The sequence below is a fragment of the Bifidobacterium colobi genome, assembly GCF_018555455.1.
Lineage (GTDB): Bacteria > Actinomycetota > Actinomycetes > Actinomycetales > Bifidobacteriaceae > Bifidobacterium > Bifidobacterium colobi.
The window spans coordinates 230,687-586,051 of sequence record NZ_JAFEJU010000002.1 but is presented as its reverse complement, the minus strand read 5'-3'; the positions used below and the strand labels follow the sequence as shown (position 1 = coordinate 586,051).

Below are 355,365 nucleotides of genomic sequence, written 5' to 3'. Positions count from 1 at the left end.
CGGTCACGCATTACTCACCCGTTCGCCACTCTCACCACCAGCAAGCTGGTGGATCCCGTTCGACTTGCATGTGTTAAGCACGCCGCCAGCGTTCATCCTGAGCCAGAATCGAACCCTCCACAAAAAACTTCATGAAAGAGCACCGAAAGATGACTCCAAAAAAAGAAAAAGACGAGACGATTCCTTAAGGAAGGAACCACTCTCACAAAAACCTCGTCCCGTTTCAACCAACCAAGGACCCGGCCACACAGGCCAGGCACGAGACAAGCTGGCAATCATTGACTATAAAGAAGTAGTACAAACACGCTCTTGAGTTCTCAAACCACCACCACACCAGCAGGCAGCCAACCAACCACAGGAAGGAAGCCCGCCGCGCTGAGCGGCAACAGATGAATAACCTACACGAACCCAAAACCAAACGCAAATCAGGCATACGAGAATACGCCGAAAACGTTGCAACGCCGGCGTTCCATCGGCGTGTCGAAAATCAGCACAATCACGCCTTAAAGACCACAATACGCTGTATTTCCACGCCGATAAGGACCAACATTGAACGCCACACCGGCGTGTCGCGTTAATTCACTCCATGTTCAGAAAGTCAGACGCATTTGATGCCAGACCACATTGCCATGCGTGGAACCAGAAATGCCTTCATCCCGGTAGCCGAATCGTGCATAGAAACCAACCAGACGATCCTTGCAGGTCAGCACCAACCCACGGCGCCCACGTGCACGCGAATCCTCAATCACCTGCTGCATGAGCAAGCTGGCATACCCATGGTGCTGATAGAGCGGCGCAGTATCCACGCCGAAAATCATCTGCCATTGGCCATGCGGATCGTGCTGCGTGGCATCGTCATACATGTCGTCGGTCAGATCAGCACGGTTCGTGGCGAAGCCATTAATAAACGAGGCGATGTGATTGCCCTCAGTCAATAGCCAAAAACATTCCGGATATGACTGCAACCGCGCCTGAATCGACTCCCTGCTTGCCGCCTCAGCCGCCGGGAAGCATTGCGCTTCAATCAAAGCCAATGCATCGAGGTCAGCGAGCGTAGCGTGCCGAATCGTCCAGGTTTGCAGTGCAGTCATATCCGGATTTCCTTTCTTATCTGTGTCTCTCCCTCAGTCAGCTAACGCTGACAGCTCCCTCATCAGAGGGAGCCGATTGGTCCCTCGCCTTCAAACAGCCCAGCAGGCTGTTTGCTTCACAGCTCGGTCCCATCAGAGGGAGTCGTGAGAGCGGAAGCAATCAGATGACGTGGTATTCCTTCAAGAGGGTGGCGATGTCGGTGTCGTCAAGCTTCTTCAGTACCTTGCCAAGCACTGCCTTCTCTATGAAGTTCAGCTTCATATCCGTCACCGGTTTGCCATCACGCAGCTTGACGGTGGCATTGAGTAGGTTGCGCACGTCGTAGACGCTGCCCCACACTTCAGGCACGCCACGATCCACATCAAGCAGGGTGTACACCGCTTCCATACCGGTGCGCATCGAGTACTCGGTGGTGAAGATTGTGTCGCGCGGGGTTTCGGCGAACTGGCCGAGGAATGCGAAGTTCACAGCACCATCCGGCACTACATCCGGGCGGTCGCCGGCTGCACGAGGCATGAAGAATGCCGTGATGTATGGCATCATCACCGGAACCGTGTTCGCATGGTTCTTGGCGAGCGCTTCGATCTTGTCGGTCGGCACGCCCATGTGGTAGAGCCATTCCTCGCAGATTTCCTCACCGGTGCATTCGGTCATCGGCTTCTTCACATAGTTGCCGGGCTTGTCTGGGAACAGGCCATAGACCCATACGCACAGCTGGTCCTTGGGCTGGTCGCGGAACTGCTGCTGACGGTTCAGGGTCCAGCTCAACAGCCAATTGGAGTCGGTGACGGTCACGATACCGCCGGTGACCACGTGACCGGTGAATGGGTCGCGCTTGCAGATCTTCTGAATGTACGGCGGAATCTCTTTGTCAAGCGTGGTGACGGTGGCGCTCATCCACTTGGTGGCTTGCGGGTCGGAGCAGAACTTGTCCGGATGACCGAAGCTCGGATCCTGCTTGGCAATGTTGCGCCACATGTCCCAACCGCCGCCCGGCTTCAGATCCGGGTTCCATGCGGCCGGCGAGTTCTGGGAGCCCATGGTGGAGTTCTCCACACAGCCACCATTGGTGATGAACACCAGATCGTCCGCGGTCAAATCAATCGAGGACTTCTCCCCCTCGTGATCGATATCCAAGCGCACCGCGAGCTTCTTAGTGGGCGAGTTGTACGGATTGCGCTTGAAGACACCGGAAGTGGCCTGAATCTTCAGGATCGTATCCTGTCCGACGCCAGTATGTTCGCGCTTGGGCCCGTCGCCACCGCCGATGGCGAATTCCACGTTCTCCACCTTGGTGTTGTACTGGAATTGCACGCCGTGGCTTTCCAGATACTTGACCATCGGCAGAATCATCGACTCGTACTGGTTGTAGCGGGTGAAGCGCAGCGCCGAGAAATCAGGCAGACCGCCGATGTGGTGGATGTAGCGCTTGATGTACAGCTTCATTTCCAGTGCGGAATGCCAGTTTTCGAAGGCGAACATCGTGCGCCAGTACAGCCAGAAGTTGGAGTTCAGTACCTCATCGTCGAAGAAGTCGGTGATGGGCTTGTCGTAGAGCTCTTCATCCGGGGTGAAGAACAGCTTCATAATCTCCTGTGAAGCCTTGTCGCTCAAACCGAATTTGCCTTGGAAACCTGCATCTTTGCCCAAATCCTTGGTGGCGCGGCACAGGGAATAGTTCGGGTCTTCCTTGTTGAGCCAATAGTATTCGTCGAGCACGCTCACGCCCTCGGTTTCAATCGAGGGAATCGAGCGGAACAGGTCCCACATGACTTCGAAATGATTGTCCATTTCGCGTCCGCCTCGCATCACATAGCCGAGGCCGGGAATGTCCGCGCCATCGCAGGCGCCGCCCGGTACCGGATCCTTTTCGAGGATATGAATGTGGTCGCCCGGCATCTGGCCGTCGCGCACAAGGTAGCAGGCCGCGGACAGCGCGGCGAGACCGGTGCCAATAATGTAGGCGTTCTTATGATCGACTCCGGTCGTCTTCTTTGGGCGAGCGAAGGCTTCATAGTTACCGTTGGAATAGTACATAGCACTCCTCCTTTGGAGAGAATGTTGACATTGCGTCAACCCTTTGACAGACATCTTGTCGCATTATTCGCCGCTTTGCCATAGGCAGACTTCGGCGTTGTGTGGGGTTACCGCGTACGCGGCAGTCGGATATACCGTCAGATACGCAGTCAGATATTGCCGCGCACGTGCTGATCCGCCCACGATTGGGAATGCGTGAACGTTGCCGGATCGGAGCTCACATTGCCATGCGGATCATCCAACGCATCGATGGCGGCCAGTTCGGCGGGCGTCAAATCAAAGCTTGCACTGGCCAAGTTCTGGCGCATACGCTCCACATGCTTCGACTTCGGAATGATGATGCGACCCTCCTGCGTATGCCAACGCAGCACCACTTCGGCAGGAGTCACACCATGCGCCTGCGCCGCGGCGACCACCGGCGCGGATTCAATATCCTTGCCATGGCCCAGCGGACTGTATGCTTCGGCCACAATGCCATGCTCAGCGCAGAACTTCAGATTGCCCGGCTGGCTGAAGCGCGGATGCACTTCGATCTGATTGACCGCCGGAGCTTCACCGGAATCATCGATAATCGCGCGCAGATGCTCAGGCAGGAAATTGCTGACTGCCGGCACGCGAATCGCACCCTCATCGCGAAGCTTCAGCAGCGCGCGCCAGGTTTCCTTATAGAAACCGGCGGCTGGGAATGGCCAGTGAATCAGATACATGTCGATGACATCGACCTTCAGCTTCTTGCGGGACTCCTCGAACGCCACCATTGCCGAATCATAGCCCTGATCGCAATTGCGCAGTTTGGTAGTCACCCACACTTTGCCGGCCATACCAGTGGCTTCAAGCGCATCGCCCACCTGCGCTTCGTTATAGTAGGCGGCTGCGGTATCGATGTGACGATAGCCGATTTCCAAAGCTTCCTCGACCGCGCGCTGCGTGTCCTCGGGCGGGATCTGGAAAGTACCGAATCCAATCTGCGGAATAACCGACTTGGCGTTGTCGTGCAATGTAATCGATGGTGATTCAAGCTGTTCGCTCATAAGTACCGCTCCCTTTCAGGACGATTCGATTTCCTCGCCCATTGTAGGTTCGTTGCAGCAGCACATACGAGGTTTCTCTCGATTAACGCGCCGGATGGTGAATCAAATCACGTTCGATCCAGGCCATGACCAGATTTGCAAGCCGATCAGTCTCTTCTTCGGTAAGCGCACGCCCGCGCGGAATATGATGCCACTTTTCGATGCAGCCGCGGCAGCAGGTTGCCGTGGCATGCTGCGCAGTGAATACCGGGTGACCGCGCCACGGCGTTTGTTTGCCATCGTTCTTGGGCTCGGCGGCACCGACGCGATCGTGCAGCATCTCATGGGCATGCCGGTTGATGACCGCCTTGCCTTTGGTGCGAGCATACGCGCGATCCTTATCCGAGAGCACGAACTTGGTTCGAAATTGCGAGTGGGATAGCCGCTCCAATGTTGCCGCTATCCAGCGTTGTTCGGTTTGTTCAGTTTGTTTGTTCTGCTCGGCTTGTTCGTGCCGCTCGAATCGATCAGTCTCTTCGTCTTCTGCGTTGGCCACAGTTCGGTATGGTAGTCCTTCTTATGGCTCTCTTAATCAGCTTTGCGGACAGCTTCGCCGGCAGCTCCCCTCACAGAGGGGAGCCAAATGGGGTGTTAGGCGGCGGGTAGGCAGCTGGGGCCGAAAAGGATTTTGATTTCGGCGAAGAGCGACGTATCACGCTTCACGCGGAATCGGTCGCCAAACGTCAGCACTTGAGCATTGCCTTTCTCATCCATCACCGCGAGATGCACTTCGCTGTATCCGGGATGATTGGCGAGTACTTCGCCCAAGCGAGCCATACGGTCACGTTCAAGTGCCACCGTGGGCAGCGTAATGACCAGCGGGCGTTCATCCTCCGCCTCCAGCGATGGCACCTGCATTTCGGTGGCTCTGAGGGATACGGTTTCGTCGCGCAGCTCCACCTGTCCGCGAATCTGCACCACAGCATCCACGGCGAGCTCGGCCGCGGCAGCTTCGTAGACTTTGCCGAAGAACATGCATTGGATGGAGCTTTCCATATCTTCGATGGTCACGATGGCCCAAGGATTGCCCTTCTTGGAAACGCGGCGATCCACACCGGTCACCAAGCCGGCGAGCGTGACCTGCTGGCCTTCCGGCATGGTCTTGGCGCGGTCGATCAGATGCGCAATCGACATCTCCCTCAGGCTCGCCAACACAGACTGCATGCCGGAAAGCGGATGATCGGACACATACAGGCCCAGCATTTCGCGCTCGAAGTTGAGTTTGGTTTTCTTATCCCATTCCTCAACATCCGGCACGGTAACGGACGCGTCGCCCATGGCCTCGGCTCCCCCGTCCTCGTCATCGGAGAACAGATCGAACTGGCCTTCGGCCTGCTTGCGTTTCAGGCTCACCACCGAATCGATGGCAGCCTCGTGCACGGTGAATAGGGCGCGACGGTTCGGGTCGATGGAGTCGAACGCACCGGCCTTGATCAGGGATTCCACCAGTCTGCGGTTCAGTGCGGTCAGCGGCACGCGGCGAATGAAGTCCATGAAGTTCACGAACTTGCCGCGTGGTCCCTCGCGTTCGGCGATAATGTCCGCCACGGCCTTGTCGCCAACGTTGCGGATGGCGCCCAAGCCGAAACGCACCACGTCGCCGACTGCGGAGTATTCATACACCGATTCGTTCACATCCGGGGAGAGCACCTGGATGCCCATGCGGCGCGCTTCGCCAAGGTACAAAGCGGTTTTATCTTTGTTCGTGGCAGCGCCCTGCAGCAAAGCGGCCATGAACTCAACCGGGTAATGGGTCTTAAGGTATGCGGTCCAGTAGGAAATCAGACCGTAGGCGGCGGAGTGCGCCTTGTTGAACGCGTAGCCGGAGAACGGGACCAGAATATCCCACACCGCGTTCGCGGCTTCCTCGGAGTAGCCGTGTTCCTTCATACCGGCGAAGAACGGCACCTTCTCCTTGGCCAGCACTTCAGGCTTCTTCTTACCCATGGCTCGACGCAGCACGTCTGCCTTGCCCAGCGAATAGCCGGCGAGAATACGTGCCGCGGACTGCACCTGCTCCTGGTAGATGATCAGACCGTAGGTCTCGTCGAGCACCTGCTTCAACGGTTCCTCAAGCTCGGGGTGAATCGGCGTGATTTTCTGCAAACCGTTCTTGCGCTTCGCGTAATTGGTGTGCGAATCCATGGACATTGGGCCCGGACGGTACAGGGCGATCAATGCGGAAATATCGTTGAAGTTATCCGGCTTCAACGTTTTGAGCAGGGAACGCATGCCGTCGGAATCGAGCTGGAACACGCCAAGCGTATCGCCGCGTGAAAGTAGTTCGTAGGTGGGCTTGTCGTCCAGAGGAATCTTCGTATAGTCGATGGGCGGTTTGCCGTTCGCCTCGATGTTTCTGAGGGTGTCGTGGATCACCGTCAAGTTGGAAAGTCCAAGGAAATCCATCTTGACGAGGCCCAGCGTTTCACACGTATGGTATTCGAACGTGGTGGTGATCGTGCCATCGGTACGTTCCAGCAGCGGGCTCGTATCGGTGATCGGCGCACTACCCATGATGGTGGCGCATGCGTGCACACCGGTCTGGCGAATCAGGCCTTCAATACCCTTGGCCTCCTCCGTGATGCGGCGGGCATCCGGATCGGATTCGTACAGTTCGCGGAACTCGCGGGCCTCCGCATAACGCTTCGCCGTGGGGTCGAAAATGTCGTGCAGGCTGATGTCCTTGCCGCCAGTGGCCGCCGGCGGCAGTGCCTTGGTGACCTTCTCGCCTACCGAGAACTCGTAGCCCATGATGCGGGCGGAATCCTTCAGCGCTTGCTTGGTCTTGATCGTGCCATAGATCACGCACTGGGCGACCTTGTCGGTGCCGTACTTTTCACCGCAGTATTCGATGACGCGGCCGCGGCCCTCCGGGTCGAAGTCCACATCGATATCCGGCAGGGAGACACGCTCGGGGTTCAGGAACCTCTCGAAAATCAGACCATGCTTCAGCGGGTCAAGTTCGGTGATGCCCATTGCGTAGGCCACCATGGCGCCTGCAGCCGAGCCACGGCCCGGCCCCACCATAATGCCGTGGTCCTTCGCCCACTGGATGTAATCGGCCACCACGAGGAAGTAGCCGCAGAACTGCATCTGGCAGATCACGCCGCACTCATAATCAGCCTGCTTCAGCACTTCAAGCGGCGGATTGCCGTCATAACGCTTCTCCAGACCTTCCTCGACCTTCTTCAAGAACAAGGAGGTCTCATCCCAGCCCTCGGGGCAAGGGAACTTCGGCATGAACGCGCCGTCTTCGTGATCGTCGAACATCACGTTGCAGCGTTCGGCGATTCTGAGCGTGTTGTCGCACGCCTCGGGAAGCTCCTTGAACAGGGTGCGCATCTCCTCGGCGGTTTTGATGTAGTACCCGGTGCCGTCGAATTTGAATCGGTCCGGATCGTCCAGGCGCGAACCCGAATTGATGCAGAGCATCGCGTCCTGTGCGCCCGCATCCTCGGCATGGACGTAGTGCGAATCATTCGTTGCCAGAATCGGAGCGTTGAGTTTCTTCGCAATGGTGAGCAGATCTTTGGTCACCTGTGTTTCGATGGACAGCCCGTGATCCATCAGTTCAATAAAGAAGTTATCCCGGCCGAAAATGTCCTGGAATTCGCCGGCTGCGCGCATGGCCTCATCGAACTGGCCCAAGCGCAGTCGCGTCTGGATAATGCCGGAGGGGCAACCGGACGAGGCAATCACACCCTTGGAGTAGGTGGCTAGCACTTCTTTATCCATACGCGGGTAGCGCATCACGCGGCCTTCAAGATTGGCCACCGAGGAGGCCTTGATGAGGTTCACCAAGCCTTCGTCGTTTTCCGCCCACATGGTCATGTGCGTAATGAGACCGCCGCCGGACACGTCGTCGCGGCGCTGGGCCTCGGTGCCCCAGTGTACGCGGGACTTATCCTGACGTGCCGTTTCCGGGGTCACATAGGCTTCAATGCCGATGATGGGCTTGACGCCGTTGGAGACGCAGTTGGTGTACATCTCGTACGCGCCGTGCATGTTGCCGTGATCGGTGATGCCGATGGCCGGCATACCCAGTTCCGCGGCGCGTTTTGCCAGTACTGGAATCTTCGACGCACCATCCAACAAGGAATAGTGCGTGTGGTTGTGCAGATGTACGAAGTTCCCCATATCAGCCATGCGTTCCACCATACCGCACGCTCTACTCAGTACGATTCGTCCCCTGCACCATTACTGGCTGCTGGGTTCCTAACACTGGCTGAAGGATTCCTAACGTTGACTGACGGTTTTCCAACGTTTTTCGTTAGAAAACCGTCAGTCAACGTTAGAAAACCGTCAGTCTGGACAAGCCACAGGAAAATCACCGCACAACCTGCAGAACTACAGCTATGGTCCGCAGTTATGGGCGGCAGTTATGATCCGCAACGAGACCCGCAACCCGCGCAATGAGACTCAGGAACACTCAGGAAAGAAGAGCGTCCTCGGTATTACGAGTATCCTCGGCATGGCGGGCGCGCATCACATCGAGCGCCTGCGCCAAATCAGACGGATAGTGGGATTCAACCGTGGTCCACATACGGGTGCGCGGATGACGAAACTCGAGTTTCATGGCATGCAACCATTGACGCTCCAAGCCAAGCGCCGCAGAAAGCACCGGGTTCGCCCCATACATCGGGTCGCCACACAATGGATGCCCAATCGAAGAGAAATGCACACGGATCTGATGGGTTCGACCGGTCTCCAAGTTCACGGAAACCAGCGTAGCCTCATGGCCAAAACGCTCCATCACATCCCAATGCGTTACAGCAGGTTTGCCGGCAGGGGTCACGCAAAAACGGAAGTCGGAAACCTTGGCGCGTCCAATCGGCGCCTCTATCGTGGCCTTGTTCTGCTTCAGCGACCCCTGCACCAACGCATGGTAGGTTTTCTTCACCTCATGCTCGGCGAACTGGCGTCGCATTTCGGTATACGCAAGGTCGGATTTGCATACGAGCATCAGTCCGGAAGTGCCCACGTCCAAACGGGATACGATACCCTCGCGACCCGCAGCACCGAGCGCAGTGATATGTACGCCGCGATCGCGCAGCGAGCCCAACACCGTGGGTCCTGTCCAACCGACCGAAGCGTGCGCCGCCACGCCCACCGGTTTGTCGACCACCACAACATCGTCGTCTTCATAGACGACTGCCATGTCGTTGGCGATGGGTTCAGGTTCCGTGTGCTCTTCGACCAAATCAAATTCGACGGTCTCCCCCGCTGCCAAGGTGCTCGAACGAGCCACCTCGCGGCCGAGCACGCGCGCCTGACCGGAATCAATCAGATCCGCGGCTTTGGAGCGGGAGATGCCGAGCATTTTCGCTACGGCCACATCGAATCGTTTGCCGATGAGCGCATCAGGAGCAGGAACCATGCGATTCATTACTCAGCGTCCACCTTTGTTCCGTCTGCTGTTTCGTCTGCCGAACCAGCATTGTTCGCACGCTCAAGATCCTTCTGAGAGAACGGCTCGTTCAGCAGAATCAGTATCACGATGATTACACCGGCTACCACAAGGTAAACGTCTGCCACATTGCCCACGGACCATCCGTAGTTCAGGAAGTCCACAACCTTACCGTTGAGGAAACCATCGGCATAGATAACACGGTCGATGAGGTTGCCGAACGCGCCGGCAAAAGCAAGCGCGAGCACGGTAGTCCACTTGGTGGAAATCGTGCGGATGCCGCCATACAGCAGCGCACAGCAGGCAACAATAGCGAGCAGGCTAATCACCCATGTGGCACCGGAACCCATGCCAAGCGAGGCACCAGGGTTACGCACCAGTGTGAGGGAGAGCAGACCGGGGATAATACGGATGGTCTGCCCATCGGAAAGCGCCGACAACGCCCAGAACTTGGTGAACTGGTCGATGATCAGCGCCACTGCAGCTACACATGCAAAGACGGCCACGCGAATGCGCAGCCGTCCCTGTTGGTTCGTCATACGACTTGACCTACCTACGCTCAGTTAGCCTTGGACGAGGTCTGGTCTTCGTAGTTGTTCGATTCGGAAACCTGTGCGGCGAGCTGGCCGAGGAAGTCGGTCAGGCGTGCACGGTACTCGGTCTCGAACTGCTTGAGGCTCTGGATGTTGCCTTCGATGACCTTGGACTGGTTCTGCAGGTTATCGCGCACCTGCTGTGCGTAGGTATCGGCGGCGGAACGAGTCTGCTTGTCGTATTCCGCTGCACGACGCTGCACTTCTGCCTCGTACTCATCAGCATCAGCGTGCTGGGTCTTGGAGTAGTTGTCGGCATCGGAACGAGTCTTCTCGGAGTAGGCGTCCGCGTCGGAACGGGTGTTCTTGGAGTAGACGTCGGCATCGGAGTGCACGCGATCACGGTAGGCGTCAGCCTCGGAACGAGTGCGGTCGGAATAGGTGTTTGCCTTGGTGACCAGATCGTTGTACTTGGCCTGGCTTGCCTCGGTGATTTCCTTGGCCTTGGTCTTGCCCTTCTCAACGTACTGATCGTGCAGCTGCATAGCCAGGGTCAGCATGGCGGTGGCGCGCTCAGGTTCGCTGCCCGGCATGGAAGCGGCGCCTGCAATCTTCTGCAGGGAACCGGTTTCCGTGTTCGGCTCGACCTTGGCGACCTGGGCACGAAGCTGGTTTTCGCGCTGCTTGGCTTCTTCGAGCTGACGAGCGAGATCCTGCAGCTGAGCGGCCTGCTGCTGTGCCACGGCACCCTGCTTCTGGGCTGCGGCAAGCTGACGGGAAAGCTCTTCGTTGGCTGCACGGAACTGATCGCGCTCCTTCTGGATGGCGGCAATCTGCTGGCCAACGGCCTCCTGGTTGCCGGAAGCCTGAGCAGCCTGAGCGGTCAGCTGATCGATCTGAGCGTTGAGCTGATCAACCTGTCCCTTCAGCTGATCATTCTGTGCGGCAAGCGCACGGTTAGATTCCTCGGCTTCGCTGAGCTTGGCCTGAGCCACCTGAGCAGCCTGGTCGCCAGCGGCGGATGCCTGCTGGTTCTGGGCGGCAGCGTTCTTCAGCTCATTGTTCTCAGCCTGAAGCTGCTGCACCTGACCGGTCAACTCAGAAATCTTGGCATTCAGGTTGGTCACATCGGGACCCAGAGCCTGCGTTGCCTGACCGCCGGCCACTGCCTGACGGCCCAGAGCCTCTACGGTCTCCGTGACCTGATCGAGGAAGTCGTCAACCTCGTCGACATCGTAGCCTTCCTTGAATCGCACGGTTTGGAAGGTGTGCTCCCTAATATCCTTCGGCGTCAACAGAGCCATAAATATTGCACCTCGCTTTGGGGCTTTGCCCTCGCTTACGTTGGTATCAAGTATTGACTTTATCACGACCCCATCGTTTCATGATGGTTTTGTGCCGATTTTCAAGGCGCGACATGCCGTAAGCGGCATAAAAAATGGTGAATTATGGTCTCACTCAATTTAGAAGACTACGTAAATCAGACTTTCCAATGCTACCAACGCGAAATACAGCACCAGGAAACTCACGTCCAAACTGATGCCTCCGAGTGGCAGAGGGCGAATATACTGGCGCAACCACCTGAGCGGAGGCTCGGTGACCGAATACACGAGATCGATCAGCTGGGCAATGAAACCGCGCGGATACCAGTTGCGTGCCAACAAGGACACCCAGTCAAGGATCATACGGATAAACAACACAGTGATATACGCGTTAATCAGCCATGCAAGAATACGGCCGATCAGCGCAACAATAAAGGACAGCATGGAGCAAGCCTAACAATGAGTAGTGAACAGTTTACTGGAAGCTCAATGACAGTTGAATGACAATTGGCCGACTCCCTAAAGGAAATCGGCCAATGTGTCTCTGTCTGTATTTGGTCTGTATTTGGTCTGTATTTGGTCTGTATCTGTGTCTTAGCTGTGTCCTAGCGCACTTCAGGAGTGTCAGCGGCTCAGTCGGAGAACAGATCGCGGGCGGAGGCAGCGCTGGTGGGTTCCTCAACCTTGATGTTCACCTGTGCTGGGCTCAGCAGGAACACACGCGGGGTGACTCGCTCAAGCGAACCGCGAACGCCGAATACCACGCCCGCGGAGAAGTCCACAATGCGATACGCCACGGCTTCTGAGACTCCGGTCAGGTTCAACACCACCGGCACACCGTCGCGCAAGGCTCGTCCAACCAGCTGTGCATCCTCATAGGACTTGGGGTGAATCGTGGTGATACGGTTCACGCGGCTGCTGGCTTGGAACGGTGTGGTCTTGGACGCCGGTGCCGGTGTGGTGGTGCTGGTCTGCGCCATCGGGGTCACCGTGTGATCGGAGTCGAATGAGGACTTCGGTTGCGGCTTTTGCGGCTCTTCCTCCTCCTCGACAAAATCATCGTCGTCATCAGCCACATCACTCATGCCCAGATAGGACATCGCGTTCTTCATGAACCCAGCCATGGTTCAATCCTTTCAGCGCAGGAAATCGGGGATGTCGAGATCGCCCGCGGGGTCGTTCAAAGCAATGGTCGGATGTTCGGAGGTCGAATCGTCGAACGGCAGCGAAGCGGAATCGCCAGTGCCCGGCGTGAATGCCGGCTGCGTGGTGGCAGGTGTCACCGGAGCGGCAGGCTGCACGGGAGCGGACTGTACAGGGACAGACTGCACCGGAGCGGCCGGAGCGGTCTGCGGCTTGGCGCTTTGCGCGGGAACAACCGGGGTCACTACGCTGGCGTCATCGGCATCCTGAGAGGATACGTGGTCAAAGCCAGCAGCGATAACGGTCACGCGCACTTCGTCGCCGTAGGCGTCGTCCAGTGCAAGACCCCAAATGATCTGGGCTTCCGGATGGATGGCCTTGCGCACCAGTTCGGTCGCCGCCGAAGCTTCCTGCAGCTTCAGGTCGGTCGGGCCGGCGATGTTGATCAGTGCACCGTGGGCACCCTCGATGCTCTCCTCCAGCAGCGGCGAGCTGATAGCGATTTCAGCGGCCTGGGTGGCGCGATCCTCGCCCCGTGCGGAACCGATGCCGAACAGTGCGGTGCCGGCTCCACGCAGGATGGAGTTCACGTCGGAGAAGTCCACGTGAATGTACGAGTTCATGGAAATCAGATCGGTGATGCCCTGCACGCCTGCCAGCAGTGCGGTATCAGCGGTCTTGAACGCTTCAATGATGCCGATGGAACGATCGGAGAGCTCCAGCAGTCGGTCATTCGGGATGACGATCAGCGCATCGACTTCCTTACGAAGGTTCTCGATGCCGTAGTCTGCGGATGCGGAACGCTGCGGACCTTCGAAGCTGAACGGACGAGTCACCACGGCGATGGTCAGCGCGCCCTGCTGGTGAGCGGCACGTGCCACGATCGGGCTGGCACCGGTACCGGTACCACCGCCTTCACCACAGGTAACGAACACCATGTCGGCGCCCTTCAGGGACTCTTCGATATCCGACTGGTGATCCTGGGCGGCTTTGGCTCCACGCTCGGGGTCAGCGCCGGCGCCAAGACCTCGACTGGTTTTATCCGACAGCGAGATCTTGACGTCAGCGTCGGAACGCAACAAATCCTTGGCATCGGTATTCACCGCCACGAATTCAACGTTCTGCAATCCTTCGGCGATCATACGGTTAACGGCATTGCCGCCGGCTCCGCCTACGCCGACGACCTTGATGTTGGTCTTGTCGTTGAACTCAGTCTGGGCGATCTCGCTCACGTTTGGCTCCTGTCACTTCACGGTTACACCCAAGAGTAGCGCAACTGGGCTACTCTTGGAGTCAATTCGCACATGGAATAGTGCGTGTTGTGCAATATTTTTTAATAACTGGCGTCCATCGGGTCATCTCCGAAGAGCGCTTCGCGTTCTTCATGCGATGTTGTGCGCGATTCAAGCCATCCATAGGGCAGATGAACCTTCTTGGCGAAACGCACACGGCCACGTGGTTTGTCGATGATTCGTTCAGGGTATTCGACGGTTGGATCAAGGCGGCCAATCTCACGATCGACATCGGCCAGACTCTCGCATTCCATAAAGGCTTTTCTTGTGGATCCGCCCACAGGGAAACCCTTTAAGTACCAGGCGATATGTTTGCGCAGATCATGAACGGCCATCATCTCATCGCCCTCATAGAACTGGGTGAGCAGCTCCGCATGGCGGCGAATGACCGTGCACACTTCGCCGAGATTCGGATTCAGACGTTCCGGATTTCCGGCAAACGCGTTCTTGATGTTGGCGAACAACCATGGACGCCCCTGGCATCCACGGCCGATGGCCACACCATCGCAGCCGGTTTGCTGCACCATGGCCAAGGCATCTTCGGCACCCCAGATATCGCCATTGCCGAATACCGGAATGTCGAGATGTTCCTTCAGTTCGCCGATACGCGACCAATCGGAATGGCCGCCGTAATACTCGGCAGTGGTACGGGCATGCAGGGTTACGGCCTTGCAGCCCTCCTCCTGAGCGATATGGCCGGCTTCCAAGAAGGTCTCGTGCTCATGGTCAATGCCGACGCGAATCTTGGCGGTTACCGGAATGCCCGCCGGCTCGCATACGGCGACCACGCGAGCAATCAGGTCGCTGAAGATGTCCGTCTTCCACGGCAAGGCCGAGCCGCCTCCGCGACGGGTGACCTTGGGCACCGGGCATCCGAAATTCAAATCCACATGATCGGCCATGCCTTCATCCACCACGATTTTGGCAGCCTGCTCGGTAATGGATGGGTTGACGCCGTAGAGCTGCAGCGAACGGATCTTCTCGCTGGGTGCAAAATGGCACAAACGCAACGCTTTGGGATTGCGGGCCACCAGAGCTCGGGCGGTGATCATCTCCGCCACGTAGAGGCCGTCCGGCCCGTATTCCTCGCAGATCACACGGAACGGCCAGTTGGTCACTCCTGCCATGGGCGAGAGCACTACTGGCGTGGGCACGGTGATGTTGCCGAGTTTAACGGGGGCGATATGCACCGGTTCGACCGTATGGGCCGGCGCGTCCGTGCGCGGGTCGAGGTTATCGGTCTCGTGCGGTGCGGCAATCACGGTTTCGGGGGTTTCTGTCACGTTGCTCCACCATAGTTTGGCTCCCCTCATGGAGGGGAGCCAGAATCGATATCTTCTGTACCTGACGAGGTGCCTGACGATCAGTACAGGCCGCCGGCTTCCTGGATACCGGAGGCCGGCCAGGGCTCACCGCCCATTTCAACCGGCTTGAGCGGTACGCGGGTGCGCTTTTCGCTGATGCGGGCGGCGACATAATCAGCCACCTTGTCGAGGGCGACGCGCTCCTGGGTCATCGTGTCACGCTCGCGGATGGTCACGGCATGATCTTCGAGGGTGTCGAAGTCCACGGTGATGCACAGCGGGGTGCCGATCTCATCCTGACGACGGTAGCGGCGGCCGATGGCGCCGGACTCGTCGTAGTCGATCATCCACTCGTTGAAGCGCAGGTCGGCGGCCAGGTTGTGGGCCACTTCCTGCAGCTCCGGCTTCTTGGACAGCGGCAGCACCGCAGCCTTAATCGGAGCCAGACGCGGGTCAAGACGCAGCACGGTGCGCTTGTCGACGCCACCCTTGGTGTTCGGGGCCTCGTCCACGTCGTAGGCATCCACGAGGAAGCACATGAGGGAGCGGGTCAGGCCTGCAGCAGGCTCGATGACGTACGGCACGTACTTCTCGCCAGTGGCCTGATTGAAGTAGCTCAAATCCTCACCGGAGTGCTTGGCGTGAGCGGACAGGTCGAAGTCAGTACGGTTGGCGATGCCTTCGAGCTCGCCCCAATCGGAACCCTGGAAACCGAACTTGTATTCGATGTCCACGGTGCGCTTGGAGTAGTGGGCCAGCTTCTCCTTCGGATGCTCGTAGTGGCGCAGGTTCTCCGGCTTGACACCAAGGTCGAGATACCACTGGGTACGAGCATCAATCCAGTACTGGTGCCATTCCTCATCGGTGCCCGGCTTGACGAAGAATTCCATCTCCATCTGCTCGAACTCACGGGTACGGAAGATGAAGTTGCCCGGGGTGATTTCGTTACGGAAGGACTTACCCATGTTCGCAATACCGAACGGCGGCTTGGAACGGGAGGAGGTCATGACGTTCTTGAAGTCCACGAAAATGCCCTGAGCGGTTTCAGGACGCAGGTAGTGCAGGCTGTTCTCGTCTTCGACCGGGCCGAGATGCGTACGCAGCATCATGTTGAAGTCGCGCGGTTCGGTCCACTCGCCACGGGTGCCGCAGTTCGGGCAGACGATGTCCTTCATGCCGTTCTCCGGCATCTTGTCGCCGTGCTTTTCGGCGTAGGACTCCTCAAGCTTATCGGCACGGTTGCGCTTGTGGCAGTTCAGGCACTCGACGAGCGGATCGTTGAACACGCTCACGTGACCGGAAGCCACCCACACCTCGGGAGGCAGGATGATGGACGTATCCACGCCGACCACGTCGGGACGGGTGACGACCATGGAACGCCACCATTCACGCTTGATGTTGTCTTTCAGAGCAACGCCGAGGGGACCGTAATCCCATGCGGAACGAGTGCCGCCGTAGATTTCGCCGGCCGGGAACACGAAGCCGCGACGCTTAGCAAGGGAAACGACTTCATCGAGTTTTGATTGAGCCACAATGCACCTTCTGGTTTGAACGGTTTGGGGATTTACTTACAACCGCTTCAGAATAGCGGCACTCCCCTACATCCCCATATATGCGATAGGTATGGAGCATCCGGGGAGTATCGAACCTCAGCGGCAAGGGCGCGTCAGCGGCTCCCATGGTTCAAGCTCGACCGGCTCGGACTGGGCGATGGCCAGTGTTGACTCGTCAAGCATGTCCTTGCGGATGATGAGTTCGGTCACGAACTGGTCGAACCAAGCGTCGGAGGCCACATAGTAGCCATCCTTGCCGTTATCCTTACCCCAGCTGTTTTCAATCTTCCAACGGTTCGGCTTACCGTTCTCATCCAGGTTCACACCGGTGAGCGTCATGGCGTGATTGCTCGGGCGGTCACCATATTCAAGGCCGTCTGCCTTATCAAAGGTGAATTCGGTGCCAAACAGCTGATCGACGCGCACGGTACCGCGATCGAAGACGCCTTCGCCTCGCAGTGCGAACTGCATGCAATCGCAGGCGAACCAGATCGGGTGGCCGGCTGCGATTTGATCGACTGCGGCCTTCTTGAACACATCCAGCGGCACGTTAACGAATTCCATATCGCCGGCTTCAATCACATTCGCCGTGTAGCGAATGCGGTAGCGCTTGCCAAACGGCGTGCGCGCCATCGGAGCATTGGAAATGGTGACGAAATCGTTCACATCCACCGGCACGTACTTCTTGTAGAACTCGAGCGGCGTAATGCCGGTTTCGCGAATCTGCTTGCGCTCGTCCTTGCCGGATTCCGGCTTCGGCTGTTCGGACTTCTCGTTCTTATCTGACTTGTCGCCGTCCTTGTCATCGTCGTCATCCTTGACTCGCGCCAGGAAATCGAATGTTGCCGGCGGCTCTCCCAATGCGATGGCGCAGATGCGGTACACCGTAGCCATGTCCTCACGCTTGACCTCGCGCAGCGTCTCCACCGATTCGCCGGCGGTATGGCGGCGGCGCAGTTCGGCGGCAAATTCACGCAGTTTGGTGTTGAGGTACTGCTTAAAAGCATCCGAGTCACGCGAATTGGCGGACTCCGGGTAAGCGGACTTCGGCACCAGACCATATTTATTGACCAAAGCGGCGAACATCTGCCACCAGCCGCCATCATCGGAAGGGCCATCGTTGATGATTTCGAAGATACGTGAGTCAGTGGGTTCATCCAACGTTTCCAACACATGCTCAAGATAGGTGTTGGACTTCTCGATGGCATCCCAGAAGAACAGATAAGTTTCCGAGAATTCGAAATCCTCAAGATTCCAGTGATGCATCAGTTCATAGCGCAGCGTGTTGAGCGAGGCGAACATCCAGCAGCGGCCTGAGCGCTCCTGGTTGGTGATGGACCCCTGCTTCAGTTCGATGGAGAAGTCACGAGGCAGATTGCGCAGACCCTGGTAATCGGTGGCTGCGGCAAGCACACCGTTGGAGACTGCGGCATTGGCAGCCACCAGATTGGCTCGATCGTCATTGAAGGCGCGCGAGTATTCCTTGAGCTGATTGAGATCGACAGCAGACTGATTGGACATCATTCCTCCCGTGCATTGGGAATTCACACAAACGAGCTTCATCCTACACTTGTGCCACAGCAGAAGGCGCCTTAATACCACGTGCATGGGCGACGCGCCAGAGCAATCGTATAAAAATCAACGATTCTGTTCGAATTTGTAAAGAAATTGTCCGTATCGGCGCATAGCGTCAAGCGTGTAATGCAGGGGAACCCGCGTCAACGGCGGGTTGAGACTGGCGTAAAGCCTGACCCTTAGAACCTGTTGGTTAAGACCATCGTAGGGAGCAGTGATATGAGCGACGATTCGCACGTACATTGTTGTGCAACCACCCATCCATCAGACGATTTGGAGCCTTTGCGCGAAGCCATAGCGCAAGCGGTGCGTGACGTTAAAGAAAAGACGCCGCTGGCGCAGTCGTTCACCAATTTCGTCACCATCAATCTTGTGGCCAACGCTCAGCTCGCCGCCGGCGGCACTGCAGCCATGAGTTTTCTGCCGGATGACGTGATCGAAACCGCGAAAATCGCCGGCGCAAATTACATCAACGTGGGTACGCTGCTGCCGTTCTACAAGGATGCGTTGCCAGCCATCGCCCAACGGCTGAACTATCTCGGCAAACTGTGGGTGCTCGACCCTGTGGCTGCCGGCATCGGCAAGACCCGCACCGCAATTCTGCAATCCTTCAAAGCCGCTCCCCCAACGGTGATTCGCGCCAACGCCTCCGAAGTCATCGCCCTGGCCAACATGTGGGGACTGCTTGATGCGGATAACGCGAGCCGCCCGGTCGGCGTGGAATCCGTGGATGAAGTGGATGCTGCCGTGGAGCCGGCGAAGCAGCTGGCTCAGTTCCTCGCTGCTTCGGCGCCAAATCAGCAGGCCGCAGTTGCCGTGTCCGGCAAGGTCGATTTGGTGACCGATGGCGAACATGTATATCGACTGCCCGGCGGCAGCGCATTGATGGCCAAAATCACCGGTGCAGGCTGCTCGCTCGGCGGCGTGACCGCTACGTACCTCGCCGTTGCCGAACCGCTGGTGGCAGCGCTGGCTGCCTCACTGCTGTATGACCGTGCTGCCGAAGTGGCCGAAGCCGAAGCCAAGGGGCCGGGTTCTTTCCAAGTGGCGTTCCTTGACGCGCTGTGGAATGTGACGGCCGAGCAGGTGGCCGGCAGCGACATTGTGACGCAGTAGCCGGTGCCTCTTAGCGCTCCTTAACGCGGACTGAAGGCTGCATTTGTTTGAGATCTCTCCCTCATCAGCGGGAGCCAATAATTACACGGCACATTCGTGTTGGCCGACAGAATCTCCGGATTCCTCGCCCACACCATCCAAACCCATTTCCAGACTTCCTCAATAACAACCAAAGGAACAATAATGAACAACGATTATCCGTATGCATCCATGCGCGACTCGTTCGACCTGTCCGCATACTTTGTGGTGGGCCCGGACGACTGCAAGGGCCGGCCGCTGACCGACATCGTCGACCAAGCGCTGCGCGGTGGCGCCACATTCATCCAGCTGCGCGCCAAGAAGGCCGACGCCTCCGAGCTGACCGCCATGGCTCAGGACATCGCGCAGATTATTGAAGACAACAACAAGTCCGATTCCGTGGCATTCGTCATCGATGACCGTGCCGACGTGGTCTGGCAGGCCCGCCGCAAGGGCATCAAGGTGGACGGTGTGCACATCGGGCAAACCGATATGGAACCGCGCGAAGCCCGCGCGCTGCTCGGCGATGACGCCATCGTGGGTCTTTCCGCCGAAACCGAGAGTCTTGTCAAGCTCATCAACGAACTGCCTGACGGCTGCATCGACTACATTGGTGCCGGCCCGCTGCACGTCTCCACCACCAAGCCCGAGGCTTCCGTGGGTGGTAACGACGGTTCCGGCAAGACTTTGGACGCCCAGCAAATCAACACCATCTGCGCCGCATGCGACTTCCCTGTAGTTGTTGGCGGCGGCGTGACCGTCAAGGATATGGCCATGCTCGCGGGCACCAAGGCGGCCGGCTGGTTCGTGGTCTCCGCCATCGCCGGCGCGGACGATCCGGAAGCCACCACCAAGGCCATGGTCGAAGCCTGGAAGGCCGTGCGCGGCGACTCCAAGCATGGATACGCACCACGCATTGTGACCCATACTCCGGCCGCCGACACCCAGGCAGCCCAGGAAGGTACGGCGGCTGCCGGCTCCGAAGCAAGCGAGAAGAAGTTCACGAACGCCAAGCAAGCCAAGGAAGCTCAGAAGCTTGCCAAGCAGCAGCGCGTGGATATCGCAGCCCGCGGCTCCAAGCAGCGTGACAAGGCACACATCCGCAAGACTAAGTCGGTGCATTTCGAGAACCAGTTCGGCTCCTACGACCTGGAAGTGCCGTACACCGAGATCAAACTGTCCGATACCCCCGGCGTGGGTCCTAACCCGCCGTTCATCGATTACAACACCGAAGGTCCCAAGTGCGATCCGAAGGAAGGTCTGAAGCCGCTGCGCCTCGACTGGATCCGCGATCGCGGCGACATTGAAGAATACGAGGGCCGCCGCCGCAACCTCGGCGATGACGGCAAGCGTGCCATCAAGCGCGGTCGCGCCACCAAGGAATGGCGTGGCCGCAAGCATCAGCCAATGCGTGCCAAGGATCATCCGGTAACCCAGATGTGGTATGCTCGCCATGGCATCATCACCCCGGAAATGAAGTACGTCGCCGAACGCGAGAACTGCGACGTGGAGCTCGTGCGTTCCGAACTGGCCGCCGGCCGCGCCGTGATGCCGTGCAACATCAACCATCCGGAAGCCGAGCCGATGATCATCGGATCCGCATTCCTGACCAAGCTCAACGCCAACATGGGCAACTCCGCCGTAACCTCCTCCATCGACGAGGAAGTGGAGAAGCTCACCTGGGCCACCAAGTGGGGCGCCGACACGGTGATGGATCTTTCCACCGGCAACGATATCCACACCACCCGTGAGTGGATTTTGCGCAACTCCCCTGTGCCGATCGGCACCGTACCGATGTATCAGGCGCTGGAAAAGGTCGAGGATGATGCTTCCAAGCTCAGCTGGGAGCTGTTCCGCGACACGGTGATCGAACAGTGCGAGCAGGGTGTGGATTACATGACCATTCACGCCGGCGTACTGCTGCGCTTCGTGCCGCTGACCGCCAACCGTGTGACCGGCATCGTCTCCCGTGGCGGCTCGATCATGGCCGAATGGTGCCTGCAGCATCATCAAGAAAGCTTCCTGTACACCCACTTCGATGAACTGTGCGATATCTTCGCCAAGTACGATGTGGCATTCTCCCTAGGCGATGGTCTGCGTCCAGGCTCTCTCGCGGACGCTAACGATGCCGCACAGCTCGCCGAGCTGATGACCTTGGGCGAGCTGACCCAGCGCGCTTGGGCCAAGGATGTTCAGGTGATGATCGAGGGCCCGGGCCATATTCCGTTCGACACCGTGCGCATGAACATCGAAATGGAAAAGGCCATCTGCAAGGATGCCCCGTTCTACACGCTTGGACCGCTGACCACCGATACCGCTCCGGGCTACGATCACATCACTTCCGCCATCGGCGGCGTGGAAATCGCCCGTTACGGCACCGCCATGCTGTGCTACGTGACGCCGAAGGAACACCTTGGTCTGCCGAACAAGGATGATGTGAAGCAGGGCGTGATCGCCTACAAGATCGCCTGCCATGCAGCCGACATTGCCAAGCATCACCCGCACGCACAGGACCGTGACTTGGCGATTTCCAAGGCCCGCTTCGAGTTCCGTTGGCTCGACCAGTTCAACCTGTCCTACGATCCGGACACCGCCATCGCCTTCCATGACGATACGCTGCCTGCCGAGCCGGCCAAGATGGCGCACTTCTGCTCGATGTGCGGCCCGAAGTTCTGCTCGATGGCCATCTCTCAGAACATCCGCAAGCAGTTCGGTGGCGCTGCCGCCCAGGAGAAGCTGGTTGAAGATACCCTGGCCGGCAAGATTCCGTCCGCACAGGAGGCTCGCGGCGCACTGTCTACCAGTGCCGCACCAAGCACCAACGCCGACGAAATCGCACAGGGCATGGCCGAGATGAGCCGCAAGTTCCAAGAGGGCGGCTCGAAGCTGTACCAGAAGGCGCAGTAAACGTACAGCCACCTCGCTACGCTCGTGGTTATCAAGAGTATAAAGGAGAAAAAATGAGCACCACTTTGCCAGCAGTACTTGCGATTTCAGGTTCGGATTCATCCGGCGGCGCCGGCATGCAGGCTGATCTGAAAACCATGCTGGCATGTGGTGTGTTCGGCATGAGCGCCATCACCGCACTCACCGCGCAGAACACCACCGGCGTGCGTTCCATTCAGGACACCGAGCCGAATATTCTGGCCGATGAGATCGACATGGTGTTCGAGGATATTCCGCCGGTCGCCGTCAAAATCGGCATGGTCTCTTCGGTAGACATCATCAACGTCATCGCCGACCGCTTGACCGCCCATCACGCCACCAACATCGTGCTCGACCCGGTGATGGTGGCCACTTCGGGCGCCAAGCTCATCAGCGATGACGCCATCGCCGCACTGACCGGCCGCCTGTTCGGCATGGCCACCGTGGTGACGCCGAACATCCCCGAAGCTGAAGCCCTGACCGACACCCTGATCCACGATCAGGAGGATATGGAGACCGCAGCCCGCCGCATCAGCGAACAGTATGGCTGCGCGGCTCTGGTCAAAGGCGGCCATGGCACCGAGGACGCCAACGATGTACTCGCCGAAAACGACGGCACGGTGACCTGGTTCGACGGTGTGCGCATCAACAATCCGAACACCCACGGCACCGGCTGCACCTTAAGCTCCGCCATCGCCTCCTATCTGGCTCTCGGTGATACGCTTCCCAAGGCCATCAAGCACGCGAAGAAGTATCTGACCGGCGCACTGAAGGCCCAGCTGGATCTGGGCCACGGCTCCGGCCCGATGGATCACTTCTGGAAGTACCGCTGAAAGGACAACTATGGTCGTTGACCGCAATGCCGTGAAGCAGGAAGTACCCATCGACCCTGAAACCGGTAAGCCGTACTTGAACACCGTGGCAGCGATTCAGGTCTCCGCCGCCGGTGTGGGCTCTGAAGTTTCTCCGTATGTCTCTCAAGCCATTGAGGTCATTCGCGAATCCGGTTTGCCGCAGGAAACCAATGCCTTGTTCACCAATGTGGAAGGCAATCTCGATGACGTGCTCAAAGTGGCCGGTGAGGCAGCCAAGAAGCTTGCCGAACAGGGGTACCGCACGTCTCTGGTGCTGCATATGGATATTCGCCCCGGTTTCACCGGCCAGCTGACTGAAAAACCGAAGCTGGTGGATGAGATCTTGGCGAAGAAGAACCAGCAGTAAAACCGCACATGCAGATTGTTCCGGGGTGTCTCATAGTGAGACACCCCGTCTCATATGCGTTCACATTGTGACCCCCACCGGGAGCCGGCGGAAAACGCTCCTATAGTTCTTTTCTGACGTACGTGAGCCAGCTCACAATGTTGGCTCGGTAAGTGAATTCAAGACGTAGGCTTGCAATCGTTGCCTATCCCACACAATGGGAAGGCCAACGAAGTCGAACCCGCGCTATGAGTTCGTTGCATGACAATAGACCGTTGAGCGGTTGCCTTGCAACAGGATGTAAGAAGAGGCGCTCACTATGACTGCTGCTGAACAGCAGATTTCCCATGATTCCGCAGTGAACACTGCCAAGGCTCGCACTGCTGAGAATCATGCTCAGGTAGAAGAAATTGTTTCGCGCATGGATCGTGCGCATGAGACCCCGATGTTCTATCGCATCGTCGCCCTGGTGGCGGCCGGCATGCTGATGGACAGCATCGATGTGTACATCGGCAGTGCCGTGGCATCCAGCGCACTGTCCACCCACTGGTCCACCGTGGCACAGAATTCCACGTTCATGTCCGCCGGCTTCCTGGGCCTCCTGGTCGGCTCCCTGCTGGCCGGTTTCGTTGGTGATTTGAAGGGTCGCCGCGTGGCCTACCAGATCAACCTGCTGCTCTTCGGCGGCTTCACCTTCCTCGGAGCCTTCGTCCCGAACATGGCTATTCTTTCCCTGTGCCGTCTTGGCGCAGGCCTCGGCCTCGGTGCTGAAATCGTCACCGGCTTCGCCATGGTCAACGAATTCGCCCCGATGAATCGTCGTGGCCATTGGTGCGCCATTGTTTCGCTCGTTGCCAACTGCGGTGTGCCGATTGCCATGCTGTTGTGCGCGTTCATCATTCCTCGCTGGAGCTGGCGCCCGCTGTTCGTGGGTATTGGTTTGGTGGCCGCTGTGATTTGGTGGCTGCGTCGTGATATTCCGGAATCCCCGCGTTGGCTTGCTGTGCATGGCCGTTATAACGAGGCTGATGCCATCGTCAAGCAGCTTGAAGCCAATGGTTCTGAGCCTGCTGAAGCTGCTGCCAAGTCCGCTGCTGAATCCACTCGCAACGCCGGCGGCCGTTCGCTCGGCATCTGCCTGCTCGTGGCCATCGTGGCCGTGAGCGCCACCAACGTGTGCTCCTACGCCTTCACCTCCTGGGTGCCGACCATCCTGGTCAAGCGTGGCATCAACCTCTCCTCCTCGCTGACCACCTCCACGATGATGATGCTTGGCGCTCCGGTGGGCTGCCTCATCGGCTCTCTGCTTATCGACCGCATCGGCCGCAAGCGTACCATTGTGCCGGCTTTCCTCTTCACCGGTGTATTCGGTATGCTTTACGCGTTCCAGACTTCTACCGTTGGCGCCATCATCGTGGGCTTCCTGCTCATGATGTGCCTCTACGTGCTGATGGCCTCCGTGGTGGCCGTGTACGCTCCTGAACTGTTCGCCACCAAGGTGCGCTTCCGCTGCGTGGGCGTGGCCAATGCCATTGCCAAGCTGCTCAACGTGTTGATGCCTATGGTGGTGGGTTGGATGCTCGTGAATCTCGGTGCCACGTCCATCTTCGTGTCCATCAGCGTGATTGCCATCGCTTCGATGCTTATCGTCGGCATCTTCGGCGTGGAAACCGCTCGCCGTTCGGTGAACTGATAGTCAGTCTGATAGGTCATTCCAGCGGGCTTGTCGGCAACCATTCGTGTTGCAGACAAGCCCGTTTTATTATGGAACTGTCAGCATGCCATTTTCAATGGAGAGGAGACATGCCATGACATCGCAAGCACGTTCATCATCTCGTTCCACACGTCTCGATGCTCGCGCCATTGGCTGCATTGCCGCCGTTGCCATCGTCTACGGCCTGCTGCTGATATCGATTCTCATAGGCGGTGAAGCCAAAATAGGCGGCGCGCTGCTCATCAACTTTGTTATTCCGCCAGTGCTGCTGCTGGCCAATGCCGTATATGCGTCGCGAGCTGCCGCATTGGCACACCCATGGCGAGCGCTGCTGTTTCCACTGTTGTGCTCTGCGATCGCGCTACCATTGCTGTTCGCACTGATTACCCCGTATGATAACGAATGTACTGTGGAATCGGCCTGTACCAATATGAGCAGTTGGTATATCAATTGGTCCACGATGGATCAGGTGTGGTATTTCCTACTGGCGTTCGCAATCGCATCATTCGCCGGATTCGGAGCAGTGTTTCTTACACGTTGGGTCATTGCTCGAATCCGACACACCTAGGAGACAGTGATGGAAAGCCACAGTACCGACCATTGCCGCACGCTGCAACGCAAGCGTCAACACAAGGTTCGTATCGCCATCATTATGGTGGCTGTGCTTATCGCTGGCGCATGCGGCGGCGTGTGGTGGACTGCTGGCGATGGGCGATTCCTCACCATGCAGCTGTTCAGACCGGCCGCGCAACATGCCACGCAGTCAGTGATCACCAGCTCCTCCGATTTCGCGTATCAATCAGCCTCGGCTTTTTTGCACATGGAATCCGCCCAAGACGATCAAGGCAATGTGAACTACTCCCCTGCCTCGATGTGGATGGCGTTGGCCATCGCTGCACAAGGAGCGGATGGTACAACCCGCTCGCAGTTGGATAAGGCGTTGGGCACCAAATCGCTAAGCAACGATGATTATCACTCGCTGCTCAGTTCCATCAATGGCCGCTACAGTGGCTCGAAATCTCAGATGAGTACAGCAAATTCGGTGTGGATCGATAATCAGTACACGTTAGACAAGGATTTCAAAGCAGCTGTTGAGGATGCTTTTGATGCAGATGTGCAGTCGCTGCCGTTCAATGACGCGGCAGCACAGCGCATGAGCCGATGGATTGAACAGCATACCCAAGGTTCTCTGCATCCAAAGATCACCTTGCGCAATGACGAAGTCATCTCCATTATCAATACCGTGGTTGCGGACGGGCGCTGGCAGGATCCGTTCGAACCTGAGCTCACCGATGAGCAGATCTTCCACGGCACGAACAGCGATAGCACCGTGCCGATGATGCACCAGTCATTCGACGGTATGGTCTGGGCGCATGATTCCAACAGCACATGGCAACGCATCTCCATACCGTTCGACAATGGCGGCGCACTGACTGTGTTGCTGCCTGCAGCCGGTAGTTTTGACAGTATTATTCAGGACACCGAGAAGCTGCGCTGGGCATTGAGCACTTGCTTGGGTGCTTCATTTCAGTACGGTTGCATGACCGACGCTCCCGAGGGATGGGGCGTGGCCGCCGAGGCTGCACTGGTCAACGTTGCGCTGCCACGATTCACTATTGACAGCACGTTTGCCTCAGGTGATTCGATTGCCGCATTGAAGAAGCTCGGCATCACCGATGCGTTTGCGCCAGGAACTGCCGATCTGAGCAAGATGACGGATGCTGCTCCTGCAGGCGAGTTGTTCATCGGCTCGATTATCCAAGGCACCCGCATCGAAGTAAACGAGCATGGGGCCAAGGCTTCAGCGTTCACCAAAGCAGGGTTCGAAGCCGTGAGCGCAACAACACAGCCTACTGTGGAATTCACGGTAAACCGCCCGTTCCTGTATATGCTGACCACACCGGATGACGTGCCATTGTTCATCGGTGCAGTGCGCAACCTGGAGTAGGTGTATCGTTTGACCTTATGGTTACGATGAAGGAGATTGCCAAGCAGGCAGGCGTATCCGTTTCCACGGTGTCGCTGGTGCTGAACAACCGCGACGAGGGACGCGTGAGGGATACCGTCGCCAATCAGGTGCGCGCCATCGCCTCACAGCTTGGTTATCAATCCAATCCGCTGGCCAGCTCACTGCGCACCGGGCGCACGCATATGCTCGGATTCATTAGCGAGGACGTGGCCACTACCCCATATGCGGGCGGCATTATTCTGGGCGCGCAAACCGCGGCACGGCAGCTGGGCTACATGCTGATTGTGGTCAGTACCGAAGGTCCTCAGAACGAAGCTCAGGAAATCGAGGCATTGAAACGCTACGGCACCGATGGATTCCTGTACGCAAAGATGTCGAACCGGATTACCAACGTACCGGAAGCGCTCAAGGATATGCCACTGGTCTTAGTGGATGCCACGGATGAGGCGGGCATCATTCCCAGTGTGGAACCCGATGAATTCCATATCGGATACGATGCCACCAAACGACTGATTGCCTCAGGATGCGAGCGCATCGCGTATGTCGGTGCGGAAGATCCGATTATCGCCGAGCGCGGTCGTCTGGATGGATACCGGGCAGCCCTTGCCGAAACTGGACGCACCTTTGACGAGCATCTTGTTGTGCATGTGGGCAATAACGAGCCTGCGTTGGATGCGGTCAATACGCTCTTCGACTCAGCATGTCCAGATGGATTCTTCTGCTTCAACGATGCCCGCGCCTGGTACGTCTACGAATGCGCGGCACGACGCGGGCTTACGATAGGTCGTGACATTTCCGTGGTTGGCGTGGACAATCATCGCGTGTTTGCGGACACGCTCGTGCCACAGCTCACCACCGTGGAATTGCCGCATTTCGAGATGGGCTATTGGGCCGCAACAAAGCTGGTTTCCATGATTGAGGAAAGCTCCTTGGCCGACATGGAATGGCCGGATACCACCGCTCCCCTGCCACCGCTGAACGCACCAGTACCAGCTGCAATCCATTGCGCACTCATCGAGAAGGATTCCGTGCGCCAATAGCCTCGATAAAGCCGGGCAATCACGACACACTAATGTCGTCAATCGATTGACGTAAATCGATTGACGGCGCATAATATCTACTGAAACAACCACAATCAAACGCAACGGCGCTACTCTCCGTGGAACACAGCAGCTCCAGTCAATACAAAGGATTGTTATGACCGATTTCACTCCAGAATCCCCTGTTCTCAACCCGATTCTTGACCATAAGGCCGAGCTCGCCAAAGCCGAAGCGGGACTTGCCGCACTGGAACCGAAGCGCAAGGATCGCTGGTATCCGAAGTATCACATCGCATCCAACGCCGGCTGGATCAACGATCCGAACGGCCTGTGCTTCTACAAGGGCCGCTGGCACGTCTTCTACCAGCTGCACCCCTACAGCTCACATTGGGGCCCGATGCATTGGGGCCATGTTTCCTCAACCGACATGATTCATTGGAAGCGTGAACCAATCATGTTTGCGCCCTCCTTGGAGGAAGACAAGCATGGCGTCTTCTCCGGATCCGCAGCCATCGGCGATGACGGCCAGCTGCGCTTCTACTACACCGGTCACCGTTGGCGCAATCCCGCCGACCGTACCGACGACTGGCAGGTGCAACTGCTCGCCACTCCGGATAATGATGAGCTGACCTCCGCCACCAAGCAGGGTGTGGTCATCGAATGCCCGACCGATAAGGTCTGGCATCACTTCCGCGACCCGAAGGTGTGGAAGACCGGTGAGACCTGGTATATGACGTTCGGAGTCTCCTCTGCCGAAAAGCGCGGCCAAATGTGGCTGTTCACCTCCGACGACATGGTGAGCTGGAAGTACGAGCGCGTGCTGTTCGAGCACCCGGATCCGAACGTGTTCATGCTGGAATGCCCGGATTTCTTCCCGCTGAAGGATAAGGACGGCAACGAGAAGTGGGTTATCGGCTTCTCCGCCATGGGTTCCAAGCCGAATGGTTTCGCGAACCGTAACGAAAGCAACGCCGGCTACATGATCGGTACGTGGGAACCGGGTGGCGAGTTCAAGCCGGAAACCGAGTTCCGCCCGTGGGATTGCGGTCATAATTACTATGCGCCGCAGTCGTTCAACGCCGGCGGCGAGGATGGCCGTCAGATCGTCTACGGCTGGATGGCACCGTTCATGGATCCGGCCCCGATGATGGACGACGGATGGTGCGGCCAGCTCACCTTGCCGCGTGAAATCACGTTGGGTGCTGATGGTGATGTGGTGACCGCTCCGGTGGCCGAAATAGAACAGCTGCGCGAAGACACGTTCGACCACGGTGCCATCACGCTGGACGGCGATGGGGAGCGCATTATCTCCGATGATGCCGAAGCCGTGGAAATCGAACTGTCCATTGATTTGAAGCTCACCACCGCTGAGCGAGCCGGTCTGAAAGTGCATGCCACTGAAGATGGCTCATACTTGTACGTTGCCTACGATGATCAACTGGGCCGTGTGGTGGTGGACCGTCAGACGCTGAAGTTCGGCGACCGTGGCTATCGCACAGCTCCGTTGACCAAGGCTGAACTTGCTGCCGATACGCTTGATTTGCGCGTGTTCGTGGATCGTGGCTCCGTGGAGGTCTACGTGAATGGCGGCCACCAGGTGCTGAGCGAATACTCATTCGCTTCCGATGGCCCACGAGCCATCAAGCTGTCCGCCGAATCCGGCTCGCTTGCCGTGAGCTCGCTGAAGCTGCACCACTTGAAGTCGATTGGTTTGGAGTAACCACCTCACCAAGGCAAGGCAAAACCACGGCCTACACTCAGAAATGCCCCGCTGACAGCCCGTCAGTGGGGCATTTCCCATATCAACTCTCGTTTTTTCCTCGCTGAGAACTGTTCAACGGGGCACTTCCACGGTAAACCCGTGGTTTTGCTTCACTGACAGCCTCTCAGTGAAGCATTTCCAATAGTCTGCCTCTAACTTATCCCACTGACAGCAGCCCAACGGAGCAGAATCACGAGCCAATCGAGTAGATGCCGCACCAATCATCCACCAACTGTCCCACACAAACTGGCTTCCACGCATGCGGCTATACTGGAGCCGTTCGCGCGGTTGGTGGCAGCAGCCGTGCCCACATCAGTTGAAAATCACCCGCTCAATGCTTCCATCAGCATATGAGTTATTCGGGTGTATGGTTTGATGTTTCGCGCGGGCTCCTCACCTTCCCGCGCATGAGCATCAGGCCGCAAGCGCATTATGCGCAGAAAGCAAGGTGAAAGAGAAGATGATGACTATCAAGAAGGGTCTGACCACGTTCGCGGCCGCCGCTGGAGCGCTTGCCCTGTCCCTGACCATGGCTGCATGCGGCAGCACCAATTCCGCTGATTCCAGCAATTCCAGCACTCCGACTGTCTCCTTCATGCTGGATTGGACGCCGAACACCAACCATATCGGCCTCTACGTGGCGCAAAAGCTCGGCTATTACAAGGATGCCGGCGTCAACGTGAAGATCCTGCCGACCGCTCAGGCCGGCGCGGAAACCAGCGTCGAGAACGGCGTGGCCAACGTTGGTTTCACCACGTTGAGCAACGTGGCCGCTTTCAACTCCCAGGGCGCCAAGCTGAAGTTCGTCTTCGACCTGACTCAGAAGCCGGTTGCCCGTTGGTGCGCATTGGCTTCCCGCACCGATATCAAGACTCCGAAGGATCTTTCCGGTAAGACCTTCGTGAGCTTCGGTTCCGCCGAGCAGACCGCCGTGGTGCAGCAGATGATCAAGTACGCTGGCGGCACCGGTGAAATCAAGACCGCTACCGCCGGCACCAACACGTTCGAAACCTTGACTTCCGGCAAGGGTGATTTCGGCGGCTTCTACGTGACTTGGGAAGGCGTGGAAAGCGAGCTCAACGGCCCGGCCCTGAACTGCTTCGTGGCTTCCGACTGGGGTGTTCCGGGCAACCCGGATCAGCTCGGCTTCGCCGTGAACGATTCCTGGCTGAAGGATTCCAAGAACGCGGATGCACTGAAGAAGTTCATCTCCGCCACCAAGAAGGGCTACGACTATGCCCTGGCCAACCCGGATAAGGCCGCCGACATTCTCGTGGCTCAGGCCAAGGAAGCCCAGCTTGATTCCAAGCTGACCCGCACCTCCATGGAGGAAATCGCCAAGAACGGCTACTGGACCACTGATGGCGCCAAGAACCTGCCCGGTACCGTGAACTTCGATGATGCCCAGCCGTATCTGGACTTCCAGTACAAGGCCGGCACCTACAAGGACAAGGACGGCAAGAACCCGGCCGAGGCCCCGCAGGCCAAGGAACTCGCTACCAACGATTACGTGGCCTGAACCTCGTTGCAGCTCCCTCAGTCTCACTTCGTGAGCCGGCTCCCCTCGTGAGAGGAAGCCATGAGGATATAACGGCTCCCTCCTATCGGGGAGCCGTTTGAGTTCTACAGCACTAGAGAAGTCATTCTTATGAAGCAACTGAAATCTTGGCTCGCCAGGATTGCGCCGCCGGCAATCACCATCGGCGGATTACTGGCAATCTGGGAAGTCGCTGTTCAAGCGGGGCATATTTCCGAGCGCGTGCTCGCCTCCCCCACGCAAATCGTGGCCTCGATGATTGATACCTGGCCTGATTTGATGACTGCTGCGGCAATCACCACCTATGAGGGTGTTGTTGGTTTTTCCATCGCGATTGTCTTGGGAATCCTCATTGGCATTGGATTGTATATTTCGAAAACCATGTACCGCGCGTTCTATCCACTGTTGGCTGCGGCACAAACCATACCGCTGATCACTGTGGCGCCTCTGTTCATGATCTGGTTCGGCTTTGAACCATTGGGCAAAATCGTGATCGTGGCGGTATTCGCGGTATTCCCCATTGCCGTGCAAACTGCGCGCGGTCTGACCGCCGTACCGGGATTCTATGAGGATGTGGCATTGACCTGTGGCGCCACGCGCACATGGACACTGCTGCATGTTAAGCTCCGTGTGGCGGCACGTCAGATTTTCGGTGGCGTGCGCATTGCCGCCGCCTATATTTTCGGCACTGCTGCGACCGCCGAATATCTGGGTGCGATGAATGGCTTGGGCATTTGGCTGCAAGCCGCCTTCAACTCATTCCGCACACCACTGATTTTCTCGGCGACTGTGGTTGTTATTGCAGAAACCGCAATCCTTCTGGGACTCATCTCCCTCATTGAATGGATTGCTCTCGGCAACGGCAAGGATGAAGATTTGGATCAATAAGCAGCTCCCCTCAACGAGGGGAGCCAATTCACTTTTTCACGCACCCAGCAATTTTGGACTGCCTCCGGCAGACTCATCATTACCTCACTGGGCGCTACCGCACCCAGCTCGGCGACGTGAGTGAACAGTCCACTGGACTGTTCACTTGTTCACTTTTTCACGCCGCCAAAACGCCGATCACGATGAATGTAGTCGTCGATGGCGCGCCAGAGGACTTCACGGCCACAGTCAGGGAAGAGTTCCGGCACGAAGTCCAATTCGGCGTATGCGGCTTCCCACGGCAGGAAGTTCGACGTACGCTGCTCGCCGGAGGTACGAATCACCAGATCGCAATCGGGAATATCCGGATTGTACAGGTGATCGGCAATCATCTTCTCGGTCACACGATCACCGGAAATCTTGCCGTCGCGCACCTCACGGGCGATAGCGGCACAGGCGTCGGCGATTTCCGCACGGCCACCATAGTTGATGCAGAATACCACATCGATGACCTTGTTATTCTTCGTACGTTCCATTGCCGCTTCAAGCTCATCGATCACGGACTTCCACAGCTTCGGGCGGCGTCCGGACCAGCGCACGCGCACGCCCCACTCGTCCATCTGCGCCACACGGCGGTGGATGATTTCGCGGGAGAAGCCCATCAGGAAACGCACCTCCTGAGGCGAACGCTTCCAATTCTCAGTGGAGAACGTATACAGGCTCAAATACCGCACGCCGGCTTCGATGGCACCGGCGATCGTGTCGAATACTACCGGTTCAGCGGCCTGATGGCCGTTGGTGCGAATCATGCCGCGCTGCTTGGCCCAACGACCATTGCCGTCCATGATCACGCCCACATGGCGAGGCACTTTGTTCTTCGGAAAATCAGGAATACGGGACGGATCGCTGAACGGTGCAGCGGGAATGTCCAACGACGTGTAATCAACGTTCTCAAAAGCCATACTCATGAATCTATCAAGCGCAGCGAACGAATCGGCCGTTCCAAGTAATACTCCGCCCAATCTTCAACCAACTCTTCGGTGACACGCTGCAAAGGAGCGGCATCCAGCACCGTCCAATCGCCTTGGATAAGCGCCTGCAACTGCCGAGCAGCCTGAGGCGAAATACGACGTGCATCCGAAGTATGATCCGCCTCACACATCACGCCACCGGATGCCACCGAAAGATAGGCACACTCGGTTTTACCACATACCACGCATGCAGCAAGTCTGGGCGTCCAGCCGGCCAAAGCCATCGCGCGCATCACATAGGAGCCGCTGATGGCGCGCGGCGTATGCGCATGTTTGGCCAGTGCATTCAATGCGCCGATCAGCAGCCGGTATTGCGCCGGCACACACTCATGCTCGCTGCTGGCAAGCTTATCGATGGTTTCCACGATGATATTCGCCGCCTCATAAGCCTCATAATCGGCGGCTATCGACGCTCCATATGCGGCCACTGATTCTGCTTGAGATACGGTATCCAAGGTGCGGCCTTCGGCAATGAGCAGGTCGACGCGCATGAACGGTTCCAAGCGCGCGCCAAAACGTGATTTAGTGCGCCGCACACCTTTGGCCACTGCCCGAATCTTGCCGTGGCCACGGGTCAGGATGGTGATGATGCGATCGGCTTCACCGAGTTTGGCAGTGCGCAACACCACGCCTTCATCCCGGTACAGTCCCATCGTGCTCTATCTCCTTTCCGCCCTTCAGTAAATAAACAATCCCCAAAATGCGAAGAACAACAGTATATAGAGCATGGTGAACGTGACCAGCCAGAACAGCACACGACCAAATCGGGTGGAAGCCAGCACCGGTTCCTGGCCAGTGATGATGTTTTTGACCGCGTCCTTGCGCGGCGGCATATGCATAAGCCCTCGATGCCATGCGACTTCGATCAATCGCATGAACACGCGCGACCATGCCCACACCACCACAATGGACACCACTTGAATCACCGGCCAGCTCCAGTACATCACACCCGGCGTTTCCGTAGGAGCCCCGCCCCACGCCAGTTTGACGACACCCATCACCACTTGGCCAAGGCCAGCGAAGAATATTGCCAATGTAGCAAGCGTGGAAAGCGTCAACGTGAGCAACGCGTTGCCAAATCCATGGGCGAATCCCAGCACCACCGGTTTTGCCGGCACTGGCTCGCCTTGCCGCAAAGCCTCACGACGCCATCTGCGCCACCGTGCATCCACGATGCCCTTGCGTATCAGTGCCACTACGGCGAGCACTGCGGAAGCCAGCAGCAGTAATACCACGGTGGCATGCAAGATCACACCATAGACGGTGCCCGCCCGTCGTGCCTTCAATGACGACGGCAATCCGATGGACTGGTACAGATTGGTACCGGCTACCCGTTCGCTGGTTTGGGTGAGTCCTGCGGTAGTGCCCACTGTCCAATCAATCAAATCATCCACATACGCGTCTGCGAACGGCGTGCCTTCTTCCGCCTCGTCGCCCAAGCGCAGCACATGATTGGCTACCGGGTAGCTGCGTACGGTCACATTCCAGTTGCCGGCCTGATGCGCGTTATACAAAATCGCGCGCACGCCTTCCACCTGAGCAGTCATCACATCCTTGGATCCGTACGCCACATACGTGGGCACGGCGTAAGCTTGCGGAACCAACGTGTGGATGTCGAAATTCGTCAATCCAAAAATCGACGCATCCGCACTGAACAGACGCTGCACAATGGATTGGTAGCCATCATTGGCACCGACCAGCGTGAAATCCTGCGTCACAAAGAAGCCAAGAGATTGTCTCGGCGTAAACACCATAGGGCTCAGCAGTATCTGGAATGCGATCTTCGGATCGTCGCGCAGCAGGTAGGAGGAAATCCACGTGGATTCGGAAGTGGCGTAAATGCCCACCTGTTTGGCGTTCACCGTATTCAACTTGCGCAGGTAGGCGACAACCTGATCGTATGCTTTGGCGGATGCCGGATAATCACGGCTGATATCCGTGGTATCCCATACCGGCTTATCCAATACCGCGGTCACGAATCCGGCAGACGCGAGATCTGAGGCCACGTCGCCGAAAGAATTATCACAGGTGCCGTATCCCGCTCCATGCATGAACACTACGGCCGGCCGCGCACCGCTGGCACCCTTTGGCATACGAATCAATACTTTGACCGCCTGCACACCGTTGGCGTTGGATTTTCCCCGTTCACCTTGCTGTTGGCTGAGGGTGCCATCCCGGGCAATGTTCAGGGTGATGTATCGCTTGGTAACGCCGTAAGTGCCCCGCGTGGGCAGCGTTTTGCCATCTGGATTGCTGAACGTTACGTCGGTGCTGCTGGCCAATGTGGCCATCGACTGCCCGGTCGGCTCAATATTCCACGGTACGGTGGTCAGGTTGGAAATGGATACCAGGATGCCGATAAGCATGATGAAAATAGGCAGACTCACCATCAGCCGGTGACCACGAGTCCACGGCTGACTGGTGTGCTGCTGTTCCTGATTCGACACGCGACTTATTGTATCCAGCTCCTCGGCAAAGTGCTCCGGCACAATCCCTCAACGGTCAGTGGCCAGGATGCTGGATTGGGACGACGACGGGACCGGTGGCGTTCGCCGGAACCTTACCGTCCGCTTCCATTTGGGCAGCGATATCGTTGGCGATGGTGAGCAAGGTGTCGACGATCTGATCTTCCGGCACAGTTTTGATGACCTTGCCTTTGATGAAGATCTGTCCCTTACCGTTACCGGAAGCCACACCGAGGTCGGCTTCTCGTGCCTCGCCCGGACCGTTGACGATGCAGCCCATCACGGCCACGCGAATCGGGGCCGTGATATCTTTGAGGCCTTCGGTCACGGCGGAAGCCAGCTGAATCACATCCACCTGAGCGCGACCGCAGCTCGGGCAGGAGATAATGTCGAACTTACGCGGGCGCAAGCCCATGTATTCCAACAGTTTGCAACCCACCTTGACTTCTTCGACCGGCGGGGCGGAAAGGGACACGCGAATCGTGTCGCCAATGCCCTCAGCCAACAGTGCGCCGAATGCAAGACAGGATTTGATGGTGCCTTGCCATGCCGGACCGGCTTCGGTAACGCCCAAATGCAGGGGCCAGTCGCCCTTGGAGGCGAGCAGTCGGTAGGTTTCCACCATGGTGATCACATCATGATGTTTGACCGAGATTTTGAAATCATGGAAACCGACGTCCTCGAACATGTGCGCTTCCTTCAGTGCGGAAGCCACCAGAGCCTCGGGAGTCGGACCGCCGTACTTGGCGTACAGTTCCTTGTCGAGCGAGCCGGCGTTCACGCCAATGCGCAGTGAGATGCCGGCATCCGTGGCCGCCTTGCAGATGGAGGGACCGACCTCGTCGAATTTGCGAATATTGCCCGGGTTCACACGCACTGCGGCGCAACCTGCGTCGATGGCCTGGAACACGTACTTGGACTGGAAGTGAATGTCCGCGATCACCGGAATCGGGGATTTCCTGCAAATCTCCGGCAATGCGTCGGCATCATCCTGGCTTGGCACGGCAACGCGTACGATGTCGCAGCCGGCAGCGGTGAGCTCGGCGATCTGCTGCAGCGTGGCCGGCACATCGGCGGTCAGCGTATTGGTCATGGACTGCACGGAGATGGGGGCTCCCCCGCCCACCGGCACCGGTCCTACCATGATGCGACGCGACTTGCGACGCGGATGCAGCGGGGATTCGCTGGTGAGTTCAATGGGATCGCCGGTTTTACGGAACGGCTTGTTTACAGGATTCAAGCTAATGCCTTTCATATTCTTGGACTTCCCTCACAGTTCCAGCATGAGGGAAGCCGAGAAGAAACTGCTACTTGCTTATCAAATCGTCCGCGCGCTTGCGTGCCTCAAGCTCCAGTTGGCTCATTTCCTCCACGTTGGCGAACAAAGGATTGCCGCGAAGTTCGGCATCCATCTCATCCAGCACTGCTTTGACCGTGTCCACAATGCCGAGGTACGGCAGACGATGCTCCAGGAAGGCGTGCACGGCCTGCTCGTTGGCGGCATTCAACACGGCAGTATGCTTCTCGGATGCGGCAAGGCAGTGGCGAGCCAGCTGGACGGCGGGGAACGCCTCATTATCCAATGGTTCAAACGTCCAAGTCGCCGCCTTGGTCCAATCGCAGGCGGCCGCCACGTTATCCATGCGATCCGGGGCGGAAAGGCCCAAAGCGATGGGCAGACGCATATCCGGCGGCGAGGCTTGGCTGATGGTTGCACCGTCAACGAATTCCACCATGGAGTGCACGATAGATTGCGGATGAACGGTGACTTCGATGCGTTCCGGAGGCACATCGAACAAGCGGGATGCCTCGATGACCTCGAGACCCTTATTCATCAGCGTCGAGGAGTTGATCGTCACCACCGGACCCATGTTCCACGTGGGATGATGCAGCGCCTGCTCTGGAGTGATGTGTTCCATATCGGCGCGCTTCCAACCGCGGAACGGGCCGCCGGATGCAGTAACGATCAGCTTGGCGACTTCGGCATGCACGCCCGAGCGCAGGGACTGCCAGATGGCGGAATGCTCGGAATCAACCGGATTGATCTGATTGGCGCGCACCTGCGAACTGAACAGCAGATGGCCGCCGGCAACCACCGATTCCTTATTGGCCAATGCCAGCTGGGAGCCAGCCTGCAATGCGGCAATCGACGGTTCCAAGCCAATCGAACCGGTAATGCCGTTCAGTACCACATCAGCACCGGAACCGGCAAGGGCAATCACCGCTTGCGGCCCGCCGCTCACCTTGGTTTCACGGGCGCCAGCAGCTTCCAATGCCTCCGTGAGCTCCTTGACTTTGGAGGCATCGAATACCGCGACCTGTGGTACATGGAACTGTGCGGCCTGCTGGGCAAGCAATGCGATATGCGCGCCACCGGCAGCCAAACCGGTAACGGTGAACCGTTCCGGGTGCCGGCTGATGACGTCGAGGCCTTGAGTGCCAATGGATCCGGTGGATCCGAGAAGAACAACGCTGCGGTTTGAGACTTCGCTCACTGTTCCTTCTTTACGTTGTCGGTATGGAGCGTGGGGAACGAAAGATCCGGGATGGACAGGCTGAAATCGCTGTTGAACATCGAGTAGGAATCACTCGTGTCCTTTGACGTGCCCTGCGGCTGCGCATTGGACTTGCTACCTGCATCGGTACCGGCATCAGCACTGGAATCAGTGCCAGACGGCACAGTCGAGGCAGTTGAGGGGGCGGCAGGCGAAGTGGCCGGCACAGCGCTTTGCGGGGCGAACGAATCCGGCATTGGTGTGGCCTGTTCGGGAGTTTCGTTCAGCGTAATCGGATTGAGCTGTTCGAAGCTTGCCGACTGCGGCGCGAACGACGGTGCCTCCACCGCCGGCATCTCCTGAGAGACCTCGGCCATATGTGCCAGCGCAGCCAGCGAGGCATTGGTGTTGGCGGTCGTGAAGTCCTGCGATGTGGTAACCGTCGGCCCCTGGGAAAGATGATTCACGATATCGGCATCCGGGCCGGTGACCGCGACCGTCGGCTCGGCGGCAGTGGATACCGGGTGCGCCTGCGGCTGGAATGATGGCAATGCACTGGCGGATGACTGGAACTGTCGAGACTCTCCTGCTGGCTGAGATGGTGCTGCGGTCACAGGTTCTGCAGGCTGAGCAGTCTGCTGAGGTCGTGCAATCGGCTCGGTTGCTCGCTCCGGTACCGCAGTCGGAGCCACCGGGGCCGCTGCAGGCTGGGCAGATACGGACTGTGCAGGTGCAGACGGTGCAGATACGGGCTGTGCAGCCGGCGCGGACGGTTCAAAGGCAACAGGGGTTGGATTCGGCGTCACCGTGGCGTTCGGCGTCACCACTACCGGCGATTCGGAAGCTGCGGGCGATGGGAACAGGTTCTGTTCGGCCTGACGCAACGCATCAAAGGACTCGCCGGAGGACACTGCGGCTACCGTTGGCGCTGCAGCCGCAACAGTGCGCTGCACGTCAGCGGAAATCAGCGGCGACACCTCTTCAACCGGTGCCGTTGCATTGCTGCCCGTTGGCGCGGAGGATTCCTGATCATCAGCCTGCGGGGCACCGGGCTCTACGAGATCGCCGATACGGGCATAGGATTCCAAACGGCTCAACAGCTGGACGCATACGTTGAGGAAGTAGTCGACCTGACGTTCGTCGTATCCCTTCTTGCCCTTGCGCTGAGTGAAAATCACATTATTCACGGCGCTGGCGTTGAGATCGGCCAGGGAACGGACATCCTCCTCGGTCACACCGTCCACGCCGAGCGCGGCAGCGGCCTTGTCCACCACCTGGTCGGCAATACGATCGACCTGCTTCTTGTCATAAGAGGGATGCTTGGGCTCGCCGGGCTTGAAGCGCTGACGTTCAGCACGCTCCACATGCGAGGCAATCTCCTGATACAGCTTTTCGGTCTGCGCCTTCCACGCCACACGTCCCTGCTGCGAAATCTCCCATGCGGTCTGCTTGTCGACCACGGCGCGTTCCAGACGATGCAGTGCGGCATCGACCTGGCTAATCACATAGCCGTCTTTGGTCAAATCAAAGGACACGGACTGAATATCCTGCTGGGTGAGGTTGATTCCGTCACTGTCGTACAGTGCATGAGCACGCTCCAGGAACGCATCCACCTGCGCGGTGTCATATCCCATCTTCCTCTTACCTGCGCGTGCGATTCCGGCTTTGCCGTCCCCTTCACGAAGTTCCTTCGCCATCGGCCGATCAACCTCCTGCTGGATTAAACACTCTGCCCAACACTCTACGTGATTGTTACGACTCATTCATGTAATGAAAGCCGAACTTCACAGATTCAACCGTTGAAACGCAAGATGCATATGCGCTGCACGGGTGCGCTGATTTGATGCGATGGGGATTCGACAACCATGAAAAGCGTGTATCAGAACACACATATAAAGAGTACAACTCTGTGGGCAATGAGGGACTCGAACCCCCGACATCCACCGTGTAAAGGTGGCGCTCTAACCAACTGAGCTAATTGCCCGCGGGTGTCAACAATAGCGCATGACCAGCACACTCTGTCAACTTGACGTGTCGGGCGTGCCGCGGAAGCCCGTTCACCGGGCTAGCGCTGCACAATCACCAAGCTATTGTTGCCAAGCTATTGTTGCCACCGCATTGAAAGCGATTACACGCAACAGGCGTTTATCAGCGGCCCTTGCCGAATGCGCGCAGACGAATGCCGTTCCAATCCTTGCTGACGGTCAGCGGAGTGGCGGCGTTCATGCCGGCGGTCTGGGCGGCGGACTGCACGGTGGAGGAACTTGCAGCACCCGGTCGACCCGGCTTTGGAGTCAGCACCCACAATGGAGCATCGTCGTCCAATACGCCGCATGCGTCGACGATGGTGTCGGACAATTCATCCTCATCATCGCCATCGCGCCACCACAGGATCACACCATCCACCGCGGAGTTGTAATCCTCGTCCACGAGGTCTTCGCCGGTGAGATCCTCGATCTTGGCGCGAATGGAATCATCCACGTCGTCGTCCCAGAGCCATTCCTGGACAATGTCTCCGGGCTTAAACCCAAATTCTTCAGCGTTCTGTGATGCCGTTTGATTCACAGAGGACACATTAGCAAGCCTTAGCGAACAATCGCGTTAACATCCACGAAAAATCTCGCTGTGTGACCACCGATCAGCGTACCGGCTGCTGCATAACCGCCGTATCAGCGACTGCAACGCTCGGCTTTTCAGGCCTCGCAATGCGGTAGCTGATCGGCTTGGCCTTTGCCGATGGCAACCAGAGCCTGATACGCCTCGTCCAGCGTGGCGACTTTCACATCGCGTACACCCTGCGGCACATGTCCGACCACTTCAGCGCAATTGCCTTCGGGAGCCAGGAACCATGTGGCACCGTCGCGTTTGGCCGCAAGCATCTTCAACCTGATGCCGCCGATCTTGCCCACCTTGCCTTTGGCGTTGATGGTACCGGTGCCGGCGATCGTTTTGCCGCCGCTTTCCTTGGCCGGAGTGAGCTTATCAATCAATCCAAGCGTGTACATCATGCCAGCAGAAGGCCCGCCAATCTTATCCACATGCATGCTGATGTCCGCCTTGGCCGCCGCCTTGGCATCTACACCAAGCTCATCGGCATGCTGTTGCACGTAACGCAAGCCCACTGTGCTGGCCTTGCTCTGCGAACCGGACATATCGGAATCCACTTTCCGCTGATACTCATCCGCCGTCTGCCCGACCGGCACCACCGCCTCACGCGGCATGACCTCCACGTGCGGATTCAACCATCCCCATACCGCCTGCACATTGATGATCGGGTATCCGGGCACTCCCGAAGCGCTTACCGTGACCAGCAGCAGCTTGCCGGAATCCTTATACGTGCGCACGCCGGCACCGGAAACGGCAATCACATCCTCACCGTCAACCTTGCCCAGCACATCCTGCGTAGGCCCGGGCATCTCAATGACGTAGGCACTGGGCAAGAGCAGTATCACGATGGCGAGCAGCACCGCTAACGCGCCGGCGAAATAACGGCGCGAATGGGATGCAACATAGCGTTTGAAACGTGCGAACATAATCAACAGTGTATTAAGGGGCAGGATGATAACCACGCGTCCGGCAGCACCACCGGCAGACCGACCGGCAGCACCACCGGCGAAACCATGAGAGGATCCATGGGCAAAGCCGCGGGCAGATGGCACCTGCAACCCGTCTGACACCTTGGCCGCAGGCGAACGTGCGCGCCAACGCATACACTTGTGGTAATCGAACCTTAGGGAACACCGCGGCAAAGAAGGATACGCATGGACGACAACGCTATTCACGAGTGGCTGATCAAATGCTTCGGGCCGATTCAGGGCGAGGCGGCATGGCAGCAAATCAGCCAGCTGCCGGAAGAGATTCGCGAGCAACTGATGAGTCAGGATCCCAGCCGTTTGCCGGATCCCGCCGAAGTGCAGCAGATGATGGCCGCATTCACCGCAGGCGGGCTCAACACCATGTCTGATATGCAGCGCACGGTGGAGGAAGGCCCAATCAACGTCAAGCTGGCCAAGTCCATCGCATTGCAGCAGGCGAACGCCTCCGGTTCCGCCTCCACGGTGTCCGCGGCAGACGGTGAGGCTGCACGCCGCGCCATGAGCGAGGCGAATCTGTGGCTGGATACCGCCTGCGCATTCAATCCCGCTCCCGGTGAACCCGATGTGCTGACGCGCGCCGCGTGGGTGGAGGGCACGATCGACCAGTGGGCCAAGTTCGCGGCCCCGGTTGCCGAATCGATGAATGATGCACTTGCTTCGGTGATTTCCGAACGTTTGGGCGGCATGTTGGGCGACGGCGAAGGTGAAATCGCCGGCATGTTCGCCGGCCCGATTCCAATCCCGATCCCTGACGGCATGAAGAATCCGGCCCAACTGATGAAGCTGCTCGGCAATACGTCGTTTGCGATGCAGCTGGGGCATGCGGCCGGCAATCTAAGCCATGAAGTGCACGGTAGCTTTGATCAAGGCATCGCACTGCTCAAGAATCCTGCCGGTGGACTCATCGCGCAGAACGCCACCGAATATGCTGCCATGCTCAACGGTGCGACGCCTGCCGATCAGCCATCCAATCAGGCTGATGATGCCGCAGGCACGGGTTCCGGCAATCCGATAGGCTTCACTTCCGCGCATACGCCGGCTGATGGCAACGCACATGCATCCGATGCACAGTCCGATGCACAGTCCAGCACGCAGGACGACGAGCTCAATGCGCAGTTCGAAGCCGCATTCGCTGATTTCAACACCACCGAAAAGATTCCCGAATCCGAAGTGCTCTCATTCCTGGCTTTGCAGGAAATGGCGCACGCGCGCCTCTATGCCTCCGTGCCGTGGCTGATGCCCCGATTCGAGGCGTTGATCGGCAAATACGCCCGCGGCATCTCCATTGATCTGGATGCTATGGAAGAGCAGCTGCGCGATGCCACCAGCATGGATCCAGAGTCGATTTCCGGCGCTGTGAACCTTACCAAGGTGGGCATTCCGGACACTCCGGAGCAGCGTGAGGCATTGGCATCATTGGAATCACTGCTGGCCATGGTCGAAGGCTGGGTGGATTGCGTGGTGTGGCGCGCCGGCATGGCCCACCTGCCGCATATCGAACAGTTGCGTGAGATGATGCGCCGCGAGCGCGCCATGGGCGGCCCGGCGGAACGTACGTTCGAAAGTCTGCTCGGCCTGCAGTTGCGTCCGAAGCGCATGCGCGAGGCTGCAGGGCTCTGGGAGATGATCACCGCCGCGGAAGGATCCGAAGGCCGAGACGCCAAGTGGTCACACCCGGATCTGCTGCCGGTACTGCCCGGCGATGCCGAATCCGGTCACAGCACCACCTCCGGCAATCCGTCCGATGCGTCGACGGCCGGCGGCGATGCGCATGCCGCTCATCCCGCCGCGGATGGCAAGAGCTCGGACATCGACTGGGATGCCGAGCTCTCCAAACTGCTCGACGAAGGTGATGCCGGTACCGACGGCGAGGACGCTGGCAGCACTGGAAGCACTGGCGGCGATACCGGAACGGACGGAGATTCCACTAAGTAGCCCGCACAATCCCCGGATGCGTGCAAGCGCTCAATCCATACGCTGATGGCCTCGATGCTCAGGAACATCGAGGCCATCAGCGTATGAGGCGTATACAAGATCACCTACAGGAATCTGGACGGTCGGCGCTGTTGCGCGCCAAATCCATCCTTGGTTCTCGCGTACGAAAGATGCAGGGAATCCTGCGCTCGTGTGATGCCCACGTACATCAGCCGCCTCTCCTCTTCCAGCGCATCCCCGGATTCGGGCGCGCCGAACGGCAGCAATCCTTCCGAGCAGCCAATCATGAACACATGGTCGAATTCCAAACCTTTGGATGCGTGAATGGTGGAGATGGTGACCCCTGGATCATCGGCGAGCGCCGTCCCGCTTGCATCCAATCCCATCGCTTCCAGAATCGCGCGTTTGTTGGCGTTGTCGTCGGCGAGCGCGGACGACTGCCATCCTGAGTCCTTGCGCACCCGGAATTTCAATCCCGCTTGGCGTAGTGCCGCGCCGAATACCGCCTGCTGGGCGTTGATGCGCGTCAGGATCGCACAATCGGATGGTTTGACGCCTTGCCGGATGAGTCGCATGATGCGCGCGGCCACGCCTTGTGCTTCTTCGGCATCCGTGGCATAGACGGTTCTGGTTATTGTGGCGCCGGGTTCGCGGGCGGAAACCAGTTTCAGATAATCCTCGCGGTTTGGCGCGGCGGCGAGCACCTTGTTGGCGAGCGCCACCACTTGTGGCGTGGAACGATAGTCGGTGTTCAGGTCGATGTCCGCGGCGAGCGGGCCGAATTCGTCGGCGAAGTTGATGAGATCCCAACTGGATGCGCCGGCGAACGAGTAGATGGTCTGCGCCGGATCGCCCACTACGCATATGTTGCGGTTCATGGCGTGGCCGCCTTCCTCGCCTGACGCACCGAGCCACAGGGTCATCAACCGATGTTGCAGCGGCGACACATCCTGGTATTCGTCAACGGTGAGCCAGCCGATGGATGAACGGATTTGCGCGGCGGCTTCCGGGAAATCATCCATGATATGGCAGACGAGCAGCAGGATGTCGTCGAAGTCAATCTCCCCTCTGGATGTTTTCTCCTTCTCGTATTCGCTGTAGATGTTCGCGAATCGCGAAGTTTCCAAACCGGCGGGTGGCCTATGTTGTGCGGCTGTGCATACGCGCGCGTAATCCTCCACCGCGATGAGGCTCACTTTGGCCCAGTTGATTTCGGCGAGCACGTCACGCACCATCAGTGGATCGATGTCGCTGCTGGCGGTGACGCGGGTGATGGCTCGGGCGACGACATCGCGCTGGTCTTCGATCAGATGTGGGAACGGTGCTTCGCAGACATCCGACCATACGCTGTTGAGCTGCCGCAATGCTGCGGAATGGAAGGTGGCGGCGGTCACTCCGGCGCTATTGCCGCCTATGCCGCCGGCTGATTCCGCAAGTCCCAGCTGGGTAAGTCTGGCGCGCATTTCGGCTGCGGCTTTGACGGAGAATGTCACGGCAAGCACACGTTCGGGCTTCCATGCCCCGGTGGCGCACGCGTAGGCGATTCGGCGTGTCACCGTACGTGTTTTGCCGGCGCCTGCACCGGCGATAATCCGCACGGGCCCGTGCAACGTGGTGGCAGCCGCACGCTGCCGCTCGTCCAGCCCTTCCAGGATTTTTTGCGCTTGTTCCATGCCCTCCATTGTGGCACGTCGACGTTTTGTACGCAGCTGCGTCCATTTCACGAACTTTTCCACCCGTGCCGCGCCCTAGAAGCGCAAGGGATGTATTAGTGTGGAAGGGTGATGAGACGAAGCAATTTCATGTTGGCGGCATTGACCTCGGCCGTCCTGCCGAATCTGGCCGTTGCAGGCGTGCGCGAAAGCACGCAATTCAGTGCGACCGATGAGGCCAAGGGCATCGACCAGGCGGTTGTGCAGGATGCCTCCGGCAAGCTGTATGACGTATATGCCACCGACACCAAAGAGGGCCGCACGCGACTGATTCGCCGTGTGCAGGCAGCGAAGACGCTGGCTGCTGCCCGCGAACCGGGTGGTCTTGGCTTTGGTTTGGATCGTGTGATTGCTTTCGCACCCGGTAATGTTGCTCAACCGGGTGCCAGTTCCACGGCTCAGGCGTTGGATGACTCCCCTGCCGCAGCCGCCACGAAACCGGTATCAAAGCCGGGGCCTACCGGGCAGACCACGGTGCTGATCGCCGAACACTGCGAAGGTCAGGCTCGTTCGCTGGACTTGTTGACTTTGGATGATTGCGCTTCGGTGGGTACCGCGCTTGGCGCGATTCATCGTCTGCCTACCGCGTTCCTGCAGGTTGCCAAATATCCGGTGTTTACCACCGGGCAGATTCGCTCCCAGCTGATCGCTTGGATCAAGCGTCTGCGTGCAGCCGGGCATGTGCCTCAGGAAATCACCAATAGCTGGTCGCGCATCATCGAAACCGAAGGATTGTGGTCGTTCGCCACGTCGACGGTGCACGGCGGTTTCTCCGACGGTGATCTCTTGTTCTCCGGTTCCACCATCACCGCCATCACCAATTGGCAGGATATGCAGGTCAATGATCCCGCCCGCGATCTGGCTTGGATTTTCGGCAAGTTGGATGAATCCCATCGCAATGCCGTGCTCGCCGCCTATGGCCGCATGATGGGTTCGCGTTTGGATGATCTGATTATGCTGCGCGCCAACCTGTGGCTGCAGATGGAGCAGGTGGGCGATTTCATCTCCGCACTGAACCGTGCGGACAATGACCGTATCATCCAGTTCAAGGCGCAGGTGGAACGCCTCGCCCATCAGCTGAGCGTAATCAGCCATGCCACGGCCACCACTGCATCGCGTTCCGGCCAAGGCAATAAGTCCGCTGGCAATCCTTCCACCATCACCGTGGGCACCCTGCTCAACGATGATGCGGCACACGCCGGCAACGCCGCGAACACCAAGGCGGCAGCCGCTGAGGTGTCCGATGATACGAACGATCCCGACCGTACGGGCAGCGCGGACATCATTGCCGCCGGCAACGTGGATGTGACTCCGAAGGTCAATGCCGTTGCGGCTCGGAACGCCGCTGCAGTATTGACGGAGCAGGATGGCGGCGACAATACGGCGAATCGCCCGGTCACCACCGGTTCCACCAAACCGCAGCCTGCCAATACCGCTACAACCGCTACGGCAACAGGCGAGCCTCGCCCGGCTTCCGCGTCCACGATCACGTTGAAGGAACTCATCGACATGAACGAACGCGAGCAGGCTGCCGGCGGCACCGGGCCAGCTACGGTCAAAGTCAATAATCAGTCGGATCAGACGGCATCGGATGTTGACGATGACGACGATACCGGCGAGCATGAGCCGCATGCCTCCTATACGGCGGAGACCACGGTGATTCCGCTGCTGGAGCGTGAAGAGCGGGCTTTGCGTGATGCGAGGGCCGGCTTGGACGGCTACGATCACGAGGGCAACACCATTGCCAACCATCAGGTTTCCACGCCAAAGGCGTAACCTCGCATAATCGGCCAACCGATGGCCCGCGCATACGGCACAATAGGGTAAAGAACCAAGTACAGCATCAATAATCCAATCAAGGAGAATCATGGATATCGAACTGGGCATTCAGAATGTGGCTCGACCGGTGAACTTCAGCACCGAGCAGTCCGCCGATGAGATCAGCGATGCCATCGCACAGGCTGTTTCCAACGGCACGACCATCGACCTGACCGACGACAAGGGCCGTCGCATCATCGTGCCGGCCAAGGCTCTGGGCTATGCGATCATCGGCTCCGACACCAAGCATGCGGTGGGCTTCGGCGCTCTGTGATCGCCAGCTCGGCACTGTCTCTCTCGGCTCCCTTACTAGGGAGCTGTTGTAGTTTGAGGACTACAATTCGATACCACTTCCCTCCCCTACCAGGGAGCTGTTGCAGTCTGAGGACTCCAACCCGATACCACTTCCCTCGGCTCCCCTTGTCAGGGGAGCTGGCGGCGAAGCCGACTGAGGGGTAGTCAACTATCAATAGCCCGGAAATGCCAAAGATGGCAGGCTACAACAGGCTATGGCAGATCATTACCGCGTTGAAGCACGCACAATCACCCGCGAGGAGCAGGTGAGCAGTTCCGGCGTGGCGATTTCGCCACGGATGCGCCCTAAAATGCGCTCCACCGCGGTCGGCGCCGTCCATTCCAATCGTGAATCCATAGTGGTCAGCGGAATCTGCAAGTACGGGGCTTCCTCGATGTTGTCGAAACCAATCACCTGCACTTGGTCCGGCACGTTGTATCCAGATATGCGCAGCGCAGTCAACGCGCCAATGGCCAGTTGATCGTTCAATGCCACCACCCCATCAAATGGCACACCGGAATCAATCAGTCGCTGGGTGACGCGAGCCCCGGCGCCGATGGTCCAATCCTGATCGGTGGCACCCACCAGCCTGGGATCGATGGTCAGTCCACGGCGGTGCGTCTCTTCAATCACACCGCGCAAACGCAACTGTGCGTTGCCTTCAATCGCGCTCAGCAATGCGGTTTCATCGTAATCACCGCGAGCACCGATTACAGCCAAGCGATTTGAGCCGCGTTCGTACAGGTATCCTGCAGCCTGAGCCGCAGCATCCACATCGTCCGGGGTCACATGATCGGCAATGCCCCATGTGGTACGGGCACCGACCACCACGAGCGGAAAGTCAACGTCCAAGTCCTTCTTGCTGATGTTCTCCACCTCGCTCATGGACAGGATCATGCCATCCGACACCGTGGAATTGAACTTCTTCAGCAAATCCCGCGCGCCTTTGGCGGAGCCTTCCGCATAGGTGGTGACGTATACGGAGTAATCATGCCGGCGCGCGGCATCGATGATGCGATTGGCAAGCTCGGCCAAGTACGGCGGCGTAAGCGAAGGCACGGCCAGCGTAATGAATCCGGTGTGATTGCGGCTCAGATTGCGCGCGGCCACATTAACCTGATAGCCGAGCTCCTTGATAACAGCCTCGACCTTGGTTCGGGTGTCCGGACTCATACGCCCGGAGCCATTGATCACGTTGGAGGCGGTTTTGAGCGAGACCCCGGCCGCTTGCGCCACATCACGCAGGGTGACGCGTCGTTTCGCTCCAGAATGCTCGCTCACGGCAATGCTCCTTACCTTATCGGCGCCGGGTACTGTAACGTCGCTATTCTACCCGCTTCATGATCAGCATACCGTTGCGATCGAGCACATAATCGTGCGCTGCGGTACCGGCAGCGCAACGGTGGGCGATGATCGGCTGACCGGTGATGTTCTGCACATGCACCGGCTGCCTATCCCTGTTGAGATAGCAGTCAACAATAGTGCTGCCATCCGCCGAACGGCGAACGGTGTGCACCAAGCGAGCATCGTCTGCGGCTTCAGGACGTAGTGTGCGCATCAATGATGCGATGGCATCGCGATCCAGGTCGCAACCGACATACAGCGCCTCTCCCCTGCCATATGGATGGCGGGTGATGGCTGGCACATCGGCGAGCTCCCAATCAGCGGCTTCGGCACCAACGTACGAGGCAATCACCGTGGTATCCGCTGCGATGGAGGTCACATCGTTCTGCCAGAGTCGGCTGATGCAGCCGTTGCTGAGTCGGATTTCACTGGGTTCGCCTTCGGCTTCACATCCGAGGATGTTGAATTCCTCGCTGCGCACACCGAGCATCGTGCGTAGCAGTCCGTTGCCGGCACCCGGGTAGCCGCCGAGACCGACGCGGAAATGTTCGTCGATCAGACCGGTCGCATAGCCGATGATCACAGTGCCGCCGGCTTGTGCGAAATCGGCGAGACGGCGAACGTCACACTCGGACAGTATGAGCACCGTGGGCAGGATGATGGTCTGGTAGCCGCTCCAGTCGTATGCCAATGGCACGATGTCCGCGCGCTGACCGGCATCCAGAAGTCCCCGATACCAGTCGCGCACATCATGCCAATGATTGAGCTTCATACTGGGCAAGGTCTGGCTGCGCGTAGCCCATTCGGATTCCGCGCTGAACAGAATTGCCGTGTTCGACCGCTCAAGTTCCGTGCCCTGCAAGCCGGCTTCGGACAGCGTTTTCAGCGCAGCTCCGAGCTCGCATACATCGCGATAGATCTTGGAATCCTCACCGGCGTGCGGCACCATGGCCGAATGGAATGCTTCGGCACCGGATGCGGATTGCCTCCATTGGAAGAAGTTGATGGCATCCGCACCCATGGCCACGTGCGTCAAGGCGTCGCGCATGAGTTCGCCGTGGCGTTTGCGCGCGTTCAACGGCTTCCACTGGACGGCCGACGTGGAGTGTTCCATCACATACCATGGTTTGCCCAGGGCGAGCGAGTCCATGAGCGCGTCCGAGCAGAGCAGTTCGTCCACATGGGATTCGCCTTCGTGGAAATAGTGGTCGTTGGATATGAAATCCACTTCATCCGCCCACTTGGCGTAATCCATGCAGCACTGGTCGGTGGAGACCATGAAGTTCGTGGTGAACGGCTTATCCGGGCAGATCGCTTCGATGGCGTCACGCTCGGCTTTATAGAAGTCGAGCAACATGTCGTTGCCGAACCGCTCATAGTCGAGCTGTTGAGCCGGGTTCACCATCGCATCGCCGCCCATATGACGCGGCAGCAGCACTTCGCTGAAATCGTTGACATGCTGCGACCAGAAGGCTGTGCCCCATGCGGCATTCAACGCGTCGATGGTGCCGTATTTGGCTTCGCACCATGTGCGGAACGCCTTGAGCGCATTGTCTGAATAGTCGTACCGGTTGTTCCAACCGTATTCGTTGCCCATATGCCATGCGGTGACGTATGGATTGTTCTTATAGTGTTCGGCGAGCTTGCGGCACAGGCGAAGCGCGTATGCCGTGAACACCGGGCTGGTAGGCTGCCAGGATTGGCGGGAACCCGGGTTCACGGTATGGCCGTATTTATCGATTGGCAACACTTCCGGATGTTTGACATACAACCACATTGGCGCCGATGCGGTGGCGGACGCCAGATCGACTGCGATGCCGGCTGTGCCGAGCTTATCGATGACCCGATCGAGCCAATCGAACGTGAACTCACCTTCTTGAGGCTCGATTTTGTCCCAGCTGAAAATGGCGAGGGCCACGGTGTTGACATGCGCCTTGCGCATCAGGCGAATATCCTCGTCCAGCGTCTCCTCCGGCCATTGGTCCGGGTTGTAGTCGCCGCCATACGCGATGCCACGACCATTGCTTGTCAACAGTGCCGGCCAACGAAACGGTCTGCGTGCTGCCATGATGCTTCCTTGTATGTCGTTGATGCTGGCTCCCCTCTCTGGAGGGGAGCCGATAGTGAATTATTCAATCATTCCTTGACGGCGCCGGCGGCGAGGCCGGACTGCCAGTACTTCTGCAGGCACAGGAACGCGATGACCAGCGGGATGATCGTAATCAGGGAGCCCGTGATCACCAGGTTCTGGATGGCCTGGCCACCGGCCGTGCTGGCCTGGTCCTTCCACTGGTTCAGGCCGATGGTCAGCGGGTACCAGTCGGCGTCCTTCAACATGATCAACGGCAGGAAGTAGTTGTTCCACGTGGCCACGATCGTGAACAGGGCGGTCGTGACGATGCCGGGGGCCAGCAGCGGCAGGCTGATGGTCCAGAACGTGCGGAACTCGCTGGCACCGTCCACGCGGGCGGCCTCGAGCAGCTCGGTCGGCACGGCCTGCTCGCTGAAGATCCACATCAAATACAGCCCGAATGGGCTGATCAGGGACGGGATGATCATGGCCCACGGGGTGTTGGTCAAACCCAGCTTGGCGAACAGGAGGAACTGCGGCACCGCCAGGGCGATGCCCGGCACGGAGATCGAGCCGATGATCACGGCGAACACGGCCTTGCGGCCCGGGAAGCGGAACTTCGCCAGCGCGTAGCCTCCCATGATGGCCAGCAGGGTCGCGCCGCCGGCGCCGACGACCACGTAGAGGAGCGTGTTGACCAGCCAGCGGCCGAAGATGCCGTTCTGGTAGGTGAACACGGTGGCGATGTTGTCCCACAGGGCGAACGTCCTGCCGAAGCCGAGACCGAATGTACTGGTGAAGTCGGCCTGCGTCTTGGTCGCGTTAATCGCCAGGTAGACGAACGGGAACAGGCAGTACACGGCGAAGATGGCGCACAGGATGGTCATCAGCGTGCTGCGGCGCGGGTTGTTCACGTTCGCGAAACCGGCCTTTTCGCTGCGCTTCCTCTCGGCGGCCTCATCGCGGGCGATACGCTTCTGACGTTCCTTCTCGGCCTTCCTGGCGGCCTTCTCCCGGGCCCTCAATTCCGCCTCGGCCGGACGGGCACTTGCTGCTGCACTCATCAGATACGCTCCTTCACAATCACAGTCATAGTCATTTCAGCAATCAGCTCGAGGCGCATCACTTCATCTGCTCCTTCATGCTGTTGAGCTGGACCGCGTAGGCGATGGCCATGGTGATCACGGCCATGACGATGGCCAATGCGGCGGCGTAGTTCGACTGGTTGCCGGAGAAGCTCAGGTTGTACGCGTACATGTTCGGCGTGTAGTACGTGGTGATCGCGTTGCCCGGCACCATGTTCTGCAAAATGCTCGGCTCGTTGAACAACTGGAACGAACCGATGATCGAGAAGATCACCGTGATCGCCAGGGAGCCCTTCAACTCAGGCAGCTTGATCGACTTGACGATCTGCCACTCCGAAGCGCCATCGATCGACGCGGCCTCGTACAGGGAGTGCGGGATCGTGGACAGCGAGCTGTAGAAGATCAGCATGTTATAACCCGTGAACTCCCACGTGTTGATGTTGCCGATCGCCGCAAGCAGCACGGAAGGCTTCAACACGTCGACGTTCGTGCCGAAGAAATCGTTGAAGCTTCCCACCAGGCCGTACTTCGCGCCGTACACGAAACCCCAGATCAACGTGGACACCACCGCCGGCACCGCATAGGGCAGGAACGTGGAGATGCGGAAGAACTTCGTGCCATGCAGCTTCATCGAGTCGATGGCCAACGCCATGGCCGCCGCGAGGAACAGCATGATCGGCACCTGCACCACCGTGAACAGGGCCACACGACCCACACTGCTCCAGAACTGCTGATCAACAAGCAGGCGCTGGTAGTTCTGCAGGCCAACGAACTTGGTGCCGCCGATCATCTGCTTCTTGAAGAAGCTGATATAGATCGCGTACACGATCGGGATGATGAACACGAACACGAACACCACAGCGAACGGCCACATGAACTTCCATCCACGCCAATCCGCCTTATGCTTGTTGATTCGAGCTTCAGGCGTATGCATTCCCGCCATTTCCGGACTCACACCTACCGGGCTCACACCTACTGGTTGCGTCATTGCTTTTCCCTTTCCACCAGCCTTCCGGGCATGAAAGGAGCGGGGATACTGGGGTGTATCCCCGCTCCTAACTGCCCGGTTTATGCCGGAGTGATCTTACTTGACGGTGACGGTGTAGCCCTGCTGCTCGCCCTGCTCGGCCAGCTTCTTGCCGTAGTTCTGGAGCGCCTGCTCGAGGGTGATCTCGCCGGTGTAGGCCTTGGAGACCTCATCGCCGTACGCGGACTGGGCGAACGGGTTGTACGGCAGGTACTGGAACTTCTCGGTCGGACGCTGCGCCGCCTCGGAGAGCACTTCGTTCACGTTCTGGCCACCGAAGTAGGCGTTGGTCTTCTTGTTGGCTTCAGTGGTCGGATCGGTGAAGGAATCAGAGGTGAGAATCTTCTTCAGCGACGGGAAGGTACCGGTGTCGGCCATGGTCTGGGCACCATCACCGTGGGTCATGTATTCCACGAACTTGTAGGCTGCGGCCTGGTTCTTGGAGAGCTTGACCACAGCAAGTGCGGAACCGCCGTCTTCAGCGGAGACTTCCTTGCCTTCCTCCCACTGCGGCAGCTGGGCGACGCGCCAGTTGCCGGCCTGATCGGGAGCGCCGGTCATGAGGTTGATCGGCATCCAAGCGCCAATGGTCAGGGATGCGATGGTGCCGTCGTTGAGCTCGCGGTTCCAATCATCGGACCAGTTCGGGGTCTTGGTGTCCACGAGGTCTTCGTCGATGAGCTTCTGGACGAACTTGATGTAGCGCTGCATGCCCTCGTCCTTGGTCATGTTGATGGTGATCTTCTCGCCATCAACCTTCCACGGCTGGGCGCCGGCCTGCCAGATCTGTGCGGTGAACGGCTGATAGTCGCCAGAGGTACCCGCCAGGTTGGTGATGTAGGAGCCGGTGGCGCGAATCTTCTTGGCCGCCTCGTAGTAGTCATCCCAGGTCTTGATGGATTCGCCGTCCACACCGGCCTTGTCGAACACGGCCTTGTTGTAGAAGAACATTTCCGGGCCGGAATCAATCGGCAGCGCGTACGGCTTGCTGTTGTACTGCAGCTTGTTCCACGGGCCGGCGGCGAAGTCATCGGCGAGCTTGTCCGCGCCGAATTCGCTCAGGTCCACGAGGCCGTCGGTGACGGCGAACTGGGTGACGGTCGGGTCTTCGAGCATCACGACATCCGGGGCGCCGTTGCCGGCTGCGATGGCGTTGGAAAGCGCGGTGGAGGTCTTCTCGGCAGTGCCGGTGTTGTTGAACTTCACGGTGATACCGGGGTTGGCCTTTTCGAACTTGGCGATGATGTCTTTCATCGAGTTGCCGGAATCCCAGCCCCAGAACACCAGTTCGGCTTTATCGGCATTACCCTTGTTGGCGTTGGCATCACTGCCGCTGCCGCAGGCTGCAAGGCCGACGAGGGTAGCGACTGCCGCTGTTGCCGCGATGACCTTCTTTGTGTTGCGCATGATGATTCTCCTCCTACCCCATTGTCCGGGATGTTGCTTTGGTACAACTGTGTACCAATACCTGTGATGATACACCTGTGTACCAATTTGTCAAACCTTGCGACACGCATGCCGCGCATCGCCCATAGCTCACCCGTGGCACCGCCGGCGAATCATCTGCAGCACCATTCACGCATCCGGCTACATCGCACTTGCACTACCGTCACATCGGCGTCGTCCTGTTCATGACCGGCGTGCGCGGCTACACCACACTTGCACTGTCTACGCTTCCGCTCACACGACCATCTGAAGCAGCCGCTGATACAGAAAAGGCATCGCCCACAGTGAGCGATGCCTTTTTCGCTGATCTGCATCAACAGTTCCGCATCAACAGTGCAGTCAGATGCCACAGTCACATATCAGTGCATGTGCCGTCTGATACTCCATACGCCGCACCCGGCGACTACCAGCACGCTGACCAGTGCCAGCAGCGTCACAGCAGTCGATCCAGTTGCCGACAGCACCGAGTCCTTGGCATCGTCAGCACCATTGGCACCATGCGAACCATCGGTCAGAGTGCCGTTCTCCCCCGTTCCGGGCTTGCCGGGCACGGTTTCACTGCCATCGCCACCGCCTGGCTTATTGGTTTCCGGCTCTTCGTGGCTTTCCTCCCACTGAGCCGTAAGCGTCACGTTTCCATCCGGCAGCTCGGCACCCGGCGCATACGCGGTGCCATCATCGGCAAGCCAACCAGTCGGCTTATAGCCGGCGCGAGTGAAGGCGACATCCGGTGCGCTCATCGAAATACCCGCGTATCGCGTGACTTCAGCCATACTGCCCTGGGCATCATCGGCACCCGGTTTGAAGGTGACCTTGCCTGCGGTTTGTGCGGCCGGAGCTTTAACGGTTTCGATCTTCATGGACTGGGATTTGATCGGATCATACACGTTCACCCAATTCACCGTCTGCGTGTACACATGTGCGGCGCCCTGCAAACCAGCCTCTTCGTAGATGGTCACTTTGAGCCCATCCGGCACCTTAAGACTACGCACCTGATTGGCGAGGAAGTCCAAATCCGCGGCCTCATAGGTGCCCACACCAAACGACTTGGACTGACCGGAGCCGTAATCGGGGCCCCATATCTGATTCCAGATAGTCACCTGACGGGAATCGGTGAACGTGGCGAAAGCGATGCGGCTGGGCGCGAATCCGGCACGGTAGGCAATGGCCTTGACGGTAACCGGACTGGACGTGATGCCGATGGTGCCACCGGTGTAGCGGATACCGTGTTCGGCTGAGGGCTCGGAACCATCGGTGGTGTAGTACACCGCATCATCGGCGTTGTCCGGGGTGATGCTGAAGGCCAGGCTGCCGTCGTCGGCTTGCGCGCCGCCGATTATCGGGGCCGGCGTGGTTGCCGCTTTGCTGTCCTTCGGCGTCAGCGTGAAGTGAATCACTTCGCCCGCCCAGTCATAGCCATCCACCGGTACGGTAGCCGGAGCACTGGTGTAGCCATCCAACGATGCAGAGATCTTCGATGATGGCGCGTTCTTGATGGTAAGCTCACCCTGCGCATTCGGATGATAGACGGTTGCTTTGCCGCCGTTGTTCGGCGTAACGGTGACGCTTGCCTTAACTGGGCTTGCACCATCGGATGTGAGGACCTTTACCGTGATATCAGCATTCGCCTTGAGCGTGGTCGCGGCGCTCGGATTGGCGCGGCGATCGTAGGCGATGACCTGATATTCCACGCTCGGGTCAGTGTCGATGCTGAACTTGCCATCCGGCTGCCATTGCACAGCCTTGCCATCAGCCAAGAGCTCATAGCCGGAAACCGTCTTGGATTCCGCGGAATCCGCCGCGTAGGAAGCGGTTACCGTGAGTTTGCCGTCCGAGCCACGCTTGGCCGTCAAGGTTGGGCCGCCGGTCTTCTTGGAGAACAGTCCGGCACCGTTCATGGCTTTGGCGTCCGAGTTGATGTTGAAGTATTGGATCTTCACATCAAGCTTCGGATATTTGGCCGTATATTCCTTGACCTCGTCAGGAATTTGTGCGCCATAGCGCTCCAGAACCTCGCTCATATCGAAGCCGAGCGCATCCGAATATGCTTTGGCGGTGGCTCCGGCCATCGCATTGCTCGGACCGTCGCCGAGTACACGATAGTTGGCGGGATTACTGCGCACCTTGCGGTAGACGGCACCTAAACCGCCGTAGTTCTTGACCTGAGCGGCGCTTTCGGCAGTGTAGGCGGAGTTTGCGTAATCGTAATCGGCGTAATCGTAATCATCGAACCAACGCAGTATCTCCCACTTTGCGGTCACGCCCCACCAGATGTCTCCCCACTGGGAGGCGGCATCAGGATTCGTGAGCCTCTCGTTCAGCCACGAGTCAAGCTGCTGCTGTGCGGAGAGCACATTGCCATGGTAGATGCTGGTGGTGAAGGTCTTACCGTCCTTGAGCTGTGCTTCGCCGACGCGATGCCGTCCCCAAATGCTGAATAGGTTGTTGGTCTCTTCCGCATGGGTCAACGGGTCGATATCCAGCATGTGACCATATTCATGGTCGTTCGCCCAGCCGTGCGCGGAATCCAGGTTGGTGGCGACTCCAGGGAACACGCTTTCCGGCAGGTGGTACATGGTGTACCACGCGAACATCGATGACGGGTTCGTGAGGTTCTGGGTCAATTCCAGCACGATTTTCATGTTCGTGGGACGCTGCTTGGCATCTGCATCCTTGGCATCGAAGCCTTGCAGATGATCGAAATAGTCGAGGCGTTCCTCGGACACGGTCGCCGCGTTCGTAATCCAGTCCGTTGCGGCCTGCTCGCTATTGATATCTTTCAATGCATCCACAAGCTTGGCGGCGCGCAGCTCATAGACCATGCGACCGGTGCGAATGGACGTGGCATCCATGCCGAGTGACGGGTTTGTGTTCAGATCGCCGGCCTTCGTATCCACGCCGTTGTTCACGTACTCGCGCAACTGCTGGAGGTAAGTCCAGAATTCTTGAGGATTCTTGGCATCGTATTCGTAGTACGGGTATTGGCCGAGCGACGGCTTGCCATCGGATCCGTTCTGGTTTTCGATGGTCACGGTTGCCGGGTCGGTGCCATCGTTGCGGATGTACAGTACCTGACCGACTTGGCGACTAGTGGTGTCATATTCGATTGTGTTGCTGCCGGGATTCAGTTTGCCGCCATCATCCATACGCATGTACGTATAGGTGTTTTCATCCACGCGGCCAACCTGACGATGCGCCCACAGCACGTTCGGGGTCTTGGCGTTGGTGTTGAGCGTGATGGTGAATTTCGCCGTGATGCCGGGGCGAATGTAATAGCCGGTCCAGTCGGCGTTCTCGAATTGGAACGACTGCAGCGTACGGTTCTTATCCGTGTCTTTGGAGCCGATGGTGGACAGCTTGATGGTGGTGGCCGCGTTCGTGGAGTCCGAGGCCTTTGGCGAAGCGACCTTTGCGGATTGGGTCGACTGGTTGGTTTGGGCTGATTGCGCCGGCTGCTGCTCGTCCGCCATAGCGGTGCCTGCGCTGACACCTGTAATCATCATCGCCGCGATGGCGGTTATGGCTGCTATACGTTTGCCGATAGTAGTCAATGCATTCCCTTTGTTCTTACAACACTGCCATACCAGCATACCGGAACGGCGGAGCATACCGTCGGCAATGCGATAGGTCCATGTGTTGGATGTATGGCTTCGCTGGGCGATGATTCGAGAGTATCGAAAATGCCACTCAGGCATGGATTGGCCATTCGACTTCGCTAAGAGCGACCAACAAAGGCATACGGGCACAACGTGGACACATGACTTCACTGGGCTCCCCTCACTGAAACCATCGGCCACCCATTGGCCTTGCAGTTTCGGTAACCGCCGCCAGTGAAGCCATATGGCCCAGCGGTGGCATACGGCCTCCGCTAAGGCGGCCGCTGGCGATTCACGGCCATGGCACCGCGCTGGACGAATCCGGTCGCATGATTCGCGACCGCGTGTTCGAAGGGTGATTATTTTGTGAGCGGGAGGGCGTATCTCGCTTACAAGGGGTTGATTTCCGGCTCGCGGGAGGTCTATCTGCGTTACAAGGGGTTGCTCGCTGAGTAGAGGGTCCGTCAAAACGGCGGAATGACGGTATCGTGATGGCGGTTATACCCGTGATTTGCGGGTTGAGGAACCCCTTGTAGAGCAGATAGATGTTTCCGGAAGCTCGAATCAACCCCTTGTAAGCGAGAAAGCCATGTTTTGGACAGCTGGCGCCGCCGAATCCGGTGCCGGTGGTGATCACGGTCGTGTTGCCCATGGCGTCGGCGCTCGTATGCTTCTCGATCGTCTTCGTCGGCGGCTCCGGAATCGGATCCCATGGGATTCTCCTCCCATGTTGATCAACAGGACGGGCCTCTCCCGCCCCTCGTATCCGCGAATCCGGTGCCGGAGAACATAGACTCCGGTAGCGGATCCGACGGACACCCCCTATGCGGCATGAAACCGGAAGAAGAACATGGAAGATGACGAGATGCGTTGCATCGAAGATACGAATCCGGCACACATCTTTCGAACCGAGGCCGGAACGCCATACGACGGTCCCATGCCGTACATCCTGTCCGGAAACATGGATGTGTTGCGGCCGGCGGCGCTCATGGGCCTGCTCCCGCCCACCATGGTCAACACCGGCTGCATGGCCGTCATCCAACACGTCGGATGACGACCCTCCGCCGTATTCGGGAATCGAACCAGCCTGAAACACGGTGAGCCCCCATACCGAATAAACGGTATGGGGCCTCAATGGTCTAAAACGGATGACAATCAATGTTCAATAGGAGCATAATTGCCTGTTGATTGATTTCCAGTTCCCCATGCGAATGCTCCGCCGTGGTCGTCGTTGCCGGATGAACCACTGTTCGTGCTCGCGCTGCCGCCGCTGGAGGGCCGGTACGTGTTGCCGCCGGAATAACCGTAATTGCGCGAGTACCCGTAGCTGCCCGTGTTGTAGGACGGGGTGGCGGAAGCCGCCGACTGGGCGGCCGCCGCCTGCTGTGCCGCCGCGTCGGCCGCGGCCTTGTCCGCGTCGTTCTTCGCCTGGATCGAGTCGTTCACCTGCTTCATCGCGTCCTCGACGCTTTTGCGCGCCTGGTCGAGTTTCGCCGGATCGTTGCCGTCCGTCAGCTTCCTGGCGGCGTCGATGGCCTTCATGAGGTTGTCGCGGGTCGCGTTGTCGGCCACCTCGCCGTCCGAATCCGCGAGCAGCTTCGACGCCTCCTCCAGCTTGGATTTCAGGCTGGTTTTCGCCGTGTCCAACGTCTTCGCGGCCTTCGACGCATTGACCCGCTTCACCGCCTTGTCCAGCGATTTCGTGTGCTTCGCGTACCAGTCCGCCTGGCCGTCCAACGTCGTGGCGGCCTTGTTCAATCCGCTGGCGTCGTCGGCGACGCAGCCCTCGTATTCGGGTGTCGGGGCCTTCAACTCCTTGGCCAGAGCGGCACGCGTCGTCTTGTCCTTCACCTGGTCCGCCTTCACCATGGAGGCCTCGGCCGCCTCCCCGTTGAGCAGCTGGTTGTAGCCGTTCGCCGACTCCCGCACCTTCTCGGCCGCGGCGGCGCAATCCGCCTTGGCCGCAGCCAGCTCGTGCGCGTCCCACGCACGCCAGCCGAACACACCCGCCACGACCAGCACGACCGCGCACACCACGGCGATAACGGGAATCAGCCATACGGGTCGCTTCGAACCACTACCGCCCGATATGCCGGATACGGTGGATTTCATACTGGAAGCATCAGTAGCATCAGTAGAAATGGATGCCCCTGCCTCATCGGTTTCGGACTTCGCAGCATCAGGCCGATCGGGCAATGGCACACTGGTCATACTGGCAACAGAACCCGAACTCAAGGAAGAAGCATCGCCCGTTATCGGTTTTGCAGCAGAATGCTCATAGGGGGGGTGGCGCTCCCGCCCTGCTTCTCACTCACCATCATTTCTCCTTCGTGTCTCTTTCACGAAAAACACTTCACTTCTACCGCTCCGCTTGGACGCTTGCACAGTGCGCGCTACATGCCTCAAGACTTCAAACAGCGCAATAGGCACAGTACGCAAAAACTGAGTTCAAGCGCCTTGACTCAAGCGCAATGTGCAATGCGCCATTTGCTGATACCTACCGATACAGCGGCAGCACGCCTCTGCGCACGATCTCGGCAACCGTGGCATCATCGGTGAGGTTCTCGCCCAGCAGGTTCGGCTTGCCTGCACCATGCCAATCCGAACCGCCGGTGACCAACAATCCGAACCGACGGCACAAGCCCAGCAAACGCACGCGTTGCTCCGGCGGATTGCCGCGATGCCAGACTTCCAAACCGTCCAAGCCCTCGTTGGCGAGCGCTGCGATCTGCTCATCGGAGAGCAGTCGGCGATTACGGCTCACATCCGCGGCATGAGCCACCAGAATCACACCGCCAGCCTCCTTGACGGCGGCCACCACCTCATGCGTGGTGGGCGACGGCGTTGGAATGTAATACTTGGACGAAGAGTTGACCGCATCGGCGAACGCCTCAGAACGATTGCGATACACTCCGGCGCTTACCAATGCGTCGGCAATATGCGGCCGCCCTATCGTGGTTTTGCCGCCTTCCTTGACCTGGGCCAACACCGACTCCCAGGAAATCGGGTAATCCTTGGCCATCAATTCCACCATGTGCTGCGTGCGACGCAATCGCGCAGCCCGAGTCGCCGCAAACAAATTCACGATATGCGGACTTTCGGGATCGTATTGGAATCCGAGCATATGCACCGAAACACCCTGATCCGTGGCGGTGATCTCCGTGCCGCGCAGCAAAGGCAGTCCGACCGCCCGCGCCCCCGCTTCGGCATCCTGCCAGCCGGCGGTGGTGTCATGATCGGAGATGGCGACGCCCTTCAAACCCAACGTCTTGCATTCGCGGGCCATTGCACCCGGTGTCTCCGTGCCATCGGAGAACACGGTGTGGCAATGAATGTCCCACCCGGTCTTCGGCGGGGCCACAGGCATCGCATAGTCAGTCATACGTTCCATCGTAACCGCATTCAGGCCGTCAGCGGAACTCCGGCGAGGGTCGCGGCTAAGGTAGTGAGCAATCAAACCTGAGGGGAATCATGACTCGTAACACTACAACCAAGCAGAACAACAAACAGACCACCACGATTGCGGACCGAGCCGAGGCCCACGCCAACGGCCAAACTACCAGCGACTCTACAGCCGCGCCCGCAGCCGCGCCTTCGCTCACAACCAGTCCGCTGACCGGCTGGCGGCACAGCGCCACCTGGACCTACCTGATCATGCTGCTCGCCTCGGTAGTGGCGCTTGGCACCTCGTTCATCCTGTCCGCCGAAACCCTCCAATTGGCTCGCCATCCCGAAGCACAGCTTGGATGCGATGTGAACGCGGTCATCTCCTGCACTACCGTGGCGCAGTCCTGGCAGGCGGAAATCGTAAAGTTCGGCGGATTAAGCTATCCGAACGCGTTCTTCGGCATCGCCGCTGAATCCGTATTCATTACGATTGCGGTGATTGGTTTGGCTCGCGTACGGGTACCGCGCTGGTTCGCCACCTGCACGTGGCTGGGCGGTTTGGCCGCACTTGCCTACTCGTATTGGCTGAGCACGCAGTCATTGTTCGTGATTCATGCGCTGTGCCCATGGTGCTTGACGCTGATGTTCTCCACCACCATCCAGTTCATGGCACTGAGCCACGCCACCGTTGCCGTGCAAGAGCTGCCGAGCAGCAAGAGCACTGGAGCAGTGCCGGCTGGACTGAACAAGTACTATCGCTTGAACTTTGATCTCATGGTCGATGTGCTGTGGATCGTAGCCATTGTGGCGCTGATATTTGTGACTGAAGGCTCGGCGCTGTTCGCCGCATAAGAGTCAGTAATCAATAATGAACTGTGGCTGCCCCTCGTTACCGGGAGGCAGCCACAGTTCGTTATTGCAACAGTTGATGTATGCAGCAGTCGCCTGCAACAGCTGTATTGCAGCGCTACAGCAGCGCGATATCAGCCACGAGGGTGGCCGCACCGGTGAGCTTCACATCCGTCTCGCTCACATCCACGCGCAAGGTGCCGCCGCGCACGGTGATATCCCAGTGGTCGATGCCGGTCTTGGCTCGCAGCACAATGCCCGTGGCGCACAGTCCGGTACCGCACGACAAAGTCTCGCCGCAACCGCGCTCGTTGACGCGCATCGTGGCCTCGCCGGAGCCTGCTTCCTCATCGATCTCGTCGACGCGCACGAATTCCACGTTCTGATCGGATTTGATTTCTGGTGCCACCACCGGCTTGGTCACCAAATCAAGGTCTTCAACCACCGGCAGCGAAGCGAACGCGTCTTCAATCACCGCCACCACATGCGGATTGCCCATGTCGACGAACGTGCCGCGAGCAGAACCGGCGGTACCGGGAATCGTAACCTCGTAGGCATCGAGTTCACCGATCTTCCACGCGCCCATCTCCACCTGGAACACGTCGGCTCCATACGGCTTCATATTGCCTTTCGGCGTCAGGATCTTCACTCCCGCGCGCGTGCCGAGTCGGAATGGTTCAGTGGAGTCCGCCACGCCTTCACGCTGGGCGAACAAGGTGATGGCACGCGTACCGTTGCCGCACATTTCCGCCAACGATCCATCGGCATTACGGTAATCCATAAACCAGCGAGCGCCGCCAGCCAGCATCTGTGCAATCTGATCGTCGCTCAAATCGGATACGAAATCCGGGCGGGTCAGACGAATCAAACCATCGCCGCCAATGCCGAAATGACGGTCGCACAGGAATCGCACCTCGTCCGGGGTGGGTTCGAACTTGCCGGACCGGTCGAGGTAGACCACGAAATCATTGCCGGTGGCGTGCGCTTTGGTTACTTGCTTCGGAAGACTCATGCCTTGTAAGAGTACTCTAGTAATCGACACAATGACAGGAAGGATTCAGGCATGAGTTCGTCGGCGCCAATAGGTGTGTTCGATTCCGGGCTTGGCGGTATTTCCGTGGCCAAGCAGATCGCCAAGGATATGCCGGGTGAGCATGTGCTGTATTTCGGCGATTCCGCCAATGCTCCATATGGCACCAAAACACCTGAGCAAGTCAAGGCGTTGAGTTTCGCGATTGTTGAGCGATTCGTGAACCAAGGCGTCAAAGCCGTGGTGATTGCCTGCAATACCGCCACTTCCGCAGCCGTCAACGATTTGCGCGATCACTATGATATTCCAATCATCGGCATGGAACCGGCGTTGAAAGTGGCGTGCGATCGCGGCGATGTGCCATCCGATCCTCACCATATTCCACAGCGCGTGATTGTGGCCGCCACTCCCCTCACGTTGCGCGAACAAAAATTCGCCACACTCATGCAACGCTTCGATTCGAATAATGAGATTTACAAGGAGCCTTGCCCTGATCTGGTGGAGATTGTGGAGTCCGGGCAGCTTGGCAATCATCAGCTGGTGATGGATACGCTGCATCATTATTTTGATCAGTATGATTTGAACCGCATCGACTCGGTGGTGCTGGGTTGCACGCATTTCGTGTTCTACCGCGACTACTTCCGCGAACTGCTGCCCGAGCGCGCAGCAATCATCGACGGCAACGAAGGTACGGTGCGGCATCTGCGCGTGGTGCTTGAATCCTTGGGCAAGCTGGCTCCGGAAGACGCTCACGGCAGTGTGGAATTGTCTAATTCCGATCCGTCCGAACGGATCGCCAAGCTTTCCCGCGAATTGTTGAACCGATGATTATTCGGGTGTTCGGCTGACGCGCGTAAGCTCTCAATCAGTATTGGTAGAAGGGAACAACACTTATGGCATATACAACCGCGATGATCGATGTGGGCGGCGGGTTCCGCGCGATATTCGGCTGCGGCGTGATGGATCGCATGCTTGAAGACGGTATTGATGTGGATATGTGTTACGGCGTTTCCGCCGGGGCTGCGAACATGACCTCGTTCATCGCCCGCCAGCATGGCCGGAACCATACGTTCTACACCAAGTACGCGTTCCGTAAGGAATATGCCAGCGCGGAAAGCTTCTTCAAGAACCATAATTTCGCTAATCTCGACTACATCTACGGCACGTTGAGCAATCATGATGGCGAATACCCGGTGGATTTCGAGGCGTTCGAGGCCAATCCCACCGGATTTACCGTGGTGGCATGCAATGCCGAGGATGGGTCGACCAAGTATTTCGACAAATCACGTATTCGTTTTGATGATTTCGATGTCGTCAAGGCCTCGTCCGCCGTACCGGTGGCCTGCGAGCCGTATGTGGTGGATGGCGTGCCGTATTTCGATGGCGGCATTGCCGATCCCGTACCGGTGCAGAAGGCGTTGGATGACGGTTACGAGCGCGTGATCCTGATTCTTTCGCGTCTTCGCGATGAGGTGCGCCAGCAGCGCAAGGATTTGCCGCCGGCACGTATTCTGGAGCGCACGTACCCGGCCGCCGCCGAGCGTCTGCGCATGCGGTACAAGACCTACAACGATGAGATTGAACTGGCCAAACAGTATGAGGCCGAAGGCAAGGTGCTGATTCTGGCTCCCGAGGATCTTTATGGTCTCAATACGCTGAAGAAGAATTTCGAAGGCTTGGAAATGATGTACCGCAAGGGGTACGCGGCAGCCGAGTCCATTGCCGAGTTCCTCAGCAAGTAATCAGCTGCACCCCCGCTCACTGACGGTTTTATAACGTTTTTTGTTATAAAACCGTCAGTCAACGGAGGGGTGGTGGGGTTAACAGGTTACTTGGTTTCCGAAGCAGTGAGCATGGCCTTGGTGACCTGCTCGTACAGATCCTGATAACCGCCAGGCGTGGAAGCCGGCAGTACCACGGTCTTGGCGTTGCCGGATTCGGACAGCGAACGCATCACGTCGAGGTACTGGTTGAACAGCACCACATTGTTCACGTCGTTGATGTTCATGCCCACGGCCTGCAGACTCTTGATCTGGTCGACAATACCGTTGGCGATCTCACGGCGGTAGTTGGCCTGGCCTTCACCCTGAAGACGAGTCTTCTCGGCATCGGCGGCAGCCTGCGTCTCAATCTGAATACGCTGGGCTTCCGCACGCTGGCGGGTGGCTTCCTTCTCACGCTGTGCGGCGTTGATGGAATCCATGGCGTTCTTGACCTGCGGGCTCGGATCAATGGCGGTGATCAGCGTCTTGACCACAGTGAAACCGAAGCGGCTCATCTCATTGCCCACGGTTTTCTGCACGTCGAAGGCCACATCGTCCTTGCGGGCGAACGCGTCATCCAAGCTCAGGGCCGGGATGGCGGAACGCAACGCATCCTCCATGTAGCTCCTCAGCTGGCCGGCCGGATCGCGCAGCTCGTAGTAGGCGGTGGCAACGTCGTTCGGATTCACACGGAACTGGGTGGATGCCACCACGGTCACGAACACGTTATCCAACGTCTTGGTTTCCAGTTGCACGTTCAACTGGTTCACGCGCATGTTCGTCTTCATGGCGATGCGGTCGACGAACGGAATACGCACATGAATGCCGGCGAACTGTACACGCAGGAACTTACCAAATCGTTCGATGATGTACGCCTGCTGTTGCGGCACCACATAGATTGCGGCGAACAGCAGCAGAATGATAATAACCAGCAGGATAAGCAGCAACAGCATGGTTCCTCCCAACATGGCTGCGATGGTCATAAAGCCCCCTTTCACAGGGCCAAGCGCGGCATGACGATATGCCGCAACCCAACAAGTCCCATGCTACCAGTGCAAGGCGGGGAACCGATAGACCTCGCATGCGTTTCACGGCATGATGGGCGGAAAGTTCATGCTGCGTTCATGCATCCAATCGATGAAGCGCACGCTCAGCCAATGTGGCCAGCAGATCCGCACCCTCGGCAATGGCATCGGTGTTGGCGAAGAACGTGGGCCCGTGCATTGGCCGATCCGCATTGCCAACACCCAAATGAATAAAGGCGCCGGGCGCTTGAGCAAGATAATACGAGAAATCCTCACCACCGAGCGACGGTGCGGAAGGCTGCACCTCGAAACCAAGCTCCTGAGCAATATCGGCGGCCAATTGCGCCCAGTCGGCATCATTGACCACGGATGGAGAACCGTATTCCCATGCGAAATCACTGTTCACACCGAACGCGGTGGAAATCCCCTGCACCAACGCCTCGACGCGGGTCTTAATCACCGTGCGATCTTCGGGATACGCGGTGCGCGCGGTACCTTGCAGGAACGCGGTATCCGGCACCACATTCCACGTATTGCCCGCTTCGATATTGGTTACGGTCACCACGCGCGGATGCACCGGGTCAACGTCCTGCCCGGCAATCGACTGGATGCCCTCAATGATGGCCGCCGCCACGCGAATGGGATTCGCGCCACCTTGTGGCCGTGCGGCGTGAGTGCCGCGCCCGTGTATGGTGATGCGGAATTTATCGACGGCGCCGCTGTCTGGCCCGGCTGAGATCAACGCGCTGCCGGGCTCGCCCAGATTGGTGTCGTGGGTGCCGAAGAACGCCTCGACATCGTCCAACGCTCCGGTGTTGAGTACGCTCACCGCCCCGGTCGGCGTCTCTTTGGTGGCGGCGACCTCCTCGGCCGGCTGGAAAATGACTTTGACTTCTCCGGCGAAGTCCGCACGCCGCTGGTTCAGGATGATGGCCGCGCCCAATGCCACGGTGAGGTTATAGTCATGACCGCAGCCATGCAGGTACCCGACATTCAGCGAGGGATGCGTCACCCCCGTGTCTTCCGTGATTGGCAGCGCGTCGATATCACCGCGAATCGCCACCACATGCCCGGCACCGGAAGCAGTGGGTCCTGCGGTTCCTTTGATACTGGCGATGGCGCCGGTTGGCAAGCCCGAATCCAGTACTGCGATGCCCTGTTCGTCAAGAATCTGCCTGATGTGCACGGTGGTTTCGAATTCCTGGTATGCAGGCTCCGGATGCTGGTGGAACCAGGTGTAGTAGGCTGCCAATTGCTGCTGCAATGCAGTCGCTGTGGTGTCGGTCATGATTGATTCACTTCCCTTCTCGTATTGGTGTCATGACTGAGGTCCAGATATGCGAACGGCTCCCTTATCGGGAGCCGAACCATGCGGGAAGCGGGCTACTTGAGCTCGCCGAGTTCTTCAAGCTTGTGCTTGATGTCCAAGGCGGAAGGCTCCACCTGGAAGGCGCCGTCGGAGTAGACGACCACCGGGATGTGCTTCTGACCGCTGATGGTCTCAGCCTTGTCGGCCGCGCCTTCCTCGGTTTCGATGTCATGCCAGGTGAACGGAGCATTCAGATCGTTCAACGCCGCCTTGGCACGGTGGCAATCGCCGCACCAGCTTGCACCATACACGTCAATAGCCATATCGCTATCTCCTTTTCATCAAAAAAATCACAGATACATGAGAACAACGGAAGACATCAGAAGTGTTCGTTGAGCTTCTTCTCGCAGTAATCCTGCAGCCATCCCAGTACCGTGCAGAACAGCAGATAGATGAGACCCACTTCGATGTACAGCACGAGCGGCTCATAGTAGATGGCCACGATACGTTGCGCGGACATGAACATCTCCACCACGGTGATGTTGGCCGCCAGCGAGGTGTCCTTCACCAGAGCGATGAATGAATTGAACAAGGCCGGGAAGGCCGAGCGGAACGACTGCGGCAGAATAATGCGCCGCATAATCGTCACGTATGGCATGTTCGCGGACAGGCCGGCTTCCAACTGGCCTTTCGGCACGGCGAGAATCGCACCGCGCAGGGTTTCCGAAGCATAGGCACCCACATTCAGCGAGAATGCAATCACCGCGGATGGCAACGCCGGAATCGTAATGCCCACCGATGGCAGGCCGAAGAAGATGACGAACAGCTGCACCAGCAGCGGCGTGCCACGGAACACCCACACATAGAACCATGCGATCTGCGAAGCCACCGGCACCTTGGCCACGCGAACCAGTGCCACGACGATGGCCAATACCAAACCAATGGCGAAGGAAATCAACGTCAGCGGAATGGTCACGGTAATACCGGGAATCAGTAGCTTGGTAAAGGAATCTACAATGATTCCCCATACTCGTGCATCCATTGGTCTTCCTTTGTTGTGTGATAAACAGCATCGACTCCCCTCGGTGTGAGGGGAGTCATTGTTGAGGCTAGCTTAGCCTTGAAGCGATCACTTCTGGGAGAAGTCCTCGCCGAAGTACTTCTCGGAGATCTTGGTCAGGGTACCGTCCTTCTGCAGGGTGGCGATGGCCTTGTTGACTTCCTTGACCAGATCGTCGCTGCCCTTGCGGAACGGCAGGTAGGCGGCCGGGGTCTTCTCGGACTTGGCGGCGATCTTGATGTCCGCGTCCGGCTTCTGCTTCAGGTAGTCGAGGGCGGCGAGACCGTCGTTCAGGGTCACGTCGGCACGACCGGTGGTCAGTGCGTCAACGGCCTGGCCGAAGTCGTTGACCTGCACGATGGTGGCACCCTTCTCCTGAGCGGTCTTGTTCCAGTTGGAGGTGCCGGTTTCGGCGGCGTTCAGGCCCTTGACATCGTCGAAGGACTTGACACCCTTCGGGTTCTCCTTGGTAGTGATGACCACGCCGTAGGAGTAGGTGTACGGATCGGAGAAATCGTACTTGGCCTTGCGCTCGTCGGTGGCGGAAATCTGGTCGGCTACCGTATCGTACTTCTTGGCATCCACGCCGGCGAGCAGGGAGTCGAAGCTGCCCTCGGCGAACTCGGCCTTGACGCCGATCTCCTTGGCGATGGCGGTGGCCACTTCAACGTCGTAGCCGGTCAGTTCGTTGGTCTTGGAATCGTGGTAGCTGAACGGAGCATAGGTACCCTCGGTGGCGAACACGATCTTGCCGGCCTTCTTGACCTGTTCCAGTGCGCTGGAAGACTCGGAACCGGAGCCGGAATCGCCGGCGGATGCGGAACCGCATGCGGCCAGGGAGAACAGCACTGCCACACCGGACAGCAGGGCCACGGCCTTGCGAATAACGTGATTCTTGGACATATCAAAATCCTCTCTCTTGTATTGATAGTGTCACAGTTGATAATGGAACAGTCGCATGCGTACCTGAGATCAGGACTGCGCTGCGGGAATCATCAGTACGTTGTTGGTAGACGACAGGAACTCCGCGGTGCGCTGCTCGCGCGGATGCTCGAAGATCTGCTTGGGATCGCCTTGTTCGATTACGTGGCCGCCTTCGATGAACACCACATGATTCGACGCCTCGTAAGCGAAACGCATCTCATGGGTGACCATCAGCATGGTCATGCCTTCCTTGCCGAGCTGCTTGATGACTTCCAGCACACCGTTGACCATTTCCGGATCCAATGCGGAAGTGGGCTCGTCAAGCACCAACAGTTCCGGATTCTGAGCCACTGCGCGGGCGATGCCCACACGCTGCTGCTGGCCGCCGGACAACGTGCTGGGGTAACGATCCTGAAAATCGGCAAGACCCACGCGATCAAGCTGTTCAGCGGCAATCGTTCGCGCTTCGCCGGGCTTGATTCCCTTGGCATAAATCAGGGGTTCCGCAACGTTCTGCAACGCGGTCTTGTTCAGGAACAGATTGTAGTTTTGGAATACGAATCCGATTTTGGAACGAACCTTGCGAATCTCGGCGGCCTTGGTGGTGGTCAAATCCACGGCACCATCGCCAAAATCAACCGTACCGGCATCGGCGTGCTCAAGGAAATCCAGAATGCGCAGCAACGTGGATTTACCCGAACCGGAAGGACCAATGACCGTGACCACGTTTTTTCTCGGGATATCAAGGTCAAGCCTGTCAAGCACTTTGGTGCCTGCAAAGCTTTTGCTTACTCCCCTGATCTGAATCATTGGCGTCCTCTCGTACTCTTTTCGTAAGGCTCAGTTCACCTCACTATCTGACTTACTATAACCACGCCTGTCCGCTGGCGTGGTGGCGTGGTTATACGGTTTACCTATAAGCGGCTATCGCATCCCGCGCAATGCGGCGCAATCAGCGCCTTTCGAGGCTTTATTTATGGTACGCGCGCACACCACGGCCTCCGCTTGTAGCGATATTGCCGTGACGAGACCGGCAATTCTTGCGATAATCCAGCCGACTTCTAACCGGTTATCGGATTTCCCGATTGCCACGCCCCGTAATCCACCGCCGAGCCGTGCTAGGTTCATGACCAGTACGACGAGCCGCCGGCACCAGCCGTTGCCGCGGTATGCAAGGTTTGGGGAGATACATCGTGATGTCGCATTATGTTCGGGTCCGAACGGAAGCGTTACAGACGTTTCTTTCCTCCGTCTTCGAACATCGCGGATTCTCCGCGTCGGATGCGGCATTCATCGCCGAAACGCTGATTGACGCCGACCGCCATGGCATCGCCTCCCATGGCGTGCAGCGCATGGCCATGTACGATCACAAGCTGCGCCACGGCATGATTGATCCGAAGGCCCGCATCAGTGTGGTGAGCGATTGCAAGGCCTGCGCCGTATTGGACGGGCATAGCGGCATGGGGCAACTCATCTCCCGTGATGCCATGGAACTGGCCATGCGCAAAGCACGCGAGCATGGCATCGGCATCGTTTCGGTTCGTGATTCCAATCATTTCGGCACCGCGGGATTCTGGGCGCGCATAGCCGCCGACCAAGGCTTCATCGGCGTGGCCACCACCAACAGCAATCCTTTGGCCGTGCCCACGCATGCCGGATTGCCGGCGTTGGGCAGCAATCCCATCGCCTTCGCCGTGGGGCACGGCAGCGACCAGTTCGTCTACGATGCGGCAACCAGCACGGTGTCGTTGGGCAAAATCGAGGTCTTGGCCAAACTCGGCGAACCCATCGAAGGCGACTGGGCCGAAGACGAGCATGGTGCCATCGAGCATGACAGCGCACGCATGATGAGCAAAATCACCGCCGAACATCGCATCGGTGGACTGACGCCGCTCGGCGGTTCCGGGGAACTCAATGCCGGGTACAAGGGCTATGGCCTCAATCTGATTGTGGAAATCCTGACCGGCGTCCTTTCCGGCGGCATACTCTCCTGGGACATGCATGGCCAGCATATCTGCCACTGTTTCGCCGCCATCGACTTGGATGCGTTCGGCGGGGCCGCTGTAATCAGCGAGCGCGTCGCCGCACTTTCCGCCAGACTGCGCGCGCTGCCCTCGGTTGATGGTCATCCGGTGCTGGTGGCAGGCGACAAAGAACGCATCGCAGCTCGCAGCAATATCGATTCAATTGCGATAGATCCGGCTACGTTTGCGCAATTGCAGACCATCAGCGAGCGCGTAGGCGAACCAGTGCCGGATGGGATTGCCGATGCTGATGCAAATCCCGCATCAGCGAATTTGGGCAGTCGCACCAATCACGAATGAAAGATCAGCCACAGCACATGAATCAGCAGTCATCGAACATCACTACCGAAGCAGCTACCGCAGCCGAGCATCATGATGATTTTGCACCAGCCGTGATCCCCCAGTTGGGCAATATCACCACGTCGGTGATTCGCGCGTTCGACCGTGAGGTTTCCGCCATCCCCGGCATTCTGAAGCTCACCTTGGGCGAACCGGATTTCAATACGCCGGATTTCATCACCGAAGCCGCTGTGGCGAGCCTTAAGCATCATCGTACGCATTATTCGCCGAACGCCGGCACACCCGGACTGCGCAAGGCCATCGCCGACTATCTTCAACGCCGGCGCGGCCTCGTCTATGCAGCCGAGGACATCATCGTCACCGAGGGAGCGAGCGAGGCGATCAGCAGTGCATTGACTGCTCTGCTGGGACCGGATGCCGCTCTCGTGTATGCGACGCCTGCGTTCGGCCTGTATGCAAGCATGGCCAAGCTCACCGGTGCCACACTGGTACCCATCGATACCACAGATAGTGGTTTCGTGCTTACGCCTGAGGCTTTGGAATCCGCGTTGCGTTCAACTAAGGCGCAAGGAAAGCGTACGGTTCTGGCGATCAACTCGCCGAACAATCCCACTGGGGTCACGCTCTCCGCCGAACAGTTGCGCGCATTGGCCCATGTTGTGAACCGTTACGATGTGACCGTCTTAAGCGACGAAGTGTACGCGGAAATCAGCTATGATGCGCATCCTGCGCCATCCATCGCGCAATTCGCCCCCGAACGCACCATCGTGGTGGACAGCACGTCGAAAAGCTATGCGATGACCGGCTGGCGTCTTGGATTTCTTGCCGGACCGCATGCCTTGGTGGCCGAAGTGGCCAAAGTGCACCAAATCCATGTCTCCACCGCGGCCACGTTCACCATGGATGCCGCACAAGTCGCCTATGAGCAGGGGGACGCTTCCATAGATCGCATGGTTCAGGAGTATCGACGCCGCCGTGATTATCTGGTCGGCGAACTGCGCGCACTGGGCTACAACATGGCCCGACCATCCGGCGCATTCTACGTATACGTCCAAGTACCGGATGAATTCCACGGCACCGGCTACGACTACGCGCGACTGCTCGCTCAGCAAGCCCAGGTGGCCGGCATACCAGGCGAAGCGTTCGCTCCCGGCGACTCACGGCATGTTCGCTTCAGCTACGCGGCCAGCATGGAGACATTGCACGAGGCGGTGGCGCGAATTCGCGCGTTTCGCGCATCCGACGCCGCCGATCAGTAGCCTGCACTGTCTTCGACATCCAAGCCGTCAGCCGTCACATCAGCCATCACATCAGCCGTTATCAACCAACCTGTGAGCAGAAAAGACCATCATCATGACTTCCATCGCCGTCTACCATTGCATTGAGGAAGAGCAGCCGTTCGCCGAACAATGGGCCGCCGACCACGGCATCCAGGTAACCTGCTTCCCGTTCGAACTGCACGAGGACACCTTGCACACCATCGAGGGATTCGACGGCATCTCGTACAAACAGCGGAGCGCGCCGAGCAATCGTCCGGACTTCTATCAGCGGCTCAACGCCTATGGCATTCGGCAGATTGCGCTGCGTTCAGCCGGATACGACACCATCGATCTGATGGAGGCAGCGCGCAATCATATTCGCGTCACCAACGTGCCCTCCTACTCCCCCTCCGCAGTGGCCGAGCTGACGTTGGCGCATATCATGCGACTGATTCGCCATGTGCCGCAGTTCGACGACCGCGCCAGCCGTCATGATTTCTCGGTGTACGGTCTGATTTCGCGTGAGATCAGCGAACTGACCATCGGCATTATCGGCGTGGGCCGTATCGGCTCCACGGTGGCCCGCATCTTCCATGCACTGGGCGCCACGGTGCTGGGCAACGATATCGCGCCGAACCATGAGCTGGACGATATCCTGACCTGGGTGAGCAAAGATGAACTGCTGGCCCGCGCGGATGTGGTCACGATGCACACGTATCTTGATGCGACCACCCGGCATCTGATGGACGCTTCACAGTTCGCGCAGATGAAGCCCACCGCCTACTTCGTGAACAATTCGCGCGGCGGCGTAGTAGATACGCCGGCGCTCATCGATGCGCTCAACCGGCGCGAGATAGCCGGAGCGGCCATTGATGTGCTGGAAGGTGAGGCGACACTGTTCGGCAACAAACTGGATGCCGAGCAGCCCCTCGACAACCCGTATTACAACGCGCTTCATGCCATGGAGAACGTGGTGATTACACCGCATATCGCATTCTTCACCGATATTGCGGTCAAGAACATGGTGTGGCAGTCCCTGGATGATGCGCTCGCGCTGATCACCGGTGGCACCAGTCCGCATGAGATCGCACCATACGATAATCAATCGCATATCAAGTAATGCCAAAATAATGCCCCAATAATGTCAGCGTAATGCTACAGCGGGCGCAGCATCAACAGTTTTTGCAACAACCATCCAATCCAGCATGAGAGGAGCTTCACAACAATGACCACTTGGCACAGCGAGGGTGTACGTATTCGGCGCATGGTTCCCGAGGATTACGAGGAAGCCTATGCATTGTGGGAGCGTACGCCCGGCATGCATTTGCAGCAGCTCAATAACACGTATGGCGGCATCGCATTGCTACTGCGCGAGAACCCGGACACCTGCTTCGTTGCCACCGACCCGGACGGTCATGTGATCGCTACCGCTTTGGGCGCCAACGATGGACGCAAAGGCTACCTGTATCACGTGGCGGTAGACGAGCAGTGGCGCGGCCATGGCATCGGCACTTCGCTGATCAACCGCATCTACGATGTGTTCAAGGCCATCGGCATCGTGAAAATCGGCATTCTGGTGGTGGCCGACAACTATGAGGGTCAGGAATTCTGGAAGAAGCAGGGTTGGAACACCCGCCCTGACGTGATCTACTTCGATCACGAGCTGTGAATCGGGCTGACCTGGGAGCGATTCGGGCTAATCAGGGACAGATCCGGGCTAATCCGGAGCCGAGCTGAGCTAATCCGGGGGCGATTCTACCCTCCGAATCAGTCCCAGCTCGCCAAATCACCCCACCAGCTCACCAAAACGTCCGTATGTACGCGCAACCGACGAGTACCGCGCGTACTTACGGACAAAATCAGGCACAAAAACGTCCGTATGTATGCGCAGCCCCTGTGAAGTGCGCGTACATACGGACATAATCTCACTCAAAAGCAGCCGTATGTATGCGCAGGCTTCGTGAAATGCGCGTACATACGGACGTTTGGCTGCCGGCAGGCGGGCTTGTTGCCACTTCCACGCACACCGCTGATGTCTGCGGCAGGCGGGCTTGTTGCCACTTCCACGCACACTGCTGATGGCTACCGTCAGGGTGTCGTTGCCACTTCCACGCACACTGCTGATGGCTGCCGGCAGACGGGCTTGTGCCACTTCCGGTCCTCACCGGCTTACGATGGGGTTACTTTTGGCCGGCAGAGCGACGAACAGGTAAGCGGCTCCACCGGCACCACGGCGGGCTACTTGCTCGCCACAATGGCCACGTAATTGCCTTGCGTATACCCCTCGATCGGATCTTCGACGGCATCCTTCTGATACGGCGGATTGGCGAGCACCGTCTGGAAGAACTTGAGATCATGGAAGCCGATGCGCTCAAGCAATGCGGCGTACCAGCTGATCGTATGCCAGTTCGGCTTGTACGCGTGCGTATTGAGATTGAAGAACGTGGTTCCGGCTAAGAGCTCATCGATATCCGCGCGGTCGATGTTGTACTTTTGCGCGAGATGCAGAATAATTCCGAGCGCGCTCTCCGCCGGCACATCCGTGAGCACCAGTCGCCCACCGCTCGCCAGCACGTCGCGATTACGCGCAAACGTCGCCTCGATCTCGTCGTCCGGAATGAAACCGAAGCTTGACCCGTTGTAGACGATGGTGTCGTATGGCGCTCCCGCATAGTCGTAGTCCTGCGCGGTGCTTTGCGCAACGGTCAGCCCTTTCTTACAGGCTTCGGCGCCCAGGGAGGCCGAGGGCTCCACGGCTTCCGCCACTTCGATGCCGTACCGCTCGCGCAGCAGGGTTTCGAAAATGCCCGATCCGATGCCGATGGACAGAATCTTGCCGGGGTCTTTGGTCGTGAGCGCCCGGTGCAGTAGTCGCAAACGCGACTCGTAGATGTTGGGGCGAGCCTTCCACGTGTCGTCGAGGATCGCTCCATTGTCTTGATATCGGTCGATATATGGTTCCGCCATAATGTCCCCTTCTGTATTGGCGTACCGCCGGTTTACTCTTCGTTGCAGCAGCCGGAGCCGCCGGACGAGGACTCGCCGCTTTCCGTTGAATTTGCCGTGTCGGTTTGACCGGTCAGCTTATCCGTGACTTGGTCGGTGCCCGACTTGGTAGTCGAATCGGCTTGCTGATCGCTCTGGCTGCTCTGCTCGGCATGCTCAGCATGCTCGGCATGCTCGGCATGGTCAGCATGGTCGCTGGAGGTAGTGGATGTGCTGGATGTCGTGGACGACTGTGCTGCATCAGTGCCGTTCGCACCGCTGCCGCACGCCGCCAGTCCGACGGTGAGCAGCAGCGCGCATGCCACGCCTGCCACAGCCTTGCCCCAATGATTGATGGTCATGATTCTTCTCCTGTTCTTTCTCGGCGAATGCCTTGTACAGCTCGCTTACTTGACGGCGACAAGCGCCACGTAACTGCCTTCCTGATATCCCGGAACAGGCAATTCGACGCTCTCGTTCTGATAAATCAGGTGCCGCCGCAGCGTCTGCCATGTGAGCAATTGTGTGAATCCGCCGTATTCGAGCAGTTCCCGGTAGGTGTCCGTGGTGCGCCAGTATTCCTTACGCGGGGTGTCCGCACTGTACCAACTGGCGCGCAATACTTCGGATATATACGATTCCTGTTCGATGAGGAACGATGCTTGCACGGCGAGGCCCAGCGCACTGGCTGGTGGCACGTCGAGCAATGCCAGTACGCCGCCCGGCTTGAGTTGCCGGTAATGCGCGCGGAACAGGTCTCGCAGGTCGCTTTCGTCGATGAAGCCGAACGCGCTGCCGTTGTAGAAGATCGTGTCGATCGAGGATTCCTCGAACGGCACATCCTGCGCGAATGCCTCGGTGACGTCGAAGCCGCGGGCGCGCGCCTCGGCGGCCAGGTTCGTCGATGGTTCGACAATCCGATTGGTTTCGTAGCCATCGGCGCGCAAGGCCGCTTCGTAGGAGCCGGTGCCCGCTCCCACGGACACCGTATATCCGGTTTCACGCGCACCGTCCAGGGTGATTGCCGTTTCCAGCAGCTTCAACTTCGCCGCGAAGATGTTCGGATGGTCGCGCTCGAAGTCGTCAAAGTATTCGTGCCGGAATGCGTCGGTCATTTGACGTTCTTCCGCAGTTCTTCGACCTTATCGGTGCGCTCCCACGTAAAGTCGGCGTCGTCACGGCCGAAGTGACCGTATGCGGCGGTTTTACGGTAGATTGGGCGGCGCAGGTCGAGTTCATCGATGATGGCCAGCTGGCGGAAATCAAATGTGGCGGCCACTGCGCGCTGGATTTTCTCGCGATCCACTGTTTCGGTGCCGAAGGTCTCCACGTCGATGGTGATCGGCTTGGCCACACGGTTGAAGTAGCCGAGCTGCACCTGTGCACGACGGGCGAGGCCGGCGGCGACGATGTTCTTGGCGGCCCAACGTGCGGCGTACGCGGCGGAACGGTCGGGCTTACGCGGATCCTTGCCGGAGAACGCGCCGCCACCGTGACCGGCGATGCCACCGTAAGTGTCAACAATGATCTTGCGTCCGGTCAGACCGGCGTCCGCCTTGGGGCCGCCGTTGATGAACGCCGAACGGTTGATCACCACTTCCGCTTCGCTCGCGTCCACGTCCAGTGTGGCGAGCACCGGTTCGAGCACTTCCTTGCGCACCTGTTCGCGCACGTCTTCCACGGCGATCTTGTCGGAGTGCTGGGTGGAGATGAGAATGTGGCGAATGGCTTGCGGGGAGGTGATGTTATCGTTCGCGTATTCCACGGAAACCAAGGTCTTGCCATCCGGGCGCAGCAGCGGGATGATGCCGTTTTTGCGCACGTAGGCGAGACGTTCGGCCAGACGGCTGGCCGCGTAGATCGGCAATGGCAGCAGCGCCTTGGTGTCGTCGGCGGCGTAGCCCACCATGAGTCCCTGATCACCACCGAACGTGTTGTAGGCTTCCTCCTTGCTGACCTTCTTGTCGTCGCCGTAGTTGCCCCATGCACCGCCGTCGTTGCTGTCGAATTCGCGCGGGCGGATGTTGTTGATCACTCCGGCGCCTTCGGGATCCAGACCGCTGGCGGCATCCGTGTAGCCGATATCGGCGATGGCCTTGCGCACAATGGCCACATGGTCGAGCGTACGCGGTGCCGATACTTCGCCTTCCACGACTACGAGACCGTCTTTGGCGGAGGTTTCCACGGCCACGCGTGAATCCGGGTCGAGACTCAGGTAGGCGTCGAGAATCGAATCGGAAATGATGTCGCAGACCTTGTCCGGGTGACCTTCGGTTACGGATTCGGAGGTAAGCAGTCTGGTCATTGGTGGTTCCCCTTCTGTTGGTGTTGTGTATCCCTATGGATGATTGACTGTGATTGGCTTGCCGTTAATGATTGATGATTGATGACATGGAATATGTGCTGTGTTTGCCGACAGCTTGGCAGTGCGAGTGAGCAGTGTTAGAACGTGGCGATGAACTGTTCCAACGCCTGTTCGCCGAAGCGCAGCGCCTCGACCGGTACGCGCTCGTCAATGCCATGGAATTGTGCGATGTAGCTGAATCCCTGTGGCACTTTGAGCGGCATGAATCCGCAGGATTGCGCCTGGGGGCTGACCTGTTTCACCTCCTTACTGTCGGTTCCGCCGGATGAAAGGAACGGTAGGACCTGCGCATCGGGGTCAAGCTCGTGCAATACGGCCGCTATGCCCGTGAACAGTTCGGAATCAGGATCGGTGAGATAACCGTTGCTGCGGTGGATCGGCGTCACGTCGATATCGGGGCCTGCCAGAGCAACCAACGTGTCGTAAAGGCGATCTTCCTGACCGGGTAAAGCGCGACCGTCTACCAGAGCAGTGGCTTTTGCCGGCACGATGTTCACCGTGCTGCCCGCATCGATTGAGCTGACGTTGAATGTGTTGCGCAGCGAGGATGCCACCCATGGCGCGGTGGCGCCGGCCGACTGAATCAGCCGTTCAATCGTCTGAGCCGCATAGGCGTGTGCGCCGGATTCCGCGTCCTGGTGCGCCGGCTCGCCGGCCACGTCGGCGAGCCCTCCTAGCAGCGCGCGCGTCACCGGGCTTAATTCCACCGGCCATGCGTAGTGCGCAATCCGTACCGCAGCTTCAGCGATGCGCACCACCGCATTGTTATCGTTGATTTGCGAACCATGCGACTGCGTGCCTGAGGCTTCCAGCTTGAACCATTGCGTACCTTTTTCGCCGACCTGCACGTAGTAGACGCGCTTGCCATCCACATAATCGGAGAAACCACCGGTTTCGCTGATGACATAGCCAACGTTGGCAAACAGCTCGGGCCGATGCTTCACCACCCAATCCGATCCGATATGACCGCCGGCCTCCTCGTCCGGCAGCAGTACGAACCGCACATTACGCCGCGGGCGGATGCCTCGCTTGGCAAGCGAGCGGATGGCCGCAAGCGCCATCGCGATCATATCTTTCATGTCCACGGCGCCTCGACCCCAGACACATTCGATGCCATCGCGGTCTTCCGCAATCGTTGCGGACAATGGATCCACGTACCAATCGGATGCGTTGGCTGGCACGGTATCGAGATGCCCATGCACCAGCAGCGTCGGCAGGCTTGGATCGCTGCCGGCAATCTGTGCGCTGAGAATCGCACGGCCCGGCGCGCTTTCCTCGATGGTGGCGTCGATACCCGCTTCATGAAGCTTGGCGGAGACCCAGTCGGCTGCGGGACGCTCATTGCAGGTGCCGTCGCCGTTGTTGCGCGTATCGAACCGAATCAGCTGCTGCAGGAACTGAACCGCCTCATCGCCAGCCTGCTGTGTTGTGCCGGCAACTGTTTCGTGTGTGGTGTCAGTCAATGGAACCCCTCGATCTTTGCTCGCCTGTGCTGATTGAATCCCCCGATTCGTTCGGGCTCGCAATGTTGAATTGCTGGTCATCGTATGGGGCTGCTTACGCCACGTCAACCGGCGAAAAGGCCGTGTTGACGCCGATAGTGATATAAGTCGAATATTGAGCGCGCTCATGAATGGCGGGTTTGCGCACTTTGCGGAACGCTGTTGCAAGCCCGCTATAACGGGAGCGCCAGGGAGGCTATAAGCAACGGATATAGAAGGATTGGCAAGACCGTTCCGCCCATAATCAGAGCATTGACACCATCATAAATTTTACCGATGGGTTCCACGGAACGGCTCAATGATGAAGCTGATAGATTGTGAGCCATAAGCGCGGCCGGGGATTGCCGGCGCTTGGAGCCGCTTGGTCGACTCCCATCAATCATTGCCTTCAAGAAGGGGTTATTGCATGTCCGATCATCAATTCGATACCTCACAGGTGCACGCGGGATTCAACCCCGGCGCCAATGCCGATTCGGTGACGCCGGTTATTTATTCGAACGCGGCGTTTTGGCTGGAGAACTCGCAGCGTGGCCATGATGTGGCCAATGGCGATACGCCGGGATTCCTGTATTCGCGCGTCTCCAATCCGACGGTCTCCTTTCTGGAGAAGCGCATCGCCGAATTGGATGGAGCCAAGGAGGCTGTGGCTGTGGCGTCCGGCATGGCGGCAATCACGTATGCGCTGCTCAACGCCGCGGAAGGCGGCGGCCGTATCATCGCGCCGTATGACGTGTATGGCGGCACATTCGATTCGTTGCGCACGCTGCTGCCTCAGTTCGGCCTGCACACGGATTTTGTGGAGGACATCAATGATGTCGACCATATCGAATCATTGATCGGCGACCCGGATGGCACAGGAGCAACCGATGTGAAGGCGATTTTCGCCGAATCGGTATCCAATCCCACCACGGTGATCACCGATGTTGAGGCGTTGGCCAAGCTGGCGCACCGCCATGGCATTCCGCTGATCATCGACAACACGTTGCCCACCCCATACCTGTACCGTCCGCTGGAGCATGGCGCGGATATCGTCGTCTACTCCACCACCAAAGCGTTGAGCGGCCACGGCAATGCGATCGGCGGTGTGGTGACTTCCGGTGATGCCTTCGACTGGGCGAACGGCCGATACTCGCAGTTCACCAACCCTGAGTTCATTTTGGGCGAGGCGGCAGGCCGTGCGCCGCGCAGCTTCGTTGAAGCCGCAGGCCCGTTGGCGTTCATCCGTCGTCTCCGGTTGAAGTACCTGCGTCTGACCGGTGCCGTGCTCGGCCCGTTCGAAGCGTATCTGCAGCTTATCGGTTTGGAGACGCTGAGCGAACGCGTATCCAAGGAGACCGCTTCGGCCGGTAAGGTGGCCGCATACCTCTCCCAGCAGCCGCATGTGACCCGCGTCAATTATTCCGGTCTACCCGGCAGCAAGCAGGCTGATCTGGTAGCCAAGCATTATCCGCTGGGTATTGGTTCGGTGCTGTCGTTCGAGCTGGAAGGCGGCGCAGAGCAGACCGCCGCATTCATCAACAGTGTGAAGCTCTTCAGCTATTTGGCGAACATCGGTGACGTCCGCTCGCTGATTGTGGATCCGGTGAATACCACGCATCGCGAATTCACCGAGGAAGCCCGCCGCATCAACGGTGTGGATGCCACCACAATTCGCCTTTCCATCGGCCTGGAGAATCCGGACGATATCATCGCCGACCTTGAGCAGGCGTTCGGCAAGGTGTATGGCTGATACTGCTCACTGACCGCAGCGGAACTGTTGTAAGAAAAAGGACGATACGCAATCGTCCTTTTTCTTATGCCTTCAGCGCACAATCACAGCGCACAATCATTGAGTGCACAACACAAACCATGACAAACAGGAATGGCTCCTCTCAATCGAGAGGAGCCATTCCTGTGAATAGGAGGCGCATCAATCAGTCGTGATCGTGCACGTTGAAATGCAGCTTGGTGAGCAGCTGCTTGCGGTAGGCGGTGAAGTCGTCGGATACGCGATCGCGATGGGCAAGATTGATCGGCACAATCTCTTTGATGCGGCCTGGGCGTGGCGTCATAATGACCACACGATTGCCCAGATAAATCGCCTCATCCACGTCATGCGTCACCAGAATCATCGTCATGTGGTATTTCTCCCACAAATCCAACAGACGGTCCTGCAAATCCGCGCGGGTGAAGGAATCCAACGCACCCATCGGCTCGTCAAGTAACAGTACTTCCGGATGGTCGATCAGCGCACGAGCGATGGCCACTCGCTGCGCCATACCACCGGAAATCTGATGCGGATACGATTTTTCGAATCCAGCGAGCCCCACCTTGTTCAGGTATTCGCCCACCTCATCCTTATGTTCCTTGTACTTGCCCTGCGCTTTCAAGCCGAACGCAATGTTCTCTTCCACGGTCAGCCAAGGGAAGAGACTGCCCTGTTGGAACACATAGCCGCGTTCCGGGTTCGGTCCCTCGATCTCATGGCCTTTGAAGGTTACTTCGCCGCGCTGTGGCTTATCCAATCCGGAGATCAGACGCAGCAGAGTGGTTTTGCCGCAGCCTGAAGGACCGATGATGGAAATCAGTTCGCCTTTGCGTATATCAAGGTTCACATCCGAAAGTGCTTGCGTCACACTGCCATCATCACCGACGAAATCACGTTCGATATGTTTGATGGAAATGATCGACTCACCTAGCGCAACCTGCGGGGAGACTTCCGGTTCGGCTGCCGTTGCAACGCTCATTTCACCAATCCCTTCTGCCAGCGCAGCACACGGCCACGCACTACTTCAAGAAGTTTCATAATCAGGGAGAACAGCACGGCCATCACCACAATGGCGGCAAGAATCTCGTTGTATGCGGACCAGGCCTTGGCCTGATCGATGTAGTAGCCGAGGCCACCGGGCTGGCCCATCATTTCGGAGATGACCAGGGTCAGGAACGACAGGCTGTTGGCCATGCCAATGCCGGTGAAGATGCTCGGCATCGCATGAGGAATGGCCACATGGAAGAGGATGTACGGCGTTTTGGCGCCCAATGTGCGCGAGGCTTCCACCAGCATCTTCGGCGTGCTCTGAATGCCCTGGGCCGTGAGGAACGCCACCGGGAACCAGGAGCAGATGAGCAGCAGGAACACTGCGGCGATGAACGGAGTCGGCATCAGCGTCAAAGCGAACGGCATCCATGCCACGGCCGGAATCACACCGGTGATTTTCAGCACCGGGAACACCCAGTAGTAGGCGCGAGCGAACCAGCCGATGAGCACACCGGTCAAGACGCCGAGCACCACGCCGGATGCGAAGCCGGCCGCGAACAGACGAACGGAGTAGAACGTGTTCAGTGCCACGTAAGCACCGTCGGTCACGAACGGTTCCATCACCTGCGAGGGGCCGGGGAAGAACGGCTGCGGCAACACCTGCAGTTTGGTACCGGTCACATCCCACAGCGCCAAGGCAAGACCTGCGGCGAAACGGAATTGTGCACGGTAACGGAACCGGCTGGCATCGTGCGGGTCACGCGCGTCGACCACGCCGATAATCACATACAGCAGCGTGAGCGCCGCGAGCAGGAACAGGTAGGCTTCCTGACCGTTGAGTAGGAAAATCCAAATCTGTCCTTGCTTGAATTCCACTGGTGCCACTTGTGGGAACACCAGATTGACGATGGCTGCAATCACGAATCCGGCAGCGGAGAATGCCACGACCAATGGATACGGCACAGTCCTCACCGTTTGCTTCGATTTGCTTGTTGCCGTGACCTGCGCGCCGGCTTCCTCCACGGCAAGCGCCACTGAGTTCAACGGTTCCAGCTTCGTCACCTCCCGTGATTCGAGCTTTACCGTCGATGCCGAGGGATTTACCACATCGGCTGTGATACTGCTCATTGTTCTTGTTTCCTTCCAATAACGAACGAATGGTGTGCTCGATGTTCCTCGCGAACATCAGTCCCGCAATGTCAGGGCGGAAGGCCCTGATTTCCCTATGCCCAGTACCGGGCAGGTCATCAGAGCCAACCGTCATGCTATTGCCGAACCGTTCGGCTCATCTCAGCTCAAATCGATCTTCTGGTAGGCTTCCTTGGCGAAAGCGTCAGGATCGTTGGTCTTCAGGAAGCCGATCTTCTTCAAGCCTTCGGAGAAGAACTGCACGTCATCCTGAATCTGAGCGTCCTCGTTGTCCTGAACGCCGTAGTCGTAGTCCTTGAACAGCTTGACGATAAGCGCCTTGTCGTTGATCGTGGAGTACTTGTTCTGCATCACGATATCCGCGGATTCCTCAGGATGCTGGGCGATGTAGTCACGAGCCTTGTTGAGTGCGCGAATGATGGCGGCCATCTCGTCCGGCTTCTCCTTGATGATCTTTTCAGAACCGTAGAGGAAGCAGCAGAAGCGCTTGGCGAACTTCGGATCGGTACCGAGGTCGAAGATGATGTCAACGGTGCCCTTCTGCTCCTGGATGGTGGGCAGCGGGTCCCACAGTGCCGCGGCATCGATCTGACCGTTCTGCAGGGCTTCGAACTCAAGGTTGGCATCATCGAACGGCAGGTACTTCACATCGCCGTTCTTCTGATCCACATTGAGGCCGGCGTCGCCCAGCCACAGGTTGGCGGCTTCGTACGGCGTGCCACCGATCTCGTCAACGCCGATGGTCTTGCCCTTCAAGTCCTCAGCGGTCTTGATCGGCGATCCCTTCTTGACCGCAATCTTGATGCAGCCCTTGTTCAGTGCGCCCACAACCTTGGTCTTCACGCCGTTTTCAATGGACGGGAAGAACTGGAAGTCACCGTTGGTCACGGCGAAACGACCGGTGTCAAGACCCACCTTACGGGTTTCGGTGTCGGCGGTCACCAGCTTGGCGTTGATGCCCTCCTCCTTGAAGAAGCCCTTGGCCAGTGCAATGCCGATCGGCGAGCTGCACAGCGAGCTGGACTTCGGGAATTCCACAGTGCCGTACTTGTAATCGGCGCTGGCGGTGTTCGAACTGGAGCTACCGGTGCTGCTGCTTGGCGCGGATGTGCTCACACCACAGCCACCGAAAGTCAGTACGGTAAGCAGTACGCCAAAGATAGCGGTACCTTGCATAATGAGACGATGCTTCGTAAGCATTTCTCCCAACCCCTCTCTGAGCCATTCCCTCAATGCGTAAACCAACAGATTGCTTATGGAATGGTTCTCATCTGGTAATACACGGGAGTCAGACAGCACTCCCGCCTTCGACGAATCCGTGGCGCAACGTCAACGGTTCATGTTCCGTGCGAAGTAATTTCATACTACTTCCTGCAACCCGCAAAACCGCGAGATTTCAACGTTTTCGGGTTCCGTATATCCGATAGCAGGGTATATATTCCCGTTATATGGCGGGTAACAATATGCGCGACACGTCGTGTGACGCATCGCGCATTGTGCTATAAAATCACAGTCGATTTCGATGATTGCCGAATGTGATTTCACCGTGTGATGGAATCGTTTCAGGACAGCTAGGACAACAGATTGTCAATCTGCTGGTCAATGGCACCGATGGACCGCTGCTGTTCTTGGGGCAGACTCTCATAGGCTTTCTCCAAGGCTTGGCCCAGATCCTCGATGAGATCTTCCACATCCTCAATGCCGATGGAGAGTCGAATCAGCTCGTCGGTGATACCGACCTTCAACCGTTCCTCGCGCGGCATCTCGAAATGCGTCATCTGAGCGGGCAACTCAGCGAGGCTTTCCACCGCGCCGAGCGAGACGGCCAAGCGGAAGACCTTGAGGTTGTTGAGCACCACCGCAGGGTCGACGCCTTCCTTGACTTCGAAGCTCAGCACGCCACCGGCACCCTTCAATCCCTTGGCGGCAAGTTCACGCTCGCCTTCCGGTCCGAGGCCCGGGTAGTGGACCTTGCTGACCAGCGGATGCTTCAGCAGATACTGCGCCACGGCGGCGGCGTTCTTCTGTTGACGATCCATGCGCAGCGCCAGAGTCTGAATGCCGCGACGCACCGCATCGCATTCCGCCGGAGGCAGGATGCCGCCCAATCGGTTCTGTGCGAAGTAGATGCGGTTGGCAAGATCCTCGCTGGAGGTCACTACTAATCCGGCAATCACATCGGAGTGACCGGCTAAGTACTTGGTGGCGGAATGCAGCACCACATCCGCGCCCAGATCCAACGGCTGCTGGTTGTATGGGGTCACGAACGTGTTGTCCACAATCACCAATGCGCCATGCTTATGGGCGATGGCTGCGATACGGTTCACGTCATTGACCTGCAGCAACGGGTTGGTGATGGTCTCGAAGTAGACGGCCTTGGCTGGAGCGGTGTCACCATTGCCGCTGATGGCACGTTCCAGTTTGTCGAGATCGCCGGCCGTGTTCACCGTGGTCAGGCGTAGCCCCCACCGGGTGAAGTGATCGTTCAGTTGCGAATAGCTGCCACCATACACGTTGTCGCCGGCCACAATGCGGTCGCCCGGCTGGAAGATCGACAGCACGGCATGGATAGCAGCCAGACCGGAAGCGAATGCAAAACCACGCGTGCCGTGTTCCAGCTGCGCAATCTGCTGCTCCAGGAAATCACGGGTCGGATTGCCGCTGCGCGCGTAATCGTAGCGAGGCGTGGCACCCACATAGGGGAACGTGTACGTCGACGAATTGTAGATCGGCGGATTCACCGCCCCCGTGTTGTTGTCATGCACCGGCAAACCGTGAACAAGCTGCGTATTGAACCGTGCCATGAATTACTATTCCCTTCCTTTTTTGGTGTAATGACGTGGCGTTGCACTGGCGGAATCAAGTCCCGCCTCGTAAAGACTCAGGCGAGCACCCCAGAAGTCAACTGGCTGAAAACATCGGCATCGGCATGACGAGCGACGTACCGTTCAAAGGCAATATCGAAAGCCTGACCCAGATCCTCAATCAGATCAGCCTCATCCTCGATGCCGATGGACAGTCGCACGAGTTCATCGGTGATGCCGACCTTCAGACGTTCCTCACGAGGCAATTCGAAATGCGTCATACGACACGGCAGCTCAGCGAGGCTTTCCACGGCGCCCAGTGAGACAGCCAGACGGAAAACGTGCAGGTTGTTCAGCACGTCCGCCGGATCCACGCCGGGCACCACTTCAAAGCTCAGCACGCCGCCGGCGCCTTTGAGCCCCTTGGCGGCCAGACGCTGGTCACCGGCGCCGGGAAGTCCCGGATAGTTGACGCGCTTGACCAGCGGATGCACCAGCAGGTACCGGGCGACGGCGAGCGCGTTCTCCTGCTGACGATCCATGCGCAGCGCCAAGGTCTGAATGCCACGACGTACCGCATCGCATTCCGCTGGAGGCAGCACACCACCCAGTCGGTTCTGCGCGAAGTAGATGCGGTTCGCCACATCCTCGCTGGAGACTACGACGAGCCCCGCGTTCACATCCGAGTGGCCGGCCAAATACTTGGTGGCGGAGTGGATCACCACATCCGCGCCAAGCTGGAGCGGCTTCTGCAGGTATGGGGTCACGAACGTGTTGTCCACGATGGCGAGCGCGCCGAAACGGTGGGCGACCGCGGCGATGCCGCGCACATCGTTCACCTTGAGCAGTGGGTTCGTAATGGTTTCAAAGTAGACGGCCTTTGCTGGCTCGATACCGTTCTCGGGATCGCCTTGTACTGCTTCAGTCAAGGCGGTCAAATCCTGAGTGTTCACAGCAGTGAAGCTCAGACCCCAGCGGGTGAAAAACTCATGGAACTGCGAGTAGGAGCCACCGTAGATGTTGTCTCCCACCACAATGCGGTCGCCCGGCTTGAAGATGGACAGCACGGCATGGATTGCAGCCAATCCGGAAGCGAACGCGAATCCGCGTACACCCTCCTCGAGCTGTGCGATCTGCTGTTCCAAAAACTCACGGGTCGGATTGCCGCTGCGCGCATAATCGTAGCGAGGCATCGCATCGACCTTCTCGAAGGCATATGTCGTGGAGTTGTAGATCGGCGGGTTCACGGCTCCGGTGTTGTTGTCTTGCACCGGCAGTCCGTGGACGAGCTGAGTGTTGAACCTGGTCATTGCGCACCCCCTTTAAATCGTTGTAGCGCGAGCCGCTTGTGAGGCCCCTCCCCACGCGGCACGATTACGACGATAACGCGGACGGCTCGGTATGTCACCGGCGTGGCTATATGGGTTGCTTATAGGCGGTTATGTGGCCGACTACACTGGTGAGGCATGAAGATCACCAAAGCGCTGACCCGTTTGCAGGGTGCTGATTCCTCCCCCGTGTTCCTGCTGCTGCATGGCTGGGGTTCCAATGAATATGATTTGCCTGATTTACTGAACTATTGTGGTGCAGGCTCATCGGATTACGCCAGTTTGCAGGCACCGATCGCCTATGGTATGGGATACACATGGTTTGGCGACTGGGCTCACGAAGGCGTGCCGGAAGGCGAGTCGCTAACTTGTCAGGCACTCGACGCTGCGCAAGCCATCGACGATTGGGTGAATGCCAATATTCCGGCCGCCCGCCCGGTGGTTGCATTGGGATTCTCGCAAGGTGGTCTGCTGGCCTGCCATATGCTGCGCCTCAATCCTGACCGGTATGCTGCCGCGGTCTCCTGCTCCGGTTGGCTTGCTCCGGGAGCAATGCCCGGTGACGACGAACTTGCGTCCCTGCAGCGCCCGGTTTTCTACGGTCATGGTGCCATCGATGATATTTTCCCGGCCGCCGACGTTCAGGCCATGAGTGATTTCTGGGCCGCGCACAGCAAGCTGACCGAACAGATCTACCCCGGTATGGCACATTCCATTAATATGCCGGAGATGCGCGATATTCAGCGTTTCCTGGAGGAGAATAATTTCGTGCGCCCCAAGATTTGGTAGAGGTGGGATGACCTCTGCTGAACGGCTGTCTCTCCCCCAGTCAGCTTCGCTGCCAGCCACCTCGTCAGAGGGGGGCCAAACAACACTCCGTCATTCACTCGCGTAGTCGAGATGCTTGAATTCGGGAACTTTGTACCATTTGACGGGATAGCCGGCACCGTGGGCGCAAAAGACGGAATCCGGAGTGTTATCCACATCGGATTCCGGATCGTAATGAGCTTCGCGAATCACCCGCTCCTCATCATGGCACGGCCGGTAGCCGCCGAAAGTGGCGGAGAAGCGACCGCGACCATGCGTGTACTGGCTCACTTCCATCGCATAATCGCGCATTTCGGAGACCGGAGCCTCGCCGGTAATCACCGCGTAATCGTGCATCTCGGCCGGCGCGTCGAACGTGCCGGACATGCGCTGGACATCACTCATCGCACGGCCAATCATCTCGCTCGGCACTTCCAAACGGAATCGATACCAAGGTTCAAGAATCCGACAATTGCCGGGAGCGCTGGTATCCGGACGCCCATCCACCGGAATATCCGGATGGCCGCTGACTCCGGCATGCGCTTCCATGAGCCCCTGTCGAATCGCGCGATAGGTGGCTTGGCGGAAATCACCGCCTTCCGTATGCTTCAGATGCGCCTTGCCCGCCACCAACGTCATCGTGATATCGGTCAGCGGCGCGCCAATCAGCACACCCAAATGCTCGCGTTCGGTCAGATGCGTAAGAATCAAACGCTGCCAGTTGCGATCCAAGTCATTCTCGCTCAACGCCGACGCCACATGCACGCCGCTGCCAGGCTCCCCCGGCTCCAGCAGAATATGCGCTTCCGCATAATGACGTAGCGGCTCGAAGTGTCCTACGCCCTCAATCGACGCGGTGATGGTCTCCCGGTAGAGAATCGACCCCGCACCGAAGGCAACATCCAATCCGAACCGTTCGGCCAGCGTCTGCTGAATGATTTCCAACTGCACGGCGCCCATCAGCTGCACATGGATTTCCTGCAAACGCTCCACCCACACCACGTGCAGCAGCGGATCCTCATCCTGAAGCTCCCGTAATGCGGCAAGCACCTTATGCAAGGTCAGGTCATCGAACTTCGCATGCGGCTGCGCATATGATTCGTCAGCGGCCGCCGAGTTCTCCTCGGTATCGTCCGCAGCATTGTCTGACTGGGTAGCCTTGGCTGACTGTTCGTCCGGTACGACTGCGCCAGCCGGCAACACGGTATACGTCAGCACTGGCTGCAATTCGGGAGCTGCGGCATCTGGTTCGGCTCCCAGTCCCGCTCCGGGGAATGTGTGGGTCAGACCAGTGACCGCGCACACGCCGCCGGCCGGCACTTCGGTAACGGTTTCGAATTTCGCGCCATTGTAGACACGCACCTGATCGATTTTCTCGCTCCATGATTGCGCTGATGGGTCGCTATCTTCCCCACCATGAGACGCCCCCGAGCCGACTATCGCCTTGGCTTTCAACACGCCACCGGTGACTCGCAGCCAAGTCATGCGGTTATGTTGCCCGTCATGAGAGATTTTGAATACTTTCGCACCGAAATCCGCCGCCCAATCCGGTTCTTTGGTGAAGGCCGCCATACCATCCAGGAATTCCTCCACGCCCTGCAGTTTCAACGCGGAGCCGAAATACACCGGGAACAATGACCGGCGTGCGATCATGCCGCGTACTGTGCCCATGCTCAACGAACCGTCGTCGAGATACTCCTCCATCGCCTGCTCATCCAGCGTGGCGATATCCTCAGTAGCCGTTCCAAGGTCGATGATTGAAGCATCGTCAACACCCGCGTCAACGGCACTGGGTAGTTCATAAATCGCGTCGCTCAAGCGTGTGCGCAGCTGAGCCAGCACGGCATCATGATCGAATCCGGCGGCATCGCACTTGTTCACGAAAATGAAGGTCGGCACCTGATAGCGCGTCAGCAATCGCCACAACGTTTCGGTATGCCCTTGCACACCGTCCGTGCCGGATACCACCACAATCGCGTAATCCAGTACGGTCAGTACACATTCGGTTTCCGCAGCGAAATCCACATGCCCCGGCGTATCCAGCAACGTAAGCTTCAAATCGCCGTGTTCCACCAATGCCTGATGAGCGAAGATGGTGATGCCGCGTGCCTTCTCCAGCGCGTTCGTGTCGAGAAATGCGTCACCATGATCCACGCGACCCAGTTTGCGGATTTCCCCACTGCGATACAGCAACGCTTCGGACAATGTGGTTTTACCGGCGTCCACATGAGCCACAATGCCCGCCACAATCCGCTTCATACCGCCCCGCTTTTCTTTCCAAACGCTCATTGCATAGTTCGGCATACCAATATACATTCGTCACGCAGAAAACGAGCCATGCCGCACGAATCGTTCGAGATACCGGTCAAGGCGCTGCCCTAAGCCTATAGAGGCATACACAATCAAGTCCAAAGCAGCCGTTACTGATATCGGCTTCGAACAGTGCTAGGCTTTTTCTCAGATATCCGCTTGCAGTTGGGAGCTCAACCGAAGAGCGAAGGGGCGGGCATCGCAGAGAAAGGACTCATGCAATGAGCGAAGAACAATCCAACGAAGCACTGCAAGGCAGCGGACAAGTGCCTTTCGACCAGCCATCTGCCCCACCTGCGGCAGCCGGAGATCCTGCAACTGCACCGACACCACAGAGCGGACAGCCTGCAGCACCATACCAGTCGTCTGCCGACCAGCCGACGCAAGCGTTCCCCACAGCTCCAGCCCAGCCGATCCAGCCCACGCAAGTGCTGCCAGTGCAGTCCGGAGCTCCCACACAGGCATTCCCCGCACCGGCCGGTCAACCATGGCAGCAGCAGGCGCCGACCGGTTCCAATACACCGGCACCATGGCAGCAGGCACCGAGCCAGCCGGCACCGAGCCAGCCGGCACCGTCAGCCCCTCAGAACCAGCCGGCACCGTGGCAGCAGCAGCCGGCTCCGGGCACTGGCCAGCCTTATGCAGGGCAGCCTGCGCCATGGCAGCAGCCGGGTCAGCCTGTTCCGGGCCAGCCTGCTCCCGGTCAACCTGTTCCGCACAATCAGCCTGGAGCTCCATCGTCAAATCCATTTACGCCATCGTCTGACCCCGCGGGCTCTGCCAATACCGCGCCGCAAGGTCAGTCTGCACCCGGTGCCCCTGTATGGCAACAGCAACCCGGTCAGCCGAACGCTCCGGTTCCTGCCGGTGCCCCTGCATGGCAGCAACCGGGCCAGCCAGGCGCTCCTGTGCCCGGCCAACCCGTACCCGGAGCTCCCTCGTGGCAGCAGCAGCCGGGACAGCCCGGCGCACCGGTTCCTCCTGGAGCCCCAGGTTGGCAGCAGCCTGGACAGCCCGGCGCTCCAGCACCCAAGAAGAAGCTGTCGCAGAAGGCCCTGATCGGCATCATCGTTGGCGCCGTGGCCGCAGTGGTAATCATCGCGCTGGTGATATTCATGCTCTTCAAGCCCGGCTCGCTCACCACCGATGATTACCTCGATACCAGCAAGCAGGCCGCGCTCATTCAAGGCAAGTACGCAACCGCCTCTTGGGAGCTTTCGAATGCCATATCCGCCGCATCTGGAACTACTACCAAGTTCAGCCAGTCGGATGTCGACAAGGTGAAAAACGAAGTCAAAGCCTTCGACGAAGCGAACACCAAGTTCACCACGCTGAAGGCCTACCAGAACGACGAGGACATCAAGAAGCAGTTCGACAAGTATCAGACGAAGGCTAAGAAGTTCTCCACGTTGTCCAATAATCTGGCGGATCTGGCCCTACCAATGAACAAGGCAGCCAAGGCTTGCGATGATACTCCGACCTCCACGATGTACGACAGCGACTTCTATAGCTCGTATGAGTCGTATATCAACGATTGCAGCGCGGCACTTGATGAGCTAGGCAAATCCAAGGTCGACGGCATCAAGGAATACAGCACCTCGCTCAAGGATTACCTCACCTCCGTCGGCGATATCATCAAGCAGATGAAGGAGCTGGGAGACCCGAACAACATCGAATACGGTACGGATGCGTACACCAAGATGCGTGACCTTATCGACAAGTACTACGACATCGAACCCCCATACGATGCGCAAACCAAACTGTACGATACACTCGACAAGTTGGAGGAGAGCAGCGACCCATCCAAAGAGCTCAACAATCTTACTGATTTGATTCAGGATAAGGTAACCGAGCATCTCGATAAGAAGTAATCGCACTGATGATTATTCCTCGGTAGTAAAGGTAGTGTAGCGCCCTGCCGATGTGTTTGATGCTCATCGGCAGGGCGCTACTGTATGCGTTTGCGCTGCATGACGCTGCGCTATGGTGCTGCGCTATGGTGCTGCGGTATTGCGAGCTGTGCGCATGGAGCTGCACCGAGCGCATGTACGGATGCCGCTGCCGCTGACGCTACAATGGCAAAGACAGTACAGCAGACAACGCACCCCGCAATGAACGAGTTTCCAAGGAGCAAGTGTGGCAGTTTCCGGTATCAGCGTGTTCGGCAGGCCTTCCGAAACGCAGGCAGCAGAATCGCATTCGCTGGATGATTTGGGATTCCCTCGCGATTATGTGACGCTTGATTTGGAGACCACCGGCCTATACCCGTCCCGCAGTGCGATTACGGAAATCGGTGCCGTTCGTGTGCGCGGCGGACGGATTGTCGACCAATTTCAGGAGCTCGTGAATCCCCGACGCCCCATCCCCCGCCAGATCACCACCCTCACCGGTATCAGCAATGCCATGGTGGCCGATCGCGATTCCATCGATCAGGTACTCCCCCGTTTCATCAGCTGGCTGGCAGATGCTTCATCAGCTGAGCTTACCGAGCCGATTGTGGGCCATAACGTAAGTTTCGATCTTCGTTTTCTGGATTACAATGCTCGCCATGTTGTCGGCAGCGGATTCCCCTGCACGGATTACGACACGATGCAAATCAGCCGCGTGCTGTTCCCCGCCCATCAGCATCATCGGTTGGCTGATCTGATTGTGCGCTTCGGCATTGCCGAAAATGAGGAGCATCGCGCTTTGAGTGATGCGATTCAGACACAGCAATGTTTCGAATGGATGCACCAGTACACTGCTCAGCATCGTGATTTGGCGCATGTCGACTGGCGCGCGGTGCCGGCGAAATCCAGTACGCCGATTATTCATCAGCAGCTTATGCTGCGATAATGCGCAACACTTAGGCGCAACACTTGGGCGCGGCACTACCAATGAAGCCCCTCATGGTGAGGGGCTTCAAGTGCATAAGTTGCCGCAAGTATTTACAGACCGTATTCCTTGGCGATGATGTGCCACAGATCTTCGGCGGCCTGATCAACCGTGTTGTTGACGATAGTCACGTCGAACTCGTTTTCGGCAGCCAATTCAACCTTGGCGGTTTCCAAACGTCGCGCCTGCTGCTCCGGAGTTTCGGTGCCGCGACCGATCAAACGACGCTTCAATTCCTCGAAACTCGGCGGCGCGATGAACACGTACACCACTTCAAGACCAAGTTCGGCGGCGCGCTGCTTCACACGGCGGGCACCCTGCAAATCAATCTCAAGAATTGTGGGAACGCCCTTGGCCAGATGCTCTTCGACAGGCTTGAGCAGAGTGCCATAATGCGCCATGCCATGCACCACTGCGGTTTCAAGGAATTCGCCGGCCTGTTCCTTGGCCACGAATTCGTCTTCAGTCAGGAACCAGTAGTTCACACCATTGACCTCGCCCGGACGCGGCTGACGAGTGGTGGCGGAAACCGAAACCCATACTTCAGGGTGGTCGGCGCGCAGTTTCGCCTCAACCGTGCCTTTGCCGACGGCAGTGGGACCGGTCAGTACAATCAAACGACCTGCAGGAGTATGTTCGCTCATAGTTCCTCCTTTACCATTCTGTTCTTTATGAGTAACAAAATATCGGCATTCTGATGACGAATGCCGATAGTATGCGCACGTAGCGTAGGCAAGTCAGATTTGCAAACGCTCGATGGAATTACTTGCTCTGCTGTTCGCCTTCTTCAGTGGCTTCCAGCAACGCCTGCCGCACATCAAGAGCGATGGATTCAGTGGCTTGGCTCAGGGCTGCGATATCCGGACCATGGGAAGCGATGAAACGGGAGACGGTGACCAGCACATTGCCACGCGTGCCCTTGAACACGGTCTTCAGATCCTTGGCTTCAGCGCCCTGCCAGCCGTAACCCGGAGACAAAATCGGACCGGTGAACTTGGATGGATCCACGCCGGAATCCTGCATCCACTGGCCGATGGTCGCGCCGATGATCAGGCCCACGGAACCCATGCCGTCAATGCCTTCATTGTGCTTTTGCGCAGTGGAGGCAATACCGTAGGCCACCGTGCGTCCCTTGTATTCGCCGCTTTGGCGAATCGAGGTCTGCAGGCTCATACCTTCCGGATTGGAGGTCAGCGATGCCACGAACACGCCTCGGCCGTTTTCCAATGCTTCGGAGATCAGACCGTTCAAAGAACGAGCGCCATAGTACGGCAGCAGCGTGATCGCATCAGCCAACATTGGGGCACCCGGCTTGAAGTAGGCGTCCGCAATGGCGGAAATCGTGGTGGAAAGACCACCATGCAGGCAGTCCACAATGGTAATGACACCCATCTGGCGTGCCGCGTAGAGCACACGCTCGAGCGCTTCGAATCCCTTGGATCCGTAACGCTCGAACATGGATGACTGGAATTTCACGGCTGCAGCCCTGCCGTTGGCGGCCTGCAGCATGCGCATGGAGAAGAGTTCCGCGCCCTCGGCGTCGACGTTATACCCCCAGTCGGTGAGGAGCTTTCGGTGTGGATCGATACCCACACATAACGGCCCGTACTTGGCCATTGAATTACTCAATCGTAAACCGAAATCGGAACGCTGAGCCTTCAGCTCCTCGCCGCTAGTGGTAACCATCAGAACTCCTGTCTCTCCAATTCGAACAGCTGCTTCGAATGATCCTGGATGCTCATGATCTGATAATCATTATGCTTCACGGCCTCGATGGCGAGCAGTGCGGCCTGGAATTCCGTAACCGTGGTGAACTGCGGCAAATCGGCGGCAATAGCGGCCGCACGAATGGAGTAACCATCAGAACGGGAGCCACGGGAGTTCGGCGTGTTGAGGATCATATCGATCTTGCCGTCCTCGATGAGCTGTACCACGTTCTTGCCCACGGAGCCTTCAGCATGGTGAACCACCACCGGTGCTTCCGGATCGGAATCCATACGCGTGCTGATCTTGTCCACAATGTTGGAGTCAATGCCGTAGCGGCGCAGCACGGATGCGGTACCTTCGGTGGCCCAGATCTTGAAGCCGAGTTCCACCAGTCGCACGGCGAGCAGCGGCAGCTGGCGCTTGTCGGTGTCGTTCACGGAGATGAACACGTTGCCGGAGGTCGGCAGGCCACCTTCGTAAGCAGCAAGCTGGCTCTTGGCGAATGCGTGCGGGAAGTCGCGGTCGAAGCCCATGACCTCACCGGTGGAGCGCATCTCAGGTCCGAGGAGGATGTCCACGGTCTTGCCAACCGGGGTGCGGAAACGCTTGAACGGCATCACGGATTCCTTGACCGCCACCTGCTGGCCGCGGTGCATCACACCGCCGTCGCCCTTGGGCAGCAGCAGACCGTTCTTACGCTGGTCGGCGATGGTCTCACCGGCCATGATACGGGCTGCGGCCTTGGCCAGGGCCACGCCGGTTGCCTTGGAGGCGAACGGCACGGTACGGGATGCGCGCGGGTTGGCTTCGATCACGTACAGCGTGTTGGCCATGAAAGCGTACTGCACGTTGATCAGGCCCTGCACATGGCAGCCCTTGGCGATGGCGTAGGTGCCTTCCCTGAGTCGACGAATCTGATCATCGGACAGCGTGGACGGCGGCAGGGTGCAGGCGGCGTCGCCGGAGTGCACGCCGGCTTCCTCGACGTGCTCCATAATGCCGCCGATGTACAGTTCTTCGCCGTCGAACAGGGCGTCAACGTCGATTTCGATGGCATCCTGCAGGAACTTGTCGATAAGCAGCGGCGAGGGCAGGCGACCGGAAACCACGGTATCGGCCTGAGCTTCGGCCAGTGCACGGTCCACGTACTTGGTCAGCTGCTTGTCGTCATAGACGATTTCCATGCCGCGGCCGCCGAGCACGTAGCTCGGGCGCACCAGCACCGGGTAGCCGATGCGGTGGGCTGCGTCCATGGCCTCTTCGAGGCTCAGGGCGGTGCCGTAGCGAGGCGCGTTCATCTCCGCCTTCTTCAGCACTTCGCCGAAGAGCTCGCGGTTTTCAGCCAGGTCGATGGATTCCGGCGTAGTGCCCAAGATCGGCACGCCGGCGGCCTTCAGACGAGCTGCCAGAGACAGCGGGGTCTGGCCACCGAGCTGCACGATGACACCTTTGACCGGGCCCATCTTCTTCTCGGCCTCGTAGATTTCGAGCACGTCTTCGAAGGTGAGCGGCTCGAAGTAGAGGCGGTTGGACATGTCGTAATCGGTGGACACGGTCTCCGGGTTGCAGTTGACCATGATCGTGTCATAGTCCTTGCCGAGCTCCTGCACTGCGTGCACGCAGGTGTAATCGAACTCGATGCCCTGACCAATGCGGTTCGGGCCGGAGCCGAGGATGATCACGGCTTCACGCTCACGCGGACGCAGTTCGGTCTCGTCGGCGTAGCAGGAGTAGTAGTACGGCGTGACCGCGTCGAACTCGGCGGCGCAGGTATCCACGGTCTTGTAGACCGGGCGGATGCCGTAGTTCCAGCGAAGCTCACGAATCGTGTTCTCGCCTTCGTCGCCAAGACCGCGCAGATGTGCGATCTGCACGTCGGACAGGCCTGCAAGCTTGGCTTTCTTCAGCAGCTTCGGCGTCAGGGTCTCAGCTGCACGCACGGTCATGGCCATGTCGTTGATCAGCGTGATCTGCTTCAAGAACCACGGATCGATCTTGGTGGCGGCGTACAGCTGCTCGACGGTGGCACCGCCCCAGATGGCGCGCATCAGCTGCAGGTAGCGATGCTCGGTCGGAATATGCACCTGTTCGAGCAGTTCGGCGACCTCTTCGGCGGACGGCTTCTCACCATCCCAGTTGAAGCCCATGTGACGCTTGTCGATGGAGCGCATGGCCTTACCGAGGGATTCCTGGAAGTTGCCGGCCAGCGCCATGGCCTCGCCCACGGACTTCATGGAGGTGGTCAGGGTCGGATCGGCACCCGGGAACTTCTCGAAGGCGAAGCGCGGCACCTTGGTGACCACGTAGTCGATGGTCGGTTCGAAGGATGCCGGGGTGGACTGGGTGATGTCGTTGCGAATCTCGTCCAGTGTGTAACCAAGAGCCAGCTTGGTGGCGATCTTGGCGATCGGGAAGCCGGTGGCCTTGGATGCCAGAGCGGAAGAACGGGAGACACGCGGGTTCATCTCGATGACGATGATGCGGCCGGTCTTTGGATGGATGGCGAACTGAATGTTGCAGCCACCGGTATCCACGCCCACGCCGCGGATAATGGCGATGCCGATGTCACGCAGCTTCTGGTATTCGCGATCGGTCAACGTGAAGCAGGGGGCCACGGTGATGGAGTCACCAGTGTGCACGCCAACCGGATCCACGTTTTCGATTGGGCAGACGACCACGACGTTGTCGTTACGGTCGCGCATGAGCTCGAGCTCGAATTCCTTCCAGCCCTCGATGCCCTCTTCAATCAGGACTTCGTCGGTCGGCGAGTAGTGGATGCCGGCACCGGCGATGCGGTGCAGTTCCTCCTCATCATGGGCGATGCCGGAACCCAGACCACCCATCGTGAAGCTCGGGCGTACGACCAGCGGATAGCCGAGTTCTTCGGCGATGCGGTCGCATTCCTCAAGGCTGTGGGCGATGCGGGAGCGGGCGGATTCCGCACCGGCCTCATCCACGACCTTCTTGAACAGTTCACGATCCTCACCGCGGTCGATGGCCTCAAGGGATGCGCCGATGAGCTCGACATTGTACTTCTTTAGCACGCCGGCCTCGCCCAAAGCCATGGCGGCGTTCAATGCGGTCTGGCCGCCGAGGGTCGGCAGCAGCGCGTCCGGGCGTTCCTTGGCGATAATCTGCTCGAGGATCGGGGTGGCGATCGGCTCGATGTAGGTGGCATCGGCCATCTCGGGGTCGGTCATGATGGTGGCCGGGTTCGAGTTGACGAGGATGACGCGGATGCCTTCCTCACGAAGAACGCGGCATGCCTGGGTGCCCGAGTAATCGAACTCCGCAGCCTGACCGATTACGATCGGGCCGGAGCCGATGACCATCACGGATTTGATGTCGGTGCGCTTCGGCATATCACTTACCTTCCTTGCTGTTGGCGCGAGCGTCGCGCGGATTGTTCTTCATCAGTTCGCAGAAACGGTCGAACAGGTAGGCCGCGTCATGCGGGCCTGCTGCGGCCTCCGGGTGGTACTGCACGGAGAATGCGGGGATGTCCACGCACTGCAGGCCTTCGACCACGTCATCGTTCAGATCGATGTGGGAGACGAACACCTTGCCGTACTTGCCGTTTTCAAACGGAGCGTCCACGGTCTCGCCGATTGGAGCGTCGACCGCAAAGCCATGGTTGTGGGCGGTGACTTCCACCTTGCCGGTGGTCAGATCCTTGACCGGCTGGTTGATGCCGCGGTGGCCGAACTTCAGCTTGTAGGTGCCGAATCCAAGGGAGCGGCCCAGCAGCTGGTTGCCGAAGCAGATGCCGAAGAACGGGTAGCCGGCGTCCAGCACCTTGCGGAGCAGCTCGATTTCCGGGCCGGCCTGCTCCGGGTCGCCCGGGCCGTTGGAGAAGAAGACGCCATCCGGATTCAGGGCTTCGATCTGCTCGAAGGTGGTGGTGGACGGCACCACGTGCACGCGGCAGCCGCGCTCGGCCATGCGATGCGGGGTCATGCCCTTGATGCCGAGATCCACAGCGGCCACGGTGTACAGCGGCTCCTTGCCCTCGTATTCGCCGCACGGTTCGATGGTGTACATCTCCTTGGTGGAGACTTCATCGTACAGGCTCAGACCCTGCATCTGCGGGGTGTTCTTCACGTCTTCCAGCATGCTGTCGATGTCACGCAGCTTGCCGGTCTCCGGGTTGAGCAGAGCGTCACCGGAGAAGATGCCGGCGCGCATCACACCTGCGGAGCGCAGGTGGCGTACGAGCTTACGGGTGTCAATATGGCTCAGGGAGACGATGCCGTTCTTCTTGAGGTCATCATCCAGGCTGCCTTCGGCACGCCAGTTGCTCACGTTCGGGGAGGGATCGCGTACCACGTAGCCGGCAACCCAAATGCGGGAGGATTCGGGATCCTCGCTGTTCACACCGGTATCACCGATGTGCGGGAAGGTCTGCACCACGATCTGGCGATCGTAGCTCGGATCGGTGAGCGTCTCCTGGTATCCGGTCATACCGGTGGCGAAGACGATCTCACCGGTCGTCTTGCCCAGGGCGCCATATGGCTCTCCCACATACACCTGTCCGTCTTCCAAAACGAGGACTGCATCGTCCTTGTCATACATCGGAATAGCGATGGTTCCGGACTCGTTCTGGCTCACCAAAACCCCCTTATGCTGTTTCGGGTATTCGTACCAAGGTTAACGGTCAGCTAAGACTCACACGCCGTTCATCGAGAACGTGCGCGCACAAGTTCATGCCCGCTGACGAAGGCAGTCGGATCTGCGCCGACTTCGGTTCCGGGCAGCACTTCCGGCACATGGCGCATAATGGCGTGCTTACCCATGAAAAAGCCTCCCCCAAAGGGGAGGCTTCAATCAATAACTATTCAGCCGTCTGCTGATCTTCAACGGACGGGGCTGCAGAATCAACGGCATGAGCGGAATCATCCGAAGCGGTTGTTTCCTCTGCCGCCTCGGCTTCCTTCGCATTGCACACTGCGGAAAGCAGACCATGGATGAATGCCGGCGCATCGTCATCGCACAGAGTCTTGGCCAATGCCAAAGCCTCATCGATGGCTACCTTATCCGGCACCTCATCGTTGAACAGAATTTCCCAAGCTGCAATACGCAGGATGTTGCGGTCGACCACGCCCATGCGCCTGACCTTCCAACCCGTGGAGCAATCATCCAGGGTGCGGTCGATGTGACGCCTGTGCTCGGCCACGCCACGAACGATTTCAATGGCATAGTCGGGAAGCGGAGTCTGAGCGCCCGGATGGGCGATGCGCTCGTCGAGCAGAGACAGGATATCCTGGCTCTTTTCATCTGCCTCGTACAGGGTGTTCAGAGCCCTCTTACGCGCGGTGGAACGTGCCATGCTGTTGCTAATCCTCCAGTGTTGTGGAAAGAATCAGTTCTCGCGGCCGGTGTAGGAGCCGTCTTCGGTGTTGATCTTGACGCGGTCGCCCTCGTTGATGAACAGCGGCACCTGAATCTCGGCGCCGGTCTCAACGGTGGCCGGCTTGGTGCCGGCGTTGGAGCGGTTGCCCTGCAGGCCCGGCTCGGTGTGGGTGATGGTCAGGACCACGGAGCCCGGCAGATCAACGTTGAGCGGGGTGCCGTCATGGAAGGACACGAGGCAGTCGGTGCCTTCGAGCAGGAACTTGGCCTTGTCGCCCACGAGGGCCTTCGGCACCATGATCTGGTCGTAGGTGGTCATGTCCATGAACACGAAGTTGTCGCCATCCTCGTAGGAGTACTGGAGGGTGCGGTTGTCCACGGTCTCGAATTCCATCTTCATGCCAGCGTTGAAGGTCTTGTCAACGATCTTGCCGGAGAGCACGTTCTTGATGGTGGTGCGCACGAAGGCGGGACCCTTGCCCGGCTTGACGTGCTGGAACTTCATGACGGTCCACAGCTGGCCGTCCAGGTTCAGGACGGAACCGTTCTTGATGTCATTGGTAGTCTGTGCCACGTTATTCACCTGTTTTCAAATCAAACTTCTAGGGCAATGCCCAAAAATTGCCTTGGCAATTATGCCACAACGGGTAGCCAGCACGTTTTCCGGGGTTGCGTACGCTTTGCATGCGCACGCAACACACTTGGGAATACAGCTAATCATCGGGTTGCAAAGCCATGCACAACACAGCGAGAAATCTCTATGAATTGCGACGCCGCTTGTGCAGGAGCTTGGTCATCCGTCCTTATGGAATGCCGTCAGATTAGGCGATGGTAACCGGAGTGCCTTCCGGCAACTGCTCGTAGAACCATTGCGCATCGGCTACGCTGAGACGAACGCAGCCGTGGGATGCGGGCTGGCCAAGCTTCTCGCCTTCGCTCGCAATATAGTCCCCGAATTGGGTAGTGGTCGGCACGGTATGGAACAAAAAGTTGCCTTTAAAACGCACCCAATAATCCGCACCCATACCTTCACTGGCATTGAAGAAATGCGTGCCACGACCATTGATCACATAATTGCCGCGCGGCGTGGAATCATACATGCCACTGCTGGCGATCATCGTGTAGATGGTAGTGCCGCCGGATTTCACATATACCTTCTGCTCGGCGAGGCTGACATCCACACTCAAATCAGAGTATTGAGACAGGTCGGGCTGCTCGCCACCAGTAGGATTCGTCCAGCGGGCGCGGGCTGCTTCCTGATCACGTTGCTCTTGGATGGCCTGGTTTGCCTGTGGCACTTGGCCGCGTTGCAAATCCGCCGAAATAGTTGTATTGATTGGCCTCACCGAGGTTTGGGCCACCACCGCGGTCTCATTAACGGCCTTGCGCGGCCAAGCAGCCATCGCCGCATGGGTATCCAGCCCAGCGAACAGGAAAATCAAGACGGTGAACGTGGCTACCATGGTGCGACGAATCGCGTAGATGCGCCGCATACGTGCTCGTGCACGCGCACGGGCGCGGGCACGAGCACGCGTTCCCGCCGTTGCACTCGCATGATGCGCCACAGTCATACGTTTCCCCCCGGCATAATCAATCGATTCAGATAATGTGCGGATACTAGTAAAACATACGCCAGCCCCCAACAATCACCGAGCGGACCCTTCGCCGCGAAATCTCCATCCAGCCCTCCGGCCAGCACGCCCAGCCCAGTCCTCCGGCCCATCCCTGTCCCCGCGCTGCATGTCCAGACCGGTTTCCATCCCTGCCTTCCAGCCCGGCGCTCCACCCCAGCCCAGTCCAGTCCCAGGCCTCCGGCCAATCCAACCTGGTCGCCCAGCCCCAGGTACCCCACCGTCTCCGCGCTAGCATGCCCAGCCCGGCGCTCCAGTCCAGTCCAGTCCAGTCCTGTCCCAGGCCTCCGGCTCATTCCTGTCCCCGCGCTAGCATGTCCAGACCGGTTTCCATCCCTGCCTTCCAGCCCGGTGTCTCCATCCCAGCCCAGTCCTGTCCCAGGCCTCCGGCCAGCACATCCGGCTCAGCACGTCCGTCTCGGCACTCCGACCCAGTCTGCAACCTGGCCCACCGACCCAACTCCAGCCAATCTCGTCCGTATGTACGCGCAAATCACGATGGCTGCGCATACATACGGACGAATTCACCCCTTAAAACCTCCGTATGTACGCGCTCCATCCGTCAAATGCGCGTACATACGGAGGAACGCCCGCTCATTTTCATCGAGTTATCCACATCAAACCCGCGACACACCGCAAAAACAACCGTTATCCACATAAGCCGGAACAGCTTGCCTGCTTCCTCAACCGTCATTCATCATGGCTGCATGAAAACACATCACCGCATAGAACAACTCTGCAATGACGCAGAGCAAAAACGCCGCTGCTTCTACCACACCAATGACAGCGAGCGCCACGCAGCACGTACACGTGTCCAGCGCGGCCTACTGGTCCGTCCGCATCGCAATGTCTATGCCCGCCAGGCGTACTGGAACAGTCTCAATCCGGCAGAACAATGCCGCCACGTCATACGGACATTGTCCACGCAATATCCGAATCGAACGTTCGCCGGCATCAGTGCTGCTGCCATGCTCAACTTGGAATACAGTTGGAGTCTGAATCGCGAAGGGACCATTTTTCTCGCATCGTCCAGCGGCAATTCCGTTCGGACGCACAGCAGCATACAGCATGTAATCATTAGGCGACCGCCAACACATAACGTTGTTCATTACCTGTTCAATCAGCAGTTCTGCACCTTGCTTATGCCCGCGAATGCCCCGAACACCGCTGATAGCATAATGACAAATCTTCCCCAGAACGCCATTCTCACCAATATCGTGCCGGTAACATCGCCGGCACGAACACTGGTCGATTGCGGATTGCAATATCCCTTTGTCCAGGCAATGGCCATGTTCGATTCCGCTCTACGTCAAGGAATCGTGACTCGCGAACAGGTGATGGAGATCTGCGATTCACTGCAAAAAGACTGCGGCCCGGTGCTTCGTCTGCTGCGTTACACGAATCCATTAAACGAAAATGGCGGCGAATCACTCTGCTATGCCACCATCATCGATGAGGGATTCGCAGTCCCCGAATTGCAGCATGTTTTTATTGCTCCGCAATCACCGCAAGGCACTTTTCGAGTCGATTTCGTATGGCATACCGAGGACGGTCGCGTCATTGTTCTGGAATTCGACGGAACAGAGAAATACGTCGATCCTGCTATGACCGACAATCACAGCGTTCAACGCGTCGTCAATGACGAGCGCCAACGAGAGGATTTCCTGAAGCAAGCTGGCGTGACCGCAATCATCCGAGTCAATTATAACGAAGTGAGACAACGCAATCCACTGGTCAGGAAATTGTTGGAAGCCCACGTTCCCATGGCTCGCGCCCATCCTTTTTACGAAAGGTACACCGATGTGCAAGGGCGCGTTTGGTGATTCAGCTCATGCAAACGTCCGTATGTATGCGCAATTCACCAGACCTGCGCATACATACGGACTCTGCCAACGCATAATTCGTCCCCAAGTACGCGCAAATAACAGAGCCTGCGCATACATACGGACGAATTCACCCCCTAAAACCTCCGTATGTACGCGCAGCATCCGTCAGATGCGCGTACATACGGAGGATAGGAGTTAATAGCCGGGCAGAAGACATCAGCACAGTAGCTCAGCAACAGTCAACCGCAGCCGCTCAACCCGGCGTAATCGCTCAACCCGGCGTCACCGCTCAACCCGGCGTAACCGCCCAACCCGCCACAGCGCGACCACAATCCCGCCACAACCACAGCGAGGCCGCATCCGCTCAGCCGTTACTCCGGGCTTTTCAGCGCGCCGACCATGTCGATGCGGTCAAGCGAACGGTTGGTGGCGAGACTCACCAGCAGCGTGAAGGCAAATGCCAGTGCCGCGGCGCCTGCGTAACAGAACCAGAGCACGTTCGGCACGATGTTCATGCCGGGCAGATCCAACTGACTCACAAGGAAACCGAGCAAACCGCGCCCGCATGGCATGCCAAGAACAATGCCGATGGCGCTGAGCAACAGCATCTCCTTATTCACATAGCCATGCACCTCGCCGCGCCGGAAGCCGAGCACCTTGATGGTGGCCAGCTCGCGCTCACGCTCGGAAATGTTCGTGCTCGCCAACGTATAGAGCACCACCACGGCAAGGACCGCGGCCATGACCACGATGAACCCGATCATCACGAAGAACAGCTGGAAACTCTTCGAGAAGTCGCGCTCCTGTTCGGCGGAGCTCGTTACCGCAACGTACTCGCTATGCTCGGCCAGATCATCGGCGAAGGCGATCTGCGCATCCGCATCGCCCTTTACGTTAATGAGATCGGCATTCGGCGCGAAGTCGGCATCGAACATCTGCTCATACGTGGACTGGGACATGACCACCAGGTTGCCGGTGTAGTACTGGGCAACTTCGTGCACGGTTGCGTCCGCCGTGTTGGCCATCTGGTCGGTGAGGTTCACACTGGAGCCTGCGGCGAGCGCCAGTTTGCGCGCGGCATTGGCGGTGACGATAACGTCGCCATCCGCAAACTTCAGTTCGATGGGTGACCCGTCAGGCGTTTGCAGGTTGATGTAGCCGTCCGTTGACTTGCCGTCCGGAATGACCATCAGCTGCGCGGTGAGCTTGGCATCGTCTGTCGCAGCGCCAGCGCCAGCGCTCTCGCTCTCGCTCTCTTGCACCGGTGCAAGCGTGACGCTGCCGAGCTGCAACGGCAACGTGGACTCCACATCGGAATCCTTATCCAGCACCGACTGCGCCTTGCTGTGATCAGCCGCCGAGGTCACAGCCATCACATCGTACGGCGCAATCTCACTGTGCTGACGCGGCATCAGCGTCAGAGCGGACGAGCCCATGCCAAAGCCGGCGGTCATCAATGCCGTGCAGCCGAGCACACCGATGATGACCATCAGCGCACGGGACTTGTAACGGAACAGGTTACGCGCGGTCACCTTGCCGAGGAAGCTCAAATGATTCCAGATGAATCCGATGCGCTGCAGCACAATGGTCTTGCCGGCCTTAGGCGCCTTGGGACGCATCAGTGTAGCCGGTTCCAATCGCAGCGAGCCTGTGCATGCCACCATCGCGGCACCGGTGATGATGATCACGAACAGCAGCACGCCGCCTAACGCGAGTCTCCAGTCCACCAGCAACGGATAGTTCGGCAGCACATACATATTGGTGATGATTTTGCGCGTGAACGCGAATGGCAATCCAATAAGACCCAATACATCGCCAATCAGTCCGCCGAACAGGCATGCAGCGGCCGCATACACTACGTACTTGAGCATGATTTCGTGGCGCGTGTAGCCGAGCGCCTTATAGGTGCCAATGAGCCCGCGATCCTCCTCAACCATGCGCGTGATTGCGGTCAGACTCACCAGCAGCGCAATGACGAGGAACAGCACCGGGAACATGGTGCCCAAGCGTGCGATCATTTCGGTTTGGGTTTTGACATCCTCATAACTGGTCACGGCACTGCGGTCGCGAATGATCCACTTGGCTTTCGGCATGGCATCCACCGTTGCCTTGGCTTTGGCTTGTGCTTCGGTGATCTTCTGCTCGGCTGCCGCTTTGGCCGGCAGCCCATCCGGCAAAGCATCGACTTTGGCCTTTTGCGCATTAATGGATGCCGTCGCCTTGTCGAGTGCGGCTTGATGCACGGTATCCGTCCGCGCCTGTTCGCGCTCGGCCTGGATGGCTTCGATGTTAGTGACCGTGGCATCGACGGCGTTGAGATAGCCGGCATCGTATGTGTTCTGCGCTTTCGCGTCACTCACCGTAAGCACCACTGATGTATAAGGAGCGTCCGAGTTGCTCAGCGAGTTTTCCGCAACGAACATCGAATACACGGTTTTCGAACCGGAGACCAAAGCCAGCGAGCCGGTTGGGTTCACGATATCGTTCGGGTCGATCACGGTGCCGACAATGGTGTACTTGCCGCGCGCGAATGCTCCTTCCGAATCGTCCGCCGCACTGCCTGCAGCACTGACTGCGACACTGCCTGCAGCGCCGGAATCGTCTGGCTTGAACGTCAGGGTATCGCCCACCGACTTGCCGCTGTCGTTCAGGTACTGCTCGGTGACTGCGATTTCGCGGGCGGATTTCGGCAGCCTGCCGTCCTTGAGATACGGCTATTCGATGCCCTGATCGTTCAGGGTGGTGACGGTTGCCGAGGATTGCTTGCCGTCGACTGCGGTGGTCACACTGGCGGCACGCACGCCGGCGACCTTGGCAACGCCGTCAACCTGCTGCAGTGCGGCGATATCGTCATCATCAAAACCGAGAGTGGAGATGATGGCCACGTCGTGCATGGATGTGGAGTCAAAGAATTCGTCCAAGCCGGCGCGAATATCCTTGGCGATGGTATTAAGACCGCCGAGCATCATCACGCCGACCGCCACGATGACCAGCATGGCGGCGAAGCGCTTGCCGTTGCCGGCGATGGCGCGCCATGCGTCTTTCCAAAGTGCTGTTTTCTTCATGACTGTTCTCGCCGCTCCCCTACCATTCGATGTCCGCGATGGGCGTGGGGTTCGGGTTCTCGGTGATTTCGGTGACCTTGCCGGAGCGGAAGCGGATCAGGCGATCGCCCATCGGCGCCAACGCGGAATTATGCGTCACCAGCGCCACGGTGATGCCATGCTGTCGGCAGGAGTCCTGCAGAAGCTGAAGCACTTCCTTGCCGGTGTTGTAATCAAGCGCGCCGGTTGGCTCATCGCACAAGAGCAGCTTCGGGTTCTTGGCAAGTGCGCGGGCGATGGAGACGCGCTGCTGTTCGCCGCCGGAGAGCTGCGCGGGGAAGTTGGCGAGTCGATCGCCAAGTCCGACTTTCTTCAGGGTTTCGCTGGCATCCAATGCGTTCGGGCAGATTTGCGAGGCGAGCTCCACGTTTTCGAGGGCAGTCAGATTGGGCACGAGATTGTAGAACTGGAACACGAAGCCCACATCGAACCGGCGGTAGTCGGTAAGTTGAGCTTCGTTGGCTTTGGTGATGTCTTTGCCATCGATGACCACGGAGCCCGAGGTGGCGCGATCCATGCCACCCAGAATGTTCAATGTGGTGGATTTGCCGGCGCCGGATGCGCCAAGGATGACGGCAAGTTCACCCTGTTCGATATCGAAGCTGGCATGGTTGAGTGCCAATACCGCGGATTCACCGCTGCCGTATTGGCGCACTACGTCATGGAATTCAAGGAAAGCCATGGTATGTGAAGTCCTCTCTTACGATTGCTGGATTCAATCATTGAGCCTGCCGCCCTCCGGCTCTCCTAATCGCGCGAGCCGCAGCCATAGTCGACTTGAGGACGGATGCAGGCTGGATGCTGTTGGCGCCTTGCATCGCATATCAAGAAATACATCACTCTGTTGGGTAATTAAATCCACGCAATTCATCATTATGTTGGGTTTACGCCCGGAAACCGCAGTATCATGCGGAAAACACGATACTATGTTGGGTTATTGATTGCAGATGAGGAACTAGAAGGAAGACACGTATGGCACGACCGAAGACAGGCGAGCAAGGCGCACCGGAGAAAATGCAGGATGCGCTCTGGCAGCTGCTGGAGCTCAAGCCGTATGCGCAGATCACCATCAGCGACGTTACACGCCTGAGCGGTTTGAATCGCAGTGCGTTCTACTACCATTACGGCAACATTCCCGAACTGGCGGACGATGCCATCGCTTCAATCTATGGGGACCCGGATATCACCGCGTTTATTGCGCATATCATTCAGCAGGATGAAGGCACTGACGCGATTCGCGACTATGCCATCGCCAGCATAGCCTCACCGCAGCGCATTGCCAGCATTCGTAGGCTGGCGCTGATTGCCGGCCCACATGGTTCCACGGGATTGGCCAATCAGCTGAAAACCCACGTCATCGAAATCTGGCTGGCGACGCTCGGTCGCGATCCGGCAACGCTCAATCCCGGTCAGCACATTCTACTGGAATTCGCATCCAGTGGCATGCTCGGCGTCTTGGCCAAAGCACCGGAGGTGTTCACACCGAGCAATATCGAATGGCTGAGCCACTCGGTATTGCCGACCATCATCGCCCAGCTCATCAATTCACTGAAAGAGCAGAACGATATTACCGCCGGCGGCAGCACACCACGGCCATAATGAGGCCGACCACGGCGACGCCGACCATGGCCCAGAAAGCAATGGAAACACCGGTCGGATTATTACCGCAGGCAACCATCACCGCCACGAACACCGCGGAACCGAGCGCTCCGGCAATCGTGCGCAGCGATGTCAGCAGTGCGCTGGCATCGCTGGCATACCGGCGCTCCACCGAAGCCAAACCCCAAGTGGCGGCCGGCATCATCACCATCGCCACAGCCACCGAACGTACGGCGAACACCACAGCGATCCACCAAATCGGCGTGTTATCCGTTAGGAATCCGAACGGAATCATCGTAACGGCCAGCAATGCCATGCCACCGATGGCCAGCGGGCGAATGCCAAACCGGTCAAATACTCGGCCGGTAACCGGCGAAGACACCGCCATCACCAACGAGCCGGACAGCATGGCGAGCGCGGATATCGTCACCGTCGCACCATCCATCTGCTGCATGTACATCGGCAGAATCGTGGAGCCGGCAATCAGAATGGCATACAGGAACATGCTGAGCAGCACCGCCACCGCAAAGTCGCGCGTGGCGAAAATGCGCAGCTGCAGCATCGGATGGCCGATCTTAAGCTGACGCACCACGAACACAGCCAGGCAGATGGCACCCACGGCGAGCGCGCCGAGGACCTGCCAACTCAATGCTGGCGCTACGCCAAGATTACTGAAACCGAGTTGGAGGCCGACGAAGCCGAATGCGGCAAGAATGAACGAGAGCACGTCGAGGTGCGCGTCCGCCGAGGTTTTCAACACGTTGCGCATCACCGGGAATGCAATCACCAGCACAAGCGTCGAGATACCACCCGCCGCCCAGAAGATCGACTGCCATCCCCAGTGGTCGACCATGAGGCCGGAGAGCGTCGGGGCGATGACCGGCGCCGCGGAAACGGCGAGCCCGTAGAATCCCATCGCCGCGCCAACGCCGGATTCGGCGTACAACGCAAGAATGATCACCTGCGTCATCGACAGTGAGATGCCGGAACCGAGTGCCTAGATGATGCGCGCGGTCATGAGCAGCGGGAAACTGTGCGAAACGGCGGCCAGCAGCAGACCGCCGGCGAATAGCGCAAGACCTGTCAAAAACAGCGGCTTGGTGTTGAACCGTTTCATCATGAACGCGGTAGCCGGGATAATCACGCCCATCGCCAGCGAGAATCCGCTGGTCAGCCAGTTGCCGAGCACCGCGGAAATGTCGAGGCTTGTCATGATTGCCGGCAGTGCGGTGGTCAGCGATGTTTGCGCAAACGCACCGGCGATGCACGCGGCCAGGAGTACCGCGAAAATCGCCGTGCGCTGTTTATCGGTTATCGGCGTCTGATTCTTCTCTGTCATACTTTGCGTGGTATCCCCTCTTCAGCATCATGTGGCATGCAATGCACGCTCGCAATAGCGCAACATACCTCAATCACTCGGACAATGATTTACGCAAGCAATTGGCTTGCTTTGCGGCATACGGGGTATGCGGCAATCCAGCAGGCGAAGCCGGGAATGGCGAGAATGACCATCAGCGCAATCATGGAGGCGAGATAGGAGAACGTCGCGCCGGCAAGGAATGCGCAGCCAATGAGGCCGAGGCTCAGCCCGGCGATACGACCGTTGCACGCTGGAGCCGCGCCCAGATTCGCGATCTGCGCTGCGGCATGCGCGGTGCCCCCCCCTGGTAGAACTTATCGAATATGTGGGCGGCTTCGGTCTCGCTCATACCGCAGCCGTCATCGATAATCTCCACGGTGGCATGCTCCAAAGCCTTGGCATGCGTAGTGATGATGGCAAGCGGGTTCTTGATTTCATGACTCACATTGGACACGAAATCGTTTTTCATGGTCTCGATGCTGCCCAATTCAGCCACCATTGTGTTGAAATCGGCGAACATCTGATCGGTGGAGTTCCATTGCCGGGTGCCCTCCACATGCCGAGGCGTCACATATGCGGAAAAATCGCCTTGGGCACGCGGCCGGTCACTTCGTATCCGGCGTCGCGCAGGGTATCGCAGGTGATGTCGTTGAGCGCCTGCTCATCTTCCACAACCAAAATTCTGGTCATATGCAGTCCTCCCCCTGTTCAGCCGTATCAAGCCTGCCGCGCGAATCCTTTTAGCGAGTCTAACCATTTACAATGGATGAGTCGAATCTGCCGGAAGGGAGCGGAAATCATGGAACTGCGCGTGCTCAGGTATTTTCTGGCAGTGGCCGAGGAAGGCAATATCACGTGGGCGGCGCAGTTGCTGCGCATCTCCCAGCCGACGCTCTCCCGACAGTTGAAGCAGCTGGAAGAGGAACTCGGCGTCACCTTATTCGAGCGTGGCAGTCACACCATCACACTGACCGAGGCAGGCCGGCTCTTACGCGAGCGCGCGCAAACCATTGTTTCCTTGGCAGACAAGGCGGAATTCGAGCTCAAGCAGTCCAGTTACGAACTAAGCGGCGACATTATGGCCGGCTGCGGCGAAGTGCGCGCCATGATGTTCCTCGCCGACCGTATGGCCGCGTTCCGTACCCTACACCCGGGCGTACGGTTCAACGTGGTCAGCACCACGGCGGACGTGATTCAGGATCAGCTCGAGCAGGGATTGCTGGATTTCGGTCTGCTCGCCGACCCGGTGGATACGAGCCGATACGAATTCTTACGCACCAATATCACCGAGCATTGGTGTGCGATGATCCCGAACGGTCATGCATTGCAGGCCCACGACTCCCTCTCCCCCGCCGATCTGGCCAACGAGTCGCTGCTGCTGCCTTCACGCGAACCGGTGCGTCGTGTGGTGATGAACTGGTTCGGCCCTTATGCCCCGCACCTCAACATAGCCGGCACCTGCAATCTGCCAGCCAATGGTGCGGCAATGGCAGCAAGTGGTTTGGGTCTGTACTTGTGCCTCGACCACGGCACCACTTATCCGGGCGTACGCGCGGTGCCGCTGGAACCCGCGCTGGAAAGCAGCTCGGTACTGGTGTGGAAGAAGCAAGGGGCTGTCTCCCCGGCGGCGGCCGCGTTCGCCAGATTCCTGCAGACCATGTGATTGCTTTCCTCGGCCCCTCTGGTGAGGGAGCTGTAAGAATCGTGGGAGATTACCGGATCGCACAGACTCGGTCCCCCTCTGGTGAGGGAGCTGTCAGCGAAGCTGACTGAGGGAGAGCAGCATCAGTCAGGTGCTGGCGTTGCATGCCCTGCCGGCATGAGAGCGCATAAACCCTAGGTATTAGACAGTGCCAAACCTGCGCGGTTCAATGATGGCAGATTCAACCAAGGAGCCATCATGACAGCCAAAGCAGCCGATATTCTTGAGCGCGACCGCACCGGAGCACCAGTCAACCCATGCGATCCCGGCTATTGCGCCATCGCCACCATTATCAAAGAGACCAAACGGCTCTGTGCCGAGCTCAACACCGGGTACCACGACCAGCAGGAAGCGCACATGCTTTTCGAGCGCATCGTCGGACACCCGGTTGACCCATCCTTCCGCTTCAATCCGCCGTTTTACACGGATTTCGGACATAACATCCAAATTGGCCGGGGCGTGTTCATCAACTGGGGCTGCACGCTGATGGATCGCGGCGGTATCACCATCGGCGACGGCACGTTCATCGGGCCAAATGCGCAGCTCATTACCATCAATCACAGCAAGAATCCGATGGATCGCGCCACCACCATGAGCCTGCCCATCACCATCGGCAAGCATGTGTGGATCGGCGCGGGAGCCATCGTGCTGCAAAACGTGACCATCGGCGACGGTGCCATCGTGGGCGCGGGCGCGGTAGTGACCCACGATGTGCCAGCGGGCAGCATCGTGGCCGGCAATCCCGCCCGCGAAATCGGGCGTGTGTGATCCCCGCTAACAGTCAACTGCTCAGTGACGCATCATGATGAGCATCATTTTGGAGGCCTCTTCGGCGTAGACCGCGTGTGGCAGACGGGTCGGGAAGTGCAGGATGCCGCCTGGCTTGAGATCCACGGTCTTGCCGCCGCCGGTCACCTTGAGATGACCTTCGAGGCACTGCACCAGCACCGGCATGGCAGCGGTATGCTCGCTGAGCTCCTGGCCTTTGTCGAAGGAAAACAGGACCACATTGGCACCCTCGACCTGCAGCACCGTGCGGGAGACAGTGGCCTCCGGCTGAATCTCGACCAGCGGATTCAAATCGTCGATGAATTCCATCACCATCGGCTCGTTGTTTTCGGCTGCGGCTTCGCCAGTCATATCAGAACTCCTTATCTATAGTAAGTTGTCAGTGTTGCACACGGCTTCAATGCCATGCACAACCTACGTATGCAATATTGAAACTTAGGCATCAGCTTAGTCTCACGGCTTAAGCTTTGCTGGCATCAATCCTTGCGTCGCACCACGAATGCGATGCCGGTAAGCGCATCACCATACGTATTGAACACGCGGCGCATCTCGAACACGCGCGCACGCAAATCCGGATGTGTCAGCACATTGCGCATGATGCGCAGCACGCCGTCGATGCCTTCGTCCGCAAGATTGCGGCGCATTTTGAGCAATGCCATCGGCTCCACACCGTTCCATAGCACTTCGAATCCTTCCGATTCCAGTACAGCTCGCCATTCTGCTGCGGTCAGCGGACGCGCGTTGACCTTGATGGCACGTGCCAGATCCTTACGAATCGAGTCTTTGATGGATTCGTCCAAATCGTCTGGCGCAAGACCCATTTCATGAATCGCATATAGGCCGCCCGGCTTCAGGATACGATGGGCTTCGCTGATAATCGCATGTTTGCCACGTTCGGACTGCATAGTCAGCATTGCCTCGCCGATTACCACGTCCGCCGATTCGTCCGGCAGACCGGTCTGTGCAGCGTCGGCATTGATGCAGGTACCACCCACCGATACCGCTAATGGACTGATAATCTTCACCACCTGCTCGTCCCGGTCGACGCCAGTGTAGCCAGCCGGCCCAGCGTTCAGAATCAGCCGAGTAGTACGTCCCAGCCCTGGCGCAAACTCCACCACGCGTTTGCCGGCAATCGGCAGGTGCGCCAGCATGCGCTTGGTCAGCTTCTCGCCACCCGGCCTGAGCACGCGTTTGCCAAGCTGGGCCAGCACCCAATGGCCCTGCATATGCTCTGCTCCACGATCGGCTTGAGGCAGCTGCGATGATTCAATGGACGTTGCCGCCATAGTACTGTTACGTTCGTTCATAGGCCTCAAGCATACGGAATCAATCACCGATGCAACAGACTGGTTTTTCAGTATCAGATGTGATATGCACAACAGGATCGTGGATTAACTGCAGCCAAACATCAGCGAATCCTCCGTATGTACGCGCAACTGACGAGTACTGCGCATACATACGGAGGATTTTGCACTGAAAAACGTCCGTATGTACGCGCAGGGTCCGTGGATTGCGCGAACATACGGACGTTTTGGACTTCTGGGAGGCGATCCAAGCGCCTTGTACCCGCAATAATGGCGAATACGAGGGCCTTCGACGACAATCAGTGGTTGAACGCCATCACGCCGACGAGCTTGTGAGGCACGTACGGCTCCTCCAAGTAGGCGATCTCCTCGTCCGTAAGCTTCAACGCCACGGCATCGAGCGCACCATCCACATGATGCGGCTTGGTCATGCCGACCACAGGCGCGGTCACCTTGGTCAAGAGCCAGGCGAGCGACACGGCGGTCATTGAAGTGCCACGCTTGGCGGCGACTTCGGCCACGCGCTCGATGATCACGTCATCCTGAGCTTCGGTGGCATCGTACTTGGAATGCGCCACCTGATCCTCGGTCAGTCGCTTGGTGGCAGCCGAGCCAGGTTTGCGAGCCAGACGGCCGGCAGCGAGCGCACTGTACGGAGTCATGGCAATGTTGTCTTCTTTGCACAGCTTGGTCAGTTCACGCTCATCCTCGCGGGCGATGAGGTTGTAATGGCTTTGGATGGAAACGAACTTGGCCCAGCCGTTGGTCTCGGCGAGCGCGTTCATCTTGGCGAGCTGGTAGGCATAGCAATTGGAAATACCGATCGCGCGCACTTTGCCGGCCTTGACGGCTTCGTTCATGCCTTCCATAATCTCGGCCATGTCGGTGTGGTAGTCCCACATGTGGCAGATGTACAGGTCCACGTAGTCGAGGCCAAGGTGCTTCAGGCTGGCGTCAAGATTGTTCAGCACATGCTGTTGGCCGGTTACGCCGGCCTCTCGCTCGGCATCCGTGCACGGCAGGAACTTGGTGGCCACCTGATAATCCTCGCGCTTGCTGGCGATGGAGCGCAGCGCGCGGCCTACATATTCCTCACTAGTACCGTCCGCGTAGCCGATGGCGGTGTCGTAGAACGTGATGCCATGTTCGAAGCCGTATTTGATGATCTCGTGAGACTGGTCGGCGTCGAGAATCCAGGAATGATGGCCTTTGGTCGCGTCGCCGAATCCCATACAACCCATGCAGATTCGGGACACGGTCACGTCGCTGTTGCCTAACTTGGTGTATTCCATCGAAAATCTCCTTAACCTCAACGTGGCCGAACATGCGATGCATCATTACCAGCGCCTTGCCCGGCCGATCACGAGCTTCCGTAATGTATTACACAACGAGCCATTTTCCGTGTCTAATACTCCTGCTTCATACCCAGCCATGCATGTCAAGTATGCAATTCGCATGCGGCTTATACACTGGCCGCATGCAGTTGACGGTCAAACGGTTCGAAGAGCTCAGCGCAGCGGAATTGTATGAGATCTACCGCGTGCGCGTGGCGGTGTTCGTGGTGGAGCAGCACTGCGCCTATCAAGAGGTGGATGATGCGGACCGGCATTGCTGGCATGTGTTCCTGCATGATGAGAACGGCATCGCCGCTTACTGTCGCGTGATTGACCCGGGTATCACCTTCCCCGAAGCATCCATCGGCCGCGTATTGGCTACTCGCCGTAGGCAAGGTTTAGGCAGCAGAATCGTACGCGAGGGCCTCAAAGTGGCACAGGAACGCATGCACGCCGATACCGTGCACATCGAGGCCCAAACCTACGCGCGTAAACTCTATGAGCGCCTCGGTTTCACACAGGTCTCCGACGAATTCCTGGAAGATGGCATTCCCCACATCGGCATGATCTGGCGCGCGGAATAGCCACAAGGCCAAAGGGCGACGTTACCAAGCGGCGTAATCCGCGTTCAGTTCACGTTAGAAGGCGACATTCAGTATTGAGTGCCGCCTTCTTTGGCGTCGGGCAGCAGAGGCCCCACTTTTCGAATTCCTTGAGGGCGGGAATGATGGCGTAGCCGTTGGGCGTGAGTGAGTATTCGACGCGCGGCGGGACTTCGTTGTATTGGGTGCGATTGACGAGCCCGTATTCCTCGAGATCACGCAAAGTATTGGTGAGCATCATGTTGGTGAGCATCATATTGGTGATGCCAAGCTCACGTCTGATTTCGTTATATCGCGCAGCACCACGCTCACTGAGCACATACATGACCGGCATCACTGAAGCCCAGCCGGAATCGCATGAGGGGCACGCCGAAGCCTCGGACCGATCGAATGTCTGGAAGAATCAGGCCCACCGGAGTAGATTTAGCTCATATACCACATACATCCACGCGAATGAAGGCAACGGAACCGCAATGACGCACACACAGATCGCAATCCTGATGCTCGCTACCCTTGGACTCCCCGGACTGGCCATGCTCATCGCCGGCATCGTCATTATCACCATCCAGCGCGGCAAGGCGCGTCGCTGCACGGCCGTGACCACCGGCTGGGTGATTGACTACCGCTTCCCCGGTGGGGATCAGTTCTACCCCGTGATCGGCTATCAGGTGGATGGACGGAACTACAAGGTCAACCGCCGGTTCCGTGGGTATGTCACCACCTCCAATATCACGCCACTGAACCCCTATGTGGATTCCGGCGCCTATGTGTCGGACAAGGACATGCTGCACATAAGCTCCGGCATGGTCACGAACTACCGAACCATGGCACAGCAGCTGTGGCCGCAGGGCAGTACGATGCCCGTGTACTACGATCCGAAGAACCCGACGCATGCGTTCGCACAGCGGGTGCCGAACTACATGCCGCCCGTGGGCATCATCTTCTCGGCGTTCGGCGTGGCGACGCTGCTGGCCACCATCGCGATGTCGTTCGTGATGCTCGCCTAGCGACCAGCTGAGCCGTCAGGAGTTATCGTTTCACCCGCCGTAGGTTTGGCGTCGAGCAGCAGCTGGCCCCACTTTTCGAATTCCCTGAGGGCGGGAATGATGGCGTAACCGTTGGGCGTGAGCGAGTATTCGACGCGCGGCGGAACTTCGTTGTACTGGGTGCGATTGACGAGCCCGTATTCCTCCAGATCGCGCAAAGTATTGGTGAGCATCATATTGGTGATGCCAAGCTCACGTTTGATTTCGTTGTATCGCGCAGCACCACGCTCACTGAGCACATACATGACCGGCAACTTCCATTTGCCCTCGATGGCCTTGAACGCGTAACCCATCGCACACGTGGGCGAGGTGATGCCGTCAGTTCCGGTGTTCTCAACTTGCTTGCTCATGGTTTCCCATCCTAACATCGTTGCCATATCACAAAAATCAGTTTTTTTATTCTAAGAACGAAAAGTATATGTACTGATGCATACTGTCCTTATCAAGAACACGACGGCATAGCCGTAGCGATAATCGAAAGGAACAGAAATCATCATGACCAAGCACATTCTCGTCATCCAAGGCAGCCCCACCAAGGGTGGCAACGCCGACATGCTCGCCGACGCCTTCATCGAGGGCGTAGAAGCCGCAGGCAACACCGCCACCAAGCTCACACTTGCGGATATGAACATCGCGCCATTCACCGGTTATGACCAGCCGGCCGACGATATGACACAGGTGATGGAGCAGATGAAGGCCGCGGACGGCATCGTGATTGCTACCCCGACCTACTGGATGCAGTTCTCCGCGCAAATCAAGGCGATGATGGATCGCCTGCCGTTCGACGCACATGACGATCTGGCCGGCAAGGAATCCGCGCTGCTGGTCGCCGGCGCCAGCCCTGAAGAAGTGCTCACCAAGAACGTGTTCGGCTACTACCAGATGTGCTTCGGCGAAAGCCTCGGCTGGAAGATCAAGGGTTCGGTGATCGCCGCCGGCATATTCGCACCCGGTCAGGTTGCCAGCACGCCCTACCTCGATAAGGCCCGCGAGCTCGGCCGCGAATTCTGATCCTGCCACGTCTCTTCCGCCAACCCATCACCCCAAGGAGCATCATCATGCAAATCGCACTCATCACCGGTTCCGGTCGCAAAGGCGGTCTCGGGTACGAAACCGCCCGCCAGCTAGGCGAAGCCGGTTATCACGTTATTCTTGCCGCGCGCCGCCCTGAGCTCGCGCAGCTCGCCCAAGCCCTTATCGATCAAGGCATCTCCGCTAGCTACGTGGTGATGGACACCACCGATGAGGCAAGCGTCAAGGCAGCCGCCGCGGAAGTCGCTCGCCGATTCGGCCGGCTCGACGTGCTGATCAACAATGCCGCATCCATGCGCGCCGGCGACTCGGTGGAGCAGCAAAACCTTACTGAAATGCGCATGGTGCTCGACACCAATGTGATCGGCACATGGAATGTCACGCAGAAGTTCATTCCGCTGCTGCGCAAGTCGGAGCACGGCCGCATCGTCAACGTGTCCAGCGGAGCCGGCTCCTATGGCGACCCGCAGTATGGTTTCCTGCATGGTTCGATGGGCATCCCCGCTTCCGGCTATGGCATCTCCAAGCTCGCACTCAACGGCCTGACCATCAAAACCGCAAAGGAACTGGCCGCCAACCACATTCTCGTCAACGCGGTCTGCCCGGACATCACCGACACCTTCGGCTCCGGCATGTTCGGCCGCCCGGTCGAAGTCAGTGCCAAAAGCGTGACCTGGGCGGCAACCCTGCCCGACGACGGTCCGACCGGCGGATTCTTCCGCGACGGCCAGCCGCTGCCGTGGTGACCACTGCCATCAGCGCCTCAAACAAAACATAAACAGCGCGCGATAGTCAAGGTACTGCACATACTGCGTGCAACACCGAGCTATCGCGCGCGATCATATATAAGGACTTCATTCGCACCTCGGATCACCCATGTCAACCCAACCACTACACTGGTCGCTGACATCGCCGGCAGGGGCTACGGCGCTGCAATCATGCGGCGTTGACCGAAATCAGCTGGATTCGTTTCCAACCAACCGAGGTATTCCATGAATTCCGTCGCGCCCGCGAACAAAGCAAACAAAACGCAGTCATTGGTACCGATCATTGTGATGATGGTCGGCAGCTTTACCGCAATCCTGAACCAGACATTGATGACGTCGGCATTGCCGCATTTGATGCGCGAATTCAATCTGCCCAGCAACACCGTGCAATGGTTGAGCACCGGCTTTATGCTCACCAACGGCATCATGATTCCGGTTACTGCGTTTTTGATCCAACGGTTCACCACACGGCAGTTGTTCTTCTACGCCATCGGCATGTTCCTGTTCGGCACCATCGTCTGCACGTTCGCACCAGGATTCTGGGTGCTGTTGCTGGGCCGAATACTGCAAGCCACTGGCGCCGGCATTGTGATGCCGTTGCTACAAACCGTGCTGTTCCTTACGTTCCCGCCGGACAAACGAGGCACGGCAATGGGCTGGTTCGGCTTGGTCATTGCGTTCGCTCCAGCGCTTGGCCCGACTCTCTCCGGTCTGATTATCGATTTCCTGCCATGGCGATTTCTCTTTGTGCCGCTCATCGTCATCGCCGTCATTGTATTGGCCATCGCCATTCCAACGGTGAAGAATGTGACCAGGCAAACCAATCCAACGATTGACATGCTTTCGGTTGCGCTCTCCACACTTGGTTTTGGCGGATTATTGCTCGGTTTCAGTCTTGCCGGCCAGTCAGGCTGGCTTTCCCCTGATACACTTGGTTCGCTTATCGTTGGCGCAGTCAGTCTGTGCGTGTTTATTCACCGTCAGATGCATCTCGAGCGCCCGATGCTTGACTTCCGCGTATTCGCCCGGCCGATGTTTGCCCTATCGATGCTGGTGATTGTGCTGGTGTTCGTCACCTTCATCGCCACGATGAACATCTTGCCGATGTACATACAAAATTCGCTGGGTATGACCGCTTTGCAGTCCGGCTTGTTGTTGATGGGCGGTGGAGTGGCCGAAGGCGTGTTCAATCCGGTTGCCGGCCGACTGTTCGACCGTATCGGTATCCGGCGTATCGCCCCGCCCGCCATTGCCGTGATCGCCATAACCACGTTTGCCTTGTCTCGCATGACCGCCAGCACGCCGGCATGGTATCCGGCTGTGTTCTTCACCATCATGATGACCGGTGTGGCATTTTGTCTGATGCCGCTCACCACCACGGCGCTCAATCAACTGTCTGGCCCACAGCTGCCTCATGGCACGGCGATGAACAACACGTTGCGTCAAACATGTGCTGCCATCGGCATCGCCATCAACTTCACCATCATGACAATGAACACGCAGCCGGCATCGGTGGCTGGTTCCGTGGCCGCCGGCCTCGCCCATGGCGTGGATGCGGTGTTCCTTGCCTCCACCATCGTGGCGGTGGCAGCATTCGTGCTGTCGCTTTTCGTGCACGACCGCAGGTGATAGGACGGCACAGTGGCAAAAAGAGATGGCATACTGCCACGGCTTGCCCAGCCCACGTCACTCTTGCTCCATCACTATGCCTCCGTGAAGTCGTTCGGCCATCACCTACCCAATCGGCTTCACAAAAACGCTGTCAACAAAGTCAGCTGGGCAACGATTGTCCAACGGCTTCATTGAAACGAATTCAATGAAGCCACCTCTCCATCATTTGCCCAGTTGCCTTCAATGACATCGCCGAGCGCAGTCAGCCGGGCATGTACCGGCTGCGTTACATCGTCTAACCAGAAAAAGATTATTCAGTCATGCGTGCACCGGCACATCCTTGCGTGACAGCACTAGCACATACCAAGCAACCGGCAGTGTCAGCAGACCACCAGCGATGAACACCCATGCGATCGGGATCACGTCGGCGAGCGGCGCGAAAATGAGCATGCCCAACGGCATACCCAGCGTGGAGAGCATGGTGTCAAGGCCGAACACGCGGCCGACCATCGACTCGTCCGATTCGGTCTGCATCACCGTGCGCATCGGCCCCACGCAAACCGCCGAGGCAATACCGTTCAACACATCGACGGCAAGGTAAAGCAGCAGATTCCGGGAAATACCCAAACCAATAACGGTCACGCCGACCATGGCGATGCCGAATGCGACCGCAACCATTTGCGCAACACTTCTGCGCAGCAGCTTCGGGCCGATGGCAGACATGATCGCGCCACCAAGCAGCATACCGACGCTCAGGCCCAGTTCATTGGCGGCGAGCTTGTCGGATGCGGTGGTGAGGTTGATGAATCCGAGGTTCAGATCAATGCCCTCGAATTCGCGGGTCATGAGCAGCAAGGTCAGGTTCATCGGCGCGACCGACATCAAGCAGGTCAGCGCATCGCCCAGAATCACGCCTTTCAGATACGGATGACGCATCGCATACGTCAGACCGACCTTCAAATCAGCGAAGGTACGACGTAGGACTGCGATGGGATTGGCGGCAGCGGAGGCCTCAGCAACCTCAGCATGGACGGCAACCTCGGAAACTGCACTGCTCTGCACCGCCGTACTATTCCGCGCAGCCATATGCGGCACACGAATCATTGCCACGAAGCTCACACCAATCACCGCCGTGGTCACATCCACCAGCAAGATCGCCCACAACGGCACCAAATTGACAAGAACTGCGGCGAGCGCCGGCGCTGCGATGCGGTTCGCGGAATCTATTACACCGAATATCGCATTGACGCGCAGCAGTTTGCTTTCCGGTACCACGTCCGGAATGAACGATTGCACGGCCGGTTGCTGAATACCGCCGCCCGCCGAACGGATGAGCAGTACGACGAAAATCAGCGATAGACTCGCCCAGTCGAGCGCGAAGCTGACCGACAGCAACACCGTCACGCCGGCGATGATCAAATCCGGCAGAATAATCAGCGCCTTGCGATTGTATCGGTCTGCCATCGGTCCGCCGAAAATCGAGACCAGCGACTGCGGCAATACACCGAATAGGGTGGCCAGCAGCATGGCCGAACCGGTGCGTGCTTGCAGCACAATCCACCACCAGATAGCGAATTGCACCACACTGGAGCCAAGCAGCGAGAATGCCTGACCCGCGAGCAGCAGTGCGGCCCGTCGCATCCATCCGGTTTCAGAAACAGTTGGTTCTTCCACAGAAGATTGGGACATACGTGTTCTTAACTTTCTTTATTCTCTCGACGCGCGATGAACGGACTGAGACAGAGCCGCCTATTCGCACATCACATGCCATCCAAGCATTGATTGATTTGCATATGACAAACCGGCATACCGACGCGCAGTCATAAGCGCGAATCCAGGTATGCCAAGGCCCACCCGTGGGCCTATCTACCCGTTAGATCGCGGGCTTCAGCGCGAATCGCGCCATTGTCATCATGCAACGCATAGAACACATAGTTGCTGACCATAATCATCGACATTGACATGCCGTCTGCATCTGGCGCGCTATGTCCAATTCTTGGAACACGGCACAACAGCGGCAAACCGCATAGCCGCAAAGACGCTAATAGCCCGCACACCGCAACATATATGTTGCGGGGCGGGCCATGAGTGTCTTTTAGTATCTAGTATCGCTCAGTGATTGCGAATGGCGTCGCGCAGAGGTAGCACGCTGGTAGGCGAAACGGACAGTTCGTCGAGACCAATCTCGAGGAACTTGTCAGTCAGGCTCAAATCAGCGCCGAGTTCGCCGCAAATGCCGCACCAGATGCCGTGGCGATGGGCGGCTTCGGTGGCCATCTTGATCATGCGCAGCACGGCTGGCGAGTGTGGGTCCGCGAAGCGTCCGAGGTTCGGGTTCTGACGGTCGCATGCCAGCGTGTACTGGGTCAAATCGTTGGTGCCGATGGAGAAGAAGTCGACTTCAGCGGCCAGTTCGTCGGCCATGATCACCGAAGCAGGCGTCTCGATCATGATGCCGACCTGGATGTGCTCATTGAAGTCGATGTGCTCACCGCGCAGCTCCTCCTTGACCTCTTCGAGAATCTTCCTAGCGTCGCGCACTTCCTGCACGGAGGTGATCATGGGCAGCATGATGGCGATGTTGCCATACACCGAGGCGCGCAGCAGGGCGCGCAGCTGCACCTTGAAGATCTCCGGACGGGTCAGGCAGATACGGATGGCACGGTAGCCGAGCGCGGGGTTGTCCTCGTGTTCCAGGTTGAAGTAGCCGACCTGCTTATCCGCACCGATGTCAAGCGTGCGGATGACGACCAGACGGTCGCCCATCCTCTGCGCGACTTCCTTGTATGCCTCGAACTGGAACTCCTCGGTCGGGTAATCCCCTCTCTCCAGATACAGGAATTCGCTGCGGAACAGGCCGATGCCCTCGGCATCGTTGGCCAGCACCGCGGCCACATCGGACGGACGGCCAATATTGGCATACAAGCGAACCTTCTGGCCGCTCTTGGTCTCGGTGGGCTTGCCCTTGAGCTCCTGCAGAAGGCGCATGTGTTCCTCGTACTTGGCCTTTCTGCCACGGTATTCAGCGAGGGTCTTCTCGTCCGGGTCAACGAACACCAGACCACTGGTGCCGTCAATCACCGCGGTATGGCCGTCGTCGGCTGGATCGAAAGCATCGCCGATGCCGATAATGGCGGGCAATCCCATCGTGCGGGCCAAGATCGCGGTGTGCGAATTCGCAGAGCCTTTAGCGGTCACGAATCCAAGCACCTTGGCCCGATCGAGCTGCACGGTCTCACTAGGAGCCAAATCCTCGGCAAGGATGATATGACTCTCGCCATCCTCATCATCCGCCGCAGCTCCGCCGCGCTTGCCTTCGAGCACGTTGATCACGCGGCGGGATACATCCTTGACGTCGGAGGCGCGCGCCTGCATGTACGAGTTGTCCATCGCGGCGAACATAGCAGCGAACTGCTCGGCGGTGCTGTTGACCGCGAACTCGGCGTTTACCTTGCTCTGAGTGATCAGGTCCTCGATGCTTTCCACGTAGTCCGGGTCCTGGAGCATGAGCTGGTGGGTGTCGAACAATTCGGCCTTGCCCTCGCCGAACTCCGCTGCGGTTTTGTCGCGTAGTTGCTTGAGTTGTGAGACGGCTGTGTCACGGGCCGTGCGGAAGCGTTCCACCTCGGCCTGCGAATCGTCGACCACGCGGCGTTCGACAGCGTGGTCGGCGGTATCGAGCACGCGGATCGCGCCGATGGCGATGCCGGCAGATACGCCGACGCCTTGTATCGTTCTCATCACAGGTTCTCCTTGAGGAACTGCTCGAATTCGGCGGCGGCCTTGGCCTCGTCATTGCCCTGCACCTTGACGGTGACTTCGTCTCCCTGCTTGACGCCGAGTCCCATGACACCGAAGATGCGTTTGGCGTCCACGGATTTGCCGTCATGGCTGACGATGATGGTCGAATCATACTGCTGCGCCTTGGCGACCAGCAGACCTGCGGGACGGGCGTGCATGCCCTCGGGGTCGGATACGGTGAACGTGAATTCCTGAGACATGATGATGCTCCTTATGCGTTTTATGCGTTTTGTAGTTGCTCGCCGTTGGTGGCGATGACCTTCTGGTACCAGCCGAAGGATTTCTTGCGGCGTCGTTCGAAGCTGCCGTGGCCTTCGTCGTCGGCGTCGACGTAAATCAGGCCGTAGCGTTTCTTGAATTCGCCAGTGCCGAAGCTGACCACGTCGATGCAGCCCCACACGGTGTAGCCCATGACCTCCACGCCGTCGAGGTCGATGGCCTTCTTGACCTGTTCGATGTGGGCACGCAGGTAGTCGATGCGGTCGTCGTCGTCGATGGTGCCGTCCGGGTTGACAGTGTCGTATGCGCCGTAGCCGTTCTCCACGATGAAGATCGGCTTGCGGTAGCGTTCGTACAGGACGCTCAATGCGTAGCGCAGGCCGACGGGGTCGATCTGCCAGCCCCATTTGGTGGCGGGGATGTACGTATTGCGTACCACACCGGCGATGCCGGAGTCGAAGTCGCCGGGGGTGGAGTCGTCGGCGGACAGAGCCATCGACATGTAGTAGCTGATGGAGATGAAGTCGACCGTGCCCTCAGCTATGGTCTTCTCGTCTCCCGACTCCATGTGCGGGGCCACGTCCTCGCGGGCCCACATGTTTCTCGCGTAGTTCGGGTATTCGCCGTTGACGTACACGTCGCCGAACACAAGCCGGTCGCGCATAGCGACTTCGGCACGCATCACGTCGTCGGGATTGCAGGTGGCAGGGTAGATTGGCACGATGGCCAGCATGCATCCGATCTGGAAGTCAGGGTTGATCTCGTGGCCGCGCTTGACGACCAGGGCGCTGGCGACGAACTCGTTGTGCACGGCCTGCCAGACCTTGCGCTTGCGCTCGTGGATCGTGTCCGTGTCGGAGAAGCGGATGCCAGAATCGGTGTAGGCGAAGATCGGGTTGTCGAGGTTCATCTGGTTGTTGACCTCGTTGAAGGTCAGCCAGTACTTCACTTTGTTCTTGTAGCGTTCCATGACGGTGAGCGCGAACTTGACGAACAAGTCGATGAGCCTGCGGTCGGTGAACCCGCCGTATTTGAGACTCAGGTTGAGTGGCATCTCGAAGTGGGAGAGCGTCACAACCGGTTCCATGCCCTTGGCCTTGAGATCGTCGAACAGGTCGTCGTAGAACTTTAGCCCGGCCTCATTGGGCTCGTCCTCCTCGCCGTTCGGGAAGATGCGCGACCATGCGATGGAAGTGCGGAAGCATTTGAAGCCCATCTCCTGGAACAGCGAGTCGTCGCCACGGAAGCGGTGGTAGTAGTCGTTGCCCCAGTGGTTCGGGTAGATCTTGCCGGTCTCAACGCTGCTGGTGATCTGCCGGGGTACGCCGTGCGCGCCCGCGGTCATCACGTCGGCGATGGACACCCCCTTGCCGTCTTCGTTCCATGCACCTTCGAGCTGGTGGGCGGCCACTGCGCCGCCCCACAGAAAGTTGCTTGGGAAACCCATGTTGTGTTCCTTTTCCTGATAAGTCCTGTGGGTCAGTTGATCTTCTTGTACAGTGTGATGAGCTCGTTGACCAGCAGTTTGACAGTCTCCGCGGCCATCATCTGGTCCTCGACGTGCGTCATGAGCAGGCTGACCTCGATCTCTCGCCGGACGCCTCGCGCTGTACGAGGTTGGTGTGCAGGTCGTGGCCGATCGCGAAGCTCTGGTCGCCGCTCTTGATGAGCTCATCGGCCTTGTCGTACTTTCCAGCCTTGGCCGCCTGCAGCGCTTCGATGTAGTCGGATTTGGCGCTTCCCGCGGCCGTGATCATCTGGAAGCAGAGGGTCTCCCAGTCGAAGTCCTTGTTGTCTTCTGCCATTGTTACCGCCCTTGGTTCGTTCGTTTGGTTGTCTGTTGGTGTCGGGTTACTTGGAGGCGATGGCGATGGCGTGTTCGAGCACCTTGTCGCCGCGCACCATGCCGTAGTCCTGCGGGTTGATGGCCTCGACCGGCTTGCCGGGCAGCAGCTTCTTGACGTGGTCGAGCTCGTAGCGCACCTGCGGGCCGAGCAGCACGGCGTCGGCGTTCGCGGCCTTCTCCTCGACCTCGGAGATCGGGTAGGCGTCGATTTCGGCCTCGATGCCCTTGGTCTCGGCGGCGGTACGCATCTTCTTGACCAGCATGCTGGTGGACATTCCGGCATTGCAGCACAGTACGATCTTCATGGTGTTATTCCTTTCAATGGGCCCACACCGATTGTGGGACGATTGGTTCTCTATATGCGTTGAGTTTTGATAAGGAGGGAGCCCGGTAAGGGTGGTCGCTCATACCGGGCTCCCATGATCCGATTGTCGTCAATCAGAAGAGCGGAGCCGTTCCGCCCGCAGCTCAGGCCTTAGCGGCCTCGGCGGCGGTCTGGAGATCGGCGTCGTTGGCGGCCTGCTCGGCGACCCATGCCTGATCCTGCTTCTTGACGAAAGGCAGGTAGACGACCACGGAAATCACGAGGATGATGAGCTGGATGAGCGCACCCTTCCAACCGCCCAGCAGGAAGCCGGAGATGATCACTGGGGTGGTCCACGGCACCTGGACGGCGCCGAATGGAGGCATGAAGCCGATGTACATCGCGCCGTAGGTGATGATCATGGCGATCAGCGGAACGACGATGAACGGAATCAGGAAGAACGGGTTGAATACGATCGGAAGACCGAAGATGACCGGCTCGTTGATGTTGAACAGGCCAGGCACGATGGACAGCTTCGACATTCCCTTCATCTGGCTCGACTTGGCCACGATCAGGCCGGCGATAAGCAGACCAAGGGTGATGCCGGTGCCGCCGAACTTGACGAAGCAGTCGACGATCTGCGGGGTGAGGATATGGCCGCCGTCGGCGGTGTTCACGGCCTTGCCGGCGTCCATAAGGGCCTGATTTGCCACGGAATTGGCGGTCAGCAGCGGGGCCATGATGCCCATGACAACGTTCGGGCCGTGGATGCCGCACCAGAAAAGCACCGAGATGAGCAGGGTGATGATAATCGCGCCGGCCCAATTGTCGGTGAGGTTCTGCATCGGGGTCTGCAGGATCTTGAAGATGAGTTCGGTGAAGCTCACGCCACCGAACACCTGGCATAGGTGGTAGATGACGGCGGAGCCGAGCACCACGAAGAAGCCAGGGATCATGGCGGAGAACGCGTTGGACACGCCTTCGGGCACGGAGTCGGGCAGCTTGATCTTGAGGTTGTGCTTCATGCACTTGACGAACACCAGACCGGACAGCAGGCCGACGATGATGGCGGTAATCACGCCGTTGCCGCCGGTCCACGAGGTGGAGATCGCGCCGGACACGGACGCTGTGGTGCCTTCCTTCAAAGCGTCGACGGTGCTGTGGTCGATGCTCACCGAGGATGGCGAGAGGATGAAGAAAGCGACCAGGGCCAGCAGGCCGGAGGAGATGCCGTCCTCCTTCTCGTTGCGCGCGTAGGCGTAGCCGATGCCGACGGCGATGACGATGGCCAGGATGTTGAATGTGCCGGCGGACACCTGGTTCAGGCCGATGTTCCACTTGTCGGTGAGCAGGTTGTTCATGAAGTCTGTGTAGCCCTCGAACGGCAGGTTCGCAAGCAGCAGGAACAGCGATCCCACCAGGGTGGCCGGCATCGTGAGCACGAAGCCGTCCTTCAGAGCGGTGACCGCCTTGGTCGTCGCGAATTTCATGAAGCCGTTGAGCAGTTTGTTGCCGAACTCCCTCATTCTCGTCCTCCTTTGGACTGGTTGACGTCCCCGGGCCGGCGTCCTTGTTGCCGGCCCGATTCCTCTTGTTCAGTATCAAGTCATTCGAATGAATAGGCGTAATTCGAATGACTTGACTACAATATACGAATTTCATCCGTCTGTGTCAAATTCATTCGAATGATTTTTGGATATGGCGTGTCGCCTCCCCGAGGGAATACCGCAAGACGACGCGCCGTCCAACCGGCAACGCCGCCTCACGTACATAAAGGACTACTTCAGGTCGGCGAAATTAAAAAACGTGGCCTTCTTGTAGTGGTAGTAGACCGTGCCGGCGTTGAACATGCGGCCGCTGGCCAGATAGGCGTCGTCCTCGACCACCAGGGCGGGATCCCCAGCCGACAGGCCGAGGAGGTCGGCCCGGCCATGATCCAGCTCTCGCGCGTATATCAGCTTGTCCGCAAAGCCCGTGCTCAGCCCCAGGTCCTCGCGAATATACGCATAGATGGAGCCGCTGGCAATCTCCTCACTGAGATACGGCACGAACTCCTTGAGATACAGGGCGTACTCGATGGCGAACGGCTCGTCGTCCAGCAGGCGCAGGCGCGAGACGCTATAGACTTTGGCGTCGGCGGCGCACTTGAGGCGCGCAGAGTCCGCGCCCGCCTCGCGCTGCTCCAGCTTGATCAGCTTGGATGACACGGAATGGCCGGGAAACTCCGAAGTCATGCCTCTCGTGCCGTTGATGTTGAGGCAGCCCTCGCGCCTGTTCTCCCGGACGAACATGCCGCTGCCCTGCACCGGGTACACGTCGCCGAGCTCGGCCAGCAGGGCTATGGCGTTACGCACGCAGTACCGGGTCGCGCCGAACTGCTCCATGAGCTCGGGCTCGGTGGGCAGCTTTCCTGTGTCACGGTACTTGCCCTTATCAATCTCCACCTTGAGAATCTTCGCCAGTTCACGGTACTTCATATGACATGCCCTCCACAGTTGCATCATCCAGCCGCGCTACATCGCCGCAGCACGCATAATCCATATTATCGCATGACTCATATTCATTCGAATTGCAGACACGTCTACCACCTACAATTGCATGATTCATTCGAATGAATTATTCTTAGGGAACGCCATTTACAGTCCAGACGCTGATGTCGACATTCCATAGGAGAGTACGCGCATGAGAAAGCCCACGCTAGTGTTCATCGACATTGACGGAACACTGCTTGATAGCAGTCATCATATTCCTGAATCCGCGCGCAAGGAGTGCCAGCGCGCACAGCAGGCCGGACACAAACTGTTCATTTGTTCAGGCCGTGCGGCGTTGGATATCGATCCGCCTGTGCTCGAACTCGGGTTCGACGGTATCGTATCCGACGGTGGCGCATACGCCGAGCTCAACGGTGAGACCATCATAGACGAGCGTATGCCCACTGAATCCGTCCGCACGGCGACCTCGTTCTTCATCTCTCACTCTATGCCGTATGCTTGGCACTGCCCCGACGGCATGCACGCCACCGAACGCTACCTGCACCGGCTTGGCATCTGGCGCAAACTGCTGCGGCATCCGCAGATGCGCGGCTCCTGGCACAGCATCACCGACCATTCCACCCCTCTGCCTCCAGTCCGCAAAGGAACGTTCTACGTCCCCGAGAACGGCAGCCTCACCGTGGAGGATGTGCGTCGCGAGCTCGCTGGCTACGCGACCATTATCCACGGATCCATCAACGCTTCCAGCGAAGACAACGGCGAGATCCTCATCCTCGGAGTGGACAAGGGCACGGCGCTCATGAAAGTCTCTCAACGGCTTGGAGTTCCCCTGTCCGACACGATCGCCATCGGCGACAGCGACAACGATCTTGAGATGATACAGACCGCCGGCATAGGCGTGGCGATGGGCAACGGCACCGAAGCCGTCAAATCAGTCGCCGACATGATTGCGCCACACGTCGACAACAACGGCTTGGCCGCAGCCCTGCATCGGCTCCTCCCCTAAAGTGCCCCGCACCCGCTGTTAGCGTACAGCGGCAATAGCTTCCACGAATCGCCGCACCGCTTCAGAAGGATTGTTCGGGTAGAACAGTCCGTAGTCGATGGTCACATTCCAGTTGACCGGCATGGTGCGAATCATCGGATGGATGCCGGTGCCGAAAGTTCGCGCGACGATGAGATCGCCATTGGCGGCACACGTATTGAACTCATCAAACGTATATTGCGGCATGTCAATCAGCGTGACCCCGGGAATGGTCTGTAACAGACTGCGCGCCTCATCCATCGCCTCATTATCGCCCGGTTGAGGAATATGAATCCGCTGGCCTTCCAGATCGCTCAGGCCCAATGCCGTAACAGGTTTGGCGTGCAGCAAATTCGATACTGGCACTCCCATTTGCAGCGGATACTCCCCGAGTTTCAGCACCCGGCATGGATGCTGTTGGTTCGCGGGCGAAAAACCACTGGCCGCCACATCCACCTCCTCGCCAAGATGATTCAGTGCATCCATAAACCCCTCCGGCGAATCCGACATCGATACCAATTCCAAACGCAACTGTTGCCGTCGCTGCTGTTCCAGCCATGCCGAGGCACGCGGCCAAAGTTCCAGCACCGGCGTCGCCGGACGCAGCATCGAAACGGCAAGCCTGACGGTCGACTCATCGGACTGTTCCAGTTCACGCACGCGGCGCAAGGTTTGCTCGCTTTGCCGAATGAGATTTCTTGCGTCTTCAATCAGGACCCGACCAGAAACAGTAGGTCTTACGCCATTGCTGCCACGTTCGAACAACGTAAGCCCATACTCATGTTCAAAGCCGGTGACCTGTTTGATCAATGCGGTTGCCGAAAGATGCAACCTATGCGCCGCTTGATTGAAACTACCGCATTCCCCTGCCGCGATGATGGCGGCCAGCCGTCGGTCATACATGCTCGGCACCTTCTTTCCTCTCCGGCCAGCGTACGTCGTGTTACCACCAAAAGAGTGCACTCTCGCCAGAATAGAGGCCACAGACTCACCCCAAATCCACATGCGATTCTCTACAATACATTGCTTGGAAGCGCTGCAATGGGTAGTTTCAATGATTGCAGCAGCATAAGGAGAAACAACACACATGCCGGCATTATCAACGAAAACACAAGGTCTTGCCCCCGCCAACGAACCTCAAGATAATGACAAGTTCATGAACGGCAGCATTATTCTGATTATGGCGGCCGCGTTCTTCTACATGTCCGCCACAATGATGGGCACTACGCTCATCGTCGGCTACTCGCACACCTTGGGAGCGAGCGGAGAGTTCGCCGGCATCATCGCGGGCACCATGAACATCGTCTCCCTGTTTTGCCGGCCTTGGGCGGGCCGCCTCAGCGACCGCATACCGATGAAACAGTTCTCCATCATCGCCGTCCTGCTGATGATTGCCGCCAATGCCGGCTACATGGTATCCCCTCACGCAGCAACGCTGTTCGCAGCCCGAATCATCAATGGCATCGGATTCTCCGGCCTGTCCGTATGTCTCGCGGCTTGGATGTCTTCGCTTATTCCACTGGCACACATCGGTAAGGCCATGGGGTATTACGGCTTGGCCAATGCCCTGGCTATGGCACTCGGACCAGCCATCGGCATTCGCATATGCGCTTCCTTGGGTTATCGCGCCGCTTTCGCAGTGACCACGGCGGCGATGACCGCGGCACTCATCATGGTTGTACTGGTTCGCCGGGGCGGTTCACCATCGACGCCACGAACGCCCACCAAAGAAGCCACGCCTACACCAACACCAACACAGCAACCGCAGCATCCGACCTTCCGCGATCGCATAGAGCAGGTGATTTCCATACGTGTGATTCCCGTGGCGGCGGTATTCATGCTGTTCGCCATCCCCTACTGCGCCACGCAGTCCTATATCGTCACGTATACGCAAGCTCGCCATCTGAGCGTCAATGTCAGTCTGTTCTTCCCGCTCTATGCCGTGGCACTGCTGATTCTGCGCATAGCAATGCGCAACATGTTCGACCGTCGCTCATTCCGCTGGTTCCTATGGTTTTGCGCCGCATGCATGATTGTTGCGCTTGGTGTGCTTGCCGCACTCAACAACAACGGCGTATTACTAATCGCTTCGATATTCATGGCCGCATCGTACGGCATCATGAGTTCGGTCAGTCAATCCTCCGCCGTGCGCCTTGCCGGCACCGGGCACGGCGGCCGCGGCAACGCCACATACTACATCGGTCTCGATCTGGGTATGGCACTGGGGCCAATCATCGGCGGAGCACTCTACGCCAATGTTGATTTGGCATGGTTCTATCCGATATTGATGCTCACCATGCCCATCGCCATCGGTATCTCTCTGATGACGAATCGCATAAGCGATTCTCGTACCGCATGATGCGTTATCGGCAGCGGCAACGCTGTGCAATGGTGGAATCATCATCATGCCGTATCTGCCGGCCATGTCGAACGTTGCATCTGCTTACGGGACATTATGATGGCATGAGACCGTTGCGCGGCATGGCAGCCGCACGCCATGGTGCAGCGGCAAACAAGTCTCAGGCAAAGGAGCGATTATGACTGTTAATTCGTACGATGTCACTGCCGACCTCACTCCGGAAGGACTGGTGGAATGGCAGCGCATGGTGGCCGGCGAAGTCTATGAGGATTCCCATCCGGAAATCGAACGCAAGCGCGTGGAGGCCAAGAAGCTGTTCCGCGCCTATAACCAACTTGATTACGATCAGGAAGCCGAACGCCGCGCGATTATGGAGCAGCTCTTCGCCGCAGTCGGCGAAGACGTGTTCATCGAACCGAACTTCCGCTGCGAAATGGGACGCAACATCACCATCGGCTCGCACGCCTACATCAACTTTGACTGCGTGATGCTCGACAACGCGCCTATCACCTTGGGCGACTACGTGTGGATCGCGCCGATGGTGGGACTGTTCGCCACCAATCACTCGCTTGATTTCGAGGAGCGCAAGAGCGGCGCCTGCCAGGCCAAGCCGATTGTGATCGAGGATGGCGTCTGGCTCGGCGGCCATGTGACCGTGCTCGGCGGCGTGACCATCGGCCGCGGTTCGGTGATTGGCGCCGGTTCAGTGGTTACCAAGGATATTCCGGCCGGCGTGGTCGCTGTCGGCAACCCGGCCCGTGTGATTCGCCCGATCACCGAGGCGGACAAGACCGGTTTCTGCGAGCGCATCGCCGCCCGCAACGCCGCGCGCTGAGCACTCGCGAGCACCCCTCCCTCGTCCGTGCCCCATACTCCGTCTCCCGAATCTGAGACGGGTTGGCTCGATTATGTCACCACGATCTAACCAACCCGTCTCAGGTTTACCGACGCATACCCAGATCAGCGCTTCCCACAGGCTTCACTGTCCAGCACGCGGATCCTTCAGCCCCTCACGCACGATGGTGAAATCGGTGAAGTATCGCTTGCCGCCTTCACCGGTAGGCGACTGCGCCTCGAACCCCACTTGGAGCGTCTTGGCGAATGGCATGCGCGCCAGACGAGACATGTAGTAGAAGTCGCCGTCATACGAGTAGTGAATGGAGAATACGTCGCCGGTACGGGCCAGCTGGAGCCAGATGGAGTCGCCCGGGATGGTCACGCCATACCCGTCATCGGAATGATCGTTGGTCATCACCGTGACCACCGACTTGAATCCGTAGTCGCCTTGTTCGAAGCAGGCCTTCACCCAATGGGTATCATCCTGGAAGGCGAACAGGCCGGCACCGTCGAACTGGCTTTTGTGTTCCAACCGCACTTTGGCGCGACAGGTGAAATCACCCTCGATCGTCGTATACGCAAACGCGGCGTCCGCCTTGACCTCCCCGCTGACCGGATTGGCGAAGTAGTCCTTGCCCGGCTCCGCTTCCATGATCAGTATGTTGTCTTTGATTTCGAAGGCGCAGTTTCCTTGCAGCATGATTATCTCCTTTGGTTGTCTCACCCGCAGCCCTCTGTCGGGATGCAGGCGCTATATAAGTACGGGGATATGTTTTACGGACATGGCTTTTCTGAACCATGTGTACTATGAGATTAATTCCAGATTAAATATGCCATCACCAAAATAACGGCCAGTTTTCGCTATTATTGAATCAGAAGATGCAACTATATTTCCACCACTGTTGCAATAGGCAAGGAGTCAACCATGCCAGCCGAACCCGCCCCATCACACCCTCCACATGTCCTGTCGCTCGCCGCGAAAGATGCCACCAATACCCTGAACAAGGCCGTCCCCGTCAACGACGATTATTTGGAGGACATCCGCTATAACGACGCGTCCATACCGATTCATTTCTGTATGGATTATTTCGATACACTCATCGGCCATGAGATCAACATCCACTGGCACACGGATTTCGAATTCGCCTTCATGCTGAAAGGCGCATGCGATTATCACCTGCATGGCACCTCGAATACAATTCGACTGCAACAGGGCGATGGCATCTTCGTGAATTCGAAAATGCTGCATTCGGCGGATCACCCCACACCGGGTGCCGTGATGAGCTGCTTGACCGTCTCCCCGCTGTTCTTCTCGGGACAACCGGCCGGCACCATCTATCTCGACCAAGTGCTGCCAGTGTCCAGCAAGCCGTTCGCGGGGCTGAGACTCACCACCGAACGGGATGCCGCCATGCTGAGGGAGATTCGAGCGCTCACCGCGGTCGGCCAGCATGATCCCATGCGAGCATTGGACTACATGACGCACATGGCCACGTTGTGGAAGGAATTGCTCCGGACACTGTCCACAAGGGACATCCCGGAAGCGCCGAGTGTCGAGCAGCGCCGCGAACAGCGTATGCGAGTCATGCTCGTGTTCATCCAGCAGCATTATGGCGAGCTGATCGATTTGAACGATATCGCGGCGAGCGCTTCGGTCAGCAGGACAGAATGCTACCGTCTCTTCAAAACCCATACCGGCAGCAGCCCCGTGGACTATCTGCTGTCGTACCGGCTGAGTCAGGCGGCCGCAAAGCTTGTCTCCGACGACGACAGCATCGCCCATGTCGCCCGCATCTGCGGCTTCGCCAACGCCAGTTATTTCGGCAAACGATTCCGCGAGCACTTCGCGCTCTCTCCCGGTATATACCGCAAGCAATATGGCGACCGTGATTCGTCAGATTCGTCGGCTGTGAGATGAATATGACACGCCATGCGCCGGTTGCTCCACCGTTACGCATATAGTTCATTCTGAGATATATCGGCTTGCGATATTACTGAGTGAGCCATAGGAATGTCATATCAAGGAGAAGCAATATGAAGACTCTGGTGCTCGTATTCCACCCGTCCCTGAAGGGCCAGTCCCACGTCAACGCCGCTCTGGCCGAAGCCGCCGAGGGCCTGGAGAATGTGACCGTGCGTGACGAGTACGCGCTCTACCCGGACGGCAAGATCGACGTCAAGGCCGAGCAGACCGCCGTCGAGGCCGCCGACCGCGTTGTGTTCCAGTTCCCGCTGTACTGGTTCTCCTCCCCGGCTCTGCTGAAGACCTGGGAAGATGACGTGCTGGAGCACGGCTGGGCGTACGGTTCCGAAGGCCACGCCTTCGAAGGCAAGGAGTTCGGCGTTGCCGTGTCCACCGGTTCCCCGGAGTCCAAGTACCAGCCGGAAGGTGACAACAAGTTCAAGATCGAGCAGGTGCTCGTGCCGTTCCAGGGCACCGCCAACCACATCAACGCCACCTGGATCAAGCCGTTCGTGACCTTCGGCTCCTTCGGCATCTCCGATGAGGCTCTGGCCGAATCCGTCAAGAACTACAAGGATTACCTGACCAAGTAACCTGAGGGTTCCTTAATCGCCCACGGCTCCTTCCACCATGAAGGAGCCGTTTTGCATATTCGGTTCAGGTTCACCTCACATGAACCAATTCACACACAGCGTTTATTCCATCGAAATCAACGCAACGGCAGTACCAGATCGGTGCCTTCAAGATACGGGCGGCATACTTCGGCGCAATACTGCCAAATGCGATGCTCACCTTCTGCAGATATCCATTTCGGATGGATGCGCTTGCGCCGCATATTGCCCCAGAACTCGCCGCTCACCCCTTCGACGTCCGGCGAAGAAGCCAGCGCGACGCTGGTTCGCGCGCCATGCCGTGCGGTGCGTACAAACGGGAGCCAGAGCACAATCAGCGGCAGCATCCAAGGCGTTTTGCGCAGCGACTCACGCTGCAACGAGGTAGCGGCCGATCCGGGTTCCACGGTATTCACCGTAACGTTGCGCACGCCAGCCGCTTGGAGCCGCGCATCGAACTGCCTCATCAGCCACCAGACATACAGCTTCGAAAGACCATAGGCGCGCATCATTGAGTAATGACTTTCCAGTTCGACGTCGTCAAGCATCGGCTGGCCGCCCTGACGGTAGGATTCACTGGCCACGGTGACGATGCGAGCGGATTCACTGCGTTCCAGCATAGGCAGCAATAGGTTGGTCAGCAGGAACGGCGCAAGCGTATTGATGGCGAACGTCTTCTCGTGACCTTCCGCCGTGACTTCTCGTTCGGAACCGAACTGCCCGCCGGCATTGTTGACGAGCACGTCGAGTCGCTCATAGGTGGCAGTTATTTCCTTTGCGAATCGTACGACTTCGCTCATCAGCGACAGGTCGGCCACGTGAGCGTATACGTTGCGGTTTCCGGTGCGTTGTTCGACCCAATCACGCACCTCCTGCGTCTTCTTTGGATTGCGACCGTGCATGATGACCGTATACCCCTGAACTGCGAGCGCCAACGCCGTCTGTTTGCCGATGCCACTGGATGCGCCGGTCACCAGAATGACCTTGCCTGCAGATGACGATGATGTATTGATGGATTGCCTCGTATTCATGGCCTTTGACTGCACCTTCCGGTTATGATGTAACAAGTGTGACATCATTGACGATAACCGTCGAGACTTGGCAGCCGCAAGGCATCTCGGCACGGCGATGACAGAACGAAAGGAACTGTGACATGGCGGATGTGCCTCAGACCAAGACATCAGATCAGCAGCCCACGGACGGCGATGGCACCAAAGCCCGCAGACTTGCCACCCTGCACCGCAATAATGAGGAATCGAACGCTTTTGTGCGCGCATGCATCGAAGGCGCGCTCATCCAACTGATGGAGATGAAACCATTCGAGTCAATCACCGTCACCGACATCGCCAAACGAGCCGGCGTCTCACGCAATGCCTACTACCGTAATTACGCTTCAAAAGAGGCGATTCTAGACGGATTTCTCGCCGCAATCTTTGAGCGAATCAATCACAGTCTGATGCAATACGATCCGATGACGCAGACCCGCGAGGCCTGTCTGGCCATGCTTACCGGCGTACGCAGCATCGCACCACAGTATCGGCTTATTCTTGGCGCCGGCCAAGGAAACCGTATTCGCGAGCGGATGCGCGCGAGCATGAACCGCAGCGCCGCCCGCCGTCAGATCGGCCCACGCTATGCCGCCTGTTATTGGGCGGGCGCGCTGTGCGAAGTCATCGACCAGTGGGTGCTCAACGACATGGATGCGCCCGACGAGGTACTGGCCGATATCATGACCGATTTGATGCTTCATGGCGTCGCCACCGCCGAACGTTACCATACCGGCTGTCAAGCGGCCTGACTAGCGAGCCTTACCTCACAATCGGTCGGCAATCAGGGCGCAATGCTCCCGCACTACGGCAGCGGAAGCGTGGAATTTCACCAATTCCTCCCTGTTGAGATGAAGGTCGACGAAGTCGCCGACGCCACTGCCATCGAGCGCAACCGGGAGCGACAGGAATACATCCCGTTCCCCATACTCGTATTCGCCGCTTATCAATGTGGACACGGATACGACGCTGCGTTCGTTCCAGAGAATCGTTCGAATCAACCCGGCGACGGTGGCGGCGATACCGTAGCTGGTTCCGCCGCGCAATCCTTTGATGTCAAGGCCTCGCCGGCGGGTCTGCTCTTCGATGCCGGCAAGCGTGACGCCTGGATATCGGTCGCGGTTGTCCTCCAGATACCGCGCGAACGATTTGCCGATGAACGAGACCGTGGACCACGGCACAAATTGCGAATCGCCATGTTCGCCGATCACATACCCCGATACCAGTCGCGGATCGAGATGCGTGGTTGTACCGATAATCGCTTTCATGCGGGAGGTATCAAGCGCGGCGCCCGAACCGAACACCTGCGCACGCGGCAAACCGGTACGTCGCCACGCGAACCAGCTCAACACATCGACCGGATTCGACAGCATGATCAGGATGCCATCAAAGCCCGAGTTGCTGATGTGCTTCAATATCGGGTCCACAATGTCGATGGCCGCATCGAGCTCCTGCATACGGGTCTCGCCCGGCTTCGGTTTTGGCCCAGCAGTGATGACCACCACATCAGCGTTGGCACAATCATCCCAGTCACCTGGCCGAATGGTGATGAATCGGCCAAGGAATTCGGAGCCGTCGGCCAAATCCATAGCCAAACCCTGCGCCTTGCGTGGATTATGGTTGATGAGCACCAACTCATTGCACAGCCCCTGCTCCACGATGGCACTGGCCACCGCCGAGCCCACGCTGCCAGTTCCGACAATCACCACCCGATTGTGATGCGAAGCAATCACAAGCTTTCCTTTCTTTATGCAAGGTTTTCCGCGGCTGATGCCGAGTCCTGCCTTATCACCTCACCGCGGTGAAGAAGAATCGCGGGAATGGGAAGATGACGCTGCCGTCTGACTGGGTTGGGTAGGCCTCACAGACCTGTGCGAATATCCTGGCTTCGAAAATCGCACGTGACTCATCATCCGGCAGCGCTTGCAGATATGGGCGCAATCCGGTGCCGCGATACCAATCCATAATTGCCTCATGCGAAGGCAACGTATGCATATACGCGGTCTTCCACATGCGGAAGTGCGCCGCATGGTTGCGCAATAGTTCCCAATAATCAGGCGGCGTCAGATTATAGAATTCCCGCTGCTGTGGCAGTCGATCCGCATAGTCCGGCAAGTGCACGACCTCAGCGATAATGCGATGGATCGGTTCCTCATAGTTCATCGGCGTCTGCACGGCGAGCATGCCGCCCTGCTTGAGCCTTGCCAGCAGTTCCGGAATCAGCTGCGCATGATTCGGCACCCATTGGATGCAAGCGTTGGAGAACACCACGTCAAAGTCGCCCGGCAGTCTGCCAAGCTCTTCCGGATTCGACACATCGCACAGCGCGAAGTCGATATCAGGATGTGCTTTGAGTGCGGCTTCAATCATTTCTGGAGAATTATCGATGCCGAGGATTTCCGCCTGCGGATACCGTTCGCGAAGCACGGCCGTGCTGTTGCCCGGACCACAGCCGATGTCGAGCACACGTTTGACTGTGCCGTAATCAGGCGGCAGCTGCATTGCCAAGTCACGCGAGGGCTGCGTGCGCTCGTTTTTGAAGCGCAGGTACTGTTCGGAATCCCATACAACCATGCGGCTCACGCTAGCCCGAGAGCCCAGTGGCGTCCATATTATTGATCACATACCGAACTACAGCATCGAACTACAGCGGCATCGGAGCGACAGCCACATAGCCATGCACCCAGCCGGCATCCACAGCGACCACGCCGAATATCTCCGCGCGCATCGTCGTATTCGCGTCCGCAAGTCTTCGAACGTACCATAGAGACAAGGAACACCGAAAAACAGATAGGTTACCGACAAAGGAGCAGTCACCATGAAGACTTTGGTACTGGTATTCCACCCTGACATGGCGAAGTCCCGCGCTAACGCGGCATTGATGGCGGCGGCGCAAGCTCTGTCTGTTGACAGCGGCAACGAGACTACCGTGCGCGAGGAATATGCGCTGTACCCGGACGGCCGCATCGACGTCGCGGCCGAGCAGCAGCTCATCGAGGCACATGATCGCATCGTATTGCAGTTCCCGCTCTACTGGTACTCCTCCCCCGCCCTGCTCAAGGAATGGGAGGATCAGGTGCTGGCGTTCGGCTGGGCATACGGGCCCGGCGGCAAGGCGCTTGAAGGCAAGGAAATCACGGTGGCCACCACGGCAGGCGGCCCGGAAAGCGAATACCAGCCGGAAGATAATGGTGCAACAATGCGCGAAGTGCTCTCGCAATACCGCATGATGGCCCGCTACGTGCACGCCACTTGGTTGGAGCCATTCGTGGTCTTCGGCGCGATGGAGCTTTCCGATGAGGCGCTGGCCGAAACCGCCGCGCGATACCAAGCATTCCTTACGGACTGATAGACCGATGAGCTTCCGAACGGAAAACGGCTGGGTCCAAGGCGAACGCACATTAGCGCTCTGGGCCTGGCTCACCCGCATCAAGCACACGCTGGTTTTCGCATCCTGTATATCTTGTTTGGGCATGTTCGTGGTCACATTTCTGGACGGAATCATGATGCACGATTTCCCGCAGATCAAGGAAGCTGTAGTTGCGTTCTGCATTGTGATTCCACTGCTTGGCGCATGTGCCTGGGCTGCCTTTCGCCTCCAACATCGGCCAATCAGCGCACTTGCCATACGCCCACGCTGGGGCGGAGTCGACCTTATGGCTGCGCAGAGTCGTCTTTCAGCCGGCGGCGAATGGTATGACTACCGCATTCGCTTCATCATGTTCCGCGCGTTCGACGCCATGGAGTTCACAATTCCGTGCGAATATCAAGGGCAACTGCGCCAAGCCGTCATGGAAATTCGCAATGGTTGGATACGCATGAAAGGTCTCCGCGAGCTCACCGAACGCGAGCGCTGGGCCACCGACTTCGAACGGTCTGGCTATCCACTGTTGGATCCCCGCACCACCTATGACTACGAGACCAATATGCTTATCGTAAAGCAGCCGTAGTGCAGACGACGTTCGGCTGCCGTCTCATCCGTTCAATCTGGCCGCCCGTCTGCCCTGCACGCCTATATCACCTGTCACACACACCGAGTTGCCATTGCACACAAGTGAAGCCTCACGATGTATGCGCCCCGACGAGTCATCCGCATACATAGTGAGGATTAAGGCCGCTGAATCCTCACGATGTATGCGGCATCTTGGTCCAGTCGCATACATAGTGAGACTTTCAATCCTTTAACCGGCGCTATGTATGCGAGCACTCTGTTCGGCCGCATACATAGTGAGGATTCGCATCCCATTACAATCCCACCGACCTCTTGCATCCAATCCACGTAAACAAAATCGCGCACAACATCACAATTGTTATCGAGTTATCCACATTTTTTCGTCAGAAACCTGAAGCTCGAACCACATACCCCGTTCCAGCTTGTCAAATGCACGCATGCCATTCGACCATGGAATCATGAGAACCCATCATGCCCTTGACCAGCTCATCAATGACGCTGAGCGTAACCTACGCTGCTTGTATTCAACATCCAACACCATAAAACAGGCAATGCTGATACGGCTGCGCAACGGATACCTGACTCGACCATTCCGCAATGCCTACGCGCGCACTGATTACTGGAAGTCGCTGAATCCCGCAGAGCAGTCGCGCCATATCATTCGGACGCTCTCTCAGCAGTTCCCCAACCGAGTGTTCGCAGGTCTTAGCGCAGCGGCAATCCTGCAGTTGGATTACAGCTGGAGCCTTCACCGCGACAATACGGTGTTCATTGCGCAAAAGACAGGAACTTCTGCGCGCACCTATTCAGGCATACAACGTATCAGCACATCCACATCAGCTATCGCGTCCATGCTGCACTACCGAACGAGTACGGGAGTCGGCGCAGTATTCCTTGATCTTCCGCCAGAGTCACCTCGAATAGCGGAGATTACCATCGGTGGCAGAAAGCCGGAGATCACCAATATCGTACCGATAACCTCCCCTGCGCAAACCTTGGTCGACTGCGGACTGCAGTTCTCATTCACGCAAGCCCTACCGATGTTCGATTCCGCAGCACGCAATAAACTCGTGACCTCCGACCAGATCATCGAGATATGCGATCAATCACGAATCGATTGCAGCAGCGTGTTGAGACTTGTTCATTATATGAATCCACTCAGCGAGAACGGGGGCGAATCTTTATGCCGCGCCATCATCATAGAAGCCGGGTTCGTAGTTCCCGATTTGCAGCATGTATTCGTCAACCCTGACGCTCCATGGAAGGAGTATCGAGTAGATTTTGTTTGGCATACGCCCAGTGGGCGAATCATCGTATTGGAATTCGACGGCACCGCCAAATACGTTGATCCTTCGATGACTCATCGCCAAGGCATACAGGATGTCGTGCATTCAGAAAGGGAACGCGAAGACAATATACGCAAAGCCGGCGTAAACACTATTGTTCGAACCACCTATGACGAAGTACGGCAGAAAACTCCGCTAATCAACAAGCTACTTGAGGCTGGAGCCCCTATGACCATCATGAATCCGTTCACCGAGCGGGCAGCAGATAGCAACTGGCCGGACGCATAACCAACCGGCGCTATGTATGCGGCTGGACCAAGCCCCCGCATACATAGCGCCGGTTTGACAGCCGAAAACCTCACTATGTATGCGAGTACCTCGTTGAGACGCATACATAGCGCCGGTTTAGGGCCTTCAATCCTCACTATGTATGCGGAGGCTTCGTTTGACCGCATACTTAGTGAGGATTACACCACGGTGCGCCACCGTACACTGCGGATCACACCACGGTGCGCCACCGTACACTGCGGATCACACCCAAATAGCGCGCCCCAGAGTACGCCCACCTCCACTAACCGCTCACAACAGCCTATAATGATAACGCAAACATCATTGGAATTGTTGGGATAACGAGGCAACAATCATGGATAATGCGAGGCGGCGCGAAGAACAACTCCCCTACCATTACGACGACCCGAGCATCATGGGCGGCCAACTCGAATACCAGGAGAAGCTCTGGGAATTCAACCAGACGCATCCCACGGACCAAGCCGGCAAGCAGAAACTCCTGAAGGAAATGTTCGCCGAAATCGGCGAGGGCTGCCACGTGGAGACGCCGGCGCACGCGAACTGGGGCTTCCATCATGTGCATATGGGCAAAGGCATCTACTGCAACGTGAACTTCACGTGCGTGGACGACGCCGACATCACTATCGGCGACTGGTGCATGTTCGGCCCGAATGTAGTCATCGCCACCGCCGGCCACCCCGTGCTGCCGGTACTGCGCGAGCATCATTACGTCTACGCGATTCCGGTCGCAATCGGCCGCAACGTCTGGGTTGGCGCGAACGTGACCATTCTGCCGGGCGTCACCATCGGCGACAACTGCGTCATCGGCGCCGGCTCGGTGGTCAGTCACGACATTCCGGCAAACTCCGTGGCCTATGGCGTGCCTTGCAAAGTCGCGCGCCCGATCGGCGAAAAGGATAAGGAATACTACTACAAAGATCGGAAGCTTGACGTATGGGAGTAACCACCATGCAGACAACTACGCAGGCAACCGCACAGACAACCACGCACGCAACCGTACACGCAACCGCACATATCGCCGTCAACACCGCCCACGAAACCGGCCCACTGCCCCACGACTGGCGCTTTTCGGCTATGACGAATGCAATTACACCTACATGCCGGAAGGCCGGCGCATGCTGGAGCGCTTCGGCAAGCTCGGCGATGCGCCCTATTATGCGCATACACAATGGGCCGAGGAGGGTAAGCCGAAGTATCCTGCCGGCGAGCAATACGAGCGCATCAAAGCCGCGGATGCCTTGGAATCGTTAGCCTCTGAAGAAACCGTAACCGCCACAAGCGCGGGCACGGCAACCGTGCGATTCACCATGCCCACGCACGCGGTATCACTACTGACGTTCGATCTTCAGTAGCTCACCACGCTGGCTAATGTTCGGTGCGATGATGTGGAGGCGAATAATACGCCGCTCTATTCCGTAGCCTCCGCCGCCGCATCCTCCTTGAGCGCATGCAGCAGAGCCTTGTCGCGCTGTTCGATAACGCGCTTGCCGTCCTCGCCCTGCCATGAAAAGAATCCACGTCCGGTTTTGGCGCCGAGGTTGCCTTCCTTGACTTTTTCGGCGAGCAGCGGCGAGGGGCCGGTGCCATTGTCCATGTCGTCGAACAGGTAGGTGCTGATGTTGTAGAACACGTCGAGTCCACCAAGATCGATGCTGGCCACCGGGCCGACCAGGTTCCAGCGGCGGCCGAGGCTGTATTTCATCACATCGTCCACGGCGGCGGCATCCGCGATGCCTTCCTGGATGATATGGAATTCCTCGCGCAGCACGGCCATCTGCAGTCGGTTGCCCACGAATCCCAGGGATTCCTTCTTGATTTTCGCTGGCTTCTTGCCGATGAGATTCATGAGATCGAAGGTCACGTCCACCACATGCGGATTGGTATGAGCGCCGGGCACCACCTCCACCAGCGGCATCAATTGCGCCGGGTTCCAGAAGTGCGCCACCACGAATCGTTCGGGGCGCTCAAGTACTGACTGGATGGCAGTAGGGCTCAGGCCCGATGTGTTGGTGGCGAAAATCGCATCCTTTGGCGCGAACTTCTCAATTTCGCGCCATACGCTCTGCTTGACTTCCAGATTCTCAGCCACTGATTCGATGACGAAATCAGCGCCGGCCACGCCCTGCTCATAGCCGACGATCGGCGTGATGCGGGCGAGCAAATCCTCCACGGTCTCACCGGCGTGCAACAGCCCGGCACCGGCGAAGGTCTCGGCATCGGCACGAATGCGACCCATCGAGCGATCAAGCGACGCCTCGCTGCGGCCGACCAACCGTGTCCCGTAGCCGGCGAGCGCGAACTGCAGTGCAATGGCATGCCCCATCGTGCCCGTGCCTACGTTCGCAATCACCTTAATATCTTCAGCGCTCTTTGCCCCCAGTACCGTTGCGCCATCCTGCTGCTGCGCCATCGCTGCCATCTCCATCCATCGTTACCGTTAACGATCAACAATTCCTGATTATGCCACTGAATCGAGCGTTGTAGCAGTAATAGCGGTGTCCTTCCATCGCAGCAATTCGAAGCCAAGCACGTAGACAAGCAACAGTGCGGAGGCAAGGAACACCACGCGCAGCGCGAGGTCCAGCGACGGCAGGAACGTGGCTGCGACACCGAACACGGCCACCCCAATCGCCCCGCCGACTTGTCGGAACGTGTTGAACATGGCGGATGCGATGCCTGCCTGCACATCGTCCACGCTTTTCAGAACGACGCCCGCCGCCGCCGGCGTAGTAATGGCCGCACCGAAACCGACGATGCTCATGCCAGTGGCCACCACCCACACCGCCACCGGTTTCGGCGAGAAGAATTCGAATAGAAAACCGGCAATCATAATGCCCAGCCCCAACGTAATCGAGAATTTCGAGCCGCGCGCGGTGACGATACGTCCGCCTGTCAGATTGCCCAGGATGGTCACGAAGGATGCAGGAACGAACACCAGACCGGCCGCAAACGGATCCATATGAAGCTCCTGCTGCAAGTACATGGTGCAGATAAACGCCATGCCATACCAGTTGAAAATCATGATGAACCCGATTTGCAACGCCACCTGCATACCCCGCACACGGAAAAGCCCGAGCGGCATCATCGGCGAGGCAACCTTGGTTTGCGAAAAACCAAACACCACGATGGTGATCACACCGACGGCAAGCAATATCAGGGTTGAAGGCGCAAACAGACCGGCATCACCGACCTCGATGATGCCCGCCACCAACGTGCTCAAGCCAATCAACGCCAAGGCCTGACCAATCCAGTCGAATTTGGTCGCGCGCTGCGGCGATGGAGCGATACGAGGTGCGACGGCGAGAATCATCAGGCAGAACGGCACATTAATGGCGAACACCAGACTCCAGTGAATCGGCGTGAGCAAGCCACCTAACAATGGCCCGACCGCCGATGCGGAGGCACCACCAGCACCCCAGAGTGCGAGCGCCCACGCGCGGTAACGAGGATTCGGACTCGCCTCGTTAATCAGCGACATCGAAGCCGGAAGCAGCAACGCCGAAGCCACACCGAGTATGCAACGCCCCACGACCAATGCCGCCATCGACCAAGCAAACGTACAGAACAGCGAAGCCGCACCGAACGATGCCGCACCAATAAGGAAGATTCGTTTGGCGCCAAATTGGTCGGCGAGACTGCCGGCGAGCAGCAGCAAAGCAGCGAACAGCAGCGCGTATCCGTCCACCACCCACTGCTGCACGGCCATATTGCCGCCCAGGTCTTTGGCAATGGTCGGCAGCGCCACGTTCACGATGAGCACATCCATGCCGGCCAGGAATGACGCGATGGCAGCCGCAGCAGTAGTGATGTTCGCGGAATATTTGGAAACCAAGCTCACCATAATCCTTCTGATATATACTTCTAGTTATTGCGTGAGCCAGTGTACGCTTGAAAAACACTGTAAAGTCTTGATTTATCAATGATTATGGTTTATAGCGCATAAACTAAAAGTTTATATAAAAAAGGCTTCATCATGTATGATAAACGATTGGATGCGGTGATTGCGGCGGCCGAAACCGGCAGCTTCGCCAGCGCCGGCCGGCTGCTACATATCTCCACGCCGGCATTGGCCAAGCAAGTCAACACGTTCGAAAAGGAATACAGGCTCACGTTGTTCACCCGTTCGCGCAGCGGCGTGACGTTGACTCCAGCCGGCAGAACGTTTGTGGACGAAGCGCGCCCCATCATGCGCCAATGCCGAAGTCTCATCTATCGCACGCAGCAAAACTCATCAGAACGCGATGCTCCCGTGCGGCTTGGCATATCTCTGCTTCGCCCGGGCCGCAGCATCCTCGACCTATGGCAACGCGATGCCAGCAAACATCCCGGCATTCGTCTCGAACTGGTTTCCATGCCCGACGATACGCAATCAATCAACGACATCCTCATGCATCTGGGTGAGAACATCGATATGGTATCCACTGCGTTCGATGAAGAGTATTGGAGCACGGTCTGCAATACCTTGACGCTGGGATTCGAACCGTCCTGGATTGCCATACCGCGCAGTCATGCGCTAGCCAAGCGCACGCATGTCTCGCTCGATGATCTTGAAGGCACCCGCATCCGCATCCTGAAGCAGCATCACGGCGGCAACGATACCGCCTATGATCTGCTGGCAAGCCATCCGTCCATCGAACTCATCGACATTGATCATTATGACTTGGATACGTTCAATGATTGTGCCGACCATGGCGACTTGTTGATGTCCAAACCGATTTGGTCTGATGTGCATCCGCAGTTCGCCACTATCCCCGTGGATTGGCCGCAGCCGATTGGCATGTCCTATGGATTGATGTACGCGCGTGACCCTTCCCCCGCCGTCGCCGCGTTCATCGCGCGTATTCGCGAACTTGCTACGATGTAAGCGGCCTTTTCTCCACGGTGTGGCAAACGCCATAATCAGCATCTTTCAAAAACCGTAGAATAACGCCATTTTCCTAAAACCACACGGTGAGGAATTACCACACGGTGGGAGAAAACAGCCAACATGCTATGCCGCCAACGGCAAGGTGATCAGCATCGTGGTGCCGCGCGACGATGTGGATTCCACGCTCAGCGTGCCACCATAGCGATTCGCCACATCACGGGCCAAAGCCAATCCCAAGCCGTATCCCTGATGTTCGGTGCCATCATCGTCGCGCGCGAACCGTCGGAACAGTCGCTCCGGATCCGAGCCGATGCCGCTGCCGCAGTCGGTGACGCGCACCGCCACATCACCGTGATGATGGTAGCCAAGCGAAACAGTGACCGCCGAATCAGCCGGCGAATGAGCGATGGCATTATCAAGCACCGCCACCAGGCAGCGCGAGAGTCCCACGGCATTGCCGCGCACCACAAATCGCGCTGGATCTCCATCAATATGGGTGTGCAACGTCACGCCGCGCTTGTCAGCCAACGGCTGCACCGAATCCACGGACTGACTAATCACGCCGGCGAGCGCAACCGGTTCGGCATCCACAGCACCGCGGGCTGCCACCAGCAGGTCCGTGATAATCGCGTTCATGCGATCCACATCACCGCGCAAGTCATTGATGGCGCTGTCGATTGACTGCCCATGGGCGCGACGGAATTCAATCAGGTCGATACGCGTGGAGATGACCGCCAACGGCGTCTTCAACTCATGACTGGCATCCGCCACAAAATCCTTCTGCAGTTCGAAGGCGTGCTCCAGCGGCGCGACTTCCTTGCGCGAATAATATCGGCCCACCAATGCCACGGCGGCGATCACGCCGAGTACGAACAGCACAGTGAACCCCACGGCCTTTTTGGTATCGATCACCATCATGCCTGAGCCGAATTGTTCGGTGACGGACATGGCGTTCGGATCGAGCCCTCGTTCAGTGAATTCGTGGCGCGACCCCAACAGCACGCCGGCCACGAATATGAGCCCGCCGGCCACGGTGATGATGGTCATTGCGATGGTCATGCGCAGACTGATCAGGCCGGCAACGGTGCCGGCATGATCGTTACGTTTGCGCTGCGTCTGCTTGCCGTTCGCCATAGTTCACACTCCCCTATGTCTCCTATGTAATAGGCCTAATCCTGCGGCTGCCCAATGCGGTACCCTTTGCCGCGCACAGTGGCGATAATGCCACGCGTGGTTTTGCCGCGCACATACGACACGTATACGTCCACCGCACCGATGTCGCTACCGGTCGAGAACGCGTTTTTCAGCAGTTCTTCGCGACTGAACACATGGTCTGGCGCGGCGGCCAACGTGGCCAGCATTTTCGCCTCCACATCGGTCAGCGGCACAGCGCGGCCGTCCGGGTCCTCGATGATGTTGGCGCTGGGTTTGAGCAGCCAATCGCCGATTATGACGCTCGCCGCCTGCGCATGGAACCCGCGCAGCAGCGCGCGCAATCGGGCTTCAAGCTCCACCACATGGAATGGTTTGGTGAGGTAATCATTGGCACCGGCGTCGAGCCCGTCCACAATATCGTCCACTTCGGCGAGCGCGGTCAACATCAGTGCAGGCGTCGCGACACCTCCCGCGCGCAATCTGCGAATCAAATCCAATCCGTCACCATCCGGCAAACGACGATCGACGATCAACGCATCAAAGGTGTTTGCGGCGAGACGCGCCCTCGCATCGGTAATCGTCTGCACCCAGTCCACGCGATAGTCGAGACCAAGCATTTCCGAGGTCATCGCCCCCAGGTTCGGGTCGTCTTCAATAAACAGCACGGCCGGTAGCAGCAGTCGTTCCGGATCAGTCGCGTATTCATTCGCCGTCGTCATTATTACTGTGTCCTGACAATAACAAGCCTTTTCTTACGGTTATATCAGACCGCCAACCGTCTAAGAGTTTGCTAAGAAACGCGCGAAACATTGGCGCAATACCGTGGGAGAAGTAACGTGCGCACTATGAGCAATACGGAGCATGTGTTCACCGCGAATGGGGTGACGTGTATCGTGCCGGCGCAAGGTGAACGCCGCACGATTTTTGAGAATCTTGACTTTGCGATAGCCCCCGGTGAGATTGTGGATCTGGTCGGACCATCCGGTTCCGGTAAAAGCAGCCTGCTGACCGCGTTCGCGCGGCTTAATCCACATGCGACCGGCTCATTCGCCTTGAATGGGCATGACTCCGGCGAGTTCACGCCGCAGCAATGGCGGCATGAGGTGGCGTATCTGTCACAGAAGCCAATTCTGCCGGGTGAGACGGTGGCTGAGGCGATTCGCTTGCCGTTCACATTGGTGATTCGCGCTGGGGCGAGCGGAATCGGCGGCCAGAACGCTGATGCTGCGGCGGACAATGCGGCAGCCGCTACCAATGCGGCCTCGCTTGCCTCATCTGCTACCACCAGCATCTCCACGCCTCATACTGCGTCCGCCAGCACTTCCGCCCCGCACCACATCGGCAAAGTCAGCCTCGGCCGCAAATTCATAGCACTATTCCGCAACAACGATCAGCAGGCGCGCAAACTACTCACCGATCAGAAGATTCGTATGACGTTGGATGCGATGGGCTGCGAGGACATCGATCTTGACCGTCCGCCGCATGATTTGTCCGGCGGTCAGGCGGCACGCGTCTCCTTGGCACGCACGCTCTTGACCGAGCCGAAAGTGCTGCTGGCAGATGAGGTGGATGCTGGGTTGGATGATGAGAACGCCGAGAAGGTAGCCGATATTATGGCCACCGCCGCAGCCCGCGGCATGGCGATTATCCGCATCCGCCATCGTCCACCGGACGGTCGCGCTTCCCGAATCGTGACTTTGGCTAACGGAACGTTGAGCGAACAAGCTGGTGAGCAGGCATGACCGGTAACGCATACGACATTGATATCTGGGGCCTTTTGGTCGCGCTGACGATGGTGGCCATTGCGGCTGGCATCAGCGAACTCATGCGCATCAACATCGGCAAGACGCTGCTGTGGTCCGCATGCCGCGCGTTGCTGCAATTATGCGCGATGGGGTTCATCATCGGCTATGTGATTCGCGCGAACAACGTGTTTTTGGTGTTCGCCGTGATTGCGGTGATGCTGGTGGCCGCCGTGCAGATCACGCTTTCACGTGCCAAAGGTGTGCCGAAAGGATTAGCTGGGCCGGTGCTGTTGAGCCTGACCATCACGATGCTGCTGATGATTTCGCTGGTCACCGAGCTCGTGGTGCGTCCGCACCCGTGGTATGCGCCGCAGCTCGTGGTGCCGCTGACCGGCATGCTGCTGGGCAATACGGTATCCGCATTGGCAGTGGGATTGAGCCGATTCTACGAGAGCATGAACGAGCGCCGCGATGAGATCGACACACTTCTCGCCTTGGGATCCACGGCCTGGGAAGCCGCCCGCCCCTCCATCGTCTCCTCAATTCGACTGGGTCTCCTGCCCACCACGGCCACGTTGGCATCCTGCGGCATCGTGACGATACCGGGCATGATGGCCGGTCAGGTGATTGCCGGCGGCGACCCGCTTGAAGCCGCCAAATACCAGTTCGTGGTGTTCGCCGCCATCGCCGCGCTGACCCTGGTGGCCGACAGCCTCATCATGGCGATGGTCTACCGCACCTGCTTCACCGCCGACGACCAATACAAGCCCCCGGAAATGCGGTGACAATTAGTATACGTTGAATTCACTGACCTGTGGATTATCAGTGGTTCCGGTCACATAGCATTCGTAATTCATGCCTTTAGCCGTGGCCCCGTACTCATTGGTCACGTCAACAGTAGCCTTGTAAAACCATGTGTTATCGTCACTAGGAGTGAAATCCTGGAGGACACCCGCGATGTCATGAGTCTTAAAACCATAGGGGTATTGCTGCTTGCCATATGCACGACATGCAGCAAGGGCAGCACTCGTAGTAAGTTTCTTTGCCAGATTATCCGCTTGCACTTGTTTAGCGGATTCCGCATCAATGTTGCTCTGTGTGTCAACTGTCAAATCAATAGTCTGGCTAAGTATCGTATGCGGGGTGGTATCTGTGACAATCCATTCGATTCCTGCTGCGCTGTCATCGATGATACGCTGCTCGTCATTATCAGTGCCTGCCCCATGCTTGAAGTAGATATCACCTAACAAATTTTCCTTTTTAAGCTGTTCAATGGCGTCTTTGGCAGGTTTGCCCTTAAGGTCTTTCGCTAATTGCTTGATGTCACTGGACTTTTCGGAGGCCTTATAAGCTTCCGATTCGACTGTGAGAGTAACCTCGTCACTTGTGGAGCTCTCTTCGCCAGCTTTCGGCTCCTGCGCTTTCACAGTACCTTTAAGAGCGATACCACCATCTGGATCTTTCGCATCAATGCTATAAAAGCCTTCGTTATTGAGCATGCTTTTGGCTTCTGCCAATGTCTTACCAGTGACATCAGGCACTGTCTTTTCTCCGCAGGCCGAAAGTCCTACAAGCATCAACGCCGATAAAAGCAACGCTATCGCTTTCTTCATGATGAATTCTCCCTCTTGTCGGACCTCATCGTTCGCACTTTCTTAAAGAATACATCAAGATAGAAATCCATTTGTTCTCAGGGAACCATGTTTCGATTATCGAAGTGATTCAAATACAATCAGCGGAACGAACAATTCGTTATTGTCTCGTCTATCATCATTCCTAATATGATTGAACGTATGGATGGATTTCCGGTTACCTCAACAATCTCAAATCGCTATCGTTGATTACACACATTTGGATAGGAGACACCGATGAACAGTGAAAATACATTCACCATGATGGGTGTCACCACGCAGTGGGATGATGACACCATCACTATTACCGAAGTCGGATACCCGCACAAAGCCGTGTTGAGTAACACTGGCAAGATTCTCTCATCTACATTCGGTCCACAAGGTGAATCATTCTTGCATCACTGGTTTGATCGAGTGAAGCCCACTGTAGATGGCTTACGCGCCATCGATCGAGAATACGCCAATGCCTGAAATCTTTAATTTTGCCGGATACTCCATATATTTCACTGCACTTGACCGTGATCATGGTGTGCATGTACATGTTGCCCAAGGGTCGCGTCATGATCTTGCCCGGTTTGTACTTGGTGCAAATGGCACGGTGTCTTTAGCCCATAACAAAGGTGGACTATCTGCTAAAGACATCAGGAGACTTCAGTTCTTCCTGACCTCGAATTATAAGAATATTCTGCTCGCATGGAGCATGTTCTTCGGCCAAGACTATCACTTTGATCAGTGATCTTTTTTACAGCCAACGATGAAATGTCTGACCAATACAAGTCGCCTAAAATGCGGTATTGGGCAAATAGGCTACGCCTTCAGACGCTAGATACGCAAAACCCTCATTATGGTACGCAGCTCAACAAAGTACCCGCATACCATAGTGAGGCTTAAATGGCACCGCTCGTCACGCCAGCTTCTTGTAAGCTTCCTCGTCGACCGGTTCAAGCCATTCGTTGGAGGCGCCTTCCTTCTTGGGCATGATCGCCACATGGGCGAACGCTTCGGTGGGCGCGGCACCATGCCAATGCTTGGTTTCCGGCGGAATGTACGCCACATCGCCGGGCTTCAACTCCACCGGCTCCTGCCCTTCAATCTGGTAGTAGCCGCGACCGCCCACAGCCAGCAAGATCTGGCAGACACCATGATGGATATGCCAATGATTCGTGCAACCGGGCTCAAAGGTCACGTTGGCCACGTTCACCTGATCGTCGCTGGCCAACGGCGCCAAATAGCTTTGGCCTTCAAAATACTGGGCGTACGCATCATTCGGCTTGCCCATCGGGAATGCGCTTGGATTTTCCATAAGTTTCCTTTCGAGTTGACAGATTGAGTTTTACAAATTGAGGCTGGCGACCCACTTGGCCAGTTCGGATTCCTTGACGTTTGCAGCCAAGCGGCGACCGGCGATCCAATGCGCAGCCGGCGCGGAATCGTGCAACTGCACGCCATCGGCGCCGCGCGTACTGGAACCGGAGGTGGCGAACGTCACGATGGTTTTGCCAGCCCAATCCTCGCTCTCGAGGAATGTGCGGACCACGCGCGGCGCGGTCTCCCACCACAGCGGGTAGCCGACAAACACCACGTCATACGGCTTCACATCAATCGGCTTAGCCAATGCCGGGCGCATCTCACGGTGCGCATGCTCCACAGACGAACGGCTGGACGAGTCGCGCCAGTCCACATCAGCCGCAGTGTACGGCTCAGCCGGTTCAATCTCGGTCAGATCTGCACCGATCGCCTTCGCCAAACGTTCCGCAACCGCACGCGTGGTGCCAGTGGCGGAGAAGTACGTAACCAGAATCTTCTTACTCATATCGATTCCTTCCATCACAATGTTCAGCTCCATTGAATCGCCGTTACCCGCATCCGTCCAATAGAAAACAACGATGATTTGCTATACGCAAAATGCATGATTGGCGCCGCCATCAGCCAACGCCAGTGTCTTAGCTTCGCATAAGCACGCATGCCATAGCGTAAGCGGCATGACATTGCAACGATTACGCGGTGGCAGCCATCGTGGTGGCACTGCTCGTCTGGTATGTAGTAGTGAAGGTGCGCTCACACCTTGAAACCGTGCAGGAATGATTCCGCTTTGGCCTCGTCGGTGCGATACGCTTTGCCATATTCATCGATGAGGCCATGAAATTCCTGCAATTGCGACACATCCAAACCTGTTGCCAGCACGGCCGGCGCAAAAGCCTTATGAAATGCCGGGTATCCGGACGGAACATCGAATTCCAGAAAAGCGAAAAGACGCCGCGCATACGTATCAGCCACGAATGCGCGGCGACCGAATACATACAGCACCAAATCATCCGCGGTCTCTCCGCCGATGCCGAACAATCCCAACAATTCGGCACGTAGCTCATCATCGGCGATATCAGCCGCGCCTTCCGGTCGCGCATCACACCGTTCGATATACCATTGACTCAATGATTGCAGTGTTTTCGCTTTATTCCGGTAGAACCCGGACGGGCGAATCAAATCCTGCAACTGCTCCGGCTTCAATCCCACTATCGCGTGCGGTTCAAGCGCATCAGCAGCTTTGAGAGCACCTAGCGAACGGTCCACATTCCCCCATGCGGTGTTTTGTGTCAGCACCGCACCAACCATGATTTCAAACAGGGTCTCAGCCGGCCACCAATTCGTCGGTCCGAGCTCCCGTTCCATCACATCGTAAAGTGACTCAATATAATCCAGCGAGGGAAGATTCAGCGCATGCTTCGTCATGCCGACAATACCTTTTTCCCTCACTCCACGGATTTGAGCGACGAGACCGGGTCGATGCGGTCGAGCACCGGGTTTGTGAACAATTGCACCAGCAGCGCGAATGCCAGCGTCACGACGGCGGCAATCGCATAACTGGTCCAGCGTACGGTCACCGCGAAATACAATCCCGGCATATTGAGCGCGGCAGTCAGCAGCCCACCAATCCAACGGCCGAGCGGAAGTCCTACGGCGATACCCATCAGCGTCAGCAGCAGCATTTCACGATTGACGTACTTGTGCACTTCCCCATCGTAGAAGCCGAGTACCTTGAGTGTGGCCATTTCGCGCACACGTTCGGACACATTGGTATTCGCCAGTGTGAACAGCACCACCAGTGCGAGCGCGCCGGCGAGCGCCACAATCAGCGCCACCACTGCGCCCATCAGGTCGAAGCTGAAGCTGCGTTGCATATCCGCCGTGCTCGCCACGTTCAGCACATCGGCATCCTTGGCGAGCCTGTCTGCGTAAGCAATCTGGCTATCATCGGAGCCTTGGTATTGCGTGAATATCGCGTTCATCGCAACACCGCTGGTCACAGTGTCCGCAGAACCATCACTGTCTGCAGTATCAGCGTCTGCGCCAAAGATGTGACGGTAATAGTCGGCAGTCAGGTAGATATCTGAGCCGATGACCGACTTGCTTACTGCGGCGACGCGCACACTTTCGCGTTCGGCATCGCCGTTTTCAAGGGTGATGGTATCGCCGGCATGTACGTCGAGCGCGTTGGCTGCGCTTTGCGAGACAATCACTCCCCCATTGCTGCCGGCAATACCGTTTACATCAATCGGCTCGCCGCCATCAGCATCACGCAGGTCTGCGATGGCCTTGAAATCGGCGGCTTCTGGCACGGTGATCAGCTGTACGGTTTCCGATTCCTCTGCTGCATTGGTCAGTTCACCGCTTTCGACTTTGGCTAAGGTACCGGCATCATCAGTAGCGCGCACACTCGAGTTGTTCTTGAGCTTCTGCAGCACCGAGTCAAGCTGGTCATGGTTGGTGACGACCATTAGCTGATAGCGATAGATGTCCTGATACTGCGTGGCCGGCAACGCGTCCACCGTATCGTTGATGGCCAGTCCGCAGACGATAAGCGCGGTGCATCCGGCCACGCCACCGATGGTCATGAACAGGCGGCCTTTGAAGCGGAACAAATTCCTGGCGGTGACTTTGTTGAGGAATTTCATGCGTTGCCAGAGCGGACCGATGTATTCCAAAAGCACGCGAGACCCGGCTTTCGGCGCTTTCGGTCGCATGAGCGCTGCGGGAGTCTGGCGCACTTCTCCCCAGCAAGCAACAATGGTCGCCGCGCCGATGCCGAGCACAAACAAAGCCACACCGGCAGAGCCATAGACCCAGTCGTACAGCATCGTAACGTTCGGCACCACATACATGCCTTCCAGCACAATCAGCAGGAATGCCGGTATACCAAGGAATCCAATCAAATCACCAAGTCCACCACCGATAAGGCAGGCCAGCAATGCGAACAGCACATATCGGGAGGCGATGGCCGCAGAGCCATACCCCAAGCCCATATAAGTGCCGATAAGTCCGCGTTCCTCTTCGACCATGCGGGTCATGGCGGTGAGGCTCATGAATACAGCAACGAGTAGGAACACGATCGGGAATGCTCGACCGATGGATTCAATTGAGCTCAAGTCGGATTTGAGCGACGAAAACGTGCCCGCTGACGAGCGCGTGTTCACATACCAGCGCGCCTGCAGAATGTCGGACTCGATGTTCGATTCCTGCTCATCAAGCTGTTTGGCGGCGTCGGTTTTCTGCTGATCGAGTTTCGCTTGGGCGTCATCCAACTGTTGTTTGGCTTGAGTGAGCTGCGCATTCGACGCGATGACTGCGTTCCGCTGAGCATCATCGCCGGCTTTGCCGCCGCGAGTTTGGAGAAGTGCATCAACCTGGGCGTTGAATTGCGAGCGTTGGGCATCTATCTGCGATTGTGCATCGGCAAATTTCACATTCGCCTGCGAGCGTGCATCATCGATCTGCTGTTTGGCATCATCAATGAGCTGCTGGCGGCGTGCCTTCTGGCGCTTGGACTGCACTTGGTTCTCGATGCGGTTACGTACCGTGCGCACAACGGAATCATAGGAATCTGTGAATGTATCGAGCTCGGCAGTGCCGTCGAGCTCAAGGGAGATGGCGGTATAGGTGCTTCCGGTCACGCCGCTGAATGGCAGGAAGAAGGTGTACTCGGATGTGGCGGAGCTGCGGAATGCGCCTTGCGAGTAGCCGTCTGGGTTCTGTAAATCGAGTGGGTCGAGCACGATGCCGGTGATGGTGAGTTTGGTCGGAAATTGCGGTGTTTCATCATCCGATTCGGTCTCGCTCTTGCCCGCAGCATCACTGTCGCCATCATTGCCGTCTGATGCCTCGGACGTTTTCAGTGTGACGGTCAGCATATCGCCGATGTTCAGCCCGCTATCGCGCACGAATTTACGTGTCACCGCCATTTCGCCGGACTTCTTGGGCAACCGCCCTTGCTGAAGATACGGCTGGTTCATGCCGTCCGTGCCGATTTCGCATAAGGTCACCGACTCGTCCGAGCCGTCGACCTTGACTGTCGCGGATGCAGTACGTTCGGCTTGCACAGCTTTGACGCCGTTCACGGCCTGCAACGCCGTCACATCGTCATCGGTAAGCCCCAAGGTAGAGACGACCTGGATGTCGTAAAGCCGCTGCTGGTCAAAGAAGCGGTCAGCACCTTGAAACATGTCCCGGCAACCGGCGTAAATACCGGTAAGCACGGCCACACCAAGCATGGAAATCACAGCAAGAGACACAAATCGTTTCCAGTTGCGCCCCCATGCGCGCAGCATGTCTTTGACAAATGCGGCAGACCACATACTTGCCCGCATCCGCGACTCAAGCTGCCGCCTCGTCTTCGCATGCCTACCCCGAGTCATTCTCCCGCCTACCATTCAATATCGGCTATCGGCGTGGGATTAGGATTGATTTCCTCACTAGTTACCCTGCCGGAGCGGAATCGAATCACTTTATGCGCCATCGGTGCGAGTGCGGAATTATGGGTGATAATCATCACCGTCATGCCTTGAGTTCGGCAAATATCCTGCAAGAGTTCAAGCACTTCTTTGCCGGTTTCGTAATCCAATGCACCGGTTGGCTCATCGCATAGCAAGAGTTTTGGTTTCTTGGCAATCGCACGCGCGATGGATACACGCTGCTGTTCACCACCGGAGAGTTGCGCAGGGAAATTATCAAGGCGATCGCCGAGACCGACTTTGTGCAATGTTTCGGCCGGATCGAAATGATCAGGGCAGATTTGACTGGCGAGTTCCACGTTTTCCAACGCGGTCAAATTGGGCACCAGATTGTAGAACTGGAAGACGAAGCCAATATCGTTGCGACGGTAGGTGATGAGATCACGTTTTCTTAGGTCAGTAATATCTCGCCCGCCAACTACCACATGCCCCGAAGTGGCCACGTCCATGCCACCCAAGATGTTCAATGCCGTGGTTTTACCAGCTCCCGATTGGCCGAGAATCACTGTCAGCTCACCCTGATCGGCGGTGAAGCTGGCTTCATCAAGCGCGCGGATGGGAGTGCCGCCGCCAGTTGGATATTCCTTAACCACATGGTCGAATTCGATATAGGCCATTGCATCTCCTTCCACCACATAGCATGCAGGGCTGTTCTGCATCGAACAGCCCTCGCAATGTTTGTTGAAGCGTGTACTTCTATTGTGCCGTTTCCTTGCAGCTTATGCCATCAGGCAACGCCGAGTTCCTGCCGCAGCCATTGGCGTTCGGCATCGATTTCGGCATCGTGCACCAGAATGATGGCGCGGCGGTACTTGTCCTCCACCTTGTCGTTGTCGATTGGGCCTTCGCCATCGCTGTAAAGACGGCGCACATCGGATTCGAGTACATCGAGGCGACGCTGCAGCACAGCGCGGCGATCAACCTCATCGGGAATCACGGAGAGGAACGACATGACCACCGCCCATTTGGTGATATTGGTGAGGTTGTAGCCGCTGGTTTCCTTCAGTTCTTCAATAAGCTTGGCACGTCCGGCCTCTTCGAGATGGAATTCACGCAGGCGGCGGCCATTCACCACATTGAAGGTTTCGCCGATATAGCCGGCCTTGACGAATTTGTTGGTCACCGAATGCAGCGTGCCATCGGAGACCGCCTGCATATAGCCCTGCAGCTGTTCCATCTTCTTGCGCAGGCGGTAGCCGCACAAGGGTTCCTCGGAAAGAAAGCCCAACGTCATCAGTTCTATCGTGTTCATCATGCCTTCCATGATATCTCAAGACGAGATATCTCAGAACGACACGCCCGGAGCAAAGAATCCGATTCGCCTCACAACCCTTGCAATTCCAGCGATTTTCAAATCGATATAAACCTTTCTGATATATCTCAGTTTGAAATATCTCTCAATGAGGTGCATACTGGCATCAACGCGAACGCAGCGGATCACCAACCAAAGCAATCGCAAAGCAGTATGAAGCACATACCCACATCGAAAGGACTCATCATGAGCAACATCACCATCTTCGGCGCAGGCAACATCGGTTCCGCAGTGGCGGGCATCGCCGTCAAGTCCGGCGCTTCCGTGCAGGTCATCGACCGCAACCCGGACAAGGCTGCAGCTGCTGCCGAGGGTGTCACCGGCGCCAAGTTCGGCGAAGCCACCATCTCCGGCGACATCGTGGTGCTGGCCCTTCCGTTCCCGGTCTACGACGAAGCGCTCGCCGCCTACGCCGATCAGCTGGCCGGCAAGACCGTGGTGGACGTTGCCAACCCGATTGATTTCACCACCTTCGACCTGGCTCTGCCGGAGGGCTTCAAGTCCGCCGCCGAGTACGTGGCCGCCAAGCTGCCGAACTCCAAGGTGGTCAAGGGCTTCAACACCACCTTCGCCGCTACCCTCGCCACCGGCGAGAACGATGGTGCTCCGACCGTGGTGCAGCTGGCTTCCGATGACGAGGACGCCAAGAAGTCCGTCGCAGCCTTCATTGAAGCTGGCGGCTTGAAGACCGTGGACGCCGGCCCGCTGAAGCGCGCCCAGTACCTCGAAGGCTACGGTGCCCTGCAGATCATCCTCGGCGTCACCGAGCAGACCCAGTGGACCGGTGGTTTCAAGGTTGTGAAGTAAGACTCCGAACCTCTCCCGCGCAGTTACTGCCTGTATTAGGACGAGAACAGGCAGTATGTGCGCGTCCTAACGAAGCGCCCGCGCAGTTACTGCCTGTTTGGTGGCCAATACAGGCAGTAACTGCGCGGGCGCTTCACGCGAACCGTATAAAACAAACGTTTCATCACATGCCTTTGGTCTCAAGCACAGCCGTTACGGGTCAGACATTCGTGATACGGTGAGCCCATGTGTTCTTTGCGTTGTGCCTCGACGCCGGACAACAACGCTCCGGTGTATGCGCCTGGTTTCGTTTAACTCGTGAATTTTTCTGACCACGTCAGTCAGTAAACGGAACATTTTTCACTTCACCTATATATTCACCTACGTATATATAGGTATTGCTAAGGAACACGTATATGCCTTATGTTTCCGAATCGCGTGCATCAGTAGGCCCCGATTTGTGGATTCGCCATATCACACTACTGTTGACCGGACAGGCTTTCTCGCTTTTGGGCTCCAACATCGTGCAATATGCACTATGGTGGTGGATCGTCCTGCAGGAGAAATCCGGCTGGTCCATGCTGCTCGCCACCTTGTTCGGAGTACTGCCTCAGGGCATCGTCTCCATATTCGGCGGCTCGATGGCCGACAGATACAACCGCAAAATGCTTATTATGCTCCCCGACCTCATCATCGCCGCGGTGACGGTGTTCTTGTCAGTGAGCTTTTCTATGGGATGGGCAAATCTTGCCATATTGTTCATCGTGTTATTTATCCGCTCGGCTGGCGGCGGCGTCCAAACGCCCGCGATTCAGGCATTCATCCCGGATATTGCACCGACCGGCAAATTGCTGCGCATCAACTCAATATATGGTGTTATCAATTCAGTGAATCTGATTGCAGCACCGGCCATTGCTGCAGTACTCATCAATATTGTGCCATTGTGGTCGATTCTGCTTATTGATGTAACAACGGCAATCATTGGTGTTGGGTTTGTCGCCTGCATCCGACCGACGCATAAGAAACCCTCACCATCCGCTTCATCTGCCGCGAGCGCAACTGCCAACAATTACGGTGCCCGGCAAAGCAAAGGACCCATAATGCTGCTTGCGGCTGGCGCACGACGTTCCTTTGCCGACTTGAAGGCAGGATTTACATATGCGATGAGCCACTCCATGCTGAAAGGCGTGATTCTGGGCGATGCGCTTACCTGCTTCATGTCTGTTGCTCCAATGAATCTGACACTGCTGCTCATGACCCGCGAATATTCAGATATCAGCCTGAAGCTTGGATTCATCAATCTCACCACAGCCTCGGACAAGCTCGCGGCCAATGAACTCGGTTGGAGTATCGGCATGCTGCTTGGTGGCGCATTGATGTCTTCACTCGGTGCCAAGTTGCTGAGCAACAGCCGTACACAGATGAAGGTGGCAGCCTACTCCGTTGCCATAGTCGGCCTATCCATTGTTGGACTCGGACTGGCACCAAACCTGTTGACCTATCTGCTGATTGATTTGGTCAGCGGCATCTCATTCGCCACATGCGTTGGCCCAATGCGCACAATCATGCAATCGGAATCCGACGAGACGATGGTCGGGCGCATCTTCGGGCTTGATACCACGATAACGACATTCGCCATGCCGCTGGGAATGCTGATCTTTGCCCCGCTTGCCGACATCATTCCTATTTCTTGGGTTTTTGTCGCCGGAGGTCTGCTCACGCTTCCCGGGGCCTGGTACATGCTCTCCATTGCGAAGAAAAACAACAGTTCTCATTAATAATTAATAAAGGAGTACATAATGCGCACGATCAATATGTACATTAACGGACATTGGGTTGAATCTGCGTCCGGCAAAGTCACGGAAATCATCAACCCTGCCAATGGCAGCACATTCGCACAAGCCACGCGCGGCACAGCCGAAGATGTGAACATGGCAGTCGCAGCAGCCAAACAAGCATTCAAGCCCGGCTCACTGTGGCGCCATCTCACGGCAGACGAACGCGCGGAACTACTCAATAAAGCCGCCGACCTGATCGAAGCGAGAGCCGAGGAACTCGCTCTTGCCGAAACCAATAGCATGGGAAGGGTTTATAAGGAAACCAGGTACGACGATGTTTATGCTGCGAGCGGTGCTTTCCGTTATTACGCTTCGCTCGTACACGAACTGCAAGGCGCAGCTTCCGCGGAAAATGTCGATATGCTGACCGTGACCGTACGCGAACCGCTTGGCGTGTGCGCGGTGGTGGCTCCCTGGAATTATTCAATGGGCACGTTGGCTGCCGGTATGGCTCCAGCATTGGCCGCTGGCAATACGGTGGTGATTAAACCGTCTTCGCTCACACCGGTTTCAACCGCGATGATGGTGGAGGCTATGGAAGAGGCAGGCTTCCCCGCCGGCAGTGTGAACATGGTGCTCGGCTCTGGTTCGGAAGTCGGCTCGGCACTGGCTCAAAGTGAGGACGTGGCCAAAATTACCTTCACCGGTGGCACCGCAACCGGCAAGGATATCATTGCGAAATCCTCGACCAGCGTGAAGCGTTATGCTATGGAGCTCGGCGGTAAGTCGCCGTTCATTATCTTCGATGATGCCGATCTGGATGTGGCGGTTGACCGGCTGATGTTCGGTATTTTCTTGAGCCAAGGCCAGGTATGCATCGCCGGTTCCCGACTGCTAGTGCAGAGCACCATCTATGAACAGGTCATGCATATGCTTGAAGAGCGGATTCCGAAGATACGCATTGGCATGCCGCTCGACGAGGATACGGAATTTGGCCCGATGGTGTCCAAACGTCATATGGAGCATGTACTGGAATACATTGAAATCGGTAAGGCAGAAGGTGCCAAGGTATTGATCGGCGGGCATCGCATCACCAAGGGCGACTTTGCAAAGGGCTATTTCATCGAGCCGACCGTATTGGTGAACTGCAATGAGCATATGCGCGTAGTCAGTGAGGAGATTTTCGGGCCGGTGCTCACCGTGCAGACTTTCAGTGACGAAGCCGAGGCGGTTCGTCTTGCCAACAGCACCAGTTACGGTCTCGCTGGCGGTGTGTTCACACGCGATATGGGGCGCGCGCTGCGGGTGTGCACCAATGTGAACACCGGCATAATGTGGGCGAACACGTATATGGATGAGACGCCAGGCGTGCCGGTAAGCCCGCATAAGCAAAGCGGTACCACAGTGGATGGCGGTCTTGATGGCCTTAAGGAATACACGGTACTGAAGCAGATCAATCTCAAGATGAGTCCGGAGAAGTCGGGCTGGTTCAATAGCTGACCGCGCAGTTACTGCCTGTATCGGGACGGGAACAGGCAGTATGTGCGCGTCTTGACGAAACGCCCGCGCAGTTACTGCCTGTATTGGTGACCAAACAGGCAGTAACTGCGCGGGCGTTTGAGAATGATTCTCCGCGACCCTAGATGGCGTTCGCTCGAACGATATCCCTGAATCGCAATGCTGAATCCTTCCAAATGCGCTCTTCAGTGTCGTAATCCACACGAATAATGCCGAAGCGCTTGCTCAGACCCAGAGCCCATTCGAAGTTGTCCAACAGCGACCATGCATAGTAGCCGGTTACGTTGGCCCCAGCTTCGAGAGCGTCGGCAACCGCCTGAATATGCTGATTCATGTAGTTGACACGCTGCGGATCGTGAACAATCTTGCCACCAGGAGCTGCGGCATCTTCGGTGACCACATCATCCCAAGCGGAACCGTTTTCGGTGACCATCAACGGCAGATCCGGGAAACGTGTGCTCAACTCGGTAAGCAGACCGGTCAAACCCTGAGGCTCCTGATTCCAACCCATTGCGGTCAATGCGCCTGCAGGCGGCAGGGACTCAACGATATCCTGAGCCGGCACTGGACCGTTATTCACAGTGCCGGGCGCGGCATGGCGCACGTGCGTGGTGGAGTAATAGTTCAGGCCCAGCACATCAAGCGGCTGATGGATTTCTTCCATATCGCCATCCTTGACAAAGGACCAATCGGTAATGTCACGAGTCACATCGAAGATGCCGGAATCATAACGCCCCTGCAGCATCGGCCCATAGAACACCTCATTGTTAATCAAATCAGCGCGCTGCTTGGCCAGCAGGTCCTCAGGCGCATCGGTTTCGGCGATGTTGACCGCTGGATTCAGTGTGACGGACATACGCGCATCGTCGCCCAACACGGAGCGGATGGCCTGAATGCCCAAGCCGTGCGCAAGGTTCAGATGGTGCACGGCTTCCAATGCCTTGGCGTAATCCTTAATGCCTGGCGCATGCACACCATTGCCATAGCCAAGGTAGGCGGTGCACCACGGCTCGTTGAGCGTGGTCCAAGTGTCTACGCGATCGCCAAATGCCTGAGCCAAGGTTCTTGCATAGTCGGCGTAGCGCTTTGCAGTATCGCGGTTCGGCCAGCCACCACGATCTTCCAGGTACTGCGGCAAATCCCAGTGGTACATTGTGCACACTGGCTTGATGCCGGCCTCACGCAGGGCATCCAGCAAACGCAGGTAATAGTCAAGGCCTTCCTGATTGACCGGGCCATCGAATTCAGGGAAGATGCGGGTCCAGGACACTGAAAAACGATAGGCGCCTACGCCGATGCGTTTCATGATGTCGATGTCTTCCATGTAACGGTGGTACTGGTCGCACGCTTTCTCGCCGGATGTACCGTCCGCAATGGTGCCGGGCTTGGCGCAGAACGTATCCCAGATGGAATCAGTGCGTCCGCCTTCATGGGCGGCACCTTCCACTTGATAGGAGGCGGTGGCAGTGCCCCATGTGAAATCGTTCGGGAATGCAAAAGTCATGAAAACTCCTCAGTATCGAGGTCTTGTAATGAGCAAAGAACAGAGCGAAAGAAATAGAAAAGGCTTACAAGGGGGGGGAGGTTGCTGGTTTCCTGCCGAAGCGGGAAACCAGCAACCGTCAGAAGGAGAGACAGAGACGTATAGTACGGGGGCCGATATCAGCCCTTGACGGCACCTGCCATAATGCCGGAGACCAGCTGCTTGCCTGCGAAGAAGAACAGCAGGACTAGCGGGAAGGTGGTGAGCAGCACGCCGGACATCACGATGGTGTAGTCCGTGAAGTGTGCACCCTTCAGGGCGGAGGCAGCAACAGTGAGCATGCTGTTCTTGTTGGAACCGAGCACCAGCATAGGCCAGAAGTAGTTGGTCCATTGACCGATGAAGGTAAAGAGGAACAGCATGGAGGCTGCCGGCTTGGCGGCTGGCAGGCCGACGGAGAGGAACGTGCGGAACATGGAGCAGCCATCGACACGCGCGGCCTCAATCAGCTCGTACGGCAATGCGTCAGAAAGATATTGCGTCATCCAGAACACACCGAATGCGCTGACCAGACCAGGGATGATGACGGCGAGCAGATTGCCATACAGACCAGCCTTGTTGGCCATGATGTACAACGGAACAACGCTGAGCTGCTGCGGAATGGTCATGGTGGCCACCACACAGGTCAGCAGCATGTTGCGACCGCGGAAACGCAGCTTGGCGAAGGAATAGCCGGCCAAAGTGCTGAAGAACACGGTGGAGATGGAGACCACGGTGGACACGGTAAAGGTACCGCCGAGAGCCTGCCAGAACTTCAGTTCGGCAAATGCTCGACTGAGGTTGCGCAATAGCGAACCGCCTGGAATCAGGGCCTGTACACCGTACTGGTTGCTTGGCGTATCCTGCGAGGCGATGGAGATCGCATAATACAGCGGGAACACGAATACCAGCAGGGTGATGACAAGGACCAGATAGCTGGCCCAGCCTGGTTTGCGGCCTTCGGAGGTCAATCCCAGACGAGCCTTGCGCTGACGCGAGGCGGAGTGGGCAACACCCTTGCCATATACCTGTTCGAGAGCGGGGGTGCCGAGTTCGTTTGCAGTTGATTCTTTACCCATGATGATTCCCTTACTCGATTCCTGCGGCAGCACGAGCGTTGGCACCAGAGCGAATGGCGCGCTGACGTTCTGCCTCGTTGCGTTCTGCGGAAAGCTTCTGAGCCTTCTTGTCGTTCTTCTGGCCACCGGTAGCCATGCGCTGGGTCAGGTAGAAGTTCAACAGTGCGATGGCCACGATGATAAGGAACAGCAACCAAGCCACTGCGGCTGCACGGCCGAGGTTCGGCTGACCAGGGGTCACGTTCACGAAGCCAAGCTTGTAGAGGTAGAGGCTGACGGTCAGGTACTGATTGTTCGGACCACCGCCGGAGCTTGCGCCGTTGTGGAACAGCTGCGGCTCATCGAAGATCTGCAGACCACCGATGGTGGAGGTGATGATAACGAAGATCAGGGTGGGCTTCAGCATCGGAAGAGTAATGGAGCGGAAGGTGCGCCACTTGCCGGCGCCATCCACGACTGCGGCTTCCAGCACGTCACGCGGAATGGCCTGCATGGCGGCCAGAAGAATCAGGGTGTTGTAGCCGATCCAACGCCAGTTCACAATGGTGGCGATGGCGATATGCGACCAGATGGTGCTGCCGTGCCACATGATGGGCTGTAGTCCGACCTGCTGCAACAGCACGTTGATGGCACCCATCTTGTCGGAGAAGATCTGGGAGAAGATGATACCTGCGGCGGAAGGTGCAACCACGTAAGGAAGCAGCACACCCATGCGCCAGAAGGTCTTGGCTCTGAGGTTGCCATCAAGAATCCATGCGAGCCACAGGGCGATGATAATCTGCGGCACGGAGCTCAGCAGGAAGATGCTGAACGAGTTGCGCAGTGCCACATAGAAGGCGGGCTGATGCAGCACCCACAGGAAGTTGCCATACCAGGATGGCGTGGTGCTATTGCAGGTTGCGCCGCACACGGCAAGACCGGCGTCACCGGTCAGAGTGTTGTAAGAACGGGTGGCGATAACCACGGTGTAGATCAGCGGGAAGAGCCCGACGATCAGGAACAGAATGAAGAATGGTGCGATGTAGATGTACGGCGAAGCTTTCCATTCGAAGTTACCAAGCTTGCTCCGCCATGATTTATTAGGCTGCGCGTTTTTCGCTGCCATGATGTCTCCTTTGACGAATCCCCACATAGAAGGTGCCGGCTGGAATTGCCCACCCGGCACCTTTACTGCTGATTAGTTATGAATTGTCAGGACAGGGCCTTGACGTCTGCCACGTACTGCTTCCAGGCCTGAGCAGGAGTCTGCTCCTTGGTCACGTCCACACGGCCCAGTGCATCACCGAACTTGGAGTCGATGTCGTAGTACTGTGCGCCGGTGTACGGAACGATCTTGACGGCGTTGGCACGGTCAGCGAAGATCTTGCCGGTAGGAGCATTGTTCAGGAACTCGTCGGTCTTGTCGGCCACGGCCGGGTCCTTCATGGCCTTCGGGGAACTCGGGTAGTTGGATGCGGCCTTGAAGGTGGCAACCTGCTGCTCAGGAGCAGTCAGCCATGCAACCAGCTTGGCGGCTTCGGTTTGAACCTTGGAGGTCTTCGGCACCACGAGCCAGGAACCACCCTGGTTGGAACCGCCGCCAGGGGTCACGTCAGCAATGTCCCAGCCCTTGAAGTCGGAGCCGGAGTTGCCCTTGATGTTGTTGACGAGCCATGCCGGGCACATGATGGTGGCGAAGCCGTTGTCGGCCTTGAACATGGCGTTCCAGTCATCGGACCACTGAGAAACATGAGCGGACATTTCGGAGGTGGCGGTCAGCTGATCGTACAGGCTCTTGATCTTGTCGCCGGTGGCAACAACCGTGCCGTCCTGCTTGACGTAAGCTTCCTTGAGCTGAGTCTTCATGGTGGCCCAGATGCCGCCCATAGCGTCATACCACGGCAGGCCGGTCTTCTCGGTGTACTGCTTGCCAACCTCGAAGTACTTGTCCCAAGTGGCGTTGTCACCACCGAGCATCTGAGCGACCTGGTCACGGTCGGTCGGCAGACCGGCCTTGGCGAACAAATCGGAACGGTAGCACAGAGCGGTCGGGCCGATGTCGTTGCCGGCGCCGATGGTCTTACCGTCGGCGGTCTTGGCACCCTGAACCTTCCAGTCGAGCCAGTCATTGCCCTTGAGGTAGTCGGTCAAATCCATGAAGGAATCAGGCATGGCGAGGATGGAAGGCATCCAAGCGATATCCACGGCGTAAATGTCGTAGGCATCTGCGCCGGAGGAGATTGCGGTATTGAAGGCGGAACGAGCATCGTCGGAACCGGATGCAACCGTTTCCTCAATTTTGATGTTCGGATGTTCCTTCTCGTACTTGCTCCACAGGTCTGCACCCGGGCGTTCGTTGGTGGCCTTGCCATAGCCGAAGTTGTTGAAGGTCTGAATCTTGATGATGGTCTTGCCATCGGAAGTCTTGGCACCCTCATCGCCGGCAGTAGAGTTGCCGCAGGCCGCCATGCCAGTCATCGTCGCGACGGCCAGTGCCGCAGCGAAGATGCGCTTCACAGACTTCGTTACCATTTGCTTTCTCCTTTTCCGCGAAGCTCTGCTGCGAGCCCCGCTCCCTTTACGATGCGTCGTCACACCGCAAAATTTTTGGAACCGCTTCCAAAAACTGATTGTTAAATCACCGTCCGGTACTTAGTTCGTCAAATTATTTGACACAATTAGCGTGTCGTGTCACATGTGCACGTTCACAAGCAAACACAACAAAACAAGCTAACTCAGAATCGAACAATTAGAGAAAGAACCTATAGAAATAAAGTCACACAATGCTTGCAACCGATTCCGCATGGCATTCCAGATATTCTGGATAACGCATGAAACCCGAACGATTGCAGCATTCCTTGTCTTGCATCAATAGGGTAAGACAAGCAAAACCATACGGAAAGAAAACGGGCATATCAACCAATAACGCATATGCGTTCCATCATGGCGCCAAACCGTTTGACTCAGATTCCGAATGGAAGCCCCCGTTTACACCCAACTTCTATGAGTAAATCCGATTGCTTCCGCGCCTTCCACCGGTTCAACAAGAAACGCGATACAAAGCGGAATCATGCGCTTTCGCGGCGAACAAGAGGAGCAGGAAATACCACGGCCTTACGCTTCCACTCCCCCGATTCCAAGCGTTCGCAAAGCATCTCGGTCGCGGTCTTCGCCATCGTGGCCAACGGCTGCGAAAATGTGGTCAGGCTTGGAGATACAGCCTGCGCCACATGAAAATCATCGAATCCAATAAGTGCCACGTCCTCGGGAACCCGTTTACCGGTAGCCAGCAGCGCCTTGAGTGCACCGACTGCAATCTGATCTGACTGCGCGAAAACGCCATCCACTTCAGGATGCTCAGCAAGTACCTGCCGCATCACATTTTCGCCATGCTCAGTCCCATATTCGCCTGGGACCAATGCAATCGGTTCCATCTTCAGAGTCTTTAGCGCGGCTCTCACACCTTGAGTGCGCAGTACTGATGCCTGCATATCGGTCGGGCCTGCAATTACTGCGATATGTTTGCGACCGAGCTTACGCAGCAACATCATTGCATCATAGCCACCCTGATAATTATCGACGTCAACATACGGGTAATGCATGGAGGGATCCGGTTGACCGATGGAGACAATCGGTTTACCGGATTGTTCGAGTACATCCGCAAATGATTTCGAATAATGGAAGCTGACCATGACGATGCCGGCTGCTCCAGAACTTTTCAGAATCTCAGCAAAACCATGCGCATCATGCGGTTTGGTCAGTACGAGGAACGGCAACAAATGTGCAGCGGTAAAGGACGTTGCCAGCTGGGATACCATTCCGGAAACAAATGCATCGCGGAACACAAAGTCGGGATTCTCAGGCACCACGATGGCGATAATGTTCGATTTGCCTGAGGTCAGCTGCTTGGCAGCCTGATTGGGCACAAAATGCAGGGCTTCTGCGGTTTCCTGCACCTTCAATCGCGTTTTTGCCGATGCCGATCCATTGCCAAGTGCGCGAGAAGCCGTGGAAACGGCAACGCCGGCCAATTTCGCCACATCGCGAATTGTAACCGTTTCCTTTTCCATGCGCAGACCTCCCGCCCAAAACATCCGTGATTGATTACTTTACAACGACTCTTCCCCGCAGCAATCGTTCTCAATAAAGAAACATGCAAGGCTTTCAGCATATGAACCGCATAGAGCAAGCAGCGGAACCTTGGAACGCCAAGACTCCGCCCTCTCCCGCGCAGTTACTGCCTGTTTTTATCCCGAAACAGGCAGTATGTGCGCGTCTTAACGTAGCGCTCGCGCAGTTACTGCCTGTATTCGTCATCAAACAGGCAGTAACTGCGCGAGTGCATAACGGATAGTGGGTGGAACCTTAATTGAAGGTTCCACCCACTATCCGTTATGCGCGGTGATGAGCGCCTTCACCGCGCAAGCTTCAACAGAGAACGACGACTAGATGGCGTTCTCCTGGACGATTTGCCTAAATCGCAGCGCCGAATCCTTCCAGATACGCGCTTGGGTGTCGTAATCCACACGAATAATGCCAAATCGCTTGGTATAGCCATACGCCCACTCGAAGTTATCGAGCAGACTCCAGGCAAAGTAACCAGTCACGTTTGCCCCAGCCGCCAAAGCGTCGGCAACCGCTTGTACATGCGCATTCAGATAGGCCACTCGCTGTGGATCATGAACAATACGTCCACCCGGTGCAGCGGAATCCTCACTGACTTCATCTTCCCATGCCGAGCCGTTTTCGGTAATCACTATCGGCAGGTCGGGCCAGCGTTCACTGAGTTCGCAGAGCAGAGCGGTCAGCGCTTTCGGCTCCTGATTCCACCCCATCGCCGTCAATTCGCCGGTGGGAGGCAGTGTTTCCACGTTCTCCTGCGCAGGCATCGCATTGGCATGCCGATCACCAGCAAAGGAGCCAGCATCAGTAGCGACGCAGCCGCGCACATGATTGGTCGAATAGTAATTGATACCTAATGCGTCAATTGGCTGGTGCGCGATTTCAACGTCACCGTCCTGGATGAATGACCAATCGGTGACATGCTTGGTAACCTCGAAAATCTCCGGATTGTATGCGCCGTCAATCATAGGCCCCAAAAACACCTCATTGGCCATAAGATCGGCACGATGCTTGGCCGCAATATCTTCAGACGCATCGGTTTCGGCCACATTAGCGGCCAAGTTCAGCGTGACGGCAACCTTGGCCCGCTCCCCCAATTCAGCACGTATAGCCTTGACGGCAAGACCGTGAGCCAGATTGAGATGATGCACGGCAGCGAGCGCCTTGGCATGATCACGCAATCCGGGCGCATGAGCACCATTGCCATACCCTAAATATGCACTGCACCACGGTTCGTTCAATGTAATCCATGTATCCACCAGGTCGCCGAACTCATGCACGAGGACCGCAACGTAATCGGCGAATCGCAACGCGGTTTCCCGGTTCACCCATCCGCCACGATCTTCCAAATATTGCGGCAAATCCCAGTGATACAGCGTCACGGCAGGTTTGATTCCGGCTTCGTGCAAGGCTTTCAGCACTCGCCGGTAATAGTCGATGCCTTCCTGATTCACTGGTCCGCCATATTTGGGAACGATGCGCGACCACGCCACGGAAAGCCGGTAAGCCCCTACGCCAAGCTCTTGCATGAGCTTGATGTCCTCCAAGTAGCGATGGTATTGGTCGCAGGCGAATTCACCACTGGAGCCGTCCAAGATATTGCCCGGCACCGCACAATACGTGTCCCAAATAGATGCGGTACGACCACCTTCATAAATTGCGCCTTCGACCTGATAGGAGGCGGTGGCGGTTCCCCATGTAAAATCTTTCGGGAATGTGAATGTCATGGCGGTATCTCCATAAACCATTGATAACAAAGCGGCAGCTCCCTCACGGAAGGAAGGAGCTGCCATCATTCATGCATTACAGCACCACGGTGCCGGATTCAGCCTTGACGATCTCGCCGTCCGCGCCCAGTCGGGCGGAGAATGCGCGGCCGTCGGAGCTGGAGACTTCCACGCCGGCCGGGGTACGGCGGGCGGTGAAGGTCACGGAGGAGCCGTCGATTTCGCTGACCACCGCTTCGGCGGATTCGGCATCGGTCAGGAACACGGAAACCAGAGCGTCGGTGCCGTAGACACGGTCCGGCTTGGTTTCGCCCGGGTTGGTGACGATGACGGAGCCGTCGCGCACCCACAGCGGGATGGAATCGTAGCCGTGCACCTCGTTGCGCCACACGCCACCCTGCGCCTTCTCGCCAGTGAGCCAGTTGGTCCACACGCCTTCCGGCAGGTAGTAGGAAACTTCGCCGGAGTAGGTGAATACAGGGGCCACCAAGAAGTTCGGGCCGAACATGTACTGGCGGTCCAGCGTACGGCAGGTCTGGTCATCCGGGAATTCGACGAACATGGAACGCATTACCGGAGTGCCGTTGATGTGCGGCTTCAGGCCGGTCTCGTAGACGTACGGCATGAGTTCGAGCTTGAGCTTGGTGAACTTGCGGGCCACGTCCACGGCGGTCTGACCGGGAACCAGCTCCACGCCGTTTTTCTTGTCTTCCTCGTCGAACAGCCACGGCACGCGGTACACAGTGGAGCCGTGCAGACGGGAGTGGGAGCCCAGAAGGCCGAATGCCACCCAACGCTTGTAGACTGCCGGATCCGGGAAGGCGCCTTCGAAGCCGCCAATGTCGTGGCTCCAGAAGCCGAAGCCAGAGGAGGTCAGGGACAGACCTGCGCGCAGGGACTGTGCCATGCCGTTGAAGGTGGATTCGCAGTCGCCGCCCCAGTGCACGGGCTGCTGCTGGCCGCCCACGGTTGCCGATCGGGCGTACAGGCATGCGTTGCCCTTGCCGTAGGTTTCCTCAATCGCCTCGAACACGGTCTGGTTGTAGAGCTGGGTGTACCAGTTGTGCATGGAGAGCTTCGGGGAGCCGTCATACCAGACCACGTCGCGCGGAATACGCTCGCCGAAGTCGGTCTTGATGGCGTCCACGCCCTGGTGCAGCAGCTTCTTGACCTTGCCCTTGAACCATTCGCGGGCCTCAGGGTTGGTGAAGTCCACCAAGCCCATGCCGGCCTGCCAGAAGTCGGTCTGCCAGACTTCGCCATTGGCCTTCTTGACGAGGTAGCCCTTGTCGCGGCCTTCCTTGAACATGTCGCCGCGCTGGCCGATGTACGGGTTGATCCATGCGCAGATGTGCAGGCCTTTGTCCTCGTGCAGACGCTTCAGCGTGGATTCGATGTCGCCGAAGAAGCGCTTGTCCCATTCGAAATCGCACCAGTGGAATTCACGCATCCAGTAGCAGTCGTAGTGGAATGCGGCCAGTGGAATATCACGCTCGGCCATGCCGTCGATGAAGGAGTTGATGGTCTGCTCGTCGTACTTGGTGGTGAACGAGGTGGTGAGCCACAAGCCGTAGCTCCATGCCGGCACGTTGGCCGGGCGGCCCACGAGCTTGGTGTAGCGGTCGAGAATCTGCTTCGGGGTCGGGCCATAGATCACGCAGAAGTCGAGGCCTTCACCCGGCACGGAGAACTGCACGGCTTCGGTGTTTTCGGAGCCGATTTCGAAGGAGACGTGGCCGCGGTTGTTCACCAGAATGCCGTAGCCGTTGGAGGTCATGTAGAACGGCACATCCTTGTAGCCCTGCTCGGATGCGGTGCCGCCGTCCTCGTTCCAGATGTCGACGGTCTGGCCGTTCTTCACGTAGGCACCGAAGCGTTCGCCCAGGCCGTAGACGTTCTCGCCCACGCCGAGGTGCAGCTGGATGGCGGTGAACACGTCGGATTCATCGCGGGCGGAGCCATCCATGGTCACACCGAATTCGCCAACCGGCTGCGCGGTGACGTTGGATTCCACACCAAGCTTGAATCGAGCCAGGGACTTGCCTTCCGACTTGGTGAGCACCTTACCGTCTTCACCGAGGAAGGTCAGGTTCCAAGGTGAGCCCTTGACGACCTTGGCAGTCAGTCCGCCGGTGGTTAAAGTAACGTCCGCGCCGTTGACGCCCACTTCGCCATCACCATTGCCGTGGGCAGCCACACTCACATAGTCGCGGTTGCCGGGCTCGTCCGCGTTGAGCGGGAATCCGGGGTATTCGGTAGCGCCCAGCCAGTGGGCAGCACGTACGCGGATCACGCCTTCGGCCGGCGAGGTGATGTCCACATCGAATGTAGGCAGGTTCAACGTATCGTAGCGGCCACGCACCACAGAGGTCGGGGCAAGCACGTTGAGCTGCTCAGCTGCAGCGTCGGCGCTCAATTCATAGGCTTCACGCGCGTAGAGGGCTTCGACGCCGTCGCGAATCATCCAGTAACCGTTGGTGAACTTCATTGTTGCTGTACTCCTTGTGGGAGAGGCGGTTCCGGCCGGCAGGGAATTAGAACCGGCCGGAACCTTGGTTTATCGGGTTATGTTGGTTTGTATTATGACCCTGGGTTGCTACTTCGGGCCGTTATTCCACTACTTGACTGCACCGGAGGTGATACCGCGGGACAGCGTGCGCTGGAAGATCAAGTAGAAGATCAGGGTAGGCACGATGCTGATGAGGGATGCGGCAGCGGTGGTGGTCACATCCATCAGGCGGTCACCAGTCAGCGAGCTGACTGCAATCGGGATGGTCTGGGTGGAGTTGTCGATGAGGAAGGCCATTGGAATCATGTACTCGTTCCAGGTCCAGATGAAGAAGAACACGAGCATGACGCTCAGGGTGGGCTTGGAAATCGGGAACACGATGTCCTTGAAGATGGTCCAGCGGCTGGCACCATCGATGGTTGCTGCTTCAAGGATTGCCTTCGGGAAGGTGCCATACACGGAGGAGAGCAGGTAGGTGCCGAATGCGGACTGAATCACCGTGAAGATGATGACAATGGCCCACGGGCTGTTGTACAGGCCGATCTCCTTGAACATGATGTACAGCGGGTACAGCATGGCTTCCTGCGGCAGCATGTTGGCAAGCATGATAAGCAGCACGATCCAACGGCGACCCTTGACGCGGCCGATGCCGAGCGCGAAGGCGTTGAACATGGAGAGAATCACTGCGAAGATTGCCACAAGGCCGGAGGTCCAGATGGAGTTCCAGAGCTTTTCAGGGTAGTTGACGCGGGTCCAGAACTTCACCAGACCGTCGAGGCTGAACTCATGCGGCCAGGCCAGAGGGCCGGAGGCATTGTAGTCGGCTGTGGTCTTGAATGCGTTGAGCAGCAGGACGATGAACGGGAAGAGCATGATCAGGCCGCCGATAATCAGCAACACCATGATCGTCCAGTCGCCGACCGTGCGGTTCTTGTGAGCCCTAGGAATATTCATTTTGCGTGCGGTTGCAGAAGTCATGGTCTACTCCTCATCTTCCTTCGCAACCTTCTCCTGAAGGTTGGTGAACACAACGGCCACAATGATGATGACGATGGTCAGAGCGGTAGCAATCGCGGCACCGTAGCCAACCTGCTGCGACTGGAAGAACTGAACGTACGAGTAGTAGGACGGCACGATGGTGCTGGTGCCTGGGCCGCCCTTGGTCAGCATGTAGACCGGACCGAACACCTTCAGGGCTGCGATGGTGCAGGTCAGGGCCACCACGAAGATTTCAGGCTTGATGGCCGGCAGGGTGATGGCGAGGAAGCGCTGCCACCAGTTGGCGCCGTCGAGGCTTGCGGCTTCATACAGTTCCGGATCGACGCGCTGCAGGCCGGACATGAAGATGACCAGCGGGTAGCCTACCTGAATCCAGATCATGATGAGCATGAGGAAGATCAGTGCCGTATCTGGTTTGCCGAGCCAGTCATGTTGGAGGTTGCCGAGACCGATGGCTTCAAGCAGGGCGTTCAGTGCGCCATTCTCCGGGCGGAAGATCCAGCCCATGACCAAGGATGCGACTGCGATAGGCAGCAACTGCGGGAAGTAGTAGATGGCACGCATCGTGGATGCGGCCTTCGGTCCGAACTTCTTCTGCACCACGTCGAAGACGAGGGAGGAGAGAATTAGGCCGAGCAGAATCGGGATGACCACCATTGCAATAATCATCCAGATGGAGTTGCGGAAGGAGGTCCAGAAGGTGGTGTCCTTCATCAGTCGAGCCCAGTTGGTCAGGCCTGCGAAGGTTGGCGGCTTGATACCACGATAGTTGGTGAAGCTCAGATAAATGTTCCACACAGCCGGGATCACGATGATCCACAGCAGCATGACAAAACCTGGAATCAGGTACAGCCAGAATCGGCTTGATGGGCTGCCCGGAATGCGGGACATTCCCTTCTCACGCGCAGTTGCATCCTGCACATGCTTCTTGGTGTTCGCTGTTGCGCTCATAACGGCTCACTTCCGTTAACGTCATTGGTATTGGAATTCGGCACTGCGATGTGCGAGTGGCTTGATTTTGGGTAGGCTCACGCCAAGCCTAAGGAAAAAACAAAAATAAAGGGCGGGTTTGCCGGTTAGGATTTTGGAGGAAAACCGGCAAACCCTGAATTTATCGGAGGAGGAAGATACGTTTACTGCTGCTTTACGCCAGCGGCTTCGACACCCTTGTTGTAGTTGTCTTCCATCTGGCCGAGCACGGTCTTGACATCGGAGGTGCCGTTGACCAGTTCCTGCAGCGAGGAGTTGAGCTCGTCGTAGAAGGTGGAGGTCGGCCAATCCGGGTAGAAGCCGAGGGCGTTATCCTTCAGCACGCCGTTGAAGGAGGTGATGAGTTCCTTGGTCTTCTCGTCGGTGATCTTGTCCGGATCAGCGGCGATCGGCAGACCACCGGAGTTGCCCATCAGGTTCTGGACTTCTTCGCTCAGCGTGATGTCGATGAACTTGGCAGCGAGATCCTTGCGCTTAGAGTTCTCAGGAATGACCCAGATGTTGCCGGAGGAGCCGACGACCTTCTTGGATTCAGGGAACAGGGAGAAGGTCCAGTTGGTGTCAGCCATGTCGGACTGGAAGCGGCCGAACCACCAGGTGCCGGAGAAGAACATCGGGTAGCTGCCCTTGATGAAGTTCTGGCCGGCATCCTCGGCCTTCAGACCAGTGGAATCCTTGGAAATGTAGCCCTTGTCGACCCAATCCTTGATGGTCTTGGTGGCGTAGGTGGTTGCTTCGCCCTGCCAGTCGACGTCACCGTCGTACATCTCGTAGGCCTTGAGGAACTTGTCGGAGGCCTTCTGCAGAACCAGCTGCCACCACAGGTGCTGCAGCGGGTATTCGGCCACACCTTCGGAAAGCGGGGTCACGCCGGCATCCACGAACTTCTGCATGGCGTCTTCGAGCTCGTCCATAGTGGTCGGGATTTCGATGCCGTACTTGTCGAACATGTCCTTGTTGTAGTACATGACGATGTCTTCACCGTAGTTGGTGATGCCGTACCAGTCGCCGGAGCCCATGATGCCCTGCTCGTTGTACTTGCCGGTGTCGGCGAGGGAGCCGGAGACCTTCTTATCCCAGTTGTACTTGGAGACGTAGTCGTTAAGGTTGCTCAACAGGCCCTGGCTGGCGAGCAGGCCGGCGGTGGCGTTGCCCTTGTTGTATTCCATGACGTCCGGGGCTTCGTCGGAGTTCAGAATCTGGGAGGCATTCTGGCGAATCTGCTCGAAGGACTTCTTCTCGAATTCGACCTTGACGCCAGTTTCCTTTTCGAAGATTTCCATGGCCTTGGCCCATGCCTTGCCCTGGGCGCCATTGTCTTCCTCATAGTGCCAAATCTTGATGGAGGTCGGGTTCTCCTCCTGGGCGGTTTCGCCACCACCGCAGCCGGCCATACCGATCATGGTGGCTACTGCGAGAGCTGCAGCAACGAATTTGCGGGTAGCTTTCATCTTGTCTCCTTATTCAGCGCCATTACTGATTGAAAAGCTTCGAAACGATTCGAATGTTTTCACTTGATACGATAACGAATCGATAACAATGCCCGCAAATCATTTCGATTGATTTCGATAAATTAATTCATTGATTGAACAATGTGAGCGCTCACGCGGCAATGGTAACGTTCACGCAGCAGCCAATGCTTTTTGCTTATAAAATCTGTGATTACAGCAGTGCACAGCACAACCGGAACCATACCGCAACATACGGCATTCCATGTGCACTCCCCCATCCAATGCACAATCCTACCGTCAATCAACCCAAGGGTTTCGAATCGTTTCGATTTCTTCGGTGTGCCGATACAGCCTATCGAACAACCTCCGGAATACAACAAGGCTGAGCCGTTCTCACGACTCAGCCTTGATTGATAGCTTAATCGATAGTGTCAGCCGACGGTATCCAACAATCTCCATCAACCGATGATTACCGCATGGCTCAGGCCTTCTTCACCTCGACGGCGAGTTCGGCGCCTTCCTTGACTCCCAAGGAGGTGGCGAGCGTCTCGTGGGCGATGAGATCCTTGAACTGCTCAACCTTGGCCACATCGGCAACCGGCACGGTGAGCGTCAGGGCGATACGGTCGGAAATCTCCAGACCAGCGTCCTTACGGGCATCCTGCACAGCGCGGATGGCATCGCGAGCATAGCCTTCGGCCAGCAGATCATCAGTCAGCGCGGTATCGAGAATCACGAAGCCACCAGTCGGCAGTGCTGCGGACACGGAAGCGGCGGCCTCGGCGGCGTTCTCCTCCTCCACGCGGTTGATGAGCTCGTATTCGCCTTCCACCAAAGCGACCTCGCCGTTCGGAGTCTCCACCACCGGAGCGCCGGAGGCATCCACATGCCAGGCACCGGTCTTGGAAGCCTTGATGGCGAACTGCACCTGCTTGCCCAAGCGCGGGCCAGCGGCACGAGCGTTGACCTTGAGCTGGTGCACGATCTTGAGCCCCTGGGAGCCGGCATCCTCCATCGTGCAGAACTCGATGTCCTTCACGTTAAGCTCGGACTTCAGCACCTCTGCATAAGCGCGCACGTCGTCCACGTCCTCGACCACAACGGTGAGCTTGGAGAGCGGCTGGCGCACGCGAATCTGGGAGGCCTTGCGCAGGGACAGGGTGCCGGAGACAACTTCGCGCACCTTCTCCATAGCATTGACCAGCTTCGGATCATCGACCAGCACGCGGCCGAGTTCGGTGGCTTCGCCAGTCTTTTCATCCACAACGAACGGCCAATCGGCCAGGTGCACGGATTCGCCACCGGTGAGGCCGCGCCATACGGATTCGGCTTCCATCGGAGCGAGCGGCGCGAGCACACGCATGAACACCTCAAGCACGGTGTACAGGGTGTTAAACGCGTTCGCGTCCTCGTTCCAGAAGCGGTCACGAGTGTTGCGGATGTACCAGTTGGTCAGCACATCGATGAAGTCGGAGGCTGCATCGCAGGCATCGGAGATGGCGAACTCGTTGAGCGACTTCTCCACCTTCTCAACCAAGCGACGAGTACGGGCCAGCAGGTAACGGTCCATCTCAGGCAAACCGGCGACCTCGTCAGCGGTGAGCTGGCGAGCGTCGAAGCCCTTGCCGCCATTGGCCGCGTTGGCATACAACGTGAAGAAGTAGTAGGAGCTCCACACCGGCAGCATGACCTGGCGAACCGTGTCGCGGATGCCTTCGGCGGTGACGATCAGGTTGCCGCCGCGCAGGATCGGCGAAGACATGAGGAACCAGCGCATGGCGTCGGAACCGTACTTGTCGAACACGCCGTTCACATCCGGGTAGTTACGCAAGTGCTTAGACATCTTCTGGCCATCGGAGCCGAGCACGATGCCGTGGCAGATCACGTTCTTGAATGCCGGACGATCGAACAGTGCGGTGGCCATGACGTGCAGCAGGTAGAACCAGCCACGGGTCTGGCCGATGTATTCGACGATGTAGTCGGCCGGGAAGTGCTGCTCGAACTTCTCCTTGTTCTCGAACGGGTAGTGGAACTGCGCGAACGACATGGATCCGGATTCAAACCAGCAGTCGAGCACATCCGGAATGCGGCGCATCGTGGACTTGCCGGTCGGGTCATCCGGGTTCGGGCGAGTCAGATCATCGATCCACGGACGGTGCATGTTGATGTTGCCGTCCTTGTCGCGCGGGTAGTCGCCGAAATCGTTCTTCAATTCTTCGAGAGAACCGTAGACGTCCACACGCGGGTACTTCGGATCGTCGGAAACCCACACCGGGATCGGGGAGCCCCAGAAACGGTTACGGGAGATGGACCAGTCACGGGCGTTGGCGAGCCACTTGCCGAACTGGCCGTCCTTCACGTTCTCCGGAATCCAGTTGATCTGCTGGTTGAGCTCCAGCAGGCGCGGCTTGATCTTGGTCACGGAAACGAACCAGGAGCTCACCGGCTTGTAGATCAGCGGGGTGGCGCAACGCCAGCAGTGCGGGTAGGAGTGCACGTAGCTCTTCTCCTGGAAGAGGATGGCGCGCTTGTCCTCATCGATCTGGGCGAGCGGGCCGTCACCGGCACGCAGGTTGCGCAAAATCGGCAGGTTGGCGTCGAACACGAACATACCTTCGTATTCCGGGCACTGGGAGGTGAAGCGGCAGCCTGCATCGAGCACGTCGGTGCTCTTGATGCCCTTGGCGTTGAGCGTGTTCATATCGTCTTCGCCGTAAGGTGCCTGGTGCACGAGGCCGGTACCTTCAACGGTGTCGACGTAGTCGGCGGTGAAGATGGTGTAGCCGTTCGGACCGGGCACGTTGCCTTCGGTCTCGGCCTTCTCACCGGCGAAGTATGGGAACACCGGCCAGTAGCGGCGGCCGGCCAGTTCGGAGCCCTTGAGCTCACGCACGACTTCGTAGTTCTCGCCGAGTTCCTTGGTGTAGTGCGGCAGCAGATCCTTGCCGAGGTAGAACTTCTTGCCGGCGAACTTGCCTTCGGTCGGCTGGACTTCCACGTAATCGATGTCGGCGCCGACCACGATGGCGAAGTTGGTGGGCACGGTCCACGGGGTGGTGGTCCAGAAGACGGCGTAGGCATCCTCATCGCGCAGCTTGACGGCCACGGAAACGGTGGTGTCCTGACGATCCTGGTAGACGTCGGCATCCATACGAAGCTCGTGGGCGGAAAGCGGCGTGCGGTCCTTCGGGCAGTACGGCAGCACGCGGTAGCCCTGGTAGGCCAGGCCCTTGTCGTAAAGCTGCTTGAATGCCCACATCACGGATTCCATGTACGGAATGTTCAGGGTCTTGTAGCCGTGCTCGAAGTCCACCCAGCGAGCCTGACGATGCACGTAGTCCTGCCATTCGTGCGTGTACTTCAGAACGGATGCGCGGCAGGCATCGTTGAACTTATCGATGCCCATCTTCTCAATCTGATCGACGGAGTCGATGCCGAGTTCCTTCTGCGCTTCGAGCTCTGCCGGCAGACCGTGGGTATCCCAGCCGAACACGCGGTTGACCTTGCGGCCCTTCATGGTCTGGTAACGCGGAATCACATCCTTGGCGTAGCCGGTCAGCAGGTGGCCATAGTGCGGCAGACCATTGGCGAACGGCGGGCCATCGAAGAACACGAATTCGTTCTGGGAATGGTCGCCGGAAGGGTTACGCTCAACGGACTTCTGGAAGGTATCGTCCTTGTCCCAGTAGTCGAGAACGGTTTCCTCCATGTGGGGGAAGCTGGGGTTCGGCGCCACGTGTGCGGTTTCTCCGCCCTCGTTCGCCTTGGGATATACGTTTTCGCTCACCGTAAATCTCCTAGTAATACTGTGTTGGTCCTTACAGGAGACCGCTCAAAAGATTTCCGGGAGTCGCCATGCGTTGATTCCGTGCGCCGCAGCCGGATCATCGTCTGCCTCGCAGTCGGAAACTTCGCTTGTTTCTCCCAGTAATGACTTCCCAGCAGTCATTCCTGTCTACGAGGACGATGGCAAGCGCACTTTGCGCGCCCGCACCGCGGTACCACCTCGCTTATCGCCGCAGTCATCGTGATGAATCAGGTCACCCCAGCTCATCGCAGACAATCGCGCGATCGCTTGTGTTCGGCTGTCTCGGGCCGATCCCGTCGGTTCTACTGAGCGATTTCGACTAGGCAATCAAGCCAGAACCGCCGTTCTTCCGAAGACTCCCCGCTGATAACGGATCAACGCCTAACAACGGTGCACATCGTAGCACGGCACAACGCCAAATGCGCATACCCCTAGCGCCCTGCGCGACGACAATCACATTGTGTTCCCGCCGATCAGTGCGCCGCCACCGTGCCGCGAGCCTGATAGCGGGAGGGAAGTAGTTCCACATGCCCCACATCGTTGCGTTTGCTTTGCAGCACTTCCATCATGAGGTCCACCGCGCGAGAGCAAGTCTCTTTCGGCATCATTGGCATTTCGTCAACACGTCTGGGCAATGAACCCAGCCCATAGGTGCATGCGGCCAGAACGGAAACATCCTCAGGAACCTTAAGCCCACGGGCTTGCAATGCCGCCAGCAGATTGGTGATGTGCACGGCATTGGTTTGGCATATGATCAGCGAAATCCCCGGTTCTTCGGATAATGCCTCATCCAGCATCAGATTCACATCATCGCGGCTATAGCCTGTGGAGGGTTTGAACAGCACCGATACGCCCAGATCGTCGCCTTTTTTGGTGGCGGTGTCGCGGAATCGCACCAGATAGTTCGAGCCGTCATCATATGCAGTGCCTTCCGTGCCAACAATCAGCACATGCCGATGTCCCAGGGCATACGCGCGTTCCATGGCCTCGCGGCCCATGCGTTCAAAGTCCAAATCCACCGAGTAAATGCCATCGGAATTACTGGGATATCCCACAGCCACCACCGGCAGGTTCAAGGTTTTGGCCACATCGGCGCGCGCATCGCACATCGCCACGTCGAGCAGCAGAATGCCATCGACCATGCCGCTGGAGGCAACGCGGGTCAGCTCCTGATCCCCGTATTCATGCATCAGCAGCAGAATGTCATAACCGTAGCGCTTGGCGCGCATGGCCAGCGAGAAGAAGAACACCGCGTAGTTGGAGTAGTCCGTGTATTCGTGCAGCGGCGAGCTCAACGCCAGCACTTTGGTGGGCTCTCCGCGCAGGAACCGCGCCTGTGCGTTCGGCATGTAGCCAAGTTGACGGGCGGCCTCAAGCACCCTCTTCTTGGTGGCTTCGCCAATCGAGCGTTTGCCACTCATCACATACGACACCGTGCTGATCGAAACGCCTGCCAGCGCGGCAACATCCTTGATGCCCGCCATGGTATGTCCCTTCATCGATAGCCAATCGAAACGTTTCTATTAGTCTAGGCGCGCACCGGCGAAAATGACAACTTCAGAACACGATGGCGGATACCACTGCCAGCGAGCACAGGGAGAACAATGTGCTCACCAGCACGAATCCCACCGCATATTCGGGCATATTATCCTTGCGGCCGGTAAACATGGCGATGGTCGTCATGGTCGGCAGGCCAGCGATCACGGTGATCATCAGCATCATGTCATGCGTGATCGGTACGGCGAACGGCAGTGCAGCCACAACAGCGGTGAGCAGCGCATAGAAGGCCAGCGGGAATGCGATCATCTTCGCTACAAGACCCACATAGAGTTCGTAGCGTTTCAGCACCTTCCACCAGCGGGTCAAGGCGAATAGACCGCCCAAGTAAATCAGCGACATTGGAGTCGCCATATTGCCGATGGTATGCAGCGGTTTCAAGATGATATCCGGCACTCTGGCACCCAACAGAATCAGTGCGAGCGCAATCATCACACCGATGAACGCAGGGTTCACGAATCGACGCAACAGAGCAATCACCCGCGAGCCGATAGCGGGGCGCGCCTTGCCATATGATGCACCCGCCGCTGCAAGCTCCGCCGCATCGCCGTCAGCCTGCTCCCGCACCGGCTCGCATAGCCAGACACCATATGTCCACAGCAGCGCCTGATCCACAACGGACATCAGCGCCACGTAAATCGCGCCTTCCTTGGGAAACAGTGCCATAATCAGCGGAATGCCAATGAATCCGGCGTTACCGAAAATCAAGGATGCTTGGAAAATATGACTTCTGGAGCCACGCAGCCGCAGCACGTGAGCCAGCGCCCAGAATACGAGAACCAACAGTCCATACATGACTGCAGTAAGCAGCATCACACCCCAGTTGGCCTCCAGATGCGAGCGGTCGGTGCCGTCCACCGCATTGGAGAACACCAGCACTGGAATCAGCACGTTGAGCAGCAGCGAACACATGCCGTCCAACGCAACCTTGCCGTAGAAGCGCAGGCGTACGCAGCCGTAGCCCACCATCAGCATGATGAAGAAACCGACCAGCTGGCCGATCATTACGCCAAATTGTCCCATTCCGCTCTCTCCTACCCCGCAAATACCGTTAGCCGCGATTCTGTGCGAGGAACCGCCGCAGAATATACCTCATGAACGGCACGGTGGTGATGAACGTCAGCACATCGGAGACCGTTTGCGCCACTTCCACTCCTGTGATGCCCATGAAATACGGCAGAATCAGTACGACCGGCGCCAGATACAAGCCGGTGCGGCAGACTGCCAGGAATGAGGCGATGCCGGTTTTGCCCAATGTCTGGCTGATCATATTGCCCATCATGTTCACGCCGTTCAGCGCCACCGATAGGCATTGGAAGTGCAGTGCGGCAACACCTACCGCCACCACGGCCGGATCGGAGCGGAAAATCTCCACCAGTTGCGGCGCAGTCACCCAAATCAGCGCGCCCAACACCACCAGCACTACGGTCGAGAGCTTGACGCAGAACCAGAAGCCTTCGCGCACGCGCGCGAACTTGCCGGCACCATAGTTGTAGCCGCATACCGGCTGGAATCCTTGGCCGAGGCCAACGATCACCGAATTGACGCCGAGCATAATGCGCATCACGATGGCCATGCCGGCGATGGCCGCGTCGCCGAACGGATTGGCCGCGATGTTCACGCACGTGGTGGCTATCGAACCTGCGCTTTGGCGAATCAGCGAGGGCAGACCACCGCCCAAAATCTCACGCAACAGCAACGGATCCGGCTTGAAGTTGCGCAGCGAAAGCTTCAGCACGCCGAATTTCGCGCTCATCACCACCAGGATTACGAAGCTCACCGTCTGGCAGATGCCGGTGGCGAGACCGGCACCAAAAATGCCCATATCGAGCACGAAAATGAACAATGGCGCAAGCAGGAAGTTCAGCAGTGAACCGGTGACCAGCCCGATCATGCCGTAGGCGGACTGCCCTTGGTAGCGCAGCAGTCCATTCAGCGCGAACGACCCGCACACGCAGGGCGCGGCCACCAGAATCGGTGTCAGGTATTGCACGGCGTACGGCGCAATGGTGGTAGTAGACCCCAGCAGCATGACCAGTGGCCGCAAAGTGGCGAGGCAGATGATGGCCACAAGCAGACCGAAGCTGAACGCCGCTACAAATCCAATGGCCAGCAGTTTGGACGCGCGGTCGATGTCGCGTTTGCCGAGCTCGCGGCTGAGCGAATTGCCGGCACCTTGGCCGCAGAAGAAACCCAGCGCCTGCAGCACGGTCATGATGGAGAAGGCTATGCCAATCGCGCCCGACTGTGAGGTGCCCAGCTGACCGATGAAGAATGTATCGGTCAGATTGTAGGCGGTAGTCACCAGGTTGGAGACGACCGCCGGCACGCTCAGCGTCAGAATCAGCGAGGGAATCGGCTGTTCGGTCATCTGATGGTACTTTGCGTCCGCACTTGCGCGTTTGATGCCATGTACCTGATTCACGCCGGTTATCCTACTCCCCTGCCGCGCCTAAGCTCGCTTATCCGCCCGCCATGCGAGGCACATGTTGCACCCCAGCGCACGTTGAGATAGTGGCCGGTAACGCTTGCCGAATCGGCTGCGATTTGTTCCGGAGTACCGGCGGCTACGATGCGTCCGCCGGCTTCACCGCCGCCTGGCCCCAGGTCAATCACCCAGTCGGCATTGGCGATGACGTCCAGATCATGTTCGATGACGACCACCGTGGCGCCGCTTGCCACCAACCGGTCGAATACGCCGAGCAGCACTTCGACATCCAGCGGATGCAAGCCGATGGTCGGCTCGTCGAACACGAACACGGCATCGGATTGCGCACGACCCATTTCGCTGGCGAGTTTCAATCGTTGCGCCTCGCCGCCAGACAAGGCTGGTGTCGGCTCGCCCAAAGTGAGGTAGCCAAGGCCGAGATCATGCAACGTAGTCAGGCGGGCATGCACTTTGCGCATGTCAGCGGTTACAGCCAAGGCTTCGTCCACGCTCATGGCCATTAGCTGTGGCAATGTCAGCGAATGCGGCGCATTGTGCACATCCGCGGCTGAATCATTGCGATTATCCTCCGCCGTAGTACCGTCCGCGTGCTTCCGTCCGGTTGTTGCTTTCGGCACAGCGACTGGCCGGTGGATGCACTCGGCTTCCGGCGCATACCGCGAACCTTGGCAGTCGGGGCATGCGATGGTCACGTCTGGCAGGAACTGCACATCAAGTGATATTGCCCCGGTGCCATCGCAGGTGGGGCAACGTAGTCGGCCGGTGTTATAGGAGAAGTCGCCTGCTTTGTAACCTGCTGCTTTGGCTTCCTCACAGCGCGCGAAGGCACGACGGAGCTCATCATGGATGCCTGCATAGGTGGCCACAGTGGAGCGTACGTTGGCTCCGATGGGCGTGGCATCAATCAGGTTCGCACGGGTTATGCCATCCGCCTGGAGAGCGCGCACATGCGCCGGCAATGCTTCACCGGCGGATACGGCTTGCAATGCTGGAATCAGCGACTCCAATACCATTGTGGTTTTGCCGGATCCGGAGACGCCGGTGATGGCCACTAATCGTCCGCGCGGAATATCCACGGTCAGCGGCTTGACCGTGTGCAATGGGCCGGTTTCCATATGAATGCGACCATTGGCGAACATGGATTCAGTGATTCGCGCACGAATCCGCTGCTGTCCATCTGCCGCCAAGAACGGTGCGATACGACTGCTCGCACTGTGCGCGACCTGCTCAATCGTGCCTTGCGCAATCACATGACCGCCGTCGGCACCGGCGACAGGCCCCATTTCGATGAGATGGTCGGCGGCTTTGAGCACGCGCACATCATGGTCGACTACGACCACGGAATTGCCGTCCTCAACCAGATCATGCATGACACCAATCAGACCGTCCACATTCGCCGGATGCAGACCGATGGAGGGTTCGTCGAGCACATAAAGCACGCCAGTGGTGCGATTGCGTACGGCTCGCGCCAATTGCACACGCTGCCGTTCGCCGGTGGACAATGTGGAGCCAGCGCGATCCAACGCAAGATAGCCGAGGCCGAGTTCAAGCAATCGTTTCGCCACGTCGAGGAAGGATTCGCAGATGTTCGTGGCCATCGGACGCATGTCAACAGGCAAGGATTCCGGCACGCTCTTCACCCAAGCGACTGCATCATCCAAGGTCTTGGCAGCGGCTTGCGCCAGATTGATACCACAAATCTCAGGTGCGCGAGCGGCAGCACTCAGTCTGGTACCGCCGCAGTCATGGCATGGCTTTTCCTCGAGGAAACGAGCCACACGCTTCAATCCTTGCTCGTCCTTGGCTTTGGCGAGCGCATTCTGAACCGTGTACACCGCGTTGTAGTAGGTGAAGTCCAGTTCGGCGAAATCGTCGCCTTTCTTTGGCCGGTACAGAATATGCTTTTTGACTGCCGGACCATTGAACACGATATCCCGCTCTTCCGGCGTCAGTTCCTTGAACGGCACGTTGGTGCGCACGCCCATCGCTCCGCACACCTGCTTCATCAGATCCCACATCAGGGATCCCCATGGCAGTACTGCGCCGTCATCGATGCTTTTCGACTCATCCGGTACCAATGCCGCGCGATTGACTTCGCGCACAATGCCGGTGCCGGAACAGGTCGGGCAGGCGCCGGCCGAATTGAATGCCAATGATTCCGCGCCCGGCGCGTGGAAAGTTTTGCCACAGCTGGCGCAGGTGATTGGCAGTTCGGCGGCAACGTTCAGCGTGGGCTGTTGGCGGGCGCCGCAATACGGGCAGACGTGCGAGGCGCAACGGGAGAAGAGTAGGCGCAGGCTGTTGAGCAGTTCGGTCATCGTGCCGAACGTGGAGCGAATACCGGGGACTGCCGGCCTCTGGTGCAGGGCCAGTGCGGCGGGCACGTGCAGTACTTCATCCACTTGGGCGCGGGATGCCTGGGTCAGTCGCCGGCGCGTATAGGTGGATAGGGCTTCCAGGTATCGCCGGGAGCCTTCCGCGTACAGCACGCCTAAGGCCAGGGAGCTTTTGCCTGAGCCGGATACGCCGGCGATGCCGACCAATTCGCCCAGTGGCACATTGACATCGATGTTCTTGAGGTTATGCACGCGAGCGCCGCGTATTTCGATTGCCGTTGGCTTCTGCTGCCGCTCCTGTGTCATGTTTGCCCTTCCCCCATGCAAGGCTTTAGTATACATGCGCGTACAGGTCATATGACGCATAAGCCGGCAGGTCATAGGTTTCGATGGAAAACGCCTTTGCGCTTCCCTTGGCGGGTTTGGGAACGCTGGTGTTGCGTCCATACACAATCCGCCCTTGCTTGTCGCGCAGTACCAGCGTCACGTTGATGTCTTCGGTGTACACGCCCTTACCGTTGTCGTCATCGTGTTCGCTCATCACTTCCCCGCTGAATGTCGTGCCGCCAAAATCAACATTGCGCTTCTTGGTATTGCGAACAGTAAACGACTCCGCGCCTCCGGTATCCAGCAGATCATCCGTAGACGGCTTCTCAACGGTGAATTCCACACTCGCCGGTTTCTCGCCGTCACCGGACTGCCCGGCAAAATACGCGGTCTCCCCGGCATAGACGATGGCGAACACCTGTGTGTCCGAGAACATCACCGAACCATCGGCGCTTTTGCCGGTGATGGTAACCCGCGGGAACTGTATGGCATGTTCCGTATCAGTATTGCGCAGCGCAACCGCATATTCCACGTATCCGTTGGGTGCCGACCAGCCGGACTCGGACAGTTCCAGAGGATTGTGCTGTACCGTATCGTTGCCGCCGTCGGCGCGCGAAGCGCCCGAGGAAGAATCATTCTGCCCTGTGCCATCATTGGTACCGTTCTCCGTCGACTGCGCGCTCGAATCCGTTGACGAAACCGCGGCGTTTTTGTGATGCTGCCAGAGCACATAGCCGCCAATGCCGCCGGCAATCAGAAGCACTATTGCCAGCACCGCAGCAATCCACATCATCAGCCGCGAGCGCTTGCGTTGCACTGAACCGCCGGCTTCCGCGCCCGATCTACTTCCGTTGCCATATGTGCCAGTTGCAGCGCCCGGCAGCACAGTATCCGCGGAACTGAGCAGCTGATGCAATGCCGCCGCATCCCGCGGCCTGGCGCTGGGTTCGAATGCGCACGCCTGCTCGACAATCGCACGCATCCTGGGCTCGACCACATCGGCATCCGTCAGCAGTCGCTCATAGTGCGCCTTGTCCGACGGCTGCACGCCGGTGAGTAGAAATCCCAATACACAACCGATGGCATACACATCGCTGCGCGCATCGGTGGCCGCAAAACCGTACTGTTCCGGTGCCGCATACCCCCAAGTGCCAAGCGTGGTCGTATCATGCGTACGCTGGGCAGTACCATCAGTGCCCTGATGTTCGCGCGCGATGCCGAAATCAATCACGTGCACGCCGTCGGATGCCATGATGATATTCGCCGGGGTGATATCTCGGTGAACAATGCCGCTGCGGTGCAATTCGCCGACCGCTTCGCACAGTTCGCCGGCAATACGGCTGGCTGCAGTGGCGGAGAGCCGCCCACGCTCAGCCATGTATTGTTCCAATGTGATGCCTTGCACGTAGTCGTAAACCACTACGAACCAGTCCGGCAGTTCGTATGTGGCTTCGATATGCGGCAGTCGGGGAGAATGGCATTCGGCGATGGCGGACCATAGGCGGCGACGTGCGAATGGCAGCGGAATCTTCTTGCGCACGAACGGCCCGGTGCCGTCAAGAGTCACCAGCTCGGTGACGCCGTATGGACCGCTGGCCAGCACGCGTTCCACATGGTAGGCGTCGTCAAGCATCATGGCATGCATCGTTTGCATATCATCCATGATGGTTTCCTCTCCCCCATGTCACCATGTTCCAGTATTCGCTGGCATGCCGCCGCTCCTGCCGCGAGGTTGCGGACACCTCGCATGCTTTCCTCTATGCTAGTCCACACTCAGCAGGGTCGGCTCGCCGAACCGGTGCAGTTCATCATCCGTGGCGACGCGATCGAATCCTTGTTGTATGCACCAGATGATGATGGCATCACGCCGCTGACGGCACCATAGTTCAGATACGCCGGCGAAGCGCAGCACACGCTGGGTTTCGCGCACATCGCAGTTGAGCCCGAATGCCAGCATGATGGCATGATCGCGCCCGGGCTTGCTTTTGCCGGCGAAAATGTCATACACCACGGCGGCGTTCAAACCGGATGACCGTGCTACTTCAGCGCGTTTCAGGCCGTGACGATTCAGCAGAAACTGGAGGTAGTCCACCAATTCGCGGTCCTTGACCTTCTCCTCGCTCAGATAGGTGTCAATGCTGTCGCTGGCGAGGAGACGATCCAATAGTTCTTCGGTCAGGATTTTCTCGCCTGACGTGCCATTCGTTCTCATGATTCCCTTTATACCGCCGTCTTGCAGTCGAACAAGGGCATCGGCCGGCCTAATTATCGGAAATTCAGTTGACAACTGAATTATTCAGTGCCGAACTGAGGAATAATGCTTGCTTCCGCGCAAGAATCTCCTACGAGATAAGTGGGTTTTGATTGGAAAGGAGAGAAGAACGATGACCAATCAATCCGATCAGCCGACCACGCCGATGCCAACAACTCCGGCACAGCAGCCGAGTACGCAGCCCATTGTGCAGCTGAATGGACAGGCTGGCGCACAGCCGAGTGCGCAGCCGAGCCCGGTCACCACACCAATCGTGTACCCGAATGCAACAGCCGGTGACTCTGCGGGCGTGCCAGCCGGCGGCCCCGGTGTTCCCACGAACGGTCCTGCACCTGTCCAGCAGCCGCAAGCGCATAAAAAAACCTCGAAGTTGGCGATTTTCGCCATTATCGTGGATGTGCTGTTCCTGCTAACCACCGTTATCGGCCTGAACTCCTGGGGCATGCTGGTGTTCTTCGCCGTACTGCCAGTATTGCTCTCCGGCTTCTCCCTGTATGTCACTCGCAAGGATGGCAAAGTGCAGGGCCGTGTGCTTGCCTGGGTTGCGGTCGGCCTTGCCGTAGTCGGATTGATTGTCGGCAGCATTGGCGTGGTGCGCGCCGGAGCGAAGAGCGAGGCTGATGACGCAGCATTCAAGGAATCCATGAAGGTAACATGCGAGGCATACAGCTGGCCGTCCTCCGATCTGGTCGCTCAGCTGCCACAGCCGCAGGCCACCAAGGGGAAGATCAACACCGAAAGCTCCAGCCTGTTCTCCATTTCCGTATGCGATACCGATGCCGCACAGTACGAGGCATACGTGAAGTCACTGCAAGAGAAGGGCTTTACCGTCGAATATTCCAAGAGTGAGGACGCCTTCACCGCGAAGAACGAAGCCGGCTACCGTGTGCATGCCTCGGTAAACGAGTACAACACCAATGTGATGGACGTGTCCATCTACCCGCCTCAAGATTCCTCTTCGGACTCTTCGACCGATGACTCCGCCAACACGGATTCGAATTCCTCGGATGGCTCCTCGACGGATTCCTCCACGAGCACGGACTCCAATGCGTCCACCGGCACGTCCGACAGCGACTTCAAAGCCGCAATGGACAGCTACGAGAAGACCATGAACGACTACGTTGACTTCATGAACAAGTACAACTCCGAAGGCAAGCCGGTATCCATGCTGGTGGATTACACCAAGTGGATGAAGCAGTACAACGATACGATGCAGAAGTTCGATGCGCTGAACGATGGCTCCTTGACCGACGAGGAGCTGCAGTACTACATCGAAGTGCAAACTCGAGTCAATGAGAAGCTCAGCACCGTTCAGTAGCGTTGCCTCATCATACAGTCAATGACCTGAATGGAAGTCTGACGTATAAAGTAAAGGTTCCTGTGATAGTCCGTCACAGGAACCTTTACTTATTCCTTATGGGATAAACCCTTGCCGCACACCCGTATGGTGGTGTTGTATGGTGGTGTTTCCAGAAGCGAATCAGCGACTTGATGACCTTGCGCTGATCCATGGCTTCATAAGCCTGCTGAATATGATCAAGATCGAATTCGGCGGTAAACACACGACCAGGATTGATTTCGCCCTTCACCACCGCGTCCAGCAGGCCGGACTGCAAATCATAATGACGCACGGGAGCTGGGCCGCCCTTAATGCCGATGTTGCCGTAGAACGTGCCCTCGGCGCTAATCTCCACATCATGTGGCAGACCAACACGGCCGATTACGCCGCCACGGCGAATGAGTCCGATGGCCGTATCGAAGGACTGCTTAGAGCCCACGCATTCGAGCACGGCGTCCGCACCGTAACCGCCAGTCATTTCCAGAACCTTATCGATGGCAGCCTGATCGCGTTCCGCCACGATATCCGTGGCACCGAACTCGCGGGCAACCGCGGCGCGATCCTCATGGCGGCTCATCGCGATAATACGCTTGGCACCGAGCATATGCGCGGACAGCACACCGCACAGACCCACTGCGCCATCGCCCATCACCACAGCGGTATCCCCTGGCTTGACTTCGGCGGAAACCGCGGCATGGTAGCCAGTGGACATTACATCGGCGATAGTAAGCAGTGAGGCGAGCGTGGCGTCATCATAATCCTCAGGCGAGCCAGGCACCTTGACCACAGTGCCATCGGCTTCCGGCACACGCACATATTCGGCTTGGCTGGCACCAAAGTAGCCACCGTGAGGGCACACGGACTCGAAACCGGCCTTGCACACCGGGCACTTGCCGCAGCTATATGGGAACGGCAGCACCACGAAATCTCCCGGCTGTACGGAGGTGACCGCGGAACCGACCTCTTCGACTACGCCAATCGACTCATGACCGATTTGTGCATGCTCAGGATGCGGGCTCAGCCCACGGAAGTACCACAGATCAGAACCGCAGACGCAAGCGCGTACTACGCGCACCAGTGCATCGTCATCCTGCTCGATGCGTGCCTTAGGCACTTCTTCCACAGCCATCTGGCCTGGCTTCACGAAAATTGCCGCCTTCATGGTTTCGCTCATTGTTGCTCCTTATCATCATCAACGATGGTTCCTATTGAACAACTATTCGGTAGCAATATCCAATACCCATAACCCATATGCAGCTATGCCTAAACCTTATGCTTCGTGCTAGCGGTATTCATATGGGCGCAACAACAAAACAATCCCCTCCGAGGAAACTCGGAGGGGATTGTTATAACGCTAGTTCAAGCGTAGATTCTTGCGTGATTCAGGGAATCAGGCGAGGATCTTGGTCACACGACCGGAGCCAACGGTGTGGCCGCCTTCACGCACTGCGAAGGTCAGGCCTTCCTCCATTGCGATGGGCTGAATCAGCTCAACGGTGAAGGTAGCGTGGTCGCCCGGCTGAACCATCTCGACGCCTTCCGGCAGCTCGATGACGCCGGTGACGTCGGTGGTACGGAAGTAGAACTGCGGACGGTAGTTGGAGAAGAACGGCGAGTGACGGCCGCCTTCGTCCTTGGTCAGCACGTAGACTTCGCCCTCGAACTTGGTGTGCGGGGTAACGGAGCCCGGCTTGGCCACAACCTGGCCACGCTCGACATCGTCACGGCCGAGACCACGCAGCAGCAGACCGGTGTTGTCGCCAGCCTCGCAGGCGTCCATGGTCTTGTGGAAGGTCTCGATGGAGGTGACGGTGGTCTGCTGGGTCGGACGGATACCAACGATCTCGACCGGGGTGTTGACGGCCAGCTGGCCACGCTCGACACGACCGGTGACAACGGTACCACGGCCGGAGATGGTGAAGACGTCCTCGATCGGCATCAGGAACGGCTTGTCCAGGTCGTGAACCGGGGTCGGGATGTACTCGTCGACAGCGTCCATGAGCTTCTTGATCTGCTCAACCCACTTCTCGTGGTCCGGAGCGTCATCGTGCAGAGCGCCGTAAGCGGAGACGCGGATGATCGGGCAGTCGCGATCGAAGCCGTTCTCGTCGAGGAGGTCACGGACCTCTTCCTCAACGAGCTCGATGAGCTCTTCGTCCTCGACCATATCGCACTTGTTCAGAGCGACGAGAATCTTCGGAACGCCCACCTGACGAGCGAGCAGCACGTGCTCGCGAGTCTGAGCCATCGGGCCGTCGGTGGCGGCCACAACGAGGATAGCGCCATCCATCTGGGCAGCACCGGTGATCATGTTCTTCACGAAGTCGGCGTGGCCCGGGCAGTCGACGTGAGCGTAGTGACGCTTAGCGGTCTGGTACTCGATGTGGGCGATGTTGATGGTGATACCGCGGGCGGCCTCTTCCGGAGCGGAATCGATCTGGTTGAAGTCGTACTCCGGGTTGACATCCGGGAACTCCTCGTGCAGCACCTTGGAGATGGCGGCAGTCAGGGTAGTCTTACCGTGATCGACGTGGCCGATGGTACCAATGTTAACGTGCGGCTTAGTACGCTCGTACTTTTCCTTTGCCATTACTCTTGTCCTCCTGGACGTCTCGTGAGTTTCCTACACACTTTCGCGTAGGCACTCGCTCTATTCTACTGGGTTTCTGGGTTATGTGCCACTTTGAAGAGCCAGAACCCAGTCAGCGGTACACGATAATACCGCTGACTGGAGACACTGGCTAGCTTCAGCTAGTGGCGCGTGTCACTCGCCGCGCTGGGCCTTGATGATCTCTTCGGCGACGCTCTTCGGGACCTCGTCGTAGGAGTCCATCTCCATGGTGAACATGGCGCGGCCCTGGGTCTTGGAGCGCAGATCGCCGATGTAGCCGAACATCTCGGACAGCGGGACCTTGGCGTCGATGACCTTGACGCCGATGGCGTCGGTCATGGACTGGATGTTGCCACGACGCTGGTTCAGATCGCCGATGACTTCGCCCATGTACTCTTCCGGAGTACGGACCTCGACCTTCATGATCGGCTCGAGGATGACCGGCTTAGCCTTCGGAGCAGCTTCCTTGAAGCACATGGAACCTGCAAGCTTGAAGGCCATTTCGGAGGAATCGACCGGGTGCATCTGACCGTCGGTGACGGTGGCCTTGACGCCCACAACCGGGAAGCCGGCGAGAATACCGGATTCCATGGCTTCCTTGACGCCAGCCTCGATGGACGGGATGAATTCCTGGGAGATGTGGCCACCGGTGACGGCGTTCTCGAACTCGAAGGTCTTGCCTTCGGTGGTGTCGAGCGGCTCGAAGTTCATCAGGACCTTTGCGAACTGGCCGGAACCACCAGTCTGCTTCTTGTGGGTGTAGCCCTGGTCCATGACGGCCTTGCGGATGGTCTCGCGGTATGCAACCTGCGGCTTGCCCTGGTTGCACTCCACCTTGAACTCACGACGCATACGGTCGACGATGATGTCGAGCTGGAGCTCGCCCATACCTGCGATCAGGGTCTGGCCGGACTCTTCGTCGGTGGTGACCTGGAAGGTCGGATCCTCTTCAGCCAGCTTGGCCAGAGCGATGCCCATCTTCTCCTGATCAGCCTTGGTCTTCGGCTCGACGGCAACCTGGATCACCGGATCCGGGAAGGTCATGGAGTCGAGGGTGATCGGCTCATCGATGGCGCACAGGGTGTCACCGGTGGTGACGTTCTTCAGGCCAACGAAGGTGTAGATGTTGCCGGCATCGGCCACATCCATCGGGTTCTCCTTATCGGCGTGCATCTGGAAGATCTTGCCGATACGTTCCTTCTTCTCGCGGGTGGAGTCGAGCACGGTGTCGCCAGGCTTGACGGAACCGGAGTAGACACGCACGAACACGAGCTTGCCGTAGAACGGGTGGGTGGAGATCTTGAAGACCAGAGCGGAGAACGGATCGGTCTTGGTCGGCTTGCGGTCGATCTCGACGGACTCGTCGCCCGGCTTGTAGCCCTTGATTGCCGGCACGTCTTCAGGAGACGGCAGGTAATCGACAACGGCGTCCAGCATCGGCTGCACACCCTTGTCCTTGAAGGCGGAGCCGCAGAAGACCGGGAAGGCCTTGCGGTCGATGGTCAGCTGACGGATGCCGGCGCGGATCTCTTCCTTGGACAGCTCGCCTTCCTCGAAGAACTTGTTCATGAGGTCGTCGTTGGCTTCGGCAGCGGCTTCCACGAGCTTCTCGTGGTATTCCTCAGCCTTGTCCTTGAGATCGTCCGGGATCTCAGTGGTGTCGTACTTGGCGCCGAGGCCTTCGGTGCCGTTCCAGACGTAGGCCTGCATCTCAACCAGGTCGACAACGCCGGAGAAGTCGTTCTCAGCGCCGATCGGCAGCTGCATCACGATCGGGTTGGCACCCAGCTTCTGCTTGATGGTGTCGACGGAGTAGTAGAAGTTGGCGCCCAGCTTATCCATCTTGTTGATGAAGCAGATACGCGGAACGCTGTACTTGTCGGCCTGACGCCACACGGTCTCAGACTGCGGCTCCACACCTTCCTTGCCGTCGAACACGGCAACGGCACCATCGAGCACGCGCAGGGAGCGCTCCACCTCGGCCGTGAAGTCCACGTGGCCAGGGGTATCGATGATGTTGATCTGGAACTTGTCCTTGGTATCGTGAGTCTGACGGTTCCAGAAGCAGGTGGTTGCAGCGGACTGAATGGTGATGCCGCGCTCCTGCTCCTGAGCCATGAAGTCCATGGTGGCAGCGCCATCGTGGACCTCACCGATCTTGTAGCTCTTACCGGTGTAGAACAGAATTCGCTCGGTAGTGGTGGTCTTACCGGCATCGATGTGAGCCATGATGCCGATATTGCGGACGTCGTGAAGGTCCGAAATCTCTTGAGCCATCGTTATTCCTTATTCTCCTGGAATGAATTACCAGCGGTAATGAGCGAAGGCCTTGTTGGCCTCTGCCATCTTATGAGTATCCTCGCGACGCTTGACAGAAGCACCGAGGCCGTTGGAAGCATCCAGAATCTCGTTGGCGAGACGCTCGGCCATGGTCTTCTCGCGACGGGCGCGGGAGAAGTCGGTCAGCCAGCGCAGAGACAGGGTGTTAGCGCGGTTCGGCTTGACCTCGACCGGCACCTGGTAGGTAGCGCCACCGACACGGCGGGAGCGAACCTCGAGGGACGGACGGATGTTGTCCAGGGCGCGCTTGAGAACAGCGACCGGCTCCTGGTCGGACTTCTCCTTGATCATGTCGAGAGCGGAGTACACGATGTCCTCGGCGATCGACTTCTTGCCGTCAAGCAGAATCTTGTTGATGAGCTGCGCCACCACGGTGGAACCGTAGATCGGATCGGGCAGCACGACGTGCTTCTTGGAAGGTCCCTTACGTGACATATCTCTTACTTCGCCTTCTTTGCTCCATACAGGGAACGACCCTGCTTACGGTCCTTGACGCCCTGGGTATCGAGTGCACCACGCACGATGTGGTAACGCACACCCGGCAGATCCTTCACACGGCCGCCGCGCACGAGCACGATGGAGTGCTCCTGCAGGTTGTGGCCTTCGCCCGGAATGTAGGCGGTGACTTCGATGCCGGAGGACAGGCGCACACGGGCAACCTTACGCAGAGCCGAGTTCGGCTTCTTCGGGGTGGTGGTGTAGACACGGGTGCACACGCCGCGACGCAGCGGGCTTCCCTTCAGTGCCAAAGTCTTGGACTTCTTCGGCTTTGCCTGACGTCCCTTACGGACGAGCTGTTCAATAGTAGGCAACTTGAATTCTCCGATTCAGTGGTTTCTCTTACTTTCGTGTGACCGCCGCACTGCGCCCACACTTTTCACTGAATCGTTCTTGCGCTGAGTAGTCTCACGCTTGACGAATAGTCAAAAGTTAGCCCAGTCCACCGGCCCGATGGCCTTCCCGCCTCCCGCGTTCGCATTACTGCGTGCGATCATCGGCGTGAAGGATATCCCAGCGCGCACACCTGTTACATAAGGCATGCCGTTGGCACACACGAATATCTATATTACGAATTCCCCGGACAACGACGCGCCGGCACAAAGTTCCACCAGACGGCAGATGCCCCCGAGGAGACTATGTCACTCGGGGGCACCGCCAAGGAGGAAACACCATGCACCTAACTAGCTATCACCTAATGTTGTTGTTGCCTATTGGGTTCTTTTGTTATGGAAATCATCTGCGGAACCGGCTACCTTGCCGTTTACCTTGATCGCTTTCCGCAATCCCAAGTATAGCAAAACCGCTCCTGCAAAACGCCCGATACATCAATCGGGAGTAAGCAGGAGCGGTTGTAGTCAGTGGTTCTGAAACGTGCAGCTAATCCGTTTCAGACCAGTACCGAATCAGGCCTCGGTCTTGGCAACAGCCTTGTCGGCATCGAAGGCATGCACGGAATCGGCGTCCTTAGCGGAGCCCTTCTCACCGTTATCGGAATCCCAGTGAATCTCGTGCTTGTCATCGTGGTTACGCCACCAGCTGGAGAGGATGGAGCCGGAGATGTTGTGCCACACGGAGAAGAAGGTGGACGGCACAGCGGCGATCGGGTTGGAAGCGAAGGAAGCCAGAGCCAGGGTTGCACCCAGTGCGGAGTCCTGCATACCAACCTCGAAGGTGATGGCCTTCTGCTGAGCGTAACGGAAGCCCTTCGGGTAGATCTTGTACATCAGCTTGGAGAAGCCGAAGCCCAGAGCGTAGCCGGAGAGGTTGTGCAGCATGACCACCGGGATGGCCATGAGGGAGGAGGCCACGAACAGCTTCGGGCCGTTGGCGGCAACCACAACGCCGATGATCAGGAGGATGGCCACCTGGGAGACGATCGGCAGGGCCACGGTGACCTTTTCAATCTTCTTACCGAAGATCATATGGCAGATCACACCAAGGGCGATCGGGAAGAGCACCACCTTGACGGCGTTGAGGAACAGGGACTCGACCGGCACGGTGACGTACTGGGAGGCCAGCCACTGCATCAGCAGCGGGATCATGAACGGAGCGCACAGGGTGGAGAGGATGCCGATGGAGACGTCCAGAGCCACGTCACCGCGGGACAGGTAGCTCATCACGTTGGAGGAAGTACCGGACGGGCAGCAGCCAACCAGGATCACGCCGACGGCCAGAGCGCCATCGAGGCGGAAGATCCAGCACAGCAGCACAGCGATAAGCGGCATGATGACGAAGTGGGCGATGGTGCCGACGATGACCATCAGCGGCTGGGTGAGGATGCGCTTGAAGTCATCCAGAGACAGGGTAAGACCCATGCCGAAGAGCACGATGCCCAGCATGTAGCCGGTGTACGGCTTGCCCCACAGGCTGGCCTGCGGCACAAAGTAGTTAAACACGGCCCACACGATCACGATGACCGTGAACCACTTGGTCAGCCAATCGGCGAACGCTTTAACCTTTTCCATAGTGTTTCTCTCTCTCGTTTGGAAATGTCAAGGTAAGAAACTAGGCCAGAGGCGACGTAGACGAAACATTGTGTTCACATTGTGGGCGCGGTCACATTGCCGCAAGCAGCCCGCGCAATCGCATCATGTATCACTCATGAAACATTCAGCTACCGCACAGTACAATCAATCGAGACGCAGCATCACCCATTTCTTCCGTTTACCGCTTCACCGACTCGTTTCGACTGCACGTGCAATATGGGTCACCGCCCGGAGCCGGCACTTCGTGCATCAGCACAGATTCATCGCAGCTCTCCCACCCCTAGCGCGACACGCCGATGTTTACCACCCGCAAGATTCGTGTATAGTATCCATCTGTTGCGCAAAAGCAGTGAGCGATTGTGCTTCGATGGTGGCCATAGCTCAGTTGGTAGAGCATCTGATTGTGGTTCAGAAGGTCGCGCGTTCGAGCCGCGTTGGCCACCCCATTACCCCTCCGAGAAATCGGAGGGGTTTTTCGTTCTCAGCCGCGGAATTCCTCCGTTTCCGAGCTTCGGACCTTCGATCACGCAAATTGAGGGAGCCCTTCCTGCGCCAACGCAAATGCATGGTGCAAGGTCCATTGTTCCACTGCTAGTTGCACGTATATCGCACGCGAATCGCACGCACTGGGCATATGCAGGGCACGTGCGCCAGAAAAACCGCTCGTCGCATCGCGACGCTTATCCAAATCCTCACTATGTATGCGGTCCAACGAAGGTGCCGCATACATAGCGCCGGTTCATGTGGTCAAACCCTCACTATGTATGCGGCTGGACGGAAGCCTCGCATACATAGCGCCGTTTCGCACGGTCAAACCCTCACTATGTATGCGACCTCATGGTTATCCCGCATACATAGCGCCGTTTCGGCCGACTCAGAGCGTCATACAGCTCTGTATCAAATGAACCAGCGTTGTAGACTCGAGGCTATTGCTGTACGAAGCCCAATCCAGAGGATGAATGATGCTGTCTTTTGAGAATGATTACTCCCGCGTAGCGCACCCCGCCGTGCTTGATGCTGTAGTGCGCGCCAACGAGCACCTGTATTCCGGCTACGGATCCGATGAACTAACCGCGCAGGCCAAGGATAAGATCCGAGAAGCCTGCGACTGCCCGGATGCCGATGTGTGGTTCCTCGTGGGCGGTACGCAAACCAATCAGGTGGTGATTGATACGATTACCCCTGCTTATGCCGGTGTAGTAACGGTGACTTCCGGCCATCCGAACGTGCATGAGGCCGGCGCCATCGAATTCAGCGGGCATAAAGTGCTCACACTCCCCCATCACAACGGCAAGATGGACGCCAACGAACTCGATGAGTTCTGCAAGACCTTCTACGCGGACGGCAATTACGAGCACATGGTCTTCCCCGGCTGCGTCTATGTGTCGCAGAGCACCGAATACGGCACCATATACACCAAGGCTGAGCTGGAAGCGCTTGCCAAGGTGGCACATCAGTATGACATGCCCTTATTTGTAGACGGCGCGCGCCTCGGCTATGCACTGACCGCCACCGGCAGCGACCTCACACTGCCTGATTTGGCCCGCATTGCAGACGTGTTCTACATCGGCGGCACCAAGGTTGGCGCGCTGTTCGGCGAGGCTGTAGTGTTCACCAAGCACAACACGCCAAAGCATTTCCTCACCCAGATCAAGCAGCATGGCGCATTGCTGGCCAAGGGCTTTGTGCTGGGAGCACAGTTCGATGCGCTGTTTACCGATGACCTCTACTTCAACATCGCGCGTAACGCCAATATCGCCGCCGACCGTATTCGCGAAGCGTTGAAATCCAAGGGCTACCAGCTCACGTTCGAGGCCCCGACCAATCAGATTTTCGTGACCCTCGATCAGCCGACCATCGATCGCCTGGCTCAGCACGTCAAGCTCGGGTTCACCGAAAAGGCCGACGATACCCACACGGTGATGCGTATCTGCACGAGCTGGGCCACTACCGACGAGGAAGTCAATCAGCTGATCGAACTGCTGTAAAACCAGCTGTAAAACTAGCTGCCGCTCGATCACTATTCGCCGATGGCCTCGCGCTCCATGTCTACGAACTTGTGAACCGAGGCCTCCACGGAATAGTGTTCCTTGGTGTTCTGGGCGTATTTGGCGCTCCATTCGGCACGTTCACGCTGATGCGTAATCCACCAGTCGATGCGGCGAGCCAGCAGGGCCGCGTCGCGCACCGGGAACAGCGACTCGTCAAGCAGGGCGAACTGGCTTGCCGCCGAGAGTTCCGAAGCGGCAATCACCGGCACCAGACCGCAAGCCATCGCCTCGATTACGCTCACCGATTCGATGTCCGCAATCGAACAATGCACGAACAGGTCGCCGGAGCGCAGCAGCTGCGGCATTTCCACATGCTTATGGAATCCGATGTCCGCCTTGCGAGCCAGCAAACGTCCCGCGCGGAAGGTCAGGTAACGTCGCAGCGGGCCGGTGCCGGCAATCACCAATTGAATATCCGCGGCATGGCGAGACATGGAAATCGCCTTAATCAGCGTAATCTGGTCCTTCTCACGCGCCAGTCGCCCTGACGCCACAATGCGGAACGGCACCGGCGTGGCCGCATCCGGGTCAACCGGCTTGACCGGCTTATACACGGGTGAATACCCGTTGGAAATCACATGCAACTTCGCCTTATAGCCGTGCGAGCGCAACAGGGATGCGGTCATTTCGGTCGGTACATGAATATGGTCGATGCGCTTATAGAGCCAATGCTTGAACAGCCAGTACAGGAACGCGGAAACCCCGGGGATATGGCGCAGCGGACCGGCCGAATACAGTACGTTCTCCGGCTGCAAGTGGAAGCCGGCAGTCACCGGAATGCCCATTTGCCGCGCGACTTTGGCGGCATGACGCCCAAACTTGAACGGCATATAAATATGCACCACGTCCACGCCCTGGAATGCGGTGCGGAACAGGGTGTCGCTGGGTTGCGCGAACTGCATCAGCTGTTTGGAAGCCACCCAGGAAACCAGCGGCACTTTGTTTACTCGCGCCGGATATTCCGGAGCACCGACCCCGACCAAGCGCACATGATGTCCTTGACGCTCCAGCTCAGCGGCCCATTGCAGAGCGGAGTTCGAAGTGCCGTTGCCCTGATTGCCCACAGTATCCACCACCAAGGCAATGGTCAACGGCCTATCGATGCTCTCTTCTTTCCCGTTTTCGCGCATTGCTTCATTGTATGCACCAGGCATCATCATTGCGCCCATCGCACGGGGTTCTCAGGCAGCCCGAGCCGCGCAATGGTGTGGCGCGGCAAAGATTGACTAATTTAATTGACTCATTACTAAGTCGCAGATTGACTGACTACCGCACGACTTCCAACGCCCGCCGCACACGCGCCACCGCCTGATACAACTCAGCGGTGTGCTTGAGCAGACTGATGCGCACCCATCCTTCGCCGACCTCACCAAAGCAGGAGCCCGGCATCAACGCCACACCAGCATTGCTCAGCAGCCAATCGACAAAAGCATCCGACGTGCCGACGCCATCGCCGGCACCATGCGCAGCCCTAAATGATTCCGGCACACGCGCCCATGCGAACAATCCACCATGCGCCTCAACGACTTCCAATCCACTGCCGCGCAGGCCATCGCGTACCACTGCATAACGATGCTGATATTGCGCCGCCAACTCCCCTACCGTGGACTAGTCGGAGTTCAACGCCACGGCACCGGCTTGTTGAATCACACTGGAGGCGAGCACCGCAGTCTGCCGGTGCACAGCCTTGACCGCAGCCAACACATCGGCATTGCCCGCCACGAATCCACCGCGCCAGCCGGCCACCATATACATTTTCGAAAGCGAGCCCAGTTCCACGGCCACATCGAGCGCACCAGGCGTTTGCAAAATACTGAGCGATTGTTCACCGCTGAATTCCAAACCGGCGTAGGCGAAATCGTTGAGAATCACAAACCCGTACTGTTTCGCCAATCGCACGGCGGCAGCATACAGTTCCGGAGTTGCCGCCGCACCGGTGGGATTGTTCGGATAATTCACAATCAGCAGTTTCGCGCGCGTCCACAATGCCGGGTCCACGGCATCCAAGTCAGGCAGAAAACCGTGGGCTTCACTGGCTGGAATCGTTGCAAACTGGCCGCCAGCCACCGCGGTGGAACCTTCATACTGCGGGTAGTAGGGATCCACTGCCACCACCGTGTCTCCCGGATCGATTAGCGCCTGAATCACGGTGGCGATGCCGACCGACGAGCCGGATGTGGCAAGCAGCTCAGTGGCGGGATTCACGCTGACGCCATGCTCGCGCTCATACCAGCCGGCGATGGCGTCGAGATACTGCGGCAATCCGTCGAACGGCGGGTAGCGGAATTCGGATGGATCATGTGCGGCGGCGGCGAGCGCATCCTGTACGAAGGCAGGCGGCTGACCGTCTGGGTTGCCTTTACTGAGGTCGATGATGTCGCGTCCGGCTGCGATGGCTGCTGCGGCTCTGGCGTCTGCTTCGGCGAAGGGGTTGGCGGGAAGATTCGCCGCACGTTTGGAAATCAGTGCTTCAATCTGCACCGGCATGTCCAGTCCCTTTCCATCATCCATGTGCATCCACTTGCGAAGCATCCATGTGCTTTGATTGCGCCTTGCCTCGCAAGTGATTCCCTTCAAACGTTGGCCCGACCGCGCTGAACAAATCGGCCGGTGATTGCTAAGGTACGGGAGCTTTGCCGCTCATGCAACGGCGTGTCTATACGCAAGATTTATGACAGGTTACCAACAGCAAAATTCGTGCGGCATGGCAAAATGTGGGTATGACTGAGACTCACGTGAACACTGTTGCCAATTCCTCCGCTTCCGCTCCTGCTTCGCTCGCCAGCGACCGTCCGCTTGGCACTCCGCTGGGCGAGCATCCCACTCGCGTACTGTTTCTGGGCTCCGGCGAGCTCGGCAAGGAAGTGACCATCGAGCTGATGCGCCTGGGCGCTTGGGTATGTGCCGCTGACTCGTATGCGGGCGCTCCGGCGCAGCAGGTGGCGCACGAGTATCGTGTGCTGGATATGGCGAACGCCGATGCGCTGCAGTCCCTGTTCGATGAGGTCAAGCCGGACATTATTGTGCCTGAGGTGGAGGCTATTGCCACTGATGTGCTGGCCGGGGCTGCAGCCGCTGGCGCCCAGGTGGTGCCGAGCGCTGAGATTGCGGCGATTTGCATGGATCGCGAGCGTCTGCGTGTGCTGGCTCATGAGGAGCTTGGTTTGCCGACCACGCCGTATCGTTTTGCCGGTTCTCTGGAAGAACTGCGCGCCGGTGCTGCCGAAGTGGGCTACCCGTGCGTGGTCAAGCCGGTGATGAGCTCGTCTGGTCATGGTCAGTCCGTAGTGCGTTCGGCTGAGGCTATTGATGCGGCTTGGGTTGAGGCTCAGGAAGGTCGCCGTGCCGCTGATGAGGGTGATGTGTCCCGCGTGATTGTGGAGGCTTTGGCTCCGCTGGAGCGCGAGCTGACGGTGCTGACTGTAAGTTCTTCGGCCGGTATTGTGACTTGCGCGCCGATTGGTCAACGTCAGGAATCCGGCGATTATCGCGAATCCTGGCAGCCGGCTACCGAACCGGCCGGTGAGGCCGAGCGTGCACAGGAGATTGCTCGCGCCGCGGTCGAGGGTCTGGTGGCGCGTGCGCGCAAGGCCGGGGAAACCGGTTGGGGTGTGTTCGGCGTGGAACTCTTCGTGCTGACCGATGGCTCGATTTTGTTCAACGAGGTCTCCCCTCGCCCGCACGATACCGGCATGGTAACGATGGCTTCCCAGCGCTTGAGCGAATTCGCGTTGCATGCACGCGCGATTTTGGGATTGCCGATTACGGCTGAGCATGTGGCGTTGAGCCTGCCGAACGGCGCCGTGGCCGCCAGCCACGCGATTGTGGTTGCCGGCGACGGTGAGGCCGAATTCACCAATGTGGCTGAAGCGTTGGCCGAGCCTAGCACCGACCTGCGCATCTTCGCCAAGCCGGAAGTGCATGGCCACCGCCGTATGGCCGTGGCACTTGCCATTGGCGCCGATGAAGCCGACGCACGAGCCAAGGCGGGGCGCGTGGCCGAGGCGTTGGAGATTGACGTCCGGTAGCCCTTGGGTGTCACCTATCGTTGATACCCTTTTACCGTTAGTTCACCCAGAATTCCACTCCTGAAAGGCGAGTTATGGAGAAGCTGGAAAAGCTCTACGAGGGCAAGGCCAAGCAACTGTACGCAACCGACGATCCCGACATCCTGTGGGTCGAATACAAGAACACCGCCACCGCTGGCGACGGTGAGAAGAAAGAGGACTTCACCGGCAAGGGTCGTCTGAACAACCTCATCACCACGATCATTTTCGATCTGCTCAAGGCTCGCGGCATCGACAGCCACCTCGTTAAGCGCGTGAACGACACCGCTCAGCTGGTGCGCAAGATGGACATGTTCCCGCTGGAGATTGTGCTGCGCAACACCGCTGCCGGCCACTTCTGCTCCCGCCTGGGCGTTGAGGAAGGCCTGCCGCTCAAGGAGCCGGTGCTCGAGTACTTCCTGAAGAACGATGATCTGCACGATCCGTTCGTCAACGACGATGATCTGGTGGCTTTGGGCGTGTGCACCCGCGAGGATCTCGCTGAGATTGCTCCGCTGGCTCGCAAGATCAACGAGGCACTGATTGACATCTTCGCCAAAATCGATGTCAAGCTCGTGGACTTCAAGATCGAGATGGGTCGCGCTTCCGACGGCACGCTGCTGCTGGCCGACGAGATTACCCCGGACTCCTGCCGTCTGTGGGATCAGCGTGATCACTCCGGCAAGGTGGAGCACCTCGACAAGGATCTGTTCCGCCGTGGCCTGGGCTCCATCATCCCGGCTTACGAGGAGATTGAAGGTCGTCTGGCCGAGCTGGCCAAGTCCGAAGGCATCGAAGTCGCCTGATTCATTTCTTTTGGCTCCCCTCTGACGAAGGGAGCCAATTTGTCTTTTTACGATTGTTAGGAAAGGATTTCCATGGTTTTCCGCGTTTATGTGGAAAAGAAGCCCGGCTTTGACGTCGAAGCGCAGCAGCTCGCCGGCGAACTGCGCACCATTCTGGGCGTCACCGGCCTGACGGGCCTGCGCATCGTGAACCGTTACGACGCCGAAGGCATTTCCGAAGACCTGTTCAACCAGACCGTTCCCACCGTGTTCAGCGAACCTCAGGTGGACAACGTCTCCTACGACCTGCCCGACTTCGGTTCGGCCAAGGTGTTCGCCACCGAGTTCCTGCCCGGCCAGTTCGATCAGCGCGCTGATTCCGCGGCCGAGTGCATCCAGCTCATCTCCCAGGGTGAGCGTCCGACCGTACGTTCCGCCAAGGTCTACGCGCTCGAAGGCGATTTGACCGATGCTGATGTCGAAACCATCAAGCACTACGTCATCAACCCGGTTGAGGCCCGCGAGGCAAGCCTCGAAACCAAGGAAACCCTGAAGACCCAGGTGCCGGTGCCCGGCAAGGTGGAAGTCATCAAGGGCTTCGATGAGATGGACGCCGAGACCGGCCAGAAGTTCATCGACGAGCGTGGTCTCGCCATGGATCTCGCCGATTTGGAATTCTGCCAGAAGTACTTCGCCGAAGAGGGCCGCGAGCCTACCATCACCGAAATCAAGGTGATCGACACCTACTGGTCCGACCACTGCCGCCACACCACATTCGGCACCGAACTCGACGAAGTGAACATCGATGATGCCGTAGTCAAGGCCGCATTCGACCGTTACCTCGAAATGCGCCACGAGCTCGGCCGCGACGCCAAGCCGGTGTGCCTGATGGACATGGGCACCATCGGCGCCAAGTGGCTCAAGAAGAACGGCATACTCACGGGTCTGGACGAGTCCGAGGAAATCAACGCCTGCACCGTCAAGGTCAAGGTTGACGTGAACGGCCACGACGAGGACTGGCTGTTCCTGTTCAAGAACGAGACCCACAACCACCCCACCGAAATCGAACCATTCGGTGGCGCCGCCACCTGCATCGGCGGCTGCATCCGTGACCCTCTGTCCGGCCGCTCCTACGTGTACCAGGCCATGCGTGTGACCGGTGCCGCCGACCCGACCGTGCCGGTCTCCCAGACTCTGGAAGGCAAGCTGCCACAGCGCAAGCTGGTGACCACCGCCGCCGCCGGCTACAGCTCCTACGGCAACCAGATCGGTCTGGCCACCGGTCAGGTGGATGAAATCTACCACCCGGGTTATGTGGCCAAGCGCATGGAGGTTGGCGCTGTGGTCGCTGCCACTCCGGCCGATCATGTGCGCCGTGAGACCCCGGCTCCGGGCGACAAGATCATCCTGCTGGGTGGTCGTACCGGCCGTGACGGCATCGGCGGCGCAACCGGCGCTTCCAAGGCCCACAATGTGGAGTCGCTGGAGCTCGATGGCGCTGAGGTGCAGAAGGGTAATGCTCCGGTGGAGCGCAAGCTGCAGCGTCTGTTCCGCCGTGGCGATGCCTGCCGTCTGATCAAGCGCTGCAACGATTTCGGTGCCGGTGGTGTTTCCGTGGCGGTCGGCGAGCTGGCTGACGGCCTGTACGTGGACCTGAACACCGTGCCGAAGAAGTACGAGGGTCTGGATGGCACCGAACTGGCCATCTCCGAATCCCAGGAGCGTATGGCCGTGGACGTTGCCGCCGAAGATGTGGACGAGTTCCTCGGCTACGCCCGCGAGGAGAACCTCGAAGCCACCGTGATCGCCACGGTGACCGAAGATCCGCGCATGGTGATGACCTGGAACGGCGACGAGATCGTGAACCTCTCCCGTGAGTTCCTGGCCTCCAACGGTGCTTCCAAGCATCAGATTGTGCACGTCGAAGCCCAGCAGGTCTACGCCGTGCCGTCCGAATGGACCAAGGGTTCCCTGTCCGATCGCTTCCACGCTCTGGTGACCAACCTCAATGTGGCCTCCAACAAGGGCCTGTCCGAGCGCTTTGACTCCACCATCGGCGCCGGCACGGTGCTGATGCCGTTCGGTGGTGTCAAGCAGCTCACCCCGAACGAGGCCATGGTGGCCAAGTTCCCGGTGTTCGGCGAGACCACCACCGCTTCCGCGATGGCTTGGGGCTTCAACCCGTACATCATGGAGAAGAACCAGTTCACCGGTGCTTACCTGTCCGTGGTCGAGTCGCTGGCCAAGCTGGTGGCCGCCGGCTTCGAGCATGAGAAGGCGTACCTGAGCTTCCAGGAGTACTTCGAGAAGCTGCGCGACGAGCCGGAACGCTGGGGCAAGCCGACCGCTGCCGTGCTCGGCGCTTTGATGGCTCAGGTTGATCTGGGCGCTGGCGCCATCGGCGGTAAGGATTCCATGTCCGGTTCCTTCGAGGATCTGGACGTGCCGCCGACCCTGATCTCCTTCGCCGTGGCCGTGGGCAACATGAAGCGCGCTACCTCCCCCGAGTTCAAGGGTGCCGGCCACCGCATCGTGCGTATCGCACCGCGTTACCTGGCCGATGGCCTGACTCCGGATAAGGATGCGCTGCTCGATGCCTTTGCACTGGTCGAGGAGCTCACCGACTTCCACACCGCTCTGGCCGTGTCCACTCCGGGCTACGGCGGTACCGCTGAAGCCCTGTTCAAGATGACTGTGGGCAACGGCATCGGCGTGGAACTGAACGACGGCATCACCGCCGACGACCTGTTCGCTCCGGCTTACGGCTCGTTCATCGTTGAGCTCAAGGACAACGAGAAGATTCCGGCCGTCTCCAACCTGGTCGAGGTGGGCGAAATCGGTGTAACCACCGAAGCGTACGCATTCAGCGCCGCCGGTGAGACCATCGATTTGGCTGAACTGCAGAACGCTTGGGAGGGCAGCATCGAGTCCGTGTTCCCGTACCGTTCCAAGGGTGCCGAAAAGGGTCAGACTGTGGAGACCATCGACTTCCATACCGAGGCTGCCGGCGTGAAGAAGACCGTGTACACGGGTGCCGGCGTGGCCAAGCCGCGCGTCATCATCCCGGTGTTCCCGGGTAACAACTGCGAGTACGATTCCGCCGCCGCTTTCGAGCGCGCCGGCGCCGAAGCGCACACGCTGGTGATCAACAACCTGACCCCGGCTGCCGTGGCTGAATCCACCGCCGCTCTGGTTGAGGAAATCAACAAGAGCCAGATCGTGATGATTCCTGGCGGCTTCTCCGGTGGTGATGAGCCGGATGGTTCCGCCAAGTTCATCACCGCGTTCTTCCGCGCCCCGGCCGTCACCGAAGCGGTGCGCGACCTGTTGAAGAACCGCGATGGCTTGATGCTCGGCATCTGCAATGGTTTCCAGGCGCTGATCAAGCTGGGTCTGGTGCCGTTCGGAGACATCGTGCCGATGACCGCCGAATGCCCGACGCTGACGTTCAATATCATCGGCCGTCACCAGAGCCGCCTGGTGCGTACGCGCGTGGCCTCCGACCTGTCCCCGTGGCTGTCTCGCACCGAAGTCGGCGATGTGCACACCGTGGCCATCTCCCACGGCGAAGGCCGTTTCGTGGCCTCCGACGAGGTGCTGGCTCAGCTCAAGGCCAACGGTCAGATCGCCACCCAGTACGTGAATGAGGCAGGCGTGCCCGGTATGGACCTCGACGTGAACCCGAACGGTTCGCTCCTGGCCATCGAGGGCATCACCAGCCCGGACGGCCGTGTGTTCGGTAAGATGGGCCACTCCGAGCGCTCCGGCAACGGCCTGTACGTGAACGTGCCCGGCGATAAGTACCAGCCGATCTTCGAGGCCGGCGTGGAATACTTCGCCGCGTAACCGCCAATCAGTGTAGGAGGGCGGGAAGCCACTTGGTTTCCCGCCCTCCTTCGTATTCGTATCAATCATCAAGCAAACATCAAAAGTTTTATCAGTCTAGGTACCGCATCTTTCAAAACCGCTGGCGACCTTGGTCATCGTATCGAGAATGTGATTTATCTTGAGCTACTGCGCCGTCACCGCAACGTGTATATCGGTAAGGTCGGCACCACGGAGGTAGATTTCTACACCCCCGACCCTACCGGCGACCGGTACTATCAGGTATCGCTCACGGTGATGGACGAGAACACTCTTTCGCGTGAATTGAAACCACTGCAGTCCATTAACGACAACCACCCAAAGACGTTGCTCACCATGGATCGCATCGGCAATGGCAACCACGCCGGCATCCAGCAAATCAACATCATTGACTGGCTGCTCAGCAACGATGATTAGAGCTACCATCAAACAATATTGTGCCCTGTACGTGAACGTGCCCGGCGACAAGTACCTTATATGAAACATCCGATCGGATGGTATGACAAGGGCGGTGCGGGAGCATTTCAATCTCCAGCACCGCCCTTGTCATATCAATCATTGATGGCCGAACTAGCTCTCCGGCTCAGTGGTAATCACATTCACCGTGTAGCCATCCGTTTCGGCAACCGGCGAATACATACGCTCAATTACATCCTTGGCCTGCTTATTCGCCACCTTCAGCAACTCTCCCTTATTGAGTTTCTTTTCGGCAGCGTTCTTGGCATCCTGCAATGCTGTTTTCGCATCGTCCACACTTGCGGAACTGAACATGGAAGACTCCTGGTCAAAGAATTCCAGTGAATCCGGGTCTACCGATACCGATTGAATCGTTGGTGCTGGCAATTTGATATCGATGGTCTTATTGGTCTTGTTCACTGAAATATCAGCCTTGCTCAAATCGATTCCAGCGCGAGCCTCGAACGCGTAGAACATGGTGAACGACTTCTTATTGACGAATTTGATACTGCCTTCATCGTATTTTTCGAAGCCATAGTCCGTTTCCTTGGCAGTGGTAAGATCCTGAATCTTCTCCAACTGCTTAGCGACCATCGTATTGGTCAGCGTTGGGCCCTTGGGCGCGAAAAACTGCCCGTAGACGAACAGTCCTACAAGCAGCACCACAATCACCGTCACAACGCCGGCTCCAATGCGCACAATCTTCTTCATTTGTTCTCTCCCGCACTACCACTTGTGTAGCAAACCTACGTACCATTGCGCTGAGCTCGTTCATTAAGCTGCAGTACTATTTAGACTGCGTTAATATTCGTATACCGTCAATGACGCTTGATGATATAAAACACTGGAATTAATTAATGCAAAATACCCTCAATGGTATTAACTATTCATGAAGCATATCCGCCAGGCACAATGGCCGTTTAGTATAAAAAGTATGGCGCAACAGATCAGACAGCGGCTCACCCACGTGGAGCATGGGTTTGGACCAGTGTGGAATAGCGAATCGAGAATCCTGATTCTCGGGTCAATGCCGAGTCCCAAGTCTCGGGAAGCGGCGTTCTATTATATGCACCCGCGCAATCGATTCTGGCCGGTCATGGAAGCGCTGTTCGCCGACCCAGACAACCTGAACGATCGTGCAGGCGATTCGGTTGAATCCCGCCGTGCTTTTGCCTTGCGCCACGGCATTGCCTTGTGGGATGTCATCGCCTCCTGCGATATCACCGGCGCCAGCGACGCCAGTATTCGCAACGCAATTCCAAACGACCTGGCACCAATCCTTATCAACGCACCGATTACTCATATCTTCACTACCGGCGCGAAAGCCGCACAGCTGTACCGTACATTGATTATGCCGGAACTGACTACAGCTCAAATCAATATCAACATGACCCCATTGCCATCCACCAGTCCGGCCAACGCGTCCAAACATCTGACTGATTTGATTGCCGACTACCGCCGCGCTTTTCAGGAAGCAGCCATACGGTTAGCCTGACCGAGGCTCCGTCACCTCACGAGTATTGCGTCCGAATCGTCGTCGTACTCCAGCCCAGCCTCCAGCCACGAATTCTGATCGTTTCCCGGCCGCAGCCGTGTGGCTTGCGTCTCACGCACGGCATCGAGCCGAATGCGGCCTCCGCGCACCGTGATGACGCCGGTACGTGTGCTGGACCCCGCCCGCAGAGGCATGGTGAACGTCCGGTCCGTATCGGGCGTGAACAGGATGAATCGGACGTCGCTTTTGATTGGATCCCCATCGTTGTCGGTCGTATCAGGGAAGGCGACAGGTTCGACAGGCCAGGATTTCGTCGGCACAGCCAGCAGGTGTTCGGGCCGGCCACGAAGCCGCCACCTCAGATAGAAAAAGGCGAACAGAACGGCAGCAGTCGGCACAACGACGATGATAATCGTGGCCACATCGAACGGCGGATCGCCATGAGTCGATCGTCTCATCCAGTCATCGAGCGGCGCGAGAATCAACCCGCACACACCCATGGCGATCGACACTACCGCCAGCGTGAACAGAATCCAATGGCCACGACGGCGCAGCCACACCCTGCGGCCCAGTCTCTCGTCGCCGCACATCCAATCCGTGCTCATGCCCATGGCCTCATTCTGACGCCCCATGGTGAACGCAGGGTAGCGCGGCGTTTCCAGCTACAACCAACCATCGTATTGGTCAACGTAGCACCTTGAGCGGCACAGCAATGTTCATCGACAAGGAACTCTCCAAGCAGCATCGCATAGTTATTACCGCGATAGCCCACTATGACAAATCTTTGCAAATACAACCTCATCCCATACGCTCAGGAGTAGATTAGGCACCATGATTGATTCGACTGCGATGAACAATGATGTGTTTGCAACGGTACTTACCGGCGGTTTCGGGGCTTTGCGCGGTTCGTCTTGCCCAGGCATCGAAGCAGTACAGGTGACTACGGCAAGCAATGACAGCGCCGCCCTCTCGGTCGCGCTTCAGAAGAACGGCGTGCTGGCCGAGGTGTCCTCCCCCACTTGGATGACTCGAGACGGCGACCTGCTCTATGCCGTGTTGGAAGACACGAATGAAGTGGCGGCATTCCGCATCGCGTCGGCCGAAGCTGGCAACGATTTGCATCTTGCCGAGCTTTCCCGCGTCGCAACGCCTGGTGCAAGTCCCACGCACGCCGTGGTGTGCACCGATGATTCTGGTGCCAGGCATCTGATTGTGGCATGCTATGCCGATGGTCACGTCTGCGTGCATCCAATAGCCGCCGACGGTTCGGTGCTTGAAGCTACGCAAACACTGATTGGTGAAGGCCATGGTCCGCTTCCCGCTCAGGAAGGCCCGCATGCGCATTGGATTCTCCCGCTGCCGGATGGTCGCGTACTGTCCACTGATTTGGGCGCCGACCGCATCTATGTGCATCATTGGGACTCCGGCGAACTCGTGCGCGATGGTGCCGTGCGTTTGGCACCCGGCACCGGTCCGCGCGATATGCATCTGCTGCCGGCAGCCGGCGGCACTACTAAGCATGATTGGCGTGTAGCCGTAGTCGGCGAGTGGGGCAACACGGTCACGCTGCTTGCCCCTACTGCAGATTCGGATGCGACTGCCGGAATCGCGATAGTGCAAACCGTGGAACTCGGTGGCGACCCGCTCGATCAGGCAGCTTCGCTGGCTTTTGTGCCGTGGAGCGTACTGGACAAGGATGCGCATGCTGCCGGCAGCAGCGCACAGTCACCCACCGGCGCACGAGCCGGCGCGCTAGTCGGCACGGCAACCGGCAGCGTTGTCTCCGCTGAGCATAACGGTGCCATCGGAGCCGTTGTCGGATCAGTAGTCGGCAGTATTGCCGATGATGTGGGCCGCGATAGTTCCGGCATTGCTTATGTTGGTTTGCGTGGTTCGGAGCGGATTGTGGCGCTGGGCTGGGATGGCCAGCGGCTCAACCGTTTAGCTGCGACCAACGAGCCCGGTTGGCAGGGGCACGGCGTCAATTGCGGCGGCAGTCGTCCACGTCATATTCTGCCAATCGGCAATCTGCTGCTCGTGGCCAATGAGGTATCCAATACCGTGACGGCGTTCGCGCTTGCCGCTGATGGTGAACCCACTCGCGTTGCGGACCTGCCATCCGGCTCCCCCACCGTATTCGTACAGCTGTAATCGTTGGCGACATGCCGACGGCGCTCGATTTGCGTTCAAGTATGGTTGAAGCACTTTACTAGGAACTGTTAGCGTTCACGGGCGGACCGTGATATTATCGATAAACAGCTGGTGTGGCGCAGGAGACAGCAGTAAGCTTCCCACTCCGCACGCGACATGCAAACACGAAGGAGCAACAATGAAGTATCGCAGCGTTGGCAAGTCCGGCCTGAAGATCAGCGAAATCGCACTGGGCAGCTGGGTCACCGACCTCAAGGGCACCGCAGCCGAGGATGTAGCCAAGCAAACCGTGAAGCTGGCGTACGATAACGGCGTCAACTTCTTCGATTGCGCCGACGCCTACTCGGGCGGCGCGGCAGAACGCTTCCTCGGCGAAGTGCTGAAGGAGTACCCGCGCAAGGAACTGGTCATCTCCAGCAAGGTGTTCTTCCCCACCGGCGAAGGCGTCAACGATCGCGGCCTGTCCCGCAAGCACATTTTCGAGAGCATCGACCAGACGCTGAAGAACATGCAGCTTGATTACCTCGACATGTACTTCTGCCATCGTTTCGACGAGACCACCGACCTGACCGAAACCCTGCGCGCCATGAGCGATCTGGTGGCTCAGGGCAAGGTGCTCTACTACGGCGTTTCCGAGGAATGGGGTTCCGCCCGTTTGGAGGAAGCCCAGCGCATCATCGACCGCTACAACCTGTACCCGATCACCGTGGTGCAGCCGCAGTACAACCTGCAGGACCGTTACATCGAGCATGAGATCATGGGCACCTGCCGCAAGCTTGGCATCGGCATCACCACGTTCTCCCCGCTCGCTCAGGGTCTCCTGACCGGCAAGTACCGCAAGGGGCAGCCGCTACCGGCTGGCTCCCGCGCAACCTGGCAGTCCGACCATCAGATCAACGACCTCTTGACTGACGAGAACCTCGATAAGGTCGAGCAGCTGCGCAAGGTGGCCGACGAACTCGGCACCAACCTGCCGATTCTGTCGATGGCTTGGATTCTGCAGCATCCGGAAATCAGCTGCGTAATCGCCGGCGCCTCCAAGCCGAGCCAGCTGGAGAACAACCTCAAGGCTTCCGGCTTTGAGATTCCGGCTGATGCGATGGCTGAAATCGACAAGATCACCGGCTTCCACCGCTTTGAGCGTCACGTTGGCTGATTGATTCCACAGCTCGGCTGACGCGGCTCTGCGGCTCGGATCACACATCGTCCACCGCGATGCCGCCAGAGCCGCAGCAGTATCATCCAAACGATATCCAACAATAAAGTGCCGCGACCATAGCGAATCATCGCATGGTCGCGGCACTTTTTGCATTCAAGGTTGATTGCGCGCTTATCGCACTGCAGCATTCACCTACAGTCCAAGAATCTGCTTCTTCTTGGCATCGAACTCATCCTGAGAAAGGATGCCGGCATCCAACAGTTCCTTAAGCTTTTTCACCGCGCTGAGCTGCTCTTCAAGCGACATGCTGGGCGCGGCAGGCTGTGCAGGCGCTGGAGCGGCTGGTGTTGCAGATTGTGCGGCCGGCGCCGCGGCAGGCTGCGCAGCTGGTGCTGCTGGTGCTGCAGGTGCTGCCGGAGCAGATGGCTGTGCTACCGGCGAGGCAGTCGCCGCTGCAGGAGCCGCAGTCGCGGGCGCGGCGGCTGGCTGGCCGGGCCAAACACCGGCACCCGGAGCTCCCGGCACTTGAGCTGCCGGCCCAAGCCCTTGGGCCATGTTCATGCCGAAGATCATGCCGCCCATATTACCCAGTCCATTGTTCTGGATGCCCTGCGCAATCTTCTGCTGCGCCGCCATATTGCCGGCCTGCACCGAGATATCCTCGTATGCCTTCATATCCATGTGCTGCTGCGAGTAGCGCTTGACCAACTCACGAGACTCGGGCGTAAATTCGATGCTTTCGATGCCGATGCCCACCAGAGAGAAGCCGAAACGTTCAGGCCACGTTCCAGCATTCGCCTCATCGGCGGCCACATTCTTCGCAATCGCATTGGATTGCGCCGGCAGCTGAGAGATACGGTACTGATCGGAGAGCGAATTAACCGCCACCATGAACGACTGCAGGAATTCAGACAACACCTGCGAGCGCGCCCGCGGATCATCGAACGTGTAGTAGTCCAGATTGGCGGGCACGAAGTTACACACGAACTTGACCGGATCGGTCACCTGCAAGGACATGGCACCACGCGCGCGAATCTCCAAATCGGTGCCGTAGAACCGGTCATGGTAAACGAGCGGTGCCGGGGTGCCGAATTTGATGCCGCGAATCTCACGCAGATTGATGAAAGCCACGCGTTTGGTGACGGATGGCTGACCACCGAATGCGAAACGGTCGCCGATGGTGTCGAACACTGATTTGCCGATGCCGTCACCGTTGAAAATGGTGCTTTCACCGTTCTGGTACTCGTAACCGCCGGCCTGGGTGATGACGGCTTCAATACCGCCCTGATCGTAGATGAATGCGGCTGTTCCCACCGGCACGTAGATTTTGGAGCCGTTGGAGATCACACCTTCGGAGCCGCGCGTGTTCGAACCGCGACCGCGATTGGTCTGTTGCAGCACACCCGGCATCACCACGGTACGCTCGTCGAACGGGCCTACGGTGATGATGTCCTTCCACATATCGGCGAACGTGCCGCCGAGCGCTCCCGCGAATGCTTGAACTAACGCCATTGTTCTACCTTCCTAATCGCTCTCACTCACAACTGACGCATGCCGTCGCAATACGGGCATTGCACGGTCTGCCCTTTGGTACCGTTCAACGTGGCACCGCACCCGCTGCAAGTTATGGAAACCTGCTTGTTGCCTAGCTGGCCGCCGATTCCGAGTTCCTTGGTGAACGAGCCAAAGGTGTCCTTCAATGTGCCGCCAAGCTGCCCGGCCATGTCGGCCAGGAATCCGGCCTCATCTTTCGAGGTGTCCACTGTTCCGGTGGTGACCAGCTGCCGGAGCATGTCAGCGAACTTCTTCGCTTCGTTTCTGGATTCCATATGCAGGGAAAGATGCCCCTGTTTGGTATCGATTTCGGCAGCACCTTCGCTCGTAGCCCGCACTTGGGCATTGCCATTGACCACGATGATTTGGCTGACCGGATATGTACGCATCTCCTTGATGCCACCGAGGAATCCTTCAACGCCCACGATCAGATTCTTATCGGTGAGCAGCACTTGGCACAATTTATTAGTACCCCACGTGCCTTCACCCTGTACCCATGCTCTGGTCGACAGAATCTCACGCTCGCCGGGATTCGCATGCAATGCAGATGCCATGATTAACGCTCCTTTGCTTCTTTTCTCCTACCTTAATCCTTCACGCAATTGCAAAGCTCGCAAACACGCGATTTCAGCGCATGGAAATGCCAGTTGACTCCAATTGCAGCAATCCGGTGATTCCGAGCATCAGTCTTGCTGCATTTCAGCCATCATCATTAATGCTGCGCGGGGTTGACGGATACTGCGTCAGCTTGGAGTCGTGCTGTTCGTTGTCAGCGCCGGACTCGTCATCGCGTGCCGCAACATCGCGCGCAATGTCATCGACGGCACGCATGCCGTGCAGAATGGCGGATGCCAACTGGGTAAATGGACGCGTCATTCATCCCCTCCGAATGACGCAGGCGAGGAAATACTCAAACCGGTATTGGCGCACATGTCAGCGAGCGCACGCATACGAGGCGAGCCATCATTGAGCTCGCCTGCGGAATGCGCCCACCGTGAAACCACTCGCACCCTCCTGACGCTATGGGAGGAGGGACAATGGCACCTCAGTTAGCCACTGAGTTTGTTAAGAACCCTGCTCTCCACTTCTGTGTTCCATCGTGAAGGTGGCGCGTTATTATGTCAATGACATAAGATGTTATAAATACACCGGTTCAAGAAGGCATTTTTATACCATGAATGATATAACTCAGCAGAATGCGACAATCTGGCGTGAACGATTGAAGCAATGCATGGAGGAACGCGGCTTAACGCAGCTTTCGTTCGTCAGCCAGCTTAATAAACAGTATCTGACTCGATATCATCAAAAAGACGTGAGCCGTTGGCTGAACACCGGCAATCGCACGGCTTCCGGCGAAATCGGATTCCCCAAATATGAGACCATGGCAATGATCGCCGACTTCTTCGGCGTGGACGTCGGCTACCTGACCGGAGAAACCAGCGAACGCACCTTTGACATGAGTCAGGCATGCGCATATACCGGACTGCACAGCGACTCCATTGAAGCCGTTCGTCATTGGATTTTCCAGAACACCAGCGATCCCATCATGCAGCGCTATCGCATAGAGACCCTGAACAAGTTCCTTTCCTCGCCACGTTTTGCGGAACTGCTCGCCAAGCTCATGACCCTGCAGGAAATGTCGACGATATGGAACAACGAACCCGACAAATTCGGCACACTAATGACCACATTGGCCGACGACAGCGACCTGCCCACCGGCTTCACGCTGGAGCTCATCACCGGAGCCTTCTTCGGACTTGCCAGCGAATCATTCTCACAGCTCGTACGCGAGGCATACCCTACACCCAGAAATAACGCGGACTAAGCTTCGGCATCGACTATCTACGCACCAAAATCATCATCCCCTTGCGCATCGGCGGCGGCAACCGCGCGCTGAGTCGCCTGCGCCGTGTGCGCAAGCACCTGATCATACCCGGTCAATGCGGCGAACGGCATGAACTGGGCGGCACGTTTGCTGCGCGCCATCCGCGGATGCTTACGCGACACATGGTGCGGCAAATCGATGATGTCATCGTATTGATGTGTTTCCTGCAATGTCATGCTCGATGCTCCTGCAATTACCGACGGGCTACGCCCGCACTATTTCCGCTCGCCTGTCGGCTCGCACATCGCCTACAAACCAAAATCCTACGGATTTTCGTCGCGGCACAGCCGCTCCCCTCACCTACAAACAGCACACCGTGCTGTTTGCTTAACGGTTCGGCACCGCTGTTTGCTTAACGGCGATGTCCCCCGATTTGCCCATTACGCGCTATGCCGGTGGCACCTTCTTCCATATTCATGGCCTTGACCACCGCATTATTGCCGAACCGATGTTTGATTGTGAGCAACGTGCGCTCAATGGTCTCCTCGCTTGCGGATTTGCCGGAACCAGTATCCGCCGCAATCGCAGCATCGGGCCCATCTTCATCCGCCTGAGCAAACAGATCAAGCTGCTCATAGCGTTTACCTGCCGCGAGCTCTTTCGGCGTGGCAATATCGTCGGCAATCACCGTCAAACGACGCACCAGCAGCAGCGGATCAGCGATACGCTCGAACAGCAGCGCCATCGCTTTGCGAATGCGTTCAGCCGATGCCGTGTAATCACCTAATCCAATCGAACCGACCGCTGGCTTGGGCACTTTGCGCCCGTAATGGTCATAGGCAACCGGACCACGATATTCCCGTGCCGCACGCCCAGCCAACACGCGCATTGCCGGATCCTCACAATCGTCAAGCTTCGCAGCATCCAGACTGCCGGTGTCATAGCCAACGACCAAAGTAAGCCGATTGGTTTTCACACCTTTACCCACCAAGTCAAGCGCGAGCGCATCCGCCATCTCCTTGGTAATCAGCCGAGCCGTATGCCAAATGGCAGGCCCGGTCAACACCTGACCGATGCTCGTACTATGCGCCTCGGGCTCATACGCCTTGATATCCGCGATGGTGCACGGCTCCCACCCCCACGCGTGATCGATGAGCAGCTCCGCATTCACACCGAACATACGGTAGAGCAGATCCTCGTTGTAATAATCCGAGGCGCGCCCCAAAGAACAACGGGCGATGTCCCCCATGGTCAGCAAGCCGATATGCTCGAGCTTGCGCGCATAACCATGCCCCACCCGCCAGAAATCCTTCAACGGACGATGATTCCAGAGCAGCCGACGGTATGACATCTCATCCAGTTCGGCCACGCGTACGCCATCCCTATCAGCCGGCATATGCTTGGCCACAATATCCATGGCGACCTTGGCCAGATACATATTCGTGCCGATACCCGCCGTGGCGGTGATACCGGTTTCAGCGAGAATGTCCCGCACGATGGTCATGGCCATCTCATGCGGCGTCATGTTCAACGCGCGCAAATACGGCGTGGCATCAATGAACACCTCATCAATCGAGTAGACATGGATATCCTGAGGCGCGGCGTACTTCAGATAGATGCCGTAGATGCGCCCGCTGATCTCCAGATAATGCGCCATGCGCGGAGGCGCAATAATCATCGAAGCCTTCAGTCTCGGATTCACGGCCAGCTCGCGGGCGTAGTAGGACTCGCCAGCCAACCGGCCTCCCGGCACACGAGCCGCACGCTCCATATTGACCTGCGCCAACCGTTGCTTGGCCTCGAACAAGCGCGGACGGCCGGGAATGCCGTACGCCTTGAGCGACGGTGAGACCGCCAGGCAAATGGTCTTATCCGTGCGCGTCTCATCCGCCACCACCAAGTGCGTGGTCAGCGGGTCAAGCCCTCGCGCCTGACATTCCACGGAGGCATAGAAGGACTTCAGGTCAATGGCCAGATAGATACGGTCGCGCTGATTGCCCATATCAACACCTCCTTCCCGTTGAAGAACTGCCTTCCAAGCATAGCAAATCGGTCGAACGTTTGTTCGATGCGACGCAGCGAATGATTCTCAATAAGAAGTGTGTGCGGATTGGCTACCCGCCAACGCACACCGAATTCCTCTTTGTTGCCGGCATTCCGCCAATAAGTGGCATGTGCGCTTGTGCGGATTCGTGCGACTTGCGCACACAAAACCGCCGGCATGACGTTCCGTGCGCGCAAACACGATGATGTAGCCGCCGATTGGTAGGGTTAACAGGTAGTGAATCCCCCTGCTTGAAAAGGAGCTTTGGCTTGTCGGCTGAACTCGAAGACATTCATGAGGAATGTGGCATCTTCGGCGTATGGGGCCATCCCGACGCCGCCCGACTCACCTATTTCGGTCTACACGCACTGCAACACCGCGGCCAGGAAGGCGCCGGCATCGTCTCCAACGATCATGGCCACCTCATCGGCCACCGCGGACTCGGCCTGCTCACCCAGGTGTTCAGCGATGAGCGCGAAATCGAACGACTGAAGGGCGACCGCGCCATCGGCCATGTGCGCTACGCCACCGCCGGATCCGGCACCACGGACAATATCCAACCGTTCATCTTCCGTTTCCACGACGGCGACGTGGCACTGTGCCACAACGGCAACCTGACGAACTGCCCGTCACTGCGCCGCAAGCTTGAAGACGAAGGCGCCATCTTCCACTCGAACTCCGACACCGAAGTGCTCATGCACTTGATTCGTCGCTCCCTGCAGCGCACCTTCATGGACAAGCTCAAGGAAGCCCTGAACACGGTCCACGGCGGCTTCGCCTACCTCTTGATGACCGAAGACGCCATGATCGGCGCCCTCGACCCGAACGGTTTCCGCCCGCTCTCCCTCGGCAAGATGAAGAACGGCGCCTACGTGCTCGCCTCCGAAACCTGCGCGCTGGACGTGGTCGGTGCCGAGCTGGTGCGCAATATTCGCCCGGGTGAGATTGTGGTGGTCAGCGATCACGGCTACAAGATCGTGCAGTACACCAACAACACCCAGCTGGCCATCTGCTCAATGGAATACATTTACTTCGCCCGCCCGGATTCCGACATCTACGGCGTCAACGTGCACTCCGCCCGCAAGCGTATGGGCGCGCGCCTGGCCGCCGAGTCCCCGGTGGACGCCGATATGGTGATCGGCGTGCCGAACTCCTCGCTTTCCGCCGCCTCCGGTTATGCGGAAGCTGCGGGGCTGCCGAACGAAATGGGCCTGATCAAGAACCAGTATGTGGCCCGCACCTTCATCCAGCCCACGCAGGAGCTGCGTGAGCAGGGCGTGCGCATGAAGCTTTCCGCCGTACGCGGTGTGGTCAAGGGCAAGCGCGTCATCGTTATCGATGACTCCATCGTGCGCGGCACCACCTCCAAGCGCATCGTGCAGCTTTTGAAGGAAGCCGGGGCGGCCGAAGTGCATATGCGCATCAGCTCCCCGCCGCTCAAGTACCCCTGCTTCTACGGCATCGACATCTCCACCACCAAGGAACTCATCGCAGCCAAGATGAGCGTGGAAGAGATTCGCGACTACATCGGCGCCGATTCCCTGGCCTACCTGTCCCTCGACGGCTTGGTGGAATCCATCGGCCTGAACGCCGACGCCCCGTACGGTGGCCTGTGCGTCGCCTACTTCAACGGCGACTACCCCACCGCCCTTGACGATTATGAGGCCGACTTCCTGAAGTCCCTCACGCCCGAGGACCGCGTCCGCCTGCCTGAATTCGCACTGTACAAGAGCAAGTACATCGGCAACGAGTACAACACCGTGCAGCCGGAAAACGAATAAAACAAAGTCCTCAGCCCAGAAATCAAAGCCCCAATACGGAAAAGAAAGGCCCTTTCATGCCAAAAGCATATGAGAACGCCGGCGTTAGCGTCGAAGCCGGATACGAAGTCGTCAAGCGCATCAAGTCCCATGTGGCACGCACCAACCGCCCCGGCGTGGTGGGCGGCATCGGCGGCTTCGGCGGCCTGTTCGACCTTGCTTCCCTGGGCTACAAGGAGCCGGTGCTGATCTCCGGCACCGACGGCGTGGGCACCAAGCTCATGGTGGCCAAGATGGTCGGCAAGCACAACACCATCGGCATCGACTGCGTGGCCATGTGCGTCAACGATATCGCCGCCCAAGGCGCCGAACCGCTGTTCTTCCTCGACTACATCGCCTGCGGCAAGAACGATCCGGCTCTGCTCGAGCAGGTCGTGGCCGGCGTGGCCGACGGCTGCGTCGAAGCCGGCTCCGCACTGGTTGGCGGCGAAACCGCTGAAATGCCGGGCATGTACGACGAAGACGAATACGATCTGGCCGGCTTCTCCGTGGGCGTGGCCGAAAAGTCCGCCATCGTGGACGGCTCCACCATCACCGAAGGCGATACGCTGATCGGCCTGCCTTCCACCGGCGTGCACTCCAACGGCTTCTCCCTGGTACGCAAGGCCCTGTTCGAGCAGGCCGGCTACACCGTGGACACCGAACTGGACGAGCTCGGCGGCGCTAAGCTCGGCGATGTGCTGCTCACCCCCACCAAGATCTACGTGAAGGCCCTCTCCCCGCTGTTCAAGTCCGGCGTCGTCAAGGGCGTGGCACACATCACCGGCGGCGGCTTCATCGAGAACGTGCCGCGTATGATTCCGGACGGTCTCGCCGCCGAAATCAACCTTGGCTCCTGGCCCGTGCTGCCGATCTTCAACGTGTTGGAGAAGGCCGGCGAAATCGACCATAAGGAGATGTACAACATCTTCAACATGGGCATCGGCATGGTGCTCGCCGTGCCGGCCGAACGCGCCGACGAAACCCTGAAACTACTCGAATCCAACGGTGAAACCGGTTACGTGATCGGCAAGATCACCAAGGACACCGACGGCACGCAGATCACGCTGAAGTAACGTTCAACAACTCGTATTCCGGCTCCCCTCAATACTCGATAGACGGGGAGCCAATTCATTGGAAAGGACAATCATGGGTCAGAAAGTTCTCGTCATCGGCTCCGGCGCACGCGAACACACCATTGCGTACACGCTGCTCAAGTCCCCCAGCATTGATGAAGTCACCGTGGCCCCCGGCAACCCGGGCATGGTCAAGGACGGCATTCACATCACGCAGCTGAGCCAGTCCAACCATGCCGCACTCATCGACTTCGTGCAGCAGAACGGCTACGACTGGGTGTTCGTGGGTCCGGAAGTGCCGCTGATCGAAGGCATTGTGGATGATTTCGCCGCAGCCGGCATCAAGGCGTTCGGCCCGAGCAAGGCCGCCGCCCAGATCGAAGGTTCCAAGGACTTCGCCAAGCAGCTCATGGAGCGTCACAACATCCCCACCGCCAAGTACCAGACCTTCAGCGACCTGGAGCTCGCCAAGGATTATGTCAACGAGCATGGCGCCCCGATCGTCATCAAGGCCGACGGTCTGGCCGCCGGCAAGGGCGTGACCGTGGCCATGGATCTGCACACCGCCATTCGCGCCCTGGAAGACATCTTCGTGGACCATCGCTTCGGTTCCGCCGGCGCCAAGGTGGTTATCGAAGACTTCCTCGAGGGTCAGGAATTCTCCCTGATGAGCTTCGTCAACGGCACTGAATTCTGGCCGATGCCAATCTCCCAGGATCACAAGCGCGCCTACGATGGCGACGAAGGCCCGAACACCGGCGGCATGGGCGCCTACAGCCCGGTGCCGCAGATTCCGCAGTCCGTGATCGATGAGGCCATCGACAAGATCGTGCGCCCCACCGTGGAAGGCATGGCTGAGGAAGGCACCCCGTTCACCGGTATCCTCTACGCCGGCCTGATCGCTACCGCCGACGGCCCGAAGGTCATCGAATTCAACGCCCGCTTCGGCGACCCGGAAACCGAAGTCGTGCTCCCCAAGCTCACCTCCGACCTCGGTGCCGGCATCAGCGCCATCCTGAACAACGGCACCCCGGAATTCACCTGGGACGAAACCAACGCCACCCTTGGCGTGATACTCGCCTCCAAGGGCTACCCGGAGAACGTGATCAAGGGTGCCCACGTGCCAGAAATCGAGGTCGACGAGGACTCCCACGTCTACTACGCCGGCGTTGTTTCCGACGGCAAGGGCGGTCTCGTGGCCAACTCCGGCCGCGTGCTGCTCGTAGAGACTTCCGCCCCCGACATCAAGGCCGCTCAGGACAAGGTGTACGCAATCATCGACAAGCTCGAACTGCGCGGACTGTTCTACCGCCACGACATCGGATTCAAAGCCCTGAATGCGTGATGATGGAGCGTCCTCGTCGTTGCTCCTCGGTCGCGGTACCTTTGTGCCACTTCCCTCGGTGCGCCTAGAGGCCGCACACATCATCGCACATTCAGCAGCTCACGTATTTGAACGCATCCCCTCTGGAGTCTCGCATTCATATACGTGAGATGTGTCACATATTGTGCTGCCCCTGTGCTGAGCCGGATGGCTGGTACAGGGGCAGCGCTATAGTAGGCGTCAGTTTGTCCGGAAGGAATCACTGTACTTATGTTGAAGACTAATAACACCGGTAAGTTTGCCGCAGTAGCTGCCTCAATCGCCGCTCTCGCTCTTCCGATGGGTATTGTCCCTATGGCTACTGCAGCCGATGCCAATTCCGGCACTGTAGCCTCCGCCCGCGCTTTCCCCGCTTCCAAGTCCACGCGCCACATTGCTGTTGGTGTTGAGTCCACCTCCACCGATGCCAATGGTGACTGGGGCGACGTTGAATCCCTGAACGTGCCGCAGACTGAGTCTCAGGCCGAGAAGGATGCCGCTGCCGCCAAGGCTCAGGCCGCTTCCGAAGCTGCCGCCGCAAGCCGTAGCGCAACTCGCACCGCCATCACCGAGGAAGCTCCGGTTTCCGGTGACGCTTCCGCTCTCGTGGCCTACGCACTTCAGTTCCAGGGCGCTCCGTACGTCTGGGGCGGCAACACTCCTGCCGGCTGGGATTGCTCCGGCTTCACCCAGTACGTGTTCGCTCACTTTGGCATTAGCCTGTCCCACTATGCACCTAACCAGGCTTCTGCCGGTACCATCGTTACCAACCCGCAGCCGGGCGATCTGATGGTGAGCGCCACCCACGCTGGCATCTACATCGGCAACGGCATGATGGTTCACGCCATGAACCCGGCCGACGGCACCAAGGTCACCGCAGTGATTCCGGGCATGACCTACGTGCGCGTGCTGAAGTAAGCCGCTACTGATATAAGCGTTTATTAGCAAATAGGGGTTGTTGCCAAGCTACTGATTAGCTTGGCAACAACCCCTATTTGCTATCGCCGGTATCCACTGGGCGACAGCCCCTCGCCGCGCTATAGCCGGTAAAGCCGGTAAAGCATTATGGGCCCGCTGATCGGCTCGCTAATCGACGAGCCGATACGAGCCGGTCGAGGTTTCATCCCGCTCACACGCCGTCAGCGGGGCAATACCTCGGTCAGACCGTATGAATGCATCACTAGCAATCCGTCAGCGAAGCAAAACCTCGGCCAAGCCGAGAGAACATACCGTTCGCGACCCCTCAGCGTGGCAAAACCTCGGCAGAACCGAAGGAATGAACCACTGCCAATCTCTCGGCGGGGCAAAACCTCGAAGTGACCGATGAAGCGCCCTGTTCGCAGACGCCCCAGTGCGGCAACATGGCAACCACGCCGCTGAATTGCCCCGCCCAACCACAGCGAACCTACATCTACAGGAGCTTGATGAGCTTGGATTTCAGCTGATTCATCGGCGGATAAATCAGTCGCAACGTATCCGGCCACACTGGCTTGGCTACCACAGTTTTGATATGGCTGAACGTCTCGAAGCCAGCCCTGCCGTGGTACGCGCCCATGCCCGAAGCGCCAATACCGCCAAACGGCAGGCGACTGGAAAGCAGCTGCGCCAAAGTGAGCGAATAGCCCAACGAGCCAGAAGAAGTCCGCCGCTCGAACGCCAAACGGACCGAGCGTCGATTCGAGAACACATATGCGGCAAGTGGGCGCGGGCGACTGTTGATGAACCGGATAGCGGCATCAGCATCTTCGACCACCAGAATCGGCAGAATCGGCCCGAAAATCTCCTCCTGCATCACCGGCGCATCCGGCTGCGTGCCAAGCAGCACGGTAGGTGCGATATATCGCGTCTCGCGATTCACCACTCCCCCACACACCAGCCGCCCTGCCGGATCCATGGTGTCCGAATTCTGCTGCGTCTTGCGCGAGATAAGAGCATCCAGCCCCGCATTGATGCGACGACCGACCATCTCCGCAGCGGCACCGACGGCGGACGCGGCTTTGATCAGAGGCGAACCGGGCTCTTGCGGCGGCGCGGTCCCGACAGGCAGAAGATTCAGCAGCCGTTCGAAATGCCGATCGTTGACAATGCGACCGTAGTCCTTGGATGTTTCAGGATCCTCACCATAGAACTCGGTTACGGCCACGGCGATGCGCCGCGCTAAAGCCTCGGCGACATCCGCAGTAGCGAGCACATAATCCGGCGCCACACAGGTCTGGCCGGCGTTCGAGAACTTACCCCACGCAATACGACGTGCGGCGACGTTGAGATCTACCGTATCGTCCACAAAACATGGCGATTTGCCGCCCAGCTCCAACGTGACCGGTGTCAAATGCTTGGCGGCAGCGGTCATGACTATCTTGCCGACGCGTTCACCACCGGTGTAGAAGATATGGTCGAACGGACTATCCAGTAATATGCCGGTTTCCCGCGGCCCACCTTCCACTACGGTGACCGCTTCTTGGTCAAGGTACTGCGGCACCAGTTCGGCAAGCAGCTTCGACGTGTTCGGTGCCAGTTCGGAAGGTTTCACACATACCGCATTGCCGGCTGCAATCGCATCGGCCAATGGTTCCAATGCCAGCAGCACCGGATAGTTCCATGGTGCGATAATCAGCACCACGCCTTTTGGCTCGGCGATGGTCCATCCTTGCGCCGGCTGCAAGGACCACGGCATCGGCTGATAATGCCGCCGCGTCCAACGCTCCAAATGATTGCGGACGAACCGTGCTTCGGCAGCTATCAGGTTCAGTTCCATCAGTACTGTTTCGGCGGCGGGTTTGCCGAGGTCCGCAGCTTCAGCGGTGATGAAATCCTGACAGTGTTCGGCAATCATGCGTCGCAGTGCGTCCAGTTGCGCGCGACGCCACGCCAGTGAACGAGTGCGACCTGATGCGTAGGCGCGTTGCAGCTGGGTAAAGGATTCAGGAATCATATGCGTGCCTTTCTGGACGGCTGGCGCGCGCAGGAATCCGCCAGATGGCTTGGGCGCGGCCGAAGTAGGTGGTGCAGGAGTCGCCGGTCAGTTCGTCGTAGGTGATGGGGTTGGCGCTGGCCACGCCGAGCAGTTCCGCATGCTGCAGCATCGCGCGGAATTCCTCATCGGTGTTTGCCGCGTGTGCCACAACACCGCCTGCGGCAGCCGCATGACTATTCGCCGTCAGCTCTGGCGACTCCGCACCCCTCCCCTGTGAAACATCTTGTGAAACATGTGCAGAGACTGCCGATGCTGAGGGACTGTTCCCGCCATCACCCAAAGCTGCACCGACTACCACAATGCCACCGGGCAATACGGTGATATGGCGATCATCGGTCACATGGACAATGCCAGCGGCATCAGTCAAGGCAATCGACTGATAGACCAACGCACCCGCATCCCAGCGAGGATCATCCATCGGATATGGATTGGGCGCGTACATGAATCGCGTCGCGACCTGCAATTCCTGCCCTGCCGATGTAAGCGTACTGCTGGAGATCGCATGGTCATGCGCATCATAGACTGTAGCGACCAACGTTCCCGGTTCATATGGCACATGGAATTCAGCCATGCAGCGTCGTACCGGAGCGGTGCCGACCACTTCCCCGTTCAGCGTCAGCTGCACGGTTTTGCCACCGGAAAACACTTGCACCACAGCCTCACGGCCCTCATAACCGGCCCACGACCAGCTTTCCACGCCATCATGTCCGCGTTCAATGAACCGCGATGTGCGACCGGCGCGAGAGGCACCATCGCCGTACAGCAATTGCATAGGACGCACGGTAATGGCCGGCGTATGGCGAATACCGGTCACAATCTGCCGGTACAGCATCTGGCCGGTTGGCATGCCGGTCAGATCAATCAACCCTGAGCCGCCAAGCAATCCCGGATAACGACGGTACGGGCCGGTGGCACGGCCGCGAATGGCCATACGATTGCCGTACTCGCGCATCCAACCATAGGGTTCCGGATTGGCGTACGCCCATGCGCCCACCGATGCTTCGCCAATATAATCCCAGCCAGTCCACACAAAGTCGCCGAGGAGATACGGCAAGCGTTGCGTATCAGGCCACGTGTAGGCAATCTCCTGCGGGTAGGTTTCGCTGGCGCAGAATATGCGATCGGGATGCTTACGGTGGAATTGCTCCGGCCCTTGGCGGCAGTAGTTCAATCCGGCCACATCGACTTCATCAAATACATCATTGGTTTGCCGTTGCATAACGCCCGTAGCGAGCGCGGCCGGCATCAACTTGTCGATGGCGGTGAGCAGCGCGGGACCGGACGCGTGTTCCAGTGTGGTGTTGAGCCCAGGCTCCCCTTCCACTGTGGCGTCATGCTGGTCCATGCCCGCCTGGGTTTTGGCCGCTAACGTCAATGAAATCGGATTCACGCAGTCGATGACCGGGCGCGCGGCATCGAGGCCTCGGATGATGGCGCGCATTGAGCGGGCTGCTTCGGCGGCGCGCGGCGACTTGGTGTCGGCGATCTCGTTGCCGATGGAATACAGCACCACACTCGGATGATTGCGGTCCTTACGCACCATGGATGCAAGATCATCGGCGTAATGCTCGCGGAAAGAACCGGCGTAATCGTAACTGGTTTTGTGCATCCACCACATGTCGAATGCCTCATCCATTACCAGCAGACCAAGCTCATCGCAGGCATCGAGGAATGACTTGGAGAGTGGATTATGGGCGGAGCGAATGGCGTTGAATCCTTGGGCTTTCATAATGCGGGCGCGGCGGTATTCGGCTTGCAGCAAAGTGGCCGCACCAAGGATGCCGTTGTCGTGGTGTACGCAGCCGCCGTTCAGAATCACGCGTTTGCCGTTGATGCATAGGCCTTGCTGGGCGTCACAGGTTAGCGAACGGATGCCGAAGCGTTCGTCGTACGTATCAAGGGTGATGCCATCAGCATCATGCAGCGTGATGTGTGCCGTATACAACGTGGGCGATTCAGGCGACCACAGCTGAGCATGATCGATGACGCCGGTATTCTCTTGGAATTCAGCCACCGTAGTGCCATCGGCGTCGGTGATGGCAACGCTCAGGTATTGCCCGAGAATCAGCGGATCGTCGAGCGTAATCGTCACGGTTGCGCGAACGGTTCCTGGCTCGGATGCGCTGGAGGATACGGCGTTCGGCGTAGTAGCAGCAGCGGTGACTGCTGATTCGATGCGCACGCCATCAGGGCGAATCACATCGGCGCAATCAGCAACCCACAGCCAAACCGGGCGGTAGATGCCAGCGCCCGAATACCAGCGGGAGTTCGGCACATGGGAGTTGTCTACGAGCACAGTGATTGTATTGGCGCCGGCGTGCAAGAGGCTTGCGATATCAAGGTAGTAGTCGCTGTAACCATAGGTGAGCTCGCCGGCCGGTTCGTCGTTGACCAGTACCGTGGCTCCTGGGTAGACGCCCTCGAATTCAAGGAGACATGCGGCGGGCGGATTCACGAAATCGAGTGTGGTGCGGTATTCGTAAGTGCCGCCCGGATAGTAGCCGGTGTTGTATACGTTGGCCGTGCGCGGAGTGCGCGGTTCGTGAATCATCGCGTCATGCGGAAGCGTGATGGATTGCCATGCTCCCGCACCGCCGCCGGTACTGGTGCCGCCTGCACTGGTGCCGCCTGTGCGACTACGACTGCCTGTGTTGCTGCCGAGCGAGCGGAACTGCCAATCGGCATTGATATTGACGCGCTTCATGGCTTCATTGTAGGTTTGTTAGCTTCAAATCACGGGCTGAAGCAGACGTTTCCGACAATTCGCAGCATCAAATGGACGTTTTGGAGGCTTAAACTGTCCTATTTGACGCTTCGAATACGTTAAAACGTCAATTTGAGCCCGTATTTTACGGCACAGCCGTTCCCCTCACCTACGGACGGCCCACTGGGTTGTTTGCTTTACGGTAACGGTACTGCAATATCGGACGGGCTACGCCCCACACTTTACTGACTCGCCTACCGGCTCGCCACACTGCCTACGGACAGTCCACTGGACTGTCCGCTTTACGGCAGTGTCATAAAATCTGTGTCTTTCAGGTAGTTTTTGCCGGCGGTGATGTCGTATTGGATGAGCTTGTAGTCGGCAAGGAGCTGCTTGGTCGCCTCGTCGAAGTCCTCCTCATTCATCGGCTCGCCATCCTGATTCAGGTAGATGCTCTGCCCCTCAGGAATACGATCCCAGCCTTGAATCTTGTTGACCACCGGCGGCTCCATGGCAGCGATCTTGGCATGCATCTGCGTCAAGAAGGCCAGATACGGCGACACCTTGGCATCCATGTGTTCGGCGGCCTGGGCCACGAAGAAGTTCGGCGACGAGTAGGCGGCATCATCCGTCTTGTTGCCCTGCGAGCTGGAGGCCTTGTTCGACCAGATGAAATAGTCGGTCAGGTGCAGGGCCAGCGAATTATCCTCATCCTGGCTAGCGGAGGAATAGATGCCGGGCAGATGGTCGCCGTAGAACACCACGGTGACCGGCTTGTCCAACTTATCTAACTCGTCCAGGAACTCCTGCGTGGCCTGATCGGTGATCTCCACGCCCTTTTGATAGGTTTCGATGGACTCCTGCTCATCCTTTTCCAACGGGGTACCGGTGGTGGATTCCGCCGTATAGTCGTTGTTCTTATACCACTCGTGGTAGGGCATGTGGTTCTGCATTGTGATGATCTGGATGAACTTGTTCGCCTTACCGGACTTAATGCCTTCGAGCGCGGAATCATACGAGGACTTGTCCGAAACGTATGGTGAATCGTCGATCTTGTCCTGATACTTGATCACATCCGGGCCGGTGAGCGTATAGAAGTGCGAGAAACCGAACTTCTTATAGTTCGTGGCACGCGAATACATGCTGGACTCATACGGATGGTAGCCCAGCGAATTGGCTGGCGCACCCCACAGCTGGTTGATGGTCGGTGCCCAATGCGCACTCGGCACCAACTGCTGGTACGGGCTGGTCAGCGAAGAATCGAAGTTCGCCATGCTCAAGCCCGAAAGACCCATATATTCCAAGTTGGCCGTACCACCGCCGTAGCCGGAGGACAACATCAGACCGGAGGTGGTGTTCTCCTTGATCTTGCGGATGTTCGGCATCGAATCCTTGTTGACCTTGAGACCCGGCACGCGGCTCGGATCGGAGAAGGATTCGGACAGCACATACACCACTGTGGAATCGGTGATGTTGTTGGAGCGGGACGCATTGATCTGCTTGGCCGCCTTGGCATAGCGGGCGGCGACCTGCTTCATGGTCTCCTCGGAATAGTTGTCCGGCTTCTCCATGATCTTCGGGTTGAGCTGACGGGTGAAGGCCACCAGCGGGCCGTTACGCTGCGCATCGTAGACGGAATCCCACATGGATGGCATGTCGCCCATGCCTTGGGACAATTTGTTCGCCCAGGAGTCGGTGGTGCTCACCTGCATGCAGTACAGGGAGAAGCCGAGCAACGGCAGCAGCACCAGAATCAGGCGGGACGTGAGGTTCAGGCTCATGTTCTTGGTCTGGATCATGCGTCCTTTGCGACCATCGAAATGACGCAGCACCAGTACGAGTGCCAGCAATGCCGCAAACGCGGCGAGAGCAATCAGAATGGTCACATGCGCGCCGGCCGGGATGAACGTGAGCATATTGCCGGTATTGGAGCCAAGGAAGCCCAAGTCAGCGGGCAGGATGGCTTCGTAGCGAATCTCCACTTTGAAGTGTTCGATGGTGCCCACAAATACGCCGGCGGCCATAATCACTATGCTGGCGGTCCAGAACCGGTTGAACAGCATCAGCAGCATCAGGTACAGGAGTCCAACGAGCAGCACGTTGAGCAGGAAGACGAAGTTGCCGTCGGTCCACATCTTGCTCACGAACCCAAAGCCTACGGTTGGGCTGGAGACCTGCACGCGGGTGGAGCTGGCGGAGACGCCAACTTCCAATGCCGCTACCGCGATGATGTCGAACACGAAGAACAGCACTCCGTACAGCCAGCCGGGGAACGGCTTATGCGGGTGCTTCGGGGTGACTTCATCCGCCTCAGCCCGGTTCTCCCAGAGCCGCCAACGGAACTTCGAGGTGGTGTTACTACTGGTGTTTTCGCTCATTCGCCTACAGTTTCCAACAATCTCTCACGTGTTTTGGTGGTATCCAATGGCATATTGTTACCGCGCAACCTTGGAAAAACCATACTCCCAAGGTTTCTCTTACCGTTTCCTAACTATTCACCCTAACGCAAAGGGTGCCTTGGCACTATCCCCTATTGCCTAAGGCACCCCGGTTATACGGTCTCGCACGAACTTACTATGCATGTTGCCGCGTTGTGCTGAGTTTTATTGCACACTGCAGCAGTGCATCAATAGCACGACAGTGGCTTGTTGTCTCCCCCTCCCGAGCAGCATCCGCCTGCCTTATCGAGCGGCTACTGTGCGGTTACTATGCAGAACTATGCAGAACTATGCAATACTACGCAGTACTGTGCGGTTACTATGCAGCCGCAGCGAACTGATCGACCAGCGCTCCCATCCAATCAAGCAGATCGTTGTACTCCGCCGGCATCTGCTCAGTGAGCTCCACCGTCGGCACATCGGCACTCTGCGCCGCCTTGACAATCTGCTCCGTAGTTGAATTTGATTCCTGGGTGTTGAGCACCAGCATCCTGATGTTGCCGGACTTCAGCGCATCCTGGAATTTCTTGATATCGGTCGGCGTCGGTTCGCTTTCGTTAGCCGAGGCCTGCGCATAGCCCCTCGGCGTCGCATCCTTCATCGCAAGATCATCGGCCAGATATGCGGCCACGGATTCGGTGGCAGCATACGGCAGATTCTTGGTTTTCGCGGACGCTTCCTTGATTTTGGCTTCCAGCGCGTCCGCCTTGGCATGCCAATCCTTGTTGAGCTTGGTGTAATCATCCTTATGCTCAGGGTCGGCCTGCTGATAGGCCGCGGTGATGGCATCGGCTGTGCTGGAGCGAACCTTGGCGGAGAACCAGACGTGCGGATTGTCGCCGTCCTTGATACCGGCGGTTTCGGCGGCATCGACCAGCTCGGCCTTGGTATCCTGCGCGGCTTTGGTGGCCCAGGAATCATAATCGGCACCGTTTACGATGGCGACTTGTGCGGAGTGGAACTTGGCCACATCCTGGCTGGTGGGCTCATAATCATGGGCTTCCACATTGGTCTTGTTCATGATGTTGGTGACTTCGACGTGCTCGCCGCCAAGATCGGCGGCAACGGAACCCCACTGGTTGATGGATGCCACGACCTCGAGCTTGCCGTCGCTTGATGTGCTGGAATCAGCACCCGAACCGCTCGTTCCGCACGCGGCGAGTCCCGCCACCATCAGTGCCGATGCCGCAAGTGCCGTGATCTTCTTCCATGCAGTCATACCGTTGTTTTCCTCTTCTACCTTGTGATTACTGCGGTTGACATACTGCACTATAGCATATATTGAGAACCATTATCATTTTCAGTTCGTTCGGCGTGTTACATACGAAAAACCGGATCCTGCACATGCAGAATCCGGTTCCAATGCCTCAGTCGTTATCAACGCGTGCAATCACTGCTTACGCTGGCATTCCGGGCACAGGCCGAAGACCTCCAGCGTATGGGATTCCACGGTGAAACCGTGCCCTTCGGCCACTTTGCGCAGCCACGTTTCGCTGGGCGGATCGATTTCCACCGTTTTGCCGCACTTCTTGCACACCAGATGGTGATGATGCCCGTCGTCGCCGCATAGACGGAACAACTGCTGGCCATCAAGCCTGATGGTGTCCGCCGCGCCCGCATCCGCCAGCGCGTTCAGCTGACGGTACACGGTCGCAAGTCCGATGCGCGAGCCTTCATCCTCCAGTCTGCGGTGCAGATCCTGCGCGGAAATGAACTCCTCGCAATCAGCCAACGCGGCACGAATCGCATCCTTCTGCCTGGTTTGACGTTCGATATGTTCAACCATGCGATAAGGTCACGCCTTCTTCTTCAGGCCGCTCTTCAGATCATCCCAGCAGCCAGTGGCCTCAAGGTCAGCTACCGTGCGTTCCGGATCGTCGGTCAGTACGGTGATGTGACCCATCTTGCGGTCGTGACGAACCTCGGCCTTGCCGTAGTCGTGCACATTCCACTCCGGATGATCCTTGATCAGCGCGCGCGTCGGCTCCACATGCTGGCCGAGCACATTGACCATCACCGCCGGGGAGAGCAGCTTAGGCTCCGGCATCGGCCAGCCGGCGATGCCACGGATATGCGCGTCGAACTGATCCATCGAGCAGGCCTCGATGGTGTAATGGCCGGAGTTGTGCGGACGCGGGGCGAGCTCGTTGACGATGACCTGATCATCCTTGGTGATGAACAGTTCGATGGCGAGCGTACCGGCGAGCTCGAAGCCCTTGGCCAGACGGATGGCCAGCTCGTGAGCCTCACGGGCCACATGATCGCTGACCTTGGCGGGCGCGATGGTCATGTGCAGAATATTGTTGCGATGCTCATTGCGCACGATCGGGAAGGTCACGAAGTCCTTGCCGTTGCCGGAGACCAGAATCGAAGCTTCGAACGCGAAGTCCACGAAGCCTTCGAGGATGCTCGGCGGGAAGCCGCCACCGCGATCGCCGCGGGCGCGAATCTTCTCTAGATCAGCATCGGAGCGCAGCACCATCTGGCCATGGCCGTCATAGCCGCCGGAGACAGTCTTCAGCACGGCCGGGTAGTGAATCTCATCCAGTGCGGCATCGAGCTCATCGAAGTTGTTGACCGCGCGCCACGGAGCGGTGGCGGTGCCGTGGTCGTTGATGAACTGCTTCTCGTGCACGCGATGCTGGGTGACGCGCAGCAGATCGGTGCCCTGCGGAGCCGCGGCAATGCCACGAACCTCATCGATGGCGTCAGCGTCCACGTTCTCGAACTCGTAGGTGAGCACGTCGGACTGTACGGCGAGGTCATGGATGGCGGTTTTGTCGTCATACTCGGCGGTGATCTGGAAATCGGCCACCTGCGCGGTCGGACAGTTTGGCGTGGGGTCAAGCACACCGACCTTGAACCCCATGTAGCGCGCGGACAGGGCCATCATACGGCCGAGCTGGCCGCCGCCGATGATGCCGATGGTCGAGCCCGGCATCAGCATGGAGACGCGGCCGTTGGTTTCCTCAGACAAGCTGGGCATTGGATTCGGCCACCTTTTCCTTCAGTTCGTTGCGGTAGTCTTCAAGCTTCTGGGCCAGCGTCTCGTCGAATGCAGAGAGCATCTGCACGGCGAGCAGGCCGGCGTTCGTGGCGCCGGAGTTGCCCACGGCGGTGGTGGCCACCGGAATGCCACCCGGCATCTGCACGATGGACAGCAGGGAGTCCCAACCGGACAAAGCATGGGAGCGGACCGGCACACCAATCACCGGCAACGTGGTCTGGGCTGCGATCATGCCCGGCAGGTGGGCGGCACCGCCTGCACCGGCGATGATGACCTTAAGGCCGTTCTTGCGGGCGTTGTGCGCGAAGTCCGCCATGAGTTCCGGCGTGCGGTGCGCGGAGATGACCTGCTTGTGGTAGGCAACACCGAACTGGTCGAGGATGTCGCAGGCGCGCTTCATGGTCTCCCAGTCGCTGGAGGAGCCCATCACCACGGCGACCTGGGGCTTGGTTTCATTTGCCATTATCATTTACTCCCTCGTTATTGAGAATATGCCCTCACTGTACTCCCCTGTTGCGAACTTACAGCGCGGGAATACTGGGCCAACGAACGATGACTTGCAGCCGCCTCTTCCTAGCGCGGTAAAATCTCGATTTTTTCCTTATTCCCGAGAAATTACCGCGCTGAGTATCAGTCAGTGCGGTAATTTCTCGAAATTTCCCCTATCCTCGAGAATTCACCGCACTGAGCAACTCTCAGCGCGGTAAAATCTCGGGCTCGCCATTTATTTCGAGAATTTACCGCGCTAAGAGACTCTGAGCGCGGTCTTTCTCACCGCAACAGCCGCAACCGCCACAATTTCAGTAACAGTCACGCTCTCAGCTACCGCCACGATCTCAACAACAGTCACAACCACCGCAGCCGCCGCGACTGCCACAGCCGCCACAACCACCGCAACGTCAGCGAGAATAGTTGAATCGGAAACGAAATTAAAAGTCGCAACCACTACAACTGTCAACGCCGCAACCGTCACAACGCCGCAACCGTCACAGCCCCAGAATAAGCCCTTATAGCTCAATCACCACTTTGCCGAATACGTCGCCGCTGTTCAGTTTGGCAAACGCAGCCGGCGCCTCATCAAGGCCGGCAAATACGGAATCGATCACCGGGTGGATATCCGCATGCTCGACAAACCGCAGCAGTCGGGCGAAATCCTCGCGCGAACCCATCGTGCTGCCTTGCACCCGAATGTCCTGGAAGAAGATACGCGTCAATTCCGCACCCGGCTGATCGCCGGTGGTCGCCCCACAAATGGCGATCGTGCCACCCGGACGCACGGATTTCACCGAATGACTCCATGTGGCCGCGCCCACGGATTCGATCACCGCATCCACTTTTCGCGGCAGCCGCGCGCCAGCCTCAAACACGGCATCAGCGCCTAATTCCAACGCCTTGGCGCGCTTGACGTCCGAACGAGAGGTCACAAACACCTCCAATCCCGCCGCATGGGCGAGCTGAATCGCCGCCGTGGACACCCCACCGCCAGCGCCTTGAACCAGTACCGTGTCGCCGGGCTTCACGCCTGCCGCGTTAAACAGCAGCGAATACGCGGTCAGCCAACTGGTGCCAAGCGCCGCAGCCTCCACAACGCTCAGGTTCGCGGGCTTGGCGAACACGTTGGCCTGCGGCACCGAGGTCTTCTGCGCCATAGTGCCCGGATATTTCTCGGAAAGAATCGAACGACGCTCCCCTGGCGCCACGCCATTGCCGTCTGTGCCGATGAACGTGTACAGCACCACTTCGCTGCCGGCTTTGAGCCCATGCTTGCCGGGAATGTCTTCAGTCAGAACGCCCACGGCATCCGTGCCCAGAATCATCGGCGTCTGTTCGGCAGCAAGTCCCACCCCTTTAAGCGACCACAAATCATGATGATTCACGCTCACGGCACTCACCTCTATCGTGGACCAATACGGTCGTGCGACCGGCTCGGGCTGTTCGCCCACCGCGAGCGCGGCCAGCGGATCTTCAGCATGAACGGTGGATGCAAATACGGCCTTCATTGGCTCGACTCCTTTATCCCGTGAATCAATAGGCGGCAATGGCTCGATAGGGAGCCCGCTAGCACTTATTCTTCCACACTCAAGACTCGCATGAGGGCATGCCGGCGTGCTATCGGCTCTACATCACAGGGTTTGCGTATTTGACTCGCCATATGAGCCTGTTTCCTGTGCTATCTGCGTTACAAGGGGCTGATTTCCGTGGTTCGGAACATCTATCTGCTTTACAAGGGGTTCCTCAACCGGCAAAACCACAGGTATAACCGCCATCACGACACCGTCATTCCGCCATTTTGGAGCATGAGCTACTCGGTGAGCAACCCCTTGTAACGCAGATAGACCTCCCGCGGACCAAAAATCAACCCCTTGTAACGTAGTTACCCAACTATTTGATGTCATCGGGCAGCATGTAACGGCATTTGACGAATATACGGAGATGTTGGGGGTATTGCCGAGTCGCTCAACGCTTCGGCGACCGCTGGCACTAGCATTGCGTTTCCGTAGAAGATTCTTGGAAGGGAGCAACGCGAATATGAGCGACGTGCAGGGCAAAGGGTTCGATTCAGCAAACCTTGACGCCGCGCACTCCCCGGCAACACCGACCCCCACAGCGGTCACGGCAACACCGGCCACCCCGGCAACCGCAGCCACCTCGGCAACTGCAACTGCATCCGCATCTCCCACGCCGGCTTCACAAACCGTTGCGAGCACAACAAACATCAGCCCCGCCCCGCTCCTGCATGCCATTGCATCCCCGGCAGACGTCAAATCCCTGCCCGCCGGCCAGCTCAAGGAGCTCTGCCGCGAAATCCGCACCACGCTGCTCGACTACGGCCATACGCATGGCGGCCATATCGGCTCCAATCTCGGCATGGTGGAGGCCACGGTGGCCTTGCATCGCGTATTCGATTCCCCGCACGACCGCATCATCTTCGACGTTTCCCACCAAAGCTATGTGCATAAGATGCTGACCGGCCGCGCGCTCGCCTACCTCGAACCGCAGCATTTCGGCGATGTGACCGGCTTCACCAACCCCGATGAAAGCGCACATGATCAATTCGTTCTGGGTCACACCGGCACGTCGATCTCTTTGGCTTGCGGCATTGCGAAAACCCGCAACGCTGAAATCGCCGCCACCGGCACCAGCGGCATCGGCAATGTGGTGGCCGTAATCGGCGACGGTTCCCTAAGCTCCGGCGTGGCATTCGAGGGGCTTAACAACGCGGCCGAGCAGGGCGGCAATCTCATTATCATTTTCAATGACAATGAGATGTCTATCGCCGGCGATTTCGGCGGCATGTATGGTCCACTCGCCCGCCTGCGCGCATCCGGCGGCACTGCGCAGCCGAACCTGTTCAACGCGTTTGGCTTGGATTATCGCTACGTCGAAGCCGGCAATGATGTGGACGCACTGACCGCCGCATTTGAAGAGGTGCGAGACATCGACCATCCGGTGGTGGTGCATATTCATACGCTGAAGGGTGCTGGATACGACGGCGAGCCGAACTCCCCCGCCACCCCACCGACCACAACGAGCACGATCCAAACCACGACGACCACAACAACCACAGCGCACACAACCCAAACGATTGCCGGCGACGCTTCCGAAGGCATTCCGGCCACCGCTAATGTGCAGCACAGCGAGCCGTGGCATTCCGATCACTGCAACCTGTCCGACCATGAGCCGCATGAGGGCCAGTGCGAGGCCTCGCATTGGCAGAACCCGGATGCGTCGCTCGGCAAGCCTGAGGATCCACGCAAGTATTACGGAAAAATGGCTATGGCCGCGCTTGAACCGCGCTTTGCCTCGGAACCCGGTTTGGTGGTGATTTCCCCGGCGACTCCTGGTTCCAACGGCATTACGCATGAGTTCCGCGAACGCGCGGGCGCACACTATGTGGACACTGGTATCACCGAATCGCATGCGGTGGCGTTCGCCGCTGGCATCGCCCGCGCCGGTGGCACTCCGGTGGTGGCTACGACCGCGTCGTTCTTCCAGCGCGCGTACGATCAGTTCTTCCAGGAGATGAGTCTCAACCGTTCGCGTGTCACGGTGCTTGATTTTCTGGGTGGGCTTTCCGGCTCGGATAATACGCATTCCGGCGCTTATGATCTGGCGATGTTCGCCAATATTCCTCAGGTGACGATGCTGGTGCCCACCTCCGGCCGTGATTTTTTGAATGATTTGGCTTGGGCTACACTGCCGGCAGACGCCAAGGATGCCCCCACTGGCTCGGTGGTGATTCGTGTGCCAGGCGAAGGGGTGCTGGCTGCTGAACGCGACCGCAGTCTGTTGCCGATTACCGGCGACCGCACCACTGAGGTTTCTGAACTGACGCTTGGCGGCATGTTGGGTTGGCGCATCAAACAGTCCGGCTCCCAGGCGGCACTGATTGGTTTGGGCAATACGTATCCGTTGGCGGAACGCGCGGCGGCAGCCCTGCAATCCGAACATGGCATTACCGCTACGGTGATTGACCCAAAGCAATGCACGTCGTTGGATACTGCGGTGCTGGAATCGTTGCGCGCTAATCATGAGTTGATCATCACGCTTGAGGATGGTCAGCTTGAAGGCGGCTGGGGCGAAAAGGTGACCGCGTATTATGCGAATCACTGGCAACAGGCCGAGACGGACGAAACAGCCGGTAACAATACCGCTGGCAGGTCTCGCAACCCGCGTGTGCTGAACTTCGGCGCAACTAAGGAATTCACCGACCGCGTACCGCTGGCCGAGCTGAACGAGCGCTATGGCTTGACTGTAAACAGCATTGTAGAGGCCATCATTCGCTGTTTTTGATGGCATCCAGGGCGGGGATTTTCACGGCTTTGTTGGCCGGCCCGAAACCGAACAGGAGCCCGATCAGCGTGGCGAATAGCACGGCGAATAGGTACAGCCACCATGGAATCACCGAGTAGCGCGTCACATCATCGCCGCCGACGATCGCCTGCCAAACCATAGTCCATATGGAATTCGCGGAATCCGAACCACTACCCGAGCCGCCTGCACTGTACGCCATACCGCCGCCGATATACGTCATGCCAGCCAAATTGATACCCAGCGAAATCAGCGCGCTCACCATACAGCCGATCAGCCCACCGAGGAATCCGATTGCGCCGGCTTCGGCTAGGAACATCACGCGAATATCGCGCACATAGCAGCCGAGCGCTTTCATAATGCCGATTTCGCGCGTGCGTTCGGTTACGGACATCACCATGGTATTGGCGATGCCGATGGCCGCCACCAGCAGCGACACCGCGCCGATGCCACCCAGAATCAGCTGAATCGCCCGCGATTGTTCTTCCAAGGATTTGCGCATGTCCTCATAAGACGAGGTCTCGTAGCCGAGTGCTTTGATCTGTGATTCGACTTCCGGCACCGACGCCATATCCTGGGCTTTGACCAGCACCTGATCGTAATTGGCAGTGCGCTGCTTGGCTGCCGACGGATCGACTTTGGCGATAAGTGCTTTGAGCGACTGCAGATCCATGACAATGCCGTCAGATGTGGCGAAACCTTTGTTGTAGTCCGCAACGATCACGCCGGTGACGCGATAATCCGCCGTAGTGTTCTGCGTTTCGCCCAGTCCACCGCCCGAAGAGGAAGCGCCGCCCGAACCACCCGAACCATACAACCGCTGCGTATACGGGTCGCCGTTATAGTTCGCGCCGGTGGTCAGGGTCAGCTGCGCGCCGATGGGCTGCACATAGGGGTCTTCGTCCTTATATGGTTCGCATCGCGCGGTGTCGTCATTCCACATGCAGCCTTCGCCGCGCGAGCTGCTGCGCATCGCGCCGTTGCTGAGCGTGTCCATGAAGTCGTAGGCCAGCCATTCGCCGCCGAGCACTTCGCCTTCGCGGACCGGCATGGCACCGTCTTTGAGTTTGAACCCCATCTGTTCGAATTGCGCCATGTCGATGCCCATGATTTGCACGTAGTCGTACAGGTATCGGCCTGCGGAACCTGCGCGAACGCTGGCATTGTAGTTGAAATTCATCACCGGGGTTGCACCGGAAACGCCGGGGATCGCGCGGAAGGACTTCACGGATTCGTCGTTGAGCTTCACGTCCGAGGATGCTGAGGATGATGATGCGCCACTGCCCATGGCCATCATGCCACCATTTCCGCCATTGGTGTATACGGTCACGATGGAGAGGTCGCCCATGGAGGTGAGCATTTTCTCGTTCTGCTCGTCGATGCCTTGCCCGAGCGAGATCATGAGCACGATTGAGCAGCAGCCCACGATTACGCCGAGCACGGTCAGTATGGTGCGTGATTTGCGCCGCCAGAGGTTCTGCCGGCACAGTCTAAGAATGTCGCCGAATCGCATGGTCGGCTCCTCTACTGGTCAGCCTTGGACGGTGCTGTGCCAGGCTGTGCGTTGCCAAGCTGTGCTGTACCAGACTGTGCAGTACCAGACTGTGCAGTGCCAAGCTGCGCCGCGGAAGCCGAAGTTCCATCCGAGACGAATGGCTGCAGCACCGCAGTCGGAGCTGTGTCAGCTGTGTCACGGGAAGAAGAAGTCAGTGCAGCGGATGCCGGCACAGCTGCAGCAGTAGTTGCCGGCGACTGTGCAGCAGCATCGGCAGCTGACTGCGTACCGGCACCATCCGCAGCAGCAGCGTCGCCTTTAGCGGATCCTTCTGCCCAGTCATCCCACTCGTCGTCGATTGCGCTCTTCATCTTCTTCTTGCGACGGCGGCGCACCAGCACAACGATCACCACAATCAGCACCATCAAGACCACGGCACCGACTATCCACGCCCACACAGGCACCGCCGGACCGGCCGGCTCCACAGCCATACCATCCACAGCCGTGTCATCCATCACCGGCGCGTCCTCCACCGTAAGTTTGACGGGGAATTCCTTGGTTTTGCTTTGCCCGTCGGAATCCTCATAGGTCACTTTCATGGTGGCGTTGAGCTCACCGGCGGCCGCGGGCGTGAACGCGTAGCCAATCGAGCCGGTGGCCCCGGAGGCTACATTGCCCACGTATTGGTTTTTCATCGTGGCGTCGAAACCGTCACCCTCCATGGTGGCTTCCACGTTGGCGATGTCGCCTTTGCCTTTGTTCACGTATTCCATGGTGATGGTGGTTTCCTGCCCGCTGACCGCCTGATCGGGCAGCACTGGATTGCTCACTTCGAAGCGGTCGGGCTGGCTGATCGGCACGGAAATCTTCACGTCGGATTGCGTGGAGGAGCGTGCGCCGGAGTCGAGATACTCGTATTTGAAACTCAAGCCGATGGGTTGCGCTCCGCTTTTCGCGGAGGAGAGCGCCTGCATCGGCACGGTTTGCGTGAGCGAGTACCCCGCCCACAGCGCGTCCACGTAGAACGTGTTCGTACCGCCCGCGATGGCGAAGCTTTCGCCGCTATCCACGGTGACCACCATGTTCGTCACCGCCACCTGGCCTTTGTTTTGGAAGGTGAACGCCAAATCGAACTTGGAGCCGGCGGCCACGGAGTCACCGCCGTAGGTGAAGTTGGTCACGATGATGTTCGGCACCGGTCCGGCGATGGGTGCCGCTGCGCTGCCGCCTGTGCCGGATGGGTCGTCGCCCTCGACGGCGAGCGCGGATGCCGGAGTGAATGCCAGCGCGAGTACTGCGAACACCGTAGCGGCGAGGAAAGCGAGCGTGGTCAGTATGGCGACTACTGCGGCGCTCATGCGACGGGTCGCGGAAGTCGTCGAGGATGCCGCAACAGCTTGGACTGCGGAAGAGCCTGCAGAAGAGCCTGCGTAGATGCCGGATTTGTTGGTGTGCATGTTCATCGCGAAGCTCCTTGGTTGGTTGAGAGATCTGGCTGCGGACGAGTTACGGATGGTTGCGATGGAGCTGAGAGAGATAATGCTGGCTGGTTCGTGCGGTCGCTGACGATGCGACCGTCCAATAGGGTGACGATGCGGTCGGCATAGGCGGCCATCTGCGGATCGTGGGTGACGAGCACGATGGTTTGGTTGAAGTCGCGTGCGAATGTGCAGATCATCGTCATGACTTCCGACTTGGTTTTGGAGTCGAGATTGCCGGTGGGTTCGTCGGCGAACACGACTTCGGGTTTGGTGACGAACGCGCGGGCGATGCCGACGCGCTGCTGTTGGCCGCCGGACATCTGCCGCGGGTAATGGCTGAGGCGATGGCCAAGGCCGACGCGCTTCAACACTGCTCGCGCGGTGCGTTCGCGTTGTTCTTTGGGAATGCCGCGGAACATCAACGGCATGGCCACGTTTTCGAGGGCGGTGAGATTCGGCAGTAGGTTGTATGACTGGAAGACGAAGCCGATATGTTTCTGGCGGAAGGCCGCGAGTTCGCGCTCGCTGAGTGTGCTGACTCGGACTCCCCCGATTGCGACGCCGCCTTTGGTGGGTTTTTCCATGCCGGCGAGCTGGTTGAGCAAGGTGGATTTGCCTGAGCCTGATTCGCCAAAGATACAGCAGATCTGGCCCTGCGGAATGGCGAGGTTCACGCGTTCCAGTGCTACCACGGTTTCGTCTTCCACCGGGTATTCCTTGCGCAGGTTGCGCACTTCGATGATGGGGCGCGTCTTGGGCTGTGCCATAGCGTGCACATCGTGTGCCATAGGCACCTTCTTCTCTCGTTCGTCGCCTTTGGCGAGCGGGGTTCATTCAGTACTTCGAGTGTTTCTCTTTCGGCTGTGATGAGGCAAGTCTATAGCGTGGCAACCGGCCGCGCATCCCTTAAGGGTGTTCCCGGATGGAGGCCTTACGAAAAAGACTGTTTTCCGCCAACGCGTTGTGAGGGAAAACAGTCTTCAGGCGTGCCCCCGACCCGACTCGAACGGGCAACCGACGGATTAGAAGGCCGTGGCTCTATCCATTGAGCTACAGGGGCATCAGCGGTCAAACATACTATCCAGTCGAGACGCTGTGTGCAAGTAACCTCCGAACGGCAACTCATCTATTAAGCTCCGTTGATTCTGCACTATCCCGCAATTCACCGTATTGCGTTCTATAGCTTGTACGAGGGCTTGTACGAGACCATGGTCATGGTGTCATTACTGGACACGTTCACTCAACCATGACCAATATTCCAAATAATGAAAAGCCGCTAGCCCCCCCGAGACGTATATAGCTTAAGTATTTTCGGATAATCCGGGCAAGAGCGTAAACAGCCTGATGACGGACGCGGTCACATCCGCCGAGAACGCGGCCACGAATACCTATCCCACACTCGTGGTCATCGCATTGGACCGTTATCAGCCGAAGCCTCCAATCCCGGAGCCGCCGACGAAGACGATCGAGAAGCATACGAGCGCCGACGCCATGGGCAACACGACCGTCATCGCCACCGGCACCGGATTCGCCGACACCTGCTTCCAAAAACATGGCTTTCTCGCTTACAAGGGGTTGATTCGAGCTTTCAGGAACATCTATCTGCTCTACAAGGGGTTCCTCAACCCGCAAATCACGGGTATAACAGCCATCACGATACCGTCATTCCGCCGTTTTGGAGCATGAGCTACTCGGCAGGCAACCCCTTGTAACGCAGATAGACCCTCCCGCGAGCCAACAATCAACCCCTTGTAAGCGAGATACACCCTCCCACTAAACTGGGCTATAGGCCAAATTGTGTGTCTGGTGGTCTAGTCGTTTGACTGCCATTGGACTCGTGTGTGGAAGTCGTTCCAGTCGATGCCGGTGCCGTATCTCATGGGGATGCCGAACGTCTCGTATTGGCCTTGCGGGCTTTGCTCCCATGCCTGCTTGTAAAGTTCCTCGAGCCGTTCGTCCATGATCGCGTTCGCGGCCAGCCACGCGTTCGTTTCGGGGCGTTCGGTGTGCTGGTGGCACCACCAGCAGATCGCCTTCAGCTGCCTGATCAGGCGCAGCCCGCGGTGGCGGCGCAGCATGTCGCGCAGGCGCGCGTTCCATGACTCGATGAGGTTGTTCGTCGATGGCACCGGGCCGCCGGTCTCGAACCCCTTGTCGAGGAACGTGAACAGCTGGCCCTCGCGGATACGACGGCGGATCATGCGGCCCTACATCATCGACTGGGTGCCGATGGTTCCACTGGTACCGAATAATAGACGATAAGCTTCACAATCAAACGATATGCGGCCATGTCCGAGAGGGCATGACCGTTTTGCATGTGCGGCGCAGCGTACGCAGCGTGCAGCATGTGGTGCATAGCGTGAGGTACGCGGATACGAAAAACGCGGACCCGAGGTTGGTGGGTCCGCGTTACAAAGCAGGAATATCACATTGCGGAATCGATAAGCAGTTCCTTTCAGTGGAATATCACGGTGTCCTTCAGGGTTATGAATGGAATGGTTGCTCTTTGCCACCCATAACCCGAAGAACCATAACCCGAAGAAGAGGAATCAGGCCTTGTTCGTGGCATCGATGATGTTGTTGTGGCCCCAGCATTGCTCGTATTTCAAGCCGGTGGCCTTTTCAACAACCTTGCGGGATTCGTCGGAGACATCCTCCATCGAGCCGCCGTTCTTGAGGCGGGCGACCTCTTCCTGAATCTGCTTCTGAATGGCGGGGGTAACCGGCATCATCTTGGTCAGCACGACGAGCAGCAGGGACAGGATGATCGGGACGGCGCAGTACATGAAGATCAGTGCGTTGATGGTGCCGGCGGACTGGGTATCGGTGCCGGACTGGAAGCCGACGGCCTGCAGCACCACGCCGACCAGCATGGTCAGGATGGCCGCGACGATGGAGTTGACGGTTGTACGGATGCCGGCGTACTGGCCCTCGCGGCGCTTGCCGGTGACCATCTCGTCGACATCGGGCAGCACGGTGATGAGGTATTGCTCAGCGGTAGCGAAGCCGGAGTTGGCGAAGTTCAGGGCGATGGTCATCACGGTGAAGGCGGCGGCCATCTGCACGGCGGACAGCTTGCCGGTCAGCAGGGTCAAGGCGAACATGCCGATGAACACGAGGATGTTCGCACCGGAGCTGAAGCGGAAGGTGGTCAGGCCGCCCTTATGGATGGTCAGCCAGGTCCACACGACGACGCATACGATGGCGATCGGGGTGGCGATGCCCTGCGACAGCGAGACGGCGGTTGGATCGAGCAGCAGCACGAAAATGATGAAGTAGGAGTTGATTGTGCCGCGAAGACCACGAATGACACCCTGGGTGATGAAGATCCACAGGTAACTGCGGAAGGTACGGATCTTCATCACGGAGATGAGGTTCCAGAACACGGAGACCAGACGCTTGAGCGGGGAGACGGAGCCGGAGGCGTTATCGGAGGACTTGAGATCGGTGGTCTCGTCGTACGGGCGTTCCTTGATGGTCAGCGCTGCGATAATCAGGAAGACGAGTGCCGCGACGGCGTAGATCATTGCGATCTTGAAGTAGGGCTCCCAAGACTTGCTGCCCCACACCTTGAACAGGTAGGCGTTGAGCATGGACAGGAGGAAGCCACCGATGCCGCCGGCGATCTGCGTGATGGCCACCAGCTGGCCGCGCTCCTTGGTGTTGTCGGTCATTTCGGCCGGCAGGGCGCTGTTGATGGTGGAGACGCCGGGCCATACGGCGAGGAACAGGAAGTTGGTTACGAGGTAGACCCAGGCCGGCATGTTCGGGATCCACAGCAGGATGTACGTGATGACGACCAGCGGGGTGAGGAACAGCAGCATGGTGCGACGGCGGCCGAAGCGGCGGCCGATCTTTGTGCTGTACAGACGGTCGGAGACGTAGCCCCACACCGGCGAGACGAAGGCGCTGGCGTACTTGCTGACAGCCAGGATGACGGTGGTGATCGCGATGCCGATGCCAAGGAACGTGGTGTAGTAGAACATCTGCCACGTGTTGATCATGGTGGCGATCATGTACGAGAAGCCGATGAGGCCATATCCCACTTTGGTGTACAGCGGCAGCTTACCGGCTGTCGCGCCGGAAGATGCGGGCGCTGGAGCATGGTTTGACATGATGCTTGCTCTTTTCTTTCTTTCCTGTGATCGTCCGAACGGTCGAGTCGGGCCTCCGTCTTCGGTGACTGGATACGACCATGTCGCAAACCGTAACTGCGTTGTTCGCTTTCAATGTTGTAACGGTGCAACAAATAGAAATTCGAACGTTGTTTGAATTGGTGCGATTACAAATATACCAAGTTTTTGCAACGATGCAATTCTAACTGTTCGGCGTGTTGAAATTGGAGGTTAGAACAGATATTTGTGGTGAACGCAAAAACGGGGCCCGCATGGTTCATATGCGGGCCCCGGCAAACAGAGAGAGTGGGGAGAATCAGGCTTGGTTTATGTCGTTACCTCCATTCTCGGCGGCGTGCAGGGCCACCGTGTAGACGCGCGTGGTCACACGATCCTCGGAGACGACGATGATCTGCGTATCGGCGGAACCCGATGCCGGCGGCACAACGGTTACTGCGGCGTTGTCGTCTGCGGATACGGCTTCGATCGTCGCATCTGGCGCGGCAGCCACATCGTAATGCTGCGTGGCAGGGTCGAATCCAACAGAGCGGCCATTTACGGTGATGTCGGCAAGCGTCGCCTCGGATTCGGCCTGCGCGATACGCGCGTCGCCTCGCACCTCGGTGATGGCCACGACAGCACCCTCGTCCGGATGGAAGGTGATGCGGATGCGCGAGGTGCGAACCATCTCGAACGAGTAGGTCGTCTCGTCGCCATGGGAGACCAAATCGGTACCCGGTTTGTCGCCTACGGTCGCATAGGCCCAAGCGGCGTCATTGCGCTGCTCGACCGGATGATGAGCCACGGCAAGATCGCGCACCGGATGCCAGGTGCCGGTGTCGTCTAGATACTCCACATCCACGTTTTCGGGCAAGGTCACTCCCTCGCCGTCAAGGCAGTAGTAGACGGTGAAGGAGTTGAGCATGAATGCCGTCTCCTCGCCGTATCCGAACCGGTACTCCAGCCAGGCGGAATCGGCCTTGTCACCATCCGTCGACCAGCGGTTTTTCAGGTTGTATCCCTTGCGGGCCGTGTAGGATACCGTGCCGTCCATCAGATCGGCAAGATCCTCCTGCGCCTTCGGATCGGGGTTGACATACGATGCGGAGACCTGCGGATACACGTCGTTGCGGAACGAGAACAGATCGCGGTTCTGCACGTATTTGTCGGTCACGCGCACGTGAGCGACCGCCTTGCGCGAAATGCCCTGCACGGTGCCTTCGACCGTGAACTCGCCCTCCTGCGCATATTGCGCCGGATCGATCTGATCCCAGACCACCGGCAGTTCCTCCTTCAGGCCATCGCTCCAGTACACGGCCACCGTCTCATCGGTCTCCTCCAGATTTGGAGAGGTGTGGGTGATGGTCGCCGTCGAAACCGTGGCCACCGCGGCAACTGCCACCACGGTGACGTGAGCGGTGGCGGTCAGCCCCGCGCGAGACACCGTACCGGTCACATCGAAGTGGCCCGGGGTGTTCAACGCGCCTTGTGGCAACGGACTCCATGCCACAGGCATCACAGCATCGAATCCATGATCGAAGCTCACGACCACCTGTTGCGGCAATTCCAGCGATTCGCCCGCCACGACACGGCGGGCGACCTCCCGCACGTCGGTCGGGTGCTTGGGCTGTGCGCCGGGAACGACGGTGAGCGTCAGCGGAGCGGAGACCGCCGTCGCGCCCGCGTAGGTGACGGAAGCGGTGAGCTCGGTCGTGCCGGACAGGGACGCCTTGATCGTGGAACCCTCCACGGCGGCCACGGATTCGTCCGCGCTGGCGACGTCGATCTGGGCATAATCGGAGTCGATGGCGCGGCCGTTGGAATCAAACGCCTTGACCGTCAATGCGGCAGTCGTGTCCTCGGCCAGCTTGGTCTCGGAGACCGCAAGCTCGACACGATCGACCGGGGCGTGAGAGACGTCCAATGCGATCGTGTACGTGCGGCCGCGCTTGCCGTCCTCGCTGGTGACATGCACGGTATAGGCACCGTCCGGCCAATTCGCCGGCGGCAGCACATACGCCGTATTGCGACCGGCATCGGCAGTGACGATTGGCTTGGGATCGTCGAAGCTGCGGGCGAGCGTGTACTCAGTGTGCTCCGGGTCGAAGCCGTCGATGGTCGCGCCGTCGATCCGCAGATCAACCAAAGCGGGTTCGTTGGCCGCATCCTCCTGCTCGGCCATAATTCTCACGGTCGCCTTGGCGACGAGATCGGAGCCAGTCACAGTGCCGTTCAGCGTACGGATGCCATCCTCGTTCGTGCCGCCGCCCTGCCACGCGACCGGCAGCGACATCATGGCGCCATCCTCGGCGATAGCGGTTACGGTATCGGGAAGCTTGGCCTGCTGCCCGTTCTTGACGGCCAGCTTCACGTCAACCAGATCGACCAGTCTGACCACGCTCACCTCGGCGCTCACCGGAGTGCCTTCGGCGTCTCCGGAAACCACATATCGGTTGGAAGTACGGTATGCGGCATCATCGGTTTCGCTCCACGCCACGGGCACGGAACGCTTGGATCCATCACCGAAGCGGACGACGACGGTTTCCGGCAATGCTGGACGGTTGCCGCACAGCGTGCGCACATGCACTGGTTCGACATCCACCACATCCGTAGCCTGCACCGTACCGGAAACAGCGAGCGTGCACGTACCCTTCTCCAATCCACGGCTGCGCGCGGTGACGCGGATGGGCTTGCCTGAGCCGTCGGATGCGACGATCGCCAGAACCAGGCCGCTGTAGGCGCGATGCGTAGCGGACTGCAACGGTTCGGTATTCGTCTGGCTGCCGTTATCGGTGCCGAGCAGACGGCCGTTCTCCACACTGAAGGTCACCTCGTTGTCTGCGCGTGGCACGACGATATCCGCATCGTCCACAATGGCGGCGGTAATGTACGCAAGATCCTTGCCGTCGCCATCGATGACGTGACGGTCGGCATCCAAACGGATGCCAGCGGGGGAACCGGGCGTGGATACGGTGTCGCGCGCTACCTCGTTGCCGTTCGCATCATAGGCGATGGCCAGCAACGTACCGGGCTCAAACGGCACCTCCCAATCGAGGCTGAGCTTGCGTCGGGTCGGGTTCTCCTTGGCGTAGCGGTACTGGAACGGCTTGTCTGCGTGTGCCGGATCAAGATGGAAGTCGGTGTTGAACGAATCGAACTCCTTGACGCCGAGCGAACGACCGTTAAGGAACAGTTCGGCCTTGACGGCATTCGTGTACGCCCATACGGATACTCCTTCACCCACGCTCCAGTTCCAATGCGGAAGCAGGTGAATCATCGGTGCATCCTGCGGATCAGTCCACAACGCCTTGTAGAGATACCACTGATCCTTGGGGAAGCCGGCCGTATCGACCATGCCGTAGTAGGAACGCAACGGGGCCAGCACGGTGCCGTCGGATTCGCTCATTTCCGGCTTATTCCAATAAGAGTTGGAGATATACGGTGCGGGCTCGCCGATGTAGTCGAAGCCGGTCCAACCGAACTCTCCCACATTGAACGGAATGTGGATGAGACGTTCGAAGGCCACGTCGATGTAGTTGCCGCGCTTACCGCGGATGTTGTACGCGCTCAGCTCGTATGTCGTGTCGTCCCACGGCTGGCGGCCGGGCTCGAACGGGTACTTGTTGGCGTCGATGGGCGGCAGAACAGCCGGGCATTCGCTTACTTCGGTGGGATAAACGTAGTAGCCGCGGTTGGAGCAGATGTTGGCGCTTTCCGAGTTGACGATGACGTCATTCGGGTTTTTCTCGTGTACTTCCAGCATCTTGCCCTTGCCGATGTACGAGTAACCGCGAGTATCCATGCGCTTGTGGATCTCATTGCCTATGCCGTCAATGCCCTTGGACAGATAGGAGGCGTCGTTGACGGAGTTCGGACGGGTCGGGTCGTACAGGTGGCACAAGCGGGTCAGGTCCTCAGCGATCGGCAGTTCGGATTCCTGCCAGGCAATCTCGTTACCCATACCCCACATGAACACACTTGGCTCGTTGCGATCACGCAGGATCATGGACTTGAGATCCTCCGGATAATCGTGCGCAAAGTAGTTGCTGTAGTCGTTGCGGTTCTTCGGGGCGGTCCACATGTCGGTGAGCTCCTCGAGCACAAGCAAGCCCAGACGGCTGCACTCCTCGATCTGGATCTTGCAGGCCGGGTTATGCGAGGTGCGGATCGCGTTGACGCCGCCCTCCTTCATGATCTCGAGCTGGCGGGTGACTGCGCGACGATACGTGGCGGCGCCAAGCGCGCCCTGGTCGTGGTGCATGCACATGCCGAGTGCTCGCATGTTCACACCGTTGAGGAACAGACCGTGTTTCGGGTCGAGCGTGATCCAGCGCAGACCGAAACGCGTCTCATATGTGTCAACAATGGCGCCATTGACGAGCAGCACGGTTTCGGCGAGATATTGGTACGGGTCCGAGGTGCTCCACAGATGCGGGTCGGCGACGTCGAGACGCTGCTCGACGATCGTTTCGCCCGTGTTGTCGGGACCGATCGAGATCTCCGACTCCGTTTCGGCCACGGCGGCGCCATCGGCGTTGCGAATCGTGGTGCGCACGGTGACGGCGCGGCGCTCGCCGGAATCGTTGACGATCGAGGTCTTGACATCGACGCGTGCCGGTCCGTTCGTCTTGACATCCTGCTCGAGGGTCGGCGTGGTGATCTGCGTGCCGAAACGTGCGACGTGCACCGGATCGGTGACGGTCAGTACGATGTCGCGGTACAGACCGGCTCCCGCGTACCAGCGGGAGCTTGGCTCCTCGTTGACGGCGCGCACGGTGATGATGTTTTCCTTGCCGATCTTGAGTTTGCCGGTCAGGTCAAGGGAGAAGGCGGTGTAGCCGTAGTGGTGTTCGCCGACTTTCTCTCCGTTGAGCCAGATCTCCGATCGATTCATCACGCCGTCGAAGTCGAGCGTGATGTGCTTGCCCGCGAAATCCTCCGGAACGAGGAAGGTCTTGCGGTACCAGCCTTCGCCGACTTTGAGGTAGCCTACGGTTGCGCGGGCGTTGCGCGAGAACCGGCCCTCGACGCCGAAGTCGTGGGGGACGGTGACTTGGCGCCAATCCGAGTCGTCGAAGGCCGGCTTCTCGGCGCCTGTGGGCGAGCCCCGGAAGAAGCGCCAATCAGCGTCGAAATCGATGATGCGCCTGCCGGGATGCTGTGATTCCTGCCTTTGCGGTTGCGTTTGCAGTTGCGATGATGCGATGGACATGAACACGCTCCTTGTGTTGTGGTGTTGTCCTGATATGTGGTGTGAATCGATGATCACGGTCGCCGTCCATGGCAGCCGATGGCAATGAGACTAACACAAGAATTGCAACGATGCAACACCAGTGTTTTGCGGAAAGTTTGCGTGTATTATAAAAAGCAATTGCAACGCTACATTACCGATTTGTGCCATAATCGGCATGATTGCCATTGCGACGCATGGTGCAAACCAGATGTATGGCAGGCGGGAATACGGCCAACGGCAATGCGCTGGTAAGGGCATCGACCACGCGGAAGTGGCGGGCCGACGAAAGGAGACGATGATGTCGCGATCACGATGGGATGTGAATACGGTCGAACATGGGAAGATCCCCTGGAGTGCGAAGCTTGGGTACTCGACGTTTTCCTTGTCATATGTGATGCAGACCATGATCGGCACATGGCAGCTGTTCTACTTCACCACATTCCTTCAGATTCCCGTAGTCGCCACCACGGCACTGCTCGCCGCCGGCAAGATTGTGGCATCGGTGATCGGTCCGGCGTGGGGATATATCTCGGACCGCATGTACTCCACGGCCTTGGGGCGCCGGTTTGGTCGACGCCGGTCGGTGATGATCATCGCCGTGCCGCTCAACGCCGCGTGCTATGTGCTCATGTGGGTGCCCGGACTGCCGATCTGGGCGTATTTCACGGCCAGCCTGCTCTACTGGGTGTTCCTGGCGGGACTATCCACCATCCAATACGGTCTGCCCAGCGAAATGACCGATAATCCGTCCCAGCGTGCGCAGCTCGTGGGTATCAACCAGATCGCCGGCGCCATCGGCAGCACATTCCTCTCACTGTTCAACGTGTACCTGTTCACCATCTGGGGCAAGGACGAATGGTCTCCCTACTTCAAGATGGCAATGATCTACGGCGTGATCGGCGTGGGCGTGCTCATCATTGGCTTCCTCACGATCCGCGAACGACCTTATGACGAGTCCACTGACGTGGCCCAGGCGGACGCGGCTCCCGGTAGGCGTTCCGGGCTTGTGAAACGTCTCATCTCAATCGTCTGGAACTTCCTGTCGGTGATCCGCGTGCGCGAATTCCGCAACTATCTGGGCCTGTATCTATGCGAACAGTGCTTCCGGTCCATTCGTGGCACCATCAACACCTATTTCGTGATCTTCGTACTGTTGCTCGACCCGCAGACCGTGTCTCTCGCCACCGGCGTCAACACCTTGTTTGGTATCGCTTGCGTGGCCTTGTTTATGTGGGTCACGTCCAAAGTCGGCGGTCCGCGCGCCTACCGCATCGGCGGATTTGAAGTTGTGCTGGTGTTCCTCTCGCTGTTCGTGCTCGCATGGTTCTCGCCCCAGCTGTCCTCCCATACCAAGGCGATTGCGTTCATCGTGCTTGGCTTGTTCATGAACTTCGGCATCACCGGCGTGGTCAACGCGACGCAGTACACGTACACGTTCATCCCCGATGTGGATGAGATCATCACGGCCAAACGACGCGAGGGACAGTATGCCTCGGTCAATGCCACCATCGACGACATTTTCGCGGCCATCGAAACCGTGGCCATCGGATGGGTGCTGGACGCCACCGGATTCATCGAAGGTACACAAACCCAACCGGCATCGACGGTTACGGCCATTGCGGTCATGTACTGTATCGCGCCAATCGTGCTGTGCTTGGCCGGCATCATGTTCACCTACCGGATGAGGATTGATCGAGACAGCCATCGGGTGCTGCTCAGCGAAATCGACCGATTGCGCGCGGGAGGCACTATGTCCGATGTGACCCCTGAGGTCAGAAAAGCCGTGGAATCCATGACCGGCATGCCGTACGAACGGTGCTGGGGGCACAACAACATCATCGATGCAAAGCATCAAGAATAGAGGAATGCCAGAGGAATCCAATATGGTCGGGGCCAGTATGGACTTGCCGGCCCCGACCATATTGGATTCTGTAATTCTTGGGGCACCTTTTAACGGGCGGTCGAGGCACGTTCGATGAGTCGATAGCCGACGCTGACGCGCTGTGGACTTAGCTCGTCCTCGGGATGCTCGATGCGGCGCATGAGCATCGACACCGCTGTAGATGCCATGCCTTCGAAATCGGTGGCAATCGTACTAAGCGTGGGGAAGCTGAACTCATCCTCGACCACGCCATCGAAACCGATCACGGCCACTTGTTCGGGTACTTTGATGCCTCGCTCGGCGAAGCCAAGCAGCATGCCCAACGCGATGCCGTCCGATAAGCAGTACAGCCCGTCGTACTGTAATCCTTCATCGGCGAGACGATGAGCCAGTTCGCGTCCACCTTGACGAGAACCGATAGTTTTGAGGCAGTTGGACGGATCATAGTCGATGCCAAGACGCTTGAGTTCGTCGGCTGCCGCGTACAGGCGCACGTCGCGAGGAAAGCCAAAGTCTACGGTTTCCGGAAGCACATTGCCGACGATACCGATGCGGCGGCAGCCCTTCTCATAGAGATGGCGGATGGCGGCTCGTGATCCGGCTGCGCTGGGCGCGTTCACCGTATCGTATAGGCAGTCCTCGCTGTAGTCCTCGAGAAGCACGGTCGGATGGGAGCCGAGGATCTTCGACACGTTACGCGCGTTGGTGGCGATGATACCGTCGGTCATCATGAATGTCGTGCCGGTATTCGCATCGTCGTCGATGTACTGCGACAGTTCGATGAGCATATGCAGACCGCGCTTATGCAACTCATTGGCGAAGCATGTGGCCAACTGCGAAAAGTAGACGCCCTGAATGCCGGAAGTGAGGAACGTGATGGTGTCATTGCGTCCCGAACGCAGGGATTTGGCTGAGACATTGGTTTTATATCCAAGCTCTTCGGCTATTTTGCGCACTTTTCTGATGGTCTGCGGTTTGAATGAGTCCAATCCGCGCATCGCGCCGGAAGCGGTTGACATGGACACTCCGGCCTTTGCAGCGACATCCTTCAACGTGACCATAATCATGCTCCTTGCATGCTTCTGTATGACGATTGCAATAATTGCAACGATACAGCGCCGTTTCGACGCGCTATCACGTGTACATGCGATTCTGACTGCGGGATACGGAATTTGTTATCACAGAGGGCAGGCTCAGCGGGCCTGCCCTCATTGTCGCAATGCTAATCTCATGCTTGTTTCCGGCGTCACATGGTCAGTACGATACGGGAGAATCCGTCAAGCGTATGTTCTCCTCGGTTCCAAATCGTTCCGCGCTCGTCGCTCGCATCGCGCATAAGCGTGAACGGTAGCGGCGAGTCGGTCATGTTGGCCAGCCATAGCTGATCCGCGCTTGGCGTGGACCTGCGATATTTCACCAGTCCAGCGCAGATACGAATCAGGTCCCGGTCCGGCTCATGCGGTTTGACCAAACGCTCGATCAGATCATCCCAGAACGGGCTGTGCTCCGGATCTGCCGGCAGCCCACCCACATAAGACACCGTGCCCCGGCTTGCCAAAATGGTTCGGCCGTCAGCCACGTCGCAATCGGTGGGATATGCGTGGGTGCCGTCTTTCACCTTGAACATGGTGACCATGCCGGTGAAGCGATCATTTCCTTGCTCAGTGCGCACTTCCACTTTCGCGCCGGAATCGTTGGCAAGGAACGCTACGACATCCGTCAGGCCAAGCCACGATCCGATGCCGTCCAAGGCATCGCCGTCATGGGGCCATGTCAACTCGCCCGTGCGGTCGGCGGTCATCGGTCCCAGAATCAGCGTGCCGCCACGATCGGCGAACGCGTGAAGTCGAGCGCGCAGGTCATCTCCGACATGTCGCACAAACGGCACCAGCACACACTCGAACGAATCAAGCAACGCATTCTCGGGAATCACCTCGACGGAGATGCCATGTCCAAGCAACATGCGGTAGAAGTCGGTGATAAGGCTTCGGTAGTTGTAGATGCCGCCATTGTCGATGTCGTAGTACCGTTTGGCGTCATCGGAATACATCAACGCCACCGTCGAGCGAATCGGGCGAGAGCCGGCAAGCATCGGCTCGTAGCGTTTGAGCATGTGCGCGGTCTCCAACACGTCCGCATACCCCAGATCCGGCTCGCCATTCTGAGTGAGTACCGCGCTGTGCGGCTGCTCCACACCGTAGGCCTGCGCGCGCAGCAGCCAGTACATGAATGCCTTCGCCCCTGACGCATACGCAAGAAATGCCTCCTGCGGCACATATCCGGCGGGGTGAGGCGACACATAGTTGCCGATATGCCCTGCATGCGAGGCGGAGGTCTCCATCAGCATGAAATCATCGCGCGGCAGAAGATTCCTCCACCGATCGAGATTCAACGTATATGCCCAGTACATGTCCTGCGGGATATAGGTGTCGAAGGACACGAAATCCAGCTGGTTGAACAGATCGAAGTTGCGCATATCAAAGCCCATTGAAGTGTTGTGCGTCACTGGAATGGATGTGCAGGCCACGATGATCTGCGCCTCGCCAGAAGCGAAGTCATTGGCCTCGTCTTCGCAGAAACGGTGGAACGCGTTATCCAACGCCGAATTATGTCTGAATGGCGTGCGCCCCGGTAGTACCACGCTGTCGAAATCGTCGTAGCGTTCGCTCCAGATCGAGGTTCCCCAAGCCTCATTCATAGCGTCGACGGTACCGTAGTGTTCTTTGAGCCACTGTGGCCATAGGGCGCGGCAGGTGTCGCAGAAGCATAGACGCGCCTTGAATTCATTGTCGATTTGGATGGCTTTGACGTTGCGATGGCGATCCGCCGTTTGGGCAACACGCGCGGTGAGCTCGAAGGCTTTGCGGCGGAAGAATGGGTTTTTGGTGCAACAATGTTGCCGTGAGCCGTGACCCTCGATCCTGCCGTCGTCAAGCACGATATTGGTGTCGTGATCTCGGGTCATCCACCGCGGTGGAGTTGGCGTGGGGATGCCCACGATGGCATCGATGCCTCGCTTTTCCAGTGAATTCAACAAGGCGTCGAGATATTCCATATGGTATTCGCCGTCCGCGGGCTCGAGCTTGTCCCAGAAGAATTCGCCGAGACGGACGGTGGTCATGCCAATCGCGGCAACACGGTCCATATCGGATTCATTGACCGAATCCGCCCATAGTTCAGGATAGAAGGACGCTCCGTAATGGTACGGGCAATCGTCCTGCGGCAACAGGCGGCGGTCAATCCACGATCCAAGAAACGCGCTGATTGCGGAGGCATCGAACGCGTCAGGCAGGTTCGCCAAGAATGCGGCATGACTGTAGTTCTCCAAGTCGCATACGCGAAGACGCAGATCGTCGGCAAGCCGGTGAATCAACTGGCTGTCGCCGCTACGGCAATATGGAGCGTCTTCTCCGGCTGCGATGAGCGTGTCGCGGTCGATCATCCCGGTGCATAGTGCTGCGGTCGCTCCTTGTTTTTGGCATAGACTCAGTGCTTCGCGAAGCGTGTTTTCGGCCGATACACCGTCTGACGCGCTGGTGCCGTATCCGAAGGCCAGCAGAACTTGATCGGTGGAATGCAGTTTTAGTTGGCGTAATTCGCCTATATCGATTTGCATGCATTGCGCTGGTCCCGCAATGTGGGGCAGATGCGACGTTAGCGTTTCCAAATCCAACGCGATGCCTGTCTTCCGATTCACGATGATGATGGCCATGTCAACAGTCCTTTCTGCGCCATGGAGTTATGCCTATCTGCGCACACCGCTGCCGTGCGTCGTACTTCGCGCAGGCTGTGCTGTATGCGTATGTATACAGTACCACTTTTTGCATCGTTGCAAATAAGCAAAATATGCTTTCACAAAGAATTATTTGATGATAGTGGCTGCAGAATTTTGTACTGTTGCAATGAATGGTGCCTGGGAAGGCTGTGGGTCATGCAAAAGCTATGTCAATGTGTGGCCCGAGATTTGGAATGCCGCGCGATTAGAGGCTGTTTGAAACTAACCCTATAGGACAACATGAACGACGGTGTTTCACAATATCGCACAAAACAACACCACGATGCGAGACAAGACATCCCATTATGGGGAGCGGTTACATGCGGTTCGAAACGTAACCGCTAATCCAACAAGGGAGAACCTGGTATGAGAACGGGAAAGAAAGTCATAGTCACATCCGTGGCAACGTTGGCCGCGCCGACGCCATGAGCAACACGACCGTCATCACCACCGGCACCGGATTCGCCGACACCTGCTTCCACAAACAGGGCTTTCTCGCCTACAAGGGGTTGATTTCAGCTTCCGGGAACATCTATCTGCTCTACAAGGGGTTCCTCAACCTGCAAATCACGGGTATAACCGCCATCACGATACCGTCATTCCGCCGTTTTGACGGCCCCTCTACCTGGCAGGCAACCCCTTGTAACGCGGATAGGTCTCCCGCGAGCCGGAAATCAACCCCTTGTAAGCGAGATACACCCTCCCGCTCACAAAATAATCACCCTTCGAACACGCGATCGCGAATCATGCGACCGGATTCGTCCAACGCGGTAGAGAACCGACCGTAGTCGGAGAGAATCACGCCCATATAGAGCATGTCCACCAAAGCGGTATCGGCCACGCGCGAGAAAATCGCATTGCCGTAAATGGCATGCGAGTCGCGCCCGGTCACAAGCACTACATCAGCCCAGCTGGCCAACGGAGCACCCATCGCGTTGGTGATCGCAATGGTTTTCGCCCCACGCGACTTCGCCAACCGAAGCGCCTTGACCGTATCCGCTGAGCTTCCGGAGTGGGAGAATGCGATGGCCACATCGCCATGAGTGAGGTGTCCGGCGCCGATCTGCTGCAGGTAAGCGTCCGTATTGAGGCGGCATGTGAGCCCCAGATACTCGAACTTCGTGAACAGATCCATGGCCGGCGTCAGCGAATTCTCCACGCCGAAAATATCAATCAATCCCGCTTCGGCGATAATATCAATCGCCTTGCGGTACGCCTTGGGATCCAATGCGCTGCGCATTTCATCAATCAGCGCTTTGGCGCCATCGGCGGCTTTGGCGGGAATCTCATCCACGCTATCCCAAGGGTTCAGGTCGAAGCCGGACAGGGGATCGAACGTCACCTGATGCGCGGCGGCCGGATGCCGCAGCACGTACCGCAGTTCACGGTATCCGCCGAAACCGAGTTTGCGCGAGAAACGAATCACCGTCGGCTGGCTCACATGCGCCACGTCGGCGAGCTGCCCGACCGTCAGTTCGGCCGCATCTTCCGTATGATCGCGAATATATTGCGCCACGGCTCGCTCAGCCGGGCGTAACGTTGGATACACGTGGTCGATACGTTCTCGTATTCCCACCGAGGATTGCACAGGTACGCTCCCGATTGTCGCCATTTTCGTATTACTTCCTGATTACCGAGCGTACCGGTTCGGACCGTGAAAATACGCACATAGCATTAACCGCAACATGAACGATAAGCGAACTTTTCTGTTCACCTTCGCTCGCCGCCGGCAATTCAGCCCATGCCCGAGCCCGCAAACCAACTACAATGGCATCATGGTTCGGATCACAGTCTCAAGCCCCACTCACCGGACAAGCGAGCGGCTTTACGGCGTTTTCTTTGAAGACATCAATCACAGTGCCGACGGCGGCCTCAACGCCAACATGGTGAACAATTACAGTTTCGACGGCGTCTATCTGAACCATCACACATGGCGACTGTCCGGTGCCGACCGCTGGCGCACCGAGGCCGATCCGCTACGATTCTGGCGTTTCACCAACTGCACCGCGGAAAGCTACGGCAGTGAAATCCGCGGCGACCATGGGCAGATTCTCACCACGCACTGCCCCGCTCCCCCGGTTCACGCGCACAGCAGGTACGCGCGCATCAGCGCCACACTGCCCGCATATAGCAACGCAACCGCACAATCCTCCACAGCACAGTCCGCAACGCAGCACTCCAGCAGTCCCATGTTCATCGAAAACCTCGGCTACAACGGCGGCGGCAAGAACGGCAGCGAGCCAGCCTTCTCCATAGTCGCCGGGCATATCTATGACGTTGATTTCCAACTGCGCCCGGTAGTCGGCACGTTTGTACTCGCGGTACGTGTGATTGGCAAGAATGGCGAACCGCTGACGGAAACCGCCCGGTTCGATTGCAGCACCAAGGATGATTGTGCCGCAGCCGGCACTGCGGCAGCCGGCACTGCGGCAGCCGGCACTGCGGCAGCCGGCACTGCGGCAGCCGGCACTGCGGCAGCCGGCACTGTCACAACCAGCACTGTGGCAGCCAGCACTGCGGCAGCCGGCACTGTCACAACCAGCACTGTGGCAGCCAGCACTGCGGCAGCCAGCAACATCGCAACCGACACTGCAGCAACCGACAACACCGCCGCCAACGTCAACGTGCACATCGAGCACGACACCAACGGCTGGCTGCACTGCACCGCTCAGGTGCGCGGTATTCGAACCGACTATGGCAAACTGCACATCGCCATCGAACCGGGTGCTGAGCCGGCAGTCGAACTGACCGATAAGCCGACCGCCGAACCGACCGAAGAACCGACTGAAAAGCCCACAGCTGAGCCAAACACCGGACCGACCGCAGAACCGACTGAAAAGCCCACAGCCGAGTCAACCACCGGACCGACCGCAAAACCGACCGCCCACCCCACATCAGAGCCAACCACCGAGCCAACCACCCAACCAGCAGCCGCCGCAAATCCGCACATTACCGCACACGGCAATGTGCTGTTTGACTTGGATCTGGTGCAGTTCATGGACGCGGACTACTGGGGCGCGGGAGACCCGAAATGGCGTTATGGCAAGCTGCGGCGAGACTTGGTGGAAACCATCAAAGCCCTCCATCCCACGTTCATGCGCTTCCCCGGCGGCTGCATCGTGGAGGGCGTGACGCCCGGCAACGAGTACCGTTGGAAGGATACCATCGGCGCTCTGGCCGCCCGTCGACCGCAGTATTCGATCTGGTCGTTCAAAATGCCGGACGGGTCGAGCTACTGCCAGAGCTATCAAATCGGCTTCTACGAGTACTTCTGCCTATGCGAGGATCTTGGTGCCAAACCGTTGCCGACATTGTTCGCCGGCATCGCATGCCAGTCGCCCGGCCGCGATCCGCGCCACATGGACATTGATTCCGAAGCGTTCCGTCGCAATGTGATCCAGGATTATCTGGATCTGATTGAATTCGCCAATGGGAATCCGAACACGAGCCCTTGGGCTGCGGTTCGGCGTGATATGGGGCATCCTGAGCCGTTTGGTTTGGATATGATCGGCGTGGGCAATGAGAATTTCGGGGCTGACTACGTGGCGAAGTTCACGCGCATCAGCGACGCGATTCACGCCATATACCCGCACATGCTGTGCATTATGAGCGCCGGATTGTTCCCATTCCAACTGCCGATGAAGCGTACGTGGGATTATGCGCGCACGGTGGCCACCGCCGGCACTGGCGCGCTGGATTCCGCCACTGGCGACGCGATTATTGTGGACGAGCATTCCTATCATTCGCCCGAATGGTTCGAATCGCAGGCACATCGTTTCGACAACTACCCTCGTTGCGGTGCCGGCGTGTATTTCGGCGAGTATTCGGCGAACGGCTATTTTGCGGGGCAACCGCAGACCGAGCAGGGTGCGAACACATGGAAGTCGGCGCTGGGTGAGGCCGCATTCCTGACCGGCTGCGAGCGCAATTCCGACGTGGTAAAAATGACGTCCTACGCGCCGCTGCTGGCGCATATTCCCGCCAAAGGTTGGGCGCAGAATCTCATCGAATTCAATCCCGCGCACGTCAATCCCACGCTCAACTATGAGGCGGAGCGCCTATTCTCCGCGCATGTGGGCCCGTTCACCTATCAGGTGGATGTAGAGCGCACGGCAACAGCACGGCATCTGTATGTGAGCGCAACCGGCGGCGATTGCAGCAGTATCGGCAATAGCAGCAGCTGCCGGTATATCAAAATCGTCAACACCAGTGCCAAAGCCGTGGATGTGACATTGGAAATCGAGCGCGGGCTGGCTGCACTCGGTAGAGGGACCAGCGGCAATAACACTGTTATCAGCACTGGCGACGCCGACAACGCCGGACGCAGTGCAATCTCCAGCAAAGCAGTCTCCAGCAAAGCAGTCTCCCACAGTGCGGTCTCCAGCAGCACCGTTCGATTGGAAATCGAAACGCTGAGCGCCGCGCCTACTGCGAAAACCACCATCGGCTACCGCGGTAAGGCTGAGGGTGCAATCATCCCCGAGCATCGTGCGCTGCAGTTGCCGGCCGCTAATTCACTGTTGGCAATGAAGATTCAGCCGTACAGTCTGACTTTGGTGACCGCGCGCTGGTGATGCTAGGTCTGGTGATGCTAGGTCTGGTGATGCTAGGTCTGGTGATGCTAGGTCTGGTGATGCTAGGTAATGCTGTGGCGATGATGCTTACTCGATGATCCAGCTCAGTCCCACGAGCACCGCCAAGAACAGTACGTTGACTGCCGAGTAGACGGCTAGGTACCGGCCTTTCTTGTCCGGATACTGGCGCACCACGTTCTTGTAGGAGATGAGCGAGGCCATCGAGGCGATCAGGGTTCCCATGCCGCCCAGATTGGTGCCGATAATCAGCTCGCGCCATTGGTCGGAGAAGCCTGACAACAGAATCGTGGTCGGCACGTTGCTGATCACCTGGCTGGAGGCCACGGCCACTTCGAGCGGGTGACCGCCGACCAGCGAGCGCGCAAGTTCATAGAACTCCGGCACGCGCTTCATATTGCCGATGAAGATGAAGAACATACAGAAGGTGAGCGGCAGTCCCCAATCCACGTAGCGGAAGACGCGGCGGTCGGTGAACAGGAATACGACCACCACGATCACGCACATGGCCCACAGCGGAATCACATCGGAGACGGCAAGCAGGCAGACCACGAACAGCAGCGAATAGACCACGGTACGCCAGCCGCCGTAGCCGGCGCCATAGCCGGTGATGCGAATCTCGTCAGGCTGATGCTTGTTGCGTTCGGGGGCCAGCACCCCGGTTTCCAGGTTGCCGAGGTTGCCGACCGGCTGTTTGCCGAATACCACGCAGGCCACAATCACCAACAGAATGGCGGCGGTGATGGAATACGGTGCCATGATGGCGATGAAATCCATGGTCGGCATGCCGGTGAGGGCTTTCAAATACAGATTGTGCGCGTTGCCGATCGGGGTGAGCATACTGCCCACGTTGGCGCCAATGGTCATCAGCATGGCCACCAGAATGGTTTTCTCCTGCTGGCCGGCCATGATGAGCACGGCTACCGCAAACGGCACGAAGGTGACCAGCGCCACATCGTTGGTAATGAGCATGGCGGAGAAGAAGGTGAGTGCAACAAGCGTGATGACAAGGCCGCGCATTGTGCTGGTTTTCTCTAGCAGACGCGAGCCGATGATGCGGAAGACGCCGATGCGCTGGAAGCCGCACACCACGATCATCAGGCAGATGAGCTGGCTGATGGTGCTGGCGTGAATGTAGCCTTTGTAGTCGGCGTCCGGCGGGACGATGAAACAGGAAATCAATGCGAGTAGTGCGGCGACCACCAGAATCGTCTCATTCTTCAGCAGGTTGATCAGCCAACGCCGCATGAATCCTCCGTGTTCAAGCCATTCAGACGTGCTCAATAGTATCGGAACACCCTGCCGAGTACGTAGTTTCGGCGTGCTGTTTTCCGACTTTTTTCGCGCAAATCAGCCCTTATCCTTACTGGCGATTGGCCTGCGCTCCCGACTTTTTGTCTTGATGTTTGTTTACGACAAGGTGAACGTATAGCAAATTGCAGATATGCATATGTTGCTGAGATTAACGCTGCGGCTCATTCGGCACACACGTACCGAATGCTCGCAACCTTTTACAACCGCGTTGCAGACTTTTCGTCGATTATGGGAATCATGCTTCACCGCAAAACTACGCCGACTACGCGTTATAGGGGTAGTTTTACTTGCTGTTCACTTTGACTTCGTTGAGCTTTCGCCAATGTAAGATTCACGCCACCCACTCTTGCCGGACTATGGAATTACGACCTAGCGGTTTTGGCCGCACATAACTGAATGTTGAATGTCCGAAATTCTATTCCACGCTTCCCATACGCGTGGAAGGCAAGTTGGGAAATATGCTCGAACTGAAAAACATCACCAAGTCGTTCGGTGACACTCACGTGTTGAACGGCATCAGCCTCACTCTGGGAGACGGACAGATCATGTCCATCCTCGGCCCTTCCGGCGGCGGCAAGACCACGCTGCTCAACATCATCCTTGGTATCACCGATGCCACCAGCGGTCAGATCCTGTACAACGGCGAGGATCTGACCCAAGTGCCGATGGAGAAGCGCGGCTTCAACATCGTGTTCCAGGATTACGCCCTGTTCCCGAACCTCACCGCCTACGAGAACATCACCTATGGTCTTCGCAACAACCCCGGCATCTCCTCCGAAGCGGAAATCAAGGAGCTTATCAAGCTGCTCGGCTTGGAAGAGCACCTGAACAAACACATCGATGAGCTTTCCGGCGGCCAGAAGCAGCGTGTGGCCTTGGCCCGCACGTTGGTGATGAAGCCGAAGCTGCTGCTGCTCGACGAGCCGCTTTCCGCATTGGACGGCGTGATCAAGGAATCCATCAAGGCCAAGATCAAGCAGATCGTGGACCAGTACAAGCTCACCACCATCATGGTCACCCACGATCCTGAGGAAGCCTGCACAATGAGCGACAAGGTGCTCATCATCAACCACGGCAAGATCGCCCAGTTCGATACGCCGGAGAACATCATCGAGCACCCGGCGTCCGACTTCGTCAAGAAGTTCATCCTCCACCAGCTTGAGGTGAAGCGCAACAACATCTACTCGCTGTTCAGCGAAGCCGAAGCGGACGAGCAGGCCGCCGCCAAGACCGACACCCACGCCCTCGCCGGTCAGGAGGCCTGAGCCATGTCCGTCGAATCCATTCAGGCAGGCAAGCAGCTGCCCAACATCCGCCCTGAGATCGTCAACTACGAGCGCCGTCCGCGCGCGCCGAAGCAAACCGAACTGTGGACGCTGCTGGCCATCGTAGCCGTCTGCTTCGCCGCGTTCCTCGTGGTGCCGATGGCGCTGGTCATCTTCCGGTCCTTCACCACCGCATCCGGCGACGCCACGCTCGCCAACTATGCGGCCGTCCTCTCCCGCCCGGAGTTCACGCGCTCGATCACCAACTCGCTGGCCGTTTCCGCCACCTCCGCACTGGTGGCCGTGCTGCTCGCATTCCTGTTGGCTTACACCATCAACTGCACGAATGTGCCGGCCGGATTCAAGAAGGCCGTGGCGCTGCTCGCCCAGCTGCCGATGCTGCTGCCGACCATCACCTACGGTTTCGCCATCATCTACTCGTTCGGCAAGCAGGGTCTGATCACCCGACTGTTCGGACACCAGCTGTTCGATATCTACGGGTTCAACGGCCTCTTGATGGGCTACGTGATCTACACGCTGCCCACCTGCTTCCTGCTGATCAACAACAGCTTCCAGTTCGTGGATAAGAAGTTCATCATCGTCTCGCACATCATGGGAGACAAGCCGCTGACCACGTTCCTCAACACCGTGCTTCGCCCATTGATTGGCACGATGGCGGTGGCGTTCATCCAGTCGTTCTTCCTCGCATTCACCGACTACGGCATTCCTACCTCGGTGGGCGGCGAGTACGACGTGCTGGCCATGACCCTGTTCAACCAGATGCTCGGCTCCATCCCGAACTTCAACCGCGGTGCCGTGATCGCCGTGTTCATGCTCATCCCCTCGATCATCTCCATCATTCTGATGACCGTGCTGGAGCGTTTCGCCATCCGCTACAAGCAGATCAGCCAGGTCGAACTGCCGAAGGGCAAGCGCCGCGACTGGTTCTGCGGTATTGCTTCCGTGGTGGTGCTGGTGTGCACGCTCTCCGTGTTCGCCGTGATTCTGCTGATTCCGTTCGTCACCGAATGGCCGTTCAACGTGGCGCCCACGTTCTCACATATCGCGAACATGTTCACCGATTCCGAACTCACCCAGGTGTTCACCAACTCGCTGTATGTGGCCGTGATGACCGCCATCGTAGGCTGCCTGTTCGCCTACGCCGCAGGCCTCGTGACCTCCCGATCCAAGCTGCCGAACTGGGCGAAGCGTTCGGTGGACGCAATCTCCGCGATCATCAACACCGTGCCTGGCATGGTGCTCGGCATCGCCTTCCTGTTCGCGTTCTCAGGCTCCTCGCTGCAGAACACGTTCTGGATTCTGATCATCGCGAACATCATCCACTACTTCGCCACCCCGTACCAGATGATCAAGGATTCGCTCTCCAAGATGAACGCCGGCTGGGAGACCACGGCCAAGCTCATGGGTGACAACTGGATCAAAACCATCGTGCGCGTGGTGACGCCGAACGCATGGCCCACGATTTTGCAGGTCTTCGGCTACTACTTCGTCAACGCCATGGTGACCATCTCCGCGGTGGTCTTCCTGACCGGTGCCCGCACGCAGGTAATCACCACGAAGATCTCCGCATTGCAGCATATCGCCAAGTTCGATGATGTGTTCGTGCTCTCGCTGCTGATTCTGGTCACCAACCTGGTGGTCAAGGGTGTGATCGCGTTCGCCACGCGCGACCGTTCCGCCGAACGTGCCAAGGCTGCCGCCCGCGTACCTGTCAAGACTCCGCAGCTGGCCGCCGCCCGCTCCACAGTCGCCGCTGATACGCGACTGACCGCTGCCGCACAGGCCGCGCACAACGGTACGCCGGACTTCCCGCTGCCGACTTCCGGCAATCGCAAGGCTCGCAACGCGTTCACCGCAGGACTGTCCGCAGTGCTCGCCGTGCTGCTGGTCGGCTTCGGCTTCGGCGCCACGGCCACCGCCAGCACCAATGGTCAGGTGGTGATTTACACGAACGCCGATGATGAGGCTGTGGTGGCCTTCCAGCACGCGCTGGATAACAACGGTTTCAAGAACCAGTACATCATCCAAAGCTTCGGCACCTCCGAGCTCGGCGGCAAGATGCTCGCCGAGGGCAAGGCTCTGGAAGCGGACATGCTCACCATGAGCTCCTACTACGTGGATTCCGCGCAGGATCGCAACCATATGTTCGCCGATCTGACCGACGTGCATTCTAAGCTGCTCGGCACTTCCGAGAATTCCACGGCACCTGCATACCGCTCTCCCACCACCGCACAGGAAGGCGCAATCATCGTGAACACCACCGCGCTGAAGGAGGCCGGCGTGCCTGAGCCGAAGAGCTTCAAGGATCTTGCCGACCCGCAGTACAAGGGTCTGATCTCCGTGCCGGATATGGAAGGTTCCTCCACCGGCTGGCTGATGATCCAGGCCATCGCCGATGCCTACGGCACTGGCGATGAAGGCAAGCAGCTGCTGACCGCCATCTACCGCAATGCCGGCCCGCATCTTGAACAGTCCGGCTCCGGCCCGTTGAAGGCCGTGCGCTCCGGCGAGGTGGCGATTGGCTTCGGTCTGCGTCACCAGGCCGTGGCTGATAAGAAGAAGGGCCTGCCGATCGATTACGTGGACCCCGAGGAAGGCAACTACTCGCTGACCGAGTCGGTGGCCGTGCTGGACAAGGGCGCCAAGACCAACCCGAAGGCGCAGAAGATGGCCGGCGTGATCATCGACAAAGGCCGTAAGGAGCTCCTGAAGACCTATCCGACGCCGCTCTACCAGGGCGAGAAGGCTCCGGCCAATGCGTCCAAGCGTTCGAAGACCTTCCCGAAGCCCCTGACCGTGGATCTGCTGCAGGAGCATCAGGACTTCTCATCCGAATGCAAGAACCTGGCGCAAGGCAAGTAATAAGCCAAGCAAGGTTCATACCCTATTTCTGGCTCCCTCTGATGAGGGAGCCACCACCCCTACCCGTACCTAACTACATACGACACTCTGATTGTCTTCTGAAAACTACGTAGAAGATTACAGAAACTACGCGGCTGATTAGACTCAGCCGCAGAACCCCAAGAAAGGAAATCCACCAATGGCAAACGAATACAAGCTGCTGACCCCCGGTCCGCTGACTACCACCCGTACGGTCAAGGAAGAGATGCTCTTCGACCACTGCACCTGGGATGAGGATTACCAGCAGATCACCCAGAAGATTCGCCGCCAGCTGCTTGAGCTCGCCCACGTGAACGCCGACGAATACACCGTGGTGCTGATGCAAGGCTCTGGCACCTTCGGCGTGGAGAGCGTGCTGACCTCCGTGATCGGCAAGGATGAGAAGGTGCTGCTGTGCACCAACGGCGCATATGGTGATCGTCAGGCCAAGATCTGCGACCACGCCGGCATCGCCTACACCCAGTACGCCGAGCCGTACGACCGCATTCCGGATGCCGCCAAGGTTGAGGAATACCTCGCCGCCGACCCGACCATCACCCATGTTTCGATGATTCACTCCGAAACCACCTCCGGTCTGCTGAACGATATTCAGGCCGTAGCCGCCGTGGCCAAGAAGCACGGCTGCACCTTCATGGTGGATGCCATGAGCTCCTTCGGCGGCGTGGACATCCCTGTGGCCGACTGGGGCATCGATTTCCTCGTCTCCTCCGCCAACAAGTGCATTCAGGGCGTGCCGGGCTTCAGCTTCATCATCTGCAACAAGGCCAAGCTGGAAGCCTCCAAGGGCAAGGCCCGTTCCCTCTCCCTCGACCTGTGGGATCAGTGGAACACTTTGGAAAAGGCCAACGGCAAGTGGCGTTACACCTCCCCCACCCACGTGGTGCTCGCCTTCTCCAAGGCACTTGACGAAATGTTCGCCGAAGGCGGCATTCCGGCCCGTTCCGCCCGTTATGCGCTGAACAACCACCTGCTCATCGCCCGCATGAAGGCGCTTGGCTTCCGCGTGTTCCTCAAGGACCACCAGGGCCCGATCATCACCACCTTCCTTTACCCGGAAGGCACCCAGTTCGACTTCCATGACATGTACGAGTTCATCAAGGAACGCGGCTACGCCATCTACCCGGGCAAGCTCACCAACGAAGACACCTTCCGTCTGGGCAACATCGGCGAGATCTACACCGACGACATCGAAAAGGTGACCGAACTGCTGGCCCTCTACATGGGCGAGCGCGGTCTGCTTGAGTCCGCCATCGGCACCGATTCCGTGCCTGAGGCCATCGCCGCCATGGACAAGGCCGGCGAACCGATCAAGGCCGCCGCCCCCGCCGGCGTGAAGCTCGTCGCCTGATAACCGGCGACACAGCCCCCCATATTCGGCTCCCTTCTCCGAGGGGAGCCGGCCGCGAAGCAATCATCATTGACTTTGGTTTCACAGAATATCGAGGAAACAATGACCAACCGTTTTGAAGCTGTTATTTTCGACTGGGCCGGCACCACCGTGGACTACGGCTGCTTTGCCCCGGTCCGCGCCTTCCAGGAGGCGTTCAAGGAGTTCGGCATCGAGCCCACGATGGCCGAAACCCGCAAGCCGATGGGCATGTTGAAGCACGACCACATCAACACGATGCTGCACATGAACCGTATCGCCCGCGCATGGGAGGACGAGCACGGCGCCGCCCCCACCGATGCGGATGTGGATGCCGTCTACAGCCACTTCGAGCCGAAGCTGCTCTCCATTCTGGATGGTTTCGCCGATCCGAAGCCGGGCGTGGTGGATGCGGTTGCCGAACTGCGCGCAGCCGGCATCAAGATCGGCTCCACCACCGGTTACACGGACAAGATGATGGAGATCGTGGTGCCGAAGGCCGCCGAAAACGGGTACGCGCCGGACTTCTGGATCAGCCCGGACGGCACCAATGGCTTCGGCCGCCCCTACCCGTACATGGTGTTCAAGAACCTTGAGAAGCTTGGCGTCACCGATGTGCGCAAGGCTGCCAAGGTGGGAGACACGCTCTCCGATATCCGCGAAGGCAAGAACGCCGGCGTCTTTACCATTGGCGTTACCGAGGGCAGCTCGCAGATGGCATTGTCCGAGGACGAGTTCAACGCCCTCTCCGAAGCTGAGAAGGCCAAGGCTCGTGCCGCCGCTCGCGACGCGTTCGTGAATGCCGGCGCCGATGCCGTCATCGACACGATGGCCGAGCTGCCGACGCTCCTCGCTCAGCTCGCCTGAAGCGTCTTCGAGATTTTGCCGCACTGACGAACTCTCAGCGCGGTGAAATCTCGAAAAGAACCCATTGCCCGAGAAATTACCGCACTGACAACTGCTCAGTGCGGTAATTTCTCGAGGTCGCCACTTATTTCGAGATTTTGCCGCACTGACGATCGCTCAGCGCGGTAATTTCTCGAAATCCACCGTATTTGGCACTATCACATCGATTCGCAGATCATCCGGATGCCGCTTTCAATATCGTCGGCATCCGGATGCACGATATTCAGGCGAATATGTGAATCATCCGTCTCATCAACATCAAATACGCTGCCGGGCATGAACGTGACGCCCTCGGCACGGCAGCGGTCGAGCACATCCAGCGAACGTACCCCATCGGGCAATGTCACCCAAATGTAATAGCCACCTTCCGGCACATTCCACGTCATACCTTGCACCGCATACCGTTCCAAGGCGGCAACAGCCGCGTCCCGTCTGCCACGGTAGGCGGCGGTCAACGTTTCCACATGTTCGGCGATGCGGCCTTCTTTGAGCAGTTCCAAGCAGATACGCTGTGATGACGTGCTCGTATGTTGATCGACCATGCGGCGCAACGCGGCCAGCCGGTCAATCACATGCGGGTCGGCCACAATCCACCCGGTTCTCAACCCCGAGGTCACCGTTTTGGAGAACGTGGATAAATACATCACATATCCCGCGTTTTCCATACCCTTCAACGGCACCGGACGCTGGCCGCTATGGCCACTAGCCTTGTCACTAGCCTTGCAACGGTTCTCGCTGTGGTACTCGCCACCAGCGTCACCACGGCTCTCCCCACCGACCGCAACACGGTTCTCGCTGCGGTTCCCGCTACCAGTGGCCCCAAAGCTCTCTCCACCAACCTCACCGCGGATCGCCCCGTCAGCTGCGACAGCTCTCGCCTCATCCGCGCCCCCATACCACAGCTCACCATAGGCATCATCCTCAATAATGAGGCACTGATAGCGACGTGCCACATCGATGAGTTCCTTGCGTCGCACGGCCGGCAGCGTCGAACCGGTCGGATTCTGGAACGTTGGGATCGTATAAATAAACTTCGGATGGAATCGCGCACAGTAGCCTTCCAGCAGATCGGTCCGCATGCCATAGTCATCCATGGGCACGCCCACAATGCGAGCATCGGCGGAACGGAAGGCCTGCAACGCCGGGAAAAACGTGGACTGTTCCACCAGTACGCAGTCACCAGGGTTGATGAACGCGCGCACGCACAGGTCGATGCCCTGTTCCGAACCGGACAGCACCATCACATTGCGCGCATTGCAATGCACACCGCGTGTGCGCATATGTGCGGCAAGCAGTTCGCGCAGTTCCGGGAATCCCTCGATCGGTGACTCCGGCTGCCCATCGAATTCATGCGAAGCGAACGCTTCCAGACTCACCGCGCGCAGCAAATCATCCGGTATATCCGCCGGGTTAGGCGATCCGGTAGCGAAATCGATCAGCGATTTGCCGTTCTGCGCGCGATTGGCAGCTGCGATGTCGTGATAGGTGAAGCGATTGGAATAGTCGCTGAACAGCACCGACCATGGCGGGCGCACGACGGTCGGCTCGACCGTATCCGAAAGCGGCTCATGGCGCGCAATCCGTACCTGAGCGGCCGAAGTATGCCCCCGCGCATCCGTCTGGGCAACCACACCGTCACCCGTTGAATTCTGAGCCAATATCGGCGATATCGTTCGCCCGGATGCAGTCATTCCTCGTACCGCATGGCCAATCACCGAGGCATTTTGCGGCAAAACAAAAGTGCCTTTGCCAACTTTGGAGGCGATGAGCGCCTCATCTTTGAGCTGCTGATAGGCCTGCAGCACGGTGGTGCGATTCACACCAAGTTGCGCGGCGAGCTCACGTTCGGGAGGCAGACGGTAGCCTTCGGCGAGCGCGCCGGAGACGATCTGCTCGCGCAATTCACCGGCCAGCTGCTTATACATCGGCACGCTGCTGCGCCGGTTCAACTGCAATTGCATGATCGCCTCCTTAATCACCCCACCGTAGCGCTCTACACGCTTCCATGCGGCAACCACTCTCCACCATGTGGCAATTATTCCACGGTGTGGTTTTACGGAACCGCGAAATATCAGCGTTTTGGCATTATTCCGCCATTTTCAAAAACCACACCGTGGGGGTTTGCCACACCGTGGGGGTTTGCCACACCGTGGGGGTTTGCCACACCGTGGGCGGCTTACAGCGAGAGGAACAGCTCGTGCAGGCGCGTGTCGCCCGTCAGTTCCGGGTGGAATGCGGTGGCAAGGATTCGACCTTGCCGCAAGGCCACGGCATGACCGTCCACCTCCGTCTCCACGCTCGCTTCCGGACCGACCGATACCACGTAGGGTCCGCGGATGAACACCAGCGGGAAGTCGGCGATATAGTCGGGTGAACCCAGCTGCCCAAAATCCGCGGTGGCGGCGAAACTGCCCAGTTGGCGGCCATACGCGTTGCGACGCACCACGGCATCCAACGCGCCGAAGTATACGTTCGGATCATTGTCGAGCTTCTTGGCCAGCAGAATCATGCCGGCGCACGTGCCGAATACCGGCTTGCCCGCCTTGATATGCGCGTCAATCTTCTCGAACAGACCAGTGGAATGCAAGAGCTTGCCCTGCGTGGTGGATTCGCCGCCCGGCAGAATCACGCGGTCGATGGAATCATCGAAATCCTCGGCGGCGCGCAGCAACTTCCATGGAGCGCCCAGCTTATCGAGCACGGCAGCATGTTCGGCGAACGCGCCCTGCACGGCGAGAATGCCGGTTACGCCGTGAGTCGCGGTTTCGGCGTCGTCTGATTCCTCTTTGGAAATGTATTCAACAGCTACAACCATGTCACTCTCCGCGGGCGGCCATGATGGTCTGGATTTCGTCTTCGTTGATGCCCACCATCGCTTCGCCAAGGTTTTCGGAGAGCTTGGCGAGCAGATCGGCATCCTGCCAGTTGGCGGTGGCCTTCACGATGGCGGCGGCGCGCTTGGCCGGGTCGCCGGACTTGAAGATGCCGGAGCCCACGAACACGCCTTCGGCACCGAGTTCCATCATCAGTGCGGCATCGGCCGGGGTGGCCACGCCGCCGGCGGCGAAGTTCACCACAGGCAGACGGCCGTTGTCGTGCACATACTTGGCCAGATCGTACGGCACAGCCAACTGCTTGGCGGCCTCGTACACTTCGTCATCGCGCAGGGAGACCAGCTCGTGAATCTGCTTGTTCATCGTGCGCATGTGCCGCACGGCCTGAATCACATCACCGGTGCCAGGCTCGCCCTTGGTGCGAATCATCGCGGCACCTTCGGCGATGCGGCGCAGCGCCTCGCCCAGGTTCTTGGCACCGCACACGAACGGCACATCGAACTGGTTCTTGTCGATGTGGTACACGTCGTCGGCCGGCGAGAGCACTTCGGATTCATCGATGTAATCAATGTCGATGGCCTGCAGAATGCGGGCTTCGGCAATGTGGCCGATACGCACCTTGGCCATGACCGGAATGGAAACGGCTTCCTGAATGCCCTTGATCATGGCCGGGTCGCTCATGCGGGAAACACCGCCGGCCGCACGGATGTCGGCGGGGATACGCTCCAATGCCATAACTGCGCAAGCGCCGGCATCCTGAGCGATTTTCGCCTGCTCAGGCGTGGTGACATCCATGATCACGCCACCCTTGAGCATCTGCGCCAGATTACGATTGAGTTCCGCACGATTTTCAGCCATTGGTATCCCCCTATGTGATTCTGTGTGAATGAAATGGGCTTATCGTCCCGCTCATTATCAAACACAACAGCACACAGGCCACCAAAGCAGTCCAATTTGGATGGGGCCAATTGGAGGGTTTGTCACCCATCCAATTAGCCCCATCAACAACGGCCGCGACCAATCAACTCAATCAACTCGATCAACTCAATCAACAACGGCCGCGACCAATCAGCCGCAGCTCCCGCGAACCTCACTTACTGGTACTGGGGCATCTCGGAAGCCAAGGTCCACCCTTCAGGGCTTGCGTAGTGGTCGGTCACCTCGGACGGCACCTTCAACTGGTAACGAGTCGAAGCCGTGCTGCCAGCATCATCCCAGGTGGCGTCCATCAGGAGCCATTGCCCATCGATTTTCACATAGTTCCATGCGTGGCCCGCCTTCGTATTTGCCACGGATCCCACCACTACGCGAGTATCCAAGCCGGCGGATTGGGCAAGCGCCTGATACGCGTACGAATACGACATGCACACGCCCTTGCCTACCACCACACCGTACGTACTCCATGCGTTCGGGTACTTCTCCATGGCGTCACTGCTTTCGAACGCGTTGCTATTACCTTGCCCAACAGCGTTGAACGCGTCGAAATCGTATTCCATCTTGCCGGCCAGATATTGGTCGATGGCGATGGCCTTGTCGCGATCCGAGCCTTGGAATTGCCCCTTGGCGGAGTTGGCCAGCTTCTCCAAATCCTGCTGACGCTGCTTGTAGTCGTCTGGATACTTGACCCACATCACTGTCTTGTTGCCGCTCTTTCGAACCGTGTAGTTCACGGTATCGGACACCACGGCAATGTACGGATTCTGTATCAGCACCTCGCTCATCACATCTCCGGTACTGCTTTGATAGGCATCGCTGGCGTACTTGCTGATGTCGATCACCTCGTGGCCGTTCAAAATATTGTTGGCCAGATACTTGCCGAATGTGGTGGAGGCGTAGGTGTAGAGCGGCGACTCCTTGGTGTCGGAGTCGATCTTCTTGTTCTCGTATCCGGTCCAATCCACGTCGGTAACCGAATACAGTCGGTTGAGCACGCCGCCAGCCTTCGGCAACGCATCGGTTGCGGCCTTGGTGATCTTCGGGAAGACCTGGTTGAGATCACCCTCGTAATACAGGTGACCGGTGTCTTGAATCTTGGTACCGGGAGCACTGTAGGTGAAATGCCAGCTGTGTCTGCCGTTGTCCTTCAATTCGCTGAAGTTGCTGGGTACTGCCACTGTGGCACCGTTCGCCATTTCAACGAACGTGTACACATAGTTCTGCATGCTTTCTTCGAGGGTGTTCTCCTCACCGAAGTAACCCTTCATGCCATACAATTCCTGATCGATCTGTGCCTGTTCGGCAAGTCCGATAGGGATGGAGGGCACGAGCGAATTGGCGTCAATGGCATGCCACCGGCCTTCGTGACCGTCCTTATCCACAGCTGTGACCACGATGTACAGTTTGTTGGCGGAGGCAGCATCCCATGAGCCGCCGGCATCCTGCAGAATCCGCGCACAGTTCTCACTCGAGGAATTCTGGCAATGCTTAATGGAGTCCTCATGCTCCTTTGCCACGGACTGGAAGGCCGTATTCTGCTTCACCACGCGCACATAGCCATCATCATCCTTATAGGATGTCGGCTTGTCGTAATCGTCGGAGAGCAGTTTCGTGGAAGTGGACGACCCAATCTTCTTGAGAGTGAAGCTGGCCGGCGTGTAGTCCTCGTCCGTCTCCTTGCCGATTTGCTGATAGCGGATGTAGGCGTACACGTTGTACGACTTCGCGCCATCCACCTTGTCCCAGGAGATATCAACGCCACCGGTCTTGTTCACCACCGGCGTCACATTATTCACCTGCGGCAAACGGGTGATATCCGTATGCTCCTTGACGCGGAAGAATTGCACGATCGGCTTGGCGAGTTTCTTGCCGTTTTCGGCCACATACTGCACGTAGTAATAGCCGTTTGAGGGCAGGAAGCCATATTTCTTGCCTATGGAATCGCCATGCTGCATGTCCTTCGGCAGCTCCATGCTGCCGGACAGGTCGATGGTTCCGGCGCCCTTGGTGGCGTCAAATGGCCCGGTTGCGTTGACTGTGGCGGGAATAGGCACGCCGAGCGAGGAGTCCTGATACACGCGGGCGCAATCGTTGAGCTCCAGATCCACGTTCTCCAACTGGGATTGGCCGACCGCAACACTGTCGCGAATCTTGACCGGCTGCTTCATGTTAATGGAGAACTCATAGTAGGTGTCTACCGCAATCGGATCCTTGAACTGGTATTTGCCGCTTGGCATGCCGGCATACGCCTGCTCTTTGGTGGGCAGCGTGGAATCGGACATGATGCCATCGATTGCACCGTCCGCCTTGAGCATGAAGTGGCCGGCGACCACAGCGATGCTGCACACCAATGCCACTATCGCGATGATGGCGACCGGGATGATCCACAGTTTCCTTTTCTTTTTGCCGCCCTTCGGCTGATACTGCGGCTGACGGCCGGGTGCCGGTCGATTGCCGCGACCGACGGTATTCGCCGGCACCGTCTGCTGTGCGGGCTGGTTTGGATTGCGCCCCTGATTCGACTGCGGGTACTGCTGCGCGGGCTGGTACTGCGGCTGCTGCGGCGGGTACTGCGGCTGCGGCGGCGAGTATTGCGGCTGCGGCGAGTATTGCGGCTGCGGCGGGTACTGCGGCTGTGAGTTTTGTGGATACTGCTGTGCCGCCGGGGCTTGCGGCTGCGCAGGGTACTGCGGCCTATATTGTTGGCCGCCCTGATACTGCTGAGGGTACTGCGGTTGCGCTGGGTACTGTGGCTGTGCAGGGTATTGCTGCGGCTGATAGGACTGCCCTGGCTGCTGCGGTTGCCCTTGAGGGTACTGCTGCGGCCATGAGCCATTGGTTAAGCCATTATCCTGTGGCTGATTGGTCCGGTTGTTCGGCTGCTGCGGTTCTACCATGATCCGCCCTTCTGTAACCCGATGGCTCGGGAACCCCTTCGTTGTGCTCGATGCGCGGCATTAATCCCACGTTGAGCACGAGCATATCACCGAATGGTTGCCAGCCATAGTCTTTCCACGGGCAATTCGAACACAGGACAACGCGCGTTTACCTCGCGTACGTTCATCGCATGCAATCAACCGACGGTGTTGCCGTACACCTGTGCCTGCAGATCCTTGCGCGCGGTTTCCATGCGCGTGATTTGACCAAGCAGAGCGATTTTCTCCTCGCCGTCCGGCAATTGCGCCATACGACGTTTGGCCAAGCCGATCTGACGCATGAATCCCATATCCAGCAATCGGGTCAACAATTCGGCGGCGTACCGCTGCTCCTCCTTGGTGGCGGGACGCAGCTGCACGGCGGCGGCATTGCCCGGCACATTGGGTTGTGGCGGTTGCGCTCCATTGCCGGTGTCATCTCCCGGCAGCGGCAATGGCATCACAGCCAGTTCGTTGATGACCTGATTGAGCATCGGTCCACCGGCCTTGGTGAGGTTATGCATCCATAGGCCTTGCGGCGTATCGTCGGATGGCAAACCACCGGCCGCCGCAATCGCCTGAAACAGCGTGCGGAACACCGGGCTCATGAAATGATCGATGGTGAGCTGCGCGAACATGCCGCGATCAATGGCCCGCGGCACTTGAATCAGCGTGGCCATGAACTGTTGTTCGGCGATGAACACGGCATCGTCGATTTTGAAATACGCCTGCTCTTTGGCATCCTGACGTTCCAACGCCTTCCGCGCCGCAGGATTCGCGTACGGATTGGTGCCGGGTTCCACGCGCGGCACATCATTCTGGAAGCGGCGCTTGGGCGCGTAAGCGTCTTCATCGCGCACATGTTGCTGGCGTCGTGCGGCCATTACCTCGCGGCGCATAACTTCCAAATCCACGCCGATTCTACCGGCGGCCTTACGCGCGTACGCATCCCACAGGGAGCGGTCTCGAATCTGAGCCACCAATGGGGCCACAGCCTTCATCGCGCCCACTTGGCCAGGCGTGTAGGTCAGGTCGAAACGGTTGATGGCGGCATCAATCACAAAATCATAGAGCGGCTTGGCGTGGGCGATCAGCGAACGTACCGCCTCATTGCCGCGCTCGATGCGCAGGTCGCAGGGGTCAAGATTATCGTCGGCCACGGCCACGAACGTCTGGGAAAGGAATGCGGAATCCAATCCGAACGCATGCAATGCTGCCTTCTGACCGGCGGCATCACCGTCGAACGTGAATACGATGCGCGAGCTCAACGGCTGGTCCTTGACCTTGAGCGGGCCAACCAATTGCACCGCACCCAAGGAATCATCGGCAATCAAACGGCGCACAATCTTGGCATGTTCGGCGCCGAACGCGGTGCCGCAGGTGGCGATGGCGGTATCAATACCGGCCAGATGCATGGCCATCACATCGGTGTAGCCTTCCACAATCACCACTTGGCGCTTCTTGACAATGGCGGACTTGGCCAAGTCGATGCCATAGAGCACCTGGGTTTTGCGATACAGCTGCGTATCCGGTGTATTGATGTACTTGGCTGCGATCTGATCATCCTCATACAGTTTGCGTGCGCCGAAACCCAGCGTACGCCCGGTCGAATCACGAATAGGCCAGGTTACACGGCCGCGGAAATAGTCATAAATGCCGCGCTGGCCTTGGCGAGCCAAGCCGGCATCCAGAATCTCCTTTTGCGTGAATCCTTTGGAGGCGAGATGACGGACCAGATTATCCCAGCCTTGCGGCGCATAACCGCAGCCGAATCGTTCACAGTCGGCTTGGGAGAAGTTGCGACCACCGAGCAGTTTGCGAGCCGGCAATGCCTCCGGAGTCAGAATCTGGGAAACGAAGAAGCGTTGCGCTTCCTCGCAGGCTTCCAGCAGGCGGGTGCGCTTGGAGCCGGTACCATCCGGACGACCCGCACCATTGCCACTGTTCTCATAGTGCAGTTCGATATGGTATTTATCCGCGAGCAGCTCCACGGCCTCGCGGAAGTCGATGTTTTCGGACTGCTCCACGTATTTGAACACGTCGCCGCCCAGTCCGCAGCCGAAGCAATGCCAGACACCGAGCGAGGGACGCACGTTGAAGCTGCCGGTTTTCTCATCGTGGAAAGGACACAAACCCACGTAGGTACCGGTACCCGAGGGCTTCAACGTCACGGTCGCAGATACGATGTCATACAGGTCCGCGGCGGCGCGCACCTTCTCAACGTCTTCTTTCTTAATCATCCCGACCATAAGTCTCTAGAGTACCGCCTGATTACGGACAGGGTAAAAATTTTCCCTCTTCTTGCGCTCAACACAGAATCGAATGTAATGCCAGCGCGGAACCGTCGGTCAAGGATGCCACCTGATCGATGGCCACGCGCAAGCGCTCGTCATCATTGGTGGATTCGTTCCAATCGGCCAGGAACTGGCTTTCCAACACGTCCGAAGGGGCGGGCGAATCAGCCATCAGCACATCGATGAGGTCTTCGACGATCTTGAGCTCCTCCTGATGGAATGGCTCACGTTCGCGCGGCGCCATCACGAAATAGACGGCAATGCCCTTCAACGCCACGATCTCATAACTGGTGTCTTCGGGAATCACGATATTCGCGGAATACCGGGTCAGCGGACCCTCCCCATACGTGTCTCTGGTGGCGGTTTCCACCGACCAGCAGAATCGGCCAATCAGATCCGACGTAATGTTTTTGAGCTGCGCCAACGCTTGGCGCGACCCGTTGAAATGCGCGGGGAACACATGTTCACGGCGGAATCGCATGAACGCGGCGAGCAGCTTGTCGGCATCCCATTGCACTCCATACCAGGCACGCGTCTGCTCGATGATGTGGTCGAGAATCTGCGGATCGGCCAATACAATCGGGTCGAATGCCCCAGTGGCTATGGAATCCTCCACATCATGCACTGAATAGGCAATGTCGTCCGAAAGATCCATGATCTGGCATTCCATCGGTTTCGCGGCTTTGGGAGCGTTGCGCTTCAACCAGCGGAATACCGGCTCATCGTCCGGGTAGACGCAGAATTTCTTGGACCGCTCCCCTTTCGGATGCCGGTCGGCCTCGGCTAACGTCCATGGATATTTGACCGCGGCATCCAAAGCGGCGCGGGTCAGATTCACGCCCGCCGAACGGCCATCCGGATGAAACACCTTGGGTTCCAACCGGGTCAGAATACGCATGGTTTGGGCGTTGCCTTCAAAACCACCGATGTTCTTGGCGATTTCCGCGAGCGCTCTCTCGCCATTATGGCCGAACGGCGGATGCCCCAAATCATGGGCCAAACAGGCGCAATCGACCACATCCGGGTCGCAGCCGAGCAATGCTCCGATCTGACGACCGATCTGGGCCACTTCCAGCGTATGGGTCAAGCGTGTCCTGGCGAAGTCATCGGTACCAGCAATCAGAATCTGACTTTTGGCACCAAGCCGCCGCAATGCCGATGAATGGATCAATCGAGCACGATCGCGTTCGAAGGCGGTGCGCGATTTCGATTTTGGCGGCTCCGGAGCCCAGCGCTCCTCGTCAAAGGCGCTGTAGCCCTCGTTCGTCAGTACTGTTTCCCCATCCCGCGTTGTTTCCATAAGCCCAGCATAAGCCAGCCGCCACCGTTTCACTGATATCGATGAGCCCCGTACCCCTCAAAACACGTCACAGGTTCTATGACTCCCATACCTCTCAAACGTGTCGCAGCATCTACGGCTTCCGTCTCCCTCAAAACACGTCACAGGTTCTATGGCCGCCGTCTCCCCAAAACGTGCCACAGGTTCTACGGCCGCCGTACCCCTCAAAACACGTCACAGGTTCTATGGCTTCCATCTGTGCCTCCACACTCTCTCGGCGTGTTACAAGACGTCCGCCCCCTCGCTCCCCTCTCAGCGCGGTAAAATCTCGAAATAATCCTTAATCCCGAGAATTTACCGCACTGACTCACTCTCAGTGCGGTGAATTCTCGAGGACGGGCCTGATTTCGAGAAAAAACCGCGCTGAGCAGTCCTCAGCGCGGTGAAATCTCGAAGATGCCACTTATTTCGAGAAAAAACCGCGCTGAGCAGTCCTCAGCGCGGTAAAATCTCGAAAACCGACCTCACGGCACGAAAACCGGCCTCACAGCAGCGTCGGCTACAGCAGCGTCGACGCGTCGAGCTTCGCCAAATCCTCAGGTGGCAGCACCTCAGCAGCGTGCTCGTAGAGGCGCGGAATGCGATTCCTCAGGCACGTGAAGATCTCATAGCTAATGGTGTCGGCGGCACGAGCCCAATCGTCGGCGGTAGGCTCGGCGAAATCCTCGCCACGGCCGGGGCCGAACAGTTCCACCGTGTCGCCCTCATGTACGCCAAGCTCGGCGGCGGACCCGTGCAGATCCACAATGAACTGGTCCATGCACACACGGCCGCATACGCGCAGCAGTCGCGGACCGGCGGTGGTCATAATGCGCACCGGACCGCCTTCCTTCTCCACGTGCTTGGCGCCTTCCATATCGAAACCGGAAGCCGAACGGTGAATGCCATCCGCGTAGCCGAGCGGCACGATGGCGGTGGATGTGTTGTCCGGCGTCAGATAGGTCCGACCGTAGGAGATGCCGTGGCCAGCCTCCACATCCTTGACTGTGCCGAGCTGTGCCTGAAGGCGCATGGCCGGCGTCAGATGCCAATCGCGTGGAGTGCCCATGGCCGGGTCCGGCTCGTAACCGTACAGGCCAATGCCCGGACGGGTCAGTTCGAAGTGAATCTCCGGACGATCCAGCGTGGCGGCCGTATTGGCCAAGTGGCGAATCTCGGGCGGAATACCGGCGGCTTCCATACGGCGGGTGAAATCCTTGAACGTTTCGATCTGACGGTCGGTGGATGCCACGAATTCCGGCACGTCCGGCGAATCAGCCACGGCCAGATGGCTCCATTGGCCGATGATCTCAATCACGCCTTCCTTCGCCAGCGGCACCAGCTTGGCGAGCGCCGCGTCGAAACCGGCCGGGGTAAAGCCATTGCGGCCGAATCCGGAATCAACCTTGACATGCACGCGAGCCGGCTTGCCGAGCTTACGGGCGGCGGCGGCCACGGCATCAATACCAGGCAGGGAGCCGACGGACACATCAATATCGGCGGCGATCAGCTCGTCGAACGGCACTTCGGCGCCGTTGTACACCCAAGTTAGAATATGGCAGCGGTCGGGGCCGATGCCGAGCTTGCGCAGCAGCAGCGCCTCATGCGATTGCGCAGTGCCCAGCCACGTGGCGCCGCCCGCCAAGGCGGCCAGAGCGGCCGGCAGCAGACCATGGCCGTACGCGTCTGCCTTGACCACGCCCATCACGGCGGTGCCGGAGTGCGGGCCACCCACCACGGAAACCAAGTGGGCCATGTTGTCGCGCAAGGCCTTCAGGTCCACAATGGCTTGCGCGGGGTACTGGCGACGGGCGGCCGCGTAATTGGCCTTGCCCTGCTCGCCGGAAAAATCAATGTCAGGTGCTGCATTCATGCTCATGAGTCCCTATTCTTGCGCGACAATATGACGTGTGCGCCGGCTGGCCATATTTCAGCAAACTTTGAACGAAAAGTAACCCAAAAGTTACACATACATGACCCTTATCTTGGACTCGTAACATTGTTGTCCGCAAGTCAAGCGTAGACTAACCGAACTAAACGGTTCTTCAACAACCGTTCTTGATTCCCGGCGTTGAGGCGTGCCGGGATCCCGGAAATCCGTCCGGTTTAGCCCCATAAACCAAGTTCATGAGAGAAGAACATGGATCTCTTCCGTAAAAAAAGCGTGGATCAGCTTGTATCTGAATCCACCCCGCTCAAGCGCACTATGCACACGTTCGATCTGACGATGCTCGGCATCGGCGCGATCATCGGTACCGGTATCTTCGTGCTTACCGGTAAGGGTGCGCTCACCGCCGGCCCCGCACTGTCCGTCTCGTTCCTGCTCGCCGCCATCTGCTGCGGTTTCGCAGGACTGTGCTACGCCGAATTCGCTTCCATGGCACCGGTTTCCGGTTCCGCCTACTCCTACGCCTATCTTGCTTTTGGCGAACTGATCGCCTTTATCATCGGCTGGGATTTGATTTTGGAGTACGCTCTGCAGGCGGCCACCGTGTCCGCCGGCTGGTCTGGCTACTTCAACAAACTGCTCGAAGGCTTCGGCCTGCATCTGCCGGTCGAATTGACCGCCGCATACGGCACGACTCCGGGTGTCACCACCTACTTCAACCTGCCTGGTTTCGTGATTGTGCTGCTGATCACCTGGGTGCTGTCCATCGGCATCAATCAGACCAAGCGCACCAACGACATCATGGTGATGATCAAGCTCATTATTATCGTGCTGTTCATCGTGTGCACGGTGTGGTTCGTGAATCCGGCCAATTGGAAGCCGTTCTCCCCGTACGGCATCTACACTTTCCAGCCTGGCTCCACGCAGCCGTATGGCATTGTGCCGGCCGCTTCGATCGTGTTCTTCAGCTTCATCGGCTTCGACGCCGTCTCCTCTTCCGCTGAGGAAACCGTGAATCCGAACAAGACGCTGCCGAAGGGCATTCTGCTCTCCCTAGCCATCTCCACCGTGCTCTACATTGTGATGACGTTCATCATGACTGGCGTGGTGCCGTACAAGGAGTTCGCCAACTTCATCGACGCTCCGGTCGCCGGCGTGATTCTGGCCACCGGCTTGAACTGGCTGGCCGTGATTGTGAACCTCGGCGCGCTGATTGGTATGACCACGGTGATGCTCGTGCAGCTTTACGGTCAGTCCCGTATCTGCTACGCGATGAGCCGCGACGGCCTGTTCCCGGAGTTCTTCGGCCACGTGCACGAGAAGTACCGCACCCCGTTCAAGGGCACCTGGTTCTTCGGCATCCTGACCGCTATCGCCGGTGGTTTCATCAACATCAACGTGCTGTTCGAGCTGGTGAACATCGGTACGCTGTCCGCATTCATCATCGTGTCCGCCGGCATTCTGTGGATGCGCAAGACGCAGCCGGACGCCCACCGCGGCTTCAAGGCTCCGCTGGTGCCGTTCACCCCGATCATTTCCATTGTGTTCTGCTTCGTGCTGATTGCAGGCCTCAACTGGGAGACTTGGGTGCGATTCGCCATTTGGTTCGGCCTTGGTCTAATTGTGTACTTCGGCTACAGCCGCAAACGCTCCAAGCTGGAGCATGGTAACAAACCTGAGGTTACCGATGATTATGTCGAAGCCGCTGAAACTGCAGAAACTGCACCGGCCGAAGCCTAATCATAGGTCTGTGACCATGTAATAGAGCCCACTCGATTGAGTGGGCTCTATTACTATTCGCTGGTTGAGCGTGGAATACCGCGTATGTCATTAAGACACATCGAGGGAAGCGGCGCAAAGGTACCGCGACAGGCGCAACGAAGATGACGCTCCGCTATTCCGCGCTCAACCTACCATTCGTGGCGCTGGTAGGCGATCCTCGTCGTATCCGTGGGCCGGTCGAGCAGCTGAATCAGACCGCATCGCGCGAATCCCGCGGTTTCTAGCACATGCTGCATGGCTTTGTTGTTCGGGTGCGTGTCGGCGCGTACATTGCCGTAATGCTTCAACGCCCAGGTGATGCAATCGCGCGCGGCGTGCCGCACCAAGCCGGATGATGCGATGCGGTGAATGGTCACATACGTATCGTTATCGAGCCAAGCACCGTCGATATGCTCGTAGGTCGGATCCTTGCCTGGGCATAGCGCGAACTGTGCGAGGATTCGTTCCCGACCGTTGTGCGTATCCACCAGCAGCATCGTGCGCTGGTTGGCAATGTCGTCGATGATCACGGATTCGCGCGGGAATTCGGTTCCCCATTGCGTCGGATTGCCATTGGCAGCCATCAGCGCGCGGGCGTGCGCGTAGATCTGCTGCATGTGCGGCAGATCGCGCATCGTGGCATGGCGGAATCGGCGGCCCGTCGCCTTATGTGCGGTATTCGACTGAGTCACCTCTACCCTCTTTCTGCGCGACTGCTGGCTGCGCATCAATCGCATCACAAATCACGTACTGCCAACGGCCATATGGTTGAACTGACGGTAAACCTATCATGACGGCAATATAGAAAGCTCCGTCCGCGTCATAGCGTGGACGGAGCTCATCTCATCACGTGTTCGGCACATGTTCATCATGTGTCAGACAACGCGTCCGATGGCGCAATCCTGCCCGACACATTCAAGCACTATTGCTCAATAATCACCCGAAAATCAGACGACCTTGCGTTCGAACGGATCGGAGCTGATGCCCTCCTCCAAGATCTGCTTCGCCCATTCCTTGGCGGTGAACAAGCTGTGGTCGCGATAGTTGCCGCAGCTCTTCTCGGTGGTGGCCGGAACATCATCCCACGTGGCCTTGTATGCGATGAATTCCAACGATTCCTTGAGCGCCTTCGCCACTTCCTCGGTGGGATGCTCGCCCCAAGTCAGCAGATGGAAGCCGGTGCGGCAGCCGAACGGCGAGCAGTCGATGTAGCCCGGAATGCGTTCACGCAGCAGCACGGCAATCGTGTGCTCAATGGTGTGCAGGCCGCCGGTGGGGATGGCTTGCTTGTTCGGCTGGGTCAAGCGCAGATCATAATTGGAGATCACATCGCCATGCGGACCTTTTTCCGTATCGATGTAACGCACGTATGGCGCCTTGACCTTGGTGTGATCCAACTGGAATGATTCGACAACCGGCTTTTCCTGAGTTTCCTCTGCCATCGCAATCCCCTTTCTGTGCAGAATGCTCGTACACCGCCCATCGTAGTCGGCGATGAGGTGATAGAACTGCCCGTCGTTATAGAGGTTGGTTATAAGGCGAGGCAATCCGCCTGATTCTTCGAACACTGTGCCAAACGCCGCACTTGAGCATAAAATTGACTGTACCGTTGCACTATTGCCTCGGCAGCGCTCGGCATCAGGGAAAGAGGAACCATGATTTGCCCACAATGTCACGCAACTATTGAATCCGGACAACGATTCTGCCCATATTGTGGTGCGATTATGCCTATGACTGCGCCATCGGCCGCACAATCAGTCTCAGTACCGCTGCCGCCTGTACCAACGCCTGCGCCACCCGCAGCATCAGCATCGCCAGCACCAACCACGGCAACTGTACCGAGTCCTCAAATCCCACTGCCGCAATCACCTGCGTCACCTTCCCCAGTTCCCACGCCGTCCGCCCGTCCGATGCCGCAGCCTTCAGCGCCGCAGTCGCATAGGACCCAACAGATCCGAGCAGTGCCGGCACCAAAGGCCGCTCCCGGTGCTGTTCCTTTGCCGCCGACCCCATCGCCCTCAGCCCAAACGACAATCCTGACATCTCCGGCGGTACCGGTACCACCAACGTCACCCGCAACAGCCACATCATCGGCAACTGCAGCCAACACCTCATCCCCATCGCCCAAAGCTCGCATATCCGCAGCCTCGGTTATCGGGAAAGTCACTTCGCGCAAACTCATCATCATCTTGTCGGCATCGTTGGCATTGCTGCTTGCCATCGCCGTGGGACTGTTCGTCACCTACCGAGTAGGGCTCTGGGGCGGCAGCGAACAGCGTGCCACCTCCAGCTCACAGGCCAGCTCACAGGACTCCGGAACCAACGGCGACGCATCCAAGTCCACCGCCGATTCCGGCAAGGAATCCAATGATTCCACGGATTCCGACGCCAAGAAGCAATCAGAAACGGCAACCAACCTATTCAAGAACGTTGCCGGCACCTATGTGTGGATGTCCAGCGGCACCACGCAAACCACCATCAGCGTTGACGAGACCGGTTCGTTCACCGGCAAATACATGTCCGTCACCGACCCGGATAATTACAGCCTGCAATCCGCGCCGGATTCAGCGATCAGCTCGGTTTCGTTCACCGGCAAGTTCTCCTCGATCACCGCCAACGATGCCAACGGCTACGTGCTGCAATGCGACGAAAAGGCACTGCAATTCAGCGGCGACTTGGGAGCCAACCCCAATAGCGGCATGTTCCCTTGCGGCGCTTGGCAATGGTTCCCCAATGGCACGCCATTCTCCACAGTGAGCGAGGCCTCCGGAGGACAGGCTGAAATGGCAGGACCGGAGCCGCAACGAGCCGATCAGTCGATGATCAACAAGGGCGACCCGTACACGTTCTTCATGCTGCAGCCGTGATTGTATGCCGCAGTTGCCGCAGTTGCCAGAGTTGCCGCAGTTGTAATAATTGCAGCGTCTGGGTGCACTAGGCGCACTGGGTGCACTAGGGGGTCACGTCACCGCTCGGCGCGGCTGGCGAACCATCCGCCGCGCGACTTCGTCAGCCGGCATGCTGCGCGTTGTATGTGGCAATCGCCTCCATGAAACGCTTACCATACAGGTCGAGCTTCGTGTGAGCCACGCCGTTGACGGACAGGAACTGCGCATCGGTAACCGGCTTGATCACCGCCATATCACGCAATGTCTTATCCGAGAACACGATATATGGCGGCTTGCCAATCTCCTGAGCAATCGTACGACGCAGTTCGCGTAGTTTTTGGAATAGCGCTTCATTATCATCATCAGGCGTGTAGGAACTGAGTGCGGCACCGGTACTGGTACTCGTAATGCCCGTGCCCGCGTTGGAGCTCAACGCCTCCCCGTTGGATGCACCGCGATATGACGTACGAGCCGTCACCTTACGCTCTGCTTTCTTTATCGCATACTGGAAATCAGGCGCAACGGTTTGCGCAGCACGATTGCCAAAGGTCACGATAGGCAGTCGGCCTTCCTTGATATCCAAATACCCATCCGTAACCATCTGATTCAATACGTCACGAATCAGCGCGGTATTCACATCTTTGAGCACACCAAATGTAGGCAGCTGCTCAGGGTTCAGCCATGCTAAATCCTGAGCTTGAGAGCCGCGCAAAATCTTGACGATTTTGCCGGAGCCGACGCGCTGGTCCACATCGTGCACGCAGCGGCTGATGGCGCGCGCCACATCGGTTACATCCGTGGTGGAGAACGTGCTTTCGCAGTTGGAGCATGCGCCGCATTTGGCGCTGTGGTCGTTGGCGTTCTCGCCGCTTGCAATATTGGTGCCCGCGTTGCCACCGACAGCGCTCAGCGAGACATCAGCGGAGCCAGCTGCCGCAAGTTCCTGGCCAAAATACCGGGTCATATACCGATGCAGACAGTCGGTGGTACGGCAATAGCCAATCATGGCGTTGAGCAGGCGACGCTTATGTTGCCGTGCAATCTCCTGCTGCTCGGGAGTCATGCGCGCATTCTCGTTGTCCCCATCCATGAGACGGCGGCGGGTCACGATATCGGACTCGTTCCACAGCAACGTGCAGCGGCTTGGTTCTCCGTCTCGTCCAGCGCGGCCAGCCTCCTGATAGTAGGCTTCGATGGATTCCGGCATGTTGTAGTGGATTACGAAGCGCACGTCGGACTTGTCGATGCCCATGCCGAACGCGTTGGTGGCCACTACCACCGGCACTTTATCGGTGATGAAATCGCGTTGTGCTTTTTCGCGCACGTCCGCAGCCATGCCGCCATGATAAGCGACAGCGGTGTGCCCCATGTCGTTTAAGGTTCTGGCGATTTCTTCCGTGGTTTTGCGCGTGGCACAGTAAATGATGCCGGATTCATCCGTGTGTTCGGCAAGATACGAAGCCACCCATGCGGCCTTGTATTTGGTCTCGAGTTTGACCACATCGAAATACAGGTTCGGCCGGTCGAAACCAGTTACGGTAACCGCAGGATTGCGCAAACCCAGTAATCCCACAATATCCTGCCGCACGCGTTCGGTTGCCGTGGCGGTGAATGCGCCGATCGGCGGGCGTTGCGGGAGCCCTGCAATGAATTCGCCGATGCCGAGGTATGAGGAGCGGAAATCCTGACCCCATTGGGAGACGCAATGTGCCTCATCCACAGCGATGAGGGAAATCGGCGTGCGGGCGGCGAAATCGCGGAATCGCCCGGTTTCCAAGCGTTCCGGAGCCACATAGAGCAGTTTGATCTGTCCAGCCGCGGCTTGGGCAAGCACCATGGCCTGTTCGTCCATGTCTTGCGTGGTGTTGACGAATGCGGCTGGCAGACCGATATCGTTCAACGCATCCACCTGATCGCGCATCAGGGAGATCAGGGGCGAGATGACCAGCGTGACACCCGGCAACAGGGCGGCGGGGATCTGATAGCACACGGATTTGCCGGCACCTGTGGGCATTACGCCCAACACATCACGGCCGGCGAGCAAGGCTTCAACAATGCCTTGCTGGCCGGGCCGGAATGAGTCATAACCGTAATACCGTTTGAGTGCTGCGAGCGCTGTATCCTGTGCTGTCATGGCTCCCACCATAGCGCATCGACGCGTATCGGCACCGCCAAGATGCGTTTGGACGGCATTACAAATGCTAACTCGCTTACAAGGGGCGGATTTGATCTATTCGGAAGGTCTATCTCGTTTACAAGGGGTTCCTCACCAAGTAGCCGACTCACAACAATGGCGGAATAACGGTGTGCTGATGGCCTGTATACCTTGCACACCGGCCATCAACAACCCCTTGTAACGCAGATAGATGTTCTGAAACCAGTAAATCAACCCCTTGTAAGCGAGTTATCACGCCTCCGGAAGGATTTGGACGGAAAAACCGTTGCTCCTCCCCTATTACAGGCGTTCGAGAGCCTGCTTGAGGTCGGCAATGAGGTCGTCGGCGTTTTCGATGCCCACGGAGATGCGCACCAGGTTGGCGGGCACCTGCAGGGTGGTGCCGGCAACAGAGGCGTGGGTCATGGCGGCCGGCACCTCGATCAGGCTTTCCACACCACCCAGGGATTCAGCCAGCGTGAAGATCTGCGTGTGGTCCACGAAGTGCTTGGCGGCTTCCGCGCCGGCGGCAAGCTGCACGGAGACGATGCCACCGAAACCGCCGTGCATCTGGCGTGCGGCGATCTCGTGGCCCGGATGGGATTCGAGGCCCGGGTACCAGACGCGCTCGATCATGTCGGCCGGCTGGGATTCCAGCCATTCGGCCACCTTGAGGGCGTTGGCGCTGTGGCGCTTGACGCGCAGATCCAAGGTCTTCAGGCCGCGGATGTCCAGCCAGGAGTCGAACGGGGAGGGCACAGCACCTGCGGCGTTCTGCAGGAACGCCACCTTTTCGCGGGTTTCGTCGTCGTTCAGCACCACGGCGCCGCCGACCACGTCGGAGTGGCCTCCGATGTATTTGGTGGTGGAGTAGACCACCACGTCGGCGCCCTCATCCAGCGGATGCTGCAAGGCCGGGGACGCGAAGGTGTTGTCCACGGCGACCTTGGTGCCGTACTTGTGCGCCACTTCTGCGGTGGCGGCGATATCGGTGATGTTGAGCAGCGGGTTGGACGGGGTCTCGACCCACACGTACTCGTAATGCTTGGAGGACAGGGCGGCTTCCACGGCGGCAAGGTCGGTGATGTCCACCACGTCAAGGCCCACGCCCCACGGCACGAACACCTTGGAGAGTAGACGGTAGGTGCCGCCATACACGTCGTTGCCGAGCAGGATGTTGTCGCCGGGCTTGATGGTGGAGCGCAGCAGCACGTCGATGGCGGCAAGACCGGAGGAGAAGCTCAGCGCATACTTGGCGCCTTCTACGGATGCCAGCTGCTCGTCGAAGCTGGTGCGGGTGGGGTTGATGGAGCGGGAGTAGTCATGGCCGCCGCGCAGGCCCAACACACCGTCCTGCTTGAAGGTGGAGGTGGCAAAAATCGGGGTCACCACAGCACCGGTGGTGGGGTCGGGCTCCTGGCCGGCGTGGATGGCGCGGGTGGCGAGGGCGTTCTGGGCGAACTTGGCGTTGTATTCAGCGGACATGGTGTGTTCCTTTCCATTGTGCTGCCTTCGAGAGTACGGCAGCTGCCGGCTTATGCGGCGCGTGTTGATATTGGTGTTAGTGATAACGGGTTATTGCGGAATTGTTCAGAGGTACTGCTCGGCGAGGGACGGCTTGGTGGTGCGGTCCACCACGTCGCCATAACCGTTGGCTCGCATCCAATCGTCGTTGAAGATCTTCTCCATGTAGCTGCGGCCGGAATCCGGTGCGAGCACCACCACAAGCTGGTTTTCATCCAAGTCGTTGGCGAGCGCGTACTTGATGGCGCTGGCCACGGCCATGCCGGAGGAGCCGCCCACGAGCAGGGCTTCCTCGCCGGCCAGACGGCGGGTCATTTCGAAGGCTTCGGCGTCGCCCACCTTGACGATGTCGTCGGTGATGTTGCGGTCGAAGGCCTTGGGGTAGAAGTCCTCTCCCACGCCTTCGATGTCGTACTGGTGCACGTCGGCGAGCGAGTCGGCGGAGTAGATGGAGCCTTCAGGGTCGGAGCCGATGACCTTGACCGCACCATCCGAAACTTCCTTGAGGTAACGCCCGGTACCGGAGATGGTGCCGCCGGTGCCGATGCCGGCAACAAAATGGGTAACTTTGTGGTCGGTGGCTTCCCAGATTTCCGGGCCGGTGGTGTAGTAGTGGCTTTCCGGGCCATTCGGGTTGTCGTACTGGTTCGGGCGGAAACCGCCGGGGATTTCGTTGGCGAGGCGCTCGGCCACTTGGTAGTAGGAGCGCGGATCATCCGGGCCGGCATCGGTGGGAGTCACGATGACTTCGGCACCGTAGGCGCGCAGCACTGCACGCTTGGATTCGGAGACTTTGTCCGGCAGAGTGAAGATCGTACGGTAGCCGCGCTGCTGGGCCACGAGGGCCAGGCCGACGCCGGTGTTGCCGGATGTGGGCTCGACGATGACGCCGCCGGGTTTCAGCTGACCGGATCGCTCGGCCGCGTCGATGATACGCTCGGCGATGCGGTCCTTGGAGGAGCCGCCCGGGTTGAAGTATTCGACTTTGACGGCGATGGTGGCCTTGACTCCGGCCGCCTGAGGAATGTGGTTCAGCTTGACGAGCGGGGTGTTGCCGATGAGTTCCGCGAGGCTGTTGTGGATGGTCATGTGAAGTCCTTTGGTCCAGAGTTTACGGGGTTGTTATTAGGTTGCTGGATTGCTGCTAGGTTGCTGTTGGGTTAGGTTGCAAGCGATCGGTTCTGTTGCTTTCGTGAACCGACGATCCCGGACGAGCGGACATTGACTTCAGTTTGATTGGGAGCATCCACACCCCATCGCTCGCGTGAAGAGTTATGCTGTGATCTGCATTTTCCAATGTCGTGATGCGAACCATCACACCGCGCCAACTTCCGCGGTTCACATTTATGGAAAGATTCGCAGCCGACTTGCTGCGATGCGAATGCTCGTTCTCAAGTTATGCGTCACTGACCGTGCGCCCGGGGGCGTCGGTTAGCGACAACAACATGAGAAAATCTGCATGCCTCACACCATAGCACAGGTTGAGACATGCGCGTGTCGCCGGCGTTCATATTACGGAAGCACCCTGTATCCACATTGACACTTCAGCCGTTGGAAAACGTAAATAACAGCCTCAAATTTGGTTGGAAAACGTAATCGACCGCCAGTCCCCAATAGCCCGATGACTACACCCACCTAGAGCGAGGCTGCGGCGATGAGCTGGCGGGTGTAGTCAGACCGAGGATGACCGAGCACGGCTTCGGTAGTGCCTGATTCGACTACTCTGCCTTCATGCAGCACAAGAATGCGGTCGGCGATATGCTGCACGACGCCAAGATCATGAGAAACCATGATGATGGCCGGTTTGACGGGCTGCCCGGTTACTGGGTCGATGTCACGCGACCCTTCTGCAGCGAGAATCGATTGGAAGGTTTCCAAGATCTGCACGCGGGCGGCCACATCGATGGCACTCATCGGCTCGTCGGCCAGAATCAGACGCGGCTCATTGACGATGGCTCTGGCGATGGCTACGCGCTGGGCTTGACCGCCGGACAGGTCGCAGGGGTAACGGCCCATGAATTCACGCGGTTCGAGGCCGACTCGGGCCAGCGCCTGTGCGGTTTTGCCTTCGACCTCGTCGGCTGCGAATCCAAGGGCACGGCGGCGCAACCATAGGGGCTCGGAAACCGAACGTTCGACGGTCCAGCGCGGGTCAAGCGACGAGAACGGATCCTGAAACACGATGGAGGATTCGGCGCGCAATGCACGCATGCCCTCTGATCCGTGGCGAACTTCAGCGCCACGGTATTCGATGCTGCCGGAGTCGGCGGCGGTAAGCCCCAGCATGATGCGGGTCAGCGTGGTTTTGCCTGAGCCGGAAGCACCGATCACCGCCAGACACTCCCCCGCATGCACCTCGGCGGATACGTCGAACAGCACCTGGCGGCGTGGCGCGCGGCCGAAGTCGAACAATCCGCGATGCCTATTGCGGTCGGCGAAGGAAGCGTTAATGTTGCGCGCGGCGAGCAGTAATTCATTGCTCATGGGAATCCTCCTTGGTGCTGTGGAGGTCAACGCTGCGGAGGGTAAGGCTACGGGCGGCGGACACCAAGCGTTTGGATTCAGGCGTCTGCGGGTCAGCCAGCACTTCGGCAGTCACCCCGGAATCCACAATACGCCCGGATTCCAGCACATAGCAGCGCGTGGTGGCGCGCGCGAGCACGGAAAAATCATGGGTGATGAACAGCATCGAAGCACCGGCATCATCCACCAAAGCAGTCAACAAATCCACGATCTGACGCTGCGTAATCGAATCGAGTGCGGTGGTCGGCTCGTCAGCGATGATGAATCGCGGCGAGGTAATCAATGCCGTGGCGATGCCTACGCGCTGCTGCTGGCCGCCGGAAAGCTCATGCGGATACTTGTTGGCCGCATCCGCACTCAGCCCGACTTTGCCAAGCATGCGAGCCACGCGCTCGGCACGCTCGGCCTTGGTGAGGTCATAGTGCAACTTCAACGGCAATCCGATCTGCTGGGCGACAGTCATCACCGGATTCAACGAAGCAGCCGGATTCTGGAATACCGTGCCCACATAGCGGCCGCGCAAGTCCGCAAGCTCACGTTCGGACGCACCAATCACTTGCGTCTCGCCCAAGATAACCGACCCGGAAACCGTGGCATTCAGCGGCAGCAATCCCAGCATCGCTTTGGAAATCATGGATTTGCCGGAGCCCGAGGAACCGATGAGTCCAACGCGCTCGCCGTCGGCAATATCAAGGTTCACATCAGCAGCAATCGGCTTGCCGCCGATGGCAATGCTCAAAGCTTCTACGGTAACGCTCATCGTTCGTCTTCTTTCCCGGCGGAACCAGCCGTCTGCCGCAACGCGGGATTCGCCACCGGATCGATGGCATCGCGCAGCACGTCACCGAACACATTCAATGCCACAACCACCACCGTAACAATCAGGCCGGGCCAGAGCACAGTCAGCGGGAACACATTGATGAGCTTGACTGAAGTGGCCAACGAGTGTCCCCAGCTCGGCACGCCGGACGGCACACCGATGCCCAAATAGGTGAGCCCGGATTCAGCCAGCACCGCAGTGCCCGCGGACAAGGAAAGCTGCACGGCAAGTACCGGCAGATTATTAGGGATGATATGGCTGACCAATACCCGCCAGCCGCTTGCGCCATTGGCCAGAGCCGATTCCACATAGGCCGAACGGGCGGCCAACAACGCAGCCGGACGGGCCACGCGGGCAAGATTGAGTCCGTAACCAAAGCCGCAGGCGATTACAATCACCGCAATGGAAGCGCCCATCGGCACAGCGAGAATCAGTGCGATCAGCACCGTCGGAATGGAAATCAGCGCGTCAATCACCACCACGGACGTGCTGGCGAGCGCGGAATTACGCGCCACCATTGCAGCAATCAACAGCAATCCCCACAGTGCGGATACCACTACCGTCAGCAGCACAATCAGCAGATTAGTGCGCGATCCAGCCATCAGCCAGCTGAATACGTCGGCGCCGGTACCGTCGGTGCCAAGCCAGTGCGCGGCGGACGGCTTGGCCCATACATGGTAGCCGTCGGTAGTCCACAATGATTGCGGCGTCCAGACTAGCGAAACCAATGCCACGGCCAGCCAGAGTGCGAGCACGATGAGTGCGAATTTGCCTTCCGCGCGACGCCACATGGTGCGCAGTGCCACTGCTGCGTATGCCCTTCGCGTTATCGCGGCACGATTGTTGTGACTGTTGCTCATGCATTCACCTCCGCAACGTTGCCGCCGTTCTTCAAACGCGGGTCGAGAACACGATGCAATACATCCACGATCAGGCCGATGGCTAGGAAGAATGCGGCAAGCAGGAACAGCTCGCTTTGCACGGCGATGAGGTCGCGATTACCCACGTCGGTGACGAGTCCGTTGCCGATGCCGGGCAGAGCGAAGAGGTTCTCGATGACCATCACGCCGGTAATCATCGAGGCGAAAGTCAAGCCGATCACCGACACCAGCTGTGGCATGGCGAGACGAAGACCGACGTTGAGCACCGCCTGGGTGCGGGTCATGCCGCAGGAGCGGGCCATGTCGATATAACCGGAGCCGGCCAGCTCACCAAGCGCCGAACGCGTGTAACGCATCAGCGAAGCACCAACGATGATGCCGACCGTGAGCGCCGGCAGAATCAGCGACACTATTGCACTGCCCGGTTTGCCCCAGCCGTCGAGCGGGAAGCCTTGCGAGGGAAGAATACCGACGAGTCCCACGCCTTTGCCGAATAGCAGAATCAGCAGCAGGCCACCCCACAGGGCAGGTACGGATCCGCCGATAATCGCTAAAACATGGAATGCCGCGCGCACGCGGGGCGAGCGTGCCAGTACCGCCGTACAACCGAGCGGCAGCCCGATAGCCATCGCAATCAACAAGCCCAGAATAATCAAAGGAAAAGTAATGGCAGCGCGCGTGCCGATCAGTGCCGTCACCGAGCGTCCGGTCAGAATCGAAGTACCGAAATCGCCGGTGACCAGTGCGCCCATCCAATCGAAGTACTGGGTAGTCAGCGGCCGATTCAAGCCGAGCTGTTCGCGCAATTGCGCCACGCGGCTGGCGGGCGCGTTGATGCCGGCCATAATGGAGGCCACATCGCCGGGCAGAATGCGCAGTGCCGCGAACACCACCACGGATATGCCGAACAACGCCACTACAAACAGCAACAGTCGGCGAATCACAAATCGCATGTGTGGTTCCTTCCCAGTCCTTCACATCTCATTGCCATAAGACCATAAGACATCCATAACCAAAAATAGCTGAGGGACAGTAGCTGAGGGACAGTAGCTGAGGGACAGTAGCTGAGGGACAGTAGCTGAGGGATAGTAGCTGAGGGATAGTTGCAATCACCCATGAAACTGTCCCTCACCCCTCAGTCGGCGTTCGCCGCCGGCTCCCCTAACAAGAGGAGCCGAAAATAGCTACTTCTGGCTGAATTCGGCGAGCGAATAGGTCACGTTGTAGAGCGGCAGAACCGTCTGGTTCAGGTCGAACGGGAAGCCCTTCACGCCCTTGGCGGTAACCGTGGTGATGCGGTAGTTGAACAGCCAGTCGGCCGGCGCATCCTCGGAGATGAGCTTGGCGGCTTCGGCGAACTTGGCGTCACGCTCCTTGTCGGTGGTGGCGGCCACGCCCTCGTTGTAGAGCTTCTGCACGTCGGCATTGTCGTAGCCGAAGTAGTAGGTCGGGTCGGCCCAGGAGTAGAAATCGTGGCTTTCGTTGTGATCCACCAGCGAGATGTCGAAGTCATGGTTGGTGTACACGTCCTGCAGCCAGGTGGAGAATTCCACCACGTTGACCTTCAAATCGATGCCAATCGGCTTTAGTTGCGAGCGCAGCTGGTCGCCGAGCTCGGTGCCGTAGATGTTGGCATAGGTGAGGCTCAGCTCGAGCGGCTTATCAGTGGAGTAACCGGCTTCGGCCATCAGCGACTTGGCCTTGGCCTGATCGTACGGGTACAGCTTGGTCAGATCCTCATAACCGGGGTCAAGGGATGGAATCGGGCCGCCCAGTGCCTTATCCGCGCCGCCACGGGAGGCGATGATCTCCTTATGGTTGATGGCGTAACGGATGGCTTGGCGAATGCGCTTATCGGCGAGCTTGGAACCGGAAGCGTTGTTGAAGCCGAGCACATACTTATCGGTGCCGTTGCCTGCCTTCACCGTGTAGTTGGCCGAATCGGACTTAAACGGACCGGCCAAGGTTTCGGTGATTGGCGCGAGCACCTGCACATCGCCGGATTTCAGCGCGTTCACTGCAGCGTTATCGTCAGCCAAGTACTTGACTACCACCGTCGGTGTCTTGGCTTTGTTCTTGCCCCAGTACTTGTCGTTGGCCTTGAGCGTGATCGAATCATTCTCGACGAACTTGGCCACGGTGTACGGCCCGGAGCCCACAGCCTGAGTCTTCAGGTCATACTTGGCGTCCTTGTCGAACACCAAGCCAGCGCGGCCGGTCAGCGTCCACAGCAGGTTCGAGTTCGGAGTCTTAAGCGTCATGACCACGGTGTCGGCATTCTTGGCTTCCACCTTGCTCACCGCGGTGAGCGCGTCGGCATCATGGTATTGCTTGGCGATGAGTTCGTTGATGGACCAGGCCACGTCCTCGGCGTCGAGTTTGTCGCCGTTGGAGAAGCTCATGTTCTTGTTCAAATGGAAGGTGTAGGTCAGACCGTCCTTGGATTCCTCCCAGCTGGAGGCGAGGCCTGGAGCCACCTGGTTCTTGGAGTCGCGGGCCACGATGCCTTCGTACACGTTGCCGATGAGCACCTGGTCGAGCGCGGAGCCTGCGGTGTTGCGAATGTCAAGGTTGGTGGGGGCAAGCTTCAGGCCGATGGTCACGGTGTCCGCAATCATATTCTTGGCAGATGCATCCGCGGAGTCGCTCTTCTTGCCGTAAGCAACCGTGACGCCGATCACCACAGCACATGCCACGATCACGGCGATCAGGGAGATCAGCCACCACTTCGGGCCGTGCTTCTTGGGATTCTTGGCGCGCGAAGCCAGGCTGGCATCCGTGGTGGCGCCAGTTGCTCCAGTTGTGCCGCTTGCACTGCTTGCATTATTCGCGTTATTTGCACTGGTTGCGCCGGTTTCCGCGTGCACACCATTGTCTTGAGACATAGTTCTTCCTCTGATATTCCTCTGTAATTCTCGTGAAATGTCGGTTGGCCGCCCAAGTCGGGTCGACTACCAAGGTGTAATCATAGGCGCGGGTGCGTAGAAGGCGGGGCGAATGCGCGTAGACTTGGCGATGAAATCCATCTCAACGCTGGAGGGTTATCATGCTGGTCGCCGTTGATATCGGCAATACGAATATTGTGATTGGTTTTTTGGATGGTGAGACTGGCCGCACCAATGTGGGCACGTATCGCATCACATCCAAGGCGAACCATACGTCGGATGAATATGGCCTGTTTTTGACTGAGTTTCTGCGCATGAGCGGTTTCACGCCGCGCGATGTGGACGATGTGGTGATCTGCTCGGTGGTGCCGAAGGTCATGCATTCCTTCCGCTCCTCGATCATCAAGTTCCTGGATATCGATCCGATGGTGATTGGGCCGGGCATCAAAACCGGCATGAACGTGCGCGTGGACGATCCGAAATCGCTGGGCGCGGATATCCTGGCCGACTGCGCCGGCGCATACAACGAATACGGCGGCCCGGTGCTGGTGGCTGATTTCGGTACGGCCACCACATTCACCCATGTGGATGCGCATGGCGTTATCGATTCCGGCGTGATCACCACTGGTATTCGTACCGGTGCCGCGGCCCTCTGGGGCGATACCGCGCAACTGCCTGAGGTGGAGATCACCCGGCCAAGTACGATTTTGGGCACGAATACCAAAACCTGTATGCAGGCGGGCCTCTACTATACGTTCCTGGGTGGCGTGGAGCGCACCATCGAGCAGTTCCGCAAGGAGCTCGGTGGCGAGGACTTCCAGGTCATCGCCACCGGTGGATTGGGGCGCGTATTCGCCGATGACACCGACCTGATCGACATCTACGACCCGGACCTGATTTTCAAGGGCATGGCCAGCATCTACGCGCGCAACGTACGGTAGACGTACGGTAGACGTGCGGTAGTGGTGCGCTAGTCGCGCGGTACGTGCGCTAGCCGCGCGGTACGTGCGCTAGCCGTGCGCTAGCCGTGCGCTAGCCGACTTCCTCCATGCCGCACAAGCCGCCATCCGGCGCGACGCGCAACGTGCGGCAGTCGTGCGGTGGTCATGCGGTGGTCATGCGGTGGTCATGCGCTAGTCGCCGTCCAAATCGTTCGTATGTACGCGCAACTGACGGATACTGCGCGTACATACGATCATTTTCACGGCCAATTTCCTCCGTTTGTACGCGCAGGGTCCGTAATTCGCGCGAACATACGGAGGAATAAGCATGGGTAGGCGCGGTAACAGAGCCATATGCTGCCCGGCTGCCATCCCGCTGCTGCCCAGCTGCAGTCCCAGTTGCAATCCGCGGCCCAGCTGCAGTCCCAGGCGGCTGCCCGGTGGCCCAGCTGTCGTCCCACTGTCGCCCCGGCTACTGCCCCGCTTCCGCTATTTGATAGTGAAGCCTTGGTTGAAACCGTATTCCTTCAGATCCTTCTGCCACTGCGTGAGCCCGTTCTCAAGGCTTACCTTGGCACCAGGATCCTCCAACGGCTGCAACGGATTGCCGTACTCGTCCTTCCATCCCATCGCGATGGCGGCCTGACGGCGCTGATACGCCTGGAAGCTACTCGCCCAGCTGTACGCTTTGCCCACCGTGGTTTCAAAGTCATTGCGCGCGTACACTTCAAACGGCAGATACTGGTATCCCACGGACACATCTTCCGCCGCCTCGGAGAGCACACGGTTGAACTTCTGCCCGCCAAAATACGGAATTTCCATGCCATTGCTGGCGGTCAACGTGGTTTTGTCCAGGAATTCCTGAGAGTTAAGCGTGGCATAGTCGGCGGGAAATGCGCCGCCAGCCACGCGCGCGCTGATGCCCTGCGCATCATGGGTGACAAAATCCACGAACCGATATGCCGCATCCGGCTTGCGGGTGAGCTGCAGTACCGCGAGCGCAGAACCGCCGCTTTCCGCATTGGTGGGCTGGCCATCATAGGTGGGCATGGTGGTGACGCGCCACAACCCGGCCGCGCCCGGCACATTGGCGAGCAATAGCGACGGCATCCACGCACCCATGAACACGGAGGCGATGGTGCCGTTGCCTACCCGGCTTTTCCATCGCCCGGACCATGTGGCGGAGGTGGTGTCCACGAGGCCTTCGTCAATCATCTTCTGCCAGAATTCGGTAAACCGCTGGGTTCCCTCGTCGTGTTCCAGATCAATGGTCACGGTTTTGCCATCCGACGATGTATGGAACGGCTGACCGCCGGCGAGCCAAATCATGGCGTCGTAGAAGCTGCCGTCGCCTGAATCCGCAGCGATATAGGCACCGATATCCTTGAGTTTTTTGGCGGCCTCGTAGTAGTCGTCCCAGGTTTTGATTTGTGTGGCGTCCACGCCGGCCTGTGCGAAGACGTCTTGGTTGTAGAAGAATCCCATTGGACCGGAATCCATCGGCAGACCGTAGGTTCGCCCGGCGAGCTGTACGGATGACCAGGTACCGAGGGTGAAGAAGTTCGCGTAATCGGATCCGATGCGGTCGGTGAGGTCCAGCAGCTGCCCGGATACTTCGTACTGCGGCAGTGCATAGTATTCGATTTGTGCTACGTCCGGGGTGCCGTAGCCGTCCTGGATGGCAGTGTTGAGATTGTTGTAGCCGGAAATGTTGGTCCAGTTGACTTTGATGTCTGGGTTGGCTTTCTCGAATCGGCTGATGACTTTGCCCATGCTGGGCTCCCAGCTCCACACGGTGATTTCGGTGCGGTTGTCTTGGGTGGATTGTCCGCAGGATGCGAGGGATACGGAAAGAACGGCAGCCACAATGATGGTCGCCGTCTTTCTGATTCGTTGCCCAATCAAACTCATACTGCTGAGTCTACTAGTATGCCTGCGCGCCGCCTCTGTATGCGACGGATTCCGCGGAATCCGGCAAAAACAGCCCGTTCGGGAGCTCATTTTCGACGGATTCCGCGGAAAGTAGCGAATACAGCCCCTCTAGGAGATCATTTTCGACGGATTTCCCGGAATCCGGCACGGGGTGGGCCTAGCGCGCGTATGAAGGGGAACGCAAGGAACGCAGGAAACGCAAGGAACGCGGGAAACGCAAGGAACATGGGAAACGCAAGGAACATGGAAAGCACAGGGAACGCAGGAAATACAGGGAACGCAGGAAACGCAGGAAACGCAAGAAACGCAGGACAACAAAAAAGCTCCGGGTGCATAACACTCGGAGCTTTTGCAGTCAATTAGTGATTGAAGGCTCGGATTGCGGAGCTACTTCACAGAGCTTACTTCACAGTGAAGCCCTGATCCTTGCCGTAATCCTGCAGGGCCTTCTGCCAAGCAGCCACACCGTCGGACAGCTTCTGGTCGCCGGTGTAGGACTTGCCAACGTAGTCGCCGAAGATGGTGCGGGCCTTGACCTCGAACGGCAGGAACTGGTAGTCGGAGGACACGTTCTCAGCAGCCTGAGCAAGAACCTCGTTGTACTTCTGACCACCGAAGTAGTCAACATCCTGACCATCGGAGTTCTTCACGGTCGTGGCGTTCTTGAAGGAATCGGATTCCATGGAAGCCTTGTCGGCCGGGAATGCGCCGCCAGCCACACGGGTGGCCACGCCATCGCCGTGGTTAGCGTACTCGATGAACTTGTAGGCGGCTTCAGCCTTCTTGGAGCTGGAGAGCACAGCCAGCGAAGAACCACCGTTCTCGGAGTTGGTTGCGGAGCCGTCAGCGGTCGGCATCTGGGTCACACGCCACTTGCCAGCGCCACCGGCAGCGGAGTTGGCCAGGTTGGCCGGCATCCAAGCACCAGTGAGCAGGGAGGCGATGGTGCCGTCGACCATGCCCTTGAACCAATCCTCGGACCAGCCGGCGGTCTTGGTGTCGAGCAGGCCCTCGTCCAGCATCTTCTGCCAGAACTCGTTGAACTTCTGCACGTTCTCATCACCGGTCAGGTTGATGGTGACTTCGGAGCCGTCGGAGGAGGTCTTGAACGGCTGGCCACCAGCGAGCCAGGTCATGGAATCGTAGAAGCCGGCGTCGCCGGTATCGGAGGTGATGTAGTAGTTGTCGCCAAGGGCGTGAATCTTCTTAGCGGCCTCGTAGTAATCATCCCAGGTCTTGATCTGCTCGGCGTCAACGCCAGCCTTGTCGAAGACTTCCTTGTTGTAGAAGAAGGCCATTGGGCCGGAATCCATCGGCAGGCCGTAGACCTTGCCAGCGAACTGCACGGAAGCCCACGGGCCAGGGGTGTAGAAGTCCTTGAAGCCGGAGGTCTTGTCGGTGATGTCCAGCAGGTTGCCCTTGATGGCGTACTGCGGGATGGCGTAGTACTCAACCTGAGCCACATCCGGAGCGCCGTTGCCGGCCTCGATGGCGTTATCAAGCTGGGTGTATTCCTTGGTGTTGGTGCCGACGTTCTTGAGGTCGACCTTGATGCCGGTCTTCTTGGTGAAGTCCTTGGCAACCTGGGTCAGTGTAGGCTCCCAAGCCCACACGGTGATCTCCTGAACATCCTTTTCCTGCTCCGGCTGGGAACCGGCGCTATCGGAACCGCAGGCGGCAACGGACACCAGCATGGCGGCCGCACCGGTCAGTGCAATAGCCTTCTTAGCGGCAGTGAACTTCATCGTTCTGTTCTCCTTCCTCGAATCGTCCAGAACGATTCAAATCTGTATGTCGTTCGTAATCATCGATTTGCAGTTGATTCAAATCCCTTGGAATTCCCCTCAACCTCGAGAAGTGGCTCCTCTCGCCATTTCCAAAATCTATGATTGCGATAACATTTATTAGTATACACACATCGCAAGTTCTTGCAAACACAGCATCTCGGCGTGTTATCGCAAACAATTACGTTGGCTGCCGCTCGCGATGGTAAGAAACAGCAAGACTGTACCGAGTTATGCAACAGCAACCATTGCAGAACCAATCGATACTGCAATAGACACCACTGCAGCAGACACCACTGCAGCAGACATGACTGCAGCAGACACAACCGCAGCAGAAACTACTGCAGCAACCACTACAGCAGTAGACACTACAGCACAAACCACCACGCTCATTTTCCATACAAAAAGGGCTTCGCCAGACATATTGTCCAGCAAAGCCCTGGAGCTTTTCGCTGTAGGCGATATCGACCGGCGGCTACAACTTCACTACCAGCACACCGTTCGGCTGAATGGCCGCCGTATGCTCGGATTCGTTGACCTGCGCCAGCGATGCGACCAATGGCTCGCCTTCCACATCCACCACGGCAACATCATGCGTACGGTTGAATAGGAACACGAAGTGGTTCTCATCGGTGGCATCCGCACGTTCGACGCGCAGCACCTCGCCGCGATCATCCTCGGCCGGCGTATCGATGTCGAATTCCTCCAGCAGTGCGGGCAGGGACTTCGCCAAGCCTTCACGGCCCAGTCGGGCACCGATGTATGCGGCCTTGCCGTCACCGTATTCGTTAACGGTGATGGCCGGCGCGCCATCGAAGCCGGTCCACTTATCAGCCTTGAAGGATGCCACCACGTGCGCGGTCGGCGCAACCGAAGTGATCACGTCGGCGAAATCATGCGCCACCGTGCCGTTGCTCAAATCGAGGTGATCCATGGCACCCGGGAAGTCGTTGCCCATGGCCGCGAACTCCTCCACGCGCACGCCCACCACGTCTCGAATGGAACCGGGGTATCCGCCAAGCCAGACGTGATCCTTCTCGTCCACCAGACCGGTGTAGTAGGTCACGAACAGCTTGCCGCCATTCGCCACATACTCGCGCACGCGGCGTGAGGTTTCTTCGGAGAGGATCGTCAGGCTCGGCAACACCACGGCCTCATACTCGTCCCAGGGGCCACGAACCGGCACCACATCGGCGGTAAGACCGTTGTCCGCCAACGCACGGAACCATGCGAGCGGTTCGGTCCAATGGCGTACCTCCTGAGTAGGCGTGGCGGCGTGTTCCGTAGCCCACTGGGACTCATAGTCGAAGACCACGGCGACCTTCGACTTGACCAACGTGGTATCAAGCAGACCCTCGTCGGCAAGCTTGTTCAGGTCGGCACCCAGTTCGCATACATCGCGGAAGATCTGGGAGTCCGGACCCGCGTGCGGCACCATCGAGGAGTGCCACTTTTCGGCACCTGCCTTGGACTGGCGCCACTGGAAGTAGCAGATGGCGTCGGCGCCCATGGCCAGATGAGCCAAGGAGTCGCGCACCAGTTCGCCCGGCTCCACACGGTAGTTGATCGGACGCCAGTTGACGGCCGACGTGGAGTGTTCCATGAGGAACCACGGCTTCTTGCGAGCGATGCCGTCGCACAGGGAGGCCGAGTAGGCCAGCTCGTCGAGGTGCACTTCACCTGGGGTGAAGTAGTGGTCGTTGGACACGAAGTCCACGTCGTAGCCCCACTTGTCGTAGTCAAGACCGGTACCGCCTGCGGACACCATGAAGTTGGTGGTCTGCGGCTTGCCGGGGGTGATTTCGAGCAGCGCGTCGCGTTCGGCTTTGTAGAAGTCGAGCAGTGCGTCGGAGCTGAAGCGCTTCCAATCGAGCAGCTTGCCGGGGTTCATGAAGTTGCCGTCGCCGATGAAGCGTGGCGGAATGATCTCGGAGAAGTTGTTCATGCGCTGAGCCCAGAAGGCGGTGCCCCATGCGTCGTTGACGGCGTCAATGGTGCCGTACTTCTTTTCGCACCACTTTTGGAAGGCGCGCTCGGCATCATCGGAATAGTCAAAACGATTGTGGCAACCGTATTCGTTGCTCACATGCCAGGAGACTACGTACGGATTGTCTTTGTAATGCTCGGCCATTTTGCGGCACAGGTTCAGCGCATAGTCAAGGAAGACGGGGCTGGTGGCGCGCCAATGCTGGCGTGCGCCGGGCTGGCAAACGTCGCCTCGGTAGTCGACCCAGAGGATTTCCGGGTGGGCTTGGGTAAGCCACATCGGCGGCGATGCGGTGCCGGTGGCGAGGTCGACTGCGATGCCGGCTTTGCCGAGCTTGTCGATGACGCGATCGAGCCAATCGAAGTCGTAGACGCCTTCTTCCGGCTCAAGCTTGGCCCAGGAGAAGATGGCCACGGAGACCAGGTTGACTCCGGCCTTCTGCATCAGTTCGATGTCTTCATCCCAGACTTCCTCCGGCCATTGGTCCGGATTGTAGTCGCCGCCGTACCAGATGCGCGGGCTTTTGCCGGCAAGAGGCTGCGGCCAGTTGAACGCTCTGTGTTCCATAATTCTTGAATCCTTTATAACGATTTTGTGGCGGACAGCTCGGAATCGATCTTTGGCCGATGCGGCATGACCCGCAGCAGCTCGCGCGCCGCTCAGGCTTCTCCCCCCACCCGCTTTGCGGGAGCCCCCTCGTCAGAGGGGGCCAGGACTGATGCATAATAGCTCCCTCTGATGAGGGAGCTGTCAGCCGACAGGCTGGCTGAGGGAGAGAAGCGGAGCAGGCAAAGCCGCGGGAAGCTCTATCGGCCGAAAGGCCGGTTCCACTACTCCTTGACGGCGCCGGCGGCGAGGCCGGACTGCCAGTACTTCTGCAGGCACAGGAAGGCGATGACCAGCGGGATGATCGTGATCAGGGAGCCCGTGATCACCAGGTTCTGGATGGCCTGGCCACCGGCGGTGGACGCCTGGTCCTTCCACTGGTTCAGACCGATGGTCAGCGGGTACCAGTCGGCGTCCTTCAGCATGATCAACGGCAGGAAGTAGTTGTTCCACGTGGCCACGATCGTGAACAGGGCGGTCGTGACGATGCCGGGGGCCAGGAGCGGCAGGCTGATGGTCCAGAACGTGCGGAACTCGCTGGCGCCGTCCACGCGCGCGGCCTCGAGCAGTTCGGTCGGCACGGCCTGCTCGCTGAAGATCCACATGAGGTACAGCCCGAACGGGGAGATGAGGCTCGGGATGATCATGGCCCATGGGGTGTTGGTCAGGCCCAGCTTGGCGAACAGGAGGAACTGCGGCACGGCCAGGGCGATGCCCGGCACGGAGATGGAGCCGATGATCACGGCGAACACGGCCTTGCGGCCGGGGAAGCGGAACTTCGCCAGCGCGTAGCCGCCCATGATGGCCAGCAGGGTCGCGCCGCCCGCGCCGACGACCACGTAGAGGAGCGTGTTGATCAGCCAGCGGCCGAAGATGCCGTTCTGGTAGGTGAACACGGTGACGATGTTGTCCCACAGGGCGAACGTCCTGCCGAAGCCGAGACCGAATGTACTGGTGAAGTCGGCCTGCGTCTTGGTCGCGTTAATCGCCAGGTAGACGAACGGGAACAGGCAGTACACGGCGAAGATGGCGCACAGGATGGTCATCAGCGTGCTGCGGCGCGGGTTGTTCACGTTCGCGAAACCGGCCTTTTCGCTGCGCTTCCTCTCGGCGGCCTCATCGCGGGCGATACGCTTCTGACGTTCCTTCTCGGCCTTCCTGGCGGCCTTCTCCCGGGCCCTCAATTCCGCCTCGGCCGGACGGGCACTTGCTGCTGCACTCATCAGATACGCTCCTTCACAATCACAGTCATAGTCATTTCAGCAATCAGCTCGAGGCGCATCACTTCATCTGCTCCTTCATGCTGTTGAGCTGGACCGCGTAGGCGATGGCCATGGTGATCACGGCCATGACGATGGCCAATGCGGCGGCGTAGTTCGACTGGTTGCCGGAGAAGCTCAGGTTGTACGCGTACATGTTCGGCGTGTAGTACGTGGTGATCGCGTTGCCCGGCACCATGTTCTGCAAAATGCTCGGCTCGTTGAACAACTGGAACGAACCGATGATCGAGAAGATCACCGTGATCGCCAGGGAGCCCTTCAACTCAGGCAGCTTGATCGACTTGACGATCTGCCACTCCGAAGCGCCATCGATCGACGCGGCCTCGTACAGGGAGTGCGGGATCGTGGACAGCGAGCTGTAGAAGATCAGCATGTTATAACCCGTGAACTCCCACGTGTTGATGTTGCCGATCGCCGCAAGCAGCACGGAAGGCTTCAACACGTCGACGTTCGTGCCGAAGAAATCGTTGAAGCTTCCCACCAGGCCGTACTTCGCGCCGTACACGAAACCCCAGATCAACGTGGACACCACCGCCGGCACCGCATAGGGCAGGAACGTGGAGATGCGGAAGAACTTCGTGCCATGCAGCTTCATCGAGTCGATGGCCAACGCCATGGCCGCCGCGAGGAACAGCATGATCGGCACCTGCACCACCGTGAACAGGGCCACACGACCCACACTGCTCCAGAACTGCTGATCAACAAGCAGGCGCTGGTAGTTCTGCAGGCCAACGAACTTGGTGCCGCCGATCATCTGCTTCTTGAAGAAGCTGATATAGATCGCGTACACGATCGGGATGATGAACACGAACACGAACACCACAGCGAACGGCCACATGAACTTCCATCCACGCCAATCCGCCTTATGCTTATTCACACGCACCTGACCCGCATCCACGGGTGCAGCTGTGACATTGGCTGAAGCCATTCCAACCCCTCTCCTTCGAAGGCTGATTAAAATGTTTGCGTTATCATCATAACACGATTTCTAACATTGTCTATTCGTGTCTTAATTCAACGTTTTTGCCTATGTTTGCTACAATGGTCACGAAAACAATGATGTTATCGTTACCGTCGTGTTCGATGATGAATGACATTATTGGTGCACATATGAAGTATGAATAATTGTGTTGACCGGGGGTCGTCATGTCGAGAACATCGCAAGTCTCCATGCAGGATGTTGCCAAGGAAGCCGGAGTGTCCCCACAGACCGTCTCCCGCGTGGCCAACGGCAGCGATGCGGTCAAGCCTGAAACCCGCCAGCGCGTCGAAGCCGCCATGCAGCGGCTCGGCTACCGCCCCAACTATGCGGCGCGAGCCTTGAAGCGCGGTAAATTCCAGGATATCGGCGTGGTCATGTTCAATACTGCCACGTTCGGCAATTCGCGGATCCTTGACGCCATCATCTCCTCCGCAGCCGAAGATGACTACTCAGTCACCATCCAAACCATGCGTCACGGTTCGGAGCGAACACTGGCCGCCGCAGTCGAACGTATGCAAAAGCAGCCGGTGGACGGCGTCATCGTGGTGCTCGAGGAGCGTATTTCCGATTTCGTCGGCTACAAACCACCGAGGGAGCTGCCAGTCGTACTGATTTCTGAAGGCGCTGCCGACTACTGCCCCACTGTGGACGCCGACCAGTACGGTTGCTCTACCGCCATCGTGGACTACTTGATGAGCAAAGGACACAAAACCGTCTACCATATCGCCGGACCTGCCACCTCTCGTGCCGCCGAATCCCGCGCGCGCGGCTGGCGTGACGCTCTGGAGCAGATGGGTGCGCCCGTGCCGAGCATGTACATTGGCGATTGGTGCGCGGATTCCGGTTATCAAGCGGGCGTGGCGTTGGCCCATGACCCCGAGTGCACCGCGATCTATGCCGCCAATGATCAGATGGCGTACGGCGCAATCCAAGGTCTGCAGTCGGCCGGTAAGCGAGTGCCGGAAGATGTGAGCGTCGTCGGCGTGGATGATTCGTTGGTGGACATGGTGCCACGTTTGAACCTCACCACCATGCGCATGCGCTTCGGTGACATCGGTGCCGCGGCATTCTCGATGGTCCGCCGCCAGTGCGAAGGCGAAAACGTACCGACTGGAATCAAAACCGTGATTCCAACCGAGCTTATCGAACGCGGCTCTGTGCGCGATATCAGCTGAGCCTCGCCAGCTGAGCAGCATCAGCTGATGCCTCGCCAGCGCAGCGATATCAGAGCGCCTATCAGCGCAGCGGCATACGCGACGTAAAATCGCGCGTTTCGCCGGTAAGAGGATCAACGAAAGTCAGCCGTCGCGCCACCAGCGCCAAGGGCTGACTGAAATCGTCGTACGGCCGGGTTTGGATGCGCGGATAGAAGTCATCGCCCATGATCGGCAACCCCAGCGAATTCATATGCACCCGCAGCTGATGCGTTTTGCCGGTGCGCGGATACAGTGTGTACCGGCACATCAGCTGCCCGCTGGAACCGTGAGCAGTGGCGCTGCTTGCCAACGAGCATGCAGGCGGCTGACTATCCGTATTATTCGTGAGTAATGAGCCACGCTCAATCAATGTTTCGGCATTGACGATGCCCGGTTCTTCATAGGCGGTCATGACACCGCGCACTTTGGTGATATGCGAGCGACGCACCAGCGGAAAAGGCCGGGGCGACTGCACAGGCGTGACTGTGCCGAAGCGAGGCCGGGCAATAGGCCGGCATGGTGCCAGGCATTCGTAGACTTTGACCGCCTGCTTGTTCTGGAACAGCATCTGATAGGCTCCACGGCACGACTTCTCGCGCACGAACACCAGTATGCCGGCGGTCATGCGATCCAGTCGGTGCGCCGGAATGATGTCCGGCTCACCGTACTGTTCGCGCAGACGAATCAACGCCGTTTCGCGATACCACATGCCACGCGGCATCGTGGCCAGAAAATGCGGTTTATCGACCACGATGATGCGCTCATCCTCATAGAGCACGTCCACATCGAACGGAATATGAGGCTCCTCGGTCACAAATCGATGCGGCCTCGGCATCCGATCACTCCAATTCACTCCACGGTGACGGACTTAGCCAGATTGCGCGGCTTGTCCACGTCGTAACCCTTAAGCTTGGCCATATCCATGGCGAACAGCTGCAGCGGCACCACGTCCACAAGCGGGCTCATCAGCGTGGGGCAGGCCGGCCGCCAGAACACCACGTCCGCATACCGTTCCACATCCGGGTCGCCCTGCTCGGCAACCGCAATAATGTAGGCGCCGCGAGCCTTGACCTCTTCGATACCGGAGATGACCTTGGCGTGCAGCACGTTGCGGCCGCGCTCAGGCGGCACAATGAACACTACCGGCTCGCCTTCATCCACCAAGGCGATCGGACCATGCTTCAGCTCGCCGGCCGCAAAGCCTTCGGTGAAGGTGTAGGCGATTTCCTTGAGCTTCAATGCGCCTTCCAACGCCACCGGATAGCCCACGTGGCGACCGAGGAACAGGAAGGAGTTCGCATTCACCATGCGCTCGGCGGCGGCCTGAATGGCCTTGGGCTGCGTATCCAACACCCACTGAATCTTGCGCGGCATATCCTTCAAGGAGTCGAGCACCTGATGGATTTCATCGCGGAACATCGCACCCTTGACCTGAGCCAGATACAAGCCCAGCAGGTAGGCGGCGGTAATCTGCGCCACGAACGCCTTGGTGGAGGCCACGGCCACTTCCGGGCCGGCGTGCGTGTACAGCACAGCATCGGATTCACGCGGAATCGAAGCACCCTGGGTGTTGCAGATGGCCAGCACCTTGCTGCCCTGCTCGCGCGCGTGGCGCAATGCCATCAGCGTATCCATGGTCTCACCGGACTGGGAAATGGCCACCACGAGCGTGCGCGGGGTCAGAATCGGGTCACGGTAACGGAATTCGTGTGCCAGTTCGATTTCCACCGGAATGCGCACCCAGTGTTCGATGGCGTACTTGGCCACTTGGCCGGCATAGCTTGCGGTGCCGCAGGCCACCACGATGATCTTGTCGATGGCCTTGAAATCATGCTCATCAATACGCACTTCATCAAGGGCGATGTCGCCGTTCTTGTCGAAGCGGCCAAGCAAGGTACGCTGCACTGCCGCCGGATCCTCATGGATTTCCTTGTCCATAAAGGAATCCCAGCCGCCCTTCTCCGCGGCGGAGGCATCCCAGTCCACGGTGTAGGTCTTCGGATCGGCGATCACATTGCCGTCGAAATCGGTCACGACCACGGAGTCGGCGGAGACACACACAGCCTGATCCTGATCGATTTCCATGGCGCGCTTGGTGTAGGCCACGAAAGCGGCCACATCGGAACCAAGGAAGTTCTCGCCTTCGCCAAGGCCTACAACCAGCGGCGAATCATGGCGAGCGCCGACCACGATATCCGGCTGGCGGCAGTCGGTGGCGAGAATGGTGAATGCACCGTCGAGCATGCGGGCCATGCGACGCATGGCTTCAAACAGATCCGGCTGGCCCTTTTCGGCAATGACTTTATCAACGATTTTGCCGAGTAGCTTGGCGGCGACCTCAGTATCGGTTGCCGAAGCGAAACGGTAGCCTTCAGCCTGCAGATCGAGACGCAGCTGGGAGGCGTTTTCAATGATGCCGTTATGGATGATGGCAACCTTGCCGTCCATGCTGGTGTGCGGGTGCGCGTTCACGTCGCTCGGCTCGCCGTTGGTGGCCCAACGGGTGTGGCCGATGCCCACCGTGGCCAGTGGCATGGGCTTACGTTCGATGTCTTCGACCAGATTCTTCAAACGGCCGGCCTTCTTGCGCACGGCCACCTTATCCATGCCCGGCGCGCTCAGTGCCACGCCAGCCGAATCATAGCCTCGATATTCAAGACGGGCCAGACCTTGGAGGCATACCTCAAGGGGCTTGCCGCAAGCGGTTTCAACATTTCCTGCATATCCAACAATTCCACACATAGTCCTCTACCCTAGCGGACGGATATGTCCTCAGTCGACCCGTGTCACACCTTTTCGCATTATCAGCGCAACGAAGTGTGCTGATTCATGCCATTGGGGCGCTATCAATGCACGAGTGATGCGCCAATAATGTGCCACTGGCATGGTGTACCGCTGCCAACGCAGCAAATCATGCGTGAACCATGGAACACGTACCTCTGGGTTCGGTGTGTCAGGCAGGATTTCATTGTTTTCGCGTGTATTCGATGACTGCGGATTCGGATGAAGGCGCTGGAGGCCTAGATAAGCGGGCGAAGATGAGAAAACTGCCGCTTTTTCCATAGTGGCCCGGGAGCTGATTGAGGGGAACTTTTACCTGATTGTCGGAAAATGGCTTTATTCCGCGGTTTTCAAAAAATAAGCCAACGGGCCAACATGAAAATAATAGACAAATTCGCATGATAGCCCGGAGCCGAGCGGGCCAACATGAGAATTGTGAGCAGTATGCGATGTTGGCCCGCAGCTGAGCGGGCCAACAGAACCAAATGGGCGAATTCGGTACATTGGCCCGCAGATGCCTATATTGCCGAACAGGCTGCCTTTCTACAAGCACGTGCTGGAGACGGAGCCGTAAAGCGGGCAGTCCAGTGGACTGCCCGTAGGCGACGCCGAAGCACGACAGTGCTGAGGTAATATGGCTGCCTTTCTACAGCACGTGCTGGAGAAAGTCCTTGAACCTTGGTTCGGTGGGGTTGTCGATGATTTCGGGGCCGCCCTTTTCGACTACGACTCCCCCATCCATGAACACCACCTGATCGGCCACTTCGCGGGCGAAGCCGATTTCGTGGGTCACGCACACCATGGTCATGCCTTCTTTGGCCAAGGAGCGCATGACGTTCAGCACTTCGCCCACCAGCTCGGGATCGAGTGCGGAAGTCGGCTCATCGAACAGCATGATTTCCGGTTTCATGGCCAAGGCGCGTGCGATGGCCACACGCTGCTGCTGGCCGCCGGACAGCTGTGACGGGTAGTAATCCAGTCGGTCGCCCAGACCAACGCGGGTCAGCTCGGCGACTGCCAGCTCGTGCGCTTCTTTCTTGGACTTGTGCTGCACGTGGACCGGCGCTTCCATCACGTTTTCGATGGCGGTCATATGCGGGAACAGGTTGAAACGCTGGAACACCATGCCGAGCTTGGAGCGCTGTGCCGCAATCTCCTTGTCGTTCAGGGTTTGCAGCATGTCTTGCCCGTTCTTTTCCACATGCTTGTAGCCGATCAGCTCGCCATTGACTTCAATGGAACCGCCGGTCAAGGTTTCCAGCTGGTTGATCAGGCGCAGGAACGTGGACTTGCCGGAGCCGGAAGGGCCAAGAATCACGGTCACGGTGCCGGGCATCACGGTGAGGTCCACGCCTTTGAGCACGTGCAGCGTGCCGAACGCCTTGTGCACCTGCGTGGCCTTGATGGCGGGAATTGCGGCGGAGCTGTTGAGAGTTTCAGTCATGATCGATTCGCCTTCCTGCTCACGCGGTCATGCCGGTGAATGCGGCTTCGTTGAGCTTGTTCACGTCATCCTTGGGTTCGCCCTCGGTTTTGCCGGGCAGCGGCGGCTGCTTGCCGCGCGTACCCATGGCGCGAGCGTCGAAACCCTTGCCGAAGTGCTTTTCCAAGCGGGACTGAATCACCATCAGAATGGAAGTGATCAGCAGGTACCAGAAGCAAGCCACCAGCAGCAGCGGAATCGGCTTGTAGATACGGTTGGCGATAGCGTTGGTGGCGAACTGAAGTTCCAAGGTGAACGGCACTGCGGTAACCAGGGAGGTGGTCTTCAGCATGCCGATGGTCTCATTGCCGGTGGGTGGGATGATGATGCGCATGGCTTGCGGCAGCACGATGCGGCGCATGATCAGCGAGCGATTCATGCCCAAAGCTTCAGCGGCTTCGGTCTGCCCCGGATCAACGGCTTCCAGACCGGCACGAACGATTTCGGAAAGGTAGGCGGCTTCGTTCAATGCCAGGCCAATCCATGCGGCGTTGAACGCGGTAACCACAACGTTGGAGTCGATGCTCCAGAATTCAACCGAGGTGAATGGGATGCCAAGGCTGAGCTTGGGAATCAGCACGGAGAACAGGCCCCAGAAAATCAGCTGCGTGTACACAGGTGTGCCGCGGAAGAACCAGATGAAGAACCAGCTGACGCCGCGCAGCACCGGATTGATGGATTTGCGCATAATGGCCAGAATCACGGAAAGGATGATGGCCACCACCATGGAAATCACGGTGAGTTCCAGCGTGTAGCGAATACCTTCCAGCACGTTCTCGTTGAATAGGTATTTCCAGACGGTGGGCCAATCCAATCGTGGATTGGTGATCATGCCTTGAATGAGCATTGCGGCGAGCAGCGCCACAATCACTGCGGCCACAATCGGGCCCGGACGCTTGACCGGTAGGGCTTTGATGCGGTTGGGGATGTCCAATCCTTCGCCGTCGACTACTTTCTTCGCCATGGTTATTCCTTGTGTGTTTGGGGCCGCCAGAGGCGACTTGAAGAACTAACGTTGCACCTTAACGCATGAATGGGGCGCTTGTGTTACATGCAACATAAGCGCCCCATGGTATATGAACCTATATGCTGAGTGAACTACCCCTCAGTCAGCTACTATGACCGAGCGATCATTCAACGTCGGGGTTGACTTCGGCCTTGGTCAGCGCACCGGATTCAACGCCCCAGTGCTTGAGGATCTTGCTGTACGTGCCGTCGTCCATGAGCTTCTGCATGGCCTTCTGCACAGCCTCGGTGGTGCCGGTGTCGCCCTTCTTGATGGCGATGGCGTTCGGCACGGAGTCGAAGTCCTCGCCGAGCTGCTCCAGCTGGCCGTCGGTCTGGGCGATGGCGTAGCCGACCACCGGGGAGTCGGCGAAGAACACGTCCGCCTTGCCGGTCACCACGGCGGTGGTGGCGTCGGTCTGCTGCTTGGAGGACTGGATGGTGATGTCCTTCTTGCCGTCGGCCTTGCACTGCTTGGCGGTCTTGTTGATGGCTTCCTCTTCCACGGTGCCGGTTTCCACGGCCACGTTCAGGCCGCACAGGTCGTTGGGGTCGACCTTGTTCGGGTTGCCCTTGGCCACGGCATAGGCCATGCCGGAGGTGAAGTAGGAGACGAAGTCAACCGATTCCATACGTTCCTTGGTAATGGTGAACGCGGCGATGCCCAGATCGTACTTGGAGCCGATGGCCGGGATGATGGTGTCGAAGTTGGAGGAGACGATTTCGGTCTTCAGGCCGAACACGTTGCCCAGCGCGTGGGCCAGATCCATGTCGTAGCCGATCTGGGTCTTGCCGTCGGCGTCGAGGAACTCGGCCGGTGCGTAAGACGGGTTGGTGCCGATGGTGAGCTTGCCGTCCTTGGTTACGGATTCCGGCAGCAATGCGGCGATGGCATCGTCCTTCTTGACGGAGCTCACATCGTAGCTGGTGATGGTCTTGGCATCGCCGGAACCGGTTTCAGAACCGGTGCCGGAGGTGGCTTCGTCGGTGGTGCCGCAGGCGGCAGCGGTGAACAACATCGCCGCGCTCAGGGCGGCGGCTGCGATGGTCTTCAGCTTCTTGGACTGCATCATTTCTTCTCTTCTTCTCATAACAACGGCTAGGCCGCAACAACAGACAAGCATATTTATACACTATTGTGCATACATATACAATAGGGCTTTCGCGTTGATGTTCGTTGACATTCATTGACGTTCAATGCGAAAGCCCTTGCACCCTATCACTTGTCTATTTCAAACAAGTCACTCAGCGCCACTCAGCGTCGCTCAGCGCCGCTCAGCGTCACTCGCTTACCGCAGGGTTGATTTCAGCCTTATCCACAGCACCCGAGGAGACGCCCCACGTATCGAGAATCTTCTGGTACGTGCCGTCGTCCATCAGCTTCTGCATGGCCTTCTGTACAGCCTCGGCGGTAGCAGAATCACCCTTCTTGATGGCCACGGCCTCAGGGGTCACGCCGGTATCGTCGCCCAGTGCCGCCAGCGTATCGCCGGTTTGTTCGATGGCGTAGCCGGCCACCGGGGAGTCAGCGTAGAAGATGGATGCCTTGCCGGATGCCACGGCGGTGGTCACATCGGTTTGCAGCTTGGAGGACTGGATGTCGATTTCAGCCTTGCCATCAGCCTTGCACTGATCATTGGCGGCGTTGACTTCCTCTTCCTGCGTGGTGCCGGTCTGCACTGCAACCTTCACGCCGCACAGGTTGGAGGTGTCCACCTTGTCTGGGTTGCCTTTCTTGGTGACCCACGTGGAGCCTGCCTTGAAGTAGGTCACGAAGTCCACGGCGTCAAGGCGTTCTTTGGTTACGGTGAACGACGAAATGCCGATATCGTACTTGGATCCGACGGATGGGATGATCGAATCAAAGGTCGAAGAAACGGTTTTTTCCTTCAAACCGAATACGGCGGCCAGCGCCTTGGACAGGTCGACATCAAAGCCGACCGGTGTCTTGCCGTCTTCGGCCAGGAATTCAGCCGGCGCGTAAGACGTATCAGTGCCGACGGTGAGCACGCCGTCGCCAGCTACGGATTCCGGCAGCAGCGCGGCGATGGCATCGTCTTTCTTGATGCTGCTGGTATCGAAACCTTTGGTACTGGAGCTGCTGGACGAACCGGAATCGGAACTCGATGCTGCACCGCTCGCATTATCGCTGGTGCCGCAGGCAGCCACGGCGATGAGCATTGCCGCGCTTACTGCAGCTGCGGCCACGGATTGTATTCCCTTGCTTAGAGACATTGGATTTCCTCTCTCCATGTAGTCGGCCGGGCGGGTATATTTCCCAGCTGGCTTCAGAGCGTAGGTTCGCAATGCTACGGCATGGTTAATATTGTGGAATACTGCTCACGTTGTGGACAATGGACAGTGGACAGTCGCGGACAGTGCTGCTGCAGCAGGCTCAGCAACCACCTTGTCAGTGGCGCATGTTGGCGTAGCGCATGGCGCGCAATGCTTCGCGCTTGTCCTGTTCTTCGCGCAACGCCTGACGCTTGTCGAATTCCTTCTTGCCTCGCGCCAGTGCGATGGATGCTTTGACGCGTCCGTCCTTGAAGTACAGGCTCAGCGGAACGATGGTGTATCCCTTGGCTTCGATGCCGCGCGCTAGTTTGGTGATCTGTTGGCGATGCAGCAGCAGCTTGCGCTTGCGCTTGGGCGCGTGATTGTTCCATGTGCCGTTCAGGTATTCGGGAATGTTGGCGCCTTCCAACCACATTTCGCCGCGTCGGTCGATGGTGACGAATGCTTCGGCCAGTGACGCGCGCCCCTCGCGCAATGACTTCACTTCGGTGCCGGTCAATGCGATGCCCGCCTCATACTTGTCTTCGATGGCATAGTCGTGCCGGGCCTTCTTGTTCTGTACGATGAGTTTTTCGCCGGTTTCCTTGGCCATGACCCCTCCTTTCGATGATGTTCTTTCAATAATGCTTGCTTCAGCGACTAAACCCCTCCCAACGCGGGAGGGGTTTAGTCATTGGCTGGTTATGCGACTGCTGCCATGAGCATGGCAGTCAATCAGTGCACGAACCAGTACAGCGAAGGATTGTACAGTCGACGGGAACCCATGATGTACGGGCCACCGACGTTCATTTCGGAAATCTGGAATGAACCGTCGCTGTATACGGCTTCCACCACGGCCACATGGCCATAGGTGCCGTCTGCGCCAGCCTGTCCGGGCAGGAACGAGAGGGCCGCGCCAACCTGCGGAGTGTGATCCACGCGCAGGCCGTAAGCCGGAGCGGTGCGCCACCAGTCGCCACCGTTACCCAGCCACGACGGAGTGCCGATACCCATCTGCTTACGGCGGTTGTAGGCGTACCACGTGCACTGGCCGGCAACATAACGGTTGCCCACGTCACCGTTCGAGGTGCCCTGGCCACCGCTGCTGCCGCCGGAGGACGCCGGCGGCGTGTAGCTGGAGTTACCGGAATTGCCGGTATTGCCACCGGTGGTGCCCTGCTGGCCGTTCTGCACCTGGCCGGCGGACTGAGCTTGTTCCTTCTGATACTGCTGGTTGTAGGAATCCACCTGCGAGGCCAAAAGCACCGACTGCGCGGCCTGCGCTGCCGTCTGGTTCTTCAGGCTGGAGACCATGCCGGTCAGCTCGTCGCGGCGCTGTTCGCCTTCCGCACGCAGCTGTTCCAAAGCATCGCGTTCGTTCTGCGCGGTCTGCGCGGCGGTCTGCGCGGAAGCGGCCTTCTGATCGGCCTGGGTCTTCAACGTGGCGATCTGCTTTTCAATGGCGGCGAGACGCTCGCCACGGTTCTTCGACGTGTTCAGCGTGGAAGCCGCGGAAGATGCCGCGTTCGCCTCGTTACGGGAGAGCGCGTCACGCGACTGCATGGAGTTCACGAAATCCTGCGTGCTGCTGGATCCGGTCACCACGCTCATGACTTCGGAGGTGCTCGAACCGTGCATGCCTTCGCGAGCCAGCTGGGCTACTGCGGCATGCGCGTCATCATAGTCCTTACCGGTCTGCTCGATCTGCTGTTCGAGGGTTTCCTTGTCTTTCTGCGCTGCGGCGAGACGATCGGCTGCGGCCTGTGCCTCTTCCTGCGCATCGGCGGCATCGGCGTTCGCCTGGGTCACCTTGTCTTGTGCGGCAACGATCTTGTTGTTGGTCAGATCATCCAGTTCGATGATCTTGTTGGCAAGTTCGCTGTTCACACCAGACAGCTGAGCCTTCAGCTGGGCTTCACGCTGCACCGATGCGGCATGCTGGTTCTGGGCGTTCACCAAATTGGAATACGTATCCGCCTGGGCCGGCTGAACTGGGGCTACAAAGAACCCTGCAACGCAGCACGCGCCCGCGACCAACGCTGTCAATGCGGGTTTTATCGTGTTCGTTTTCTTCATGGACGACGATTCCTTTCCGTCTCAATAAATCCACACCATAACATGTGAATCTGAGAATGACGGCACCTTTGTTTGCTGATTACGCCCTGAGATTACGCTCTCAGGTAACGCCTCAGGGAAATAGTTGATGCAATGACTGAAATCAGTACGGCTCCGAGCACCAGGAACGGTGAGATCATGAGCACTGTGAGCTGATTCACGTATGGGATCCATGTGACCGATTGCGCCAACCATCCGGTGATGAAGATGCGCACAATCGCCGAAAGCATCAGGCAGGAGAGCACCGAGCCCAACAGTGAGGCGATTGCGCCTTCCAGAATGAACGGCAGTCGGATGGTCCAGTTAGATGCGCCGACGTAGCGCATGATCTCGGTTTCCGTGCGCCTTGATGCTGCGGACATGCGGATCGTGGTTCCGGTGAGCAGAATGGCCACCAGCACCATCACGCCTGCCAGCACGGCGGTCACTGCTGTGGCTCGGTTGAGCACAGCGAACACCGGGTCGAAGATCTGCCGCTGATCGGTCACGTCTTCCACGCCTTCCTTGCCGGAAAGCACTTCGGCCACCACCTGGTACTTGGTCGGATCTTTGAGCTTCAGCCACAGGGAATCCTGCATATCGTCGGCGGTCAGCGTTCGGCCTTGGTATTCGCCGTTCGGGTACTGCTTGGTGAACGTGTTGTCGTAGAAGTCCTGCTTGCTCACATAGTCGATTTTGGCGACCACATCGTTGAGCTCATCGCGGATGGTTTTCTGCAGGTCGGTGATTTCCTTGGCCGAAGGCGACTTGCCGGACGCGCAGTTGGCGGATTGGCTGGTGCCGTCCGGGCATAGCCAGACCACAACCTCGACTTTGTCATACCAATCGCCCTTGGCTTTGGTGATCTGCGCCTGGGTCAGCACCGAAGCGCCGATGAACAGGAATGAGATGAAGGTGACCAGCATCAGCGAAAGCAGCATAGCCAAGTTTCGCCTCAGATTGGTCCAGGTTTCGGAAAGAATGAACTGCGCGCGCATGATTACTCCCCCTTAGCTGCGGAATCAGATGTGTCGACTGCGGCATCGGATGGCTTGGTTTGCTGCGGTGGAGCCGGCGGTGCGGGCGGTGCCGGGGGCTCCAATGGAGCAGCGGCGGCAGTGGAATCAGCGGTCGGCGCGGCGGAGGAATCAGCCGGTGCCGACTGCGCATCAGCCGAGGCTGCGGCATCATCCTTGAGCGGATCGAACGCCTGCGTCTGCTCAAGCTTCGCAGCCTGTTCGTCCAGCGGCAGTCCCTTGCCCCACGTCAACGTGTCTTCAATCGGAGCGAACGTCTCGCCGTAGCGCCCGGTTCGTCCCGAATGCACGGAGTTGGCCAGTCGGGCTATGCCTTCGGACGGTGCCTCCTGAGCTTCGATCACATGGCGGGCGGGCGTGGCAATATGGTTCGCCTTGTCGGAGCGGGCTTCGACTTCCGCATCCGGGAAGAACAGGGCGGAATCATAGGAGCCATGGGCTTCGTCGCGCACGATCTTGCCATTGTGCAGCTCCACCACGCGCTTGCGCATGGAGTTGACGATCTCCTCGTTGTGCGTGGCCATCACCACGGTGGTGCCCGTGCGGTTGATGGAGTCCAACACTTCCATGATGCCGAGTGACGTGGTGGGGTCAAGGTTGCCGGTGGGCTCGTCGGCCAGGAGAATCTGCGGATGGTTCACATACGCGCGGGCGATGGCCACACGCTGCTGCTCACCACCGGACAGCTCATGCGGATAGTTCTTTTCCTTGCCGGTCAAACCCACCGTGTCCAACACCTTGGGCACCAGGGATTTGATGGTGGAGCGGCGGGTGCCAATCACTTCAAGAGCGAACGCCACATTCTCCCACACGGTTTTGTTGTTGAGCAGCTTGTAATCCTGGAACACGAAGCCCAACGAACGGCGGTATTGCGGCACCTGACGGTTCGAGATACGGCGCAGATCGTTGCCGGCAACGCGAATCTCGCCGCTGGTGGCCTCCTCTTCGCGAAGCAGCAGGCTCAGCAGCGTGGTTTTGCCTGAGCCGGATGCACCCACGAGGAACACGAAGTCGCCGCGCTCAATATCAAGGTTGATATTGTCGAGCGCGGGACGCGTGCCCTTGGGGTAGATCTTGGACACGTTGTCCAGTGAGATCAATGCCATATCCGTTTCCTTTGTCTTTAAGATCGAATCGACGATCGATCGGCTTACTCTTCGGTTTCGGCGGCGCGACGCTGTTCGTGACGCCAGCGGATGCCAGCCTCGATGAAGCCGTTGATGTCGCCATCGAACACAGCCTGGGTCTGGCTGGTTTCGTAGCCGGTCCTGAGATCCTTGACCATCTGGTACGGGTGCAGCACGTAGGAACGCATCTGATCGCCCCAGCTGGCCTTGATGTCGCCGGCGAGTTCCTTCTTCTTCTTGGCTTCCTCTTCGTGGCGCAGCACCAACAGTCGGGACTGCAGCACGGCCATGGCGGAAGCACGGTTCTGAATCTGGGAGCGCTCATCCTGCATGGTCACCACGATGCCGGTGGGCAAGTGGGTGATGCGCACGGCGGAGTAGGTGGTGTTCACACCCTGGCCGCCGGGGCCGGAGGAGCAGTAGGTGTCCACGCGGATATCGGTGTCCGGAATGTCGATGTGATCGGTGGCTTCGACCAGCGGCACCACTTCCACGGCGGCGAAACTGGTTTGGCGGCGGCCCTGATTATCGAACGGGGAGATACGCACCAAGCGGTGGGTACCGCCTTCCACGGAAAGGCGACCGTAGGCGTACGGGGCATCCACCTGGAAGGTGGCGGACTTGATGCCGGCTTCTTCGGCGTAGGAGGTGTCCATCACCTTGGCCTTGAAACCGTTGCGTTCGCAGTAGCGCAGGTACATGCGCAGCAGCATCTGCGCGAAGTCGGCGGCATCCACGCCACCGGCGCCGGAACGGATGGTCACCACTGCGGAACGTTCATCGTATTCGCCGTCGAGCAGGGTCTGGATCTCCATCTGGTCGAGATCCTTCTGGATTTCGCCGATTTCGTTCTGAGCGTCGTCCAGGGAGTCCTGATCGCCTTCCTCCTGGCCGAGCTCAACGAGCGTTTCCACGTCGTCGATGCGCTGGGCTGCGGAGTTGAGTCGCTTCAACTGGGATTCGGTTGCGGAAAGCTTGCTGGTCACCTTCTGCGCGTTTTCCGGGTCATCCCACAAACCCGGAGCCGCGGCTTGGGCTTCCAATTCCTTGATTTCGGCTTTGAGCCGGTCTACGTCCAGCGCCTTGGCGATGGAATCATACTTGGCTCGGGCATCGCCGATTGCTTGGGTAAAGTCAAATTCTGCCATCGTGTTGTACCTTACTGTTGATTCTTGGAAAGTTCTGTGGAGTCACGTCGTTGTTGACAGCCTGTGCACATTCGCCATGCCGTTGCCTGATTGGGTTGACTCTATGTCCATCGGCATGTGGCAAGGGGTGCCGCGGCAGTGATGCTTCTTAGGGTGAGCCTGGCGCTGTGGTTCCATCGGCTACTGATGATGGTTCACTGACCGCGCAATAGCTCAAGGTTGAGGCATCAGACGTGCGAGCCGCGTGCACGAATGCGCACAGGCAGCGTCAAAGTCCGGCGTAAATAGCCGGGATGACCAGGGAACCAAGCATCGCAACAGCAATGATGACGCACACCACGCGCACCATGGTGCGGCGGCGTGCCTCACGCTGCTTACGACTGTCCTGATACTCACTCACGAGGTCAGTAGTATAAACGAATCCACAGACCGCGGAAGGCATGGAGCGAAGGCCAGCAATCATGCGCTACTCGACCGGTGCCACGTATGCCAGTTGCGCCACGAACAGGCCATCATCTCGTGTAACAATTTGTGCACGTCCAGGCACGGCTCGCTTCGGCTTGACCTTTCCAATGAGCTGTCCCTCGTTCGGATCGCCAGACAGCAGTATGCCGGTCATGCCCAAATCTTGGAACGACTGCAACACTGGATCATACATAGCGCGGCTGGCGCCACCAGTTCGCCGGGTAACTACCACGTGCAGGCCGAGGTCTGAAGCTTGCGCCAGATACGGCACTATTGGTTTCAGTGGATTGCCTCTACTAGTGGCTACCAGATCGTAGTCATCGACGAGAATGTATACCTCTGATCCTGTCCACCATGAACGGTTCCGTAGTTGTTCTGGAGTCAGGTCCGGGCCCGGCATGCGGGTTTTGAGGAATTCTGCCAAGTCGAGGAACTGTTCTGTGGCAGCCTCATCGTTGGTAAGGTACGCGCCAAGGTGCGATTGCGGTATCTGCGCAAGATTGGCTCTGCGGTAGTCGACCATGAAGATCTTCGCTTTGCCATCCGGATATCCGCGCACAATCTCCTGCACGATAAGGCGCAGTAATGAGGATTTGCCGGATTTAGCATCACCGAACGCGTAGAAGTGCGGTTCCTTCTGCAAATCGAACACGACCGGCGACAACGAGCTTTCATTGATGCCAACCGCCATCTTGCCATGAGTGAGCAATGCGGCTGCCTTCGGCTGTCTCATTACCGCAGCAATCATCGCTTCATAGGGGAGCTTAGTGGGCAACAACCGCAGCTTCGGACCTGGCTTGCCCTTCCACGCAGCATGCACTTTGCTGACAAGATCGGCAATACCATCCGAAACCGTAGCGGCCTCATGGTTGCCATCGATGCGCGGCAATACGCCAAGCGTGTGCAACTTCGACGGACTGAGTCCTCGGCCGGGGGCGCCTTTCGGCACAGTTGCGGCAATTCTGCGATCGATTTGAGAATCGCCGGGATCACCAAGGCGGAGCTCAAGTTTGGTACCGATAAGGTCACCGATGTTGGCTCGTATTTCCATCCAACGATTAGCACTCAACATCACGTGAACACCGAAGGTCAAACCTCGCGCCACAATTTGCTGTACTTTCGGCTCCAATTGGTCGTAATCGCCACGGAACACGCCCCAGCCATCGATCACCAAGAACACGTCACCGTAACCATCGTCTATCTGACCCGCAGCTCTACGCCTACGGTAGGTTTCCATACCGTCGATGCGCTGCTCTTTGAAGAATCGTTCACGTGCATCGATAATGCCTGAAACTTCGGCGATTGTACGACGTACCTTCTCTTCTTCGTTACCGGCCGCAACACCACTAACGTGTTCCAGTCCTTCCAATGTGGTGAAAGTGCCACCACCACAATCAATAACAAAGAACTGCACTTCCAGCGGAGTATGGGAAAGCGACAAGGACGTGACTATGGAACGCAGCATCATGCTTTTACCGCTGAGGGGGCCTCCAACCACCGCAACATGGCCACCGGCGCCGGAAAGATCCAATGCCATAACATCACGTTTCTGTTCGCGTGGTTTATCTTCCAATGCACAAGGTGCCATCAGCGCACCGCGCTTGCGCCATGATGGGGAAATCAAACCGTACTCCGGTGTCACGGTGAGATCCGGCATGAACTCATCCAATGTGTTCGGTACAACCAACGGCGGCAGCCACACCACATGCGCCGGCCGTCCCTTGCCACGCATCTGGTCGACGGCATACTGGAATGTTGTGGTGTCGCCATCCAATCCTTTCGGCACGCCAGATACATATGAGGCACGGAATCGGGTGATGGTGCCCGCAGGTGTTTTAAGATAGCCAATGCCCGGCAAGCTCGGTAATTCATACGCGTCGGGGATGCCCAGCACCGCTCGAGATTCTGATGCGGAGAATGTTTTCAGACCAATGCGGTACGACAGATGCTCATCAAGGCCACGCAATTTGCCTTGTTCAAGTCGCTGGGATGCAATGAGTAAATGAACGCCGAGGGAACGCCCCACAGCACCGATGCGCACGAAGGACTGTACGATGTCGGGCTTCGCCTTCAGCAGTTCGGAAAACTCATCGACCACCACCAGCAACGAAGGCAGTGGATCGAGATCCGTACGCCCGCCGTTGACGCGAGCGTCCTCGTATTCGGTGATGTTCGCCAGGTTGCCGGCATCACGCAGCAATTCCTGCCGTCTATTGATCTCGCCATCCAGAGCATCCTCCATACGATCGACCAGGGAAGCTTCCTCGCCGAGATTGGTAATGATGGATGAGATGTGCGGCATACCGCCCATGCCTGCAAACGTGGCACCACCCTTGAAGTCGATAAGCACGAAATTGAGCTGGTCTGGCGAGTGGCTAAGCGCCAACGAAAGCACCAATGTACGAAGCACTTCGGATTTGCCCGAACCAGTAGCACCGACGAGCACACCATGAGGTCCCATGCCGTGCTGGCCCATCTCCTTGATATCGAGATATGCAGTCGTGGTGTCGTCGTGCAACCCGATGGGCACACGCAAACGATCTCGGCCTGTACGGTATGCCCATAGTTTGGCAAGATCGATATGACGAATATCGTCGATGCCCAGCAACGCCGGCAAATCATTGGATTTCTTATGGCTATTCGTGGCCGTCGCCTGCTCAGATTGCGTATCCTGCACCTCAGTGCGCGCAATGGCAAGTCTCTGTGCGATGGCCAATGCCTCACGCACGGTAAGAGAATCTGGCGTGATATTGAACGGTTTGATGGATGTGGAGAATAGTTCTACCGTGTCTTCTTCGTGGGATTCGAGTACATTGAGCCCTTCCTCGACCGTTGTTTGCGAGAACAGTACGCGAAGTACATTGTCTTCTTCGAGATCGCCCCATTCGTCAGGCAAATCAATAACAGTCACGCCGTCAAGCCCATCAGATGAGAACAGCTGCGTTTCCTTGGTGAGCTTTTCCCTGTCGAACCCATCATTGACTACCAGTACATGTGGCACTATCTCGTAGTCGCCGCCGGTGAAGCGATTGCGGTCAAGAGCCTGTGGACCTACCAACGCATCAACCGCATGTATGTTCGAGGTGACCATATATCGCCCCTGCCCCACTGTGGAAGAGAGAACTTCCATGGGTTCTTGAGCGATTTCGTTGTTCATTCCCTCTGTTTGCGGCAGTAAGCGAGCCCAATCCCACTGGTCGATGCGCTCTTCGGATGCCAGTACCAGGATGCGTAGATTGTCCATGTCATGCCATGTTGCCGCTTGACACAGCATGGCGCGCGCCAACGATTCTGTATGTTCAAGATCGCCGAGTAGTTCCACTCGTTTGAACTGCCTCAGGTTCACGACGTATGGCATGTTGCGTAATGATTCATGTGCCAGCATGAACCTGTGCGCAGCCGAAGCTGAAACCGGATCAAGCTGCGCCAATGGCGGCAGCTCAGGGGCTTCGAGCGTAATGCACAATGGTTCATCATGTGCACCGAACCGAATATGCATGAAATCACTATCGGATTGAATGCGTTCCCAACGACGTGCAGGTTCTTGCGCAATGGCTACGAGCGACTGTGGCGCTGGAGCATTCCATAACGCCGCGTTACGCTGTTTTCGCCCGGCTGTACGCACTGTTTTGCGTAATCCTGAAAGATAGGTCAGATATTCACGGCGAGCTGAAGTAAGGTTCGCCATGCGCTGGGAGCGCTGACGGAATCCATTCACTACAACGAATCCCAACGAGGAAAGCATGAACATGCCGCCAGTGAGCATGCCTGTTAGACCGGAATTGGTCATCAGCATCATCACCATGGCGCTAACGGTGCCCAGCAATGGAACCAGTGAGGTAAGGAGCGTATTGACACCATCGCTTGGTTCGAGCTCGGGAGGCTGTTGGAGTACTACCCTGCCTTTCGGCGCTTTTGGACCTTCGAGCCTGTTTTGGTGGTTTTCGGAGTTCATGAACGCCGCCCCCTGCTTTTCGCCATGATAATGCTGCAACTCATGTCACCAAGCGAGATGCGCACACCGGATTGAATAGCGTAACGCTGTTGCGCCGCAAGTTTGATTTCCTCGCCATCCTCATTGAGAATTCGAGTGCCATTAGTGCTACCAAGATCGGTAATCCACATATGCGCCGCAGTAATTTCCAGCCGCGCATGATTGCGAGACACGGTGCCAGTGCCGTCAGGAACCGCCAATACTACATCACCGTTTCGTTGCGGGGAAGGTCTGCGGCCTAGCACCACATTGGAGGGAATAACCAGAGGCTTGCGAGAACCATCTTCAAAGTAGATGGTGATATGCTGCTGCCCTTGTTTGGAAGGAGCAGGCGGTACGGCACTTGGAGCCGCAGTACGCTGAGGAATGGCGGCACTTGCCGGTTTGGGAAGCGCAAGAGAAGGAACCTTGTTCTTCTGCTGAGGTACCGCAGGAATCGGTATCGACTTTGATTGCGCGGCCGCGGAAGATGATGCGGCAGGAATTGCAGGAACGGGTACCGGCGGAGTCACACGGCTAGCGTTGACGGGAACCTGACGTGCCGATGAAACTTCAGCTACGCTCCCAGTAGACTTCCTCGGCACACCCGGCATGGCCTGCGCATTGTTCGCATGACGAGCCACCGGCTGCCGCAAAGGCAATGACTCGGGAATCGTCACAGGGCTTGATGGCGTGGAGCCTGAGGTCACTGGCTCATGTACAACGGAACCAGCTATCGTTTGTGCGGATTGAGTCCGTGGTTCCTGAACGCGCAATACATTTACAGTCCGCTTGCGAATATCCACTTCCACAAGTCTGGCAAGACGATCGGCCCAACCTTGCTTGCATGTAGATTTTGAGAAGAGTGGCGAGCATACTGCAAGCAGCAGACCTACGCCGAACAACATCGGTGAAACAGCAAACACGAGATATTTGATGAGGGCTCTGCCTAGTCCCGCAGGTAGCACACCATTACGTGGGTCGCGCTGGCATTCCACACGAATCGTACGCACACCAAACACTAATTTGCCTGGAGTCTCGCCGCGAGCCGCTTCCCAGACGGCAAATACCACAACCATCTCCACCGCTACCATTACGCATATCACAGCATTATGTGACAGTAACAGTGCCGCCACGAAACTCAGCATGATACAGATTATGTCAATTACTGACGCAGCGCATTGTTTGCCGCCAGAAGCCGCCTGATATTGCACGTACTGCTGCCTGTTATGCGAAATAGCTGATGTTGCCGGTGCTGTTACCATGACATGCTCCTTAGAAGCTCAAGTGCACCACCGGCAAGAAACGAAGCTACAGGTATGACCATCGTAGAGCTGAAGCAGAGAGCGTCACCTATACGGGACAGTACCAAGGAATGAAAACCATTGTGCTGGGCAATCATGCTGAAACCCAGTAGTACACCCAATGCAGCGAACACAATCATGCATATGAGCGGAAGCATCGCACCTACTTCTGGAACCGCCTCGGATGCATGCCTTATCCATAACAGTGGGATGATTATTGCTGCTATACGCATGAGGTATCGTTCGAATGGGCGAACGGACTGACGTGGCTTCAGCATGAAGAACAGCATGAGACCGGCACTTACTATCAGAAAGCCGATACGGTCATACAAACTGTGATAATCGACTCGCTCAGCCAGCACTGCATACCCAGATAGGCTCAACGCCACACACAATGTGACCCCTGTGGCATATTGCGCAATAAATCCATCCATATCACGATGAATATCCTCGCGATTCAGCACCCTTGCTTTTTCAGGGATCTCACCACGCACTGTCCAACGGCGGGTCATATATGTTCGCCATTCCACCAGATACCGATCCGGCACGTGCACCACGATATTCGGCATTATTTGAATACTGCAGATGGCCGCAGCCACCATCAAACCAGCCAGTAACTGTTCGGGTAAATCGAACAGCATGGTTGCCGCACTGGCCATCGTCATCAGCATTGCCACGAACATCATGGCATTTACCACTCCACGCACCATGGGCTCATGCACGCGCAACGTCATGAGTGCCATGTCTAATACCACCATGCTGGAAGCACAAAACATTGCAGTAACTATCGGATTGTCTGATTTCAGCAATACAGACACGGACACACCTGCGCATATGGAAAAACACGCTCCAACCGATATCAGCCACACCGCCATCTCACGGTTATGCCACACAATGTGGTACCGGCAACGCCTGTTGCATATCAACGACATCAGCATGCCAACGACTGCAGGAACAACGGGCACCCAAGGAGATGAGCCAGCGGAAGTCACGGAACGCGTGGTTATGCATGCAGCCACTACAGCGAACAGCACGGCAACAATCAACGCCACCCTGTCTAGGTCGCGTTGTGTTGACTCGCTATATTCGCCCTGCATGTATGCTTCCTTCTGATGCCCAACTCACCAACTGCATAAGATAGGTGCAGCTCTATCGCCGCGTTCTACTTAATCACGGTTGAGCTGAGCCTCCAATTCATGCAGCTTTTGCATGCCTGCATCGAGCTCACTGCGGCCTTGTGCCGCCTCGTTATCCTTATTATCAGTGTCGGTAACGTAATCCTTCACGTACACCATGTTGGTTTCCAGATAGCCACGCACCTCACGTGCTTCCGGAGATTTATCGATACCAGTGTAAATGTCGTTTTCACAGGTCTTGCCCATATCGATGCGCTGCTGCAGCACTTGCCAGGCTCGGCCATATTCGCCTTTACGGCGCTTTTCTTCAATATCCTTGCTTTTTTCGGCAATAACAGCGTCGATTTTGGCCTTTTCCTTCTCGAATCGGGCGCGCTGCTCTTTAATCTGTTTGGATAAATCGTCCATTTGCTTCATGAACGCTTCAAATTCCGGTGATGCCATGAGTGGTCCTTTGCTCGTACTCTACGTTATTGTCTGTATGCCATATCAACGGCCGCCGAAGCTTCCGCCGCCAGAACCGCCGCTGCCATTGCCACTGGAGCTTGAACCAGTGCCAAAGCTCATCTTCACACCTTCGGATTTACCCACGAGAGTCTGCATAACAGAGATACAGTTCGCAAATCCCATGAACGCAGTGTAGAGGTTGTTCAAACAGTTCACGATTTCAATACCCCATTGGATTGCCTGCGCAATTTCGGCAGCGGCTGTAACCGTGGCCAGAATCGGCCCGGCACCGGGGATAATAAGCTCACCGGCAATGAGCTTGAGCAGAGATATGATCTCGTCAATGGTGTCAAGAACAAGATCGAATGCGTCTTGTGCGTTTTGGGCGAGCGCGTTCAATGCCTGTGACATTTCAGAACACGGCTGGCAACCGTCGCCTACCACTTCAGCTGCGGCATTATTGCGCTCAACGAACATATCGGCTGCAGCTCCCGCCCATGATGTTTCGTTCACGTTGGCGGAAATTTCTTGAATGGCGGCTTGCACGGTGGATAGTGAAGCAGCCATGGCATCCCATTTGCCGGCGGTTTCTTCCAATTCATCCCAATCGCCGAAGAATGGCTTTTTCAGCCATTCATCTACGATGCTTACACCGAAGATATATTTGGACACGAGGTCGACTGCGGTCAGTGCCATACGAGCCCGAGACACACCTGTGCTTATTTTGCTGCTTAAATTATGCGCAGCATTTTTCAAAGCACTCTTTTCGATGCTAATGTCTAGTTCATCCGTTGCCGACTTTATTCGTTGAGATACCTGCCCCAGAGGGAAAGAATCAAGATGCTTCATCTTCCCAACGGCATTTCTCTCATAATTAAACTGCTTCAATACTTCTTTTGTAACAGCACTGGTATTAGTCAGTCCCACTTTCTGACCGAGTACATCGGCAAGCTTCCCCGCTTGCTTGGTATCAATGAATTCGCCAACGTTTTTATAGAACTTCAAATCGCGTTTGATGTCGTCAAGATCATCCGGCACATCAACGGTAATGGGACCGAATTGAAGATCGTTGTTGAAGCTGTCGTCGTTGTTATCGGCCATTATGCGATGCTCCTTGTGCTAGTGCCGGCACTGATTTCGGTTTGTTCAGGTAAAGACATAATGTCCCTATCGGCGTAAAGCGCTTGCAGTTCTTCTACCGAGCGTCCAAGAGGATCATTACGAGAGATTTCCTCCCATACGCTTGCTTCGGCTTCTTGCTGTATCTTCTCGTAGGCTGCTTCCGAGTCTCCGATGCGCACAGCGGCATCATAATCTCCGTCATTATCGAAGTCGATGGCGGCATATTGAGAATCTCCATCCTCGAATACGCTAATCCGAGAATCATCTCCTGCATCTGGGGTCAAAGCAACGTCATCGCGCCCATCATGGTTGGTATCCACCGTGAACGAATTGCCTTTGTTAGTGGCACTAGTTGATGCGCCCGGCGGCAAAGGCACTGTTGGTACGTCTTGTTTGGAAAGCGTCACCGAACCATCATCGTTAATGGTGGCATGCGTATTACCTTCGGTGAGATTAACGGAATAATCGTCGTCAGTATCGCCATTCGTATCCAACCCCACCGTGTTAGTGGTGTCGGAGTCAGAGATTCCAGGCAAATCCTGCTTCGGAGTTTCGGAGGATTGCGGCGTCATCGTTGACTGATCAGGCTGTTGCACCGGCTGATATTGGTTGGTATCAGCAGCACTGGAGCCGCCGCCGGAACTCACAGGAGAACTATTGCCGCTGCTTTGCTCGCTGGATGTGCCCTCCAAGCATGTACAGCACTCGTGAATTCGATCCGTGTTTCCATCTTCGGTATTCTTGGCATCCTTTGCCGTACCCTCCACAGACTTGGATATCGAGCCCAGCATCGATTCGATATTGCCCAAATAACTTACGGTAGAGTCTTTGGCTATGCCATAGAACGGTTTGACAAAACTCAGCAGTATACCGAAATTCGGACTGCCGGCACTGACGAATTGACTTTTCGTACTAGCGAATTGCGTTGAAGCCTGATTAAAGGATTCAGCCACAGTACCCAAATCGTCAGTATCCATTTTCATTAGCGGCGCTGCCATAACGCATCATTGCCCTTCTCTGAGTAGTGTTGTGTTCTTCTCACAATAAATCACCACATCGTGCTCTCTATTGTGTCACATGAATAGTGTTCGTCAATGGTTTCCATTCGAATATTGAGGATGCGTGTTTCCGTATGCGTGTTCGCCGTAGGTCAGGCCACCGGAATAGATCCACATGCCGTAATGCGCGCCACGCGGATCCGTGGACAACGGGAACCTCGGATCACACTGGTCCGGCCACGACACCGGCCCGCGATACGGGCACGGCAGCTCACGAACCAGCAACTCGTAATACGCGCGATACGCACGAAACAGCTCCAACTCAATATACGGCTGAGGAACCCTGTGCGATACTTCCGGTTCTACGCGGTTCCAATGTTTGAGGTTAATCCATACATACAAATGCCCCTCATATATGATGAAGGCGGGTTTGTGCGGGAACGAGTTCATCAGCCGCAGCATCTCATCCGAGCACCGGCCGTTGATCAGCGGGGCATACGGCACCCAGTCGGTCTCACCAATACTGCACGCCGCATACGCGATCATATTATTGTCTGAAGTAACTGGGAATGGCGCTCGAAGAACGTTCGCCCAAAAACCACTCCCTAGTGGCTTCACAGGTTGATAACCCTTTACATACGATGAACTACCGATACCACTAAAATCATACCCGTCATCATTCCAAGCATATGCGGAAATCCAATCGTCCCGAGCATGCATAATCGAAGCTTGCACCCGTCCCTGCTTAGTCTTGCCTGTCCAATTCCGCCACGGCTCATCTCGACCAGACGCACACATGAACATCAGCCACGCCGGAAGGTCGAAATACGCATCAGAACCAATGGGACGATAATCATCAGCATCAATCCATCCACGATCCGTTACATCGAATGGGTCTTCGATATAACGGCGGATGAAATGTCCTCCTACGTATATCTTTGCCATGGGGGTTCCCGTCACTCGTTGGCACGCTTGCGATGACCGGCCATGGCCGCAAGCGGCTTCGCCTCGAACCCCTCGTCATCCTCCAACACCGGAGCGATATACCCCAAACCACGACGCTTCCCCTTCCTACCATCACCGGCACCACCCTGGCCACCGACCATACCCGGCACACCGCCACGCGCACCAGCAGCCGACGAAGCCGAAACCCCATTGGAGGAAGACGACAAGCCGGCAGCCATACCCGTCGCACCCTTGATCGACGAGGACACGGGAACCGCATGCACCGGCGCGTTCGCATAATACGAGCCCACGCCGGCCCCACCGCCGACAGCAGCCAGACCACCCGCACCCGAAACCGCCGTCAAACCAGCCCCGGCAGCCGAACCGCCGGCAAGACGGCCAGCCACAACCGCGCCACCGGCACCCGCGCCCGCGCCCACGGCGCCGGCCACGGCCGCCGTCTTGCCGAACGAGGAACCACCGGCAAGACCACCCGAACCGCTATCCACGGAAACACGGCCATCATCCACACGAACCCACTGCTTCCCCACCGGATCGTAATAATAACCATCCCGGCCAGCCGACCCACCAGACGAAGCGCCACCACCGGAGGAACCCGAACCATTCGCACCACTACCGGAACCCACCCCGGAGCCACCCACACCGGACGGCACACGCTGATACTGCGAGGAAGCGCCGGACGAGGACCCCGCAGCCGACGCCACACCAGTGGAACCAGACCCACCCGACGAGCCAGCGGCAGCCCCGGCACCGGCGCGAGACAACGCGGCAGCCCCGGCACCGGCCAACACCCCGGCCGACGCCACACCAGCCGAAACACCCGAACGCCAACCACCATCATCCGAACGACCATCCGTACCCGTAACAACCTCATCTTCCGGAGCAGGAGGATCAACAACAGGGACAGCACCACCATCGAACCCAGATGTATCAATAGAATCCTGGATTTCTTCCAGCTTCTTCTGTGCGACTTCGTCCCTGTTGGTTGCCAGCATACGGTTGACCAGATTGATGCCCGCGATGCCGGCGATACCCGATACGGTCCCCAACCCCGGCACCACCAGATTCATCGGATCCGTGGCCTTCATAATCTCACGACACGAGGCCTCATCCAACGCATCGCCCGGCAGAGACACCGAACGAGCAGTCTCAATCGCCGCATTATACTGACCAATACGCTCCTGAATCTTATTAATTTGCTGGTTGACGTTACTTTCCTGAATCGCTTTGACGATGTTCTGGCGATACCGGGAAGCCTGCCCGCTTGCACCGCACTCAAACACCCCCGGCTCGGCCAGACGCCCCTCGATACGAGTCACCTCGGCGACGACCTCGTCAAGAGCATCCCGATACCGTGTAACCTCCCGCGGCAACTCCCACGGCGTGGAACACGCGATCTCCGCCAACCGCTCCTCAGCACTCCTAGTTGAGTCTACTTGTACTCCCATGTCTTAGCTCCTTGTCTTCATCGACGAATGTACGGATATGAACTTTGCTGATTATCCGGTATGACAGGCGGCTGAGCCTGCGGCTGTGGCGGCAGCGGCATAGGAGCAGCCTGACCATACGGCGCCTGCCGCGGCGCATACGGGCCGGCACCATACGGGCCGGCACTACGCGAAGACGGCACCACACCACCCTGCGGCGGATACGGGTTCGACGGAGGGTATGAGCCTTGCGGAGGCAACGGGCCGGCACCAGCGGAAGGACCGCCACGCCGCGAACCACGCCGCCCGCGACGCGCCGACACCACCGCCAGCACGACGCCGCCCACCACAACCAACAAGCCGAAGCCACCGGCCGCAAACCACACCCACATGGGCACGCCCGAAACCTCAGACTCGGCCTGAGAAACCTCCTCGGCACCCACGTCACCGGCCGTGTTCGTGGCCGAATACCTCATGCAATCCGAACCACCCTCGGCACGACACTCCTCCACACGCTTCCACGCAGCTTGCTGACGCTCATACTCCTTGCCAACCAAATCCGCCTCTTTAGGAACCGTTATCGGGCTGCCGTCCGTGGTGAACGGATCAGTCTGCCCATAAGAGTGGTCTTTCCAGTCGGAGTGGTCGGTGTACATGCCACGAGTCTCCTCATGCTTCTCGCTGGTCTCATACGCCCACGCAAGCAAGGGATTCACATCCGGATACCGCGTCGGATCCACACTCAGCAGCTTCGGCAGATCCACCTCGCCGAACCCGCGCTTGTGCTCCGGATCCAGCCGCGGCTCCCCCGAATCATTCCCCTTCGTATTACGGACCAACGACTGCAACACCTGATTGCCCGTAGCCTCAGGCCACCTCTGCAACACCAACGCCAAATACCCAGACAAAATCGCAGTCGCCATAGAGGTACCACCACCAGCTTTTGCATACTCAGGTAGGGTTTTATTATCAGTGCGCGTATATCCCGCTACTCTGACCCCGGGGGCAAGCATCGAGACATTACCATCCACGCAATCAGAAGTTGATTGCAAATTCCCGTCCCTATCCACGGCATTTACGGTGATTTCACCTGGAAATATGTTGTTAGTTAAAGGTTCTCCAACTAAATCATTTGCGGATGAAACACAATTATTAGGTCTGGCACCCACCACAATGACCCCATGGCGCATCGCGTTGACAATAGGCTCAACATATCCAGATGCGAACCCAGGACTTGCAATAGACATGCTAATAATATTTGCTTTTTGCACTACCGCATCATTGATTGCATCTGCTATAGAAAGACCACAAGAACTACTCGTATTCAATCCACCGATTTCGCCAGGCTGACTTAAGCTGATTGTATATGCCAGTATCTTTGATCGTTGAGCCACCCCGTACATACCGCGTAAGCCATCGTATCCTTTCCCATTACCTACAATCGCAGATACCATCTCCGTGCCATGTGTTGAATAGATACCGCGATCGCCGGCTTGCAAGGTGGGATTTTTTAGGTCCATGACATCGCCATCTCTGGTTGTGCACGTTGTAGCACTATTTTTTCCAATTGCTTTATAAGTGATATCTGCGTCATCCAGCGCCGGATAATTCGCCACTACCTGATCGTCAATGACCGCTATTTTTATCCCTTGACCAGTAATATTCTGTTCCCAGGCTGCCTTCACCTCCATATCAGTGATGTACCAATCAATAGGCAAAAAATCATCAGCCATAGCGGACGGCACACACATGGTCATCGCTGTCAATGTAGACAACATGCCAACAACAAACCGTCGTATTCGACGCGTCACAGGGTTGCTTCCTGCCATATCTTTGCTGCCTTCCATCTAGGCCTTAAGCCTGTTTTGGTGGCAACGGCACTGAACCGGTATGGTTCGGCGGCATCGGCACCTCGGTGAGCGGTTCGGTATCTGGCACTTTGCCAGAGAAATCCGTACCAAGCAATTCGTCGAGTGGCTTTAATATCTCACGAAGCGAATCCTTGTCTTTCTCACTCTCGAACTGGGTATCGGCGGCAGCCTCAACCTGCGCTTTCACACCGGCCAGAGCCTCCTCCTGCGATTGCTCACCTTTCTCGATTTCAGCAACAGAACGAGATAGCGACTCAGAATACTTACGAAGCGACTCTTCCAGATTCGCACGCGATTGTTGGAACGCATGCGCCGCTTGCTGTAAGTAGTCCTCCATGCCCTTCTCAAATTCATTGGGATCACTGCGTGTGCTTCCATCCCACTGGGCGCCCACACCATCCTTGATATCTTTGCCTGTCACCAGCAGGTTGGCAGCCTCGGCACGCACTCGATCGCCGTCGACATGAATCTCGTTTGCCATCTTCTTCCCTCTCCACACCCATTTGCGCCGTAACCCCTCATTAAGCCGACGCACTTAACACAAGAACACCGTTGTAGATGAATCGGGTGCTGTATGGAGGAACCATGCAGCACCCGAACCGTATATCATCAGAAACGTGCAGCCGAACGGTTATCGGACTCCACGTATTGCTGGGCAATCTCGGAAGTGACTTGGGAAATCTGCCCAAGAATCTGGTTCATCTCCTGCAGCTTGGTGGTCCAATCTTGCTGCGCACGATGGTATGCTTCCTGAGCTGAACCATCCCACTCACCAATAAGAGTTTTTACTTCATTCTGAAGGTTGTCCAGTTCCTGGGCAATGCCCTTGGCATCATTGGCAATATCGGCAGACAGCGACTCCACCATCTGAGGACGAACGGAAATAGCAGACATAGTAATAATCCTTAACTCTCAACGTTTCTATAGTGATTGCTAACCCAGCTCAGCCGAGCAATGCCTGAAGCCTGGAGGTACGGGACTGGTTGTCTTCTTCGTTCGCAGCCTGATCCTTGGCGGTTCCGCGCAGATTATCACGCAGATCATTAAGGATGTTGTTCAACTTGTTGGCTTTCTCCTGCCAATTCGCCATCAACGTGTTGTATGCAGTGGCAGCGTCACCACTCCAGAACGATCCCAATTCGGCCATCTTGCTATCAATATCCTTGATACGGCTATCGATACCAGTCCTGGCATTTTCCACAGCAACGGCACCCTTCTCAAGCGCACCTTCACCGGCCCTGATTTTATCAGCCATTTCGCATCCCTTCTTTGAGTGCATATTTATATTGCGTTGCGGCTGATGACGATTTGAGTCAGATGAGAATAATCCACCAGAAAAGGTACAGCATTGAATTCCCCGGAAGACGAGTACATCATCTTTGACTATTTCCGCCACTTACAACGACAAGGCTCATCATACGCGCCCCTCAGCTCATTTCCAACAATTATCCCGATATTCGTCAGCAAAACATGAAGAACGACCGTGCTTGCGAAAGCCGTCTATCTCACACAAACCGTTGCGGCAGGCCGCGCATCGGGCCGGAAAGCACTTGGAAGACTCGCATGCGCGGATAGATGTTCACCGTCCACATTGGCGCGTTCGCGGCGGCGAACCGCACCTGCAACTGGTTGACGGTACCGTCCTCGCTGGTGTACACGTACGGTGTCTCCCCCGGCTTTGGCATGGAAAGCACACGCACCGTGCGCGCCACGTTCGGGTTGAGCCGATCGGGGAACTGGAGAATCCGTCTCTCCCATACGCCCGGCATGACCGCCGGCGGCTCCGAGGCAGGCAATGATTCGTTCAACGCCTGCGACCAACGGTCACGCGTGGCGACACTGGCCACCGGCGAGACGAACTGCACCGCGTCCACAGCAACATGGTTGCGTAGCGACAAAATAGGTCCGGAACACAGCCTGCTCACATACGCCGGAGCACCGGTCTTGTTGAAAATATCAAGAATGAGCTGCACATTGCCACTTGATGCCACGGCCATATCCACCCATCGCACTGTGGATGCCGGACCATCCGACATCGGCGACGTTTGAAACACGGTAGGCATACCGGTGCCGGCCGCCTTGATGGGGAACATCCATTGCCCCTGCACCATGAATTCCTTCTCAATCACCGTTGATTTCCTTCCTTGGATAAGCGAAAAAGACTGTGCCCATTGTGCCCACTATCAATTGAAGCGTTGCCGATTATTGTAATTCGGATATTGAGGATGCGTGTTTCCGTATGCGCCTTCGCCGTAGGTCAAGCCACCGGAATAAATCCACATGCCGTAATGCGCGCCACGCGGATCCGTGGACAACGGGAACCTCGGATCACACTGGTCCGGCCACGACACCGGGCCACGATACGGGCACGGCAGCTCACGAACCAGCAACTCGTAATACGCACGATACGCACGAAACAGCTCCAGCTCAATATACGGCTGCGGATCATGCACAGACACCTTAGGCTCCACATCACCCCAATGCGTATCGTTAATCCACACATACAAATAGCTTCCGCTCACGATGAAGGCGGGTTTGTGCGGGAACGAGTTCATCAGCCGCAGCATCTCATCCGAACACCGGCCGTTGATCAGCGGGGCATACGGCACCCAGTCGGTCTCACCAATACTGCACGCCGCATACGCGACCAAATTTGTATCCGTGGTAATCGGGAAAGGTGCATCTAATACCCAAAGCCAAAACACCGGCCCCAATGGCTTCACCGGATCATAAATATCCACATACGAATCTCCATATTCTGAGCCATCAGAATAGTTATTTATGGTGTCCAGAATCCATCCTTCACGCGCTCTTACATATCCATAATCTCCATTCAATACTATATTTGAATTAAAAATGAACCTTTTTGACCGAGGCTTATCACGTCCTGATGCACACATAAACGACAGATCTGACGGTAGGAATCTCACAGGATAATACTTACGAAATTCGCTTACCCGCATAAGATCCCAACCTCGATCAGCTCGATCGAATGGGTCTTCGACGTGGCGGAAGCTGAACGGACCGCCGACATGCACTCTTGCCATGGGGGTTCCCGTCACTCGTTGGCACGCTTGCGATGACCGGCCATGGCCGCAAGCGGCTTCGCCTCGAACGTCATCTCAGCATCCTGAAATCCAACTCTGCGTATCCGCATTTTCCAACTCCTGCCTCTGTTTCTAACGATTACTCCGCTTGCTTCTCTTTTTGGACGAATACGTCACCCTTGACTCTCTTCACCATGTACTGCGTTATGGTTCATCATACGCGTCGGATATCTCTTTGCCCGACATGTTTCCCGTTATTCGCCAACAAGACTTAGGAAAATGCCGAACAAGGCCTATGATGAAAGAAGATGGGAACACGCCAATGCAGTCATCCGGATGAAGCCCATCGAAGAAGAGTGCGCACGGCAGCGCAGCATGCCAGCATATGAAGGGAAAGCCATGGCATCAAGAATCCCCGTACCCCCACGGCAAACGCGCTCCACGCCAATGCAACCACCGTTACCCGCCCCCGTCCATGCACCCCAAGTCAGGACTCCATATTCACCAGCGCCCGCACCTTCTGTACCCATTCAAAGCACCAATCATGCCGTGCCAACGCCCGCGGCACAGTCCTCGGAATCATCAACAGGGGTTCAGCAGCTCCATATTTCTGTTGTTTACAAGACAAGAACCATTGATCTATCCGTTGGCACTACGCCCATCGTGGCGGATCTATTGCCAGATATCGCCCGGCGATTAGGCGTACTCGACCCCGCAATAGTCTATGGCGGCTATCGCTTAATCGACAGGGAAGGCAATCCTCTCTCTCCTTCCCAGACACTTGAAGAACAACATATAACCGAAGGAAGCACGTTCACCCTTGAGCCCGGCGCTCTCAACGAGACCGACATTGTATACGACGACGTTGTAGAGGCCGTGGGAGCAAGCGTTCAAAGTGTGCATAAACCTTGGACTAAAAATCACACCACACTGACATCCTTAATCATCAGCGCAGGCATGCTTACGGTCAGCGCAGGATGCCTCGCCGTTTTCTCTCCAACGATTGTAAACGCGACACTAGGATTCGGTTTCGCAATAATACTTATCGCCTTATGTTCAGTATTGGATAGGAAAAACATAATCCCGCAAGCGCTAACCGTGGGGCTTATCTCCAGTGCTTTCGCCGCCATTGGCGGGTATCAACTTATCGCCACGCTATTCCCGGGGAACCATTTTTACGGATTGCCATTGCTGGGGGCCGCTGCCGGCAGCATCATTGCCGGCGGATTGATGGCAGTCGCCGCACCAAGAACCAAACCATATGCATTAATACCCGTCATTATCGGCGCACTTACCGTAATACCAAGCGGACTTGCATTCATGTTCCCCCTCAACGAGCGCCACATATGGATTTTCACTGCCACGGCCATCGCCATCGCAGCCAACGGTTTGCCCACAATGTGCCTATCCTTGGCGCGCATCAGCGTGAACAGTCCACACAGCGAATCCGATATTTTCAAACTGCCTGAAGACATCGACTACGAAGACATCAAACAACGCTATATTTTCGGCTCCACCATGCTGTTTATCGGCCGTATCGCCGTTGCCGCGTTGCTGCTCATCGTTACGCCATTGCTTACCACATTGCAAACACCATTAGGGGCAGGCATCTGTTTATTGGCATTCATGGGTATGCTCCTCGACTCCCGCCAGATCTACACGTTGCGAGAAATGATCGTTACAGTAGGAGCCGCAGGAATCGGCATTATCACCACTGGCCTGCTCACCAGCCAGACCCACCCCGAACTCAGTATTCCACTTACACTCATCATGCTTGCAAGCGCGTTGATAACCGTGATCTTTACCAACATCACGCACCAACAATCACTGTTTGCCACCAGAGTGGCGGATGCCGCCGAAATATTGTGCATTGTATTACTGCCACCCTTTGCCTATTTAGCCATTATTGCGTAATGGGAAAACCAGCACATGCTCGCACAATGCAAAGCAGCACAGAAGACTCGTTAAGCGACTCATCAAAGAAACGGAACATTAGATATGGCCGATAAAAAGGACCTTTCCGAAGCGCAAAGCTATTCTCGCAGGCGGCTGGTCACCGCTTTTACCAGCGGCATTCCCTCTGGCGTGGAACTCACCCCAAAGAAAAACCAGACACCAGTCATAGTGGGACTGGGTTTAGTTGCCATCGCCATTCTCATCAGTGTGTTCTACGGCATCATGAGTCCTTCGCTTCCTTCCGATTGGAAAAACAATAAGCTGATTGTGGCCAAAGATTCCGCAGCACGATATGTAAGCGTCAACGGTACACTTCATCCAGTAATCAACGCCATTAGCGCACGATTGCTTATCCCATCCTCAGATTTTGAAGTGCTCACCGTGGACGATGATCAACTAGCGGGAATTCCCATCGGCTCAACCCTCGGTATTCTTGGTGCACCTGATTCTCTTCCCGCACAAAACCAGCTCGCCGCTGGCGCATTGACAAGTTGCATGAACGATAAAACCATAAACAATATCATCAGCGCCAATCCAGTTCCCGCCCCCAGTAATGACCGCTCAGCCATCGTAGCCACGGTAGACGGTACCAATTACCTGATTACTGGGTCCAAACGTTATGAATTACCCAGCGACGCCTCAATTCGAGACAGTTTCCTACGCGCATTCGGAGTACCGCAAACCAAGTCCATCCCCGCTTCCATTCAATGGATCAATCTGTTCGAAGCTGGCAGCCCAATCAAACCTGTTACAGTTCCAGGAGCTGGCACAACCATTGATATCCATGGCACTCGCGTGCAAGTAGGAAGCATCGTCACCCAGCAGGGAGCCGCAAAAGCAACGAAATATGTAGTGCAGGAAGACGGCAAAGTCACTGCATTAGATGACTTCTCCTACAGTTTATACATCATCGACAAACCAGAAGCCGATACACGGCCCACCACATTATCTTCTAGTGATTTTCAGAGCCTAGCTAACGCATCATCTTCCCCTATACCATCGAACTGGCCAACCGGGCAGTTGCAGCAGGTCACGGGCAATCGCACCATGTGCGCTACGTTCCCCATGGCTCAATCCAACCATGAACGGCTATCCTCTCGCGTGAGGCTCATCAGTCGATCTTCCACTGATACGCCATCTGGCACCTCGTCGCAAAACCAAAGCAATACAACAGGCGCTACAGTGTCCACCACAATCACTGGCGGCACAGGCGCATTACTGCGAGCATCAATCGGCGACACCGACAAAGGCACCGTTTTCGCCATCGATTCGACCGGTACCGCCTATCCCATTCCCCATGCCACGGAAGAGATACTCAAGCGTTTGGGATATACCGGCAAAGATGTGCAATCCGTTCCGCGCTCATGGGCAGATATCTTTCCTTCAGGAGTGCAACTCACCACCGATGATGCCGGTAGCGCACCGAATCCACAAGCCGTCATTGAACAAAACGAAAAGAATCAATCATGAGGTTGAGATTCCTTCACCATGTGACGATTCACATGAATCGTTTTTCGCAATCCATTCTGGGCAGATGCTCGCACGTTCTGATTGCAATTTGTTTAGCAGCTGGCATGTGCATAGCTGCAATACCAACAGCGTACGCGGATTCATCTGATTCATCTGATTCGTCGAGTTCAGCAAGCTCATCGTCGCAGAACTCAGCCTCAGGACAGGCACAGTGCCAAGCAGGCATCGAAAACTATGTCACCCAGCAACCGTGGACCAACACACTGTTCGAGCTTGATACACTACATCAACATGCCACCGGACAAAACGTTACCGTCGCTGTCATCGACTCCGGGGTCGACACCGAAAACCCACACTTGGAAGGTGCCGTGATACCGGGCACCAGTATGGTGGCAGGAGATCCTTCGGATGGCACCATCGACATCTACAATCACGGCACCGCAGTCGCCGGTATTATCGCAGCTCGCCCGGTTGAGGGTTCCACCGTTCAAGGCATTGCTCCCGCAGCAACCATTATGCCCATCCGAGTGTTCGATACCATCCGGGAGGAGAACGGGCGTCAAGCGGGAGCTCCATCTATGGAGACAGTGGCATCGGCGGTCACTTATGCGGTTGACCATGGTGCGAAAATCATCAACATCTCACTCAGCGACACCCGCGATATCCCCGAAATGCAGCAGGCCGTGTCTTATGCCGAATCACATGGCAGTCTCATAATTGCGAGCGCCGGGAATCGACTTACTTCAGCGAGTACCAAAGATGGCGAACGATACCCCGCAGCCTATCCGGAAGTTATCGGCGTAACCGCATTGAATACCGATTTGGAACCTACCGGTGATTCCGTACATGGTGATCAAGTAGACATCGCAGCACCCGGCATGCAAACAGCAGGGACCATTCCAGGCGGAGTGGACTGCGTGTTCGCCACCGACGCAGCATCATCAAGCTTCGCCACGGCATATGTGAGCGGAGAGGCTGCATTGGTAGCTTCGGCGTACCCAGACGAATCACCGGCACAATGGCGGCAACGTATTCTTGCCACTGCCAACCGCACCGATCCGGATAATCGCAGCAGCATGACAGGTTGGGGCATTATGGATCCAATGAATGCGTTGTCGGTTAGTTTGTCGGATAATCTACGCGGACCACGGCCGGACGGTTCCACTCATGCGTTCCAATCCGAAACCTACCAAGGCACTATCGTGCTGCATCCTGTTAAGCGTCGTAATGCGCGGACCAAACAGATTGTTGCCATAACCACTATCAGCGTGCTGTGTTTATCAGCAGTCGTATGGATTATTGGCTTGCGCACGCGCGGTGGGAAAGGAACAGATCACAGCTAACCATCCACTTGGTGCTATCTGACTGTACTTGACTGACGGATTTCTCACACTGACTGACGGAAAGCTAACGTTGACTGACGGAAAGCTAACGTTGACTGACGGTTTTATAACGAATTTCGTTAGGAATCCGTCAGTCAACGTTGGAAACCCTACAGTCAGTGCATAAAAACCTTCAGTCAAGACAGCGGATAGCGGCGGACAACGGCGGACTGCGGACCTACAGCAACCTACAGCAACCTACAGCTGCCTTCTGTGGCCTACCAGCGGCCTACAGCGCGAAACCGAGTTCTTCGGCGGCCTCGGTAGGCACTGGATCGTTGCACCAGTAGTCTTCGAGGTTCTCGTATGTGGTCAGCGAGCGGATTTCCGCACGGTCGATATACAGTTCGCCGCTCAGATGATCGGTCTCATGCTGGAAGATGCGCGCCGGCCAGCCATGCAGACGCTCCTTATGGCGCTTGCCGTCCTCATCATCCCATTCAGCGTCGATGTCCAGCCAACGCTTACGCACCGCCTGGTAACCATCGAAGCTCAGGCAGCCTTCGTAGAAGGATGCGGTTTTGTCGCTGGCCGGCGTGTACTTGGGGTTGATAATCACATGGAAGGGGAATTCGGCGATTTCACGCGGATCATCCTCGTCGTCGCGTACATGGTCCTCCACCACGGCAAGCGCCAGGCCAAGACCAATCTGCGTGGCAGCCAATCCCACGCCTGGAGCCTCCAACATGGTGGTGTGCATCGTGTCGATCAGTTTGGCCAGCGTGCGCTTGGAAAGCTGACCATTGTAGGCCATGGTCTGCTGGCGTAGCACCGGCTCACCGGCCTGTACAATCGGCAGGATCTTCTCCTTGCCGCCGGTTTTGATGAGCTGCTCAACAATACGGTTGAGTTCAAGATCGACTTTGGTGTTCTTACCAAACATAGAATGTTCCTTTACGGGAATGGGCTACTACAGCGCCAGCTCTTCAGCCACGATCTTGGCCAAGCGGGTGCACACTTCGTCGGCGTAGGCCTGGGTTGCGGCCTCGGCCATCACGCGCACCAGCGGCTCGGTGCCGGAGGGGCGCAGCAGCACACGACCGGAGTCACCCAGCAGCTCCTCCTCGTGGGCCACGGCTTCCTGGATGCGCTTGTTGGTGGCGGCAGCCTTCTTATCCACGTTCGGCACGTTGATCAGGGTTTGCGGCAGCTGCGGGAAGTCGGCGGCGAGCTCCTTGAGGCTCTTGCCGGACTTGACGACCTCGTTGCACAGGGTCAGAGCGGTCAGGGTGCCGTCGCCGGTGGTGGCGAATTCACGGTTGATCACGTGACCGGACTGTTCGCCGCCGAGCGAGTAATCGCCCTTGAGCATTTCCTCCAGCACGTAGCGATCGCCCACGGAAGTCTCCACGGTCTTGATGCCCATGTCTTTCAGGGCGAGCTTCAAGCCAAGGTTGCTCATCACGGTGACCACGAGCGTGTCATGGTTAAGCTTGCCTTCGCGCTTCTTGGCACGGGCGAGAATACCCATGATCTGATCGCCGTTGACCATATTGCCATCCTCGTCCACGGCAAGGCAGCGGTCGGCGTCACCATCGAACGCCACACCCATCACCGCATCGGTGGCCTTGACCATGGCCTGCAGCTGCTCGGGGTGGGTGGATCCGGCGTTCTTGTTGATGTTGTAGCCGTCCGGGGAGGCGTTGATCACAATCACATCCGCGCCAGCGCGGCGCAGAGCCTCGGGAGCCACCACGGAAGTGGCGCCGTTGGCGCAATCGGCCACGATCTTCAGACCCTTCAACGGCTTCGGCTGGGTCTGGTCATCGTTGAGCGGGGCGATGGTGGAAACTAGATGGTCGATGTATAGGTTGGTGGCGGTGGTCTGATCATGGCTCACGCGACCCACGCCGGCACCGGTCGGGCGTTCCCAATCCTGGCCGAGCACGGCCTCGATCTCGTCTTCCTTCTGATCAGGCAGCTTGAATCCGCCGCGGGCGAAGAACTTGATGCCGTTATCAGGCATGGGATTGTGGGAGGCAGAGATCACAGCGCCCATCTCCACGTTGAGCACGCTGGTCAGGTAAGCCACGCCCGGGGTTGGAATAATACCGGCGTCAATCACATCGAAACCGCCCGCGGACATGCCTGCGGACAGTGCGGAAGCCAGGAAATCACCGGAAACTCGGGTATCGCGGCCCACGAGCGCACGGCGACGGCCCTCCGGCTGATCATCCTTGGTACCGGCGTCGCCGAGCACACGCACAGCGGCGTCTCCCAGGTCGAGCGCCAGACGCGCGGTCAAATCCTTATTGGCCAGTCCTCGAACACCATCGGTTCCAAACATCTTCGGCATACTATTGCATCCTTCACTTGAGCGGTCTCATACCGTCTCGTTCTATAACGTGCACCATGGTAATCGGCTCCATGCACGATGTCATACTGTTTTGCGGAATACTGCTCAATTCGGTCGCAATTATGAGTGTCAGACATGCGTTTTCGGGAGCATTGTGAGCATTGTGAGTGACCCTTAAACCGCAACAGTTGATATTCCCGCAGAAACCCTCATGACTAACCAAAGAGCAGAAAGCTAGCCAGATTCACCCATTCCAAGCGCCATGCAACACCCTAGACCGGCGGCCGCCAGCCAAGCTGCTCACGCCAACCGGCAGGAGGAAACGGCTTTACATTCCACGCCCCGTTGCCGGGAACATCATTAAGCAATATCCCCCAGCGCGGACCGAACAATATGTCCGCAAGGTCCGCGCGGTAACGAGCCGCACGCCAACCCACATAATCCATCGCACGCGAATCCAAACCCGCCACACCACGGCAAAGCTTCGAGAACAACGCATCGCGATGATCCCGCAACAACGGCACATACTTGGGGTTGGCGGCATTCGAAGCATGAAACATGGACTGTCGGAACGCACGATTCGGGCGCGAGATACTGGAAGAAACCATCGCCTCGGCCCAACCATGCAGGCCGACCGTAAACCATTGATCCAACAACCAGAATGCACCCAAATCACGAGCGATCTCATCCAACACCGTAGAACAACGCGTCTTCCGCTCCCACTTCAACAACGACCTGAAGGTACGCCGAGCACCAACCGGCATCAACGGCGTAAAACCCGGATGATCATAACAACTGATTCGCCACGGACCGCACTTATAGGTATGGCACTTAGCTATAAACGGTTTCTCAAAGAACGGCATAGCAACACCTCACGCCGACAACGCCAGCCGTCAGCGCGGTTGCTGACGTTCACGAAGCCGCTGAATCTGCTGCTCAGGCGCCTGAGGAGCCTGAACCGGAGACTGAACCGGAACAGGATACTGCTGCGGATACGACCGTTGCGGATACGACCGCGGATAAGCGCCCGGCACCGGACCGCCATACGGCAACGGGCCCGCGGCCGCACTAACCCCCGGACGAGGCCTGCGCCTGCCGCGCCGCGACAACACCACCGCCAGCACGACGCCGCCGACCACGACCACGGCACCAGCCACACCGACACCAACCCACAGCCACGACGGAACCGCGGACACCCCAGACTCATCCACCGCACCATCCGACCCGGACCCCTTGCGCGACTCATCCTCGGCCTGCCCGGCGGTGGCCGTCGCCGAGTACCTCATGCAATCCGAACCACCACCGGCACGGCACTCCTCCACCTTCGCCCACGCCGCCTTCTGACGCTCATACTCCCGACCAATCTCACCAGCCTGGCAAGGAATCTGGATATCATCAAGAACATTCCCGATGCCTTCGGCGTTCTTCGAGCAATCCTGCGTGTACCACTTCGAACGGTCGTCCTTCAGCCTCGCCGCCGCCGTCACCTGCGCCTCCAGAATCGGATTGACGTCCGGATACTGCGTCGGATCCACCGACAGGAGCCTCGCCGGATCCACCTGGCCGAAACCACGCTTATGCCCAGGATCCAACCGCGGCTCCCCCGAGTCATTGCCCTTCGTGTTGCGCACCAGCGACTGCAGGATCTGATTGCCCGTGGCCTCCGGCCACCGCTGCACCGCCAACGCCAGATACCCCGACAACACAGCAGCACCAGTCGACGTGCCACCAGAATCGATTGATATCTTTTTTGAAGTCACACTTGGAACAAGCGTCTTATCCCCCGGGGATAAAATATTCACATTTGCATCCGCCACATCTGAGATGCTGGCGATACCACCATCCGGACCAACCTCATTATTCCGCAACACACCAGGAAAAGAACTCCAAAACCTCGGATCACCGGTCAGCGCATCCGCACTACTACCATCAACCGTCGGATCAGTCTCGGTGTCATTCGAACGACCAGACACAATAATCACACCATTGCGCAGAGCCTGGAGCATCCCGTTGTAGCCATAATCTCCTAAACTACCAATGTTCGACATATTGATGATTCGCACCCCTGAATTAACCAGATAGCCAACATCTTTATCAGTGTCAATTCCTACCATTCCCTTACACGGAACATTTAAATTAATTCCAACTCCTCCGCGTCCACCTGTGACGAATAGAACGTCCGCTTTTGGCACCAAGCCGGTTATCCCCTGGCTCCCGTCCCAGCTCCTGCCATTACCCAAAAGCCACAGAAGCATGTGCGTTCCATGAGACGAATAATCACCACTCTCCTTGGACGTGGCAGTCGCCTGCAGCTCACCATCATCCAACACACACTTGGCCGGCTGATTATCGGCATCGCGGAAAGACCCAACTTGGTACTTCACATTCGCATCCGACAACCCCGGGTAATCCGAGACCACCTGCGTATCGTACACGCCGATCTTCACCCCCGAACCATCCAGCCCCGCCTCATGCGCCGCGACGACCGCACCGTCCTTGACCGGCCACAAACCACCCATGTCATCAGCACGCGCCGACGGCGACAACACCAGCAACACGCAAACCGCCAACACCCCCGAACACACAGAAAGAACCGATCTCTTCATCTCTGCAACCCTTCCATTCGACTCATACCATCATCGGCCAATTACTTCGAAGCGCTTCATTGCAAAAGAACCCCTGCAAAAGCCAAGCATACTTCCATAATGCGTCCGGCAACAACCCCAGCCACAACGCCATCCATCATGCCGTCGTGGTGAGCCTGCGCAGCATGTGCTGGTCGAGATTCAGGAAGGAACGAACACGGCAGCGCAATAGTATGCGCCGGCCTTCCTCCGTATGAGTATAAATCAACTCGCAATGTGTGAGACTCCGATTCAAATGCCGTCGTAATGCGTCTACATCCTGCTGTCGGCGCGCAAACACAGCCGGGCATGCAAAACTCACCCCATACGTGCGCACGCCCCACTCTTTACCGATAATCACGTACCTCGGATTACCAATAGGAGCTAGCAGTTCGGTCATAGCCTTGGCAAAGAGAACCTGCTCACGCCGCGAACCACCAATCAGCATGACGCGCAGCGCAGTCGAATCATCCTTGTCATCGAGCGACACCTCATCAATAGTGCTCACTGCTTCCGCACTGGCGATTACACCCATCTCACGCAACGCATTCAGCATGGCGCATGAAAGCGCGAATATCGTACGTTTCGGCGTCATCAATGACCACCAACGCATCACCGCCCTGCCAACGGGCACTACGAACATGGCCGCCGTACAAAGCGCCACGCCCAGCGTGCCGGTGCCATCATCAATACCCAAACCAATCCTGAATAACAGGTTCGCGATATACCAAAGCACACCCAACACCACGATTTTCAACGATTGCAACAGTATCGCCTCACGCGGCGCAGTAGGCTGCTCCACCTGCACGGCTTGGGTGACGCGTCCGCCGGTTTCAGTGGCATCCACAGCATCACGCCAAAGCTCAGCCGTACGCCCGCGGTCGGCACTGCGCCGCAGCATAATGCCATTAATACGTTCTATACCGTTGCGGTCGAAAGGCGGATTGAAGGCGTCAAGCTGTTCAATACCACTTTCGATAGTGCGATTCACATACGACGGACCAATAAAACAGTTAAAGCGGCGGGTGAGCATAGCAAAATCCGCGCCGTGAATCTCACGCGTATCTGGCGGATCGAGATAATCATGCGCCGCCTCCCTTATCGCACTGTCATCCACATGTTCCGGCTCCACAGTTGCCAAGTGCCACACATTGGCCACCTTGTTTGGATCCGCGCCCACAGCGCGAATGGCGCGCCCGCGCATCTGATTAGTCAGCATGAACGAGCCGACCGTGCTAGCCAAAACCAGCGTATTGATACTCGGTGAATCCCAGCCCTCACCCAGCAAGGATTTCGTACCAATCAGCACTTGAATCAGTCCCGCTTCGAACAGTTCGGTAATCACCGCGATTTTCACACCATTCGACGCCCCCAAATCAGTCTCACAATAGCGTTCGTCATTCAACGGCTTGAATCGTGCGACTACACCATACGTAGCGGCGCGGCGGGATGCCTCAGCTTGCAATGCGGTTGGCAGTATGGTGAGGCTGCCGGAAACCGCGGCGATGCTGGGCTGCGGCGCAGATGTCTCGTGTGTTGACGTTTCTTGCGTTGGCGTTTCGTGCGTTTTCTGCATTGCTCTGCGCAACGTTTCGAAAATAGGCACAATGCCCATGCGCGTAATGGGCTGACTGCTGCCGATCATACGTTTGGCATCGGCACGAATGTAATCAGTGAGCACCAGCAGTCGTAGCCGCTCCCCCATTGCCGCGCTCTCATGGCGTACGATGCGCACAATCGAATCAAGCTTGCCGGCCGACGAAACCAACTGGCGCATCGTGGCATCATCATTCAACAGTGCGACTTGCCCACGATCCGTAACACCCAGCCGAGTGAGCTCCTTCTTCAACTCATCAGACAGCGATTTACCGAACAGTTCAGGCGTACGGATTACAAATTGGAATGCTTGCTGCGCGTATCGCACACGGTATTCAGGCAACGTGCGCTTTACCGTGATCAGCTGCATAAGCCGTTGAGGAACTGCCATATCCCGTCGCTTGCTCATCAGAATCATCAGCGCGCAGTATTCATCGGGATAGTTATAGAGGGCTTCGGGAATCTGCTGTTGACTGCCGTCGGCGGCGATGCCGGCAGCGGCGATGATGCGCGCGAACAGATCACTGTCGATAATCGATTCGACGACTTTGGCAACTTTGACGCGATACCGTTGTATCGCCGCGGTTTCGCTCGGAGTCGGATAGTTCAGCATCACAAAATCCTGATGCGGGCACAGATTGCCCTGCTTGACCAGTTCAGGGGTGGCGATTTCCTCATCAATATCGCCGCACACAGCGATGTAACGTTCCCATTCCGCCGTTTTGGCATCATAAGGCGGTGTGGCCGTCAGCGCGATGATCATCAGGGGGCCGGCGGTGCGCGAATCATCGCGTAACTGCGAGCTCGATTGCTGGCTCGGCCGAGAGCTCGATTGCTGGCTCGACCGAGAGCTCAACCGAGAGCTCAGCGCGGCGACAAACGCTTCCAACACTTTCTGCCATTCGCGGCGCAGGTGGTGCGCCTCGTCCAAGCAAATCGTGCGGATGCCGGATGCGATGATGCAATCGACAAGAGCGGCGAGCGCCTGCGACTGCTGCTGTGTTTGCTGCTGTGCTTGTGTGGCTGCGCCCTGCTGCGTTGCTTGCTGCTGTGCTTGCGTGGCTGCGCCCTGGTGCGTTTCACTGACCGCGGCATGCAGCGCCTGATAGGTTACCGAGGTCAGCATGTTCGGATGACGTAAATCCGCGGAAGTCATAGCGGTCAGCGGATTCTCTCGATTGCCAGTTTGCGGCGAATCACCCAAAGCCTCCGTCGCAGTATCAGCCGGCGCATCGGCTGTATCAGACGAATCGGCTGTATCAGCTGAATCAGCTGTATCAGCCAGCGTGAAATGACTTGCGAATCGATCCAACCATTGATTGGCAATCGCAATCGTGGGCGAAAGAATCAGGGCCGCTTCACCTCGCCGGCGAATCAATTCCAATCCCAGAATGGTTTTCCCGCTGCCGGGCGGTGCCACGATATGCACATGACCATCGGCAAAATAGCGATCCGCATTGTTCAATATATGCTGCTGATAATCGCGGAACCTGCCGTTGAAGCGTATCGCACCCCACTGCCCAGTCATCAACGTCCTTCTTCCAACAGCCTTGCCGTTCCTGCTTTTCGTACCGGTCTACCGCACAAGATTACCGCAGCGTGCAATCGCGCACAGAGCTACCCACAGTTACACGCAATCACATATGCACCTACATGCACAATCGCGCGCATAATTGCGTGCATAATCGTGTGCACATCAGCCCCGACCGTCACCCTCGCTCAAGCTCAGGCAAATATGAGGCAGATAAAATTTTGGCGGAATTCCAACGATTCTGACGCATTGACATGGAAAAACGCATCAACGAAGCAGATACCGAGCAGATACCGAGCAAGTACTGAACGAAAAACCGTGTGTCCCATACGCCAATCGCCATCTGGCAGGTGTCTCTCGCGATCTGGTAGGTTTTCGAATGCATGTTAAGTTCGAATGCATGTTAAGTGAAGACCGAATTCCAAGTGCTGGCCTTATGACTTCGCTGAAAGCCGTCAGTGAAGTCAACGTGCCAACTTATGGGGTCAGGGCTTCAATGAGAACCGCTCAGCGAAGCCATAATCCATGACATGCCCGGACGACTTCATTGGACGCTCTCAACGTAGTTAAAAGGCCAAACCTTGTCCCAATACCATCATGCGCGTTTCCCCTAACAATGCCCAGCGAAGCAGCACGGGCACAACATGGCACTTCGACATCAGACGAATCGACAACTAACAAAAGAGACGACCGGCAGATCACGGAAGAAACAGCCAACCGAACCAGAAATCGCTAATCACACACGATACCCACCGAAACTGGCTCATTTCATCATTCAAGCAAATACCAGGCAGATAAAAATATGGCGGAATTCCAACGATTCTGGCGCATTGACATGGAAAAACGCATCAACGAAGCAGATGACAATCAGATACCCGGCAGATACCGAGCAGATACCGGCCGAAGATCGAGGGAAACCGAGCAGCCCACCCCACGCAGCCCGAGCACCGCCCCACACAGACCAAGCGACCGACCGCCCCGCCACACACAGACCGAGCACCGCCCCGCCACACACAGACCGCTCGACCAACTGACCCACTCGGCACGCAAGGTCGCACGCTGCGTCTAGTAGGTTTTCAATGCGAGATCGATGGTGAGCACAATGCCGGCGATCACGGCGGCGGCACGCATGATGTTCGCCGGAATCTTACGGGTGATGGGCGGAGCAATATAGCCGCCGATGAAACATCCGATGCACAACATGATGGCTGCCGGCCAATCAACGGCACCGCGCACGATGAACACCACGGATGCAGTGATGTTCGCACCTGTACCGATCAGGGTTTTCAACGCGTTGATTTTATGGAATGGTCCGATTTTTGCGGCATCCAATACAGCGAGCGCGCATGTGCCAGCGCCGGCGCCGAAATAGCCAGAGTAGATGGCCACCGCCCATACGCCGATCCACACCCACCATGAGTCCTTATTCATGGGTTGCACTGGTTGGTCAACGGACAATCGTGCCGCCTTGTCTTCCGCCTCATGCTGTTCGGCAATCGGCTCGGTTTTGGTGGCTTGCGCGGCGGCGTTCATATGATGCAGCTGGGCTGCGGCATCGGCGGCGGCCTGCTTGGCTTGCATGCGGCCGCGCGGATTAACGGCAATGATCAACGAACTGAACAAAATCAATGCGGGGGCTGCGAATTCGAACACCTTGGGATCGAGTTCCAACAGCAGGTATGCACCGATGATTCCGCCGATGGCACCGATGGCCACATAGGTGACCACGCGCAAAGTCTGGCCTTTGAGTTCGCGGCGCGCACCCATCACACCGCCGATGCCGGTGCCGACCACGCCGACCGTGTTCGAAGCGTTAGCGAGCACCGGCGGAATGCCGAATGCGAGCAATGCCGGGTATGAGACCAGGGAGGATGCGCCCACCGCGTAGCCTACGAATCCGGCGCCGATGCCAGCGAGCAGAATCAGCAGCAGTGAAAGTATGGAAAAACCCGCAATCATCCTCGTATCCTTCACGATCCTTTGCTTGTTCAGGCCGGCATATCGCCAACCTTGAGCGAGGATACGCCGTTGAGGATTGGTTGCGGGTTTTCTTTTGGTATGTGGACTACAGTTCTGGCGATAGATCCCCTCACTCGCCTTGGCAACGGCTTCCCTCAAAGAGGGGAATCTTCTTGCTGACGATAGTTCTCTAGGGGGGCAAAGTTGCAAAAAAATGCAACTTTGCCCCCTACATAGCTTTTGCCTATGTAAAGGCAGACGGCTCCTCATGAGGGGAAGCCGTGAGAACAGCGATTACAGGGCGGCGTTGTAGTCGCGCACCTTGAGGGTGCGGTGCGAGGATGCCACGTTCTCGATGATCAGACGCTTCAGAGCGTTGTCGGCGGCGAAGTGCTCCTCAAGCCATGCGTCACCGAGCTTGGTGAGCGTGGCCGGATCCGCGTAACCCGGGTAGAGACCGTTGAGCAGCGCTTCGGCCATGTGGTAGGTCTTGTTGGCCCAGACCCAGTCCACGGTTTCGAAGTACTTGGCGGCGAACGGCTCGGCCAGTTCGGTGTTCGGGGTGGCGGAGAAGCCACGGGCCACAGCCTCGAGCTGGGAGTTGGTCAGCTCATCGTTATTGAGCGCCTGATCCCAAGCCCATTCCTTGGCTTCGACGGTCGGGCGTGCGGCGCGGGCACCAAGCGCGAACTCGCGGTTCACAATGGAATCCTTCTTGGCCAGCTGCGCTTCCACTTCATCATCGCTCATGGCGTTCACGGAGGTGAGCGACTGCACGATGGTCCAAGTGAAGTTGTTGTCGATCTCAAGACCGGGCAGGGTCACCGTACCATCAAGCAGACCATGTGCGTTGGCGGCGAATGCTTCGTCGCCTTCCTCACCGTAGCCGAGGTAGGCGGTGATGAGCTGGAACTGGTTGTCCGAACCGGCTTCGGCGGCGTTGGCCAGCTTCCACAGTTCGGCGGCCACGTGGCGCAGCACTTCCTCACGGCGGGCCGGTGCCACATAGTGGTGGGCGGTGGTGCTCATGCAAGCCAGCGCGTAACGGAACGTGGTGGATTCGGTTTCGGTGGCCAGCAGGCGCAGGG

The 355,365-nt window shown here is 58.0% G+C and carries 278 protein-coding genes, 3 tRNA genes, 1 rRNA gene, 6 pseudogenes and 1 riboswitch (1 of these 289 running past the window's edge); of the genes and pseudogenes, 85 read left to right on the top strand and 203 right to left on the bottom strand.

The features are described 5' to 3' along the window. The 15 genes from JS530_RS04665 to JS530_RS04595 all read right to left on the bottom strand — a co-directional run. A 16S ribosomal RNA gene (locus JS530_RS04665) occupies positions 1–124 on the bottom strand; the annotation flags it as partial. A gap of 466 nt (positions 125–590) precedes the next feature. Then, complete coding sequence (locus tag JS530_RS04660) at positions 591–1,091, bottom strand: GNAT family N-acetyltransferase (RefSeq protein WP_214376020.1); 501 nt, start codon at positions 1,089–1,091, stop codon at positions 591–593. Positions 1,092–1,251: 160 nt separating this feature from the next. Continuing rightward, the gene (locus JS530_RS04655) at positions 1,252–3,129 is read right to left on the bottom strand and encodes an oleate hydratase (RefSeq protein ID WP_214376019.1); all 1,878 of its coding nucleotides are present in this window, start codon (positions 3,127–3,129) and stop codon (positions 1,252–1,254) included. Between the two features lie 149 nt (positions 3,130–3,278). After that, entirely contained in the window at positions 3,279–4,160 is an 882-nt protein-coding gene (locus JS530_RS04650) for an aldo/keto reductase (protein WP_214376018.1), read from the bottom strand. 82 nt (positions 4,161–4,242) lie between these two features. Continuing rightward, complete coding sequence (locus tag JS530_RS04645) at positions 4,243–4,602, bottom strand: DUF4186 domain-containing protein (RefSeq protein ID WP_342590055.1); 360 nt, start codon at positions 4,600–4,602, stop codon at positions 4,243–4,245. 188 nt (positions 4,603–4,790) lie between these two features. Beyond that, positions 4,791–8,345, bottom strand: a complete 3,555-nt coding sequence (dnaE, locus tag JS530_RS04640; RefSeq protein ID WP_214376016.1) for a DNA polymerase III subunit alpha — start codon at positions 8,343–8,345, stop codon at positions 4,791–4,793. 283 nt (positions 8,346–8,628) lie between these two features. Beyond that, positions 8,629–9,585, bottom strand: coding sequence for an RluA family pseudouridine synthase (locus JS530_RS04635; protein ID WP_214376015.1), 957 nt, complete (start codon positions 9,583–9,585; stop codon positions 8,629–8,631). Then, positions 9,585–10,145, bottom strand: a complete 561-nt coding sequence (locus JS530_RS04630; protein WP_214376014.1) for a signal peptidase II — start codon at positions 10,143–10,145, stop codon at positions 9,585–9,587. The genes JS530_RS04635 and JS530_RS04630 overlap by 1 nt, the downstream gene beginning before the upstream one ends. Positions 10,146–10,165: 20 nt before the next feature. Then, positions 10,166–11,443 carry a DivIVA domain-containing protein gene (locus JS530_RS04625; RefSeq protein ID WP_214376013.1) on the bottom strand — a complete coding sequence of 426 codons (1,278 nt, stop codon included), beginning with the start codon at positions 11,441–11,443 and terminating at the stop codon, positions 10,166–10,168. Between the two features lie 159 nt (positions 11,444–11,602). Further along, positions 11,603–11,905 carry a YggT family protein gene (locus JS530_RS04620; protein WP_214376012.1) on the bottom strand — a complete coding sequence of 101 codons (303 nt, stop codon included), beginning with the start codon at positions 11,903–11,905 and terminating at the stop codon, positions 11,603–11,605. A 188-nt stretch (positions 11,906–12,093) separates the two neighbouring features. After that, positions 12,094–12,585 carry a cell division protein SepF gene (locus tag JS530_RS04615; RefSeq protein WP_214376011.1) on the bottom strand — a complete coding sequence of 164 codons (492 nt, stop codon included), beginning with the start codon at positions 12,583–12,585 and terminating at the stop codon, positions 12,094–12,096. A gap of 12 nt (positions 12,586–12,597) precedes the next feature. Continuing rightward, positions 12,598–13,836 (bottom strand): cell division protein FtsZ, encoded by a 1,239-nt coding sequence (gene ftsZ / locus JS530_RS04610; RefSeq protein WP_214376010.1) that lies wholly within the window; start codon positions 13,834–13,836, stop codon positions 12,598–12,600. Between the two features lie 101 nt (positions 13,837–13,937). Further along, the gene (gene dusB, locus JS530_RS04605; RefSeq protein ID WP_214376009.1) at positions 13,938–15,209 is read right to left on the bottom strand and encodes a tRNA dihydrouridine synthase DusB; all 1,272 of its coding nucleotides are present in this window, start codon (positions 15,207–15,209) and stop codon (positions 13,938–13,940) included. Positions 15,210–15,259: 50 nt separating this feature from the next. After that, the gene (locus tag JS530_RS04600) at positions 15,260–16,732 is read right to left on the bottom strand and encodes a glycine--tRNA ligase (protein WP_214376008.1); all 1,473 of its coding nucleotides are present in this window, start codon (positions 16,730–16,732) and stop codon (positions 15,260–15,262) included. Positions 16,733–16,849: 117 nt separating this feature from the next. Continuing rightward, a complete protein-coding gene (locus JS530_RS04595; protein WP_214376007.1) occupies positions 16,850–18,277 on the bottom strand; it encodes a C1 family peptidase in 1,428 nt (475 codons plus the stop codon). 171 nt (positions 18,278–18,448) lie between these two features. Continuing rightward, a riboswitch (TPP riboswitch) is annotated at positions 18,449–18,556 on the top strand. Between JS530_RS04595 and thiM the strand changes: the two genes are divergently transcribed. The 11 genes from thiM (at position 18,548) to JS530_RS04540 (ending at position 32,497) form a co-directional block, all read left to right on the top strand. After that, positions 18,548–19,444: a hydroxyethylthiazole kinase gene (thiM, locus tag JS530_RS04590; protein ID WP_214376006.1), complete on the top strand. Its 897-nt coding sequence runs from the start codon at positions 18,548–18,550 to the stop codon at positions 19,442–19,444. Its footprint overlaps the riboswitch before it by 9 nt. A gap of 183 nt (positions 19,445–19,627) precedes the next feature. Further along, positions 19,628–22,369 carry a phosphomethylpyrimidine synthase ThiC gene (thiC, locus tag JS530_RS04585; protein WP_214376005.1) on the top strand — a complete coding sequence of 914 codons (2,742 nt, stop codon included), beginning with the start codon at positions 19,628–19,630 and terminating at the stop codon, positions 22,367–22,369. Positions 22,370–22,422: 53 nt separating this feature from the next. Next, the gene (gene thiD / locus JS530_RS04580) at positions 22,423–23,220 is read left to right on the top strand and encodes a bifunctional hydroxymethylpyrimidine kinase/phosphomethylpyrimidine kinase (RefSeq protein WP_214376004.1); all 798 of its coding nucleotides are present in this window, start codon (positions 22,423–22,425) and stop codon (positions 23,218–23,220) included. 10 nt (positions 23,221–23,230) lie between these two features. Beyond that, positions 23,231–23,608: a thiamine-binding protein gene (locus JS530_RS04575; protein ID WP_214376003.1), complete on the top strand. Its 378-nt coding sequence runs from the start codon at positions 23,231–23,233 to the stop codon at positions 23,606–23,608. A 298-nt stretch (positions 23,609–23,906) separates the two neighbouring features. Beyond that, a complete protein-coding gene (locus JS530_RS04570; RefSeq protein ID WP_214376002.1) occupies positions 23,907–25,280 on the top strand; it encodes an MFS transporter in 1,374 nt (457 codons plus the stop codon). A 115-nt stretch (positions 25,281–25,395) separates the two neighbouring features. Continuing rightward, positions 25,396–25,869 carry a hypothetical protein gene (locus JS530_RS04565; protein WP_214376001.1) on the top strand — a complete coding sequence of 158 codons (474 nt, stop codon included), beginning with the start codon at positions 25,396–25,398 and terminating at the stop codon, positions 25,867–25,869. A gap of 9 nt (positions 25,870–25,878) precedes the next feature. Next, complete coding sequence (locus JS530_RS04560; protein WP_214376000.1) at positions 25,879–27,249, top strand: serpin family protein; 1,371 nt, start codon at positions 25,879–25,881, stop codon at positions 27,247–27,249. Between the two features lie 17 nt (positions 27,250–27,266). Continuing rightward, positions 27,267–28,310 carry a LacI family DNA-binding transcriptional regulator gene (locus tag JS530_RS04555; protein ID WP_214375999.1) on the top strand — a complete coding sequence of 348 codons (1,044 nt, stop codon included), beginning with the start codon at positions 27,267–27,269 and terminating at the stop codon, positions 28,308–28,310. Positions 28,311–28,467: 157 nt separating this feature from the next. After that, entirely contained in the window at positions 28,468–30,030 is a 1,563-nt protein-coding gene (locus tag JS530_RS04550) for a glycoside hydrolase family 32 protein (protein WP_214375998.1), read from the top strand. 505 nt (positions 30,031–30,535) lie between these two features. Beyond that, positions 30,536–31,591, top strand: a complete 1,056-nt coding sequence (locus JS530_RS04545; protein WP_214376051.1) for an ABC transporter substrate-binding protein — start codon at positions 30,536–30,538, stop codon at positions 31,589–31,591. A 129-nt stretch (positions 31,592–31,720) separates the two neighbouring features. Next, positions 31,721–32,497, top strand: a complete 777-nt coding sequence (locus JS530_RS04540) for an ABC transporter permease (RefSeq protein WP_214375997.1) — start codon at positions 31,721–31,723, stop codon at positions 32,495–32,497. Between the two features lie 149 nt (positions 32,498–32,646). Here JS530_RS04540 and JS530_RS04535 read toward each other — a convergent pair whose 3' ends face one another. The 9 genes from JS530_RS04535 to JS530_RS04495 all read right to left on the bottom strand — a co-directional run bounded on the left by JS530_RS04535 (position 32,647) and on the right by JS530_RS04495 (position 42,000). After that, positions 32,647–33,438 carry an isoprenyl transferase gene (locus JS530_RS04535; RefSeq protein ID WP_214375996.1) on the bottom strand — a complete coding sequence of 264 codons (792 nt, stop codon included), beginning with the start codon at positions 33,436–33,438 and terminating at the stop codon, positions 32,647–32,649. Between the two features lie 2 nt (positions 33,439–33,440). Continuing rightward, entirely contained in the window at positions 33,441–34,160 is a 720-nt protein-coding gene (gene recO / locus JS530_RS04530; protein ID WP_214375995.1) for a DNA repair protein RecO, read from the bottom strand. Between the two features lie 24 nt (positions 34,161–34,184). After that, entirely contained in the window at positions 34,185–35,897 is a 1,713-nt protein-coding gene (locus tag JS530_RS04525; RefSeq protein ID WP_214376050.1) for an alpha/beta hydrolase, read from the bottom strand. A 112-nt stretch (positions 35,898–36,009) separates the two neighbouring features. Further along, the gene (gene ispG / locus JS530_RS04520; protein WP_214375994.1) at positions 36,010–37,227 is read right to left on the bottom strand and encodes a flavodoxin-dependent (E)-4-hydroxy-3-methylbut-2-enyl-diphosphate synthase; all 1,218 of its coding nucleotides are present in this window, start codon (positions 37,225–37,227) and stop codon (positions 36,010–36,012) included. A gap of 52 nt (positions 37,228–37,279) precedes the next feature. Beyond that, positions 37,280–38,467: a 1-deoxy-D-xylulose-5-phosphate reductoisomerase gene (dxr, locus tag JS530_RS04515; protein WP_214375993.1), complete on the bottom strand. Its 1,188-nt coding sequence runs from the start codon at positions 38,465–38,467 to the stop codon at positions 37,280–37,282. After that, positions 38,464–40,164 carry a DivIVA domain-containing protein gene (locus JS530_RS04510; protein WP_214375992.1) on the bottom strand — a complete coding sequence of 567 codons (1,701 nt, stop codon included), beginning with the start codon at positions 40,162–40,164 and terminating at the stop codon, positions 38,464–38,466. The genes dxr and JS530_RS04510 overlap by 4 nt, the downstream gene beginning before the upstream one ends. A 213-nt stretch (positions 40,165–40,377) precedes the next feature. Next, positions 40,378–40,451: transfer RNA gene (locus JS530_RS04505), tRNA-Val, on the bottom strand. A gap of 164 nt (positions 40,452–40,615) precedes the next feature. Next, positions 40,616–41,032, bottom strand: a complete 417-nt coding sequence (locus JS530_RS04500) for a DUF3052 domain-containing protein (protein ID WP_342590052.1) — start codon at positions 41,030–41,032, stop codon at positions 40,616–40,618. A 128-nt stretch (positions 41,033–41,160) separates the two neighbouring features. Continuing rightward, positions 41,161–42,000 carry a S16 family serine protease gene (locus JS530_RS04495; protein ID WP_214376049.1) on the bottom strand — a complete coding sequence of 280 codons (840 nt, stop codon included), beginning with the start codon at positions 41,998–42,000 and terminating at the stop codon, positions 41,161–41,163. A 228-nt stretch (positions 42,001–42,228) separates the two neighbouring features. Between JS530_RS04495 and JS530_RS04490 the strand changes: the two genes are divergently transcribed. Then, entirely contained in the window at positions 42,229–43,998 is a 1,770-nt protein-coding gene (locus JS530_RS04490) for a zinc-dependent metalloprotease (RefSeq protein WP_214375990.1), read from the top strand. 104 nt (positions 43,999–44,102) lie between these two features. On the opposite strand, the gene JS530_RS04485 is transcribed toward JS530_RS04490, so the two are convergent. Continuing rightward, the gene (locus JS530_RS04485; protein WP_214375987.1) at positions 44,103–45,671 is read right to left on the bottom strand and encodes an ATP-dependent helicase; all 1,569 of its coding nucleotides are present in this window, start codon (positions 45,669–45,671) and stop codon (positions 44,103–44,105) included. A 111-nt stretch (positions 45,672–45,782) separates the two neighbouring features. Here JS530_RS04485 and JS530_RS04480 point away from each other — a divergent pair, with 111 nt between their 5' ends. Beyond that, complete coding sequence (locus JS530_RS04480) at positions 45,783–47,486, top strand: phosphotransferase (protein WP_214375986.1); 1,704 nt, start codon at positions 45,783–45,785, stop codon at positions 47,484–47,486. 91 nt (positions 47,487–47,577) lie between these two features. Beyond that, positions 47,578–47,802: a DUF3107 domain-containing protein gene (locus JS530_RS04475; RefSeq protein ID WP_214375985.1), complete on the top strand. Its 225-nt coding sequence runs from the start codon at positions 47,578–47,580 to the stop codon at positions 47,800–47,802. Positions 47,803–48,048: 246 nt separating this feature from the next. On the opposite strand, the gene JS530_RS04470 is transcribed toward JS530_RS04475, so the two are convergent. From JS530_RS04470 to JS530_RS04445, 6 genes are all read right to left on the bottom strand, one after another. Continuing rightward, on the bottom strand, positions 48,049–49,104 hold the full coding sequence (locus JS530_RS04470) for a LacI family DNA-binding transcriptional regulator (RefSeq protein WP_214375984.1): 1,056 nt from the start codon (positions 49,102–49,104) through the stop codon (positions 48,049–48,051). A 43-nt stretch (positions 49,105–49,147) separates the two neighbouring features. Further along, entirely contained in the window at positions 49,148–51,235 is a 2,088-nt protein-coding gene (locus JS530_RS04465; protein WP_214375983.1) for a beta-galactosidase, read from the bottom strand. A gap of 68 nt (positions 51,236–51,303) precedes the next feature. Continuing rightward, positions 51,304–52,302: a carbohydrate ABC transporter permease gene (locus tag JS530_RS04460; RefSeq protein WP_214375982.1), complete on the bottom strand. Its 999-nt coding sequence runs from the start codon at positions 52,300–52,302 to the stop codon at positions 51,304–51,306. Between the two features lie 58 nt (positions 52,303–52,360). Then, the gene (locus tag JS530_RS04455) at positions 52,361–53,266 is read right to left on the bottom strand and encodes a carbohydrate ABC transporter permease (RefSeq protein WP_425350851.1); all 906 of its coding nucleotides are present in this window, start codon (positions 53,264–53,266) and stop codon (positions 52,361–52,363) included. 141 nt (positions 53,267–53,407) lie between these two features. Continuing rightward, entirely contained in the window at positions 53,408–54,757 is a 1,350-nt protein-coding gene (locus tag JS530_RS04450) for an ABC transporter substrate-binding protein (RefSeq protein WP_214375980.1), read from the bottom strand. A gap of 398 nt (positions 54,758–55,155) precedes the next feature. After that, entirely contained in the window at positions 55,156–58,347 is a 3,192-nt protein-coding gene (locus JS530_RS04445) for an FN3 associated domain-containing protein (RefSeq protein ID WP_214375979.1), read from the bottom strand. A gap of 895 nt (positions 58,348–59,242) precedes the next feature. Here JS530_RS04445 and JS530_RS04440 point away from each other — a divergent pair. Next, positions 59,243–59,446, top strand: a complete 204-nt coding sequence (locus tag JS530_RS04440) for a hypothetical protein (protein ID WP_214375978.1) — start codon at positions 59,243–59,245, stop codon at positions 59,444–59,446. A 101-nt stretch (positions 59,447–59,547) separates the two neighbouring features. Here JS530_RS04440 and JS530_RS04435 read toward each other — a convergent pair whose 3' ends face one another. Together JS530_RS04435 and JS530_RS04430 are read right to left on the bottom strand one after the other, a co-directional pair. Then, positions 59,548–60,504, bottom strand: a complete 957-nt coding sequence (locus JS530_RS04435) for a colicin transporter (protein WP_214375977.1) — start codon at positions 60,502–60,504, stop codon at positions 59,548–59,550. A 385-nt stretch (positions 60,505–60,889) separates the two neighbouring features. After that, complete coding sequence (locus JS530_RS04430; protein ID WP_214375976.1) at positions 60,890–61,783, bottom strand: PHP domain-containing protein; 894 nt, start codon at positions 61,781–61,783, stop codon at positions 60,890–60,892. Positions 61,784–61,863: 80 nt separating this feature from the next. Between JS530_RS04430 and JS530_RS04425 the strand changes: the two genes are divergently transcribed. Beyond that, entirely contained in the window at positions 61,864–62,631 is a 768-nt protein-coding gene (locus JS530_RS04425; protein ID WP_214375975.1) for a vitamin K epoxide reductase family protein, read from the top strand. A 115-nt stretch (positions 62,632–62,746) separates the two neighbouring features. Here the strand turns inward: JS530_RS04425 and dapF are convergent, their stop codons facing one another. After that, positions 62,747–63,640, bottom strand: a complete 894-nt coding sequence (dapF, locus tag JS530_RS04420) for a diaminopimelate epimerase (protein WP_214375974.1) — start codon at positions 63,638–63,640, stop codon at positions 62,747–62,749. Between the two features lie 51 nt (positions 63,641–63,691). Here dapF and murI point away from each other — a divergent pair, with 51 nt between their 5' ends. Together murI and JS530_RS04410 are read left to right on the top strand one after the other, a co-directional pair. Further along, positions 63,692–64,486 (top strand): glutamate racemase, encoded by a 795-nt coding sequence (gene murI, locus JS530_RS04415; RefSeq protein ID WP_214375973.1) that lies wholly within the window; start codon positions 63,692–63,694, stop codon positions 64,484–64,486. A gap of 65 nt (positions 64,487–64,551) precedes the next feature. Next, positions 64,552–65,400, top strand: a complete 849-nt coding sequence (locus JS530_RS04410) for a patatin family protein (RefSeq protein ID WP_214375972.1) — start codon at positions 64,552–64,554, stop codon at positions 65,398–65,400. 86 nt (positions 65,401–65,486) lie between these two features. Here JS530_RS04410 and JS530_RS04405 read toward each other — a convergent pair whose 3' ends face one another. The 6 genes from JS530_RS04405 to JS530_RS04380 form a co-directional block, all read right to left on the bottom strand. Beyond that, a complete protein-coding gene (locus tag JS530_RS04405) occupies positions 65,487–66,374 on the bottom strand; it encodes an SPFH domain-containing protein (protein WP_425350850.1) in 888 nt (295 codons plus the stop codon). A gap of 169 nt (positions 66,375–66,543) precedes the next feature. Continuing rightward, positions 66,544–67,734, bottom strand: coding sequence for an amidohydrolase (locus JS530_RS04400; protein WP_214375970.1), 1,191 nt, complete (start codon positions 67,732–67,734; stop codon positions 66,544–66,546). Positions 67,735–67,829: 95 nt separating this feature from the next. Beyond that, entirely contained in the window at positions 67,830–68,078 is a 249-nt protein-coding gene (locus JS530_RS04395) for a mycoredoxin (RefSeq protein WP_214375969.1), read from the bottom strand. A 56-nt stretch (positions 68,079–68,134) separates the two neighbouring features. After that, complete coding sequence (locus JS530_RS04390; RefSeq protein ID WP_214375968.1) at positions 68,135–68,797, bottom strand: amino acid ABC transporter permease; 663 nt, start codon at positions 68,795–68,797, stop codon at positions 68,135–68,137. A gap of 87 nt (positions 68,798–68,884) precedes the next feature. After that, on the bottom strand, positions 68,885–69,718 hold the full coding sequence (locus JS530_RS04385) for a transporter substrate-binding domain-containing protein (RefSeq protein ID WP_214375967.1): 834 nt from the start codon (positions 69,716–69,718) through the stop codon (positions 68,885–68,887). 69 nt (positions 69,719–69,787) lie between these two features. Then, entirely contained in the window at positions 69,788–70,549 is a 762-nt protein-coding gene (locus JS530_RS04380) for an amino acid ABC transporter ATP-binding protein (RefSeq protein ID WP_214375966.1), read from the bottom strand. A gap of 386 nt (positions 70,550–70,935) precedes the next feature. Between JS530_RS04380 and JS530_RS04375 the strand changes: the two genes are divergently transcribed. The 4 genes from JS530_RS04375 to JS530_RS04360 all read left to right on the top strand — a co-directional run bounded on the left by JS530_RS04375 (position 70,936) and on the right by JS530_RS04360 (position 74,991). Continuing rightward, positions 70,936–72,063 carry an Ldh family oxidoreductase gene (locus JS530_RS04375; RefSeq protein WP_240541098.1) on the top strand — a complete coding sequence of 376 codons (1,128 nt, stop codon included), beginning with the start codon at positions 70,936–70,938 and terminating at the stop codon, positions 72,061–72,063. A gap of 17 nt (positions 72,064–72,080) precedes the next feature. After that, complete coding sequence (locus JS530_RS04370; RefSeq protein WP_214375964.1) at positions 72,081–73,322, top strand: pyridoxal phosphate-dependent aminotransferase; 1,242 nt, start codon at positions 72,081–72,083, stop codon at positions 73,320–73,322. A 94-nt stretch (positions 73,323–73,416) separates the two neighbouring features. Next, on the top strand, positions 73,417–74,442 hold the full coding sequence (locus JS530_RS04365; protein WP_214375963.1) for a D-2-hydroxyacid dehydrogenase: 1,026 nt from the start codon (positions 73,417–73,419) through the stop codon (positions 74,440–74,442). Positions 74,443–74,547: 105 nt separating this feature from the next. Further along, complete coding sequence (locus JS530_RS04360) at positions 74,548–74,991, top strand: GNAT family N-acetyltransferase (protein WP_214375962.1); 444 nt, start codon at positions 74,548–74,550, stop codon at positions 74,989–74,991. A 569-nt stretch (positions 74,992–75,560) separates the two neighbouring features. Here the strand turns inward: JS530_RS04360 and JS530_RS04355 are convergent. The 5 genes from JS530_RS04355 to JS530_RS04335 form a co-directional block, all read right to left on the bottom strand. Next, positions 75,561–76,289 carry a class I SAM-dependent methyltransferase gene (locus tag JS530_RS04355; protein ID WP_214375961.1) on the bottom strand — a complete coding sequence of 243 codons (729 nt, stop codon included), beginning with the start codon at positions 76,287–76,289 and terminating at the stop codon, positions 75,561–75,563. A 32-nt stretch (positions 76,290–76,321) separates the two neighbouring features. Continuing rightward, complete coding sequence (locus tag JS530_RS04350) at positions 76,322–76,669, bottom strand: hypothetical protein (protein ID WP_214375960.1); 348 nt, start codon at positions 76,667–76,669, stop codon at positions 76,322–76,324. A 45-nt stretch (positions 76,670–76,714) separates the two neighbouring features. Then, positions 76,715–77,422, bottom strand: coding sequence for a class I SAM-dependent methyltransferase (locus tag JS530_RS04345; RefSeq protein ID WP_214375959.1), 708 nt, complete (start codon positions 77,420–77,422; stop codon positions 76,715–76,717). After that, positions 77,419–78,612, bottom strand: coding sequence for a methionine adenosyltransferase (gene metK / locus JS530_RS04340; protein WP_214375958.1), 1,194 nt, complete (start codon positions 78,610–78,612; stop codon positions 77,419–77,421). The genes JS530_RS04345 and metK overlap by 4 nt, the downstream gene beginning before the upstream one ends. Positions 78,613–78,749: 137 nt before the next feature. Beyond that, positions 78,750–80,135, bottom strand: coding sequence for a M20/M25/M40 family metallo-hydrolase (locus tag JS530_RS04335; RefSeq protein ID WP_214375957.1), 1,386 nt, complete (start codon positions 80,133–80,135; stop codon positions 78,750–78,752). 445 nt (positions 80,136–80,580) lie between these two features. Between JS530_RS04335 and JS530_RS04330 the strand changes: the two genes are divergently transcribed. Next, a complete protein-coding gene (locus JS530_RS04330; protein ID WP_214375956.1) occupies positions 80,581–81,903 on the top strand; it encodes an O-acetylhomoserine aminocarboxypropyltransferase/cysteine synthase family protein in 1,323 nt (440 codons plus the stop codon). 184 nt (positions 81,904–82,087) lie between these two features. Here the strand turns inward: JS530_RS04330 and JS530_RS04325 are convergent, their stop codons facing one another. The 5 genes from JS530_RS04325 to JS530_RS04305 all read right to left on the bottom strand — a co-directional run bounded on the left by JS530_RS04325 (position 82,088) and on the right by JS530_RS04305 (position 88,174). After that, a complete protein-coding gene (locus tag JS530_RS04325; protein WP_214375955.1) occupies positions 82,088–82,900 on the bottom strand; it encodes an ABC transporter ATP-binding protein in 813 nt (270 codons plus the stop codon). Further along, positions 82,897–84,039, bottom strand: a complete 1,143-nt coding sequence (locus JS530_RS04320; RefSeq protein ID WP_214375954.1) for an ABC transporter permease — start codon at positions 84,037–84,039, stop codon at positions 82,897–82,899. The genes JS530_RS04325 and JS530_RS04320 overlap by 4 nt, the downstream gene beginning before the upstream one ends. 162 nt (positions 84,040–84,201) lie before the next feature. Next, a complete protein-coding gene (locus JS530_RS04315) occupies positions 84,202–85,260 on the bottom strand; it encodes an ABC transporter substrate-binding protein (RefSeq protein ID WP_214375953.1) in 1,059 nt (352 codons plus the stop codon). Between the two features lie 371 nt (positions 85,261–85,631). Continuing rightward, entirely contained in the window at positions 85,632–86,864 is a 1,233-nt protein-coding gene (locus JS530_RS04310) for a trans-sulfuration enzyme family protein (RefSeq protein ID WP_214375952.1), read from the bottom strand. A 77-nt stretch (positions 86,865–86,941) separates the two neighbouring features. Further along, the gene (locus JS530_RS04305) at positions 86,942–88,174 is read right to left on the bottom strand and encodes a trans-sulfuration enzyme family protein (RefSeq protein WP_214375951.1); all 1,233 of its coding nucleotides are present in this window, start codon (positions 88,172–88,174) and stop codon (positions 86,942–86,944) included. Between the two features lie 156 nt (positions 88,175–88,330). On the opposite strand from JS530_RS04305, the gene JS530_RS04300 reads away from it, so the two are divergent. Next, entirely contained in the window at positions 88,331–88,981 is a 651-nt protein-coding gene (locus tag JS530_RS04300; protein WP_214375950.1) for an alpha/beta hydrolase, read from the top strand. Between the two features lie 90 nt (positions 88,982–89,071). Here JS530_RS04300 and JS530_RS04295 read toward each other — a convergent pair whose 3' ends face one another. After that, the gene (locus JS530_RS04295) at positions 89,072–91,258 is read right to left on the bottom strand and encodes a GTP-binding protein (protein ID WP_214375949.1); all 2,187 of its coding nucleotides are present in this window, start codon (positions 91,256–91,258) and stop codon (positions 89,072–89,074) included. A gap of 272 nt (positions 91,259–91,530) precedes the next feature. On the opposite strand from JS530_RS04295, the gene JS530_RS10925 reads away from it, so the two are divergent. Both JS530_RS10925 and JS530_RS04285 read left to right on the top strand, forming a co-directional pair. Then, positions 91,531–93,180 carry a hypothetical protein gene (locus JS530_RS10925; RefSeq protein ID WP_214375948.1) on the top strand — a complete coding sequence of 550 codons (1,650 nt, stop codon included), beginning with the start codon at positions 91,531–91,533 and terminating at the stop codon, positions 93,178–93,180. 265 nt (positions 93,181–93,445) lie between these two features. Next, a complete protein-coding gene (locus JS530_RS04285; RefSeq protein ID WP_214375947.1) occupies positions 93,446–94,144 on the top strand; it encodes a 3'-5' exonuclease in 699 nt (232 codons plus the stop codon). 92 nt (positions 94,145–94,236) lie between these two features. Here the strand turns inward: JS530_RS04285 and gmk are convergent, their stop codons facing one another. The 7 genes from gmk to JS530_RS04250 form a co-directional block, all read right to left on the bottom strand. Beyond that, positions 94,237–94,827, bottom strand: a complete 591-nt coding sequence (gmk, locus tag JS530_RS04280; RefSeq protein WP_214375946.1) for a guanylate kinase — start codon at positions 94,825–94,827, stop codon at positions 94,237–94,239. A 118-nt stretch (positions 94,828–94,945) separates the two neighbouring features. Further along, positions 94,946–95,869, bottom strand: coding sequence for an orotidine-5'-phosphate decarboxylase (pyrF, locus tag JS530_RS04275; RefSeq protein WP_214375945.1), 924 nt, complete (start codon positions 95,867–95,869; stop codon positions 94,946–94,948). Next, the gene (gene carB / locus JS530_RS04270) at positions 95,869–99,252 is read right to left on the bottom strand and encodes a carbamoyl-phosphate synthase large subunit (RefSeq protein WP_214375944.1); all 3,384 of its coding nucleotides are present in this window, start codon (positions 99,250–99,252) and stop codon (positions 95,869–95,871) included. Before carB ends, pyrF begins: the two co-directional genes overlap by 1 nt. 1 nt (position 99,253) lies before the next feature. Then, entirely contained in the window at positions 99,254–100,462 is a 1,209-nt protein-coding gene (gene carA, locus JS530_RS04265) for a glutamine-hydrolyzing carbamoyl-phosphate synthase small subunit (protein ID WP_217625440.1), read from the bottom strand. A 259-nt stretch (positions 100,463–100,721) separates the two neighbouring features. Further along, a complete protein-coding gene (nusB, locus tag JS530_RS04260) occupies positions 100,722–101,216 on the bottom strand; it encodes a transcription antitermination factor NusB (protein ID WP_214375942.1) in 495 nt (164 codons plus the stop codon). A 33-nt stretch (positions 101,217–101,249) separates the two neighbouring features. Continuing rightward, positions 101,250–101,813 carry an elongation factor P gene (gene efp / locus JS530_RS04255; protein ID WP_214375941.1) on the bottom strand — a complete coding sequence of 188 codons (564 nt, stop codon included), beginning with the start codon at positions 101,811–101,813 and terminating at the stop codon, positions 101,250–101,252. A 247-nt stretch (positions 101,814–102,060) separates the two neighbouring features. After that, the gene (locus tag JS530_RS04250; protein WP_214375940.1) at positions 102,061–102,732 is read right to left on the bottom strand and encodes a L,D-transpeptidase; all 672 of its coding nucleotides are present in this window, start codon (positions 102,730–102,732) and stop codon (positions 102,061–102,063) included. Positions 102,733–103,577: 845 nt separating this feature from the next. On the opposite strand from JS530_RS04250, the gene JS530_RS04245 reads away from it, so the two are divergent. Then, on the top strand, positions 103,578–104,693 hold the full coding sequence (locus tag JS530_RS04245) for a CTP synthase (RefSeq protein ID WP_214375939.1): 1,116 nt from the start codon (positions 103,578–103,580) through the stop codon (positions 104,691–104,693). Positions 104,694–105,067: 374 nt separating this feature from the next. Here JS530_RS04245 and JS530_RS04240 read toward each other — a convergent pair whose 3' ends face one another. The 3 genes from JS530_RS04240 to JS530_RS04230 form a co-directional block, all read right to left on the bottom strand. Further along, on the bottom strand, positions 105,068–107,326 hold the full coding sequence (locus JS530_RS04240) for an ABC transporter permease (RefSeq protein ID WP_214375938.1): 2,259 nt from the start codon (positions 107,324–107,326) through the stop codon (positions 105,068–105,070). 84 nt (positions 107,327–107,410) lie between these two features. After that, entirely contained in the window at positions 107,411–107,761 is a 351-nt protein-coding gene (locus JS530_RS04235) for a hypothetical protein (protein ID WP_214375937.1), read from the bottom strand. Positions 107,762–107,780: 19 nt separating this feature from the next. After that, positions 107,781–108,482 carry an ABC transporter ATP-binding protein gene (locus JS530_RS04230; protein ID WP_214375936.1) on the bottom strand — a complete coding sequence of 234 codons (702 nt, stop codon included), beginning with the start codon at positions 108,480–108,482 and terminating at the stop codon, positions 107,781–107,783. Positions 108,483–108,772: 290 nt separating this feature from the next. Here JS530_RS04230 and JS530_RS04225 point away from each other — a divergent pair, with 290 nt between their 5' ends. Continuing rightward, a complete protein-coding gene (locus tag JS530_RS04225; protein ID WP_214375935.1) occupies positions 108,773–109,399 on the top strand; it encodes a TetR/AcrR family transcriptional regulator in 627 nt (208 codons plus the stop codon). Here JS530_RS04225 and JS530_RS04220 read toward each other — a convergent pair. From JS530_RS04220 to JS530_RS10920, 3 genes and pseudogenes are all read right to left on the bottom strand, one after another. Continuing rightward, positions 109,368–110,738, bottom strand: a pseudogene (locus JS530_RS04220) (MFS transporter). The gene JS530_RS04225 and the pseudogene JS530_RS04220 overlap by 32 nt on opposite strands. 244 nt (positions 110,739–110,982) lie before the next feature. Next, a complete protein-coding gene (locus tag JS530_RS04210) occupies positions 110,983–111,330 on the bottom strand; it encodes a histidine kinase dimerization/phospho-acceptor domain-containing protein (RefSeq protein WP_342590051.1) in 348 nt (115 codons plus the stop codon). Next, on the bottom strand, positions 111,327–111,449 hold the full coding sequence (locus tag JS530_RS10920; protein ID WP_281067681.1) for a hypothetical protein: 123 nt from the start codon (positions 111,447–111,449) through the stop codon (positions 111,327–111,329). Before JS530_RS10920 ends, JS530_RS04210 begins: the two co-directional genes overlap by 4 nt. 109 nt (positions 111,450–111,558) lie before the next feature. Between JS530_RS10920 and JS530_RS04205 the strand changes: the two genes are divergently transcribed. Next, positions 111,559–112,422, top strand: a complete 864-nt coding sequence (locus tag JS530_RS04205; protein WP_214375932.1) for a LysR family transcriptional regulator — start codon at positions 111,559–111,561, stop codon at positions 112,420–112,422. 237 nt (positions 112,423–112,659) lie between these two features. Then, positions 112,660–113,229 (top strand): sugar O-acetyltransferase, encoded by a 570-nt coding sequence (locus JS530_RS04200; RefSeq protein ID WP_214375931.1) that lies wholly within the window; start codon positions 112,660–112,662, stop codon positions 113,227–113,229. A gap of 21 nt (positions 113,230–113,250) precedes the next feature. Here the strand turns inward: JS530_RS04200 and JS530_RS04195 are convergent, their stop codons facing one another. The 3 genes from JS530_RS04195 to JS530_RS04185 form a co-directional block, all read right to left on the bottom strand. Then, positions 113,251–113,601, bottom strand: a complete 351-nt coding sequence (locus JS530_RS04195) for a cupin domain-containing protein (protein WP_240541086.1) — start codon at positions 113,599–113,601, stop codon at positions 113,251–113,253. A 125-nt stretch (positions 113,602–113,726) separates the two neighbouring features. Further along, positions 113,727–114,539: a class I SAM-dependent methyltransferase gene (locus JS530_RS04190; RefSeq protein WP_240541085.1), complete on the bottom strand. Its 813-nt coding sequence runs from the start codon at positions 114,537–114,539 to the stop codon at positions 113,727–113,729. Positions 114,540–114,856: 317 nt separating this feature from the next. Further along, positions 114,857–115,849 carry an aldo/keto reductase gene (locus JS530_RS04185; protein ID WP_214375929.1) on the bottom strand — a complete coding sequence of 331 codons (993 nt, stop codon included), beginning with the start codon at positions 115,847–115,849 and terminating at the stop codon, positions 114,857–114,859. A 152-nt stretch (positions 115,850–116,001) separates the two neighbouring features. On the opposite strand from JS530_RS04185, the gene JS530_RS04180 reads away from it, so the two are divergent. Next, positions 116,002–116,475: a GNAT family N-acetyltransferase gene (locus tag JS530_RS04180; RefSeq protein WP_214375928.1), complete on the top strand. Its 474-nt coding sequence runs from the start codon at positions 116,002–116,004 to the stop codon at positions 116,473–116,475. A gap of 49 nt (positions 116,476–116,524) precedes the next feature. Here the strand turns inward: JS530_RS04180 and JS530_RS04175 are convergent, their stop codons facing one another. After that, positions 116,525–116,818, bottom strand: a complete 294-nt coding sequence (locus JS530_RS04175; protein WP_240541095.1) for a winged helix-turn-helix transcriptional regulator — start codon at positions 116,816–116,818, stop codon at positions 116,525–116,527. 148 nt (positions 116,819–116,966) lie between these two features. On the opposite strand from JS530_RS04175, the gene JS530_RS04170 reads away from it, so the two are divergent. After that, entirely contained in the window at positions 116,967–117,500 is a 534-nt protein-coding gene (locus JS530_RS04170) for a DUF3592 domain-containing protein (RefSeq protein ID WP_214375926.1), read from the top strand. Here JS530_RS04170 and JS530_RS04165 read toward each other — a convergent pair. Next, the gene (locus JS530_RS04165) at positions 117,497–117,889 is read right to left on the bottom strand and encodes a winged helix-turn-helix transcriptional regulator (protein WP_240541084.1); all 393 of its coding nucleotides are present in this window, start codon (positions 117,887–117,889) and stop codon (positions 117,497–117,499) included. The two genes, JS530_RS04170 and JS530_RS04165, sit on opposite strands and share 4 nt — an antisense overlap. A gap of 145 nt (positions 117,890–118,034) precedes the next feature. Between JS530_RS04165 and JS530_RS04160 the strand changes: the two genes are divergently transcribed. From JS530_RS04160 to JS530_RS04150, 3 genes are all read left to right on the top strand, one after another. Next, complete coding sequence (locus JS530_RS04160; RefSeq protein ID WP_214375925.1) at positions 118,035–118,550, top strand: flavodoxin family protein; 516 nt, start codon at positions 118,035–118,037, stop codon at positions 118,548–118,550. 47 nt (positions 118,551–118,597) lie between these two features. Continuing rightward, positions 118,598–119,317 carry an SDR family NAD(P)-dependent oxidoreductase gene (locus tag JS530_RS04155; RefSeq protein ID WP_214375924.1) on the top strand — a complete coding sequence of 240 codons (720 nt, stop codon included), beginning with the start codon at positions 118,598–118,600 and terminating at the stop codon, positions 119,315–119,317. A 246-nt stretch (positions 119,318–119,563) separates the two neighbouring features. Next, positions 119,564–120,967: an MDR family MFS transporter gene (locus JS530_RS04150; protein WP_214375923.1), complete on the top strand. Its 1,404-nt coding sequence runs from the start codon at positions 119,564–119,566 to the stop codon at positions 120,965–120,967. A 300-nt stretch (positions 120,968–121,267) separates the two neighbouring features. On the opposite strand, the gene JS530_RS04145 is transcribed toward JS530_RS04150, so the two are convergent. The 8 genes and pseudogenes from JS530_RS04145 to JS530_RS04110 all read right to left on the bottom strand — a co-directional run bounded on the left by JS530_RS04145 (position 121,268) and on the right by JS530_RS04110 (position 129,596). Next, complete coding sequence (locus tag JS530_RS04145; protein ID WP_214375922.1) at positions 121,268–122,638, bottom strand: MFS transporter; 1,371 nt, start codon at positions 122,636–122,638, stop codon at positions 121,268–121,270. Between the two features lie 423 nt (positions 122,639–123,061). Continuing rightward, complete coding sequence (gene ptsP, locus JS530_RS04140; protein ID WP_214375921.1) at positions 123,062–124,690, bottom strand: phosphoenolpyruvate--protein phosphotransferase; 1,629 nt, start codon at positions 124,688–124,690, stop codon at positions 123,062–123,064. Next, positions 124,690–124,950 (bottom strand): HPr family phosphocarrier protein, encoded by a 261-nt coding sequence (locus tag JS530_RS04135; protein WP_214375920.1) that lies wholly within the window; start codon positions 124,948–124,950, stop codon positions 124,690–124,692. Before JS530_RS04135 ends, ptsP begins: the two co-directional genes overlap by 1 nt. A gap of 20 nt (positions 124,951–124,970) precedes the next feature. Then, entirely contained in the window at positions 124,971–126,416 is a 1,446-nt protein-coding gene (locus tag JS530_RS04130) for a 6-phospho-beta-glucosidase (RefSeq protein WP_214375919.1), read from the bottom strand. A gap of 32 nt (positions 126,417–126,448) precedes the next feature. Then, positions 126,449–126,726 (bottom strand): annotated as a pseudogene (locus JS530_RS04125) (PTS sugar transporter subunit IIA). A gap of 94 nt (positions 126,727–126,820) precedes the next feature. Further along, the gene (locus JS530_RS04120; RefSeq protein ID WP_100496667.1) at positions 126,821–127,120 is read right to left on the bottom strand and encodes a PTS sugar transporter subunit IIB; all 300 of its coding nucleotides are present in this window, start codon (positions 127,118–127,120) and stop codon (positions 126,821–126,823) included. Positions 127,121–127,283: 163 nt separating this feature from the next. After that, positions 127,284–128,645, bottom strand: a complete 1,362-nt coding sequence (locus JS530_RS04115) for a PTS sugar transporter subunit IIC (protein ID WP_214375918.1) — start codon at positions 128,643–128,645, stop codon at positions 127,284–127,286. A 252-nt stretch (positions 128,646–128,897) separates the two neighbouring features. Continuing rightward, complete coding sequence (locus JS530_RS04110) at positions 128,898–129,596, bottom strand: GntR family transcriptional regulator (RefSeq protein ID WP_214375917.1); 699 nt, start codon at positions 129,594–129,596, stop codon at positions 128,898–128,900. Positions 129,597–129,801: 205 nt separating this feature from the next. Between JS530_RS04110 and JS530_RS04105 the strand changes: the two genes are divergently transcribed. Next, a complete protein-coding gene (locus JS530_RS04105) occupies positions 129,802–130,617 on the top strand; it encodes an HAD family hydrolase (RefSeq protein WP_214375916.1) in 816 nt (271 codons plus the stop codon). Between the two features lie 18 nt (positions 130,618–130,635). Here JS530_RS04105 and JS530_RS04100 read toward each other — a convergent pair whose 3' ends face one another. Continuing rightward, on the bottom strand, positions 130,636–131,724 hold the full coding sequence (locus JS530_RS04100) for a LysR family transcriptional regulator (protein WP_214375915.1): 1,089 nt from the start codon (positions 131,722–131,724) through the stop codon (positions 130,636–130,638). On the opposite strand from JS530_RS04100, the gene JS530_RS04095 reads away from it, so the two are divergent. Next, entirely contained in the window at positions 131,723–132,994 is a 1,272-nt protein-coding gene (locus JS530_RS04095; protein WP_214375914.1) for an MFS transporter, read from the top strand. The two genes, JS530_RS04100 and JS530_RS04095, sit on opposite strands and share 2 nt — an antisense overlap. 178 nt (positions 132,995–133,172) lie before the next feature. Then, on the top strand, positions 133,173–133,829 hold the full coding sequence (locus JS530_RS04090) for a sugar O-acetyltransferase (RefSeq protein ID WP_214375913.1): 657 nt from the start codon (positions 133,173–133,175) through the stop codon (positions 133,827–133,829). Positions 133,830–133,973: 144 nt separating this feature from the next. Here the strand turns inward: JS530_RS04090 and JS530_RS04085 are convergent, their stop codons facing one another. Continuing rightward, a complete protein-coding gene (locus JS530_RS04085) occupies positions 133,974–134,531 on the bottom strand; it encodes a DUF1349 domain-containing protein (RefSeq protein WP_214375912.1) in 558 nt (185 codons plus the stop codon). 225 nt (positions 134,532–134,756) lie between these two features. Between JS530_RS04085 and JS530_RS04080 the strand changes: the two genes are divergently transcribed. Beyond that, positions 134,757–135,749 (top strand): AraC family transcriptional regulator, encoded by a 993-nt coding sequence (locus tag JS530_RS04080; protein WP_214375911.1) that lies wholly within the window; start codon positions 134,757–134,759, stop codon positions 135,747–135,749. 116 nt (positions 135,750–135,865) lie between these two features. Continuing rightward, positions 135,866–136,387 (top strand): NAD(P)H-dependent oxidoreductase, encoded by a 522-nt coding sequence (locus JS530_RS04075; RefSeq protein WP_214375910.1) that lies wholly within the window; start codon positions 135,866–135,868, stop codon positions 136,385–136,387. Positions 136,388–136,503: 116 nt separating this feature from the next. Here the strand turns inward: JS530_RS04075 and JS530_RS04070 are convergent, their stop codons facing one another. After that, positions 136,504–137,436, bottom strand: a complete 933-nt coding sequence (locus JS530_RS04070; protein ID WP_214375909.1) for an SDR family NAD(P)-dependent oxidoreductase — start codon at positions 137,434–137,436, stop codon at positions 136,504–136,506. A gap of 122 nt (positions 137,437–137,558) precedes the next feature. Between JS530_RS04070 and JS530_RS04065 the strand changes: the two genes are divergently transcribed. Next, positions 137,559–138,203, top strand: coding sequence for a TetR/AcrR family transcriptional regulator (locus tag JS530_RS04065; RefSeq protein ID WP_214375908.1), 645 nt, complete (start codon positions 137,559–137,561; stop codon positions 138,201–138,203). A 15-nt stretch (positions 138,204–138,218) separates the two neighbouring features. Here JS530_RS04065 and JS530_RS04060 read toward each other — a convergent pair whose 3' ends face one another. Then, positions 138,219–139,184, bottom strand: a complete 966-nt coding sequence (locus JS530_RS04060; RefSeq protein WP_214375907.1) for an L-lactate dehydrogenase — start codon at positions 139,182–139,184, stop codon at positions 138,219–138,221. A 55-nt stretch (positions 139,185–139,239) separates the two neighbouring features. Beyond that, positions 139,240–140,025 (bottom strand): methyltransferase domain-containing protein, encoded by a 786-nt coding sequence (locus tag JS530_RS04055; RefSeq protein WP_214375906.1) that lies wholly within the window; start codon positions 140,023–140,025, stop codon positions 139,240–139,242. A 244-nt stretch (positions 140,026–140,269) separates the two neighbouring features. Here JS530_RS04055 and JS530_RS04050 point away from each other — a divergent pair, with 244 nt between their 5' ends. The 5 genes from JS530_RS04050 (at position 140,270) to JS530_RS04030 (ending at position 144,350) form a co-directional block, all read left to right on the top strand. After that, the gene (locus JS530_RS04050) at positions 140,270–140,800 is read left to right on the top strand and encodes an NAD(P)H-dependent oxidoreductase (RefSeq protein ID WP_214375905.1); all 531 of its coding nucleotides are present in this window, start codon (positions 140,270–140,272) and stop codon (positions 140,798–140,800) included. 307 nt (positions 140,801–141,107) lie between these two features. Next, positions 141,108–141,401, top strand: coding sequence for a hypothetical protein (locus JS530_RS04045; RefSeq protein WP_214375904.1), 294 nt, complete (start codon positions 141,108–141,110; stop codon positions 141,399–141,401). 460 nt (positions 141,402–141,861) lie between these two features. Beyond that, on the top strand, positions 141,862–142,977 hold the full coding sequence (locus JS530_RS04040; RefSeq protein WP_214375903.1) for a CTP synthase: 1,116 nt from the start codon (positions 141,862–141,864) through the stop codon (positions 142,975–142,977). Between the two features lie 355 nt (positions 142,978–143,332). Beyond that, the gene (locus JS530_RS04035) at positions 143,333–143,941 is read left to right on the top strand and encodes a sugar O-acetyltransferase (RefSeq protein WP_214375902.1); all 609 of its coding nucleotides are present in this window, start codon (positions 143,333–143,335) and stop codon (positions 143,939–143,941) included. 172 nt (positions 143,942–144,113) lie between these two features. Beyond that, complete coding sequence (locus tag JS530_RS04030) at positions 144,114–144,350, top strand: hypothetical protein (protein ID WP_214375901.1); 237 nt, start codon at positions 144,114–144,116, stop codon at positions 144,348–144,350. A gap of 56 nt (positions 144,351–144,406) precedes the next feature. On the opposite strand, the gene JS530_RS04025 is transcribed toward JS530_RS04030, so the two are convergent. Then, the gene (locus JS530_RS04025; RefSeq protein WP_214376045.1) at positions 144,407–145,408 is read right to left on the bottom strand and encodes a 3-hydroxyacyl-CoA dehydrogenase family protein; all 1,002 of its coding nucleotides are present in this window, start codon (positions 145,406–145,408) and stop codon (positions 144,407–144,409) included. A 48-nt stretch (positions 145,409–145,456) separates the two neighbouring features. Further along, positions 145,457–146,830 (bottom strand): MFS transporter, encoded by a 1,374-nt coding sequence (locus JS530_RS04020; RefSeq protein WP_240541083.1) that lies wholly within the window; start codon positions 146,828–146,830, stop codon positions 145,457–145,459. A 141-nt stretch (positions 146,831–146,971) separates the two neighbouring features. Between JS530_RS04020 and JS530_RS04015 the strand changes: the two genes are divergently transcribed. Further along, positions 146,972–147,862: a LysR family transcriptional regulator gene (locus tag JS530_RS04015; protein WP_214375899.1), complete on the top strand. Its 891-nt coding sequence runs from the start codon at positions 146,972–146,974 to the stop codon at positions 147,860–147,862. A 126-nt stretch (positions 147,863–147,988) separates the two neighbouring features. On the opposite strand, the gene JS530_RS04010 is transcribed toward JS530_RS04015, so the two are convergent. Both JS530_RS04010 and JS530_RS04005 read right to left on the bottom strand, forming a co-directional pair. Beyond that, positions 147,989–148,999: a sensor histidine kinase gene (locus JS530_RS04010; RefSeq protein WP_214375898.1), complete on the bottom strand. Its 1,011-nt coding sequence runs from the start codon at positions 148,997–148,999 to the stop codon at positions 147,989–147,991. 35 nt (positions 149,000–149,034) lie between these two features. Further along, positions 149,035–149,739 carry a response regulator transcription factor gene (locus tag JS530_RS04005; protein WP_214375897.1) on the bottom strand — a complete coding sequence of 235 codons (705 nt, stop codon included), beginning with the start codon at positions 149,737–149,739 and terminating at the stop codon, positions 149,035–149,037. A gap of 126 nt (positions 149,740–149,865) precedes the next feature. On the opposite strand from JS530_RS04005, the gene JS530_RS04000 reads away from it, so the two are divergent. Continuing rightward, a complete protein-coding gene (locus JS530_RS04000) occupies positions 149,866–150,762 on the top strand; it encodes an ABC transporter ATP-binding protein (RefSeq protein ID WP_214375896.1) in 897 nt (298 codons plus the stop codon). After that, the gene (locus tag JS530_RS03995; protein ID WP_214375895.1) at positions 150,759–151,550 is read left to right on the top strand and encodes an ABC transporter permease; all 792 of its coding nucleotides are present in this window, start codon (positions 150,759–150,761) and stop codon (positions 151,548–151,550) included. Before JS530_RS04000 ends, JS530_RS03995 begins: the two co-directional genes overlap by 4 nt. Before the next feature lie 3 nt (positions 151,551–151,553). On the opposite strand, the gene JS530_RS03990 is transcribed toward JS530_RS03995, so the two are convergent. Then, on the bottom strand, positions 151,554–152,378 hold the full coding sequence (locus JS530_RS03990; RefSeq protein WP_214375894.1) for a YPYG domain-containing protein: 825 nt from the start codon (positions 152,376–152,378) through the stop codon (positions 151,554–151,556). A gap of 255 nt (positions 152,379–152,633) precedes the next feature. Here JS530_RS03990 and JS530_RS03985 point away from each other — a divergent pair, with 255 nt between their 5' ends. Together JS530_RS03985 and JS530_RS03980 are read left to right on the top strand one after the other, a co-directional pair. Further along, complete coding sequence (locus JS530_RS03985) at positions 152,634–152,867, top strand: hypothetical protein (RefSeq protein ID WP_214375893.1); 234 nt, start codon at positions 152,634–152,636, stop codon at positions 152,865–152,867. Further along, positions 152,860–153,132 carry a DUF4160 domain-containing protein gene (locus tag JS530_RS03980; RefSeq protein WP_214375892.1) on the top strand — a complete coding sequence of 91 codons (273 nt, stop codon included), beginning with the start codon at positions 152,860–152,862 and terminating at the stop codon, positions 153,130–153,132. The genes JS530_RS03985 and JS530_RS03980 overlap by 8 nt, the downstream gene beginning before the upstream one ends. Positions 153,133–153,300: 168 nt before the next feature. Here the strand turns inward: JS530_RS03980 and JS530_RS03975 are convergent, their stop codons facing one another. The 6 genes from JS530_RS03975 to JS530_RS03950 all read right to left on the bottom strand — a co-directional run bounded on the left by JS530_RS03975 (position 153,301) and on the right by JS530_RS03950 (position 159,437). Continuing rightward, positions 153,301–153,699 (bottom strand): cupin domain-containing protein, encoded by a 399-nt coding sequence (locus tag JS530_RS03975; RefSeq protein WP_214375891.1) that lies wholly within the window; start codon positions 153,697–153,699, stop codon positions 153,301–153,303. A 30-nt stretch (positions 153,700–153,729) separates the two neighbouring features. Continuing rightward, a complete protein-coding gene (locus JS530_RS03970; RefSeq protein ID WP_214375890.1) occupies positions 153,730–154,209 on the bottom strand; it encodes a flavodoxin in 480 nt (159 codons plus the stop codon). A gap of 245 nt (positions 154,210–154,454) precedes the next feature. Next, entirely contained in the window at positions 154,455–155,126 is a 672-nt protein-coding gene (locus JS530_RS03965; protein ID WP_214375889.1) for an endonuclease III domain-containing protein, read from the bottom strand. Between the two features lie 20 nt (positions 155,127–155,146). Next, positions 155,147–158,026 carry an FtsX-like permease family protein gene (locus JS530_RS03960; protein ID WP_240541082.1) on the bottom strand — a complete coding sequence of 960 codons (2,880 nt, stop codon included), beginning with the start codon at positions 158,024–158,026 and terminating at the stop codon, positions 155,147–155,149. Positions 158,027–158,094: 68 nt separating this feature from the next. Beyond that, a complete protein-coding gene (locus JS530_RS03955) occupies positions 158,095–158,799 on the bottom strand; it encodes an ABC transporter ATP-binding protein (RefSeq protein ID WP_214375887.1) in 705 nt (234 codons plus the stop codon). 110 nt (positions 158,800–158,909) lie between these two features. After that, positions 158,910–159,437, bottom strand: a complete 528-nt coding sequence (locus JS530_RS03950) for a PadR family transcriptional regulator (RefSeq protein WP_240541081.1) — start codon at positions 159,435–159,437, stop codon at positions 158,910–158,912. Positions 159,438–159,587: 150 nt separating this feature from the next. Here JS530_RS03950 and JS530_RS10790 point away from each other — a divergent pair, with 150 nt between their 5' ends. From JS530_RS10790 to JS530_RS03935, 3 genes are all read left to right on the top strand, one after another. Further along, positions 159,588–160,301: an NADPH-dependent F420 reductase gene (locus JS530_RS10790; protein WP_342590050.1), complete on the top strand. Its 714-nt coding sequence runs from the start codon at positions 159,588–159,590 to the stop codon at positions 160,299–160,301. 395 nt (positions 160,302–160,696) lie between these two features. After that, positions 160,697–162,058 carry an MFS transporter gene (locus JS530_RS03940; RefSeq protein ID WP_214375886.1) on the top strand — a complete coding sequence of 454 codons (1,362 nt, stop codon included), beginning with the start codon at positions 160,697–160,699 and terminating at the stop codon, positions 162,056–162,058. A gap of 21 nt (positions 162,059–162,079) precedes the next feature. Continuing rightward, positions 162,080–163,558 (top strand): aldehyde dehydrogenase family protein, encoded by a 1,479-nt coding sequence (locus tag JS530_RS03935; protein WP_101625442.1) that lies wholly within the window; start codon positions 162,080–162,082, stop codon positions 163,556–163,558. A 139-nt stretch (positions 163,559–163,697) separates the two neighbouring features. Here the strand turns inward: JS530_RS03935 and JS530_RS03930 are convergent, their stop codons facing one another. The 17 genes from JS530_RS03930 to JS530_RS03850 all read right to left on the bottom strand — a co-directional run bounded on the left by JS530_RS03930 (position 163,698) and on the right by JS530_RS03850 (position 190,643). Next, positions 163,698–165,080, bottom strand: a complete 1,383-nt coding sequence (locus JS530_RS03930) for a GH1 family beta-glucosidase (protein ID WP_101625441.1) — start codon at positions 165,078–165,080, stop codon at positions 163,698–163,700. Positions 165,081–165,238: 158 nt separating this feature from the next. Continuing rightward, positions 165,239–166,177 carry a carbohydrate ABC transporter permease gene (locus tag JS530_RS03925; protein WP_101625440.1) on the bottom strand — a complete coding sequence of 313 codons (939 nt, stop codon included), beginning with the start codon at positions 166,175–166,177 and terminating at the stop codon, positions 165,239–165,241. 10 nt (positions 166,178–166,187) lie between these two features. Then, the gene (locus JS530_RS03920; RefSeq protein WP_101625439.1) at positions 166,188–167,282 is read right to left on the bottom strand and encodes a carbohydrate ABC transporter permease; all 1,095 of its coding nucleotides are present in this window, start codon (positions 167,280–167,282) and stop codon (positions 166,188–166,190) included. Between the two features lie 86 nt (positions 167,283–167,368). Next, positions 167,369–168,688, bottom strand: a complete 1,320-nt coding sequence (locus JS530_RS03915; protein ID WP_214375885.1) for an ABC transporter substrate-binding protein — start codon at positions 168,686–168,688, stop codon at positions 167,369–167,371. 536 nt (positions 168,689–169,224) lie between these two features. Beyond that, positions 169,225–170,226, bottom strand: coding sequence for a LacI family DNA-binding transcriptional regulator (locus JS530_RS03910; RefSeq protein WP_214375884.1), 1,002 nt, complete (start codon positions 170,224–170,226; stop codon positions 169,225–169,227). A gap of 375 nt (positions 170,227–170,601) precedes the next feature. Continuing rightward, a complete protein-coding gene (locus JS530_RS03905) occupies positions 170,602–172,005 on the bottom strand; it encodes a GH1 family beta-glucosidase (protein WP_101625436.1) in 1,404 nt (467 codons plus the stop codon). Between the two features lie 76 nt (positions 172,006–172,081). Beyond that, positions 172,082–174,493 carry an alpha-xylosidase gene (gene yicI, locus JS530_RS03900; protein ID WP_101625435.1) on the bottom strand — a complete coding sequence of 804 codons (2,412 nt, stop codon included), beginning with the start codon at positions 174,491–174,493 and terminating at the stop codon, positions 172,082–172,084. A gap of 129 nt (positions 174,494–174,622) precedes the next feature. After that, a complete protein-coding gene (locus JS530_RS03895) occupies positions 174,623–175,492 on the bottom strand; it encodes a carbohydrate ABC transporter permease (RefSeq protein ID WP_100494408.1) in 870 nt (289 codons plus the stop codon). Between the two features lie 3 nt (positions 175,493–175,495). Further along, a complete protein-coding gene (locus tag JS530_RS03890; RefSeq protein WP_214375883.1) occupies positions 175,496–176,464 on the bottom strand; it encodes a carbohydrate ABC transporter permease in 969 nt (322 codons plus the stop codon). Positions 176,465–176,646: 182 nt separating this feature from the next. Further along, entirely contained in the window at positions 176,647–177,954 is a 1,308-nt protein-coding gene (locus tag JS530_RS03885) for an ABC transporter substrate-binding protein (protein WP_033889620.1), read from the bottom strand. 481 nt (positions 177,955–178,435) lie between these two features. Beyond that, positions 178,436–181,741, bottom strand: coding sequence for a mupirocin-resistant isoleucine--tRNA ligase (ileS, locus tag JS530_RS03880; protein ID WP_214375882.1), 3,306 nt, complete (start codon positions 181,739–181,741; stop codon positions 178,436–178,438). A gap of 494 nt (positions 181,742–182,235) precedes the next feature. Then, on the bottom strand, positions 182,236–183,246 hold the full coding sequence (locus tag JS530_RS03875) for a LacI family DNA-binding transcriptional regulator (protein WP_214375881.1): 1,011 nt from the start codon (positions 183,244–183,246) through the stop codon (positions 182,236–182,238). A gap of 73 nt (positions 183,247–183,319) precedes the next feature. Then, positions 183,320–184,342, bottom strand: coding sequence for an AEC family transporter (locus JS530_RS03870; RefSeq protein WP_214375880.1), 1,023 nt, complete (start codon positions 184,340–184,342; stop codon positions 183,320–183,322). Between the two features lie 28 nt (positions 184,343–184,370). Next, the gene (locus tag JS530_RS03865; RefSeq protein ID WP_217625438.1) at positions 184,371–185,690 is read right to left on the bottom strand and encodes an MATE family efflux transporter; all 1,320 of its coding nucleotides are present in this window, start codon (positions 185,688–185,690) and stop codon (positions 184,371–184,373) included. A 59-nt stretch (positions 185,691–185,749) separates the two neighbouring features. Next, the gene (locus JS530_RS03860; protein WP_214375878.1) at positions 185,750–188,410 is read right to left on the bottom strand and encodes an excinuclease ABC subunit UvrA; all 2,661 of its coding nucleotides are present in this window, start codon (positions 188,408–188,410) and stop codon (positions 185,750–185,752) included. 25 nt (positions 188,411–188,435) lie between these two features. Continuing rightward, positions 188,436–190,094 carry a serine/threonine protein kinase gene (locus JS530_RS03855; RefSeq protein ID WP_240541079.1) on the bottom strand — a complete coding sequence of 553 codons (1,659 nt, stop codon included), beginning with the start codon at positions 190,092–190,094 and terminating at the stop codon, positions 188,436–188,438. A 99-nt stretch (positions 190,095–190,193) separates the two neighbouring features. Next, positions 190,194–190,643 (bottom strand): helix-turn-helix domain-containing protein, encoded by a 450-nt coding sequence (locus JS530_RS03850; protein WP_214375877.1) that lies wholly within the window; start codon positions 190,641–190,643, stop codon positions 190,194–190,196. 172 nt (positions 190,644–190,815) lie between these two features. Here JS530_RS03850 and JS530_RS03845 point away from each other — a divergent pair, with 172 nt between their 5' ends. Next, positions 190,816–192,021: a DUF6591 domain-containing protein gene (locus JS530_RS03845; RefSeq protein WP_214375876.1), complete on the top strand. Its 1,206-nt coding sequence runs from the start codon at positions 190,816–190,818 to the stop codon at positions 192,019–192,021. A gap of 85 nt (positions 192,022–192,106) precedes the next feature. On the opposite strand, the gene JS530_RS03840 is transcribed toward JS530_RS03845, so the two are convergent. The 6 genes from JS530_RS03840 to JS530_RS03815 form a co-directional block, all read right to left on the bottom strand. After that, entirely contained in the window at positions 192,107–193,216 is a 1,110-nt protein-coding gene (locus tag JS530_RS03840) for a zinc-dependent alcohol dehydrogenase family protein (RefSeq protein WP_214375875.1), read from the bottom strand. 216 nt (positions 193,217–193,432) lie between these two features. Next, positions 193,433–194,632: an elongation factor Tu gene (tuf, locus tag JS530_RS03835; protein WP_214375874.1), complete on the bottom strand. Its 1,200-nt coding sequence runs from the start codon at positions 194,630–194,632 to the stop codon at positions 193,433–193,435. A gap of 174 nt (positions 194,633–194,806) precedes the next feature. After that, positions 194,807–196,930, bottom strand: coding sequence for an elongation factor G (fusA, locus tag JS530_RS03830; protein WP_214375873.1), 2,124 nt, complete (start codon positions 196,928–196,930; stop codon positions 194,807–194,809). A gap of 27 nt (positions 196,931–196,957) precedes the next feature. Then, entirely contained in the window at positions 196,958–197,428 is a 471-nt protein-coding gene (gene rpsG, locus JS530_RS03825; protein ID WP_214375872.1) for a 30S ribosomal protein S7, read from the bottom strand. A 5-nt stretch (positions 197,429–197,433) separates the two neighbouring features. After that, positions 197,434–197,805 carry a 30S ribosomal protein S12 gene (gene rpsL, locus JS530_RS03820; protein WP_003813881.1) on the bottom strand — a complete coding sequence of 124 codons (372 nt, stop codon included), beginning with the start codon at positions 197,803–197,805 and terminating at the stop codon, positions 197,434–197,436. Positions 197,806–198,396: 591 nt separating this feature from the next. After that, on the bottom strand, positions 198,397–199,458 hold the full coding sequence (locus tag JS530_RS03815; RefSeq protein WP_214375871.1) for a bile acid:sodium symporter family protein: 1,062 nt from the start codon (positions 199,456–199,458) through the stop codon (positions 198,397–198,399). A 391-nt stretch (positions 199,459–199,849) separates the two neighbouring features. Here JS530_RS03815 and JS530_RS03810 point away from each other — a divergent pair. Together JS530_RS03810 and JS530_RS03805 are read left to right on the top strand one after the other, a co-directional pair. Then, positions 199,850–199,925, top strand: a tRNA-His gene (locus JS530_RS03810). 516 nt (positions 199,926–200,441) lie between these two features. Beyond that, complete coding sequence (locus JS530_RS03805; protein ID WP_214376042.1) at positions 200,442–201,467, top strand: threonine aldolase family protein; 1,026 nt, start codon at positions 200,442–200,444, stop codon at positions 201,465–201,467. A 32-nt stretch (positions 201,468–201,499) separates the two neighbouring features. On the opposite strand, the gene JS530_RS03800 is transcribed toward JS530_RS03805, so the two are convergent. Together JS530_RS03800 and JS530_RS03795 are read right to left on the bottom strand one after the other, a co-directional pair. After that, entirely contained in the window at positions 201,500–202,660 is a 1,161-nt protein-coding gene (locus JS530_RS03800; RefSeq protein WP_214375870.1) for a glycosyltransferase, read from the bottom strand. Between the two features lie 136 nt (positions 202,661–202,796). Further along, positions 202,797–204,017 (bottom strand): annotated as a pseudogene (locus JS530_RS03795) (pyridoxal phosphate-dependent aminotransferase). Between the two features lie 233 nt (positions 204,018–204,250). On the opposite strand from JS530_RS03795, the gene purT reads away from it, so the two are divergent. From purT to JS530_RS03775, 4 genes are all read left to right on the top strand, one after another. Next, complete coding sequence (gene purT, locus JS530_RS03790) at positions 204,251–205,558, top strand: formate-dependent phosphoribosylglycinamide formyltransferase (RefSeq protein WP_240541078.1); 1,308 nt, start codon at positions 204,251–204,253, stop codon at positions 205,556–205,558. Positions 205,559–205,632: 74 nt separating this feature from the next. Beyond that, complete coding sequence (gene purC / locus JS530_RS03785) at positions 205,633–206,382, top strand: phosphoribosylaminoimidazolesuccinocarboxamide synthase (protein ID WP_163228947.1); 750 nt, start codon at positions 205,633–205,635, stop codon at positions 206,380–206,382. A gap of 72 nt (positions 206,383–206,454) precedes the next feature. Further along, positions 206,455–210,207, top strand: a complete 3,753-nt coding sequence (locus JS530_RS03780) for a phosphoribosylformylglycinamidine synthase (RefSeq protein ID WP_214375869.1) — start codon at positions 206,455–206,457, stop codon at positions 210,205–210,207. Between the two features lie 150 nt (positions 210,208–210,357). Further along, positions 210,358–210,642 (top strand): ATP-binding protein, encoded by a 285-nt coding sequence (locus JS530_RS03775; protein WP_240541077.1) that lies wholly within the window; start codon positions 210,358–210,360, stop codon positions 210,640–210,642. Between the two features lie 153 nt (positions 210,643–210,795). Here the strand turns inward: JS530_RS03775 and JS530_RS03770 are convergent, their stop codons facing one another. After that, the gene (locus tag JS530_RS03770; protein ID WP_214375868.1) at positions 210,796–211,392 is read right to left on the bottom strand and encodes a DUF4230 domain-containing protein; all 597 of its coding nucleotides are present in this window, start codon (positions 211,390–211,392) and stop codon (positions 210,796–210,798) included. Between the two features lie 223 nt (positions 211,393–211,615). Between JS530_RS03770 and JS530_RS03765 the strand changes: the two genes are divergently transcribed. After that, positions 211,616–212,176: a DNA-deoxyinosine glycosylase gene (locus JS530_RS03765; protein WP_214376040.1), complete on the top strand. Its 561-nt coding sequence runs from the start codon at positions 211,616–211,618 to the stop codon at positions 212,174–212,176. Positions 212,177–212,187: 11 nt separating this feature from the next. On the opposite strand, the gene JS530_RS03760 is transcribed toward JS530_RS03765, so the two are convergent. Further along, a complete protein-coding gene (locus JS530_RS03760; RefSeq protein ID WP_214375867.1) occupies positions 212,188–212,787 on the bottom strand; it encodes a hypothetical protein in 600 nt (199 codons plus the stop codon). A 220-nt stretch (positions 212,788–213,007) separates the two neighbouring features. Here JS530_RS03760 and JS530_RS03755 point away from each other — a divergent pair, with 220 nt between their 5' ends. Together JS530_RS03755 and JS530_RS03750 are read left to right on the top strand one after the other, a co-directional pair. After that, entirely contained in the window at positions 213,008–214,327 is a 1,320-nt protein-coding gene (locus JS530_RS03755) for a lactonase family protein (protein ID WP_240541076.1), read from the top strand. Between the two features lie 178 nt (positions 214,328–214,505). Beyond that, a complete protein-coding gene (locus tag JS530_RS03750; protein WP_214375866.1) occupies positions 214,506–215,483 on the top strand; it encodes an aldo/keto reductase family protein in 978 nt (325 codons plus the stop codon). A 195-nt stretch (positions 215,484–215,678) separates the two neighbouring features. Here the strand turns inward: JS530_RS03750 and JS530_RS03745 are convergent, their stop codons facing one another. The 3 genes from JS530_RS03745 to JS530_RS03735 all read right to left on the bottom strand — a co-directional run bounded on the left by JS530_RS03745 (position 215,679) and on the right by JS530_RS03735 (position 217,916). Next, positions 215,679–216,998 (bottom strand): SPFH domain-containing protein, encoded by a 1,320-nt coding sequence (locus tag JS530_RS03745; RefSeq protein WP_214375865.1) that lies wholly within the window; start codon positions 216,996–216,998, stop codon positions 215,679–215,681. A gap of 26 nt (positions 216,999–217,024) precedes the next feature. After that, positions 217,025–217,594 (bottom strand): hypothetical protein, encoded by a 570-nt coding sequence (locus JS530_RS03740; RefSeq protein WP_214375864.1) that lies wholly within the window; start codon positions 217,592–217,594, stop codon positions 217,025–217,027. Between the two features lie 145 nt (positions 217,595–217,739). Continuing rightward, positions 217,740–217,916: a hypothetical protein gene (locus JS530_RS03735; protein WP_214375863.1), complete on the bottom strand. Its 177-nt coding sequence runs from the start codon at positions 217,914–217,916 to the stop codon at positions 217,740–217,742. A gap of 298 nt (positions 217,917–218,214) precedes the next feature. On the opposite strand from JS530_RS03735, the gene JS530_RS03730 reads away from it, so the two are divergent. Then, complete coding sequence (locus JS530_RS03730; protein WP_240541075.1) at positions 218,215–218,865, top strand: helix-turn-helix domain-containing protein; 651 nt, start codon at positions 218,215–218,217, stop codon at positions 218,863–218,865. A gap of 17 nt (positions 218,866–218,882) precedes the next feature. On the opposite strand, the gene JS530_RS03725 is transcribed toward JS530_RS03730, so the two are convergent. Together JS530_RS03725 and JS530_RS03720 are read right to left on the bottom strand one after the other, a co-directional pair. Then, the gene (locus JS530_RS03725; protein WP_214375862.1) at positions 218,883–219,101 is read right to left on the bottom strand and encodes a hypothetical protein; all 219 of its coding nucleotides are present in this window, start codon (positions 219,099–219,101) and stop codon (positions 218,883–218,885) included. Between the two features lie 176 nt (positions 219,102–219,277). Next, entirely contained in the window at positions 219,278–220,867 is a 1,590-nt protein-coding gene (locus JS530_RS03720) for a Y-family DNA polymerase (protein WP_214375861.1), read from the bottom strand. 311 nt (positions 220,868–221,178) lie between these two features. On the opposite strand from JS530_RS03720, the gene purF reads away from it, so the two are divergent. From purF to JS530_RS03700, 4 genes are all read left to right on the top strand, one after another. Further along, positions 221,179–222,690: an amidophosphoribosyltransferase gene (gene purF / locus JS530_RS03715; protein ID WP_214375860.1), complete on the top strand. Its 1,512-nt coding sequence runs from the start codon at positions 221,179–221,181 to the stop codon at positions 222,688–222,690. A 56-nt stretch (positions 222,691–222,746) separates the two neighbouring features. Further along, positions 222,747–223,784, top strand: a complete 1,038-nt coding sequence (purM, locus tag JS530_RS03710; protein WP_214375859.1) for a phosphoribosylformylglycinamidine cyclo-ligase — start codon at positions 222,747–222,749, stop codon at positions 223,782–223,784. A 73-nt stretch (positions 223,785–223,857) separates the two neighbouring features. Further along, positions 223,858–225,129, top strand: a complete 1,272-nt coding sequence (gene purD / locus JS530_RS03705) for a phosphoribosylamine--glycine ligase (protein WP_214375858.1) — start codon at positions 223,858–223,860, stop codon at positions 225,127–225,129. Positions 225,130–225,378: 249 nt separating this feature from the next. Beyond that, complete coding sequence (locus tag JS530_RS03700; protein ID WP_240541074.1) at positions 225,379–226,065, top strand: C40 family peptidase; 687 nt, start codon at positions 225,379–225,381, stop codon at positions 226,063–226,065. A 493-nt stretch (positions 226,066–226,558) separates the two neighbouring features. Here the strand turns inward: JS530_RS03700 and JS530_RS03695 are convergent, their stop codons facing one another. The 9 genes from JS530_RS03695 to JS530_RS03655 form a co-directional block, all read right to left on the bottom strand. After that, positions 226,559–228,079, bottom strand: coding sequence for an aldehyde dehydrogenase family protein (locus JS530_RS03695; RefSeq protein ID WP_214375857.1), 1,521 nt, complete (start codon positions 228,077–228,079; stop codon positions 226,559–226,561). Beyond that, the gene (locus tag JS530_RS03690; RefSeq protein ID WP_214375856.1) at positions 228,069–230,825 is read right to left on the bottom strand and encodes a glycoside hydrolase family 2 TIM barrel-domain containing protein; all 2,757 of its coding nucleotides are present in this window, start codon (positions 230,823–230,825) and stop codon (positions 228,069–228,071) included. Before JS530_RS03690 ends, JS530_RS03695 begins: the two co-directional genes overlap by 11 nt. Before the next feature lie 302 nt (positions 230,826–231,127). Further along, positions 231,128–233,203 (bottom strand): LTA synthase family protein, encoded by a 2,076-nt coding sequence (locus JS530_RS03685; RefSeq protein ID WP_214375855.1) that lies wholly within the window; start codon positions 233,201–233,203, stop codon positions 231,128–231,130. A 379-nt stretch (positions 233,204–233,582) separates the two neighbouring features. Beyond that, a complete protein-coding gene (locus tag JS530_RS03680; RefSeq protein WP_214375854.1) occupies positions 233,583–234,482 on the bottom strand; it encodes a metal ABC transporter solute-binding protein, Zn/Mn family in 900 nt (299 codons plus the stop codon). A 171-nt stretch (positions 234,483–234,653) separates the two neighbouring features. Continuing rightward, positions 234,654–235,049, bottom strand: coding sequence for a Fur family transcriptional regulator (locus tag JS530_RS03675; protein ID WP_214375853.1), 396 nt, complete (start codon positions 235,047–235,049; stop codon positions 234,654–234,656). A 9-nt stretch (positions 235,050–235,058) separates the two neighbouring features. After that, complete coding sequence (gene purK / locus JS530_RS03670) at positions 235,059–236,249, bottom strand: 5-(carboxyamino)imidazole ribonucleotide synthase (RefSeq protein ID WP_214375852.1); 1,191 nt, start codon at positions 236,247–236,249, stop codon at positions 235,059–235,061. Further along, the gene (gene purE, locus JS530_RS03665) at positions 236,233–236,733 is read right to left on the bottom strand and encodes a 5-(carboxyamino)imidazole ribonucleotide mutase (RefSeq protein ID WP_033889581.1); all 501 of its coding nucleotides are present in this window, start codon (positions 236,731–236,733) and stop codon (positions 236,233–236,235) included. Before purE ends, purK begins: the two co-directional genes overlap by 17 nt. A gap of 282 nt (positions 236,734–237,015) precedes the next feature. Continuing rightward, on the bottom strand, positions 237,016–237,288 hold the full coding sequence (locus JS530_RS03660) for a hypothetical protein (protein ID WP_214375851.1): 273 nt from the start codon (positions 237,286–237,288) through the stop codon (positions 237,016–237,018). Then, the gene (locus tag JS530_RS03655; RefSeq protein WP_214375850.1) at positions 237,278–238,270 is read right to left on the bottom strand and encodes a zinc-binding dehydrogenase; all 993 of its coding nucleotides are present in this window, start codon (positions 238,268–238,270) and stop codon (positions 237,278–237,280) included. The genes JS530_RS03660 and JS530_RS03655 overlap by 11 nt, the downstream gene beginning before the upstream one ends. A gap of 529 nt (positions 238,271–238,799) precedes the next feature. Between JS530_RS03655 and JS530_RS03650 the strand changes: the two genes are divergently transcribed. Further along, positions 238,800–241,064, top strand: a complete 2,265-nt coding sequence (locus JS530_RS03650) for a 1-deoxy-D-xylulose-5-phosphate synthase (protein ID WP_240541073.1) — start codon at positions 238,800–238,802, stop codon at positions 241,062–241,064. On the opposite strand, the gene JS530_RS03645 is transcribed toward JS530_RS03650, so the two are convergent. The 4 genes from JS530_RS03645 to JS530_RS03630 all read right to left on the bottom strand — a co-directional run bounded on the left by JS530_RS03645 (position 241,048) and on the right by JS530_RS03630 (position 245,118). Further along, positions 241,048–242,595, bottom strand: a complete 1,548-nt coding sequence (locus JS530_RS03645; RefSeq protein WP_214375849.1) for an ABC transporter permease — start codon at positions 242,593–242,595, stop codon at positions 241,048–241,050. The two genes, JS530_RS03650 and JS530_RS03645, sit on opposite strands and share 17 nt — an antisense overlap. Positions 242,596–242,606: 11 nt before the next feature. Next, the gene (locus JS530_RS03640; RefSeq protein ID WP_240541094.1) at positions 242,607–243,935 is read right to left on the bottom strand and encodes a COG1361 S-layer family protein; all 1,329 of its coding nucleotides are present in this window, start codon (positions 243,933–243,935) and stop codon (positions 242,607–242,609) included. A gap of 101 nt (positions 243,936–244,036) precedes the next feature. Beyond that, positions 244,037–244,846 (bottom strand): ABC transporter ATP-binding protein, encoded by an 810-nt coding sequence (locus JS530_RS03635; protein WP_240541072.1) that lies wholly within the window; start codon positions 244,844–244,846, stop codon positions 244,037–244,039. A gap of 199 nt (positions 244,847–245,045) precedes the next feature. Next, positions 245,046–245,118, bottom strand: a tRNA-Arg gene (locus JS530_RS03630). 284 nt (positions 245,119–245,402) lie between these two features. On the opposite strand from JS530_RS03630, the gene JS530_RS03625 reads away from it, so the two are divergent. Continuing rightward, complete coding sequence (locus JS530_RS03625) at positions 245,403–245,744, top strand: hypothetical protein (protein WP_214375848.1); 342 nt, start codon at positions 245,403–245,405, stop codon at positions 245,742–245,744. 125 nt (positions 245,745–245,869) lie between these two features. Here JS530_RS03625 and JS530_RS03620 read toward each other — a convergent pair. The 3 genes and pseudogenes from JS530_RS03620 to JS530_RS03610 all read right to left on the bottom strand — a co-directional run. Next, positions 245,870–246,262, bottom strand: a pseudogene (locus JS530_RS03620) (IS256 family transposase); the annotation flags it as partial. A gap of 345 nt (positions 246,263–246,607) precedes the next feature. Continuing rightward, entirely contained in the window at positions 246,608–248,173 is a 1,566-nt protein-coding gene (locus tag JS530_RS03615; RefSeq protein WP_214375847.1) for an MFS transporter, read from the bottom strand. 316 nt (positions 248,174–248,489) lie between these two features. After that, the gene (locus tag JS530_RS03610; RefSeq protein ID WP_214375846.1) at positions 248,490–253,385 is read right to left on the bottom strand and encodes an Ig-like domain-containing protein; all 4,896 of its coding nucleotides are present in this window, start codon (positions 253,383–253,385) and stop codon (positions 248,490–248,492) included. Positions 253,386–253,701: 316 nt separating this feature from the next. On the opposite strand from JS530_RS03610, the gene JS530_RS03605 reads away from it, so the two are divergent. Continuing rightward, positions 253,702–255,267 (top strand): MFS transporter, encoded by a 1,566-nt coding sequence (locus JS530_RS03605; protein ID WP_214375845.1) that lies wholly within the window; start codon positions 253,702–253,704, stop codon positions 255,265–255,267. Positions 255,268–255,356: 89 nt separating this feature from the next. Here JS530_RS03605 and JS530_RS03600 read toward each other — a convergent pair whose 3' ends face one another. The 3 genes from JS530_RS03600 to JS530_RS03590 all read right to left on the bottom strand — a co-directional run bounded on the left by JS530_RS03600 (position 255,357) and on the right by JS530_RS03590 (position 260,651). Next, positions 255,357–256,349: a LacI family DNA-binding transcriptional regulator gene (locus JS530_RS03600; RefSeq protein ID WP_214375844.1), complete on the bottom strand. Its 993-nt coding sequence runs from the start codon at positions 256,347–256,349 to the stop codon at positions 255,357–255,359. A gap of 185 nt (positions 256,350–256,534) precedes the next feature. Continuing rightward, complete coding sequence (locus JS530_RS03595; RefSeq protein WP_214375843.1) at positions 256,535–259,000, bottom strand: beta-galactosidase; 2,466 nt, start codon at positions 258,998–259,000, stop codon at positions 256,535–256,537. 781 nt (positions 259,001–259,781) lie between these two features. Further along, positions 259,782–260,651 (bottom strand): MurR/RpiR family transcriptional regulator, encoded by an 870-nt coding sequence (locus tag JS530_RS03590; RefSeq protein WP_214376036.1) that lies wholly within the window; start codon positions 260,649–260,651, stop codon positions 259,782–259,784. Between the two features lie 187 nt (positions 260,652–260,838). Here JS530_RS03590 and JS530_RS10785 point away from each other — a divergent pair, with 187 nt between their 5' ends. Then, positions 260,839–263,637, top strand: a complete 2,799-nt coding sequence (locus JS530_RS10785; protein ID WP_240541071.1) for an alpha-L-arabinofuranosidase C-terminal domain-containing protein — start codon at positions 260,839–260,841, stop codon at positions 263,635–263,637. 87 nt (positions 263,638–263,724) lie between these two features. Here JS530_RS10785 and JS530_RS03575 read toward each other — a convergent pair whose 3' ends face one another. Then, positions 263,725–264,903, bottom strand: coding sequence for an anion transporter (locus tag JS530_RS03575; protein WP_214375842.1), 1,179 nt, complete (start codon positions 264,901–264,903; stop codon positions 263,725–263,727). Between the two features lie 524 nt (positions 264,904–265,427). Here JS530_RS03575 and JS530_RS03570 point away from each other — a divergent pair. The 4 genes from JS530_RS03570 (at position 265,428) to phnX (ending at position 271,389) form a co-directional block, all read left to right on the top strand. Next, positions 265,428–266,234 (top strand): ABC transporter ATP-binding protein, encoded by an 807-nt coding sequence (locus JS530_RS03570; protein WP_214375841.1) that lies wholly within the window; start codon positions 265,428–265,430, stop codon positions 266,232–266,234. A 3-nt stretch (positions 266,235–266,237) separates the two neighbouring features. Beyond that, a complete protein-coding gene (locus tag JS530_RS03565; RefSeq protein WP_214375840.1) occupies positions 266,238–269,117 on the top strand; it encodes an extracellular solute-binding protein in 2,880 nt (959 codons plus the stop codon). Between the two features lie 178 nt (positions 269,118–269,295). Continuing rightward, positions 269,296–270,504: a 2-aminoethylphosphonate--pyruvate transaminase gene (locus JS530_RS03560; protein ID WP_214375839.1), complete on the top strand. Its 1,209-nt coding sequence runs from the start codon at positions 269,296–269,298 to the stop codon at positions 270,502–270,504. 102 nt (positions 270,505–270,606) lie between these two features. Next, entirely contained in the window at positions 270,607–271,389 is a 783-nt protein-coding gene (gene phnX / locus JS530_RS03555; RefSeq protein ID WP_214375838.1) for a phosphonoacetaldehyde hydrolase, read from the top strand. 197 nt (positions 271,390–271,586) lie between these two features. Here phnX and JS530_RS03550 read toward each other — a convergent pair whose 3' ends face one another. The 8 genes and pseudogenes from JS530_RS03550 to alr form a co-directional block, all read right to left on the bottom strand. Next, positions 271,587–273,089 carry an aminotransferase-like domain-containing protein gene (locus JS530_RS03550; RefSeq protein WP_425350849.1) on the bottom strand — a complete coding sequence of 501 codons (1,503 nt, stop codon included), beginning with the start codon at positions 273,087–273,089 and terminating at the stop codon, positions 271,587–271,589. A gap of 66 nt (positions 273,090–273,155) precedes the next feature. Further along, a pseudogene (locus JS530_RS11060) lies at positions 273,156–273,389 on the bottom strand (GntR family transcriptional regulator); the annotation flags it as partial. A gap of 215 nt (positions 273,390–273,604) precedes the next feature. Next, a complete protein-coding gene (pdxT, locus tag JS530_RS03545; protein WP_214375836.1) occupies positions 273,605–274,243 on the bottom strand; it encodes a pyridoxal 5'-phosphate synthase glutaminase subunit PdxT in 639 nt (212 codons plus the stop codon). A gap of 1 nt (position 274,244) precedes the next feature. Further along, positions 274,245–275,120 carry a pyridoxal 5'-phosphate synthase lyase subunit PdxS gene (gene pdxS, locus JS530_RS03540; RefSeq protein WP_214375835.1) on the bottom strand — a complete coding sequence of 292 codons (876 nt, stop codon included), beginning with the start codon at positions 275,118–275,120 and terminating at the stop codon, positions 274,245–274,247. Between the two features lie 236 nt (positions 275,121–275,356). Next, on the bottom strand, positions 275,357–278,095 hold the full coding sequence (locus JS530_RS03535; protein WP_214375834.1) for a transglutaminase domain-containing protein: 2,739 nt from the start codon (positions 278,093–278,095) through the stop codon (positions 275,357–275,359). 176 nt (positions 278,096–278,271) lie between these two features. Next, positions 278,272–280,362, bottom strand: a complete 2,091-nt coding sequence (dnaG, locus tag JS530_RS03530; RefSeq protein ID WP_214375833.1) for a DNA primase — start codon at positions 280,360–280,362, stop codon at positions 278,272–278,274. Between the two features lie 58 nt (positions 280,363–280,420). Then, the gene (locus tag JS530_RS03525) at positions 280,421–281,707 is read right to left on the bottom strand and encodes a deoxyguanosinetriphosphate triphosphohydrolase (protein ID WP_214375832.1); all 1,287 of its coding nucleotides are present in this window, start codon (positions 281,705–281,707) and stop codon (positions 280,421–280,423) included. A 538-nt stretch (positions 281,708–282,245) separates the two neighbouring features. Further along, positions 282,246–283,604, bottom strand: a complete 1,359-nt coding sequence (gene alr, locus JS530_RS03520) for an alanine racemase (RefSeq protein ID WP_214375831.1) — start codon at positions 283,602–283,604, stop codon at positions 282,246–282,248. 261 nt (positions 283,605–283,865) lie between these two features. Between alr and JS530_RS03515 the strand changes: the two genes are divergently transcribed. Beyond that, positions 283,866–285,353, top strand: a complete 1,488-nt coding sequence (locus tag JS530_RS03515) for an APC family permease (protein WP_240541070.1) — start codon at positions 283,866–283,868, stop codon at positions 285,351–285,353. 170 nt (positions 285,354–285,523) lie between these two features. On the opposite strand, the gene JS530_RS03510 is transcribed toward JS530_RS03515, so the two are convergent. Together JS530_RS03510 and JS530_RS03505 are read right to left on the bottom strand one after the other, a co-directional pair. Then, the gene (locus tag JS530_RS03510; protein WP_214375830.1) at positions 285,524–286,066 is read right to left on the bottom strand and encodes a GNAT family N-acetyltransferase; all 543 of its coding nucleotides are present in this window, start codon (positions 286,064–286,066) and stop codon (positions 285,524–285,526) included. Between the two features lie 255 nt (positions 286,067–286,321). Further along, positions 286,322–286,816: an S-ribosylhomocysteine lyase gene (locus JS530_RS03505; RefSeq protein WP_033889558.1), complete on the bottom strand. Its 495-nt coding sequence runs from the start codon at positions 286,814–286,816 to the stop codon at positions 286,322–286,324. Between the two features lie 213 nt (positions 286,817–287,029). Here JS530_RS03505 and JS530_RS11055 point away from each other — a divergent pair. Further along, positions 287,030–287,092, top strand: a pseudogene (locus JS530_RS11055) (zinc-ribbon domain-containing protein); the annotation flags it as partial. Positions 287,093–287,220: 128 nt separating this feature from the next. Here JS530_RS11055 and JS530_RS10780 read toward each other — a convergent pair. Next, positions 287,221–287,595, bottom strand: coding sequence for a hypothetical protein (locus JS530_RS10780; protein WP_240541069.1), 375 nt, complete (start codon positions 287,593–287,595; stop codon positions 287,221–287,223). On the opposite strand from JS530_RS10780, the gene JS530_RS10775 reads away from it, so the two are divergent. Then, complete coding sequence (locus tag JS530_RS10775) at positions 287,576–288,241, top strand: hypothetical protein (RefSeq protein ID WP_240541068.1); 666 nt, start codon at positions 287,576–287,578, stop codon at positions 288,239–288,241. The two genes, JS530_RS10780 and JS530_RS10775, sit on opposite strands and share 20 nt — an antisense overlap. 142 nt (positions 288,242–288,383) lie before the next feature. On the opposite strand, the gene JS530_RS03495 is transcribed toward JS530_RS10775, so the two are convergent. The 8 genes from JS530_RS03495 to JS530_RS03460 all read right to left on the bottom strand — a co-directional run bounded on the left by JS530_RS03495 (position 288,384) and on the right by JS530_RS03460 (position 299,050). Next, entirely contained in the window at positions 288,384–290,396 is a 2,013-nt protein-coding gene (locus tag JS530_RS03495; protein WP_214375828.1) for a RecQ family ATP-dependent DNA helicase, read from the bottom strand. Positions 290,397–290,717: 321 nt separating this feature from the next. Beyond that, the gene (locus JS530_RS03490; protein WP_214375827.1) at positions 290,718–291,902 is read right to left on the bottom strand and encodes a cystathionine gamma-synthase; all 1,185 of its coding nucleotides are present in this window, start codon (positions 291,900–291,902) and stop codon (positions 290,718–290,720) included. Positions 291,903–292,007: 105 nt separating this feature from the next. Next, positions 292,008–293,030 (bottom strand): pyridoxal-phosphate dependent enzyme, encoded by a 1,023-nt coding sequence (locus JS530_RS03485; protein WP_214375826.1) that lies wholly within the window; start codon positions 293,028–293,030, stop codon positions 292,008–292,010. Between the two features lie 546 nt (positions 293,031–293,576). Beyond that, positions 293,577–294,425, bottom strand: coding sequence for an ABC transporter ATP-binding protein (locus tag JS530_RS03480; protein WP_214375825.1), 849 nt, complete (start codon positions 294,423–294,425; stop codon positions 293,577–293,579). After that, the gene (locus JS530_RS03475) at positions 294,415–295,224 is read right to left on the bottom strand and encodes an ABC transporter ATP-binding protein (RefSeq protein WP_214375824.1); all 810 of its coding nucleotides are present in this window, start codon (positions 295,222–295,224) and stop codon (positions 294,415–294,417) included. The genes JS530_RS03480 and JS530_RS03475 overlap by 11 nt, the downstream gene beginning before the upstream one ends. Beyond that, positions 295,221–296,144 carry an ABC transporter permease gene (locus JS530_RS03470; RefSeq protein ID WP_425350844.1) on the bottom strand — a complete coding sequence of 308 codons (924 nt, stop codon included), beginning with the start codon at positions 296,142–296,144 and terminating at the stop codon, positions 295,221–295,223. Before JS530_RS03470 ends, JS530_RS03475 begins: the two co-directional genes overlap by 4 nt. Further along, positions 296,141–297,118 carry an ABC transporter permease gene (locus JS530_RS03465; RefSeq protein WP_214375823.1) on the bottom strand — a complete coding sequence of 326 codons (978 nt, stop codon included), beginning with the start codon at positions 297,116–297,118 and terminating at the stop codon, positions 296,141–296,143. The genes JS530_RS03470 and JS530_RS03465 overlap by 4 nt, the downstream gene beginning before the upstream one ends. Before the next feature lie 231 nt (positions 297,119–297,349). Then, entirely contained in the window at positions 297,350–299,050 is a 1,701-nt protein-coding gene (locus tag JS530_RS03460; protein ID WP_240541067.1) for an ABC transporter substrate-binding protein, read from the bottom strand. A gap of 161 nt (positions 299,051–299,211) precedes the next feature. Here JS530_RS03460 and JS530_RS03455 point away from each other — a divergent pair, with 161 nt between their 5' ends. Next, positions 299,212–299,991, top strand: coding sequence for a type III pantothenate kinase (locus JS530_RS03455; RefSeq protein WP_214375822.1), 780 nt, complete (start codon positions 299,212–299,214; stop codon positions 299,989–299,991). A gap of 489 nt (positions 299,992–300,480) precedes the next feature. Here the strand turns inward: JS530_RS03455 and JS530_RS03450 are convergent, their stop codons facing one another. The 6 genes from JS530_RS03450 to JS530_RS03425 all read right to left on the bottom strand — a co-directional run bounded on the left by JS530_RS03450 (position 300,481) and on the right by JS530_RS03425 (position 308,508). After that, complete coding sequence (locus JS530_RS03450) at positions 300,481–301,902, bottom strand: ABC transporter substrate-binding protein (RefSeq protein WP_214375821.1); 1,422 nt, start codon at positions 301,900–301,902, stop codon at positions 300,481–300,483. Positions 301,903–302,324: 422 nt separating this feature from the next. Continuing rightward, positions 302,325–303,668, bottom strand: coding sequence for an ABC transporter substrate-binding protein (locus tag JS530_RS03445; protein ID WP_214375820.1), 1,344 nt, complete (start codon positions 303,666–303,668; stop codon positions 302,325–302,327). Positions 303,669–303,938: 270 nt separating this feature from the next. Then, on the bottom strand, positions 303,939–304,130 hold the full coding sequence (locus JS530_RS03440) for a hypothetical protein (protein WP_214375819.1): 192 nt from the start codon (positions 304,128–304,130) through the stop codon (positions 303,939–303,941). 52 nt (positions 304,131–304,182) lie between these two features. Next, positions 304,183–306,261, bottom strand: a complete 2,079-nt coding sequence (locus JS530_RS03435; protein ID WP_214375818.1) for a beta-galactosidase — start codon at positions 306,259–306,261, stop codon at positions 304,183–304,185. Between the two features lie 263 nt (positions 306,262–306,524). Next, on the bottom strand, positions 306,525–307,523 hold the full coding sequence (locus tag JS530_RS03430) for a carbohydrate ABC transporter permease (protein WP_214375817.1): 999 nt from the start codon (positions 307,521–307,523) through the stop codon (positions 306,525–306,527). 58 nt (positions 307,524–307,581) lie between these two features. Next, positions 307,582–308,508, bottom strand: a complete 927-nt coding sequence (locus tag JS530_RS03425; protein WP_214375816.1) for a carbohydrate ABC transporter permease — start codon at positions 308,506–308,508, stop codon at positions 307,582–307,584. A gap of 242 nt (positions 308,509–308,750) precedes the next feature. Here JS530_RS03425 and JS530_RS03420 point away from each other — a divergent pair, with 242 nt between their 5' ends. Continuing rightward, the gene (locus JS530_RS03420) at positions 308,751–309,737 is read left to right on the top strand and encodes a LacI family DNA-binding transcriptional regulator (RefSeq protein ID WP_214376033.1); all 987 of its coding nucleotides are present in this window, start codon (positions 308,751–308,753) and stop codon (positions 309,735–309,737) included. Positions 309,738–309,798: 61 nt separating this feature from the next. Here JS530_RS03420 and JS530_RS03415 read toward each other — a convergent pair whose 3' ends face one another. The 26 genes from JS530_RS03415 to JS530_RS03295 all read right to left on the bottom strand — a co-directional run bounded on the left by JS530_RS03415 (position 309,799) and on the right by JS530_RS03295 (position 339,157). Then, positions 309,799–310,593 carry a pseudouridine synthase gene (locus JS530_RS03415; RefSeq protein WP_214375815.1) on the bottom strand — a complete coding sequence of 265 codons (795 nt, stop codon included), beginning with the start codon at positions 310,591–310,593 and terminating at the stop codon, positions 309,799–309,801. Positions 310,594–310,607: 14 nt separating this feature from the next. After that, a complete protein-coding gene (gene glmS / locus JS530_RS03410; RefSeq protein ID WP_214375814.1) occupies positions 310,608–312,500 on the bottom strand; it encodes a glutamine--fructose-6-phosphate transaminase (isomerizing) in 1,893 nt (630 codons plus the stop codon). A gap of 685 nt (positions 312,501–313,185) precedes the next feature. Beyond that, positions 313,186–313,983 carry an amino acid ABC transporter ATP-binding protein gene (locus JS530_RS03405; protein ID WP_214375813.1) on the bottom strand — a complete coding sequence of 266 codons (798 nt, stop codon included), beginning with the start codon at positions 313,981–313,983 and terminating at the stop codon, positions 313,186–313,188. Positions 313,984–314,002: 19 nt separating this feature from the next. Then, positions 314,003–314,986: an amino acid ABC transporter permease gene (locus tag JS530_RS03400; protein ID WP_214375812.1), complete on the bottom strand. Its 984-nt coding sequence runs from the start codon at positions 314,984–314,986 to the stop codon at positions 314,003–314,005. Between the two features lie 166 nt (positions 314,987–315,152). Then, on the bottom strand, positions 315,153–316,097 hold the full coding sequence (locus tag JS530_RS03395) for an ABC transporter substrate-binding protein (RefSeq protein ID WP_214376032.1): 945 nt from the start codon (positions 316,095–316,097) through the stop codon (positions 315,153–315,155). A gap of 211 nt (positions 316,098–316,308) precedes the next feature. Beyond that, a complete protein-coding gene (locus JS530_RS03390) occupies positions 316,309–317,262 on the bottom strand; it encodes an ABC transporter substrate-binding protein (RefSeq protein WP_214375811.1) in 954 nt (317 codons plus the stop codon). A gap of 175 nt (positions 317,263–317,437) precedes the next feature. Continuing rightward, complete coding sequence (gene smpB / locus JS530_RS03385) at positions 317,438–317,914, bottom strand: SsrA-binding protein SmpB (protein WP_214375810.1); 477 nt, start codon at positions 317,912–317,914, stop codon at positions 317,438–317,440. Positions 317,915–318,036: 122 nt separating this feature from the next. Beyond that, on the bottom strand, positions 318,037–319,377 hold the full coding sequence (locus JS530_RS03380; protein WP_214375809.1) for a CHAP domain-containing protein: 1,341 nt from the start codon (positions 319,375–319,377) through the stop codon (positions 318,037–318,039). 92 nt (positions 319,378–319,469) lie between these two features. Continuing rightward, positions 319,470–320,393: a permease-like cell division protein FtsX gene (gene ftsX, locus JS530_RS03375; RefSeq protein WP_214375808.1), complete on the bottom strand. Its 924-nt coding sequence runs from the start codon at positions 320,391–320,393 to the stop codon at positions 319,470–319,472. A gap of 2 nt (positions 320,394–320,395) precedes the next feature. Beyond that, the gene (ftsE, locus tag JS530_RS03370) at positions 320,396–321,538 is read right to left on the bottom strand and encodes a cell division ATP-binding protein FtsE (protein ID WP_214375807.1); all 1,143 of its coding nucleotides are present in this window, start codon (positions 321,536–321,538) and stop codon (positions 320,396–320,398) included. Positions 321,539–321,582: 44 nt separating this feature from the next. Continuing rightward, positions 321,583–322,707, bottom strand: a complete 1,125-nt coding sequence (prfB, locus tag JS530_RS03365) for a peptide chain release factor 2 (RefSeq protein ID WP_214375806.1) — start codon at positions 322,705–322,707, stop codon at positions 321,583–321,585. Between the two features lie 268 nt (positions 322,708–322,975). Further along, positions 322,976–323,107 (bottom strand): hypothetical protein, encoded by a 132-nt coding sequence (locus JS530_RS10915; protein WP_342590049.1) that lies wholly within the window; start codon positions 323,105–323,107, stop codon positions 322,976–322,978. A 66-nt stretch (positions 323,108–323,173) separates the two neighbouring features. Further along, the gene (gene eccCb, locus JS530_RS03360; protein WP_214375805.1) at positions 323,174–327,127 is read right to left on the bottom strand and encodes a type VII secretion protein EccCb; all 3,954 of its coding nucleotides are present in this window, start codon (positions 327,125–327,127) and stop codon (positions 323,174–323,176) included. Continuing rightward, positions 327,124–328,410, bottom strand: a complete 1,287-nt coding sequence (locus JS530_RS03355; protein ID WP_240541066.1) for an FHA domain-containing protein — start codon at positions 328,408–328,410, stop codon at positions 327,124–327,126. Before JS530_RS03355 ends, eccCb begins: the two co-directional genes overlap by 4 nt. Beyond that, the gene (locus tag JS530_RS03350; RefSeq protein ID WP_214375804.1) at positions 328,404–329,546 is read right to left on the bottom strand and encodes a hypothetical protein; all 1,143 of its coding nucleotides are present in this window, start codon (positions 329,544–329,546) and stop codon (positions 328,404–328,406) included. Before JS530_RS03350 ends, JS530_RS03355 begins: the two co-directional genes overlap by 7 nt. Before the next feature lie 69 nt (positions 329,547–329,615). Then, positions 329,616–330,029 carry a hypothetical protein gene (locus JS530_RS03345; protein WP_214375803.1) on the bottom strand — a complete coding sequence of 138 codons (414 nt, stop codon included), beginning with the start codon at positions 330,027–330,029 and terminating at the stop codon, positions 329,616–329,618. Positions 330,030–330,074: 45 nt separating this feature from the next. Then, positions 330,075–331,133, bottom strand: coding sequence for a methyl-accepting chemotaxis domain-containing protein (locus JS530_RS03340; protein ID WP_214375802.1), 1,059 nt, complete (start codon positions 331,131–331,133; stop codon positions 330,075–330,077). After that, the gene (locus JS530_RS03335; protein ID WP_214375801.1) at positions 331,133–332,152 is read right to left on the bottom strand and encodes a hypothetical protein; all 1,020 of its coding nucleotides are present in this window, start codon (positions 332,150–332,152) and stop codon (positions 331,133–331,135) included. Before JS530_RS03335 ends, JS530_RS03340 begins: the two co-directional genes overlap by 1 nt. Before the next feature lie 93 nt (positions 332,153–332,245). Next, complete coding sequence (locus JS530_RS03330) at positions 332,246–333,097, bottom strand: hypothetical protein (protein ID WP_214375800.1); 852 nt, start codon at positions 333,095–333,097, stop codon at positions 332,246–332,248. Between the two features lie 11 nt (positions 333,098–333,108). Beyond that, positions 333,109–334,566 (bottom strand): hypothetical protein, encoded by a 1,458-nt coding sequence (locus JS530_RS03325; RefSeq protein ID WP_214375799.1) that lies wholly within the window; start codon positions 334,564–334,566, stop codon positions 333,109–333,111. Positions 334,567–334,583: 17 nt separating this feature from the next. Next, entirely contained in the window at positions 334,584–336,374 is a 1,791-nt protein-coding gene (locus JS530_RS03320; RefSeq protein ID WP_214375798.1) for a S8 family peptidase, read from the bottom strand. Between the two features lie 25 nt (positions 336,375–336,399). After that, entirely contained in the window at positions 336,400–336,897 is a 498-nt protein-coding gene (locus JS530_RS03315; protein ID WP_214375797.1) for a hypothetical protein, read from the bottom strand. A 128-nt stretch (positions 336,898–337,025) separates the two neighbouring features. Further along, positions 337,026–337,310 carry a WXG100 family type VII secretion target gene (locus JS530_RS03310; RefSeq protein ID WP_214375796.1) on the bottom strand — a complete coding sequence of 95 codons (285 nt, stop codon included), beginning with the start codon at positions 337,308–337,310 and terminating at the stop codon, positions 337,026–337,028. A gap of 49 nt (positions 337,311–337,359) precedes the next feature. After that, positions 337,360–337,671, bottom strand: a complete 312-nt coding sequence (locus JS530_RS03305; protein ID WP_214375795.1) for a WXG100 family type VII secretion target — start codon at positions 337,669–337,671, stop codon at positions 337,360–337,362. Positions 337,672–337,921: 250 nt separating this feature from the next. Continuing rightward, positions 337,922–338,545: a hypothetical protein gene (locus tag JS530_RS03300; RefSeq protein WP_214375794.1), complete on the bottom strand. Its 624-nt coding sequence runs from the start codon at positions 338,543–338,545 to the stop codon at positions 337,922–337,924. A 54-nt stretch (positions 338,546–338,599) separates the two neighbouring features. Continuing rightward, positions 338,600–339,157, bottom strand: a complete 558-nt coding sequence (locus tag JS530_RS03295) for a hypothetical protein (protein ID WP_214375793.1) — start codon at positions 339,155–339,157, stop codon at positions 338,600–338,602. A gap of 585 nt (positions 339,158–339,742) precedes the next feature. On the opposite strand from JS530_RS03295, the gene JS530_RS03290 reads away from it, so the two are divergent. From JS530_RS03290 to JS530_RS03280, 3 genes are all read left to right on the top strand, one after another. After that, entirely contained in the window at positions 339,743–341,377 is a 1,635-nt protein-coding gene (locus JS530_RS03290; protein ID WP_240541065.1) for an EsaB/YukD family protein, read from the top strand. Between the two features lie 84 nt (positions 341,378–341,461). Further along, on the top strand, positions 341,462–342,889 hold the full coding sequence (gene eccB / locus JS530_RS03285; protein ID WP_214375792.1) for a type VII secretion protein EccB: 1,428 nt from the start codon (positions 341,462–341,464) through the stop codon (positions 342,887–342,889). A gap of 32 nt (positions 342,890–342,921) precedes the next feature. After that, complete coding sequence (locus tag JS530_RS03280) at positions 342,922–344,232, top strand: S8 family serine peptidase (RefSeq protein ID WP_240541064.1); 1,311 nt, start codon at positions 342,922–342,924, stop codon at positions 344,230–344,232. Positions 344,233–344,500: 268 nt separating this feature from the next. On the opposite strand, the gene JS530_RS03275 is transcribed toward JS530_RS03280, so the two are convergent. From JS530_RS03275 to pepN, 7 genes are all read right to left on the bottom strand, one after another. Then, entirely contained in the window at positions 344,501–345,154 is a 654-nt protein-coding gene (locus tag JS530_RS03275) for a peptide deformylase (protein WP_214375790.1), read from the bottom strand. A gap of 27 nt (positions 345,155–345,181) precedes the next feature. Continuing rightward, positions 345,182–346,567: a phosphoglucosamine mutase gene (gene glmM, locus JS530_RS03270; protein WP_214375789.1), complete on the bottom strand. Its 1,386-nt coding sequence runs from the start codon at positions 346,565–346,567 to the stop codon at positions 345,182–345,184. A gap of 272 nt (positions 346,568–346,839) precedes the next feature. Then, entirely contained in the window at positions 346,840–347,430 is a 591-nt protein-coding gene (locus JS530_RS03265) for a hypothetical protein (protein WP_214375788.1), read from the bottom strand. Between the two features lie 30 nt (positions 347,431–347,460). Beyond that, a complete protein-coding gene (locus JS530_RS03260; RefSeq protein ID WP_214375787.1) occupies positions 347,461–349,173 on the bottom strand; it encodes a S8 family serine peptidase in 1,713 nt (570 codons plus the stop codon). Between the two features lie 136 nt (positions 349,174–349,309). Continuing rightward, positions 349,310–352,315: a DEAD/DEAH box helicase family protein gene (locus tag JS530_RS03255; protein ID WP_214375786.1), complete on the bottom strand. Its 3,006-nt coding sequence runs from the start codon at positions 352,313–352,315 to the stop codon at positions 349,310–349,312. Between the two features lie 1,068 nt (positions 352,316–353,383). Next, positions 353,384–354,277, bottom strand: a complete 894-nt coding sequence (locus JS530_RS03250) for a sulfite exporter TauE/SafE family protein (protein WP_214375785.1) — start codon at positions 354,275–354,277, stop codon at positions 353,384–353,386. Positions 354,278–354,571: 294 nt separating this feature from the next. Next, on the bottom strand, positions 354,572–355,365 hold the 3' portion of the coding sequence (pepN, locus tag JS530_RS03245) for an aminopeptidase N (RefSeq protein ID WP_214375784.1). It continues 1,816 nt past the right edge of the window; 794 of the gene's 2,610 nt are visible here — the last part of the coding sequence; its start codon lies off the right edge, out of view — the gene reads right to left on this strand; it ends in the stop codon at positions 354,572–354,574.

Bases quoted from the DNA above. Each gene is read 5' to 3' on its own strand.
- JS530_RS04425 (WP_214375975.1), top strand. From the start codon at position 61,864: ATGACTCGTAACACTACAACCAAGCAGAACAACAAACAGACCACCACG.
- JS530_RS04200 (WP_214375931.1), top strand. From the start codon at position 112,660: ATGACAGCCAAAGCAGCCGATATTCTTGAGCGCGACCGCACCGGAGCA.
- JS530_RS03595 (WP_214375843.1), bottom strand. From the start codon at position 259,000: ATGGCCATCATCATCGTGAATCGGAAGACAGGCATCGCGTTGGATTTG.
- JS530_RS04650 (WP_214376018.1), bottom strand. From the start codon at position 4,160: ATGAGCGAACAGCTTGAATCACCATCGATTACATTGCACGACAACGCC.
- dnaE (WP_214376016.1), bottom strand. From the start codon at position 8,345: ATGGCTGATATGGGGAACTTCGTACATCTGCACAACCACACGCACTAT.
- dnaG (WP_214375833.1), bottom strand. From the start codon at position 280,362: ATGGTCGGGATGATTAAGAAAGAAGACGTTGAGAAGGTGCGCGCCGCC.
- JS530_RS04175 (WP_240541095.1), bottom strand. From the start codon at position 116,818: ATGTATGTGCTCAGTGAGCGTGGTGCTGCGCGATATAACGAAATCAGA.
- JS530_RS03355 (WP_240541066.1), bottom strand. From the start codon at position 328,410: ATGGTAACAGCACCGGCAACATCAGCTATTTCGCATAACAGGCAGCAG.
- JS530_RS03335 (WP_214375801.1), bottom strand. From the start codon at position 332,152: ATGGCAGCGCCGCTAATGAAAATGGATACTGACGATTTGGGTACTGTG.
- JS530_RS03390 (WP_214375811.1), bottom strand. From the start codon at position 317,262: ATGTCTCTAAGCAAGGGAATACAATCCGTGGCCGCAGCTGCAGTAAGC.
- JS530_RS03720 (WP_214375861.1), bottom strand. From the start codon at position 220,867: ATGGGCAATCAGCGCGACCGTATCTATCTGGCCATTGACCTGAAGTCC.
- pdxS (WP_214375835.1), bottom strand. From the start codon at position 275,120: ATGGCTGAAAATCGTGCGGAACTCAATCGTAATCTGGCGCAGATGCTC.
- JS530_RS04015 (WP_214375899.1), top strand. From the start codon at position 146,972: ATGTATGATAAACGATTGGATGCGGTGATTGCGGCGGCCGAAACCGGC.
- JS530_RS04565 (WP_214376001.1), top strand. From the start codon at position 25,396: ATGACATCGCAAGCACGTTCATCATCTCGTTCCACACGTCTCGATGCT.
- JS530_RS04555 (WP_214375999.1), top strand. From the start codon at position 27,267: ATGGTTACGATGAAGGAGATTGCCAAGCAGGCAGGCGTATCCGTTTCC.
- eccCb (WP_214375805.1), bottom strand. From the start codon at position 327,127: ATGAACTCCGAAAACCACCAAAACAGGCTCGAAGGTCCAAAAGCGCCG.
- JS530_RS04380 (WP_214375966.1), bottom strand. From the start codon at position 70,549: ATGATTCAGATCAGGGGAGTAAGCAAAAGCTTTGCAGGCACCAAAGTG.
- JS530_RS03275 (WP_214375790.1), bottom strand. From the start codon at position 345,154: ATGTTTGGTAAGAACACCAAAGTCGATCTTGAACTCAACCGTATTGTT.
- yicI (WP_101625435.1), bottom strand. From the start codon at position 174,493: ATGAAGTTCACCAACGGTTACTGGATGATTCGCGACGGCGTCGAAGCC.
- JS530_RS03600 (WP_214375844.1), bottom strand. From the start codon at position 256,349: ATGGTCACGTTGAAGGATGTCGCTGCAAAGGCCGGAGTGTCCATGTCA.
- JS530_RS03480 (WP_214375825.1), bottom strand. From the start codon at position 294,425: ATGAGCAATGAATTACTGCTCGCCGCGCGCAACATTAACGCTTCCTTC.
- JS530_RS04405 (WP_425350850.1), bottom strand. From the start codon at position 66,374: ATGCTGTTGCTGCTTATCCTGCTGGTTATTATCATTCTGCTGCTGTTC.
- JS530_RS04055 (WP_214375906.1), bottom strand. From the start codon at position 140,025: ATGGTTGTATGGGATTCCGAACAGTACCTGCGCTTCAAAAACGAGCGC.
- JS530_RS04410 (WP_214375972.1), top strand. From the start codon at position 64,552: ATGGCATATACAACCGCGATGATCGATGTGGGCGGCGGGTTCCGCGCG.
- JS530_RS04450 (WP_214375980.1), bottom strand. From the start codon at position 54,757: ATGCGCAACACAAAGAAGGTCATCGCGGCAACAGCGGCAGTCGCTACC.
- JS530_RS03320 (WP_214375798.1), bottom strand. From the start codon at position 336,374: ATGGCAGGAAGCAACCCTGTGACGCGTCGAATACGACGGTTTGTTGTT.
- JS530_RS04180 (WP_214375928.1), top strand. From the start codon at position 116,002: ATGCAATTCGCATGCGGCTTATACACTGGCCGCATGCAGTTGACGGTC.
- JS530_RS04315 (WP_214375953.1), bottom strand. From the start codon at position 85,260: ATGCTTACGAAGCATCGTCTCATTATGCAAGGTACCGCTATCTTTGGC.
- JS530_RS04295 (WP_214375949.1), bottom strand. From the start codon at position 91,258: ATGAAGCGGATTGTGGCGGGCATTGTGGCTCATGTGGACGCCGGTAAA.
- JS530_RS04300 (WP_214375950.1), top strand. From the start codon at position 88,331: ATGAAGATCACCAAAGCGCTGACCCGTTTGCAGGGTGCTGATTCCTCC.
- JS530_RS04080 (WP_214375911.1), top strand. From the start codon at position 134,757: ATGCCAGCCGAACCCGCCCCATCACACCCTCCACATGTCCTGTCGCTC.
- JS530_RS04195 (WP_240541086.1), bottom strand. From the start codon at position 113,601: ATGACTGGCGAAGCCGCAGCCGAAAACAACGAGCCGATGGTGATGGAA.
- JS530_RS03695 (WP_214375857.1), bottom strand. From the start codon at position 228,079: ATGATTCCTGAATCCTTTACCCAGCTGCAACGCGCCTACGCATCAGGT.
- JS530_RS04480 (WP_214375986.1), top strand. From the start codon at position 45,783: ATGAGACGAAGCAATTTCATGTTGGCGGCATTGACCTCGGCCGTCCTG.
- JS530_RS10920 (WP_281067681.1), bottom strand. From the start codon at position 111,449: ATGACCAGAATTTTGGTTGTGGAAGATGAGCAGGCGCTCAACGACATC.
- thiD (WP_214376004.1), top strand. From the start codon at position 22,423: ATGAGCACCACTTTGCCAGCAGTACTTGCGATTTCAGGTTCGGATTCA.
- JS530_RS04130 (WP_214375919.1), bottom strand. From the start codon at position 126,416: ATGGGTTTCCCAAGCAACTTTCTGTGGGGCGGCGCAGTGGCCGCCCAC.
- dapF (WP_214375974.1), bottom strand. From the start codon at position 63,640: ATGAGTCTTCCGAAGCAAGTAACCAAAGCGCACGCCACCGGCAATGAT.
- JS530_RS04155 (WP_214375924.1), top strand. From the start codon at position 118,598: ATGCAAATCGCACTCATCACCGGTTCCGGTCGCAAAGGCGGTCTCGGG.
- JS530_RS04070 (WP_214375909.1), bottom strand. From the start codon at position 137,436: ATGAATACGAGGCAATCCATCAATACATCATCGTCATCTGCAGGCAAG.
- JS530_RS03650 (WP_240541073.1), top strand. From the start codon at position 238,800: ATGAGCGACGTGCAGGGCAAAGGGTTCGATTCAGCAAACCTTGACGCC.
- JS530_RS03875 (WP_214375881.1), bottom strand. From the start codon at position 183,246: ATGGCGGGCATCAAGGATGTTGCCGCGCTGGCAGGCGTTTCGATCAGC.
- JS530_RS04430 (WP_214375976.1), bottom strand. From the start codon at position 61,783: ATGGAACGTATGACTGACTATGCGATGCCTGTGGCCCCGCCGAAGACC.
- JS530_RS03755 (WP_240541076.1), top strand. From the start codon at position 213,008: ATGATTGATTCGACTGCGATGAACAATGATGTGTTTGCAACGGTACTT.
- JS530_RS04560 (WP_214376000.1), top strand. From the start codon at position 25,879: ATGGAAAGCCACAGTACCGACCATTGCCGCACGCTGCAACGCAAGCGT.
- JS530_RS04305 (WP_214375951.1), bottom strand. From the start codon at position 88,174: ATGACCAGGTTCAACACTCAGCTCGTCCACGGACTGCCGGTGCAAGAC.
- JS530_RS03850 (WP_214375877.1), bottom strand. From the start codon at position 190,643: ATGAGAACGAATGGCACGTCAGGCGAGAAAATCCTGACCGAAGAACTA.
- JS530_RS04440 (WP_214375978.1), top strand. From the start codon at position 59,243: ATGGAAGATGACGAGATGCGTTGCATCGAAGATACGAATCCGGCACAC.
- JS530_RS04395 (WP_214375969.1), bottom strand. From the start codon at position 68,078: ATGGCTATTGACGTGTATGGTGCAAGCTGGTGCGGCGATTGCCACCGT.
- JS530_RS03980 (WP_214375892.1), top strand. From the start codon at position 152,860: ATGCCTGAAATCTTTAATTTTGCCGGATACTCCATATATTTCACTGCA.
- metK (WP_214375958.1), bottom strand. From the start codon at position 78,612: ATGACCAGACTGCTTACCTCCGAATCCGTAACCGAAGGTCACCCGGAC.
- JS530_RS03985 (WP_214375893.1), top strand. From the start codon at position 152,634: ATGAACAGTGAAAATACATTCACCATGATGGGTGTCACCACGCAGTGG.
- JS530_RS03425 (WP_214375816.1), bottom strand. From the start codon at position 308,508: ATGGCTTCAGCCAATGTCACAGCTGCACCCGTGGATGCGGGTCAGGTG.
- JS530_RS04365 (WP_214375963.1), top strand. From the start codon at position 73,417: ATGACTTCCATCGCCGTCTACCATTGCATTGAGGAAGAGCAGCCGTTC.
- JS530_RS03265 (WP_214375788.1), bottom strand. From the start codon at position 347,430: ATGCCGTTCTTTGAGAAACCGTTTATAGCTAAGTGCCATACCTATAAG.
- JS530_RS03845 (WP_214375876.1), top strand. From the start codon at position 190,816: ATGACCAATCAATCCGATCAGCCGACCACGCCGATGCCAACAACTCCG.
- thiM (WP_214376006.1), top strand. From the start codon at position 18,548: ATGAGCGACGATTCGCACGTACATTGTTGTGCAACCACCCATCCATCA.
- JS530_RS04595 (WP_214376007.1), bottom strand. From the start codon at position 18,277: ATGATGTCCAATCAGTCTGCTGTCGATCTCAATCAGCTCAAGGAATAC.
- glmS (WP_214375814.1), bottom strand. From the start codon at position 312,500: ATGTGTGGAATTGTTGGATATGCAGGAAATGTTGAAACCGCTTGCGGC.
- JS530_RS03760 (WP_214375867.1), bottom strand. From the start codon at position 212,787: ATGGGCATGAGCACGGATTGGATGTGCGGCGACGAGAGACTGGGCCGC.
- JS530_RS03340 (WP_214375802.1), bottom strand. From the start codon at position 331,133: ATGGCCGATAACAACGACGACAGCTTCAACAACGATCTTCAATTCGGT.
- JS530_RS04105 (WP_214375916.1), top strand. From the start codon at position 129,802: ATGAGAAAGCCCACGCTAGTGTTCATCGACATTGACGGAACACTGCTT.
- JS530_RS03625 (WP_214375848.1), top strand. From the start codon at position 245,403: ATGACGGACGCGGTCACATCCGCCGAGAACGCGGCCACGAATACCTAT.
- JS530_RS04375 (WP_240541098.1), top strand. From the start codon at position 70,936: ATGTCGCATTATGTTCGGGTCCGAACGGAAGCGTTACAGACGTTTCTT.
- ftsE (WP_214375807.1), bottom strand. From the start codon at position 321,538: ATGGCATTGATCTCACTGGACAACGTGTCCAAGATCTACCCCAAGGGC.
- JS530_RS03325 (WP_214375799.1), bottom strand. From the start codon at position 334,566: ATGGGAGTACAAGTAGACTCAACTAGGAGTGCTGAGGAGCGGTTGGCG.
- JS530_RS03640 (WP_240541094.1), bottom strand. From the start codon at position 243,935: ATGAGCGCCGCAGTAGTCGCCATACTGACCACGCTCGCTTTCCTCGCC.
- JS530_RS03535 (WP_214375834.1), bottom strand. From the start codon at position 278,095: ATGGTAGAACCGCAGCAGCCGAACAACCGGACCAATCAGCCACAGGAT.
- JS530_RS03990 (WP_214375894.1), bottom strand. From the start codon at position 152,378: ATGAAGAAAGCGATAGCGTTGCTTTTATCGGCGTTGATGCTTGTAGGA.
- JS530_RS04620 (WP_214376012.1), bottom strand. From the start codon at position 11,905: ATGCTGTCCTTTATTGTTGCGCTGATCGGCCGTATTCTTGCATGGCTG.
- JS530_RS03870 (WP_214375880.1), bottom strand. From the start codon at position 184,342: ATGGGACAATTTGGCGTAATGATCGGCCAGCTGGTCGGTTTCTTCATC.
- JS530_RS04310 (WP_214375952.1), bottom strand. From the start codon at position 86,864: ATGGCACGGTTCAATACGCAGCTTGTTCACGGTTTGCCGGTGCATGAC.
- purM (WP_214375859.1), top strand. From the start codon at position 222,747: ATGCCAAAAGCATATGAGAACGCCGGCGTTAGCGTCGAAGCCGGATAC.
- JS530_RS03995 (WP_214375895.1), top strand. From the start codon at position 150,759: ATGACCGGTAACGCATACGACATTGATATCTGGGGCCTTTTGGTCGCG.
- JS530_RS03450 (WP_214375821.1), bottom strand. From the start codon at position 301,902: ATGAGTTTGATTGGGCAACGAATCAGAAAGACGGCGACCATCATTGTG.
- pyrF (WP_214375945.1), bottom strand. From the start codon at position 95,869: ATGGTTACCACTAGCGGCGAGGAGCTGAAGGCTCAGCGTTCCGATTTC.
- JS530_RS04035 (WP_214375902.1), top strand. From the start codon at position 143,333: ATGGATAATGCGAGGCGGCGCGAAGAACAACTCCCCTACCATTACGAC.
- JS530_RS04475 (WP_214375985.1), top strand. From the start codon at position 47,578: ATGGATATCGAACTGGGCATTCAGAATGTGGCTCGACCGGTGAACTTC.
- JS530_RS03445 (WP_214375820.1), bottom strand. From the start codon at position 303,668: ATGAAGTTCACTGCCGCTAAGAAGGCTATTGCACTGACCGGTGCGGCC.
- gmk (WP_214375946.1), bottom strand. From the start codon at position 94,827: ATGAGCGAACATACTCCTGCAGGTCGTTTGATTGTACTGACCGGTCCC.
- JS530_RS03700 (WP_240541074.1), top strand. From the start codon at position 225,379: ATGTTGAAGACTAATAACACCGGTAAGTTTGCCGCAGTAGCTGCCTCA.
- JS530_RS03605 (WP_214375845.1), top strand. From the start codon at position 253,702: ATGATGTCGCGATCACGATGGGATGTGAATACGGTCGAACATGGGAAG.
- JS530_RS03565 (WP_214375840.1), top strand. From the start codon at position 266,238: ATGTCCGTCGAATCCATTCAGGCAGGCAAGCAGCTGCCCAACATCCGC.
- JS530_RS03645 (WP_214375849.1), bottom strand. From the start codon at position 242,595: ATGCGATTCGGCGACATTCTTAGACTGTGCCGGCAGAACCTCTGGCGG.
- JS530_RS03420 (WP_214376033.1), top strand. From the start codon at position 308,751: ATGCAGGATGTTGCCAAGGAAGCCGGAGTGTCCCCACAGACCGTCTCC.
- JS530_RS04490 (WP_214375990.1), top strand. From the start codon at position 42,229: ATGGACGACAACGCTATTCACGAGTGGCTGATCAAATGCTTCGGGCCG.
- JS530_RS04090 (WP_214375913.1), top strand. From the start codon at position 133,173: ATGACTGTTAATTCGTACGATGTCACTGCCGACCTCACTCCGGAAGGA.
- JS530_RS03765 (WP_214376040.1), top strand. From the start codon at position 211,616: ATGGCGCAACAGATCAGACAGCGGCTCACCCACGTGGAGCATGGGTTT.
- JS530_RS03935 (WP_101625442.1), top strand. From the start codon at position 162,080: ATGCGCACGATCAATATGTACATTAACGGACATTGGGTTGAATCTGCG.
- JS530_RS03680 (WP_214375854.1), bottom strand. From the start codon at position 234,482: ATGACTGCATGGAAGAAGATCACGGCACTTGCGGCATCGGCACTGATG.
- JS530_RS03725 (WP_214375862.1), bottom strand. From the start codon at position 219,101: ATGACATTGCAGGAAACACATCAATACGATGACATCATCGATTTGCCG.
- JS530_RS03675 (WP_214375853.1), bottom strand. From the start codon at position 235,049: ATGGTTGAACATATCGAACGTCAAACCAGGCAGAAGGATGCGATTCGT.
- JS530_RS03260 (WP_214375787.1), bottom strand. From the start codon at position 349,173: ATGAAGAGATCGGTTCTTTCTGTGTGTTCGGGGGTGTTGGCGGTTTGC.
- JS530_RS03960 (WP_240541082.1), bottom strand. From the start codon at position 158,026: ATGTGGTCTGCCGCATTTGTCAAAGACATGCTGCGCGCATGGGGGCGC.
- JS530_RS04525 (WP_214376050.1), bottom strand. From the start codon at position 35,897: ATGGTGAGTCTGCCTATTTTCATCATGCTTATCGGCATCCTGGTATCC.
- JS530_RS03780 (WP_214375869.1), top strand. From the start codon at position 206,455: ATGGTTTTCCGCGTTTATGTGGAAAAGAAGCCCGGCTTTGACGTCGAA.
- JS530_RS03435 (WP_214375818.1), bottom strand. From the start codon at position 306,261: ATGGAACACAGAGCGTTCAACTGGCCGCAGCCTCTTGCCGGCAAAAGC.
- JS530_RS03430 (WP_214375817.1), bottom strand. From the start codon at position 307,523: ATGAGTGCAGCAGCAAGTGCCCGTCCGGCCGAGGCGGAATTGAGGGCC.
- JS530_RS03490 (WP_214375827.1), bottom strand. From the start codon at position 291,902: ATGTCCGCTGAATACAACGCCAAGTTCGCCCAGAACGCCCTCGCCACC.
- nusB (WP_214375942.1), bottom strand. From the start codon at position 101,216: ATGGCACGTTCCACCGCGCGTAAGAGGGCTCTGAACACCCTGTACGAG.
- purC (WP_163228947.1), top strand. From the start codon at position 205,633: ATGGAGAAGCTGGAAAAGCTCTACGAGGGCAAGGCCAAGCAACTGTAC.
- fusA (WP_214375873.1), bottom strand. From the start codon at position 196,930: ATGGCTCAAGAGATTTCGGACCTTCACGACGTCCGCAATATCGGCATC.
- JS530_RS04245 (WP_214375939.1), top strand. From the start codon at position 103,578: ATGAAAACACATCACCGCATAGAACAACTCTGCAATGACGCAGAGCAA.
- JS530_RS03865 (WP_217625438.1), bottom strand. From the start codon at position 185,690: ATGACCGAACAGCCGATTCCCTCGCTGATTCTGACGCTGAGCGTGCCG.
- prfB (WP_214375806.1), bottom strand. From the start codon at position 322,707: ATGGCAGAATTTGACTTTACCCAAGCAATCGGCGATGCCCGAGCCAAG.
- JS530_RS03465 (WP_214375823.1), bottom strand. From the start codon at position 297,118: ATGCGATTTGTGATTCGCCGACTGTTGCTGTTTGTAGTGGCGTTGTTC.
- JS530_RS03380 (WP_214375809.1), bottom strand. From the start codon at position 319,377: ATGAAGAAAACGAACACGATAAAACCCGCATTGACAGCGTTGGTCGCG.
- JS530_RS03750 (WP_214375866.1), top strand. From the start codon at position 214,506: ATGAAGTATCGCAGCGTTGGCAAGTCCGGCCTGAAGATCAGCGAAATC.
- JS530_RS03800 (WP_214375870.1), bottom strand. From the start codon at position 202,660: ATGCGCGAAAACGGGAAAGAAGAGAGCATCGATAGGCCGTTGACCATT.
- recO (WP_214375995.1), bottom strand. From the start codon at position 34,160: ATGGGACTGTACCGGGATGAAGGCGTGGTGTTGCGCACTGCCAAACTC.
- JS530_RS04495 (WP_214376049.1), bottom strand. From the start codon at position 42,000: ATGTTCGCACGTTTCAAACGCTATGTTGCATCCCATTCGCGCCGTTAT.
- JS530_RS03310 (WP_214375796.1), bottom strand. From the start codon at position 337,310: ATGTCTGCTATTTCCGTTCGTCCTCAGATGGTGGAGTCGCTGTCTGCC.
- JS530_RS10785 (WP_240541071.1), top strand. From the start codon at position 260,839: ATGGTTCGGATCACAGTCTCAAGCCCCACTCACCGGACAAGCGAGCGG.
- JS530_RS04190 (WP_240541085.1), bottom strand. From the start codon at position 114,539: ATGGCGGCAACGTCCATTGAATCATCGCAGCTGCCTCAAGCCGATCGT.
- JS530_RS03970 (WP_214375890.1), bottom strand. From the start codon at position 154,209: ATGAGTAAGAAGATTCTGGTTACGTACTTCTCCGCCACTGGCACCACG.
- ptsP (WP_214375921.1), bottom strand. From the start codon at position 124,690: ATGAGAACGATACAAGGCGTCGGCGTATCTGCCGGCATCGCCATCGGC.
- JS530_RS04370 (WP_214375964.1), top strand. From the start codon at position 72,081: ATGAATCAGCAGTCATCGAACATCACTACCGAAGCAGCTACCGCAGCC.
- JS530_RS03690 (WP_214375856.1), bottom strand. From the start codon at position 230,825: ATGAAGCGCGTCAATATCAATGCCGATTGGCAGTTCCGCTCGCTCGGC.
- JS530_RS04655 (WP_214376019.1), bottom strand. From the start codon at position 3,129: ATGTACTATTCCAACGGTAACTATGAAGCCTTCGCTCGCCCAAAGAAG.
- JS530_RS03505 (WP_033889558.1), bottom strand. From the start codon at position 286,816: ATGGCAGAGGAAACTCAGGAAAAGCCGGTTGTCGAATCATTCCAGTTG.
- ftsX (WP_214375808.1), bottom strand. From the start codon at position 320,393: ATGCGCGCGCAGTTCATTCTTTCCGAAACCTGGACCAATCTGAGGCGA.
- JS530_RS04570 (WP_214376002.1), top strand. From the start codon at position 23,907: ATGACTGCTGCTGAACAGCAGATTTCCCATGATTCCGCAGTGAACACT.
- JS530_RS03455 (WP_214375822.1), top strand. From the start codon at position 299,212: ATGCTGGTCGCCGTTGATATCGGCAATACGAATATTGTGATTGGTTTT.
- pdxT (WP_214375836.1), bottom strand. From the start codon at position 274,243: ATGGTTGTAGCTGTTGAATACATTTCCAAAGAGGAATCAGACGACGCC.
- JS530_RS03895 (WP_100494408.1), bottom strand. From the start codon at position 175,492: ATGACTTCTGCAACCGCACGCAAAATGAATATTCCTAGGGCTCACAAG.
- rpsG (WP_214375872.1), bottom strand. From the start codon at position 197,428: ATGTCACGTAAGGGACCTTCCAAGAAGCACGTCGTGCTGCCCGATCCG.
- JS530_RS03885 (WP_033889620.1), bottom strand. From the start codon at position 177,954: ATGAAAGCTACCCGCAAATTCGTTGCTGCAGCTCTCGCAGTAGCCACC.
- JS530_RS03940 (WP_214375886.1), top strand. From the start codon at position 160,697: ATGCCTTATGTTTCCGAATCGCGTGCATCAGTAGGCCCCGATTTGTGG.
- JS530_RS03255 (WP_214375786.1), bottom strand. From the start codon at position 352,315: ATGACTGGGCAGTGGGGTGCGATACGCTTCAACGGCAGGTTCCGCGAT.
- JS530_RS04150 (WP_214375923.1), top strand. From the start codon at position 119,564: ATGAATTCCGTCGCGCCCGCGAACAAAGCAAACAAAACGCAGTCATTG.
- eccB (WP_214375792.1), top strand. From the start codon at position 341,462: ATGGCCGATAAAAAGGACCTTTCCGAAGCGCAAAGCTATTCTCGCAGG.
- JS530_RS04385 (WP_214375967.1), bottom strand. From the start codon at position 69,718: ATGTCCAAGAATCACGTTATTCGCAAGGCCGTGGCCCTGCTGTCCGGT.
- purT (WP_240541078.1), top strand. From the start codon at position 204,251: ATGACTGAGACTCACGTGAACACTGTTGCCAATTCCTCCGCTTCCGCT.
- JS530_RS03405 (WP_214375813.1), bottom strand. From the start codon at position 313,983: ATGACTGAAACTCTCAACAGCTCCGCCGCAATTCCCGCCATCAAGGCC.
- JS530_RS03815 (WP_214375871.1), bottom strand. From the start codon at position 199,458: ATGGAAAAGGTTAAAGCGTTCGCCGATTGGCTGACCAAGTGGTTCACG.
- JS530_RS03250 (WP_214375785.1), bottom strand. From the start codon at position 354,277: ATGATTGCGGGTTTTTCCATACTTTCACTGCTGCTGATTCTGCTCGCT.
- JS530_RS03635 (WP_240541072.1), bottom strand. From the start codon at position 244,846: ATGGCACACGATGTGCACGCTATGGCACAGCCCAAGACGCGCCCCATC.
- thiC (WP_214376005.1), top strand. From the start codon at position 19,628: ATGAACAACGATTATCCGTATGCATCCATGCGCGACTCGTTCGACCTG.
- purD (WP_214375858.1), top strand. From the start codon at position 223,858: ATGGGTCAGAAAGTTCTCGTCATCGGCTCCGGCGCACGCGAACACACC.
- JS530_RS04360 (WP_214375962.1), top strand. From the start codon at position 74,548: ATGACCACTTGGCACAGCGAGGGTGTACGTATTCGGCGCATGGTTCCC.
- JS530_RS04660 (WP_214376020.1), bottom strand. From the start codon at position 1,091: ATGACTGCACTGCAAACCTGGACGATTCGGCACGCTACGCTCGCTGAC.
- JS530_RS03515 (WP_240541070.1), top strand. From the start codon at position 283,866: ATGGATCTCTTCCGTAAAAAAAGCGTGGATCAGCTTGTATCTGAATCC.
- ispG (WP_214375994.1), bottom strand. From the start codon at position 37,227: ATGAAAGGCATTAGCTTGAATCCTGTAAACAAGCCGTTCCGTAAAACC.
- JS530_RS03615 (WP_214375847.1), bottom strand. From the start codon at position 248,173: ATGTCAAACCATGCTCCAGCGCCCGCATCTTCCGGCGCGACAGCCGGT.
- JS530_RS04510 (WP_214375992.1), bottom strand. From the start codon at position 40,164: ATGGCGAAGGAACTTCGTGAAGGGGACGGCAAAGCCGGAATCGCACGC.
- JS530_RS03805 (WP_214376042.1), top strand. From the start codon at position 200,442: ATGCTGTCTTTTGAGAATGATTACTCCCGCGTAGCGCACCCCGCCGTG.
- JS530_RS03315 (WP_214375797.1), bottom strand. From the start codon at position 336,897: ATGGCAAACGAGATTCATGTCGACGGCGATCGAGTGCGTGCCGAGGCT.
- JS530_RS03855 (WP_240541079.1), bottom strand. From the start codon at position 190,094: ATGGATGATATGCAAACGATGCATGCCATGATGCTTGACGACGCCTAC.
- smpB (WP_214375810.1), bottom strand. From the start codon at position 317,914: ATGGCCAAGGAAACCGGCGAAAAACTCATCGTACAGAACAAGAAGGCC.
- JS530_RS04110 (WP_214375917.1), bottom strand. From the start codon at position 129,596: ATGAAGTACCGTGAACTGGCGAAGATTCTCAAGGTGGAGATTGATAAG.
- JS530_RS04230 (WP_214375936.1), bottom strand. From the start codon at position 108,482: ATGGCTTTCCTTGAATTCCATGACGTAGTGCGCCAATACGGCAGCGGT.
- JS530_RS03685 (WP_214375855.1), bottom strand. From the start codon at position 233,203: ATGAGCGAAAACACCAGTAGTAACACCACCTCGAAGTTCCGTTGGCGG.
- JS530_RS04100 (WP_214375915.1), bottom strand. From the start codon at position 131,724: ATGTGTGTTGTTTCTCCTTATGCTGCTGCAATCATTGAAACTACCCAT.
- JS530_RS04550 (WP_214375998.1), top strand. From the start codon at position 28,468: ATGACCGATTTCACTCCAGAATCCCCTGTTCTCAACCCGATTCTTGAC.
- JS530_RS04400 (WP_214375970.1), bottom strand. From the start codon at position 67,734: ATGACCGACACCACAGCGACTGCATTGCAGCAGCAATTGGCAGCCTAC.
- JS530_RS03495 (WP_214375828.1), bottom strand. From the start codon at position 290,396: ATGACAGCACAGGATACAGCGCTCGCAGCACTCAAACGGTATTACGGT.
- JS530_RS04455 (WP_425350851.1), bottom strand. From the start codon at position 53,266: ATGGCGGGAATGCATACGCCTGAAGCTCGAATCAACAAGCATAAGGCG.
- phnX (WP_214375838.1), top strand. From the start codon at position 270,607: ATGACCAACCGTTTTGAAGCTGTTATTTTCGACTGGGCCGGCACCACC.
- JS530_RS03525 (WP_214375832.1), bottom strand. From the start codon at position 281,707: ATGGAAACAACGCGGGATGGGGAAACAGTACTGACGAACGAGGGCTAC.
- JS530_RS04435 (WP_214375977.1), bottom strand. From the start codon at position 60,504: ATGAAATCCACCGTATCCGGCATATCGGGCGGTAGTGGTTCGAAGCGA.
- JS530_RS04115 (WP_214375918.1), bottom strand. From the start codon at position 128,645: ATGAGGGAGTTCGGCAACAAACTGCTCAACGGCTTCATGAAATTCGCG.
- JS530_RS03770 (WP_214375868.1), bottom strand. From the start codon at position 211,392: ATGAAGAAGATTGTGCGCATTGGAGCCGGCGTTGTGACGGTGATTGTG.
- dusB (WP_214376009.1), bottom strand. From the start codon at position 15,209: ATGAGGGGAGCCAAACTATGGTGGAGCAACGTGACAGAAACCCCCGAA.
- murI (WP_214375973.1), top strand. From the start codon at position 63,692: ATGAGTTCGTCGGCGCCAATAGGTGTGTTCGATTCCGGGCTTGGCGGT.
- JS530_RS04235 (WP_214375937.1), bottom strand. From the start codon at position 107,761: ATGAAGAAAACAGCACTTTGGAAAGACGCATGGCGCGCCATCGCCGGC.
- JS530_RS04540 (WP_214375997.1), top strand. From the start codon at position 31,721: ATGAAGCAACTGAAATCTTGGCTCGCCAGGATTGCGCCGCCGGCAATC.
- JS530_RS04350 (WP_214375960.1), bottom strand. From the start codon at position 76,669: ATGACCATCAATCATTGGGGCAAGGCTGTGGCAGGCGTGGCATGCGCG.
- JS530_RS03740 (WP_214375864.1), bottom strand. From the start codon at position 217,594: ATGGCATCTGCATTGCATGCGAATCCCGGCGAGCGTGAGATTCTGTCG.
- JS530_RS04485 (WP_214375987.1), bottom strand. From the start codon at position 45,671: ATGGAACAAGCGCAAAAAATCCTGGAAGGGCTGGACGAGCGGCAGCGT.
- JS530_RS04205 (WP_214375932.1), top strand. From the start codon at position 111,559: ATGGAACTGCGCGTGCTCAGGTATTTTCTGGCAGTGGCCGAGGAAGGC.
- JS530_RS10925 (WP_214375948.1), top strand. From the start codon at position 91,531: ATGAGCGAAGAACAATCCAACGAAGCACTGCAAGGCAGCGGACAAGTG.
- JS530_RS03460 (WP_240541067.1), bottom strand. From the start codon at position 299,050: ATGTCTCAAGACAATGGTGTGCACGCGGAAACCGGCGCAACCAGTGCA.
- JS530_RS03905 (WP_101625436.1), bottom strand. From the start codon at position 172,005: ATGACATTCACATTCCCGAAAGATTTTACATGGGGAACCGCCACCGCC.
- JS530_RS03730 (WP_240541075.1), top strand. From the start codon at position 218,215: ATGAATGATATAACTCAGCAGAATGCGACAATCTGGCGTGAACGATTG.
- JS530_RS04030 (WP_214375901.1), top strand. From the start codon at position 144,114: ATGCTGGAGCGCTTCGGCAAGCTCGGCGATGCGCCCTATTATGCGCAT.
- JS530_RS04465 (WP_214375983.1), bottom strand. From the start codon at position 51,235: ATGGCAGCACGCAGACCGTTTCGTTGGCCGGCACTGTTGACAAGCAAT.
- JS530_RS04325 (WP_214375955.1), bottom strand. From the start codon at position 82,900: ATGAGCGTTGCAACGGCAGCCGAACCGGAAGTCTCCCCGCAGGTTGCG.
- JS530_RS04145 (WP_214375922.1), bottom strand. From the start codon at position 122,638: ATGTCCCAATCTTCTGTGGAAGAACCAACTGTTTCTGAAACCGGATGG.
- JS530_RS03955 (WP_214375887.1), bottom strand. From the start codon at position 158,799: ATGGCCTATATCGAATTCGACCATGTGGTTAAGGAATATCCAACTGGC.
- JS530_RS04065 (WP_214375908.1), top strand. From the start codon at position 137,559: ATGGCGGATGTGCCTCAGACCAAGACATCAGATCAGCAGCCCACGGAC.
- JS530_RS03305 (WP_214375795.1), bottom strand. From the start codon at position 337,671: ATGGCTGATAAAATCAGGGCCGGTGAAGGTGCGCTTGAGAAGGGTGCC.
- JS530_RS03575 (WP_214375842.1), bottom strand. From the start codon at position 264,903: ATGCGGCGTTGGCTGATCAACCTGCTGAAGAATGAGACGATTCTGGTG.
- JS530_RS03735 (WP_214375863.1), bottom strand. From the start codon at position 217,916: ATGACGCGTCCATTTACCCAGTTGGCATCCGCCATTCTGCACGGCATG.
- JS530_RS04005 (WP_214375897.1), bottom strand. From the start codon at position 149,739: ATGACGACGGCGAATGAATACGCGACTGATCCGGAACGACTGCTGCTA.
- JS530_RS03415 (WP_214375815.1), bottom strand. From the start codon at position 310,593: ATGCCGAGGCCGCATCGATTTGTGACCGAGGAGCCTCATATTCCGTTC.
- JS530_RS04330 (WP_214375956.1), top strand. From the start codon at position 80,581: ATGTCCGATCATCAATTCGATACCTCACAGGTGCACGCGGGATTCAAC.
- JS530_RS03655 (WP_214375850.1), bottom strand. From the start codon at position 238,270: ATGAAGGCCGTATTTGCATCCACCGTTCATGCTGAAGATCCGCTGGCC.
- JS530_RS04545 (WP_214376051.1), top strand. From the start codon at position 30,536: ATGACTATCAAGAAGGGTCTGACCACGTTCGCGGCCGCCGCTGGAGCG.
- JS530_RS04615 (WP_214376011.1), bottom strand. From the start codon at position 12,585: ATGGCTGGGTTCATGAAGAACGCGATGTCCTATCTGGGCATGAGTGAT.
- JS530_RS04625 (WP_214376013.1), bottom strand. From the start codon at position 11,443: ATGGCTCTGTTGACGCCGAAGGATATTAGGGAGCACACCTTCCAAACC.
- JS530_RS03915 (WP_214375885.1), bottom strand. From the start codon at position 168,688: ATGGTAACGAAGTCTGTGAAGCGCATCTTCGCTGCGGCACTGGCCGTC.
- JS530_RS04460 (WP_214375982.1), bottom strand. From the start codon at position 52,302: ATGAGTGCAGCAGCAAGTGCCCGTCCGGCCGAGGCGGAATTGAGGGCC.
- JS530_RS03975 (WP_214375891.1), bottom strand. From the start codon at position 153,699: ATGGAAAATCCAAGCGCATTCCCGATGGGCAAGCCGAATGATGCGTAC.
- JS530_RS04095 (WP_214375914.1), top strand. From the start codon at position 131,723: ATGCCGGCATTATCAACGAAAACACAAGGTCTTGCCCCCGCCAACGAA.
- JS530_RS03570 (WP_214375841.1), top strand. From the start codon at position 265,428: ATGCTCGAACTGAAAAACATCACCAAGTCGTTCGGTGACACTCACGTG.
- JS530_RS03280 (WP_240541064.1), top strand. From the start codon at position 342,922: ATGAATCGTTTTTCGCAATCCATTCTGGGCAGATGCTCGCACGTTCTG.
- JS530_RS04040 (WP_214375903.1), top strand. From the start codon at position 141,862: ATGAGAACCCATCATGCCCTTGACCAGCTCATCAATGACGCTGAGCGT.
- JS530_RS03440 (WP_214375819.1), bottom strand. From the start codon at position 304,130: ATGTCTGGCGAAGCCCTTTTTGTATGGAAAATGAGCGTGGTGGTTTGT.
- JS530_RS03950 (WP_240541081.1), bottom strand. From the start codon at position 159,437: ATGATGAACACGATAGAACTGATGACGTTGGGCTTTCTTTCCGAGGAA.
- JS530_RS04635 (WP_214376015.1), bottom strand. From the start codon at position 9,585: ATGAATCGCATGGTTCCTGCTCCTGATGCGCTCATCGGCAAACGATTC.
- JS530_RS10780 (WP_240541069.1), bottom strand. From the start codon at position 287,595: ATGGCAAGCAGCAATGCCAACGATGCCGACAAGATGATGATGAGTTTG.
- JS530_RS04160 (WP_214375925.1), top strand. From the start codon at position 118,035: ATGACCAAGCACATTCTCGTCATCCAAGGCAGCCCCACCAAGGGTGGC.
- JS530_RS04025 (WP_214376045.1), bottom strand. From the start codon at position 145,408: ATGGCGCAGCAGCAGGATGGCGCAACGGTACTGGGGGCAAAGAGCGCT.
- JS530_RS03920 (WP_101625439.1), bottom strand. From the start codon at position 167,282: ATGGCAGCGAAAAACGCGCAGCCTAATAAATCATGGCGGAGCAAGCTT.
- JS530_RS04075 (WP_214375910.1), top strand. From the start codon at position 135,866: ATGAAGACTCTGGTGCTCGTATTCCACCCGTCCCTGAAGGGCCAGTCC.
- JS530_RS04535 (WP_214375996.1), bottom strand. From the start codon at position 33,438: ATGGCTTTTGAGAACGTTGATTACACGTCGTTGGACATTCCCGCTGCA.
- JS530_RS03860 (WP_214375878.1), bottom strand. From the start codon at position 188,410: ATGACACAGGAGCGGCAGCAGAAGCCAACGGCAATCGAAATACGCGGC.
- JS530_RS04355 (WP_214375961.1), bottom strand. From the start codon at position 76,289: ATGGCGGAACCATATATCGACCGATATCAAGACAATGGAGCGATCCTC.
- JS530_RS04000 (WP_214375896.1), top strand. From the start codon at position 149,866: ATGAGCAATACGGAGCATGTGTTCACCGCGAATGGGGTGACGTGTATC.
- JS530_RS03475 (WP_214375824.1), bottom strand. From the start codon at position 295,224: ATGAGCGTTACCGTAGAAGCTTTGAGCATTGCCATCGGCGGCAAGCCG.
- JS530_RS03395 (WP_214376032.1), bottom strand. From the start codon at position 316,097: ATGCAGTCCAAGAAGCTGAAGACCATCGCAGCCGCCGCCCTGAGCGCG.
- JS530_RS03470 (WP_425350844.1), bottom strand. From the start codon at position 296,144: ATGAGCAACAGTCACAACAATCGTGCCGCGATAACGCGAAGGGCATAC.
- JS530_RS04050 (WP_214375905.1), top strand. From the start codon at position 140,270: ATGAAGACTTTGGTACTGGTATTCCACCCTGACATGGCGAAGTCCCGC.
- JS530_RS04165 (WP_240541084.1), bottom strand. From the start codon at position 117,889: ATGAGCAAGCAAGTTGAGAACACCGGAACTGACGGCATCACCTCGCCC.
- JS530_RS04575 (WP_214376003.1), top strand. From the start codon at position 23,231: ATGGTCGTTGACCGCAATGCCGTGAAGCAGGAAGTACCCATCGACCCT.
- carA (WP_217625440.1), bottom strand. From the start codon at position 100,462: ATGTATGACAAGGACGATGCAGTCCTCGTTTTGGAAGACGGACAGGTG.
- JS530_RS04320 (WP_214375954.1), bottom strand. From the start codon at position 84,039: ATGAGCAGTATCACAGCCGATGTGGTAAATCCCTCGGCATCGACGGTA.
- JS530_RS04630 (WP_214376014.1), bottom strand. From the start codon at position 10,145: ATGACGAACCAACAGGGACGGCTGCGCATTCGCGTGGCCGTCTTTGCA.
- carB (WP_214375944.1), bottom strand. From the start codon at position 99,252: ATGCCGAAGCGCACCGACATCAAATCCGTGATGGTCATCGGCTCCGGC.
- JS530_RS04045 (WP_214375904.1), top strand. From the start codon at position 141,108: ATGGCTGCGCAGAGTCGTCTTTCAGCCGGCGGCGAATGGTATGACTAC.
- JS530_RS04390 (WP_214375968.1), bottom strand. From the start codon at position 68,797: ATGGATGCACGAGTATGGGGAATCATTGTAGATTCCTTTACCAAGCTA.
- JS530_RS04135 (WP_214375920.1), bottom strand. From the start codon at position 124,950: ATGTCTCAGGAATTCACGTTCACCGTATCCGACCCCGAGGGCATGCAC.
- JS530_RS04010 (WP_214375898.1), bottom strand. From the start codon at position 148,999: ATGGCGAACGGCAAGCAGACGCAGCGCAAACGTAACGATCATGCCGGC.
- JS530_RS03345 (WP_214375803.1), bottom strand. From the start codon at position 330,029: ATGGCATCACCGGAATTTGAAGCGTTCATGAAGCAAATGGACGATTTA.
- JS530_RS03400 (WP_214375812.1), bottom strand. From the start codon at position 314,986: ATGGCGAAGAAAGTAGTCGACGGCGAAGGATTGGACATCCCCAACCGC.
- JS530_RS03610 (WP_214375846.1), bottom strand. From the start codon at position 253,385: ATGTCCATCGCATCATCGCAACTGCAAACGCAACCGCAAAGGCAGGAA.
- JS530_RS03910 (WP_214375884.1), bottom strand. From the start codon at position 170,226: ATGGAAAAGGAAACGGTTACAATTCGCGATGTGGCGAAATTGGCCGGC.
- JS530_RS04085 (WP_214375912.1), bottom strand. From the start codon at position 134,531: ATGCTGCAAGGAAACTGCGCCTTCGAAATCAAAGACAACATACTGATC.
- JS530_RS04345 (WP_214375959.1), bottom strand. From the start codon at position 77,422: ATGACCGACGCATTCCGGCACGAATACTTTGACGACTTCGAGCGCGAC.
- JS530_RS03745 (WP_214375865.1), bottom strand. From the start codon at position 216,998: ATGGCGTTAGTTCAAGCATTCGCGGGAGCGCTCGGCGGCACGTTCGCC.
- JS530_RS03330 (WP_214375800.1), bottom strand. From the start codon at position 333,097: ATGGCAAAGATATACGTAGGAGGACATTTCATCCGCCGTTATATCGAA.
- JS530_RS04250 (WP_214375940.1), bottom strand. From the start codon at position 102,732: ATGCGGCGCATCTACGCGATTCGTCGCACCATGGTAGCCACGTTCACC.
- purK (WP_214375852.1), bottom strand. From the start codon at position 236,249: ATGCCCAGCTTGTCTGAGGAAACCAACGGCCGCGTCTCCATGCTGATG.
- JS530_RS03290 (WP_240541065.1), top strand. From the start codon at position 339,743: ATGCCGAACAAGGCCTATGATGAAAGAAGATGGGAACACGCCAATGCA.
- JS530_RS04120 (WP_100496667.1), bottom strand. From the start codon at position 127,120: ATGAAGATCGTACTGTGCTGCAATGCCGGAATGTCCACCAGCATGCTG.
- tuf (WP_214375874.1), bottom strand. From the start codon at position 194,632: ATGGCAAAGGAAAAGTACGAGCGTACTAAGCCGCACGTTAACATTGGT.
- JS530_RS04185 (WP_214375929.1), bottom strand. From the start codon at position 115,849: ATGGAATACACCAAGTTAGGCAACAGCGACGTGACCGTGTCCCGAATC.
- JS530_RS03485 (WP_214375826.1), bottom strand. From the start codon at position 293,030: ATGACCATCCACAACAGCCTCGCGGAACTCATCGGCAACACCCCGCTC.
- JS530_RS03930 (WP_101625441.1), bottom strand. From the start codon at position 165,080: ATGACTTTTGCATTCCCGAACGATTTCACATGGGGCACTGCCACCGCC.
- purE (WP_033889581.1), bottom strand. From the start codon at position 236,733: ATGGCAAATGAAACCAAGCCCCAGGTCGCCGTGGTGATGGGCTCCTCC.
- alr (WP_214375831.1), bottom strand. From the start codon at position 283,604: ATGAGCATGAATGCAGCACCTGACATTGATTTTTCCGGCGAGCAGGGC.
- JS530_RS04170 (WP_214375926.1), top strand. From the start codon at position 116,967: ATGACGCACACACAGATCGCAATCCTGATGCTCGCTACCCTTGGACTC.
- JS530_RS03350 (WP_214375804.1), bottom strand. From the start codon at position 329,546: ATGCAGGGCGAATATAGCGAGTCAACACAACGCGACCTAGACAGGGTG.
- JS530_RS03840 (WP_214375875.1), bottom strand. From the start codon at position 193,216: ATGAGCGAAACCATGAAGGCGGCAATTTTCGTGAAGCCAGGCCAGATG.
- JS530_RS03560 (WP_214375839.1), top strand. From the start codon at position 269,296: ATGGCAAACGAATACAAGCTGCTGACCCCCGGTCCGCTGACTACCACC.
- glmM (WP_214375789.1), bottom strand. From the start codon at position 346,567: ATGCCGAAGATGTTTGGAACCGATGGTGTTCGAGGACTGGCCAATAAG.
- JS530_RS04225 (WP_214375935.1), top strand. From the start codon at position 108,773: ATGGCACGACCGAAGACAGGCGAGCAAGGCGCACCGGAGAAAATGCAG.
- JS530_RS03890 (WP_214375883.1), bottom strand. From the start codon at position 176,464: ATGAGCGCAACAGCGAACACCAAGAAGCATGTGCAGGATGCAACTGCG.
- JS530_RS03925 (WP_101625440.1), bottom strand. From the start codon at position 166,177: ATGGGTAAAGAATCAACTGCAAACGAACTCGGCACCCCCGCTCTCGAA.
- JS530_RS03965 (WP_214375889.1), bottom strand. From the start codon at position 155,126: ATGACGAAGCATGCGCTGAATCTTCCCTCGCTGGATTATATTGAGTCA.